Raw genomic sequence first — 454,776 nt, forward strand, 5'->3', positions numbered from 1 at the left:
CCAAGGCCGCCACCCGCTGCGGGGGTGGCGAGGCCTGGAACATCCCCATGGTCATCGGCCCCATCGCCCTGGCGTACAACTTGCCGGGCGTGGACAAGCTGGTCCTGAACGCGGACGTCACGGCCGCCATCTTCAACGGTGGGATCACCACCTGGGACGACGCCAAGATCAAGGCCCTGAACCCGGACGCGAAGCTGCCCAGCACCGCCGTCGCCCCGCAGTACCGCTCGGACTCCTCGGGCACCACCGACAACTTCCAGACCTACCTGGGCACCGCCTCGCCCACCGTGTGGACCCAGGGCGCCGGCTCCGACTTCAAGGGTGGCGCGGGACAGGGCTCCAAGGGCTCCTCGGGCGTCGCGCAGGCCGTCGGCGCCACCGAGGGCTCCATCGCCTACATCGAGGAGTCCTTCGCGACCCAGGGCAAGCTCTCCGTCGCCCGGGTCGACAACGGCAGCGGTCCGGTCGAGCTGACCACCGACAACGTGGCCAAGACCATCAACGCGGCGAAGTTCAAGGACGACACCAACAACCTGGTCATCAACCTCACCTCGGTCTTCGGGTCCAAGGAGGCGGGGTCCTACCCCATCGTGCTGGCGACCTACGAGATCGTCTGCTCCACCGGTTACTCCGCCGACGTCTCCGGCGCGGTCAAGGCGTTCCTCAGCGTCGCGGCGAACCAGGGTCAGGCCGGTCTGGCCGACTCGGGCTACGTGCCGCTGCCGGACGCGTTCAAGGCCCGCGTGACCACGGCGATCGACGCGATCGCCTGAGCGAGCCCCACCGGCTCTGCTCTACCCTCGGCCAGACCCACGACGACCTGATTGCGAGCTCCATGAGCGACGCGACGACCGAGTCGGTCTCCTCCCGCCCCCCGGCAGCGGCCCTGCCGGGGGGCGGGCCCGGGGGGCAGACCCCGATCCCGGAGGCCCCCATCACGACCACGACCCCGGCGAAGCCGGTCGTCCGACCGGGAGACCGGATCTTCTCGGGCCTCGCCACGGGCTCCGGGATCTTCATCATCGTGCTCATCGCCGCGGTGGCGGCGTTCCTGGTGCTGCGAGCGGTGCCCGCCCTGCAGCGCGACCAGGTCAACTTCTTCACCAGCCGCGAGTTCGACACCACCACCGACGTCAACGCGCTGCGCTTCGGCGTCCTCGACCTGTTCGGGGTGACGGTCACGGTGTCCCTGATGGCCCTGGTGCTGGCGACCCCGGTGTCGCTGGGCATCGCGATCTTCCTCTCCCAGTACGCCCCCAGGCGGGTGGCGGGTCCGCTCGCCTACGTCGTCGACCTGCTGGCCGCGGTGCCGTCCATCGTCTACGGGCTGTGGGGCCTGCTCGTGCTCGCGCCGGTGCTGAACCCGGTGGGCACCTGGTTCAACGACGAGCTCGGCTTCCTGTTCCTGTTCTCGAGGGACAGCGGCAGCGGCGTGGGCGGCACGATCTTCCTCGGTGGGGTGGTCCTGGCGGTGATGATCCTGCCGATCATCACCGCGGTGACCCGCGAGGTGTTCGTGCAGACGCCGGTCTCCCAGATCGAGGCCGCGCTCGCCCTCGGCGCGACGCGCTGGGAGGTGGTGCGCACCTGCGTGCTGCCCTTCGGCAAGTCCGGCTTCGTCTCCGGCGCGATGCTGGGCCTGGGCCGGGCGCTGGGCGAGACCATCGCCCTCTACATCATCCTGCGCACGAGCTCGAGCGCGTTCGGCTACAGCCTGTTCGAGGGCGGATCGACCTTCGCGAGCAAGATCGCGCTCGGCGCCGGCGAGTTCAACAACAACATCGTCGCCGGCGCGTACATCGCGGCCGGCCTGGTGCTGTTCGTGCTGACCTTCGTCATCAACTCGCTGGCGCGGGCCGCCGTCGCCGGCAAGAAGGAGCGCTGATGAGCACGACGCTCGATGCCCCCGTCAAGACCGAGACGTTCCAGCCGCTCAGCGGCAGGCGCAGGGCGACCAACGCCGCCGCCACCGTCCTGGTGTCGTTGTCGGTGCTCGTCGCGCTCGTGCCGCTGGTCTGGGTGCTCTACACCGTGGTCAGCCGGGGCCTGCCCGCCATCACCAGCCCCACCTGGTTCACCAACTCGCTCTCCGGCCTGCTGCCCAGCTCGTCGGGCGGCGGTTCCTACCACGCGATCGTCGGCACCCTGCTGCAGGCCGCGGTCACCGCCGTGTTCTCCATCCCGGTGGGGCTGTTCGTGGCCATCTACCTCGTGGAGTACGCGGCGGGCAGCCGGCTCGCCAAGGTCACCACCTTCATGGTGGACATCCTCACCGGCATCCCGTCGATCGTCGCGGCGCTGTTCGTCTACGCCCTGTGGATCACCACCCTGGGCTTCCGGCGCAGTGCGTTCGCGGTGTCGCTGGCGCTGGTGCTGCTCATGGTCCCGGTCATCGTCCGGACCACCGAGGAGATGCTGCGGATCGTCCCGCAGGACCTCCGCGAGGCCGCCTACGCCCTGGGAGTGCCCAAGTGGAAGACGATCACGAAGATCGTCCTGCCGACGGCCCTGTCCGGGATCATCACCGGCATCATGCTGGCGCTGGCCCGCATCATGGGGGAGACGGCCCCGCTGCTGATCCTGGCGCTGTACGCACCGTTCATCAACACCGACATCTTCGCCGGTCCGATGGGCTCGCTGCCCGGGCTGATGGTCGACCAGCTGGGCAACCCCACCGACGCGGGCACCAACCGCATCTGGGGTGCCGCCCTCACCCTCATCCTCATCATCGCGGTGCTCAACGTGCTGGCCAAGATCCTCGGCCGGCTCTCCTCGGTCAAGCGATGACCGTCCGCCCCACCGCGAAGCCCCGAACCGCCCGAGCTGGGAGAGCCTGATGGCCAAGCGCCTCGACCTCAAGGACGTCAACATCTACTACGGCAAGTTCCACGCCGTGGCCGACGTCGTCCTCGCCGTGCCCCCGCGCAGCGTCACGTCCTTCATCGGCCCCTCGGGCTGCGGGAAGTCCACCGTGCTGCGCTCGCTCAACCGCATGCACGAGGTGACCCCCGGGGCCCACCTCGAGGGTTCGGTGCTGCTCGACGGGGAGGACATCTACGCCGGCGGGGTGGACCCGGTGAGCGTGCGCCAGACCATCGGCATGGTGTTCCAGCGCCCCAACCCGTTCCCCACGATGAGCATCCGCAACAACGTGGTGGCCGGGCTGCGGCTGGCCGGTGTCAAGGGCAAGAAGAAGCTCGACGAGACCGCGGAGCGCTCCCTGCGCGGCGCGAACCTCTGGACCGAGGTCAAGGACCGCCTCGACAAGCCCGGTGGCGGGCTCTCCGGCGGACAGCAGCAGAGGCTGTGCATCGCGCGGGCCATCGCCGTGCAGCCGGACGTGCTGCTCATGGACGAGCCCTGCTCGGCGCTGGACCCGATCTCCACGCTGGCGATCGAGGACCTCATCACCGAGCTCAAGAAAGACTTCACCATCGTCATCGTCACCCACAACATGCAGCAGGCGGCGCGGGTGAGCGACCAGACCGCTTTCTTCAACCTGGCCGGGGTCGGACAGCCGGGCCGCCTCGTCGAGGTCGGCGCCACCGAGACCATCTTCTCCAACCCCGTCGAGAAGGCCACCGAGGACTACATCTCGGGCCGCTTCGGCTAGATCGCGCCCCGGCTGGCCGCGCTCGTGCTCGCCGCCTCGGGCGCCGTGGTCCCGCGGCCGCCAGCTGACGCCGCCGGGGGATCCCTCACGGAAGTCTCAGAGCGGTCACACCCTGCGGCTGCGGGGCCTGCCTAGCGTTCGAGGTGTCCCCGACAGCCGAGCACAGGAGCACCCCGTGAACCACCCCCGTACCTGGTCCCCCCGCCGCCGCGCCGGCATCGCGGCGTGCGGACTGGCCGTCGCGGCCGTCGTCGCCGTACCCGCTGCGGCCTGGGCGGAGTCCAGCCCCCCGAGCGCGACCGCGCCGGCCACCAGCACCACCGCGGCGGCCGGCCCCTCCACGTGCACCCCCGCCCAGCGCTGGGACGCCCTGGCCGCAGCAGCGCCGAAGATCGCGACCTACCTCGACGCGCACCCCGATCTCAGCGCCGAGCTGCAGACCCTGAAGGCCCTGCCCAAGGACCAGCGCGCCGCCGCGTCGAAGACCTACTTCACCGCGCACCCGGACGAGCGCACGGCCTTCCGGGACGCCCGCGCCGGGCTGCGCACCTTCCGCGCCACCTGCCACGGGTGACCACGGGGCATCATCAGCACCTGTGAGCACCGTGCTGGTCCCCCGCGTGCTGGTGGTGGACGACGACGCGGACGTCCGCACCTCCCTGGAGCGGGCCCTGCGGCTGTCCGGGTTCGCCGTCACCACCGCCGGCGACGGGGCGCAGGCACTGCGGGCGGTGGCCGCGGACCCGCCGGACTGCCTGGTCCTGGACGTCACGATGCCGCGGATGGACGGTGTGGCCGTGGTGACCGCCCTGCGGGCGCTGGGCCACGACGTGCCCGTCTGCCTGCTCAGCGCCCGGTCCACCGTGGACGACCGCGTGGCGGGTCTCGAGGCGGGGGCGGACGACTACCTGGTGAAGCCGTTCGCCCTCGCCGAGCTGGTGGCGCGGCTGCGGGCCCTGCTGCGCCGCCCGGCCACCCCGCCGCCCGGGGAGCCACCGGTGCTGGTGGTGGGCCCGCTCGCCCTGGACCACGCCCGGCGCAGCGTCCGGCTGCACGGCACCGTCGTGGAGCTCACCAAGCGTGAGCACGAGCTGCTGACGGTGCTCGCCCGGCACGCGACGGTGGTGCTGACCCGGCAGCGGCTGCTCGAGGAGGTGTGGGGCTACGACTTCGCCGTGGACACGAACGTGGTGGACGTGTTCGTCGGGTACCTGCGCCGCAAGCTCGAGGCCGACGGGACCCCGCGCCTGGTGCACACCGTGCGCGGGGTCGGGTTCGTGCTCCGCCCGTGAGCCGCGCACCCTCGTTGCGCACCCGGGTCGCCGTGGCCGCCGCGCTGGGCACCACCGTGGTGGTGCTCCTGGTGGGCGCGCTCGCCTCGGTCCTGCTCAGCCGCGACCAGCACGACCAGCTCGACCGCCGGCTGTCCACCGTCGCGGAGGTGCTCGACCCGGGCAGCAGCGCCCCGCGGGGGTGGGCGGTGACCGTTCGGGGCCCGGACGGCACCGTGACCGGTCTGCGCGGTCCCGAGCTGCCCCCGGCCGCCACGGGGTACGCGACCGTGGACGTGGGCTCGCGGACCTACCGGGTGCTTACCACCGCCTCCGGCTCGGCCGTGCTGTCGGTGGCGGCGCCCACCGCGGCCACCCGGGCGGCGGTCGGGCAGCTGCGCCGGGTGGTGCTGGGGGTCGGTGCTGCCGCCGTCGCGCTGGCGGGGGCGCTGGGGTGGCTGTTCGCCGGCCGTGCGGTGCGACCGCTGCACCGGCTGGCCGCGGCCGCCCGCGCGGTCGGTGACGGCGGGACGGGCGCGCCCGAGCGGCTCGAGGCCGGCGGGGCGCGGGAGACCGAGGCGCTGGCCACCGAGATCAACCACATGCTCGCGCGGCTGCACGAGGCGCAGGAACGCACCCGGGCCGCCCTGGAGACCGCCCGGGAGTTCGCGGCCACCGCCCAGCACGAGCTCCGCACGCCGCTGACCGCGCTGCGCACCGACCTCGAGGTGCTCGGGCTCGAGCCCGACGAGCAGGAGCGCCGGCAGGTCGTGGCCGACCTGCTGCGCAGCCAGGCCCGGGTGCAGGACACGCTCACCGCGCTGGGTCAGCTGGCCTCGGGTGAGCTCGGCGGGGGGAGCGGCCGCACGGACGTCGACGTGACCGAGCTGCTGCACCGGGTGGCGGAGCAGGCGCGTCGGACCGCGCCCGGAGTGGCCGTGGACGTCCTCGACGGTCCGCCGGTGCTCGTGCCGGGGTGGCCGGCCGGTCTGCGGCTGGCGGTGGACAACCTCGTGCTCAACGCCGTGCGGCACGGACCGGCCACCCGGGTGCTGCTCGCGGTCACGCGGGAGGGCAGCCGGGTGTCGGTCACGGTGGACGACGACGGCGCCGGGGTGCCGGTGGGCGAGCGCGAGGCCGTGTTCGCGCGGTTCGCGAGGGCCGAGGGGACCACCGGGCCCGGTTCGGGGCTCGGGCTCGCGCTGGTGGCGCAGCAGGCGGCCCTGCACGGCGGGAGCGCCCGCCTCGAGCAGGGCGTCTGGGGCGGGGTTCGGGCGGTGCTGGAGGTGGCGGGCTGAGCGGCCTGGTTCAGACCCCGGTGGGGGTGACGCCGGTCAGCTCCGGGGTGCCGGGCTCCGGCAGCTTCCCGGTGACGAGGAAGACGACGCGCCGGGCCACCTCGACGGCGTGGTCGGCGTAGCGCTCGTAGAACCGGCCCAGCAGCGTCATGTCGACGGCCGCGGCCACGCCGTGCGGCCAGTCGCTGTCCATCATCACGCTGAACAGGTGCTTGTGCAGGTCGTCCATCGGCTCGTCGCCGGTCTCCAGCGCAGCGGCCTCGTCGAGGTCGCGGCTGAGCAGGACCTCGCGCGTCCTGGCCGCCTGGGTCACGGCGACCTTGCCCATCTCGGCGAAGTAGCCGCGCACGTCCTCCGGCAGCACGTGCGCGGGGTGGCGACGGCGGGCGATCTTCGCGACGTGCAGGGCGAGCTGGCCCATCCGCTCGACGTCGGCGACGATGTGGATCCCGCTGACCACGATGCGGAGGTCGCCGGCCACGGGTGACTGCAGGGCGAGGAGGGCGAAGGCCTTCTCCTCGCACTGGAGGCGCATGTCGTCGATCCGGTCGTTCTCCCCGATGACCTGCTCGGCGAGGGCGAGATCGGCCTGCAGCAGCGCCTGCGTGGCCCGTTGCATGGCCACCTCGGCGAGACCGCACATGGCGGCGAGCTCGCCGGTGAGGTCACTGAGCTGTTCTGTGTAGGCGACGCGCATGGGGTGAGGATACGGCGCCCACGTGGACGGGCACCGGACGAGGCCGTTAACGCACGGTGAACGACGGGGGCCCGTCAGGTGCAGGTGGCGTCGCCGCCGTTGACCACGGCGAGGTTGCCGGGCAGCGGGGCGACGGGGCTGGTCGCGGCGGCGCCCGAGGCGGGCAGCGGGGATCCGGCGGCCGTCGGGGCGGTGGTGGTGCCCCGGACGTCGGAGCCGAGCACGAGCTCGACGCTGGTGCCGAGCCCGGGGGTGGGCTCCAGCGTCGCACCGGGCACGGCCGAGGCGAGCGTGCGGGCTGCGGCCTCGGCCCCCGCGGAGTAGCGGACGGTGGTGGTGGCGGGGGCGGTGGTGGCGGGGATGGCGTCGCCCAGGCTCGAGGCCCGGAGGCCGTACGCGGTGAGCTCGTCGGCCACCGCGGCGGCGAGGCCCTTGGTGGTGGTGGCGTTGCGAACGACGAAGGACACGTCCGCCGGGGCCAGCGCGGCCAGCGACGGTGGCGCCACGGTGGTGGTGGGTGCACCCGTGGTGCTGGGGGCCGCGGCCTCCCCGGGCAGCGGCACACCCTCCCGGATGTCCTGGAACAGGGCCGCGTTGGCGGCGTCGAGCAGCACCTCGTTGCCTGACGAGTTCGCCTCGCCCGTGGTGGGGGCGGTGATGAAGGTGACGCGACCGGGCTCCAGACCCTGCAGGGACTGACCGAGGGTGAGCAGGTCCTGGACGCCGATGCCCTCGCCGAAGGTGCTCGAGGTCACGGCGTCGACCAGGCGCTTCAGCTTGCCCACGTTGAGCAGCGTGTTGGTGCTCAACGAGGCCCGCAGCAGCGACGAGAGGAAGCGCTGCTGGCGCTGGATCCGGCCGTAGTCGCTGGTCGGGTCACCGACGACGTGCCGTGCGCGGACGTAGTTCAGGGCCTGCTGGCCGTCGATTCTCTGGGTGCCGGCCTGGCCCAGCACCGTGCCGAGCAAGGAGTCCTCGAGCGGCTTCTCCGTGCAGACCTGCACCCCCCCGACCGCGTCGACCATGGACTGGAAGCCGGCGAAGTCGACCCCGACGAAGTGGTTGACGTTCAGCCCGGACAGCTGCTGCACCATCTTGGTGATGCACTTCGGCCCGCCCTCGAAGTACGCCTCGTTGAGCTTGACGCCCTGCTGCGGGGGGACGACCTCGGTCGTGTACGTCGCCGTGTCGTTGTCCCAGCGGTTGCACGCGGGGAGGTCCACCTGCAGGTCGCGCGGGAAGGAGACGATCACCACGCGACTGCGGTCGGCCGGGATGTGGGCGAGCATCGTGGTGTCCGAGCGCGCTCCGGCGACCTGGCTCTCGGTGCCGGCGCCGATCTCGCCGCTGGCCCCGGCCCGGCTGTCGGACCCCACGAGCAGGAAGTTCTCGTCCCCGAGCTGCTTCTCCGGCTGCTGGATGGCCGTGGACCCCTGGTCGAGCGACTGCACGGTCTGCACGTTGGCGTCGAAGTAGCGCAGCAGCGACCAGGCGGTGCCGGTGACGCCGAAGACGAGGACGGCGACCAGGGCCACCGCTGCCCGGCCGGCGAGCGCGGTGCGGCGCTGACGGCGGGACTTCTTGGCCTGCAGGCGGGTGGGGACGGCCTCGGCGGCGGGCTCGGGCTCCGACCCGGACAGCGGGACGAAGCGTCCCGCTGCGACCCGGACCGGCGCGGTGCGGGCCGGTGGGGCTGCACGGGGCGGGGTGCGGACGACCGGGGCGGGCGGGGTGCGGACGACCGGGGCGGGCGGGGTGCCACCGAGCGGGGCGTGCTCGTCGACCACCGCGGGCAGGACGGTGGTGTCGTCGTCCGAGCTCGGGCGGGGCGCCGGGGTGCTGGTGCCCGGGTTGGTCGTGCCGGGGGTGGGCTGGTCGCCGGTGCGCCGCCGCCCGCCCGCCCGGTGGCCGATGCGGCGCAGCAGGTCGGCCACGCTCACCTGTTCCCCGTGGTCGGGGTCGCGGCTGCGGCGCGAGGCGTCGTCCTCGGCGCCGGCGGGTGCCCCGGCCGCGGTGGTGTCGTCGGCACGGGGTGGGGCGGGTGGGGTGACGGCCCACGGGCGCTCCCACGGCGCGGACGCGCGGGAGTCGTCGGGGCGGGGCTGGTCGGGGGACCCGGTGGGCTCGTCGTCGCTCACCGAACACCTCCGCCGTCTCGACCGTCGTCGTCGGACGCACGCCAGAGCACGACCTCCGACGATGCTACGGACTTCGGCACTCCTCGGCTGCGGCGTGATCGACGTCGCGCACGACACGGCGGTGGGCGGCGGCCCCGGCGAGCTGCACCGGTGAGTCGGTGGCCACGCTGAACGCCACGGCGTTGCAGCCGCTGCGCGTGGCCGCGTGGAGCCGGCTGCTCACCGTCACCCGGAGACCCGGGGTCAGCCGTGACCAGTCCTCGCCCTCGATCCGGTGGCGGGCCCGCACCCGCAGCGCCACCGCCTGCTCCGGTGCCGCGCCCGGCAGCACCAGGACGAACTCCTCGCCGCCGTACCGGGCGCAGAACGAGCGCGGCGGCAGGTCGGTCTGCAGCAGCTCGACCACCCGCCGCAGCACCTGGTCGCCCATCGCGTGCCCGAAGCGGTCGTTGACCTGCTTGGACAGGTCCAGGTCGACGAGCGCGACGCACGTCTTCGCCGTCGGGCCGTCGGGGTCCTGCTCGTGCTGCTCGGTCAGCGAGCGCAGCGGATGGTCCAGGAATCGCCGGCCCTCCGACGTCCGCGACGATCACCCGTCCGGGCCGGGAGGTCACGCACGGGCGAGCTCGTACCGCCCGGTGTGCACCGACGGGGGTGGCGTCCACCCCGGCGGGTGCGTGTCCTGCTGGGCCCCGCTCGCTGGGCGCGTCCGCCGCCGAGGCTCAGCCGCCCGAGGTGAGCACGTCCGCGCCGTGCGGGACGGTGGCGTCCTGCGGGTCGTCGAGCCAACCCTCCGGCAGCGCGACGGTGCCCGGGGAGCCCTGACGACCTCGGGGTCCCTCGGCGTCGGCCGGGAACGGCACGTCGGCGTCGAGCCGGGCCAGCAGCGCGTCGAGGTCGTCCAGGGTGGACACCAGGGCGAAGCCCTGGCGCAGCTCGGAGCCGATGGGGAAGCCGCGCAGGTACCAGGCCATGTGCTTGCGCAGGTCGCGCAGCCCCTTGTCGGGGCCGTGGTGCGCGGCCAGGAGCTCGGCGTGCCGGCGCAGGACCACGGCCACCTCGCCCAGGGTGGGGGGGACCGGGGCCGGGGTGCCGCCCAGGGCGGCCGCGAGCTCGGCGAACAGCCACGGCCGGCCCAGGCACCCGCGCCCCACGACCACTCCGTCGCACCCGGTCCGAGCCATCATCGCCACGGCGTCGGCGGCGTCGAAGACGTCCCCGTTGCCCAGCACGGGGATGTCGGTGACGTGCTCCTTGAGCCGGGCGATCTGCGACCAGTCCGCGGTGCCGGAGTAGCGCTGGGCGGCCGTGCGGGCGTGCAGCGCCACGGCGGAGACGCCTTCCGCCGCAGCGATCCGGCCGGCATCGAGGAACGTGTGGTGCTCGGCGTCGATGCCCACCCGCATCTTCACCGTGACGGGCAGGGCCCCCGCGTTCTGCACCGCGGCCCGCACGATGCGGGTGAACAGCTCCCGCTTGTACGGCAGCGCCGCGCCACCACCCTTGCGGGTCACCTTGGGCACGGGGCAGCCGAAGTTCATGTCGACGTGGTCGGCGAGGTCCTCCTCGACGATCATGCGCACCGCGCGAGCCGTGGTCTCCGGGTCCACCGTGTACAGCTGCAGCGAGCGGGGCGACTCGTCGGGCGCGAAGGTCGTCATGTGCAGGGTGTCCGGGTGGCGCTCGACCAGGGCGCGGGCGGTGACCATCTCGCAGACGTACAGCCCGGCGGCGTCCTGGCCCGTGCGTGCCGTCTCCTGCTCGCGGCACAGCTGGCGGAACGCGACGTTGGTGATCCCGGCCATCGGGGCGAGCACCACGGGGCTGCGCAGGGTCAGCGGGCCGATGCGCAGCGGGCCCGGACGGGACGGGGCCGAGGGGGACGGGGCCGAGCGCGGCGTCGGCTCGGCGAGGGTGGTGGTCACGGGACCCCATTGTGCCCCGCCGCTCTCCTGCGGGTAGCTGAGAATGCAACGACCATGGCTACGTGCTCTCCGGGGACGGGACCGTGGGGGGCGAGCGCCGCCCGGTGTCCTCGGGACTTCCAGGCGGGCCGCCTCGGTGCGGTGCCGGCCGAGCACCTGGCGCACGCCGGCTCCGGGAACCTCCGTGGGCGCTGAGCTACTCCGCGATCCCCCGACCGAGCAGCAGGACGGTGACGAAGGTCCGGTAGAGCCGCAGGGGGTCGTCGTCGACCAGGGCGGCGCTGCACCCGCCGGTCCGCTCGACCCCGCGCACCCAGGTGGCCATCTCGGCCAGGTCCGCGTTGCGGAAGGTGATGTCCAGGCGGGCGGGCAGGTCGAACGCCGGCGGTCGCGCCTGGGCCAGGCCCCGCAGCGCCGCCTCGGCCTCGGCGGCGATCAGCTCGCAGGCGTCGTGCGGGTGCAGGCTGTCGGCCGCGAACCGGGACACCGCCGTCTTCACCACCGCCGTGCGGATCCCGGGCAGCACCGCCCGGGACTCGGCCGCGGTCACGTCGTCGCCGGTGACCAGCACCACCGGGACCCCGTGGGCCTGGGCGACGAGGGCGTTGATGCCGGCCTCTCCGACCGGCGTCCCGTTGAGCCGCACCTCGGCGATGGCCCGGGGGCTGTAGGTGTGGCTGAGCACCGACGACGGCCCGCCCATCGACCCGTGGTAGCTGACCAGGAGCACGGCGTCGAAGCTCGGGTCGAGCCCCTGCATCATGTAGAGCGGCTTGTGGCGGCCGGAGAGGTACCTAGCCCGTCCGGCGAGCAGCTCGGGACGCAGGTTCTGCATCACCGAGTGCGAGTCGTTGACCAGCACCTCCGTGGCGCCGCCGGTCACGGCGCCGGTGATCGCCGCGTTCACCTCAGCCTGCAGCAGCGCGACGCCGTGCTCGTAGCCGGGGTTGCCGGCCTGGCACTGCGTCCAGTCGACGATGCCGGCGGTGCCCTCCATGTCCGAGGACAGGAACACCTTCACGACGTGACCAACATGTCGTGACCCTCCCACGGGCGAGCCCCGCCGACCGGTCCGGTCGGCGGGGCTCGCCGGGTTAGGGGTGGTTCAGCTGACGAGCGCGGCGTCCAGGGTGATCTTGACGCCGGTGAGCGCCTTGGAGACCGGGCAGGACTCCTTGGCGTTCTGGGCGGCCTTGGCGAAGCCGTCGGCGTCGAGGCCCTCCACCTCGCCGCGAACGGTGATGGTGATGCCGGTGAGCTTGAAGCCGCCGTTGGCCTCGTCGGGTCCGAGGCCGACCTCGGCGGAGACCTCGAGGCTCTGCGGGGTGCCGCCGGCCTCGGCGATCACGGCGGAGAGCTGCATGGCGTAGCAGGCGGAGTGCGCCGCCGCGATGAGCTCCTCGGGGCTGGTGGTGCCCCCGGCCTCGTCAGCGGCGCGCTTGGGGAAGGACACGTCGTAGGTGCCGACCTTGGAGCTGGAGAGCTCGACCTGGCCGGAGCCGTCCTGGAGGCCGCCGTTCCAGGCGGTGCGGGCGGTACGAGTGGGCATGGGGGAGCTCCTCTGCTGGTGGGTCGCGGCGCGGCGACCGGGGATGACGGTGCGAGCGCAGCCGACGGGTGCGTCCCGTCGGCTGCGACTATATCGCGCGCTACCGGTTGCGCGCCAGGGCCCGTCCGTCGATCAGGGCCGCAGCAGCACCTTGACGGCGGTGCGCTCGTCCATGGCGCGGTAGCCCTCGGCGACGTCCTCCAGCGGCATCTGGCGGTCGAAGACCCGGCCGGGGTCGAGCGTCCCGTCGAGCACGTCCACCAGCAGCTCGTCGAGGTAGGCGCGCACCGGGGCGACACCACCGCCCACCGAGACGTTGCTGCTGAACAGCTGCCGGATGGGGAGCTCGGCCCCCCCGAGCGGCACCCCGACGTACCCGACCCGCCCACCGGGCCGCACCGAGGCGAGCGCCTGCTGCATGGACTGCTCCGTGCCGACGCACTCCAGCACGCAGTCGGGGCCGATGCCGCCGAACAGCTCGTGCACGGCGGCGACGCCCTCCTCGCCCCGCTCGGCGACGATCCCGGTGGCGCCGAAGTCGGTGGCGATGGCCTGGCGGGACGCGTGCCGGGACATGATCACGACCTGCTCGGCGCCGAGGCGGCGGGCGGCGAGCACGGCGGAGAGGCCGACGGCGCCGTCGCCCACGACCACGACGGTGCTCCCGGCGCGAACCCCGGCCGAGACGGCGGCGTGGTGCCCGGTGGACATGACGTCCGACAGCGCCAGCAGGCTCGGGACCATCGCGTCGTCAGGCACCTCGGGCGTGGCCACGAGGGTGCCGTCGGCCCACGGGACGCGCACCATCTCGCCCTGCGCACCGTCGACGAGGTTGCCGTCGGGGTCGGTGCCGCCCCAGGCGGAGCCGTGCAGGCACGAGGTGGTGATGCCGTTGCGGCAGTTGGCGCACGTGCCGTCGCTGACGACGAAGGGGGCGATGACGAACTGGCCCGGGCGCAGGGTGCGCACCTCGGGGCCCACCTCGGTGACCAGGCCGACGAGCTCGTGCCCGATGCGCTTGGGCTCGGGGGTCTCGCGGACGCCGCGGTAGGGCCACAGGTCGGAGCCGCACACGCAGGCGGCCACGACCTGCACCAGGGCGTCGGTGGGTCGCAGGATGCTCGGGTCGGGGACGTCCTCGACGCGGATGTCACGGGGGCCGTGGATCAGGGTTGCTCGCATGCCCCCATGGTGGCCCCACCGCCGTGCCGCGGCCGCGCCAGGTTCAGCGGGAGAGCCGCCGGGCGAGCAGCCGCGCCGCCCCGCCGATGGCCCCGGCCAGCACCAGCTGCGCCCCGGGGAACAGCGGGCGGAACTCGATGGTCCAGGTGAGGACGGTGCCCGAGCCGCTGGCGCGCAGCAGGATCTCCCCGGTGTAGTCCCGTGCCGGCACGCCCGAGACGGCGGCGTAGGCCAGTCGCTGCCCGGGCTCGAACGCGGTGACCCGCTCGCGGATGGCGGGACCCACCGCGTGCAGCGCCCGCACCGCCCCGACCCCGTTGCGGTCGGGGGAGCCCGCCGTCTCCAGGACGACCGTGCGCACCGGGGGCAGCCAGGACGCCATGCCCTCGTGGTCGGACACCACCGCCCAGGCCTGCTCGGGCGGGACGGGGACGGAGTGGGTGAAGGAGTACCGGCTCATGGGCTGATGATGCCCGAGCCGCTAGCCCCGAGCCGCTAGCCCCGAGCCGCTGGCCCCGAGCCGCTAGCCCCGGGCGGCAGCGCGGGCCAGCGCGCGGTCGCGGGAGTCCTCGAACCGGCTGGCCGCGGCGTCGAGGGCGGCGAGCACGCCGACGAGCTCCTCGCGGGCGGCCTCACCCTCCGGGCCGAACCCGGTGCGCTCGAACACGTTCCAGTGCCGCAGCACGGGCATGATCACGTCGTCGTGGTGCTGGCGCAGGTCGTAGATGCCGGCCTTGGCCATGAGCACGGAGGCGCGGCGGAAGTTCTTCATGTCCGAGCCGGGCATCTCGAAGTGCTTGACCTCCTGCAGGACCGCCACCATCGTCTCGTCCGGTGCGCGGTCGAACGCAGCGCCGACGAGGTTGCGGTAGAAGATCATGTGCAGGTTCTCGTCCTTGGCGATGCGGGCGAGCATCGCGTCCGCGATCGGGTCCCCGCAGGCCTTGCCGGTGTTGCGGTGGCTCACGCGCGTGGCCAGCTCCTGGAAGCTGACGTAGGCGACGGTCTGCAGCATGGACTTCTCGCCGGCGTCGTAGCCGTTGATCATGTGGGCCATGCGCTGGTTCTCGAGGTCCACCGGGTCCACGCCGCGGGTGACCACGAGGTAGTCGCGCATGACGATGCCGTGCCGGTTCTCCTCGGCCGTCCACTGCCCCACCCACGTGCCCCAGGCGCCGTCGCGGCCGAAGTGCATCGCGATCTCGCGGTGGTAGGACGGCAGATTGTCCTCGGTGAGCAGGTTCAGCACCATCGCGGCCTTCGCCGTCTCCGACAGCGTCGACTGCTCCGGGTCCCAGTCCACCCCGCCCATGGCGGCGAAGTTCTTCCCGTCCGACCACGGCACGTAGTCGTGCGGGTGCCACGGCCTGGCCATCGAGTTGTGCCGGTCGAGGTTCTCGGCCACCACCGGCTCGAGCTCGTGCAGGAGCTGCGTCGTCGTCAGCTTCGTGGCCATGGGTGCCTCCTCGGATCGGTACCTACGCCTTCGTAGGTTACGCGACCGTAGGTTCGGCGGCAGGGCCGTTGGTCGCTCGTCACAGTGTGGCGCCTCACGCGGGAAACGGGGCGTTCAACCGACGCTGAGTGCTCCGACGAAGACCTCGACGTGCTGGGTCTGCTGGGCGAGCAGCGCGGCACCGTCCCCCGCGGCGAGCCCACCGCCGTTGGGCACCACCGTGCCGGTGAAGGTCAGCCGCTGGCCGGTCGAGGGGGTCACGGCGCCGCGGCTGGATCCCACCAGCTGCACGTAGACCCGGTTGTCGGCCGAGGTCCCCACCCAGGCCCCGTCCGCGGACGGGGTGGAGAGCACCTCCACGCCCTGGGCCTGCACCACCTGCCCCGTGCGTCCGGCGAGGCTCCCGCTGGAGTCGGTGGAGGTGCTCAGCGGGAGCAGGAACACCCCGCCGACGGTGATCGTCCCGGCCTGGGCTCCGGCCGCACCGGGCGAAGCCACCGTCGTGGTCACCGCCGACGGCGCCACGGTGGGGGCGGCTGCGCCGTCGTCGGCGGTGACGAGCCGGACCATGACGATGAGCGCGAGGACCGCCAGGACCAGCCCGAGCAGCGGCTTGAGCAGCCAGAACGGGATGCGCGGGCGGGAGCGGGCCGTCCGGGGTGTCGGCGCGGCGTCCGGGACGGCGACGGCGGCAACCGGAGCGACCGCGACGGCAGCGACCGGGGGCGCCACCTCGGCCGGTGGAGCCGGGGCGACGGCGTCCGGGACGGCGGCGGGCTCGACGGCGGGAGCCGGCTCGGCGGCGGCCCCGCCCACCGGGGCGGGTGCCGGGCGGGGTCGGGGTGACGGTCGGACCGCAGGGGCGGGGGCGGGCGCCCCGACCGGCACCGCGGCCGCCTCGGATCCGGGGGACCCGGCCTCCGCGGGCGCCAGCGGCTCCGCGGGCGCTGTCGGCCCGACGGGTGCGGGCCCGTCCACGGGAGGCCGGATCTTCGCCGCGAGCCCCGCCGGTCGACGGGCGAAGGTGCGGGGGTGGGACGGTCCGGTCACGGGCACCTCCGGGTGGTCGACGACGGCGTGGTGGCCGTCACGTTACCCACCGGTAGCCTCGTGGCCGAGTCGATCACGGACGGGTCAGGTCCAGGCGGGGCACGTCGGGCGGGGTGAACCCGAGCACCTGGCCGTAGAAGGAGAGCTCGGACTCCAGCGCGGTCACGACGTTCTCGGCCTTGCGGAACCCGTGCTGCTCGCCCGCGAACAGCAGGTAGGCGTGCGGGATCCCGTTGCGCACCATCGCGTCCCGGAACAGCTCGGACTGCGACGGCGGCACCACCTCGTCCTCGTCGCCCTGCAGCAGCAGCACCGGGCAGCTGAGCTCGTCGACGTGGCTCAGCGGTGCCCGCTCGACGTAGCGGTCGTGGGTCTCCGGCAGCGGGCCGATCAGGCCGTCGAGGTAGCGGGACTCGAAGTCGTGGGTGTCCTGGGCGAAGCGGACGAGCTCGGCCACCCCGTAGTAGGAGGCCCCGGCGGCGAACGCGTCGGTGCGGGTCAGCGCGGAGAGCACCGTCCAGCCCCCGGCGCTGCCCCCGCGGATGACCAGCCGGGACCCGTCGGCCCGACCGTCGGCCGCCAGGGCCTGCGCGGCCGCGACGCAGTCCTGCACGTCCACCACGCCCCACTGCTCGCGCAGCGAGTTCCGGTACGCGCGGCCGTAGCCGCTGGAGCCCCCGTAGTTGACGTCGACCACGCCGATGCCGCGGCTGGTGAAGTACGCCTTCTCCGTGCTGCGGGCGTTCGGGGACTGGCTCGTGGGCCCCCCGTGCACGAACACCACGTACGGCGGGAGCTCGCCCTCGGGCGCGACGGCGGTGGGGTGCGTCGGTGGGTAGACCAGCGCGTGCACGGTGCGCCCGTCCGGGCCGGGCAGCGCCTCGGCGGTCGGCACCGGCAGCCACTCCGCGCCGAGGGACGGCCCGTCGTCGCCGTGGTCGAGCACCTCGACGGTGCCCGTGGCCAGGTCGACGGTGAACAGGCTGGTGGGGGCGGTGGGGGAGATGCCGATCCCCACGAGCGTGCCGTCCGTGACGGAGACCGCGGACACCGAGTCGAAGGGCACGTCGAGGTCGGTGAGCGTGCCCGTCGCCGGGTCGAGGAGCGCCGGGGCGGCGCGACCGACACCGTGGGTGACCGCGAGCCTGCCGTCCTCGAGCACGCCGTAGCTGGTCTGGCCCAGCTGCCACAGCGGGGCGGCGAACTCCTCGGCGGCGGGGTGCAGGGGCTCCGGCACACCTCCGTCGAGGCTGACCCGCACCAGGTTCCACCACCCCGTCGCGTCGGTGACGGCGTGCAGCGTGCGGGCGTCGGCCCACTCCGGCTGCAGGACCGACTCCTCGAGCCCGCCGAGCAGGGTGCGGGGCTCGCCGACCTCGCCGTCGACCACGGACGCGCCCCGGAGCTCCGTGCCGTCCCAGGGCATCTGCGGGTGGTCCCAGGCGATCCAGGCCAGGTGCGCGCCGTCCGGGGCGAGCCGGGGGTGGGCGAGGAAGTCGCTGCCGCCGACGAGCTCGCGCACGGCCAGCGACCCGTCCAGGGGCACGGCCACCAGGTGCCGCCGGACGGCCCCGCCGGCGTGGGCCTCGCGCACGCACCACACCTCGCTGCCCACCACCACCGGGTCGGCGTAGCGCAGGCCGGACGGCTCGTCGGGCACGGGCGTGAGGGCGACGGGCGTCGACGCACCCTCGGCCAGCAGCCACAGCCGCTGGTCGGTGAACTCCGCGAAGACCAGCCCGGCGTCGGTCGCCACCCAGCTGAGCCCGCCGTACTCGTGCACCCGGGTGCGGGCGTTGAACGGGGCGGGCAGCACGTCGTGCGCGGTGCCGTCCTCCGCGCGGCGCACCACCACCTGGCGTCCGGACTCCGCCGGTCGACCCTCCGTCCACCACAGCCGCCCGGCCACGAGGGCGGGGAACGACAGCCGGACGGCGCCGTGGGCGACGTCGGTCGCCGTGACGGGGGAGGGCCAGGCGCCGAAGGGGGTGCTCATGACCCGAGCCTGCCAGGAACCCGGCGCCCGGTGGCGGCGTTGGGGGGGGTATGGACGACCGGACGATCTTGGCGCACATCGACGACCTGGTGGCCGAGGAGCGCGTGCTGCACGAGAAGGGCGGCTCCGTCGACGACGACGACCGCCAGCAGCTGACCGGGCTCACCGAGCAGGTGGACCAGAGCCGGGACCTGCTGCGCCAGCGGCGGACGCGCCGCGAGCAGGGGGAGGACCCCGGGCTGGCCGAGGTGCGCCCCGCCGACGAGGTCGAGCACCACGCGGGCTGAGCGGTCGGCGCCGCCGCGAGCGGGCAGCATGGACGGGTGACCGACGAGCCCACTCCCGTGCCCAGCCCCGACGATCCCGCGCTGGCCGCGACCGACCGGGAGCTGCTGCGCGCCCGCGCCCTGGTGCTGCACGACCTGGCCGCCCGTGGAGCCGACACCGCCGACGTGGTCGACCTGGTGGAGACGGCGCTCGCACAGCGGCGCTGGTGGGTGCAGAGCTGGCCCGACGGGCTCCCGATGGTGGCCGGGCAGCTCGCCCAGGACGTGCAGGACGTGATGATCGACACCGAGGGTCGCTGGCCCGCGTGCCCGGTGCACCGCGACGAGGCGCTGCAGGTGGAGCCCGAGCTCGGTGCGGACCCCGAGTGGGTCTGCGAGCACGGTTGCGGGGCGCTCGCCCCGCTCGGCGCGCTCGGCCCGCTGCCGGACTGACCCCCGCCGGCGCCCCGCCCACCGGCACGCCGCGCCCGGGGCCCGAACCGGTCGGCGCACGTGGTCGGTGGTGGAGGAGGACCTCCGCACGCTCGTGCGACCGGGACACGATCGGGTGACTCGGCGCGCCCGACCGGTCTCCATCTGTTCTGCTTGTGGCTCCCATGCTGCACGAGGAGACGACCGTGACCGGTTCCGCGCCCGCCCGATCCACCACGGCCGTGCTGGCAGCGCTGGCCGCGGGCGCCCTGGCCGCGGCCGGGCTCGGCGGCTCGTTCGCCTGGACGACTCCGCAGGTCGTCGACGCCGCCGCCACCGTCTCGGTGCCCACCGCCACCGCGCCGAGCGCGGTCCCGACGACGGTTCCCGCTGCCGCGCCCGTTCCTGAGTCGGCGCCCGCTGCAGCCGTCGTGCCGGCTGGCGCACCGGTCGCAGCCCCGGCGCCCGCGGCAGCCCCGGCGCCCGCGGCAGCCCCGGCGCCCGCGGCAGCCCCGGTGCCCGTCACCTACGTCGTGCTGCCGGGCGACACCCTCTCGGCCATCGCCGCGTGGTTCGAGGCCCACGGCTACGGGGACCTGTACCGGGCCAACGCGGCCGTCATCGGCGCGAACCCGGACCTCATCCGTCCCGGGCAGGTGCTGGTGGTCTCCTCCGCCGGTGTCACGACCAACGGCTGACCGCGACGCGCTGGCACGCGCCGAGCACACCTCGGCCCTAGCCTGCACCTGGTGAGCACCTCGACCTCCCCCCGCCTGGTCCTCCGGGGCGCCCGCTGGCCCGGGGACGTCGCCGTGCGGGACGGGTGGATCACCGCCGTCGGAGTGGTGCCGGCCGAGCGGGGTGACCGCGTGCTGCGCGTGGACGGGGACGTGCTCACCGCCGGACTGGTCGACACCCACCACCACCTGTCCCAGTGGATGACCCGTGGGCGCGCCGTCGACCCGGACCTGTTCGGCCGGTTGCGGACGCTGTACCCGGTGTGGGGACGCCTGGACGCCGAGGACGTGCACGCGGCCGCCACCGTGGGGCTCGCCGAGCTGGCCCTGACCGGGTGCACCACCGCCGCCGACCACCACTACCTGGTGCCCCGCGGCGACGACTCCGTCTTCGACCGGATCGCGGACGCCGCGCACGCCGTCGGCATCCGGCTGCACCTCTCCCGCGGGTCCATGGACCTCGGGCAGAGCAGGGGCGGGCTGCCGCCGGACTCGGTGGTCGAGGACACCGACACCATCCTGCAGTCCACCGTGGACGTGCACGGCCGGCTGCACGACGGCGTGCGCACCTCCGTGGTGGTCGCACCCTGCTCGCCGTTCAGCGTCACGGGTGAGCTGATGACGGAGTCCGCAGCGCTCGCCCGGCGGCTCGCCCTGCGCCTGCACACCCACCTCGCGCAGACCGTCGAGGAGGAGCGCCACACCCTGGCCCGCCACGGCCGGCGGCCGGTGCAGCTCATGGAGGAGTGGGGGTGGGCGGAGTCGGACGTGTGGGTCGCCCACGGCGTCCACCTCGACGACGCCGAGGTCGCGCTGTTCGGGGAGCGCGGGATCGGGGTGGCGCACTGCCCGTCCAGCGACGCGCGCATGGCCACCGCCACCTGCCGCGTGGTCGACCTCGACGCCGCGGGAGCGCCGGTGGGCCTCGGGGTGGCCAGCCACGAGGCGGGCGGGCTGTTCGGCGAGATGCGCCAGGCGCTGTACGCGGGTCGTTCCCACGCCGGGCGGCCGGCGGCCCTCGGGGTGGACACGGCGCTGCGGCTGGCCACCGAGGGCGGTGCGCGCTGCCTGGGCCGCGAGGACATCGGCCAGCTCCGGCCCGGCTACCGGGCCGACGTGGCGGTGTGGCCGGGTGACGACCTGGCCGACGTGCGCGACGCGGTGGCGGGACTCGTGCTGGGCCCCGACCGCCGGGTGCGCCACCTGCTGGTGGACGGCGAGCTGGTGGTGGCGCACGGCGAGCTGCTCGGGGTCGACCTGCGGGCGGCCCGGGAACGGCTGGCGGGGCGGGCCCGGCGGCTGTGGGACTGAGGGCTGCGCTGCGCGCGCACCGCGCTCGGCGTGCCGGGGCGGCGGAGCGGGACGCGAGGCTGCGCTGGGTCGTGCTGCGCCACGGTGGCACGGTGGTGCTGACGAACCGGGCCGCGAGCGCCGCGGCGGACCTGCGCCTGTCGAGCAGCGCGGACGGTCGGACGGTCGCCGAGGGGGCCCAGGTCCTCCCCGACGTGCTGGCCGTCGTCGGACCCGGGGCCGCCGGGCGGGTGGTGCTCCCGCTGACCACCGAGACGCTGTGGCTCGGGGTGGAGTGGAACGACCCCCGGCACGGGGAGCTGCGGGCGGTGCTGCGCACGGACGTGTTCCCGCGCCAGGAGCGCTGAGGGCGGCCGGCGTGGGTGGGGGGCAGGGGTGTCTCGACGCGAGTGTCCTGGGGGCGTGATGTCGCGGTGACGACCCGGTGCTGCCCCGTCGCGCCAGAGGCTGCTCGAGGCGAGGTCGTCCGAGCCCGTCGGCCCTACGCGTCGTCGCTGGTGCCGTCCGCGGGGTGGGGCTCGGCGAAGCTGACCTCGACGGTCTCGAAACCCTTGTGCTGCTGGGCCTTGGCGTAGTCGGTGTACGCCGCCCGATCTGCTCGGGTGAGGTCCACGTCGTCGGTGAACGGGGTGAGCAGCGCCCGGGGCCACAGCCGGCGCGTGCGCACCACGTCGATCTCCGCGCAGAACACCACCACCGTGGCCTGCAGCGTGATCCAGGTGATGAGGCCGAGGACGACGCCGAACAGCCCGTACAGCGCGCTCGAGCGGTCCAGGCTCGAGCTCAGCAGGTACACCCCGAACAGCTGCAGCAGGTGGACCACCACCCCGGCCAGGACCGCTCCCGGCGCGACGTCGCGCAGCCGGGTGGGGTGGGTCGTGCCGAAGTGGAACAGCACCGCGAACAGGGCGGCGTTGGCGGCCATCGAGACGGGGATGACCAGGGCGGCGTTGAGCAGGTCGGTGTTGCTGAACCCGCCGATGAGGGTGAGCACCGTGGTGGCCAGCACACCCGTGCCGAACACGGCGAGCAGGACGAGGCTGCGCAGCCGGGCGGCCACCGGGTTCGGGCGCTTGTTCCGCGGCACCGACCACATGGTGTTCAACGCGTTCTGCCCGGCCTGCGCCACCCCGAGCCCACCGAACAGGGTGCCCACCACACCGATGACGAGCCCGATCCCGCTGCCGCCGAACGACGTCACCTGGTCACCGAGCTCGGGGCCCAGCAGCGGCACCTGCTTGAGCGCGGCGGCAATGAGCCGCTGCTGCAGCTCCGGGTCGTTCTGCAGCACGAACCCCAGGATCGTCACGGCGATGAGCAGCAGCGGGAACAGCGAGACGAACGCGTAGTGCGCGATCAGCGCGGTCAGGTAGACGCCCTGGTCGTCGACGAACTTGTAGACCACGGCCACCGGGAAACCGATCCAGCGGTGCGTGCGCTGGTAGGCGTCGAACCGGGCGACCGTCCGGCTCAGCACGGGATCCCTGCGGGGCTGGTCGCGGTGGGCTCCACGGCGGGGGTGCGGGAGTGGGCCACGACCGCAGACGCTACTGGCGCAGACCGGCCGCGCTCACCCGAGCGTGCCGCCCGACTCGAGCCCCCGTCGCAGCGCCCCGAGGATCTCGTCGACGTCGTCGTCGGTGCTCACCAGGGGCGGGCACATCGCGAGGGTGCTCGGGCCGACGGGCCGCACGATCACCCCGGCCGCCATCGTCGCGTCGCGCACGGCCACCGCGTCCACCCCGGCCAGAGTCTCCACCGCCCACACCGCCCCCTCGCCGCGCACCCCGGAGACGAGACCGTCCTCGAGGAGCCCGTGCAGGCCGGTCGAGAGCCGGGCGCCGACGGTCTTCGCCCGGTCCAGCAGCCCCTCCCGCTCGGTGATGTCCAGGCACACCATCGCGGCCGCGCAGGCGCTCGCGTGCCCGGAGTACGTGTAGCCGTGCCGCAGCACAGCGGCGGGGTCGGCGGAGAGCTTCTCGTGCACCGACGGCGCCACGAGCACCCCACCGAGCGGGACGTACCCGCTGGTCACGCCCTTGGCGAAGGTGGTCAGGTCGGCGTGGACCCCGTAGTGCTCACCGGCGAACATGCTGCCGAGTCGGCCGAAGGCGCAGATGACCTCGTCGAGCACGAGGAACGCGCCGTGCTCGGTGCACAGCGCCCGCAGGCCCTCGAGGTAGCCGGGCACCGGGGGGTGCACCCCGCCCGCACCGATGACGGGCTCGGCGAACACGGCCGCCACCTTCCCGGGGTGGGCGGCGAACACCGCACCCACGGCGGCCAGGTCGTCCTTGGGGACCTGCACCGCGTCGCCGATGCCGGGGCCGAAGCCGGCGCTGTTGGCCGGCAGCCCGGTGAGGCTCATGCCGCCGTAGGTCACCCCGTGGTAGCTCGGCGCCCGGCTGATAATGATGGTGCGCTCGCCGTCACCGGCCGCGGCGTGCGCGAGGCGGGCGAGCTTGATGGCGGTGTCGACGGCCTCGGAGCCACCGCTGGTGAGGAACACCCGGCTGCCCGGCACCGGCGCCAGTGCGGCCAGCCGCTCCGCCAGGGCGTCCGCGGGGGCGTTGGTGAACTTGTCGAAGCAGTGGAAGGTCTCCAGCCGACCGATCTGCTCGGCGACGGCCTCGGCCACCTCGGTGCGGCCGTGCCCGACGTTGCAGTGCCAGAGGCTGGCCATGGCGTCCACGTACCGGGTGCCCTCGGCGTCCCAGACGATCGCGCCCTCGCCCCGCACGAGCGAGGTGAACGACGACGCCTCGGCGGCCGGGCGGGCGAACGGGTGCAGCAGGGCGGGGGTGCTCATGGTGCCGATGATCCACCCCGCGACCCCCCGGTGACCAGCCGTGCGCGCACCACCAGCCGGGTCACCACGAGCAGGGGCCACACCGCCTGCGCTCCCGCCAGCACCCGCTCGCTCAGCCCGAACCGTGGCCCCCCGAGCTCCACCCCGAACCACAGCAGCAGGCCCACCAGCACGGCCGCCCCGACCCAGCCGGTGCGCCAGCGGGGGAACGCCAGCAGCGACCACGTGCTCAGGGCCACGAACCCGACGGTGGCGGCCACGGTGTGCACGGTGGACGAGCCCCCACCGGCGGGCAGCGGGGCGGCGGAGACGACGAGCGTGGCCACACCGCCGATCGCCAGCAGCACCCGGCCCGACGACGCACCCGCCCGGAGCGCCAGGGCCGTCACGACGTGGGCGAGACCGAGCCCGGCCAGGCCCACCGTCATCACCCACCGGTGCGGGGTGTCCCGGGCGGCGAGGTCCGAGATGGTGCGCACCACCGCGTCGAAGGGCACCGGCTGCACCGCGGCGGCCAGCTCCCACCCGCCGATCATGAACACCGGCGCGAGCACGGCCGACACCACGCCCCACCAGGGGACGCGACCGGGTGCGGCCACCCGCGTGCTCACGTCCTCAGCGCCTTCGCCACGGGGCTCACGTGCTCAGCGCCGGTGGCGACGCAGCGTGGCGTCCGACAGCGACGGCGGCGCGTACCCGGCGTCGGTGGCGTTGACCGTGGTGCCCGGAGCGACGATGTCGTCGATGGCGTCGAGCACCTCCGTGCTGAGCTGGAGGTCCGCGGCGTCGAGCTGGCTGGTCAGCTGCTCCACCGTCCGCGGTCCGATGATCGCGCTGGTGACCCCCGGGTGCTCCAGCACGAACGCGATGGCCATGTGCACCAGCGACATCCCGTGCTCGTCGGCCAGCTTGCCGAGGGCGTCGGCCGCGTCGAGCTTGGCCCGGTTCGCAGGGTCGGCGAGGTCGTATCGGGCCGGCATCCGGGCCGCGCGGCCGCTCGTGGGTGCGTCGGTGCCCTTCCGGTAGCGCCCGCTAAGCCAGCCGCCGGCCAGCGGGCTCCAGGGCAGCACGCCCATGCCGTGCCGCTGGGTCACCGGCAGCACCTCGGTCTCGATCCCACGGGCCAGGATCGAGTACGGCGGCTGCTCGGTGACGAAGCGCTCGCGGCCGCGCTTCTCGGCGACCCACTGCGCCTCGACGATCTCGCCCGCCGGGAAGGTGGAGCTGCCGATGTAGCGGACCTTGCCGGCGCGGACGAGGTCGGTCAGCGCACCCAGGGTCTCGTCGATCGCCGTCGACGGGTCGGGCCGGTGGATCTGGTAGAGGTCGATCCAGTCGGTCTGCAGGCGCCGCAGGCTGCTCTCCACCTCCTGCACGATCCAGCGCCGGGAGTTGCCGCTGCGGTTGGCACCCTCGCCCATCTGCGCGTGCGCCTTGGTGGCCAGCACGACCTCGTCGCGCCGCCCCTGCAGGGCCTTGCCGACGATCACCTCGGACTCGCCCTGGGAGTACACGTCGGCGGTGTCGACGACGTTGATCCCGGCGTCGAGCGCGGCGTGGACGACCGCGATCGAGTCGTCGTGGTCGGGGTTGCCCCAGGCGCCGAACATCATGGCGCCCAGGCAGAGGGGGCTGACCTTGACTCCGGTGGTGCCGAGCGTGCGGTGGTCCACGGTGGCCTCCTCGTCAGGCCGTCCCGCGGTGGACGGCCACCGTCCACCGTCCTCGCGGCGGCGCCGTGACGCCACCGGACCCCCGGGCCGGTGGTCCCCCCGCGCGCGGTCCCCGTCCGGCGGTGCCCTGCACACGCTCCGGGAACCGGGGAGCGCGACGCACGTCAGGCCTGCACGCGACGCCCCGATCCAGGTCTCGGGGATGGGGCCAGAAGCGCACATCGGGGAGCGGCCTGCACGCTGGGCGCTGCGTTCGGCGCCCGGGGTCCGGAGCGCCGTGCGCGAGCACCATGCCCTCGAGGGCCTCGGCGAGCTCCGCCGGTGCTCCGGGGGTGGCTAGGGTCGAGGCGTGAGCGAGGACGGGACGATCCGCGGCGCCGCGCGCAGCGAGCGGCGTCGCGTGCTCTTCGTCGACACCGACGCCGGCGGGCGCATCCACTTCACCGCCGCGCTGCGGTGGGCCGAGGCGGTGGAGCACCGGCTGGTGCGCGAGCTGGACCCGGGCTGCGACATCGGCCGCTGGCCACGTCGGCACGTCGAGGCGACCTACCACCTGCCGCTCGGCTTCGACGACGAGTTCGAGCTGTGGCTGCACGTGGAACGGGTGGGCAGCACGTCGGTGGGCTGGGCGTGGTCGGTGGTGTGCGACGAGGCCACCTGCATCGAGGGCAGGCACACCACGGTGCACGTCGGCGAGGACGGTGCGCCCGAGCCGGTGCGGGCCGAGCTGCGGAACCTGCTGGCGGATCCGAGCAGCTAGCGGCTGACCCGAGCCCTGGACACCTGGGCGCAGGTCTGGAACAACCGGGCCCGCGCCGCCGGGTCGTCGTGCAGCAGCGGCAGGTACTGGGTGGAGCGCGGCCGACGGTCGTGCCAGAACAGCCCGGTGGTGCGCGCGGGCTCGGCGGCAGCCGCGAGCCAGACGATGGTGTCCGCCCCCTGCTCGGCGGTGCGCAGCACGGCGGCCGTGACCGCGGCGAAGCCGGGGATGGACCCGCTGACCCCCGGGGTGTCGGCCCAGCCGGGGTGCATGGCGTGCACCACCGGGTCGCCGGGGCGGGAGAACGTGGCCGCGAGGTGCTCGGACACCGCCACCTGCATGCGCTTGGTGCGCGCGTAGGCGGTCATGCCCTTGTACTCGCCGGTCGTGTACTCGAGGTCGCGGGTGACGGCGGGCACGGGGTACATGCCGCCGGAGGACACCCACACCACCCGGCCGTCGCCGTCCGCGGCCAGCAGGTCGCGCAGCCCGACGGTGAGCGCGTAGGGCCCCAGGACGTGGGTGGCGAAGGCCAGCTCGTGGCCCTGCGCTGAGGTGGTGCGGCGCTGCGGGATGAGGCCGGCGCAGTGCACCAGGGCGTGCAGCGCCACGAGGTCGTCGCTGAGCGCGGTGACGAGGTCGGCCACGGCGTCCAGGTCGCTGACGTCGCAGGGGCGCACCACGAGCGCAGCCCCGGGCACCTCGGCGCGCACCGCGGTGGCCGCCTGCTCCAGGCGCTCGGTGCTGCGACCCACGAGGTGGACCCGCGCCCCGAGGCGGGCGAGCGCCGTGGCGGTCGCCAGGCCCAGGCCGGAACCCGCCCCGGTCACGAGCACCTCGGGCCGGCCGACGAGCTCCGCCGCGTCCGGGGCCCACCAGAGGCGGCGCACCACCGGCCCCAGGGCGGAGTAGCCGGGCACCACGAGCTTGTCCAGGGCGGTGTCGGCGGCAGCGGTCAGCACCGAGCGGAAGGAGGCCACGTCCACGACGGTAGCCCGCCCCGGTCGCTCAGACCCGTCCGGCGAGCGCGTCCTGCTCCTCGAGCGCGGCCGCGGCGTTCCAGTCCCGCTTGACCGCGCGCCACGCCTCGTCGTCGCGGCCGAGGCGCCAGTACCCGGAGGCGGACAGGTGGTCCAGGGGCACGTGCCGCTCGGCGCGCAGCCAGCGCCGCAGGTCGCGGACGTCGCCCGCCTCGCCGTGGACGAAGGCGTGCACCCGCCCCGGGAGCCACTCGAGGCCCTGCACGGCGTCGACGAGCCCGCGCTCCACCCAGGTGACGTCCGCCCCGTCGGGCAACGGGTAGGCGTGCTCGGCGGGACCGTCCACCAGCACCACGACCTTGGCCGGTGCGCTGGTCCCGATCCGCTCCAGGGCGCACGCGATGGCCGGCAGCGCGCTGGCGTCCCCGACGAGCAGGTGCCAGTCGGCGGCGGGGTTGGGCGCGTAGCCCCCGCCGGGCCCGGTCAGCCCGAGCGCGTCGCCCGGCTTCGCGGATGCGGCCCACGGTCCGGCCAGGCCCTGCTCCCCGTGGTGCACGACGTCGATCGTGACCAGCCTCGCGGCCGGGTCCCAGGCGCGCACGGTGTAGGTGCGGGTGGTCGGCCGCGCCCCGCCCTCCTGGTTCGGATCCTGCTGGTTCGGATCCTGTTGGGGGAGCAGCAGCTTGACGTAGTGGTCGGTGAACTCGCCGACGGGGAAGCTCGTCAGCTCGGGGGCGTGCAGCTCCAGCCGCACGACGTGCGGGGTGAGCCAGGTGCTGGTCTGCACCGTCGCCCGGATGACGGGACGAGCCGGTCGGTCGGGGCGTGCGTCCTGGGCCATGGGGCCAGTGTGCCCCGGTCAGACAGTCGACAAGTATTGCTCAGTACGTCAGTCGAGTGTAGAACGTGAGCATGACCACCACCGAGCGCACCGGGTCCGCCCCGAAGCCCACCGGACCGCTGAGCACCATCGACTACAGCGAGCGGATCCCGAACAACGTGAACCTGGCCGGCGACCGCAAGCTCCAGCGGGCGCTGGAGGGGTGGCAGCCGAAGTTCCTGGACTGGTGGAAGGCGCTCGGCCCCGCACTGCCCACCAAGGACGTGTACCTGCGCACGGCGATCGCGGTGGGTCGCGACGGCTGGGCGCACTTCGGCCACGTCCCCATGGAGCAGTACCGCTGGGGCATCTTCCTGGCCGAGCAGGACCCAAACCGGGTCATCCCGTTCGGCAAGCACAAGGGCGAGCCCGCCTGGCAGGAGGTGCCCGGCGAGTACCGGGCCGAGCTCTTGCGCCTGATCACCGTGCAGGGCGACACCGAGCCCGCGTCGGTGGAGCAGCAGCGCGTGCTGGGGGCCACCGCGCCCTCGCTGTACGACATGCGCAACCTGTTCCAGGTCAACGTCGAGGAGGGCCGGCACCTGTGGGCGATGGTCTACCTGCTGCAGGCCTACTTCGGTCGGGAGGGTCGCGAGGAGGCCGAGCAGCTGCTCAAGCGCAACTCCGGCGACCTCGACTCGCCGCGCATCCTCGGGGCGTTCAACGAGGAGACGACCGACTGGCTGCAGTTCTTCATGTTCACCTACTTCACCGACCGCGACGGCAAGTACCAGCTGGGCACGCTGAAGGAGTCGGCGTTCGACCCGCTGGCCCGGACCTGCGAGTTCATGCTCAAGGAGGAGGCCCACCACATGTTCGTGGGCACCACCGGGGTGCAGCGGGTGGTCGAGAAGACCGTCCAGGTGATGGTCGAGCTCGGCACCGACGACCCGGCGGCGCTGCTGGCGGCCGGGGTCATCCCGCTGGAGGTCGTGCAGAAGTACCTGAACTTCCAGTTCTCGGTGTCGATGGACCTGTTCGGCTCCGAGAGGTCCACCAACGTCGCGGCGTACTACACGGCGGGGCTGAAGGGCCGCTGGCAGGAGACCCGGCGCAAGGACGACCACGAGCTGCACGGCGACACCCGGGAGATGACGGTGGTGCGCGACGGGGAGTTCGTCCAGGAGACGGTGCCCATGCTCACGGCGCTGAACCTGGACCTGCGCGACGAGTACGTCGCCGACTGCGAGAACGGCGTGCGCCGCTGGAACCAGGAGATGGAGGACGCCGGGCTGGAGCAGCGGCTGTTCCTGCCGCACGAGGGGTTCAACCGCTTGGTCGGCTCGTACTCCAGCGGCCACGTCTCGCCGGACGGTCGGATCATCGACGCCGCCGAGTGGGAGGCGAGCGTGGACGGGTGGCTGCCCCTGGACGCCGACCGCGCCGCCGTGGCCGCGCTCATGGTCGGGGTCTACGAGCCCGGTGAGTTCGCGGGCTGGATCGCCGCCCCCAAGACGGGCATCAACGACCAGCCCGTGGAGTTCGACTACGTCCACCTCGCCGAGGAGGGCCTCACCGCCTGAGCGGGGTCCACCGAGCGGTGCGACTCGACGCTCGGGACCAGCATCGCCGACGCGACCAGGACCGCTCCCGCGGCCGTCACCCAGGACCGGTCCGGCTGCGGGGACCGGAAGAAGGCCGGCGCGGGGAACGACGTGTGGGTCTCCTCGATGTCGACCAACCAGTCCTCCCCGGCCACCGACCATCTGCTCGGGCACCGTCGTGCCGGTCACCCGCGCCGCGACGCGACGCGACGCGACGACTGAGTGCATTGGCAAGTTACATAAGCTAGTGATAAACATGGTCTCGTGCTCCCCTCCGCCGATCCTGCCGTCGCGCTCACGCGCTACTACTCGTGGTGGCGTCGCTCGGCCCCGTCCTCGAGCCTGTCCTCGACGTCGCTGTCCACCCTGGACGTGCTCGACGTCCTGGGGCCGCAGCGCCTCTCGGACCTGGCGACCCGGGAGCGGATCAGCCAGCCGGGCATGACGGGCCTCGTCACGCGGCTCGCCACGGCCGGCCTGGTGGAGCGGACCTCGGACCCCGACGACGGCCGCGTGGCGCTGGTCCGGGTGACCGACGCCGGACGCCGCGCCCTCACGGAGTTCCGCGACACGCGGTCCGCCGAGCTGCGTCGGCGGCTGGAGCACCTCGACCCCCAGGACCGGCGGGCCCTCGAGCTCGCCGTGCCCGCGCTGGAACGACTGATGTCTGGAGACCCCGCATGACCGCCCCCGCTGCCGCCGGCCACCCCGCCCCCGCGAGCCCGTTCCACCAGCCCCGCGCCGTGTGGGCCGTGGCGTTCGCCTGCGTGATCTCCTTCATGGGCATCGGCCTGGTGGACCCGATCCTGCCGGCGCTGTCCTCGCAGCTGGACGCGACGCCGAGCCAGGTGACCCTGCTGTTCACCAGCTACCTCGTGGTCACCGCCTTCGCCATGCTGATCACGGGCTGGGTCTCCAGCGTCCTGGGCGCCAAGCGCACGCTGGTCGTGGGGCTCGCGATCATCGTGGTGTTCGCCGCGCTGGCCGGGACCTCCAGCAGCATCAACGGCATCGTCGGCTTCCGGGCCGGCTGGGGACTGGGCAACGCCCTGTTCATCGCCACGTCGCTGGCCGTCATCGTCGGCTCCGCGAGCGGTGGGTTCGCCGGGGCGATCATCCTCTACGAGACCGCGCTGGGGGTCGGGATCGCGACCGGCCCGCTGCTGGGCGGCGTGCTCGGCAACATCAGCTTCCACGGCCCGTTCTACGGCGTGGCCGTGCTCATGTTCCTCGCCCTCGTCGCCTCGGCCACCCTGGTGCCGTCCACGCCGAAGCCCGCCCAGCGGTCCTCGGTGCTCGAGCCGCTCAAGGCGCTGCGGCACCGTGCGCTGCGCAACACCAGCATCACCGGGCTGCTCTACAACTGGGGCTTCTTCACCATCCTCGGCTACGCGCCGTTCCTCATGCACCTCGACGCCATCCAGCTCGGGTTCGTGTTCTTCGGCTGGGGCCTGCTCGTCGCCTCGTTCTCGGTGTTCGTCGCCCCGTGGCTGAAGGCCCGCATCGGCACCCCGCGCACCCTGTACGGCAACCTGACCGCGGTGGCCGCCGTGCTGGCCGTGATCGGGATCTGGGCGAACAGCCCGACCGTCGTCATCGTCGCCGTCATCGTCTCCGGTGCGTTCGTCGGCATCAACAACACGCTGGTGACCACGGCCGTCATGTCGATCTCACCGGTACCGCGCCCGGTCGCCTCGGCCACCTACGGCTTCGTCCGGTTCTTCGGCGGCGGGCTCGCACCCTTCGCGGCCGGCCAGCTCGCCGAGCACCTCAACGTGCACGTGCCCTACGTCCTGGCGGCCGTGGTGGTGCTGGCCGGGGCGTTCGTGCTCTCCAGCGTGCACGCCGAGCTCGACGCCGCGGACGAGGAGGAGACCCACACCGTGAGCACCGGGCGGCAGGCCGACGAGCAGGCGGTGCTCGACGTGCCGACCAACGCCGAGGAAGCCGTGATGGCCGAGGCCGCCAAGCGGGTCGACGAGCGGCTGGCCGACCGCGCGGCTCGCTGACCCACCCCTCCCGACGCCTCCCCCTTTCCGCCAAGTGCGGGCTTGTGGTCGTCATACATGGGCGAATAACCGCCACAAGCCCGCACTTGGCGGGGGACGGGGCGGGGGGACGGGCTCAGCCGACGACGAACACCAGGGCGCACACCGCGGCCACCAGCACCCCGGCCACCAGGTCGCGCAGCCCGGGTCGGCCCGCGTCGGCCACCAGCCGGCCGGTGCCACCGCGGGCGGTGATCGCCTCGCCCAGCTCGCCGGCGCGGCGCATGGTCACCGCCATCGCGGACACGGCGAGGTCCACGGCCTCCACGTTCACGTCGGCGAGGCTGCGACGACCCGCGGGACGGCGCAGGCGACGCGCGGCCCCGAGCACGCGCAGGTCCTCGGCGAGCAGCGGGAACGCCCGCACGCACAGCGCGATCGTCACCGCCCACTCGTCGACCGGGGCGCGCACCAGGCGCAGCGGGGCCCCCAGGCGGGCCACGGCCGGGGCCACGTCACCCAGCGCCGTCGTGGCCCCCACCAGCAGCGCGGCCACCAGCAGCACGCCGGCGAGCGCGGTCAGCCGCACGTAGAGCAGCACCGCGCCCAGTCCGACGGTCACCCCGCCGAGCGCCAGCTCCGGCGAGCCCCCGGCGGGGACCGACAGCAGGCCGGCCGCCACGAGCAGCAGCCAGAACCAGGGGCGCAGCCGGGGCAGGGCGCCGAGCGGGATCCGGGCCAGCACCGCGGTGAGCACCACGGCGGCGCCGATGATCCCGATGGCGGCCCAGCTCGTCACCAGGGAGAGGGTCAGCCCGAGCGCGGCGACCCCCGCGAGCTTGGTGCCGGCCCACAGCCGGTGGACGGGGGTGTCGCGGGGGACCTCCCGCAGCACGGTCGTCACCGCGGCACCCCGGTGGGCTCGGCGTGGGTGCGGCCGTGCTCGACGAGCACCGTGCGGTCACAGATCGCAGCGATCTCGGCGACGTCGTGGGAGACGACGACCAGGGTCAGTCCCTGCTCCTCGCGCAGCCGGGCGAGGACGTCCACCAGCCCGGCCCGGCTCGGGGCGTCGAGCCCGGCCAGCGGCTCGTCGAGCACCAGGACCCTGGGGTTCGTCACGAGCAGCCCCGCCAGCGCGGCGCGGCGGAGCTGGCCGCCGCTGAGGGTGTCGGTGCCGCGGGCGGCGACGGCCGGGTCCAGGCCCACGGTGGCCAGGGCTCGGGCGACGGAGGGGTGGGCGGCGCTGCCGTGCCCCGCCGCGGCCGCCACGTCCTCACCGACGGTGGGCCGCTGCACCTGCAGCCGCGCGTGCTGGAACGCCACCGCCACCGAACCGACCTGGCTGGTGATCGACCGGCCGTCCAGGGTCGCGGTGCCCTCGGTCGGCCGCAGCAGCCCGCCCAGCACCCACGCCAGGGTGGACTTGCCGGAGCCGTTGCCGCCGACGAGCACCACCGCCTCCCCACGGGCCACCTCGAGGTCCACCCCGGTCAGCGCACGGTGCGCCCAGGGGGTGCGGGCGTCGTAGACGTGGCCGACCCCGCGCAGCACGAGCAGGGCGGGCCCGGGGTGGCGGCCGGTGCGGCGCGGCGACGGCAGGGCGGGGGCAGCGGGGGCGCCCCCGAGCTCGTGCACCCGCCCGTCGCGGACGGCCACCACGCGGTCGGCGGCGACGGCGTCGGCGGGGCGGTGGCTGACGTGCACCACGGTCGTGCCGGTGCGCCGCGGCAGCGAGGCGAGCAGCGCGACCATCTCCGCACGCCCGGCGGGATCCACCATGGCCGTCGACTCGTCGGAGAGCAGCAGCCGGGGCGAGCGGGCCAGCGCGGCGGCGATCGCCAGGCGCTGCAGCTGGCCGCCGGAGAGGCCGGTGGTGGCCCGGTCACCGGTGCCGGCGAGGCCGACAGTGGCCAGCAGGCCCTCCACGTCCACGGTCGCGCTCGTGGGCAGGCCCCAGACCACGTCGTCGCGCACCCGGGCGCCGAGCACCTGGCTCTCGGGGCGCTGGGCGATCAGGGCGGTGCCGCCGAGCCGGCCCAGCCCGGCCGGACCGCCACGGTGCACGGTCCCCGAGGTGGGGGCGCGACCGGCGAGCAACCGCACCAGGGTCGACTTGCCGGACCCGTTGTCGCCGAGCACGGCCACCATCTGCGGCCGGTCGAGCACCAGGTCCACCCCGGTCAGCGCGTCGCGCCGGGCCCCCGGGTAGCGGAAGCCGGCGTCGACCAGGGCCACCGGCACCGGCGCCGGGGTCCGGTCGTCCCCGTCCGCACCGTCGAGGCGGTCGGTGACGGGCAGCCGGTCCAGGCGCTCGAGCACGGCCCCGAGCGCGCCCCACGCGATGACGCCGGTGAGGACGACGGAGAGCACCACGGCGCCGCCGACCGTCCACCACCAGTTCTCGACCAGCGTGTCGGTGACGGCGTCGACCCGGCTCGTGGCCCCGCTCGTGCCGGGGATGTTCCCGATGATCCCGGTGACGCCCCGGACGGAGTTGCGGATGGTCTGCAGCGTCAGGTCACGCAGCGAGGAGAACACCAGCAGCAGCCCCACCACCAGCAGGGCCACCGCGGGGGCGGCGACGGTGAAGGCCAGGGCAGCCGTGCCCGCGCCCCGGCCGCGGCGCTTGACCTCCCCGACGATGCCCCCGATGAGCGCGGCCAGCCCGATGACGGTCAGGGGTGCGGTGCCGGCCACGAGGAACCCCACGACCCCGGCGGCGACGGTGGCCGCGACGAGTGCGCGGGGCCGGTGCCGCTGCGCGACGACGCCGAGCGGGACGACCGCGAGCACCTGGAGGATCCCGGCCACCGGCACCACCACGCCGAGCACGGCCAGGACCACCGTCACCCCGCCCATCACGGCGGCGGTGGCCAGCTCGACGGGACGCAGCGGGCCGCTGGTGGTGGCGGCGGCACTCATGGCACCAGTGTGCCTGAGTGCCCCGACCGCGCCGGGTGGCCTCAGCCCAGGCCCTGCCAGCAGCGCTGGGCGGGCGCGGACCACTCGGCGTGCAGGCGGTGGAACGCGGCGGCGGCGTCCAGCCCGGGCCAGGTGTGGTCGAGGAGCTCGGCGGGCAGGCCGGGGTCCAGGAACGGGAATCGGCGCCAGGCCTGCACGAGCTGGACCTGGGCGACGAACGCCTCGTCGTCGGTGCCCGCCCGGCGGTCGGTGAACGCGGCCAGGAACGTGGTGTAGCGCGTCTCCACCGCGTCGAGGTCCCAGGCGGCGCGCAGCAGGGCGGCCCGGTCGCCGAGCGCGGGGGCGTCGGTGCCGACCCACGCGAAGGCGCGGTCGCCCAGCCCGGCCTCGGCCACCGCGTCGGCGGCTGCTCCCGCCCGGCCGGCGTCCGGCACCACCCAGAGTCCGGGTGCGGGGGAGCCCATGCCCAGCCAGGTGAGCCGGGTGCGCAGCCGGTGGCGCAGCTGGCGCTGGGACTCGGGGATGGCCACCGACAGCACGAGCCAGCGCCCGTCCCACGGGGCGACCTCGCGCTGGAAGGAGTAGATCCGCTCCGTGCCGTCGGCGAGCAGGGCCGACCCCGGCCCGGTGAGGGCCCAGCGCACCCGCCGACCCACCCGCTCGGAGCGCAGCAGCCCCTCGGCGGCGGCCCGGGCCACCGCCTGCCGTGCGCTCTTCTCCTCCACGCCCAGCCGTCCGAGCGCGTGCAGCAGGGTCGAGGTCCACACCGGCTCGCCGCGGGGGTGGACGAACTCGCCCAGCACCGTCAGCAGCAGCGAGCGGGCGCTGTCGGAGCCGAGCTCGCGGCGGCGCGAGCTCGGCACGGGGGACACGTCGGCCGGCTGGGCCACGGGTGCGCTCCTTGCTGTGCGGGCGACGGCGGTGGGTGGCGATGCGGTGGGGTGCGGTGCGGTGCGGTGCGGTGGGCGGTGCGGGGTCGGCCCAGCATGCCCGGTGGGGTCGTGGGTGCCGGTGGGGCCTCCGTCCCCGACCTCCACGTGCGAGTCTCGTTCTACAGCGGCTTGACGGATGTCCACGTGTTCGTAGACTGTGACCGCGACCACCCCCTGCTCGAGAGGTGCCCCATGACAGCGCTGACCGAGGCCCGCCCAGCCCCGGACGTCCCGGTGGGCGTCACCGTCGACTTCGACACCGACCCCAGCCGCTACCGGCACTGGCGGCTGGCCGTGGACGGTGAGGTGGCCACCGTCTCGCTGGTGGTCGACCCGGACGGGGGCCTGGTCCCGGGCTACCTGCTCAAGTCGAACTCCTACGACCTGGGCGTGGACATCGAGCTGTACGACGTGGTGCAGCGGCTGCGGTTCGAGCACCCTGGGGTCAAGGCGGTCGTGCTGACCAGCGGTGTCGACCGGATGTTCTGCGCGGGCGCGAACATCACCATGCTCGCCGGGTCCAGCCACGCCTGGAAGGTGAACTTCTGCAAGTTCACCAACGAGACCCGCAACGGCATCGAGGACGCCACCGAGCACAGCGGGCAGACCTGGATCGCCGCGCTCAACGGCACCGCGGCCGGCGGTGGCTACGAGATGGCCCTGGCGTGCGAGGAGATCGTGCTCATCGACGACGGCTCCTCCACCGTCTCCCTGCCGGAGGTCCCGCTGCTGGGCGTGCTCCCAGGTACCGGTGGGCTCACCCGCGTGGTGGACAAGCGCTTCGTCCGCAAGGACCGGGCCGACGTGTTCGCCACCAAGAGCGAGGGCATCCGCGGGGCGACGGCCGTGGCCTGGCGCCTGGTCGACGAGAGCGTCCCGCGGGCCCGGTTCGCCGAGACCGTGGCCGCCCGCGCGCACGCCGCGGCCGCCCGGTCGGCGCGCCCGTCCAACGCCACCGGCGTCACCCTCACCCCGCTGGAGCGCACCGAGACCGACACCGCGATCAGCTACCCGCACGTGCGCGCCGAGCTCGACGCCGCCGCCCGGCGGGTGGAGATCACCGTGCACGGTCCGGACGCCGCACCTCCCGCGGACGCCGCCGGGGTGCTGGCCCAGGGGGTGGACTACTGGCCGCTGGCGCTGGCCCGCGAGCTCGACGACCTGGTGCTGCGGCTGCGCACCAACCACCAGGACCTGGGCACCTGGGTGTTCCGGACCCGGGGCGAGGTGGGGCCCGTGCTCGCCCACGACGCGCAGCTGGCCGAGCTGGCGCAGGACTGGTTCGTCAACGAGGTGCGGCAGTACCTCAAGCGCACCCTCAAGCGGCTCGACGTGACCAGCCGCAGCCTGGTGGCGGTGCTCGACCCGGGCAGCTGCTACGCCGGGGTGCTCGCCGAGCTGGCCCTGGCCTGCGACCGGCAGTACGTGCTGGACGGGGTGTTCGAGGACCCGGACGAGCCCGGCTACACCGAGGGGGCCTCGGCCGCCACGGTCGTGCTGACCGCCGGCAACGACGGGGACTACCCGATGGGCAACGGGCTGAGCCGGCTCCGCTCGAGGTTCTGGGGTGTGGACGCCGAGCTCGAGGCCGTGCGGAACCGGTTCGGCGAGCCCCTGGACGCAGCCGCCCTGGACTCCCTGGGCCTGGTCACCCTGGCCCTGGACGACATCGACTTCGCCGACGAGCTGCGCATCGTGCTCGAGGAGCGGGCCTCGCTGAGCCCCGACGCGCTCACCGGCATGGAGGCCAACCACCGCTTCGTCGGTCCGGAGACCGTGGAGACCAAGGTGTTCGGCCGACTGACGGCGTGGCAGAACTGGATCTTCTTGCGGCCCAACGCCTCCGGGGAGGAGGGGGCGCTGCGTCGGTTCGGCACCGGGCAGCGTGCGGACTTCGACGTGAAGCGGGTCTGAGCCGTGGCCCCGGTACCGGCCCCGTTCAACGCCGGGCAGTACCTGCTCGACCGCCGCACCTCCCTCGGCGACGCCGGCCGGGTGGCCCTGCACGGCCCCGCCGGCCCGGTCACCTACGGCGAGCTGCTGAGCCTGGTCGAGCGCACCACCGCGGGGCTGCGCAGCCTCGGCCTGCACACCGACGACCGGGTGGTCCTGGTCATGAGCGACGGCGTGGAGATGGTGGCCGCCGTCCTCGGGGCGTTCCGGGCCGGGCTCGTGGCGGTCCCGGTCTCGACCATGCTCGGGGGCGCGGAGCTGGCGTCGGTCGTCGTGGACTGCGGGGCGAGGGTGGTGGTCGCCACCGAGGAGTTCGTCGGTGCCGTGACCGTGGCGGTCGCGGCGGCCGACGAGCTGGAGCACCTCGTCCTCGTGGGTGGACAGGTGGCGGCCCCCGAGCAGGTGCGTACGTGGAGCTGGTCGGGGCTGCTGGAGAACGGCAGCGGAGCCGACGACACCGTGGCCGCGACCACCGACGACTCCTGGGCGCTGTGGCTCTACACCTCCGGCACCACCGGGACGCCCAAGGGTGCGATGCACCGGCACGCCAACATCCGGCACGTCTGCGAGACCTACGGCGCGCACACCCTGGGCATCACCGCCGACGACGTGTGCTTCTCCGTCGCCAAGCTGTTCTTCGCCTACGGGATCGGCAACACCCTGTTCTTCCCCCTGGCCGTGGGCGCCTCGGCCGTGCTCGAGCCGCGGCGCCCGAGCCCCGCGGTGGTGCTGGAGCGGATGGCCGCCGACCGACCGACGCTGTTCTTCGGACCACCCACGTTCTACGCCGCCCTCGTCGCCGCCGAGCTGCCGTCGGACACCTTCGCCTCCGTCCGGCTCGCCACCAGCGCGGGGGAGTCCCTGCCGGTCGTGCTGCAGCGGCGGGTCACCGACGCCTACGGGTTCCCCGTCCTCGACGGCATCGGGGCCACCGAGGCCCTGCACGTGTTCCTCTCCAACCACCCCGACGACATCCGTCCCGGCACCACCGGCAAGGCCGTGCCCGGCTACGAGGTGGAGCTGCGCGACGGTGACGGCCACCCCGTCCCGCCGGGTGAGCCCGGTGACCTCTACGTCCGCGGGGAGTCCCTCGCGGTGGGCTACTGGCGGCGCACCGAGGCCACCCGCGCGGTGTTCCAGGGTGAGTGGATGCGCACCGGGGACACCTACAGCCAGGACGCCGACGGTTACTACGTCTGCCTGGGCCGCTCCAACGACCTGCTCAAGGCGGGCGGCATCTGGGTCTCCCCGGCCGAGGTGGAGGGCCGCCTGCTCGAGCACGACGGCGTCTCCGAGGCCGCCGTCGTGGGGGTGGCCGACGCGGCCGGGCTGGACAAGCCGGTGGCCTGCGTCGTCCGCTCGGCCGCCGGGGCCACGGTCACCGCGGAGGAGCTGGTGGCCTGGTGCCGCGACGGCCTGGCCTCGTTCAAGCGGCCGCGCGCCGTGGTCTTCGTCGACGAGCTGCCCAAGACGGCCACCGGCAAGGTCCAGCGCTTCAAGGTCCGGGAAGGCTTCGCCGGGGTGCCGCTGGAGCAGGTCTCCGAGCCTGAGGAGCCCTCGGGCGTGCCCGCCTCCGCCCAGCTCAGCAGCTAGTCCGAACCGAGAACTGGAGACCCGAACCGTGCCCTACGTGATCGCCGAGGCCTGCGTCGACGTGATGGACCGCAGCTGCGTGGACGAGTGTCCCGTCGACTGCATCTACGAGGGCGCCACCAAGCTCTACGTGAACCCCCGGGAGTGCATCGACTGCGGGGCGTGCGAACCGGTCTGCCCCGTGGAGGCCATCACCGCCGACCGGCACGTGCCCGACGGGGAGCAGGCCCACATCGCCGACAACACCGCCTTCTTCACCCTTCCCCTGCCCGGCCGCGACGGACCGCTCGGCGCCCCCGGTGGCGCTCGGAAGACCGGGGTGATCGGGGTCGACGGCCCCCTGGTCCGGGAGCGCTCGTGAGCACCCGCCCCGCCCCGCCCACCACCGACCTGACCGACGCCGATCTCGAGGCGCAGGGCGCCCAGGCCCACGCCACCCGGAACTGGGTGTTCCTGCACGGCACGGCGGAGCAGCTGGCCCACCACACCGAGCGGATGCTGGCCCTGGAGCAGGAGTACCTGCGACGGCACCCGCGGCGCACCTGGCAGGGCGTGGAGCAGGGTCCCGGGACCACCCCCGCGGCGGACCCGGTGCGTGCCGTGCTCCAGGCGGTGGCCGCCGCCGGCGGGCGGCTGCACAAGCTCGAGGTGCACCAGGCGGCGCGCGCCGCCGGTCTGCCGCGGGCAGCGCTCGCCGAGCTCTACGGGCAGGGCCTGTTGACCACCGACGGTCCGGACCGGGTGCTCACCGACGCCGGCCGGGCCCGGTGCGACAGCGCACCCACGGCGGCGCCGGAGCCGGGCGAGCTGCGCTGGGTCGCCGAGGCCGACCCCACCTGGGCCGGGGACGTGGTGCGTGTCGTCGGCGGGGCGGCCCCCGGGGTGTTCGACATCCACCACGCGCCGGGCACCGCGCTGCCCGGTGACTGGTGGTCGGCGCAGGACACCGACGGCACCGTGCTCGGGTTCGGCTGGATGGACGTCGGATGGGGCGAGGCGGAGGTGCTGCTGGCCGTCGCACCCGGGTCCCGCTCCGCCGGGGTGGGCACCTTCGTGCTCGCCCGGCTGGAGGTCGAGGCCGCGCGGCGCGGGCTGAACTACGTCTACAACACGGTCCGGCCCACCCACCCCGACCACGACGCGGTGCACGACTGGCTGCTCGCGCGCGGGTACGCCGGCTCGAGCTCGGACGCCGCGCTGCGCAAGCGGGTCGGTGTCGCCCCCGAGCGGCCCACGGCGGCGCCCGGCGCGAGCTCCTCCTCCTCCACCGCCGCCGGGCCGGCTGGGGGCTCCGACCGGGGGCCCGGCCACGAGGACCAGGGCGGCTACGTCGACGTCGAGGACCACGCCTACTGAGCCGGTCGCACCCTCAGCCGACGATCAGCACGTCCAGCCGGCGGGGCCCGTGCACGCCCTCGACGCGCTGCAGCTCGATGTCGCTGGTGGCGCTGGGCCCGCTGATGAACGTCAGCACCCGGGTGGGGTCGAGACGGTGCAGCGCCTGCGGAACGGTCTCCACCACCTGGTCGGCCCGCACCACGCACACGTGGTGGTCCGGGACCAGGGTGAGGGCCCGCCGCCCCTGGTCCGCCGCCCCGTCGAGCACGATGGTGCCGGTGACGGCGATGCCCACCCGGCAGCCGGTGACCACCGCGTCGAACTCGTCGAGCTCGAGCGCGGTGAACCCGGTGTCGACGATCCCGCGCGGCACCCAGGGCGGGGCGAGGCCGGCCGGCACCACGACCCGTCCGTCGCCCACGAGCCCGGCGATCGTGGCCGGGACGTCCCGGGCGGCCACCCGGTGCACCTGGGCCCGGTAGTCGTCGACCCGCTCGGCGAACAGCCCCACCACGTCGGGGTGGGTGCCGGTGGTGGCGTAGTCCCGGGGGACCGGCGGCGGCGGGGTCGACCCGTCGAGGGCGGCCCGCACCCGGGCCAGCACCTCCTCGCGGGCGTTCACCCGCGCTCCCGGGCCCACCACTGGCGGAACGTCTCCGTCGGCGGCGCGGGCAGGTCGCGGGCCCCGGTCCACATCGAGGCGGGCCACGGCAACGAGCTGCCCCGGCCGAGCACGCGGCTGAGACCGGCCGCCCGCTCCGCCAGGGCGAACTTGCCCGGTGAGCCCATCGCCCAGCCCGCGGCCTTCATGGCCAGGTCCTGGCCGCTGGGGATCCCGCCCCGCTCGGCGTCCACTCCCTTGGCCCGCAGGTGCACCAGCAGCTCGGGGATGTTGATCCGCACCGGGCAGGCGTCGAAGCACGCGCCGCACAGGCTCGAGGCGTAGGGCAGGGACGCGTTGGGGTCGTCGTGCCCGGTGGTGCCGGTCATCAACGGGGTGAGCACGGCCCCGATCGGTCCCGGGTAGACCGAGCCGTAGGCGTGCCCGCCCGCCCGCTCGTAGACCGGGCACACGTTGAGGCAGGCCGAGCAGCGGATGCAGTGCAGCGCGGAGCGGCCCACCTCGTCGGCCAGCACGGCGGTGCGCCCGTTGTCGATGAGCACCAGGTGCACGGTCTGCGGCCCGTCGCCGGGGGTCACGCCCGTCCACGTGGACGTGTAGGGGTTCATCCGCTCGCCGGTGGAGGAGCGCGGCAGCAGCTGCAGGAACACCTCGAGGTCCTGCCACGTCGGCACCAGCTTCTCGATGCCCATGACGGTGATCAGGGTCTCGGGCAGCGTCAGGCACATGCGGCCGTTGCCCTCGGACTCGACCACGCTCAGGGTGCCCGTGTCCGCCACCGCGAAGTTGGCGCCGCTGATGCCGACCTTCGCGCGCAGGAACACCCGGCGCAGGTGTGCGCGGGCGGCCATCGCCAGCACCCGGGGCTCGTCGGTCAGGTCCGGGTCCACGTCCGGCATCTCGCGCAGGAAGATCTCCCGGATCTCGGCGCGGTTGCGGTGGATGGCCGGGACGAGGATGTGGCTGGGGGTGTCGTGGCCGAGCTGGACGATGAGCTCGGCCAGGTCGGTCTCCCAGGCGGCGATCCCCGCGGCCTCCAGCGCCTCGTTGAGGCCGATCTCCTGGGTGGCCATCGACTTGACCTTGACCACCTCGTCCACCCCGGTGGCCCGCACCAGGTCGACGACGAGCCGGTTGGCCTCGGCGGCGTCGCGGGCCCAGTGGACCACCCCGCCCCGGGCGGTGACGTTCTCCTCCAGCTGCACCAGCAGCTCGGGCAGCCGGGCCATCACGTCGGCCTTGAGCGCGCTGCCCGCCTCGCGCAGCTGCTCCCAGTCGTCCACCTCGTCGACCACGGCCTGCCGCTTGGCCCGGATGGTGGCGGTGGCCCCGCCGAGGTTGCGGCGCAGCTGGGTGTCGGCCAGCGCCCCGCGGGCGGCGTCGGGGAAGGACTGCGTGCCGCGGAGGTGGCCCACCCCGGCGGGGGCGTGCACGGGCATGCCTAGCGGGACCGGGCTGGACCGACGACCGCTCACGAGCTCACCGCCACGGTGGTCGCGGCGGTGCCCGAGGCGTCGGAGGCCACGGACGCTGTGCCGACCCGCGTGCCGTCGGGCCCGCTCTCCGTCGACGCTGTGCCGACGCGCGTGCCGACCTGGCTCGACTCCGTCGACGCGAGGATCTCCGCGAGGTGCACCGTGCGCACCCCGGTCCGCAGCCGGCTGAGCCCGCCCCCGATGTGCATCAGGCACGAGGAGTCCCCGGCCGTGCACACCTCCGCCTTCGTCGTCAGGATGTTGGCCATCTTGTCGGCGAGCATCGCGGTGGACGTGTCGGCGTTCTTCACCGCGAACGTGCCGCCGAACCCGCAGCACACGTCGGCCTGCGGCAGCTCCACCAGGTCGATCCCGCGCACGGCCCGCAGCAGCTGCAGCGGCTTGTCGCCCACCCGCAGCATCCGCAGGCTGTGGCAGGTGGGGTGGTAGGTGACCCGGTGCGGGTAGTGCGCGCCGACGTCGGTGACCCCGAGGACGTCCACGAGCAGCTCGGAGAGCTCGTAGGTGCGCGACGCCACGGCCTCGGCCCGCTCCGCCAGACGAGCGTCGCCGGCCCGACGCGCGACCATGGCGTGCTGGTGGCGGACGCTGCCCACGCAGGAGCCCGAGGGCGCCACGGCGATCTCGTAGTCCTCGAACACCTCGACGTGCCGGCGGACCAGCGGCAGCGCCTCGTCGAGGTAGCCGGTGTTGACGTGCATCTGCCCGCAACAGGTCTGCCCGGCGGGGAAGACCACCTCGTGACCCAGGCGCTCGAGCACCAGGACGGTGGCCTTGGCGGCCTCGGGGAACATGGCGTCGGCCAGGCAGGTGGCGAACAGGGCGATCCGCACGCGGGCCTCCAGAGGTGTGGCCGTCGCCACTCCGGTCTCACCGTAGCCCCGGGACCGGCCGGTGCCGGTCGGCGCCTCACGCCTTCCGTGCCACCACCGCGAACAGCGGGTCACCCCGACCGGGCGGGGTCCGCAGCGACACCTCGGGCTCGGTGAAGCCGCCGGCCGCGCGCAGGTACGAGGCCACGACGGCGCAGCGCCCGGCGTCGTCGGTGGCCAGCCAGCCGCGCACCGCCTTCGTGGGGAAGCAGCGGTTGCTGAACGTCAGCGCCACCGGTCCACCGGGCACCAGCACCCGCGCGGCCTCGGCGAGCACCTGCACCGGACGCACCAGGTAGTCCACTGACACGGAGCACGTCACGGCGTCGAAGCGGGCGTCGGCGAAGGGCAGGACGGGATCCACGTTGAGGTCGTGCACCACGCGCTCCGTGGCCACCGGGTTGGCGTCGAGCTCGGCCCCGTTCATGCCCAGGGCGACGAGCTCGGCCGGCGCCTGCGGCAGGTGCGAGACCCAGGACGACATCAGGTCGAGCACGCGCGAGCCCGCCCCGATGCCCAGCTCGGCGTAGAGGGCGGTCACGGCGGCGGTGGCGGCGGCGTCGATGTGGGTCACCAGGCGCAGCGGGAGGTAGAACTCGTCGTCCGGAGCGGGGTCGGCGCGGTCGAAGAAGCCGGGCGGGAAGGCGGGGTCCACCGGGTGAGTCTGCGTGCCCTCGCGGGGGGCCGCAGCGAACCCTGTCGCGAGGTGACGTCCCGTCGTGCAAGATGGTTGCCCGAGGACACTGATCGCCCGTGCGGCCGGCGACGTCCCAGGACTGCCAGCAACGTCACAGCGGGAACATCGAACCCCCACGGGTGTTGCACGCGAAGATGGTGCAGATCGCAACCACCGTTCCCCGAACGGCAACCCGACGATGGAGACAGCGTGACCACGCACCCCGCCCCGCTCGACACCACCGCCCTCGTGCGGTCCGGTGCCGAGCTCGCCGAGGGTGCGCACGCCCACTGGTGCCGGGGGCGCGACCTGCTCCTCGGTGACTCCTCCACGAGCCAGTTCATCCGCTACGCCTTCGTCGGGGGCGTCACCTCCGCGCTCTACGCCCTGGTCTTCGTGCTGCTCGACGCCGTGGGGGACGTGGGGGCGAACGCCGCGGGCATGATCCTCAGCACCGTCGTGGCCAACGAGATGCACCGCCGGCTCACCTTCCACGCAGCCGGCCGCAAGGCGTGGCTGCCCGCGCAGACGGAGAGCGGCGGTCTCGCCGCGGTGGCGCTCGTCGCGACCACCCTGGCTCTCGCGGCCGCCAACTCGGTGGTGCCGGGCGCTCCGTGGTCGTTCGAGGTGGGCCTGGTCCTGGTCGTCACCGGGCTCATCGGGATCGTCAAGTTCTTCGCCCTGCGCGGTCTGGTCTTCGGCTCCGCCCGCTGAGTGGACCCGGCAGCGCTCGGCGCCGGAAGGTGCCGCCCGGCTGACGCTGTGGGTCGTCGAGGCCAACGCCGGCGCCCGGGCCTTCTCCGCGCGGGCCGGGTTCGTCGACACCGGGGAGCGGGCGGTCCCGCACCCCGGTGTCGGCGAGCTGCGCCTGGCGCGCCCGCCCTAGCTACTCGGCCAGCTTGGCGATCGACTGCGCCCAGAGGAAGTACTTGTTCGTCCCCAGGTCGCCGATCGTCTTCACGCCCAGCGCGTCGGTCAGCTTGGCGGCCATGGCGTCGCTGACGCCCTGCAGCGCGGCGACCGGGGCCTGGGCGAGCTCCTCCACGGGCTTGCCCTCGTACGCCTTGTCGAGCTTGTTCTCCAGTGCACCCACGGTGGACCTCCGACCTCGGTGGCGGTGCGGAGCCGGTGGGCACCCGCACCTGCGAGCGTGGCGTGGCGGGGCAGCCCTGGCAACCACCCCGTCGGACGGGCACGATCGCACCATGGACGTCACCGAGTTCACCCCCACCCGCGAGCAGTACGCCTGGACGTTCGGCGGAGTGGAGCCCGTGCGCACGGTGCGGCCGGGCAGCGTGCTGCGGCTGTGGAGCGACGACGCCTTCGGCGGGACGCTCAGCTCACCCGACCACGTCTCCTCCGAGCGGGTCGACCTCGCCCACGTGAACCCGCAGACGGGGCCGTTCTTCGTCGAGGGCGCCGAGCCCGGGGACACCCTCGCCCTCCACGTGGTGGACCTGCAGCCGGCCCGGGACTGGGGCGCCTCGGCGGTCATGCCGTTCTTCGGCGGGCTGACCAGCACCGACCGCACCGCGTTCCTGCAGGACCCGCTGGCCGACACCACGTGGATCTACGCCCTGGACCGGGCCGCGCGCACCGTCACCTTCGACGCCCGGTTCAGCGACCTGCAGGTGGCGCTGCCGCTGGAGCCCATGCTGGGCACGGTGGGGGTGGCCCCGCCGTCGGGCGAGGTGCGCACGGCGCTGGTGCCGGACAGCTTCGGCGGCAACATGGACACCCCGGAGATGAAGGCCGGCGCTACGCTCTACCTGCGGGTGAACGTCCCCGGGGCGTTGTTCAGCATCGGCGACGGGCACTACCGGCAGGGTGAGGGCGAGGCCTGCGGGACCGCCGTCGAGGGCGCGATGGACTCGACGCTGATCGTGGACCTGGTCAAGGCCGGCGACGCCCCGGCCCCGGCGTGGCCGCGACTGGAGGACGACGAGCACTGGAGCGTCATCGGCAGCTCGCGCCCGCTCGAGGACGCGTGGCGGATCGCCCAGCGCGAGCTCGTGGTCTGGTTCACCGAGCTGTACGGGCTGCACCGCCTGGACGCCTACCAGCTGCTCAGCCAGATCACCAGGGCGCCGATCGCCAACGTGGTGGACGCCAACTTCTCCGCCGTGGTGCAGGCGCCCAAGGGTCTGCTGCCGGCCGCGCAGGCCTACGGCGGGCTGCACCGCCACCTGCGCTCGCTCGCCGCCACCCTCTAGCTCCCCGCTCCCCGAGAAAGGCACACCTCATGGACCTCGGACTCACCGGACGCCGCGCACTGGTCACCGGCGGCACCAAGGGCATCGGCCGCGCCGTCGTCGAGACGCTCGTGGCGGAGGGCGCCCGGGTGGCCTTCTGCGCCCGCGACGCCGCCGGCGTGGCGGAGGCGGCGCAGGCCACGGGCGCGCACGGCACCGTGCTCGACGTGGCGGACGCCGACGGGCTGGCGGCGTGGGTGGCGGCGGCGGCCGAGGAGCTCGGTGGCCTCGACATCGTCGTCAGCAACGTCAGCGCCCTGGCCATCGGACCGGGGGAGGCCAACTGGCGCAGCAGCTTCGAGGTGGACCTGCTGGGGGCGGTGCGCCTGGTGGAGGCGGCGCGCGAGCACCTGCTGGCCAGCGGGGTCGGCTCGGTGGTCACCGTCTCCAGCGTCTCCGGCCGCGAGATCGACTTCGCCTCCGGCTCCTACGGGGTGATGAAGGCCGCGCTCGTGCACTACACGCAGGGCCTGGCCCTCGAGCTCGCCGGGCAGGGGGTGCGGGCCAACACGGTCTCCCCGGGCAACACGTTCTTCCCCGGTGGGGTCTGGGAGTCCATCCAGCGCGACAACACCGCGCTCTACGACACCGCGCTCGCCCTCAACCCCACCGGACGGATGGCCACGCCGCAGGAGATCGCGGACGCGGTGGTGTTCCTGGCCAGCCCGCGATCGAGCTTCACCACCGGGGCGCACCTCGTCGTCGACGGGGCGCTCACCCGCGGCGTCCAGCTGTGACCGCGGCCCAGGCGCTCTGCACCCGCACGCCGACCACGTGCGAGGCCCGCACCCGGCTCTACCGGGACGGCGAGCTGGTCACCGAGGGCTTCCCGGTGCAGGACATCGCCCGGCACCTCGCCGAGGACGGCACCACGGTCTGGCTGGACCTGCTCGACCCGGGCTCGGACGACCTGGCCGTGCTCTCGGAGGAGTTCGGGCTGCACCCCCTGGCGGTGGAGGACGCGGTCGACGATCGGCAGCGCCCCAAGCTCGACCACTACGACAGCCACCTGTTCCTCAACGCCTACGCCGTGCGGCTGGACACCGGGACCGGTGAGCTGAGCACGAGCGAGGTCGCGGCGTTCGTCACCAAGCGGGCCCTCATCACGGTCCGCAAGGACGACCGGATGCACCTCGACGCCCTCGTCGAGCGCTGGGACCAGACCGCCGACCAGGCGGTGCACGGGGTGTCCTGGCTGCTGCACGGGCTGCTCGACCACGTGGTGGATGGGCACTTCGCGGCGGTGGAGGTGCTCGACGACAGCATCGAGGAGCTGGAGGACGTGCTCTTCGACGACGCGCCGCAGTCCAAGGAGGTCCAGCGCCGCAGCTTCGCGCTGCGCAAGTCCCTGGTGCAGCTGCGCCGGGTGGTGCTGCCCATGCGCGAGGTGCTCAACAGCCTGCTGCGCCGTGACATGCACGTGCTCGACGACGCGATGGTGCCGTACTACCAGGACGTCTACGACCACGTGCTCCGGGTCAGCGAGTGGACGGAGAGCCTCCGCGACCTGGTCTCCACCGTGCTGGAGACGAACCTGACCATGCAGGGCAACCGGCTCAACGAGGTGATGAAGAAGCTCACCAGCTGGGCCGCGATCATCGCGATCCCCACGGCGGTGACGGGCTTCTTCGGGCAGAACGTGCCCTACCCGGGGTTCCAGCAGGAGTCGGGGCTGATCGTCAGCGTCGTGCTCATCGTGGCCATCGCGGGCGGGCTGTACCTGGGGTTCCGGCGGAAGGGGTGGTTGTGAACCGGGTCTGGGTTCGGGCGCTGGCGTTCGACGTGGCGCTGGTGGTGGTGTTCGTGCTCATCGGTCGGCGCAGCCACGAGGAGTCGGGCGCCCTGCTGGGGCTGGCGCGCACGGCGTGGCCGTTCCTGGCCGGGCTCGCGGCGGGGTGGCTGGTGGCGCGGGCCTGGCGGCGGCCCCTGCAGCTGTGGCCCGGGGGGGTCGTGGTGTGGCTGGTGACCGTGGCGCTGGGGATGGTGCTGCGCGTGGTGAGCGGGCAGGGCACGGCGTTCTCGTTCGTCGTCGTCACCCTCGTCGTGCTCGCGGTGTTCCTGCTGGGCTGGCGAGCACTGCTGCGGGTGCTCAGCCGCCGCGCCGCCCGCCGCCCAGCTCGCCGCTGACCCCGCCCCGGTCCGCCTCGCTCACGGGGCCGCACCCGCACCCGCTGCCGGGGCCGTGCCCGCTCACGTGGCACCTCGTGGCCGGGTGGCGGGGCCGTGCCCGCTCACGTGGAACCCCGTGGTCGTGTGCCGGGGCCCGTACCCGCTCACGTGGAACCTCGTGGCCGGGTGGCGGGGCCGTGCCCGCTCACGTGGAACCTCGTGGTCGTGTGCCGGGGCCCGTACCCGCTCACGTGGAACCTCGTGGCCGGGTGGCGGGGCCGTACCCGCTCACGTGGAACCTCGTGGTCGGGTGGCCGGGTGGCCGGGTGGCCGGGTGGCCGGGTGGTCGGGTGGTCGGGTGGTCGGGTGGCTCAGACCGTGCGCCCCCGGCCGGCGCGGTACCAGCGCACCAGGGCGTCGGTCGAGGAGTCGTCCTGCGGGGCTGGCGCCGCCTCGGCGGTGAGCACGGGCGTCAGCGCCTGGGCCTGGGTCTTGCCGAGCTCCACGCCCCACTGGTCGAAGCTGTCGATGCCCCAGATGGTCCCCTGGACGAACACCACGTGCTCGTAGAGCGCCACCAGCTGGCCGACGACCGACGGGGTGAGCCGCGGGGCCAGGATCGAGGTGGTGGGCCGGTTGCCGGGCATCACCTTGTGCGCCACCACGTCCGCCGCCGTGCCCTCGGCTGCGATCTCCTCGGCGGTCTTCCCGAAGGCCAGCACCTTGGTCTGGGCGAAGAAGTTGCTCATCAGCAGGTCGTGCATGCTGCCGGTGCCGTCCATGGTCGCCACGTCCTCCAGCGGCTCCGCGAAGCCCAGGAAGTCCGCCGGCACCAGCCGGGTCCCCTGGTGCAGCAGCTGGTAGAACGCGTGCTGGCCGTTGGTGCCCGGCTCGCCCCAGTAGACCTCTCCGGTCGGTGTGGTCACCGGGGTGCCGTCGGCGCGGACGGACTTGCCGTTGCTCTCCATGGTCAGCTGCTGCAGGTAGGCGGCGAAGCGGCCCAGGTCGTTCGAGTAGGGCAGCACGGCCTTGCTGCCGGCGCCGAAGAAGCTGGAGCTCCACACCCCGAGCAGGCCGAGCAGGACGGGGGCGTTCTCGGCCAGCGGCGCGGTCGCGAAGTGCACGTCCACCTGGTGGAACCCGTCCAGCAGCTCGGCGAAGCGGTCCCTGCCGATCGCAGCCATCACGGACAGCCCGATGGCGGAGTCCACGGAGTAGCGCCCACCCACCCAGTCCCAGAAGCCGAACATGTTGGCGGTGTCGATGCCGAAGGCGGAGACCTTCTCGGCGTTGGTGCTCACGGCGACGAAGTGCTTCGCCACCGCGCTCTCGTCGGCGCTGCTGCCGTCCTCGCCGAGACCCTCGAGCAGCCACCGCTTGGCCGCCGTCGCGTTCGTCAGCGTCTCCAGCGTGCCGAAGGTCTTGGAGGCGACGACGAACAGCGTCCTCGCGGGGTCGAGCCCGGCCGTCGTCGCGACGAGGTCGGCAGGGTCCACGTTGGACACGAACCGGACGTCCGGTCCGTCCGCGTGGTGCCGCAGCGCCTGGTGCACCATCACCGGCCCCAGGTCGGACCCGCCGATGCCGATGTTGACCACCGTCGTGATCCGCTCGCCCGTGGCGCCGGTCCACTCGCCGGAGCGGAGCCGGTCGGTGAACTCGCCCATCCGGTCCAGCACGCCGTGCACGTCGGCGACGACGTCCTGGCCGTCCACCACGAGCTCGGCCTCCCGGGGCAGGCGCAGCGCGGTGTGCAGCACGGCCCGGTCCTCGCTGGTGTTGATGTGCTCGCCGCGCAGCATGGCGTCGCGGTGGGCGGGCACCCCGGCAGCCTCGGCCAGGTCGACGAGCAGGGCGAGGGTCTCCCGGGTGACGCGCTGCTTGGAGTAGTCCAGGTGCAGGTCGGCCACGTCGACGGTCAGCTCGCGCCCGCGCTCGGGATCGTCGGCGAAGATCTGCCGCAGGTGCAGCGCGCCGACGCTCTGGTGGTGGGCGAGCAGGGCCCGCCAGGCCGGGGTCGCGGTGATGTCGCTCGGTGCGGTCGAGGTCATCTGCCCATCGTGGCCCGAACGTCGGCGCGGTGCCACGTCGCACGCTCCTGCGACCGGTGGACGAGGCGCTCCCCGTCCACCGGGGGGTGTGGACGGGGAGCGAGGACGACAGTACCTGTACTTGCGAGTACAGGCACTCGTCCTGAGCCGTTTCTCAGCGAGACGTCGATCGCGTCCGGGCCCCTGCCCTCTCGCGTGAGTTCCGGGGCACCCGCACGCTGCTGCACGAGGCCGAGGAGGTCAGAAGACGCTGATCGCGCGGCCCACCATGCCGACGACGATGAGCAGCAGGAACACCCCGAACACGATGGCGAAGCCGATCAGCCAGGGGCTCTTGCCCACCGGGGGTGGCTCTTGCCTGGTCGCGTACTCCGCGGTGGCGGACGCCTCGGCCGGGGGGGTGTCGCCGGCGGGGACGCCGGTGCCGGCGTCGAGCCCGGTGGTGGTGGACGGGTCGGGGTTGGTGGACGGGTCGGGGTTGGTGCTGGGATCGGGGTTCTCGCTCACCGCTCCACGGTGGACCCTCGCACCCCTGCCCGCCCGACGAGGAGGGTGCGCGATGCCGGTCATCACCGTCACCGGGCGTAGAAAGGCCCGGTGACGACCGAGGCCGCCGAGCTGCCCACGCTGCGCCACGGCCGCCTGGAGGACGTGGCCGCGCTGCTCACCGGGTCCTTCCTTGTGGCCTGGGGCATCGTCCTGCTGCGCTCCGTCGGGGGTCTGTCCGGCGGCGTGGCCGGGGTGGCCTTCCTGCTCGACTACCTGGGTGTGGTGCCGGTCAGCACGGCCTTCTTCGTGCTCAACCTGCCGTTCTACTGGCTCGCGGTGCGCCGGCTCGGCTGGGAGTTCTCGCTCAAGACGTTCGCGGCCGTGGGGCTGACGTCGGCGCTGTCCTCCGCGCTGGCCCACGCGGTCAGCGTCGAGATGCCGCTGCTGCTGGCCACCTCCTTCTCCGGGCTGAGCCTGGGGCTCGGGTTCCTCGTGCTGTTCCGCCACCGCGGCAGCGGGGGAGGGTTCGGGGTGGTGGCGTTCTACCTGCAGGAGCGGTTCGGCTGGCGGGCCGGGCTGGTGCAGCTGGCGTTCGACCTCACCGTGCTGACCGCCTCGCTGGCCGTGGTGGACCTGCGGGTGCTGCTGGCCTCGGCCGTCGGCGTCGCGGTCCTGAACCTGACGATCGCCACGAACCACCGTCCCGGGCGCTACCTCGCGCGGTGAGCGCGCGCCGCGGCAGCGGTCACCGGCCCGGGTTCCACACCCAGCCGGGGAGGCGCTGCAGCGCCCGGTCGCCACCCAGCTCGTCGCGGCGAGCTGGGCGGCACGCTGACGGCTGACCCACGCCCCGAGGTTGACGTCACCGACTACGTGCGCGGCGGGGATGCGGGCGGTGCCGGGCGAGGTCGAACCCGTGCGCCTCGTCACCGGAGGCGGGGGAGCGGGCTACTGCTCGGCGGCGACGACGACGGCGTAGGACCCCACGCCGAGCAGTCGCTGCCCGGAGACCTCGGAGCTCTCGAGGTGCAGGGCCGTGACCCGGCCCGACTCGGCGGCGAACTCGACGTCGGTGACCTTGCCCAGGTCGTCGCCGGCCGACGACAGCACCCGCTTGCCGATCAGGTGGTGGTCCTTGCCAAGCAGGGCGGCGACATCCTCGCCGGCCTCGGTGATGGCGTCTGCGCCGGCGACGGTCACCGCGTCCTCGCCGAACGCGGTGATGTCGGTGTAGCGCAGGGTGTCGCCGGAGGCGGTCTTCTTGAGCTCCAGGGCGAGCACGGAGCGCGTGGCGGGATCGACGACCAGCTCGTGGACCTTGCCCACGGTGTCGGCGGTGGAGGTGCTGACGACCTGGCGGCCCTTGGCCTCGGAGAACAGCGTCACTTCGGTCCCTCCAGCTGGGCGCGGAACGCGGCGACCGAGGCGCCGAAGCCGGCGAGGTCGTGGCTGACGAAGTCCTTGGCGCTGGCCGGGACCATGAGGTGCTGCCCGGAGGCGGCGAGGGTGTCGGGCAGGGGGATGAGGACCTTGGTGCCCTTGGTGCCGAGCGCCTCGGAGGCCTCGATCTCGTAGCCCACCACGTCGCAGGCCCCACCGCGGGTGTCGCCCACCTCGAGGACGACGTCCACCACAGTGCCGAGGTCGGTGCCCGTGTCGGTGAGGACCTGGGAACCGAGGACGTCACCCCCCGAGCCGCCGGACGCGGCCGAGGCGTCGAGCAGGGTCTGGGTGGGCTCGAGGACGCTCTCGTCGGCGATCATGACGGCGTCGGACCCGAGCGCGGTGACCGCGCTCCACGCCAGCGACTGCTTCAGCGGACCCGAGAACAACCCGCGCCCGGCCAGGGTGAACCCGCCGACGGCCCCGCCCCCGGCGGCGTAGACGACGTCCTTGACCTGCGCGACGTCCTCGCCGGCCATGGTGACCACCGGCCGCTTGGTGATCTCGCTGGTGCGCATCAGCCGGCTCACGGGGTGCGCCCCGTCGGGGCCGGGCCGGCGGGGTCGACGATGACGCCGCCCCGGCGCCGGCGCGCCTGCACGGCGGCGACCGCGGCCACACCCAACGCGATCACCACCACCACCAGGATCAGCCATCCCCACCACTGCACGGCACACCTCATTCCCCGTCGCCGTGCGCTGGGTGCGCGGCGGACCCGTTGCGGGCAACGTACTGCTCGCGGGTGCGTTGGGCCACACCAGGAACCGGCCGACGGCGGAGCGGGGGGGGACGGCCACGCTTCCTCGGCGAGTCGGCTGGGCGACGACGCGCACGCGCAACCGTGCCGTGCGACCCGTGGAAGATCACCGGTGGCCCTGCGTCGTCCAGCTCACCCGGGCGGCCATGCCGCACCTGCGGGCGAGCCGCGGACGACTGGTCACCGTGCGCAGCGTCGGCGGCGTGGTCGGGCAGCCGTTCAACGAGGCCTGCTGCGCGGCGAAGCGCGCCGTCGAGGGCTTCGTGGAGGCCCTCGCCCCCGTCGCGGCCAGCACCGGGGTCCGGGTCAGCGTCGTCGAGCCCGGGGTCGTGGCCAGCGAGCTCGTCAGCAGCGCCGGGCTGGACCCGCAGGCCATGCTCGCCGCCGCCGGGCCCTACGCGACCGCGCTGGGTGCCCACCTCACCCGTGTCGCGGCCCAGTTTGCCGACGTCGACGGGTCGGCCGTGCAGTCCCTCACCACCCCCTGGGTCACCGGCTGTCCGCCCGCCCCACCCGACGTCGCCGCGGAGGCGCTCCGCACGGCCGAGCCGGGCTCAGGTCGTGGCGAGCGGCCGGGGGAAGAAGAAGGGGACGCGCTGCTGGTAGTCGGCGTACCCGGGCCGGTCCTGCATGTGCTTCTCGGTGCGCCGGGCCCCGGTGGCGAACATGAGGATGTAGGACATCAGCGCGGGTGCGGGCAGCGCCCACGCCGCCGGTGACGACGCCGCGGCGGCGAGGTAGGCGCCGTCCCACACGATCGAGTCCCCCAGGTAGTTCGGGTGCCGCGAGAGGCCCCAGAGCCCGGTGTCGAGGACGTCGGGCTTCCCGCCGCCCTCGAAGTCGCCGTCCTCGGCGGCCTTGAACTGGTCCTTCTGCCGGTCGGCGAGGGCCTCGACGACGGCACCGCCCACCATGACCGCGATCCCGGCGGGGGCGAGCCAGCGGCGGGAGGAGCGGGGCAGGGTCGAGGCGGCGGCGAGCTGGAGCGGCAGCGACACCACCAGCTGTGACAGGCCCTGCGTCAGGAACACCTTGGCCAGCACCTTCGGGGTGGAGGCGCCGTCGAGGAACTCGACGTAGCGGGGATCGACCTCGTCGGTGCCGGCCATCCGGCCGACCATCTGCTTCTCCAGGCGCACCGCCCAGCCGGTGGTCACCGCGGCCAGGGCCCAGCGACGGCGCGCGTCACCGCGGCCGACGGTCGCCCCGACCAGCGAGATCGCCGCCAGGCCGGGCCCCCACACCGCGTCGGCGTAGTCCGGCCGCCCGCGGCGCAGCGCGACGGTGGCCGTGACGGCCTGGGCGAGGGTCACCACGGCGACGGACGCGCCGGCGACCGTCCGCAGGTTGCCGGTGTCCAGGCCTCGGCGGCGCAGGGCCACGATCAGCCCCCGAGTCCGTCGAGGACACCGGTGAGCTGCTCGACGAGGTCGTTGCCGATCTTCTCGAAGACCACCTTGGCGATGGGCGACGCGAGCTTGGCGGCGCCGTGGAAGTCCAGCTCGTTGGTGTAGACCACGGTCGACCCACTCCCGTTCGGGGTGACCTCGATCGTCTCGGTCGAGGTCGCGGTGTCGTTGCGGCCGACGAGCACGAGGCGGCTGCCGGTGAGCTCCTCCAGCGTGTAGACGAGGTCGGTGCTGACGCCCGCGATCTTCGACGTGTTGTGCCAGGAGGCCCCCACCTCGACCGGCCCGCTGCCCACGCGCACGCAGCTCTCGGTACCGGGGTCCCAGGCCTCGGCGTGGGCGAAGTCGGCCAGGTAGGGCACGACCACCTCCGGCGCGGTGGTGACGTGGAGGGTGCGGGACACGGTGGGCATGCGAGCTCCTGGTGGTCGGTGGCTGCGCCGGGTGGCAGGTCCCCGTCCTACAGGGCAGCGCACCCCGGCGCCCGCGGAAGCCCGTCGGCCGGCGGCCCGGCAGTCGGTGAATTTTAGGGTAGCCTCACCTCTTGCGACGTGGTGTCGCAGCTCCTTCTCTCCCATCGTCGTGAGGAACCTGATGCTCCCGCTGCACCTCCCCGTTCGCCGCCTCCCCGTTCGCCGCCTCCCCGTTCGCCGCCGTGCCGCCGCCGCTGCCCTCACGCTGGCCGCCGCCATGGCCGTCACGGCGTGCTCGGCCCCTGGAGCCTCGAGCGACGCCGGTGCTGGGGGCGACACCACGCTCGTGCTGTACAACGCCCAGCACGAGGACCTCGCTCAGGCAGAGGTCGACGCGTTCACCGCCCAGACGGGGGTGAAGGTCGAGCTCCGCAACGGGGACGACTCCGAGCTGGGCAACCAGATCGTGGCCGAGGGCGATGCCTCCCCGGCCGACGTCTTCGTCACCGAGAACTCCCCGGCGATGACGCTGGTCGCTTCTCGGGGCCTGCTCGCGCCGGTGGAGGCGGCGACCCGCGACCAGGTGCCCGCGCAGTACCAGGCGAACGACGGCAGCTGGGTCGGCTGGGCCGCCCGGGCCACGGTGCTGCCCTACGACACGCGCGTCCTGACCGCAGCGGCGATGCCTGCCTCGATCCTGGACCTGGCGGACCCGGCCTGGGCGGGCAAGGTCGGCATCGCCCCGGGCGGAGCGGACTTCCAAGCCATCGTCAGCGCCGTGCTCTCGCTGCGCGGCGAGCAGGCCACCGCGGACTGGCTGACCGGGCTCAAGAGCAACGCCCGGATCTACCAGAGCAACAGCGCGGTGATGAAGGCCGTCGACGCCGGTGAGGTCGAGACCGGGATCATCTACCACTACTACTGGTTGAAGGACCAGGCCGAGGGGGCCCCGAACAGTGCGAACGTGGCGCTGAAGTACCTCGGCAACCAGGATCCCGGCGCGTTCGTGAGCGTCTCCGGCGCAGGTGTGCTCAAGTCCAGCCGCCACCCGGAGCAGGCCCAGCAGCTCGTCGCGTTCCTGACCAGCCAGCGCGGGCAGGAGGTCTCCGCGCAGAGCACCAACCTCGAGTACACCGTCGCCTCCGGGGTCGCCTCCAACCCGGCGCTGCGCCCGCTCGCCGAGCTGGGGGCTCCGGCGGTCGACCTCACCGCGCTGAACGGACCCCAGGTCGTGACGATGATGCAGAACGCCGGGTTGATCTGAGGTGAGGGGACGGTCTCGCGGTGATCGTCGCGCCTCACCCGCGCTCGTCCTCGGGGGCGTGGGCGTGGCCGTCCTGGCTCTGCTGCCGCTGGGGTACGTGGTCGGCTTCACCGCCACGACCCCGCTGGCCGACCTGCAGCGCCTGCTGCTCCGCGCCCGCACCGCGGAGCTGCTGGTCAACACCACGCAGCTGACCGTCGTGGGGGTGGTCCTCTGCGCGGTGCTCGGAGTGGGTGCGGCGTGGGTGGTCGAGCGGCGCACCGTGGTGGGTCGACGGGTGTGGCACGTGCTGCTCGTCGCACCGCTCGCGGTCCCCGCCTTCGTCTCCAGCTACGCCTGGATCTCGGTCGCGCCGACGCTCAACGGCCTCGACGGGGCACTGCTGGTCGTCGTGTCGTCGTACTTCCCGCTGGTGTACCTGCCCGTGGTGGCCATGATGCGGCGCCTCGACCCCGCCCTGGAGGACACCGCCCGCGCGCTCGGGCTGAGCGAATGGGCGGTGTTCCGCCGCGTCGTCCTGCCGCAGGTGCGCCCGGCGGTGCTCGGCGGCTCGCTGCTCGTCGCGCTGCACATGCTCTCGGAGTTCGGGGCGCTGCAGCTGCTGCAGTTCCCCACCTTCACCACCGCCATCTACGACCAGTACCGCTCCTCCTTCGCCGGGCCCGCCGCCACCGCGCTGGCCTCGGTGCTGGTGCTGGCCTGCCTGCTGCTGCTGGTGGCCGAGCAGGGTGCGCGCGGCTCGGCCCGCTACGCCCGCGTCGGCCAGGGCACCGCACGCGCGGCGACCCCGGTCCGCACCCGCGCCCGCCTTCCGCTGACGGCGGTGCTGGCGGTCGTCGTCGGGATCACGCTCGTGGTCCCGCTGGGCATCCTGGTGCGGTGGCTGGCCCTGGACGCCAGCACCGGGGCCGACCTCGGCCGGCTGGGACCGGCCGTGGTGGCCACGCTCGGACTGGGCCTGGCAGCGGCGGTGCTCACCCTGGTGCTGGCCCTGCCGGTGGGGTGGCTGGCCGTGCGCCACCGCGGCGCGGTCGCCACCGTCGTCGAGCGGTCCACCTGGTTCGCCAGCGCCCTGCCGGGCATCGTCGTCGCGCTCGCCCTGATCACGCTGACCATCCGGCACGCCCGCCCGCTCTACCAGACCGTGTGGATGCTGCTCGCGGCCTACGCCATCCTCTTCCTGCCCCGCGCGGTCACCACCGTGCGAGCCGCGCTCGCCCAGGCCCCCCCGGGGCTCGGCGAGGCGGCCCGCGGGTTGGGAGCGGGCACGGTGGGGACGTTCCTGCGGGTGGAGGTGCCACTCATGGCCCCTGGGCTCGGAGCCGGCGCGGCGCTGGTGTTCATCGCGGCCTCGACGGAGCTGACCTCGACGCTGCTGCTGGCCCCCACGGGAACCCGCACCCTGGCCACCCAGTTCTGGAGCCACTCCACCTCCCTGGAGTACTCCGCGGCCGCGCCCTACGCGGCGCTGCTGGTGGCGGTCTCCGCCCCGGCGACGTGGCTGCTGACCCGGGCCTCGACCCGTCGACCGCGCCGTGGCTCCGGTCTGGCGCCGGCGGTCGTGGACGACGGGGCACCGTCTGCGACGCTGGTGGGATGAGCGAGCTCGTCCTGACCGACGTCGGCAAGGCCTTCGGCGGCCCACCCGTGCTGGACGGGGTGAACCTCACCGTCCCCGCCGGCAGCCTCACCGCCGTGCTCGGGCCGTCGGGGTGCGGCAAGACCACCCTGCTGCGCCTGGTCGCAGGCTTCGACGACCCCGACACGGGGACGATCACCCTGGGCGGGCGCACCGTCGCGGGCCGCGGTCGCCCGGTCCGGCCGCAGCGGCGCCAGGTGGGCTACGTGGCGCAGGAGGGTGCACTGTTCCCGCACCTCGACGTGGCCGCGAACATCACCTTCGGCCTGCCACGGGACCAGCGACGCCAGGGTGCCCGCACCACCGAGCTCATGGCCCTCGTCGGCCTCGAGCCCGAGCTCGCCGGTCGGCTGCCCAGCGAGCTCTCCGGTGGGCAGCAGCAGCGGGTGGCCCTGGCGCGGGCGCTGGGCCCGCGCCCCGAGCTGGTGCTGCTCGACGAGCCGTTCTCCGCGCTCGACGCAGGACTGCGCGGCCAGACCAGGGCTGCCGTCGCCGCGGCACTGCGCGCGGCTGGGGCCACGGCGGTGCTGGTGACCCACGACCAGGACGAGGCGCTGTCGATGGCCGACCAGCTGGCGGTGCTGCGCGACGGCGTCGTCGCCCAGGTCGGAACACCGCAGGCCGTCTACCACTCGCCGGTCGACGCGTTCACGGCCACCTTCGTCGGTGACGCGATGCTGTTGCGCTGCACCGTCACCGGTCGCCGGGCCTCCACCGACGTCCTCGGCGTGCTCGACCTCGACGGCCCCGCCCGCGACGGGGCCGCCCTGGCGGTGGTGCGTCCCGAGCACCTCGAGGTGCTCTCCGCCCAGACCGACCGGGAGCCGGCCGGCTTCGACGCTCAGGTCGGCTGGGTCGACTTCTACGGGCACGACGCCGTGGTCCACCTGGTGCTGGCGGGCACGGACACCTCGCTGCGGGCCCGCGCCCGCTCGACCGAGCTGCCCGCGCCCGGCGATCACGTGCGGGTCCGGGTCGACGCCCCTGTCGCCTGCATCGCGGTGTGAGGGTTCCACCGGGGCGCGCAACGACGGTGCCGCTGAACACCGCGGCCGAGCACCCACCCGCGCTGTCGCGCGTGAGTGACACCCGCGCCGGAGGGGGTGCCCGCCACCCGCGGTGAGCACCCCCTCTCGGTTCTTCGCTCAGAGCTGGGCGAGCAGGCCCTTCATCGTCGCGATCTCCGCGTTCTGGGCGGTGATGATGGCCGTGGCGAGGGTCTTCGCGTCGGTGTTGGACCCGTCGCTGAGCTCGACGTTCGCCATGTCGACGGCGCCGGAGTGGTGCTCGGTCATCATCGTCAACCAGGTCTTGTCGAACGCAGCACCGGACAGGGTGCTTAGCCGGGTCATGTCGTCGGACGACATCATCCCGGACATTCCGGAGGTTCCGGACATGTCCATCCCTCCCATGCTCGAGTCCGTGGACGGGGTGGGCTTGCCGAAGCTGGTGAGCAGCCCGGTCATCGTGTCCATCTCCGGCTGCTGCGCACCCTTGATCTGGGTGGCCAGGTCGATCACGGCCTGGTTGGTGCTGCGTCCGTCGACCATGGTCGCCATCTCCAGGGCCTGCGCGTGGTGCGGGTACATGTCGGTCAGGAAGGTGACGTCGGCGTCGTTGAACACGACGCCGGCCTGGGCCGACGGTGCAGACGACGACGACGACGACGACGCGGCGGAGCTGGTGGGGGTGTCGGAGCTGCAGCCGGCGACGGTGAGGCCGACGGCGAGAGCGACAGCGGGCAGGGCGGTGCGAAGCTTCACGAGAGGTCTCCTCGGTGCGGGGTGGGGTGTGGTCGGCGCGCACGCCATCGCCAGGGCGACCGGACCCGAGGGGTCCGGTCGGCCTGTCACACCCGCAGCAGGGAGAGCTGGTGGAGGGAGGGGACCGTCCAGGGTGGCGGACGACCCAGGCAGGAGAGGGGCCCGACGGACCGCGCGCCGGCTGGCCGATCGACCCGGGCCGGGCGGCGCGCCAGGGCAGAGACGAGCAGGACGGCGGCGGCGAGCGACGAGAGCACGGCCAGGCACGTGGTGAGCATCGAGTGCCCACCCGCCGGCGAGTGCTCGTTCGTCGGGCTCGATCCGTCGCCCCGCAGCGCGGGCCGCCCTGCGTCCGTGGTGCCGCCGGGGACGTCGCGAGCAGTACCCGTGGACGTCGTCATCCCGGCTGACGCCGCGTCACCGGAGGCCGCCAGTGCGGGTGGACCCATGAGGGCGTGCATGCCCAGGACGCCGACGACCAGGACGACCGCCAGTGCCCAGCGCGCAGCAACGCCGCGCACCGACCCGGTCGTGTTCACGTGGACCACGGTATCCCGCCTCCTGCGGATGGCGCAGGCCGCAGAGGCGAACAACACCCTGGGGGCACGGCGGGTACCGGTCGAGGGTGGGAGACGATCGTGGCCGGGTACGGGAGCAGCAGGGACGACCAGCTCGAGCAGCTCCAGGCGTGTCCCCGTGGACGGAGGTCCGGTACCGTGGCCACTTGTGTTTGCAGCGTCGGCGCAGTGCGGAACGGGTTCCACCACCTCCGCCGGCCGAGGTGCGCGGTCCCGTGTCGCTGTCGTCTCCGGTTCAGCGCCGGTGGCTGACGTGCGGTCGTGGCGGGAACCCCGGTGACGTCCTGGCTGGTCAGCTCGGCGGGCGTCCTGCTCGTGCTCGTGGTGCTGCGTGACATCTTCCACACGCTGCTGCACCCCGTGGGGAACGGTCGACTCAGCCAGGTCGTCGTGCGCGCCGTCTGGTTCGTGGCGCGCCGAGGCGGCACGACGGGGATGCGCCTGGCCGGGCCGCTGTCCATGCTTGCCGTCATCTCGACGTGGGGATCGTTGACGATCCTGGGCTGGGCGCTGCTCTACCTGCCGCACCTGCCGGGCTCGTTCTCCTACTCCGCCGGCCTCGACCCAGCCCAGCGCTCGCCGGTCGTCGACGCGCTCTACCTCTCGCTCGTCGCAGGGGCCACCCTGGGTTTCGGCGATCTCGTGCCGGTGGCCGGGTGGCTGCGCCTGGTCGTGCCGCTGGAGGCGCTGGTGGGCTTCACCCTGTTCACCGCCTCGGTCACCTGGATCCTGCAGACCTACCCGGCACTGGCGCAGCGGCGGGCGCTGGCGGTGCGGCTGCGCCTGCTCACCGACCAGGACCCGCACCCAGCAGACCTACCTGCATCGGTCCTGCACGGCCTGGCTGCAGACGTCGCGGCCGTCCGGATCGACCTGCAGCAGTACACGGAGACCTACTACTTCCACGACGCCGAGCAGACCTCGCTGGCTGCGGTGCTGCCGGTGACCCTGGTGCTCGCGGCGGCGGCGGCGGCCGAACCCGACGAGCAGCGGCGGCTGGCGGGGGCAGTGCTCCTGGGCGCCCTCGACGAGCTCACCGGGGTGCTGGACCAGCAGTACCTCAAGACCGGAGGGACACCCCAGGAGATCGCTGCCGCGTACGGACGTGACCACCACCAGGGGTAGTCCAGTGCCCTGCACCGGACCGCGGGACGGCGAGATCACCGCCGACGACTACGGCGCCGCCGGGGCCCGCCTCGATCCGCTGGATGCGGCGATGACGGCGGCGCACCAGTCGCCGTGGGCGATCGGTAGCTGGTGGTCGGCACCGGGGTGCAGCACCCACGCCGTGCTGGGAAGGTCGGTGGCGAGGGTGGCGGCCCGCCCGGGCACCGGAACCGGGTCGCGGCTGCCCTCGACCAGGGTGACCGCCACACCGGCGTCGGTGAGCCTGCGAACCGCGGGCTCCCACTCGGCGCCGCGGACCAGGGAGACCAGGGAACCGTGGTAGCTGTCCCACCTGTGCTGGACCCCCGAACGCGCCAGTGCGAGCGGAAGGCCCGGCCGGATCGCGACCGCCACCCACGACGCTGCGGTGCGGAACCTGCACATCGCTGCGCACGCGGCTCGGGGCAGCGCACCGTCACCGGCGAGGACCGAGTCGACCACGCCCATCCGGCGCACCCCCGCACCGGCCTCGGCCGGCGTCCGGTAGAGCGCCGCGCAGAACGTGATGACGGCCTGCACCTGCGGGGCCCGGGTCGCGGCCCAGCGCAGCGCGAGCGCACCCCCCATCGAGTGCCCGACCACCACGAGCGGCCGGTCCCCCAGCTCGAGGGCGGTGAGCATGTCGTCGAGCGCAGCGCAGTGCGCGGCCGCGGTGAACGGCCCCGGCTGGTGGGCCGACGAGCCGAAGCCGAGCAGGTCGGGCACGACCACGGTTCCACGGGAGCCGAGGCAGTCGAAGGCGGCGCCGAAGCAGCTGCCGGCGGCGAGCATGCCGTGCAGCAGCACCACCACCGGGTCGCCGGAGCCGAACGTCCGGACCTGCAGCCGCCCAGCCGACCGGCTGTGGCCGTGGCCCGGGTGCCACCGGCGCACAGCCGGCGAGGCCACGTGCCGCACCGACCAACCGAGTGCGCAGCACACGACAACCACGCCCGCCGCTCTCCGAACAGGGTTCACCAGGGCGGCGCTGTTCCCGATCACGACGTTGGCCCGCCTCCTCCACACCGGTAGATCCCGACACTCCAGCACGGGAGACCCGCCCCCACCAGGGTCTGGAGCCCGTGCGGGGTGCTGGACCCGTGGCCCCTGCCCGCCACCGACGATGGTCCACCGGAGGCTTCGCCGACACGAGGGACCGGCGACCGTCGTGAGCAGGACGTTGGCCCCTGCCCCAGGCAGCCGCTGCCCGACACCGTGGAGTGAGCGCACAGCACGCGCTCCACAGTCGAGGAGGCCACGATGATGTTCTGGTACAGCAACGACAGCGGGTACGGCAACGGGTGGGGCTACGCAGCCATGGTCGTGGGCATGCTCGTGTTCTGGGCTCTGGTGATCGTCGGCATCTCCCTGCTCCTGCGACGCCCGCACCGGGAAGCGGGCGGCATGGTCCCCGCCCACCGCAGCGCCCAGCAGGTCCTCGCCGAGCGGTTCGCCCGCGGCGAGATCGACGAGAGCGAGTTCACCCAGCGCCTCACCGCCCTGCACGGGCCGAAAAAACTCTGACGGCGGAACACGATGATCAGAGTGGGACACACGGCGTACGCCAACCTGGACAAGCAGGGTTTCGGGGCTCTCGACGCGACGGCCAAGGCGCGGTACGCGGTCCCCCTGCGGTTCACGCCTGCCGTCGGCACGGCCCTGGTCGTGACAGGTCTGGTGCTGCAGTCCCCGCTCTGGCTGGCTGCGGTCGCGGTGATTGCCCTGAGCGGTGTCCTGCTGCCCAGGGCCATGGTCGTCGACCTCGTCTACAACCATGGTGTCCGGCACCTGTTCGGCGCCCCACCACTACCCCCGACACCGCCACCACGACGCTTCTCCTACGCCCTGTCCGCCATCCTGCTGACGGGTTCGGCCCTGGCCTTCGCCCTTGGCCTCCCGGCCTGGGGATACCTCCTCGGGGGTGCCGTCGCCGTCGGCGGCACGATCCTCACCGTCACGCTGTGGTGCCTCGGATCCTGGCTCTACCGGCTGATCCTCGGACGCACACCCACAGGCAGCGGCAGCCCGACCACCCACCGCGCGAACACCTTTCCGTAGGCTGGGTCCGTGCTCAAGCCTGTGGTGCGCCGACGAGTCCCCGTGCTGGCGCGCGCCCTGCTGCTGGTGCTGCTCGTCGTCGGTCTGTCCGGGATGCACTCCCTGGCGGGGGGTGGCACGTCCGGCACGGGGACCATGCCCTTGGCGTCCTCCTCGAGCACGTCCGCCTCGGGTGCCGCCGCAGCTGTCCTCGTCGGCACCAGCCAAGCCCTTCCCGGTTCTGCGGCGACGGAGTCCGCTGCGCACTCGATGGGCCACGACTGCGTGGCCGTCCTGATCGACGCGCCCGGGGTGGCGCTCGGGCCGCTGCTGCCCGTTGCCGCACTGTCCGGGGACGTGGTGGACGGCGCCCCGGCCTCGGCGCTGCTGGCTGGGCGGGCCGCAGCGGACCGCGGCCCGGACCGTCCTGCGCCCTCGCTCGCCGAGCTGTCGATCCTGCGGGTCTGACCGTCGGCTCGGGCGATCGCGTCCCGAGCCCACCGCACCGGCCCATCCCGGGCCGTCCAGCTCGCCCCAAGGCACGCGCGGCGCGGACGTGCCCGCGGGGCACCCACCCTCATCAGGCCCACAGGAGAAACCTCATGTCCGACCAGCCCGTTCAGCCCGCTCCGAAGTCGTCCCGACCGTTCACCCGGCGGCGGGTCCTCACCCTCGGGGCCGCCGGCCTCGCCGTGGCCGGTGCCGGTGCCGCCGGGGTCGAGCTCTTCACCCGCTCGCCGGCCTCGCCGGCCTCGCCGGCCGCGCAGATCGGCCCTCGCTCACCGTTGGTGGCCGCGACCGAGGCGGCCCGGTCGACGACCGGCAGGGTGGTCACCCAGACCCTCACTGCGGCCCCGGCCACCGTCGACCTGGGCGGTCGGGTGGTGAACACCTGGGCCTACAACGGGGGGGTCGGCACCCCGCTGATCAGGGTGACCGCCGGGGACCGCCTCGACGTGCACCTGGTCAACCAGCTCACCGACCCCACGACGGTGCACTGGCACGGGTTGGCGTTGCGCAACGACATGGACGGGGTCCCCGGGGTCACCATGGACCCCGTCGCCCCGGCCGCGGACTTCCGGTACTCGTTCACCGCGCCGCACCCGGGCACCTACTGGTTCCACCCCCACGTCGGGGTCCAGATGGACCGTGGTCTGCAGGGAGCGCTGGTCATCGACGACCCGCAGGAGCCGGGCGGCTACGACCAGGAAGCCGTCCTGATCCTGGACGACTGGACCGATGGCTGGTCCGACACCCCGGACGCGATCCTGGCCCGGCTGGGCCGCGACGGCATGAGCATGGGCGGCAGCAGCGGCACGGGTTCCGGCGGGATGGGGGGCATGGACATGGGGAGCAGCAGCGGCACGGGCTCCGGCGGTATGGGGGGCATGGACATGGGGAGCTCCGTGTCGGCGGCGGACCCGCTGGGGACCGACACCGGTGACGTCGTCTACCCCGCGCACCTGATCAACGGCCGGCTCCCGCAGGACCCGACCCTGGTGTCCGCCTCACCCGGGCAGCGGATCCGGTTCCGGCTGATCAACGCCGGCAGCGACACCGCCTACCGGTTCGCGGTCGGCGGGCACCGCCTCACCGTCACCCACGCCGACGGGTTCCCGGTGCGGCCGGTCGAGGTCGACAGCGTCCTGCTGGGCATGGGCGAGCGCTACGACGTGGTGGTCACGGCCGGCGACGGGGCTTTCCCCATCGTCGCCGCCCCGGAGGGCAAGCCCGACCCTGCCGCACAGGCGCTGCTGCGGACCTCCGGCGGCACCGCACCGGCGGTCGGGGTGCGACCGGTCGAGCTCGGTGGCCGCCTGCTCACCTACGCCGACCTCGTCCCCACCGCCGCAGCGGCACTGGCGGTCCGGCCGCCGGACCGCCAGCTCGACCTCACCCTCGGGATGGTCGACGGCGGACGGCAGTGGGTCCTCAACGGGGTCCCCTACGACCAGCACCAGGCCCTGGACGTCACCTCCGGGCAACGGGTGCGCATCACGATGCGCAACGAGACGTCGATGTTCCACCCCATGCACCTGCACGGGCACACCTTCGCCGTCGTCAACGGCTCCGACACCGCGGCCCCGGGTGTCCGCAAGGACACCGTCAACGTGCTGCCCATGCAGACCCTGGCCATCGACCTCGACACCGACAACCCCGGACAGTGGCTCGCCCACTGCCACAACGCCTACCACGGGGAGCTGGGCATGATGACCGTGATGTCCTACACCGTGTAGCTGGCGGACCGGGTGCCTTCCGCGGCCACCGCACCCCACCGCCCGGTCACGCGCGGTGGGACAAGGCGTGATCCGTTTGTTACCTTGGGGGGGTGACGCCGTTGATGCCCCCGCTCTGGCGGCGTGCAGTCATCGCGGTGCACGTCGTCCTGACGGTGGCCGTCGGGATCGGCTTGGCACACGTGAGCGCAGACGTCGGTCACGCTGTGTCCGTGGCTCGCGGGGTCGACATCGGGGAGCCACCGGGAGCGTCGGGGTCTGCCGACCACCACGACGCCCCACGGGAGTCGTCGTGCGGTGACAGCGATCCTGGTGCGTTCTGCACCGGGCCCACGGCGCTGGCGGCAAACCCTGCTGCGCTGGTCCTCCTGCTCTCCGCGGAGATCGTCGACGGCCGTTCACGGCCGGTCGCGACGGCCGCACCGTGGGGCGACGCTCTCCTGGAGAAGCACGCCCTGACCGTCGTGCTGCGGGTCTGACGGCACCACGCCGTCCCCGTCCCCCAGCCGCGAGCGCAGTGCTCGAGGCATCACGTCAGGAACACCTGTGTCCCTCGCCCCCCGTCACGGTTGGCGGTTCGTCGCTGCTGGCCTGTCCACCGCCCTCGCGCTCACCCTCGCGCCCACGGCCGTCGCCCAGGGCAGGGTGGTGCCGGACACGCCGACCGCGGCCCTGGCCCGGCTGGCCGCCCTGGACACGGCCACCCAGGAGCTCGACGACCAGATCGTCAGCGGGCAGGCCACCTTGGCCCAACGCCGCGACGAGCTGCGTGCCGCCAACACCACAGCGACCGAGGCGGCAGCCCTGGCCGAGCAGCGGGCCGCGGAAGCCGAGGTGCGACGGGGCGAGGTCGACGATCTCGTCCGCGCGGCGTACAGCGGTGCGCGGACGTCCCGGCTGTCCGCGCTGCTGGTCAGCGACAGTCCGCAGGACCTCCTCGACAGGATGAGTGCGCTCGACCTGCTGGGTGCCGACGGTGCCGCTCGCCTCACGAGCGCCACCGGCGCCCGCTCCTCCGCCGACCAGGCGAGCTCGCAGGCGTCGGCGGCGCTGGATTCAGCGGCGACCGCCGAGTCGGACGCGGTGCGGGTGCAGGTGGACGTGGTGTCTCGGCGCGCCGAGCTGGAGCAGCGGTCGAGCGAGGCGCAGCTGCTGCTGGCCCAGCTCCGGACCGACGCTTCCACCCGGTCGGCACCCCAGCTCGCGGTGAGCGAGCAGGCGAGCACCCAGCGTGCTTCTCGTGCCGCCACGCTGCGATCGGGGCTCTTCGCCCAGCCGACCACTGGCCGCATCACCTCCCCGTACGGCCCACGGGGGGGCACCAACCACAACGGTGTGGACATCGCCAACGCCATCGGGACACCCATCTACGCCGTCGCCGATGCGGTGGTGGTCGATGCCGGCCCCGCGTCGGGTTTCGGTCTCTGGGTCAGGCTCCGGCACGGCGACGGGACCATCACCCTCTACGGGCACATCGACAGCTACGCGGTGTCGGTCGGTCAGCGTGTCTCAGCGGGCGAGCAGATCGCCAGAATGGGCAACCGGGGCCAGTCGAGCGGACCGCACCTCCACATCGAGGTTCAGACTCCCGCCGGACGGGTGGATCCCGTTGCGTGGCTCAGCGAGCGGGGGGTGCCGATCTGACCGGTGCCGGTGGATGCACGGATGCGGCTCGCGACCGGCTCCACGGCTCGAGGGTGGAACGCGTCAGAACACGGTGAGAACCACACCGAGGACGAAGACGATGACGGTCAGGACTGCGACCACCGGCCGTCCGAAGCTCGTGCGGCGCTTGATGCTGCGGAGGGGGAACAACAGCTGGCGACCAAAGGTGTAGGCGGCCAGACCTGAGAGGAAGACGCCACCCCGCCCGGGTGTGTCGACAGCGAGCAGGACGCTCAGCGTCGCCACCGCGAGGAGGGCGGCCATCACGGACTCCACCGGCTGCACGGGCAGCCGTCGGGTACCGAGGGTTCGGTCGGTGGCCCAGATGCCCCAGCGCGACGCGGTCGGCCGCCCGGCGCAGCAGCCGCCGAGCAGGCACCCGAGGCGGCCGATGGCCATGCCGGTGAGCAGTCCCGGTACCGAGATGTCGAGCAGCTCGCCCAGCGGGATGCTGGCGGTGCGCGCCCCCAGCACGATGGTGGCGACGGCGGCGAGCACGAAGCCCTGGATGCACATCCCCGCGGTGAGGATGTTGCGGGTGGCGCGAGCCTCGGTGAAGTAGGCGTAGACCTTCGCCCCGACCACACCCAGGATGCAGGCGAGCAGGGAGACCACCAGGACGGCGGTGACGTCGAGCCCGGCACGGCGGGCCAGCGCGAGCTGCAGCGTCACTCCGGCGATGGCACCCAGGGTCACCATCGTGGGCCAGGCCCCGATGCGCACGCCGGGGGCCTTCGACCGCATCGCGGGCTCGAAACCCGTCCGTGCGGTGGCTGACCCCGCGGGCAGGGACCGGACGCGGGGGTCGTTGTCCTGGGCGGGATCCGGTCGTGCCGTGACCTCCCAGGTCCCGGCGGGAATGTTCTTCACCCGCGTCGTCACCGACACGCGGCCACTTGTGGGGTGCACCTCGGCCACCGAGGCGGAGGAGGTGAACCGATCGACCGTGGTCGGTGCCGTCCCCGGATCGGGCACGCGTCGTCCCTCCAGGACGAGGTGAACCGGGTACGGGTCGCCATCCTCGGCCGCGTCGAAGGTGTAGGTGAGCGCGAGCGAGCGGGGCTGGGCGTCGTCCAGGGGTGCGCAGGTGAACTCGACGGCCTGCAGCGGCCCGCCGGCGGCCGCGGTCAGCACCGGCGCTCGTGCCGGTGCCGGGACCGCTCGCGGCGGGCGGGCGGGCCCTGCCGGGCGTGCGGTCACGAGACTGCTCAGGACGGGGCTCGCTGCGGCTCGTGCCCGCGCGGAGCCCGACGAGGTGGGCCGCTGCAGAGCCAGCGGGACCCGTGCGACGGGCGGCTCGGGTGCGGGGAGGGGGGCCACCCCCCAAGGCGGACCCGGGGTGCTGCGCGGTCGAGCGGGGTTCTTGCGGTTCGAGCCCACTGCATCTCCTGTCCCAGAACTCAATTACTACTTTTCATAGTAAATGACAGATCGCTCGGCGTCCGCTGTCGGCGGCGCCCGGCCAGACCCAGGGCCGGCGGGATGAGCAGCACGAGGGCGAGGGCCAGCACCATCGCCAGCTCGGGCAGCCCACCCAGCCGGGTGGCGAGGGTCAGGTCGCTGCGCAGCACGACCCGGTCGCTCAGCGTCGCCGCGGTGAAGAAGCCGGTCTGCTCGATGACACGACCCTGCGGGTCGATGACCGCGCTGACCCCGGAGGTGGCCGCGACCAGGACTGTCCGGCCGTGCTCCACGGCTCGCACCTGGGACATCGCGAGCTGCTGGTAGGTCATGTCCGAGCGGCCGAAGGTGGCGTTGTTGCTGGGCACCGTGATGATCTGCGCCCCGGCGCGGACGGAGTCCCCGACGAGGTCGTCGAAGGCGACCTCGTAGCAGATGGCCACCGCGAGGCGAACACCGTTCATCGTGAGGGTGCCGTCACCCGACCCGGGCACGAAGCTGCCCGCCCGTGCCGCGTAGGGGGACAGCTTCTCGACCAGGGCCCTCGCCGGGAGGTACTCCCCGAACGGCACGAGGACCCGCTTGTCGACCTGGGGGCCAGGCCCGGTCACCGGGTCCCACACCAGCACGGTGTTGCGGGTCGTGCCATCGGGGTTGCCCAGCACGGCACCCACCAGGATCGGGACGCCTATGGCCCGTGCGGCACGGGTGATGGCGGCGGCCGCCGCGGGATCCTGCAGGGGGTCGATGTCACTGGCGTTCTCCGGCCACACCACGATGTTCGGAGCCGGTGCTGTGCCGGCGGCCACCGCGGCGGCGAGCCGTTCGGTCTCCGCGACGTGGTTGTTCAGCACTGCCGCCCGCTGGGCGTTGAAGTCCAGGCCGAGGCGGGGGACGTTGCCCTGGATGACGGCCACCGACGTGGAGGTGGCCGTGGCGGGGTTCGCGGTGCTGGGCAGCAGCGTGAAGGCGGTCAGCACGGGCAGCGCCACCGCGAGGAGCCCGCCCACCGCGGTCACCCCGGGGCGGGGTCCGCGGGTGAGCAGCGAGGCGGCACCGGCGCCCATCAGGGCGACGGCGAAGCTGAGCAGAGGGGCGCCGCCGATGCTGGCCAGGGCCAGCAGCGGGCCCTCGGGCTGGCCGAAGGCGAGGCGGCCCCACGGGAACCCGCCCAGGGGCACCCGGGACCGGAGGGCTTCGGTGGTGACCCACGCGCAGGCGATCCACAGGGGAGCGCCGGGCCGCCGTCCCACCAGGACCACGCCGATCCCGAACAGGCCCACGGCCAGGGCCTCGAACGCGGCGAGCGCGAGCCAGGGCAGCGGGCCCACGTAGATGCCGACCCACGGCAGCAGCGGGACCAGGAAGCCCAGGCCGGCAACGTAGCCGTGGACGAAACCGGCACGCACACCGAGCCCACGCACCACCACCACCAGCAGCGCAACCCCTACCGGGGCCAGGAACCACAGCGATCGCGGGGGGAAGCTCACCCAGAGCAACAGGCCAGCCACGACGGAGGCCACGAGCCGCTGCGCCCCCAGCACCGCCGGGTGCCGGCTCACGTGCGGGACCCCCGGAGCAGCGGGGCGACGGGCAGCGGGGCGACGGGCAGCGGGGCGACGGGCAGCGGGGCGACGGGCAGCGGGGCGACGGTGAGCGGGAACAGCAGGGCCGGTGCCGTGCCCGTCCTGGTCAGGCTGCGGACGGTGCTGCTCGGCGCAGCCAGGAGTGGACGCCACGCCGGGTGGCGGGTGGCGCGCGGTGGTTCTGTGACCGTTGGTGTCATCGTGGCTCAGATCGGGGTGACCACGTTGGCGATGGGCCCTGAACGCATCCAGGACACCATGTTCCCCCAGTAGCCGGTCACCAGTGCGACACCGACCACGACGAGCAGGACCCCGCCGACGAGCTGGATCGTTCGGGTGTTGCGACGCAGCCACTGCACGCTGTGCACCGCCCGGGTGGAGCCGAGGGCGAGCAGGACGAACGGCGCGCCCAGTCCCACGCAGTAGGCCAGGACGAGGGTGACGCCGCGCCAGGCCGTGGCCCCCTCGGTGCCAGCCGCCACGGAGAGCACGCCGGCAAGGGTGGGACCCAGGCACGGTGTCCATCCCAGGCCGAACACCGCACCGAGCACCGGTGCCCCCAGGAGGGAGCTCCGTCGGCGCGGGGCGGGGCGGGTGTCGCGCTGCAGCGCGGGCACCAGGCCGAGGAACGCCAGGCCCATGACGATGGTGACCACCCCGCCGACCCGCTGGAGCACCTCGGTGTTGACCCTCAGCACGGCGATCACGCCGAACAGCGACACCGTCGCGAGGGTGAACACGACCGAGAAGCCGCCCACGAAGAGTCCCGCCGCGCCGGCCACCCGCCAGCTGTCCCGCCGCTGCGACACACTGACCGCCTCTGCGGTTGCCGTGTCCGCTGCAGCCGTGCCGGGGGTGTCCGGGGTCGGCGTCTGCGGGGCGGGCGCGGCACCCGCCGTGGCGAGCCGGGCGGCGGGGACCTCGACCCCGACGAGCCCAGCGAGGTAGGACAGGTACCCCGGTACCAGGGGGATCACGCACGGGGATGCGAAGGACACCGTCCCGGCCAGCACGGAGACCACGATGGCGAGCAGCAGCGGGCCGGTGGCGGCGGTGTCCTGGAAGGTCTGGGCGATTCCCGCCACGCTCACGACGTGGGTCACGACGCCGCCGCCGGGGACTCGGCTGCGATGCGTTCCACGACCGGTTGGAGGTCGGTGTCCTGCAGGGAGCGCAGGAAGACGGCGGCGACCCGGTGCTGTCGGTCGAGGATGATCGTCGAGGGGATGACGCTGGTGGGGTAGCTCGCGCTCAGCGCGGCGAGCGTCCGCATCGGCGGGTCGTAGATCGAGGGGTAGGTGACGCCGCGGTCGCGGACGAAGTCCTGGGCCTTGTCCTGCTGTGGGTCGCGGACGTTGATCCCCAGGAACTGCACCCCCTGTGAGGCGGTGGCGGTGGCCACCCGCTCGAGACTGGCCGCCTCGGCCCGGCACGGCCCGCACCACTGTCCCCACAGGTTGAGGACGACGACCTGGTCGGGGAAGCCTGCAACCGACAGCGGCGAGTTGTCGAGCAGGTCGGGTCCGGCGAGGACACCGATGACCCCGCGCGAGCTCGGGGGGTCGTAGGTGATCTCGGTCTTGCCGCCCGGCGACACGAAGCTGAACGACCCTGCGGACGTACCACCTCCACCCGAGCACCCGGCTGCCGCCACCACGCACGTCAGGACGGCGGCGACGAGTCTCGTCGTCGGCCTGGAGGGACTCCCACGTTGCATACTATGGACGATAGTAGAAAGTGCGTGGGGGGGTCGTGAAGGGCTGCGTGACGGGTGCCGCGCGGTGGGACGAGCACACGTCGTGACGCACCTGGGGTCGTTCCGGGTGTTCACGTCGGCCGCTCTGCAGGAGGTCGTCACGGGGTACCTGACGGCCGGAGCCCCGGTCGTCGTCGGACTCGTGCTGCACGGGGGCCGGTCGGCGGGCCAGGCCTGGTGCAGGGGTTCGGCACTAGGAGAGCCCTGCTGACGCGATGGCCCCCTCGACCTGCGCAACCGTGGTGAAGACGCTGGGGTCTCGCACTCGCTGCACCGTTCCGTCCGAAGCGATGAGGAAGCTCAACGGCAGGACGGGAGGTCCGGCGAGTGCTGCCTCCGCACGCCCGGTGGTGTCGACCACGGAGGGGTAGCGCGCGCCGACGCTGTTCAGCAGCGCGAGCGCGGACGACGGGTCGTCACGGACGTTGAGCCCGACGACCTCGACCGACCCGGGCTGCTGGGCGTAGGCCGCCAGGACGGGGATCTCCGCGCGGCACGGCCCGCACCACGAGGCCCACAGGTTCACCAGGACGGGACGCCCACCCAGGGCCGCGCCGAGGTCGAGGGTCCCCGGCGCGCCGAGACAGGACACCACGACACCCGCGAGCGGGCCCTTCGTGGTGCTGCCTGCGGGTGCTGGCCCAGGACACGGTTGGAGGACCGCGGCCGCCCGTGCGGTGTCCAGCGCACCATCGTCCACGGCACCGGGGGTGACGTGGTTGCCGACCCCGACCTGCGCGACGGACGCTCCGAGCTGGGGGACCGGTGGGGTGCCGCGCGGCCACAGGGCGACGGCGAGCCCTGCGACGACCACGAGGCCGACCACCGTCCAGCGCACCCGGGCGCTCGGACGCCGCACCTGCATCACCAGGCTCAGTTCAGGCCGGCGTAGGAGTGCAGGCCCGAGACCACGATGTTGATGAAGAACAGGTTGAACAGCACGACGCCGGTGCCCACGACGTTGATCCAGGCGGCGCGCGTGTTGCGCCAGCCCGCCGTGGCCCGGGCGTGCAGGTACGCGGCGTAGACGACCCAGGTGATGAAGGCCGTCACCTCCTTGGGGTCCCAGCCCCAGAAGCGGCCCCACGCGGCCTCGGCCCAGATGGCCCCGAGGATGACCCCCACGGTGAACAGGGGGAACGCGAAGATCGCGGTGCGGTAGGCCACCCGGTCGAGGACCTGCGCCCCGGGCAGCCGTGCGAGCCGGCCGACGGTGCTCGAGCCCTCGGCCCCTTCCGCGTGGTGGCGGCGCAGCAGGAACAGCAGGCTCGCGATCCCCGAGAGCAGCAGCACCCCGGACGCCGTGGCGATGACCGAGACGTGGATGACCAGCCAGTAGGACTGCAGGGCCGGAACGACGGGGGCGGAGGTCGCGTACAGGGTGGTGCCGCCGATGAACATCAGCACCACGACCGGCAGCAGGACGAACACCGACAGTGGCCGCACGGTGTGTCGACCTAGCACCACCAGGGTGCCGAGCACCGTCACGGCGGTGGCCAGCGAGGTGAACTCGTACATGTTGCCCCAGGGCGCCCTGCCGGCGGAGATGCCGCGCAGGACGAGCGACCCGACGTGCAGCGCCAGGCCGAGGGCGACCAGTGCCACCCCCATCCGGCCCAGCCTGTCCGCGAGCGACCGGCCGACCGGGACCTCCACCCGACCCGGCAGGGTCGACCGTCGGGGTGGGACGGCAGGAGCGCCCGATCCGACGAGCTGGCGGCGGGCCTCCCGACGCACGACCGTGCTGGTGCGCACGGAGGCCAGCTCGCAGGCGAGCAGGGCCGCGGCGAGGACGTAGACCGCCACCGCCGACCGGTAGCCCAGGTCGCTGAGCTCGGCAAGATCAAGGGTCGACATCCAGGCCACCTCTGCTGTGGGCAATCCACTACTACGATAGATAGTAATCGAGCTCACCGCGATGCCGACACGCGGGCGCCCCAGAGTCCCCACCGCTACAACTATGAGACATAGTGATGCGCGGCGGTGAAGCGTGCACTGCCCGAGGACGGAGGCGACGGTGTGATCCAGGGTCGCCGGTGGGCGCTGCGCACAGCAGGAGTCGGCGTCCTGGCGATCTCGAGCAGCGTCGTTGGTCGAGGCTGGGCGCAGACCCCGCCACTACCACCGCCCCCGCCCAATCCGAGTGACGCGGACCTCGCTGCCGGTCGGGCCGCCCTCGCGACGACCGACGGAGAGCTCGCCGCGCTGGCCGCCGACGTCGACAACGCCAGTGCCGCCGTGACGGCGGCCCAAGCCCAGCTGGGGGCCGCGCTGGACGACGCCGACGCGGCAGCCGCGGCCCGCGTGTCAGCTCGCGCCGAGGCCGACGCGGCGCAGGCTCGAGCCGTCGCCACGCAACAGGGTCAGCGGGTGGCCGCCGGTCTGGTGACCGACGCTCAGCAGCGTCTCGACGACCTGGTCTCCGCCAGCTATCGCCAGGGCAGCGTGCCCGGCTCCCTGGCCGGCTACCTCGGCGCCACGGACGCCCAGAACGTTCTCGACCGGGCTGAGCTCCTCAACGCCGTGGCCGGCAACCAGCAGGAGATCCGGTCGGCACTGGGACGTGCGCTGGTGGCCAAGGCCAACCAGGACTCCGAGGCCCGATCTGCACTGGAGCGCGCCCAGATCCGTCGGTCCGAGGCGGACGCAGCTGACGCCCGAGCACGGTCGGCCTACGACACGGCCGTGCAGGTCACGTCGCAGGCGACGTCCCGCACGGCCGACCTGCTCTCCGCCAGAGCTGCAGCCGAGAGTCGTCTCGCCGTGGCCCAGCAATCCCTGCTCGGGCTCGACGGGCAGCGGCGGACCTACGAGCAGTGGGTGAGCGCCAGGCGTGCTGCAGAGGCGGCCGCCGCGGCGGAGCTGGCCGCGGCTGACCAGGCGCGCCGCCGTGCCCAGGCCGAAGCGGCTGCAGCGGCGGTGGTGCAGAGCAGGCCCGGCGCCCCGGGTGAAGGCGCACCTGCCCAGGTGTCGTCGCCCCCGGCTGTCGTCCGACCGCCCAGCACCAGTGGGACGGTGGCCCCGGCGAACGGCCGCATCACCTCCCGCTTCGGTCCACGGGACGGAACGGTCCACTTCGGGGTCGACATCGCGAACAGCACCGGAACTCCGATCGTGTCCGTGCAGGCGGGCACCGTCATCTCCAGCGGTCCGGCCAGTGGCTTCGGGCTCTGGGTCCGGGTGCGCCACGACGACGGCACCATCTCCGTGTACGGGCACAACGACCGCAACGTGGTCACCGTGGGTCAGCGAGTGGGGGCCGGACAACAGATCGCCACGATCGGCAACCGCGGTGAGTCCTCCGGTTCACACGTGCACGTCGAGATCGCCGTGGGCGGAACGTTGAAGGTCGACCCCCTGAGCTGGCTCCGAGAACGCGGCGTCGACATCTGACCGAACCCGGTCAGCCAGGCCGCGTCGGTCGCCCCCGGGGTGGTGGGTTCCGATCGAGGGTCGACGTCCAGGTCGCCGGCGCTCGTCGGCCGGCGCCACTACCTCGTATAGTAGTTACAGTGGATCGACCAATCCCCCGCAGCGCCATGTCCGTGCCTTGATGTCGCTGACACCACCCGCATCGAGGAGCTCCGCACCGTGTCCCAGTCCGACGAGTTCCCCGGTGGCTTCCCCGCCGAGCCCGAGCCCGCCACGCCGTCCGGCCCGCCCTCGAGGGTGAGGAAGTCCCACGTCGCGATCGTGCTGCTGGTGGTGCTGGCCCTGGGCGGTGGCTACCTCCTAGGCACAGCAGGGGGCCCGGCCCCCGCGCAGGCCGCAGCGGCGCCCGTGGCCACCTCGGCCGCCCCGCTCCCCTCGGCGGCACCGCTCAAGAGCGCTCCGGTGGTGCCCTCGCCCCCGGTCAAGGTCGAGATCCCGGCCATCGGCGTGAGCGGTGGTCTGGTCGACCTGCACCTCAACCCGGACGGGACGCTGGAGGTCCCCAAGGACTACCAGCAGATCGGTTGGTACGCCGACGGTGCGGTACCCGGGGACACGAACTACCCGCCGACGATCATCGCGGGCCACGTCGACTCCTACCAGGGTCCGGCGGTGTTCTACGACCTGCGCAACCTCAAGGCGGGCGACCAGGTGCGGGTGACCCAGGCCGACGGGAACGTCGCGGTGTACACGATCTACGCCACGGCGCAGTACCCCAAGAGCACGTTCCCCGCCGACACGGTGTACGCGAACCGCGCGGAGTCCGAGCTGGTCCTCATCACCTGCACCGGCGCGTTCGACAAGTCCCTGCGCTCCTACGACGACAACCTCGTGGTGTCCGCACGGCTCGACCCGGCCTCCAGCGGCACCCCGGCGAGCTGACCAGCGTGCGCAGACCCGTCGCAGTCTCGGCGGTGGTGGCCGGGGTCGTCCTCGCCGCCGTCACCACCACCACCATCATCACCGGAGCCGACAGCGCTCCCGTGGGCCCGAGGCCAGGTGCCGCCGCCGCCGCGGCCGCGGCCGCCCCGGTGGACCAGCTGACCTCGACCATCACCAAGGCACAGCAGGTGCTGCAGACCAAGCCCGGTGACTGGAAGACCTGGGCAGTGTTGGGGTCGGCTTATGTGCAACAGGCCCGGGCCACCGCCGATCCGTCGTACTACCCGAAGTCCGAGGGTGCGCTGGCGAAGTCCATGGAGCTGCACCCCGTGGGCAACGATGGTGCCCTGACCGGCATGGGTGCCCTGGCCAACGCGCGGCACGAGTTCGGCAAGGCCGCAGACCTGGCCCGGCAGGCCCAGGCGATCAACGGCTACGGCTCCACCTCGTACGGGGTGCTGGCTGACGCCCTCATCCAGCTGGGCGACTACGACGGGGCCACCGCGGCCGCGCAGCGGATGCTCGACCTCAAGCCGGGGGTCTCCTCGTTCACCCGCGCCTCCTACGACCTGGAGCTGCACGGCCGCACCGACGAGGCGCAGACCGTGCTGCTCAAGGCTCTGGCGAGCTCCTCCGACCCTCTCGACGTCGCCTTCTGCTACACCTACCTCGGCCAGCTCGCGTTCACCCTCGGTGATCTCGACGGCGCCGAGAAGCAGTACACCGCGGGCCTGGCCCTGACCCCCGGCGAGCCGAACCTGCTGCTCGGGCAGGCCCGGGTGCAGGTCGCCCGCGGCGAGGTCGACGCCGCCGTCGCGGGCTATCGGCGCGTGGTGGACCTGCGCCCGTTGCCGGAGTACCTCGTGGAGTACGGGCAGCTGTTGGACTCCCTCGGCCGCACGAGCGAGGCGGATGCCCAGTACGCCCTGTACAAGACCTCCCAGCAGCTGTTCGCGAGCAACGGTGTCCGCGACTCGCTCACCGGAGCGCTGCTCGACGCCAACCGTGGTCTGGCCGACTCGGCCGTGGGCCAGGCGGAGACCGAGTGGGCGGCACGGCAGAACATCGACGCGGCCGACGCCCTCGGGTGGGCCCTGCACGCGGCCGGTCGGGACTCCGAGGCGCTGCCCTACGCCCAGCAGGCCACGGCGCTGGGCACCCGCAACGCATCGTTCCTCTACCACCGAGGGATCATCGAGCAGTCCCTCGGCATGACACCGCAGGCGCGGGTCACCCTCACCAGTGCCATGGCCACCAACCAGTACTTCTCACCGCTGTTCGCCCCTCTGGCCGAGCAGGCCCTGGCTGCGCTCGGCGGCCCGGTGTGAGGCTGGCGGCCCGGAGTGCGGCCGTCCTCGTCGTAGCCTTCGGCGCCCTGTTGCTGGCCACCCCCGCCGCCCAGGCCCACCCGCTCGGCAACTTCACCGTCAACCACTACGCCGGGTTGACCCTGCACCCGGACCGGGTCGACGTGCGCTCCGTGGTGGACCGCGCGGAGATCCCCACTGCACAGCTCCAGCCCGAGATCGACACCAACACTGACGGGACGACCTCACCGGACGAGCTCGCCGCGTACGCCACCGGCGAGTGCCCCAAGGTCGCTGCGGCCGTGCAGGCGACGGTGACCCCGGACGGCGGCTCGGCCCAGGCGATGACGTTCTCGGTCACCAGCGCGGCCGCCGAGACCGTCCCAGGAGCAGCCAACCTGCCCACGCTGCGGGTGACGTGTGAGCTGACGGCCCCGGCCGACCTCGCCGCGCCGGGGGTCCTGACCTACGCCAACAGCTTTCAGGCGGACCGGGTGGGGTGGAAGGAGATCGTCGTCGCCGGAGAGGGGGTGCGGACGGTCGACTCCCCGGTGCCCGCGACGACCACCAGCAACGAGCTGCGCGCCTACCCCGGCAACCTGCTGGCCTCCCCCCTCGCGGTCGACTCCATCCAGGTCTCGGTGGCGCCCGGCACCGGCAGCACCTTCGGCACGGCCGCGGCCGTCGGTGGCGGTGGCGATCCGTTCACCAGCACCGTCGCCCGCGCCGATCGCTACCTCCAAGACCTGGTGGGTGGGCAGCTGACCCCCTACGTCGGGGTCTTGGCCGTCGGGCTCTCACTGCTGCTCGGGGCCGGTCACGCCGTGCTGCCCGGACACGGCAAGACCGTGATGGCCGCCTACCTCGCCGGCAAGCGCGGCTCGCGCCGCGACGCACTCACCGTCGGTGCCACCGTCACCCTCACCCACACCCTCGGGGTCATCGTCATCGGCGTCGCGTTCACCGCCGGCGCGGCGTTCGCGGGGGAGCAGGCGCTGCGCTGGCTGGGGATCGTCAGCGGTGTCCTCGTGGCCGTCATCGGGGTGGGCCTGCTGCGGTCGGCGATCGTCAGCCGACGGGAGCGGGCCGAAGCCGTCCTGGACGAGCTCACGCTCGTCGGGGCCGGCCCCCAGCAGACCACCGGCCACGGTCACGGCCATGGGCACGGGCACGGGCACGGCCAGGCAGCGGACGTGGGGTACTCGCGGCGGGGTCTCATCGGCATGGGCGTTGCCGGCGGCCTCGTGCCCAGCCCGTCCGCCACCATCGTCCTGGTGGCCTCGCTCGGACTGGGCCGCACCGTGTTCGGGCTGGTCCTCGTCGTGGCCTACGGGGTGGGCATGGCCGCCACCCTCACCGCGGTGGGCCTGCTGCTCGTGCGCGTGCGGCACCGTCTCGACTCCGCCGCGAGCAGCGAACGGTTGGTCGCCCGTCTAGGGCGGCGGGTGCAGTCCCTCACGGCGGTGCTGCCCATCGGCACGGCGGTGCTCGTCCTGCTCGTCGGAGTCGGCCTCGCCGTCCGCGGCCTGCTCACCCCCTACTGACCGTGGGGTGATCGTGGGCACGTTTCTCGGCTCGTCCGTCATCCGCCGTCCGTCATCCGACGGCGTGGGCCGTGGGGCTGGCCAGGCATCACGCCCGCAGGCTCGTCCCGTGAGGGATCGTCGACCTCCACCACCTGCGACGATGGGATGGTGACCTCGGCCCAGCCCGATCTCCGCGGGCTGCTGCGGCGTCCTGCCTACCGGCGGTTGTGGGTGGCCCGGACGGTGTCGCAGGTCGGTGACGTCGCCCAGTTCACGACGCTGGCGTTGCTGCTGATCTCGGTGACCGGCTCGGGGCTGGGTGTGTCGGGGGCGGTGCTCGCCGAGATCGTCCCGGTGCTGGCGCTGGCACCCCTGGCGGGCAGCCTGGTCGACCGCCTGCCCCGGGTGCAGGTCATGGTCGGTGCTGACCTGGCCCGGGTGCTGCTCGCCGGGGTCCTGGTGGTGTGGCACGACAGCGCCCCGGTCGCCTACGCGGTGGCGTTCGGGCTGTCGTGCGGGCAGGTGTTCTTCTCCCCCGCCGCGCAGTCCCTGCTGCCCTCGGTCGTCGAGGACGGTGAGCTCGTCGTCGCCAACAGCGGCATCTGGACCGCCGCGGTCACCGCCCAGGTCCTCGTCGCCCCCGTCGCGGCCCTGCTCGCCGTCCAGGTCGGGTTCGGGGTTGCCTTCGCCCTCAACGCCGCCAGCTTCGCGGTCTCCGCCCTGGTCCTGCGGGGACTGCACGAACCCGAACGCACCACCCCGGTGCAGGTGGTGAGCCCCTTCGCCCACGCCCGCGAGGGCCTCGCCGCCCTGGCCGCGCTACCGCTGCTGAAGGCACTGGCGGTCGGGCAGCTCCTGGCGGCGCTGTCCGCCGGCGCCACCAGCGCCCTGCTCGTCGTCCTCGCCCAGGACCGCCTCGGCGGTGCCAGCGGCTTCGGGGTGCTCGTCGCCGCGATCGGGGTCGGCGCCGCCATCGGACCCCTGCTGCTGCTGCGGCGCATCACCAACCCCCGCCGACCCCTGTTCGTGTTCGGGCCCTACGCCCTCCGCGGAGCCGTCGACCTGATCCTGGCCGTCGCCACCAACCTCCCCCTGGCCGCCACGGCACTGGTGTTGTACGGGCTGTCCACCTCCACCGGCACCGTCACCTTCGCCAGCCTCATCCAGTCCCGCGTCCCGGAGAACCTCCGCGGCCGGGCCTTCGCCGGGTTCGACATGCTCTGGCAGACCGGCCGCCTGCTCAGCCTCCTCGGCGGCGGACTCCTCGCCGACACCCTCGGCATCCGAGCCGTCTACCTCCTCGGCGGCCTCCTGCTCCTCACCGCAGCCGCCGTCGGCTCACGCGCAGCCCGCGCCACCACCGCACCCACCGAGGTCGAGGGCACGGCTGGCTCGTACGGCCGGGGTGACCGCGCGACGCACCCTTCCCAGGACGACCACCGCCCCGGGGGCCGGGGGAGATCGGCGAGCGGTACGAGTGGTCGTGCACCCGCGTCGCGCAGGTGCCGGTGGGGGCGGAGGACGTGACCGACCGGCAGGAAGACCTCAAACACCCTGTGCCGGATCCGATGTCGTCGGTGGTCGCCTCGTCCTGGTCCCGCGGGGGCGCAGCGCCCGCGATCGCCGCGTGGTGGGCCGGAGGCGGTGGCCGGGAGCTGGCGCGCTACGCAACCGTCGGCGTCGTCTGCACGATCGTCTACTCGGCGCTCTTCGTCGTGCTGCTCGGGTCGGGGCCACTGCTGGCGAACGTGGCTGCCTCCGTCGTCGCCACGGTCCTCGGGACCGAGCTGCACCGCAGGCTGACGTTCCGTACCGGTCCGCGGGTCGGCTGGGCCGCCGCGCAGTGGCAGAGCGCGGGGGTCGCGGCCCTGGGACTGGTCGTCACGACCGCAGTCCTTGCCGCCGTGGAGCTGCTCGTCCCCGGTTCGACCTGGTGGGAGGAGGTGCTCGTGGTCAACGCCACCACCGGGCTCATCGGCGTCGGCCGCTACGTGGTGCTTCGCCGATGGGTGTTCCGCGGCCCAGACCCCGGCGCACGTCAGGGCGGCTGAGGTGATGGGTCGTCAGGGAGTGTCATCGACGGTGCGGAACCAGGCGAGGACGGCGTTCCGGCGTCCGCCGGGTTCCCACGAGGGTGGGCAGGTCGCCGGCCTGCACCACGGGAGGCGGAAGGCCATCACGGTGTCGGGGGCCTCCCCGGTTGCATCCCCCACAGACCTTGCGGGTAGATGTACCCCGCCCCCCAGTACGGGGGGTACCCGTAGTACCCGTAGATGCTGGAGTGGTAGGGCCTGTCGTCGACGAGATCCGGGTCGTAGCCCGGCGCCCCCGCGACCCGGTCTCGCGACTGGTCGACGAAGACGTCGGATGTGGTGATCTTGGTGACGGCGTCGACCGGAATCAGGGTCGTCGTCTCGCCGAAGCCGAGGAACCCTCCGTGCTCGACCTGGAGGAACCGAACCTTCCCCTCCCGGTCGTCCACGAGGAGATCGGCCACCGTGCCGATGCCCTTCCCGTCCTTGTCCTTCACCGTGCGGTCGCGGACATCGTTCTCCGGTACGTCGACCGTCTTCCCGCGGTCGCCCAGGGTGTGAAGAGAGGCGTTGTCGCCGTTGCCTGTCATCGAAGATCCCTCTCTGTCAGCATGGGGTGATGCACCAACCGGTGCGTAATCACTGAACGAGGGTGGGGAGATGAGTCCCCTGCGATGACTGTTCTGACGACGATTGCGCGGTCGGGCACCCATGCTGGTGTCGTGAGCGATGACCACCCCAGCGGTGAGGTGCCGGAGCGGGCCCGGCGCAGGTCCTTCACCGCCGCCTACAAGCTGAGGGTGCTGGCGGAGTACGAGGCGGCCGAGCCCGGCCGCCGGGGTGAGGTGCTGCGCCGGGAGGGCCTGTACTCCTCGCACCTGGTGGAGTGGCGTCGGGCTCGTGATGCCGGTGCGCTGGCCGCTCTGGCGGCGACCCGGGGACGCCCGCCGGCTGATCCGGTCGAGCGGGAGAACACCCGGCTGCGGGAACGCAACGCCGCCCTCGAGGCCGAGCTGGACACCGCCCGGCGGGTGATCGAGGTGCAGGGAAAAGTCTCGGCTCTCTTGGACGATCTGTCCAAGAGAGCGCACGAGGCCTCCGCGGCACCCACGCAGCGAAGCTCCGGGCCGAGCTCACCGCCGCGGTCGAGCAGGTGAGCGACGAGGCGGTCCTCGAGCTGGCACCGGTGGTGGGCACGGTCGCGGCGTGCGCCGCGATCGGGCGGTCCCCGGGCCACGCACTACCGCCGCCACCGCCAGTCCCCGCCACCACCACGCCCGCCCCGGGTCCCACACCGCGACCGGGCGCAGCCGGGGGCGCTGAGCGCCGCCGAACGCGCCCAGGTGCTCGCGGTGCTGCACAGCGACCGGTTCGTCGACGCCGCCCCCGCGCAGGTGTGGGCGACGCTGCTCGACGAGGGCGTCTACCTGGCCAGCGAGTCGACGTTCTACCGGCTGCTGCGCGGGGTGCACGGCGACGTGCGCGAACGACGGTCCCAGGCCACCCACCCGGCCACGGTCAAACCCGAGCTGATCGCGACCAAGCCCAACGAGGTCTGGTCCTGGGACATCACCAAGCTGCACGGCCCCGCGAAGTGGACCTACTTCTACCTCTACGTGATCATCGACATCTACTCCCGCAAGACCGTCGGCTGGATGGTCGCCACCCGAGAGTCCGCGGCCCTGGCCGAGCAGCTACTCGCCACCACGATCGCCGCCGAGCACGTCGCGGCCGGTCAGCTGACGATCCACGCCGACCGCGGCGCCAGCATGGCCTCCAAACCCGTCGCCCTGCTGCTGGCCGACCTCGGGGTGATCAAGAGCCACAGCCGACCCCGGGTCAGCAACGACAATCCCTACAGCGAGTCGCAGTTCAAAACCCTCAAGTACTGCCCCAGCTTCCCCGGCACCTTCGCCACCCTCCAGGACGCCCGAACCTTCTGCGCCGAGTTCTTCCACGCCTACAACCACCACCACCGCCACGCCGGACTCGGCCTGCTCACCCCCGCCGTCGTCCACGACGGCCACGCCGAGACCGTCCGGGCCCAACGCGCCCTCGTCCTGACCGCCGCCCACACCCAACACCCCCACCGCTTCCGCCACCCACCCCAACCACCACGACTACCCGAACCAGCATGGATCAACCCACCCACCGCAACAGAGCCCATCACTCACAAATAGACAAGATCAACTGCCCCAAAGAGGTTGACAGGTTCCGGATCGTCTCCTCGAGCTCGTGAGTGCTGGACTGGACTGGACTGGACAGAGCGTCGTCGTGATTCAGCGGCGGTGTGGCGACTGCCTGCGGCCGCGGTCGACCTGGCCCACCTCGCCCACCCAGACCGGGACGGGTTCACGAGGCACCGTTGCGACCTGCGACACCGACTCGTGTTGGTGTGGTCGTCCGAGGGCGAGCATCACGCGGCAGGTGAGGGTGGCTGCGAGGGCCAGGACGATCCCTGATGCGGCGACGGTCAGTCCGGTCCATGTCCCCGGTGGCCTGGCCAGGGCGCTGGTCAGCGACCCGGTCGCGAGGATGGTGGTGGTGAGCAGGACCCAGAAGGTCCGGCGGGCCCTTGCTCGGGTGTGGTTCATGGTGCTCATCCGCCCATCCCGAGGTGGTCCTTGGTGGCGAGGAACTTCAGCAGGATGGTCAGGGTGATGATCACGACCAGGAACACGGTCAGCAGTGTCATGGCGACCGGGCGCCGCCGCCAGTAGCGCTCGCCGCTGCGGTCGACGAAGGGGATGACGACCAGCAGGCCGAAGAAGATGAGCTCGCCGTAGATGATGGCGGGCAGCCCGAAGAAGTTCTCCAGGCTGTAGAGCCACCAGAAGTTGAGGGGGGGTGTGGTGACCTCGATGCCCTGCACCGGGCGGGCTCCGAGACCGGGTGGGAACACCACGGCCAGGATCCCGATGAGGCCGAACAGGGCCAGGCCGAAGGAGCTGATGCGGCGCAGGTGGTGGGTGAACGGTTCGGTGGGCTCGGCGGCGGGGGCTTGATCCCCGCGGCCCTCGCTGGGCAGGGCCGGGTGCGGGGAGATCTTGTGCTTCTTGACCAGCAACATGTGCAGCGCGACCAGGACGAGGATCAGCCCGGGGATGAACACGACGTGGGCGGCGTAGAGCCGGATCAGGATGGGCACGTTGCCGGCGAAGGTCGGGGAGAACCAGAACCCGACCCCGCCGAGCAGCTTGCCGACCTCCAGGTTGTGCCCGAGCGCCTCGAACGACTCCTGGTCCCACTTGAGCACGGTGCCGGTGAAGATCGCCAGGGTCACCAGCCCGAACATGGCCACACCCACGAGCCAGTTGGCTTCGCGGGGCCGCTTGTAGGACCCGGTGAGGAACACCCGCAGCATGTGCAGCGCCGCGGTCACGTACATGGCCTGCGCAGCCCAGAAGTGGACCCCCCGCACGAAGCGACCACCCCACACCTGCGTCACCAGGTAGCGCACCGACTGGTTCGCGGCCTCGGGGACCGGGTTGTAGAACTGCACCAGGACGATTCCCGTGGCGATCAAGATGACCAGTGCCGCCGCGGTCACCCCACCCAGGCTCCAGGCCAGCTTGTTGGCGTGCTCGGGCACCGGGTACTCCAACGCCCTGATACCGAGGCGCTCATCGACCACGTCGAGGGCACGGCGGGTCCTGCTCACCCGCGGTGAGGCAGGTCGTTCCTCGACACGGGTCACGACCGGGGTCCTTCCGGAGAGGGGGAGGTGCGGGAGGTGCGGGAGGTGGGGGACGGGTCCGTGGCCGGGTCCGACCCGGTGTCCGGGGTACCGGCCAGCCCCCGCCGGAGCTCAGCCAGGTTCTCCGCCGGGCGGAACCACAGCGCGAGACCAACCCCCACCGCGAGCAGCACCAGCGACACCGCACCGAAGGTCCAGTCGGTACCGGTCAACGAACCCCGCCCCGGCAGCGGCTCACCCACCACGGTGGTCCCCGTCTCCTCCCCCGACGCCGGCTCCAGCTGCCCCACCGCCTCGGCGATCGAGAGCTGCAGGGTCTGCTGGGCCACCACGACCTCACCGGCGGTCAGCTCAGCCTGCGCCTGCCCCACCAGGGCAACGTCCACCCCGTCCTGGTCAGGGCCACCGAGGGCCTCCCCGATCTTGGCCTCGGCCGCGGCGACCCCCTTCGGGCCCGGGTCCTGCGCCAGGTGCCCCAACGCCTGCTGCACCAGGACGTACCCCTCCGGGGCACCATCCCCACCCCCGTGCGCCCACGCCGGACCAGTCGACACCACACCGACCAGCAACAGCCCCACCACCACCGTCCCCCACCGGCGCGACACCACCCACCACCCACGACACCGGGACGGGCTGAAGAACACCGGCCACGGGAACACGACCCCGAACCGTGCTGTGGCTGAACGTGCCTGCTGCATGACGACACCCTGTTCTCCACCGCTGCCCCTGATCCAGTGTCAAAGGTCCCCTCCAGGACAGGCCCGTTGGAGCGCGGCCACGAAGTGCCGAGCGCGACGTGCTGCGCCCGGGTCGTCACGGACTGTGGGTGCGGGCCTGCCGCGGAGAACCCGACGGCCCGGTTCCGCGGTCCGCTTCTAAGGTCTTCGGGTCCTGCTGGTGTGACCTTCGACCCTGTGTGGATGCGGCCGTAGCGGGGAGCGTGGGTGCTCTCGGTCGCGAACCCGCACGGTCGGGGTCGGAGGATCGGAGGCAGCATGGTGACCGTCTCGTCGAGCCCCGCGGCAGCGACGGCGCTGGGCGCCGAGGTGCGTGTCCCGGTGTTTCAGGCTTCGGGGGTGACCAAGTCCTACCAGCGCGGCGTCTGGCCGTTCCGGCGCACCCGGGAGGTGCTCGGTGGTGCCGACCTCAGCTTGTACGGCGGGGAGGTGGTGGGGTTGACCGGGGAGAACGGTTCCGGCAAGTCCACCCTGATGAAGATCTTGGTGGGTGCGCTGGGCGCGGACCAGGGCACGGTCACCCACACCGGCCGGCTCGGCTACTGCCCGCAGACCCCGCTCGTGTACGACCGGCTGACGTGCGAGGAGCACTTCGACCTGTTCGGTCATGCCTATGCCATGAGCCGCGACGCCACGGCACGGTCGCGGCGGGCGATCTACGACGAGCTGGGGTTCGCCCGCTACGCCCACGTCCGAGCTGACCAGCTCTCCGGTGGCACCCTGTCGAAGCTGAACCTCGGTCTGGCCCTGCTGGCAGATCCTGACCTCTTGCTGCTCGACGAGCCGTACGCCGGATTCGACTGGGACACCTACCAGAAGTTCTGGGGCCTGGTCGCTCGACGGCGCGAGGCTGGTCGCACCGTGTTGATCATCAGCCACTTCGTCGTCGACGAGGACCGCTTCGACCGGATCGTGGATGTTCGCGACGGGAAGATCGTGACCCGGTGACCACACTGGTGTTCACCCGCCGGTTCCTGGGCGACTACGTCCGCAACCCGGTCAACCTGCTCCTGCTCGTCGTCGTGCCGACCGTGTTCGTCGTCGTGGCCGGCGGCCGCCTCGCCGATTCCGCGAAGCTGCTCGGCGGTACCGGCGGACCTGCCGTGCAGACCGCGACCGCCGGCTGGGCCGCCGCGTTCCTGGCCGGCATCGCCATGTACTTCCAGACCGCCGCCACCCGCGACACCGACCGCAGGGTCGTGATCGCCGGCCTGCCCGCTGCTCGGCTGGTCCTGGCCCGGCTGATCACCGGCGGCTGCCTGGCTCTGCTCGCCGCCGCCACGGCTCTTCTCGCCCTCGCCCTCCGCACCGGCATCGGTGACCCGGTACGGGCGGTCGGGGGCACCGTGATGTTCGCCGTCGTCTACGTCGCGCTCGGCGCCGTGGTCGGATCCGTGGTCCCCAACCCCGTCAACGGCACCGTGGTCGTGCTGTTCGTGTGGATCGCCGACGTGTTCTTCGGCCCAGTGATGAGTGCACCCGATCGGATCGCCACCCGTGGGCTACCCGGGCACTACCTCACCTTGTGGATGGTCGGGGAGCCCTCCGGGCACGGCGGTCCCCTGGGAGACCTCGGCTGGGCGGTGACCGCGACCGTGGTGGCGGTGGGCGCCGCCTGGGCGCTGGCCGCGGCCCGCACCCGCACCGTCCACCGCAGCAGGCGCGCCCGTCCTGGCTCGTTCCTCGACCAGACCGCCGCCGCGACGCGGGCCGCGTGGCGCGACGCCGGCCGCAACCCCGCCCTGGGGGTGCTGCTGGTCGTGGTGCCGGTGGTGTTCATCCTCGCCGCCTACGCCGTCACCCCCGACGTGCCCGTCACGTTCATCCTCGCCGAGCAGGGCCGCAGCACCTTCCACACCTTCGCCATGCCCGAGGTGCACGGCGCCACCATGGCGCCCATCGCGATCGCATCGCTGGCCGCGCTCGTAGGCCTGTTCACCGTGCTCGACAGCCACGACGGTGACCGCCGCGCCGCCCTCGGGGGCCTGCGCCCCACCGCGCTGCTCAGCGCGCGACTGGGTGTTCTGGCCTTCTTCGCCCTCGGCGCCACCGCTGTCTCGCTCGCGGCCACGGCGGTGGTCTTCGACGCCGCCGGTTGGCCGGTCTACGCCGCGGCCAACCTCCTCATCGCCCTCACCTACGGCCTGGTGGGCGCCCTGCTCGCCCCGATCTTCGGGCGGGTCGGTGGGGTGTTCGTCGCCTTCCTGCTGCCCTTCCTGGACATCGGCATCGTGCAGAGCCCGCTGCTCAACCCCGAGCCCACCACCCTGTCGACGTTGCTCCCCGGGTACGGGGGCTTCCGCGTCCTGCTCGCCGGCGCACTGACCCGGGGGTTCGACCAGCCGGTGCCACTGCTGATCGGCCTGGGCTGGCTGACCGCACTCACCCTCGCCGTCACCCTGACCTACCGGCGCGCCACCCGCCCCGCCGGGGTCCCACCGGTCGGCTCCGCCCGCACCCAGGACCGGCCGCGCGAGGCTCCGCAACGGGGATCCGACGTTGGAGCGGCCACGAACGACGTGCGCAGATCCCACGCCGGCACAGTGGGCGCGTCTCGGCGCCCGGCGCCACGCACCCGGCCACGACCGCCGCGCACGTCCCGGTAGAGAGCCCTGCCGGTAGCCAGACCCGTCTGCGACCTCGGTCGCCGTCGCGACCGCCGGCCACCGTGCCAGGGCGATGAGGTCCGGGCGGGCAGGACGTGTCGCGCTGTCCTCTGGTTCTCCCTGCACCTGTGCGCACGAGTGCAACGGCGCGGGGTCAGGGTCGTGGGATGCGTTGCACCCCTTCTCCGGTGGCGGAGGCGACGAGGACCGCGCCGTCCGCGGGGTCGACGGCCACGGACTCGGGCCGGGAGAGGGTGGGGTACCGGTCGAGCTCTACGGGCTCGGGGCCCGCCACGTCGAAGCCGACGACCTCGTTGGTGGCGGTCAGCGTGACCCACGCGATGTCGGTCACCGGGTCCACCGCGACGGCCCAGGGTCCGCCCGGGACGGGGAAGCGCTGCAGGAGCATGAGGGGGCTCGTGCTGAACACCAGCAGCTCCCCGCGCACGGGTTCGGTGACCAGGACGCGACCGAACCGGTCGGTGGTCGCCCGGGCGGCGCCTTCCCCGGCCCGCAGCGCCTCGGCGAGGGCCTCGTCGGCGGTGTTCACCGCCGTCAGCGACGTCTGCCGTCGGTCCAGCGCCACCAGGTCGTCACCGGCGACCCGCACCGCGTCGGCGCTGGCCAGGCCGCCGATCTCGGCCGCGGTGCGTCCATCGGCCGCCACGACCCGGACGACACCGGTGGACAGGCCGACCGCCAGCTCGTCGTCAGGCAGGACCGCGACCGACAGGACGTCGGTGTCCATCGCGAGGAGGCTCGCGACGGCCGTCGTCGGGTCGACCCGCACGACACCGGCGGCGGTGGCCACGAGCAGCTCACCGTCGCCGGCGACCACTTCGTGGCCCCTGGCGGGCAGCGCCACCGACCGCGGGGGCACGGTGAGGTCGGTGGCATCGAGCAGCAGCACCCGGTCCGGCGCCGCCACCAGCAGTGCCAGGGTGCGGGAGCGGGGATCGAGCGCGGTGCTGATCACTGCTGACCCGATGTCGGTGGTGGTGCCGGCCGGTGCGACCGTCAGGGGCGACGACGGCGCTGCGCGTGGCTCGAGGACGTTGGTCGGGGTGCCTGAACCCGCGCAACCTGTGACGGTGACAGCGGTCAGGACGGCCGCGACGAGGGCGCGGTGGCTCCTCACGGGGCGGGAACCAGGTACCCGGGGACCGTGGTGCCGCACCCGTAGACGTTGCCGGCCACCGGTGGCAGGGAGCTGCGCACCAGGACCTCCATCGAGGTGAGGGTCTCGGTCCCCGGCGGTACGTAGACCTGTCGTCGTCCGGTCTCGGAGCCGTCGATCGAGCGGGAGCGGACGATGCAGACCACCGGTATAGAGGGGTCTGAGCGGGTGACGTCGAATCGCAGTGACAGCGTCGAGTCGTCCACCAGGTCGAACCCGGTCTCCTTGCCCGACGCCTTGTCGGTGCCGCCGAACCGGGTGTAGACCAGCAGGGCCAGTCCGGCGGCGACCCCGACGGCCAACACCCGCACGACGAGCTGGTGACCGCTCCGGGGGTGGACCGGATAGCGGGTGCTCGCGCTGGTCGTGCTCACCGCGACGTCGGCTCGGGCCCGTTGACCGCGTCGGGCTCGAGCGCGTTGGTGAGCTTCTCCGACACCGCGCCGGAGTGCTGCGCACTTCCGGTGTGGGCCATCGTCATGCCGGGGGCCCGCAGGCAGACCACCGTGGTGATCATGTTCACCGCACCGAGGATGGTGCCGAGGCCGGCGACGATGAGTCCGGTGATCCACAGGTCCGCACCGGCGCCCGGGGAGTGCACGGCGTCCGAGAGCGGGGTGTAGGCGAACCAGCCGAAGTCCGCTGCGCCACCCGGGGTGATGAACCCGGCGACGACGATGATGCCGCCGAACAGGTACAGCCAGTAGGAGAACGCGTTCAGCCGGGGGAACGCCACGTCCGGCGCCCCGATCTGCAGCGGCAGGATGTAGTTGGCGAAGCCGAAGACGATGGGCGTCGCGTACAGCAGCAGCATGATCGTGCCGTGCATGGTGAACAGCTGGTTGTACTGCTCGTTGGACAGGAACTGCAGACCCGGCACGGCCAGCTCGGCGCGCATGACCAGCGCCAGGAGCCCACCCACGAGGAAGAAGCCGAACGACGTCACCAGGTACATCAGCCCGATGGTCTTCGGATCCGTCGTGTGGACCATCTTCAGGACGAACGAGCCCTTCTTCGCCTCCCTGACCGGGTACGGCCGAGTGGCGACGGGCTGGGGCGCGACGGCCGTCATGGGCGGAGCTCCGATCAGGATGCAGCGGACGAACGGTGCAACCCGACTGTAGCAAGAACTACTACCAACGATAGTTGATGAGGCTCTGCGACGTCTAGATCAGTGCGCAGAAGCCGGACGTCACGAGGAAGACACCCATGCCCGACGCTGCAACCGGCACGAGGAACGTCGACGTCGCAGCGACCGCGCAGCGCAGACGTGACCTGCCCTCGTCGCTGCTGCGAACGCTGTCGAGGTGGACGAGGCGCTCCGCGAGGGCGGTCCCGGCGAGGGCGAGCGAACCCGCGGGGGTGTCGGAGGCGAAGGAGGCCACCCTGACGAGCGCAGATCGGACCGTCGCGGCATCCGTGGCGGTGACGGCGACACGGTCTGCTGCCATCTCGAGCAGCGACGCCACTGCAGCAGGCGCACGAGCGAACAGGGGCACCATCGGTAGTGCCCTCGCCAGTGCCGTCGTCACGATGAGGACGCGGTGGTGCCGGCCGCTGAGATGTGCCCGCTCGTGAGCCATGACGGCGTCGATCTCACGTGCACTGAGGTGCGTCTTCAGACCCTCCGTCGCGACGACGAATCCGGCTCGCCCGCCGATGCTGTAGGCGAGAGGAACGGGGTGCGGGAGCCAGACGGTGTCGACCAGGGCATCTCGCCGGCCCACGATGCGAACAGTGTCCGCGTGCTTCTCGGTGGCCCGCGCACGGCGGGCGACGTGATCGCGCACCGTGCGGGTCGACCGCGCCGAGACGACGACGAGGGCGACCGCACCGGTCATGGTGATGGTGTCATCGATCCACGGCGTGATGGCGTGGGTGAGCCGTGCCAGGCAGCTGAGCACGACCTCGGCGATGCCTTCTGCCGGGGCGTGCCGCGGCCACGCGGCCACGACGACAGCCGAACCGAGCAGGATCGTGAAGCTGGTCATGCTCGCCGCCCAGGTGGCGAGGAGGACCGTCGGTCGGACCGTGGCGACGCGTGGGTCGTGCAGGACGGAGGGCGCCACGACAGCCAGCAGCAGACTGCTCAGGGCCAACGTCACCGCGATCGTCACTGCCCGGAACCCTCGGCGAGCGCCTGCCGCAAGGCGATGGACTCACCCGGTGACACGGTCCGTGCGAAGTGCAGCAGGACCGCCTCGGTGTCACCCGCCCCGTCCAGGATCACCCGCAGGGCCCGCGCTGCGGCTTGGTCCCTCGTCTCGACCGCCCGGTACAGGAACGCGCGGCTGACCTTCTCCCGGGCCACCCATTCCTTGCGGTGCAGGTTGTCCAGCACGGTCAGGACGGTCGTGTAGGCGAGGGATCGCTCCTCGTTCAAGGAGTCCAGGACGTCCCGGACCGAACGAGGCTCCTGCGAGTCCCAGAGAACCTGCATGACCGCTGCTTCGAGCTCACCGAGACCTGTCACCGACTTCTCCGTCCCGTTCGCATCGGCCGGGTGGCCTGGTGCGCCCATCGTGCCTCATGCGACGCGGGACTCCTCGGAAGACGGTTCGTGAATCAGGAGATGGACACCCCGCGGTCGCCGAGCCAGGGCAACGGGTCCAGCGCGGCGCCGGAGGTGGTCTGCACGCCGTAGTGCAGATGGGGCCCGGTCGACACGCCGCGGTTCCCGACGGTCGCGATCTCTTGCCCGGCCGAGACCTCCTGGCCGGCGGCGACGAAGGACTCGTTGATGTGTCCGTAGATCCCGATGGTTCCGTCGTCCTGGCGAACCCGGACCCACAGGCCGAAGCCGCTGGCAGGGCCCGACTGGAGGACCACGCCATCGGTGACGGCGAGCACCGGTGTGCCGATGGAGTTGGCTATGTCGACGCCGTCGTGGTTGGTGCCCCACCGAGCGCCGAACCCTGACGTGATCGTCCCCGTCGTGGGGGAGACCGTCAGCGGTCGGCGCGCCTCGGCCGCTCGGGCCGCACGTTCGGACGCCAACCGCGTCCCCTTGGAGAGCTGGGCGAGGGCTGCGGTACCCACGTCGCGGCTCACGGCGAGGACCGACGGACCCACCTGCGCCGGGCCCTGTCTCGCTGCGCCGTCCACCGTCTGGGCGGACGCCGTGGCGGCGGCCGGCGTCACCGCCGTCCACGAGCCGCCCGCGAGAACAGCGCCCGCAGCCAGGGCCGCCGACACCGTTCTCACCCGGTGCGGCGAGCGCGGGCCCAGCCTGCGGTGTGCGCCGCGGGGGGGTTGACGGGAGTGCGAGGTCGAGGCGAGGACTGCGGCGCGCTCTCGAGCCCGGTGGCGAGCGTCGGGACGCGGAGCATGGTGGGTGGCATCGGCAGGACCCGTGGCCGGCGGCACTACCTGCACGGTGCAGGTCGCGGCAGGGTCGAGAGAGGCGGGGTCTGCCTCCAGGAACCGCCGGGCAGCTGGCGCCTCGTGCCGGTGTCTCGCCATGGAGGAGCGCTCCTGCTGTCTGTCGAGCGCGAAGCGCTGCGCGGGGGAGGTGTGGGTCGGGCGGCTCGAAGGTAACGGTGCGGTCTCGGCTCGTCAACTATCCAACGTAGTTGACAGCCTGGCGCGCGTGTGTGTGGAGGTCGAGCTGGCGCCGTGTCGGGGGCTGGGGTGGTGGCCCGGGCGAACCGGGGGCTGTCGGGGAACGATGGCAGGGGTAGGCGGTGTGCGTCCGCACTCGTTGGTGGTCCAGTGAAGGAGCTCTGCGATGAAGAAGTCCTTGAGGTTGTTGGCGCCGGTGGCGGCTCTCGGTGTGATCGGTCTTCTCCCGGGGGTTGCCATCGCGCAGACGTCGGGGGCCTCCTACCAGGCTCAGCTGGACGCGTTGAACGGGTCCGGGGCCAGTGGCACCGTCACCCTGCAGCTCACCGGTGACCAGGCGACGATCACCGAGAAGGTGTCGGGTCTGGCTGCGTCGTTCATGAACGCCCCGTACCCGCACGTGCAGCACATCCACGGCGGCGGGATGGGCCAGTGCCCGACCGCGGCGGCCGACAAGAATGGTGACGGTGTGGTGAACGTGAAGGAGGGTGCCCCGTCCTACGGGGGCATCCAGACCACGCTGAGCACCTCGGGGGACACGAGCCCGACCGCGGGCACGGAGCTGAAGATCGCCCCCAGTGGCGGCAGCTTCACCTACAACCGCACGATCACCCTCGACGCGGCCACCCTGGCCTCGGTCAAGGGCGGCACGGCGGTCGTGGTCGTGCACGGGTTGGACCCGGCGAGCCTGAGCGCGCAGGCCCAGGGCGAGATGAGCGAGATCGTGCCGTCGCTGCCCCTGGCGGCGACGTCCCCGGCGGTGTGCGGGGTGCTGCAGGCCTCGCAGATGTCGACCATCCCCTCCGGGGCCGCGGACACCGGTAACGGGTCCAGTGGTGGTGCCAGCACCGAGCTGCTCGCCGTGGGTACCGGAGCGCTCGCCGTCGCCGCTGTCGGTGGTGTGGCCGTGGCCCGCCGCCGTCGCACCGAGGGCTGAGAGATTCACCCGGGTGAGCACGACCGTGGCCACCGCCCCAGCATGGTGGTGGTGGCCACGGTCGTGCTCGCCCTGGTCGGGGTGGTCCTGGTGGGGGTGGGCCTGAGCTCACCGTCGGCCCCCGCGGTGCCCCCGGCTGCTGTGCTCGCCCAGGGCCAGGCCGGGCCCACCCCCTCCACCGGTGAACCAGGGACGGTCGCCCCCCCGTCGTCCCCGGTGGCGCCACCCGCTGCGGGCCCCCCCGCGGCACCGCCGACGACGGGTCCGATCCTGGCCGCCTCGACCCCGGTGCGGCTGAGCGTGCCGACCCTCGGGGTGGAGGAGGACCTCCTCGCGCTGGGACTGAACCCCGACGGCACCGTCGCGGTGCCCCCGCTGTCGCAGGTCCGCATCCCCAGCTGGTACGACCAGTCCCCGACCCCGGGCGCCCTGGGTCCGGCAGCGATCTACGGCCACATCGACTCCGCCCAGTACGGGCGCGGGGTGTTCTACGACCTGGGCGCGATGCGCTCCGGGGACCAGATCTCCATCACCCGCGCCGACAAGACGGTGGCCGTGTTCACCGTCACCGCAGTGCGTGAGTACAAGAAGCAAGCCTTCCCCACCCTCGAGGTCTACGGCAACATCGACCACGCCGGGCTCCGGCTGATCACCTGCGGCGGACCCTTCGACGCCACCACCGGCAACTACCTCGACAACATCGTCGTCTACGCCCAGCTCACCAGCTCACACCCAGCCTGAGACAACGATCAGCAGCACGGCCCGTCGTGCGACGGGGCTGTCTCGTTAACGGTGTTTCCGGCGGTTGGTCTCAGTAGGTTTCGGGTGCCGGCCAGCGGTCGGCGAAGGTGATGGCGAACGCGTTGAGCGCTGGCTTCCACCTCATGGTCCATCGTGTCCTGCCTCGCCCGGTCGGGTCCAGCGATCGGGTCACCAGGTAGAGACACTTCAAGGCGGCTTGCTCGCTGGGGAAGTGCCCGCGGGCCTTCACCGCCCGCCGGTAGCGGGCGTTGAGGGACTCGATGGCATTCGTCGAGCAGAGCACGGTGCGGATCTCGACGTCGTAGTCGAGGAAGGGCACGAACTCCTCCCACGCGTTCTCCCAGAGCCGGGTGATCGCCCCGTACTTGCTGCCCCACTTCTCGGTGAGCTCCTCCAACGCCGCCCGCGCGGCAGCCGCGTTGACCGCGGTGTAGATCGGTTTCACGTCGTGCCGGAGTGCGTCCCAGTCCCGTCTGGAGGCCAGCCGGAAGGTGTTGCGGATCAGGTGGATGATGCAGGTCTGGACCGTGGCCAACGGCCAGACGTTGCCGACGACGTCGGGCAGGCCCTTCAGCCCGTCGCAGACGACGAAGAACGTGTCGCTCACGCCGCGGTTCTTGAGGTCGACCAAGACGCTCATCCAGAACTTGGCGCCTTCCCCGCCGGTGCCGGCCCACAGGCCCAGCACGTCCTTCTCCCCGGCCAGGCTGACCCCGATCGCGGCGTAGATGGGCCGGTTGGCGACCTGCCCGTCACGAATCTTGACCACGATGGCGTCGATGAAGATCGCCGCGTAGACCCCGTCCAGCGGTCGGGTGGACCAGGTCTGCATCTCCTCCAGAACCTTGTCGGTGATCCGGCTGACCGTCTCCTTGGACACCGACGCCCCGTAGATCTGGTCGAAGTGGGCGGCGATCTCTCCGGTGGTCAAGCCCCGGGCGTACAGGGACAAGACGACCTCGTCGACCTCACCGAGGCGGCGCTGCCGCTTGCGCACGATGACCGGCTCGAAGGTGCCCTCACGGTCACGGGGGACCTCGAGCTGCACCTGGCCGGTGGCGTGGGTCAGGACCGTCTTCGTCCTCGTGCCGTTGCGGACGTTCCCGGAGTCCCGCTCGCCGGGGCGGAACCTGTCAACCTCTTTGGGGCAGTTGATCTTGTCTATTTGTGAGTGATGGGCTCTGTTGCGGTGGGTGGGTTGATCCATGCTGGTTCGGGTAGTCGTGGTGGTTGGGGTGGGTGGCGGAAGCGGTGGGGGTGTTGGGTGTGGGCGGCGGTCAGGACGAGGGCGCGTTGGGCCCGGACGGTCTCGGCGTGGCCGTCGTGGACGACGGCGGGGGTGAGCAGGCCGAGTCCGGCGTGGCGGTGGTGGTGGTTGTAGGCGTGGAAGAACTCGGCGCAGAAGGTTCGGGCGTCCTGGAGGGTGGCGAAGGTGCCGGGGAAGCTGGGGCAGTACTTGAGGGTTTTGAACTGCGACTCGCTGTAGGGATTGTCGTTGCTGACCCGGGGTCGGCTGTGGCTCTTGATCACCCCGAGGTCGGCCAGCAGCAGGGCGACGGGTTTGGAGGCCATGCTGGCGCCGCGGTCGGCGTGGATCGTCAGCTGACCGGCCGCGACGTGCTCGGCGGCGATCGTGGTGGCGAGTAGCTGCTCGGCCAGGGCCGCGGACTCTCGGGTGGCGACCATCCAGCCGACGGTCTTGCGGGAGTAGATGTCGATGATCACGTAGAGGTAGAAGTAGGTCCACTTCGCGGGGCCGTGCAGCTTGGTGATGTCCCAGGACCAGACCTCGTTGGGCTTGGTCGCGATCAGCTCGGGTTTGACCGTGGCCGGGTGGGTGGCCTGGGACCGTCGTTCGCGCACGTCGCCGTGCACCCCGCGCAGCAGCCGGTAGAACGTCGACTCGCTGGCCACAGGTAGACGCCCTCGTCGAGCAGCGTCGCCCACACCTGCGCGGGGGCGGCGTCGACGAACCGGTCGCTGTGCAGCACCGCGAGCACCTGGGCGCGTTCGGCGGCGCTCAGCGCCCCCGGCTGCGCCCGGTCGCGGTGTGGGACCCGGGGCGGGCGTGGTGGTGGCGGGGACTGGCGGTGGCGGCGGTAGTGCGTGGCCCGGGACCGCCCGATCGCGGCGCACGCCGCGACCGTGCCCACCACCGGTGCCAGCTCGAGGACCGCCTCGTCGCTCACCTGCTCGACCGCGGCGGTGAGCTCGGCCCGGAGCTTCGCTGCGTGGGTGCCGCGGAGGCCTCGTGCGCTCTCTTGGACAGATCGTCCAAGAGAGCCGAGACTTTTCCCTGCACCTCGATCACCCGCCGGGCGGTGTCCAGCTCGGCCTCGAGGGCGGCGTTGCGTTCCCGCAGCCGGGTGTTCTCCCGCTCGACCGGATCAGCCGGCGGGCGTCCCCGGGTCGCCGCCAGAGCGGCCAGCGCACCGGCATCACGAGCCCGACGCCACTCCACCAGGTGCGAGGAGTACAGGCCCTCCCGGCGCAGCACCTCACCCCGGCGGCCGGGCTCGGCCGCCTCGTACTCCGCCAGCACCCTCAGCTTGTAGGCGGCGGTGAAGGACCTGCGCCGGGCCCGCTCCGGCACCTCACCGCTGGGGTGGTCATCGCTCACGACACCAGCATGGGTGCCCGACCGCGCAATCGTCGTCAGAACAGTCATCGCAGGGGACTCATCTCCCCACCCTCGTTCAGTGATTACGCACCGGTTGGTGCATCACCCCATGCTGACAGAGAGGGGGGGCCCGGTTCTTCTCGTGCCCGAGGTGGGCGGTCATCTCCTCGTTCAGGGCCGTCTCCAGGACCGTCTTGGTGAACTGCTTGAGCAGCCCGTCAGGCCCGGTCAGGGACAGGCCCTGCTCCTGGGCCAGCCGGACCAGCTCCCGGGCAGCGACCTCCTCAGCCGTGGGCTCCTGCCTCTTCTTCGCGGTCATGTCACTCAGTGTCGTTGTCATCACGGCACCTTCCCCGCCGACTCCCGTCAGCGTGTTGGGCCGGAAACACCGTTAAATCCACAGTCCCCGTGCGACACCTCGCTGCGCCGTCGACGTCCGGGTCTGCTGCAGGTGTGGCTGACGCTTCGCGGTCCTGCCGGCTGCTGCGGTCGGAGTGGGTGATGATCACTCTGGTGGGCCGGCGGCGGGCAACCGGATCGACCAGGACAGCGGCTCAGGACACGACGAGGGTGCCGTGCATGTTCCCGTGGTAGACGCAGTGGAACTCGTACGTGCCCGGTTGGGTCGGCGCCGTGAACGAGGCGCTGCCACCGGCGTCGATGTTCACGTCGAACAGGCTCCCGCTCGTGTCCGCCGTCACCGTGTGCGCGACCCGGTCCGTGTTCGTGACCATGACCGTCGCCCCCGCCGCCACCGTCGTCGGCACCTGGTAGGCGAAGTCCTTCACCGTGATCACCACCGCTTCGACCGGGGACGAGGTACCCCCGGCCGAGGCGGTGCTGTCCGGACTGCCCGTCGCCACAGATCCCTGCGAGGAAGAACCCGGCGCCGTCGACCCGGTCGACTGCCCACCCGGGCCCGACGAACCACACCCGGCCACCACCACCGCCAGCGCAAGTCCGCCCACCAACACCGAAACCCGTCGTGCTGACTCGACTCTCATACCCCGGCCTTCGCAGCCACACCCACCAACGGTTGGCCCTGTTCGGCACCAGCCGCCGATGGGCACCACGCTGCTCACCAGGCACCCTCGGACCGATGACCGCAGCCGCCGCCGGTGAGGCTGAGACAGCCCGGGGGGCGAGCTCTCCATCGGGGCTGTCGACCAAGCACTCAGGTCGTGGGGCTTGACGTGGGGGTTGTGGAGGGCAGGGTCGCCTGTATGGCGCGGCAGGCGTCGGCACTGCTCGTGACGGCCTTCTGGGCCTCGTCGAGCTGACGCACAGCCGCCGAGAGTGCGGTGGCGTCGAGGTTTCGGGCCGCAGTCACCGCTGTCGCGGCGACGTCCACCAAGGCCTTGGCGTCGTCTGCAACCGACAGGCACGCGGCGGGCACCTCGACGACCGCGACCTGCGAGGACGACGGCCCCGTGGTCGGGGTGGCCGTCGCGGTGCTGGTCGCCCCCGACGAGGCAGTGCTGCTACCGGAGTTCTGGGCTGAGACGACGATACCGGCGAGCGCCAGTCCCAGGAGGAAGGTCACCGTGGGGACGAGCCATCCCCAGCGCCGGGGCTCCCTCGGGGGCGCTGCGGGCGTGTTCGCTCGATTCGTCCGGTCCTCGGGATCCCCCGGGGTGCGCGATCCTGGTGTTGGTGGCTTCTCGTTCACATTGACCTCCCGATATCGGTGGGTAGCTGTCTCACGTCTGTCTGTCTATACCCCAGGATGGGCGCACACCCTGAAATCTGGACCGGCCGACACGAAGGGTCGAACATGGCGGTACGCAGCTGGACGGCAGACATGCGGGCGGCGCGGGCGTGGGACGGGGTGGTGTGCTTCTGGGTCGTCTTCTGGCTGGCCCTGGGAGCCTGGGTCGGATACGAGATGTGGCAGCTGGGCGGTCTCAGCCAGAGCGCGGTCGACTCGGGGCGAGCCCTGGGCACCGCGGGAAGGGCGCTCCAGGACCTGGGGGGGTTGCCCCTCATCGGCTCGCGCACCGGCCAGCTCGGTGACCAGGTGGTCGCCAGCAGCAGCTCCATCATCGACAGCGGAACCCAGGCCGGGGGCAGCATCCGTGCGTTGAGCGTGCTGACCGGGGTGGTCGTCGCGCTCGCCCCCACGGGCCCGGTCCTGCTGCTCTACGTCCCCTCGCGGGCGGGCAGCCGGCGGGAGAACCGTGCCCTGCGGGTGGCGTTGCTCGATCCGCAGCGCACCGAGCAGGCCATCGCCCACCTGGCTCGCCGGGCGGTGGCCAACCTCGGCTTCGCCGAGCTCGTTGCTGTCACCGCGGACCCCGACGCCGATCTCGCGGCGGGCAGGCACGATCACCTGGCCCGCGCGGAGATGCGTCGACTCGGCCTGCCCGAGACGCTGCTGACGAGCCGGGCCTAGGTCGGCCGATGAGCGCGACCAGGGTGAGCAGGCCTGGTGGTCGGCGGGCGCGCACGCCCCTCGCGCGGCGCTACGCCGAGTGGACGACGCGCCACCGGTGGGCGATCGTCGTGGGTTGGGTCGTCGGGCTCGGTGTGCTGCTGGTCGTGCCACCGGTCGGGACGGGCGGGGACCAGCTGGCCAGCATCATCCCGCTGGACAGCCCGGCCGTGGCCTCCGAGCTCCGTGCCGTGACGGAGTTCGGCTTCCCACTGTCCAGCCGCACCGTGGTCGTCCAGCGTGACCCCGGGGGCCTCTCGCCCTACGTGCAGGCGGAGTCGGTCCTCGACGCCGTGGCCCTCGACCAGACCGGGGCGGACTACCCGCTGCTCGGCGCCCTCCCGCTCACCAACACGCTGCGCCTCGGTGGCACGAGCGGTGAGACCAACACCGCCGTGCTCACCTACCTGTTCATGGATCCCACGAGCAGCTTCAGCGGCCAGCAGGAGGCCGCGCGGCGCTACATCAGCGAACACCTCGAGCGCCCGGAGGACCACCTCGTCGGGGTGACCGGCTCCATCCCCGCGCGGGCCGAGCAGGCCTCGATCGTGGACCAGTACCTCCCCCGCCTCGAGCTGTTCACCGTCCTGGCGATCGCACTGCTCGTCGGAGCCACCTTCCGCTCGGTGGTGGCGCCGTTGCTCGCCCTGGTGGCCGCCGGACTGTCCTTCGTCACGACGACCCACCTGACCGACATCGTGGGTGGACTGCTGGGGGTGGGGGCGCCCGCCGAGCTGAAGCCGTTGCTGGTGGCCCTGCTCCTCGGTGTCGTCACCGACTACACGATCTTCTACCTCACCGCCGTGAGGGTGCGTCTGCCCGAGCACGACGACTGGCGCGACGCCGTCACGGCTGCCGTCGCCGCCGACACCCCCATCGTCATGGCGGCCGGTGTCACTGTTGCGGCCGGCACTGCGGCTCTGCTCGCCGCCAGCTCGGCGTTCTTCCGCGGGTTCGGTCCAGCGATGGCGCTGGCGGTCGTCGTCGGTCTCGTCGTCTCGGTGACCCTCATCCCGGCCCTGCTCGCGATCCTCGGGCCCCGCGTGCTGTGGCCAGGACACCGCCGGGTGGGCGCGGCACTCGGCACCGGCACGGCTGGAGCCCTGCAGGGCGGGAAACCCTCACCGCTGGTGCGTGTTCTGCACAGCCGCAAGACGGCGTGGGTGGCCGTGGTCTTCTGCGTCGGCGTCCTCGGTCTCGCCACCCTCCCCATCCAGCGGCTCGACCTGGGGGTGGGTTTCATCAGCTCCCTGCCCGACACCAACCCCGTCAGCCGTGCCTCGGCGGCCGCCGGCACCGCCTTCGCCCCCGGGATCACCTCGCCGACCACGATCCTCATCGAGAAGCCGGGGGTGACGGGGGACATCAGCGCCCTCTCGGGCTTCCAAGACCTCGTCGGGCAGGCCCAGGGAGTGGCCGGCGTCATCGGGCCCGCCCAGAACTTCACCCTCCAGGCCCACAACATCGTCCTCGCGAGCAGCGGCAACGCCGCCCGGATCCTCGTCGTCCTCGACCACGACCCCCTCGACGCCGTGGCCATCCAGGACCTCGCGGCCCTTCGAGCCCAGCTGCCGGAGCTCGCCGCCCGCAGCGGCCTGCGAGATGCCCGGATCAGCGTGGGCGGCGACACCGCCCTCGCCGTGGGCCTGGTCAGCTCGACCAGTGCTGACCTCGGACGGATCGCCGTGGCCGGGATACTCGTCAACCTGCTCCTGCTCGTCGTCTTCCTCCGCGCCCTCATCGCGCCGCTGTTCCTGCTCGCCTCCAGCATCCTGGCCCTCACGGCCTCGCTCGGACTCACGGTGCTCGTCTTCATGGTGCTGGGGCACCAGGAGGGGGTGACCTTCTACGTACCCTTCGCCGCCGCCGTGCTCCTGGTCTCCCTCGGCTCGGACTACAACATCTTCGGGGTCGGTCGGGTGTGGGAGGAGGCCCGCCACCGCCCGCTGCGGGAGGCTGTGCTCAAGGCGGTACCGGAATCCTCGCGGGCCATCACCGCAGCAGGAGTGACGCTGGCCGTGAGCTTCGGGATGCTCGCGATCATCCCCTTGGCACCGTTCCGCGAGCTGGCCTTCGCGATGACGTGCGGCATCTTCATCGACGCCTTCCTCGTGCGTTCGCTGCTCGTGCCCGCCCTGCTCCTGGTCGTCGGCCCGCGCAGCGGGTGGCCCGGCCGCGCCCTCCGACGCCGCGCCGCCCCCGTCGGCGGACCACCGGCTCTGCCCACCCCGGCGGTCGCGCCGACCCCCGTCCCACCCCCGTGGCTCATCCCGCCAGTCACCCCCCCCGGCCGCCACGCAGGAGGAGCCCCCACGGCCGCAGGGCCCACCCCGACAGGTCACCGACCGCCGGCCGCACCCCTGGTGTCCCTCACGGCAGTCGCAGTGCTGGCCGTCGTCGTAGGTGCCGCTGGGGCAGCGCTGGCACACCGGAGGCGACGGTCGCGACGCGAGAAGTACTGACTCCTCGGCCCGCACGGCACCAGCGGCGGCGACCTCGCCGGCGCGGCGGTGTGCACGTCAGGCGCGTGCGCACGTCCGGTCGTGGTGCGCCCGGTTCGCTCACCGGGAGGCGGCTCAGGTGGTGGGCGTGGGCGTGGTGCCGGGGAGGTCTGGGGTGCCGGGGAGGTCTGGGGTGCCGTCGCCGTAGCGGGCGTCGAGCTTGCGGAGCTTCCAGTTGAGGATGGCGCCGATCCAGACGACGAAGAAGATACCGACGATGAAGCGGCCGACGATGTTGATGTCGATGCTGGCCAGGAACGTCCAGGGCTGGCCGTCGAGGCTGAGGCGGTCGGCGACGAGGCCGAGGATCTCGATGGTGCCGATGACGACGGCGACGAAGATGGAGAGCCCGGTGGTCGTGATGTTGTAGTAGATCTTGCGGATGGGGTGGACGAAGGCCCAGCTGTAGGCCTTGGACATGAACACCCCGTCGACGGTGTCCATGAGGGACATGCCGGCGGCGAAGAGGATGGGCAGGGCGATGATCGACAGCGGGGGGAGCCCGCCGGCGACCGCGGTGCTGCCGGCGATGGCGATGAGCCCGACCTGGGTGGCGGTGTCGAAGCCGAGGCCGAACAGCAGTCCGACGGGGTAGAGCTGCCAGGAGTGGTTGACGAGCTTGTTGTAGCGGCCCTTGAAGATGCGGTTCATGAACCCGCGCTGGGCGAGCAGGGCGTCGAGCTCCTCGGGGGAGTACTCGCCACGCTTGGCGCTGCGCCAGGCGTTCATGATGCCGCGGAGCACCGCGAAGTTGAGGGCGGCGATGAGGTAGAGGAACAGGGCGGAGACGAGGGTGCCGATGAGGGCGCCGGGGCCCTGGAAGGCGTCCTGGAACGCGGTGGCCCGCGAGGCGACCAGCGCGAGGGCGGTGACGAAGAGGAAGACCACGGTGGAGTGGCCCAGGGAGAAGAAGAACCCCACCGCCAGGGGCTTCTTGCCCTTCTGCAGCAGGTAGCGGGTGGTGTCGTCGATCGCGGAGATGTGGTCGGCGTCGAAGGCGTGCCGCAACCCGAGCACGTAGGCAAGGGCACCGGCCCCGGCGTAGACGAGCGTGCCGTCGGTGCCGACGGTGTTGTGGATGGTCGGGTCGGAGTTGTAGTGGGTGAACAGGCCCCACCCGAGGACGTGCAGGGCCGCGATGAACCCGAACATCCCCACCAGGCGGGGGATCTCGGCTCGGGTGAACCGGATGCGGCGGTGCGCCTGCTCCAGGTCGCTCGCCGACATTTCCGGATCGACCAGATCTGATCGACGCGATTCCACGCTCACGACACCCTCGCCATCATCTCGTTCCTGCCACAGAAATGCAGCAGCGCCAGGGGTGCAGCGTGGCACACGCCGGGCACTGATCACCAGAGGGTCCGGCAACTCGTCCGGGTTGCCCACACCCCCGGCGGGGGGCGCCGAGGATGAGCGGCGGTCCCAGGTCCACCTCTGGCCGCGGATCCAAGCCAATGCCTCCGGGTCTCCACCACTCGTCGCAGCGCGACCTGGCCTGCGTGTCGGTCCGGCGCTGGATTGTGCGTAGCGTGCTGCGGATGTCTGGTGCGCAGCACGACGGGCGGCACCCCGCTGCGGTGCTCGCCGGTCGGTACGAGCTCGTGGACCTGCTCGGCAGTGGTGGCATGGCCGAGGTCTTCCGGGCCCGCGACCACCTGCTGGCCCGGGACGTGGCCGTGAAGAAGTTCCGGGCGCACACCCTCGACGAGGGGGAGACCCTGGCTCGGGCGCGCGCCGAGACCCGGGTGATGGCCAGGCTGAGCCACCCCAACCTCGTCGCTGTCCACGACGCACACTTCCCGGCCCCGGGCGCCCCGAGCCGACCCGACGAGCCCGCGTTCCTGGTGATGGAGCTCGTGCGCGGGCCCACCCTGGCCGACGCCGTGCGGGACAGCCCGATGAGCCTGGACCAGGTGGCCCGCACGGGTGCTGGTCTCGCCGATGCCCTCGCCCACGTCCATGCCGCCGGGGTCGTGCACCGTGACGTCAAGCCCGCCAACATCCTGTTGACCACCGCGGGCACGGCGAAGCTGGCGGACTTCGGGATCGCCCTGGCCGACGGGGCGCGCCACACCGCCACCGGGGCCCTGGTCGGCACGGCCGGCTTCCTCGCCCCCGAGCAGATCCGGGGCGCGGACGCCACTCCTGCCTCCGACGTCCACGCCCTGGGTCTGGTCCTGCTCGAGTGCATCACCGGTCGGCGGCAGTACGAGGGAACCGGGATCCAGGCCGCCGTTGCCCGCCTGCACCGGCCGCCGGTCATCCCGCGCGAGCTGGTGCCCCGGCCCTGGGCGACGCTGCTGCTGGCCCTCACCGACGACGACCCCGGAAACCGTCCCACCGCCGTGCAGGCCGCGGCTGCGCTGCGCCGTCTCGTTCCCGGTCACGGGACCCACCCCGAGCGACCCGGCGTGCTGGTGGATCGGCCGACGACGGTCCTCCCGCCCGACGACGCAGCGCTGGTCGCGAACGCTCACGTCACCAGGAACCTCGAGACCGGACCGGCGGGACCGGGGAGGGGTCGGCGGAGCTGGGCCGTGCCGGCGGCCGCCGTCCTCGTCCTCGTCGGGGCGGTCAGTGCCGCCTCCCTGGTGCTGGGCGACCCCGCACCCACGACCCCGTCCACACCCCGGGTCGGAGGTGAGGTGAGCACCGGGGTGGTGGTGCCATCCCCGGGTACGGCCACCGGGACGGGCGGTGCCGTCAGCGCCACCACCGGGCCGCCGGTCACGCCGGCGCCGGCGAGCCAGACCGCCGCCGCCCCGGTCACGACCACCGATCCGCCTCCTCCGTCGACGCCGCCCGCACCCAAGAACGGGAAGGGCGACGGCGGCGGGAGCGGGAAGAAGAACGGCGGCTAGCGGCCCGTCGACGTCCTGGCCACGCCACCGTGGGCCGGGGTGGCGTGGACGACGAGCCCAGCCTGTGACCAGGGGTGCCGCGGCAGCCGTAGCTCCACGGCACCCCCGTGCCTCAGCTCACCGTCACCGCCGTGCGCCGCACGGGCTGGTGACGGATGGTCGGGTCAGTACCAGTGGGCGCGCCCACCGACCTTGCGTCCGCCGGCGCCGACCAGTGCCAGGATGGCGCCGACGACGACCAGGATGATGCCGATCGTCCAGAGGATCGGGATCCCGGCGATGAAGCCGATCACGAGCAGGATCGCCCCAAGAATGATCATCATGCCTACTTCCGTTGCCGAATACCGTCACGCGACGGTGCAGGGGGAGTTCTACTCCGGAACGGCTCGTAGGTCGGGACGAAGGACCCACCTCGGACCGCACCACGCGAAACCCGGTGCGATCAGGCCCGACGCCGAGGCGGTGTTCGGAGGTCGTCGTCGGCTAGCCGCCGTGGAGGCCGAGCGGTGCGGTGCGGGCGGCGGTGGCCTGGGCTGCGCTGAGCACTCCGGTGGCGACGAGCCTGTCGAGGACGTGGCCCTGCCGGCTGACCGCGAGGTCGAGGTGCTGCAGGGGGTCGTAGGCGCTGGGGGCCTGGACGAGGCCGGCGAGCAGGCTGGCCTGGGCCCAGCTGAGGTCGGCCGGGGCGAGGCCGAAGTAGCCGCGGGCGGCTGCGGAGAGGCCGTAGAACCCGTGACCGAAGTAGACGGCGGCGAGGTACATCTGCAGCACCTGGTCCTTGGTGTACCCCGCGTCGAGCTTCACCGCGAGGACGGCGTCCTCGGCCTGCGCCGGCAGGGCCTGGCTGCCGTTGCTGTAGAGGACCTTGGCCAGCTGCTGCTCGAGGGTGGCGCTGCCCGCGTCGCCAGTCACCGGTGAGGTGACGTAGCGGTACATCCCCGATGCGGAGAGCCCGGGGTTGCGGGTGAACGTGGCGTCCTCCGTCGCGATGACCGCCTGCCCCACCCGGTCCGGAACGGGGAGAGAACCAGGGTCGTTGGCTCCGAACACGGCCAGTCGCAAGGCGATGCGGGCCTGCGCGTCGGACACCGACGGGGTCAGCTGCCACGCCGCGGTGCCGAGCACTCCGGCCAGCACGAGGGCGGCGACGAACAGTGCTCCGAGCCGGCGCGGCCAGGACCGACGTGCTGCCACGGGTGGCCCCGCCCACGGTCGGCCCCGTGCCTGCGACCTCTGGCTCACGACCATCCCCCCGCCCCTGTGCCGGCTGCCCGGTTGTCCCTCCAGGGTGCCGTCGGCGGCTGAGAGCGCCCTGAGCGCACGGCGCTCGGCGCGGGCACCGGGACCGGCTGACGACAGGTGCGCAGGTTCCCCACAGCCGCGTCCCAGGTTCGGGGGCCAGAACGGAGGGTGCCCACCTGCACAGCCCGGGGTGAGCACGTCGACCCCCTGAGGAGCGCAGATGAGCACCCCGCCGACCGACCCCTACACCCCCTCCGGCGTCGGGCCGGAGCTCGGACCGACGCCGGGGCAGACCCCCTTCCCCCCGCGCTGGGAGCCTGGCGCGGAGGAGCCCGGGGCCACCTCCTACCCGAGCTGGCCGCCCCCCTGGTCCCACGTCCAGCCGGCTGCGCGGCCCGGCCGGTGGGCCCGGCTGGCCACGGCGGTGCGGCGTCCCCGCAACCTGGCTGCCGCGGCGGTCGTCGCTGCCCTGGTGGTGGGTGGGGGCGCGGGTGCGGGGATCACCAGCCTGGTTGCCGGGCACACGGGGAGCGCCGCTCCCGGCGTCGCCCGCTTCAACCAGGACCTGGTCCCCAACGGCAACCCGGTTCCGAACCCGGCCCCGGTTCCCGGGCAGGTGCCCGGAGGTACCACCCACGGCGACCCCTTCCGCGGGACACCGCCCCGGGGCACCTTCCCGGGCCCGGGAACCGATGGCTCGAACGGCAGCGGCACCCCCAGCAGCACCACCCCCTCGGCCACGGCCACCGCCACGGCCCAGCAGTCCACCGGCATCGTCGACATCAACACCGTCGACGGCTACCAGAACGCGCAGGCCGCCGGAACCGGGCTCGTCCTGACCAGCACCGGTCAGATCCTGACCAACAACCACGTGGTCGACGGCGCCACCACGATCACCGTCACCGTCGTCACCACCGGCACCACCTACGACGCCACCGTCGTCGGCACGTCACCGACCCAGGACATCGCGGTCCTCCAGCTCAACGGTGCCTCCGGCCTGGCCACCGCGACCCTGGGCGACAGCAGCAGCGTCAGCGTGGGTGCGGCCGTCACCGGCGTCGGCAACGCCGGCGGGGTGGGCGGCGTCCCGAGTGCCGCACAGGGCAGCGTCACGGCCCTGGACACGACGATCACCGTCTCCGACCAGGGCGGCGCACACTCGGAGACGTTGCACGGGTTGATCGTCACCAGTGCGCCCATCCAGGCCGGTGACAGTGGTGGACCTCTCTACGACGCCACCGGCGCGATCATCGGGATCGACACCGCCGCCGAGACCAGTGCGACCAGCGGCGCCACCTCGGCGGGCTTCGCGATCCCCATCAACGCGGCCCTCACCATCGCCGGGAAGATCGAGGCCGGGCAGGCCAGCACGACGATCCACCTCGGCTACCCGGCGTTCCTCGGGGTCGGGCTCGCGCCCGGCACGACGAGCGCGACCGTCGGCACCGTCTTTCCGGGCAGCCCCGCGGCCCAGGCCGGCCTCGGTGCCGGGGACACCATCACCGCCGTGGACGGCACCCCCGTCGTCGACACCACCACGCTGCACCAGGCGATCAGCACCCACACGCCCGGCGACCGGGTCACCCTGACGTGGACCGACACCGCCGGCACCTCCCACACCGCGCCAGTCGGCCTCGTCGCCGGACCGGCGGACTGACCCCGGACACCCGCGCCCGGACGCGGTGGTGGGCCCGGGTGGTCGGCAAGCAACCGGTGGGACTTCTCGGTCCGCGTCGAGCGGTGGGATCACCGCACGATCAGGGGTCCCACGGCGTCGACCATCTGCTGGGCGAGGTACTGCTCGCCGTCGGTGTTGGGGTGCTCGCCGTCGTCGGCGACGAACTGGCTGGCGGGGCCCTGGAACCATCCCAGGCTGAGGGGGTCGAGGAAGTGCCCACCGACGTGCGCCGTGGCGGTGGCGAGTGCGTCGCGGATACCGGTCAGGTCGACGCCCGGGTCGGCCGGGACCGAAGGGGCCCCTACGACGAGCAGCGTGGCAGCGGGTGCGAGGTCCCGCACCCGTTGCAGGGTCTGGGCCATCGCCGGGGCGACATCGGGCTGGCCGGCGTCGTTGTCGGAGCCGAAGACGACGACGATCTGGGCCTGCGCGACGACAGCCCGGTTGACGAGGTCGAGGAAGACGTTGCCGTTGTCGCCGGGTGCCACGTACCCGGCGCCGTTCTCCGAGGCGTTGGTGATCTGCACGTGCTGGCCGCGTGCGGTGAACAGTGACCGCGCCTGCCGTGTCCAGGGGTCGCCCGGGGTGGCGAACCCGGTGCTCAGCGAGTCACCGATCACGACCAGCCGCGTCGCCGCGGCCGCCGGCGGTGGGCGGGTGGCCGCGGCGCGGCTGGCGCAGCCACCGACGAGCACCACCGCTGCGGCAGCCGCAGCTGCGGCCAGGACCCGGGTCACCGGCTGTCGTCGGGTTGCGAGCACTCCTCACGGTACGTCCGTCCAGGGGCGGGTGCGGACGCCCGCGACGAGCGCTGCGCGGAGGGAATCGTGGTCGGTGGTGAACCGATCCGCGGTGTCGTCCGTGTACAGGTCCATGAACACACGTCGGCTCGTCCGGGTCCGGGTCCTGCCGCTGCTGGTGGTGGGGCTGCTGGGTGCGGCGGGGTGCGGCTCGTCGCCGACCCCGACCCCGCCCGCCACCGGTGGAGCCGGGGCGTCGGCCTCGGCGGGCGGTGAGTTCACCATCAAGGCATACAAGTTCCCGGCGTTCACCGCCTCGCCGGGTCAGGAGCTGACCCTGGTCGACGGGGACAGCGAGCCGCACACCGTGACCGCCGACGACGGCAGCTTCGACTCCGGCAGCTTCGACAACACCGCACCCGGCACCCTCGTCGCGCCGACGAAGCCCGGCACCTATGCGGTGCACTGCACGGTGCACCCCTCGATGCACGGCACCCTCACCGTCGCCTGAGCCCACCCTGTTTTCCGGCTCGCGGCCCAGATGGTGCCGTGGCCAGTCCCACCTACTCGAGGAGAAACCCTGTGAACACCGTCCGGACCGCTGTGACTGCTGTTGCTCTCGCTGCTGGGGTGGTGGGGGTCAGTGCCTGCGGCAGCAGCACCCCCGCGGCCGCCCCCTCCAGCTCCACCGCTGCCGCGTCGACCTCGGCCGCCTCCGGGTACGGGCCGAGCTCGTCGTCGGCGGCGTCGTCCTCGGCTGCGGCACCGGCCGCCGCCACCGGGACGTTGACCGCGGCGGACCAGAGCAGCGACGGGAAGTCGGTGGTCGTGGCCTCGGTGGACCTGCAGGCGGGCACCCAGGGCGGGTGGATCGCCCTGCACATGGACGTCGGTGGCAAGCCCGGCCCGGTCAAGTACGAGGTGGCCATCCCCGCCGGGGCGTCGACGAACGTCACGATCCCCACCCCGGAAGGTATCGCCACCGGCGCGTACTGGCCGATGCTGCACGTCGACGACCACGTCATCGGCACCTACGAGTTCCCGAAGGTGCCGGAGGCTGACCTGCCCGCGATGGCCGGGGGCAAGGTCGTCATGCAGAAGATCACCGTCACCGTCACGTAACGCACCCGCGCCCGCACACCTCCGTACCTCACACCGTCGATACCTCACACCGTCGATACCTCACACCGTCGGACAGGAGCACCATGAGACGACACGTCGGTTCAGGACCCCGCCGGGGTGCACGGGTGGGTGGGCTGGTGCTGCGCCTGGTGGTGGTCGCCGGGCTGGCGGTGGACGTGTTCGTGCACCTGCGCCTGGCTCCGGGCTACGACCTGAACACCGCGGCGGTGAGCGAGGGGGCCCTGTTCCGGGTGGAGGCCGCCCTCGCCGCGGTCGCCGCGGTGCTCGTGCTCGTGACCCGGTGGCGGGTCGGGGTGGTGCTGGCGTTGCTCGTCGCTGCGGGCGGGGTCGCGGCGGTGCTGCTGTACCAGTACGTGGACGTGGGTGCGGTGGGGCCGTTCCCCAACATGTACGAGCCGATCAGCTACCCGGAGAAGACCTACAGCCTCGTCGCCGAGGCGGTTGCAGCCCTGGCGGCGCTCGCCCTGCTCGTGCTCGGCTCCAACTCCCCAGCACGCCGTGGGCGCGAGCGGGGCCGAGGGTGAGATTGGTACCGGGTGGGTCGGCGGGACCGGCCGCCGCGGATGCCACGGTCGGAGCCGAGGCTGATGCGGCCCTGGTGCGGGCGCTGCACGACGAGCACGCCCCGGCGCTGTACTCGTTCTGCCTGGGCTTCACCGGTGACCGGCAGCGCGCCGAGGACGTGGTCCAGGAGGTCCTCGTCCGAGCCTGGCGTCACGCCGCCACCCTGCGGCGCGACGCCAGACCGGTGCGGCCGTGGTTGTTCACCACCGCCCGCAACCTGCTCACCGACGCCCACCGCGCCGAGCTGACCCGGCCCCGGCTGCTGCCCTCCGACGCCGAGGTCGGGGATGTGGCGGCCCGCGACGACATCGGCCGAGCCGTGGAGTCCTGGACGGTGGCCGAAGCGCTGCAGGGGTTGTCCGCCGAGCACCGGGAGGTCCTGGTGCAGGCCCACTGGATGGGTCGTTCGGTCACCGAGATCGCCGAGGTCCTCGGCCTCCCGGCGGGCACGGTCAAGTCCCGCACGTACTACGCGGTGCGCGCCCTGCGCCTCGCCCTGGAAGAGAAGGGACTGGGCTGATGGCCGAGCTGACCCACGCCGAGCTCCGGTCGTCCCTGGGCTCCTACCTGCTGGGATCGTTGGAACCCGCCGAGCGGACCGTGGTGGACACCCACCTGGCCGGGTGCGCCACCTGCCGGGAGGAGCTGTCCTCCTACGCTGCCCTGCCGGCCCTGATGTCCCGGGTGAGCATCGACGCGGTGCGTGGTGCGGAACCGGCGTCGGTGGTGCCTCCGGGTGTGCTGGGTCGGGCGCTGGACGCGGTCGCCGCCGAGCGCACCGCCACCGTCACCCACCTGCACCGCTGGCGCCTGGGTGCCGTCCTGTCCGCGGCGGCAGCGGTGGTGGTGGCGGTGGTCCTGGGCGTCACCACGCTGCAGGCGCAGACCGCGACCACCCCTGGTGGGGTGGCGCTGGTGGCCGCGGCGGGGGTCACCGCGACCGGCACCGCCACCGTGGAGGCCAAGCCGTGGGGCACCGCGGTCACCCTGCAGCTGCAGGGGCTGCCCCAGGGCGGAGCCTTCACCGCGTGGGTCAGTGCCCCCGACGGCACGCGCGCACTGGCCGCCACCTGGTCACCGACCCCCGACGGACACGTCCTGCTCACCGGTGCCGCCAACATCCACGACACCACCCACGCCGCACTGCAGGTCACCCAGGACGGCACCACCCTGCTCACCCTGCCCGCACACACCTGACGGGGTCGGGCGGGCGCAGGGCGAGCGACCCGCCGCGGCAGGTGCAGCGTCGGACCAGCCGCGACGACCGAGCCGACGGTGGCACCGATCAGGACGGTGGCGTGGGCGGGATCGTTCCAGGTCAGAGTGGTGGGCCCCGTCGGGCTCGAACCGACGACCAACGGATTAAAAGTCCGTAGCTCTACCAGCTGAGCTAGAGGCCCTGGGCGCGCGGGAGAGGCGGGAGGACCGCTGGTCGCCGACGCGCGACGGGAACGGTACCGGAGGCCGTCCGGCGTGGTCAGGCGTTGAGCGACTGGGCCAGCAGGTACAGCTCGGCGTAGCCCGTGGGTCGGGTGCCTGCGAGGGTGTCACCCAGCTCGGGGAGGGTCATGGTGCCGCCGAGGCTGAGGTAGCCCAGCCAGAGGGTCCACACCGGGGTTCCGCGGCGGGCGAGCTCCCGACCGAGGGCCACGGCCGAGAGGGCGCGGCCGTCGTGCAGATCACTGTCCGTGGTCATGGTCCCAGGGTCGACGGCTGCGATGGCCACCGTGGTACCGCCGCGTCACGGGTTCGTGCCGCTGACGACCGTGGTCGTCGGCGGGGATCAACCGACGCGGGCCAGGAAGGGCAGCGCTCGGGACGCAGGAGTGGCACTCTGGCGACCGGGCCCGTAGCGGTCCTGAGCAGGAGAGGACGGCGATGGCCGACGGCACCCCGGAACGGGACGCCGAGAGTGCCCGCCGACTCGAGTCCGGTTCGCTACCCGTTGTCGCCGACGACCGGCTCGCCCAGCTCCGCCGTACCGGCGCCTTCACCTCCCAGCTCGCCACCTCGGAGTTCGCCACCCTCCGCGCGGCGGGGTTCGACCCGGTCGGCCAGGTCATGGGGACCAGCGTCTACCGGCTCGGCTACATCCCGTACACCTGCAGCTACGGCTTCGGGCTGGCCTACGGCGCCGGTGGCGGGCGCGGCGGCTACCGGCCGGGCAGCACCACCAGCGTCCACGGCTACGTCCAGGCCCTGCACCGCGCGCGCGAGCTCGCGCTGGGCCGGCTCGTCGACGAGTGCCGCGCCCTGGGCGGTGACGGCGTGGTGGGCGTGACCGCCGTCCGGCTGCCCTTCCCCGGCGTCTCGCGGACCTTCGAGTTCTCCGTGACCGGGACCGCGGTGCGTGCTCGGGGCCAGGTGCGCCCGCGGCACCCGTTCACCTCGGACCTGTCCGGCCAGGACGTCGCGAGCCTGCTGCGCGCCGGCTACGTGCCCACCACGCTGGCCTACGGGATCAGCGTGGGCGTGCGCCACGACGACTGGCGCACCACCCGGATGTCCGGGGCGTGGGCGGGCAACGTGGAGATCCCCGGCTACACCGAGCTCGTCAACGACGTCCGGCACTGGGCGCGACAGGACTTCACCGCTGCCGTGGCCCTCTCCGGCGGGGAGAACGCGGTGCTGCGCGACACCGAGCTGGAGATCTGGGAGCAGGAGCCCAGCGACGGGCACCGCGACCACTTCGCCATCGCGACCCTGGTCGGGACCGGGATCGCCCGGTTCACCGCCCGACCGGTGCCGCCGCCCGCCCCGCTGACCATCCTCCGGCTCGACTCCCGACCCTCCGCAGCCCGGACCGCCACCACGACCAGGGGACACCGATGACCGACCTGCAGGACGCCGCGCTCCCGGAAGCGGCGATGCGACGACTGGCCGAGCTGGGGGACCGCCAGGGCGCGATCTTCACCTCCGACCTCAGCGTCAACGAGTTCCTCCTGGTCAAGGAGGCCGGCTTCCACCCGGTGGGCCTGGTGCTGGGCAGCTCGATCTACCACGTGGGCCTGCAGGTGGGCCGGTGGAGCAAGAACCAGGAGCTCACCACCCTGACCCAGGCGCTCTACCACGCACGCGAGCTCGCCATGAGCCGCATGGTGGCCGAGGCCGCGGCGCTGGGGGCCGACGGCATCGTGGGGGTGCGCCTGACCCTGGAGCAGAAGGAGTTCGGGTCCAACGTCACCGAGTTCATCGCCATCGGCACCGCCGTCAAGGCCGAGGGCGGCCGCACGCAGACGCAGTGGCGCACGCGCACCGGGGCACCGTTCACCTCCGACCTGAACGGCCAGGACTTCTGGACGCTGCTGCAGTCCGGGCACGCCCCGCTGGGCCTCGTGCTGGGCACCTGCGTCTACCACATCGCCCACCGCGGCCTCGGCAACGTGATGGCCACCGCCGGGCAGAACGCCGAGCTGCCGCAGTACACCCAGGCGCTGTACGAGGCGCGCGAGCTGGCCATGGGTCGCATGCAGGCCGAGGCCGAGAAGCTCGGGGCCGAGGGCATCGTCGGCGTGGTCCTGGACTCCCACAACCACACCTGGGGCGGTCACACCACCGAGTTCCTCGCCATCGGCACGGCCGTGCGCCCCTACGCCGTCGACCACGTCATCGCCCCGCCGACCATGGTGATCGGGCTCGACCGGTGAGCGGCGACGTCGAGGTGGCCACCCTCGCCGCCGCGCTCCGGGCCGACGCCGGTGACCTCGCGCTGTACGCCGGGTTCCTGCTCAACTCCCTCGGGGACGCCCTGCCCGCCGAGCTCGTCACCGTCGACCGCACCCGGACCCTGTCCGACCGCGTCCGCGGGGGAGAGGGCACCGTGACCGGGGTGCACGTGCGCCTGGGCGAGGAGCTGTTCAGCCTGCGGCGGGACCGGGTCGGCGCGGCGGGCACCGCCACCGTGAGCCACGAGGTGGGCGGCATCCGGCTCTCCACCGAGACGGTCGGGCTCGACACCTGGTCCACCCGGGTCTCGGCGGCGCTGCTCGTCCGGGCCCGGACGAGCTCCGCGGCGGCGGCCGCGCTCACCGGGATGCTCGCCCCACGACCCCTGGACTGAGCCGCCCGTCACCGCACCGTCACCCCCTGGGACCGACGATCTCGGGCCGCCCCGGGCACAATGAAGGGGTGGTGACCAGGTGAGCACGGACGTCCGCGACCGACCGAGCACGGCCGTGCCCGCACCGCACCCGCTGCCCCGGCGGGTCGGCGCGCTGATCGGCGTCCTCGCCGTGGCGGCGGCCCTGGGTGTCGCGCACCTCGCCGCGGGGCTCGTGCAGCTGCCGTCCTCGCCGTACCTGGCCGTGGGCAACGCCTTCATCGACCTGACCCCGCCGTGGCTCAAGACGTTCGCCGTCGACCAGTTCGGCACCAACGACAAGACCGCGCTGCTCACCGGCATGGCCCTGGTGCTCGTGGCCCTGGGGGCGGGCGTCGGGCTGCTGGCCCGGTGCGACACCCGGCTCGGCGTGGCGGGGGTGGTGGTGCTGGGGCTCGTGGGCCTGGTGGCCGTGCTCACCCGTCCCGACACGACGGCCGTGGGGGTGCTGGCCCCCCTGGTGGCCCTGGTGGCGGGGGTGGGTGCGCTGCTGTGGCTGCTGCACGCGGCCCGGACGAGCTGGCCGGCCGCGGTGGCGCGCACCCCGCGCGGCACCGTGCTCCCGGTCTCGCGCCGCACGTTCCTCGGCACCTCGACCGCCGTCGCCGCCGGGGCAGGGGTGGCCACCGTGCTCGGTCGGGCCGCGGGCAGCTCGGTGGACGTCGCGGCCGCCCAGGCACGGGTGGGCACGCTGACACCGGTGACGACCCTGCCGGCCGTTCCCGCCGGCGCGGACTTCACCGCGGACGGTGGGTTGCCGTTCATCACCCCGAACGCCGACTTCTACCGCATCGACACCGCGCTCTCGGTGCCCCGGCTCAGCGCCGCCGACTGGTCCCTGCGCATCCACGGCATGGTCGACCGCGAGATCACGCTGACCCTCGACGACCTCCTGGCCCGCGAGCTCGTCGAGCAGCGCGTCACCTTCACCTGCGTGTCCTACGACCTCGGCAGCAACCTGGTGGGCACCGCCGACTGGGTGGGCGTCTCGCTGCGCGACGTCCTGCTCGAGGCCGGGGTGCAGGACGGGGCCGACCAGATCTTCTCCACCAGCGTCGACGGCTTCACCGCGAGCACGCCCGTGGACACCGTGATGGAGCCCGACCGCGGCGCGATGCTCGCGGTCAACATGAACGGCGAGCCGCTGCCGGCCGAGCACGGCTTCCCGGTGCGGATGCTGGTGCCCGGGCTGTTCGGCTTCGTCTCGGCCACCAAGTGGATCGTCGACATCGAGCTGACGACGTACGCGGACAAGCAGGCCTACTGGACTCCGCGCGGCTGGTCCGACCACGGGCCGGTCAAGCAGGCGTCCAAGATCGTCTCGGGCTCCTCGGTGGCCAGCGGCAGCGGGTTCACCACCACCCTCACCGGGGCCGCGTGGGACCAGCACACCGGGATCACCGGGGTGGAGGTGCGCCTCGACGACGGGCCGTGGCAGCCCGCCCGGATGGGTGCCGACGGTGGGCGCGACGCGTGGCGGATGTGGCGCGCGGACCTCACGGGCGTCCCCGCCGGTGAGCACACCGCGCAGTGCCGGGCCACCAACGCCGAGGGGACCCAGCAGACCGCAACACCCGCGCCGCCCAACCCCGACGGTGCGACCGGCTGGCACACGGTGCGCGTCAAGGTCGGCTGAACCCGGCCGGGTTCGCTCAGAAGTCGGTGTCCGCCAGCAGGTCGTCGAGCACCGCGCGGTCCCCGAGGACGTCCAGCCCGTCCAGGGTGCGCCGTCGGGTCAGCACCCGCAGCAGGTCGGCCGCGGGGGCCCGCAGCGCGGAGTCGCCCCTCGCGTGGCCCGGCGTCCACCGGAGGCCGTCCGGGGTGCGGGTCAGCATCCACTCGCCGTCGTGGTCGGTGGCGTGCAGGTGCACCGTCTCGCCGGTCCCGCGCAGCGGGTGTGCCCCGTCGTCGGTCAGGGCGAGCACGTCGAGCCAGTGGCCCACGCCGTCGACGGCCAGCGCGGGGTCCACGACGACGGGGAGGCCGGCCGCGAGCTCGGCGTCCACCCGGCGCAGCAGGGTCTCGTGCACCGCCCAGCGCGCCCAGAACCCCGAGCTCGGCTGCTCGGCCCAGCTCCACACCTGCGTGTCCGGGCCGGCGTCGGTGAGTGCGACCACCAACCGCTGCGCGCCGGAGACGAGCCACTGCGCCACCCCGTCGGCGTCGTCGGGCGGGGTCCGGTCGTCCAGGCCGGTGACGGCCACGAACTCGGTTGCCCGCGTGCGGACCACGGCCTCGGCCCAGCGCTGCGCGTCGCCGACGTGGCGGGCCAGGCGGGCGGTGTGCCAGCCCGGGACGGAGGGCACGGGTGCGTCGAGCCCGGCCGCTCCCAGGGCCGCGGAGAGCCGGGCGGTCTCCGCGGTGATCGCCGTGAGCAGGTCGGTGTGGTCGAGGGGAGCAGGCGTCACTACAGGCCGTAGGCCTCGAGCAGCCGCAGCCAGACCTCGCTGATGGTGGGGTAGGCGGGCACCGCGTGCCACAGCCGGTCAACGGGCACGTCGCCGACGATGGCGATGGTCCCGGCGTGGACGAGCTCGGCGACGTCCTGGCCCACGAACGTCACGCCGAGCAGCGTCCGGCTCGCCGTGTCCACGACCATGACCGCCTTGCCGGTGTAGCCGTCGGCGTGCAGCGCGCTGCCGGCCACGGCGATGTCGATCTCCACCACGTCGTGGGCGATCCCCGCGTCGCTCACCTGCCGCACGGTGCGGCCGACGAAGGCGACCTCGGGGTCGGTGAACACCACCTGGGGGACGGCGCCGTGGTCGGCGGTGGCGGAGTGCGCGCCCCACGGTGCGGTCAGCTCCGGCTCGCCCTTCGCCCGGGCTGCGACGGCGTCACCCACCACCCGTGCGGCGTACTTGCCCTGGTGGGTCAGCGGTGCCCGGCCGGTGACGTCGCCGCAGGCGTAGAGCCACCGCCCGGCCACCCCCTGCACCAGCCCGGAGTCGTCCACCTCCAGGGTCGCGCCGGGCTCCAGGCCCACGGTCTGCACCCCCACGTCGGCGGTGGCGGGCCGGCGGCCGGTGGCCACCAGGAGCTCGTCGGCCAGCACGTCCGTGCCGTCCGCGAGGACCACGTGCACCCCGGCGTCGTCACGGTGCACGCGCTCGACGTCGGTGCCCAGGTGCAGGGTGACCCCGTCCTGCGCCAGGCCGGCCTCCACCAGCTCCGAGGCGACCGGCTCGAGGTTGTCGAGCACGGTGGTCCCGCGCGAGACCAGGGTGACCGCCGAGCCGAGGCGCTGGTAGGCCTGGGCGAGCTCGCAGCCGACCACGCCCGAGCCGATCACCGCCAGCCGGGCGGGCACGGCCTGGGCGGACGTGGCCTCGCGGGAGGACCAGTGCGGGGTGTCGGCCAGTCCGGGCGTCGGGGGCTCGCTCGGCACGCTGCCGGTGGCGAGCACCACGGCGTGGCGGGCGGAGAGCTCCAGGGGGCCGTCGGAGGTCTCGACGGTCAGCGCCCGGGGACCGGTCAGCCGGGCGTGGCCGCGCACGACGGTGATGCCCGCACCCTCTGCCCACTCCACCTGGCTGTCGTCCTTCCAGCCGGAGGTGAACGAGTTACGGCGCGCCAGCACGTCCGCGGGGTCGAAGTCGGCGGTCACCCCCGCGATGGCCCGCGCGGCGTGCACGGCCTGGGTGGTGCGGATGAGGGCCTTGGACGGCATGCACGCCCAGTAGGAGCACTCCCCGCCCAGCAGCTCCGCCTCCACCAGCGCGACGGTCATGCCACCCCGCACCGCCCGGGCCGCCGCGTTCTCGCCGACCGCACCACCACCGACCACCACCACGTCGTACGTCTCGCTCATGGGCACACTCGACCGCACCCGGACCGGCGGCACAACCCCTGACGTGCCACGGTCACCCCGTTGTCACGTGTCGGCCTCCGCGAGGTGCTCCGAGGGTGATCATCCCGCTAGGTTGTTCGAGCGGCTCAAGACTTTGGGAACACGCTCATCCGCGACGGCGAGGAGGGCCGGTGGCAGCGCAGCAGCGCGAGCAGGCCCGGCGCACCCGGCAGGCCATCGTGTGGTCGGCCGCGCGCGAGTTCGACCGCAACGGCTACACGGCGACGTCGGTCAGCGCGATCCTCGCGGGGTCCGGTGCCACCAAGGGCGCCTTCTACTTCCACTTCCCGTCCAAGGAGTCCCTGGCGGCGGCCATCGTCGAGGGCATGCACACCCGCTGGGCCCCTGCGGTGCAGCGCTGGGCGGCCAGCGAGCACGATGCGCTCGGGGTGGTGCTCGGGTTGGTCGACGAGGTGGTCGTGCACACCACGGCCGACACCGTGGTGCGGGCGGGGTTGCGCCTGACCACCGAGCACGAGCTGGTCGGCGCCGGGTTCCTCGCGCCGTTCCCCGAGTGGGAGCGCATCTTCGGCCACCTGTTCCACCGGGCGGCCCGCACGGGCCTGCTGCGGCCGGGGGTGCGTCCGGAGACGGCCGCGCACGTCCTGGTCGCCGGGATCGTGGGGGAGCGCTCGTGCGCCCCGGTGGGGGTCGGCACCGACGAGCTGCGCCGCCTCACCGACCAGCTGCTGGCGGTGCTCCTGCCCGCGTTCGCGGAGCCGGGGTGGACGCAGCGGTGGCGGGCCTCCGGCTGGTGGTCGCGCAGCCTGCCCGAGCTGTCGGACGAGCCCGACCCGTAGCGCCGCCCTCAGGGGTGCAGCCCCATGGCCCGCGCCGCGAGCTGGGCCAGGTGCTCGGGGCGGTCGTCGCCGGCCTGGCGGACCTGGGTGCGGCAGCTGTATCCGTCGGCGAGCACGGCGGTGCCCGGCCCCGCGGCGCGCACGGCGGGCAGCAGCACCGCCTCGGCACAGGCCTGGCTCACCGCGTGGTGCCCGACGGTGAAGCCGAAGTTGCCGGCCAGGCCGCAGCACCCGGAGTCGAGCACCTCGGCGCGGATGCTCAGGGCGGACATGACCTCTCGGTCGGCCGTGGTGCCCAGCTCCGCGTGCTGGTGGCAGTGCACCTGGACGATGGCCGCGCGCTCGGTGCCGTCGGCGAAGGACGCGAGGTCCGGGTGCGCGGCGAGGATCTCGGCAAAGGTCTTCACGGCCGACGGGAGCCGGGTCTCGCCGGGCAGCAGCTGGGCGGTGTCGTGCTTGAGCGCGGCGGTGCAGCTGGGTTCCATCCCGACCACGGTGATCCCCTCGTCCAGCCACGGCGCCAGGGTGGACACGCTGCGGGAGAGCACCTTCCGGGCCCGGTCGAGCTGACCGGTGGTGGTCCAGGTCAGCCCGCAGCACACCGGCTCGGCGGGCAGCTCCACCCGGTGGCCGAGGTGCTCCAGCACGGCCACGGTCGCCTTGCCGACGTCGGGGTCGAGGTGGTTGGTGAACGTGTCCGGCCACAGCAGCAGGCGCGGGGCGTCCGCGGGGAGCGTGGGTGCGGGGCGGGCGGCGAACCAGGCCCGGAAGGTCTGCGGCGCGATCTCCGGGATGGTGCGCTCGGGGGCGATGTTCCCGAGCTTCTTGGCCACCGCGGCGAGCGCGGGAACCCGCGCGGCGCGGTTGAGCAGCCGCCGGCCCCGGGCCAGGCGCAGCCAGAGCGGCAGCCAGCCCATGGCGTAGTGGTCGCGCGGGCGCAGCCGGCGGGCGTAGTGCTGGTGCAGGAACTCCGCCTTGTAGGTGGCCATGTCCACGTCCACGGGGCAGTCGCTCTTGCAGCCCTTGCACCCCAGGCACAGGTCCAGCGATTCCCGGACCTCCTCCGACGCCCAGCCGTCGGTGACGACCTCCCCGCGCATCATCTCGTGCAGCAGCCGGGCGCGCCCGCGGGTGGAGTGCTGCTCCTCGCCGGTGGCCCGGTAGCTCGGGCACATGACCCCGCCACTGGGGTTGAGGCAGGCGCCGACGCCCACGCAGCGCCGGGCCGCGGTCTCCAGCGAGCCCCCGTCGTGCGGCAGGGCCATGCCCTGGGTGGTGCGCAGCGGCAGGGTCGGCCCGGCCAGGAACACCCGCAGGTCGGCGTCCAGCGGGGCGGGGTCGACCACCCGCCGCGGGTTCATCATCCCGTCGGGGTCCCACGCCGCCTTGAACGCGCCGAACGCCTCGACCACCGGTGCTGGGTACATCCGGCTGAGCAGCTCCGCCCGGGCCTGCCCGTCGCCGTGCTCGCCGCTCAGCGAGCCACCGAGGCCGCCCACCAGGTCCGCGGCGTCCTCCATGAACGAGCGGTAGCGGGCGATGCCGGGGCGGGTGAGCAGGTCGAAGTCGATGCGGGCGTGCACGCAGCCGTCGCCGAAGTGGCCGTAGTAGGCCGTCTGCAGGTGGTGCGAGGCGAGCAGGGCGTCGAAGCCGCGCAGGTACTCGGCGAGGCGCTGCACGGGGACGGCGGAGTCCTCCCAGCCGGGCCACGCCTCGCTGCCGTCCGGGGCGCGGGTGGCCAGGCCCGCACCCTGCTCGCGGATGCTCCACAGCGCCCGCGCCTGCGCCTTCTCGGTGACGACGACCCCACCCCTGCTCTGCACGCGTGCGTGCACCGCCTGCGCGGCGGCGCGGGCCTCGGCCGCCGTGGTGCCGCCGACCTCGACGAACAGCCACGCGGAGCCCTCGGGCAGCAGCCGCCAGCTCGTCGCGTCCGGGCGGCCGCTGCGCAGGGTGGCGACCAGGGAGGCGTCCACCCCCTCGATGGTCAGCGGGACGATCTCGCCGGCGTTCCTGAGCTCCACCAGGTGCGAGGCCGCCTCGGCCGCGGCGTAGGAGCTCTCGAAGCCCAGCACCACCAGCGCGGTGGCCGCGGGCACCTCGACCAGGCTCACCGTGGCGGCCAGGATCGTCGCGCAGGTGCCCTCGGTGCCCACCAGGGCGCGGGCGAGGTCGGTGCCGTCGCCAGGGCGCAGCTCGTCGAGGTTGTAGCCGGAGACCCGACGGGTGAGCTGGGGGAACCCGGTGGCCACGTCGTCGGCCCAGCGGTCGCGGACGGCCGCCAGCGAGTCCAGCAGGGGGGTCCCGGCCAGCGTCGTGCCGGGCCCGGCCGTGAGGCGCTCACCCCGGTAGGTGATGACGTCGAGGCTGCGCACCGAGTCCACCGTCTTGCCCCAGGCCACCGAGTGCGAGCCGCAGGCGTTGTTGCCGATCATCCCGCCGACGGTGCAGCGGCTGTGGGTGGACGGGTCGGGCCCGACGCGCAGCCCGTGCGGGGCGGCGGCGCGCTGCAGGTCGTCCAGCACCACGCCCGGCTGCACCGTGGCCTCGCGGCGCACCGGGTCGATGCTCAGCACGGACCCGAGGTGGCGCCGGGTGTCCATGACGACCGCGGTGTTCACGGCCTGCCCGGCGATGGAGGTGGCCGCGCCGCGGGGCAGCACCGGCACCCCGCGCTCCCGGCACACGGCCAGCACCGCGGCCACGTCGTCGGCGTCCACCGGGTGCACCACGGCCAGTGGCACGTGCCGGTGGTTGGAGGCGTCGGCCGCGTGGGTGGCCCGCGTCTGGGCGTCGTCGGCGACCCGGCCCCGGACGGTGCGGCGGAGGTCGGCGGCGAGGTCTGTCACCGGCTCAGCATCCCCGCCGGACCCCCGCCGCGCCCACCGCACGACTGTGAACGATTTCTCGTGCCCTGGGTCCAGAAATCACGCACGGGCGAAGCCTCACCAGTTCTCGATGGACTCGCGGAAGATCTGCCCGACGACCTCCTCGGTGACGTCCTTGGGGCAGGTCGAGAGCAGGCGCTGCTGCTTCATGGTGCCGCCGACGAGCTCGTCGATGCTGGACTCGTCGAACCCGCACGCCCCGATGCCGTTGGGCATCCCGATGTCGCGCATGAGGTCGATCATCGCCTGCGGCAGCCGCTCCGAGGCCTCCGCCGTCTCGGTCTGCGGGCTGAGCAGCTCGGCGGCGCGCAGGTGCCGCTCCGGCGCGGCGTCGAAGGTGAACCGGAACGCGGCCGGAGCCGTCAGCGAGACCGCCTGCCCGTGCGGCACCATCGCCTCGTCGGACGGGTAGCCCGCCGGGTGGTAGCCGGACACCTGCCCGGCGATGGGGTAGCCGTTGGCGTGCGGGATGTGCACCCCGGCGTTGCCGAACCCCATGCCCGCGAAGGTCGCCGCCATCATCATGTCCATCCGGGCCGCCACGTCCTCGGTGCCGTGGTGGACCGCGCGGCGGAAGCTGCTGGCCAGCAGCGTCATCGCCTTCTCGCACCACAGGTCGCTGACGGGGTTGGAGCCGCAGTAGGTGACCCGCGCCTCGGGAGCCTTGCGCGCCCCGGAGCGGTAGTCCCGCGCGGTGTAGCTCTCCAGCGCGTGGCAGACGATGTCCATGCCCGAGGCGGCGGTGACCTCCGGGGGAAGGCTCATGGTCAGCAGCGGGTCCACCACGGCCAGGGTGGGCCGCAGCCGCCAGTGGCTGATGCCCGTCTTGACGCGCAGGCTCAGCACGTCCAGCACGCACATGGCGGTGGACTCCGAGCCGGTGCCGGCGGTGGTGGGCACGGCGATGAGCGGCTTCAGCGCCCCCGGCGGCACCTGGGCCCGCCCGACGGGCTTGTTGATGTAGTCCATCAGCTCGCCCGGGTAGGACGTGAGCAGGTTGACGGCCTTGGCGGTGTCGATGGTGGACCCGCCGCCGACGGCCACGAAGCCGTCCCACGGACCCTGCTCGGTGGCGTAGCCGATGGCCTTGGCCATGGAGTCGTCCGTCGGCTCCACGTGCACGCCGTCGAAGATCTCGTAGGTGATCCCGTACTGGGCGAACGAGTCCGCGATGCGGTGCGGCACCCCGCTGGCCAGGACCCCGGGGTCGGTGAGCACCAGCACCCGCTTCACCCCGTGCTGGCTGAGCTCGAAGCCCACCTCGTCCGCGGCCCCGGCGCCGAACTTCAGCGGCGGGGCGCCCCAGGTGAAGACGGTTTCCTCGGTGGGCGTGACGAGCTCGGTCATGGGTCCTCCTGGTGATCACCACGGTGTGACCTCCTCACGCTGGCAGCGGTGCGGGGGTGCGTCAACCTCGGGGTCCGCGGGGTGGACGAGCAGCCGGTTTGGGAACACCTCCGGTGGTGGCTTATGCTTGCCGGGCTCCCCACGGACTCGACGTCGTGGGTGCGCCACAGGTCGGGGTCCTTCGTCCTGACCGGTGCGCCCCCTTCGTTTAGCGGCCTAGGACACCGCCCTTTCAAGGCGGCAGCGCGGGTTCGAATCCCGTAGGGGGTACGGTCGACAAGCTCCACAGCAAGGCCCTGTAGCGCAGTTGGTTAGCGCGCCGCCCTGTCACGGCGGAGGTCGCGGGTTCGAGTCCCGTCAGGGTCGCCACGCCCGGTCGTTCACCGGCCGGGTTCCGGCCAGGTAGCTCAGTTGGTACGAGCGTCCGCCTGAAAAGCGGAAGGTCGACAGTTCGATCCTGTCCCTGGCCACCAGCTCCGCCCCCCGCAGCTCCGCCCCCCCGCAGCTCCGCCCCCCCGCAGGTCAGCTGGGGCCGGCGTCGGCCTGCTGGGCCCCGGTGTGCTGGTCGAGGAAGCCCACCGCCACGTCGTGCAGCCTGACGTTGGTGTTCTGCGACTGCGCGCGGAGCAGGTCGAAGGCGGCGTCGGCGTCGATCTGGTGCAGCGCCATCATGATTCCCTTGGCCTGCTCGATCGGGGCACGGGAGCGCATTGCCTCCCGCAGCTGCTCGGCCAGGTGGTGGCGGGCCCGCAGCCGGGCGTAGTCCGAGATGGAGCGCGAGGCGTGGGCCACCAGCACCTTCAGCACCACGGCGTCCGCGCTCGTGAAGCCGTCCGGCGAGGTGCTGTAGAGGTTCAGGGCACCCAGGTAGCCGTCGTCACCGGCCAGCGGCGCGGCGAGGAACGAGTGGATCCCGCTGGACTCCGCGCCCGGGGCGAAGTCCGGCCAGGTGCTGCGGACGGTGTCCACGTCGACGAGCACCACCTCGCCCGTGCGCATCGCGTGCAGGCAGGGGCCGTCCCCGGCGGCGTACTGGGCGGCGTCCACCTCGAGGGTCCGGTCGTCGGTGCAGACCGCGGTGAACGGCTCGCCGCCCAGCTGCGCCGTCACCCCGGCGCTGCTCGCCCCGCCGATCACCTGCGTGGCCACGCCGACCGTGCGGTGCAGGAACTCCACGAGCTCGTCGGAGCTGGTCACCGACCACGACAGGGACGCGACCACGCTGGCCAGTGCCTCGGGGTGCGTGCGCACCGCGGCGCGCACGAGCTCGAGGTAGGACCCGGACTGGGGATCGGTCAGCTGCACGGTGTCGACGGCCACCGGCGAAGGATAGGGCCGGAGCTCACGCCGTGCGGGGCAGCTCGGGGTGGTCGGCGTCGCGACGGCGTCGCCGCGTGGCCTTGAGCTGGTCCTTGCGGGTCAGCTCGTCCACGCCACCCCAGGTGCCGTAGAACTCCTCGGTCTCCACCGCGTAGTCCCGGCAGCGCTGGCGCACCGGGCACGCGGAGCAGATGGACTGCGCCTGCATCACCCGGCGCGCGCGCGAGGCGCCGCGCTCGAACTCGGGGTGGAAGAAGATGTTGACGTCCTTGCCGGCGCACGCGGCGTCGCGCTGCCAGGTCCAGTTGTCGATGAGCGCACCGGGCTGTCGAGAGCTGTCGGCCATGTCGGGTCCACCTTCGCGAGAGTGACGGAAGGCTGAGACCCGACTGCTGGAGCTTCAGCGTGCGTCAGTCACCATAGCGGCGACGGCCCGAGGTGGCTAGCAGCGCGCGGCTCCGTCGGGCTCGGTCCTGCCGCTAGGCGCCCGGCACCACCGTGACCACCTCGGAGAGCGGGGCGCGGTCGGTGCGGAAGGAGTTGGCGGGGTGCGTCTCGTCGGCGTGGCCGAGGCTCACCGCGCAGACCACGACGCGGTCTTCGGGCAGGGCGAGGTGGGTGCGCACCGCGCCCGAGCACCCCGCGATCGCGGCCTGGGCGATGGCGGCCACCCCCAGGCTCTGCGCCGCCAGCAGCAGCGTGGACACGTAGCCCCCCGCGTCCACGGCCCCGTAGACCCCCAGGTCGCGGTCACAGGTGATGACGGCGACGTGCGGGGCGCCGAAGAAGCTGAAGTTGAGGTTCATCTGTGCCGCGCGGGCCTCGTGGTCGCTGCGCTCGATGCCCACCGCGGAGTACAGCGCGTAGCCGGTGGCGCGTCGGCGCTCGGCGTGCCGGCCGGTGTAGCGCTGCGGCCACGGCAGGTCGGAGCCGCCCTCGCCCCGGGCCAGGCTCGCCGTCAGCGCCTCGCCCAGCGCCGCGGTGGCCGCACCGGAGGTCAGGTGCACCTGCCAGCTCTGGGCGTTGCACCACGAGGCCGTCCGCTGGGCGAGGGTGAACAGCCGGGTGAGGGTGGCCTCGTCCACCGGTTCGGGACGGAACGCGCGGCAGCTGTACCTCTGCTGCAGCAGCTGCTCCAGGACGTCGACGTCGGGCACGGGGCCTCCTCGGTGCTCGTGGCGGGACGGGCGATCGCCCGCGAACCTAGCCCGCGCCGTGCCGGGGTCGACCGGTCCGGAGCGCGAGGTCCACCCGGAGACCGATGTCAGCGGGGTGCTGCACGCCCTGGACCCCGCCACGGGGGCGGACCGCTGGACCGTGGACTCGGGGCACCCCGGCGGCAGCGACCCGTCGCTGGTCGTCCTCGACGACCGCGGGACACCGGTGCGGTCGCGTGGACCCGGGACCCCGGGGACGAGATCACCGAGGTGTCGGCCGGTCGCGCCCCCGACGGGACGGTGCTGCTGGGCACCAACCGCGCGCGGGAGTGGGCCCACCACCCGGACGGCTCCCCGGCCTGGGACTCGGTGCGGACCTCGGTCGTGGTGGACCGCGGCTACCGGGTGTCCGACGCCGGGCCGGCCGGGGCGGACCGCGGCCACGCGGGTGAGGGTCGATAGCCTCGTCGCGTGATCACCGCCAGCCGCCACGGGGCCGTCGCCCTGGTCGAGATCGACCGCCAGGACCGCCGCAACGCCCTGGACACCGAGCACTGCCACGCGCTCACCGCGGCGCTCGACGGCGCGGTGGACGACGGGGCCCGCGCGGTGGTGCTGACCGGGGCGGGCACCGCCTTCTGCGCCGGTGCCGACCTCGACGGCGTCCACAGCCCGGAGTTCCTCACCGCCCTCTACGACACCTTGCGCACGGTGACCGAGCTGGGTGTCCCGGTGCTCGCCGCGGTGAACGGCCCGGCGATCGGGGCGGGCACCCAGCTGGCCCTGGCCGCCGACCTGCGCGTGGTGGGGCCGACGGCGCGCTTCGGGCTGCCCACCGCCCAGCTCGGCCTGGCCGTGGACCCGTGGACCCTGCGCCGGCTCGCCCTGGTCGCCGGCGGTGGTGCGGCGCGACGGGTGGTGCTGGCCTGCGAGCAGGTGACCGCCGAGCAGGTGCCCGCGCTCGCGGACCGGCTCGGCGACCTCGAGGTGGCGATGGCCTGGGCCGCGCAGGTGGCCGTGCTCGCACCGATGACGCTGGCGTACTCCAAGCGCGTGCTCAACCAGGTGCTGGAGCCCGACCTCGCCCTGGGTGCGCACGCCGTCGAGCACGAGGCCGCGTTCCGGGCGTGCTTCGCCAGCGCGGACTTCGCCGAGGGCCGCGCCGCCCGCACGGAGAAGCGCGCCCCGGTGTTCCGCGGTCGCTGAGGAGCTCCGCCCCCGTGCGTGCTGACCCCAGGAGACGAGGTTTCCTCCACGGGTCGCGGTCACGGTCGCGGTCGGTGGGGCTGGCCGGGTGGTGGTGCCCCCGGGGGTGGTGCGGGTGACCGTCGTCGGGGGGCCGGTGCGCCGGGACCCGGGGCTGCGCGTGCCCGCTGCTGCACCTGTCGGGTCGCGGTGGACGGTGGCTTCGTAGGGTTCGCCCCGTGACCGTCCTCGACGCCGTGCTCATCACGCTGACCGGGCTCGCGGCCGGGACGATCAACACCGTCGTCGGCTCCGGGTCGCTCATCACGTTCCCGGCGCTGCTCGCGCTGGGGTACCCGCCGCTGGTGGCGAACGTGAGCAACAACATCGGGCTGGTCCCGGGTGGGGTGAGCGGCGCGTGGGGCTACCGGCGCGAGCTGGCGGGGATGCGGCCGCTGCTGCTGCGCCTGGTGCCGTGGAGCGCCGCCGGGGGGCTGCTCGGGGCCGTGCTGCTGCTCGTGCTGCCGACGAGCGTGTTCGACGCCGTGGTGGTGGTGCTCATCGGGATCGCGCTGGTGCTCGTGCTGGTGCAGCCGCGGTTGTCGGTGCGCCTGCGTGGTCGCGGTCCCCTCGCGGCGCCCAGCCGTGGGCGGGCGGCGGCCCTGAGCCTCGGGCTGTTCGCGGCGAGCGTGTACGGCGGGTACTTCGGCGCCGCGCAGGGCGTGGTCTACGTGGCCCTGCTGAGCCTGCTGCTGATCGACGACCTGCAGGTGGCCAACGGGGTGAAGAACGTGCTGGCCACGGTGGTCAACGGCGTGGCTGCGGTGACGTTCATCCTGTTCGCACACCCGGACTGGGCCGTCGTGGGCTGCATCGCGCTGGGCTCGACCCTGGGCGGGGTGCTCGGGGCGCGGATGGGCCGACGGCTGTCCCCCGCCGTGCTGCGCGGCGTGATCGTGGTGGTCGGGGTGGCCGCCATCGTCAACATCGTGCTGCGCTGAGCCTGCACCCGCCCGCACCCGGGAACGACGGTGTGCGTGCACAACGCACCAAGAACGGATCCGGAACGACGCTGTGCGCGCAGAACGCGGTGGGGACCGGCTGGAGGGGTCAGGGGGCGGTGCCGTCCTCGTCGGTGCGCTCGGCCGGTGTGTTGCCCGCCACGGCCATGCCGCCGAGCAGCCGCAGCCCCGGCGCGTCGTCCTCGCGCTGGGCGAACACCGTGGGGGAGCCGCCGGCCCGCAGCACGCCGTCGAGCCCACCCCAGGCCAGCATCGTGAGGTAGTCCACCAGCGCCTCGGTGCTCATGGTGCGGTGGTCGATCCACCAGTGCGTGGCCAGCTGCACCATCCCGATCACCCCGTAGGCCCACACCTCCGCGCCGCCGGAGTCCATCCGCATGGCCCGCAGCCGGTCACCGATGAGCGAGGCCAGCGCCTCGGCCACGATCCGCTCGGTGGTCGCCACCACCTCGTCGCTGTCGCCGACCTCGTTGTTGTGCGCGAACACGAACGCGTAGAGCGCCGGCTCGCTCGCCACCGACTCGACGTAGGCCCGGATGACCGCTCGCGTCTGGTCCACGTCCTCCCGCTCCACCTGGAGCTCGGTGACGATGGCCGGCAGGAGCACGGTGGCCGCGACCCGGGTGAGGATCGCGCCGATGAGGTCGCTCTTGTCGGTGAAGTGCCGGTAGAGCACCGTCTTGCTCACCTCGAGCTCGGCCGCGATGGCCTCCATGCCGATCGACGGGCCCCCCCGGCGGATCGCGACCAGGGCGGCGTCGACGAACTCCTCGCGACGGGCCCGCTTGTGCTCGTCCCAGCGGCGCTTGCGACCGTCGACCTTGGCCACCCCGGCAGCGGCGATCGCGACCCCCTTCTCCGCGGCGGCCAGCCCCTTCTCCGCCGCCGCGACGCCGCGCTCGGCCGCCGTGAGCGCACCCCGCAGGCGGTTGCTCTTCGCCGGCACGCCGTCGTTCTTCATGTTATCCACGGTATCAGTTACGCCTCATCACATGATCTGCTGGGCACTCTCCGGTCGATGGTCCCAGGGTGTGGCGCGGACCACCAGTGCGTGGTCCGCGCGAGCGTGGAGGGGACCTCGCCCCCGGGGCCGGACATCACGCACGGGTGCGGCGCAGCCGTGCTCCGGCCTCCTGCAGCACGCTGTCGCGCTTGCAGAAGGCGAAGCGGAGCAGGTGCGACCACGGGGCGGGGTCCGCGCAGAACACCCCGACCGGCACCGCCGCCACCCCGACCCGGCCCGGCAGCTCGCGGCACAGGGCCAGGCCGTCGGTGAACCCGAGCGGCCGTGGGTCCGCGCAGACGAAGTAGGTGCCCTCGCTGGGGTGCACCGTCATGCCGACCTCGGCGAGCGTGGCGGACAGCGCGTCCCGCTTGTGCGCCAACCCCTCCCGCAGGTCCGCCACCCACGCCTGCTCGTGGGTGAGGGCGTGGGCGACGGCAGGCTGGAACGGGGCGGCGCCCACGAAGGTGAGGAACTGCTTCGCGGCGCGCACCGCGGCCACCAGCTCGGCCGGCCCGCACACCCAGCCCGTCTTCCACCCCGTCGCGTTGAACGTCTTGGCGGCGCTGGAGACGCTCAGCGTGCGCTGCGCCATCCCCGGCAGCGTGCACAGGGGCAGGTGTCGGCGACCGTCGAAGGTCAGGTGCTCGTACACCTCGTCGGTCACCACGACCAGGTCGCGGTCCACGGCCAGCGCCGCCAGACCGCGCAGCTCGTCGTCGGTGAACACCGTGCCGGTGGGGTTGTGCGGGGAGTTCACCAGCAGCACCCGGGTGCGGGGACCCACGGCGGCGCGCACCGCGTCGAGGTCGACGGCGAAGCGCAGCCCGTCGGCCACCAGCGGCACCCGGACGGCCGTGGCCCCGGCCAGTGCCACCGCCGCGGCGTAGGAGTCGTAGGACGGGTCGAGCACCACCACCTCGTCGCCCGGCTCGACGAGGGCGAGCATCGACGCGGAGACCGCCTCGGTGGCGCCGACGGTCACGAGCACCTCGGTGTCCGGGTCGAGCTGCTGCCCGTACCGGGCGAGCCGGTCGGCGGCGACCGCGGCCCGCAGCACCGGCATCCCCTGACCCGGCGGGTACTGGTTGAGGCCGCCGGCGATCGCCTCCTGCGCAACGGCCAGCATCGAGGCGGGCCCGTCGGTGTCCGGCGCGCCCTGCCCGAGGTTGACCGCGTCGTGCGCCAGCGCCAGCGCCGTCATCTCGGCGAAGATCGTCGACGTGAACGGCCGCAGCCTGGGGACGAGCCGGCCCTCACCCACGATGTCCACCCACGGCGGTCATGATGCCCGCAGGACGCAGCCCGGGCGACTCACCGGGCCCGGGGCCCGGCCGGGCACCAGGCAGGATGACCGGGTGGACCTCACCCTCGACGACGCGACCAAGCGGCACGGCCTGCGCCGGATGAAGACCGTGGCCACGGGGTTCCTCGCCCTGGCCACCGTGGTCTACCTGCTCGCCCGCTGGCAGGAGAGCCGCGGTGCGGGCGACTGGGTCGGCTACGTGCGCGCCGCGTCGGAGGCCGGGATGGTCGGCGCGATCGCGGACTGGTTCGCCGTCACGGCGCTGTTCCGCCACCCGCTGGGGCTGCCGATCCCGCACACCGCGATCATCCCGCGGAAGAAGGACCAGCTCGGCGCCAGCCTGGGCGAGTTCGTGGGGGTGAACTTCCTGGCCCCGGACGTCGTCGTCGGCAAGCTGCGCGCCGCCCGGGTGCCGCAGCGGCTCGGTCGCTGGGTCGCACAGCCGGAGAACGCGGCCCGCATCACCGCCGAGGCCGCCGTGGCGCTCAAGGCCGCGGTGACGGTGCTGCGCGACGAGGACGTCCAGCGCCTGCTCGACGCGACCATCGTCCGGCGGATCACCGACCTGCCCTGGGGGCCGCCCCTGGGCAAGCTCCTCGGCGAGGTGCTCGCGGACGGCAAGCACCGCAAGCTCGTGGACCTGGTGTGCGACCGGGCCTACGACTGGGCGATCGTCAACCACGACACCGTCGTCCGGGTGGTCAGCCAGCAGGCGCCCACCTGGAGCCCGCGGTTCCTCGACGACATGCTGGCCGACCGTCTGCACCGCGAGGTGCTGGACTTCGCCCGGGCGGTCCGCGACGACCAGGCGCACCCGCTGCGCACCGCCATCGACCGCTTCCTGGCGGAGTTCGCCCAGGACCTGCAGCACGACCCCGAGACGATCGCCCGCGCAGAGGCGGTCAAGGCGCAGGTGCTCGAGCACCCCGAGGTCCAGAACCTCGCGGCGAGCGCGTGGAACACGGCCCGGCGGATGGTGCTCGAAGCGGCCGACGACCCCTCCAGCGAGCTGCGCCGGCAGGCACAGGGCCTGATCGCGGGGTGGGGGGAGCGGCTGGCCACCGACGACGTGGTGCGCGGCAAGGTTGACGGCTGGCTCGAGTCGACGCTGCGCTACGTCGTCGCCAACTACGCCGACGAGATCACCAGCGTCATCACCGACACCGTCGCCCGCTGGGACGCGGCGGAGACCAGCCGCAAGATCGAGCTCCAGGTGGGCCGCGACCTGCAGTTCATCCGCATCAACGGCACCGTGGTCGGTGCGCTCGCCGGGCTCGTCATCTACGCCGTCTCCCAGGCCCTGTTCTGAGCGCCCGGCGGTGGGTCCGCACGCGCTGGACCCTGGGGCTGCTGGCCGTGCTGGGGCTGGTCGTCGGGTCCTTCGCCGGGTACGTCGGTGCCGACCGGCGCGCAGATCTCGCAGCGATGGAGCCCTCCTGCTCGGCGAGCACCCCGACCGTCCTGCTGGGCGACCTCGACGCGACCCTGGACCACTCCGGGCTCCGCGCCCCGCTCGCGACGTGGCGCACCTCACTCCACCTGCGGTAGCAGACCGCTTGCAATAGTTAGCACCCCGATCTACCGTGGAGCCAGGTCCACAGGAGGAGGTGCTCGACGTGCAGGGAGATCCGCGGCACGAGGCGGCGCCCGCTCCGGTGGACTCCCCCGTGGAGGGGGTGGCCGCAGCAGGAGTCGCGGTCACGACCGCCGTGCACGACCTCGGTGGCTTCATCCGCACCCAGCGCGAGGCGGCGCAGGTGTCGCTGCGCCAGCTCGCCAAGCGCACGGGGGTGTCCAACCCCTACCTGAGCCAGATCGAGCGCGGGCTGCGCAAGCCGTCCGCCGAGGTGCTGGCCCAGATCGCCAAGGGGCTGCGGGTCTCGGCCGAGGTGCTCTACGTGCAGGCCGGGATCCTCGAGCAGAAGGATTCGAGCCCGGTGCTCGACGCCGTGCTCGCCGACACCGCCATCAGCGAGCGGCACAAGCAGCTGCTGGTGGAGATCTACGAGTCCTTCCGGCGGGAGAACGCCACCGCCACCACCCAGACCGTCCCGACCACCCACGACTGAGGAGAGCCGACATGGCCACCACCAAGCGCAAGACCCGCTCCACCACGAAGAGCAAGCCCACCGCCATCGACCAGGCCAAGACCCCGCTGCTGGCCGCCATCGGCGCCGGCGACTTCGCCCTCAACACCGTCCTCGGTGCCGTCTCCGACGCCCGCACCCGGGCCGAGGAGCGCGCCGAGAACACCCGTGAGCGCTTCAGCTCCATCCCCGAGGAGATCGACGAGCTGCGCGGCAAGCTCGCCCCCGAGGAGCTCCGCAAGCTCGCCGAGGCCTACGTCCAGGCCGCCGCCCAGATCTACGTGAGCCTGGCCGAGCGCGGCGAGGAGGCCCTCGACCGCGTTCGCAAGACCCCCCAGGTCGACGACCTCGTCAGCCGCGCGGAGGACGCCAGGGACGACGCGAAGGACCTGAGCGACGAGGTGCTCGGCACCGTCGCCCGCCAGACCCGCTCCATCGGCGAGCGTGCGGCCCGGGCCACCGAGCGCGTGACCACCCGGGCCACCTCGGTCGCCGGCAAGGCCGGTGCCGCCGCGGCCGAGGTCGGCGACGAGCTCGCCCACGACCTGCGCTCCACCAGCCGCCGGGCGGCCAACACCGCCTCCAAGCAGGGTTCGTCCACCAACGCCCGCACGACGGCCGCCAAGAAGGCCACCGCGGCCAAGAAGACCGCGGCGGCCAAGGCCACCACGGCGCGCAAGACCACCGCCCGCAAGGCGACCGCCGCGAAGACCACGGTCGCGAAGACGGCGGACACGGCCTCGGCCACCGCCACGGACGTCAAGGACACCGCTGTCGCCGCGCAGAACGAGGCCACCGAGAAGACCACGGCCACGAGCTGACACACCACCCGCACGACGGACGACCCCCTCCCGCCCCGGCGGGAGGGGGTCGTCCGTCGTCGTGACCGGTAGGGTGGTGGTGTGTTCGTCCTCGATCTCCGCTACTACGTGCTGCTCGTCATCCAGCTCCTCGTCTTCGCGGTGGGCGTGTGGGCCGTGGTGCACGCGGTGCGCCAGCGCCCGGACGCCTTCACCGCGGTGGACAAGCTGACCAAGGCCAAGTGGCTCGCGATCCTGGCCGTCAGCGCCCTGGTCATCCTCTTCCTGGGCTTCAACGGCTCCGGCTTCCTGCTGAGCCTCATCGCCTCCGTCGCCGTCTTCGTCTACCAGGCCGACGTGCGCCCCAAGATCGACGAGGTGCAGCGCGGCTCACGCTGGTGAGGTGAGCACCCGCTCCCTGGCGCTGGGCTCCGGCGCACCGACCACCCTCGTGGTGCCCGGCCTCGGGGCGACAGCGGCCGAGGCCCGGATCGGCGCCTCCGGGCTGCCCGGCACGCGCGTGGTGCTGAGCCTGCCCGGCCACCACGACGCTCCTGACCCCGTGCCCAGCACCTTCACCTGGCCGCGGCTGGCGGCGGACGTGCTGGCGGCCGCGGACGCCTGCTCCGCCACCGACGCGGTGGGGACATCCCTGGGCGCGGGGTGCCTGCTCGCCGTCATGGCGGCCCACCCGCACCGGCTGCGCGCCGCGGTCCTGCTGCTGCCCGCCGCGCTGGACGCACCCCGTCCGCCGGACGCCCTGGACGCCGCCCTGCGGGCCGGTGACCCCGAGCGGGTGCACGCCCTGGTGGCGGCCGAGGTGCCCGACGGGGTGGAGGTGGGCGCCCACGTGCTGCTGCGCACGCAGGCCCTGCTGCGGCTGCGGCACTCGATCGACGAGCTGGCTGCCGCGGCACCGGTGACCGGGCCCGGCGCGCTCGCCGCCGTCGGCACCCGGGTGCTCGTGATCGCCGCCACCGACGACCCTCGCCACCCGCTGCCGGTGGCCCGGGCGGTGGCCGCCGCGATCCCCGGGGCGCGGCTGGAGGTCCTGGACTCGGCCGCTCCGGTGCTCACCCACCGCAGCCTGGTGCGGCGCCTCACCGTCGAGCACCTCCGTTCGGCGGCGCGCGCACGGCCCGCGTAGACCGGAGTCATGACGACGAAGACGATCGCGTTCCTGGTGGCGTCCGAGGGCATCGAGCAGGTCGAGCTGACCGAGCCGTGGCAGGCCGTGATCGACGCGGGTGGCACGCCGAAGCTGCTGTCCCCCGTTGCGGCGGGCGAGACCGTGCAGGCCTTCCACCACCTGACCGCCGCCGACACGTTCACCGTCGACACCACCGTCGCCGAGGCGAACGTCGCCGACTACGACGGGCTCGTGCTGCCCGGCGGGGTCGCGAACCCGGACGCGCTGCGCCTGGACGGTGCCGCCGTGGAGCTCGTCAAGGAGTTCACCGAGGCGGGCAAGCCGATCGCCGCGGTGTGCCACGCCTCCTGGACGCTCATCGAGGCCGGCGTCGTGCGCGGCAAGACGCTCACGTCCTGGCCGAGCCTGGCCACCGACCTGAAGAACGCCGGTGCGGCCGACTGGGTCGACCAGGAGGTGTTCGTGTGCCCGGCCAACGGCTGGACCCTGGTCAGCAGCCGCAACCCCGGCGACCTCCCCGCGTTCGGTCGCGCCCTGGTCACGGAGTTCGGCTTGGCATGATCGCGGCATGACTCAGCCGAGCTGGTCGGACGTGGCGGGCACCCTGGACGTGGTGCCCGCCGCGTCGCGCCCGGACCTGCTGGCCGGGGCGGTGTGCACCTCGGGGGTGGACCTCTCCTCGTTCGGGGTGGCCGAGATCGACCCGGACCAGGCCGACACGGCTGCGTTCTGCGCGACCTACGGGGTGGACCTCGCCGCGAGCGCGAACTGCGTGGTGGTGGGCGGGAAGCGGGCCGGCGAGCAGCGCGTGGCTGCCTGCGTGGTGCTGGCCACCACCCGGGCCGACGTGAACGGGCTGGTCAAGCGCACCCTCGACGTCCGCTCCGCATCGTTCCTGGCCATGGACGAGGCCGTCGAGCGCACCGGCATGGAGCACGGTGGCATCACGCCGATCGGACTGCCCGCCGGGTGGCGGCTGCTGCTGGACCCCGCCGTGGCCGAGGCGCCGGCCGTGGTGGTCGGCTCGGGGCTGCGGCGCAGCAAGATCCTGGTCGCCGGCGCAGTGCTCGCGGCGCTGCCGGGGGCCGAGGTCGTGCCGGGGCTGGGGCGGTAGCCGGTCCGCCACGGCGAGCCGGTCCTAGCGGCGGGGTCGCGCACCCGTGCGGCTCCACGCCGCCCGCGCCCGGGGCTCGACCGCGATCCGGTGCGGCACCAGCGGCCACAGCCGGCGCACCAGCGCCCCGAACCGCCGCAGCCGCCGCTCGTCGCGGGCGCTCCACTGCAGGCCCAGGGTCTGCCGGGCGCGGGGTGGCAGCAGACCGGTGAGCAGCCACAGGTTGGCGACGAGAACGGGTCGGCGCACCAGGGTCCAGAGGGCGCGCGGCACGTGCGGGGGCGGTGGCATGTCGTCGTGGCTGACGTCGGGCGAGGTCACCCAGCGGGTGGTGTCGTTGGCCTCCAGCACGTCCTCGAGCACGCCGTCCCAGTAGGCCTGGAAGCTGGCAGCGTCGGCGAACCCGGGTCGCTCGGAGAGCCCGTACCGGCGCCACCAGGTGAGGCCCTCGGCCACGAGCTGGTCCTGCTCGGCCGGGGTGAGCGGGGTGCCGAAGTACTCCTGGGTGCAGATCATCGACTCGACGAACGTGACGTGCGTCCACCAGAAGACCTCGGGGTTCAGCGCGTGGTAGCGCTGGCCCTGGGTGTCGAGGCCCTTGATCCGGGCGTGGAAGTCCCGCACCGTGCCGGCGGTGCCGGTGTCCTCGGCGTCGAAGACCACCCCCAGGATCGGGGGGATGGAGCGGAACAGCCGGTCCCAGGGGTCGGCGAAGAAGTCCGAGTGCTGCTGCAGCGCCGCGCCGACGGCCGGGTGCATGTTCTGCAGGGTGCCGGAGCGGCCCAGCAGCAGCAGCTGTCGCCGGTCGCCGAACAGCCGCCACGTCAGCGAGCCCGGGCCCAGCGGGGCACCGGTGAGCTCGGTGCGGGGTTCGGCGGTCACGATCCGAGGCTAGGACGACCGGCCGCCCTGCGCTCCGCCACACCCGCGGGTGATCGCCGTTCGGGCACGCTCACGTGCTCCTGGCCCACGTCACCGTGCCGAAACGGCGATCACCCGCTCAGTCCGTCACCCGCTCAGTCCGTCACCCGGACAGGCCGGCGCTCGGGCACCCGCTCACCCGGTGAGGCGGGCGGCCCCCACCGGTTCCTCGGCCACCTCGAGCAGGTCCAGCAGGGCACGGTCGATGCGGGCCAGCGCGTAGACCGCCGCGCGCAGGGGGCGGACCTCCGGGTCGTGCACCCCGCGGCCGTCCAGCTCGAGCACGGCCACCAGCGCGGGCTCGGCCGGGTGCACCGGCGCCGGGTGGTCGGAGTCCAGGCGCGCGCGCAGGGCCCCCACGTGCTCGTGCACCCGGGTGGCGGCCGCCGCGAGGGCCTCGGCGACCTCGACCGTCGGTGCCGGGACCGCGGCCGCGGCGTGCCCCGCCCGGGCCAGCGAGCGGGCGTACCCGTCGGCCGCGCGGACCACCCGCAGCCACAACCGGGTCGAGGTGCGCACCCGCTGCAGCACCCCGTGGGCCAGCGGCTCGGCGGCGAGGTCGAGAGCGACCAGGGTGTCGTCGAGGTCGCGCGAGGCCGTCACCAGGTCCACCTCACCGCCGCCGGAGCCCACCGCCGCCACGCTGTCGCGCACCAGGTCGTCGAGGGAGTCCAGGCACGCCCGCAGCTTCCCGTCCACGGTGGAGCGGGTGCCGGTGGGCAGCACGAGGAACGCTGCGGCGATGCCGACGGCCGCACCGGCCGCGGTCTCGTAGATGCGCAGCTCGAGCACCTGCACGCTGAACGTGCCCAGCAGCCCGTAGAGCATGGCCAGCAGCACGGTGATGAAGAAGACCATCAGCGCGCTCGAGACCCGCACCAGGTAGAACGCCGCGAACACGCACACCACGATCAGGCCGAGCTGCAGCGGGGCGTTGCGGCCCACCACCGCGGCGAGCAGGACCCCGGCCACGACGCCGCCGAGGGTGCCCAGCACCCGCTGCGAGGCCCGCGAGAGGATCTGTCCGCGGCTGGTGGTGCCGTTGAACACGACGAACGCCGCGAGCACCGCCCAGTACCAGCGGTTGGGGGAGATGAGCTCGCCGAGACCGGTGGCCAGCGCCGTCGCCACGGCCACCTGGACCGCGGCCCGGGTCGCGGGGTGCAGCCCGGGGGGAGCGTCGACGGTGTCGGTGCCCTCGACGGGGGCGGGGTCCTCCCGCTCGGCCGCCGCGACCACCTGCTCGCTGACGCGGTGGATGCTGGCGTGGGCGCGGACGGCCCGGGCGGCGGTGAAGACGGCCCGTCCCGTGGGTGTGGTGACGTCGACGTCGTGGGCGGCCGCGCCCACGGTGACCAGCAGCCCCCGCAGCTGCTCCTCGCCCGGCTCGTCGCGCAGCACGGTGTCCAGGGCGGCCAGCACGGTGTCGAGCTCGGGTGGCCAGGTCGTCCCGGGCGGCAGCGCGGCGAGGGTGGCCACGAGCTGCTCGGTGGCGAGCTGGCCGTCCAGCACCCGGAGCGAGAGCTCGCGACCGTCCACCGAGAGGTGCCGGGCCGCGTCGTGCCGGTCGAGCCAGTCCTCGATCATGAGGGCGGTGTCGCCGAGGCGGGTGAGCTGGCGCCGCAGCGGGGCGTCGTCGAGCACCGTGCCCGCGGCGCTCGCGCTCCGGCTCCCCGCCACGGCCACCCCCACCGCGCTGGCGCACACCGCGCGCAGCGCCCGGGTCAGCCTGCGCAGCTCGGTGCGCGGACGCTCGGGCAGCAGGACCACGCGCACCACCAGGGCCACCGCGACCCCCACGAGCACGCTCGCGGCCAGCGCGGGCAGCTGCGAGGTCGACGCCCGCAGGAACAGGACGAAGAAGTAGGCGGTGAACGCGACCTGGCCCAGCGCGTTGCCCCGCGGGCCGTAGCGCCGCACCCACGTCGCGGTGAACAGCACCGCCACGAACCCGAGGTCGGCCACGACGCCGTAGGGGTGCAGCACGGCGGCGAGCCCGGCCGAGGCGATGGCCGGCAGCGGGGTGAGCGCGGTGCTGACCACGCGGGCGCGGTGCGTGCGGTCCTGCACGGCCACGGCGCTGAACATCGCGACCACCGTGCCGAGCAGGGCGACGGTGATGGGCTGGCCCAGGGTGCGGGTGAGCAGGATCAGCACGGCCAGCGCCAGGACCAGCGTCAGCGTGGTGGTGGCGGCGCTGGTCAGGCGGACCTGGCCGGGGTCCTCCGCGGCGAGCGAGCGCACCGCGCGGCGCAGCAGGCTCGGACGGGTGCGCACCCGACGATCGTGCCCCACGAGGGGCTAGGTGAACACGACCGTCGTGCCGCCGTGCACGAGCACCCGGTCCTCCAGGTGCCAGCGCAGCCCGCGGGAGAGCACGAGCCGCTCGATGTCGCGGCCCTGGCGGACCATGTCGGCGGGGGAGTCGCCGTGGTCCACCCGGATGACGTCCTGCTCCACGATGGGCCCGGCGTCCAGCTCGGCGGTGACGTAGTGGCAGGTGGCGCCGACGAGCTTGACGCCGCGGGCGAAGGCCTGGTGGTACGGCCGGGCGCCGACGAAGCTGGGCAGGAAGCTGTGGTGGATGTTCAGCGCGCGTCCGGCCCAGTGCTCGCACAGCTCGGCCGGCAGCACCTGCATGAAGCGGGCCAGCACCACGGCGTGCGGGTCGTGCGCGTCGACGAGCTCGCGCACCCGCGCGAAGGCCGGGCCGCGCTCGGCCGGGTCCGCCGGGAAGGGCACGTGGTGGAAGGGCACACCGTGGGCGGCGGTCAGCGGCTCCAGGTCCTGGTGGTTGCCCACCACGGCGACCACCTCGGCGGGCAGCTCGCCGTCGGCGGCCCGGCCGAGCAGGTCGCGCAGGCAGTGCGGCTCCCGGCTCACCAGCAGCACCACGCGCTTGCGCTCGTCGGTGTCGTGCAGGGTCCACTCCGTCTCCGGGCCGAGCTCGGCGGCCACGGCGGCGAAGCGGGTGCGCAGCTGCTCGGCGGACGCCGCGACGGAGGCGGCCAGCACCACCTGGCGGGTGAAGAACCAGCCCGAGCTCTCGTCCGCGTGGTAGCTGGCCTCGACGATCGTGGCACCGGCCTCGGCCAGGACGGTGGACAGCCGCGCCACGATCCCGGTCCGGTCCGGGCAGCCGAGGGTGAGCACGTAGCGGCGTTCCACGGCCCCATCATCGCATCGGGCGGGCCTGCGCCCCGCCGCCGTAGTCGTTACGCTTTCAACCATGAGCGATGACGCGACGTTCGTGAAGCCCGGCGAGGACTTCGTCCGGGACTCGAGCTACATCACCGACCGGATCACCGTCGACGGACGGGACGGGTGGCCGGTGGAGGCCGGGCGCTACCGGCTGGTCGTCTCCCGGGCGTGCCCGTGGGCCAACCGGGCCCTGATCACCCGCCGCCTGCTGGGCCTGGAGGACGCGATCTCGATGGGTGTCTGCGGGCCCACCCACGACGCGCGGAGCTGGACCTTCGACCTCGACCCCGACGGCAAGGACCCGGTGCTGGGCTACGAGCGGCTGCAGCAGGCGTTCCTGGCGCGGTTCCCCGACTACCCCAAGGGCATCACGGTCCCCGCGCTCGTCGACGTGCCCAGCGGCCAGGTGGTCACCAACGACTACCCGCAGATGACGATCGACATGAGCCTGGAGTGGACCGCGCACCACCGCGACGGTGCACCCGAGCTGTACCCGCTGGCGCTGCGCGCCGAGATCGACGACGTGGCCGAGAAGGTCTTCCACGACGTCAACAACGGCGTCTACAAGTGTGGCTTCGCCGGCTCCCAGGGCTCCTACGAGGAGGCCTACGACGCGCTGTTCGCCCGGCTGGACTGGCTGGAGCAGCGACTGACCGACCGGCGCTACCTGGTGGGCGACACCCTGACCGAGGCCGACGTGCGGCTGTGGACCACGCTGGTCCGCTTCGACGCCGTCTACCACGGGCACTTCAAGGCCAACCGGAACAAGCTCACCGAGATGCCGGCTCTGTGGGCCTACGCCCGGGACCTGTTCCAGACCCCCGGGTTCGGCGACACCCAGGACTTCGCGCAGATCAAGGAGCACTACTACCTGGTGCACAACGAGATCAACCCCTCCGGCATCGTTCCCAAGGGTCCGGACCTGCGCGGCTGGCTGACCCCGCACGGACGAGAGTCGTTGGGTGGCAAGCCATTCGGTGAGGGAACCCCGCCCGGGCCCGTGTCGGCGGCGGAGACCGTGGACCCCGCGCACACCCCGCTGGGGTAGCAGGGATCAGCGCGGGGCCACCGTCGACCACGGCACGGTGAGGACGTTGTCGCGGACCCGGCGCCGGTGGTCCAGCACGGGCACCCCACCCTCGGCCAGCAGCGCGCGCGCCACCCGCCACCGCACGCGGGGCCCGAACACCGCGTGCGGAGCGGCCACGTCCCACGCCCGGTCGGCAGACGCCAGCAGCGCGTGCACCCTCTCCCCGGGCACGTTGCGGTGGATCAGCGCCTTGGGCAGCCGCTCGGCGACGTCGGAGGGCCGCCCGACCGTGAACGGGTCCCACGCCAGGGTCAGGGTGCGCGGCCCCCCGGCGTCCAGCAGCACCCACGCGCACCGCCGCCCGAGCTCGTCGCACGTGCCCTCCAGGACGAGACCGCCCGGCGCCAGGCCCGCCTGCAGCCGCGCCCAGGCCGGCCCCACCGCGTCCTCCGGGTACTGGCGCAGCACGTTGAACGCCCGCACCAGCGACGGGCGCAGCCCCGCGAGCTCGAACCCGCCCACCCGGAACCGCACCCCGTCCACCGTGGGCACCACCCGCGCCGGGTCGATCTCCAGGCCGACCACGTTCCGGGTGCGCAGCCGGGCCGCGAGCTCGAGGGTGGTCCCGGGGCTCGCGCCGTACCCGAGGTCCACCACGAGGCCGCCGTCGGCCAGCGCTGCCTGCACGTCGGGGTGGTGCAGCAGCCAGCGGTCGCTGCGACGCAACCGGTTGATCCCGGTGGTGCCCCTGGTGATCTCCCCGACGGGGCGCGTCCCCACGGTCCGGGCCGGTGGCGGTCCCGGCGCCCCTACCTCCCGGCCAGCCACTGCTCGGTGAAGCGCGCCTCCGCCACCAGGAGCCGGACCACGTTGTCGGCGACGGCCTGCTCGATCTTGCCGCCGACCAGCGGCACCGGGACCTTGGCCTGGCCGTCGGTGCGCACCGTGGTCGCCGTGTCGTCCCCGGTCAGGGAGGTGGTGCCGGTGACGGTGGCCGGCGTGCCGCTGACCAGTGCGGTCACCTCGGCGGTGGCCGCGTCGGCGGCGAGCGGTCCCCACGTCTCGGTGCGGGTGATGGAGAGGTCGCCGGACTTGATGCGCGAGACGATGCTGGGCAGCTTGTCTGCGGCGATCACCTGGGTCAGCGCGACCTCCGCGCCGCCACCGGCCGCCTCGAACGAGTCCAGGGTGGCGCCCGTGCCGCCCACGGCCTCGAGCCGGGCCTCCCAGTAGGCGCGGTCGGTGAGCGCGGCGTGCAGTGCGGCGGGGGAGCAGGCGTAGGTGGCCGAGTGCTCGATGCGACGGGGCATGCCGGGAACCTACCGGCGAGCCGCCCCCGATAGCGTTCGTCCCCGTGCTGCCCCCCGCCGACCTGGACCGCCTCGCCGGCCTCGGGGTGCAGGTGCGCCACGACCTGGCCCTCGCGACGCTGACCACCCTGCGCCTGGGTGGACCCGCCGCCACCGTGCTCACCTGCCCCGACACCGCCGCAGTGGTCGCCGCGGTCCGGGCCTGCGACGCCGTCGGCGAGCCCGTGCTGCTGCTCGGTGGCGGGTCGAACCTCGTGGTCGGTGACGAGGCCGTCGACCGCACGGTGGTCGTCCTGCGCAACGACGAGGTGGTGCTGGCCACCGACGGAGCGACGGCCGGAGCGGGCACCGACTGGGACACCCTCGTGGCGCGCACGGTGGCCGCGGGGCTGGGCGGGCTGGAGTGCCTCTCGGGCATCCCCGGCTCCACCGGGGCCACGCCGGTGCAGAACGTCGGGGCATACGGGGTCGAGGTGGCCGACGTGCTCGCGCAGGTCCGGCTCCTGGACCGCGCCACGGGCGAGGTGCGCTGGGCGCCGCCGGCGGAGCTGGGGCTGGGCTACCGCAGCAGCGCGCTCAAGCAGGCGGACACCGCCGTGGTCCTGGCGGTGCGGTTCAGCCTGTCCGCGGACGGGCTCAGCCGGCCCGTCACCTACTCCGAGCTGTGCCGCACGCTCGACGTCGAGCCCGGTGCCCGGGTTGCGGTGGCCGCCGTCCGCGAGGCCGTGCTGGCCCTGCGGCGGTGCAAGGGAATGGTCCTCGACGCCGCGGACCACGACTCGTGGAGCGCCGGGTCGTTCTTCACCAACCCCGTCGTCGGGCAGGTTCCCCCGGGGTACGAGGGGCCCTCCTACCCCGGGGCCGGCGGGGTGAAGCTCTCGGCCGGCTGGCTGATCGAGCACGCGGGGTTCCACCGCGGCCACCCCGGGCCGGACGCCACGGCGCGGCTCTCCACCCGGCACACCCTGGCGCTGACCAACCGGGGTGGCGCGAGCACCGCCGCGCTGCTCAGCCTGGCCCGCGAGGTCCGCGACGGGGTGGACGCCGTGTTCGGCGTGCGCCTGGAGCCCGAGCCGGTGCTGGTGGGCTGCGCGCTCTGAGCGCGGCGTTGCCGACCCGTGACGCGCAGGCCCGGTCCGCGCGCAGCACCGCACGCGACGAGCGACCTGACCACCCACTTCACGGTCGGCCGCAGGCAGGTGGTGACCGCCGACGTGCCCAGCCCACCGCACGCAGGTGGCGCTCTCCGCGCTCGGCTGGGCCCGCTCAGACGCGGTGCGCGCGCATCGCGGACGCCTGGGCGCGGGGCTTGAGCACGATGGTGTCCAGGTCCACGTGGGACGGCCGGCTGGCCACGAACCCGACCACCTCGGCCACGTCGTTGGCGGTGAGCGGGGTGATGCCCTCGTAGACCGTGGCGGCCCGCTCGGCGTCCCCGTGGAAGCGCACGAGCGAGAAGTCGGTCTCCACCATCCCGGGCAGGATCTCGGTGATCCGCACGGGCTGGCCGAGGAGCTCGCCGCGCAGCGTGCGGTGCAGGGCGGACTGGGCGTGCTTGGCCGCGGTGTACCCGGACCCGTTGTCGTAGGTCTCGACGGCCGCGATCGACGTGATCGTGACGATGAGCCCGTCGCCGGAGGCCACCAGCCTGGGGATGAGCGCCTTGGTCACCCGCAGCGTGCCGAGAACGTTCGTCTCCCACATCCACCGCCAGTCGTCCAGGTCCGCCTCCGCCACCGTCGCGAGCCCCTTCGCCCCGCCCGCGTTGTTGACGAGCACGGACACGTCCCCGAGCGCGGCGGCGAACGCGGCCACCGAGGCGTCGGAGGTCACGTCGAGCTCGAGCGCGGTGCCGTCGATCTCGGCGGCCAGGGCCTGCAGCCGGTCGAGTCGACGGGCGGCGACCACCACGTGGAACCCACCGGCGGCGAGCACCCTGGCGGTGGCCTCGCCGATGCCGGAGCTGGCTCCGGTGACGACGGCGGTGGGGCGGTGCGCAACAGCAGTCATGTCGACAACCCTAGGGTCGGGGCGTGGACACCGTGAGCCGGGACGGCACCCTGATCTCCTACCTCGAGCGCGGCCGTGCGGGCGCACCCCCGCTCGTGCTGCTGCACGGGTGGGCGCAGAGCGCGGACTGCTGGGGCGAGGAGGTGCTCGACGGGCTCTCGGCCGGCCACCACGTGCTCGCCCCGGACCTGCGGGGACACGGCCGCTCCGGTGCACCCGCGGGTGGCTACGACGACCCGACCGCCTGGGCGGCGGACCTCGACGCCGTGCTCGCGGCCGCTGGCGTGCGGGAGCCCCCCGTGCTGGTCGGCTGGTCCTACGGCGGGCTGGTGGCCTGCGACTGGCTGCGGTCCGGGGGCGGCGGCGCGGGGGGCGTGGCCGCGGGCCTCGTGCTCGTCGGTGCGGTGACCGGCCTCGGCCGGGGCCGGGCCGGCGGACGGGTGGGCGCGGCCATGCGCGCGGCCGTGCCGGACGGGCTCTCCGAGGACCCCGCGCTCGCCGTGCCCGCGCTGGCCGGCTTCGCCGGCGCGCTCACCACGGACGGCCCCCGGGTGCAGGCACTGCTCGGCGCCAGCCTGGCCACCCCGCCGCGGGTGCGTGCGGCCCTGTTCGCCCGCACCTGCGACAGCGACGACGTCCTGGCGGGCTTCGGCGGCCCGTCGGTGGTGCTGCACGGGACCGCGGACGCCGTGGTGGACGTCAGCGCGGGTCGGCACGCGGCGGACCTGCTGCCGGCGGTGCGCACCTCGTGGTGGGAGGGGTCCGGGCACGCCCCGTTCGTCGAGGACCCCCAGCGGTTCGTGGCCGAGGTGCTGGCCGTCCGGGCCTCGTGACGCGGCCGCCGGACCCAGCGGGCAGGATGGTCGGGTGATCCCGACGAGCACCACCCGTGCAGGACGTCCGCGCCGGGTCGCCGTCCTCTCGGTGCACACCTCTCCGCTGGAGCAGCCCGGCACCGGCGACGCGGGTGGCATGAACGTGTACGTGCTGCAGACCGCCCTACGGATCGCCCAGCGTGGCACCGAGGTCGAGATCTTCACCCGGGCCACCTCCTCCGCGGCCCCGCCCGTGGTGCAGGCCGCGCCGGGGGTGCTCGTGCGCAACGTCGTCGCGGGACCGTTCGAGGGGCTCGACAAGAACGAGCTGCCCGCCCAGCTGTGCGCCTTCACCGCGGGCGTGCTCCGCGCCGAGGCGCGCCAGGAGCAGGGCTACTACGACCTCGTGCACTCCCACTACTGGCTCTCCGGCCAGGTCGGCTGGCTCGCGCGCGACCGCTGGAGGGTGCCGCTGGTGCACACCGCGCACACCCTCGCCCGGGTGAAGAACGCGGCGCTGGCCGAGGGCGATCCCCCCGAGCCCAAGGTCCGCGAGATCGGCGAGCAGCAGGTGGTGGACGAGGCCGACCGGCTCGTCGCGAACACCCCGGCCGAGGCCGAGCAGCTCGTCCGGCTGTACGGGGCCGAGGGGTCCCGGGTGGACACCATCGCCCCCGGCGTCGACCTCGACCGCTTCCGCCCCGGCGACCGGGCCGCCTCCCGCGCACGTCTGGGGATCGCCCCCGACGAGACCGTGCTGACCTTCGTCGGCCGCATCCAGCCGCTGAAGGCCCCGGACGTGCTGCTCCGCGCGGCCGCCGAGCTCCGTGCGCGCACCCCCGGCCACCGGCTGCGGGTGCTGGTGGTCGGTGGTCCCTCGGGAAGCGGGCTGGGGCAGCCGGCGGCACTCGTCGGGCTCGCCCAGAGCCTGGGCATCACCGACGTCGTCACGTTCCTGCCGCCCCAGCCGCCGGCCGAGCTGGTGCACGTCTACCGCGCATCCGACGTGGTCGCGGTGCCAAGCCACTCGGAGTCCTTCGGGCTGGTCGCGCTCGAGGCCCAGGCCTGCGGCACGCCCGTGGTCGCCGCCGACGTGGGGGGGCTCGGGGTGGCCGTCGCCGACGGGGTGACCGGCCTGCTCGTGGGCTCCCACCGCACCGCTGACTGGGCCGACGCCCTGGCCCGGCTGACCGACGCCCCGGTGCTGCGCGAGCGCCTCGCGGCGGCCGCGCCCGGCCACGCCGCGGGCTTCTCCTGGGACCGCACCGCCGATGCCCTGCTGGAGACCTACGCCAGGGCCACGATGCCCGTCCGGTCCCCGGCACCGGTCCGCCCGCGCAGCCTGCGCCAGCTCCGCCGCACCCCGGGCGCCCAGCCCGGTGCGCAGCAGCCGGGTGACCGGCCCGCCGGCGCCCCGCAGAGCGCCGCGCACGCATGAGCCGGCCCGGGGTCACCGCGCTGGCCGCGACCATCGAGACCACCCTCACCGTCCGGGAGCTGGAGTTCACCCGTCCGCGGCCCGAGCTGTTCGTGGTGACGCTGCCCGGCGAGGCCAAGCTCACCACCACGTGCATGCTCACCCTCGGTGCGCACGGGTTGCGGGTGGAGGCGTTCGTGTGCCGCCAGCCGGACGAGAACCACGTCGGTCTCTACGCGTTCCTGCTGCGCCGCAACCGCAAGCTGTTCGGGGTGAGCTACACCATCGACCGCTCCGGGGACGTCTACCTCGTCGGCCGCATCGCGCTGGAGAGCGTGACCGAGGCTGAGCTCGACCGCGTCCTCGGGCAGGTGCTGGAGGCCGCGGACGGGGACTTCAACACGATGCTCGAGCTGGGCTTCGCGACGTCGATCCGGCGCGAGTGGGCGTGGCGGAGCAAGCGCGGCGAGTCGCTGCGCAACCTGGCGGCGTTCGCGCACCTGGTCGAGGCCGACCGTGCCGGTGGAGGGCCTACCGATCAGTAGTGTGACAGGTGACACCGCCTGTCCGCCTGAAGGAGTCCGATGAGCTTCGCCAGCCCGTTCCCCGACGTCGAGATCCCCGACACGAGCCTGTTCGACTTCCTGTTCGGGGACGTCGCCACCGACCCGGAGCTGGCCGCCAAGGTCGCCCTGGTGGACGGGCCGTCCGGGGCCGAGACCACCTACGGCCAGCTGGTGGGCCAGATCGAGGCCCTGGCCGGGGCGCTCGCGGCCACCGGGTTCGGCAAGGGCGACGTCGCCGGGCTGCTCTCGCCCAACGTGCCGGCGTTCGCCACCGTCTTCCACGGCATCGTCCGCTCCGGCGGCGCGGCGACGACGATCAACGCGCTGTACACCGCCCGGGAGATCGCCGGCCAGCTCACCGACTCGAAGGCCTCGTGGCTGTTCACCATCTCGCCGTTCCTGCCCCAGGCCGACGAGGCTGCGGCGATGGTCGGCATCCCGCCCGAGCGCGTGGTGACCCTGGACGCAGTGGAGGCCGCACGAGCCTGGCCGAGCTGCTCACGCAGGGCCACCCGGCACCCGAGGTCTCCACGAGCTCCGCCACCGACCTCGCGGTGCTGCCGTACTCCTCGGGGACCACGGGCCGGGCCAAGGGCGTCATGCTCACCCACCGCAACCTCATCGCCAACGTCGCGCAGGGTGCCCCGCTCATCACCCTCACCGGGGCGAGCAAGGTCCTCGCCGTGCTGCCGTTCTTCCACATCTACGGCATGAGCGTGCTCATGAACTCCGGGCTGTGGCGTCGGTCGACCATCGTCACCATGCCGCGCTTCGACCTGGTGGAGTTCCTGTCCATCGTGGCCGCGCAGCAGATCACCCACGTCTACATCGCCCCGCCCATCGCGGTCGCGCTGGCGAAGCACCCGGTGGTCGCCGAGCACGACACCTCGTCGCTGCAGATGGTGTTCTCCGGCGCGGCCCCGCTGGACGCCGAGCTCGGCCGGAAGGTCGCCGAGCGGCTCGGCTGCACCGTGCGGCAGGGCTACGGCATGAGCGAGATGAGCCCGGTCAGCCACGCCATCCCGGCCGACCGCGACGACGTCCCGCTGGGCACCGTGGGCCTCACGCTGCCCAACATGGAGTGCAAGATCGTCGACCCGGCCACCGGCGAGGAGGTGGAGTATCCCAGCGAGGGCACCTCCGCCCCGGGCGAGCTGTGGTGCAAGGGCCCCAACATCATGCTCGGCTACCTCGAGAACCCCGAGGCCACCGCGACCACCCTGGACGACGAGGGCTACCTGCACACCGGCGACGTCGCCACGGTCTCCGCCGAGGGGTACGTCAGCATCGTCGACCGGGTCAAGGAGCTCATCAAGTACAAGGGCTACCAGGTGCCGCCGGCCGAGCTCGAGGCGCTGCTGCTCACGCACGAGAAGATCGCCGACGCCGCCTGCATCGGGGTGAACGACGCCGACGGCGAGGAGGTGCCCAAGGCGTTCGTCGTGCTGCAGCCCGGCACGGAGCTGAGCGAGCAGGAGGTGATCGACTTCGTCGCCGCCAACGTCGCCCCGCACAAGAAGGTCCGCGTGGTGGAGTTCCTGGAGCTCATCCCCAAGAGCGCGGCGGGCAAGATCCTGCGCAAGGACCTCCGGGCGCGGGAGAAGGCCACCGCCTGAGCCCTGTCGCCCCCAGGGGTGGCGGGGGTCGGAGGGCAGCGCCGAGGTGTTGTCCGATTTACCGCCCGAGGGCCAGGATGGTCTCGACGGGAGGTTCGGCGTTGCGCGGACGAGGTGCTCGGCGGGCGTCGGTCGGGCTCGCGCTCGTGCTGGCCGCGGGGTGCGGCGCGCCCGCCGGGCCATCAGTGCCGCCCCCCGTCGCCGGTACCGCGGCGGACGTGCCGTCGCCGAGCCCGGGGTCGTCCACGGCCCCCACCACGACGGTCCTCCGTGCCCCGTCCGCCCCGCGGAGCACCCCGGCGTTCGTGGCCGACACCGCGGAGCAGGTGGGGGAGGCGTCCGGCAGCTCCGCGCTGGTCACCTCCGTCCGGGTGGTGCCCCAGCCCGGCTACGACGAGGTGGTCCTGGAGCTCTCCGGCGACCCGGGCGCCGTCCCCGGCTTCCGGGTGGGCTACGTCGACACCCCGGTCGGAGACCCCAGTGGGCGCCCGGTGGCCGTCGAGGGTTCCGCCTACCTGCAGGTGCTGGTCTCCGGCGTGCTGGGGGTGGACGACGCGAGCGCGGACGTCAGCCCGTCCGGCCCGCTGCCCGTCTCGGGCGAGGTGGTCACCCAGGTGGTGGCGGGAGCGTCGTTCGAAGGGCTGCACCAGTTCTTCGTCGGGCTCGACGCGCAGCGATCCTTCCGGGTGCGCGCCTCGGCCGACCCCGGACGGGTCGTGGTGCAGATCCTCACCCCCTGAGCCCACCTGCCAGGATGTGGACCATGAGCACCGGAACCCTCGTCCTGCTCCGCCACGGCGAGAGCGAGTGGAACGCCCTGAACCTGTTCACCGGCTGGGTGGACGTCGCGCTCACCGAGAAGGGCGTGGGTGAGGCCATCCGGGGTGGGGAGCTGCTCCGCGAGCACGACCTGCTCCCCGACGTGCTGCACACCTCGCTGCTGCGGCGGGCCATCTCCACCGCGCACCTCGCCCTCGACGCCGCCGACCGGCTGTGGATCCCGGTGCGCCGGGACTGGCGGCTCAACGAGCGGCACTACGGAGCGCTGCAGGGCAAGGACAAGAAGCAGACCCTGGCCGAGTTCGGCGAGGAGCAGTTCATGCTCTGGCGCCGCAGCTACGACACCCCGCCCCCGGCCATCGAGCGCGGCAGCGAGTTCAGCCAGGACGCCGACCCCCGCTACGCCCACCTCGAGGACGGCCCGGACGGCGGACCGCTCACCGAGTGCCTCGCCGACGTCGTCGCCCGGCTGCTGCCGTACTGGGAGTCGGCCGTCGTGCCGGACCTGCGGGCGGGTCGGACCGTGCTGGTCACCGCGCACGGCAACTCCCTGCGGGCCCTGGTCAAGCACCTCGACGGCGTCTCCGACGAGGCGATCGCCGGGCTCAACATCCCCACCGGCATCCCGCTGCGGTACGACCTCGACGACGACCTCCGTCCGGTGACCGCGGGGGGCACGTACCTCGACCCGTCCGCGGCTGCCGCCGCCGCGGACGCGGTGGCCCACCAGGGCCGCTGACGGGTGCGCCGGTGGGCTCCGCTGAACGCCGGGTGAACACCCGCGCAACACCACGCGGCGGGTCTGTGACCTGCACCCGCGGGGGTCCACGCTGCTCGGGTGCACCCCCGGCCGGCCGTACGATCCGCTTGTGACCGTCGTGGGTTCGGTGCTGCTCGCGATCGCCGCCACGGCGCTCGGGGTGGTGATCGGTCTGGTCGTCTTACCCTCGCTCCGGGCCCGCCGGGCGGAGGCCGTGCGCGCTCGCACGGGCCTGACGGTGTCCGAGGTGCTGGACCGAGTGGTCGAGTCCTCGGAGAACGGGATCGCCGTGGTCGACCGCTTCGGTGACGTGGTGCTCTGCAACCCGCGTGCCGAGGAGCTCGGGGTGGTCCACGAGCGTCGGATGGACGCACGGGCGTGGACCGCGGTGCAGCGTGTGTTCGCCACCAGGGAACCTGTGGAGGTCGTGCTGGGCGCGGACGCGCGGCCCGGGCGTGCCCCCATGGCGGTGATCGGTCTGGCGCGACCGCTGGGTTCCGACGACGACCGGTTCGTCGTCGTGGAGGCCGCGGACGAGTCCGAGCGGGTGCGCCTCGATGCGACCCGGCGCGACTTCGTGGCCAACGTCAGCCACGAGCTCAAGACCCCGGTCGGCGCCATGGCTCTGCTCGCGGAGGCGCTGCTCGAGTCCCCCGAGGACCCGGAGGTGGTGCGCCACTTCGCCTCCCGCATCCTGCACGAGTCGACCCGGCTGGGCTCCCTGGTGACCGAGCTCATCGCGCTGTCCCGGCTGCAGGGGGCGGAGGCGCTGCCCCAGCTCGACGTGGTGGACGTCGACGACGTGGTCGCGGAGGCCTTGCGCCGATCGGACCTCAGCGCCGAGGCGGCGGGAATCGCCGTCACGGTCGACCGCCCGAGCGGGCTCGAGGTGAAGGGCGACCGGACACTGCTCGTGACCGCCCTGTCCAACCTCGTGGAGAACGCCATCGCCTACTCCCCGGCCGGCTCGCCGGTGTCGGTGAGCCGTGCCCTGCGCACCGACCACGTCGAGGTCAGCGTGACCGACCGCGGCATCGGCATCCCGCTGGAGCACCAGGAGCGCGTGTTCGAGCGGTTCTTCCGGGTGGACCCCGCCCGGTCCCGGGTCACCGGCGGAACCGGCCTCGGGCTGGCCATCGTCAAGCACGTGGCGGCCAACCACGACGGGGGCGTGCGGCTCTGGAGCAGGCCGGGGACGGGTTCCACCTTCACCCTCCGCGTCCCGGTGCACACCGAGGACGTCGACGACGAGGCCCCCCCGCCGCGGCTGGTGTCCACCGACGGCTCGACCAACAGATCCAGGAACGGAGAACCACGGTGACCAGGGTGCTGATCGTCGAGGACGAGGAGTCGCTGGCCGACCCGCTGGCCTTCCTGCTGCGCAAGGAGGGCTTCGAGACCGCTGTCGCCACCGACGGGCCGGCGGCGCTGGCCGAGTACGACCGTGGCGGCGCCGACATCGTCCTGCTGGACCTCATGCTCCCCGGGATGAGCGGCACGGACGTCTGCAAGCAGCTCCGGCTGCGCTCCGGGGTCCCGGTGATCATGGTGACCGCGCGGGACAGCGAGATCGACAAGGTGGTCGGTCTCGAGCTCGGTGCGGACGACTACGTGACCAAGCCCTACTCCAGCCGGGAGCTCATCGCGCGGATCCGCGCGGTGCTGCGGCGCGGGGTGGAGAGCGAGGACGGCCCCGACCTGGACCCGGGCGTCCTCGAGGCCGGACCCGTGCGGATGGACGTGGAGCGCCACGTCGTCGTGGTCAGCGGCCAGACGATCACGTTGCCGCTCAAGGAGTTCGACCTGCTGGAGTACCTGCTCCGGAACTCCGGGAGGGTGCTCACCCGGGGGCAGCTCATCGATCGGGTCTGGGGGGCGGACTACGTGGGCGACACCAAGACCCTCGACGTCCACGTCAAGCGGCTGCGGGCCAAGATCGAGCCCGACCCGTCCACCCCGGTGCACCTCGTCACCGTGCGCGGGCTGGGCTACAAGCTCGAGCCGTAGCGCGGCCTGTCCTGGCGTGATCATGGAGCTACCGGGGTCGTGACGGCTCGCCAACCCCGGTAGCTCCATGATCACCGCGCGCCGGGCGGGGTCGTTGTGGCGCGTGCGAGCAGCCGGTGGACCCGGGAGACGAGCAGGGCGGGTTCTCTCCGGACGTCGGTCGCAGTCACGCGCAGAACAGTCCACCCATGGTCCAGCAACCACGCGGCCCGCGATCGGTCCCTCCTCAGGTCGGCCGGTGAGCTGTGGTGGTCGAACCCGTCGTACTCGACTGCCACCCGCGCGGTGGGCCAGGCCAGGTCGAGCCGGTAGAGCTCGCGGCCCCACTCATCGAGCACGGGGTGCTGCGGCACGGGGGCAGGAAGGTCCCCGTCGTGCAGCACGAGTCTGGTCTCGGACTCCATCGGGGACTCCGACCTGCCGTCGGCCAGGCTGACCAGCTCGCCGAGCACCGCCGTCCCGCGGCGTGCGTGCTGCTGCCCGAGTGCGAGCTCGAGCCCCTCCGGTGTGCACCTCCCAGCGTGGAGCGCCGCGTCAAGGGTGGCCAGCGCCCGGGGTCGTGAGACCGTGCGCGCGACCTCGAGGGCGGTCCACGCCGGCATCGTGAGGCGCTGACCGTCCAGACGGCCGATCGGAGCACCGGTGCGCTGGTGGATCTTCAGTCCGGCCCGAGAGCCGAGGTGGTGGCCGGGGGTGGCGAGCACGTGGACCGCCGGGTCCGTCTGCACCGCGAACCCCAGGAGCTCGGCTGCCGAACCGAGGCAAGCCACCACGGACCCTCCCGAGAGCAGCTCGAGCCCGTCGAGCCGCGTGCGCAGGTCCCCGGCCTGCTCCGGCAGCGCCAGGACACCCCGCCACACCCGACGCAGCTCGCCCCGCTGCACAGCACCCCGGAGCTCGTCCGGGGTGCACCACCGACCCGCGGCCGAGGTGCCGACCACTCGGTGGGCGTGCAGGTGGGAGCGCAGGTCGGGGTGCACCACGTCATCGTCGATCCGTCCCGGGCGCTGGCAGGTCGGATCCCCCACCGCTGTGGACAACCTCGATGCCTGTGGACAGCCCGCCTGCTGGCCGATGGCGGCCCTGCCGGCTGCGCCCGCGACGGTGGTCCCGCGTGCGAGACGCAGCACCTCGCGGCGTGATCATGGAGCTGACGGGCCCTGGTGGTCGGTGCCCCCCCCGCGTGCTCCATGCTCACCGCCGGGGTGAGCAGTGAGGAGCCGTGTTGAGCAGTGAGGAGCCGGGGGACGGGGAAAGTGGGGGGCAGGGCGACGTCGGGGTCAGCGGGCGGACGCGGGGTGCACGGCCACGAGCCCCAGCCCCGCCCGGCGCTTGCACAGGACCGCCAGCTCCGCGTACGCCTCGTCGCCCAGCAGCGCCGCGAGCTCGGGCCCGTAGCTCACCCAGACGGCCTCGGCGCCGACGTGGGCCTCGGGGGAGGACGTGCACCACCAGTGCAGGTCGGCGCCACCCGGACCCCAGCCGCGCCGGTCGTACTCGCCGATGGTCGACACCAGGATCCGCGTCCCGTCCGGGCGGTCCACCCAGTCCTGCGTTCGCCGCACGGGCAGCTGCCAGCACACGTCCGGCTTGACCTCCAGGGGGTGCCGTCCGGTGCGCAGCGCCATTCGGTGCAGCGCGCACCCGGGTCCGCCGGGGAAGTCCGGGCGGTTCAGGAACACGCACGCGCCCTGCACCTTCCGGGTCCGCTCGGTGGGCTCGCCCTCGAGGTCATCGAGCTCGGTGTACCCCTTGCGGCCCAGGCCCTGCTTGCGGAGCTGCCAGTCGTCCGCCGTCAGGTCGGCGACGGAGGCGTCGAGGCGCGCCCGGTCCTCGGCGTCGGAGAAGAACGCGCCGTGGGTGCAGCACCCGTCGTCGGGTCGGTCCGCCACGGTGCCGTGGCAGGCCGGGGTGCCGAACACGCACGTCCAGCTGGACAGGAGCCAGGTGAGGTCGGCGCGCACCAGGTGCTCGGGATCGGCCGGGTCGGTGAGCTCGATCCACTCGCGCGGGAAGTCGGGCCGGACCTCGGGCACGGGAGCGGTCACAGCGGGCGACGGTAGACCGTCTACGGTATCGCCCGTGCGCCTAGGGGTGCTTGACGTCGGGTCCAACACAGTCCACCTCCTGGTGGTGGACGCCCATCGTGGTGCCCGCCCCACGCCGATGAGCTCCACCAAGTCGGTGCTGCGCCTCGCCGAGCAGCTCGACCGCGGTGGTCGCCTGACCCGCGAGGGCGCTGACCGGCTGGTCGACGCCGTCGCCGAGTCCGCCCGGGTCGCGGCGGACGCGCGGTGCGAGGAGGTGATGGCCTTCGCCACGTCGGCCGTCCGCGACGCGACGAACTCGGTGTCGGTGCTGCGGCGGGTCCAGCAGGAGACGGGCGTGGCCCTGCAGGTGCTCGCCGGGGTGGACGAGGCACGGCTGACGTTCCTGGCCGTCCGGCGCTGGTGCGGGTGGAGCGCCGGACGGATCCTGGCCATGGACATCGGGGGTGGGTCGCTGGAGCTGGCCACGGGCCTCGACGAGGATCCCGACACCGCACTCTCGCTGCCGCTGGGGGCCGGTCGTCTCACGCGCGACCGGCTCGCCGAGGACCCGCCGGAGCGCGCACGCCTGGACGAGCTGCGGCAGTGGCTGGACGCCGAGCTCGCCCCGGCCGCCCGGCAGCTGACCGACCGCGGAACGCCCGATCGGGTGGTGGCCACGTCCAAGACGTTCCGCTCGTTGGCCCGGCTGACGGGGGCAGCACCCTCGACGGCGGGGCCGATGCAGCGCCGGGTGTTGACGGCGGCCGGTCTGCGCCAGCTCATCTCGTTCATCTCGCGGATGTCGTCCGCCGATCGGGCGGAGCTGGACGGGGTGAGCGCGGCGCGCTCGCACCAGCTCGTCGCAGGTGCCATGGTGGCGGAGGCGAGCATGCGGGCGCTGGCCGTCACCGAGCTCGAGATCTGCCCGTGGGCCCTGCGGGAGGGCGTGATCCTCCGGAGGCTGGATGCCGCCCCCGGCGACGACCTGCGTGGAGGACTGACATGACGATCGGCGACGACGGCGGGACGCCGTCCCGGCAGGTGCACGTCTCCGAGCTGCTCGCGGCCCACGGCAGGACGGTGTCACCGTCGGGTCGCCGGCGGCGGCGGGTCGAGCCCGACGAGGTGCCGGTGGTCGACGAGGTGCCGGTGGTCGACGAGGCCACCCCGAGCGTCCTGGACCTGCCTGCTGCGGACCCTGCCCCGGTCGACACTGCCCCGGACCCCGCCCCGGTGCCGGTCGATACCGCCCCGGTCGACACTGCCCCGGTCGACACTGCCCCGGACCCTGCCCCGGTCGACACCGCCCCGGACCCCGCGCCGGACCCCGTCCCGGTCGACACCGCCCCGGACCCCGTCCCGGACCCCGCCCCGGTCGACACCGCCCCGGTCGACACCGCCCCGGACCCCGTCCCGGTCGACACCGCCCCGGACCCCGTCCCGGTCGACACTGCCCCGGACCCCGTCGGCAACGACGCGCCTGCGGCCGCGAGCAGCCCCGTCCGCGAGTGGGCGCTGGTCGGCGTGCAGTTGGTCGGCGCCCTCGTCGGGGGGGCCCTGCTGTGGTTCGGCTTCCGGTGGCTGTGGGAGTGGCAGTCGGTCGTCGCGCTCGTGCTCTCCGCGGTCGTCATCGTGGGTCTGGTCGTCGTCGTGCGCGTGCTCCGCCGCGATGAGGACCTGTTCAGCACCGTGCTGGCGGTGCTCGCCGGGCTCATCGTCACCGTCAGCCCGCCCGTGCTCACCCTCACGGGGCGCTGAGCGTGTCGATCCCCGTCGCACTGTCCACGGCGTCGGTCTACCCGGAGTCGGTCGAGGCGGCCTTCACCATCGCGGCCGAGCTGGGCTACGACGGTGTCGAGCTGATGGTGTGGGCCGACAGGGTCAGCCAGGACGTCCGTGCCGTCGAGCGGCTCTCGCGCCGCTACGGGGTGCCGGTGCTCGCGGTGCACGCGCCCTGCCTCATCGTCACCCAGCGCATCTGGGGCCCCGACCCGGTCAAGCGGCTCGATCGCGCCGTCGACGCGGCGGGGGTGCTGGGAGCCCGCACCGTGGTGGTGCACCCGCCGTTCCGCTGGCAGCGCCGCTACGCCGACGGCTTCGCCGACCAGGTCGCCGACCTCGAGCGGCGCAGCGGGCTCGTGGTAGCCGTCGAGAACATGTTCCCGCTGCGCGCGGACCGCTTCGTCCGCGCGGGCCGGGGCGCGGCCGAGCTGAGGGCCGGCCACGGAGGGGGTCCGGGGACGGCGCTGTCCACCTACGCACCGTCCTGGGACCCCACCGACGTCGGTCACGCGCACTACACGCTGGACCTCTCGCACACGGCCACCGCGGGCACCGATGCTCTCGTGATGGCCGCGACGATGGGGACCCGGCTGGCCCACCTGCACCTCACCGACGGCACCGGGGCCGCCACCGACGAGCACCTCGTGCCCGGCCGCGGCACGCAGCCGTGCGCGGAGGTCTGCCAGCGCCTCGCGGCAGAGGGGTTCGACGGTGTGGTGGTGCTGGAGATCGGCACCCGGGCCGCGCGCACCCGAGCCGAGCGGACGGCCATGGTGGCGGAGTCCCTGACCTTCGCCCGGACCCACCTGCGGACCCCTGCCCAGCGGAGCCGCTCGTGAGCGCCCCGTTCAGCGCGGCGCTCGCGCTCGCGCCGGACGGCGACGGGTACGCGGCGGTGCTCGGGCAGGCGTGGACGGTGGGTCCCAAGGCCCACGGGGGCCTGCTGCTCGCGCTGTGTGCCGCAGCCGCCCGCGCCGCGCTGGACGTGCCGGGTGCAGAGCCGCTGGTCGTGAGCGCGAGCTACCTCGCCGCCCCTGACCCCGGCCCGGTGCACCTCGCGGTGGAGGTGCGCAAGCGGGGTCGGTCGGTGTCCCTGGTCGACGTGGAGCTCCGCCAGGGCGAGCGGGTGGCCGTGCGTGCGGCCGTCACCCTGGGCGTGCCCGACTCCGTCGAGCCGCTGCGCGAGGCGGCACCCGACGGCCAGCCGGCCGAGCCCCCCGCCGATGCCATCGAGGTGGCTGCGCACCCCACCGGCGACGTCATGAACCTCGCCGCGGTATGCGACCTGCGCCTGGACCGCGCCACCGCGGCCTTCGCCGAGGGGCGGGTGGACGGCCAGGCCGAGATCCGGCTCTGGGTGCGCCCGCACGGGGAGGACCCGGACGTGCTGTTCGCGCTGCTCGCCGGCGACATCTCCCCCCCGGTGACGCTGAACATCGGCCGGCCCGGGTGGGCCCCCACCGTGCAGCTGACCGCCCTCGTGCGTGCCCACCCCGCCCCTGGCTGGCTGCGGGTGCGGATGAGCAGCCGCTGCGTGGGTGGCACCTGGTTCGACGAGGACGCCATCGTGACGGACTCGGCCGGCACCCTCGTCTGCCAGAGCCGCCAGCTCGCGATGGTGCCCCGCCCCTGACCCGCCCCGCCCCTGACCCGCCCCGCCCCTGACCCGCCGTGGCCGGAGCCGTCGTGGCCGGAGCCGCCCGTGCGCCGACCCCGCCGTGGCAGGCTCACCCCATGACGACGATCGCGGTCCTCGGGGCCGGCAAGATCGGGGAGGCCCTGCTCGCCGGGCTGCTGCGCTCCGGCCGCGCCCCCGCGGACCTGCTGTTCTCCGAGCGGCACCCGGAGCGAAGCGCCGAGCTGACCGCGCGCCACGGGGTCCGTGCCGCGAGCCCCGCCGAGGCCGCCCGCGAGGCGGACGTGCTCGTGGTGGCGGTGAAGCCGCAGGACATCGACACCGTGCTGACCGAGATCGGAGACCTGCGGGTCGGGACGCTCGTGGTGTCCCTGTGCGCTGGTCTGCCCACCTCGCTGTACGAGTCCCGCCTGCCCGCGGGCACACCGGTGGTGCGCGTGATGCCCAACACCCCCATGGTGGTGGGGGAGGCCATGAGCGCGGTCTCGGGCGGCACCCACGCCACCGAGGAGCACCTGGCGCTGGTCACCGAGCTCCTCGGCGCAGTGGGGCGCGTGGTGCGGGTGCCGGAGAACCAGCAGGACGCCGTCACCGCGCTCTCCGGCTCCGGCCCGGCGTACTTCTTCTTCCTCGTCGAGGCGATGATCGACGCCGGCATCCTGCTCGGCCTGCCGCGTGCGGTGGCCTCCGAGCTCATCGTCCAGTCGGCGGTGGGGGCGGCGACCATGCTGCGCGACTCCGGCGAGCACCCGGTGACGCTGCGCGAGGCGGTCACCTCCCCGGCCGGAACCACCATCTCGGCCATCCGCGAGCTGGAGGTGCACGGGGTGCGGGCCGCGCTCATCGCGGCCATCGAGGCCGCCAGGGACCGCTCGGTGGAGCTCGGCCGGGCCACCTGAGCCACCCGCACCTGCTGCGGCCCCGAACCGTCACCCGAACGCAGGTCACACAGGTCCCACGTGTCCCGCTAGTGTCGGAGGGAGCACGTGCGTGTCCGTTCCGTCGGTGGGGAAGACCGGCGGCGCGACACGTGCCGGAGGACCCACACATGCCCAAGCCCGTCGAGGGCCAGCCCGCGCTGGCTGCCACCGATTTCCTGACCGTCGCCGAGGTGGCCGCGCTGATGCGCGTCTCCAAGATGACGGTGTACCGGCTCGTGCACAGCGGGGAGCTGCCGGCCGTCCGCGTCGGGCGCAGCTTCCGCGTGCGCGCCGCCGCCGTGCACACCTACCTCGAGTCCTCCTACTTCGACGCCGGCTGAGCGGGGGTGGCGGCCCAGGCGCTCTCCGTGGTCAGGGTCCGAGCCCCGGAGCAGTAGAGTGCAGCCAAGGACGTGCTGGACCCTGACCGTCGGGTGCCGCACCGAGACGTGACGACCGAGTCGCTGGGCACCACCGACCAGCGCGACCGACCGAGGACTGCGAGGGAAGCCCGCCATGGGTTCAGTGATCAAGAAGCGCCGCAAGCGGATGTCGAAGAAGAAGCACCGCAAGCTGCTGCGCAAGACCCGCGTGCAGCGTCGCAAGCTCGGCAAGTGATCTGACGGCCGCACCCGGCCGACCGCGAGAGCCCGCCTCCCCCTGGGGACGGCGGGCTCTCGGCGTTGGTGGGGCGGCCGGTTCGAGCCCCGAACGCCCCTGCCGCCGTCACCGCCACGCTCGGTAGGCTCCCGGCATGAGCCCGGTATCCGTCGATGCCCCAAGGGTGGTCCTCGTCACCGGGGCGAGCCGCTTCCTCGGGGGGAGCATCGCCGCCCGGCTCGCAGGGCACCCGTCGGTCGAGCGCGTCATCGCCGTCGACACCGAGCCACCACGGACCGGCGTCTTCCGCACGGAGCACGCCGCGGATGCCGCCACCGTCGAGTTCGTCCGAGCCGACATCCGCAACCCCCTCATCGCCAAGGTGATCGCCTCGGCCGGGGTGGACACCGTGGTGCACGCCGCGCTGAGCGCGAGCCCGGGGCGCTCCGGCGGGCGCAGCACCATGAAGGAGATGAACGTCATCGGCTCCATGCAGCTGCTGGCGGCCTGCCAGGGTGCTCCGACGCTGCGGCGGATGGTGGTGAAGTCGACGACGGCCGTGTACGGCTCCCGCTCGCGCGACCCGGCGGTGTTCACCGAGCAGATGGAGCCCAAGGCCACCACCGGCGGCGGGTACGCCAAGGACTCGGCCGAGATCGAGGGCTACGTTCGCGGGTTCGCCCGGCGCCGGCCCGACGTGTCCGTGACGGTGCTGCGCTTCGCCAACGTCGTGGGACCGCGGATGGACACCGCTCTCACCCGGTACTTCTCGCTGCCGCTGGTGCCCACGGTGCTCGGCTTCGACGCCCGGGTGCAGCTGCTGCACGAGGAGGACGCGCTGGCGGTGCTGGAGCTGGCCTGCACGGCCCCTGCGGCCGGCACGTTCAACGTGGCCGCCGACGGGGTGCTGCTGCTCTCCCAGGCCATCCGCAGGGCCGGTCGCATCCCGGTGCCCGTGCCGGCGCAGCTCACCCCGACCCTCGCGCGCTTCGTCCGCGGTGCGCGGCTGGTCGACTTCACCCCGGAGCAGGTGCAGTTCCTCAACTTCGGCCGGGTGGTCGACACCTCCGCGCTCACCCGGGCGCTGGGGTTCCGGCCGCGGTGGACCACCCAGCAGGCGTTCGACGACTTCGTCACCGCCCGCGGGCTGCGACCGGTGCTCGATCCCGCCCGGGTGCGGGCCGTGGAGGAGCGGGCCGTGGCAGTGGCCGGGGTGCTGCCGTGAGCGGCCCCGGGGCCCGGGTGATCCCGCTGCACCCGCAGGGCACGACCGACCTGCCCGCCCCGGAGTCCCTCGACGAGCCGGTGGCGGTCCCGGAGCCCTCGGCGGTGCAGCGCCAGGTGGCCGGGGCGGCAGCGTTCCTGCGGCGACGTCTGACCGGGGACTACACCGTGGACGAGTTCGGCTTCGACCCCGACCTCAACGACCACGTGATGATCCCGGCCCTGCGGCCGCTCTACGACACGTGGTTCCGGGTCGAGGTGTCGGGCCTGCACAACGTGCCGTCGGAGGGGGCGGCGCTGGTGGTGGCCAACCACTCCGGGGTGATCCCGCTGGACGCCCTGATGACCACCGTGGCCCTGCACGACCACCACCCCGCGTCGCGATCGCTGCGGATGCTGGCCGCGGACCTGGCGCTGGCGACTCCCGTGCTGGGCAGCCTCACCCGCAAGGCGGGGCACACCCTGGCCTGCGCTCCCGACGCGGAGCGCCTGCTCAACGCGGGGGAGGTGGTCGGGGTGTGGCCGGAGGGCTTCAAGGGCATCGGAAAACCCTTCGCGGACCGCTACAAGCTCCAGCGGTTCGGGCGGGGCGGCTTCGTCTCCGCTGCGCTGCGCACGGGGGCGCCCATCATCCCGTGCTCCATCGTGGGGGCGGAGGAGACCTACCCGATGATCGGCGACATCCGGTTCCTCGCCCGCCTGCTGGGGTTCCCCTACTTCCCGGTGACCCCGTTGTTCCCGCTGCTGGGTCCGCTGGGTGTCGTCCCGCTGCCGTCGAAGTGGTACATCGAGTTCGGCGAGCCCATCGAGACCACCGAGCTCGGCCCGGCGGCGGCCGAGGACCCGATGCTGGTGTTCAACCTCACCGACCAGGTGCGCGAGACGATCCAGCAGACGCTCTACCGGCTGCTCTCCCAGCGCCGGGGCGTGTTCACCGGCTGACCGGCATCAGGCGTTGCGGCGGTGGCTGATCCCGGCCGCGACCGCACCGGCCACTGCACCCGCGCCGAGGACGGAGGGGACACCGATCCGCGCGGCGCGGCGCCCGGTGCGGAAGTCGCGCACCTGCCAGCCGCGGGCGCGCGCGAGCTCGCGCAGGTCCTGGTCCGGGTTCACCGCGACGGCGGTGCCGACGGCGGAGAGCATCGGCACGTCGTTGTGGCTGTCGGAGTAGGCCGTGCACCGACGCAGGTTGAGTCCCTCCCGCGCCGCCAGCGCCCGCACCGCCTGGGCCTTGGCCGGCCCGTGCAGGATGTCGCCGACGAGCCGGCCGGTGAAGACGCCGTCCGCGCTCTCGGCGACCGTGCCGAGCGCCCCGGTGAGCCCCAGGCGGCGCGCGATGATCTGCGCCAGCTCCACCGGGGTGGCCGTCACCAGCCACACCTGCTGACCCGCGTCGAGGTGCATCTGGGCCAGCGCCCGGGTGCCCGCCCAGATCTTGTCGGCGATGAGCTCGTCGAAGATCTCCTCGCCGAGCCGGGTGATCTCCGCGGTCTCTCGGCCGGCGACGAAGGAGAGGGCCTGCTCGCGGCCGGTGGCGACGCTGGTGGCGCTCTCCCTGCCGCTGACCCGGAACAGGAGCTGCTTCCACGCCATCCCGGCGAGGTCGGACCCGGTGAAGTACTTGCGGGCCGCGAGGCCGCGGGCGAAGTGGAAGATCGACGCGCCCATGATCATGGTGTTGTCGACGTCGAAGAAGGCGGCTGCGGTGAGGTCCCGCGGCACCACCAGGGTGTCGGCCGGGTGGCCGTCCCCGGCGTTGTCCAGGGCGACCTGGGCCATCGCGGCGTCCGCGCTGGCCTCGCCCGCGGCGGTCGCGCGCAGCTGGGCGGGAGTGGGGGTGGAGCGGCGGAACCGGCCGGTCGCGCTGGCCACGGTCACCTCCTCGCCTCGTGCTGCGTGCACCCGTGTCCTACCGGTCCGAGCGTAGCCGCCCGGCGCGACGGGGTTCGGGGCTCAGCCTCCGATGGTGATGGGGGGCAGCCCGGGCAGGATCGGTCCGATGGTCACCGGGGGGATGATCGGCAGCGGGACGGAGACGGTGGACGGCAGCAGCGACGGGACCGGCAGGGGCAGCGGGGGGACGCTGGTGCCTCCCGTGGGCAGCGGCAGCGGCAGCGCGGGCTGGGTGGGTGCGGCTGGCACGGTGCCGGCGACGCCGCCGGGGTCCTGACCGCCGGAGCCCGGAGCCGTGGAGCCCGGACCTGTGGAGCCCGGACCTGTGGAGCCCGGACCTGTGGAGCCTGGGTCGGACCCCCCCGGGCCGGACCCGGTACCGCCGCCCTGCTGTGCGTCCGGCGCGGCCGCACCGGTGGTGGCCGTCGACGGCGGGAGCACCGGGGCTGTCGGGGCGGTGCCCGTGGTGCCGGCGGCGCTGGAGCAGGCCGTGGTCGCCGGCAGCGGCCCGAGGTCGTCGGTCCTGCCGCTGGTGATCGGGCTGCAGGCCAGGCGGGCGCTGAGGGCATCCGCCCGGCCCCGGACCTGCTCGAGCACCCCGACGGAGGAGTCGAGGCGGGGCTGCGCGGCGCTGGGCAGCTGCGCACGCAGCGCGTCCAGGCGGGCGGACTGGCCCTGTGCCCAGGTGGCGAGGGAGCTCAGTGCCGTCGGGTCGCCCGCCACGCCGGTCGTGGTGAGCAGGCCGGAGCCGGCGGTGGACTGGGAGTCGACGTCGTCGAGGAGCGTGCCCACCGTCGCGGGATCGACCTGCTCGACCGCGACGAGGACGACCCCGCCGCTGCCGGTCCCGAGGGCCGAGCTGCTGGCGCGGTCGACCAGGGCGCCGAGCTCGTCCACCCGCCGGGCGGCGTAGTCCAGGTGCCGCAGGCCGCGGTCGACGTCGCCGAAGGTGAGCTCGAGCCGGGTGGTCTCGCCGGCCCGCTTCAGGGAGTAGAGGGCGTCCCCGGGCAGGGCGTCGCGGCTCAGCACCAGGCTGATGCCGCTGAGCGCGACCACCAGGCAGAGGGCGGCCGCCGCGGCGACCAGGAAGCGGCCACGAGCGCCGTGACCGGTGCGTCGACGGGCTGCCAGCTCGACAACCTGGACCTGCTCGACCCGCTCGACCTGCACCTGCTCGACCGACCCGGGCGTGGCCGCCGGACCGGTGGAGGGCGCAGCACCGGGGACGACGGTGGGAGCCCCGTCCGCCAGGCCGGCGAGCACCCGCGTCCGCATGCGGTCACGGGCGTTGGACGACGGGGAGAGCGCGGGCGCCAGGGCAGCGATCGAGGCCACGACCCGCAGCTCGTCGGAGGTGAGGTCCTGCAGGTCGGGTGGGGCACCGTTGGTGCCGGTGGGGAGCAGGTCCGGGGACGGGGCGTCGGAGCGAGGTGCTCCTCGACCCGGGCGTTCAGGCTGCAGTGCGGGCTCCACGCCGGGACCTCCCTCCCTCGTTCCGGACGTCCTCGGGGACGGCCGTCCGCCTGGTGCGAGGAGCCCCGGCCGAGGCCGGTTCTCCTGCTCTGGAGAACGACGGGGGTGGCCTGGGGGTACGGGGTCCGCGCCACTCGTGTCGATCATGGTATCCGTGGGGTTGTGGGTCAGCGGAGGTCAGCCGGGACGAGGCTGGCCAGGCGACGGACGGCGCGGTGCTGCAGCGCCTTGACCGCACCCTCGTTGCGTCCCATCACCACGGCCGTCTCGGCGACGGAGAGACCCTGCAGGAAGCGGAGGGAGATGCACTCGCGCTGGTCCTCCCCGAGCTGGTCCACGCACTCCATCAGCGCGGCGTTCACCGCGCCGGCGACCACCTCCGCCTCGGGGTCGTCGGAGGAGTCGGAGTCGCGGAACTCCGAGGTGGTCACCTCCAGCCGGTAGCGGCTGGACTTCACGTGGTCGAGCACGAGGTTGCGGGCGATGGTGACGAACCACGCGCCGACGTCCTTGCCCTGGTAGCTCACCGAGGTGATCCGGCGCAGCGCTCGCAGGAACGCCTCGCTGGTGAGGTCCTCGGCGAGCAGCCGGTCGCCCACGCGGTAGAGGACGAACCGGAAGACCATGTCGACGTAGCGGTCGTAGAGGGCGCCGAAGGCGGCCGTGTCGCCGGCCTGGGCCGCGTGCACCAGCGCCCACGTCGCCAGCACGTCGCGCTCCTCGGCGTCGGTGCGGCCCAGCGGGTGCGGCTCGGCCACGATCTCCAGCGCAGGTGCTGCCGGGTCGACGGGGTCGGTCCTGGGGGGCTCGACCGGATCGGCGCCGTCGCGGGGGCTGGGGGCGCTGGACAACGGTCGCGCGCTCACGCGCACCTCATCGGCGCGATCGTCGTTGGAGGGGCAGGACAGGGGCGGTCCGGAGCTCGGCAGCCGACATGTTCCACCCCCTCCTCGTCGTGGCGCGGGCGCCGCGGTGCGGACGTCCACGGTGACGTGGGCCAGATCATAGCCGTTGTTACCGCCCGGTAGCGGTCGACGCCGCGGGCCCTGTGCGGCGGGACGGGCGGGCCTCCTCCGGGCCACCCGGAAGAGACCGAGCCTGCTGGCAGACTTCGGGAGTGCCCACCCCTTCTCGCATCACGCTGCTCACCCGCGCGGGGTGCACCGCGTGCGACGCGGCAGCCGACCGGCTCGACGAGATCTGCGGGGAGCTGGGCCTGGTGTGGGCGTCGCTCGACGTGGATGCGGCCGCGGGCAGTGGCGACCGGGAGACCCGCGCGGAGTTCGGCGACCGGCTGCCGGTGGTGCTCCTGGACGGGCGGGAGCACAGCTACGGCGGCGTCGACGAGTCACGGTTGCGACACGATCTCCAGCTCGGTTGATCTTGGCCTCCAGTGGGTGGCCCCCCGAGCCGAGGTAGCTCCTGTCCGCGCCCATCCTTGCCGCGGCAGCGAACCGGAGCACCCCTGCCGTGCGAACCTACCTGCATGAGTGAGCAGCAGAACCCCCGCATCTCGGTACCCGCCTCGATCCTCGTGGGAGTACTGGCAGTTGGTGCGGCACTAGGGATCTCGAACCTGGTCGCCGGTCTCGTCAACCCGCCGTCGACGCCGTTCCTCGCAGTCGGCAACGCGGCGATCGACCGGACGCCCAAGGGGCTCCGTGAGTTCGGCATCAGCACGTTCGGGGCCAACGACAAGCCCGTGCTGCTGCTCGGCGTCGGCATCACCATGGTGATCCTGGGCGTCGTCGCAGGGCTGATCTCCCGGCGCCGGGCGCTGCCGGGGGTGATCCTGGTCGTCGTTCTCGGCGTGGTCGGGCTGGTGGCCGTCAACAGCCGCCCGAACACCACCACCGTCGGCCTCGTCTCTCCCGTGGTCGCCGCGGTGGCCGGAGTGGCGGCCCTGCTGCTGCTGCGGCGGGCCACGCTGGCCCGCTCCGGGCACGTCCTCACGGCCAAGAACGCCACCGCCACCGAGCTCGCCGCAGCCTCGCACCCGGCCGCGGACGGCACCCCGGTCGACGAGCCCGCGGGAAGCTCGCACGGGGTGTCCCGGCGTGGCTTCCTGGGCACCTCGGCCGGGGTCGCGGTGGTGGCCGGTGCGGCCGGCTACGGCGGACAGCTGCTCGGCCGCGTCGACATCGCGAGCTCGCAGGCCGGCGTGGGCACGATCGCCGCGCCCGACCCACTTCCGGCTCTCAAGGCCTCCGCCGACTTCTCCGCCGACAAGGGACTGCCGTTCATCACCTCGAACGCGGACTTCTACCGGGTGGACATCGCCCTCGGTGACGGTCCCGCGCTGACCACGCAGGACTGGTCGCTGCGCATCCACGGCATGGTGGACAAGGAGATCACCCTCAGCTTCGCCGAGCTGATCGCCCGGCCGCTCATCGAGAAGCGCCTCACGTTCACCTGCATCTCCTACGTCATCGGCAGCGAGCTCGTGAGCACCGCCGACTGGGTGGGGGTCTCGCTGACCGACCTGATCAAGGAGGCCGGACCGCAGGGCGGCGCCGACCAGATCTTCTCCACGAGCAGCGACGGGTACACCGCCAGCACGCCGCTGGCCGCGGTGCTGGAGGCCGACCGCGGTGCGATGCTCGCGGTGAACATGAACGGCGAGCCGCTGCCCCAGGTGCACGGGTTCCCGGTCCGGATGATCGTGCCGGGCTTCTACGGCTACTGCTCGGCCACCAAGTGGCTGGTCGACATCGAGGTGACGTCGTTCGCCGACAAGAAGGCCTACTGGACCACGCGCGACTACGCGGCGACCGCACCGGTGAAGACCGGGTCGAAGATCGTCTTCCCGAAGGGGCTCACCGAGCCCGTCCCCACCGGGACGGTGTCCGCCACCGGGGTCGCGTGGTCGCAGCCCAACGGCATCTCCAAGGTCGAGGTCCAGTTCGAGAACGGCAGCTGGATGGAGGCCCGCCTCGCCGACGACGAGGGGCCGAGCACGTGGCGGATGTGGCGGATCGACCTGCCCAACGTCAGCGCCGGCAACCACTTCCTCTCCTGCCGCGCCTACGACGGAAACGGTCAGCTCCAGACCGACGTCATGAGCCCGGTGCTCCCCGACGGACAGTCGGGCCTGCACCGCATCAACTTCTCGGCGCGCTGACGCCGGGAGCACCCCAGGGTCCGCCGTGGTCGATCCACTGTGGACCGTGAGGTGCGCGTGAGGTGAAGGTATCGATCGAGACTCGTTCTGCCCGTGGAGCTCAGCCGGGTCTGCGGTCGATGCTGAACCGTGATCTTCTCGGATCGAACCGGACGCAGGACTTCCTGCGTAGGTACACACGACGGCCCAGACGCACTGGGCCCGCAACTTGGAGGTTCCTCTCGTGAAGAAGACCCAGCGCCTCGCGGCAGTCGGCGCCCTCGCCGCCCTCACCCTCACCATCTCGGCCTGCAGCAGCGGGGAGACGGCGTCCACGACGTCGAGCTCCACCACCGCATCTGCCGCCAAGACCACCACCGCGGCGCCCTCCTCCTCGAAGGCCGCCACCGCCGGCTCGGCCGACGGCGTCACCAAGATCGACCAGATCTTCGGCCCGGCCTGCTCGCAGGTCCCCACCACGGGCCCCGGCTCCGCGGCCGGCATGGTCGACGCGGCCGTCGGCACCGCCGCCAGCAACAACCCGCTGTTCAAGACCCTCACCGCAGCGGTCACCGCGGCCGGCCTGGTCCCGACCCTGAACGACACCAAGGCGGCCTACACGGTCTTCGGCCCGATCGACTCCGCCTTCACGGCGCTGCCGGCCGGCACCCTCGACAAGCTCCTGGCCGACCCGTCGGGCCAGCTCACCACGATCCTGACCTACCACGTCATCCCCAAGCGCTACGACGCCGCCGGCCTGGTCGCCGCCGGTTCCGTCAAGTCCGTGCAGGGTGGCGAGGTCAAGATCACCGGCACCGCCGCCGCTCCCCTCATCAACGGCAACGAGGTCCTCTGCGGCAACATCCCGACCGCGAACGCCACCGTGTTCGCCATCGGCACCGTCCTGACCCCGCCGGCGAAGTAGTCCGAACCAGCTCCCCGAGCTGACGCACCACCGGAGCACCAGCACGACATCTGCACCCAGAGCGCCCCGGCCCACCGGCCGGGGCGCTCTGGTGCGTCCGGACCGTTCCGTCCACGACCCGTCGCCCTGAGCCGATCCCGCGTCGTCCGACGGTGTCCCCCCGCGCGAGGGTGGACATGGCGCACGCCACACCCGGTCACTTTGTGCCTGTCTTCACAAGCGGTTACCGTGGGGTCAACGCTGCAGGTGGGAGCCCCTCTCCGCCGTCCGGGCCACACTCCGGGCGCGCGCCGCCGGGGCATCGTCGAGACGAGCCAGTCCACCGCCGTGCCGAGCCCTCCGGGGTGGGGACCGCCACCGCTGGGAGAGCACACGTGAGCCAGCACCACCAGGCCCGGGGAGCCCTGGCTGGGCCGCGCCCCGTGGTGCCGGTGCCGGTGCCCGGCGTCGATCCCACGGCCACCCGGGCTGTCCCGGAGGCCACCGTGGTCCGGCTCGCCGTCTACCTCCGCGTGCTCTGCGCACTGGCGGAGGCAGGCACTCCGACGGTGTCCAGCGAGGAGCTCGCCACCGCGTCCGGGGTCGGCTCGGCCAAGCTCCGCAAGGACCTCTCGTTCCTGGGCTCCAACGGCACCCGCGGTGTCGGGTACGACGTGCCCCGGCTGGTCGCCCGCCTGGAGGCCACCCTGGGGCTCGACCGCGGCCACCAGGTGGTGCTGGTCGGGGCCGGCAACCTGGGTCACGCCCTGGCGGGCTACGACGGCTTCAGCCGGCGCGGCTTCGCGCTGGCGGCCCTGTTCGACAAGGACCACGCGCTGGTCGGCGAGCAGGTCGGCGGCACCGCGGTGCGCCACCTCGACGAGCTCGACGCCGTGTGCGCCGAGCTGGACATCGCGATCGGTGTGGTCGCCACCCCGGCCGAGGCTGCGCAGGACGTCTGCGACCGCCTCGTCGCCGCGGGGGTGCGCTGCATCCTCAACTTCGCGCCCGTGGTGCTGCAGGTGCCCGACGGCGTGGACGTCCGCAAGGTGGACCTCGCCGTCGAGATGCAGGTCCTCTCCTTCCACATGGCCCGCCGTGCCGCCGAGACCATCGGCGACGGCGCCCACGAGCTCGATCCCGCTGCCGGTCCTGGCGTTCGGGTCCCTGTCACCGAGAACGGGCCGGTGGTCGTGCCGTGAGTGTTCTGCTCGTCGGGATGTCGCACGAGAGCGCGCCGGTTGCTGCGCTCGAGCGCCTGGCCGTCTCCGACACCGACCGGCCCAAGCTGCTCGAGGAGCTGTTGCGCTCTCCGCGCGTGTCCGAGGCCATGCTCGTCTCCACCTGCAACCGCGTCGAGGTGTACGCGGTGGTCGACGCCTTCCACGGGGCGCTGGCCGACGTCGGTCAGGTGCTCGCCGACCACGCCGGGTCGACCGTGGCCGAGCTCACCGACCTGGCCGGGCCGGGTGGGCTCCGCGTCCTCTACGGCGAGAAGGCCGTGGAGCACCTGTTCCGGGTGGCCAGCGGGCTGAACTCGATGGTCAAGGGGGAGCAGCAGATCCTGGGCCAGATCCGGGCCGCCTACGCCGCGGCCGACGCCCAGCAGGCCGCCGGGCGCACCGTGCACGAGCTCGCCCAGCAGGCCCTGCACGTGGGCAAGCGGGTGCACTCCGAGACCAGCATCGACTCCGCCGGGGCGTCCGTGGTCTCCGTGGCGCTGGCCCGCGCGGCGGCGGCCCTGGGGGTGGCCAGCCTGGCCGGACGGCGGGCGGTGGTCCTCGGCGCCGGAGCGATGGGCGGCCTGGCCGTCGCGCACCTGCAGCGGGCCGGCGCAGCGGAGATCCTCGTGGCGAACCGCACGCCCTCGCGCGCCTCGGTGCTGGCCGCCACCGTGCAGGGCGTGAGCGCGCGGGCCATCGCCGTGGACGAGCTCCCCGCAGCCCTGGCGCAGGCCGACGTGCTCGTCACCTGCACGGGCGCGGTGGGCACGGTGGTCACCCTGGCGCAGGCCCACACCGCGCTCGCCCGACGGTCCGCCGACCGTGGGCCGCTCGTGGTGTGCGACCTGGGGCTCCCGCGGGACGTGGACCCCGCCGTGGCGTCGCTGCCCGGAGTGGTCCTGGTGGACCTGGAGACCCTGCAGCGCGACCCCGGGGCCAGTGCAGCAGCCGACGACACCGCGGCCGCCGAGCAGATCGTCGCGGCCGAGCTCGCGGGCTACCTGGCTGCGCAGCGCTCGGCCGAGGTCACCCCCACGGTGACCGCCCTGCGCCGCCGGGCTGCCGAGGTGGTGGAGGCGGAGCTGCTGCGCCTGGACGCACGGCTGCCGGGACTGGGGGGCCAGGACCGCGACGAGGTGGCCCGCACCGTGCGCCGGGTCGTGGACAAGCTGCTGCACGCGCCGACGGTGCGGGTCAAGCAGCTCGCGTCCGCCCCGGGCGGCGACAGCTACGCCGAGGCGCTGCGCGAGCTGTTCGGGCTCGGGCCGGGCACGGTGGACGCCGTGGCGGGCCCGACGGAGCTGCTGAGCGCCGAGGACGGCCCCGGCACCGTCGAGGACCGGCTGCTCGGGGGTGAGGACTCGTGAGCGCGGGGACCGTGGACGCGCACGTCGCCGTGCTGCGGATCGGCACCCGGGGCAGCGTGCTCGCCCTGACCCAGGCCGGCACCGTCCGCGACGCGATCATCGCCGCCGGCACTCCCGCCGAGCTCGTGGTGGTGCACACGGCTGGCGACGGCTCGCACGCCCCCGTCGAGCAGATCGGCGTCGGGGTGTTCACCGCGGCACTGCGAGAGGCGCTGGCCCGCGGTGACGTCGACGTTGCCGTGCACTCCTACAAGGACCTGCCCACCGCGCCCGACGGCCGGATCACCCTGGCGGCGGTGCCGGTGCGCGAGGACACCCGCGACGCGCTCGTGGCCCGCGACGGCATGGTGCTCGGCGAGCTGCCCGCCGGCTCGACCGTGGGGACGTCCGCCCCTCGCCGGGTCGCCCAGATCCTGGCGCTGGGGCTGGGGCTGGTGCTCGTCCCGCTCCGCGGCAACATCGATAGCCGGCTGGCCAGGGTCAGCTCCGGCGAGCTCGACGCCGTGGTCGTGGCCCGCGCCGGACTCTCCCGGGTGGGACGGCTGGCCGAGGTGACCCAGGCCCTGGACCCCATCGACGTGCTGCCGGCCCCGGCCCAGGGAGCGCTCGCGGTGGAGTGCCGGGCCGACGACCTGGCGACGACCGCGGTGCTCGCCACTTTGGACGATCCGCCCAGCCGTGCCACCGTGGACGCCGAGCGCGCCCTGCTCGCCGCCCTCGAGGCGGGGTGCACCGCCCCGGTGGGCGCGGTGGCCGAGATCGTCGAGTCCCTCGACGACGACGGCCGGGTGTTCGAGGAGATGTCCCTGCGCGGCTGCGCGGCGGCGCTGGACGGGTCCGAGGTGCTCCGCGCCTCCGCCGTCGGTCCGGTGTCCGACGCGGTGGCGCTGGGGCGGGCCGTGGCCGCCGAGCTCCTGGAGATGGGCGCGCACGACCTGATGACCGCGGTGGCGACCCCGTGACAGCACGACCGGACGACACGTCCACCCAGGAACCGGGTGGCGACCCAGCACTGGAGAGCGAGCGATGAGCCGAGCGCGCAAGACAACCCCCGGTCGGATCCTGTTCGTCGGAGCCGGACCGGGCGACCCGGCGCTGCTCACGGTCCGTGCGCACGCCGTGCTCGCGACCACCGGCCTGGCCGTCACCGACCCGGACGTCGCGCCCGAGGTGCTGGCCCTGCTGGGGGCGGCCCTGCCCGACACCGGTCAGGGTCCCGCCACCGAGGTCCGGCCCGCCGTCGGAGATCCCGCCGAGGTGGCGAAGGTCCTCGTGGCGGAGGCGAAGGCCGGCCGCGACGTGGTCCGTCTCGTCTCCGGGGATCCGTTGACCAGCGACGCCGTGGTGGCCGAGGCCCTCGCCGTCGCCCGGACGGCCGTGGCGTTCGAGGTGGTGCCAGGCCTGCCCGCCGGTACCGCCGTCCCGACCTACGCCGGGCTCGCCCTCGGCTCCGGGCACACCGAGGTGGACGTGCGCGGTGGGGTCGACTGGGCTGCGGTCGCCGCCGCGCCGGGTCCGCTGGTGCTGCACGCCACGGCCGAGCACCTCGCGGAGGCGGCCAGCGCCCTCGTGGAGCACGGCCTCGCCCCGCAGACCCCGGTCGCCGTGACCAGCGCCGGCACCACCTGCGACCAGCAGACCGTCGACACCACGCTCGCCGCGCTGCACGAGCTCGGCGCGGGGGCCGCGGGACCCCTCGTGCTCACCGTCGGCAAGCTCGTCGGGTCGCGCGGTCGGCTCTCCTGGTGGGAGAACCGGGCGCTGTACGGCTGGAAGGTGCTGGTCCCCCGGACCAAGGACCAGGCCGAGGCGATGAGCGAGCGGCTCGTCGGGCACGGAGCGGTGCCCGTCGAGGTGCCCACCATCGCGGTGGAGCCCCCGCGCAGCCCGGCGCAGATGGAGCGCGCCGTCAAGGGCCTGGTCGACGGCCGCTACCAGTGGGTGGTGTTCACCTCCACCAACGCCGTGCGCGCGGTGTGGGAGAAGTTCGCCGAGTTCGGCCTGGACGCCAGGGCGTTCTCCGGGGTGAAGATCGCCTGCGTGGGCGAGGCGACCGCGAACACGGTGCGCGCCTTCGGGATCAACCCCGAGCTGGTGCCCTCCGGGGAGCAGTCGAGCCTGGGTCTGCTGGCGGACTTCCCGCCCTTCGACGACGTGTTCGACCCCGTGGACCGGGTGCTGCTGCCCCGCGCCGACATCGCGACCGAGACCCTCGCCGAGGGGCTGCGCGAGCGCGGCTGGGAGATCGACGACGTGACCGCCTACCGGACCGTGCGTGCGGCCCCGCCGGAGAGCTCGACCCGCGAGATGATCAAGTCCGGCGGGTTCGACGCCGTGTGCTTCACGTCCTCGTCGACCGTGCGCAACCTGGTCGGCATCGCGGGCAAGCCGCACAGCCGCACGATCGTCGCGTGCATCGGACCCAAGACGGCCGAGACCGCGCTGGAGTTCGGCCTCCGGGTGGACGTGCAGCCGGAGTCGGCCGACGTCGCGTCGCTGGTCGAGGCCCTGGCCGAGCACGCGAGCCGGCTGCGGTCCGAAGGCGCCCTGCCGCCCCCCCGCAAGAAGGTGCGACGGCCCGCCCGTGCGTGAAGGTCGGGGACAGGTGCCCCACCGCCAACCACGACCCCGGGAGGTCTGATGGTCCCGATCAAGCGTCCCCGTCGGCTCCGAGCCACCCCGGCCCTGCGTCGTCTCGTCGCCGAGACGTCCCTGGAGCCCCGGCACCTGGTGCTGCCGATGTTCGTGGCGGAGGGGATCTCCGAGCCGCGACCGATCACGTCCATGCCGGGGGTGGTCCAGCACACGCCGGACTCGCTGCGCGCGGCGGCCGTCGAGGCCGTGGCTGCGGGCGTCGGCGGTCTGATGATCTTCGGGGTCCCCGAGACCAGGGACGCCACCGGCACCGGTGCGACCGACCCGGACGGCATCCTCAACGTGGGCCTGAGGCTGCTGCGCGACGAGCTCGGTGACGACACGGTGCTGATGGCCGACACCTGCCTGGACGAGTTCACCGACCACGGCCACTGCGGTGTCCTGGCGGCCGACGGCTCGGTGGACAACGACGCGACGCTGGAGCGCTACGTCGACATGGCGCTGGTGCAGGCCGGGTGCGGGGCACACCTGCTGGGCCCCAGCGGGATGATGGACGGACAGGTGGCGGCGATCCGCACCGGCCTGGACGCCGCGGGCCTCGAGCGAACCGGGATCCTGGCCTACTCCGCGAAGTACGCCAGCGCGTTCTACGGGCCCTTCCGCGAGGCCGTCGGCTCCACCCTGCGCGGGGACCGCAAGACCTACCAGCAGGATCCGGCCAACCGACGCGAGAGCCTGCACGAGGTGGACCTCGACCTGGCCGAGGGTGCGGACATGGTGATGGTGAAGCCTGCGATGGCCTACCTCGACGTGCTGCGGGAGGTGGCCGACCGCTCGCCGGTCCCGGTGGCCGCGTACCAGGTGAGCGGCGAGTACGCGATGATCACCGCGGCGGCGCAGAACGGCTGGATCGACCGTGACCGCGCGGTGCTGGAGAGCCTGACGGGCATCCGCCGCGCGGGTGCGGACGTGGTGCTGACCTACTGGGCCACCGAGGTCGCGGGCTGGGTCCGCTGAGCGGTCGGTCGTGACGCCGGGGCGCTCCGTCTAGGTTGGTGGCGTGACGACACCACGAGGCTCCGACGACCAGGGCTGGGGCCAGCAGCCCCTCGGTGGTCAGCCGGACCAGGGCTGGGGCCAGCAGCCCCACGGTGGTCAGCCGGACCAGGGCTGGGCCCGGCAGCCCCACGGGTACGGCGGCATGGCCCCGATGCCCGGGGGCACCCCGCCGCCGGTCGTGCGCCCGAGCGAGGTCTCCACGGCGTTCTGGCTGTGGGTGGCCAACATGGTGGTCAGTCTCGCGGGCAGCGTGGTGGCGTTCGCCACGATCGGCGACACGGTGCGGGCCCAGCTGGCCGACCAGGTGCGTGCCGATCCGAGCCTGAACCAGGCCGACGTCGAGACGATCATCCGGGTCGGGGTCGTGGTCGGAGTGGTCTTCGCGCTGCTGTTCGTCGCGCTGCAGCTGTTCTTCGTGTTCAGGATGCGCAGCGGGCGCAGCTGGGCCCGGATCGTGCTGACGGTGCTCGGGGGACTCTCGGTCCTGCTGACCGTCGCGGGCCTGGGCAGCGCCAGCATCGTGGACGCCGGCTTCGGCCTCGTCGGTGCCATCCTCATCGTCGCGGCCATCATCTACATGTTCACCGGCGGTGCGCGGGACTACTTCGCCCCGCGGCCGAAGTACTGAGCCGTGACCGGTGCGGACGGCGGCAACCCACGGCCCCGGCAGGTCAGCGCCGGGTACTGGATGTTCGTGCTCAGCGGGGTCGCGCTCGTCCTGCTCGGCCTCTACGCCCTGCTGCTGCCGCACGACACCGTCCGGCAGGCCCTGCGCGACCGCGGGGTCGCCGAGGACGTCATCAGCTCCGCGCTGCAGCTCCTGGTGGTGCAGGGCGCCACCTCGGTGCTCGGCGGGCTGGTGGTCGGCTTCCTGGCCGCCGGCGTGCGCCGGGGTGACCCGCGCTTCCGGCGCGCAGAGGTCGCGGTGTCCGCGCTGCTCGTGATCCTGCAGCTCGGGTCCTTCGTGCTCGGCCTCGGCGGCACGCCGCTCGTGGCGATCGCCCTGATCGCTGCGTGCGTCCTGGTGTTCCTGCCCTCGACCGCGGCCTGGTTCACCCCGGCGGAGCCCGCCGCGACGTGACCGCGTCCCAGCCGCTGCTCGTCGAGCCGGGCGCGCGGTGGCGCTCGCTGGTGTGGGGTCCCGCGCTCTGCCTGGCCGGAGGGGTGCTCGAGGCGGTGCGCGGGTTGCCGGTGCACGTCCTGGGCTGGGTCGGTGCGGCCGTGCTCCTGACCGCCGTGACCTCGTTGCAGGTGCTGGGCGCGCGGCGGCACAGCACCGTCGAGCTCACCACCAACCACCTGCGCCAGGGGGCAGAGGTCCTCGAGCTGGCGTCCGTCGCCGAGGTGCTGGCCGCCGATCCCGACGGTCGGGCGAGCTGGCAGATGGCCCGCGCGCTGGGGGAGACGCCGACGGTTCCTCGGCGCCGCACCGGGATCGGACTCCGGCTGCGGGACGGGCGGACCGTCCAGGCCTGGGCACGGGACGACGAGGCCCTGCGCGCGGCACTGGTCGCCACCGTGCCCGGCCCTCGCACCTAGCCGGTTCCCGGCCTCCGGCCTGCCTCGACCCGGTGGAAGATCGACCTGCGCAACCCCGCGGGGGTGGCGCACACCCGCCGCGCGGTCGTCACGCGACCGACACGTCGGACCGACGTGGGCAGGGTCTCGCGCCCCCACACCACGAGCACTCGCCGGGGCTGGGACACTGGTCTGCGTGACGACGACAACGGGTAGTACGACGGGTGCGCGCAGCGAGGCCGCCCCGACCTCCGCCGCGCTGTTCGCCCGGGCCAGCGAGGTCACCCCAGGCGGGGTGAACTCGCCCGTCCGGGCCTTCCGCTCGGTCGGGGGCACACCCCGGTTCATGGTGTCGGGCTCCGGCCCGTGGCTCACCGACGCCGACGGCCACCGCTACGTCGACCTCATCTCCTCGTGGGGGCCGATGATCCTGGGTCACGCGCACCCGGCGGTCGTCGAGGCCATCCGCACCGCCGCCGGCAAGGGGCTCAGCTTCGGGACGCCCACCGAGGGCGAGATCGAGCTGGCGGAGGAGATCATCCGTCGCGTCGAGCCCGTCGAGCAGGTGCGCCTGGTGAACTCCGGCACCGAGGCCTGCATGAGCGCGGTGCGCCTGGCGCGCGGGTTCACCGGCCGCACCGTGGTCGTCAAGTTCGCCGGGTGCTACCACGGTCACGTGGACGCGCTGCTGGTCGAGGCCGGTTCCGGGGTCGCCACCCTGGGTCTGCCCTCGACCCCCGGGGTCACCGGTGCGCAGGCCGCCAACACGGTGGTGCTGCCCTACAACGACCTCGACGCCGTGGCCGCCCTGTTCGCCGAGCGGGGCCACGAGATCGCCTGCGTCATCACCGAGGCCGCCGCCGGGAACATGGGTGCGGTGCCGCCCGCTCCGGGCTTCAACGCCGGGCTCGCGCGGCTGTGCACCGAGAACGGCGCGCTGCTCATCATGGACGAGGTGATGACGGGCTTCCGCGTCTCCGCGGCCGGCTGGTACGGCCTGGACGGGGTGGCGGGCGACCTCTACACCTTCGGCAAGGTGATGTCGGGCGGGCTGCCCGCCGCGGCGTTCGGCGGGCGGGCCGACGTCATGGCGCACCTCGCTCCGAACGGGCCCGTGTACCAGGCGGGCACGCTGAGCGGGAACCCCGTCGCCGTGGCCGCGGGGCTCACCACGCTGCGGCACGCCGACGCCGCCGTGTACGCGGCGCTGGACGCCAACGCCGACCGGCTCGCGGGGCTCATCGGTGACGCACTGGCCGCCGAGGGCGTGGTGCACCACGTGCAGCGCGCCGGCAGCATGCTCAACCCGGTGTTCGCCGCCGGGGCCGTCACCGACTACGAGGGGGCGAAGGCGGCGCAGACCTGGCGCTTCCCGGCCTTCTTCCACGCCCTGCTCGACCACGGGGTGTACGCGCCGCCGAGCGCGTTCGAGGCGTGGTTCATCTCCGCCGCGCTCGACGACGAGGCCTTCGACGTCGTCGCGGCTGCCCTGCCGCACGCGGCCCGCGCGGCGGCGCAGGCGCAGGAGACGCGGTCGTGAGCGGGCCCGCCACCGTCGTGCACATGCTGCGCCACGGCGAGGTGCACAACCCGGACGGGATCCTCTACGGACGGTTGCCCGGGTTCCGGCTCTCCGACGTCGGCGTGGCCCAGGCGCGGGCCGTCGGCACCGCCCTGTCCGACCACGACATCACCCACGTGGTGGCCTCGCCGCTGCAGCGCGCGCAGGAGACCGCGGATCCGATCGCGGCCCCGCACGGGCTCACCCTCGCCACCGACGACGACCTCATCGAGGCGGGCAACCAGTTCGAGGGCCTGCGGGTGGCCGTGGGCGACGGCGCGCTGACCCGGCCGCGCCACTGGGCCAAGCTCCGCGACCCGTTCACCCCCTCCTGGGGCGAGCCCTACCTGCAGATCGCGCACCGGATGATGGCCGCCGCGCAGCGCGCCCGCGAGGCCGCCGAGGGCCACGAGGCCGTGTGCGTCAGCCACCAGCTCCCGGTCTGGACGCTGCGGCGGTTCCTGCAGGGCCAGCGGCTGTGGCACGACCCGCGTCGTCGCCAGTGCGGCCTCGCGTCGCTGACCAGCCTGGTGTTCTCCGGCACCGAGCTCGTGGACGTCGTGTACTCGGAGCCGGCGGGGGCGTCCGACCCGCGGATCACGGGCGCATGAGGGCCCGCCTGGCCGTCGGGGTCCTCGCGGCCGCGCTGGTCCTCTCCGGCTGCAGCTCGGGCTCCGACGCCGTGGTCCAGGGCGGGAGCTTCCAGTTCGTCTCGCCCGGTGGGAAGACCGAGATCAGCTACGACCCGCCGAGCAGCCGCGGCACCATCGGGACACTGTCCGGTCCCGACCTGCTCGACCCCACCCGGTCCGTCTCCGTGGACGACTTCGCGGGCCAGGTGGTGGTGCTCAACATCTGGGGCCAGTGGTGCGCACCGTGCCGGGTCGAGACCCCGGAGCTGGAGGACGTCTACACCGCGACCCAGGCGTCCGGCGTCGCGTTCCTCGGCCTCAACGTCAAGGACCCCAACATCTCCGCCCCGCAGGACTACGTCCGCGACACCGGCATCACCTACCCGTCGATCTGGGACCCGTCGTACCGGACCCTGGTCGCGCTGGGCGGCGACTTCCCCACGAGCACGACGCCGTCGACGGTGGTGCTCGACCGGGAGCACCGGGTGGCGCAGATCTTCATCGGGAGGGTCACGGCGGCCCAGCTCCGGCCCGTCGTGGAGAGGCTGGCAGCGGAGTCCCCCGCACCGAGCCAGAGCCCGCCGACGACCGGCGCGAGCAGCACCACCGTCCCGGTGCCCACCTCGTGAGTGCCGCGCAGGGCGTCCTCGCACAGGGGGTGGGGGAGGCGTTCCAGACCACGGCCATCTCCGGCCCGCTGCTGCTGGCGCTCGGTGCGAGCGTGCTGGCCGGGGCCGTCTCCTTCGCCTCCCCGTGCGTGGTGCCACTGGTGCCCGGCTACCTCTCCTACCTGGCCGGGGTGGTCGGGGCCGACGCCCCCGCCGTCACCGCCGCCGAGGCGGGCACCCGGCGCTCCGGGCGCTGGCGGGTCGCCGGGGCCGCAGGGCTGTTCGTGGCCGGGTTCACCGTGGTGTTCAGCCTGGCCACCGTCTCCGTGCTCGGCGTCATCTCCACCCTGCGGCTGAACTCTGAGGTGCTGCAGCGGGTGGGCGGCGTGGTCACCATCGTCATGGGCCTGGTGTTCGTGGGCCTGCTGCCCGCCCTGCAGCGCGACACGCGCCCCGAGCCGCGGCGCATCCCCACCCTGATCGGTGCCCCGCTGCTGGGCGCGGTGTTCGGCCTCGGGTGGGCACCGTGCCTGGGGCCCACCCTCACCGGCGTCATCTCCCTGGCCGCGGGCACCGAGGGCACCACCGCCCTGCGCGGACTGGTGCTCGTGGTCGCCTACTGCCTGGGCCTGGGCCTGCCGTTCGTGCTGCTCGCCCTGGGCGGGACCGCCGCGCTGCGCAGCGTCGGGTGGCTGCGCCGGCACACCCGCACCATCCAGGTCACCGGGGGCGTGCTGCTCGTCGGGGTGGGGGTCGCCCTCGTCACCGGCGCGTGGGCCGAGCTCGTCGCTGCCCTGCAGACCGGCCCGATCGCGAGCACGGTGCTACCGATATGACGGAGGACGCGTGACCACGACCGACAACCGGCCGACCCCGGCACCGAAGGCTCCCGAGCCGCCCCGCCGGCCGCTCGCCGCCGTGCGCAACGCCTGGCGCGGGCTGGTCAGCATGCGCACCGCCCTGGTGCTGCTGTTCCTGCTGGCGCTGGCCTCGGTGCCGGGCGCGCTGCTGCCGCAGCGCAGCCTGAACGTGCAGAAGGTCGACGCCTACATCGTGGCGCACCCCACCTTCGGTCCGCTGATGAACCGGGTGGGGCTGTTCGAGGTGTTCGCGAGCCCCTGGTTCGCCGCGGTGTACGTGCTGCTGTTCGTCTCGCTCATCGGCTGCCTGCTGCCGCGCAGCTGGGACCACGCGAAGAACCTGCGGGCCAGGCCCGTGCCGGCCCCCCGAAACCTCGCCCGGCTGCCCCACCACCACGAGTCCACCATCGACCTGGACGTGGACGCCGCGGCCGAGCAGGTGCAGGCCTCGCTGAGGCGCTGGCGCACCGCGCGGCACGAGGGCACCGGCGACCGGGCCGGGGAGGTCGTCATCTCCGCCGAGCGCGGCCACCTGCGGGAGTGGGGCAACCTGGTCTTCCACTTCTCCCTCGTCGGCCTGCTCATCGGCATCGGCGTCGGCAAGCTGTTCGGCTACGAGGGCCAGGTCATCGCGCTGGCCGACGGTGGACCGGCCTCGGAGTTCTGCAACACCTCCACCGCGGCCTACGACTCCTTCCGCGCCGGGCTCAACGAGGACGGCACCGGCCTCGTCCCGTTCTGCGTCAAGGTCGACACCTTCACCGCCACGTACCTGCCGAGCGGGCAGGCGAGCAGCTTCAACGCGAACGTGGAGTACCAGAGCGGGGACGACCTCACCACGGGCACCTGGCGGCCCTACGACCTCCGGGTCAACAGCCCCCTGCGCCTGGACGGGGACCGCGTCTACCTGCTGGGCCACGGCTTCGCGCCCACGTTCACCGTCACCTACCCCGACGGCGAGACCCGCACCCAGACCCTGCAGTTCCGTCCCGAGGACGCCACGACGTTCCTCAGCTCGGGCACCCTGCGCTTCGACCCGCCGGCCGGGCTCTACCCCGACGCCGACGACCGCCGGCGGAACCAGATCGCCGTCACCGGGCTGTTCGCCCCGACGGCGAACCTCGACGGCACCATCCTCAGCTCCTCGAACCCCCAGCTGAACGACCCGCAGGTGGCCGTGGACGTGCTGCGCGGCGACGCCGGGCTCGACAGCGGCGCCCCCCAGTCGATCTTCACCCTGGACCCGAAGCTGGAGGCCAGCGGCCGGCTGGTGCGCGAAGCACGGGTCAACCTCAAGCAGGGCGAGTCCACGACGCTGTCGGACGGCACGACGGTGCAGTTCGCCTCCGTCACCCAGTGGGTCTCGCTGCAGACCTCGCACGACCCCGGCCAGGTGTACGTGCTGATCTTCGCCGTCACCATGACCGCAGGCCTGATGGCCTCGCTGGTGGTCAAGCGGAGGCGGGTGTGGGTACGGCTCGTGCCGGGCCCGACCGGGCCGGACGGGTCCCGCAGCCGTACCGTGGTGGAGGTGGGTGGCCTTGCGCGCACCGACCAGGCCGGCTGGGGCGAGGAGTTCGACCGGCTCACCACCACGATCGCCCCGACCACCTCCACGACCCCGAGCCCCACCCTCACCACCCCGGGAGACACGCCGCGATGACCACCGCCGACCTCGCCGAGTACAGCGACCTGGCCTTCCGCTCCGCCACGGCCGTCTACGTCCTCGCCGCCGCCCTTCTCGTGTGCGAGCTGGCCAGCACCAGCACCCGGGCCGTCGTCCGCCGGGACACCGCCCGCGAGCTCGTCGGGGCCGGGTCGGTGCCGCTGGCCGAGCCCGCAGGGCCCGGTCGTGTGGAGACCCCCGCGGGACGGCCGCTGAGCGACCGGCTCGGCCGGATGGGTATCTCGCTGGTCGGTCTGGGCCTCGTGCTCCAGGTGACCTCCCTCGTCTTCCGCGGCATCTCCGCCGGCAGGGCGCCCTGGGGCAACATGTACGAGTTCACCTCGCTGGCCACCGCCGTGGCCGTGCTGGGGACGCTCGTCATGCTGCGCAAGCACACGGTGCGGCCGCTGTCGGTGTTCGTGCTGCTGCCGGTCGTGGTGCTGATGTTCATCGCCGGCACCGTGCTCTACGCCCGCTCGGCCCCCGTCGTTCCGGCCCTGCAGTCCTACTGGCTGGTCATCCACGTCTCGGTCATCGCCACGGCGTCCGGGGTGCTGCTGCTCTCGGGGATCGCGAGCCTGCTGTTCCTGCTGCGCCGCCACCACGCGGAAGGGGCCGAGGGCTCGAGCACCGTCGGCCGGCTCGCCGCACGGCTGCCCGGGGCGCAGGCGCTCGACCGGGTGGCCTACCGCACCGCGATCTTCGCGTTCCCCCTGTTCACCGTGGGGGTCATCCTCGGGGCCATCTGGGCCGAGGCCGCGTGGGGCCGCTTCTGGGGCTGGGACCCCAAGGAGGTGACGGCCTTCATCACCTGGGTCGTCTACGCCGCGTACCTGCACGCCCGGGCCACGGCGGGCTGGCGCAACACGCGCGCCGCCTGGATCAACGTCGTGGGCACCGGCGTCGTGCTGTTCAACCTGTTCTTCATCAACATCGTGGTCTCGGGCCTGCACTCCTACGCCGGCCTGAACTGAGCCTGGTGGCCGGGGCCGCACCGGCTGTCCCGGCGGTCGGCGTCGGCTAGCGTCTTCGCCGAGCGCGGGCCACGAGGGGAGCAGCACGGGTGTCTGAGCAGAACACGGACGGGGTGACCGCGCAGGGCTGGCAGCCGCCGCCGTCCGACGAGGGCAGCGGGGCGCACGCCGCGCCCGTCCCACCGACGGGCGCGTCCGGCCCGCACCCGGCCCCGGGGGCCCAGGCCGGTCCGCACGCGCCGCCTGCCCCCGCGGGAAGCGGGCGCTACCCCCTGCCGCCCGCCGGCCAGGGTCCGCGCCCGGCCGGATCCGCACCGCAGGGCTACCACGCCTCGCCGTACGCACCTGACAACGGCTACGCGGGCCCGCCGTCCTCCGCCCCGCAGCCCGAGCAGCAGGGGTCCTCGGTGGAGGACCTCAGCTCCGCCCGGCTGCTCCGCCAGACCAGGCGCACCCCCGGCAGCGGGTGGCGCAGGGCGCTCTACGTCGCCTCCGGACGCACGGTGAACCTCGGCGAGAGCGCCGAGGACGTGCACCGTCGCGAGCTCATCGCGCGGATCAACCAGCCGCTGCAGGGGTGCTACAAGATCGCCATGCTGAGCCTCAAGGGCGGGGTGGGCAAGACCACCACCACCGTCACCCTGGGCTCCACCTACGCCTCCCTGCGCGGCGACCGGGTGGTGGCGGTGGACGCGAACCCCGACCGCGGAACCCTGAGCCAGAAGATCCCTCTGGAGACCACGGCCACGGTGCGGCACCTGTTGCGCGACGCGCACCGCATCACCCGATACTCCGACGTGCGTGCCTACACCTCGCAGGGCCCCAGCCGCCTGGAGGTGCTGGCGAGCGAGAGCGACCCGGCCGTCTCGGAGGCGTTCAGCGAGGACGACTACCGCCGCACCCTGGACCTGCTCGAGCACTTCTACAACGTGGTGCTCACCGACTGCGGCACCGGGCTGATGCACTCGGCCATGAAGGGTGTGCTCGACCAGGCCGACTGCCTGGTCCTGGTCAGCTCGGGCTCCATCGACGGTGCGCGCAGCGCGTCGGCCACGCTGGACTGGCTCGACGTGCACGGCTACGCCGACCTGGTCCGGCGCTCCGTGGCCGTCATCAACTCGGTGCGCCCGGGCTCGGGCAAGGTGGACCTGGCCAAGGTGGCCGAGCACTTCGCGGCCCGCTGCCGAGCGGTCAAGGTCATCCCGTTCGACCCGCACCTCGAGGAGGGCGCGGAGGTGGAGCTGGAGAGCCTGAGCCCCGCCACGAGGGCCGCGCTGCTCGAGCTCGCTGCCACCGTGGCCGACGACTTCCCCTACGCGATGGCCCGGCAGACCGGCGCCTGAGCGAGGACGACAGCGGCTCCGCAGCGCGCACGCGCTGCGGAGCCGTCGTCGTGCTGCGTCAGAGCTTCGAGGGGCCGGTGTCGTCGCTGTCGCCGGACTGGCCCTTGGCCGCGCCGGGGTCGATGCGCCGCAGGAAGTCCGGGTCGTCGTCGGGCCCGATGGTGCGATGGGCGGGCTGGCTGGTGACGTCCGGGCCGAAAACGCGCCAGAACAGGACACCGAGGGTCACCAGGCCGATCAGGGCGAGCAGGTAGATCACGTCACGCACCTCCTTGACCGAGGGTAACCCTGGTTCTGACGGGGCGCGGCGGCAGCGCCGACGAGCAGGCCCTCAGGGCCTGACGACGGGGTGCGTGGCCTCGGTGGTGAGGGTGGCGAGGAGCCCGCGGACCTCGGACTCGCGGAAGCGGCGGTGGCCACCCGGGGTGCGGATGGAACCCAGGCGCCCGGCCGAGGCCCAGCGGGTGACGGTCTTGGGGTCGACACGGAACAGGCCGGCGACCTCACCCGGGGTCAGCAGGCGCTCGGTGCGCGCACCCTGCTCGGTGGTGATCGGGGAGTGAGCGGTGGTGGTCATGAGTGCCTCCAGCATCCAGACGATCCGGTCGGGCGGGACCGGTGCCCCAATGGTGACACCGCACCCCCCGGGTACTCGACCGCTTGTCTGTTGGTAAAGCGCAGGTAAGGGTCGTTTCGGGCCAATCGGGCGGGTACCGGGGGAGCTCTGCGGGTCTGCACGAGCACCACCACCCGGGCTGCGGCGGGACCGCCACCCCCGACTGTGCCTGCGTCCGCCGGGGGCCGCCACCGAGGCCCGTCGCGCCCGAGCGGGCGCACCACCGCCCGGGTGCGGCAGGGTGGGACCCGTCGACACCCGAGCCCGAGGAGCAGCCCCCGTTGGACACCACCGACCGCCTGATCCTCGACGAGCTCCGCGCGAACGGGCGTGCCACGTTCGCGGACCTCGGCCGCACGGTGGGCCTGTCGGCCTCCGCGGTCCACGAGCGGGTGTCCAAGCTCGAGACCGCTCGGGTCATCACCGGCTACCACGCCGTCGTCGACCAGGCGGCCGTCGGGCTCGGGGTGACCGCGCTCGTGGGGATCGAGCCGTCCGACACCGGGGACGACGAGGCCATCGCCGCGTCCCTCGCCGCCGTCGAGGAGGTGGAGAGCTGCTACGCCGTCGCCGGCGACCAGGCGTTCATCGTCAAGGTCCGGGTACCGACGGTGGACGCCCTGGAGCGGGTGCTGGTCCTGTTGCGCAAGGTCGACGGCGTCGCGCGCACCCGCACCACCGTGGTGCTGTCGACCCGCTTCGAGGGCCGGCCCAACACCGGGGTGCCGCAGGGCGGGCCCGACCAGGGCTGAGCGGGACGGGCGGCGGTACCGTGGGCTCCGTGACCACCCCCGCGGACGCCGTCGAGCCCACCCCGGCCGAGCTGTCGGCGGCCAAGAAGCGACTGGCCAGGGACGTCGCGATGTTCAGCGGGGCCCGGTTGCTGCTGGTGGTCGTGATCGCCGGGGTGGTGCTGGGTGTCAGCTCCCTGCTGGGCGCCCCGGTGCCCCTCATCGTCGCGCTGCTGGTGGCGCTGGTGGCGCAGCTGCCGCTGTCGCTGGTGCTGTTCAACGGCCTGCGCAAGCGGGTCAACGCGGGCATCGTGGTGGTCGACGCGCGGCGCCGGGCCGAGAAGGACCGCCTGCACGCGAGGTTGTCGGGCGAGCCGGACACCGACCAGCCCCGGTGAGCGCCGCGGGGGAGGTCCTGGACCGGTCCCGCTCGCGGGTGTGGGTGGACGAGGCGGTGCGCCTGATCGAGGCGGACGCCCAGCGCAGCGCGGACACCCACCTGCTGAGCTACCCCCTGCCCGCACGCTGGGGCGTGGACCTCTACCTCAAGGACGAGTCCACCCACCCGACCGGCAGCCTCAAGCACCGCCTGGCCCGCTCGCTGTTCCTGTACGCGATCTGCAACGGCTGGGTCCAGGAGGGCAGCACCGTCGTCGAGGCGTCCTCGGGGTCCACCGCGATCAGCGAGGCGTACTTCGCCCAGCTGCTGGGCCTGGACTTCGTCGCCGTCATGCCCGCCACGGTCAGCCCGTCGAAGATCGCCCTCATCGAGGCCCGGGGCGGTCGGTGCCACCTGGTGGCCGACCCGGGGACCATCTACGCCGAGTCGCACCGGCTGGCCCAGGAGTGCTCGGGCCCCGGGGGCGGGCACTTCATGGACCAGTTCACCCACGCCGAGCGGGCCACCGACTGGCGGGGCAACAACAACATCGCCGAGTCGATCTTCACGCAGATGCAGCTCGAGCGGCACCCCGTGCCGGACTGGGTGGTGGTGGGGGCGGGCACCGGGGGCACCAGCGCCACCATCGGTCGCTACGTGCGCTACCAGCGCCTGTCCACCCGGCTCTGCGTCGTCGACCCGCAGCACTCGGTCTTCTTCGACGCGTGGCGGGACAGCGATCCCGGCGTGGTCGGGGTCCGGGGCTCGAGGATCGAGGGCATCGGCCGCCCGCGGGTGGAACCGTCGTTCGTGGGCCAGGTGATCGACCGGATGGTGGCGGTGCCCGACGCCGCGTCCATCGTCGCCGCACGGCACGCGAGCACGGCGCTCGGGCGCCGGGTGGGCGGCTCCACCGGGACCAACCTGTGGGGCGCGTTCGGGCTGGTGGCGCAGATGGTGGAGCAGGGTCGGCGCGGCAGCGTGGTGACCCTGCTGTGCGACGGCGGCGAGCGGTACGGCCACACCTACTACGACGACGCGTGGGTGGCCTCCCAGGGGCTCGACCTCGCCCCGGCGACGGCCGTGCTGGAGCGCTTCGCGACGACGGGCGAGTGGGACTGACCCGGCGAGCTCCCGGCACGGGCGCGGCCGTCGGGCTGAGCGCCGGCTGAGCACCGTGGGCGGGCGCGGGCTTGCTGTGGTGGGTTGGTGTCCATGTCCACCCTGAACGGCCTGCCCGCCCACATCCTCCTGGTGCACGCGATCGTGGTGCTCGTGCCGCTCGCGGCGCTGCTGCTCGTGCTCAGCATCGCCCGACCGTCGCTGCGCGAGCGCCTGGCCGGTCCGAACGCCGTGCTCTCCCTCGTGGTGCTGGCCCTGGTGCCGGTGACCACCAGTGCGGGGGAGTGGCTGCAGAGCCGGGTCGGATCCACCGAGACGGTGCGCAAGCACGCCGAGCAGGGCGACACGGCCCTCTACGTCGTGATCCCGCTCGCCGCCATGGCGCTGGTGGTGTGGTGGCGCGGTCGCGAGGCCGATGCGCTCATCGAGCGGCCGGGCGGCGGCGGCGGTGGCGTCGCCACCCTGACGCGGACCTACCTCGCGCCGACCACCAGGGTCGTCACCACGGTCGTCGCCGTGCTCGCGGTGCTCGCCGCCGTGGCCGCGGTCTACGACGTCTACCTCATCGGCGACTCGGGGGCTGCGGCCACCTGGCAGGACTCGTTCAGCTCCACCCCGCTGCCCGACGCCCCCCAGGGCGGCTGACCGTCGGGCGGGTCAGCCCACCGCGAGCGCGAGGCCGGTGAGCGCGGCCCAGGCGAGCATGGCCAGGCCGGTGTCGCGCAGCGCCGGGATGAGCGCCATCCCCAGGGCGCCGGAGCGCACCGGGGCGTTCGCCCGCACGGCCAGCGGGGCGGCGAGCAGCCCGAGCAGCGACCACGGGGTGGTGAGCACCAGCAGCAGGCTCACCACCAGGGGCACTCCGAGCAGCACCCGGTGCAGGGTGCGGGTGCGGGCGTCGCCGAGGCGGACCGCCACGGTGCGCTTGCCGGTCGCGGTGTCGGAGCCGATGTCGCGCAGGTTGTTCGCCACCAGCACGGCGCTGGAGAACGCACCCACGGCCACCGCGCAGCCCAGGCCCGACCAGCTGACCCGCTCGGCCTGGACGAACTCGGTGCCCAGGACGGCGACCAGGCCGAAGTAGACGAACACCGAGACCTCACCGAACCCGCTGTAGCCGTAGGGGTTCCGCCCGCCCGTGTAGTACCAGGCGCCCGCCACGCAGGCGGCCCCGACGAGCAGCAGCCACCACGCGGTGGTGAGCGAGAGCACGAGCCCGGCCACCCCGGCGACGGCGAAGCAGGCCAGCGCCGCGATCTTCACCTGCTGCGGCGCGGCGACCCTCGAGCCGACCAGGCGCAGCGGACCGACGCGCTCGTCGTCGGTGCCGCGGATGCCGTCGGAGTAGTCGTTGGCGTAGTTGACGCCGACGATGAGGGCGAGGGCGACGACGAGCGCGAGCAGCGCCTTGCCGGGGGCGAACCCGTCGAGCCCGGCGGCCGCCCCGGTGCCGACGAGGACAGGGGCGATCGCGTTGGGCAGGGTGCGGGGGCGCGCGCCCTCCACCCACTGTGCGGCTGTGGCCATGGGTTGATCCTCGCCGAGAGGCTGCTCAGCCGCGCGGTCGGGTCAGCTCGGCCAGCAGCGCGCGGCGGTCGACCTTGCCCGGTCCCCGCAGGGGGAGCCCGGTGCGCAGGTGCAGCTCGCGGGGCGCGGCGGAGCGGTCCAGGGTCCGTGCGACGTGGTCGCGGAGCTCGGCGAGGGAGGGCGGTTGCGAGGTGGGCACGACCACGGCCACCACCCGCTGCCCCCAGTGCTCGTCGGGCACGCCCAGCACCACGCACTCGCGCACCCCGGGGTGGGTGCCCAGCGCGGCCTCGACGAGCTGGGGCACCACGGTGAGCCCGCCGGTGGAGATGGCGTCGTCGAGGCGGCCGAGCACCGTCAGGACGCCATCGGTGAGCACCCCTGCGTCGTCGGTCCGGAACCACCCGGGCTCCGCCCACGCGGGGTGCTCGGGGTGGCCGCGGTACCCGGCGGCGAGGGTGGGTCCGCCGAGCAGCACCCGGCCGCCGGAGATGCGCACGGCCACCCCGTCCAGCGGGACGCCGTCGTAGACGCAGCCGCCACAGGTCTCGCTCATCCCGTAGGTGCGCACCACCGTGATCCCGGCCGCGACCGCCCGGGTGAGCAGGGCGGGCGGGGTGGCGGCACCGCCGAGGAGCAGGGCGTCCAGCGACGCCAGGGCGGTGGTCGCCCCGGGGTGGTCCAGGGCGGTCACGAGCTGGGTGGGCACGAGGGATCCGTACCGCCGCCCGGCGGGCATCCGGGCCAGGGCCACCTCGAGCTCGGCCGGGGCCGCTCCGGGGGAGACCACCACGGGCTCGGTGCCGGCCAGCACGCTTCGGACCAGCACCTGCATGCCCGCCACGTGGTGCGCGGGCAGGGCCAGCAGCCAGGAGCCGGGCCCACCGAGGTGGCGGTAGGCACCCGCGCCGCTGGCGCGCAGGGCGGCCGCGGAGAGCAGCGCGCCCTTGGGGGTGCCCGTGGAGCCGGAGGTCGCCACCACCAGGGCCGTTGCGTCGTCCACCGGACCGCCCGCGTCGAGCGCCGAGGTCAGCCGGGCGGTCTCGCGCTCGTCGCCGGCCGGGACGGGCAGCCACGCGGGACCACGACCGTCGAGGGCGTCGGCCAGCGCGGGCAGCAGCGCGAGCACGGCCGGACCGGTCGGCACGGCCAGCGGCTCCAGGGTGCGGGTCACGCTGGCGATGGTCCCACCGGCTCGGCCGACAGGGTCAGCGGGAGTGTCACGGGCGAGCTCGCGGGCACGGTCGAGCGCGTCCGCGGCGCCTCCTGGTCAGTCGGGGGACAAGTACCCCGTCGGGTGATCGAGCAGATCACCTACCTTCTGGTCCTGCGGCGCCTGGACGGCCTGCAGACCCTCGCCGAGGTCAAGGGGCGCGCCATCGGCGGCCCGGTGACCAACCCGCCGTTCCTGCCTGGCCACGAGCACCTGCGGTGGAGCGAGCTCACAAACACTGACGCCGACGTCATGTACCGGATGGTCGGCCGCGAGGCGGCTGCCGACGCTGCGCACCGAGGCGCAGAGCACGTCGGCGCTGGAAGGCACGTGCGCGCCGCTGGACGCTGTCCTGGTGGCGGACGAGGACGACCCGGGCTCGGCTGACCTGCGCGAGATCCTCAGCTACGAGCGAATGGCGAACCACGGACTCGCCTGGGTAGGGGAGCGCCGTCCCATCTCTACTGCGTTCCTGTGCGAGCTGAACGCGCTGCTCATGCTCGGGATGCCGCTGGCTGAGACGTTCGGCGACCTGCGCGAGGCGCAGGTGGTGATCGGTCGACGCGCGGATGCTGACGCGTCTCGGTTCCCGATTCATGGAGCGCGTCTCGTGCCGGCGCCACCGGGGCCGCCACTGGAGATGGGAGTGCAAGACCTCGTCGGCTGGCTGCGCGCCGACCACGCCGGCCGGATCGACCCGGTGGTGGCGACCGCGATGGCCCACTACCAGTTCGAGACGCTGCACCCGTTCCGTGACGGCAACGGCCGGCTCGGGCGGCTGCTCGTCGTCCTGCACCTGCAGCGCACGGGGGTGCTCCAGGAGCCGACCCTGACCGTGTCACCTTGGTTCGACCGACGGGGACGAGCCGCGCAGGCTTGGGTGATCGAGCGCGCGGGTGAGCTGGGTCCCTTCGTCCGTTCACTCGTCGGCCTCGACCGCTCCGTGGTCGCGGAGCGCTTCGCCGCCTACCTCGACGACACCCGCTCCCCCCTGGCCCAGGTCCGGTACGTCGGCGCGATCGTCGACGAGCTCACCGCCAACGGCGTGATGGAGCCGGGGCGCTTGTTCGAATCCCCGTACACCGACCACGGTCAGGTCGACGTCGTGTTCCCGAACGACGTCACCGTCATCATGGACCTGCTGCGCGACGTGAACCGGACCGCGATCGCGAGCGCCGTGGCCTGACGCGACGTCTCAGCGGGGATCACGGCGCAAGGGGTGCTCGACCGGGACCTCGACGACGACGATGCGCACACCGTCCGGGTCGTGGAGCCACAGCTCGAGCAGGCCCCACGGCTCCCGACGCGGCTCCCGGTCGAGCACCACCCCGGCCGCCCTCAGCTCCGCGGCGGTGGCGGTGAGGTCGCGCACCTGCAGCCACAGCGTGGCCGTCGACGGGCCGCCCCCCCTGCCGGATACCTCGAGCTGCCCCTGGCCGAGGAAGAACACGGTGCCGCCGGGGAACTCCCGCGCCACGGCCAGGCCGAGGGTGTCGCGGTAGAACGCCGTCGTCATCTCCCGGTCGGCCGGTCGCAGCAGCACGCGGCCCGCGAGCACCTCCACGTCGCACCCCTCTCCGAGATCTTCGCCCTCTTCGCTGCTCTTGGAGTCCCCGGCCGGCCGCGCAGCCCGAGCGGCAGGCGGCCCGGCGCGTCAGAAGTAGCGCGGGTACGGGCTCCAGTCGGGCGCACGCTTCTCCAGGAACGCGTCCCGGCCCTCCACGGCCTCGTCGGTCATGTACGCCATCCGGGTGGCCTCGCCCGCGAACAGCTGCTGACCGACGAGCCCGTCGTCGGCGAGGTTGAACGCGTACTTCAGCATCCGCTGCGCCTGCGGTGACTTCCCGTTGATCTCCGATCCCCACTGGATCGCCGTCGCCTCGAGCTCGGCGTGGTCGACCACCTCGTTCACCGCGCCCATGCGGTGCATCTGCTCGGCGGAGTACGTGCGGCCCAGGTGGAAGATCTCCCGGGCGAACTTCTGGCCCACGAGCTTGGCCAGGTAGGCGCTGCCGTAGCCGCCGTCGAAGCTGCCCACGTCGGCATCGGTCTGCTTGAACCGGGCGTGCTCCCGGCTGGCCAGGGTGAGGTCGCACACCACGTGCAGGCTGTGACCGCCCCCGGCCGCCCAGCCGTTCACCACCGCGATGACGACCTTGGGCATGAAGCGGATGAGGCGCTGCACCTCCAGGATGTGCAGCCGTCCGGCCCGCGCGGGGTCCACGGTCTCGGCGGTGTCCCCGTCCGCGTACTGGTAGCCGCTGCGGCCGCGGATGCGCTGGTCGCCGCCGGAGCAGAAGCTCCAGACCCCGTCCTTGGGGGCAGGCCCGTTGCCGGTGAGCAGCACGGTGCCCACGTCGGAGGTCATCCGCGCGTGGTCCAGGGCGCGGTACAGCTCGTCGACGGTGCCGGGGCGGAAGGCGTTGCGCACCTCGGGCCGGTCGAAGGCCACCCGCACGGTGCCGTCGGTGACGTGCCGGTGGTAGGTGATGTCCACCAGGTCGTCGAAGCCGGGGACGGCCTGCCACACGGTCGGGTCGAAGGGCGAGGGTTCGGGGGTCACGGCAGGATCGTAGGTGTGGACCTGCCCGAGCTGCCCGACCTCGCCTCGGTGCTCGCCGACCTGCACGTGGTGGCACTGCCGCTGCGCACGCGGTTCCGGGGCATCGACGTGCGCGAGGTGGCGCTCGTGCGGGGGCCGGCCGGCTGGGGCGAGTTCGCGCCGTTCACCGAGTACGACGACGCCGAGTCGGCCCCGTGGCTCGCGGCGGGGCTGGAGGCTGCGTGGTGGGGCTTCCCGGCCGCGCTGCGCGACCACGTCGCCGTGAACGCCACCGTTCCCGCCGTGCGGCCCGAGCAGGTGGCGGCGGTGCTGGACCAGTTCCCCGGGTGCACGGTCGCCAAGGTCAAGGTGGCCGACGGCCCGCTGGCCGACGACCTCGCGCGGGTGGCGGCGGTGCGGGCGGCGGGGCTCGGGGTGCGGGTGGACGCCAACGGGCTGTGGAGCGTGGACGAGGCGACGGCTGCTCTGCGTGCACTCGCGGAGCAGGGACCGCTGGAGTACGCGGAGCAGCCCTGCGCGTCGGTCGAGGAGCTCGCCGCCGTCCGGGCCGCCGGCACCGGCGTGCGGATCGCGGCGGACGAGAGCATCCGCAAGGCGTCGGACCCGCTGCGCGTGGTGCGGGCCGGGGCGGCCGACGTGGCCGTGCTCAAGGTGCCGCCGCTGGGAGGGGTGCGCCGGGTGCTCTCCCTGGCCGCGGAGCTGGACACCCTCGGGGTGCCGGTGGTGATCTCCAGCGGGCTGGACTCCGCCGTCGGCATGGCCGCCGGGCTCGCGGCGGCTGCGGCGGTGCCCGGGGAGGCGCTCGCGTGCGGGTTGGCCACCGGCGGGTTGCTGGCCGCGGACGTCACCGCGGACGTGCGGCCGGTCGGCGGGGTGCTGGCCGTCGGCGCGGTGGTGCCGGAGCAGGAGCGGCTGACGGCGCTGGCGGCCCCGGCGGACCGGCGGGCGTGGTGGGAGCAGCGGCTGCGCCGGGCGCACGCGCTGCTCGCCGCGGGGCACCCGTCCTGGCCGCCGCCGGGGGGCTGAGTGCGCGCGACGCCGCGCGACGCCGCGCGACGCCGCGCGACCCGACGGCGTTGTCGGGTTTGCGGGGGCGGCCCCGGTGGTGCCGCGCGACCAGGACGTCACCCCGACAGCTGACCCCGCGCACGTCGAGCAGTGGTTCCCCTGACCACTGCTGCCTGCGGGGCCGTCACGGGCGGGGCGGCAGCACCCCGGGGGCGGTGGAGGCGTGGTCGTCGGTCGTCGGCGCCACGGCGGCGGGGCTGCGCTCCAGCTCGGCCAGCACCAGCTCGAGGGCCGTGTCCAGCTGCGGGTCGAGCCCCGCGGCCCACGCCTGCGGCGGCACCGGCACCTCCACGTCGGGGTCCACGCCGTGGTTCTCCACCGACCACCCGCGGTTGACGATCCACGTGGCGTAGCGCGGCTGCGTCACCGCGGTGCCGTCGACCAGCCGGAACTTCCCGTCGATGCCGACCACCCCGCCCCAGCTGCGCATCCCCACGACGGGTCCCAGGCCGCGCTCCTGGATCATCGCGGTGACGATGTCGCCGTCGGAGCCCGCGTTCTCGTCGGTGATGGTGACCATGGGACCGCGGCGGACGTCGTCGGGGTAGGTGCCGGCCCGCTTGCCCCGCGGCACGCTCCACCCGGTGAGCCGGCGGGCGAGCTTCTCCACCACCAGCTGCGAGGTGTGCCCGCCGCCGTTGCTGCGCACGTCCAGCAGCACCGCGTCGGCGGAGATCTGGGTGTGCAGGTCGCGGTGCAGCTGGGCCCAGCCGCCGCCCATCATGTCCGGCACGTGCAGGTAGCCCACCCGGCCGCCGGTGGCGGCGTGCACCACGGCGCGGCGCTCGGCCACCCAGTCGAAGTAGCGCAGCGGCGCCTCCTCACCCACGGGCACCACCACCACGGTGCGCTCGGCGCCGTCCGCGGCGCGCAGCCGCAGCTCGACGGGCGTGCCGGCGGTGCCGACGAGCAGCGGGCCGGGACCCTGGACGGCGTCGACGCCACGTCCGTCCACGGCGACGACGGCGCAGCCCTGCACCGCTCCGACCCCGGGGGCGCGCAGCGGCGAGCGCCCGGTGGCCGCGGACGGCTCGCCGGGCAGCACCCTGGCGATGCGCCAGAGACCGTCCGCGCCGAGATCGAGGTCCACCCCGAGGTGCCCGAGCCGGTGGGCGGCCGTGGCGGGGCGCTCCGGCGGGGTCTCGTACGCGTGCGAGGTGCCCAGCTCGCCCTGGACCTCCCAGATCAGGTCGGAGAGGTCGTCCCGGGTGGCCAGGCGCTCCACCAGGGGGCGGTAGCGGTCCAGCACGTCGGGCCAGTCGTTGCCCGCCATGTCGGCCACCCAGAAGTGGTCGCGCATCAGCCGCCAGGCCTCGTCGAGCATCTGGTGCCACTCGTCGGTCGGTCGGACCAGCACGCGCAGCCGGCCCAGGTCGACGTCCACGGCGGCGGCCGGGTCGCCCTTCTCGGCGTCGGCGGAAGCCTTGCGACCGGCTGGCACCGAGCGCAGCGACTCGCCGTCGCGCACCACGAGCCGGGTGCCGTCGCCGCTCGCCCGGACGTCGTCCACGCCCTCGGCCAGCACTGTGGTGACGCCGGTGGCGAGGGTCAGCCGCTCCAGCGTCGGACGGGGCGCCTCGGCCGACGGGGTGGCGCGGGCGTCGCCGAGGACGCCGTGCACCCCCTCGCGCAGCCACACCAGCCCGCCCTCGACGGCGCGCAGCCCGGAGTACCGGCCGGCGGGGACGGGGACGGCCACGGCGCGGTCGGTGAGCCCCTCGACGTCCACGACCACGGCGGGGGGCCCGTCGTCGGGACCCGTCTGCGGTGCCGGCCCACGACCGGCGGCGGAGGGCGCGAACGGCGACGGGGTGGCCGCGGCGAGCGCCAGCAGCTGGGGCCGGGTGCCGGCGGGGAACCCCAGGTCGAAGACGTGCTCGTCGTAGACGGGGTCGAAGGTCCGGGTGGAGAGGAACGCCAGGTGCTTGCCGTCCAGGGTGAACACGGGCTCGGTGTCGGCGAAGCGCAGCGGCGAGGCGTCGTGCACCACGCCGTCGGCCGGCCGCGCGAGCCTGATCTGGCTCAGGTCGTGCCGGTCGGGGTGCGACCACGCCAGCCACGCCGAGTCCGGGGAGAACACCAGGTCCTCGACGGTCCCGTCCCGGGTGGACGCCAGCTCCCGGACCGCACCGTCGGCGGGGGCCACGAGCAGCAGGCGCCCGTCGTGGGTGCCCACCGCGAGGCTCGAGCCGTCCGGGGCGGCGGCGAGCCCCACCACCCGGCCGAGCTCGCCGGCGGCCAGGGTGCGCCGGGTGGTGCCGTCGGCGTCGCTGACCACGAGACCGTCCTCGCCGGTGGCGTCGTCCACCCACACCACCTCCGGGCCCAGCAGGCGGGGCAGCCGGGCCCGCACGCCGGAGCCGGCGGCCAGGGTGCGCACCGGGCCGTCCGCGTGGGTCACCCACTGGATGCTGCCGCGCACCTCCACCGCGCTCGCCCGGCCATCGGCGGCCACGGCGACCTCACCGAGGTGCTTGCCCGCGGCCACCGGCGCGGCGGTGCGGGCCGAGCGCGGGCCGCCGGTGCGGAGGTCCAGGCGGTGCGGCTGCGAGTCGGCGTCGAGACCGTCGAGCACCCACAGCTCCCCGGCCACGGCGTAGACCACCCGGGCGCCGTCGGTGCTGGCGTGCCGGGCGTAGAAGTCCGCGTGGTCGGTGTGCCGGCGCAGGTCGGCGCCGTCGGGGGTCACCGAGTAGACGTTGCCCACGCCCTCGTGGTCGGAGAGGAACGCGACCCGTCCGGCCACCCACATGGGCGCGGTGAGCTGGGCGGTGAGCTCGGGCAGCAGGCGGGTGAACTCCCCACCTCCGGTGGCGTCCACCCAGAGCCGTCCGGCCGTGCCGCCGCGGTAGCGCTTCCACATGCCCGGGTCGCGCCGTCGCCCGCCGAAACCGGTGCCGAGCACGGTCGCCCCGTCGGCAGCCACGTCCAGCGCGGTGACCGGCCCGTGCGGCAGGCGCACCGACGCACCGCCGTCCAGGGGGACCGAGCGCGCCCACGTCTTGTTGCGGAAGGGCTCCCGCCAGGCGGTGGCCACGTGCACGTGCGTGGCGTCGGCCCAGCCGAGCACCCGTGCGCCCGCGTCGCCCCACCACGTGGTGCGCACGCTCTCGCCGCCCCCCGCCGGGACGACGTGCAGCTCCGGAGCCCCGTCGCGCTGGCTCAGGTGCGCCAGGTGCGTGCCGTCCGGGGAGAAGCGCAGGTCCTTGGTGGGCGCGGCGTCGGCGGTGACCTGCCACGCGCGACCCCCGGCCACAGGTGCGAGCCAGACGTCGTCGTGGGCGAGGAACCCGACGAGGTCGCCGTGCAGCGTGGGGTGGTGCAGGTAGGAGTCGTTCGCAGGGCTCAGCACATTGGTCACCCTAGACACGACCGGGTGGTCCGGGCGGCGGTGGCCGATCGGGACGCAGGGGTCAACCCTGCTGGTAGTGCCCCGGCCACTCGGACGCACGGATGCGGGTGATCTCCCGGGTGGGCGGGGTGGTGCCCCACTCGTCGCGGCCCAGCCGGCTCAGGGGGAGGAGCCTGCCGATGTCGGCGAGCCCGTCCTCGCCCAGCACCGCCGTGTCCACGGCGGCGTGCACGACGTCCCCGAGCACGACGAAGCTGTTGCCGATCTCGATCACCTGGCGCAACCGGCACTCCAGCGCCACGGGCGAGGCGGCCACCCGGGGAGGGGCCACCCGCAGGCTCGGCTCGCGCTCCAGGCCCACGGCGTCGAACTCGCTCGTCCCGGGGTCGAAGTCGGTGCCCGTGGCGTTGACCTGCTCGAACAACGACTCGGTGGTGAGGCAGACGACGAACTCGCCGGTGGCCTCGACGTTGTTCAGGCTGTCCTTGCGACCCACGGAGGTGAACTGCACGACGGGCGGGCTCACGGCCGCGACGGTGAAGAAGCTGTGCGGTGCGAGGTTGTCCACCCCCGCCGCGGAGCGCGAGGACACCCAGGCGATGGGCCGCGGCACGATCACCGACGTCATGAGCCGGTAGAAGCGGCCGTGACCGAGGTCGTCGGGGTCGAAGTCGGTCCGAGCGGTGAGGGTCACGAGCGCCGAGACTGCCACCCGCTGCGGGCCCTGGCACGCTGGGCGGGTGAGCGAGACACCGGTGAACCGCTCGACCGCGCTGGCCCGCGTCCTGGTCGACGAGCTGGTCCGCGGCGGGGTGCGCGAGGCCGTGCTCTGCCCCGGCAGCCGCAACGCCCCCCTGTCCTACGCCCTGCACGCGGCGGACGCCGCCGGGGCGCTGCGGCTGCACGTGCGGGTGGACGAGCGCTCCGCCGGCTTCCTGGCCCTCGGGCTGGCCCTGGCCAGCGGTGCTCCCGTGCCCGTGGTGACCACCTCCGGCACCGCCGTGGCGAACCTGCACCCGGCCGTCCTGGAGGCCTCCCACGCAGGGGTGCCGCTGCTCGTGCTGTCGGCCGACCGGCCCGGCGAGCTGCTGGGGTCCGGGGCGAACCAGACGGTGGACCAGCGCGGCCTGTTCGGGGGTGCGGTGCGCGAGGCCGTGGTGCTCGGCGGGGACGTCCCGGCCCGGTGGCGGGCTGCGGTGGGCCGGGTGCTCGCCGCGGCCACCGGAGCACGGACGGGTCACCCCGGTCCCGTCCAGCTGGACGTGCCCCTCGCGGAGCCGCTGGTGCCCGACGGTGAGGGGTTCCCGGCCGGGCGGTCCGACGGGGGACCGTGGACCCGGGTGCTGCCGTGCACGGTCGACGCGCCGGTCGAGCTGGACGTCACGCTGCCGACCCTGGTGGTCGCAGGGGCAGCAGCCCCCGCCGGGCCCTGCCTCCCGACCGTCGCCGAGCCCGGGGCGTCCGCGCCGATGCTGCCCGTCCACCCCCTGGCGCTGGGTGCGCTGGAGCCGGAGCAGGTGGTCGTGCTCGGCCGGCCCACCCTGCACCGCGAGGTGGCCCGGCTGCTCGGCTCGGGCGTTCCCGTGCACGTGGTGGGCTCCGGCGCCGGGTGGACGGACGTCGCGGCCACGGCCACCTCCGTGGGCACCCGCCTGGTCACGGTCGGCGCGTCCCCGCGGGGCTGGGTCGACGTCTGCGCGGCGGCGTCGGCGCGGGCGGTCGCGGCGGTGGACCGGGTGCTCGACGCGGCCGGCGACACCACCGGCCTGCACGTCGCCAGGGCGGTGTGCCGGTCGCTGGCCGGGGGCGACCTGCTCGTGCTGGGCTCGTCCAACCCCGTGCGCGACGCCGCGCTGACCGGGCTGCCCGCGCCGGGGGTGCGGGTGCTGTCCAACCGCGGGGTGGCCGGCATCGACGGCACGGTGTCCACCGCGATCGGGGCGGCGCTGGCCCACCCCGCCGGCGCTGCGCCGGGCCGCGCGCTGGCCCTGCTGGGCGACCTCACGTTCCTGCACGACTCCGGTGGGCTGCTGCTCGGCCCGCACGAGCCGCGACCGGACCTCACGCTCGTGGTCGCCAACGATGACGGTGGCGGCATCTTCGCCACCCTCGAGCAGGGCGCGCCCGAGCGGGCCGCGGCCTTCGAGCGGGTCTTCGGCACCCCGCACGGCACCGACCTCGCCGCGCTGTGCACGGCGCACGGGGTGCCGCACGCGCGGGTCACCGTCGACGAGCTGTCCGCCGCCCTGTCCGCGCAGCAGGGTGGACTCCGCGTGCTCGAGGTGCGGACCGAGCGCTCCGGGCTGCGCGAGCTGCACGCGCGGTTGCGCGCCGCCACCACCTGAGCTCGCCCACCCCACCCGCCACCGGCGGCACCACCCCCGGAGCAGCCGGGCTCAGGCCTCCACGCCCTCCAGCGCGTCCCGCACGGGCACGAGCTTGGCGTCGGTCTCGGCGAGCTCGTGGTCGGGGTCGGAGTCGGCCACGATGCCGCCCCCGGCGAACAGCCGCGCCGTCGCGCCGGCCAGCTCCGCGCTGCGCAGCGCCAGGCCGAGCTCCCCGTCGCCGTGGGCGTCCACCCAGCCCACCGGTCCGGCGTAGCGCCCACGGTCCATGCCCTCGAGCTCGGCGATCACCCGCACGGCCACCTCGGTCGGGGTACCGCCCACCGCGGCCGTGGGGTGCAGCGCGGCGGCGACGGTCAGCACCCCCGTGGTCGCGTCGGCCAGGTCGCCGGTCACGGTGGTGGCCAGGTGGGCGACGTTGCGCAGCTGCAGCACCTCGGTCTCCTGCACCTCGACGCGGGCGCACACCCGCTCCAGCGCGGCGACCAGCGAGGTCAGCGCGTACCGGTGCTCGCCCTGGTCCTTGGTCGAGGCCCGCAGCTCGGCGGCGAGCTCGGCCTCGGTGACCCCGTCGTGCGGCCACGTGGTGCCGGCGAGGACCCGGGAGGACACCTGCGGGCCGCTGCGGCGCACGAGCAGCTCGGGGGTCGCGCCCACCATCCCGTCCACCGCGAACGTCCAGCACGAGGGGTAGCGCGCGGCCAGGTGGCTCAGCACGAAGCGTGGGTCGATGGCGTCGTCGGCCTCAACGACCAGGTCGCGGGCCAGCACCACCTTGTCCAGCTCGCCGGCGCGGATGCGGGTGACGGCCGCCCCCACCGCCGCCCGCCAGCGCACGGGATCGGCCGAGTACCGCAGCCCCCGGGGTGCACCCACCGGCTCGACGGCGTCGGTCCGCGTCGGTCCGATCTCGGTGACCCACGTGACGCCGTCGCGGCGGCCGGCCACCACCCGGGGCACCACGAGGACCGACGTGCCCGGTTCGTCGGCGAAGGCGATGGACGTGAAGGCCACGGGACCGGACCCCGGCAGCCGGACCTCGTCCTCGACGTCCAGCCCTGCGCACAGCCGGTCCCACCAGGCCTGCGCGTCCTCGGCGCGACGCGGACCGGCGGTGACGACGCGCGCGACCTCGCCCCAGCCGACCAGCCCCTCGCCCTCCCGCACCCAGGAGCACACGTGGTCGGCGGAGGGCAGCAGGTCCAGCAGGTCCCCGTCGTGCTCCACGCGGCGGCTCCGCGCGAGCAGCTGCTCGACGGGCGCGCGGGTGGCGGTGCTCATCCGTCCAGAGTAGGAGCCGATGTCGGTGCCCGCTGACGTGCGGGCCCGCCCACTACCCTTCGTGGACGTGACGTCCCGCACCCGGTCCCGCCTGCACCGCGCGGTGCTCGTGGTGGCAGCGGGCCTCACGGTGCTGGCGGTGCTGCTGGTCGTCGCCGCGTTCAGCGACGACCGCGCGATCACCGGGCACCGGGGCACGGCCGTCGCGGACGTGCTCAGCGTCTCCCCGCGCAGCGCTGCCATCAGCTTCACCACCCCGGACGGCGTCACCCACGCCCCACAGCTTGGCGTTCTCTACCCCACCGGGCTGACGGCCGGCCAGCGCATCGACGTCGAGTACTCGACGGTGAACCCCAACCTCGTGCGGGTGGCCGGGCGCGGCTGGACGCTCGCGCTGCTTCCGGCCGGCTCCGTGGTGGTCGTGACCTGGCTCGTGGCGGCCGGCGCGCTGGCGCTGCTGCACCGTCGGGTGCGCCCCGTGCCCGCCGAGCTCAGCTGAGGGTCCCCGGCGGCTGCAGCACCACGAACGCGCTGGTCACCAGGTCGAGGAGCTCCTCGCGGTCGAGATCCTCCCCGGAGAGCCAGCTCACCACCGTCTCCTCGGTGAACGCGATCCAGCCGCGCACCGCGAGGCGCTCCCGCGCTCCGGTGGTCACGCCGAAGCCGGACACGGCGCGCAAGGTGCGCTCGGCCATGGCCGAGCGGGTGGCGTCGAAGACCTCCCGCATCGCCGGGTCGCTGCTGGCCGGACCGCGGAGCAGGGCCAGGTACGCGTCCCGGTTCTCGCCCACGAAGTCCACGAAGCTCGACACCGAGTCGCGCACGGCCTCCAGCGCGGGCAGCGCCGGGTCCGGCTCGGTCGCCTCCAGCATGGCCCGGCTGATCTCCCGGACCACGGCCAGGTGGAAGTCCTGCTTGGAGCTGAAGTAGTGGAACAGCAGCCCCCGGGACACCCCCGCCTGCTCGGCGATCTCCTCGACGGACAGCTGGTCCAGGGTGCGGGTGGCCAGCATCTCGACCCCGAGCGCCAGCAGCTGCGCGCGCCTGGCCTCGGGGGTGAGTCGCTTGCGGTCGGTGCTCACGCGGATCACCCTACGCACCTGTTGAACGGGGATCAGCAACTGTTGACTGACGTTCAACAACGACCTACGGTGATCGGCGTGACCACAGCCACCCAGCCCGCCGGAACGCCGACGAGCCCGACCGACCGGCCCACCGACGTCGGCGTCCTGGTCATCGGGAGCGGGTTCTCGGGCCTGGCCGCGGCGATCAAGATGGCCGAGCAGGGCCGGACCGACTTCGTCGTCATCGAGCGCGGTGCGGACGTCGGCGGAACGTGGCGGGACAACACCTACCCGGGGGCGGCGTGCGACGTGCCCTCGCACCTGTACTCGTACTCCTTCGAGCTGAACCCGGGCTGGACGCGATCGTTCTCCCAGCAGGGCGAGATCCAGACCTACCTGCAGGGCGTGGCCCACAAGCACGGCGTGCTGGACCGACACCGCTTCAGCACCGAGGTCACCTCCGCCCGCTGGGACGAGGCCACCGGCACCTGGGACGTGCAGACCACCGGCGGGGCCTACCGCGCCCGGGTCGTCATCTCCGCCGTCGGAGCCCTGTGCGAGCCGCGCCTGCCCGACATCCCTGGCATCGAGAGCTTCGGCGGCACCGTCTTCCACTCGGCCCGCTGGGACCACGAGGCCGAGCTCGCCGGCGCCCGGGTCGCCGTCATCGGCACGGGCGCCTCGGCCATCCAGATCGTGCCCGCCATCGCCGAGCAGGTGGAGCGCCTCGACGTCTACCAGCGCACCGCGCCCTGGCTGCTGCCGCGCAACGACCGGGCGTACACCGCGCTCGAGCGGACGGCCTTCCGCCGGGTGCCCGGTTTCCAGCGGCTCTCGCGTGCGCTGATCTACGGCGCCCGCGAGCTCCAGGTGCTGGCCCTGGCCAAGCACCCCGAGCTCACCAGGCTGCTGCAGCTCGTGGCGGCCAAGAAGATCCGCGACGAGGTGGCTGATCCCGCGCTGCGGGCGAAGGTCACCCCGAGCTGGCGCATCGGCTGCAAGCGGATGCTCATCTCCAACGCCTGGTACCCCGCGCTGCAACGACCGAACGTGGAGCTGGTCACCGATCCCATCGCCGAGATCCGCCCGAACGCGGTGGTCACCGCCGACGGCACCGTGCGCGAGGTTGACGCCCTCGTCGTCGCCACCGGCTTCCAGGTCACCGACTCCCCGGCCTACGAGGTCATCACCGGGGCCGACGGCCGCACGCTGGCGCAGACCTGGCGCGAGTCCGGCATGCAGGCCTACAAGGGTGCCTCGGTGGCGGGCTTCCCCAACATGTTCTTCCTCGTCGGGCCCAACACGGGCCTCGGCCACAGCTCGATGGTCTACATGATCGAGTCGCAGGTCGGCTACGTCCTCGACGCGCTGAAGACCCTCGACGAGCGCCGGCTCGCCACCGTCGAGGTGCGCCGGGAGGCGATGGACACCTACAACGCCGAGCTGCAGCGCAAGCTGGCCCGGACCGTCTGGACGACCGGCGGCTGCGGCAGCTGGTACCTCGACGCGCACGGCAACAACACCACGCTCTGGCCGGACTTCACCTTCGCCTTCCGGCGGGCGACCCGGCACTTCGACATCGACGCCTACCGCACCAGCCCCCGCGTCGCCCCGCGCACCACCCGAGAAGGAGCCTCCGCATGAGCGCCACCAGCACCCACTTCCGCGGGAAGGTCGCCGTGGTCACCGGCGCCGGATCGGGCATCGGCCGCGCCCTCGCGGTGGACCTCGCGGGCCGCGGTGCCCGGCTCGCCCTGTCCGACGTGGACCCGACCGGTCTGGCCGAGACGGTGCGCCAGGCCGAGGCGCTCGGTGCCGAGGTGCGCACCGACCACCTCGACGTGGGCGAGCGTGAGGCGGTGTTCGCCTACGCCGAGGCCGTGCAGGAGCAGTTCGCCGCGGTCAACATCGTGTTCAACAACGCCGGGATCTCGTTCTCCGGCGAGGTCGAGGTCAGCGAGTTCAAGGACATGGAACGCATCATGGACGTCGACTACTGGGGGGTGGTGAACGGGACCAAGGCGTTCCTGCCGCACCTCATCGCCTCCGGGGACGGGCACGTGGTGAACACCTCGAGCCTGTTCGGGCTGCTGGCGATGCCCAGCCAGAGCGCCTACAACGCCGCCAAGTTCGCAGTGCGCGGCTTCACCGAGTCGTTGCGCCAGGAGATGCTGATCGACGGGCGGCCGGTCAAGGTCAGCTGCGTCCACCCCGGCGGGATCAAGACCAACATCGTCCGCAACGGCACCGCCGCCGCCGGCACCGACAACGCGGCCGTCGCGGCCCTGTTCGACGCGAAGCTGGCCAGGACCACGGCCACCGAGGCCGCGCGGGTCATCCTGCGGGGGGTGGAGAAGGGCCACGCCCGGATCCTCGTCGGCGCCGACGCCAAGGTGCTCGACGTCCTCGTCCGCATCACCGGCTCCGGCTACCAGCGGGTCATCACCGCCGTCGCGCCCCGCATCATGCCGAGGCGCACCTCCGGGCTCTGACGCCCACGGCCCGTGCGGCGCCGGCTCCCGGCGGGCACCGCACGGGCCGGCGCACCTAGTCGAGCAGGTCGGGCTGCTCGGCGACGATGCGGTCGTAGATCGGCTGGAAGCTGAGCCAGCCCAGGAACTCGCTGCCGATCACGCCGTAGGTCTGCTTCGCGTCCGCCTCGGCGATGGGGACCACGGTGCCCGCCGCCTTGGCGGTCAGCTGCACCTGCGCGCTGCGCTCGGCGGTGAGGAACCACCACGCCGCGCTGTCCACCGAGCTGCCCACGGTGAGCAGCCCGTGGTTGCGCAGCACCACGAGCTTGTTGTCGTCGAGGGCGTGCGCGATGCGCTTGCCCTCCTCGGTGTCCAGCACCACGCCGGTGAAGTCGTCGAACAGCGACTGGTCCTCGTAGAAGGCGCAGGCGTCCTGCGTGATCGGCTCGAGGCTCTGGCCCAGCGAGGCGAGCGCGCGACCGTAGGTCGAGTGGGTGTGCGCGGCGGCCACCGCGTCCGGCCGAGCCGCGTGCACCTGGCTGTGGATCGCGAAGGCGGCGGGGTTCACCGGCCAGGTGCCCTCCACGACGGTGCCGGCGTGGTCGACCCGGATGAGGTCGCTGACCTTGATGAGGCTGAAGTGCATGGCGAACGGGTTCACCCAGAACGTGTCCGGGAACTCCGGGTCGCGGGCGGTGATGTGCCCCGCGACGCCCTCGTCGAAGCCGGCCTTGCTGAACAGCCGGAACGCCGCGGCCAGGCGCTGCTTGCGGTGCAGGCGCTCGTCGGCGACGGAGTCGAACGTCGGGGGCATCCGGTACTGCAGACCACCGGCGGGCTGCGGGATGTTCCCGGGCAGCACGGACTCGGTGGCGGGATCGACGGTCTGGGTCATGGGGCTCCTCCCGGGGGCCGACCTCGGTGACGGCCTGGCGGTGGTGACGCTACGCCCGACGACGTCCGGGGGACGTCCGCACGCCCGTCGCGCCGCGGGCCTCGGGGCGGACCGCTCACCCGCGCAGGCTCGTCGGCGTCCGCGCAGCCGTCGTCGCCGAGTCGTTCCTGCCCAGTGTTGACGGCGTCTCCGGATCGGTCGTGCGGGTGCTCCGGGTCCCCGCCGACGGCGTCCCCCGGGTCAGCTCGCTGCCCGTCGGCATCCCCTCGCCCGGGATGACCGCGGCGATCGCGCACGTCGCACCGGACGTCGTGCACCTGGCCCAGGTCGACCTCCGCCACGGCGTCGGGACGCCCGCCCGCCGCTCGGTGCGGCAGCGGATCTGGCCGGTGGTCTGCGACGAGCTGCTCGGGCACCACCGGGCGGTGCTCGGCGAGGGCGTGCGCCGCCGCGCCCCGTGAGGGCAGCGACACCCCGCGGCGGCGCTGCTGAGCTGGTGGCGCCCCGGTAGCGTCGTCGGACGTGGCCCGTGCAGGTTTGGACAAGGATCCCCGTGACGTCGCGTCGATGTTCGACGGGGTGGCGAAGCGCTACGACCTGACGAACTCGGTGCTCTCCTTCGCCCAGGACCGCCGCTGGCGCCGGGCCACCCGCGCGGCGCTCGACCTGCACCCGGGTGACCGCGTGCTCGACCTCGCCGCCGGCACCGGGGTCTCCACCGAGGAGCTGGCCCGCTCCGGCGCCTGGGCGGTGGCGACGGACTTCTCGCTCGGCATGCTGCGGGCCGGGGAGGGGCGCTCGGTGCCCTTCGTGGCCGGGGACGCGCTGCACCTGCCCTTTGCCGACGGGGCCTTCGACGCGGTGACCATGAGCTTCGGGCTGCGCAACGTGGTCCAGCACGAGCAGGGGCTCGTCGAGCTGGCCCGGGTGACCCGGCCGGGCGGACGGCTGGTGGTGTGCGAGTTCTCCACCCCGACGTTCTCGCCGTTCCGCGCGGTCTACATGAACTACCTCATGCGGGCGCTGCCGGCCGTGGCGCGGGCGGTGAGCAGCAACCCCGAGGCCTACGTCTACCTGGCGGAGTCGATCCGGGCGTGGCCCGACCAGGCCGCCCTGGCCACCCGCATCCAGGACGCGGGCTGGACGGGCGTGGGCTGGCGCAACCTCACCGGCGGCATCGTCGCCCTGCACCGGGCGGTCAAGCCCGCGGCGTAGCCGTTACCGCACGGCCCGCGCGTGCCGCACGGCCTGCCTGGCCAGAAGGTTCCACCTGGCCGCGCTGCGCACGGCCTGTGCGTCCAGAAGGTTCCACGTGGCCGCGGCACGTGGCCGCGGCCGCGGCGCGTGGGGGCTGGGGCCGGGTCAGCGACGCAGGTCCGCGGCCGGGAACGGCGGACGGGTGTCCAGGCGCACCGAGAGCGAGCCCGCCGCACGCCACGCCCGCGCCACCACGTCGGTGTCCTCCGGGGTCACGAGGTTGCCCATGACCCGCAGCGCGACCGTCATCAGCGCGGTGGACCGCATCCCGATGGGCCCGGCCGCCGGGAGCAGCCGCGGCAGGGTGAGCAGGCCGGCCAGGCGCCGGGCGATGGAGAACGCCTGCCCGTAGTGGCGGCGCAGCACCGCCGGCCACGCCAGCTCCAGGTCCTCGCCGGACGCGAGGAGGCCGGAGATCAGCCGTCCCGTCTCCAGCCCGTAGTCGATGCCCTCGCCGTTGAGCGGGTTCACGCACCCCGCTGCGTCGCCGACCAGCGCCCAGTTCGGCCCGGCCACACCGGACACCGCCCCGCCCATGGGCAGCAGCGCGGACTGCACCGTCCGCACGTCACCGGTGAGCTCCCACTCCGCTCGCCGGGAGTCGGTGTAGTGCTCGATCAGCCCGCGCAGCCGTACCCCGGCGGGACGCTTGTCGGTGGCCAGGGTGCCCACCCCGATGTTGACCGAGCCATCCGACAGCGGGAACACCCAGCCGTAGCCGGACAGGATCTCCCCGGACTCCCCCCGCAGCTCGAGGTGCGAGGAGATCCACTCGTCGTCGCTGCGGCCGGAGTCGACGTAGCCGCGGGCCGCGACGCCGAAGGCGGTGTCCTTGTGCCACTCCCGGCCGAGCAGCCGGCCGAGGGTGGAGCGCGCCCCGTCGGCCACGACCAGCCGGCGGCAGTGCACGGTGCGCGGGCCGTCCGCGGTGTCGAAGACCACCCCGGTCACCCGGGCCCCGTCGCGGATGACCTCGACAGCGCGCGCACCCTCCAGCGGAAGCGCCCCGGCCTGCAGCGCCACGTCCCGGATCTTCGCGTCGAGCTCCAGGCGGGGCACCGCTCCGCCCTCGGCGGGCAGGGCGCCCCCCGGCCACGGCAGCTCGAGCTCCTGGCCGAACCCGGCCGCGCGCAGCCCGCGGTTGGTGCCCTTGCCCCGCACCCAGCTGCCCAGGCCCAGGCGCTGCAGCTCGGCGATGGCCCGGGGGGTCAGCCCGTCCCCGCACGGCTTGTCCCGGGGGAAGACGGCGGCGTCGGCGAGCACCACGTCGAGGCCGGCCCAGCAGCTCCACGCCGCGGTGGCCGAGCCGGCGGGCCCGGCGCCCACCACGAGCACGTCGGTGGAGGTCGGCGGGGCAGCAGCGGAGTCGGGCACGGTTCCAGTCTCCCAGGCCGCGGGCGGGCCCGCCGAGCGCCGCGGGCGGGCCCGCCGAGCGCTGGGGTGCGGGCCCGTCGAGCGCTGGGGTGCGGGCCCGTCGAGCGCTGGGGTGCGGGCCCGCCGAGCGCCGGCGGCCGGGGCGGCCGGGGTGCGCCGCGCCGGGTCCCCGCACCAGGGTGCGGCGGCAGTCACCCCTGTGGTCCGGACCGTCGGACCGTCTGCGTAGTGTGACCCCGGTCATCTGATCGACTTCGGGGAGGAGCGGGAGCGGGTGCTGGATCCCTACATCCCCATCGTGGTGATGATCGTCCTCGCGGGGGGCTTCGCGGTCTTCTCGGTCACGGCCGCACCGTTCATCGGCCCCCGCCGCTACAACCGGGCCAAGCTCGACTCCTACGAGTGCGGCATCGAGCCTTCGCCGCAGCCCGTGGCCGGGGGAGGCCGGATGCCGGTGGCCTACTACCTCACGGCGATGCTGTTCATCCTGTTCGACATCGAGATGGTCTTCCTCTACCCCTTCGCCGTCAGCGCGGACGCCCTGGGCCTGTTCGGCCTCGTGGAGGTCGCACTGTTCATCGCCACCGTCGGGTTCGCGTACGCCTACGTCTGGCGCCGCGGCGGGCTCGACTGGAACTGAGAGGCACGCACCATGGGACTCGAGGACAAGCTCCCCAACGGCGTCCTGCTCGCCAGCGTGGAGAAGCTGGTGAACTGGTCGCGCAAGAGCTCGGTGTGGCCGGCCACCTTCGGCCTGGCCTGCTGCGCCATCGAGATGATGACCGTCGGCGGCTCGCGGTACGACCTGGCCCGCTTCGGCATGGAGCGCTTCTCCGCGACGCCGCGGCAGGCCGACCTCATGATCGTCGCCGGCCGCGTGACCAACAAGATGGCCCCGGTGCTGCGCCAGATCTACGACCAGATGCCCGAGCCCCGCTGGGTCATCGCGATGGGGGTCTGTGCGTCCACCGGCGGGATGTTCAACAACTACGCGGTGGTGCAGGGTGTGGACCACGTGGTGCCGGTGGACATCTACCTGCCCGGCTGCCCGCCCCGCCCGGAGATGCTCATCGACGCCATCCTGAAGCTGCACGCCACGATCATGGACGAGCCGCTCGGGGCCACCCGCACCGCGAACCGCCTGGCCAGCGGGGCCACCACCGAGATGGTGCCGTCCTCCATCGCGTACGCGAAGGGCTGAGCGGTGGCCCCCCAGGACCCCCCCGTGGACGCCGACGACCGGTCCACGACCGACCTGTCCACCGCCGGGCTCTCCACGACCGAGCTCGACGGGGCCGACCGCTCGGTGGCCCAGGAGCAGGACTTCCAGGCTCGGGGCGGCGTGGCGGCCGGGAGTGCGCGGCAGGGCATGTTCGGCGTCACCGGTACCGGTGACACCAGCGGCTTCGGCGGGCTGCGGCTGCCCGCGTACGCCCCCGCGGCGGCGCAGCGCCCCTTCGGCGGCTGGTTCGACGAGCTCACCGACGACCTGCTGGCCGCGCTGGACGCCCGGGGCACCGCCCGCACCGCGCTGCAGCAGGTGGTGGTCGACCGCGGCGAGATCACCTACTACCTGCAGCCGGAGACGGTGCTCGACGTCTGCCGCGCCCTGCGCGACGACGAGGCGCTGCGCTTCGAGCTCTGCAGCTCGGTCTCGGCCGTCGACCACGGGCCCGACGTCCCGCAGCGGCTGCACGTCGTCTACCACCTGACGTCGATGACCTACCGCCGCCGCGTCCGCCTCGAGGTGGCCTTGGACGTGCCGGGCGACGGCGGCATGGACCAGACGCCGCACGTGCCCAGCGTGGTCGCGGTGTACCCCACCGCGGACTGGCAGGAGCGCGAGACCTGGGACATGTTCGGGATCGTCTTCGACGGACACCCGGCGCTGACCCGGATCCTCATGCCCGACGACTGGGCCGGGCACCCGCAGCGCAAGGACTACCCGCTCGGCGGCATCCCCGTGGAGTACAAGGGCGGTGCGGAGATCCCGCCGCCGGACCAGCGGAGGGCGTACTCGTGAGCACCACCGACCACGCTGGCGGCGCGGACCACGCCGGCACCACCGACGCTCGGCTGGCCAGCGACGGCACCACCGCGGACCCCTCCGAGCAGACCCACCCCGGTGCCGCGCGGTCCGCCGCCACGCCGCCGCGCGCAGCGACCCCGCCACGGCCGGCCACCGAGCGCGCCACCACCGAGGGGCGGGTCTTCACCGTCACCGGCGGCGACTGGGACTCCCTGTCCGAGGCCATCGGTGACCCGGCCGACGACGAGCGCATCGTCATCAACATGGGACCGCAGCACCCCTCCACCCACGGCGTCCTGCGCCTGGTGCTGGAGCTGCAGGGCGAGACGGTGACCCAGGCGCGCTCGGTCATCGGCTACCTGCACACCGGCATCGAGAAGAACATGGAGTACCGCACCTGGACCCAGGGCGTGACCTTCGTGACCCGGATGGACTACCTCGGCCCGCTGTTCAACGAGACGGCCTACTGCCTCGCGGTGGAGAAGCTGCTCGGCGTCACCGCACCACCCCGGGCGCAGCTGGTCCGGGTGCTGCTCATGGAGCTCAACCGCATCTCCTCGCACCTGGTCTACATGGCCACGGGCGGCATGGAGCTGGGCAGCTCGACGGCCATGACCTACGGCTTCCGCGAGCGGGAGACCGTGCTGCACCTGCTGGAACAGCTGACCGGCCTGCGGATGAACCACGCGTTCATCCGGCCGGGCGGGGTGGCGCAGGACCTGCCGGCCAACACCGAGGCGCTGCTGGTCGCGTTCATCGCGGAGATGAAGGCGAAGCTGCCCGAGTACGACACCCTGCTCACCGGTCAGCCGATCTGGCGCAACCGGCTGGAGGGCGTGGGCTACCTGCCGCTGGACGGCTGCCTGGCCCTCGGCGTCACCGGCCCGGTGCTGCGCTCGGCCGGGCTGGCCTGGGACCTGCGCAAGGTGGAGCCGTACTGCGGCTACGAGGACTTCGAGTTCGACGTCCCCACCGCCACCGAGGCCGACTGCCTGGCCCGCTACCTGCTGAGGGTGCAGGAGATGCACGAGAGCCTCGGCATCGTCGAGCAGTGCATCGACAAGCTGCGGGCCACGGCGGGGGAGCCGGTGATGGTGGCGGACAAGAGCATCGCCTGGCCCGCCCAGCTCAGCGTGGGCAGCGACGGCCTGGGCAACTCCCTGGAGCACGTGAAGAAGATCATGGGTCAGTCCATGGAGTCGCTCATCCACCACTTCAAGCTCGTCACGGAAGGTTTCCGTGTGCCCCCCGGTCAGGTGTACAGCTCCATCGAGTCCCCGCGTGGGGAGCTCGGTGTGCACCTGGTCTCCGACGGGGGCACCCGTCCGCTGCGCGCGCACGTCCGCGAGCCAAGCTTCGTCAACCTGCAGGCCATGCCGGCGATGAGCGAGGGCGGCCTGGTGGCCGACGTCATCGCCTCCATCGCCTCCATCGACCCCGTGATGGGAGGCGTCGACCGATGACCGACACCAGCACACCGACAAGCCCGGCCCTCGATCCCACTGCCTCCGCTCCGCTGTTCGACGCGACCACGGTGGCCGATGCCGCCGCGATCGTCGCCCGCTACCCGGTGGCGCGATCAGCGCTGCTGCCCATGCTGCACCTGGTGCAGTCGGTGCAGGGTTGCGTCAGCCTGGCCGGCATCGCCTTCTGCGCGGACCAGCTCGACCTCACGACGGCAGAGGTCAGCGCGGTGGCGACGTTCTACACGATGTACAAGCGCACCCCGTGCGGGGAGCACCTCGTCAGCGTGTGCACCAACACCCTCTGCGCGGTGCTCGGTGGGGACGCGATCTACGCAGCGGTGCGGGCCGAGCTCGGCGAGCAGGACGCGCCCCTGGGCCACGAGCAGACGGCGGGGGAGCCAGGGACCCCAGGCTCCCTCACCCTGGAGCACGCCGAGTGCCTGGCCGCGTGCGACCTGGCCCCGGTGCTCCAGGTCAACTACGAGTTCTACGACAACCAGACCCCCGAGGGTGCCGTGGCGCTCGTCCGGGCGCTGCGGGCCGGGGACCGCCCCGCCCCCACCCGGGGCGCGCCGCTGACCGACTTCCGCGACGCCTCCCGACAGCTGGCCGGCTTCTTCGACCGGCCCGGCGACGTCGCAGGCCCCTCGGCCAGCCCGGAGACCCTGCGCGGCAACACGATCGCCGCCGAGCACGGCTGGAGCGCCCCGTCGATGCCCCCCGAGCACGTCATCCCGCCCGTCCCGGAGAAGAAGCCATGACCGACCCGATCACCCCCGTGCTCACCAAGCGCTGGCCGTCCCCGACGTCGTGGACGCTGGAGACCTACGAGGCGCTGGAGGGCTACTCCGCGCTGCGCACCGCGCTGACCGTGGAACCGGCCGCGCTCGTCGAGCTCGTCAAGGCATCCGGGCTTCGCGGCCGCGGCGGTGCGGGCTTCCCGACCGGGCTCAAGTGGAGCTTCATCCCGCAGGCGAAGCCCGGGGACACCTCCGGCCCGGGCCTCAAGCCGAAGTACCTGGTGGTCAACGCCGACGAGGGCGAGCCGGGGACCTGCAAGGACACCCCGCTCATGATGGCCGACCCGCACTCGCTGATCGAGGGCTGCATCATCACCGCGTACGCCATCCGGGCGAGCTTCTGCGCGATCTACGTGCGCGGGGAGATCCTGCACTGCATCCGCCGGCTGAACCAGGCGGTCGCGGAGGCGAGGGCCGCCGGCTACCTCGGCACGAACATCCTCGGCTCGGGCTTCGACCTCGAGATCGTCGTGCACGCCGGGGCCGGGGCCTACATCTGCGGCGAGGAGACCGCGCTGCTGGACTCGCTGGAGGGACGCCGCGGCCAGCCCCGCCTGAAGCCCCCGTTCCCCGCGGTGAGCGGGCTCTACGCCAGCCCCACGGTGGTGAACAACGTCGAGACCATCGCGAGCATCCCCTTCATCGTGAACGGGGGCAGCGACTGGTTCCGCACGATGGGCCGGGAGAAGTCCCCGGGCCCCAAGATCTTCAGCCTCTCCGGCCACGTGAAGCGACCCGGGCAGTACGAGGTGCCGATGGGGACCACCCTGCGCCAGCTCCTGGAGCTCGCCGGCGGCATGAAGGACGGTGTGCCGCTGAAGTTCTGGACGCCGGGCGGCAGCTCGACCCCGATGTTCACCACGGCGCACCTCGACGTGCCGCTGGACTTCGAGGGGGCCGTCGAGGCGGGTTCCATCCTCGGCACCACGGCCGTGCAGGTGTTCAACGAGACCGTGAGCGTGCCCTGGGCCGTGATGAAGTGGAGCGAGTTCTACAAGCACGAGAGCTGCGGCAAGTGCACCCCGTGCCGGGAGGGCACCTACTGGCTGACCCAGCTCCTGCAGCGCCTGGTCGGTGGGAACGGGCGTCCGGAGGACATCGAGACCATGCTCGACGTGTGCGACAACGTCTTCGGTCGCAGCTTCTGCGCCCTGGCCGACGGCGCCGTGAGCCCCATCGTCAGCGGCATCCAGTACTTCCGCCAGGAGTTCCTGGACCTGTGCGCCGCACCGGCTGAGCTCGCACCGGCCGAGCCCGCACTGGCCGGGGCAGCGCCCGCCACCTCCGCACTGGCCGGAGCAGCACGGTGACGGCCGTCGCGGAGACCCCGGCGGACAGCACCCCGGTGCCCGAGGGGCACGTGCGCCTCGTCATCGACGGCACCACGGTGGACGCCCCGAAGGGCGAGCTGATCATCCGCACCTGCGAGCGGATCGGCATCATCATCCCGCGCTTCTGCGACCACCCTCTGCTCGACCCGGCCGGTGCCTGCCGCCAGTGCCTGGTGGAGGTGGAGATGGGCGGTCGGCCGATGCCCAAGCCGCAGGCCAGCTGCACCATCACCGTCGCCGACGGCATGGTCGTCAAGACCCAGCACTCCTCGCCGGTGGCCGCCAAGGCGCAGGCGGGGATGATGGAGCTGCTGCTCATCAACCACCCGCTGGACTGCCCGGTCTGCGACAAGGGCGGCGAGTGCCCGCTGCAGAACCAGTCGATGACCTCGGGCCGTGCGGACAGCCGCTTCACCGAGGCCAAGCGGGCCTTCCCCAAGCCGCTGCCCATCTCCACCCAGGTGCTGCTGGACCGCGAGCGCTGCGTGCTGTGCCAGCGCTGCACCCGCTTCTCCTCCCAGATCGCCGGTGACGAGTTCATCGAGCTGCTGGAGCGGGGCTCGAACCAGCAGGTGGGGGTGGCCGCCGACCAGCCCTTCCAGAGCTACTTCTCCGGCAACACCATCCAGATCTGTCCGGTGGGGGCGCTGACCAGCGCCGCGTACCGATTCCGGTCGCGACCCTTCGACCTCATGTCCACCCCCGGGGTGTGCGAGCACTGCGCCTCCGGCTGTGCCCAGCGCACGGACTGGCGCCGCGGCACGGTGCAGCGCCGCCTCGCCGCGCCCGACCCCGAGGTGAACGAGGAGTGGAGCTGCGACAAGGGCCGCTTCGCCTTCGGCTACCTCACCGACGACGCCCGCATCACCCGTCCGCAGGTGCGCGGGGCCGACGGGGCGCTGCACGAGGCCAGCTGGACCGACGCCCTCCGGGCCGCGGCCGACGGGCTGCTCGCCGCGCGGGGGGCCGGGGTCGGTGTGCTGCCGGGAGGCCGGCTCACCCTCGAGGACGCCTACGCGTGGTCCGCCTTCGCCCGGGTCGCGCTGCACACCAACGACATCGACGCCCGGGCGCGGGTGCACTCGGCCGAGGAGCTCGAGTTCCTCGCCGCCCACGTCGTCGGCACGTCCCCGGAGACCGGCGGCGTCACGTACGCCGAGCTGGAGACCGCGCCCACGGTGGTCTGCGTCGGGTTCGAGCCGGAGGAGGAGTCGCCGATCGTCTTCCTGCGGCTGCGCAAGGCCGCGCGCGCCGGCACCAGGGTGCTCCACGTCGCCGCCTGGGCCAGCCCTGCGGTGGTGAAGACCGGTGGACACCTGGTTCCCGCCGTCCCCGGGGCCGAGGTCGCCGCGCTGTCGGTGCTCGACCTGCCCGCGGGCACCGTCGTCCTCGTGGGGGAGCGCGCTGCCGCGGTGCCCGGACTGCTCTCGGCGGTGTCCGCGCTGGGGGCTCGGGTCGCGTGGATCCCGCGGCGGGCGGGTGAGCGCGGGGCCGTCGAGGCCGGCGCCCTGCCGACCCTGCTGCCCGGGGGCCGCGCCGTCGCCGACGCCGGGGCGCGCACCGCGCTCGAGGCCGCCTGGCGGCTGGAGCCCGGCACGCTGCCCGGCACCCCCGGTCGCAGCACCGACGAGATCCTCGCCGCAGCGCTCTCGGGCGAGCTCGGCGGGCTCGTGGTGGGCGGGGTGGAGCTGGACGACCTGCCGGACCCCGGCCTCGCCCGGCGGGCGGTGGCTGCGGCTGGGTTCGTGGTCAGCCTGGAGCTGCGGCGCTCGGAGGTCACCGCGCTGGCCGACGTCGTGCTCCCCGTCGCGCCGGACGCCAACCGCGACGGCAGCTACCTCGACTGGGAGGGCCGACCGCGGCCTTTCCGCACCACCCTCGACGGGTCCGGGGCGCTGCCCGACTGCCGGGTCCTGGACACCCTGGCCGTGGAGATGGACACGGACCTGTTCACCCAGACCCCCGCCGCAGCCGGTGGCGAGCTGCGTCGGCTCGGGGTGGCGGTCACCGCCACGGCCGCACCGACCACCACCGCCGCGACGGTGCGCACGCCCGGCTCCGGGCAGGCCGTCCTGGCCACCTGGCGGCTGTTGCTCGACGACGGTGCCCTGCAGTCCGGCGAGCCCGCGCTGGCGGGCACCCGCCGGGCCGCAGTGGCGCGCACCTCCGCGAGGACCGCGGCCCGGCTCGGGCTCGTCGACGGCGAGCTGCTGGCGGTGGCCAGCGAGCACGGCGGCACCACGCTGCCGCTGGAGGTCGCCGACGTGGTCGACGACGTCGTCTGGGTGCCCACCGGGTCCGCCACCACCGGGGTCCTGGGCGTGGGGCACGGCAGCCTCGTCACCGTGACCGGTGGGCGCAGGTCCAGCACCGTCACGGGAGGCTCTCGATGACCACCACCGGCACCACCTCGGTCCTCGCCCAGCGCACCGGCGACGGCACCGGGCCGGGCGCGGCCCTGCTCGCGGACGACCCCCTGTGGCTGATCCTGCTCAAGGTCGTCGGCATCTTCGTGTTCCTGCTCGTCATGACGCTGCTGCTGATCTGGTGGGAGCGCCGCCTCATCGGTCGCATGCAGAACCGCTACGGCCCCAACCGCACCGGGAAGTTCGGCCTGCTGCAGTCGCTGGCCGACGGCCTGAAGCTCGCGTTCAAGGAGGACATCCGGCCCGTCCTCGCGGACAAGTGGGTCTACTTCCTGGCACCGGTCATCGCGACGATCCCGGCGTTCGTCGCGTTCTCGGTCATCCCGCTCGGCGGGCAGGTCTCGATCTTCGGCGAGCAGACGCTGCTGCAGGTCACCGACCTGCCGGTGGGGGTGCTCGTGGTGCTCGCCGCCTCCTCGATCGGGGTCTACGGCATCGTCCTGGCCGGCTGGTCCTCCGGCTCGCCGTACCCGTTGCTCGGGGCGCTGCGCTCGGCCGCCCAGGTCATCTCCTACGAGATCGCCATGGGACTGTCCATCGTCGCGGTGGTGCTCTACACCGGCTCGTTGTCCACCACGGCCATCGTCGACGCGCAGTCCGGGCGGTGGTTCGTCGTCATCCTGCTCGGCAGCTTCGTGGTCTACGTCGTGGCCATGGTGGGGGAGACCAACCGTGCGCCCTTCGACCTCGCGGAGGCCGAGAGCGAGCTCGTGGGTGGCTTCCACACGGAGTACTCCTCGCTCAAGTTCGCGCTGTTCTTCCTCTCCGAGTACATCAACATGGTCACCGTCTCCGGACTGGCCACGACGATGTTCCTCGGCGGCTGGCGCGCGCCGTTCCCCATCAGCGCGATCGGCGGCGGGTACTTCAACACCGGCTGGTGGCCGCTGCTGTGGTTCGTCGTGAAGACGCTGGGCTTCCTGTTCTTTTTCATCTGGCTGCGCGGTGCCCTGCCCCGCTTCCGCTACGACCAGTTCATGAAGCTGGGCTGGAAGGTGCTCGTGCCCTTCAGCCTGGTGTGGATCCTGGCCGTGTCCGCGGTGCGAGCCCTGCAGCGCAGCAACGGCGTCTCCGCGCAGGACGTCCTGATCATCGGGGGCGTGGTGCTCGTGATCCTGCTGGCCGTGGCGTTCCTGGTGCCGGACCGCTCGGTGGCCGAGGACACCGACGAGGTGCAGCTCGCGGGGAGCTTCCCGGTCCCGCCGCTCGACCTCGTGGTGCCGCCCCGCCCTGCGCGTGCCACCACCCCACCCCCCGCGGTCGAGGGCCGCGGTGGGCGCCCGAAGGAAGTGCGCGCCGGCGCCACCACCCTGACCAGGAAGGACCGTCATGGGTCTGCTTGACCCGGTGAAGGGCTTCGGCCTCACCTTCGCGACCATGTTCACCAAGGCCGCCACCGAGCAGTACCCCGAGGAGGTGAAGGTGGCGGCCCCCCGCTTCCACGGACGCCACCAGCTCAACCGGCACCCGGACGGCCTGGAGAAGTGCGTGGGCTGCGAGCTGTGCGCCTGGGCGTGCCCGGCGGACGCGATCTTCGTCGAGGGCGGGGACAACACGGAGGAGGCCCGGTACTCCCCGGGCGAGCGGTACGGCAAGGACTACCAGATCAACTACCTGCGCTGCATCGGCTGCGGGCTCTGCGTGGAGGCCTGCCCGACGCGCTCGCTCACCATGACCGGTGTGTACGAGGTGGCCGACAACAACCGGCAGTCGCTGATCTACACCAAGGAGGACCTGCTCGCCCCGCTGCTGGCGGGCATGGAGCAGCCGCCGCACCCGCTGCGCCTGGGCGACAGCTCGGACGACTACTACGTGCGCGGTCCCGAGCTGGCCCGGGAGCCCGCCGAGGGTGAGCCCACGGTGCGCGGACCCGGGACGGGTGTCGCGTGAGCACCGCCCTGGTGCTCGCGCAGTCGGTCTCCGCGAGCCTGGCCCGGGCGGGCACCGACAGCGGTCCCGTCAGCACCGGCGAGGAGGTCACCTTCTGGATCCTCGGGCCGGTCGCGCTGGCCGGGGCCCTGGCCCTGGTGCTCGCGCGCAACGCGGTGCACTCGGCGCTGTTCCTCGTGGTGACCATGCTCAGCCTCGGCGTGCTCTACATGGTCCAGCAGGCCCCGTTCCTCGGGTTCGTGCAGATCATCGTCTACACCGGCGCGATCATGATGCTGTTCCTGTTCGTGCTGATGCTGGTGGGCCGGGACTCCTCGGACTCCGTGGTGGAGGTGCTGCGCGGGCAGCGACTGGCCGGCACGGTGCTGGGCCTGGGCTTCGCGGGGCTCGTGGTGGGCGCGCTCGCCCGTGCGCTCACCGACGTGCCGCCGGCCGGGCTCGCCCCGGTCAACGACACCGGCGGCGGCAACGTCGCCCAGATCGGTGCGCTGCTGTTCACCCAGTACCTGTTCTCGTTCGAGCTGACCTCGGCCCTGCTCATCGTGGCCGCGCTCGGCGCGATGGTGCTGGCGTTCACCGGCTCCGACGGCGCGGGCAAGGCCACCCAGCGCGAGCGGGTCGTCGCCCGCCTGCAGGGCGAGCGCATCTCGCCGCTGCCCGGCCCGGGCGTGTTCGCCACGGCCAGCTCGGTGGCCACCCCCGCCCTGCTGCCCGACGGGTCCGTGGCCCCGGACTCGCTGTCGGTGCTGCTGGACTCCGTCACCGCCGACCGGCTCTCCGGCGACCTCGCCCCCGTCCGCGGCGGTGAGGACCGGTCGAGCGCCCGCTCCCTGGCCCCGGCCGAGTCGATCGCGGCCCCCGGGGAGGACGGCGCGTGACCCCCACCTACTACCTGCTGCTGTCGGCGCTGCTGTTCTCGATCGGGGCCGTGGGGGTCCTGGTGCGGCGCAACGCCGTCGTCGTGTTCATGTGCGTCGAGCTCATGCTCAACGCCGTCAACCTGACGCTCGTCACCTTCGCGCGGATCAACGGTGACCTGCAGGGCCAGCTCATGGCCTTCTTCGTCATGGTCGTGGCGGCGGCCGAGGTGGTCGTCGGCCTGGCCATCATCATGGCGATCTTCCGCACCCGCCGGTCGGCCTCGGTCGACGACGCAAACCTGCTGAAGTACTGAGGACAAGGGGATGGACGTGCTTGCGCTGGCCGGGGGACCGACGATGGCGGTGACCGCGAGCGGCGGGCTGGTGGGATCGGCGTGGCTGCTGGTCGCGCTGCCCGCCCTCGGCACCGCCGTGCTCCTGCTGGGGGGCCGGCGCACCGACCGCTGGGGCCACTGGCTGGGCACCGCGACGGTGGCGGCTGCCTTCGTCTACGGGCTGCTGCTGTTCTCCGACGTCCGCTCCCTGGCGCCGGAGGAACGGGTCCGCGACGTCCGGATGTTCTCGTGGATGGACGTCGCCAGCTTCCGCCTCGACCTCGGCATGCGGATCGACCCGCTGTCGCTGACCTTCGTCCTGCTGATCACCGGGGTCGGCCTGCTCATCCACGTGTACTCGGTGGGCTACATGAGCCACGACGGCGCACGCCGGAAGTTCTTCGCCTACCTCAACCTCTTCGTCGCGGCCATGCTCGTGCTCGTCCTGGGCGACGGCTTCGCGAGCCTCTACCTGGGCTGGGAGGGCGTGGGGCTGGCCTCGTACCTGCTCATCGGGTTCTGGCAGGACAGGCCGGCGGCGGCCACCGCGGCCAAGAAGGCCTTCCTGATGAACCGGGTGGGTGACGTCGGGCTGCTGCTGGCGACCTTCCTGCTGTGGACCAAGCTCGGCACCATCAGCTACGCCGGGGTGTTCGCCGGAATCGGGGACCTCGCGGCCACCGAGCCAGGCACGGTCACCGCCATCACCCTGCTGCTCCTTCTCGGCGCGGCCGGGAAGTCCGGCCAGTTCCCGCTGCAGGCCTGGCTGCCGGACGCGATGGAGGGCCCCACCCCGGTCTCGGCGCTGATCCACGCCGCCACCATGGTCACCGCCGGGGTGTACCTCATCGCCCGCAGCAACCCCATCTACGAGCTCAGCCCCGACGGACGGCTCGTCGTGGTCGTCATCGGGTCGATCACCCTGCTCCTGGGCAGCGTGATCGGCTGCGCCTACGACGACATCAAGAAGGTGCTGGCCTACTCCACGGTGAGCCAGATCGGCTACATGGTGCTCGCCGCCGGGCTCGGACCCGCGGGCTACGCCCTGGCCATCGCGCACCTGCTGGCGCACGGGTTCTTCAAGGCCGGGCTGTTCCTCGGGGCCGGGTCGGTGATGCACGGCATGGCCGACGAGACCGACATGCGGCGCTTCGGGGGGCTGTGGCGGCTCATGCCCGTCACGTTCGCGACCTTCGGGCTCGGCTACCTGGCCATCATCGGGTTCCCGTTCCTGTCCGGCTACTTCACCAAGGACGCCATCATCGAGGCCGCCTTCTCCCAGGACGGCTGGCGCGGCTGGGTCTTCGGCGGCGCAGCGCTGCTCGCGGCCGGGCTCACCGCCTTCTACATGACCCGGCTGATGGCCATGACCTTCTTCGGTCCGCGCCGCTGGGAGGACCTGCGCACCGCCGACGGGCAGGCCTACCACCCGCACGAGAGCCCCGTGAGCATGACCGCACCCATGGTCGTGCTGGCCGTGGGCTCGGTGGCGGCAGGCTTCCTGCTGACCCACGGCGAGCGCCTCGCCGGGTGGCTGAGCCCCTCGCTGGGGGAGCTGGTGGAGACCCACGCGCTCTCCCCGGTGCCGATCGGCGTGGTGGCGGCCGCGACCCTGGTGGTCTCGGCGCTCGGAGTGGTCGCGGCCTGGCTGCTGGTGGGTCGTCGAGAGGTCCCGGTCGAGCGCCCGCAGCGGGTCTCGGTCCTGGTGGGAGCCGCGCGGGCCGACCTCTACGCGAACGCCGTGAACGAGACGCTCATCGCCCGGCCCGGCACCTGGCTGGCGCGGGCGCTGGTGTTCGTGGACAACCGCGGGGTGGACGGTCTCGTGACCGGCTCCGCCGCCGCGCTGGGAGGCAGCTCGTCGAGGCTGCGCCGGCTGCAGACGGGCTTCGTCCGCAGCTACGCCCTGGGGATGCTGGGAGGGACCGTCGTCGTGGTGGCCGCACTGCTGCTGGTGGGTACCGCGTGAGCGCGCTGCTGCTCGTCCTGCTCCTCCTCCCGCTGGCCGGGGCCCTGGTGGCCGCCGGGGTGGGCCGGGGAGCGGGGGAGACCGCGGCCAAGGGGGTCGCGGTCGGGATCTCGATCCTCGAGCTCGTGGGCGTGGCCGTGCTCTGGGCGCAGTACTCCACGGCCGACGCGGTCAACGGCGTGCGGCTGCAGGGCACCCTCTCGGTGGACTGGATCCCGACCTTCGGGGCGCACTTCGCCCTCGGCGTGGACGGCATCGCACTGGTCATGGTCGCGCTCGTGGGGCTGCTCGTACCCATCGTGCTCGGCTACAGCTGGGCTCCTGGGACCACCGAGGGCGAGCTCCCGGCCGGCCGCAGCAGCGCGGGGTTCTTCGCGCTGGTGCTCGTGCTCGAGTCGGCGATGGTCGGGGTGTTCCTGGCCACCGACGTGTTCCTGTTCTACGTCTTCTTCGAGGTCATGCTCGTCCCGATGTACTTCCTCATCGGACGCTTCGGCGGTCCGCGCCGCCAGTACGCGGCCATCAAGTTCTTCCTCTACTCGCTGCTCGGCGGGCTGGTGATGCTCGCCGCCGTCATCGGGCTCTACGTGTCCGGGTCGAAGGCCCGCGGCGCGCTGGGCGGCACCTTCGACTGGCGCGAGCTGGTGGCCGTCGCGCCGCAGATCCCGCACAGCACGCAGGTCTGGCTGTTCCTCGGGTTCTTCCTGGCCTTCGCGATCAAGGCCCCCCTGGTCCCGCTGCACACGTGGCTGCCCGACTCCGGGGCCGAGGCGCCGATCGGGGCCGGTGTGCTGCTCGTGGGCGTGCTGGACAAGGTGGGCACCTATGGGTTCCTGCGCTACTGCCTGCCGCTGTTCCCCGACGCGAGCCGGACCCTTGCCCCGCTGGTGCTCGTCATGGCCGTCGTGGGCGTGCTGTACGGCGCACTGCTCGCCGTGGGCCAGACGGACATGAAGCGCTTCGTGGCGTACACGTCCATCGCGCACTTCGGCTTCATCGCGCTGGGGGTGTTCGCCTTCACCACCCAGTCCGGCACCGGGGCGGTGCTCTACATGGTCAACCACGGCATCGCCACGGCCCTGCTGCTCCTCGTGGTGGGCATGATCATCAAGCGCGGCGGCTCGCGGCGCTTCCGCGACTACCGGGGCATGGCGCGCTCCACACCGGTGCTGGCCGGGCTGTTCCTGCTGGCCGGGCTCAGCGCCCTCGCCCTGCCCGGGACCAACTCCTTCGTCTCGGAGTTCCTGGTCCTGCTGGGCAGCTACCCGACCCAGCCGGTGTACGCGATCCTCGCCACCAGCGGGATCGTGCTGGCCGCGCTGTACGTGCTCTGGATGTACCAGCGGGTCATGCAGGGTCCGGAGGGTGGGGATGCCGTCGTCGCCGCGAAGGCGCAGGGGCGCCTGGTCGACGTGACCCGCCTCGAGGTGGCGGTGCTCGCCCCGCTGGTCGCGCTCACCCTGCTGCTCGGCTTCTACCCGAAGCCCGTGCTGGACGTCATCACGCCCTCGGTGACCGCCACGCTCACCGAGCTCGGGGCACCGGCCAGCGACCCCGTCCCCGCCACCGCCGAGGAAGGCACCCGATGAACGTCCTCGCCCAGGGCTCGGTCCTCGCCCAGGACACCCTGCCGGCCCCCGCCGTGGCCTACGGGGCGCTGAGCCCGCTGCTCGTGCTGCTCGGCGCCGCCTGCGTGGGTGTCCTGGTGGAGGCGTTCGTGCCCCGCGCGTCGCGGTGGGCCACCCAGGTCGCCGTGACGCTGGGCGCGCTGCTCGTGGCCGGCGCCGCGCTCGGGCTGTACGCGACGTCCGCATCCAGGGTGGACCTGTCCACCCTGTCCGGGGCCGTCGCGGTGGACCAGCCCACGCTGTTCCTGTGGGGCACCCTGCTGCTGCTGGGGGCCGGTTCGGTGCTGATGGTCGCGGACCGCTCCGTCGAGCCGGGCGGCGCCTTCGTGGCCGACGTCCAGGCGCCGCCGGTGGGCACCGTGCTCACCCGTGAGCAGGCCAGCGCGACCTCGACCCACACCGAGGTCTTCCCGCTGGTGCTGTTCTCCCTGGCCGGGATGATGGCCTTCGTCGCAGCCGGTGACCTGCTCACCATGTTCGTGGCCCTCGAGGTGCTCTCCCTGCCGCTGTACCTGCTGTGCGGCCTCGCCCGGCGCCGGCGCCTGCTCTCGCAGGAGTCGGCGGTCAAGTACTTCCTGCTCGGGGCCTTCGCATCGGCCTTCTTCCTCTACGGACTGGCCCTGCTGTACGGCTACGCCGGCACGGTCTCGCTCGCCGGCATCGCCACCGCCACCGGCGGCTCGGACCGCTCGGACACGCTGCTGTTCGCCGGGCTGGCGCTGCTGCTGGTCGGGCTGCTGTTCAAGGCCTCCGTCGGCCCGTTCCACACGTGGACCCCGGACGTCTACCAGGGCGCCCCCACGCCCATCACCGCCTTCATGGCCACCTGCACCAAGGTCGCCGCGTTCGGCGCGATCCTGCGGGTGCTCACGGTCGCCTTCGACGGGGTGCGCTGGGACTGGCGGCCCGTGCTCATCACCGTGGCCATCCTGAGCATGGTCATCGGGACCGTGCTCGGGCTGACCCAGACGGACATGAAGCGGATGATCGCCTACTCGTCGGTGGCCCACGCCGGCTTCATCCTCGTCGGCACCATCGCGCTGACCCCGGCGGGGCTGAGCGGCACGCTGTTCTACCTGCTGGCCTACGGGTTCACCACGCTCGCCGCCCTCGGGGTGATCAGCCTGGTCCGGGACGGCACCGGCGAGGCGGGCCACCTCTCCCAGTGGGCCGGGCTCGGTCGCCGCTCACCGGTCGTGGCCGGGGTGTTCACGCTGTGCATGCTGTCGCTGGCCGGCATCCCGCTCACCAGCGGGTTCATCAGCAAGTTCGCGGTGTTCTCCGCCGCGTACGCCGACGGGATGGTCCCGCTGGTCGTGGTGGCGGTGGTGTTCAGCGCCGTGGCGGCCTTCTTCTACCTGCGGGTGGTGGTGGTGATGTTCTTCAACGAGCCCCACCCGGACGGGCCGACGGTGACGGTCCCGGGGGTGTTCACTACCGTGGCCATCAGCATCGGTACCCTCTCGACCGTCCTGCTGGGCGTCGTGCCGGGTCCGGTGCTCGACTTCGCCACCGTCAGCACCTTCTCGTCCTGAGCAGGTGCTCGTCCGCCAGAGGGGCCTGATCGACGTGAGCAGCACCGGAACGGTCCCCGAGCTCGGCGGACCCGCCCCCGAGAACCCCGCGCCCGGCACCACCGTGGCCGGGGTGGACATGGGGGACACGGCTCTGGCCACCGCCGTGCAGCAGGGCCTGGACCGGGTCGAGGCCCTGCTGCAGGCCGAGCTCGGCTCCGGGGAGCCGTTCGTGTCCGAGATCGCCCTGCACCTGGTCAACGCCGGCGGGAAGCGCTACCGCCCGCTGGTGACCCTGCTCTGTGCGCAGCTGGGTCCGGACCCGAGCTCGGCGGACGCCGTCAAGGCCGCCGCGGTCACCGAGCTCATCCACCTGGCCACGCTTTACCACGACGACGTGATGGACGAGGCGACCATGCGCCGGGGTGCGGTGAGCGCCAACGCCCGCTGGGACAACAGCGCGGCGATCCTCACCGGGGACTTCCTGTTCGCGCACGCCTCGCGACTGGTCTCCGAGCTCGGTCCGGAGGCGGTGCGGATCATCGCCGAGACCTTCGCCGAGCTGGTGACCGGTCAGATGCGCGAGACGGTCGGGGCCGGTGAGGGCGTGGACCCGGTGCAGCACTACCTCACGGTGGTGGCGGAGAAGACCGGTTCGCTCATCGCCACGGCCGGCCGGTACGGCGGCATGTTCTCCGGTGCTGACGACGCCCAGGTGCAGAGCCTGCGCCGCCTCGGGGACGCGGTGGGCACCGCCTTCCAGATCGCCGACGACATCATCGACATCTCCTCGGCCTCCGACGAGTCCGGCAAGACCCCTGGCACCGACCTGCGCGAGGGGGTGCACACCTTGCCCGTGCTGTTCGCCCTGGCCGAGCCCGGACCCGACGCCGACCGGCTCCGGGTGCTGCTCGCCGGCCCGGTGACCGACGAGGACGAGCTGGCCGAGGCACTGACGCTGCTGCGCCGCTCCCCGGGCATGGAGCGCGCACAGGAGACCCTGGACCGCTACACCGCTGCGGCGCACGCCGAGCTCGCCACCCTCCCGGACCTGCCGGCCCGGGCCGCGCTGCAGCGCCTGGTGGACTACACGGTGGCGCGCACGGCCTGAGCGGTCCGCCGTCCGGCCCGGGCCCCGCGCACCGCGTCGGTGGTCAGCACCACCAGGGCCAGCCACACCAGGGCGAAGCCGAACCACCGGGGGGCGGGGACCTCCTCGTGCACCACGGCCACGCCCCACAGGAGCTGCAGGATCGGGGTCAGGTACTGCAGCAGGCCCAGGGTGGCCAGCGGCACCCTCTTGGCGGACCCGCCGAACAGCAGCAGGGGCACGGCCGTGATGGGCCCCGTGGCGAGCAGGAGCAGCAGGTGCCCGGTACCCCCGCTGGTGGCCGTGGCGGTGCCGGCCAGCTGCAGCCACACCAACCAGCCGAGTGCGAGCGGGACGATGACGAGGCCCTCGGCGGTCAGGCTCGCGCGCGGGTCCAGGGGGATGGTCTTCTTGATCAACCCGTAGAGCCCGAAGCTCGCGGCCAGCACCAGCGAGAGCCACGGCGGGCGTCCGTAGTCGATCGTGAGGACCAGCACGGCCACGGCGGCCACGCCGAGGGCCACCACCTGCGCCCGGCGCAGCTTCTCGTGCAGCACGACCACCGCCAGCAGCACGCTCACCAGCGGGTTGATGAAGTAGCCGAGCGCGGCCTCCACGACGTGCCCGGAGTTGACCGCGTAGATGTACACGCCCCAGTTGACGGCGATGAGTCCGGACGCGGCGGTGACCATGAGCCAGGTGCGCCGGGGCAGCCCGCGCAGCGTGCGCAGCCGACCGCTGACCATCAGCACGCCCAGCATGAGCACCAGGGTCCACACGATGCGGTGGGCCAGGATCTCGGTGGCGCCGGCCGGGGCGAGCAGGGGGAAGAACGCCGGGAACAGCCCCCACACCCCGTACGCACCGAGCCCCATCAGCAGCCCCGTGGTGGCGGTCGAACGGGCATCGGGGCGTGGCGTGCTCACGGTGGGCGAGAGTAGTCCCGGACCCCGCAGCACCCCACCGGAGGAGGATCCGCGGTGCACACCAACGGCGCCCGCGGACCCATCTCCTCGCGTCCTGCTGCTGGTGGTGGGCCAGCTCGGCTCAACCGACGTTGACCCGGTCGTCAAACCGGATGAGGATCGACGACAGCTTGGGGACGGTGGTCAGCACGTCCGCGACGAGCAGGATGGAGCCCGAGCATGAACGGAAGCAGTGACGCTCCCGCAGCTCAGCGCGGATCAGGTCGAGCACGGCAGCGCCACCCTCTTCATGTCCGAGGCAGGGAATCGCTCGACCTCGCGAAAGATCGATCGATGAGGTCGACAAGATCCCGTAGCCCTGCGGCGCACCGGCGAACGGATGCCAGTGGGAAGGAGCTTGGACGCGACGTGCGCAACTCGAGGCGCCAGCTCGGGCTCGGGCACGACGTCCAGGACAACGTCGGGACCACCGCAGGACCCGCTCGCGAGGCCTCCTCCACGGGGGCCGGGCCGGGGGTGTTCCCCGTGGCCGCCACGTGCTGCGCCGTGCCGGCTGCCGTGGAGCGGCAGGCGGTGGCGGAACCACTCGGCGTGGTCGAGGCGCATCCTGGGATCCGCGAGACGTGCCTCGCGCCGGAGGTGGACGGGTGATGGTCGACGCACTGAGGCCCGACCTGCTGCTCACCGACGCCGCCTTCCTCACCGTGGACCCGCGGCGGCCGCGGGCCGACTGGATCGCGGTGCACCAGGGGAAGATCGTGGCGCTCGGCGACGGTGATGACCGGCCGCCGGCCCGCCGCACGGTGCGCCTCGGGGGTGCCACGGTCGTGCCGGGGTTTCACGACGCCCACAACCACACGGTGATGTACGGCAAGTCGCTGACGGGCATCGAGCTGCGCTACCCGGAGGTGCGCACCCTCGACGACCTGTACGACGCCGTCGGGGCGGCCGCCCGGCAGACGCCCGAGGGATCGTGGATCTTCGGCGACAACTACGACCAGAACAAGCTCGGTGGCCACCCCAGCCTCGAGGCGCTGGACCGGGTCGCCCCGGACCACCTCGTGCGCCTGGGCCACAACTCCCGGCACATGTGTTTCGTCAACTCACGCGTGATCGACGAGCTCCGGCTGCACGACGTGCCGGACCCCACCGGCGGGCGGGTCGACCGGCTGCCGAGCGGTCGCCCGTCCGGCCTGCTCCAGGAGTCGGCGATGGAGCTCCTGCGGCCCCTCACCTGGCCGACACCGGTCGACACGATGGTCGACTACATCGCCGCGGCTCACGAGCAGTACGTCCGTGAGGGGTTGACCGCCGTGCAGGAGGCGGGGATCGGCGGCGGTCTGGCCGGTGCCTCGCCGATCGAGGCAGTTGCCTACCAGGAGGCTCGCCGCCGCGGCCTGCTACGGGTGCGCACGACGCTCATGCCCGCCTATGCCGGTGCGCAGTCCCTGCCCGGCGCGACGGGCGACGACGCCTACGGCTTCGGTCTCGGACTTCTCACCGGGTTCGGTGACGCGTGGCTTCGGCTCGGGCCGCTCAAGGTCTTCAGCGATGGCTCGCTCATCGGCCGCTCCGCGGCCATGAACGACGGTTTCGCCGACGACCCCTGCAACCACGGGCTGCTCGCGCTCGCCGAGGGGGAGCTGGATCGGATCATCATGGACGCCCACCGCGGCGGGTGGCAGATCGCCACGCACGCCATCGGCGACCGAGCCGTCGACCAGGTGGTGCAGGCGTATGCAGCGGCGCTGGCGGCGGTGCCACGCGCCGACCACCGACACCGCATCGAGCACGCCGGCATCGCCAGCGACGCGGCGGTGGCCCGGATGGCCATCCTGGGCCTCATCCCCAACCCGCAAGGCCGGTTCATCGGCGAGCTGGGCGATGGCATGATCACCGCGCTCGGGCCGGGGCGGGTGCCGCAGTGCTACCGAGGCCGCTCGCTGCTCGACGCCGGCATCGAGCTGCCGGGCAGCAGCGACCGTCCGGTCGTCGATGGTGCCCCGCTGTACGGCATCCACGACATGGTCAACCGTCGCACCGACAGTGGACAGGAGTTCGCCCCGCACGAGGCGCTCACCCCTGAGCAGGCGCTTCGGGCCTACACCTACGGTTCCGCGCACGCGGCCTTCCTCGAGGGGCAGCTGGGCAGCCTGGAGCCGGGGAAGCTCGCCGACCTCACCGTCCTCTCCGACGACCTCACCACCGTGGCACCGGAGCGGATCCGCGACATCGAGGTGCTCGCCACGGTCATCGAGGGCCACGCGGCGTTCGACGCCACCGGCCGCTGGGACGTGGACCCCGCCGACGCCGCGGGGCGAGAGGCTTGACGTGCCCCTGACACCTCAGGAGCGAGACCGCCTGCTCGTCGCTCAGGCCCCGGGTCCCACCCGCCATGGTCGGCACTGCGCGGTCAGGGTCTAGGAGCGCGACGTCGTCGGCCGCCGGCCGGCGCGGCGCCGCACGTCAGGTGGTACTTCCGCGTGCGAGTCGCCGGCCGTGACGGGACTTCCGATGGTTCGGGTCAGCGGCAGGAGCCCGGCCCACGTGCCCGCGGCCACGTCGTCGTCGTCGTCGTGGGGGTCACCGGTGCGCTGCTTCAGGCTGGCTTCCAGCAGGGGAACCGCCAGCAGGGCGGTGGCCGCGAGCTCGCGGCGAGTGTGCGGGCGCAACGTGGCCGCGCGGCCGGGCACGAGGTGGTCCACCACGAGGTCGAGCACGCGGGTGACCTCCACCGGGTCGCTCACCCGCCTGGCTGTGCCGATGACCACCGCGGACCGGTAGTTCATCGAGTGGTGGAACCCCGAGCGCGCGAGCACCAGGGCGTCGACCTCGGTCACGGTCACGCAGACGGCCGCGCCGGCCGCCCGCTGCAACCACCCGGCGGCAACCGAGCCGTGCACGTAGAGGCTCCCCGCCGAGTCGGGTCCGTCGGGGTCGACCGCCAGTGCCACCGGTAGCACGACCGGGTGGTCGTCGACGATCACCCCGAGGTGGGCGACGACGGCGCCGGCGAGCAGGGCGTGCAGCTCGGTCCGGTCCTCCCGGGCCCGTTCGCGGCTTCGGCCGATGGTGGTCCGTGCGGTCGGTGACAAGGGTGGGCGAGCGGTGGTCATGCAGCTAGCCTGACGGCACCACCGGTCTGTCGACCAGGCCAGTTCGGGGCACGTCGAGCAGACCACTGTGAAGGGCTTCCCCATGACGACGGTGGTGCTGCCGGTCGTGCTGGACCGGGCTGATCCCGCTCCGCTTCCCCACCAGCTGGCTCGGTGCATCCGGGACCTCGTCGCCCACGGCACGCTGCGTCGTGGCGAGCGGTTGCCCAGCAGCAGGACGCTCGCGACGGACCTGGGGGTGTCCCGGGTGGTCACCACGCAGGCGTACGAGCAGCTGGTCGCCGAGGGCTGGCTGGCCGCACGACCGGGGTCGGGGACCTACGTCGCCTCGGACGGGACGAACCTCCTGGACCCACCCGTCCGGCCCGCCACGGCACGCACCGGCAGCTCGCTGACCCGTCTCGACACGGGCACGCCGTGGATCGACCCCCGGTGGTCCGCGGGGTGGCGACGGGCGTGGCGCGAGGTTGCCGCCGCTCGACCACCTCGCGGGTACGACGACCCGCGGGGACTGCCCGAGCTGCGTGAAGCGCTGGCCGAGCACCTGGCCCGCAGCCGCGGGCTGGTCGTGCACCCCGACGAGGTGCTGACCACGGCCGGCGCGACCGACGGGTGGCGTCAGCTGCTGGGTGTGCTCGACCCCGGGCCGGTGGCGATCGAGGACCCCGGCTACCGTGCCGCCGTCGTCACGGCCGTCGCTGTGGGCCGATCGGTGGTGGACCTGCCGGCGGGCACGACGCCACCACGGCTCGACGGCATCATCGCCACCTACGTCACCCCCGCGCACCAGCACCCGACCGGGGTGACGATGGGGGCACCTGAACGCGTCGCGCTGCTGGCGGCAGCCCGAGGCGCACGCTGCCTCGTCGTCGAGGACGACTACGACTCCGAGCTCCGCTACGACGTCGCACCGATCCCGGCCCTGGCCGCGCTGGACCACAACCAGGTGGCCTACCTCGGAACCGCGTCCAAGGCGGTGTCCCCGAGCCTACGGCTGGGGTGGGTCGTGGCGCCGGCCCCCCTGACCGAGCGCCTCGTGGCGCAGCGCGCCGTCACCCATGACACCCCGGCGTGGGCCGTGCAGCGCGCGTTCGTCTCGCTGCTGCGCGACGGGTACCTCGACCGCGTGATCCGCAGCGCCCGCACGGTCTACGCCGAACGCCTCGCCCGTGTCGACGCGGCACTGTCGCCCTTCGCGGTGCGCGCCGGACCGCTCGCGGGCATGTACTCGACGTGGCTGGTGCCCGCCGCCGCCGCAACCCGCGCCCGCGACGACGCACGGAGAGCAGGGTTCGACGTTGCCCTGCTCTCGGACTACTGCCGGTCAGCAGCCCGGTCCGGGCTCGTCGTCGGCGTCGGTGGCTGTTCCGACGCCCAGCTGGACACCGCACTCCAGGCCATGGTCAACGGGTTGGGTGAGGACAACCCCGGCGGGCACCGGGCACCGAGCTGGAGGTGACGACGGTGGTGCACCGAGGGCACGCCCCTGCAGGGCGACGGCGATAGGTGACATCGGAGCTGTCGCGCCCGCGCGACAGCGGACTCTCGCACCCGCTACCTGAGCCGGGGAGCTCGGGGGTGCCGGCGAGCTCTGCGCGTGCGGTGACGCAACAACGCGACTGCGATGACGCTCAACCCGAGGAGGACGACGACGCCCGTGACGGCGATGGTCGTGGTGGATGATGCCGCGCCCGTGTCGGGGGCTGCCGCTGCAGTGGACGGTGAGGAGGGCACCGCAGGTGCCGAGGGGGTGGGTGCAGCAGTCGGCGCAAGGGGCGGCAGGACATGCGTCGAGGTGCACGCGTTGTCCTCGTAGGGCGACGTTGAGTTCCGTGGGTCGAACTCGTACCGGACCCCGACCTCGTACGTCCGGTCGACCGAGGTCGCCGTGTCCCCGCCGGAAGGGTCCGGCACTGCGGGTGTGCCTATCACCGTGACGTGGCGACCGTCGTCGGTGCGCACCTCGGCGACGCGGCCGGCGCGGCTGGTCGCTACTACCGTCCCAGCGAAGGCGTTCGGCGACGTGAGAGCTCCGGGGCCGGCACACGAAGCCCACGCGGGTGCGCTACCCAGGGTCCACGCGGTGGCAAGAAGAACAGGAAGCAGCACGGCCCAGGTCAGGATGCAGAGAACCCGGTTGCACCGCCTGCCGCGCCCAGAGGTTTTCACTGCACTCACCCCTTTGTCGCCTTGGTCGGTCCACCAACACCGGCACCACTGACCGATCGGCATGCGCGGTCAGGGGCGAGCGGGAGCAATGGGCTTGCTTCCCGTCCAGCTCCGCGTGCGGTACCAAGCCGCATCGGTGAGGGACTCGTTGGGGTGGACCTTGTCCACCCTCATGGTGCCCGCCAGAGAGCCGTCTGCGAAGAAGCAGACGCTCGGCGATGGAGAGGGCAGGGCCGTGCACCACGGCACCGGGTGGTGGTGGGGTGAGGACCGGGGCCTTGTCGGGGTTGATGTTCATCGGCCGCATCCCCACCACCGGCGGCGGGTGGCGAGTGCACGGGCGGGCCGTCGCCGAGACGGTCAAGTGCAGACAACCGGTGGGCTACGACGACGTCCGCTCCCTCGTCGACGACCCCCGCCTCGCCTGCTCCGAGGTCCTCGGCGAGGAGAAGGGCACCACCTGCGCCGGGTTCGTCATCCGGGCCGCGGCCTCCGTCGCCGCCCACGTCTTGACTCCGCCACCGCGCACTCGGCGGCAAGCCCCCGACCAGCCGACCGGCACCAAGCTGATGGCCGGGTACGCCTAGCTGCCGACGGTCCAGGTGTCCTTGCCGCGCAGCAGGTCCTGCAGGGCGTCCTGGTCCCCGGGGCGGGACTGCTTGGCCCGGGCCACCTGGTCGCGGGCCAGGTCGTCGTAGGTGGGCTTGGCGACGGAGCGGAACACCCCGGTGACGGTGTGGGTGAGCTCCTGGTCCGAGAGCCGGCTCAGCGCGTAGGCGTACTCGGGGTTGTCGGTGTGCGCGTCGTGCACCACCACGTCGGTGGCCTCGACGTCGGCGGTGGCGGCGACCTTCAGGCCGAACCCGTCCCGGACGACGCAGTGCTCGCCGGAGGGCCCGAACACGATGGGCTCGCCGTGGGTGAGCGGGATGAGGCGGTGCTCCGCCTCGTCGCCCTTGCGGAGCACGTCGAACGAGCCGTCGTTGAAGATGGGGCAGTCCTGGAAGATCTCCACGAAGGCGGTCCCGCGGTGGGCGGCGGCCGCGCGGAGAACCTCGGCGAGGCCCTTGCGGTCGGAGTCCATGGCACGGGCGACGAACGTGGCCTCCGCCCCGAGGGCGAGGCTGAGGGGGTTGAACGGGGTGTCCAGCGAGCCCATCGGGGTGGACTTGGTGACCTTCCCGACCTCGGAGGTGGGCGAGTACTGGCCCTTGGTGAGGCCGTAGATCCGGTTGTTGAACAGCAGGATCTTGAGGTTCACGTTCCGGCGCAGGCTGTGGATCAGGTGGTTGCCGCCGATGCTCAGCGCGTCGCCGTCCCCGGTGACCACCCAGACGGACAGGTCCGGGCGGGAGACGCTCAGGCCGGTGGCGATGGCCGGGGCGCGCCCGTGGATGGAGTGCATGCCGTAGGTCTCGAGGTAGTAGGGGAAGCGGCTGGAGCAGCCGATCCCGGAGACGAAGACGATGTTCTCCCGCTGCAGGCCCAGCTCGGGCAGGAAGCCGCGGATGGTCGCGAGGATGGCGTAGTCACCGCACCCGGGGCACCAGCGCACCTCGGAGCCGGAGGTGAAGTCCTTGGCCTTCTGGGGGGTGTCGGTGGTGGGGACGCCGGCCAGGGCGGTCAGGCCGATGTCCCGGTGAGCGCTGTCGGTACCGATGGTGGCGGTCATGCGGAGACCTCCGTGCTGGTCGGGATGGCGTGGCTGGGGATGACGGCGTTCCGGGCGTTCGTGGTCTTGGCGGCCTCGGAGGCGGCGAGGGTGCCGGCGGCGGCCTCCAGGAGGACCTCCTGCAGCTCCTCGGCGAGGAAGGCGAGGCCCGCGACCTTGGTCACCGGCTGGATGTCGACGAGGAACTCCGCACGCAGCAGCATCGAGAGCTGGCCGAGGTTCATCTCCGGCACCACCACGCGGTCGTAGGCGCGCAGCACCTGTCCGAGGTTGGCCGGGAACGGGTTGAGGTGGCGCAGGTGGGCCTGGGCCACGTTCGTGCCCAGCGCGCGGACCCGACGGCACGCGGCCCCGATCGGCCCGTAGCTCGATCCCCAGCCCAGCACCAGGATCCGTGCGGTGCCCGACGGGTCGTCGACCGTCACGTCCGGCACCGTGATGCCGTCGATCTTGGCCTGGCGCAGCCGCACCATGAGCTCGTGGTTCGCAGGCTCGTAGGAGATCCCGCCGCCGCCGTTGGCCTTCTCCAGGCCGCCGATGCGGTGCTCGAGGCCGGCGGTGCCCGGGATTGCCCACGGCCGGGCCAGGGTCGCCGGGTCCCGGGTGTAGGGGGAGAACTCGGCCTTGCCGGCCGCGGAGCGCCCCGCCCCGGCCGCGTCGGGCGCGGGGGCATCGGCCCCGGCGAGGTCACCGGTGGAGGGGGCGCGGGCGAAGCCGGGGTCGATCAGCGGGAGGTCGTCCACGTCGGGCACCGACCACGGCTCGGAGCCGTTCGCGATGGCCCCGTCGCTCAGCAGCAGCACCGGGGTCCGGTAGGTGATGGCGATGCGGGCGGCCTCGAGCGCGGCGGCGAAGCAGTCCGACGGCGACTGCGGCGCTATGACGGGGACGGGGGACTCGCCGTTGCGCCCGTAGAGGGCCTGCAGCAGGTCGGCCTGCTCGGTCTTGGTCGGCAGCCCGGTGGAGGGCCCGCCGCGCTGGACGTCGATGACGAGCAGCGGCAGCTCGGTCATCACGGCCAGCCCGATGGTCTCCGACTTCAGGGCCAGTCCCGGTCCGGAGGTGGTGGTCACCCCGAGTGCCCCGCCGAACGCGGCCCCCAGCGCGGAACCGACCCCGGCGATCTCGTCCTCGGCCTGGAACGTGGTCACGTCGAAGCTCTTGTGCTTGCTCAGCTCGTGCAGGATGTCGCTGGCCGGGGTGATCGGGTAGCTCCCCAGGAACACCGGCAGCCCGGAGCGCTTGCCCGCGGCGACGAGGCCGTAGGCCAGGGCGGTGTTGCCGGTGACCTGGCGGTAGGTGCCCTCGGGCAGGCGCGCGGCCGCCACGGTGTAGGTGGTGGCGAAGGCCTCCGTCGTCTCGCCGTAGTTCCAGCCCGCCTTGTACGCGAGCACGTTGGCCTCGGCCACGGCGGTGTTCTTGGCGAACTTCGTGCGCAGGAACTCCGCGGTGGCCTCGGTGTCGCGGTGGTACATCCAGGAGAGCAGGCCCAGGGCGAACATGTTCTTCGCGCGCTCGGCGTCCTTCTTGCTCAACCCGGTGGACTCCACCGCGCCGCGGGTCAGGGTGGCCATCGCCACCTTGTGGACGACGAAGTCGGCCAGCTCGTCGGGCTCGCCCTCGACGGGGCTCAGCGGGTCGCTGGCGTAGCCGACGGTCGCCAGGTTGCGCTTGCTGAACTCGTCGGTGTTCACGATCAGCGTCCCGCCGCGCGGCAGGTCCGCCAGGTTCGCCTTGAGCGCCGCGGGGTTCATCGCCACCAGCACGTCGGGCCGGTCGCCGGCGGTGAGGATGTCGTAGTCCGCGAAGTGGATCTGGAAGCTGGAGACACCGGCCAGCGTGCCGCGGGGAGCGCGGATCTCGGCCGGGAAGTTCGGCTGCGTCGCCAGGTCGTTGCCGAACGCCGCCGCCTCCGAGGTGAAGCGGTCGCCCGCGAGCTGCATGCCGTCACCGGAGTCACCCGCGAAGCGGATCACCACCCGGTTGATCTCGACGTTCTCGCGCGGGCCGCGCTCGCCGGGCAGGCCGGTGCCGGACCCAGGGTGGTCGTGCGGGCTGGTGTCGGTGCTCATCGGGTTCGAGACCCCTTCTCCGGGCGTGGCACGACCGGGAGGAACCGGTCGGTGAGTCCACTGACCGACTTTACGGCCCGGGGGCGAGCGGTGCGCCCGCGCCGGAGGGGACGTACCTCACGCGGGACGCCCTCAGCGCCGGGTGATCTGCTGCTGCAGGGCGGCGACCTTGGCCGCGAACTCCGGCGTCGTCGCGGAGTGGGCCTGCGGACCGAGCTCGGTGGCCAGCGCCGCGGCGTGGGTGTCGGTGTCCACCAATCCCGGCTGCGCGGTGGCCCGCATGCTCGCCTTGGTGGCCAGCACGAGCTCGCGGGGGGCCGCGGCGGGCACGGCGGCCAGCTCGACGGCCGCGGCCACCACGTCCTCGTGCCGGCTCAGCGCCAGGCCCTGGGCCACCGCGGCGTCCGCGTCGAGGATGGTGCCGAGCAGGACCATGGCCCGGGCCACCTGCGGGCCCACGGCACGCTGCAGCATCCACGTCATGCCACCGCCGGGGTGCAGGCCCAGCTGCAGGAACCGGGCGTCGAAGCGGGCGCGCGGACCGACGAGGCGGACGTCCGCGGCCAGCGACAGGTTGAGCCCTGCTCCCACGGCCGCTCCGTTCACCGCCGCGATGGTCGGCAGGGTGCACCGGGCGACGGCGACGAAGCCGGCGTAGATGCGCTCGAGGCCGGCGGCGTCGGCCCGGGCCAGCTCGCCGAGGTCGCCCCCGGCGCAGAACGCGGAGCCCGCCCCGGTCAGCACCACGGCGTGCACGTCCGTGTCCGCCTCCGCCGAGGCGACGGCGTCGGCCAGCGCGGCGGAGAGCTCCAGGGTGAGCGCGTTGCGCCGGTCGGGGTCGGAGACGGTGAGCACCGCCACGTGGTCGGTCACGACGGTGTGCACGGCAGCGGGAGAGGTCATGGCCCTGATCGTGCCAGCCTCAGGCGTCCGGCTGGGCCGCGGGCGGTCGGTCGATGAGGGTCGAGAGCACCACGGTGGAGGTCGTGCTCTCCACCACGTCCATCGCGCGCAGGGCCTCCAACCCGGTCTCGAGGTGCCCGATGCTCGCCGCGCGCAGGTGCACGATCGCGTCCGCCGCGCCGGAGACGGTGTACGCCGCCACCACCTGGGGCAGCCGCTGCAGCTCGGTGCGGATCCGTGCAGGGGTGACGTTGCCGCGGCAGTGCACCTCGACGAAGGCCTCCGTGCCCCAGCCCAGGGCGGCCGGATCCACCACCGCGGTGAAGCCCCGGACGATCCCCGCGGCCACCAGCTTGTCCACCCGGCGCTTCACCGCCGGGGCCGAGAGCCGCACCACCGACCCGATCTGGGCGTAGCTGGAGCGGGCGTCGGCGACGAGGCACGACACGATCTGCTGGTCCAGGGCGTCCACACGCAACATCATGGGCCTGCGAAGGTCGCTCAGCGGCATCGACCGGCGGTCACCGGTCCGAATACCCTGCATCCATGACGGTCCTGCCCCTGCCCGCCGCTGCGCTCGCCTCCCGGGTCGCCACCGCCCGGCACTTCCTGATGACCACGCCCACCCACTTCGACGTCACCTACGTCATCAACCCGTGGATGGACCCGGGCCAGCCGGTCGACGCGGTCCTGGCCGGGGCCCAGTGGTCGACCATCCGGGAGCTCTACCTCTCCCTCGGCCACCGGGTCGAGGTCGTCGACGGGGAGCCGGGCCTGCCGGACATGGTGTTCGCCGCCAACGCCGCCACGGTCGTGGAGGGCACCGCGTACGGCGCCCGCTTCCGCACCCCGCAGCGCGCCCCGGAGGCTGCCCACGTGGCGGGGTGGTTCGCCGAGCGGGGTGTCCGGGTGGTCGCCCCGACGGCCGTGAACGAGGCGGAGGGCGACTTCGCGTGGACCGGCGAGGTGCTGCTGGCCGGCACCGGGTTCCGCACCGACCCGGGTGCGCACGCCGAGGCGCAGGAGGTGCTCGGGGTACCGGTGGTCTCGCTGCACCTGGTGGACCCGCGCTACTACCACCTGGACACCTGCCTGGTGGTGCTCGACGACGCGGCGGACCGGGCGGCCACCGTGGCCTACTACCCGGCGGCGTTCTCCCCGGGGAGCCAGAAGGTGCTCGCGCGGCTGTTCCCGGACGCCGTGCTCGCCGATGCCGCGGACGCCGCGTGCCTCGGTCTCAACGCCGTCAGCGACGGCCGCAACGTGGTGCTCGCGCAGGAGGCCACCCGGCTCGCCGACCTGGTGGCCGAGCGTGGTTTCGTCCCGCACCTGGTGGACGTCAGCGAGCTGCGCAAGGCCGGTGGCGGACCCAAGTGCGTGACCATGGAGCTGCGGGGCCTCCAGCTGGACGACCGCAGCTAGCCTGACCCGGTGCTGACGACCGTCGTGGTGGGGGAGCAGGTGCTCGCCGTCCACGTGCTGGACCTCGGGCTCGCGTGCTGCGGGGTCGAGGTGATGGCCGCCCTGCACGACGGCTCGCGCACGGGGGTCGACGCCGGTCCGGTCGACGTGGCGCCCACCGCCCACGTGCTGCTCGTCTCCGGGACGGTCACCGACGTGCTCGCGGGCGCCGTCGCCCGGGCCCACGCCGCGCTGCCGGAGCCGCGCTACGTGGTCTCCATCGGGGCCTGCTGCGCCACCGGCGGGCCGTACTGGGACTCCTACTCGGTGACCAAGGGCGTCGACCAGCTGGTGCCCGTGCACGTCAGCGTGCCCGGCTGCCCGCCGCGGCCCGAGGCGGTGCTCGGCGGGCTCCGCGCCCTGGGCGAGATGCTCGCGGGGTCGCCCGCGTGAGCGTCGGCCAGGCGGACCTCGCGGCGGCGCTGGTGACCGCGCTGGGCGGCGGGGTGGTGCACGAGTCCTACGGCCAGCACTGCGTGCTGGTCGGGCCCGAGGACTGGGTCCGGGCCGCCACCACGGCCCGCGACGAGCTGGGCTGTGCGCTGTTCGACCACCTGCTGGTCGGGGACGCCGGCGGGCCGACGGCCAGCGGGGAGAGCTGGGACGTCGTGCTCCACGTGGTGCGGCTGCCCGCGGCCGGCCTGCTCCTGCGGACCCGGCTGCCCGTCGGGATCGCGCTGCCCAGCCTCACGGGGGTGTGGGCGGGCGCGGCGTGGCCCGAGCGCGAGGCGGCCGAGATGGCGGGTCTCGAGGTCACCGGGCACCCGGACCTGCGCCCCCTGCTGCTGGCCACCGGAGCCGGCCTGCACCCGCTCCGCAAGGACACCCTGCTCGTCTCCCGGGCCGTGCGACCGTGGCCGGGTCGCCTGGAGCCGGGTGAGGCCGCGGACGGCACGGAGGCCACCGGAGCGGGACGACGCCGCGCCACCGCTCCCGGGCTCCCGCCGGCGGGGTGGGGCACACCGTGAGCACGGGGCCTCTCGACCCCGACCGGGCGCGGGGCACGGGGAGCGTCCCCGACCGGGCGCGGGGCACGGGGCCTCTCGACCCCGACCGGGCGCGGGGCACGGGGCCTCTCGACCCCGACCGGGCGCGGGGCACGGGGAGCGTCCCCGACCGGGCCAGGGGCACGATCGCGCTGCTGGAGGCGAGCTGCACGTCGTGCATGATCTGCGCCCGCGAGTGCCCGGACTGGTGCATCCACGTCGAGTCGACCACCGAGCAGCCCGAGCGCGACGACGCCGGCCGCTCGCGCACCCGGGCCCGCCCCGTGCTGCAGCGCTTCGCCATCGACTTCGGCGCGTGCCTGTTCTGCGGCATCTGCATCGAGGTCTGCCCGTTCGACGCGCTGCACTGGTCCCCGGAGCACGACTTCCCCGGGGTGGACGCCGCCGGTGAGCGGGCCGTGGCCGAGCTGGTGGCCGAGCGGGACGTGCTCGGCGAGCTCGTGGCCCGGGTCCCGCCCCCGCTGGACTGAGCGCACGGGAACGACGCGCGCGTGCGGCTCGTTCACGGTCTCGGAACCGACCGCCGACCCTGGAGGACCACGCCGCCGTGCACCGCCACGCGAACGGGCTCAAGACCGCGCTGCTGCTCGGCGGGACGTCGGCGGTCATCGTGCTGGTCGGGGGCCTGTTCGGCCGCACCACGCTGCTCCTGGCGGTGGTGCTGGCGCTCGCGGTCAACGCCTGGTCCTACTTCCGCAGCGACCGGATCGCGCTGAAGGCCATGCACGCGGTACCGGTGACCGAGGCGCAGCAGCCCGCGATGTACCGGATCGTGCGCGAGCTCGCCACGGTCGCCCGCCAGCCCATGCCCCAGCTCTACGTCAGCCCCACCCAGGCCCCCAACGCGTTCGCGACCGGCCGCAACCCGCGCCACGCCGCGGTGTGCTGCACCACGGGGATCCTCGACCTGCTGGACGAGCGGGAGCTGCGCGCCGTGCTGGCCCACGAGCTCAGCCACGTCTACAACCGGGACATCCTCATCGCCTCGGTCGCCGGGGCGCTGGCCGCCATCGTGGGTTACCTGAGCACCCTCGCCTACTTCGGGGGGGCCTTCGGCGGCGGGCAGAACCGGCCGAACCCGCTGGCCCTGCTGCTGGTGGCGCTGCTCGGGCCGGTCGCGGCGGGCGTCGTGCAGATGGCGGTGTCCCGCTCGCGGGAGTTCCAGGCCGACGCCTCCGGGGCCGAGCTCAGCGGTGACCCGCTGGCGCTCGCCTCGGCCCTGCGGCGGCTGGAGCAGGGCACCGCCGCCGCCCCCCTGCCGCCGGAGCCCGCGCTCACCGCGCAGTCGCACATGATGATCGCCAACCCGTTCCGGCCCGGGGAGCGGGCGGCGCGGCTGTTCTCCACCCACCCCCCGATGGCGGAGCGGATCGCGCGCCTGGAGGGGATGGCCGGTCGCCGCCTGCCGTGAGGGGCTACCGGTAGTTCACGAACTGCAGGGCGATCCCGAAGTCCTCGCCGCGCAGCAGCGCGATGACGGCCTGCAGGTCGTCGCGCTTCTTGCCCTTGACGCGGAGCTCGTCGCCCTGGATCTGGGCCTGCACGCCCTTGGGCCCGCCGTCGCGGATGGTCTTGGCGATCTTCTTCGCGTTCTCGCTGGTGATGCCCTGCACCAGCGTGCCGGTCACCTTGTAGACCTTGCCCGAGGGTGCGGGATCACCCACCTCGAAGGCCTTCATGGAGATGTCCCTGCGCACGAGCTTCTCCTGGAACACCTCGACGGCGGCCTTGCAGCGCTCCTCGGTGGAGGAGGTGATCGTGACCGCCTCCTCGCCGGCCCACTCGATGCCGGTCTCGGTGCCGCGGAAGTCGAAGCGCGTGGAGAGCTCCTTTCCCGCCTGGTTGAGGGCGTTGTCCACCTCCTGGCGGTCGACCTTGCTCACGACGTCGAACGACGCGTCTGCCACGGCTGCTCCTCCTGCTGCTGGTCGACCCGGGGCCCTCGAGCGGCCCCGGGCCGTGCGCGCGGCCCCGGTTCGGGACTTCGCCTAATGATCTGTAGTCTGCCTCCTGCACCGAGATCGACCTCGCGGTGCCACGGCAGGTTGCCCGAGTGGCCAAAGGGAGCGGACTGTAAATCCGCCGGCATCGCCTACGTTGGTTCGAACCCAACACCTGCCACCACGCCCCACCCCCGCAGCACCGATCAGGAGTCACTGAGCGTGAGGACGTGCGGTGAGAAGCCCCCGACAGGGTGCAGGACCAGCGCCCCGTCGGGGGACGTGACGCCACCCTGCTGGCGATCCTGGTCCCCGTGCGTCACGCTCCTCCGAGGTGGGCGGGCGTCCGCAGGGGGAGGTGGCGGGTGACCCAGCTCGCTGCTCCTGGCGCGAACCCCGGCGAAGGTCGCGCGCACCGCTCGAGCACCCCGTCGGCCGTGCACTCACCCCCGGTGCGTCGGTACGTGCTGGCGGGTGTCGTCATCGCCGTCGTCCTGGTCGCCCTCGGTCTGGTCCATTCCGAAGGTGGCTCACTCCCGCAGTGGTGGGCCGGCCTGCCCGCGCTGGTGGCCGCGTTCGGGCTCGCCGAGGTCGCCGCCCTGCAGGTCGAGGTGCGTCGGGGCACCGTGTCGATACCGCTCAACGAGCTACCGCTGGGCGCCGCCCTGCTCCTGCTCCCGCTGCCCGTCGCCCTCAGCGCGTCGCTGCTGGTGCTGGTGGGCCGGGCGCTCTGGAGGCGTCAGCACCCCGTCATCGCGGCCTTCAACCTCGCGGCGACGTCGATCGAGATCGCGACGGCCTACCTCGTGGTCGACCTGCTGGTCGGCCGCGCGGTGCCCGAGCTGCTCGCCGTGCTCTGCGCTCTGGTCCTCTCCAACGTCACGGCGAGCATCAACGGGCTCGGCCTCTCGCTGGCGATGGGCAGCGACCGCCGCGCCGGGCTGCGGAGCACGTTGTCGGGCACGTTGACGACGATGACCATCGTCATGCCCCTGCTCGTGGTCCTGGGTGCCCAGCTGGTCCGCAGCGGGCCCTACGGCTGGCTGCTCGTCGCCGGGGTGCTGCTCGCGTTCGCGGTTCTCTACCGCGCCTACTCGGTGTTGCTGCGCGAGCGGCGGGACGTCGGGATCGTGCAGGACATCAGCCAGGTCGTCGGCCAGTCCGACGACGTCTGGCCCCGGGTGGCCGAGCTGTTCCGCCAGCAGTTCAACGCCCGCCGAGCGATCGTGCGAGCACCCGACGGGGGGCCCGCGGCGGTGGCAGGGGACCCGTGCAGCAGCGACGCGGACCTGGGACGTGACGTGCTGGCGGCCTCGACGTCCACCCGGCTGGTCACCCTGTCCGGCGCCGCCTCGCCGGTCGCCGCCGCGCTCGCCGCGCGCGGGGTGGCCGAGGTCCTCGTCGCGCCACTGGGGGTCGGCCGCGGCGCCGGGTCGATCGAGCTGCACGACCGGCAGAACCAGCTTCGGGGCTTCGGGGCGGGCGACGTGCGGCTGCTGGACACCCTCGCCCGGCACGTGTCCACGGCCGTGGACAACCACCGCCTGCTCGCCGAGCTCCGTGGGGCGGCCTACCACGACCGGCTGACGGGCCTGAGCAACCGGCTGGGCTTCGTCGAACTTGCCGCCTCTGCCGTGGCGAGCAGCGCAGACCTGCGCACCGCATCCCGGACGTGCGGCGTGGTGCTGCTCGACCTCGGTGCGCTCGGCCCCGTCAACGACGCGCTGGGGCACCTCTGGGGGGACCGCTTCGTGGTGCAGGCGGCGGAACGGGTGCAGGCCGCCGTCGAGGAGGCCGTCGGTCCCGGCCCGGTCCTCGGACGGGTCGAGGGGGACGTGTTCGCCGTCCTGCTGCTGGACCACCCCGCCGAGGAGTGCGTCCGGCTCGCCGAGGTGCTGGCCGCACGGCTCGCCCCGCCGTTCCCGCTCGACGAGCTGACCGTCGAGGCCTCCCCGGCGGTCGGGGTGTCGGTGGTGGTGCACTCCGCGGGTCAGCCGGGCCCGGACGTGGAGGCGATGCTGCAGCACGCGGACGTGGCCGTCCAGGAGGCGAGGGTGGCCGGGCAGCCGGTGCGGACCTACCACGAGGGCATGGGGCTGCGGTTCCTGCGACGGTTCCAGCTGGTGACCCAGTTCCGGGCCGCGCTCGCCGCGGGGCAGGTGACGGTGCACTACCAGCCGAAGGTGGCCCTGCCCGGGCGGGAGGTGGTCGGCTCTGAGGCGCTCATGCGCTGGACCCACCCCGAGTTCGGGCCGGTGGACCCCGAGGAGCTCGTCCGCGTGCTCGAGGCCACCGGGCTGATGGACGACCTCACGCACTTCGTGCTCCACGACGCACTGCGCCGGTGCCGAACCATGCTCGACCGCGGCCTGCGCATCGCGCCCGCGGTGAACGTCTCGGTCCGCAACCTGCTCTCGCCCGGCTTCCCCGGCATGATCTCCGCCGCGCTCGCCGAGCACGACGTGCCGGCGGAGATGCTGACGCTGGAGATCACCGAGACGTCGGTGATGGGCGACGCGGAGCGGACGCTGCCCGCCCTGCGCGTGCTGCACGAGATGGGCGTCGCGCTGTCGGTCGACGACTTCGGCACGGGCTACTCCTCGCTGTCCTACCTGCGTCGGCTGCCGGTGGACGAGGTGAAGATCGACAAGAGCTTCGTGGCGAGGATCGAGACCGACCTCGGCGACCTGGCTGTCGTGCGCGCCATCATCGACCTCGGACGCTCGCTCGGGCTGCGGGTGGTGGCCGAGGGCGTCGAGACCGACGTGGTGCGCGACCTGCTGGCCGAGATGGGGTGCGACGTGGTGCAGGGCTACCTCATCTCGCGTCCTCTCGATCCCGAGCGCTTCGATGCGTGGCTGCACACCCGGACCGTCCTGGCGCCGGGCGGTGTCGGCCGGGCGCCGGTGTCCCCCCGGCTCTCCCGCTGAGGCGTCGAGAAGCCGGTTTCACATCCTGGGCCCGGCGTGTGTAACCTCTGCAAGGCTTCACGCGCAGGCTTCCTGCGTGCTGCCGCGCCCCTTTAGCTCAGTCGGCAGAGCGTCTCCATGGTAAGGAGAAGGTCTACGGTTCGATTCCGTAAAGGGGCTCGTTCGACAGGTTCGTCCCGTGCCCGGCGGCTCCACCCGCCGGACGCACAGCGGTGTAGCTCAGTCGGTAGAGCAAGCGGCTCATAATCGCTGTGTCGCCGGTTCAAGTCCGGCCACCGCTACCCCCGGCGCGCTCCCGGTACCCTGGCGAGTGCCCCACCCCGTTCCACCCCGATCACGATCGACGAAGCTCTCGATTCAGCAGAAAGAGGCATCCCCGTGGCCGCCACCGACGTCCGTCCCAAGATCACGCTGGCGTGCGAGGAGTGCAAGCACCGCAACTACATCACGCGGAAGAACCGGCGCAACGACCCGGACCGCATGCAGATGAAGAAGTTCTGCTCGAACTGCGGCACGCACCGCGTGCACCGCGAGACCCGCTGAGCGGCGCACCACCCCGAGCCCCCGACGACGGCGGCTGTCCTGCTCGCGCAGGACGGCCGCCGTCGTCGTGGTGCGTCCGGCTGGTCGTGCACGGTTGTAGCGTCACCGCCGTGCCCGTCAACCGCTCGTTCCTCGAGAGCCCGCACCCTCCCGTCGGCCCCTGGCAGGTCGGGCGGGAGAAGGTCCGCGAGTTCGCCACCGCTGTCGGCGCCCTCGACCCGGCCCACCACGACCTGACCGCGGCGGCCGCGCTGGGCCACGCCGACCTGGTCGCGCCACCCACCTTCGCGGTGGTGCTCACGCTGGGCGCCGAGCAGGCCGTGGTGACGCACCCGCAGGCCGGGGTGGACTGGAGCAGGGTGGTGCACCGCGAGCAGCGCTTCACCCACCACCGCCCGGTGCTCGCCGGTGACGTGCTCACCGCCGAGGTGTTCCTGGCCGACGTCCGGGAGGTGGCGGGCAACGACCTCGTGTCCTGCCGCACCGAGGTCACCGACGCCGCGGGCCTGCCGGTCCTGACGGCGCGCTCGACCCTCGTCGCCCGGGGGACCGCGGCGGTGGTGTCGTGAGCGTGCGGGCCCTCGACGACGTGCGGGTGGGAGACGTCCTCGAGCAGCTGGAGGTCCGGCTGACCCGCGCCGACCTCGTCCGCTACGCCGGGGCGTCGTTGGACATGAACCCCATCCACTGGAGCGACCGGGCGGCTCGGAGCGCCGGCCTCGACGGCGTGATCGCACACGGGATGCTGACCATGGCGCTGGGGGCCCGGCTCGTCAGTGACTGGTGCGGGGACCCGGGAGCCGTCCTGGAGTACGGCGTGGTGTTCACCCGGCCGGTCCCGGTGCCGGACGACGACGAGGGTGTGCTGGTGGTGCTCGGCGGCCGGGTCAGCGCGCTCGACCCCGCGGCGTCGACCGCGATGCTCGCCCTGACGGCGACCACCGGTGGCGTGAAGGTCCTGGGCAAGTCGACCGCTCTCGTCCGGCTCTCGTGAGCAGCGGGCTCCCGGTGAGGGCGCTGGACCCCTGGGGACTCGTGCAGGTCGGCCGGACCGCTGCGCTCGCGTCCCTGGGGGCGGCCCTGACGACGGCGACGGTGGCCACCCGCGCCGGTGGGGTGCTGCTGGAGGCTGCCGCCGTGCTGCCGCGCGCGGTGCTGGCCCTGGAGCGGCTGGCCGCCTCGGCCGACTCGATCGATGCCCTGGGGCGACTCGAACCCCTGCTGGTGCGGCTGGCGGAGGCCGAGGGGTCGGCACTGGTCGAGCCCGCGCTGTCCGCGCTGCCGGACCTGCCGGCCGCGGTGGTCGTGCTCCAGGACGTGGTGGTCCAGATGCAGGCGAGCCTGGGTGGCGTGGCGCCGGACCTGCAGGCCGTCGCAGAGGTGATCGACAGGCTCGACGTCTCCGTGGCCGTGCTCGCCGGGGCGGTGGCGCCGCTGCAGGGCACCAGCGAGCGCCTGGGGCGGCTGGTCGACCGGCTGCCCGAGCGGCTGCGGCGCCCGGCCGACGCTGCTGCGCTCCCGCACGGCCGCGGTTGAGCGGTCCTGCGTGGTGGAGGGGTGCGCCGGCCGTGTCGTACACTCGGTTTCCTGGGGCGTCCCTGTGCTGCCCGCTGTCCCCGTGCTGTCGCTCCGGCGTCGGTCACCGGACCGGTGGGTGCGCAGCACGGCAACCTGGTTCGGCCGTCGCCCGTCGTCGGCCGGAGGGGCGTAGCTCAACTGGCAGAGCAGCGGTCTCCAAAACCGCAGGTTGCAGGTTCAAGTCCTGTCGCCCCTGCGCACGGCAACACCGACTGGAGGAGTGAGGGTGAGCGACGAGCGGGACGGCGTCACGCCAGGGTCGGACGACCCCGGTGCCCCTGACGCCACCACGCCCACCGACGCCGAGGACATCGGTCCGGTGGAGGGTGTCGACGCCCCCGGCGGTGAGCTGCCGGCCGGCGCGGACGCCCACGCCGCCGAGCAGGACGACGCCGCCGAGCAGGACTCCGCGCCGGAGGTCGCCGCCCGTCCCACCGGCAAGCGTCGCACCGCCGGAGCGGGTTCGCGCCCGGCCCGGCCGGTGGCCGAGGGATCCAAGCGGGCCTCTGGTCGATCCACGGCGCGGCGCAGCGTGGCGGAGGCCCCGTCCCGGCGCAGCCCGGTGTCGCGGGTCGCCCGCTTTCTCAGGGAGGTGGTGTCGGAGCTCCGCAAGGTCATCTGGCCCACCCGCAAGGAGCTCGTCACCTACACGTCGGTCGTCCTGGTCTTCGTGACCTTCATGGTGGCGCTGGTGTCCGGGCTGGACATCCTGTTCGCGAAGGGTGTGCTGGCCCTGTTCGGCTGATCCACCCTCCCAACGGCCGACCGGCCGAGGAGCGTGGCGGGCGGCGGCGCACGGACCAGGTCCGTGGCGCCCACCCACCGCGAGAAGACGAGAGGAAGCGAGTCGCAGACGTGAGCACCCCCGAGGTCGGCCGTGAGGACGCGGAGCTGGTCCAGCTCTCCGATGCCGAGGTCTACGAGGCCGGGCAGGACGAGACCGGCGAGGACGCGACCACCGCCGGAGCGGTCTCCGAGGAGGTGGAGGCTGCCGACGCCGCCGTGGTGGCCGCGACCACTCAGCCAGAGGCCGACGACGACACGTCGGTGCAGGAGGCGGACCTCGAGCCCGTCGCCGCCCCGGTCGTCGAGGCGACGACCGAGGACGTGGCCACGGCCGGTGCCGACGTCGAGGAGGACGCGGACCCGGTCGAGGAGATGAAGGCAGCGCTGCGGCGCGCCCCCGGGGACTGGTACGTCGTGCACTCCTACGCCGGCTACGAGAACAAGGTCAAGACCAACCTCGAGACCCGGGTGCAGACCCTCGACGTGGAGGAGTTCATCTTCCAGGTCGAGGTGCCCGTGGAGGAGGTCACCGAGATCAAGAACGGCCAGCGCAAGCAGGTCAACCGGAAGGTCCTGCCCGGTTACATCCTCGTGCGGATGGAGCTCAACGACGCCTCCTGGGGCGCGGTGCGCAACACCCCCGGGGTCACCGGCTTCGTCGGGGCCACCTCGCGCCCGTCCCCGCTGACCCTCGACGAGGTCCTCAAGTTCCTGCTGCCCGCCGTGGAGCAGAAGAAGGCGGCGGGTGCGGGCGCGAGCTCGGCGGGCGACGGCGGTGCCGTGTCCACCATCGTGGTCGACTTCGAGATCGGCGAGTCGGTCACCGTGATGGACGGCCCGTTCGCGACGCTGCCGGCCACCATCAGCGAGGTCAACGCCGAGCAGCAGAAGCTCAAGGTCCTGGTGTCGATCTTCGGCCGGGAGACCCCGGTCGAGCTGTCGTTCACGCAGGTCTCCAAGATCTGATCCCGGCTCCGCCGGGTGACGGGTGCGGGAACACCCCGCACCGCACCGCAGCTCCACGCAGCGGGTTCCACGACCGTGCTGCACCACCGCACGGTTCCACGACCACTGGGCGACCGGCTCCGGCCAGGCACCCTGACACGCAGGAAGTACGAGATGCCCCCCAAGAAGAAGAAGCTCGCCGGGATCATCAAGCTCCAGATCTCGGCCGGCGCCGCCACCCCGGCCCCGCCCGTCGGCCCTGCCCTGGGTCAGCACGGCGTCAACATCATGGAGTTCTGCAAGGCCTACAACGCGGCCACCGAGTCCCAGCGCGGCAACATCGTGCCGGTCGAGATCTCGGTGTACGAGGACAGGTCCTTCGACTTCAAGCTGAAGACCCCGCCCGCGGCCCGTCTGCTCCTGAAGGCCGCCGGTGTCGCCAAGGGTTCGGGCACGCCGCACACCACGAAGGTCGCCAAGGTCTCCATGGCCCAGGTCCGCGAGATCGCGCAGACCAAGATGGAGGACCTCAACGCCAACGACCTCGACCAGGCCGCGAAGATCATCGCCGGCACCGCCCGTTCCATGGGCATCACGGTCGAGGGCTGAGAGCCCGGCTCCACCTGTTCCACCGCACGCGAGCAAGCGTGGGAGAGCCAGCTTCGGCTCGACGACCACCCCTGACCGAACAGAAGGACAGCAGCATGAAGCGCAGCAAGGCCTACCTCCAGGCCGCGGAGAAGATCGACTACGACGAGCTCTACAGCCCCCTCAGCGCCGCCACCATGGCGAAGGAGACGGCGAGCACCAAGATGGACGCGACCGTGGAGGTCGCCATCCGCCTCGGTGTCGACCCCCGCAAGGCCGACCAGATGGTGCGCGGCACGGTCAACCTCCCGCACGGAACCGGCAAGACCGCGCGCGTCATCGTCTTCGCCGAGGGTGAGAAGGCCGCGGAGGCCGAGGCGGCCGGAGCCGACGTCGTCGGGGCCGCCGATCTGATCGAGCGCATCCAGGGCGGCTGGCTCGACTTCGACGCCGCGATCGCGACCCCCGACCAGATGGCCAAGGTCGGTCGCATCGCCCGTGTCCTCGGTCCCCGTGGTCTCATGCCCAACCCGAAGACGGGCACGGTCACCACCGACGTCGCGAAGGCCGTCGAGGACATCAAGGGCGGCAAGATCAACTTCCGGGTGGACAAGCAGGCCAACCTGCACCTGGTCATCGGCAAGGCGTCCTTCGCCACCGAGAAGCTGGTGGAGAACTACGCAGCCGCCCTGGACGAGGTGCTGCGGATGAAGCCGGCCGCCGCCAAGGGGCGCTACCTCAAGAAGGTCACCTTGAGCACGACCACGGGCCCCGGCATCCCCGTGGACCCGACCCGCACCCGCAACCTGCTGGCGGACGCGACCACCACGGACTGACACCGGCACCCCGATCGAGCGCACTCCACGGAGGGGGTGCGGCAACCACGGACGTGGTTGCCGCGCCCCTCCGTGGCCGTGCACTGCTCCGAACGCGTCAGGTTCGATCTTGTTCCGACTACCCAGTATCACGCTGACAGCCGATTGTCCGCGACCGGATCGCTCCATAGCCTTCTTCCCAACGCCCAAACGGGTGATGAAGCGAGCCTGGAGGTCGACATGAACGTTTCCACCACCCGCGACGGGGTCCGCTGGGGCGTCGTGAGCACGTCGGCCACCCGCGACGGTGTCCGCTGGGGCGTCGCCGGTTCCTCCGCCCGCGAGGGCGTCCGCTGGGGCCTCGACGGGGTTCGCTGGGGCTGATCTCCACCTGCTCGACCGGACCCCGGGGCCACGTGCCCCGGGGTCCGTCGCGTTCCTGGACGGCCCCCGACCTCCCGGGGTCCCGGTCCGCCGTGGTCGTGAGGCTGTTCCGCATCCGGTACTGTCGGGTCCGTTCCACCACAGACCGCAGGTCACCGCGCCCCGTGAGGGGCGTGGCCGAAGGTCCCGGAGAGCCCGGGCGGCCCGCGCAGGAGAACGTGGTCAGCGTCCGACCGGATCATCCGGTCGTCCCCCGCCCCGTGCGCCCTGCGCCGGGGCGTTCGTCCTCTCCGGACCCAGATCCGTAGAGAGGAGGCGAGTGTGGCAAAGCCTGAGAAGGTCGCAGCGGTAGCGGCGATCTCCGAGCAGTTCAAGGGCAGCTCGGCGGCGGTCATCACCGAGTACCGAGGTCTCTCGGTCGCCAAGATGACGCAGCTGCGTTCCGCGCTGGGCGCGGGATCCACCTACGCCGTCGCCAAGAACACCCTGGTCAAGCGCGCCGCGGCGGACGCCGGAGTGGAGGGTCTCGACGAGCTGTTCGTCGGCCCCACCGCGATCGCGTTCATCACCGGCGAGCCGGTCGAGGCCGCCAAGGCCCTGAAGACGTTCGCCAAGGACAACAAGGCGCTGGTCATCAAGGGCGGCTACATGGACGGTCGCACGCTGACCGTCGACGAGATCGAGCGCATCGCCGACCTCGAGTCCCGTGAGGTGCTGCTGGCGAAGCTGGCCGGCGCCATGAAGGGCAACCTCAGCAAGGCGGCCGGGCTGTTCAACGCCCCGGTCTCCCAGGCCGCGCGGCTGCTGCTCGCGCTGCAGGAGAAGAAGGCGTCCGAGCCGGGCGCCGTCGCCGTCGAGGCTGCTCCTCCCGAGGCCACCACCGAGGAGGCAGCGGCTCCGGCCGAGGCCGCCGAGGCACCGGCCGAGAGCTGATCCCCGCGGGCCCGACGGGTCCGCGACCACGCACCACCCCCGCACGCACGACCCCAGCACCACTGACGAGGAAGGACCGCCACCATGGCGAAGCTCAGCAACGACGAGCTGCTCGACGCGTTCAAGGAGATGACCCTCCTGGAGCTCTCCGACTTCGTGAAGAAGTTCGAGACCACCTTCGAGGTCACCGCGGCCGCCCCCGTGGCCGTGGCCGCCGCCGGTGGTGGCGCTGCCGCCCCCGAGGCCGCCGAGGAGCAGGACGAGTTCGACGTCGTCCTCGAGGCCGCCGGTGACAAGAAGATCCAGGTGATCAAGGTCGTCCGCGAGGTCGTCTCCGGCCTGGGTCTGAAGGAGGCCAAGGACCTCGTCGAGAGCGCCCCGAAGGCCATCCTCGAGAAGATCGACAAGGCTGCCGCCGAGGCCGCCAAGGAGAAGCTCGAGGGCGCCGGAGCCACCGTCACCGTCAAGTGACGCAGCTCCCCCCGCACCACCGCTGAGGCGCGAGTCCCAGCACCCCGCGCGTCCCCGGACGCCGCGGAGCACCAGCACGAGGGCGGTTCCCCACTCCGGGGAGCCGCCCTCGTGGCGTCGGTGCACGTGTGCTCACCCCGGACGCAACCCGTCAGTAACCCCCGTGCCCCCCTGTCGTTGGGCACTGTGACGGCCGATACAGTGCCGACGGTCCAGCGCCCCCCGGGGCCGAGCGCAGGAGGTGTGATGGGCGTCGAGGTGTCCGTGAACGGGCTCACCAAGTCCTTCGGCAGCCAGCGCATCTGGCAGGACGTGACGCTCACCCTCCCGTCCGGTGAGGTGAGCGTCCTGCTCGGTCCGTCCGGCACGGGCAAGTCGGTGTTCCTCAAGTCCCTCATCGGGCTGCTGCGGCCCGAGCAGGGCGAGATCATCATCGACGGCACCGACATCCTGACCTGCTCCGAGAAGGAGCTCTACGAGATCCGCAAGCTGTTCGGGGTGCTGTTCCAGGACGGCGCGCTGTTCGGCTCGATGAACCTCTACGACAACGTTGCGTTCGTGCTGCGGGAGCACACCCGCAAGAGCGAGTCGGACATCCGCAAGACGGTCATGGAGAAGATGGAGCTCGTCGGTCTGCTGGGCGCGGAGATGAAGCTGCCCGGGGAGATCTCCGGCGGGATGCGCAAGCGCGCCGGCCTCGCCCGGGCCCTGGTGCTCGATCCCGAGATTGTTCTCTGCGACGAGCCCGACTCCGGCCTCGACCCCGTCCGCACGGCCTACCTCAGCCAGCTGCTCATCGACATCAACGCCCAGATCGACGCAACCGTCCTCATCGTCACCCACAACATCACCGTCGCCCGCACCGTCCCGGACAACCTGGGCATGCTCTTCCGCCGCCGCCTGGTCATGTTCGGCCCCCGCGAGGTGCTGCTCACCAGCGACGAGCCCGTCGTCGAGCAGTTCCTCAACGGCCGCCGGGTCGGCCCCATCGGCATGAGCGAGGAGAAGGACGAGGCCCAGATGGCCGAGGAGCTCGCCATGCGGGCCGCCGGTCACAGCGACGGCTCGGGGGACGAGGACGTGCGGGGGATCGTGCCGCAGATCGAGCCCACTCCCGGGTCTCCCGTGCGAGGTGCGGTCCGGCGCCGCCAGGACAGGGTGATGGCGATCCTGCACACGCTCCCGGTCAACGCGCAGGAGGGCATCATCGAGAGCCTGGACGCGGAGACCCTGGCTCGCTACGGCATCGCCCCCGGCACCCGGTCGGTGGGGGCAGGGGAGCGCCAGCCGGCGATGGCCGGTGCCCCCGCAGCGCCGTCGGCCGGTGCGGCCGCCGCCGCACCCGCCCCCCGCCCGCAGCCCGGTTCCCACGCCCAGCCCGGCTCCCACGCCCAGCCCAGCCCCGTCCCGCGGCCGGCCCCGCCGGTGGCCGAGGTCCCGGCCTCGCCGTGGGACGCCCCCGCGGCCACCACCGACGCCGCCCCGGTGGACGGGGCCCCAGGCGGTTCGCAGGACGGTCCCGCGACCGCCACCGCTCAGCGGCGATGGTTCCGGCGGGGTGGCGCGTGAGCGGTCGCTCAGGGCTCGACGCACTCCCCGGCAGCGGTGCCCTCCGGGAGTCCGGCAAGCTCTTCCAGCTCACCATCGACATCGTCAAGGCGCTGTTCCAGCGGCCGTTCCAGCTGCGAGAGTTCATCCAGCAGGCGTGGTTCGTCGCCAGTGTCACCATCCTGCCGACGGCGCTGGTGGCGATCCCGTTCGGCGCGGTGATCGCCCTGCAGCTCGGCTCGCTCACCCGTCAGCTCGGTGCGCAGTCCTTCACCGGCGCAGCGAGCGTTCTCGCGGTCATCCAGCAGGCGAGCCCGATCGTGACCGCACTGCTCATCGCCGGGGCGGGCGGGTCAGCCGTGTGCGCCGACCTGGGTTCGCGGGTGATCCGCGAGGAGATCGACGCGATGCAGGTGCTGGGGGTCAACCCGCTGCACCGGCTCGTCGTCCCCCGCGTGCTGGCCCTGATGCTCGTCGCCGTGCTGCTCAACGGCATGGTGAGCGTGGTCGGGGTGGTCGGCGGGTACTTCTTCAACGTGGTGCTCCAGGGGGGCACCCCGGGGGCCTACCTGTCGTCCTTCTCCGCGCTCGCCCAGCTGCCCGACCTCTACGTCAGCACGCTCAAGGCGCTGATCTTCGGGTTCCTCGCCGCGATCGTCGCTGCGTACAAGGGGCTCAACCCCAAGGGAGGGCCCAAGGGTGTCGGTGACGCGGTGAACCAGGCGGTGGTCATCACGTTCCTGCTGCTGTTCTTCTTCAACTTCATCATCACGACGATCTACCTCCAGGTCGTCCCCTCGAAGGGCGGCTGACCCGTGGTCCTCACCAGCACCCGGGCCAACCTGGTCGTGCGCCGCGTCCGCAGCGCGGCCAACCGGCCCCTGGAGTTCCTCGACGACCTCGGCGACCAGCTCTCCTTCTACCTCCGTGCCCTGGCGTGGACGCCCCGGGCGCTGCGGCGGTACTCGAAGGAGATCGTGCGGCTGCTCGCCGAGGTGAGCTTCGGCAGCGGTGCGCTGGCGGTCATCGGCGGAACGGTGGGCGTCATCGCGGCGCTGTCGCTGTTCACGGGCACCGTCGTGGGCCTGCAGGGCTTCGCGGCGCTCGACCAGATCGGCAGCTCCGCGCTCACCGGGTTCATCTCGGCGTACTTCAACACCCGGGAGATCGCCCCGCTCGTCGCCGGGCTCGCGCTGTCGGCCACCGTCGGCTGCGGGTTCACCGCCCAGCTCGGTGCCATGCGCATCTCGGAGGAGATCGACGCCCTGGAGACCATGGCGGTGCCGAGCCTTCCCTACCTGGTGACCACCCGCATCATCGCGGGCTTCGTCGCCGTGGTGCCCCTCTACGTCGTCGGGCTGCTCGCCTCCTACCTCGCCTCGCGGACCATCACGACGTTGTTCTACGGCCAGTCGACCGGCACCTACGACCACTACTTCAACCTGTTCCTGCCACCGGTGGACGTGCTGTGGTCCTTCGCCAAGGTGCTGCTGTTCTCCATCGTCATCATCCTCACGCACTGCTTCTATGGTTACCGCGCCAGTGGTGGACCGGCAGGGGTGGGGGTGGCCGTGGGGCGGGCCGTGCGAACGGCCATCGTGACGATCAGCCTGATGGACTTCTTCCTCAGCCTCGCCATCTGGGGCACGACCACGACGGTGAGGATCGCGGGATGAAGCGAGGTGCGCGCCTGCGCCAGCGGCTGCTGGGGGTCGGCTTCATCGTGGTGATCGTGGGCAGCATCGGGCTGACCATCGCCATCTTCGACAAGCAGTTCACCAGCGTGGTCATGGTGAGCCTGAAGACCGACCGCATCGGGAACCAGCTGCTGCCCAACTCCGACGTGAAGGTTCGCGGGCTGGTGGTCGGGGAGGTGCGCGACATCTCCAGCGACGGGAGCGGGGCCACCCTCGCGCTGGCCATCAACCCGGACATGGTCGACCTGGTGCCGAGCAACGTCTCCGCGCGGCTGCTGCCCAAGACGCTGTTCGGCGAGAAGTACGTCTCGCTCGTCCTGCCGACCGATGACGCCGCGCGGCCGCTGCGGGCGGGCGACACCATCACCCAGGACCGGAGCGCGGCCGGCATCGAGGTCGGCAAGGTGCTCGACGACCTGCTGCCGCTGCTGCAGGCCGTGAAGCCCCAGCACCTGTCGGCGACCCTCGGCGCCCTGTCGCAGGCCCTCGACGGTCGCGGAGCCCAGCTCGGCACCAACCTCGTCCGGCTGAACGACTACGTCGGCCAGCTGAACACGGAGCTGCCGAACCTCAAGGCGGACATCTCCGGGCTGGCGGACTTCGGCAACACCTACACGGTGGCCGCGCCGGACCTCATCCAGGCCCTCGACGACCTCACCACCACCAGCCGCACCGTCGTGGAGCAGCGGACCAACATCGACTCGCTCTACTCCAGCCTGATCGGCGCCTCGGGTGACCTGACGGGCTTCCTGCAGGCCAACGCGAGCAACCTCATCCGGCTCTCCGCCGACTCCACGCAGACCCTGCAGCTGCTGGCGCAGTACTCCCCGGAGTACGGGTGCCTGCTCAACGGACTGACGAACACCATCCCGAGGGTGAACACGGCCCTCGGCGTGGGCACGTCGACCCCCGGCCTCCGCATCAGCCTCGAGGTGGTCAACGGTCGCGGCAAGTACCTCCCCAACCGCGACGAGCCGAACTTCACCGACACCCGGGGTCCGGTCTGCTACCCGATCGTGCCGCCGGACCAGGGCAACTTCCAGCTGCCCCCCACACCGTTCAAGGACGGATCGGTCGCACCCGAGCAGCGCGCACCCGGGCAGGCATCGGTCCTGCCGGGCTCCGGTGACGCGCTCGGCATCACGGGCTCGCCCGCGGAGGCCGGTGCACTGGCGACGATCTTCTCCCAGACCACGGGTACCGCGGTCCAGGACGTCCCCGGCTGGAGCGCCCTCGTGGCCGCACCGGCCCTGCGCGGCAACGAGGTGACGGTCAAGTGAGAGGTCTCCTCGCCCCGATCCTCAAGCTCGTCGCCTTCGCCACGGTGACGCTGCTGGCCACCGGTCTGCTGGCGGCCACCATCGCGAACCTCGGCGGTTCGGGAGGCACCGAGTACAAGGCCAGGTTCACCGACGTCACCGGGTTGAACGTCGGGGACGACGTCCGGGTCGCCGGTGTCAAGGTCGGCCAGGTCGCCTCCATCGACGTGGTCGACCGCCGGCTCGCCGAGGTCAGCATGAAGGTGACCACCCCGCAGCCGCTGCCCGAGTCGAGCACCGCCGTGGTCCGCTACCGCAACATCGTCGGTCAGCGCTACGTCGCGCTGGACCGCGGAGCGGGCTCGCCGACGGCGACCATGAAGCCGGGGGAGACCATCCCCCTCGAGCGCACCAAGCCCGCGCTGGACCTCACGGTGCTGTTCAACGGCTTCAAGCCGCTGTTCCAGGCGCTGAGCCCGGACGACGTCAACCAGCTGTCCTTCGAGATCATCCAGGTCTTCCAGGGTGAGAGCGGCACCATCGAGTCGCTGCTCAGCCGCACGGCCAGCCTCACCAGCTCCATCGCCGACAAGGACGCCGTCATCGGCCAGCTCGTCGACAACCTCAACAGCGTGCTCGACACCGTGAACTCCCGCGACGACCAGCTCAGCAGCCTCATCGTGTCGCTCCAGCAGCTGGTGAGCGGCCTGTCCAACGACCGCGTGGCCATCGGCTCGTCGATCCAGTCGATCGCTGACCTCGCCACCTCCACGGCCGGTCTGCTCGGACCCGTCCGCGGGCCCCTGCAGGCCGACATCGCGGGGGTCAACCAGCTGGCCAGCAACCTCAACTCCAGCAGCGACGCCCTGAACAGCGTCCTGGCGAACCTGCCGTCGAAGCTGGACACGATCACCCGCACCGCCAGCTACGGCTCGTGGTTCCAGTTCTACCTCTGCGGGCTCGACGCCACGGTCGGCCTCGGGGGAAGCGCCAACCTGCTCGGCCTTCCCACGGGGCTGACCGGTCCGCTGTCCCTGCCGCTCTACACGAACAACCCGGCCCGGTGCAGCCCCAGGCCGACGGGAGGACAGGGATGAGCGCCCCACGTCGACGGAACCCGGTGGTGACGGGGGCCGTCGGGATCCTCGTGATCGCCCTGGCCACGGCCGCCGCGTTCTTCTCGGAGGACCTGCCCATCGTCGGTGGCGGCACCACCTACACCGCCGAGTTCAGCGAGGCGGCAGGGCTCACGACCGGCGACGAGGTGCGGGTCGCCGGGGTCCGGGCCGGCAAGGTCACCTCGGTCAGCCTGGACGGGAACAAGGTGGCCGTCGCCTTCCGGGTCAACGGGACCTGGGTCGGCGACCAGAGCACCGCCGCGATCCGGATCAAGACGCTGCTGGGCTCCAAGTACGTCTCGCTCGACCCGCAGGGTGTGCAGGCGGCGGACCCGGGAACCCCCATCCCGCTGGACCGGACCGTGGCCCCGTACGACGTGATCGAGGCGTTCTCCGGCCTCGCGACCACCGTCGGCAGCATCGACACCGGTCAGCTGGCCAGCAGCCTGACGACGCTCAGCGACGCGTTCTCCGCCACGCCGGCGGACGTGCGGACCTCGCTGGACGGGCTCACACGGCTCTCCCAGACGATCTCCAGCCGGGACCAGCAGCTCACCACACTGCTCTCGAACACCGACCAGGTGACGCAGGTGCTGGCCGATCGCAACACGGAGTTCGAGCGGTTGCTGCAGGACGGCAACCTGCTGCTCGGCGAGCTCAACACCCGGCGACAAGCCATCTCCCAGCTGCTCACCAACACCCAGGCGCTGTCCACCCAGCTCTCCGGCCTGGTCGCCGACAACCAGGCTCAGCTCGGCCCGACACTGGCCCAGCTGCAGGGGGTGGTCGACATCCTCAAGACCAACCAGAGCCAGCTCGACTCCGGGCTGGCGCTGCTCGCGCCGTTCTACCGGTTGTTCGCCAACACCCTCGGCAACGGGCGCTGGTTCGACACGACGGTCACCAACCTCCTCCCGCCGGGGCTGCCCAACGTCCTCAGCGGCCGCGCCCCGATCCTGAACGGCGGATGACCCATGGGCTCCCGAGACCTGCTCCGCACCGTGGCGACCGGCACGATCCTCGTGCTGGTCGCGGCCACGGTGGTCTGGTACGTGTTCCTGCGCGACAACACCACGCGCATCACCAGCTACTTCGACTCCGCGGTCGGTGTCTACGCCGGCTCGGACGTGCGCGTGCTCGGCGTGAAGGTCGGCACCGTCGACTCGGTGGAGGCGCAGGGCGACGTGGTCAAGGTCGTCCTCATCGTCGACAACAGCGTCCCGGTGCCCGCCGACGCCCAGGCCGCCGAGGTGTCGCCCTCGGTGGTGGCCGACCGCTACGTGCAGCTGCTGCCCGCGTACAGCGGCGGCGACCGGATGGCCAGCGGGGGGGAGATCCCGCGCGAGCGCACCGCCACCCCCGTGGAGCTCGACCAGCTCTACTCGAGCCTGAACGACATCTCGAAGGCGCTCGGTCCCGACGGTGCCAACGCCAACGGCGCGCTCTCCCAGCTGCTGGACACCACCGCGGCCAACCTCGACGGCAACGGCGCGGCCCTGGGCGGCACCCTCACCGAGCTGTCCAAGGCCGTCGACACCCTGGCGAGCTCGCGCGGCGACCTGTTCGGCACGGTCACCAACCTGCAGAAGTTCGTGTCGGTGCTGGCCGCCAACGACACCCAGGTCCGCCAGCTCAACACCCAGCTGCAGACCTTCAGCGGGTACCTCGCCGGTGAGCGCAGCAACCTCGGGCAGGCCCTGCAGCAGCTCTCGGTGGCCCTCGGCGACGTCGCCGGGTTCGTGCAGGCCAACCGCGAGTCGCTCTCGAGCAACGTCGCGGGCCTCTCGTCCATCACGGGCACCCTCGTCAACCAGCGCGCGGCCCTCGCGGAGACCCTGGACGACGCGCCCCTGGCGGCCGGCAACCTGCTGAACTCCTACAACTCGACCTCGGGCACCCTGGACACCCGGGTCAACGTGACGCAGCTGTCCGACCCCGGCCAGCTGGTCTGCAGCCTCGTCAACCCGAAGAACCTGGCTCCCAGCGACCCGGCGCTGGCGGCGCTGGGGGCTGCGGCCCAGCCGCTGCTGAACGCGTGCAAGGGGCTGCTGAGCCAGCCTGGCGGGGTGCTGGACATCCTGCCGCTGCAGCAGATCATCCAGGGCATCGGCGCCGGCGTGGTCCCGACCCTGCCCATCGGCAGCCTGACGGGTGCGGCCAAGTGAGGCCCCTGCCCAAGCTCGTGGGAGCACTGGCCGCGGTCACCGTGCTGGTCAGCGGCTGCGGCGTGAACCTCTACGACGTGCCACTGCCCGGCGGGGCGGACACCGGGTCCTCCCCGTACCGGGTGAAGGTGCAGTTCGCCGACGTCCTCGACCTGGTTCCCCAGTCCGCCGTCAAGGTCGACGACGTGCCGGTCGGGCGGGTGGAGTCGGTGAACCTCGCGGCCGACGGCTGGACCGCCGAGGTGACCGTGGTGGTCAACAGCGACGTCAAGCTGCCGGAGAACGCCGCAGCAGCCCTGAAGCAGAGCAGCCTGCTGGGGGAGAAGTTCATCGATCTCTCGCCCCCGACGAACGAGGCACCCACCGGGTCGCTGCACGACGGCGACGTCATCACGGTGGACCGCACCCAGCGCAGCGTCGAGCTCGAGGAGGCGTTCGGCGCCCTGTCCCTGCTGCTCAACGGGGGGGGCGTGGCGCAGCTGCAGTCCATCGTCAAGGAGCTCAACAAGGCCCTCGCCGGGAACGAGCCGCAGGTCCGCAGCCTGCTCGACCAGCTGAACACCCTGGTGAGCGGCCTCGACGACCAGAAGTCGGAGATCTCCCGTGCGCTGGACAGCCTGAACACCCTGACGGCCACCGTCAACGCGCAGCGCGGCCAGATCGCCAACGCCCTGGACCAGCTCCCGCAGGGCCTCCAGGTGCTCAGCGAGCAGGAGCCGGAGCTCACCCAGCTGCTCACCTCGCTGCAGAGCCTCGGTGCGGTGGCCACCGACGTCATCACCAAGAGCAAGGACAGCACCGTGGCGGACCTGCAGGCCCTCACGCCCACGCTGCAGGCTCTCGCGGCCGCGGGCAGCGACCTGCCGAACGCTCTGCAGATCCTGGGCACCTACCCCTTCACCGACCAGTCGGTGCAGGCCATCCAGGGGTCGCAGACCAACCTCTACATCAACGCCGACCTCCAGCTCGGGGACCTGCTCAGCAACCTGACCGCACCCAAGCCGTCGACGGCGACCACGCCGCCGCGGACCGGAACCCCCGGCACGACCACCGGCCCGTCCACCTCGCCCGCCCTGCCGAACCTCCCGGCGCTGCCGACCCTGCCGACCCTGCCCACGCTGCCCGGCCTCCCGGGTCTGCTCGGCGGCACCAGTGGGGGGACGGGCTCCGGCAGCTCCCCCGCCGGCTCCGGCGGGCTGGGTGGTCTGCTCGGCGGACTCATGGGGGGCGGATCATGATCACCACCTTCGTCCGACGGCAGATCGTCGTCTTCGTGGCGGTGGCCCTGCTGGGCATGGCCTACGTCGGCGTGAAGTACGTGGGTCTCGACCGCTACTTCGGTGGTGGCGGGTACCGCGTCTCGATGCAGCTGGCCAGCTCCGGAGGGATCTTCTCCAACGCGGAGGTCACCTACCGCGGGGTCCCGGTGGGCCGGGTCGGTGATCTCACCCTCACCCCGGACGGCGTGGCCGTCGAGCTCGTCATCAACAAGGACGCGAACACCATCCCGACCTCCCTCACCGCCGTGGTGGCCAACCGCTCGGCCGTCGGCGAGCAGTACGTGGACCTCCGCCCGGACACCGACCAGGGGCCCTTCCTGGAGCAGGGCTCGGTCATCCCCGCCGACCGCACGCAGGTGCCGGTGACCACCGAGAACCTGCTGACCAACGTCGACGGCCTCGTCCGGTCGGTGCCGCTGGGCTCCCTGCAGACGGTGGTCTCCGAGCTCGGCCAGGCCTTCGCGGGCAAGGGCGGTGACCTGCAGACCCTGCTCGACCAGGGCGACCTGCTCACCGGTGCCGCCACCCAGGCGCTCCCGCAGACCCTCGCGCTCATCCGGGACGGTCGCACCGTCCTCGACACCCAGAACGCGCAGGGCTCGTCCATCCAGGACTACAGCGCGAACCTGCAGCTCATCGCGGCCCAGCTCAAGGCCAGCGACCCCGACCTGCGCCGGTTGATCACCACCGGCCAGGCCACCGGGGCGCAGCTGTCGGCCTTCCTCGGCGCCAGCGCCCAGGACCTCTCCCAGCTGGTGGCGAACCTGCTCACCGTCACCGACGTCGTCGCGCCCCGGCAGACCCAGGTCCGCACCATCTTCCAGGTGCTGCCCGGGATCGTCGCCGGTGGGTTCACCGCCCTGCCCGGCGACGGCACCGCCCACTTCGGGGCCGTGCTCATGCTCAACGACCCGCCGGTCTGCACCGCGGGCTACGAGGGGACCGCCCAGGAGCTGGCCGCCCTGCAGGCCCGGGACCCGGTCTACGACGACTCGGTGTCCAAGATCCCGCTGAACACCCAGGCCTACTGCGCCGAGCCCCGGGGAAGTCCCATCTCGGTGCGCGGGGCGCAGAACGCCCAGCGGCCGGGGGGCACCTCCAACACGGCCGTCGCGGCGCCCGGTGGCGGCACCGCCCAGCCGGGACAGGGCCTCGGCGGGTCCTCGGCACTCGGGGGCACGGCGAACTCCCTGCTGCAGCTGCTGGGCCAGCTCCTGCCGCTCTAGCGGCGGCCGGCCACCTCACCCGCCGGGCCGCCCCTCGTCCCGGCCTAGCATGGAGCGCGATGACCGAGACGACGACGACCCCGCCCGACGCGGATGCCCCCGCCCCCGTGACGGAGGCCGCCCGTCCCCGGCGGCGCCCGGCCACGATCACCCTGGTGGCGGCCGTGCTGCTCGTCGTGGCCCTCGTCTGCGCCGTCTTCTTCGGGGTTCGCTGGGCCCGGGCCGGGGGAGGGCAGGGTTCGGTCGCCCAGGCCCGGGACACCGCCCTGGACGATGCGCGCCAGGCCGCCGTCAACCTCACGACGGTGGACTCCAGCGACGTCGCCGGGACCCTGTCCAACTGGGACTCCGTGGTCACCGGGGATCTCGCCACCCAGTTCACCTCCTCGCGCTCTCAGCTCGAGCAGCAGATCACCGCCAACCCCGGCAGCACCTCCGCCACCATCGTCGACGCAGCGCTGACCACGCTGGACGCCAGCGCGGGGACCGCGACCGCCGTGATCTTCGCCGACGTCACCACCACGGCCAAGGGCGCGAAGCCGGTGCCCCAGCGGTTCGCGCTGAGCATGTCGGTGCAGCGGACCGACACCGGGTGGAAGGCATCCGCGCTGCAGAGCCTCGCCCAGGGCGGTACGGGCAAGTGACCGCCACCCCGAACAGGAGAGTGCACTAGTGCCCCCCGTGCGTCGTTCCGGTCCCGCCGGCCCGCGTCCACCCCGTCGTCCACGGGTGGCCGGCACGCGGATCGTGGGACCGGCCGGCCCGGCCGGGCCGGCCGGCGACGACGAGGACGTGGTGGACGCCCCGGCGCAGCCGCTGGTCGAGTCGACGCGCCCGCCGGCGCCGACTGCGGCTCCGGTGGACACCCCCGCCGTCCCCGAGCCCCAGCCGGAACCGGAACCGGTCGAGCCCCACCCCGAGTCCCACCCCGAGCCGGAGCCGGTGGCGCCCGAGCTCGAGCCGGAACCGGTCGAGCCCCACCCCGCGCCCGAGCCGGCCATCTCGGCCGTCCCCACCCCGCCGGTCGTGATCCGGAAGGTGCCGCGGGCAACCCCGGTCGTGCCGGGCGAGAGCGCGCTCGGCGAGCCTGCTCCCGAGGGCACCGCCGCACCCGCCACCGACCCCGGCGCAACCCCGCCCGCCCGGCGTCGGGGCCTGCGCACGGCCGCGGTGATGGCCGTGCTCGCGGTGCTGCTGGGCGCCTTCGCCGTCGTCGCCGCCCTCGAACCCGGCGTGAGGACCGCAGCCGGCAGCGGCAACACCGCTCTCGTGGACACCGCGGCCACCGACGAGGTGGCCGCCGCCGCGGTCGACGTCCTGCAGAAGACGTACAGCTACTCCTTCAGCACCATCGACGCCGACCTGACCGCCGCCACCGACCTCATGACGCCCGAGATGGCCAGCAAGATCGAGGCCACGAGGGCCACCACCGTGTCCGCGGTGACCCAGGCGAAGACCACGAGCAAGGCGCAGGTCACCGCAGACGGGGTCAAGCTCCTGCAGGGCGACCGTGCCGAGGTCGTGGCCTTCGTGGTGGTCACGAGCGACAACGCGGGCACCGCCCTCGCGCCGGTGCCCCTGCGGTTCACCGCGCAGCTCCAGAGGGTGGACGGGACCTGGAAGCTCGCGGACCTGACTCCTCTCTAGCCGGTTCGGGCGCGTGGCCTTGACGAGCGGTCACCGGGGAGAGAGGCTGTCCCCCGATCGCGCGAGCCACTGCTCCCGCGCCTGCGGTGCTGCCCGGCTCGACAACGAGCCTGCGAGCGGCTAGCCTTCGACGTTGCGCTGGTCTCCGCCCGACTCAGCCCCTTGACGGGGCTCCTTCGGGCTGCCCGCAACTTCAGTCCGGTCGCCGGGATCAACCCGGCGCTCCGGTTGTCGACACAGCAGTGGCCGTCCGCTCCGTGACGGCCCGCATGAGGTGCTGGAAGGACGCATCTTGGCAGTCTCTCGCCAGACCAAGACCACTCCTGCGAAGGCCGGTTCCACCACGGTCGTCCCCCTGGTTGGCATTCCCGGTGCCCCCAGGAGGGTCTCGTTCGCAAAGATCAACGAGCCGCTGGAGGTGCCTGACCTCCTCGATCTGCAGACCGACTCCTTCGAGTGGTTGATCGGCGCGCCCGCGTGGCGCGAGCGTGCCGCCTCGCGGGGTGACAACGCGACGTCGGGCGGCCTCGAGGACATCCTCACCGAGCTGTCCCCGATCGAGGACTTCTCCGGCTCCATGTCGCTGTCCTTCTCCGACCCGCGCTTCGACGAGGTCAAGGCCTCCGTCGAGGAGTGCAAGGACAAGGACATGACCTTCGCGGCGCCGCTGTTCGTGACCGCCGAGTTCATCAACAACAACACCGGCGAGATCAAGAGCCAGACGGTCTTCATGGGTGACTTCCCGATGATGACCGACAAGGGCACCTTCGTCATCAACGGCACCGAGCGCGTCGTCGTGAGCCAGCTGGTGCGCTCCCCGGGCGTCTACTTCGACCACGCGGTCGACAAGACCTCCGACAAGGACGTGCACAGCGTCAAGGTGATCCCCGGCCGTGGTGCGTGGCTCGAGTTCGACGTCGACAAGCGCGACACGGTCGGCGTCCGCATCGACCGCAAGCGCCGTCAGCCCGTCACCGTCCTGCTCAAGGCACTCGGCTGGACCAACGAGCAGATCACCGAGCGCTTCGGCTTCTCGGAGATCCTCATGGCCACGCTGGAGAAGGACAACACCGCGGGCACCGACGAGGCGCTGCTGGACATCTACCGCAAGCTGCGCCCGGGCGAGCCCCCCACGCGGGAGAGTGCGCAGACGCTGCTGGAGAACCTGTTCTTCAAGGACAAGCGCTACGACCTGGCCAAGGTCGGCCGCTACAAGATCAACAAGAAGCTCGGCCTCAACCACGGCCAGCCGGTCACGTCCTCGACGCTGACCGAGGAGGACGTGGTCGCGACCATCGAGTACCTGGTGCGCCTGCACGCGGGTGAGACCACGATGACGGCGCCCGACGGCGTCGAGGTCCCCGTCGAGGTCGATGACATCGACCACTTCGGCAACCGTCGCCTGCGCACGGTCGGCGAGCTCATCCAGAACCAGATCCGGGTGGGTCTGTCCAGGATGGAGCGTGTCGTCCGCGAGCGGATGACCACGCAGGACGTGGAGGCGATCACGCCGCAGACCCTGATCAACATCCGGCCCGTCGTGGCCGCGATCAAGGAGTTCTTCGGGACGTCCCAGCTGAGCCAGTTCATGGACCAGACCAACCCGCTCTCGGGCCTGACCCACAAGCGCCGCCTGTCGGCTCTGGGCCCCGGTGGTCTCTCCCGCGAGCGCGCCGGCTTCGAGGTTCGGGACGTGCACGCCAGCCACTACGGCCGGATGTGCCCGATCGAGACCCCGGAGGGTCCGAACATCGGCCTGATCGGGTCGCTGTCGTCCTTCGCCCGCGTCAACCCGTTCGGCTTCATCGAGACGCCGTACCGCCGGGTCGTCGACGGCAAGGTCACCGACCAGCTCGACTACCTCACCGCCGACGAGGAGGACCGCTACGTCGTGGCGCAGGCCAACTCGACGCTCGACGCCGAGGACAACCTCGCCGACGAGCGCGTGCTGGTGCGTCGCAAGGGCGGCGAGGTCGACTACATCGACCCGCACGGGGTCGACTACATCGACGTCTCCCCGCGGCAGATGGTGTCCGTGGCCACGGCCATGATCCCGTTCCTCGAGCACGACGACGCCAACCGCGCGCTGATGGGCGCCAACATGCAGCGCCAGGCGGTTCCGCTGGTGCGGAGCCAGGCGCCGCTGGTGGGCACGGGCATGGAGCTCCGGGCCGCGGTCGACGCGGGCGACGTCATCGTCACCGACGTCTCCGGGGTCATCGAGGAGGTCTCGGCCGACTACGTGACGGTGATGGCCGACGACGGCAAGCGCACCACGCACCGGATGCGCAAGTTCGCCCGCTCGAACCAGGGCACCTGCACCAACCAGCGTCCGATCGTGGACGAGGGCCAGCGGGTGGAGGCCGGCCAGGTGCTGGCCGACGGTCCCTGCACCGAGAACGGCGAGATGGCGCTGGGCAAGAACCTGCTCGTGGCGATCATGCCGTGGGAGGGCCACAACTACGAGGACGCGATCATCCTGTCGCAGCGCCTCGTGGAGGAGGACGTCCTCACCTCGATCCACATCGAGGAGCACGAGATCGACGCCCGCGACACCAAGCTCGGTGCCGAGGAGATCACCCGGGACATCCCGAACGTCTCCGAGGAGGTCCTCGCGGACCTGGACGAGCGCGGGATCATCCGCATCGGTGCCGAGGTCCGCGACGGCGACGTGCTGGTCGGCAAGGTGACGCCCAAGGGTGAGACCGAGCTGACCCCGGAGGAGCGCCTGCTCCGGGCGATCTTCGGCGAGAAGGCCCGCGAGGTGCGGGACACGTCGCTGAAGGTGCCGCACGGCGAGACCGGCAAGGTCATCGGCATCCGGGTGTTCTCCCGCGAGGACGACGACGACCTGCCCCCCGGCGTGAACGAGCTGGTCCGGGTCTACGTCGCCCAGAAGCGCAAGATCCAGGACGGCGACAAGCTCGCCGGCCGGCACGGCAACAAGGGCGTCATCGGCAAGATCCTCCCGCAGGAGGACATGCCGTTCCTGCCCGACGGCACGCCGATCGACATCATCCTGAACACGCACGGTGTGCCGCGACGGATGAACCTCGGCCAGATCCTGGAGATCCACCTCGGGTGGATCGCCAAGACCGGCTGGTCGATCAACGGGGACCCGGACTGGGCGAGCAAGCTGCCCGAGGAGCTGTACTCGGCCGCGCCGGGCACCAACACCGCCACCCCGGTGTTCGACGGTGCGCGCGAGGACGAGATCACGGGTCTGCTCGGGTCCACCCTGCCCAACCGCGACGGCCAGATGATGGTCGGCGGGGACGGCAAGGCGCAGCTGTACGACGGCCGCTCCGGCGAGCCGTACCCGTACCCGGTCTCGGTCGGCTACATGTACATCATCAAGCTGCACCACCTGGTGGACGACAAGATCCACGCCCGCTCCACGGGTCCGTACTCCATGATCACCCAGCAGCCGCTGGGTGGTAAGGCCCAGTTCGGCGGCCAGCGCTTCGGCGAGATGGAGTGCTGGGCGATGCAGGCCTACGGCGCGGCGTACACGCTGCAGGAGCTGCTGACGATCAAGTCCGACGACGTGCTCGGCCGCGTGAAGGTCTACGAGGCCATCGTCAAGGGCGAGAACATCCCGGAGCCGGGCATCCCGGAGTCGTTCAAGGTGCTCCTCAAGGAGCTCCAGTCGCTGTGCCTGAACGTCGAGGTGCTCTCCAGCGACGGCGCGGCGATCGAGATGCGCGACAGCGACGACGAGGACCTGGAGCGGGCTGCGGCCAACCTGGGTATCAACCTCTCGCGCAACGAGTCGGCCACGGTCGACGACATCGTGAACTGACGCGCCCACCCGGGGCAGCCGCACACGGCTGCCCCGGGTCAGCGCCGGCCCCACCCCTCCGGCTGCCCGCACCGCACACGTAGACGTGCGGGCGCCACAACCCCCACGGGGGAAAGGAAGCGACGTGCTCGACGTCAACTTCTTCGATGAGCTCCGCATCGGTCTTGCCACGGCGGAGCACATCCGCCAGTGGTCCTACGGCGAGGTCAAGAAGCCTGAGACCATCAACTACCGCACGCTCAAGCCCGAGAAGGACGGCTTGTTCTGCGAGAAGATCTTCGGTCCCACCCGGGACTGGGAGTGCTACTGCGGCAAGTACAAGCGCGTGCGCTTCAAGGGCATCATCTGCGAGCGCTGCGGCGTCGAGGTGACCCGGGCCAAGGTCCGCCGTGAGCGGATGGGCCACATCGAGCTCGCCGCCCCGGTGACCCACATCTGGTACTTCAAGGGCGTCCCGTCGCGGCTGGGCTACCTCCTGGACCTGGCGCCCAAGGACCTCGAGAAGATCATCTACTTCGCGGCCTACGTCATCGTCGGTGTCGACACCGAGCTGCGCCACAACGAGCTCTCGACGCTCGAGGCCGAGATGACGGTGGAGCGCAAGCGCGTGGCCGACCAGCGCGACGCCGACCTGGAGGCCCGGGCCCAGAAGCTCGAGGCCGACGTCGCCGAGCTCGAGGCCGAGGGTGCCAAGAGCGACGTCCGCCGCAAGGTCAAGGACGGTGGCGAGCGCGAGATGCGTCAGCTCCGCGACCGCGCGGGCCGCGAGCTCGAGCGACTGGACGAGATCTGGTCCACCTTCACCAAGCTCGCCCCCAAGCAGCTCGTCGTCGACGAGCTGCTGCACCGCGAGCTCGTGGACCGCTACGGCGAGTACTTCGAGTCCGCGATGGGTGCGGAGTCGATCCAGAAGCTGATGGCGAGCTTCGACATCGACGCCGAGGCCGAGCTGCTCCGCGAGACCATCCGCAGCGGCAAGGGGCAGAAGAAGCTCCGTGCGCTCAAGCGGCTCAAGGTCGTCGCAGCGTTCCAGGCCACCCGCAACAACCCGCAGGGCATGGTGCTGGACTGCGTCCCGGTCATCCCGCCGGACCTGCGTCCGATGGTGCAGCTGGACGGTGGCCGCTTCGCGACCTCCGACCTGAACGACCTGTACCGCCGGGTCATCAACCGCAACAACCGCCTCAAGCGACTGATCGACCTCGGCGCGCCCGAGATCATCGTCAACAACGAGAAGCGGATGCTGCAGGAGTCCGTGGACGCCCTGTTCGACAACGGCCGTCGTGGCCGCCCCGTCACGGGTCCGGGCAACCGGCCCCTGAAGTCCCTGAGCGACCTGCTCAAGGGCAAGCAGGGACGGTTCCGCCAGAACCTGCTGGGCAAGCGCGTCGACTACTCCGGCCGCTCGGTCATCGTCGTCGGCCCCCAGCTGAAGCTGCACCAGTGCGGGCTGCCCAAGCTCATGGCGCTCGAGCTGTTCAAGCCCTTCGTGATGAAGCGGCTGGTGGACCTCAACCACGCGCAGAACATCAAGAGCGCCAAGCGCATGGTCGAGCGCCAGCGTGCACAGGTGTGGGACGTGCTCGAGGAGGTCATCTCCGAGCACCCGGTGCTGCTCAACCGTGCGCCGACCCTGCACCGCCTGGGCATCCAGGCCTTCGAGCCCCAGCTGGTCGAGGGCAAGGCCATCCAGCTGCACCCGCTGGTGTGCGAGGCCTTCAACGCCGACTTCGACGGCGACCAGATGGCGGTCCACCTGCCGCTGAGCGCCGAGGCGCAGGCCGAGGCCCGCATCCTCATGCTGTCCTCGAACAACATCCTGAGCCCGGCCTCGGGCCGTCCGCTGGCCATGCCGAGGCTGGACATGGTGACCGGGCTGTTCCACCTCACCCGTGAGGTGGAGGGCGCCAAGGGCGAGGGTGGCGCGTACTCCACGCCGTCCGAGGCGATCATGGCGATGGACCTCGGTGTGCTCTCGGTCCAGGCCAAGGTCAAGATCAGGGTCTCCGACCTGCGCCCCGCGCGCGGGCAGGAGACAGAGCTGATCGAGGCCGGCTGGACCCCGGGCACCCCGTGGCTCGCGGAGACGTCCCTGGGTCGGGTGATGTTCAACCAGCTCCTGCCCCTGGACTACCCCTTCGTGAACGAGGAGATGCCCAAGAAGCGCCAGGCCGCGATCGTCAACGACCTGGCCGAGCGGTACCCGATGGTCGTCGTCGCCCAGACGCTCGACAAGCTCAAGGACGCCGGCTTCTACTGGGCCACCCGCTCGGGCGTCACCATCGCCATCTCCGACGTCATCGTGCCGCCGAACAAGCAGCAGATCCTCGACGGCTACGAGGCCCAGGCCGACGCGATCGAGAAGAAGTTCCAGCGGGGGGCCATCGCCTCCGCCGAGCGGCAGAGCGACCTCGAGAAGATCTGGACCGCCGCCAAGGAGGAGGTCGCCGCCGCCATGGAGGCGAACTTCCCGCCGGACAACCCCATCCCGATGATCGTGAAGTCGGGTGCGGCCGGGAACATGCAGCAGGTCGTCCAGCTGGCCGGCATGCGCGGGATGGTGGCCAACACCAAGGGCGAGAACATCGTCCGGCCCATCAAGGCGAACTTCCGCGAGGGCCTGTCCGTGCTGGAGTACTTCATCTCCACGCACGGTGCCCGCAAGGGTCTCGCCGACACCGCGCTGCGGACCGCCGACTCGGGGTACCTCACCCGGCGTCTGGTGGACGTGTCCCAGGACGTCATCGTCCGCGAGACCGACTGCGGCACCGAGCGCGGCATCGTGATGACCATCGCGGAGAAGCTGGCCGACGGGACGCTCGTCCGCGACGCCCACGTCGAGACCAGCACGTACGCCCGCACGCTGGCCTCCGACGCGGTGGCCCAGGACGGTCACGTCGTGGTCCCGCGTGGTGCCGACCTGGGCGACCCCGCCCTGGAGGCGCTGCTCGCCGGGGGCGTCACCGAGGCCCGGGTCCGCTCGGTCCTCACCTGCGAGTCGGCCACCGGCATCTGCGCGACCTGCTACGGCCGCTCGATGGCCACCGGCAAGCTCGTGGACGTGGGCGAGGCGGTGGGCATCGTCGCGGCGCAGTCCATCGGCGAGCCCGGCACGCAGCTGACCATGCGCACCTTCCACACGGGTGGCATCGGTGGTGGCGACATCACCGGCGGCCTGCCCCGCGTGCAGGAGCTGTTCGAGGCCCGGGTCCCCAAGGGCAAGACGCCGATCGCCGACGTCTCCGGCCGGATCCGGCTCGAGGACACCGACCGCTTCTACAAGATCACCATCACCCCGGACGACGGGGGCGAGGAGGTCGTGTACGAGAAGCTGTCCAAGCGCTCGCGCCTGAAGACCATCGCGGTCGACGGCACGGAGCGCGTGCTGGCCGACGGTGACCACGTGCAGGTGGGCGACCAGCTGCTCGAGGGGGCCTCCGACCCGCACGAGGTGCTGCGCGTGATGGGTCCGCGCGAGGTGCAGATGCACCTCGTCGACGAGGTCCAGAAGGTGTACCGGAGCCAGGGCGTGTCGATCCACGACAAGCACATCGAGGTCATCGTGCGGCAGATGCTGCGTCGCGTGACGATCATCGACTCCGGGGCGACCGAGTTCCTGCCGGGCTCGCTCACCGAGCGCAGCGAGTTCGAGGCGGCCAACCGGCGAGTGGTGGCGGAGGGCAACGAGCCCGCCGCCGGCCGTCCGGTGCTGATGGGCATCACCAAGGCCTCCCTGGCCACCGAGTCGTGGCTGTCGGCCGCGTCCTTCCAGGAGACCACCCGGGTGCTCACCGACGCCGCGATCAACGGCAAGAGCGACAAGCTGGTGGGTCTCAAGGAGAACGTCATCATCGGCAAGCTCATCCCGGCCGGCACCGGCATCAACCGGTACCGGAACATCCAGGTGCAGCCGACCGAGGAGGCCCGGGCCGCGGCCTACGCCGTGCCGGCCTACGACGACGGGTTCTACTCGCCCGACGTCTTCGGTGCGGCCAGCGGTGCGGCCGTGCCCCTGGACGACTACGGCTTCGGCGGCGACTACCGCTGATCGTCGTGCACGGTGGGTCCCCGTCCCCGGACGGGGACCCACCGTGCGTGCCGTTCCACCGCGCTCGCGCGACCACGGGGTGCCTGCTTTGACCAGCAGGCGCGCCGGCAGGTATCGTCGTCGATCGTGCCCGACCTGGTCGGGACGATCCGCGTGCCTGCAGCACGGCAGCAGGGCCCAACGGGCCGGTTGCGTCGCAGGGCCCCCGACACGCCCGACCGCGGGTAGGGGCGCGCAGGTGCTCGGAAAGTTTTGATCAGAGCTCGGTCCGTCAAGCGTGATCACCCAGATTTGAGGAAAGCCGGTCTATGCCCACCATCCAGCAGCTGGTCCGCAAGGGTCGCCAGGACAAGGTCGCCAAGCTCAAGACGGCGGCCCTGAAGGGGAGTCCCCAGCGGCGTGGCGTGTGCACCCGCGTGTACACCACGACCCCCAAGAAGCCGAACTCGGCGCTGCGCAAGGTCGCCCGCGTGCGGTTGACCAGCCAGATCGAGGTCACGGCGTACATCCCTGGTGAGGGTCACAACCTCCAGGAGCACTCCATGGTCCTGGTTCGGGGTGGTCGCGTGAAGGACCTGCCCGGTGTCCGTTACAAGATCATCCGCGGTTCCCTCGACACGCAGGGCGTGAAGGGCCGCAAGCAGGCTCGCAGCAAGTACGGCGCGAAGAAGGAGAAGAGCTGATGCCGCGCAAGGGCCCAGCACCCAAGCGCCCGCTGGTCAACGACCCGGTCTACGGATCGCCGCTCGTTACCCAGCTGGTCAACAAGATCCTGCTCGACGGCAAGAAGTCGATCGCGGAGTCGATCGTCTACGGCGCCCTCGAGGGTTGCCGCGAGAAGACGGGTACCGACCCGGTCGTGACCCTCAAGCGGGCGCTCGACAACGTCAAGCCCGCCCTCGAGGTCCGCAGCCGTCGCGTCGGTGGTGCGACCTACCAGGTCCCCATCGAGGTCCGCCCGGGCCGCTCCACCACCCTCGCGCTGCGCTGGCTGGTGTCGTTCTCCCGCGGTCGCCGCGAGAAGACGATGGTCGACCGCCTCGCGAACGAGCTGCTCGACGCGAGCAACGGACTCGGTGCGAGCGTCAAGCGCCGCGAGGACACGCACAAGATGGCCGAGTCGAACAAGGCCTTCGCGCACTACCGCTGGTGACCCGGCGCTGCCGGGCGAGAGCCCGGCAGCGTGGCGGCGCACCAGCACCGCAGCCCTTCCCAGGACCACCTGCCCCCGTCGAACACCGGGGGTGCGCCGCAAGGCGGGTCCACCTCCGAGACACCCGATCGGGAGCGAACACTCGTGGCACAGGACGTGCTGACCGACCTCAACAAGGTCCGCAACATCGGCATCATGGCGCACATCGACGCCGGCAAGACCACCACCACCGAGCGGATCCTCTTCTACACCGGGATCAGCTACAAGATCGGTGAGGTGCACGACGGCGCCGCGACCATGGACTGGATGGAGCAGGAGCAGGAGCGGGGCATCACCATCACCTCCGCCGCCACCACCTGCTTCTGGGACGGCAACCAGATCAACATCATCGACACCCCCGGCCACGTGGACTTCACCGTCGAGGTCGAGCGCTCCCTGCGCGTCCTCGACGGCGCCGTCGCGGTCTTCGACGGCAAGGAGGGCGTCGAGCCCCAGTCGGAGCAGGTCTGGCGTCAGGCGGACAAGTACGACGTCCCGCGCATCTGCTTCGTCAACAAGATGGACAAGCTCGGTGCGGACTTCTACTACACGGTGCGCACCATCATCGAGCGGCTCGGCGCGAAGCCCTTGGTCATCCAGCTCCCCATCGGGGCCGAGGACGGCTTCGAGGGCCTGATCGACCTGGTCGAGAACCGCGCGCTGGTGTGGAGCGGCGAGACCAAGCTCGGCGAGAAGTACGACATCCAGGAGATCCCGGCCGACATGGTCGAGCTCGCGGCCGAGTGGCGCGAGAAGATGCTCGAGACGGTGGCGGAGTCCGACGAGACCCTGCTGGAGAAGCACTTCGGCGGCGAGGGACTGACCGTCGAGGAGGTCAAGAAGGCCATCCGGGCGATGACCGTGGCGAGCGAGATCTACCCGGTGCTCTGCGGCTCCGCGTTCAAGAACAAGGGCGTGCAGCCCATGCTCGACGCGGTCGTGGACTACCTGCCCTCCCCGCTGGACGTCGAGGCCACCACCGGCCACGTCGTCGGCAACGAGGAGGAGCTCATCACCCGCAAGCCGAGCACGACGGAGCCCTTCGCGGCGCTGGCGTTCAAGGTCGCGACGCACCCGTTCTTCGGCAAGCTGACCTACGTCCGCGTCTACTCGGGCAAGCTCGACTCCGGCTCCCAGGTGATCAACTCCACCAAGGGCAAGAAGGAGCGCATCGGCAAGCTGTTCCAGATGCACTCCAACAAGGAGAACCCGGTGGACACGGCCTCGGCCGGTCACATCTACGCGGTCATCGGGCTGAAGGACACCACCACCGGTGACACCCTGTGCGACCCGCAGCACCAGATCGTGCTCGAGTCGATGACGTTCCCGGAGCCGGTCATCTCGGTGGCGATCGAGCCGAAGACCAAGAGCGACCAGGAGAAGCTGGGCACGGCCATCCAGAAGCTGGCCGAGGAGGACCCGACGTTCCGGGTGAACCTCGACGAGGAGACGGGTCAGACGGTCATCGCCGGGATGGGCGAGCTCCACCTCGACATCCTCGTCGACCGCATGCGCCGTGAGTTCAAGGTCGAGGCCAACGTGGGCAAGCCCCAGGTCGCGTACCGCGAGACCATCCGCAAGACGGTCGACAAGTACTCGTACACCCACAAGAAGCAGACCGGCGGCTCCGGGCAGTTCGCGAAGGTCCTCATCAAGCTGGAGCCGTGGCACGGCGAGGACGGCGCGATGTACGAGTTCGTCAACGCCGTGACCGGTGGCCGCGTGCCGCGGGAGTACATCCCCTCCGTCGACGCCGGTGCCCAGGACGCGATGCAGTACGGCGTGCTGGCCGGCTACCCGCTGGTCAACCTCCGACTGACCCTGCTCGACGGCGGCTACCACGAGGTCGACTCCTCCGAGATGGCCTTCAAGGTCGCCGGCTCCATGGCGATGAAGGAGGCGGCCCGCATGGCGTCGCCCGTCATCCTCGAGCCGATGATGTCCGTCGAGGTCATCACCCCCGAGGACTACATGGGGGACGTGATCGGGGACCTCAACTCCCGCCGCGGCCAGATCCAGGCCATGGAGGAGCGCAGCGGTGCCCGCGTCGTCAAGGCGCTCGTGCCGCTGTCGGAGATGTTCGGCTACGTGGGCGACCTTCGGTCGCGCACCCAGGGCCGGGCCAACTACTCCATGGTGTTCGACTCCTACGCGGAGGTCCCGCAGAACGTCGCCAAGGAGATCATCGCGAAGGCGACGGGCGAGTGACCCGGTAGCCTGGCCCACCGGGTCCAGGCCACGCAGCGCTCCGGCGAGCCCGGGCAGCGCGCACGACCAGCGGGCGACGAGCACCTGCTCCGACACCCACGACAAGACCTGACAACCAGAACTGCTGCGCGGAACGTGCAGCGCAACCAGTCCAGGAGGACATCTAGTGGCGAAGGCGAAGTTCCAGAGGACGAAGCCGCACGTCAACATCGGCACCATCGGTCACATCGACCACGGTAAGACGACGCTGACCGCTGCCATCACCAAGGTGCTGCACGACAAGTACCCCGACCTCAACGAGGCCTCGGCCTTCGACCAGATCGACAAGGCTCCCGAGGAGCGCCAGCGCGGCATCACCATCTCCATCGCGCACGTCGAGTACCAGACGGAGAAGCGCCACTACGCGCACGTCGACTGCCCCGGGCACGCCGACTACATCAAGAACATGATCACGGGTGCGGCGCAGATGGACGGCGCGATCCTTGTGGTGGCAGCCACCGACGGCCCCATGCCGCAGACCAAGGAGCACGTGCTCCTGGCCCGCCAGGTGGGCGTCCCCTACATCGTCGTGGCGCTGAACAAGGCCGACATGGTCGACGACGAGGAGATCCTGGAGCTCGTCGAGCTCGAGGTGCGCGAGCTCCTGTCGGACTACGAGTTCCCCGGCGACGACCTCCCGATCGTCCGCGTCTCCGCCCTCAAGGCGCTCGAGGGCGACCCCGAGTGGGCCGAGAAGGTCATGGAGCTCATGGCGGCGGTGGACGAGTCCATCCCCGAGCCCGTCCGCGAGACGGAGAAGCCCTTCCTCATGCCCGTCGAGGACGTCTTCACCATCACCGGCCGCGGCACCGTGGTCACCGGTCGCGTCGAGCGTGGCGTGGTCAACGTGAACGAGGACGTCGAGCTCGTCGGCATCCGCGAGAAGTCGCAGAAGACGACCGTCACCGGCGTCGAGATGTTCCGCAAGCTCCTCGACCAGGGTCGCGCGGGTGACAACGTGGGCCTGCTGGTCCGCGGCATCAAGCGCGAGGACGTCGAGCGCGGCATGGTCGTGGTCAAGCCCGGCACGACCACGCCGCACACGGACTTCGAGGGCAACGTCTACATCCTGTCGAAGGAGGAGGGTGGTCGTCACACCCCCTTCTTCAACAACTACCGCCCCCAGTTCTACTTCCGCACCACGGACGTCACCGGCGTCGTCACGCTGCCCGAGGGCACCGAGATGGTCATGCCCGGCGACAACACCGAGATGACGGTCGCGCTGATCCAGCCGATCGCCATGGACGAGGGTCTGCGCTTCGCCATTCGCGAGGGTGGACGCACCGTCGGTGCCGGACGGGTCACCAAGATCAACAAGTAGCACCGTGATTTGGTCTGGCCCGAGCCCTGTGCCAGACTGATCAGGTTGCCCATCGGGGCGGTCGGTCGCGCACGAACACGGCGAGCGACCGCCCCGCTGAGCGGGCCCCCTCGGCCGGCCGTCCACCTCGGTGGACGGAGCCGGAGTGGGTCAGCGGGGCGGGATCACCGGCCGAGAGGTCGTGGACACCAGCCCACCTGCCCGATCGGCACCGCGGGAGCGGTGCGAGCGCGAAGGCGACACGCCCGACCGCGTGGACCGGGGCAGGGCCCACCAGCGAGACCACAGACGATCACCGCAGCTTCTGCGAGACAGGAACGGCAAGCCACCATGGCGGGACAAAAGATCCGCATTCGGCTCAAGGCCTACGACCACGAGGCGATCGACGCGTCCGCGCGCAAGATCGTGGAGACCGTGACCCGCACAGGGGCGCGCGTGGTCGGGCCGGTGCCGTTGCCCACCGAGAAGAACGTGTACTGCGTCATCCGTTCGCCGCACAAGTACAAGGACTCGCGCGAGCACTTCGAGATGCGCACCCACAAGCGGCTGATCGACATCCTCGACCCGACGCCGAAGACGGTCGACGCGCTCATGCGCATCGACCTCCCGGCGAGCGTCGACGTCAACATCCAGTGAGTGTGGCGGAGACAGGAACGATGGCTGACAACAAGATGACCGGGATCCTGGGCAGCAAGCTCGGGATGACCCAGGTGTTCGACGAGAACAACCGGATCGTGCCCGTGACCGTGGTCCAGGCCGGACCCTGCGTCGTGACGCAGATCCGGACCGTGGAGAAGGACGGCTACACCGCGGTGCAGCTGGCCTACGGCGCGGTGGACCCGCGTCGGGTGACCAAGCCGGTCACCGGCCAGTTCGCCGCCTCGGGCTCCACGCCGCGGCGGCACGTGGTCGAGATCCGCATGGCGGACGTCTCGGGGTACGAGGTCGGCCAGGAGCTGACGGCGGACGTGTTCGCCGACGGTGCGCTGGTGGACGTCGTGGGCACGAGCAAGGGCAAGGGCACCGCCGGCGTCATGAAGCGCCACGGCTTCCACGGCCTCGGCGCCGGGCACGGCGTGAAGCGCAAGCACCGCTCGCCCGGCTCCATCGGTGGCGCGTCCACCCCCGGCCGTGTGTTCAAGGGCGTCCGGATGGCCGGCCGCATGGGCAACGAGCGCGTGACCACGCAGAACCTCACCGTGCACCGGGTCGACGCCGAGGCGGGCCTGCTGCTCATCAAGGGCGCGGTCCCCGGCAACAAGTACGGGCTGGTGCTCGTCAAGACGGCCACGAAGGGTGGTGCTCTCTGATGGCAGTTGACACGGAGAAGGCGGCCGACACGGCCACCTCGCTCACGCTGGACGTCCGCAGGGCCGACGGGACCACCGCCGGCACGGTGGACCTTCCCGCCGAGCTGTTCGACGTCCAGGCCAACGTGCCGCTGATGCACCAGGTGGTCGTCGCCCAGATGGCCGCAGCGCGCCAGGGCACCCACAAGACCAAGACACGTGCGGAGGTGTCCGGCGGTGGGCGCAAGCCCTACCGCCAGAAGGGCACCGGTCGCGCCCGCCAGGGTTCGACCCGGTCCCCGCAGTTCGCCGGTGGTGGTGTCTCGCACGGTCCCGTGCCACGCAGCTACGCGCAGCGCACGCCCAAGAAGATGATCGTCGCCGCCTTGCGTGGTGCGTTGTCCGACCGGGCGCGCTCGGCGCGGATCCACGTCGTCGACGCTCTGGTGGCCGACGGTGCACCGTCCACCCGGTCGGCCCGCACCTTCCTGGGTCTGCTGTCGGACCGCCGCCGCTTCCTGGTGGTCCTGGACCGCGATGACGTCGCGGGCTGGAAGAGCCTGAACAACCTGCCGGGTGTGCACCCCATCGCCCCGGACCAGCTGAACACCTACGACGTGCTCGCCAGCGACGACGTGGTCTTCACCAGCGGTTCGCTGGCGACCTACGTCGCAGGCCCGCAGCGCGGTCGCAGCGTCACGGCGTCGGCCCGCTCCAGCGAGCTGGTCGAGGAGGAGAGCAAGTGATCGACGACCCGCGCGACGTGCTACTGGCACCCGTGATCTCCGAGAAGTCCTACGGGCTGCTCGACTCGAACACGTACACGTTCATCGTGCTGCCCACGGCCAACAAGACCCAGATCAAGATCGCGGTCGAGAAGGTCTTCGGCGTCACGGTGACCAACGTGAACACCATGAACCGACAGGGCAAGCGCAAGCGGACGAAGTTCGGCTACGGCAAGCGCAAGGACACGAAGCGGGCTCTCGTGACGCTGTCCGCCGACAGCAAGCCCATCGAGATCTTCGGAGGCCCGGCCGCCTGAGGCGCCGGGACGACGAGGATCCAGGGCAGAGAAGCTGAGGACTGAGTAGACATGGCAATCCGCAAGTACAAGCCGACCACTCCCGGTCGTCGTGGCGCCAGCGTGGCCGACTTCGCCGAGATCACGCGCTCCACGCCGGAGAAGTCGCTGGTCCGTCCGTTGCACGGCCGCGGTGGCCGCAACGCCCACGGCCGCATCACCACCCGGCACAAGGGTGGCGGTCACAAGCGCGCGTACCGCATCATCGACTTCCGTCGGGCGGACAAGGACGGCGTGCCGGCCAAGGTCGCGCACATCGAGTACGACCCCAACCGCACCTCGCGCATCGCGCTGCTGCACTACGCCGACGGCGAGAAGCGGTACATCATCGCGCCGGCGAAGCTGAAGCAGGGCGACGCAATCGAGGCCGGTCCCCGGGCGGACATCAAGCCCGGCAACAACCTGCCGCTGCGCAACATCCCCACCGGCACCGTGATCCACGCCATCGAGCTCCGCCCCGGCGGTGGAGCGAAGATCGCGCGGTCCGCGGGGACCTCGGTCCAGCTGGTCGCGAAGGACGGGCCGTACGCGCAGCTGCGCATGCCCTCCGGCGAGATCCGCAACGTCGACGTCCGCTGCCGCGCCTCGATCGGTGAGGTCGGCAACGCCGAGCAGTCGAACATCAACTGGGGCAAGGCCGGCCGGATGCGGTGGAAGGGCAGGCGCCCGACCGTCCGTGGAGTCGTGATGAACCCGGTCGACCACCCGCACGGTGGTGGAGAGGGCAAGACCTCCGGTGGTCGCCACCCGGTCAGCCCGTGGGGCCAGCCCGAGGGCCGCACCCGCAAGTCCAAGCCGAGCGACAAGCTCATCGTCCGGCGCCGCCGCACCGGCAAGAACAAGCGCTGACCAAGGAGGGAGTGAAGGATGCCACGCAGCCTTAAGAAGGGCCCGTTCGTCGATGACCACCTCCTTGCGAAGGTGGACGTCCAGAACGAGAAGGGGACCAAGCAGGTCATCAAGACCTGGTCCCGCCGCTCGACGATCATCCCGGACTTCATCGGCCACACGTTCGCGGTGCACGACGGCCGCAAGCACGTGCCGGTGTTCGTGTCCGACTCGATGGTCGGCCACAAGCTGGGGGAGTTCGCCCCCACGCGGACCTTCCGCGGCCACATCAAGGACGACCGCAAGGCGCGTCGCCGCTAGGCAGCACGACGGTGCGGTCCGCGAGGACTGCGCGCAGTGCGCCGAACGGCGCGCATCGAAGCAGGACACGAGCACGAGCACGACCCGGGTCCAGCCCGGGACCGTGCACCAGACCAGACGAAGCAAGGGGTAGCAGCACATGGACGCCCAAGACGTCGCAAGCGGTACCGCGGAGCTCCCGCATGCCGTGGCGCGGGCTCGCTATGTCAGCGTCACGCCGATGAAGGCGCGCCGCGTGGTGGAGCTGATCAAGGGTCGGACCGCCACCGAGGCGCTGGCCATCCTGAAGTTCGCGCCGCAGGCCGCGAGCGAGCCCGTTGCCAAGGTGCTCGCCAGCGCCGTGGCCAACGCCGAGAACAACCTCGGTCTGGACCCCAGCACGCTGGTGGTCTCGACCGCGTTCGTGGACGAGGGACCGACTCTGAAGCGGTTCCAGCCGCGGGCCCAGGGTCGCGCGTTCCGCATCCGCAAGCGCACGAGCCACATCACGATCGAGGTGGAGTCGCGGCCGCAGGTCGGCACGGCCTCCGCCCGCAACCGCAGGAGCTCGGCCTCCAGGGCCGGCGCGAAGGGAAGTGCTTCCTAGTGGGCCAGAAGATCAACCCCCACGGCTTCCGGCTGGGCATCACCACCGACTGGAAGTCCCGCTGGTACGCCGACAAGCAGTACGCGGAGTACGTGAAGGAGGACGTCGCCATCCGGCGTCTCCTCGCCACGGGCATGGAGCGCGCCGGCATCGCCAAGGTCGAGATCGAGCGCACCCGGGACCGCGTCCGGGTCGACATCCACACCGCGCGTCCGGGCATCGTGATCGGTCGCCGTGGCGCCGAGGCGGACCGCATCCGCACCGAGCTCGAGAAGCTCACCGGCAAGCAGGTGCAGCTGAACATCCTCGAGGTGAAGAACGCCGAGTCCGAGGCGCAGCTGGTCGCCCAGGGTGTGGCCGAGCAGCTGTCCAACCGGGTGGCGTTCCGTCGCGCGATGCGCAAGGCCATCCAGTCGGCCATGCGGCAGCCACAGGTCAAGGGGATCCGCGTGCAGTGCTCCGGTCGTCTCGGTGGCGCCGAGATGTCGCGCTCGGAGTTCTACCGCGAGGGTCGTGTGCCTCTGCACACGCTGCGGGCGGACATCGACTACGGGCTGTACGAGGCCAAGACCACCTTCGGTCGGATCGGCGTGAAGGTCTGGATCTACAAGGGTGACATCGTCGGCGGCCGGCACGAGGCCGTCGAGGCGGACCCCCGCGGCGCCCGTCGCGAGCGTCCGACCGGTGCGACGCGTCCCCGACGCTCGGGCTCCTCGGGCACCACCGCCACGAGCACGGACGCCGGGCGCGCTGCGGCGGAGTCGGCGACGGCCCCCGCCGTCGAGGCCGCCCCGGCCGAGGCCGCTGCTCCCGCCCAGAACACGGAGGCGTGAGGACATGTTGATCCCCCGCAGGGTGAAGCACCGCAAGCAGCACCACCCCGGTCGCTCGGGTGCCTCCAAGGGTGGCAACCAGGTGACCTTCGGCGAGTTCGGCATCCAGGCCCTGGAGCCGGCGTACGTGAGCAACCGGCAGATCGAGTCGGCACGTATCGCAATCAACCGTCACATCAAGCGCGGCGGCAAGGTCTGGATCACCATCTTCCCGGACCGCCCGCTGACCAAGAAGCCCGCCGAGACCCGCATGGGTTCCGGCAAGGGTTCGGTCGAGTACTGGGTCGCGAACGTCAAGCCCGGTCGCGTGATGTTCGAGATGAGCTACCCCGACGAGGAGACCGCTCGCGAGGCCCTGCGCCGCGCGATGCACAAGCTCCCCATGAAGTGCCGGATCGTGACCAGGGAGGTGCAGTTCTGATGGCAGGCGCGACGCAGGCCGCGGAGCTCCGCGAGCTGACGGGCGACGAGCTCGTCACCAAGCTCCGCGAGGCCAAGGAGGAGCTGTTCAACCTCCGCTTCCAGATGGCCACCGGGCAGCTCGACAACAACCGTCGGCTGCGGACCATCAAGCACGAGATCGCCCGCATCTACACCGTCATGCGCGAGCGCGAGCTCGGCCTGGCCGTGGCCCCCGAGACGGACGAGGGTGCGGCGTGAGCGAGGAGAAGGCAGTGAGCACGAGCAGCACGGAGAACCCGGCGAAGACCCCGGCCACCGAGACCGAGCGGAACAACCGCAAGGTTCGCGTCGGCTACGTGGTGTCGGACAAGATGCAGAAGACGATCGTGGTCGAGCTCGAGGACCGCGTGAAGCACCCGATGTACAGCAAGATCATTCGTCGCACCTCCAAGGTGAAGGCGCACGACGAGCTGAGCGAGGCCGGGGTGGGCGACCGCGTGCGCCTGATGGAGACTCGGCCCCTGTCCGCGACGAAGCGCTGGCGCCTCGTCGCGGTGCTCGAGAAGGCCAAGTGACCACTCCCGGCGGAGGAGCGTCCGCTCCGTCGGGCAGCTAGACGAGACAGCACTGTCAGACCGCGTGTCGGGTCGGAAATCCGCCACGCACCAAGCAGGTCAGGAGTTGACGTGATCCAGCAGGAGTCGCGACTGCGAGTCGCCGACAACACGGGTGCCAAGGAGATCTTGTGCATCCGCGTCCTCGGTGGCTCGTCCCGGCGCTACGCCGGGATCGGCGACATCATCGTGGCGACCGTGAAGGACGCCATCCCCGGAGCGGGGGTGAAGCGGGGTGACGTGGTCAAGGCCGTCATCGTGCGCACCTCCAAGGAGCGGCGCCGTCCCGACGGCTCCTACATCCGCTTCGACGAGAACGCCGCCGTCCTCATCAAGCCCGACAACGAGCCCCGCGGGACCCGCATCTTCGGCCCGGTGGGTCGCGAGCTGCGGGACAAGCGGTTCATGAAGATCATCTCGCTGGCTCCGGAGGTGCTGTGATGAAGATCCACAAGGGCGACACCGTCATCGTCGTGTCCGGCAAGGACAAGGGCGCCAAGGGCAAGGTGATCCAGGCCTACCCCGAGACCGAGCGCGTGCTCGTCGAGGGCGTGAACCGGATCAAGAAGCACACCCCGATCTCGAGCACCCAGCGTGGCGCGTCGACCGGTGGCATCGTCACCCAGGAGGCCTCGGTCCACGTGTCGAACGTGATGGTCGTGGACTCCGACGGCAAGGCGACCCGCGTCGGGTACCGCACCGAGGAGGCCGACGAGGCCGGCAAGGTGCGCCGCGTGCGCGTCTCGAAGAAGAACGGGAAGGACATCTGATGACCAGCACGGACACCACGGTCACGAGCCTTCCCCGGCTCAAGGTCCGCTACCGCGAGGAGATCCGCGCCGGGCTCCAGGAGCAGTTCACCTACGACAACGTCATGCAGGTCCCCGGGGTCGTCAAGGTCGTCGTCAACATGGGTGTCGGTGACGCCGCCCGCGACGCCAAGCTCATCGACGGGGCCGTCCGCGACCTCGCCCTCATCACCGGCCAGAAGCCGGAGATCCGCAAGGCCCGCAAGTCCATCGCCCAGTTCAAGCTCCGCGAGGGCATGCCGATCGGTGCCCGCGTGACGCTGCGCGGCGACCGCATGTGGGAGTTCCTCGACCGCCTGGTGAGCATCGCGCTCCCGCGCATCAGGGACTTCCGCGGCCTGTCGGGCACGCAGTTCGACGGCAACGGCAACTACACGTTCGGCCTGAACGAGCAGTCGATGTTCCACGAGATCGACGTGGACTCCATCGACCGGCCTCGGGGCATGGACATCACCGTGGTGACCACCGCGACGAACAACGAGGAGGGTCGGGCGCTGCTGAAGCACCTGGGCTTCCCCTTCAAGGAGGCGTGACCCATGGCCAAGAAGGCCCTCGTCAACAAGGCCAACGCAAAGCCGAAGTTCGCGGTGCGCGCGTACACACGCTGCCAGCGCTGCGGTCGTCCCCACGCGGTGTTCCGCAAGTTCGGCCTGTGCCGGATCTGCCTCCGGGAGATGGCCCACGCCGGCGAGCTGCCCGGCGTGCGCAAGTCGTCCTGGTGAGCGCACCACAGACCTGAGGGATCAATCCCTCTGCTCCACCCGTCGGGCCACCCGGTCCGCTCGAGCTCTGCTTCGCCACAGGCCTGCCCACCCACGCGGTGGGGCCAGGAACCAGGGCGGGAAAGTGAACAGGTCACCTGCATGACCATGACCGACCCGATCGCAGACATGCTGACCCGTCTGCGCAACGCCAACTCGGCGTACCACGACGTCGTCGTGATGCCGCACTCCAAGCTCAAGGCGAACATCGCGGAGATCCTCCAGCGCGAGGGCTACATCGCCGGGCACCGCACGGAGGAGGCGACCGTGGGCCAGTCCCTCGTCGTCGACCTGAAGTACGGCCCGAACCGGGAGCGCAGCATCGCCGGCGTTCGTCGGGTGTCCAAGCCCGGGCTCCGCGTCTACGCGAAGTCCACCAACCTGCCCAAGGTCCTGGGCGGCCTCGGCGTGGCGATCATCTCCACGTCGACCGGTCTGCTCACCGATCGCCAGGCGGCCAAGCAGGGAGTGGGCGGGGAAGTCCTCGCCTACGTCTGGTGAGGGAGCACTGACATGTCGCGCATCGGAAAGCTCCCCGTGCCCGTCCCCTCCGGGGTCGACGTGAGCATCGAGGGACAGACAGTCACGGTCAAGGGGCCTAAGGGCACCCTGGCCACCACGATCTCTGAGCCCATCGCCGTCGAGAAGTCGGAGGACGGCACGCTCGCCGTCAGCCGGCCCGACGACGAGCGCCGCAGCCGGTCGCTGCACGGCCTGTCCCGCACCCTGGTGCAGAACATGGTCGTCGGTGTCACGGACGGCTACACCCGCAAGATGGAGATCCACGGCGTCGGTTACCGCGTGGTGCTGAAGGGTTCGGACCTCGAGTTCGCGCTCGGGTACAGCCACCCGGTGCCGATCGCGGCGCCGACCGGCATCACGTTCGCCGTCGAGACGCCGACCCGGTTCTCCATCACCGGGATCGACAAGCAGCAGGTCGGTCAGATCGCCGCGAACATCCGCCGCCTGCGCCGCCCCGACCCGTACAAGGGCAAGGGTGTCCGCTACGCCGGCGAGGTCATCCGCCGCAAGGTCGGAAAGACGGGTAAGTGACATGAGCACAGCAGCTACCACCACCAAGCGCACCCCGGTGGGCAAGGACGTCTCCACCCGTCGCCGGTTGTCCAAGGCGCGTCGCCACTTCCGGCTGCGCAAGAAGGTCAACGGCTCGGCGGCACGTCCGCGCCTCGTGGTGAACCGGTCCTCCCGGCACATCCACGCGCAGCTCATCGACGACCTCGCCGGCCACACGCTGGCGGCGGCCTCCACCATCGAGGCCGACGTCCGTGCCGTGAGTGGCGACAAGTCGGCCAAGGCCGCCAAGGTCGGCGAGCTCCTCGCGGCCAGGGCCAAGGCCGCCGGTGTCGAGAAGGTCGTCTTCGATCGCGGTGGTCACGACTACCACGGCCGGATCGCGGCCCTCGCCGACGCCGCCCGCGAGGGAGGCCTGGAGTTCTGATGAGCCAGACGCACCTCGCACACGAGAACGAGACGAACGGAAGGACAGCCTGATGCCGGGACGTGCACGGCGCGATGGCGCAACCGGAGCAGCCGGGGGTCCGCCCTCGGGCGGCCAGGGTGGGGGCGGTCGCGACCGCCGCGACGGTGGCCGCGGTGCGGCGCCCGAGAAGCCCAGCCACCTCGAGCGCGTGGTGGCCATCAACCGCGTCTCCAAGGTCGTGAAGGGTGGTCGTCGCTTCAGCTTCACCGCCCTCGTGATCGTGGGTGACGGCAACGGGATGGTGGGCGTCGGCTACGGCAAGGCCAAGGAGGTGCCCGCCGCGATCCAGAAGGGCGTGGACGAGGCCCGCAAGGCCTTCTTCCGCGTCCCGATGATCGGCGGCACGATCACCCACCCGATCCAGGGTGAGGCTGCGGCCGGAGTCGTCATGCTCCGTCCGGCCAGCCCCGGTACCGGCGTCATTGCCGGTGGTCCGGTCCGCGCCGTCCTGGAGTGCGCCGGCATCCACGACATCCTGTCCAAGTCCCTTGGCAGCGACAACGCGATCAACGTCGTCCACGCCACGGTGGCTGCGCTCAAGGGCCTGCAGCGTCCCGAGGAGGTGGCCGCACGTCGCGGTCTGCCGATCGAGGACGTGGCGCCGGCCGGAATGCTGCGCGCCCGCGCGGGACAGGGGGCCTGACGTGTCCGACCTCAAGGTCACCCAGACCCGCAGCACCATCGGGTGCAAGCAGAACCAGCGCGAGACCCTGCGCACGCTCGGCCTGCACAAGATCCGGCAGAGCGTGGTCCGTGCGGACAGCCCGCAGGTCCGCGGAATGATCAAGACTGTTCGCCACCTGGTGACGGTGGAGGAGGTGTCATCGTGACGATCAAGCTGCACCACCTGCGTCCCGCCCCGGGCGCGAAGAAGGACAAGATCCGTGTCGGTCGTGGTGAGGGCGGCAAGCGGGGCAAGACCGCAGGCCGCGGAACCAAGGGCACCAAGGCGCGCAAGAACGTTCCCGCGTCGTTCGAGGGTGGCCAGATGCCGCTGCACATGCGGCTGCCGAAGCTCAAGGGCTTCACCAACCCGTTCCGCACGGAGTACCAGGTGGTGAACGTGGGCGACCTCGCCCGCCTCTTCCCGCAGGGTGGCACCGTCGGCCCGGAGGAGCTGGTGGCCGCGGGAGCGGTCCGCAAGAACGAGCTCGTCAAGGTCCTCGGAGACGGGGACCTGGGGTCGGTCACGCTCCAGATCAGCGCGAACAAGTTCTCCGGCGCCGCCAAGGAGAAGATCAGCGCCGCTGGTGGGAGCACCACCGAGGTCTGATCGCGACCCGCAGCGCTCGACGACGGCCGTGGAACCCGCTCCTGGGATCCACGGCCGTTCTCGTTCCCGTCCCACCGCGCGAGACGACGTCCGGCGATGTACCGGCTGTTACAGTCGGCAGTCGGCGTCGTGAGTCGCGCCACCCGCCACCCGCCACCCGTCCACCGACCCGCGAGCCCGCAGGGCTGGAGAAGACCCGCCCGCAGCTGCCAGGAGGATCCGTGCTCTCCGCCTTCGTCTCCGCCTTCAAGACGCCGGACCTGAGGCGGAAGATCCTCTTCACCCTCGGTGTCCTCGCGCTCTACCGAGTGGGGACGACACTCCCGTCACCGGGGGTGTCGTACTCCAACATCCAGCAGTGCCTGCGGACGGTGGAGGGGGGCGACAGCCAGAGCATCTACGCGCTGATCAACCTCTTCAGCGGCGGCGCACTGCTGCAGCTCTCGGTCTTCGCCCTCGGGATCATGCCGTACATCACGGCGAGCATCATCGTGCAGCTGCTGACGGTGGTCATCCCGCGCTTCGAGGAGCTCCGCAAGGAGGGTCAGTCCGGCCAGGCGAAGATGACGCAGTACACCCGGTACCTCACGATCGCACTGGCGATCCTGCAGTCCACCGGGATCGTGGCTCTCGCGGTGCGGGGGAACCTGTTCGCGGGCTGCGACAACAACCTGTACCCCGCGATCCCCGGCAGCTCCATCTTCTCGATGGTCGTGGTGGTCATCTCGATGACCGCGGGCACTGCCGTCATCATGTGGCTCGGCGAGCTGATCACCGACCGTGGCATCGGCAACGGGATGTCCCTGCTCATCTTTACCTCGATCGCCGCCCGCATCCCGGCCGAGGGCAAGGCCGTGCTGGACAGCCGGGGCGGGCTCGTCTTCGTCCTCGTCCTCGTGGCCGCGCTGGTCATCATCGCGAGCGTCATCTTCGTGGAGCAGGGCCAGCGCCGGATCCCCGTCCAGTACGCGAAGCGCATGGTCGGCCGCCGCATGTACGGCGGCACCTCGACCTACCTGCCGCTCAAGGTCAACCAGGCCGGCGTGATCCCCGTGATCTTCGCGTCCTCGCTGCTCTACCTGCCCAACCTGCTCTCGCAGCTCACGAGGTCCAGCACGGCGGCACCGAACGTGTGGCAGCGGTTCATCAACACCTACCTGGTCAGCCCGTCGAGCTGGAGCTACATCGCGCTGTACTTCGCGCTCATCGTGTTCTTCACCTACTTCTACGTCGCGATCACCTTCAACCCGGAGGAGCGCGCGGACGAGATGAAGAAGTTCGGGGGCTTCATCCCCGGCATCCGGCCGGGACGCCCGACCGCTGAGTACCTGAGCTTCGTGCTCGGTCGCATCACCCTCCCGGGCTCGCTGTACCTCGGCACCGTGGCCGTGCTCCCCAACGTGTTCCTGGATCTCGGCAGCAGCTCGCCGAGCCAGAACTTCCCGTTCGGAGGCACGGCGGTGCTGATCATGGTCGGTGTCGGGCTGGACACGGTGAAGCAGATCGAGAGCCAGCTCATGCAGCGCAACTACGAAGGGTTCCTGCGGTAGTGAGACTCCTCATCCTCGGTCCCCAGGGGGCCGGCAAGGGCACCCAGGCGCAGCTGCTCTCGGCCGAGCTCGGCATACCGCACATCTCCACCGGCGACCTGTTCCGCGCGCACCTGGGCGAGGAGACGGAGCTGGGCAAGCAGGTCCGGGTCTACCTCGACGCAGGGTCGCTCGTGCCGGACGAGATCACCAACGAGATGGTGCGCGAGCGCCTCCAGGAGCCGGACACGGCCGCAGGCTTCCTGCTGGACGGGTTCCCCCGGACCAACGGCCAGGCCGACGTGCTGGACGGGATCCTCCGGGTCCTGGGCGTGGCCCTGGACGCCGTCGTGGAGCTCGCCGTCGGCCGTGAGGTCGTGGTCGGGCGGATGCTGGCCCGGGGCCGTTCGGACGACACCGAGGAAGCGATCCGCAACCGGCTGGAGCTCTACACCGCCGAGACCGCCCCGCTGCTCGACCGCTACCGGTCGATCGTGCGCACCGTGGACGGGGTCGGCGAGGTGGACGAGGTGGGAGCCCGGGTCCTCGCCGCCCTGCCCCCCGCGCAGCGCTGATGATCCTCGGTCGCAACCGGGGCACCGTGCCGGCACGCACGGCCGGGGAGCTCGAGGCGATGGCCGCGGCCGGTGCCGTGGTCGGGGCTGCCCTCACTGCCTGCGTCGGTGCGGTCCGCTCCGGCGCGAGCACCGCGGACCTCGACGCCGTGGCGGAGCAGGTCATCCGCGACGCCGGGGCAGTGCCCTCGTTCCTGGGCTACCACGGGTTCCCGGCCAGCATCTGCGCGTCGGTGAACGACCGCGTGGTGCACGGCATCCCCTCGGCCACCGAGGTGCTCGCCGCGGGGGACCTGATCTCCATCGACTGCGGCGCGATCCTGGACGGCTGGCACGGCGACTCGGCCCTGACCGTGGGGGTGGGTGCGCTCACCCCGGAGGAGGAGCAGCTCTCCGCCGCCTGCCGCAGCTCGATGGAGGCAGGGATCGCGGCCATGGTGGCGGGCAACCGGCTCACGGACGTCTCGCACGCGATCGAGACCGAGACGCGTGCCGCGGGGGACAGGGACGGGCGCGTGTACGGGATCGTCGACGGCTACGGCGGCCACGGGATCGGTCGCGTGATGCACGCGGAGCCGTTCCTCGCCAACGAGGGCGCCCCCGGGCGTGGCCCCCGTCTGGTCGAGGGCTCGGTGCTCGCCATCGAGCCGATGCTGACCCTCGGCACTACCGAGACCAGGACGCTGTCCGACGACTGGACCGTGGTCACCATCGACGGGAGCCGGGCCGCCCACTGGGAGCACACGGTGGCCGTGACGGCCGCCGGTCCTCGCATCCTGACCACCCGCGCCTGAGCGGGTGCCCGGGCCATTTGGCCTGCCCGTGGTGGACGCGTAGGATCCAACGTCGGCGCGCAGTGCGCGTCGGTGTCGTGCGTGCTCGCTGTGGTTTACCAGGTCGAACTGGTTCGTCGGCTCACGTCCCTGCCGACGTTCGTGCGCTCCGTCCGGTCCTCTCCGATCCAGGTTCGTCCTGGTCAGGAGGGTGTGCCGGTCACCGAGCAGCCAACCACGGATCGCGGAGGACATGGCAAAGAAGGACGGGGCCATCGAGGTCGAGGGCCGAGTTGTCGAGCCGCTGCCGAATGCGATGTTCCGGGTGGAGCTCGAGAACGGCCACCGGGTGCTCGCGCACATCAGCGGCAAGATGCGGCAGCACTACATCCGCATCCTGCCCGAGGACAAGGTCGTCGTGGAGCTCTCGCCCTACGACCTGTCCCGTGGCCGGATCGTCTACCGCTACAAGTAAGGCAGCTGGCCCCCCGCACGACGGGGAGAGCTGCTCCACCGAACACCCGGAGCCCGCCGTCCGCGGCGGTTGCCGGAACGACCAGGAGAGCTGACTGACGTGAAGGTCAACCCCAGCGTCAAGAAGATCTGTGAGAAGTGCAAGGTGATCCGCCGAAACGGGCGGGTCATGGTGATCTGCTCGAACCTGCGCCACAAGCAGCGCCAGGGCTGAGCGAGCACCACGCACGACCCGCAGTCCTCTGACTGCCCAGCACCACCAGCACACAGCACCACCAGCACACAGCACCACCAGGACCAAGACGACCTCCCCGCACCACCTCCGAGCCCGGCCTTGATCGAGGGCAGCGCGGAGAACACCCCCGGCACGGAGGCCGGGGCCCGACCACCGTGCTCACACCCAGGCGGAACGGCGGGACGGACGGGGAGCAGACCTCCGCACCGAGAGGAACGCACCACATGGCACGGCTCGCTGGAGTCGACCTCCCCCGCGACAAGCGGATGGAGATCGCGCTCACCTACATCTACGGCATCGGCCGCACGCGCTCGCAGGAGATCCTGAACGCCACGGGGATCAGCTACGACCTCCGGACCAAGGACCTGTCCGACACCGACCTGCGCACCCTGGGCGACTACATCACCGAGTCGCTCAAGGTCGAGGGTGACCTGCGTCGCGAGGTGCAGGCCGACATCCGTCGCAAGATCGAGATCGGTTGCTACCAGGGCGTCCGGCACCGCCGTGGCCTGCCGGTGCACGGTCAGCGCACCAAGACCAACGCGCGCACCCGCAAGGGACCCAAGCGCACCATCGCCGGCAAGAAGAAGGCCAGGTAAACGATGCCCCCCAAGGCTCGGTCCGCCTCCGGACCCAAGAAGACGCAGAAGACCCGTCGCCGGGAGAAGAAGAACGTCACCCACGGCGCCGCGCACATCAAGAGCACGTTCAACAACACGATCGTGTCCATCACGGACCCGGCCGGCAACGTGATCTCGTGGGCGTCCTCGGGCCACGTCGGCTTCAAGGGCTCCCGCAAGTCCACCCCCTTCGCCGCGCAGATGGCGGCCGAGAGCGCTGCCCGCAAGGCGCAGGAGCACGGCATGAAGAAGGTCGACGTGTTCGTCAAGGGTCCCGGCTCCGGCCGCGAGACCGCGATCCGCTCGCTCCAGGCCGCCGGCCTGGAGGTCGGCACCATCTCCGACGTCACCCCCCAGCCGCACAACGGCTGCCGGCCGCCCAAGCGGCGCCGGGTCTAGCGGGAAGGGAAGGAACCAGCTCATGGCCCGTTACACCGGACCGATCACCCGCAAGTCCCGTCGCCTGCGCGTCGACCTCGTCGGAGGCGACCAGGCGTTCGAGCGTCGTCCCTACCCGCCCGGCCAGCACGGCCGCGCGCGGATCAAGGAGAGCGAGTACCTGCTCCAGCTGCAGGAGAAGCAGAAGGCGCGCTTCACCTACGGCGTCATGGAGAAGCAGTTCCGCCGCTACTACGCTGAGGCCGTCCGCAAGCCCGGCAAGACCGGCGAGAACCTGCTCCAGATCCTGGAGTCCCGCCTGGACAACGTCGTCTACCGCGCCGGGCTCGCCCGCACGCGGCGGATGTCTCGCCAGCTGGTCAGCCACGGCCACCTGACGGTCAACGGCCACAAGGTGGACATCCCGAGCTACCGGGTGTCGCAGTACGACATCATCGACATCAAGACGAAGTCCTTGGCGACGCTGCCGTTCCAGGTGGCCAAGGAGACCGTCGGTGACCGGCCCGTCCCGGGCTGGCTGCAGGTCGTCGGTCAGCAGATGCGCATCCTCGTGCACCAGCTGCCCGAGCGCGCCCAGATCGACGTGCCGCTCAACGAGCAGCTGATCGTCGAGCTCTACTCCAAGTGAGCCCCGCCCCCGGCCGGACCGTGCTGCGCTGAGCAGCCGCTCCGGCCGGGGGTGCGCTCGCCGGGCACCGCCACCAGGGGGTTCCCACGCACCACCCGGCCCGTGCGACCCGCACGGACCTCGCCACACCCTTTCGGCGTCATATGGCGGACGTCGGTGGAGGAGAACACCACAACATGCTCATCTCCCAGCGCCCCTCGCTCACCGAGGAGCCCATCGAGGACACCCGTTCGCGGTTCGTCATCGAGCCGCTCGAGCCCGGCTTCGGCTACACGCTCGGCAACTCGCTGCGCCGCACGCTGCTCAGCTCGATCCCGGGTGCGGCCGTGACCAGCATCCGCATCGACGGTGTGCTGCACGAGTTCACCACCGTCCCGGGGGTGAAGGAGGACGTCACCGACATCATCCTGAACCTCAAGGGCCTGGTCGTGAGCTCCGAGGAGGACGAGCCGGTCACCATGTACCTGCGCAAGCAGGGCCCCGGGGCCGTCACCGCCGGTGACATCGTGCCGCCCTCGGGCGTCACGGTGCACAACCCGGAGCTGCACATCGCAACCCTGAACGACAAGGGCAAGCTCGAGGTGGAGCTCGTCGTCGAGCGCGGTCGCGGCTACGTGCCGGCCGTGCAGAACAAGGCCTCCGGCGCCGAGATCGGTCGCATCCCGGTCGACTCCATCTACTCGCCCGTGCTCAAGGTGACCTACAAGGTCGAGGCCACCCGCGTCGAGCAGCGGACCGACTTCGACCGGCTGGTGCTGGACGTGGAGACCAAGCCCTCCATCACCCCGCGCGACGCCGTCGCCTCCTCGGGCAAGACCCTCACCGAGCTCTTCGGGCTGGCCCGCGAGCTCAACGTGGAGGCCGAGGGCATCGAGATCGGTCCCTCGCTGGCCGAGGCCGACCACATCGCGGCGTTCACAATGCCGATCGAGGACCTCGACCTCACGGTGCGCTCGTACAACTGCCTCAAGCGTGAGGGCGTGCACACCGTCGGCGAGCTCGTCGGCCGCAGCGAGGCGGACCTGCTCGACATCCGCAACTTCGGGGCCAAGTCCATCGACGAGGTCAAGGTCAAGCTCATCGGGCTCGGCCTCACCCTCAAGGACTCCCCCCCGGGGTTCGACCCGTCCACGGTCGCCGGCTACGACGCCGCCACCGGAACGTGGAGCGACACCACGGACGCCGCCACCACCGACGACACCGACTACGCCGAGACCGAACAGCTGTAAGCCGCTCAACTCGACCCGGTGCAGGCGACTGACCTGCACCGGGGCGGGCGAGACCAGAGGAGCTCTCCACCATGCCCAAGCCCACCAAGGGTGCCCGTCTCGGCGGGTCTCCGGCCCACCAGCGGCTGATGCTGGCCAACCTGGCCACGTCGCTGTTCACCCACGGCCGCATCACCACGACCGAGGCGAAGGCCAAGCGCCTGCGCCCGTTCGCGGAGAAGCTGGTCACCCACGCCAAGCACGGCGACCTGCACCACCGTCGCGAGGTCATGAAGATCATCCGCGACAAGGATGTGGTGCACACGCTCTTCGCGGACATCGGCCCGTTCTTCGCGGAGCGCGACGGCGGCTACACCCGCATCATCAAGACCATCCCGCGCAAGGGCGACAACGCGCCGATGGCGATCATCGAGCTGCTGCAGGACAAGACCGTGACCGACGAGGCTGACCGCGCCCGCCGTGTCACCGCCTCGCAGACGGCTCCGGCCGCGGCGGCCGCGACCACCGCGGACGACGACACTGCGGACGACGACACCGCAGCCGAGGAGGCCGTGCTCGAGGAGGAGGTCTCCGAGGAGACCGCTCCCCAGGAGACGGCGCCCGAGGAGACGGCCGTCGCGGACGTCCCCACCGACGGGGCGGACGCCGAGCTCGACGAGGTGGCCCCGGTCGCTCTCGAGGACGACTCGACCAAGAGCGGGTCCTGAGCTGAGCGCTCCGGAACCGCACGGCGAGCCCGTCACCCCGCACCTCGGGGGTGGCGGGCTCGTCCGCGTCCGCCTGGACATCGCCTACGACGGCACCGACTTCTCCGGGTGGGCCCGCCAGCCGGGTCTGCGCACGGTGCGTGGGGTGGTCGAGGACGGGCTGTCGACCGTGCTGCGGACCCCGGTCGAGCTCACGGTGGCCGGACGCACGGACGCGGGGGTCCACGCAGCCGGGCAGGTGGCCCACCTCGACCTCCCCACCGCGGTGCTGCCGGACGACCCGGACCGGCTCGTCCGGCGGCTGGCGCGGTTCCTGCCCGACGACGTCCGGGTGACCGGTGTGCGGGTGGTGCCCGACGCCTTCGACGCCCGGTTCGGGGCGCTGCGCCGGCACTACGCCTACCGGCTCGGAACCGCCCCGCACGGCAGCGACCCGGTGCGGAGCCGGGACACGGTCTCGTGGCCCCGGCCCCTGGACGTGGACGCGGTGCGCGAGGCCTCGGCGGGGCTGCTCGGGGAGCACGACTTCGCGGCGTTCTGCAAGCGACGGGAGGGGGCGAGCACCGTTCGCGAGCTGCAGCGGCTGGACTGGTCGGCCGACGAGCCCGGGATCCTGGTGGCCAGGGTGAGCGCGGACGCGTTCTGCCACTCCATGGTCCGCAGCCTGGTCGGCGCCCTGCTCGCGGTGGGGGAGGGCCGGCGCACCCCGGCGTGGGCGGTGTCGCTGCTGGAGCTGCCCGCACGCTCGAGCTCGGTGGCGGTGGCCCCCGCCCACGGCCTCTCCCTCGTGGGCGTGGACTACCCCGCCGACGACGAGCTCGCGGCCCGGGTGCTGCGCACGCGCGCCGTGCGGGGTCCGGTGGCGCAGCCGCGGACGCGCCGGGGCTGACCGGGGGGATCAGTCGCCCCGGCGCACCGGTCCGAGCAGGGCGGACTCCAGCGGGGTGGTGACCAGCCGCAGGGGCAGCCAGAGGTCCGTGCCGATCGCGGCCAGCCCGTCGTCGGTGAGCGTGGCGAGGCTCTGCACCGCCGAGGGGCGCAGCCGCCACATTCGACCGGCGAGCTGGGCCTGGCCGACCGGCAGGCGCTGGACGAGCGCGAGGTCTGCGCCGGAGGCCGTGGTGCCCACCTGTGGGTGCAGGTAGGGGAGCACGTACGCGGTGGTCTGCCACCCGCTGCGCGGGGGGTACAGCTCCTGGGGCACGGCGCTGCCGTCGTGCACCACCAGCAGCGGGTGGTCCTCGCTCGGGCGCGGCAGCGTGTCGGGCTGCAGCCCCCGCAGCTGCACCGGACCGGTGGGGTCGGTGTCGCGGCCGCCCGGCGAGCTGCCCGTCGCCCGCAGGACGGGTGCCCACGCGGCCGGACGTCCCGTGGCGATGACGACGGCAGCTCCCGTGGCGGCAGCGCGGAGCACCACCTGGCGGGCCAGGTAGAGCCCACCGAGCAGGACCACCCGGGTCGGGGTGGAGCGCAGCAGGTTGAGCTGGACCGCTCCGCCGTTCTGGTCGGAGCCGAGCACGACGCCGCCACGGTCGCCGGTGAGGCTGAGCCGGTCGAGCGCGGCCGGTGGCACGAGGAAGTCCGGGCCCAGTCCGCGCAAGCCACCGATCCGTTCCTGCGAGCGGCTGCTGGCGCGCACCGGCCGGGTCACGCGGTACCCCCCACCGGCAGGGTCGCGGTCACGGCCGCGGCCTGCTGCCCGTTGAGCGGCGTGAGGGTGACGCCGGAGCCCGCGGCGCGCTCACGGAGCACGACCTCCGCCGAGCTGAGCTCGCCCGGGGTCCTGGCCGAGAGGCGGACCAGGCCTCGCAGCCCGACGCTGCCGTCGTCCGTGCCGGGGCTGAGCGCGAGGGCGACCGTGGTGGACAGCGCGCGCACGCTGGTGAGGGCGTCGAGGCCGCCGGGAGATCCGTGCCACCCGCTGATCGCGTAGCTCGAGTGGCCGATCCCGCCGCTCGTCACCCCGTTCCAGCGCTCGCGCAGCCCGACCTGCTGGCCGCGGCCGGCGGCGCCGGTGAGCTCGGCGCACGACAGCGCGGCACGCAGCAGCTCGTCGGTGTCGAGCACCCGGCTGTTGAGCCCCGCCGCGTCCAGGGCCCCGCGGACCCGAGACACAGCGCCGAGCAGGGCCCGGTGGGCGCCGGGGACGCCCCCGCCCCGCTCGCGGACGGCCCCGGGACAGCGCCGGGGGTCGAGACGGACCGCGACCCAGGTGCTGCGGCGGGCGACGGCCGGAAGCGGCCCCAGCACCTGGTGGTAGGCGGCGAGGGCAGGCGAGTCGGGGGGCAGTGTCGAGCTGCCGGGGTAGCAGTGCCAGACGACCTGGATGCCGTCGAGCACCACGCCCCGGTCCTGCAGGCACCCGGCCAGCGACGACAGCGGGACGTCGGTGTGTGCACCCACCGGGGAGATCATGGCGGGCAGCGGGTCGACGAGCACGGCGGCCGTCCACGTCCCCTGGTGCCAGGCGAGCCCGATCGGCTTCTTCTCGTGGTCGGTGGTGCTGGCCACGACGAGGTCGGTGACGAGCAGGCGAAGCAGCGCCACCCGGGCGTCCTCCGGGCCGATCAGCACGGTCGTCCCCGAGCGTGCGAGGTCCACGCTGTCGTCCTGCGGCACCGTGGGGTCGACCCGCCGCTGGTGCGGCCGCACCAGGTAGCGGGCCACGATCGACGTCCACTGGGTGATCCACCGGCCGTGCCAGCGCGACCCTGCCCCGACCAGGGCCAGCAGTCCCACCACGACCGCGGCGGGCCAGAGCGCACGGTCGACGGCGAGCAGCACGACGGCGACGGCCGCCCCGACCTCGACCAGCACGACGTTCGTGAGGGGGAGCTGCCCGAAGCTCGCCCCGATGGTCCGACGGCGGACCCCGTCGGCGTCGCCCCGCGGGCCGCTGCGCCGACCGGCCGGCACCGGCGGTGCCGGTCGGGTGCGGACGGCGGTGCTGCCCGGGCCGCGCCCCTGCTGCGGGGCGGCACCCGGTCCGGGGACGGCACGGGGATCGGCGCGTCCCGGGGGCGGGGCAGGGGGGCCGGGACGGTGGGCGCCGGGCGGTGGAGCCTGGCCGGGCCGGGCGTGACCGGGCTGGGGCGGCCCGGCGGCGCGACGACCGGGCGGGCCCATCGGCGGACGGGGCGGCTGGCTCGGGGGCGGACCCTGCGGACCCGGCGGCCGGGGAGGCTGGGCACCCGGCTGGGCGGCGGACGGTGGGGGGCTTCCGTGCCGCCCCGGGGGACCTGCTCCGGGTGCGGTCATGTCGTGCGGCGCTCCCCGACGTCCCGCGTCGACCGGTGCCGACGGCTGCCCCACCGGGAGCGCGGCGGGCCCGGGTCCCGGCCAGCCGGAAACCCGGACCGGCACCGCCCCCCGGTCTAGTGTCTGGCACCGTACAGCGCGCAGCACACGGGGAGGGTGGATGGCGGCAACGCCGACGACGAAGTCTCAGGTCCAGGCGTACCGCTTCGTGCTCCGCCGCATGGAGCACGCCCTGGTCCGCAAGGACGCCGTCATGCTCCACGACCCGATGCGCACGCAGGTGCGCGCGACGGCCGTGGGGATCATCCTCGGCATCCTGGGCCTCGCGGGCTTTGCGCTGTTCTCCGTCTTCCGCCCCGCCGAGACCATCGACCAGGCCACGATCCTGGTCAGCAAGACCTCCACCCAGACCTTCGTCGTGGTGCCCGACGAGAACGGCACGCGGGTCCTGCACCCCGTCTACAACCTGGCCTCGGCGCGCCTCATCGCCGGGCAGCCGGCCCCCTTCACCCTGGTGGACGACGCGGCGCTCGACACCCTGCCGCGAGGTGCCGAGCTCGGCATCGTCGGCGGACCGGACGTGCTGCCGGCGGCAGGTGACCGTCCGTCAGCGGTGTGGACGGTGTGCGACGACGTGCTCGGCGACACGAGCGCCCCGAGCGCAGCCCTCACGCTGTCGACGACGGTGCTCTCCGGTGGCCTGGGCGGCGGTGCCGACCCGCTCACCGACGGCGGCTCGCTGCTCGTCTCGGCCCCCGGTGGTGCCACCCAGCTGCTGTTCACCTCCGGCGCCGGCGTGGTGCGCGCAGGTGTCGACCTCCGCGACACGGCGACCGCACGTGCCCTGAACCTGACCGGGACGGTGCCGCGGCCGGTCAGCGAGGGGCTGCTCAACACCGTTCCCGAGGTCGCGCCCCTCGTCGTGCCGGACGTCCCCGGCAAGGGCAGCACCCCGGCCTACACGCGTGCCCTCGGACCGGGTCTCGCCGTCGGCAAGGTCATCAGCGTCCAGGACTCCGGCGGCTCCACCCCCTACGTGCTCCTGCTGGACGGGGTCCAGAAGGTGAGCCCGGTCGTGGCCGCGCTGCTGCAGTTCGTCTCCGGCGACGTGACACCGGTGCAGGCGGACGTCTTCGTCGCCGCTCCCGACGTCGCCGAGCCGGGTCGGCTCGACCTCACCCGCTACCCGCTGGAGGTGCCCCGGACGATGGACGCGGGCGACGCCCGCGTCAGCTGCCTGTCCTGGGACGGCACGAGCGCCGCGACGGCCGCGGACGCCAGCTCTTTCGACCCGGTGCTCACCCTGCGCGCCGGCAACCGGCTCCCCCTGCCGGCGGGCGCCCGCGCCGTGCCGCTGGCCGGCGCCGACGACAGGCCGGGCGGCGCGAGCCCGGCGGGTGGGTTCCACCTCGACTCGTTCTACGTGCAGCCGGGTCGCGCCTCGGTGGTCCAGACGATCGCGGGCGGTCAGCCGCTCGGAGTGGGCACCCGCTACCTGGTGGCGGACACCGGCACCCGGTTCGGGATCCCGGACAAGGAGACGGCCGGTGTTCTCGGCCTGGGCACGGTGACCAGCCCGGCGCCCGAGTCGGTGGTGGCCCTGCTGCCCCAGGGGATCGAGCTCAGCGCCGCCAACGCCCGGCAGTCGCACAACGGCGTGGCCCCGGATCCGGCGGCCGAGCCGTTCGCGGCTCCGGCGGGCAGCTAGCCGCCCGGGCGGAACCACGCCGGGCGGTCGACCGTCGCAGAAGGAGCGGCACCGGCCGCCACACGAGGGGAGGCGCCGTGAGGGTGGACACCGCCGGGCACGACAGCGAGGCCGTGGGCAGGCGCACAGCGCAGCTCGACGCCATGGCCGACGACGCGCGCACCGTCCTCGGGAAGGTCCGTTCCGCAGCGTCGGACGCAGCTCGGTGGGCGGTCCCCGGCGACGTTCGGGCAGCCGGCCTCCCGCCCGCCGCGGTCGCGCTGCTGGACGCCGTCGCCGCGACCACGGAGGCCGCGACCACCGCTCTCGCCGCCCGGACGCAGGAGCTGCGCGACCAGGCCTTGCGGGCCCGGGAGATCGACCAGCACACGGCCGACCGCATCCGGGCCCTGCCGGCCGACCTGCACCCGGCGCCCCCCGCCCACCCCTGGGGTGGGGGCACGCACGGTGGCCGCCACCCGTCCGGCGGCAACCCCGGGGGAGGCGGTCGGCGTGCGTGATCCGGTCGAGCACCTGCGCCCGGAGCTGGACTACCTCGGGACGGTGTGTGCGGGGCTGTCGCTGCCGGACCCGGTGGCCGCGCACCTCGAGCCGCTGGTCGGGGGCTGGTCGGAGATGACGGCGGCCGCCGCTGACTGGACCCGGGTGGCCGGCGGGCTCGACGCCCTGGCCGAGGACGCCCAGCGCGTGCAGGACGAACCGGTGACCGCCCTGGTGGCACGGGGGCACCGCGGCACCGCCGACGCCCTGCGGACCGCGGCCGAGGCGCTCGAGCAGACCTCCGCCGATGCGGAGCGCCTCGTGGTCGACGCGGCCGAGCTGCTCGCCGACGTCGGCCGGACGGCATCGCTGGTCCTCTCCCTTCCCGTGCTCGGCGTGGACGAAGCCCGCCGCATCGTGCTGGAGGCCGACGAGCGGGTCCGGGTCTGTGCCGGGTCGGTCGACGATCTCGTGGACGCGCTCGCCCAGCGCTGGGCCCAGCTGAGCGCCGGGCTGCGGGACGAGCCGCTGCTGGCCGTGACCTCGACGTCGCCCCCGGCCTCGGCCGCCCTGATGGGGCAGCACGAGGTGCTCAGCGCCGGCGGCGTGCAGGTGGCGGTGACGACCACCGGGGGTGCGCACGTGGAGCTCGCCCAGCTGCCCGCCGCTCCCGTACCCGTCGCGGCCGCCGCCGTCGGTCCCGAGCCGGCGACGGCCGGTGGGGGCGGAGCCGGTTCGGTGTCCCCCGGACCAGGGGCAGCTGGCGACAGCGGGGCCGGCGGTCTCGGCGGGAGGGCCTCGACGCCCACCGCCGCACCCGCGCCAGCGCCCGCGCCGCTCACCGGTGGCGCCCGGGTCGCGGCAGCCGAGGAAGTCTCCCCGGCCCGTCCCGCCGCCCCGGGAGCACCGGCCGCGGCGGCCGCGGACGCCGGCAGCCCGGGGCGCAGCGGATCCAAGGGTGGCGGGATGATGGGCATGGGCATGGGCATGGGCATGGGCATGGGCGGTGCCGGGGGAGCGGGCGGCAAGGACACCAGGCGCACGCGGTCGACCCCGTACGTCGCGGACACCGAGGAGGTCTTCGGCACCCCGCAGAGGACGGCACCCCCGGTCATCGGCGAGCGCAGCCCCTGAGCTCAGCTGCTGCACCGCCGGGACCGCTGGACGGCGTTCAGCACGGCGAAGGTGACCAGCACGGTGCCCAGCGCTGCGGCCGAGCCGATGAAGGCGACCGCGCGCGGCCTCGAGCTGGGCGTGGGGGGCGCCGGCGGGACGACGAACGCCGCGCTCGTCTGGTCCATGCCCTGGGGAGCGATCGCCGCGGGGAGCACGGTGACGGCGGCCGCGGGGTCCACCACGCCGTGGCCGACGAGCTCGTCGAACCCTCCGGCCGGGGCCTGGGCGGTGGCCTCGATGCGCGCCATCACCTGGCGCGGGGTCAGCTCGGGGAAGCGGGCGCGCACCAGGGCCACCGTGCCGGCGACGTAGGGGGTGGCGAAGCTCGTGCCCTGGATCGGTCCGGGTGCGCCGTTGCCGGCCGGGGCGAGCTGGTTGACGAGCGCGGGCCCGCCCACGGGGTTGAGCGAGACGGTGCCCTCCCCGGGGGCGGCCACGTCCACCCACGGGCCGGCCAGGGTGAACGGCGAGGGCCGGCCGTCCTCGCCGACCGAGCCCACCGCGAGCACGTAGTCGTCCCACCACGCCGGGCTCACGGCGGTGACGGGCGGGGTCACGCCGTCGGAGGGGTTGGCCCTGCAGTCCCCGCTCGGCTCGGCGTTGCCCGCCGCGGCCACGACGACGACCTTCTTGACGTCCACGGCGTACTGCAGGGCCGCGCCCACCTGGTCGTCGCTGCCCAGGGCCGCGCCGGCCACGCCACAGGCCGCCTCGGAGATGTTGATGACCGTGGCTCCCTGGTCGGCCGCCCACACGATCGACCTGGCCAGGGTGCTGAGGTCGCCCGGCTGGCCCTTCCTGCCGGGCGGCTGGCTCGTGGTCGTCTCGTACAGCGCGCTGTACTGGCGCACGCTGAGGATGGTGGCGTCCGGGGCCACCCCGGCGTAGCCCGACGGGTCGGTCGGGTCGCCCGGTGCCGCCGGCTTGGCGCCGATCTGGCTCGCGACGATGGTGCCGTGGCCGTCGCAGTCGGTGCGCCCGTCGGTACCGGCGACGTAGTCGCCGCCCGGGGCGACGGTGAGCCGGGGGAGCGGGTTCACGCCGGTGTCGATCACGGCGACCACCTGCCCTGCGCCGCGACCGAACTTCCACGCCGCCTCGTAGCCCAGCTGCCGCTGGGCCCAGGGCTTGGTGACGATGGACGGCGTCGTGCTCGCGGTGCCAGCCAGGCAGGCCGTGGTCTGCGCCGCCGCCGGGTCGGGTGTGGGGGGTGTCGATGCGGGCAGCACCCCGAGCGGACCGGGCCCCACCGGGGCGGTCGGCTGGGCGCTCGCGGTACCGGCGCCCAGAGCGGCGGGGGACACCGCGAGCACGGCCACGACGACCAGGGCGGCAGCGCGCCGAGCAGCCGCCCTGCGTCCCCCGGGCCGCACGTCAGAGCCCGCGCATCGTCGCGTAGAGGTCCATCACGCCCAGGGCCAGCGGCAGCACGGCCGCGATGAGCAGCGCCTCGAGCACCTCGACGGCGCGGCGCATCGGCGGGGAGAAGCGCTGGCGGGGGAACACCACACCGAGGACGAGCGCGACCACGCCGAGCGCCACCGTCGCGCCGAAGACCAGGACGAGGCGGGTCGAGTCGTCCGCACCGACCATCCAGCCGATGACGAGACCGCCGGCGGTGAGCAGCCCGGCCGAGAGCAGGGCCACCGCCTGCACCCCGTTCGCGTAGGTGCGGGCACGCAGCATGAGCACGGCGGCCACGGTGGCGGCCAGCACCACCCCGACCGTGCCGTGCGGGCCGGCCAGCAGCCCGCCGACGGCAGCGGCCGAGCCGAACCCCACCACGAGACCCGTCAGGTACTGGTGGCCGAGGGCCGCCTGTCGCTCGATCGTGATGAAGTCCGGGAAGTCCGCCGTGTCGTCCTCGTTGAGCTCCCGCGCGGTGGTGGGGACGGCCGGGAGCGGCAGCCGCGCGAGCTGGATGGTCAGCCGCGGCGCGAAGGACAGCCCCACCAGGGCCACCGCCGCCGTCCCCGCCGCGATGCCCGCCACGGGGTGGGCCACCAGCACGGCCACCAGGCTCGCCCCGGCCCCGAGCAGCGAGGCGGTGGCCGCAGCGGTGAAGACGGTGACCCCTGCGCGCAGGAGACCGGTGGCCGCGGCGGCGAACACCACCACCGCCACGAACGCGAGCAGCAGGTTCGGACGGCCGGGGCCGTCCGGCACGCCGTAGAGCCCGGCCACGAAGGCCAGCGGGAGCGCGGTCGCGGCGAGGACCGTGCCGGCGCTCGGGTCGCGGTAGACCCGGCTGAGGACGGCGCCCACGGCGACCAGCAGCACGCCGACCACCCCGGCGGTGACCGCCTCGGCCAGGCCGGGGCCGGCCAGGTACAGGGCGACGGCCGCGGCGAGCAGCGCGGCGACGGCGGCGCCCGCCCCGAGGGCCCGCGCGGTCGCCTCGGTCCAGGGGCGGTAGCTGCCCGGCGTGCTCAGGGCGACGGCATCGATCACGTCGTCGAACAGCGGCGGGGGCGGGGACTCGGCGCGCTTGCACAGCTGCAGCAGCTCCCCGTCCAGGACGCCCGACCCGGTCAGCGTGCGGGAGCTCTCCAACGGCGCCTGCCCCAGGCGGGCCAGGGCCCACCCGCCGTGCCGCGCCCCGCCGTCCGGGGTGGACTCGCGCGCCATCTCCAGCAGCATGGGAAGCAGGTCGGCCACCGCGACGTCCGAGGGCAGGGCGACGTCGATGCGGGTGCGGGGTGCCACCACGGTGACCCGACTGAACACGGCGGCACCGCCACCCGTGGCTGCACGCCCGGCGGGGGCCGGCGGGGTGGAGGCCGCTGCGCTGGAGCCCGCTGCGCCGGAGCCCGTCGTGGCTGCCGTCATCGTCACTGCCGCTCCGCCCCCGCCGGGCGTGGGTACCCGGCTGTCATCGTCGTGTCCCGCCCGTCCCGGCCCCGGCGGCGCTGCACGCAGGTGTGCGCGGAAGCGGACTGTGGGGGCGGGCTCGGCCCTAGTATGACCGGGCTCGGCCGCCGTGGACGCGGTTCGGCGGAGCCCGGATCCGATCAGGTGACCCGGGTGGGGCCCGGGCCGGGGGAGCACCTGGTCGGTCGACGCAGGTGACGGGGGAGTCGCAGCGATGAGCACGGTCCAGTACAAGCGCACCGCTCGCCTGCCCGCACCCCGCACGCCCGGCGGTGAGGTCCACCTGGAGGCGCCGCCGGAGGTGCCGCGGGTCGTCCCGGCCGGCATCGTCATGAAGATCATGCCGGTCGTGATGGTCGTCGCCATGCTCGGGATGATGGGGCTGGTCTTCTCCGGGAGCGGTGTCACGCGGAACCCGACGGTCCTGTTGTTCCCCATGATGATGGTGATGTCGATGGTGGGCATGGTCGCCGGCGGCGGGGGCAAGGGCGGTGGCCAGCGCAAGTCGGAGATGAACGAGGACCGCAAGGACTACCTGCGCTACCTCGGCCAGATGCGGGAGCGGGCCCGCGAGGCGGGCGACGAGCAGCGCGCCGGCCTCGAGTGGACCCACCCGGACCCCGAGGCGCTGTGGTCGATGGCCCGCACGCGCCGGATGTGGGAGCGCCGACCCGGCGACCCGGACTTCTGCCACGTGCGGGTCGGACGGGGGAACCAGCGCCTCGCGACGCGGCTGGTGCCGCCGCAGACCGGTCCCGTCGACGAGCTCGAGCCCATCTCCACGGTCGCGCTGCGTCGCTTCGTGCGGGCGCACTCGGTGGTGAGCGCGCTGCCCATCGCCATCTCGCTGCGCGGCTTCGCCGCCGTGGGCATCACCGGTGAGGAGGAGACGGCCCGGGGTCTGCTGCGGGCCGTGGTGGCCCAGCTCGCGACCTTCCACGCCCCGGACGACCTCCTCGTGGCCGCGGTGGTGGGTGGTCCGGCGCGCCAGCAGTGGGAGTGGCTGAAGTGGCTGCCGCACGCCCAGCACCCGGGGCGCACCGACGCGGTGGGCTCGGAGCGGCTGCTGTTCTCCTCGCTCGCCGCGCTCGAGGAGAGCCTGGCGGAGCAGCTCGGCGACCGGACCCGCTTCAGCCGCAGCGCGCCGCCCCTGCCCGAGCAGCCGCACCTGGTGGTCGTGATCGACGGCGGCGAGGTCAGCGGCGAGGAGCGGATCCTGCTCGAGGAGGGCCTGGCCGGGGTCACCCTGCTGGACATCTCCGACTGCCTCGGCACGCTCCCCGCCCGACGCGGCCTCCGCCTGGTCGCCACGCCGGCCGGCGTCGGGGCGCGCAGCGCCTCCGGGGTGGAGAAGTTCGCCGATCCGGACACGATGACGCCCGAGCAGTGCGAGGCGCTGGCCCGGACGCTCTCGCCCTACCGCGTCGGTGCCGGGGGTTCCTCCGAGCCCGGTGACGAGCCGCTGCTCAGCAACGTCGGCTTCATGGACATGCTCGGCCTCGCCGACGCGATGACCTTCGACGTGGCCCAGGCCTGGCGCCCGCGGCCCCTGCGCGACCGGCTGCGGGTACCGGTGGGCATCGGTGAGCAGGGCCAGCTCGTCGACCTCGACATCAAGGAGTCCGCCCAGGAGGGCATGGGGCCGCACGGGTTGTGCATCGGGGCGACCGGATCGGGGAAGTCGGAGTTCCTGCGCACCCTGGTGCTGGGGCTCATCGCGACCCACTCGTCCTCGGCGCTGAACCTCATCCTCGTCGACTTCAAGGGAGGGGCCACCTTCCTCGGCCTCGACAGGGCCCCGCACGTCGCCGCGACCATCACGAACCTGCAGGACGACCTGACCATGGTCGACCGGATGAAGGACGCGCTGGCCGGGGAGATGAACCGGCGCCAGGAGCTGCTGCGCTCGGCGGGCAGCTTCGCCAACGTCAAGGAGTACGAGCGGGCGCGGGAGAACGGCGCGAACCTCGACCCGCTGCCCGCCCTGTTCATCGTGGTCGACGAGTTCTCCGAGCTGCTGAGCCAGAAGCCCGACCTCGCCGACCTGTTCGTCCAGATCGGCCGCCTCGGCCGGTCCCTGCAGATGCACCTCCTGCTGGCCAGCCAGCGCCTGGAGGAGGGCAAGCTCCGCGGGCTCGACAGCCACCTCTCCTACCGGGTGGGGCTCAAGACGTTCTCCGCGTCGGAGTCGCGCGCCGTGCTCGGCGTGCCGGACGCCTACGAGCTGCCCAGCATCCCCGGCTCGGGCTACCTCAAGTTCGACACGTCCGCGATGGTGCGGTTCAAGGCCGCCTACGTCTCGGGTCCCTACCGTCCGACCGCGGTCGGCTCGGTCTCCAGCACGGCTCCGGTGACCGGTGACCGGCGCCCGCGGCTGTTCGTGCCCGAGCACGTGGAGCCCGACCAGGTGGACGTGTCCATCCCCGAGGACACGGCCCCGGACCCGCTCCCGGGGGCCATGCCGTCCTCGGGGGTGGAGGAGACGCTGCTCGACGTGATCGTCAAGCGCGTGCAGGGGCACGGCCCGCCCGCCCACGAGGTGTGGCTGCCCCCGCTGGACGTGCCGCCCACCCTGGACGAGCTGCTGCCGCCGCTGGTCCTGACCCCCGACCGCGGGCTCACCGCTGTCGGGCACCCCGCGAACGGCAGCCTGTCGGTGCCGCTGGGGGTGGTGGACAAGCCCTTCGAGCAGCGCCGGGACAACCTCTGGGTCGACCTCTCCGGCGGGCAGGGCCACGCCGTCGTGGTGGGCGGCCCGCAGTCGGGCAAGTCGACGGTGCTGCGCACGCTCATCACCTCGATGTCCCTGACGCACACCCCGGCCGAGGTGCAGTTCTACTGCCTCGACTTCGGCGGGGGCACGCTGGCGGCGATGGCCCAGCTGCCGCACGTGGGCTCGGTGGCCGGCCGCCTCGACGCGGACCTCGTCCGCCGCACCGTCGCCGAGCTGGCCGGCCTGGTCCGGGCCCGCGAGCTCCGCTTCCGCGACACGGGCGTCGACTCCATGGCCGACTTCCGGGCCCGCAAGCGCCGCGGCGAGGTTCCCGACGGCCCGGACGGCGACCCCTACGGCGACGTGTTCCTCGTCATCGACGGCTGGCTGTCGTTCAAGACCGAGTTCGAGGCGCTCGAGGCGCAGGTGACCAGCCTCGCGGGCCAGGGCCTGGCGTACGGGGTGCACGTGGTGCTCGCCACCGCGCGGTGGGCCGAGATCCGGCCGGCGCTCAAGGACCTGCTCGGCACGCGCATCGAGCTCCGGCTGGGTGACACCTCGGAGTCCGACGTGGACCGCAAGCTCGCGGTCAACGTGCCCCAGGGGCGGCCCGGGCGCGGCCTCTCCCGGGACAAGCTGCAGATGCTGGTGGCCCTGCCGCGGATCGACGCCGACGCCAACCCGGCCGACGTCGCCCGCGGCATCGCCGACGTGGGGGCCCAGCTGACGTCGGCCTGGCGCGGCCGGCCGGCCCCGCGCATCCGGATGCTGCCCGAGCGGTTCCCCTACGACGACCTCGTGGCCGCGACCGCCAACGACGGCAGGGTCCGGCTGCAGGTGCCCGTGGGCATCGACGAGGACGAGCTCGCCCCGGCCTACCTCGACTTCGACGCCGAGCCCCACCTGCTGGTCTTCGCCGACGGCGAGTCGGGCAAGACGACCCTGCTTCGCACGATCTGCACGGAGATCCTGGCCCGCAACACCCCCGCCCAGGCCAAGCTCATCATCGGCGACTACCGGCGCACGATGCTGGGGGTGGTGGAGTCCGACCACCTGGCCGGCTACGCGGCCTCGGCGCAGGTGCTCACCACGATGATCGCGGAGGTGGCCGGCTACCTGGCCAAGCGGATGCCGGGTCCGGACGTGACGCAGGAGCAGCTGCGCAGCCGGTCGTGGTGGAGCGGGCCCGAGATCTTCGTCGTGATCGACGACTACGACCTGGTGGCGACGGCCAGCGGCAACCCGGTGCTGCCGCTGCTCGACCTGCTGGCCCAGGCCAAGGACGTGGGGCTCCACCTCGTCATCGCCCGACGCAGCGGCGGTGCGGCGAGGGCGCTGTACGAGCCGGTCATCGCCCGCCTGCGCGACCTGGCCGCGACGGGGATCGTGATGAGCGGCAGCCGGGACGAGGGTGCGCTGATCAGCACCGTCAAGCCCTCGACGATGCCCCCGGGGCGCGGCACGCTGGTCAGCCGCAGGGGTGGGACCCGCCTCGTCCAGCTCGCCTGGCAGCCGCTCCAGTGACCGCCGCGACGCCCACCCCGCGGCCGTGACGGTCCGGGTCGCGGTCGATCTCGGGACCTCCTCCACCTGCGTGGCGATCGCCGTGGACGGCGCCGAGCCCCGTGTGGTCGTGGTGGACGGCAGCCCGCTCATGTCGAGCGCGGTGTGGGCAGACGGGCGCGGCGTGTTCGTGGGGGCGGAGGCCGAGCGGCAGGCCTCGATCGACCCGGCGCGGTTCGAGCCGCACCCGAAGCGGCGGGTGGACGAGGGCTCCCTGCTGCTGGGGGACACGGTCCTGGGCGTGCAGCAGGCCCTGGCCGCGGTGCTGCGCCGCGCGGTGGCCGAGGCGCGCGCGGTGCTCGGCGGGGCGGCGGTGGACGAGCTCGTGCTCACCCACCCGGCCGACTGGGGGGGCGTCCGCACCGGGGTCCTGGTGGCCGCGGCCGGTGGGCTCGCCGCCCGGACCCTGCTGGTGCCCGAGCCGGTGGCCGCGGCCGTGCAGCACGCCGCCGGGGTGGCTCCGGGGACCCTGCTGGCGGTGCTCGACGTGGGCGGCGGCACCACCGACGTCACCGTGCTCCGGCGCACGGCCACCGGGTTCACCGTCCTGGCCACCCGTGGGGACCCCGGGTTCGGCGGGGTGGACGTGGACCAGGCGCTGCTCGAGCACCTCGGGTCGGGGCTGGTGGGGGAGCAGCGCAGCGAGTGGGACGCCGTCGTGCTGGGTCGTGGCCTCGAGCAGCGTCGTCGGCGACGGATCCTCACCGCCGATCTCCGTGGGGCGAAGGAGACGCTGTCCCGGCACGCCTACGCCGACGTCGCGCTGCCCGGGGCGCTTCCGGACGCCCACGTCACCCGGGACGACCTGGAGCGGCTGGTGGGCCCGCGGGTGGCAGCGGTGGTCGACCTGCTCGGCGCCGCGCTGGCCGACGTGCGGGCCCTGGACGCCCAGGGGCGCAGCACCGCTGCGGTGCACCTCGTCGGTGGGTCCAGCCGCATCCCGCTGGTCTCCCGGCTGGTGCACGCGCGGCTCGGGGTGCTCGCCGTGTCGACCGACCAGCCCGAGACCGTGGTGGCCCGAGGTGCGCTGCTCGCGGTGCGGCCCCCACCGCCGCACCCGGGCCCGACCGCGGCCCCCGCGGTCACGCAGCCGGACCCGACCGCGCCCGTCCCGACCGGTCGCCGCCGAGGCCGCCTCCTCCGGCTCGGCGGCCCGCTGCTGCTGGTGGCGGTGGCCGTCGTCGTCGCGGTGGTGCTGCTCACCCGGGACCCGCAGACGCGGACGGTCCAGGCCCAGCACGCCACCGTGGTGGTGCCCGACACGTGGCGGGAGGCTGCGCGCAGCGAGGACGGCGCCACCGCGCGCCTCGTCCTGAGCGCGACGGGGTCGTCCGCGGACCCCCGGCGCCTGCTGCTGGTGCAGACCAGGTTGAGCGGGGGGGCCGGCGCGGCGGAGGTTGCGTCGGCCCTGCGGGAGCAGGTGGCCGGGGCTGCAGCGCCGGGGGCCGGCACGGGGTCGGCGTACGACTCCTTCGACGACGGGGCGGAGTACGCCGGACGGGCGGTCATCCGCTACCGGGAGGTTCCGGACCCCGGGAGCGCGGTGGACTGGTTCGTCGTCGTCGAGGGCGGCTACCAGCTGAGCGTGGGCTGCCAGCACCCCGCCGCCGACGCGGGTCCCGACGGTGGTGCCGGGACGTGCGAGCGGGCCGTCGGCAGCGTGCAGGTCAGTGGTGGATGAGCAGCAGCCGGGCGCGGACGCCCGGAGCCGGGCCGAGCAGTCGGTGCTGCGCGCGGAACGGGCCCTGCGTGACGGGCGCGCGGAGCTGGCGGAGAGCCGGGAGCGCGCGGAGAGGTTGCGCCACGACCCGCAGCAGCGCGCGGCACCCGACGCCGGGACGGCGACCCCGGCCGAGCTGCGGGCCGACGCGGTCGCCTTCCGGGAGCGGCTCGGGCTCGCCCCGGCGGTGCCCGCCCCGCGGCCCGCGGACCCGGCCGCCCCGCGGCCCGCGGACCCGGACGCCCCGCCGGCGGAGGACGAGCCCTTCGAGGACACCGCAATCCTGTACCGACCGTGACCCACGGCGACGTCCTGACGTGCAGCGTTCGCTTTGGCAACCGACTTCGACGAACTGCGACCGCTGCGGAACGATCCTGCGAGAGTGCTCGTCGTAGGGGTTGTCAGCACACCGGCGGGGTCCACCACCCGGACGTCGCAGTGCAGGTCAGCACGAAACTTCCAGGAGGGAATCCCATGTCCGGAACTACCCAGGTCACCCCCGCCGAGCTGGCGACCATGTCGCAGCAGGCCGCGGACGCGAACAGCAGCGTGCAGGGCCAGCTCAGCCAGGTGCGCGGCGTGATCGACGGCGTGCGCAGCGGCTGGGAGGGTCAGGCCCAGGCTGCCTTCTCCGGCCTCATGAACCAGTGGGACACCGACGTCAAGAAGCTCAACGATGCACTCATGGGCATCAGCGACACGCTGAAGGCGTCCGGCACGTCCTTCGACCAGGCGCAGCAGGACCACGTCGCGACCATCAACCAGGTCGCCAGCAGCTCCCTGAACCTCTGACCACCCCCACCCCACAGCACTGAAGGAGGAGACACCCTCATGAGCGACATGATGAAGTACAACCACGCAGCCATCGGCGAGGCCAGCGCGTCCCTGGCGGGCAACAGCCAGCAGATCAACAGCATCCTCGAGGACCTCAAGGGCCAGCTGAAGAAGCTGGACGCGGGCTGGGAGGGCGAGGGCTCCGACGCCTACCGCGTCCTCAAGGTCCAGTGGGACCAGGCCGCGGAGAGCCTGAACAACACCCTCCGCAAGGTCAGCGACGTCGTCAGCCAGGGCAACGACGCCATGAAGGCCAGTGACAAGTCCGCTGCCGGCGCCTTCGGCGGCTGACCAGCCCGTCGCGCCGCGTGCGCGCACCGGTGCCCCGAGACCTCCACGGTCCCGGGGCACCTGCGTGCCGGGACCACCTCCGCCGGCCGCTCCGCCCGCCGCCGGCGGCGCCGGGACCAGCGTGGACGGGGCGCTTTGACCCGTGACGCGGCAGGGCGGTATCGTTCCGGGTCGGCGTGCGGAACGCCGTGGTCGTGGCCTATCGCCCTCGCGGACGAGCCCCTCGGCCACGTGCCGGTCGTGAGCCTCCCGGTGTCCGACCGCGAGGCTCCACCGCACTCGCACCGTCAGACCTGCTCAACCCGAGAAGACGAGGAAGTCCTGTGCCTACGTACAGCCCCAAGGCCGGTGACGTGACCCGCACCTGGCACGTCATCGACGCCACCGACGTGGTGCTCGGCCGCCTCGCCGTGCAGGCAGCGACGCTGCTGCGCGGCAAGCACAAGCCGATCTACGCGCCGCACGTCGACACCGGCGACTTCGTCGTCATCATCAACGCCGAGAAGATCGCGGTCAGCGGCAACAAGCGCGAGGACAAGTTCCTCTACCGCCACTCGAACTACCCCGGTGGCCTGCGCAAGCGCTCCGTCGGCCAGATGATCGACACCATGCCCGAGCGGCTCGTGGAGAAGGCCGTCACCGGCATGATCCCGAAGAACAAGCTGGGCAACGCCATCGCCGGCAAGCTCAAGGTGTACGCCGGGCCGAACCACCCGCACGGCGCGCAGAAGCCCGTTCCGTTCGAGATCATCCAGGTCGCCCAGTGACCACCGCAGAGAGCGCCTCGTCCGAGGGCGCGGAGGAGCCGCAGATGACCACCGCCGAGACCCCGGACGCCCCCGAGGCGGTCGACACCGCCGAGACGGTCGAGACCGACGTCTCCGTCGAGGAGGTCGCCTCCGAGGTGGAGCCGGAGACCGTCGCCGAGGCGCTCCGGGTGCCCGTCGTCATGGAGCGGCCGATCCTCACCGTCGGTCGTCGCAAGGAGGCCGTGGTGCGCATCCGGCTCGTCCCCGGCACCGGCAAGTACACGCTGAACGGCAAGCAGCTGGCCGAGTACTTCCCGAACAAGGTCCACCAGCAGCTCATCAACGACCCGTTCGTCCTCACCGAGCGCACCGAGACCTTCGACGTGCTGGCCCGCCTGCACGGCGGCGGGACCTCGGGCCAGGCCGGCGCCCTGCGCCTGGCCATCGCCCGGGCGCTCATCGAGGTGCAGCCGGACGACCGCCCCGTCCTCAAGCGGGCCGGCTTCCTGACGCGTGACCCGCGTGCCACCGAGCGCAAGAAGTACGGCCTGAAGAAGGCCCGCAAGGCGCCCCAGTACTCCAAGCGCTGAGCCGGGTCGGTCCGCCGACCCACCCAGCCCGCACGGCCCGCACACGAGAGCAGGCGTCCATCTCCACCCGGGCGCCTGCTCTCGTGCACCCGGAGGAGCTCCGACCCATGGCAGCCCAGGACCCCACCCGCCCCCGTGCACCGGAGCCCGTCCCGGCCCGCAGGCTCTTCGGCACCGACGGGGTGCGTGGCCTCGCCAACGCCGAGCTCACCGTGGAGCTCGCCCTCGCCCTCGCCTCGGCGGCCGCGGAGGTGCTCGTGCCCGCCGGCGGCGCTGGTCGCGGGGTGGCCGTGCTCGGACGTGACCCCCGGGCCAGCGGGGAAATGCTGGCCGCCGCCGTCACGGCCGGGCTGACCGCAGCGGGTGTGGACGTCCTGGATGCAGGGGTGCTGCCGACCCCGGCGGTCGCGCACCTGGTCGGTGCGGTCGGTGCCGACCTGGGGGTGATGATCTCCGCGTCCCACAACGCCATGCCCGACAACGGGATCAAGCTGTTCGCCGCGGGCGGCCACAAGCTCGACGACGCGGCCGAGGACCAGGTCGAGGCGTGCCTCGGGTCCGGGTCGCGGCGCCCGACCGGAGCCGGGGTGGGGCGGGTGCGCACGCTCGACGGTGCGGCCGGGACGTATCTCGCGCACCTCGCCGTCGCCAGCCCGGAAAGACTGGACGGGCTGCGGGTGGTGGTCGACTGTGCGCACGGGGCGGCCTCGTCGGTGGCCCCCGCGGCCTACCGGGCGGCCGGGGCGGAGGTCGTCGAGCTGCACGCTGATCCGGACGGGCTGAACATCAACGACGGGTGCGGCTCGACCCACCCCGAGGACCTCCAGGCCGCGGTGCTGGCGCACGGGGCCGACCTGGGCATCGCGCACGACGGGGACGCCGACCGCTGCCTGGCTGTGGATGCAGCCGGGACGCTGGTGGACGGTGACGGCATCATGGCGGTGCTGGCGCTGGCCATGCACGAGGCCGGCGAGCTCGCGGGGGACACCCTCGTCACCACCGTGATGAGCAACCTGGGCCTGCACCTGGCCATGCGGCAGGCCGGCATCGAGGTGCGGACCACGGGCGTCGGTGACCGGTACCTGCTCGAGGAGCTGCGTGCGGGCGGCTACAGCCTGGGCGGCGAGCAGTCCGGCCACGTCGTGCTGCCGCGGCACGCCACCACCGGGGACGGCGTGCTCACCGCCCTGCGGCTGATGACCCGCGTCGCCACCACCGGAACGGCCCTGCACGAGCTGGTGTCGGTCGTGCGCACGCTGCCTCAGGTGCTCATCAACGTCCGGGTGACCGACAAGGCCGCCGTCGCCGTGGACCCGTCGGTGCTCGGCGGGGTGGCGCAGGCCGAGGCGGAGCTCGGCGGCGCCGGGCGGGTCCTGCTGCGTCCCTCGGGCACCGAGCAGCTCGTGCGCGTGATGGTCGAGGCACCCACCGCGGAGTCCGCCCAGCACCTCGCGCAGCGGCTGGCCGGTCTGGTCGGGTCGGTCTAGGGCGAAACCGGACGGGCCGGTTCAGGGACTCCCTACGCTCCGGGGGAACCGGAGTCCCGCGCGGCGCGTCGGACCTCGGAAGATCCCGACGAGGAGAGGTCCGCCATGAGCGACCACGTGGACGTCCTGCGGGACGAGGTCTCCGCATCCGCCAACCGCTTCCGTGCGGTGGGGGACACCGTGCAGGACGCGGTCGGCAAGGCCGGCGCCTGCTCGTTCGGCTCGGGCACGGCGGGCAGGGAGTACAGCGCCCAGGGCAGCGCGGTCCAGGCGGCCACCTCCACGGTGGTGCAGGTCGTGATGGCCTGGCAGAGCACCACCGGCGACGTGGCCGACTCGGTGATCGGTGCGGTCGACGCGTACACCGCCCAGGAGGCCAGCACCACGTCCGCCGTCACCGCGATCGTGGCCTGATGGGGTTCTTCGGTCCCCTCGGTGACGCTCTCGACGACGGGATCAGCGCTGTCTCGGGTGCGGTCTCCGACACGGTCGAGGCCGGGGTCGGGGTCGTCAGCGACACGGTGCACGCGGGCGTCGACCTCGCGTCCGACGTGGTCACGTACGAGGTCGACGCCGCGGCAACGTCCTCGACGCGGCCGGTCACGTCATCAAGGCCGAGATCAACGCGGCCGGCCAGGTCGTCGACGCAGCCGGCACCGTGATCGGCGCCGCCGAGGACTTCGCGACCAGCCCCTACGGGATCCTCGGCCCGATCGGGCTGCCGTTGTGGGGCCTGTCGACGCTGTTCGGTCACGACGACCCGTCGAAGGCCGAGCAGGTCGCGGCTCTGGGTGGGGGACAACCCAACGCCGACGTCATCCTCGACCTCGCCTCGGACTGCGTGCGGCTGTTCGAGGTGTGGCGACCGCGGATGGTGGCGGCCGGCCAGAACCCTGGCACGACGTGGGACCAGGCCGCGGCCATGTTCGACCGTGAGCGGGGCATGAGCTTCGCGACGCTGCGCGCCGATGCCCAGCACCTCTCCGACACCGTGACCCAGCTCGCCGACGCCTCGTCGGCCCAGCGGGCGGAGGCCCAGTCGCTGGCGTCGACCTGGCAGGGCGACGGCGGCACCGCGGCGCAGACGTACCTCACCAGTTTCCAGTCCACCTGCGGATCGGTGATCGCCGATCTCGTCAAGGGCGGGGCGGCACTGAACGCGTGCGCCGACCAGGTGGAGAAGGCGGTCAAGGACAAGGCCCAGGCCGTGCTCCCGTCGTACCAGGAGACGATCGGGGGCATGTCACCCGCTGACGTCGACGACGTGATCGCGGCCTCGAAGCTCGACGGGGACTCGTGGATCGACAAGGTCGCAGGCCTGCTGGGCTTCACCTTCCTCGGCCCGCTGTCGCTGCTCACCGACAGCCTGTTCGACGAGCTCAAGCACGAGATCGCGGAGTCCGCGCGCGGCTGGCTGCAGGACGTCTTCGCGCCCAGCTACACCCAGGCGGCGGACTCCTTCGTCAGGATCTGCGACGCCACCTCGGACTCCGTGCGGGAGATCTACGGCGTCGCCGCCCAAGCGTTCGACGGCTTGGACCCCGCTGGGTTCACCCCCCTGGGCACCGGCATCCCCGGTCCGGTACCGGTCGCCAAGCCGGGGCCGGTGGCGCAGGAGCCCACCCCCGACAAGCCGGACGCCACGGACCAGGGCTCGGGGGGCCAAGGCTCTGGCGGTGGGGGAGGTGTGCCGGGCGGTGGCGGTGTGCCCGGCGGTGGCGGTGGCGGGATGCCCGGCGGCGCGCCCGGTGCGTCGCCCTCACCTGTCGCGTCCCAGGGCCTTCGGCCTGTGCCGGGCGGCGACCAGGTGACCGGACCGGTGCCGGCCACGACTCCGCCGGTGGCGCCCACGACTGTGCCGGTGGCGCCCGCGACCGTGCCGGTGGGCCTGCCGCAGGGCGCCGGGTGGGTCAGTGATCCCGCCACCCTCCCGCAGGGCTGGACCATCGACCCGGGTACCGGCCAGCTCCTGCCGCCCGGGGCTCCAGGTTCAGCAGGGGACCCCGAGGTCCACTCGTCGGCGGCAGACGCGCTGCTGGACGGCGACGGCAACGGTGATCTCGGTTCGAGCGCCGCCAGGACGCACGGCCCCGGATCGACAGACCCCGGCGGCGCCGCCCTTCCGGGCGCAGGGACCGTGGTGGGGGGACCAGCGTCGACCGGCCCGCTGGGCGGAGCACCCGGTGCGGCGTCGAACGGGGTGACCGGATCGGTCATCACGGTCGCCGACGACGGGGTGTCCATGCAGATCTCGGCCTCCGACGCGGGGGGCCCGGGCGCGCACGTCCAGGTCACCGACGCGGCAGGCGAGGTGTCCGGCTACCGCGTGGAGATCGGTCCGGACGGGGCACCACAGCTCGTGCCGGACCCGGCGGCCACAGCACCGGTCGCCGCACCGTCCACAGCACCTGTCGCAGCGACGGCACCGGCCCGGACGCCTGACGCGCCGGCGTCCGGTGGCGGCGCTCCCTCCGGGCAGACAGCAGGCGGGAGCCCGGTGGGTCAGGCGTCCGCGTTCGACGCGCGCTCGGACAGCGCTCCGGCCGCGGGGGTCACCTCCGGTGGTGGGGGTGCGCCGTCCTTCGGCGCGCAGGACGCCGCCGGCTCCTCGTCGGACCCCGGGACCGCGGCGGCTGTCGCGCCCGGCCCGGAGGGCCCGGTGGCCGCCCAGGTCCGCTCGGCCGCAGTCGGCAGCCCGTGGTCCGATCCCCAGGAGGGCGCCCAGCACGACGGCTCGGGGGCCTCGCTCGCCTCGACTCAGGCCACCACCGGCACCCACGCGGCGAGCGGTGCAGTCCTGGCCGGTACCGAGGACGGGGCGTCGTCGGGGTCCTCGGCCGGGGGTCCGAGCGGGATGGCGGGCACGGGCGGAGCCGCCGGTGGTGGTGGTGGGAGCGAGCCGCAGGAGCACCGCGTCTCGCAGCAGTGGCGGGTGCTGGACGACACGTTCACCCTCGAGGCCAGGACGTGGTCCTCGTTCAGCGACGTGCTGGGCGAGGGTGGCACGAGCGACGAGGAGCAGGTGGAGCGGTGACCGAGCTCGACGTGGCGACCCAGGAGCGGCTGGCAGCGGTGACCGAGCGGCGGCAGCGGGTCCTCGCGGGGGCGCTCGATGCCCTCGCGCTGGCCCGCACCAACGCGGCGCGCTCGGCGCACGGTCTGGAGATCGCGGCGGCCGGCACCTCGGCCGAGGTGTCCGCCGCCGCGGTCGAGGCGGAGAAGGGCGGGTGGGGCCACCGGCCGGACACCACCGAGATCGTGGTCGGGGACCCGGACGCCGCCGAGGACCCGTCCGCGGCACCGGTGCCGCGCACGAGTCGGTCCGGGACCGGCGGGGGTGCCGCCGACGACGAGGTGGAGGGTCGGGACTGGCTCCGCTGAGGGCGCCTAGGCCGCTGAGAGGTCGACCACGGTGGTGCGCTTGATCTCCGCGGTGGCCGAGGCGAGCTCGGCGAAGCGCTCGTCATCGGCGAGCTGACCCAGCAGGAAGCCGGTGACGAGCGCCCGCACCACCCGCTGCGTCTTCTTCTCGGAGCCGCCGTCGAGGAACAGGTCCCCGAGGTGGCGCCCCTCCAGCAGCCCGATGTCGGACGCGCCCGTGACCGTGCGCACGGAGACGGGTCCCTTCCACGCCGCGGCGATCTTCTCCGCGTTCGAGGCGGCCGGGGTGACGCTGTCGTCCTCCGCGTCGAGGAAGAGCCCGGGAACCGTGACCCGCGCGGCGGCGTGCACCGCCGACGGGCTGGTCTCGGCCGTCGCGAACCCGGCGAAGGCCTTCACCCGCGGGTCCTGCGCAGCCAGGAGCACCGCGGCCCCGGCGCCCATCGAGTGGCCGGCGACGCCCAGCCGGTCGGGGTCCACGCTGATCTCCCCGGGGCCCAGGCGCACCTTGGAGCACACGTCGAGCGCCGTGGCGAGATCGGCGGCCAGCCCGGCGTGCGAGGGCAGCGGACCGCGCTCGGTGGCGGGTGCGGCCACGACGATCCCCCACGACGCCAGGTGGGCCAGGGTTCCCAGGTAGCGGTGCACCGGCTGCAGCCAGGCGTGACCGAACGCGACGGCCGGCAGGCCGAGGCCGCGCTCGGGGGTCATCAGGACCCCGGGCAGTCCCGCCAGGGCGAGGTCCCCGCGCAGCACCCGGTGCGGTCCGCGCCGCGAGAGCTCGGCGACCACGGACTTCAGGTTCCCGGACTTCCCACGTCTGCTCGCCACGCGGCGACGCTAGCCGATCACCGGGTGCTCGACCGCTCCGTCGGACGTGCGGTGTCTGCCCCCGACGCCAGTAGGGTCGAGATCATGTGCGGAATCGTGGGTTACGTCGGACACCGCCAGGCCCTCGGCGTGGTGGTCGAGGGGCTGCGGCGCATGGAGTACCGCGGTTACGACTCGTCCGGGGTCGCCGTGCTCGACGGTCACGGACACACCGCGGTGGACCGCAAGGCGGGCCGGCTGGCGAACCTGGAGGCCGAGCTCGCGGGCGCCCCCGCGGAGAGCTTCGTCGGCACCACCGGCATGGGCCACACCCGCTGGGCCACGCACGGCAAGCCCACCGATCGCAACGCGCACCCCCACCAGGACTCGACGGGGACGGTCAGCGTCGTCCACAACGGCATCATCGAGAACTTCGCCGCCCTCCGCACCGAGCTCGAGGCCGCCGGGGTGGAGCTGACCAGCGACACCGACTCCGAGTCGGCGGCGCACCTCGTCGCCCGGGAGTACCGGCAGGGCCCCTCCGCCGGCGACTTCCCCGGCGCGGTCCGGGCCGTGTGCCGCCGCCTCGAGGGTGCGTACACCCTGGTGTTCACCCACTCCGACCACGCCGGCACCATCGTCGCGGCGCGGCGATCGACCCCGCTCGTGGTGGGAGTGGGGGACGGGGAGACGTTCGTGGCCTCCGACGTGTCCGCGTTCATCGAGCACACCCGGGAGGCCGTCGAGCTCGGCCAGGACCAGGTCGTCGTCATCACCGCCGACGGGTACGAGGTCACCGACTTCGAGGGGGTGCCCGCGACCACCCGCCCCTTCCACGTGGACTGGGACCTCGCCGCTGCCGAGAAGGGGGGATACGACTACTTCATGCTCAAGGAGATCCAGGAGCAGCCCGCCGCGGTGGCCGACACGCTGCGGGGCCACCTGGTCGACGGGCGGATCGTCCTCGACGAGCAGCGCCTGACCGACCAGGACCTGCGTGACGTCGACAAGGTGTTCGTGGTGGCCTGCGGCTCGGCGTACCACTCGGGCCTGCTGGCCAAGTACGCCATCGAGCACTGGACCCGGCTGCCCGTCGAGGTGGAGCTGGCCAGCGAGTTCCGCTACCGGGACCCGGTGCTCGGCCGCTCCACGCTCGTCGTGGCCATCTCCCAGTCGGGCGAGACGGCCGACACGCTCGAGGCCGTGCGGCACGCCAAGGAGCAGAAGGCCAAGGTGCTCGCCATCTGCAACACCAACGGGTCGCAGATCCCGCGCGAGGCCGACGCGGTGCTCTACACGCGGGCCGGCCCGGAGATCGGCGTCGCCTCCACGAAGGCCTTCCTCGCCCAGCTCACCGCCAACTACCTGCTGGGACTCGCCCTCGCCCAGGCCCGGGGCACCAAGTACACCGACGAGGTGGTCCGCGAGTTCGCCGAGCTCGAGGCCATGCCGGACGCCGTGGCCCGGGTCCTGGAGACGGTGGAGCCGGTGCGGGCGCTCGCGCGCGAGCTGAAGGACTCGAGGGCGGTGCTGTTCCTGGGTCGGCACGTCGGCTACCCGGTGGCGCTCGAGGGTGCCCTCAAGCTCAAGGAGCTCGCCTACATGCACGCCGAGGGTTTCGCGGCGGGAGAGCTCAAGCACGGACCCATCGCCCTGATCGAGGAGGGCCTGCCGGTCATCGTGGTGATGCCCTCGCCGAAGGGGCGCGCGCTGCTGCACTCGAAGATGGTGAGCAACATCCGCGAGATCCAGGCTCGGGGTGCGCGCACGGTGGTCATCGCCGAGGAGGGCGACGAGACGGTGCGTCCGTTCGCCGACCACCTGATCGAGATCCCGGCCGTGTCGACCCTGCTGCAGCCGCTGGTCTCCACCGTGCCGCTGCAGGTGTTCGCCGCCGAGCTGGCCCAGGCCCGGGGCTACGACGTGGACAAGCCCCGCAACCTCGCGAAGTCGGTGACGGTGGAGTGATCGTCGGCGTCGGCACGGATCTCGTCGGGGTGCCGCGGTTCGAGGCGTCCCTGGTCCGCACCCCGGGCCTGCTGCCCCGCTGCTGGACCGACGCGGAGCGCGTGACGGGTCGGGGCGCTGTCCGCCGCCCGCGCTCGCTGGCCGCCCGCTTCGCCGCGAAGGAGGCGGCGGCCAAGGCCGTGGGCGCCCCCCGGGGCTGGAGCTGGCACGACGTGGAGGTGGTGGTGGGCCCGGGCGGGCGTCCGCTGCTCCGGGTCAGCGGTCTGCTGGGTCGGATCGCCGCGGACGCCGGTGTGACCCACTGGCACTGCAGCCTGACCCACGACGCGGACCTGGCGCAGGCCGTGGTGATCGCCGAGCGGCTGTGACGGGGACGACGCCGTGATCCCCGCGCACGAGACCGCTGTCGTGCGGTCGGCGGAGGCGGCGGCCAACGGGACCCACGGTGACGCCGCGATGATGAGGCGGGCCTCGTTCGGCCTGGCCACCGTGCTCGCCGCGGAGCTGCACGCCCGGACGGGTGGGGTCGCCGGGCGGGCAGTGGTGCTGCTCGTGGGGTCCGGCGGCAACGGCGGTGACGCCCTGTGGGCCGGCGCGTTCCTGGCCCGCCGCGGGGTGGCCGTGACGGCCGTGCTGCTGGTGCCCGACCGCGCGCACCCGGCCGGGCTCGCGGCGCTGCTGCGCTCCGGGGGTCGGGTGGGGACCGAGGTCCTGGGTGCCGACCTGGTGGTCGACGGGATCGTCGGGCTCTCCGCGCGGGGGCCGCTGCGCCCGGCGGCCGCCGCGCTCGTGGACCAGGTGCGGTCCCCGGTGGTGGCCGTGGACTCCCCGAGCGGCGTCGACCCGGACACCGGGGTGTCCGACGGGCCCGCCGTGTCGGCCGCGGTGACCGTGACCTTCGGCGGGCTCAAGCCGGTGCACCTGCTGAACGCCGGGGCCTGTGGGCGGACCGTGGTGGTGGACATGCCGTTCGCGCTGCCCCCGGCCCGGCTGGGTGCGCTGTCGCGGACCGACGTCGGGGCGCTGTGGCCGGTGCCCGGGGCGGCCGACGACAAGTACACCCAGGGCGTGGTGGGTGTGGTGGCGGGCTCGGCCACCTACCCCGGCGCCGCGGTGCTGTGCACGGGGGCGGCGGTGACGGCGACCTCCGGGATGGTGCGCTACGCGGGCTCCGGGCGCGAGGCCGTGCTGGCGCGGTTCCCCGAGGTGGTGGCCGTCGACGAGGTGGCTGACGCCGGACGGGTGCAGGCCTGGGTGGCCGGGCCGGGCCTCGGCACCGGGGCGCACGCGCTCGGGGTGCTGCGTCACGTGCTCGACAGCGACGTCCCGGTGCTGCTCGACGCGGACGCGATCACCGTGGTCGGTGAGCACCCGGAGCTGCTGGAGCGCCCCGCGCCGACCCTGCTCACGCCGCACGCCGGGGAGTTCGCCCGGCTGACGGGCAGCGCACCGACGGCGGACCGGGTGGCCTCCGTGCGGGCGGCGTCGGCCGAGCTCGGCGTGACGCTGCTGCTCAAGGGGGCCACGACCATCGTCGCCGATCGCGACGGTCGGGTGCTGGTGAACCCGGCGACTACGTCCTGGGTGTCCACCGCGGGGGCGGGCGACCTCCTCTCGGGCCTCGTCGGGGCCCTGCTCGCCGCCGGGCTGGACCCGCTGCACGCGGCGGCGGCCGGGGCGCACGTGCACGTGCTGGCCGCCGAGCTGGCTGCGGTGTCCGCGGGCACGGGCGCACCGGTGTCGGCCTCGCCCGTGCTGGAGCACCTGCGGGCGGCGGTGCGGACCGTCCGCGGGGACGTCTGGGAGGATCAGCGACGATGAGCCCCCGCGCCGAAGCCGTCGTCGACCTCGACGCGATCGCCCACAACGTCCGGACGCTGGACGCTGCAGCCGGCTCGGCCGGGGTGATGGCCGTGGTCAAGGCCGACGGCTACGGCCACGGCGCCGTGGCCACCGCGCGTACCGCGCTGGCCGCCGGAGCCGTCGAGCTCGGGGTCGCGACGGTGGACGAGGCCCTCCAGCTGCGCACCGCCGGGATCACCGCGCCGGTGCTGAGCTGGCTGCACGCCGTCGACGACGACTTCGGCGCGGCCCTCGCGGCGGACGTCCAGGTATCCGTGAGCTCGCCGCGGCACCTGTCGGCCGTCCTCGCCGCCGCCCGGGCCACCGGCCGCACCGCCGTCGTGAGCCTGAAGGTGGACACCGGGCTGAACCGCAACGGGGTGTCGGCCACCGAGCTCGACGGCACGCTGGTGGCGCTGGCGGGGGCGCAGGCCGAGGGGGCGGTCCGCCTGCGCGGGGTGTTCTCCCACCTCGCGCGCGCCGATGAGCCCACCCATCCCGTGGTCGACGCCCAGGCCGCGCGGCTGCGCGAGGTCCTGGCCACCGCGGCCCGCCACGGTCTGGTCCCCGAGGTGGTGCACCTGGCCAACTCCGCGGCCACCCTCACCCGTCCCGACCTGTCCTTCGACCTGGTGCGCCCCGGGATCGCGGTCTACGGGCTGAGCCCGGTGCCCGCGCTGGGCGACCTGGGCCTGCGCCCGGCGATGACCCTGCGTGCGCGGGTCGCACTGGTGAAGCGGGTGGCGGCGGGGCAGGGCGTCTCCTACGGCCACGTGTGGACCGCGCCGGCCGACACCACGGTGGCGCTGCTGCCGGTGGGCTACGCCGACGGGGTGCCCCGCGGGTTGAGCACCCGCTTCGACGTGCTGCTCGGGGGGGTGCGGCGGCCGGTGGTCGGGCGGGTGTGCATGGACCAGCTGCTCGTCGACTGCGGCCCGGACGGCGGCGGGGTGGCCGAGGGGGACACCGCGGTGCTCTTCGGCCCCGGCGGTGACGGTGAGCCCCGGGCGCAGGACTGGGCCGACACGCTGGGGACCATCCACTACGAGGTGGTCACCGGGGTGCGGGGGCGCGTGCGCCGCACGCACGTCGGGGCCGGGGCGTGAGCAGCCGGAGCCGGGCGGGGCTCGTCGGGGGGGCGGCGGTCGGTCTCGCCGCCGCCGGGGGGGCCGCCGCCGCTGCGGTGAGCACGCGCTCCCGGCACCGTCGCAGCCTCGCCGACCCGGTGGCCCCGGAGCTGCCCGCCACCCGGGTCTCCACCGTGGCCGCCGACGACGGTGTCCCGCTGGTGGTCGAGGAGGTCGGGCAGAGCGAGGCCCCGCTCACCGTCGTGCTGGTCCACGGGTTCTGCCTGGCGATGGAGTCGTGGCACTTCCAGCGCGCCCTGCTCGCCGAGCGGCCGGGCACCCGGGTGGTGCTCTACGACCAGCGCGGGCACGGGCGCTCCGGCACCCCGCGGCAGGCCTCGTGCACCATCGAGCAGCTCGGCCGCGACCTGCAGGAGGTCCTCGGGGCCGTGGTGCCCCGCGGGCCCGTCGTGCTGGTGGGGCACTCCATGGGCGGCATGACGGTGATGGCACTGGCCCGGCAGCGCCCGGACCTGTTCACCTCCCGGGTGGTGGGGGTGGCCCTGTTCTCCACCGCGGCCGACGGGCTCGCGCTGGGCCGCCTCGGCCTCACCGCCCGAAACCCGGTGGTGGCCGGGCTGCGCCGACTCTCGCGGTTGCGTCCGTCCCTGCTCAGGCTGGGTCGCACCCCGGTGGACGCGCTGATCTCGCCCCTGGTGCGGGCGATGTCCTACGGCGACCGCCACCTCAGCCCCGCGGTCGCCGAGCTCTCCGAGACGATGATCGCCGACACGGCGGTGCGCACCATCGCTGACTTCCTGCCCGCCCTGAGCGGCCACGACGAGCACGCGGCGCTGCCCGTGCTGGCCGGGCGCCCGGTCCTGGTGCTCTGCGGCGACGGCGACCGGCTGACCCCGCTGCGGCAGACCAGGGTGATCGCCGACGAGATCGGGGAGGCCGATCTCGTGGTGGCTCCCGGGGCCGGGCACCTGGTGCAGCTGGAGCAGCCCGTGCTGGTCAACCACGCCCTCGAGCGCCTGCTCGAGCGCTCCGTCGCAGCGAGCACCGCCGCCCGTGCGTGAGGAGCTGGTCACCCCGGCGGACACCGAGGCTCTCGGCCAGCGGCTGGCCGCCTCGCTCGGCGCCGGGGACCTCGTCGTGCTGGACGGCCCGCTGGGAGCCGGCAAGACCGTGCTGGTGCGGGGCCTCGCGCGGGGCCTCGGCGTGCACGGGCCGGTGACCTCCCCGACGTTCGTCATCGCCCGCACGCACCGCCCGGGCCCGCGCGGGATCGGCCTGGTGCACGTGGACGCCTACCGCCTCGGTGGGGCCGGCGACCTGGCTGGTGAGCTCGACGCCCTCGACCTCGACACCGACCTCGAGTCGGCCGTGGTGGTGGTGGAGTGGGGTGAGGGCGTGGTGGAGTCCCTGACCGACCGCCACCTGCTGGTGCGGCTGGGTCGCGCGCCGGACACCGAGACCCGCACGGCCACCTGGGAGTGGCGCACGCGCGGGTAGCCTGGCCCACCGTGCTCGTCCTCGTGCTCGACACCGCCACGCCCGCCGTCACGGCCGCCGTGGTGCGGGTGGACGGTGCGGGAGGCCGGCTGCTGGCCGCACGCGTCACCGTCGACGCCCGCGCGCACGCCGAGGTGCTCACGCCGAACCTGCTCGCCTGCCTGGTCGAGGCGGGGGTGCAGGTGCAGGAGGTGGACGCCGTGGTCTGCGGCACCGGCCCCGGTCCCTACACCGGGCTCCGGGTGGGGATGGCCACCGCGGCCGCGCTGGGCGACGCGCTGGGGGTGGCCGTCCACGGGGTCTGCAGCCTGGACGGCATCGGCGGTGCGACCGCGAGCACGGGCGAGCTGCTGGTGGTCACCGATGCCCGTCGCCGGGAGGTCTACGCCGCCCGCTACACCGACGGGCGGCGCACGCGGGGACCCTGGGTGCAGCGCCCCGCCGAGCTGGACCTCACGGGGGTCACCACGGTGGCCGGGGCCCTCGCCCTGGCCACCCCGCTGGGGCTGCCGGTGCTCGGCCCCGAGCACCCCGACCCGCTGGCGCTGGTGGCCGCGGCCGACCTCGGCTCCGCGCCACCGCCGTTCACCCCGCTCTACCTGCGTCGGCCGGACGCGGTGGAGCCCGCCCGGGTGCAGGTGCCCGGGTGAGGACCGTACCCGTCCGGATCACCGCGATGACCGACGCCGACGTGCCGCGCTGCGCCGAGCTGGAGCAGCTGCTGTTCCCCGGGGACGACCCGTGGAGCGCCGAGATGTTCCGGGCCGAGCTCGCGGCCGGCCACAACCACTACGTCACCGCGCGCGACGACGACGACCAGCTGCTGGGCTACGCGGGGCTGGCCCGCCTCGGGCGGCGCAGCGACCCCGAGAACGAGGTGCACACCATCGCCGTCGACCCCGCCCGGCAGCGGGCCGGCACCGGCCGTGTGCTGCTGCAGGACCTGCTGGCCACCGCCGACGCCCACGGCGGGCCGGTGTTCCTCGAGGTGCGCACCGACAACGTCGCCGCCCAGGCCCTCTACGTGGCGCACGGGTTCACCGTGGTGGGCACCCGGCGCGGGTACTACTCGCCCAGCGGGGCCGACGCGTTCACCATGGCACGACCGGCCCCGGGGGGGACGACGTGATCGTCCTGGGCATCGAGACCTCCTGCGACGAGACCGGTGTCGGCGTCGTCCGGCTGCACTACGACGGCGCGGTGCAGCTGCTGGCCGACGAGGTCGCCTCCAGCGTCCAGGAGCACGCCCGGTTCGGCGGCGTGGTCCCCGAGATCGCCTCCCGGGCCCACCTGGAGGCGATGGCCCCCACGGTGCGGCGTGCGCTGGCCACGGCCGGGGTGACCCGTCCCGACGCCGTCGCCGTCACCGCGGGGCCGGGCCTGGCCGGTGCGCTGCTGGTGGGGCTGGCCGCGGCCAAGGCCTACGCCGCGGCGTGGGACGTGCCCCTGCACGGGGTGAACCACCTGGGTGCGCACGTGGCCGTGGACACCCTGGAGCACGGACCGCTGCCACCCTGCCTGGCCCTGCTCGTCTCCGGCGGGCACTCGAGCCTGCTGCGGGTCGCGGACCTCGCGGAGCCCGTGGTCCCGCTGGGGGCCACCGTGGACGACGCGGCGGGGGAGGCCTTCGACAAGGTGGCGCGGCTGCTCGGGCTGGGGTTTCCCGGGGGTCCGGTGCTGGACCGCCTCGCCCGGGAGGGTGACCCCACGGCCGTCCGCTTCCCCCGGGGCATGACGGGCCCGCGGGACTCGCGGCACGACTTCTCGTTCTCGGGGCTGAAGACGGCCGTGGCGCGGCACGTCGAGGGCCTCCAGCGCGCCGGGCACGACGTCCCGGTGGCCGACGTGGCCGCGAGCTTCCAGGAGGCCGTCGCCGACGTGCTCACCATGAAGGCCGTGCGCGCCGCCCGGGACACCGGCATCGACACGCTGGTGCTGGGCGGCGGGGTGGCCGCGAACTCCCGGCTGCGGGCCCTGGCGGAGCAGCGCTGCGGCGCGGCCGGGCTGACCCTGCGCGTGCCGAGGCCCGGGCTGTGCACGGACAACGGGGCGATGGTGGCCGCGCTCGGTGCGCACCTGGTGGCGGCCGGGGCGGCGCCGTCCGCGCTGGAGATCGGCGCGGATCCGGGTCTGCCCGTGACCACCACCCACCTCTGACGACGGGACGGGTGGTGGACCGCTGGCACTCGCGGGGTTAGAGTGCCAGAGACACCCCAGCCCGCCCCGGCTCCCGCGACGACGGGGCAGGTGCAGGAGTCACCCCACTCGTGATCCCCAGTGCCGGGGAACCCCCCGGCACGCTACGACCCAGGAAAGCTGAGGTCTCATCGTGGCGAGCGTCAAGATCAAGCCGCTCGAGGACAAGATCCTCGTCCAGGCCAACGAGGCGGAGACGACGACCGCCTCCGGTCTCGTCATCCCCGACACGGCCAAGGAGAAGCCCCAGGAGGGCACCGTGGTGGCTGTCGGACCCGGCCGCTTCAACGAGAAGGGCGACCGCGTCCCCCTCGACGTCTCCGAGGGCGACACCGTCATCTACAGCAAGTACGGCGGCACCGAGATCAAGTACGCCGGCGAGGAGTACCTGATCCTCTCCGCGCGCGACGTGCTCGCCGTCGTCTCCAAGTAGCACCTCCGGGGCCCTGCTGGGCCCCAACCGCACCCGCCCCGGCGGTCCGTCGACCGGACCCCGGGGCGGCGTGCGTCACGCACCTCCAGCGGGCCACGGCGCCCGCTCCTCCACCACCCAGGAGAGCCACCAGACATGTCCAAGCAGATCGAGTTCAACGAGAGCGCCCGCCGCGCGATGGAGCGCGGGGTCGACAAGCTCGCCGACACGGTGAAGGTCACCCTCGGACCGCGTGGGCGCCACGTCGTGCTCGCCAAGAGCTTCGGCGGCCCCGTCGTGACCAACGACGGCGTCACCATCGCCCGGGAGATCGAGCTCGACGACCCGTTCGAGAACCTCGGCGCCCAGCTCGCCAAGAGCGTCGCCACCAAGACCAACGACGTGGCCGGCGACGGCACCACCACCGCCACCGTCCTGGCCCAGGCCATGGTCCGCGCCGGGCTGCGCAACGTGGCCGCCGGGGCGAACCCGATGGCCATGGGCACCGGCATCGCGGCGGCTGCGGACGCGGTGTGCGAGGCCCTCGCGGCCGCCGCCACCCCGGTCAGCGGCAAGGACGCCATCGCCCAGGTCGCCACCGTCTCCTCGCGCGACGAGGTCATCGGCGCGATGGTCGGTGAGGCCATGACCGCGGTCGGCGTGGACGGCGTCGTCACCGTCGAGGAGTCCTCCACGCTGAGCACCGAGCTCGAGGTCACCGAGGGCGTGCAGTTCGACAAGGGCTACATCTCGCCGTACTTCGTCACCGACACCGAGTCCATGCAGGCCGTGCTGGAGGACACCTACGTCCTGCTGCACCGCGACAAGATCAGCGCGCTGGCCGACCTGCTCCCGCTGCTGGAGAAGATCGCCGAGTCCGGCAAGTCCGTGCTCATCATCGCCGAGGACGTCGAGGGCGAGGCGCTGTCCACCCTCGTGGTCAACGCGATCCGCAAGACGGTCAAGGCCACCGCGGTCAAGGCGCCCTTCTTCGGCGACCGCCGCAAGGCGTTCCTGGACGACCTCGCCGTCGTCACCGGCGCCACGGTCATCTCGGCCGAGGTCGGTCTCTCGCTGAAGGAGGCCGGGCTCGACCTGCTGGGCTCCGCGCGCCGCGTCGTCGTCACCAAGGACGACACGACGATCGTCGACGGCGCGGGCACCAGCGAGGACATCGCGGGCCGGGTGGCGCAGCTGCGCCGCGAGGTCGAGGCGACCGACTCCGACTGGGACCGCGAGAAGCTCGAGGAGCGCCTCGCGAAGCTCGCCGGCGGCGTGGCCGTCATCAAGGTGGGTGCCGCCACCGAGACCGCGCTCAAGGAGCGCAAGCACCGCGTGGAGGACGCCGTCGCGGCGGCCAAGGCCGCGGTCGAGGAGGGCATCGTCGCCGGAGGTGGCTCGGCGCTGGTCCAGGCCGCGCTGGTGCTCGACGGCGGACTGGGACGCACCGGGGACGAGGCCACCGGTGTGGCGGTCGTCCGCACGGCCCTGTCGGCCCCGCTGTACTGGATCGCGACGAACGCCGGCGAGGAGGGCTCCGTCGTCGTGAACAACGTCGCGGAGATGGCGGCCGGTGGCGGTTTCAACGCCGCCACGCTGACCTACGGCAACCTGCTCGACGACGGGGTCGTCGACCCGGTCAAGGTCACCCGGGCAGCGGTGACCAACGCGGCCTCGATCGCGCGGATGATCCTCACGACGGAGAGCGCCATCGTCGAGAAGAAGGAGTTCGTCGCGGACGAGACCCCCGCGGGCGGTCACGGCCACGGGCACGGCGGGCACTGATCTCGCTGGTCCCCGGGATCGTTGATCCCGGGGACCACGGACGCACGAGAGGGCGGCACCCGGTGGGTGCCGCCCTCTCGTGCCTGGCCGTGCTCAGATCGCGAGCTCGCGGCCGGCGGTGCGGACGGCGCTCTCGCGCTCGGACTCCGACATGCCGCCCCAGATGCCGTAGGGCTCGTGCACGGCCAGCGCGTGGGTACGGCACTGCGCCAGGACCGGACAGCGCGCGCACATCGCCTTGGCGCGGGCCTCGCGCTGGGCGCGGGCCGGTCCGCGCTCGCCGTCGGGGTGGAAGAAGAAGGACGAGTCGACCCCGCGGCAGAGGCCCTCCATCTGCCAGTCCCAGATGTCGGCGTTCGGTCCGGGCAGTCGTCGTACGTCGGCCATGTCATCTCCTGCGGTGCGGCGGGGTCTGGGGCGTCTGGTAGGTCGCTGGCATTGACGGTATGCCTGCCGATGAAACGAACCAACCATTGTTCACATCTGACTTTTCCGGAGCAGTCCGGGCCGACGACACGGCCCTCGGGCGCCCCGTTGCCCTCCCCGAACCCCGTCACGAAGGCTGCCCGCTGCAGTTCAGTGCCGGTTTCACGGGTGGTGCGCCCGCACCTGCGGGGTCAACCGTAAAGCTGTTCGCGAGCGGGCCACGAGTTGTGCAGGGGTGCTGCAGGGGAGACACTGCTCACGCGATTGCCGAACCGTCGACCGCGCGCTGATCTAGGAGGTGGGTGTCCGGTGAGTGCCGTGCCCCCCGCGGTGGACGACGATGGTGCGGTGCTGCCCCCGGGGGAGCCGACCGGACTGCGGCTGACGGTCTCGGCGGTGGCCCGGCGCATGGGGGTCGCCCCCGCAACCCTGCGCACCTGGGACCGCCGCTACGGACTGGGACCGGGCGAGCACTCCTCGGGCACCCACCGGCGCTACGCCCCCGAGGACGTCGCGCGGCTCGAGGTCATGCAGCGGGCTCTCGTGGAGGGCGCGACGCCCGCCGAGGCCGCTCGGCTGGCCGTGTCCGGTCCGCGCCCCGCGGCAGCTCCGACCCGCGGCCCGGCCACACAGCTCGCGTCCGTCCGGAGGCCGACGGCGCCCTCGGTCGAGCACGAGGACACCGCGCCCGGTGTCGGAGCCGGTGCGGCGCTGCGGATGCCGGGCGCCGGACGACAGGCGCGCGGGCTCGGGCGCGCGGCGCTCGCCCTGGACGGGGACGTGACGGTGCGGCTCCTGCAGACCTCCGTCCACGACATCGGCGTCATCCGCACCTGGGACGAGGTGGCCCGGCCGGTGCTGCGGGCGGTGGCCGACCGGTGGTCCCGCACGGGGCTCGGCATCGAGGTGGAGCACATGCTGTCCGAGGCGGTCACCTCGGTGATGGCTCGGGTGGCCTTTCAGAACCACGCCCCGGCGTCCGTCCGTCCGGTGCTGCTGGGATCGATGCCCGGCGAGCACCACTCCCTGCCGCTCCGGGTGCTCGCCGCCACGCTCGCCGAACGGGGTGTGGGAGCCAGCCTGCTGGGGGCGGACCTGCCCGGCACGGCGCTGGCCGCGGCGATCACCCGCACCGCACCGTCTGCGGTGTTCCTCTGGTCGCAGGCGCCGGAGAGCGCCGATGCCGCCCTGGTGGGCGGTCTCCCGCGGACGCGACCGCGCACGCGCTGCTACGTCGGTGGACCCGGCTGGGACACGTCAGTGCTGCCGAGGGCGGTGGTGCCGCTGGGGTCGCTCGGCGAGGCCGGCAACGTGCTCACGGCGGCCGCCGGTCTGTGACGACGCCCGCCCGCGACCGCGAGGTCCTGCGTGCCGCGGCCCTGGGCGGGGAGCCCGGGTGGCACCCGCTGCCGCCGGCGCACGACGACGAGGGCCGGTGGTGGCGGGCCGTGGCCCTGGGCGGTCAGGGGCGCTACGCGGCGGCGGCGGCGGAGCTCGAGCGGCTGGGTGCACCGACCACCGCCGTGGGGCTCCGGTCGCTGGCCCTGAGCACCCGCGGGTCGCACCTGCGCCAGCTCGGCGGGCACCTCCTCGCGCGTCGGTTCGACGGACGTGCGCTGGCCCTGGCCGGCGGGGTGCCTGGGCGGGCGGGGGCCACGGCACGGTCGGACGCCCTGGTGGGGCTGGCGGCCGACGCGCTGGGGCCGGGTCGGGTGACCCTGGCCCGTCGGCTGCTGGCGCAGGCGGCCCAGGGCCTGGCCGGCGCCGACGAGCGCTGCGCCGTCAGGTGGCACTGGGTGGCGGCGGAGACGGCGCTGTGCGGCGACGAGCGGGACGAGGCGGCAGCGCACGCGGGCACCGCGCTCCGGCTCGCCGCGTCGACGGGGTCCGTGCGGCACGAGCTGAAGTCCGCCCTCGTGGTCGCCGCCGCCACCGGGTCGGGCGAGGCGGCGCACCGGGTGCGGACCGCCGCCGCCCAGCACGACCTGCTGCCGCTGCGCTGGGCCGCGACGATGCTGCTGCTCGCGCTCGACGGCCCCCGGTCCGGGTCCCCGGCCGAGGGAGGGTTGCGCCACGAGAACACGGTGAGTCATGCCATCCTCACCCTGCGGGGTGGAGGGCTCCCGGGCGCTCCCACACCCCGGGACCTGGTCCGTTCCTGGTCCACGACCGCTCCGACCGGTCGCGTGCCCCCGGCACGGGTCCGCGCCGGCTCACCCGACCGGGGTCAAGGTGGGGTGGAGGTCGTCCGATAGGGCGAGGGAGCGGGAGCCGTCGGCGGCGCCGCACGAGGTGGAGGAACGACCGTGACCACTGTCATCATCTGCGACGATCGCAGGAATGTCCGCGAGAGCCTGACCAGGGTGATGACAGCCGTGCCCGGCGTGACCCGGATCGACACCGTGAGCAGCGGCGACGAGCTGCTGGCCCGCTACGGCCGGTCGCCGGCCGAGGTCGTCCTGATCGGGACGCAGCGCGCCGTGGCCGCCGGGGTCGAGGCCACCCGTCGCCTCGTCGGCGCGCACCCGCAGGCCAACGTCATCGTCTTCGGCGCGCCGGACGACGCCGGGAGCATCTCCGCGGCCATCGCCGGCGGGGCCCGGGGCTACCTCCGCTGGGACGCCACGCGCACCGAGCTGGTCGCGGCCCTGGCCCACACCTTGTCGAGCTCGTCGGTCCCCGCGCCCCGTCCGTCCTCCGACACGGGTGTACGCCTGACCGAGCGCGAGATGCAGGTGCTGCGGGGCATGAGCCAGGGCAAGAGCAACGGGCAGATCGGCCGCGAGCTGTACCTGTCGGAGGACACGGTCAAGACCCACGCCCGACGGTTGTTCCGCAAGCTCGGCGTGCGCGACCGGGCCCAGGCGGTGGCGCACGGCTTCCGGCGCGGCCTCGTCTCCTGAGCGCTGCGCCGGCGGCGTCCGGCCCTGCGTCCCGGCCGCAGCGGCCGCCGGAATGGGGTACCGAGCAGCGGATACGGTGGACTTCGGCCCACCATCCGGTGGGAGCACCGCCTCGCACCGCACGGAGCGTGCCCGTGCCGTAACGCTGGGACCCGTCCCGTCGATGGAACAGCAGGGGGATCCGCTCGACGAGTCGGTCGCTGCCGCCGTGCAGGGTGACCGTTCGGCGCTCTCCCGTGTCCTCGAGACGATCAGGCCCGTGGTCGTGCGGTACTGCCGCGCGCGGGTCGGGCCCGGGGACAGGGTGTCCGTGTCCGCCGACGACGTCGCGCAGGAGGTGTGTCTCGCCGTGATCACCGCACTCCCGCGGTACCGCGACCAGGGGCGGCCCTTCATGGCGTTCGTCTACGGCATCGCTGCCCACAAGGTTGCCGATGCCCACCGCGGTGCGGCGCGCAGCCGGAGCGAACCGGTGGCCGAGGTGCCGGACGCCCCCACGGTGGAGGACGGTCCGGAGCAGCGGGCGGTGGACACCGACGCGGCGCGCCGCATGTCCGAGCTGCTGGACACGCTGCCCGAGCGCCAGCGCGAGATCCTCGTGCTCCGACTGGTGGTGGGGCTCTCGGCGGAGGAGACCGCGCAGGCGGTGGGGGGCACCGCGGGATCGGTCCGCGTCGCCCAGCACCGGGCGCTGGGCAAGCTGAGGACCGCGGTGGCCGGGTCCGGCGCTGCGGTGGGACCAGGGAACGAGGGCAGCACGGGTGGGTGAGCGCGCACCGCAGGCGTCGGACGAGGACGACCGCGAGCCGTCGCTCGCCGCCGTCCTCGCCGCGGACCGCGTCGTGGAGGCGGTGGGTTCCGGAGAGCTGACCGCGGTCGACGCCTCCGACGAGGTCGTCGCCCTGCTGGTCGCGTGGCGCGACCGGGTCGACGCCGGAGCCCTCCCGCTGCACCCGGACCTCGACGAGGCCGAGGTAGCCCTCCGTGCGGCCACCCGGCGCGGCCGGTTGCGGGTGCCGCTGCGCGCCCTCTCGCCGGTGGCCGCCGCGGCCGCGGCCGTGGGCATCGCGCTCACCGGCGTCGGCTGGGCCGCGCACCAGTCGACCCCCGGCGACCCGCTGTGGGGCGTCTCCCAGGCGTTGTTCGTCGACCACTCCCGGTCGGTGCAGGCGGCGGCCAGCGTGACGGCCGAGCTCGCGGAGGCCGAGACCGCGTTCGCGTCGGGCACACCGGAGAGGGCGCGCACGGCCCTCCAGCGCGCTGCGGCGGACCTCCCCTCGGTGGGGACCGACGAGGGCCGGAAGGACCTGCAGCGACGACACTCTGAGCTCGAGGCCCGCCTGGTGCCCTCCGCCCTCCCGGCGCCCGCACCCACCAGCCTCCTGGCCACCACCACGACCACCACCACCACCACCACCACGACGACGACCACGCCGCCCCCCGAGCCGAGCGTCCCGACAGCGCCGCCGGTGACGACGACCGCAGCTCCGCGGCCGACGACGGATCCGGCCGCCCCCACCCCGCTCAGCACCACGCCGACCACCACCGGCGCTGCGCCGACCACGGATCCGGTGCCGACCACGGACCCCGCGTCCAGCACCACGCCGACGACCACGGCTCCCGCCACTCCGAGCCGGAGCGCGAGCGGGGCGACGCCCGGCGACCAGGGGCTCCCGACGGGCGGGTAGCTCAGCGGCCGGCGTCGTGCCCGGTCACGGCGTCGGCGTAGCCGCGGCAGTAGTCCCAGGTGACGTAGGCGTCCGAGCTCGGGTCGAACGCGGGCTCGTGCGGGCGGACGGTGCCGTCCACGAGCAGCTGCAGCAGGTTCGCCCGGAGCATGTCCCAGTCGTGGTAGTGCTCGGACTGGCAGTCCTCGCAGGTCACGACGAGACCCCGCAGGCCGCGCTGGGCCAGCAGCGACTCGTAGACGGCGAGGTCCTCGAGGTCCTCCTCGACCGCGCGCTGCTCCTCGGCGTCCAGCGGCTCGCCGGGCTCGAGCGCGTCGAGGGCGGCGCAGGGATCGGCGGGGTCCCCCGCGAAGGGGTCCGGCGGGAGACCGGGCGGCAGGTGGTCGCGCACGGGACCACGGTACGCAGGGGGAGTGCACGACGGCCAGCGCGGACGCGGGGAGCCCGCCGCCGACGACCGATACGATGGGGCCCTCCCCGCGGAGACCAGCCAGGTCCTCGGCGCGGGAGCGCCCACACCCTGGAGGGTCCGTACACATGAGCAGCGCGGCAGGACCGGTCGCCACCGGCGGCGACGACCACGGCAAGGTGGCCATGCTCGGTCTCACCTTCGACGACGTGCTGCTCCTGCCGGCCGCCTCGGACGTGGTCCCCAGCGGCGTGGACACCTCCACCCAGCTCACCCGCGGGATCCGGCTCCGCGCGCCGCTGGTCAGCGCGGCCATGGACACCGTCACCGAGTCGCGGATGGCCATCGCCATGGCTCGCGCGGGCGGGATGGGCGTCCTGCACCGCAACCTGTCGCTGACCGACCAGGCCCGGCAGGTCGAGACCGTGAAGCGCTCCGAGGCGGGCATGGTCACCGACCCGGTCACCTGCTCGCCCACCGACACCCTGGCCGAGGTCGACGCCATGTGCGCCCGCTTCCGCATCTCGGGGCTGCCGGTGACCGACGCGGCCGGCGAGCTCGTCGGCATCATCACCAACCGCGACATGCGCTTCGAGCTGGACCAGCAGCGCCCCGTGGCCGAGGTGATGACCCGGGCGCCGCTGATCACCGCGGAGGTCGGCGTGACGGCCGAGGCGGCGCTGGGCCTGCTCCGTCGGCACAAGCTGGAGAAGCTGCCGATCGTCGACGGTCACGGCGCCCTGCGGGGGCTCATCACCGTCAAGGACTTCGTCAAGACCGAGCAGCACCCGGACGCCACCAAGGACGCCGACGGTCGCCTGCTCGTGGGCGCGGCCGTGGGTGTGGGCGAGGACGCCTGGGCGCGGGCGATGGCGCTCGTGGACGCCGGCGTGGACGTGCTCATGGTCGACACCGCGCACGGTCACAACAGCCAGGTCCTGCAGATGGTCTCCAAGCTGCGCGCCGAGGTCGGCGACCGCGTCCAGGTGGTCGGCGGCAACGTCGCGACGCGGGAGGGGGCCGCGGCGCTGGTCGAGGCGGGGGCCGACGCGGTCAAGGTGGGCGTGGGCCCGGGCAGCATCTGCACCACCCGGGTCGTGGCCGGGGTCGGGGCGCCGCAGATCACGGCGATCCTCGAGGCCGTGGCGGCCTGCGCGGCCGCGGGCGTGCCCGTGATCGCCGACGGCGGCATCCAGTACTCCGGGGACATCGCGAAGGCGCTCGCGGCCGGGGCCGGGACGGTGATGCTCGGCTCGCTGCTCGGCGGTACCGCCGAGGCCCCCGGCGAGCTCATCCTCGTCAACGGCAAGCAGTACAAGACCTACCGCGGGATGGGCTCGCTCGGGGCGATGCAGAGCCGCGGTGACGCCCGCTCGTTCAGCAAGGACCGCTACTTCCAGGACGACGTGCTCAGCGAGGACAAGCTGGTCCCCGAGGGCATCGAGGGCCGGGTGCCCTTCCGGGGGCCGCTGAGCACGGTCACCCACCAGCTGCTCGGCGGGCTCCGCTCGGCCATGGGCTACACCGGTTCCTCGACCATCGAGGAGCTGCAGCGGGCGCGGTTCGTGCAGATCACCGCGGCCGGGCTCAAGGAGAGCCACCCGCACGACATCACCATGACGGCCGAGGCGCCGAACTACACCGTTCGCTGACCACTCGGACGACCACCACCCGAACAACCACCACCCGAACAACCAACGTGAGGAGGGGCCCGCGCGTGCGCGACCTCGTCGAGATCGGGATGGGCCGCACCGCCCGTCGCACCTACGAGCTGGACGACGTGGACATCGTCCCGTCCCGGCGGACCCGATCGTCCCAGGACGTGTCCACGGCCTGGCAGCTCGACGCGTACCGGTTCGACCTGCCGGTGCTGGTGCACCCCACCGACGCCCTGGTCTCCCCGGCCAGCGCCATCGAGCTCGGACGCCTCGGTGCGCTCGGCGTGCTCAACGCCGAGGGACTGTGGGGCCGGCACGCCGACGTGGCGGCAGTGGTGGAGCGCATCGTGGAGCTGGCCTCGCTCGCCGAGGACCCCGCAGAGGTGGTGCGCCTGCTGCAAGAGCTGCACGCCGCCCCGCTGCAGACGGACCTGCTGGCCGCGGCCATCGCGGAGGTGCACGACGCCGGCGTGGTGACGGCGGTGCGGGTGAGCCCACAGAACGCCCGGTCGCTGACGCCGATGCTGCTCAAGGCGGGCATCGACCTGCTGGTCATCCAGGGCACCATCATCTCCGCCGAGCACGTGGGCGGTGGCGGCGAGCCGCTGAACCTGAAGACCTTCATCGCCGAGCTCGACGTTCCCGTGGTCGCGGGCGGGGTCAGCGACCACCGGACGGCGCTGCACCTCATGCGGACCGGTGCGGCGGGGGTCATCGTCGGCTACGGCTCCACCGAGGGCGCCACCACCACCGGCGAGGTCCTCGGCATGGGGGTGCCGATGGCCACCGCCATCGCGGACGCCGCGGCCGCACGCCGGGACTACCTGGACGAGACCGGCGGGCGCTACGTGCACGTCATCGCCGACGGGGACATCCACGGCTCCGGCGAGCTGGCCAAGGCCATCGCCTGCGGCGCGGACGCCGTGGTGCTCGGCGCGCCGCTGGCCGTGGCGGCCGAGGCCCCCGGGCGGGGCTGGTACTGGCCGTCCGCGGCGGCCCACCCGTCCATGCCGCGCGGGGCCGTGCTGGGCGTCGCCCCGCTCGAGAGCGCGCAGGAGCGCCCGAGCCTGGAGCGCGTGCTGCGCGGGCCCTCGGACGACCCCTTCGGCTCGCTCAACCTCATCGGGGGGCTGCGGCGGTCGATGGCCAAGGCCGGCTACTCCGACCTCAAGGACTTCCAGCGGGTGGGGCTGACCGTCCGCGCCCGCTGACCGTCGCGCAGGGCGCAGCTGTGGGTTACCGTCGACAACGGTTACCCACCAGTAGGGTCCGACGACGATCAGGAAGGCCCGCGACCATGCGTGCACGCACTCCCTCCACGGCCGTCCCGGCCCCGGACACCCAGGTCCTGGTCATCGGCTCCGGCTTCGGCGGCAGCGTCGCGGCCCTGCGCCTGCGGGAGAAGGGCTACTCCGTCACCGTGCTCGAGGCGGGCCGCCGCTTCGCCGACGAGGACATGGCGACGACCAGCTGGGACCTCCGCCGCTTCCTGTGGGCGCCCCGGCTGGGGATGTTCGGGGTGCAGCGCATCCACCTGCTCCGCGACGTGCTCATCCTGGCCGGCGCCGGGGTGGGTGGCGGCTCCCTGAACTACGCCAACACCCTCTACCAGCCCACCGAGCCGTTCTTCCGGGACCGGCAGTGGGCCCACATCACCGACTGGCGCGAGGAGCTCACCCCGCACTACGAGCAGGCCCAGCGCATGCTCGGAGTGGTCACCAACCCCACCCACACCCCGGCCGACGTGGTCATGAAGGCCGTCGCCGAGGAGATGGGCGTGGGCCACACCTTCCACCCGACCCCGGTCGGGGTGTACTTCGGCGAGGCGGGCAAGACCGTGGCCGACCCGTACTTCGGCGGGGTGGGTCCGGAGCGCACGGGGTGCACCGAGTGCGGCTCCTGCATGACCGGCTGCCGGGTGGGGGCCAAGAACACGCTGCTGAAGAACTACCTGGGTCTCGCCGAGCGGGCCGGCGCACACGTGGTGCCCATGACCACCGTCACGAGCCTGACCCAGCGCCCCGACGGCACGTGGCAGGTGTCCACCGAGCGGACCGGGTCCTGGTTGCGCAAGGGCCGCCGCACGGTCAGCGCCGGGCAGGTGGTGGTCGCCGCGGGGTCCTGGGGCACCCAGAACCTGCTGCACGCCATGAAGGACAGCGGCCGGCTGCCGGACCTCTCGCCCACGCTCGGCCGGCTCACCCGCACCAACTCGGAGTCCATCGTCGGCGCGGGTGCCTACCGGGTGGACCCGGACCGGGACTTCACCCAGGGGGTGGCCATCACGAGCTCGTTCCACCCGGACGAGACCACGCACATCGAGCCCTGCCGGTACGGCAAGGGGTCCAACGCCATGGGCCTGCTGCAGACGCTGATGACCGACGGTGGTGGACCGGTCCCGCGGTGGGTGAAGTTCCTCGGCGTGGCCGCGCGCCATCCCCGCCAGCTCGTCCGGATGATGTCGACGAAGGACTGGAGCGAGCGCACGGTGATCGCGCTGGTGATGCAGAACCTCGACAACTCCATCACGACGTTCACGAAGAAGGGTCTGCTCGGGCGCCGGCTCAGCAGCGAGCAGGGCCACGGCGAGCCCAACCCGACGTGGATCCCGGCGGGCAACGACGCCACCCGGCGGATGGCCCGGCACATCGGCGGGGTGGCCGGCGGCACCTGGGGCGAGATCTTCGACGTCCCGCTGACGGCCCACTTCATCGGGGGCTGCGCCATCGGTGCCGACGCCGACCACGGCGTGATCGATCCCTACCACCGGGTGCACGGCTACCCGACGCTGTCGGTGGTGGACGGCTCCGCCATCTCGGCGAACCTCGGGGTCAACCCGTCGTTGACCATCACCGCGCAGGCCGAGCGTGCGTTCTCCCTGTGGCCGAACGCGGGGGAGGTCGACGCGCGCCCCGAGCAGGGGGCGGCCTACCGGCGGGTGGAGGCCGTGGCGCCGCGCAGCCCGTTCGTGCCCGAGCACGCCCCTGCTGCGCTGCGGCTGCCGCTGGTGGCCGTGCGCCAGGGTGCGGCGGCCACGGTGGCGGCGCCGGTCGCCGGGTCGTGAGCTCCGCCCCGCGGCCGCAGGTGGGGGCGCGCTCGGGGGTGGTCGGCCCGCTGCCCCCGCGGTGGACGTGCCCCTCGCCGCCGCCATCTAGGCTCGGAGCGTGCCTGCCCCCACCCCCGACACGCCGCCCACCGACGCCCGGCCCGTCCTCGTCGTCGACTTCGGGGCGCAGTACGCCCAGCTGATCGCGCGCCGCGTGCGCGAGGCCAACGTGTACTCGGAGGTGGTGCCGCACACCACGTCCGTCGCGGAGATGATGGCGCGCAACCCCGCGGCCGTGGTCCTCTCGGGCGGCCCGTCCAGCGTGTACGCGGACGGGGCGCCCCGGCTCGACCCGGCCCTGTTCGACGCCGGCGTTCCCGTGCTCGGCATCTGCTACGGCTTCCAGGCGATGGCCGGGGCCCTGGGCGGCACCGTGGCGCACACCGGGACGCGGGAGTTCGGCCGGACCGAGCTGACCACCGAGGGCGGGGTCCTGCACCAGGACCTGCCCACCCGCCAGCGGGTGTGGATGAGCCACGGGGACGCGGTCACGCAGGCCCCGGCCGGGTTCACCGTCACCGCCAGCTCCCCGGGCGCCCCGGTTGCCGCCTTCGAGGACCTGGACCGCCGGCTCGCCGGAGTGCAGTACCACCCGGAGGTCCTGCACACCGCGCACGGCCAGCAGGTGCTCAGCCGGTTCCTGCACGAGATTGCCGGCATCGGGTCCACCTGGACGGCCGCGAACATCGCCGAGGCACTCGTCGAGGGCGTCCGCGCGCAGGTGGGCGACAGGCGCGCCATCTGCGGCCTGTCGGGCGGGGTCGACTCCGCGGTGGCCGCCGCCATCGTGCAGCGCGCCATCGGTGACCAGCTGACCTGCGTCTTCGTCGACCACGGGCTGCTGCGCGCCGGCGAGCGCGAGCAGGTGGAGCAGGACTTCGTCGCGGCCACCGGGGCTCGCCTGGTCACCGTGGACGCGGTGGACACGTTCATGGCCGCCCTCGCCGGCACGTCGGACCCGGAGACCAAGCGCAAGGCCATCGGCCGCGAGTTCATCCGCAGCTTCGAGGGTGCCACCGCGCAGGTCCTCGGCGACGCGGCGGCCGACGGGGCGACCGTGGACTTCCTCGTCCAGGGCACCCTGTACCCGGACGTGGTGGAGTCCGGCGGTGGCGCCGGCACCGCGACCATCAAGAGCCACCACAACGTGGGTGGGCTGCCCGACGACCTCGAGTTCGCGCTGGTGGAGCCGCTGCGGCTGCTGTTCAAGGACGAGGTGCGGGCCGTCGGGCGAGAGCTGGGCCTGCCGGAGGCGATCGTGGGCCGCCAGCCGTTCCCCGGGCCGGGACTCGCCATCCGCATCGTCGGCGAGGTGACCCAGGAGCGGCTGGAGATCCTGCGCGCCGCCGACCTCATCGCCCGCACCGAGCTCACCGCCGCCGGCCTGGACGGCGAGATCTGGCAGTGCCCGGTGGTGCTGCTGGCTGACGTGCGCAGCGTCGGGGTGCAGGGCGACGGCCGCACCTACGGCCACCCGATCGTGCTGCGGCCGGTGAGCAGCGAGGACGCCATGACGGCGGACTGGACGCGGTTGCCCTACGAGGTGCTCGAGCGCATCTCCACGCGCATCACCAACGAGGTGGCCGAGGTCAACCGCGTGGTGCTGGACGTGACGAGCAAGCCGCCGGGCACCATCGAGTGGGAGTGAGCCACCAGCTCTGAGCCCGCCGTCACGACGCGCTCGTGGCGACCCCGGCCGTGGTGGTGGGTGCGGTCGACGACGTCGGGGCCGGTGGACCGGCGGTGGTGGGGGTGGTGGGGGCCACTGTGGTGGTCGGCCCGGTGGTCGGCCCGGTGGTCGCCGGTGCCGGTGCCGGGGCGGTGGACCGGACGGGCGGTGCGACGGGGGCCACCGGGGCGACGGTGGTGGTGGTGGCCCGGGCGCGGGTGGTCGGGGCGTTGGTGACCCGCGTGGTGGTGGGCGTCGCGGGGTTCGTCGGCGGCGGGCCCGCCGAGACCAGAGCCGCGAGCGGCACGGAGTCGACCACGAGGGCGGAGGCAGCTGCGGGGGTGGTGGAGACCGGGCGGGTGACGGTGAAGGTGACCTGCTCGGTGCGTGTCGTGCCGTCGGACAGGGTCAGCACGAGCCCGGCCGAGACGGTTCCACCGTCCTGCGCGACCACCTTCTGCAGCGCCACGGCGGTGACCCCGGCGAGGTAGTCGCGCAGCGCCGCCACCCCCACCGCCCGCAGCACGGGGCCGGCCGAGGCGAGGGCACCGGCCGGATCGGCGGGCAGCCGGGACACCAGCGTGCGCACCGCCTGCTCGGACTCGGCGGCGGTCAACGGGGCCACCGCCGACGTCGCGGGGGCAGTGGTGGCAGTGCTGGTCGAAGCGCCTGCGGCCGGGGCGGGCGAGGACGCCCTCGCGACCAGGTAGGCGGCCGCGGCGGCCACCGTCACCGCGGCGACGGCGGCGGCGACGGCCGCGGGCCGGCGCAGCACCGTTCGACGGCGTCCGTGGGCGGCGACGGCGGCGGGGGCAGCGACGAGCTCGGTCGTGTCGGGGCCGGCCGCGACGAGCTCGGTCGTGTCGGCGGACGCGTCTGCTGCGGCGGCAGCGGTCGGGTCGGCCGTCCGCCCGCCGTCAGCGGCAGCAGCAGCACGGACACCGGCCGCGATGCCGACCACGGCGAACGAGATCGGCGTGAGGTGCGTGCGGGCGGTGAGCACGTCGGCGGGCTGGCGTCGACGCCCCGCGGCGATCGAGGCGAGCTCGTCGCGGACCGCGGCCATGGTCGGGCGTCTCGCGGGATCGGCGTCGAGCATCCCGAGCAGGACCGGCTCCAGGACGACGGCACGGGTCGGCGTGCGGTGCCGACCGGTGGCGACGCGGTGCCGCAGCACCTCCGCGTCGTCGTCGAGGCCGTAGGGCGGGGTGCCCTCCAGGCAGGCGAACAGGGTGGCGCCGAGGGCGTGGACGTCGCTGGCCGGAGTCGGCTCCTGTCCGCGGGCCACCTCCGGGGCGAGGTAGGCGGGGGTGCCGCGGAGCAGTCCCGGATCCGTGACCGCGAGCTCGTCGCGCTCGCGGTCGAGGCCGAGGTCGGTGATCCGGACCATCCCGTCGGTGTCACCCCCCTGCCCGACGAGGACGGTGGCGGGGGTGATCCCGCGGTGCAGAATGCCGGCGGCGTGCGCGGACACCATCGCGTCGGCGACCTGGGCTCCGATCTGCGCGACCTGGGCCACCGGCAGCACGTGGCTGGACGCGACGACGTCGGCGAGGTCGCGGCCGGGCAGGTGCTCGGTGACCAGCCACGGGTCGCCGTCGTCCACCGCCACGTCCAGCACCGCGACGGCGTGGTCGTCGCGCAGCTGCGCAGCGGTGCGGCCGTGCAGCACCGAGCGCCCCCGCTGCTGCTCGGCGACCCCGGGCGCGAGCCCGGCGGTCGAGCGGAGCCGCTGGACCGTCACGTCCCGGTCGCGGTCCTCGTCGGTGGCGAGCCAGGCCGCCCCCGCCGCCCCGTGGCCCACCGGTGAGCGGAGGCGGTACCGCTGGGCGACGAGGCGCCCGGGGGCCACGTCGTCGAGCAGTGCGTCAGCGTCCACGGCAACGACGCTAGAGGACCGCGGGACCCGCGGCGACCAGCAGGTAGACCGCCACGGCCACCAGCACGGCCAGCACGGTGACGGCGGTGCGCCGGGAGATCCTGCGGACACCCGCGCCCCGTCCGACGGGCCGCACCGGGGTGCGTGCCGCCAGCACGGAGGTCACAGCGCCCCGTCGTCCCGCGGCCACGGCCACGGCCGCGAGGTGGTCGCGCGCCTGCTCCATGGTCGGGCGACGCGCCGGGTCCGGCTCCAGCATGCGCAGCAGCGGGTCGGCGAGCGCGCCCGCGCGCTGAGGCAGCACGACCTCACCGCGGGCCACCCGGTGCACCAGGACCGTGGCACTCTCGTCGAGGCCGAAGGGGGGCACACCCTCCAGCGCGGTGTAGAGCGTGGCGCCGAGGCTGAAGACGTCGCTGGCGCCGGTGGAGTCGTGCCCACGGGCGACCTCGGGGGCGAAGTAGGCCGGTGTGCCGGTGATGGGCCCGGTCCGGCTGGGGACGAGGTCGCCCTGCGCGCGGGAGATGCCGAAGTCGGTGATCTTCACGACGCCGTCGTCGCGGGCTCCGCGACCGATCAGCACGTTGCCGGGCTTCACGTCGCGGTGGAGCACCCCCGCAGCGTGGGCCGCCGCCAGCGCGTCCGCGAGCTGCGCGCCGATCTGGGCCACCCGGGCCACGTCGAGGACCCCGCTCGAGGCCAGCACGCCGGCCAGGCTGTCCGAGGGCAGGTGCTCCATGACCAGCCACGGCTCGCCGTCGTCGAGGGCCACGTCGTACATGGTGATCGCGTGGGGGTGGGACAGCCGTGCGGCGATCCGTCCCTCCCGAAGGGCCCGGGCGCGCTGCTCGGCGGCCTCGCCCGCCTCCATCCCGGCCGTGGAGAGCACCTGCTTGACGGCGACCTCCCGTCCGAGCAGCTGGTCCCGGGCCAGCCACACCGCCCCCATCGCGCCGCTGCCGATGCGCGAGAGCAGCCGGTAGCGGCCGGCGACGAGGTGGCCCGGTCGGACGATCCACGCTGTCCTGCCGTCCTCAGCCACGAGTGGTGACGCTAGCGGACCGGTGGTGGTTCAGCGGGTGGTGGGGAATCGTCCGCGGGTCGACTGCAGGGTCCGCGCCGCCACCGCGGCGGACCCCACCGCGACGAGCACGGCCAGGACGTCCACCACCGCACCCCCGCCGGACATCAGGAGGGCCACGAGTGCCCCGAGGGTCGCGCCCGCGGTGGGGGCGACCTTCCCCCGGACCCAGGTGCTCACCTCGCCGCCACCGGCCCGGCCGCGGGCGGCGGACCCGAGAGCGGCGTGGTAGCCGACGTTGGCCAGCGAGGCGAGCAGGGCGATCACGGCGATGAGCGTGGCGAGGGCGTCCATGACCCCAGTGTGCCCGTGACCCGGGTCCACCCCGGCGCGCCCGTCCGGGCTCAGTGGCCGAGGCGGCCGCGACCCAGGCTCAGCAGCAGCATCGCGAGCTGGCGGCCCTCGGGACCGAGCACGCCGAAGCGCTCGAGCACGGCCATCTCGCGCACGTGCACGACCTTCACGCCACCCGAGGCCCGGCGGGCGGCCCCGATGGTGCGGGAGACCTCGCTGCGACGCTGCACGGCGGCCAGGATCTCCCGGTCGAGCCGGTCTATCTCCAGGCGCAGGGCGTCGATGTCCTGTGGGAGCGGGGCGCCGGTGCCCTCGGGCGCGTCCGCGGCGGTCGGGCCGGTCGAGGCGGTGGGGCCGGGGGTGGTCATCTGTGTCTCCTCGTGGGGGCGGGTTCCCGGGGTCGTCCGGCGTCCGGAGCCGCTCACGACGAGAGCCCCGGGTCCGGTGCGGACCTCAGGGCTCGTGGTGGGGTGGTGCTCAGGCCACGGGCACCGGAGTCCGGCACCCGCGGTGAAACCGCTGACCGCTGAGCACGTCGTCAGTGTGCCACGTGGGCAGGGGCGACGGAAGCGGTCGGTGGGCACTCGTCGGTGCGGCCCTGTCGGTGCGGATGGGTAGCGTCGGCGCACGATGGACACCCCGCTCGCCGCCCCCGCCCCCGCCTCCCGCTCGGAGGAGGTGCTGCTCGACGGGCTGAACGGCCCCCAGCGCGAGGCGGTGCTGCACTCGGGCAGCCCGCTGCTCATCGTGGCCGGAGCCGGTTCGGGCAAGACCGCGGTGCTCACCCGGCGGATCGCCCACCTGCTCGGCCACCGCGGAGTGGCCCCGGGCGGGGTCCTGGCCATCACCTTCACCAACAAGGCGGCCGCGGAGATGCGCGAGCGGGTCGCCGCCCTGGTGGGACCCAGGGCCAAGATCATGTGGGTCTCGACCTTCCACTCGACGTGCGTGCGGATCCTGCGGCGGGAGGCGGCCAACCTGCCCGGGCTGACGTCCTCGTTCTCCATCTACGACTCCGACGACACCCGTCGCCTGATCACGCTGGTCTCGCGCGACCTGGACCTGGACGCCAAGCGCTACCCGCCGCGCACCCTGGCCACCCACATCTCCAACCTCAAGAACGAGCTGGTGGGCCCGGAGGAGGCCGCGGCCGACGCCACGGAGGACCTGCAGCGACGGGTGGCCGAGGTCTACGCGGAGTACCAGCGCCGGCTGCGTGCGGCCAACGCGCTGGACTTCGACGACCTCATCGGTGAGACCGTGGGCCTGCTGCAGGCCTTCCCCGACGTGGCCGAGCACTACCACCGGCGCTTCCGGCACGTGCTGGTCGACGAGTACCAGGACACCAACCACGCCCAGTACGTGCTGGTCCGCGAGCTGGCGGGCGGCAGCGCCCTGGTGCCCATGGCCGAGCTCTGCGTGGTGGGCGACGCCGACCAGTCGATCTACGCCTTCCGCGGCGCCACCATCCGCAACATCACCGAGTTCGAGCGTGACTACCCCGAGGCGCGCACCATCCTGCTGGAGCAGAACTACCGCTCCACCCAGACCATCCTCACCGCCGCCAACGCCGTCATCGCGCGCAACCCGGAGCGTCGGGAGAAGCGCCTGTGGACCGACTCCGGTGATGGTGCGCAGATCGTCGGCTACGTCGCGGACAACGAGCACGACGAGGCCGCCTTCGTGGCCGGGGAGATCGACCGGCTGGTGGACGCGGGCGACGCGGTGTTCGGCGACGTGGCCGTGTTCTACCGGACCAACAACTCCTCGCGGTCGCTGGAGGAGGTGTTCATCCGCCTGGGCCTGCCCTACAAGGTGGTCGGCGGAGTGCGGTTCTACGAGCGCAAGGAGGTGCGCGACGCCGTGGCCTACCTGCGGGTGCTCGCCAACCCCGACGACGAGGCGAGCCTTCGCCGCATCCTCAACACCCCCCGCCGGGGGATCGGCGACCGCGCGGAGGCCTGCGTGGCCACCCACGCCGAGCGCCACCGGGTGTCCTTCCACGCCGCCCTGCTCGCCGGGGCCGCCGGGGAGATCGGCCTGCTGGGCTCGCGCGGGCAGAAGTCCGTGGCCGGGTTCACCGAGCTCCTCGACGGGCTGCGCGAGCTGTTGGACTCCGGCGCCGACATCGCCGAGGTGACCGAAGCCGTCCTGGAGCGCACCGGGTACCGCGCCGAGCTGGAGGCCAGCGACGATCCGCAGGACGGCACCCGGCTGGAGAACCTCACCGAGCTCGTCAGCGTGGCGCGCGAGTTCGCGAGCGTCGAGAACACCACCCCGCTGCTCGACGGCGACGGGCTGGTCGTCGACGCCGACGGCGTGGTCACCGAGTCGGCCGACACCGATGGCCTCGCCGAGCCCGGCTCGCTCGCCGCGTTCCTCGAGCGCGTGTCGCTGGTGGCCGACGCCGACCAGCTGCCCGACTCGGTCGACGGTGTCGTCACCCTGATGACCCTGCACACCGCCAAGGGTCTGGAGTTCCCCGTCGTGTTCGTCACCGGCTGGGAGGACGGGCAGTTCCCGCACTCGCGCGCCCTGGGCGACCCCGACGAGCTGGCCGAGGAGCGTCGGCTGGCCTACGTCGGGATCACCCGGGCGCGGCACCGGCTCTACGTGTCCCGGGCGCTGGTGCGGTCGGCGTGGGGCCAGCCGATGGCCAACCCGGAGTCCCGCTTCCTGGCCGAGATCCCCCCGCACCTGCTGGACTGGCGCCGGGTGGAGCCGCTGCGGACCGCCAGCTCGTCCGGTGGCTGGTCGTCCGGCCGCAGCACCGGGGGTGACTCGGCGCAGGCCGGGATCGCGGCCCGGGGCATGCGCTCGACCGGCTTCCGCGGCTGGCAGGGCGGGACGTCCACCCCCGGCCTGGTGCTGGTGGTGGGGGACCGGGTGAGCCACGACAAGTACGGCCTCGGCTCCGTGGTCGCCGCGGACGGTGCGGGAGCCCGGGCCACGGCCACCATCGACTTCGGCACCGCCGGGAAGGTGCGGCTGATGCTCATCGGCAGCGTGCCGATGGTCAAGCTCTGACGGGTCGGCCCAGCCGACGGTGCTGTCGGGTCGGCTCAGCCGACGAAGATGCCGTGCTCGGCGAGCCAGGGCTGCGGGTCCACCTTGTCGGTGCCGTGCAGCCACACCTCGAAGTGCAGGTGTGGGCCGGTGGACTGCCCGCGGTTGCCGATGGTCGCGATCTCCTGGCCCGCCAGCACCCGGTCGCCCGCGTGCGCGACGAGCTGGTCGACGTGGCCGTAGACGGTGATGGTGCCGTCGTCGTGCTGCACGCGGACCCACTGGCCGAAACCGCTGGCCGGGCCGGACTCGATGACCTTGCCGTCGGCGACGGAGACGATCGGGGTGCCGATGCTGTTGGCGATGTCGATGCCCAGGTGCTGCGTGCCCCACCGGGCGCCGAATCCGGAGGTGAACGTGCCGACGGCGGGCACGACGTAGAGCGGTCGGCGGGCCTGCGCCTCGCGGGCGGCGCGCTCGGCACCGAGGCGCTGGCCCTTGGCGAGCTGCTCGGTGGCGACGGGATCGGCGGCCTTGGCCACGGTGAGCACCTGCGGGACGGCCAGCGCGGCGCCGCCGGTGCCCAGCGGGGCTGACCCCGCCGCGAGCGCGACGTCGGCGGAGGTGGTGGTGCCCGAGGTGTCCGAGGGGCCCAGCGCCTGGCCGGCCGCGACGAACGCACCCGCAGCCACGGCGGCCGCCACGACGCGCCCGCGCAGCGCCGCGGGCGGGGCGGGCACGCGGTGCACTCCCCGCAGGGTCACGACGGCGGGAGCGACCGGGGTGGTGGCAGGCCGGGCGGTGGCGGGGGTCTCGACCCGGGCGGCGACGACCTCCTCGGGGACGGCGGTGCGCGGCGCGGCCGTGCGCAGGGCGAGCTCGACGATGGCGGAAGGTCCCGTGCTGCTCGAGGTGCGGTGACGCGCCAAGGCGTGGCCTTCCGTGTTCCGGTACGTGTCCGGGGCACGAGGCAGCCCGACGGGCTCGTCGGGTGCTGCGGACGCTCAGGCAGGGGCCTGCGGGCGCGGTCCGGGGGAACTGCGCCTCGTCCAGCTCGTGACCTGGCTGTGATGTCGAGGTCGGTGGACGGTAACGAAACGGTCGCGGACCGCGCAACCCGCGGTGTTCCCGGCGATGTTCAACTGTGTCAGGCATCACATGTCCGACCGGTGGCGGCTCGGGCCCGCCACGCGGCGGGGCGTGCCCGTGCCGGCTGGTCGAGCCGATACCGTCGGAGCCGTGGTGGCGGCGGTGCAGGACGGGACAGGGACCGAGGGTGGCCGGGTGGACCTGGCGGCGGCCGTGCGCGGCACGGCGCTCGCGGTCGGGGTCGCGGCGCTCGGTGCGGTCCTCGCTGCCCTCGCCCCGCTGCTCGACGTGGCCACCGCGGCCGATGGCTCCCAGCGCGGCGGTCAGCCCGTGGCCGCCACGGTGGCCGCCCTCGCGCTGGTCGCCGTCCCGCTGCTGGCCCTGTGGCTGTCGAGAGCCGGTCGGCTGGCCGGGGCCGTGGGGGTGCTCTCCGGGGCGGGGGCCGTCGCGGTCGGGCTCGCGCTGCTGGACGTGCAGCTGTTCGTCCGGGCCCTGGACGCGAACCGGCTGGAGCTCGTCCGCCCGGTGACCGCCGCCGAGCTGGGCGCGGGTCCGGGGGCGGTGGCCGTGCTCGCCGGGCACGTGCTGCTGGTCGTGGCGGCCCTGGTCGGGGTGGTCGCCCTGCGTCGTTCCGGCGCCCTCGACGATCCCGACGTCCTCGGTGACGCGGCGGGGGAAGGCCCGGTCGTGCGCCGCAGCGCCCCGCTCGCGTGCACCCTCGCGGTGCTGGCGGGTGTGCTCCTGGCGGTGGGGCTCGCCCTCTCCCCGCTGCGCAGCAGCGACCCGGTGGTGCTCGTGCCCGCCGTCGTGCAGTCGCCGGCGGCCGTGCTGGCCGGGACCGCCGTCGTGGCGGTGGTGGTGCTGGTGTCCCTCGCCCTGGCGCTGGTGTCCACGTCCGTCGCCACCGCCTCCGGGGTGCTCGCAGGGGTCGCGCTGGCCACGTCGGCCCTGGCGGCGCCCCGACTGCTGGTCGGAGCGCTGGACGACCGCTTCCAGGTGGGGGTGGGGGCGCTGCTGGCGACGGTGGGGTCGGTGGCCCTCGCAGCCGCGGCGTCCGGGCTCGTGGTGACGGCGCGGCGCCGTGCCGAGCGCGCGCCGACCGGGGCGCCGCCCGCCGGACCGGGACTGCCCGGCGCCCCGGTGCTGCACCGGGTGGTCGCGCTGTCCGGCCTGCTCGCCGGTGCGGTGGCCGTGCTGGCCGCGCTGGCGCCCCTGCTCTCCACCTCGGGCGGGCTCGTGGCCCCGGAGGTGGACTCGGTGCGCGTGCTGCTGGTGGCCGGTGTGGTGCTGGCCGCCGTGGCGGTGGGGATGCTGGCGGGGTTCGGTCCCGTGCTGCGACCGGTGGCCGGGGTGGCGTGGGTGGGCGTGGTCGTGGCCGGTGGTGCTGTCCTGCAGGCCGTGCTCGTGGCCACCGACGTCGCCGGAGCGGGTCCGGTCACCGGGGCCGCCACCGCCTCCCGCGGGGTGGACCTGCCCGGGGTGGGGTGGGGCGCAGGGGCGGTGGCCACCGTGGTCGCGCTGGGGCTGGCGGTGGTCGGCGCCGCCGCGGCCGGGCTGGCCGGGGCCGCCGAGCGCGACGAGGTCGACACCTCCGAGGACGTGGACCCGCCGCGGCCGGTGGTGGTGGCCGCGGGGACCGCGGCGCTGTTCGGGGTGCTGGGCCTGGTGCTGCCGCTGTTCACCGCGGCCGGGTTCACCGCCCCCGGGATCACGGCGGGAGATCCCCTTGCCGGCGGCTGGGGCTGGGACACCTGGTCGCTGCTGGTCGCGGCCGGGGTGCTGGTCGGGGCGCTGGCGGTGGCCGTCCGGGCCCGGCGCGAGCGCGGTCTGGCCGTCCTGGGCGGCGCGGGGCTGGTGCTGCTGGTGCACCTGTCGAGCTGGCCGCTCACCTCGGGCCGGGTGCCCGGGGCATCGGCCGGGCCCGGGGTGCTCCTCTCGCTGGTCGGGGTGCTCGCGCTCGGGGTGACCGCGGTCCTGCTGGTGCGGAGCGTGCCGCCGACGCCTGCCGCCCCCGCCGAGTCCCGGTCGACCCGCGGCTCCGGATCGGGTCGCGGGCCACGCCGACGCTAGGACGTCCTGGCGATACGCTCACGGGAGTCCAGCGTGCTCGTCGAGGAGCCGCTCGTGGTCCCTGGAGGTCGTCGTGTCTGCTCCGATCCGTGTGGTGGTGGCCAAGCCCGGCCTGGACGGTCACGACCGGGGGGCCAAGGTCGTCGCCCGTGCGCTGCGCGACGCCGGCATGGAGGTCGTCTACACGGGTCTGCACCAGACGCCCGAGCAGATCGTCGAGACCGCCCTGCAGGAGGACGCCGACGTCATCGGTCTCTCCGTGCTCTCCGGTGCGCACATGACCCTGTTCGCCAAGGTGTGCGAGCTGCTGGCCGCACAGGACGCCACCGATGTCGTGGTCTTCGGCGGCGGGATCATCCCCGAGGAGGACGTCCCGCGGCTCAAGGAGCTCGGTGTCTCCGAGGTCTTCACCCCCGGCGCCACCACGGCGTCCATCGTGGACTGGGTGCGCGCGAACGTGACCCCGGCCTGATTCTGCGGGCTCCTGCGCCCGGTGAGATGGCCCACTCGGGGCGACCGGCGTCGCGGCGCCGGTGAGCAGCCTCGATAGGGTGCGATCCCGGACCCGATCCCGTTCCAGGCTCGGGCGTCAACGCAGACGAGACGGTGGGCTGATGGACCTCTTCGAATACCAGGCGAAGGACCTCTTCGCCAAGCACGGAGTACCGACGACCCCGGGCCGCGTGGCCGAGACGCCCGCGCAGGCGCAGGCGATCGCGACCGAGATCGGCAAGCCGGTCATGGTCAAGGCGCAGGTCAAGGTCGGTGGCCGCGGCAAGGCCGGTGGCGTGAAGTTCGCCGCCACCCCGGCCGACGCCCTCGAGCACGCCACGAACATCATCGGCATGGACATCAAGGGCCACGTGGTCCCCAACGTCCTCGTCGCCGAGGCCAGCGACATCGCAGCCGAGTACTACATCTCCTTCCTGCTCGACCGCACCAACCGCACCTACCTGGCCATGTGCTCGGTCGAGGGTGGCGTCGAGATCGAGGTGACGGCGGTGGAGAACCCTGACGCCCTCGCCCGCGTGCCGGTCGACGCCGTGAAGGGCGTGGACCTCGCCCTCGCCCGCAGCATCGCCGAGCAGGGCGGTCTGCCCGCCGAGGTGCTCGACGCCGCGGCCGAGACCATCCAGAAGCTGTGGGTCGTCTTCACCTCCGAGGACGCGACGCTGGTCGAGGTGAACCCGCTGGTGCGCACCCCGGACGGCCGGATCCTGGCCCTCGACGGCAAGGTGACCCTCGACGAGAACGCCGCCTTCCGCCACCCGGACCACGAGGCGCTGCAGGACGCGGCGTCAGCCGACCCGCTCGAGGCCAAGGCCAAGGAGAACGACCTCAACTACGTCAAGCTCGACGGTGAGGTCGGCATCATCGGAAACGGTGCCGGGCTGGTCATGTCGACCCTCGACGTCGTCGCCTACGCCGGGGAGAAGCACGGTGGCGTCAAGCCCGCCAACTTCCTCGACATCGGCGGTGGCGCGTCCGCCGCCGTCATGGCCGCCGGGCTCGACGTGATCCTGGGCGACTCCCAGGTCAAGAGCGTGTTCGTCAACGTCTTCGGCGGGATCACCGCCTGCGACGCCGTCGCCAACGGCATCGTCGGTGCCCTGAAGACCCTGGGCGACGCGGCGAGCAAGCCGCTCGTCGTCCGTCTCGACGGCAACAACGTCGAGGAGGGTCGCGCCATCCTGGCGGCCGCCGCCCACCCCCTCGTCACCGTGGTCGCCACCATGGACGAGGCCGCCGACAAGGCCGCCGAGCTCGCCGCAGCGGCGAAGTAAGAGGAGCAGAGAACGATGTCGATCTTCCTGACCAAGGACTCCAAGGTCATCGTCCAGGGCATCACCGGCGGCGAGGGCACCAAGCACACCGCGCTCATGCTGAAGGCGGGGACGCAGGTCGTCGGAGGGGTCAACGCCCGCAAGGCCGGCACCACCGTCACCCACACCGCCGCGGACGGCTCCAGCGTCGAGCTGCCCGTCTTCGGCACCGTGGCCGAGGCCATGTCCACCACGGGTGCGGACGTCTCGATCGCCTTCGTGCCGCCGGCCTTCGCCAAGGACGCCGTGATCGAGGCCATCGACGCCGAGATCCCGCTGCTCGTCATCATCACCGAGGGCATCCCGGTGCAGGACTCCGCGGAGTTCTGGGCCTACGCCCAGAGCAAGGGCGGCACGACCCGGATCATCGGGCCCAACTGCCCCGGCATCATCACCCCCGGCGAGTCGCTGGTCGGCATCACGCCGAACAACATCACGCACGCCGGTCCCATCGGCCTGGTCTCCAAGTCCGGGACGCTGACCTACCAGATGATGTTCGAGCTGCGGGACCTCGGGTTCTCCACCGCCATCGGCATCGGCGGGGACCCGGTCATCGGCACCACCCACATCGACGCCCTCGAGGCTTTCGAGGCGGACCCCGATACCAAGGTCATCGTCATGATCGGTGAGATCGGGGGCGACGCCGAGGAGCGCGCCGCGGACTTCATCAAGGCGAACGTGACCAAGCCCGTCGTCGGCTACGTCGCCGGCTTCACCGCACCGGAGGGCAAGACCATGGGCCACGCGGGCGCCATCGTCTCCGGCTCCTCCGGCACGGCCCAGGCCAAGCAGGACGCCCTCGAGGCGGCCGGGGTGAAGGTCGGCAAGACGCCGTCCGCCACGGCCGCGCTGGCCCGGGAGATCCTCGCCGGTCTGTAGACGTCGACGCACCACCCAGGGGTCGGGCCGCGGTGGCTCGGCCCCTGCGTGCTGTCCGCGGTCACCGCCCCGGGTGTCGGCGGCGATCCGATAGCGTGGTCGGGGAACCACCCGAACGCGACGAGGAGACGGCCATGACGGCGATGAACCCGGGTCCAGGCCCGGCCGACCAGACCCGATCTGCCCGCGGGCCGGGTCCTGCGGCCGCTGCTGGTGGTCTGGGCTCGATCCTCGGCCTCGTGGTGCTCGCCACCGGATTGCTGATCGCCCTCGTGGGCTTCGCCGACTTCTTCGACACCAACGGCCTCAGCGGGTACAGCACCTACGGCGTGGTCCTGTCGCTGTTCGCCGGCCTGCTGGCCGGCACGGCGCTGCTGCCGAAGCAGACCGTTCAGGCGGGCACCGTGGCCGCGGCCTCGGTCGCGGGATTCGTCCTCGTCCTGTTCGTCGTGCTCGGCAGCCCGGCCGTCTTCTCGCTCGCCTTCGGTGGGTACGCCACCATCCTGCTCACGCTCGTCCAGGCTGCGGCGGCGGTGTTCGCGCTGCTGCTCTCCACCGGGATCGTGTCCGCTCCGGCGCCGAAGCCGGCCCCGTCGAGCTGGCAGACCGGCCCGTACGGAGCCCCCGCTCAGCCCGCTCAGTACGGGCCTCCTGGTCAGCAGGGGCAGTACGGCGGCCCGCCGTCGTTCGGGGGTCCGCAGGGTGGGCCGTCCGGTCCGCCGCCCTTCGGTCGCCCGCAGGGTGGTCCTCCGCCGCACGGCCAGCCGGGGCAGTACGGCCAGCCCGGCCCGCAGGGACCGCCTGCCCCCGGCTACGGCGGTCCGCAGGGTGGTCCGCCTCCGCAGGGCGACTCGTCACCGTGGACCAAGGTTATGCAGGGCCGTCCGGACCAGGGCCGTCCGGACCAGGGCCGTCCGGACCAGGGCCGTCCGGACCAGGGACAGGGCGAGCAGCCCAGCCCGCAGCAGGCTCCTGGCGCATCGTCCTCCGGTCCGCCCACCCAGGCGTTCGGTGCGCCCGGGCGGGACACCGACGACCAGCCCGATCCCCCGTCCGGCGCTCCGCGCACCTGAGTGCACGTCGATCCACCGCAGGGCCCGACCACTCGGTCGGGCCCTGCGGTGCGTCCGACCCTGTTCCACCTGGTGGGACAGAGGTCTCACGATGTTGACGGAGCACGGGGGGTGGGGGAAGCCTGGTGCCATGACCGCCGGGTGGGAGCTGACGTCGCGTCGGCACATCGACCTGATGCGAGTCGGCAGCACCTGCTGTCCGCGCTGACCGCACGCGCCCGTACCGCGCTCCACCCCCTCGTGCCCGGTCCTGTCGGGCTCACCCCTGCCACCACCCTGGAGATCTGTGCCCGCCACCTCGAACGACGTCCAGCCCGACCCCGTGAAGTTCGCCTACTGGGTGCCCAACGTCTCCGGTGGCCTCGTCACCAGCGACATCGAGCAGCGCACCGACTGGGGCTACGCGTACAACACGAAGCTCGCGCAGACCGCGGAGAACAGCGGCTTCGAGTACGCGCTGAGCCAGGTCCGCTACATGGCCAGCTACGGCGCCGAGTTCCAGCACGAGTCCACCAGCTTCTCGCTGGGCCTGCTCCTGGCCACCGAGCGGCTCAAGGTCATCGCCGCCGTGCACCCCGGCCTCTGGCACCCCGGCGTGCTGGCCAAGCTCGGTGCCACCGCCGACCACATGTCTGGTGGTCGCTTCGCCGTCAACGTGGTCTCGGGCTGGTTCAAGGGCGAGTTCACCGCGCTGGGTGAGCACTGGCTCGACCACGACGAGCGCTACCGCCGCAGCGAGGAGTTCATCCGGGCGCTGCGCGGCATCTGGACCGAGGACGACTTCACCCTGGCCGGGGACTTCTACCGGATCCGCGACTTCACCCTCAAGCCCAAGCCGGTGGACGTGCCGGGCCGGGCGCACCCGGAGATCTTCCAGGGGGGCAACTCGACCGCGGCGCGCGCGATGGCCGGCCGGGTCTCGGACTGGTACTTCAGCAACGGCAAGGACTACGACGGGCTCGCCGAGCAGGTGCACGACGTCCGTCGCTCCGCCGCCGAGCACGGTGGTCGCGACGTCCGTTTCGGGCTCAACGGCTTCATGATCGTGCGGGACACCGAGAAGGAGGCGCGGGAGACACTGCGCGAGGTGGTCGCCAAGTCGAACAAGCCGGCCGTCGAGGGCTTCCGCGAGGCCGTGAAGTCGGCCGGTCAGTCCACGGCGGACAAGAAGGGCATGTGGGCGGACAGCTCCTACGAGGACCTGGTCCAGTACAACGACGGCTTCAAGACCGGGCTCATCGGCACGGCCGAGCAGGTCGCCGAGCGGATCGTGGAGTACAAGAAGCGCGGTGCCGACCTGATGCTTCTGGGCTACCTGCACTTCCAGGAGGAGGTGGAGCAGTTCGGCACCACAGTGCTGCCGCTGGTCCGCGAGATCGAGGCCGAGGCCATCCGCACCGGGGAGCTGACCCCCGCCGGCGCGTGACCCTGCGCGGGATGACCTCGTGCCGCCACGGCGCGCCTGAGCCCCCGCGCGCCGTGGCGGTGCCAGCCTCACACGGGTGACCGCACTCCTGGACCGCCCGCGCCCGCGCCCGGTCGACCGCGTCGCAACGCTGCGCTCCCTGGTCGGCGTCGCTCTCGGTCCGGCGCTCACCACCGTGGCCGTGCTCACCGCCGGGGTGCTGGTGGTCCTGGTCGCCGGGGGGATCGACCTGGGTGGGACTGCGTCGGTGGTGGCTGCCGTCTGGCTCGCTGCCCACCAGGTCCCGATCACCATCACCGGTTCCACGCTCGGTGTGCTCCCGCTGCTCCCGACGGTGGTGCTGGTGTGGGTCACCGAGCGCAGCGTGGCCGCCAGCGGGGCCCGGGGCCGGCGGTGCACCTGGACGGCCGGGGCCGCGGTGCTGGGTCCGGTCCTGGTGGCCGCGGCCGCGGTGGGGGTGCTGACCGTGGCCCCCGGCGGGCTCCCGGTGGGGGCACCGCAAGGTGCCGGTGCGCTGGTCCGGGTGGCGGTCGTCCACGCCCTCGGCGTCGCCCTGGGCCTCGCGCGGCCCTCCGGACAGCTCGCCCGGTTGCGGCGTGCGGTGCCGGGCTGGGCGTGGGCCGGGGTGGTCCGGGTGCCCGAGCTGGTCGCCGTGCTGCTGGCGGCGGGGGCCGTGCTGACCACCCTCGCCCTCGTGCGGGACATCTCCACCGCCGCGGAGATCGTGGGCACCGGTGGTGGTGCGGGCGGCGCCCTGGGGCTCGTGCTGCTGTCCACGGCGTACCTGCCGAACGTGGCCGTCGGGGCGCTCTCGGTGGCGGTCGGTCCCGGTGCCGTGCTGGGTACCGTGACGGTGACGGCCTTCGGTGCGGTGCCCGGCCCGGTCCCCGCGCTGCCGGTGCTGGCCGTGCTCCCGGCCGGGAGCGGTGCGTGGTGGTGGCCGGTGGTGCTCGTGGTGCCCGCCGCCGTCGGCGGACTGCTCGGCCTGCGGGTGCTGCGGGCGGGGGCCGGGCGGGGTGACGCGCTGCGCTCGGTGGGTCTCGCCGCGGTGCTGACCGGGATCCTCGTCGGAGTGCTCGGGGAGGTGGCCGGGGGTGGGCTGGGGACCCTCGGCCCCGTCGGGGTGCCCGCACTCGCGCTCGCCGCCGCCACGGCAGCGTGGCTGGGGATCGTGGGATGCGCGACGGTCCTGGTCCTGGAGCACGGCAACGGCGCGGCCGAGGACCCGACGGACGAGGGAGTGGGTGAGACCGGCACCGAGGGCGCGGCCCACGACGGGACCGCCGAGGAGGTGGTCGAGCCCGAGCCCGCCGCCGATGTCGAGCCGGAGCGGGACGCTGTGATCGAACCGGACGCTGTGATCGAACCCGACGCTGTGATCGAACCCGACGCTGAGGCTGAGCTGGACGCCGACACCGAGCTCGGCTCTGAGGCTGGACCGGACGCTGTGATCGAACCCGACGCTGAGGCTGAGCTGGACGCCCAGGCCGAACCGGGCGCGGCGACCGGGGCCGAGGGCACCCGCGACGGCGGGGCCGGACCCCGCGACTAGTCTCGTCCTGCCCGGGATCCGGTCGGCGGAGCCGCCGTGGTCAGGTCGACGACGCGTGAGGAGCTCCTGCCCTGGACGCCGTGCACGTCCCCGTCCGGCTGGCCCCGCAGGTGCCCGCCCGGGTCGTGGTCCTCGCCTCCGGCGCCGGGTCGCTGTTCGCGTCGCTGGTCCGGGCGACGGTGGACCCCGCGCACCCGGTGGACGTCGTGGCGCTGGGCACCGACCGGGCCTGCGCCGCGGTGGACGTCGCCGCCGAGCTGGGCGTGGTCTGCTTCACCGTGCGCGTCGGTGCGCACCCGGACCGGACGGCCTGGGACCGGGCGCTGACCGAGGCCGTCGCCGTGCACGAGCCGCACCTCGTGGTCTGCGCAGGCTTCATGAAGGTGCTGGGACCGGAGTTCCTGGCCCGCTTCGGCGGTCGCACGATCAACACCCACCCGTCGCTGCTGCCCTCGTTCCCTGGTGCCCGGGCGGTCGCCGACGCTCTGTCCCACGGGGTCACGCTGACCGGATCCACGGTGCACCTCGTGGACGCCGGGCTCGACACCGGCCCGATCCTCGCCCAGCAGGCCGTCCCGGTGCTGCGCGACGACGACGAGACCTCCCTGCACGAGCGCATCAAGGTCGCGGAGCGCGTGCTCCTGGTGGACGTGCTGTCCGCCGTGGCGACCTCGGGCGTGACCACCGACGGACGGAAGGCCCAGATCCCATGAGCAACACCAAGAACGTGCGCCGCGCGCTCGTCAGCGTCTACGACAAGACCGGGCTGGTGGAGCTGGCTGCAGGCCTGCACGCCGCGGGGGTCGAGCTGGTCTCCACCGGCTCCACCGCGGCCCGCATCGCCGACGCCGGCATCCCTGTCACCCCCGTGGAGGAGCTCACCGGCTTCCCCGAGTGCCTCGACGGCCGGGTCAAGACGCTGCACCCCCGGGTGCACGCCGGGCTGCTGGCCGACACGCGCCGCCCCGAGCACCTGGCCCAGCTCGTCGAGCTGGACGTCGCCCCGTTCGAGCTCGCCGTGGTCAACCTGTACCCGTTCACCGAGACGGTGGCCTCCGGTGCCAGCCCGGACGAGTGCGTGGAGCAGATCGACATCGGCGGGCCGTCCATGGTCCGTGCCGCGGCGAAGAACCACCCGTCGGTGGCCGTCGTGGTGGACCCGGCCCGCTACGACGACGTGCTCGCCGCGGTGGCCGCGGGCGGCTTCACCCTCGCCCAGCGCACGGCCCTGGCCGCGGAGGCGTTCCGGCACACCGCGTCCTACGACGTGGCGGTGGCGTCGTGGATGACCGCGACCCTGGCCCCGGAGCCCGACGCAGCCCTGCCCAGCTGGGTGGGGGCGACGTGGCAGCGCACCGCGGTGCTGCGCTACGGGGAGAACCCGCACCAGGCCGCCGCGCTCTACGTCGACGCAGCGGGTGCTCCCGGCCTCGCGCAGGCGCAGCAGCTGCACGGCAAGGAGATGAGCTACAACAACTACACCGACGCGGACGCGGCGTGGCGCGCGGCGCACGACCACGACGCCCCGTGCGTGGCGGTCATCAAGCACGCCAACCCCTGCGGGATCGCGGTGTCCACCCTGGACGGTGTCGGGGCCATCGCCGACGCGCACCGCAAGGCGCACGCCTGCGACCCGCTCAGCGCCTTCGGCGGGGTGATCGCCGCCAACCGCGAGGTGACCGTGGAGATGGCCGAGCAGGTGGCCGAGATCTTCACCGAGGTGGTGCTCGCGCCGTCCTACGCCGACGGCGCGCTGGAGGTGCTGGCCCGCAAGAAGAACGTGCGCGTGCTGGTGGCCGTACCGCCGACCCGTGCGGGCGTCGAGCTGCGTCCTGTCTCGGGGGGGCTGCTGGTGCAGGAGCGCGACGTCCTGCAGGCCGACGGCGACTCCGCCCAGGGGTGGACCCTGGCGGCCGGCGAGCCCGCGGACGCCGCGACCCTGGCCGACCTGGAGTTCGCCTGGCGCACCTGCCGGGCCGTGAAGTCGAACGCGATCCTGCTCGCCCACGACGGTGCCAGCGTGGGGGTGGGCATGGGCCAGGTGAACCGGGTCGACGCCGCCCACCTGGCCGTCCAGCGGGCCGGCGACCGCGCGGCCGGCTCGGTGGCCGCCTCCGACGCGTTCTTCCCCTTCCCGGACGGGCTGCAGGTGCTGCTGACCGCGGGGGTGCGGGCCGTGGTGCAGCCCGGCGGCTCGGTGCGCGACGCCGAGGTGGTCGAGGCCGCCCGCGAGGCCGGAGCGACCCTCTACCTCACGGGCTCCCGCCACTTCGCCCACTAGGCGCTGCGCCTGGGCGTGAACGTCGGGGACAGGTGCCCCAGGACCGCGCACGACCCCGTCGGGGGACTTGACGCAGCGGGGGGAGGGGAGCTGTACTGGGCATCGTTCGAACATGTGTTCGAACGATGAGTCCGTTGGTTCTCGACGCCGCGCCTTCCCCGCGGTGCCTGGCCACTGGCCTGGCGTGGGTGAGGTGGTGTGACGGTGACGGTTGTCCTGGAGCAGGTCGACGAGCGGGCGGACGAGCCTGCGACGAGGGACGAGCGGATCGCGGCACTGCGGCGACGGCTGGCGGTGGTGCCGGCCCGAGGTGGGGGGGTGCGGGAGGCCGCGTTCGGTGCGGACGGCCTGGACGCACGGCCTCGTGAGGGACGCACCGGCTGTGTGGTGCCCGTGCTCCCCGTGCCACCCGCGCTCGCCGAGGCGCTGCCCAGGGGTGGCCTGGTCCGCGGCACCGTGGTGTCCGTGGCCGGGGCGAGCTCGCTGCTGCTGGGCCTGCTCGCGTCGGTGACGGCCGAGGGGGGCTGGGCCGGGGTGGTCGGGCGCCCGGGGCTCGGGCTGCTGGCAGCGGTGGAGATGGGCGCCGACCTCGGACGCCTGGCGCTGGTGCCGTACCCGGGGCCGGACGCGGTGGACGCCGCGGCCGTGCTCCTGGACGGGCTGGACCTCGTGGTGCTCGACCTCGCGGGAGCGGCCGTCAGCCCGAGCCGGGCGCGGGGGTTGGTGGCCCGGGCCCGGCACCGGGGTGGAGTGCTCGTGGTGACGGGCGGGTCGTGGCCCGGCGCGGAGCTGGTGCTGCGGGCCGAGGTGGGCCCCAGCGCAGGGCTGGGACCAGGTCACGGTCGGCTGCGCTCGCGCGAGCTCCTCGTGGCCGTGCACGGCCGGGGCGAAGCCGTCCGGGGGCGGCACCGACGGGTGCTGCTCCGCTGCGCGGGCCCGGACTCCGGCGGGGCTGCCGTGGGCTGGGAGCCGGCGCGCTCGGACGTGTCGGGTGCGGGGTTGCCGGGTGCGGTGGCCGAGCGTGGGTCGGTGGCGCTGTGAGCCGGGGCGGGGCGGGGGTCCCGGAGGCGGGCGGGGGGACCCGGACCCTGGCGGTGTGGTGCCCCGACTGGCCGGCGGTCACCGCCGCGGTGCTCGCCGGGCTGCCCGCGGACCGTCCGGTGGCCGTGGTGTCCGCCAACCGCGTGGTCGCCTGCACGGCCGGGGCCAGGGCGGACGGTGTGCGCCGGGGGCTGCGCCGGCGCGAGGCCCAGGCCCGTTGCCCGGAGCTGTACGTCGCCCAGGCCGACGTCGACCGCGACGCACGGCTGTTCGAGCCCGTGGTGGCCGCCGTCGACTCCCTGGCTCCGGGGGTGGAGGTGCTGCGCCCCGGGCTCCTGGTGCTCGCCGCCCGGGGCCCCTCGGGGTACTTCGGCTCCGAGCAGGCTGCGGCCGAGCGTCTGGTGGACGAGGTGGCCGCGGCCGGGGTCGAGTGCCAGGTGGGGGTGGCCGACACGCTCTCCGCCGCGGTGGTGGCCGCCCGTCGGGGCCTGTTGGTGCAGCCCGGGGCCAGCGCGGCCTTCCTCGCCCCGCTGGCCGTGGCCGAGCTCGCCCAGGAGCCGGGCACCTCCGCGCCGGAGCGCGCCGAGCTGGTCGACCTCCTGCGTCGTCTGGGCCTGCGCACCATCGGCGACTTCGCGGCGCTGAGCCCCACCGACGTGGGCTCCCGGTTCGGGGCCGACGCCGTGCTCGCCCACCGCAGCGCCCGGGGACTGCCCGAGCGCCCCCCGTCCGCGCGCCGGGCCCCGCCCGAGCTGGTCGTGGAGCTGCGCTGCGACCCGCCCGTGGAGCGGGTGGACGCCGCCGCCTTCGCCGCCCGCTCGCTCGCCCTCGACCTGCACGCCCGGCTCGCGGCGGCCGGGGTGGCGTGCACCCGGCTCGCGGTGCACGCCCGCACCGGCAACGGCGAGGAGCACGCCCGCACCTGGCGCTGCGCGGAGCCGCTGACCCCCGAGGGGACGGCGGACCGGGTGCGCTGGCAGCTCGACGGCTGGCTCACCGGACGCAGCGGGTCCCGGCCCACCGCGGGTGTGGTGGTGCTGCGGCTGGAGCCGGTGGAGGTGGTGTCCGCCGGTGCGCTGCAGCTGGGCCTCTGGGGTGGCGTCGGCGAGGGCGACGACCGCGCTCGGCGTGCCCTCGTGCGGGTGCAGGGCCTGCTCGGTGGCGACGCCGTGCAGGTGGGGGTGCGCAGCGGGGGGCGAGGTCCGGCCGAGCAGGTGACGCTGCTGCCCTGGGGTGACGAGCGGGTCCCGGTGCTCGACCCCGCAGCACCCTGGCCCGGCCGCGTGCCCGCGCCGGCCCCGGCCACCGTCCCCGTGGAGCCGGTGGAGGTGCAGCTGTTGGATGCGGCGGGGGTGGCGGTGGCGGTGAGCGACCGGGGCGAGGTCAGCGCCCCCCCGGCCACCGTGGTCCGGGCGGGCCGGGGGAGCCCGGTGCTCGCCTGGGCCGGGCCGTGGCCGGTGGACGAGCGCTGGTGGGACCCGGCGGTGGCGCAGCAGGGCTTCCGCGCCCAGGTGGTGGTGGGCGCGCGTGCGCCGGACGCCGGGCGCGGGTCGGACGTGGGCCGGGAGCACGAGCAGGGCCTGCTGCTGAGGGGCGGTGCCGGGTGCTGGCACGTGGAGGGGGTGTACGACTGAGCGCGTGGGGCAGGAGCGCAGGGCGGGCGACGGGTTCTACCGGGTGGTGGTGCGGGCCTTCACCTGCTTGTTCGCGCTGCTCGGGCTCCGCCTGGACGTGCGCGGGCTCGAGCACGTCCCGCGCACCGGAGCGGCCGTGCTGGCCATCAACCACACGAGCTACCTGGACTTCGCCGTCGTGGGCTACGCCGCCTCCCGCCGGCGCCGGCTGGTGCGGTTCCTGGCCAAGGCCGCCACCTTCGACAGCCCTGTCTCCGGACCGTTCATGCGGGCGATGGGCCACGTCCCCGTCGATCGGGCCCGGGGCGCCGCGGCCTACCGTCGGGCGGCGCGCGAGCTGGACCGCGGCGAGCTGGTGGGGATCTTCCCGGAGGCGACCATCAGCCGCTCGTGGACCCTCAAGCCGTTCAAGCTCGGAGCGGCCACCCTCACCCTCGACCGCGGGGTGCCGCTGCTGCCGGTCGTGGTGTGGGGCGCACACCGGGTGCTCACCGTGGACCGGCGGGGCAGCCCCCGGCGCGGGCGGCCCGTCACCGTCCACGTGGGCGCTCCGGTGCAGCTGCGCCCGGGTGCCGGTGCCACGGAGCTGGACGCCGAGCTGCGCCGTCGGCTCGACGAGCTCCTGGGCCAGGTGCAGCGCGCCTACCCGGACGCCCCCCGTGACGCCGCCGACCGCTGGTGGCTGCCCGCGCACCTCGGCGGTACCGCGCCGCTGCCCGCGGTCGCTGCCGTGCTGGACCGGGAGAGCGTGGCGCGGGCCGACGACGCCTCGGCCGCCCGGGCGGTGCGTGCCCGGGAGCGCAGCACCCGTCGCCACGAGCTCGTCCACCGACGGGTCCGTGCCCGCCGGTGGACCCCGTGACGACGCCGCGCCCGTGCGGTACGTTCGAACACACGTTCGAGCGAGGAGGTCCAGGATGGGGTTCGGCAACCCGCCCGTTCCGTGGTCGCAGGTGGAGCGGGTGCTCTCCGGACGGGCGCCCTCGGCCGACCGCACCCCGCACGACCGCACCCCGCACCCCGTGCGACCGGACGACGAGCAGCTCCCCGGTGACGGGGGGGACAGCCCGGCCTGGTCGCGCAAGCGTCCTGAGTACCGGGCCCCGCCCCGCCCGGAGCGCACGGCCACCACCGTCCCGTTCGCCGAGCTGCACGCCCACTCCAGCTTCAGCTTCCTCGACGGGGCGAGCCAGCCCGAGGAGCTCGTCGAGGAGGCGGCCCGACTGGGCCTGGAGGCCCTGGCCCTCACCGACCACGACGGGTTCTACGGGGTCGTCCGCTTCGCCGAGGCCGCCCGCGAGCTCGACGTGCGTACCGTGTTCGGCTCCGAGCTGAGCCTCGGGCTGGGGGGTCCGCAGAACGGTGCGGCGGACCCGGAGGGCACCCACCTGCTGGTTCTGGCCCGGGGCCAGGAGGGCTACCGGCGGCTGTCGCGGTCCATCGCGACCGCGCAGCTGGAGGGTGGGCAGAAGGGACGCCCCGTCTACGACCTCGACGGGCTCACCGCCGCGGCGGGCGGGTACTGGCAGGTGCTCACCGGCTGCCGCAAGGGGGCGGTGCGGCGGGCGCTGGACACCGGGGGCCCCACCGCGGCCTCCGCAGCGCTGGGCGAGCTGGTGGACCGGTTCGGCGCCGAGCGGGTCACCGTGGAGCTCACCCACCACGGCCACCCCACCGACGACGAGCGCAACGACGTCCTGGCCGAGCTCGCCGCAGCTCACCACCTCGAGGTCGTTGCCTCCACCGCCGCGCACTACGCCGAGCCGTCCCGGCACCGCCTCGCCGCGGCCGTGGCGGCGGTGCGGGCGCGGCGCAGCCTCGACGACGCCGCGGGGTGGCTGCCCCCGGCGGGCGGGGCGTACCTGCGCTCGGGCGCGGAGCTCGCCGCCCGCTTCGCCCGCCACCCCTCGGCGGTGCCCACCGCGGCGACCCTCGGCCGCGAGCTGTCCTTCGACCTCCGGCTCGTGGCACCGAACCTGCCACCGTTCGACGTCGGTCCCGGGCACACCGAGGCCAGCTGGCTGCGCCACCTGACGATGGCGGGCGCGCTGCGGCGCTACGGCACCCGGGACGAGCACCCGGCGGCGTACGCGCAGATCGAGAAGGAGCTCGCCGTCATCGAGCACCTGGAGTTCCCGGGCTACTTCCTCGTGGTGCACGACATCGTGCAGTTCTGCCACGAGGCGGACATCCTCTGCCAGGGCCGCGGCTCGGCGGCCAACTCCGCGGTGTGCTTCGCCCTGGGCATCACCCCGGTGGACGCGGTGGCCAACGGGCTGCTGTTCGAGCGGTTCCTCTCCGCCGAGCGCGACGGGCCGCCGGACATCGACGTCGACATCGAGTCCGACCGGCGCGAGGAGGCCATCCAGCACGTGTACCGCAAGCACGGCCGGGAGCACGCCGCGCAGGTGGCCAACGTCATCACCTACCGCGGTCGCTCCGCGGTGCGTGACATGGCCAAGGCGCTCGGCTTCTCCGCCGGGCAGCAGGACGCTTGGAGCAAGCAGATCGACCGCTGGGGACCGTTGCGCACCGCCGCCCAGCACGAGCTCGAGGCTGCCGACCACGACATCCCGCCGGCCGTGCTCGAGCTCGCCGCCCAACTGGAGGACTTCCCCCGCCACCTCGGCATCCACTCGGGGGGCATGGTGATCTGCGACCGCCCGGTGGCCGACGTGGTACCCGTGGAGTGGGGGCGGATGGAGAACCGCACCGTGCTGCAGTGGGACAAGGACGACTGCGCCGCCGTGGGCCTGGTGAAGTTCGACCTGCTGGGGCTCGGCATGCTCTCCGCGCTGCACCACGCCATCGACCTGGTGCGGGACGCCGAGGGTGCCACCGTCGACCTCGCCCGCATCGACCTCACCGAGAAGGCCGTCTACGACATGCTCCAGCGGGCGGACTCGGTGGGCGTGTTCCAGGTGGAGTCGCGGGCGCAGATGGCCACGCTGCCCCGCCTCAAGCCCCGGGTGTTCTACGACCTGGTGGTGGAGGTGGCGCTCATCCGCCCCGGCCCCATCCAGGGTGGCTCCGTGCACCCGTTCATCCGTCGCCGCAACGGCCTCGAGCCGGTCACCTACGAGCACCCGTCGATGGAGCGTGCGCTGTCGAAGACCCTGGGCGTTCCCCTGTTCCAGGAGCAGCTCATGCAGATCGCGGTGGACGTCGCGGGGTTCAGCGGGTCGGAGGCCGACGAGCTGCGCCGGGCCATGGGCTCCAAGCGCTCCCCGGAGAAGATGGAGGGGCTGCGGGCCCGCTTCTACGCCGGGATGGCGCGCGAGCACGGGATCACCGGTGACGTGGCCGACCGCATCTTCGAGAAGCTGTTCGCCTTCGCCAACTTCGGGTTCCCGGAGAGCCACTCGTTGAGCTTCGCCTCGCTGGTGTTCTACTCGGCGTGGTTCAAGCTGCACCACCCGGCGGCGTTCTGCGCGGCACTGCTGCGGGCCCAGCCCATGGGCTTCTACTCCCCGCAGTCGCTGGTGGCCGACGCCCGCAGGCACGGGGTGGTGGTGCACGGCCCGGACGTGGTGCGCAGCGGGGTGCTGGCCACCCTGGAGGACGCCCCACCCGGGACGCCGGTCGCCGACGGCGCCGTGGCCGGTGTGCGTCCCGTGCAGGCCGTGCGGCTCGGCCTGGGTGCGGTGCGCACGGTCGGCGCGGACGTGGCCGCCCGCATCGTGACCGCGCGGCAGGAGCGGCCGTTCACCGACCTGCTCGACCTCACCCGCCGGGTGGGTCTGTCGGTGGCGCAGACCGAGGCGCTGGCCACGGCGGGGGCCCTGGGCTGCTTCGACCTCGACCGGCGCGAGGCCCTGTGGGCGGCGGGAGCGGCCGCCGGCGAGCGCAGCGACGCCCTGCCCGGCACCGGGGTCGGGACCACCGCCCCGGCCCTGCCCGGGATGAGCGACGTCGAGCTGGCCGTGGCCGACGTGTGGGCCACGGGGGTGAGCCCGGACAGCTACCCCACCCAGTTCCTCCGGCCCCAGCTCGCAGCGCTCGGGGTCACCCCGGCCTCCGGCCTGCTGGCGGTGCGCGACGGCTCCCGGGTGCTGGTGGGGGGAGCGGTGACCTACCGGCAGCGACCGGCCACCGCGGGCGGGGTGACGTTCCTGAACCTCGAGGACGAGACGGGGATGGTCAACGTGGTGTGCTCGCAAGGGCTGTGGGCGCGCTACCGGCGCCTGGCGCGCTCGGCCCCGGCGCTGCTGGTGCGCGGGCGGGTGCAGAACGCGGAGGGTGCGGTGACCGTGGTGGCCGACCACGTGCAGCGGATGGACCTGCGGGTGGCCTCGACCTCGCGGGACTTCCGGTGAGCGGGACTTCCGGTGAGCGGGGCTCGCGGTGAGCGGCCGATCGGTGACCGGGACCAGCCGGTCAGACCAGCCGCCGCAGTGCCCCGTCCGCGACCAGGGCGTCCACCGAGCGGGGCAGCACGAACGCGGTGCCGCCTCCCGGCTGGCCGAACCACGCACCTGCCTCGCCCGCCAGAGCCTCCACCGGACGCACCAGGGCGAAGGCGGCGTAGGGGCGCTCGGCGTGGTCCGGCGGCAGCGAGCGCAGCGGCCACGGGGTGCGGGCGACCCACACCACGTTGCCCTCGCCCGTCCCCAGCCGGTCGACCTCCGTGCCGACGGGCAGCGTGACCAGCTGTGCCGAGCGGAGCAGGGACAGCGGGGGCTCACCGGGCAGCGGCTCCACCCGCCCGCCCGCCCGCACCACCGGGCCCGCGGGGGGCGTGGACCCCGCACCCGCCAGCAGCGCCGCTGCGAGCGCGGTGTCCACCCAGGCGGGTCGCTGCTCGGCCGTCCGCACCGCGGTGTCCGAGGCGAGCTCCCGCCAGTCCACCGGACTGCCCGTCATGGCTGGTCGGCCGGCGTCGGTGTCGAGGGAGAACCGGTCCGGGGGTGCCACCCGCACGCGCGCGGTGAACCACAGCGGCCCCTCGGCGCGCAGGCGGGCGAGGAGGTCGTCCAGCTCGGGCGGCTCCGGCACCGGTCGCGGGCCGTCGTCTGTGAGCACGGTGAGCTCGCGCTCCACCCTCGAGCCCACCTGCCGCTGCACCACCTGTGCACCACGCCAACCCTGGGGACACGCCGTCACCAGGGCCTGCGCCACCAGCGCCACCAGCACCTCCTGCGCCACGTGCACCTCCCGTCCGTCCAGCCCTGCCCATGGATCCCGTTGCGACCCCGCGATCCTGGCGCACGTCGACCGCCCGGGAACAGGATTCGGTCGATCGGCCCGCTCCGGCCCGCGCGCCGAGCATCTCTGGCACGCTCGGATCGTGCGGCGGTGCAGCGGCGAGACGGAGACGGCCCGCTCGACGGGTCGTGCTCCCTCCGGGGCAACCCCGGGGTGTGCTCGTCAACCTCGCACGCGCGTCCGGAGCTCCGCCGCCGGCTCCGCCGCCGGCTCCGCCGGCCGGAGAACGCCACCGACGTCAGGACCAGGTCGCCCTGCACCGCCGCGCACCGGCACACCACCCACGACGGTGCCCACGGGTTCGTCCCGGGGCGCAGCGCGCTCACCGCGGCCACCGTCCACGCCGGGCACCCCGTGCTCGTCCGCGCCGACCTCCGCCACTGCTTCGCCTCCGTGACCGCACCCCTTGTGCGGGCGGTCTTCCTGTCCCTGGGCTACCCGCCCGACGTCGCCCTGGCCCTGACCGGGCTGTGCACCACCCGGACCCGCGCGGACGTGCTGCGGACGGTGCCACCCGCAGCCCGCGAGCGGCTGCGTCGCGACCCGCTACGCGGACGACCTCGCGTTCTCCGGCCCGGCCGAGCTCGACGCGGGTGCGCTGCTGTTCTCGCTGGGCCGCCTGGTCTCCGACGAGGGCTTCGCCCTGCACCCGGACAAGACGACGGTGGCGCCCGCGCACACCCAGCAGCGGCTGCTCGGTCTCGTGGTCAACGAGACCGCAGGGGTGGCCCGCCGCGAGCGCGACGTCCTGCGCGCCCTGCTGCACAACTGCACCGTCACCGGCCCGGCGGCGCAGAACCGGGATGACCACCCCGACTTCCGGGCGCACCTGCAGGGCAGGATCTCCTGGGTGGCGGCCGGCCACCCCGGCCGGCTCGCCCGGCTGACGACGATGCTGGAGGCAATCACCTGGTGAGCCCCGACCACACCGAGCGCGTCCACACCGAGCGCGTCCAGCACACCGACATCGACCTCGACGACACCGTGCACGCGGGTCAGGCGTGGTCCCTGGTCGACTACACCGGCTGCTCGTTCGTCGACGCCGACCTCTCGGGCCTGCGCACCGAGGGGGTGGTGTTCACCGCGTGCGACTTCACCGGCGCCGACCTGCGCCGCTCCGTGCACCGGGCGAGCGCGTTCCGATCCTGCACGTTCACCCGGACCAGCCTGTGGGACAGCGAGTTCCACGGCTGCTCCCTGCTCGGGTCGGTGGTCCAGAACAGCCGGCTCAAGCCCCTGGTGCTCGACGAGTGCGACCTCACCCTGGTCTCGCTCGGCGGCGCCGACCTGCGGGAGGTGGACCTGACGGGCTGCCGGCTCCGCGAGGCCAACCTGGTGGGAACCGACCTGCGGGGGGCCGTGCTGGCCGGGGCCGACCTGAGCGGTGCGCGCACCGGTGGTCTGCGGCTGGACGGAGCCGACCTGCGGGGGGCCGTGGTGGACAGCGGGCTGTGGACCTCGGCGTCGCTCGCGGGTGCCCAGGTGCTGGGCGTGCAGGCCCTGGGTTTCGCGGCGGCCCACGGGCTGGTCGTGGAGTGACCGCACGCCGGTCCACCTCTGGGAGACTGGACGGGTGACCGCGACCCGCCTGGACGGCAAGACCACCCGCGACGAGATCTTCGACGACCTGCGCACCCGCGTGGCGGCACTCGCCGCCGCCGGCCGCACCCCGGGCCTGGGCACCGTGCTCGTCGGCGAGGACCCGGGGTCGCAGGCCTACGTGCGGGGCAAGCACAACGACTGCGCCAAGGTCGGCATCGCCTCGCTGCGCCGCGACCTGCCCGCCGACGTGACCGCAGCCCAGCTGGGCGAGACCCTCGACGAGCTCAACGCGGACCCGGCGTGCACCGGCTACATCGTCCAGCTCCCGCTGCCCCGCCACCTCGACGAGGTGGCGGCCCTGGAACGGATCGACCCGGCCAAGGACGCCGACGGCCTGCACCCGGTGAACCTCGGTCGCCTCGTGCTCGGCGAGCCCGCCCCGCTGCCGTGCACCCCGCGCGGCATCGTCGCGCTCCTGCGCCGGTACGACGTCTCGCTGGACGGCGCCCGCGTGGCGGTGGTCGGCCGCGGCACCACGGTCGGCCGCCCGCTGGGCCTGCTGCTCACCCGGCGCAGCGAGAACGCCACCGTGGTCCTCTGCCACACCGGCACCCGGGACCTGGCCGCCGAGCTCCGGCGGGCCGACGTCATCGTTGCCGGCGCAGGGGTGCCGCACCTGGTCACCGCCGACATGGTCGCCCCGGGTGCGGCCGTGCTCGACGTCGGGGTCAGCCGCACCGACGACGGACTGGTGGGCGACGTGCACCCGGACGTGGCGCAGGTCGCGGGGTTCCTCTCCCCGAACCCGGGCGGGGTCGGTCTGATGACCCGGGCGATGCTGCTGGCCAACGTCGTGGGGCTGGCTGAGGGCGTGTTCGGCCGTCCCGGCCCGCAGTGATGGCCCGGCCGTCGCTGGCGTACCGCATCCGCACCGTGCACCTGCCGTTCCTGGTGGTGCTCGTGATCGTGGTCGCGGCCGTGGTGCTGGTGCTGGCCGACCGCTGGCGCCGCGGGGCCGTGCTCCTGGGGCTGGCGCTGCTGGTCGGGGCCGTGCTGCGGGCGGCGCTGCCGGAGGAGCGGGCGGGGCTGCTGGCCGTGCGCAACCGGCCGTCGGACGTGCTGACCTTCGGCTCGTTGGGCCTGGCGATCATCGTGCTCGCGAGCTCGATCGACTCGCTCGGCAGCTGAGGCTCAGCTCCGGGCGAGCGCGAGGGTGGCGGTGAGCAGCTCGCCGACGGCCGAGGCCTCGGTGAGGAAGCCGTCGTGGCCGTGCCGTGAGCGGATGACGCGCAGCCCCGAGCAGCCCGGCATGGCCTCGGCGATCTCGGCCTGCAGCCGCAGGGGGTAGAGCCGGTCGCTGTCGATCCCGCCGACCACCACCGGAACGGGGCAGGAGCTCAGCGCGGCCCTGACCCCGCCGCGCCCGGCGCCCACGTCGTGGTGGTTCATCGCCTCGGTCAGCGCGACGTAGCTGGCGGCGTCGAAGCGGGCCACGAGCTTCTCGGCCTGGTGGTCGAGGTAGCTCTGCACGGCGAACCGACCGGCGGGGTCGTCGGGCTGGTCGTGGTTGGCGTAGCGCTCGTCGAGCTCGACCTCGGCGCGGTAGGTGAGGTGCGCGAGCAGCCGAGCCAGGCCGAGCCCGGTGCGGGGGCTGCGGCCGGTGCCGTGGTAGCTGCCGCCCTGCCAGTCGGGGTCCGCCGTGATGGCGCGCACCTGGGCCGACTGGGTACCGATCTGGTCGGCCGTGGCCCGGGCGCCGGCGGCCAGCACCAGGGCGGAGCGGACGCGGCCGGGGTGGCCCACGGCCCACTCCAGCGCGCGCATGCCGCCCATGGAGCCGCCGACCACCGAGGCCCAGGCGTCGATCCCGAGGGCGTCGGCGAGGGCGAGCTCGGTGCGCACCTGGTCGCGGATGGTCACGGCGGGGAACCGGGCACCCCACGGACGCCCGTCGCGGTGGGACGAGGACGGCCCCGTGGTGCCGCGGCAGCCGCCGAGCACGTTGGGGGCGATGACGCACCAGCGGTCGGTGTCCAGCGCAGCACCCGGTCCGACCATGCCCTCCCACCAGCCGGGGGAGGGGTGCTCGGGCCCCGCGGGGCCCACCACGTGGGAGTCCCCCGTGAGCGCGTGCAGCACGAGCACGGCGTTGTCCCGTGCGGAGCTCAGCCGGCCCCAGCTCTGGACGGCCACCGTCACGTCGTCCAGCACGGCACCCCCGTCGAGCTGCTGCCTTCCCAGCGTGACGTGCTGCAGCACCCCGTCCGAGCGCAGGCTCGGACGGGGTGCTGGCCGGGTGGTGGGGGTCATGCTGTCCGAGGTGCCCGTGCAGACCCCGGTCACGCCCCGGCCGCGGCGGCGAACCCGACCTGCAGGTCGGCGAGGATGTCCTCGAGGCCCTCGATGCCCACGGCCAGGCGGACCAGACCGGGCGTGACGCCGGTGCTGGCCTGCTCCTGCGGGGTGAGCTGGGAGTGCGTGGTGGACGCCGGGTGGATGACCAGCGAGCGCACGTCGCCGATGTTCGCGACATGGCTGTGCAGCACCAGGGCGTCGACGAAGCGCTTGCCGGCCTCGAGCCCGCCGACGATCTCGAACGCGAGCACCGCGCCGGGTCCCTTGGGTGCCAGCTCCTTGGCGCGGGCGTGCCACGGTGAGGAGCTGAGCCCGGCGTAGGTGACCGACTCGACGTCCTCGCGCGCGTCGAGGAACTCCGCGACGGCCTGGGTGTTGGCGACGTGCCGGTCCAGGCGCAGGCTCAGGGTCTCGATGCCCTGGCTGATCAGCCAGGCGTTGAACGGGGACACCGCCGCACCGAGGTCGCGCAGCCCCTGCACGCGGGCCTTGAGCACGAACGCCGGAGCGCCGAGGTCGGCGAACACCGCGCCGTGGTAGCTCGGGTCCGGGGTGGTGAAGCCCGGGAAGCGGCCCGAGCGCCAGTCGAACGTGCCACCGTCGACGATGACCCCGGCGACCGAGGTGCCGTGACCGCCGAGGTACTTGGTGGCCGAGTGCACGACGATGTCCGCGCCGTGGGCCAGCGGCTGGATGAGGTACGGCGTGGCGATGGTGTTGTCCACGACCAGCGGCACACCCACCGAGTGCGCGACCCCGGAGACGCCGACGAGGTCGAGCACGTCCCCGCGCGGGTTGCCGATGGTCTCGCCGTAGAACAGCTTCGTGTTGGGCTGCACCGCCGCCCGCCACTGCTCGAGGTCGTCCGGGTCGTCGACGAACGTCACGGAGATGCCGAGCTTGGGCAGGGTGTGGTGGAACAGGTTGTACGTGCCGCCGTACAGGCTGGGGCTGGAGACGAGGTGGTCTCCGGCCTCGGCGATCGTCAGGATGGCCAGGCTCTCCGCGGCCTGTCCGGAGGCGGTCAGCAGGGCGGCGACCCCGCCCTCCAGCGACGCGATCCGCTGCTCCACCACGTCCTGGGTGGGGTTCATGATGCGGGTGTAGATGTTGCCGGGCTCGGCCAGGCCGAACAGCGCGGCGGCGTGGTCGGTGTTGTCGAAGACGTAGCTCGTGGTCTGGTAGATCGGCAGCGCGCGGGCGTTCGTCGACGGGTCGGCCGTCTGGCCCGCGTGGACCTGCTTCGTCTCGAAGCTCCAGCCGGCGGACGGGTCGGTCGGGACGGTGGTCGGGTCGGTCTCGGTCATCGGTGGTCTCCGTGGGGTGCGGGCACACGTGTGCCCTCTGCTGGGTGGGCTGGGCCGGTCAGCAGTGTCGACATCGCATGGTGGGGGCTCCTCGACGAGGGGCCCGCACTCGCACGGGCCCGCGCTTGCCGTCCGGAACCTCTCCGGACGGCCTGGTCAATCACCCGGGGCACCCCACCGCGGAACGAGGGTTGCCGGCCAGCGAGCCGGGGCTTGACGCTGGCACTCATGACCTGGGCGCGATGGTAGCGCGCGCCCCACGCGGTGTGCACCCGAGGTGTCCGACCCGTGGACACCCGCCTCGACCTCAGCCCAGCAGGCCCAGCCCGGCCACGGCGTCGCGCTCCTCGACCAGCTCGGCCACCGACGCGTCGATCCTCGCCCGGGAGAACTCGTCGAGCTCCAGTCCTCCGACGATCGAGTAGGAGCCGTCGGCGCAGGTGACGGGGAACGAGCTGATCAGCCCCTCGGGCACGCCGTAGGAGCCGTCGGAGGGCACGGCCATGGACACCCAGTCCCCGTCAGGGGTGCCGTGCACCCAGTCGTGCACGTGGTCGATGGCCGCCGAGGCCGCCGAGGCCGCCGACGACGACCCGCGGGCCTCGATGATGGCCGCCCCGCGCTTCTGCACGGTGGGGATGAACTCGCCCTCCAGCCACGCCTGGTCGTCGACCAGCTCGGTCGCCACCGTCCCGCCGACCTCGGCGCGGAACAGGTCGGGGTACTGGGTCGCGGAGTGGTTACCCCAGATGGTCATGTGCCGGATGTCGGTCACCGGGCGCTGCGTGCGCGACGCGAGCTGGGCCAGGGCCCGGTTGTGGTCCAGGCGGGTCATCGCCGTGAACCGCTCGCGGGGGACGCCGGCGGCGTTGCTCATCGCGATGAGTGCGTTGGTGTTGGCCGGGTTGCCCACCACGAGCACCTTGAGGTCGTCGGCGGCGGACTCGGCCAGCGCCCGGCCCTGGGTGGTGAAGATGGCCCCGTTCGCGGCCAGGAGGTCGCCGCGCTCCATGCCCTTGGTGCGGGGGCGGGACCCGACGAGCAGGGCGACGCTCGCACCGGCGAAGGCCGTGGTCGCGTCGTCGCTGATGGAGATGCTGTGCAGCAGCGGGAACGCGCAGTCGTCGAGCTCCATCGCCACGCCCTCGGCGGCCCCCAGCGCGGGGGTGATCTCCAGCAGGCTCAGCGCCACCGGGGTGTCGGGACCGAGCATGGCGCCGCTGGCGATGCGGAACAGCAGGCTGTACCCGATCTGCCCGGCGGCTCCGGTGACGGCGACGGTGACGGGTGACGGGCTCATCGCGGGGACTCCTCGGGGTTCGGCGGACCGGACCTCACCGACGCTACCGCTGTGCGGGATCTCACAGGGGACGACGGGCGCGACGCGACCCCCGACCGGTGCGGTCGGGGGTCGCGGGGCGGGTGGCTCAGAAGGCGTCGATGAGCCCGTTGAGCGTCGCGCTGGGCCGCATGACGGCGTCCGTCCTCGTCCTGTCCACGTGGTAGTAGCCACCGAGGTCCACGGGGTTGCCCTGCACCGCGGCCAGCTCGCCGACGATCGTCTCCTCCGCGGCGGCGAGGTCGCCCGCGAGCCCCGCGAACAGCGCTGCGAGCTCGGGGTCGGTGGTCTGGGCGGCCAGGGCCTGGGCCCAGTAGAGAGCCAGGTAGTAGTGGCTGCCCCGGTTGTCGATCTCGCCGACGCGGCGTGCCGGGGAGCGCCCCTCCTCGAGCAGGCGGCCGGTGGCCTCGTCGAGCGCAGCCCCGAGCAGCCCGGCGCGCGGGTTGTCCGTCTTCTCGGCCAGGAACTCCAGCGAGACGGCCAGGGCCAGGAACTCGCCCAGGGAGTCCCAGCGCAGGTGGTCCTCCTTGACGAGCTGCTGGACGTGCTTGGGCGCGGAGCCGCCGGCGCCGGTCTCGAACAGCCCGCCGCCGTTCATCAGCGGGACGATGGAGAGCATCTTCGCGCTGGTGCCCAGCTCCATGATCGGGAACAGGTCGGTGAGGTAGTCGCGCAGGACGTTGCCGGTGACGGAGATGGTGTCCTCGCCGCGACGGGCTCGGTCCAGGGTGTACCGGGTGGCGTCGGCGACGTCCATGACCTCGATCGTCAGGCCGTCGGTGTCGAGCTCGGCCAGGTGCGCCCGCACCTTGACCAGCACCTGCGCGTCGTGGGCGCGGGTCTCGTCGAGCCAGAACACGGCCGGCGAACCGGTGGCGCGGGCGCGGTCCACGGCCAGCTCCACCCAGTTGCGGACGGGGGCGTCCTTGGTCTGGCAGGCGCGCCAGACGTCGCCGGCTGCCACGTCGTGGCTCAGCAGTACCGTCCCGGCCGCGTCGACGACGCGGACGGTGCCGGCCGCACCGATCTCGAAGGTCTTGTCGTGGCTGCCGTACTCCTCGGCCTTCTGCGCCATCAGGCCGACGTTGGGGGTGGTGCCCATCGTCGTGGGATCGAAGGCGCCGTGCTCGCGGCAGAAGTCCACCGTCTCGGCGTAGAGCGGGGCGTAGGACGAGTCGGGGATGACGTACTTGGTGTCCTGCAGCTCGCCGGCGGTGTTCCACATCTGTCCCGAGCTGCGGATCGCGGCCGGCATGGAGGCGTCGATGATGACGTCGCTGGGCACGTGCAGGTTGGTGATGCCCTTGTCCGAGTCGACCATCGCGAGCGACGGACCGCTCTCGTAGCCGGCGGCGATGGCGGCCTCGACGGCCTCCCGCTCGGCGCTCGGGAGTCTGCCCAGGGCTGCGAGCACGCTCGCGAGGCCGTCGTCGGGGTCTGCTCCCACCGAGGTCAGCGCGGCGCCGTGCTCGGCGAAGACGGCGGGGAAGAACGCCTCGACGACCCGGCCGAAGATGATCGGGTCGGACACCTTCATCATCGTGGCCTTGAGGTGCACGGAGAACAGCACCCCCTCGGCCTTCGCGTCGGCGATCTGCTGGGCCAGGAAGGCGTCCAGGGCGGCGCGGCGCATGACGGAGGCGTCGACGATCTCGCCGGCCAGCACGGGCAGCGACTCCTTGAGCACGGTCACGGTGCCGTCGGCAGAGACGTGCTCGATGCGCAGGGTGTCCGCGGCGGCCAGCGTCACCGAGACCTCCGAGTGCCGGAAGTCCCCGTCCAGCATCGTCGTGACGTGGGACTTGGACTCCGGCGACCACGCGCCCATGGAGTGCGGGTGCTTGCGGGCGAAGCCCTTGACCGAGGCGGGTGCGCGTCGGTCGGAGTTGCCCTCGCGCAGCACCGGGTTGACGGCGCTGCCCTTGACGGAGTCGTAGGCCGCGCGGGCCGAGATCTCGGCCTCGGTCCGCGGGTCCTCCGGGTAGTCCGGGACGGCGTACCCGGCGGCCTGCAGCTCGGTGACCGCGGCCTTGAGCTGCGGCAGCGAGGCGCTCACGTTCGGCAGCTTGATGATGTTGGCCTCGGGCGTCGTGGCGAGCGCGCCGAGCTCGGCGAGGGCGTCCGGCACCCGCTGGGTGTCGGTGAGCAGGTCCGGGAACTTGGCCAGGATGCGGGCGGCCAGCGAGATGTCACGCGTCTCGACGTCCACCCCGGCCTTGCCGGCGAACGCCTCGATCACCGGCAGCAGCGAGTGCGTCGCGAGCGCGGGTGCCTCGTCGGTGTACGTGTAGATGACCTTCATCGCTGCCTGCGCCTGCCTCTGCCTCGGGGTCCGTGGTGCTCGGCGACCACGCTAGCCCGTGCCCGCGCTGCGGCGCCCCGGGGTCGTCGAGCCCTCACTGTCGCGCGCCCGTCTTGATCGATCCATGACACGATCTGCGCCGTCATGACCCAGCTCCACGCCGCCCCGGCCGCCGCCACCGTTGCCCGCACCCTGCGTGACGCGCGGCGGCCGATCCTGGCCCTGGCGCTGGGTGGGTTCGGGATCGGCACCGCCGAGTTCATGGCCATGGGCCTGCTGCCGCAGATCGCCGGTGGCCTGGGGGTGTCCGAGCCGCGCGCCGGCAACGTCATCTCCGCCTACGCGCTCGGGGTCGTCGTGGGCGCCCCGCTCATCGCGGCCCTGTCGGTGCGGGTCCCGCGCAAGCGGTTGCTCGTCGCCCTGATGGTCCTGTTCACCGTGGGCAACGTCGCGGTCGTCCTCGCCCCCGGGTATGGCTCGGTCGTCGCGGCCCGGTTCCTGACGGGGCTGCCGCACGGGGCGTTCTTCGGGGTGGCCGCGCTGGTGGCCGCCTCGCTGGTGGAGCGGAGCAGCCGCGCGAGGGCGGTGGCCGCGGTGATGATGGGGCTCAGCGTCGCCAACGTCGTCGGGGTGCCGCTGGCCACCTGGGCCGGCCAGTCGCTGGGCTGGCGCAGCACGTTCGGGGTGGTCGCCGGGATCGGTCTCGCCACCGTGGCCGCGCTGCTGGTGTGGCTGCCGGACGTGCACCTGCCGGTGAGCAGCCCCCGGGCCGAGCTCGGTGCCCTGGCCCGCCCCCAGGTGTGGCTGACCCTCGGGGTCGGGGTGGTCGGCTTCGGCGGCATGTTCGCGGTGTACAGCTACATCACGCCGACCCTCACCGAGGTCACCGGGCTGCGCGAGGGCCTTGTGCCGCTCGTCCTCGCCGTCTACGGGGCGGGCATGGTGACGGGCAACGTGCTCGGCGGCTGGCTCGCCGACCGTGCGCTGGTGCCCGGCCTGTTCGTGCTCCTGGTGGCGATGGGCGGGGTGCTGGCCCTGTTCACGGTCACCGCGTCCAGCGTCGTCGGCGCGGTGCTGACCGTGTTCGCCATCGGCACCGCGGGCAGCGCGATGGTGCCGGGCCTGCAGACCCGGCTGATGGACGTCGCCGCCGACGCGCAGACCCTGGCGGCCTCCCTCAACCACTCCGCGCTGAACCTCGCGAACGCGGCCGGGGCCTGGCTCGGTGGCCTGGTGGTCTCCGCCGGCCTCGGGTACACCGCGCCCGCGTGGGTCGGAGCGGTGCTGGCCGCCGCCGGGCTCGTGGTGCTGAGCGCCTCGGCCCTGCTGCAGCGGACCCGGCCGGAGACGGTGCGCGGGGCGGCCCACCCGGTGGCGCTGGTCGACCAGCCGGCGTGACGGCGACACCGGTTCCGTCGGACCCGGTGGCTAGCCTCCCTGCCGTGCCGACCACCCCCACCCCGTCCCTGACCGTCTCCACGGTCAACGTCAACGGCGTGCGCGCCGCCGCGGGCAAGGGCCTGCTGCCCTGGCTGGAGCAGACCGCGGCCGACGTGGTGTGCCTGCAGGAGACCCGCGCCGACGACGGGCAGCTGCGGGTCGCGCTCGCCCCGGCCCTCGCCACGGGCTGGTGCCTGAGCTCCGCGGAGCCGGCCGTGCGGGGTCGCAACGGGGTGGCCGTGCTGAGCCGGGTGGAGCCGGTGGCGGTGCGGGTGGGCTTCGGGCACCCGGAGTTCGACGACTCCGGCCGGTACCTCGAGGTCGACGTCGCCGGGGTGACCGTGGCGAGCCTCTACCTGCCCTCGGGCGAGGCGGGCACGCCCCGCCAGCTGGAGAAGGAGCGCTTCATGGCCGCCTTCGCCGAGCACCTGGCCGGGCTCGTGGACCGTCCCGCGGTGGTGTGCGGGGACTGGAACATCGCCCACACCGAGGACGACCTCAAGACGTGGAAGGCGAACCGGTCGTCCTCCGGCTTCCTGCCGGGCGAGCGGGAGTGGCTGGGGACGGTGCTCTCCTCCGGCTGGGTCGACGTCCAGCGGCGGCTGCAGCCGGAGGGCCCAGGGCCGTACACTTGGTGGTCCTACCGGGGCCGGGCCTTCGACAACGACTCCGGGTGGCGCATCGACCTGCAGGTCGCGACCACGGCCCTCGCCGAACGGGTCACCAGCGCCACGGTCGAGCGCGCGACCGAACACGCTCTGCGCTGGTCGGACCACGCACCGGTCACTGCCACGTACTCCGGTTGAGTAACGCCGCTGCACCGACGGTTGCCGGGGACGCAGCCTCGACCTCGCAAGCGGGTCGCTCGACGACCTCCTCCTCCAGCCGCGTCCGTCGTGTCCTGGTGGTGGTCGCGCTCGCCACCGGCCCGCTGGTGGGGCCGGCCGCCACGTGCTCGGTCAGCGGCATCCCTCGACGGTCTGGCCTGCAGCAGCGACGACGTGCATTTCGCGCTCCCGGCCCGCGCCGGGCCCGGGTCACCGCCTGCCGGGGTCCCGCCCCCGCACGGGCGGGCCGTCCCCCCGGGGGTCGTGGAAGGATCGCCCACCATGGCCTCCAGCACGACCGACGTGACCGAGCGGAGCGCGCCCCGGGTGCTCTCCGGCATCCAGCCGACAGCGGACTCCTTCCACCTGGGCAACTACCTGGGGGCCCTGCGGCAGTGGGTGGCGCTGCAGGAGACCAGCGACGCGTTCTACTGCGTGGTGGACCTGCACGCGATCACCGTGGCGCAGGACCCGGCCGTGCTGCGCCACCGCACGCGGGTCTCGGCCGCCCAGCTCCTCGCCCTGGGCATCGACACCGACCGCGCGACCCTGTTCGTGCAGAGCCAGGTGCCCGAGCACGCGCAGCTGGCCTGGGTGCTCAACTGCATCACCGGTTTCGGCGAGGCCGGCCGGATGACGCAGTTCAAGGACAAGGCGAGCAGGCAGGGCAGCGACCGCGCGTCCGTGGGGCTGTTCACCTACCCCGTGCTGCAGGCGGCGGACATCCTGCTGTACCAGGCGGACCAGGTGCCGGTGGGGGAGGACCAGCGCCAGCACCTGGAGCTCACCCGCGACCTGGCCGGCCGCTTCAACACCACCTACGGGCCCACGTTCACCGTGCCCAGCCCGCACATCGTCTCCGGCGCGAAGATCCTCGACCTGCAGGACCCCACGTCGAAGATGAGCAAGTCCGCCTCGAGCCCGGCCGGCATCGTCGACCTGCTCGACGAGCCCGCCGTGTCCGCGAAGAAGATCCGCTCGGCCGTCACCGACACCGGCCGTGAGGTCCGGTTCGACCCGCAGGAGAAGGCGGGGGTGTCGAACCTGCTCACCATCCACTCCGCACTGTCCGGCCGGCCGGTGGCCGAGCTCGAGCTCGAGTACGCCGGACGCGGCTACGGCGACCTGAAGAAGGACGTGGCGGCGGTCCTCACCGACTTCACCACCCCGCTGCGCGCCGCCGTGGACGGCTACCTGGCCGACCCGGCCCAGCTCGACGCGATCCTCGCCGAGGGCGCGGAGCGGGCTCGCACGGTGGCCTCGGCGACGCTGGCGGCCACCTTCGACCGCGTCGGGTTCCTGCCCCGGGTGGCGCCGTGACGGCGCGGACCCGTCGACCGGACGCGGTGCAGGAGCGCACCGGGACCACCACCGACACGGCCTCCGAGCGCGCGGCGCTGGCGCCCGACGACGGCCCGGGCCTCCTGGACCGGCTCAAGGCCCGGGTGCCCTACCTCGAGCGGGTCCTGCGGGCGGCGACGCGCTACAGCGAGCAGCGTGGCGGCTACTTCGCAGCCGGCATCACCTACTACACCGTGCTCGCCCTGGTACCGATCGTCATGGTCGCCTTCGCCGCGCTGGGCTTCGTGCTCGCCGGGCAGCCCGGACTCGTCCAGCAGGTCCGCGACGGGGTCACCACGGCGGTGCCCGGTGACCTGCAGACGACCGTGAACAAGCTGGTCGACACCGCGATCACGCAGCGGAGCAAGGTGGGCATCGTCGGACTGGTGGCTGCGGTCTACTCCGGGCTGGGGTGGATGTCCAACATCCGGGAGGGTCTCACGGCGGTCTGGCGCCAGCACCCGCCCGACAAGATCTTCCTGCTGAAGAAGCTCGGCGACCTCGGCGCCTTCCTCGGCCTCGGCCTCGCCCTGGTCGTCTCGGTGCTGATCTCCGTGGTCGGCGGGGCCAGCACCAGCTTCGTCATCGGTCTCGTGGGTCTCGACGGGGTGCCGGGGGCGTTCATCCTCACCCGGATCGTGGCCATCGTGCTGTCGATCCTGGTCAGCTGGATGCTGTTCTCCTGGGTCATCGCCAAGCTGCCCAGGGTGGCGGTGGGGCTGCGCAGCGCGCTGACCGGCGCCCTGCTGGCCGCGGTGGTCTTCGAGGGGTTCAAGCAGGCCGCGAGCTACATCCTCAAGGGGACCCTCAGCTCGCCCGGGTTCGAGCTCTTCGGGCCGGTGATCGCCATCCTGGTGTTCGTGTTCTACACCGGGCAGGTGGTGCTGTTCAGCACTGCGTTCGCGGCGACCACCGAGCAGAGCCTGCGGGGGCAGACGGTTCCCGTCCCCGGTCCGGCGGTCGTCACCACCCGCCTGGAGATCTCGCCCGCGCCCAACGTGGGCGGCGTCCTCACGGGTGTGGGGGTGGGAGTGCTCGCCCTGCTCGGCCTGGGGTGGCGCCACCGGCGGTGAGACCCGCCGCCCCGCACCCGCGCCGTCTCGGCAGCGCGCCGCATCAGCTCCTGCGCCGCCGCCACACCGCGTCGAGGCCCACCAGCAGGACCACCACCAGCAGTGCGGCGCCGAGGGCCACGACGGCCAGGCCGAGCAGACCGGTGGCAGAGCGGGCCGCCGGTGCCGCTGCACCCGCCACACCGACCTGGGCCGGCCCGGGGGCGGGCACGCCGGACATTGCGGCCGGGGCGGGCAGGGCGGTGCCGGAGGCCCCGGTGAGGAGCCGGCCGACCCCGCCGGCGGCCACGGGCAGGGCGAATCCGTAGTCGAGCAGGGCGGCGGCCTGCTGCCAGGGCACCCGCGGGGTGCGCTCGCCGTCCAGCAGCGAGACCACCAGGCGGCGCCCGCCCCGCTCGGCCGCCCCGACGAAGGTCTGCCGCGCATCGTCGGTGAAGCCGGGTTTGCCGCCCAGGGCTCCGGGGTAGCCGTAGAGCAGCTTGTCGTCGTTGTCGATCTCGAAGGCCGGCCTGCCCCCGTAACCCGGGAACTGGGCCCTGCGGGTGGCGGTGAGCTCGGCGAAGGTCGGCTCCGCCATGGCCAGGCGGAACAGCAGCGCCAGGTCGTAGGCCGAGGTGCTCATCCCGGGGCCGTCGAGCCCGGACGGAGTGGCCGCCCGGGTGTCCAGCGCCCCCACCGACGCCGCCAGGGTGTTCATGGCGCCGACCGTCGCGTCCGCGCCGCCCATCGCCACGGCCAGCGCGTGCGCGGCGTCGTTCCCGGACTTCAGCAGCAGCCCGGTGAGCAGGGTGCGGACGGTGTACTGACCGCCGGGCCCCACCCCCACCCCGCTGCCCTCCACGTCGGCGTCGGCCTGGGTGCCGGTGACGACCTGGTCGAGCGGCAGGGTCCGCAGCACCAGGAGCGTGGTGAGCACCTTGAGGGTGCTGGCCGGACGGTGCAGCCCGTGCGGGTCCTTGGCGGCCAGCACCTCCCCGGTGTCGAGGTCGGCGACCACCCACGCCGCGGCCGAGATCCCGTCGGGCACCGTCGGGCCACCGCCCGGGGTGACCACGCCGCAGCCCCCGAGGGCACTCCCGCCGACGGGCTCCGCCGGGCGTGCCAGCGGTGCGGGTGCGGTCGTGCCGGGGGCGGGCACCTCGGAGGCGTCCACCGCGGGCGGCGGGGTGGTCGCGTACGGGCACGCGTCGGTGTTGGGCGTGGTGAACGGGGTGCTCGGTGGTGCTGGGACCTGCCCGGGCCGCGCGGCGTCGGACACGGTGCCGGGGGCGACGGCGCCGGTGGTGAGGGCCGCGCCGAGCAGGACCGCGAGCGCCACGAGCAGGGCGAGCGGGCGGCGGTGCACCCCACGGACGCTAGCCGCAGCCCCGGACGGGCCACCGTCGCCACGCCGGGCGCCACCGGTCCCCACGCACGCCGCTGCCCCCGCCACCAGGGTGGGTGCGGGGGCAGCGGGGCCGGTGTGGTGGTCAGCGGGCGAAGAGCAGCGCGCGCTTGACCTCCTGGATCGCCTTGGTCACCTGGATGCCGCGCGGGCAGGCGTCGGTGCAGTTGAACGTGGTGCGGCAGCGCCAGACGCCGTCGACGTCGTTCAGGATGTCCAGCCGCTCGGAGGCGCCCTCGTCGCGGCTGTCGAAGATGAACCGGTGGGCGTTGACGATGGCGGCAGGGCCGAAGTAGCTGCCGTCGCTCCAGTACACCGGGCACGAGGTGGTGCAGCAGGCGCACAGGATGCACTTGGTGGTGTCGTCGTAGCGCGCCCGGTCGGCGGCGGACTGGTAGCGCTCGCGGGTGGGCTCGTTGCCGGAGGTCATCAGGAACGGCTTCACGGCACGGAACGCGTCGAAGAACGGCTCCATGTCCACGACGAGGTCCTTCTCCACCGGCAGCCCGCGGATGGGCTCGACGGAGATGGTGGTCTCCTTGCCCTCACCCTTGAGCAGGTCGCGCAGCAGCACCTTGCACGCCAGGCGGTTGACCCCGTTGATGCGCACCGCGTCGGAGCCGCACACCCCGTGGGCGCACGAGCGCCGGAAGGTGAGGGTGCCGTCGAGGTACCACTTGACGTAGTGCAGCAGGTTCAGGACCCGGTCGGTGCGCAGGGCGGGAACCTGGAAGGTGTCCCAGCGGGCGTCGTCGGGGTTGTCGGCGTCGAAGCGCCGGACCCGCAGCGTCACCATGATCGACCCCTCGGGAACGGGGGGGGCCGCGGGCCCGGCGCTGGCGGGGCGCTCGTCGAGAGCAGTCATCAGTACTTTCGCTCCATCGGCTCGTAGCGGGTCTGCACGACGGGCTTGTAGTCGAGGCGGATGTCGGCGAGCAGTCCGTCCCCGACCTTGTAGGCCATCGTGTGCCGCATGAAGTTGACGTCGTCCCGGGTGGTGTAGTCCTCCCGGGAGTGCCCGCCACGCGACTCCTTGCGCGCGATGGCCCCGACGATGGTGGTCTCCGCCAGCTCCAGCAGGAAGCCCAGCTCGAGCGCCTCGAGCATGTCGGTGTTGTAGCGGGTGCCCTTGTCCTGCACCTGGATCCGGCTGTAGCGCTCCTTGAACGACTGCACGTCGGTGAGCGCCTGCTTCAGCGTCTCCTCGGTGCGGAAGACCGAGGCGTTGTTGTCCATGGTGACCTGGAGCTCGGTGCGGATGTCGGCCACCCGCTCGTTGCCGTGCTCGCTGAGGACCAGCTCGAGCCACCCCTCGACCATGGAGGTGGGGGCCTCCGGGAGCTCGGTGTGACCCACGGTGTTGGCGTACTCCGAGGCCGCGATGCCCGCGCGGCGGCCGAACACGTTGATGTCCAGCAGCGAGTTGGTGCCGAGCCGGTTGGAGCCGTGCACGGAGACGCAGGCGCACTCGCCCGCGGCGTAGAGACCCTTGACGACGGTCTCGTTGTCGCTGAGCACCTCGCCGTGGATCGTCGTGGGGATGCCGCCCATCAGGTAGTGGCAGGTCGGGAACACCGGGACGAGCTCGGTGACCGGGTCCACCCCGAGGTAGGTGCGGGAGAACTCGGTGATGTCGGGGAGCTTGGCCTCGAGGACCTCGGCGCCCAGGTGGGTCACGTCGATGTAGACGTAGTCCTTGTTGGGGCCGGCGCCACGGCCCTCGCGGACCTCCTGGACCATCGACCGGGCCACGATGTCCCGGGGGGCGAGGTCCTTGATGGTGGGTGCGTAGCGCTCCATGAAGCGCTCGCCGTCGGCGTTGCGGAGGATGCCGCCCTCCCCGCGCACGGCCTCGGAGATGAGGATGCCGAGGCCGGCCAGCCCGGTGGGGTGGAACTGGAAGAACTCCATGTCCTCCAGCGGGAGACCCTTGCGGAAGATGATGCCCAGGCCGTCGCCGGTGAGGGTGTGCGCGTTGGACGTCGTCTTGAACATCTTGCCGGCACCGCCGGTGGCGAAGATGACGGACTTGGCGTTGAAGACGTGCAGCTCGCCGGTGGCCAGCTCGTAGGCGACGACGCCGGTGCAGACCCTGCCCTCGTCGGTGTCGGTCAGGCACAGGTCGAGGACGTAGAACTCGTTGTAGAACTCGATGCCCTGCTTGACGCAGTTCTGGTACAGCGTCTGCAGGATCATGTGGCCGGTGCGGTCGGCGGCGTAGCAGGCCCGGCGGACGGCGGCCTCGCCGTGGTTGCGGGTGTGCCCGCCGAAGCGGCGCTGGTCGATCTTGCCCTCGGGCGTGCGGTTGAACGGCAGGCCCATCTTCTCCAGGTCGAGCACCGCGTCGATGGCCTCCTTGGCCATGATCTCGGCGGCGTCCTGGTCGACCAGGTAGTCACCACCCTTGACGGTGTCGAAGGTGTGCCACTCCCAGTTGTCCTCCTCGACGTTGGCCAGCGCGGCGCACATGCCGCCCTGGGCCGCGCCGGTGTGCGACCGGGTGGGGTAGAGCTTGGTCAGCACGGCCGTGCGGGCGCGCTGGCCCGACTCGATGGCCGCACGCATGCCGGCACCGCCCGCGCCGACGATGACGACGTCGTACTTGTGCTCCTGCATGCTGCGTCAGCTCCCGATGTTGGGGTCGAAGGTGAAGATCACGTACGTCCCGAGGCCGATGATGAGCACCATCGACACGTAGAGCAGCGTGGTCAGCCAGAAACGGGTGGAGTCCTTGCGCGAGTAGTCGTTGATGACCGTGCGGAGGCCGTTGCCGCCGTGCAGCTGGGCGAGCCAGAGCATGGAGAGGTCCCACAGCTGCCAGAACGGGCTGGCCCACCGGCCGGCCACGAAGCCGAAGTTGATGCGGTGCACCCCGCCGTCGAGGATGTTCATGATGAACAGGTGGCCGAGCACCAGGACCACGAGCGCGAGTCCGGAGAAGCGCATGAACAGCCACGCGTAGAGCTCGAAGTTGTTGCGGCCCCCGGTCTTGCGACCGCCGACCCGGGAGGGCGTGCGGGGCGCGGCGAGGTGGTTCGGGCGGTCGATCGTGGCCATGTCAGCTCCCGCCGAAGAGGTTGGACACGGTGCGCTGCATGATGAAGTACGTGCCGGGGACCATCACGGCGGCCCACACCGCGAGGCTCACCCAGAGCATGGTCCGCTGGTAGCGCGGGCCCTTGATCCAGAAGTCGACCGCCATGATCCGGATGCCGTTGAGCGCGTGGTAGAGAACCGCGCCGACGAGCCCGAGCTCGAGGAGGTTGACCACCGGGTTCTTGTAGGTCTCGATCACCGCGTCGTACGCCTGCGGCGACACCCGCACCAGGGCGGTGTCCAGGACGTGGACGAACAGGAAGAAGAAGGTGGCGACGCCCGTGATCCGGTGGGCGACCCACGACCACATGCCCGGGTCGCCCCGGTAGACCGACCTCGTGGAACCCGCGCGGGGCGGGGCTGCTGTCGTGCTGGCCATTGCGTGCAACGCCTCCAACATCACTGGTGGGCGGCCGGTGCGCTCGCCCGGGTCCGCGGTCGGCCCGGGGCGGGGACACCCGTGGGCGACGTGTGCTGGTCGTCGTGCGGGAACCTCGGAGCGGGACAGGTTCATGGATCGTAAACCGGGCACGGTCACGGGGCACCTCAGCACCCCCGGGAGTGAGCCAGCAGACACGTGCGACCGGCCCCGCCCGAGGCGGTGCAGGCCACGATCGGGTCACGGAGCACGCTTCGCCCTTGCCGGGCCCCACTGGTGCCCCAGTAGCGTCCTCCCCACTCGGTGCCCGTCCCCTCGCGATGCCTGTCCCAGGGCGCGCACGGGCGCCGCATCGCACACCGCGTGGACCGTGCCCGGGTCCGGTAGCACCGCTGGACAGCACCGTCCGCGGACCGGCTGGCCCAGCACGTGGTGACCGAGAGGAGCATCTGGATGAAGCGCGTGCGTGCAACTGCCCTCGTCGCCGGCCTGGCCGCCGCGGCGATGGTGCTGACGGCCTGCGGCGGCGGCAGCTCGACGGCCGGCGGGAGCAACACCTCCGGCAGCAGCACGGCCGGGGCGAGCGGCGGCATCGCCGTCGGCCTCGCCTACGACATCGGCGGTCGTGGGGACAAGTCGTTCAACGACTCGGCGGCCAAGGGCCTGGACAAGGCGAAGAGCGAGCTGGGCGTCACCGTCCAGGAGTCCGAGGCCCAGCCGAACGAGACCGACGCCGACAAGGAGGAGCGCCTGCGCACGCTCGCGGACGGCGGGGCCAAGGCCGTCGTCGCCGTGGGCTTCGCCTACTCCGGTCCGCTGGCCAAGGTGGCCAAGGACTACCCAGACGTCAAGTTCGCGATCGTGGACGACGCGGCGGCGACCGGCGACAACATCACCAACATCGTCTTCGCCGAGAACGAGAGCTCGTTCCTCGTGGGTGCGGCCGCCGCGCTGAAGACGAAGTCCGGCACCGTCGGCTTCATCGGCGGCGTCCAGACGCCGCTGATCGAGAAGTTCCAGGCCGGCTACGCCGCCGGCGCGCAGGCCGCGAAACCCGGCACCAAGGTGCTCGTGCAGTACCTGACCCAGGCCCCCGACTTCACCGGGTTCAACGACCCGGCCAAGGGCGAGACCGCGGCGGGCGGGCTGCTCGACCAGGGCGCGGACGTCGTCTACCAGGCCGCCGGCGGTTCGGGCTCGGGGGTCTTCAAGGCCGTCGCCGCCAAGCCGGGCTCGCTGGCCATCGGCGTGGACTCCGACCAGTACGTGTCGGCCGACCCGTCGGTGCAGGGCATCATCCTCACCTCGGCGCTGAAGAACGTCGACGTGGGCGTCTTCGACTTCATCAAGGCCGTCGGTGACGGGTCGGTCAAGCCCGGCTCCACGTTGTACGACCTGAAGAACGACGGCGTCGGCTACGCCACCTCGGGCAGCCTGATCGGCGACATCTCCCCCCAGCTGGACGGCTACAAGGCGAAGATCGTCGACGGCTCGATCAAGGTGCCCACCGCTCCCTGATCGTCTGCTCCGCCCCTCGCGCAGCACCACCACGAGGCAGACCGCGGGCTGCTCGTCGTCCTGGGACCAACCTGGCGGCGGGCAGCCCGTTCTGTGCGTCCGGGCCGCTAGCGTGACCCGCGCCCCGCCGCGCCGCCGCCTCCCCCGACCCCGAGGAGCCCGCCATCACCGCCACCCCCGCCGTGGACACCCCACCGGTCATCGAGCTGCGCGGCATCACCAAGCGCTTCCCGGGTGTCGTGGCCAACCGCGACGTCACCCTGGCCGTCGCCCCCCGCACCGTGCACGCGCTGGTCGGGGAGAACGGGGCGGGCAAGTCGACGCTGATGAAGATCCTCTACGGCATGCAGCGCCCCGACGAGGGCGTCATCCTCCTCGGCGGCGCCGAGACCGTGCTGGCCTCGCCCGCCGAGGCGATCGCCGCGGGCATCGGCATGGTCCACCAGCACTTCATGCTCGCCGACAACCTCACCGTCCTGGAGAACGTCGTCATCGGCGCTGAGAAGGTGGCGGGTATCGGCGAGAGGGCCCGTGCTCGCATCCGTGAGCTGGGCAGCCGGTACGGCATGCGCCTGGAGCCGGACGCGCTGGTGGAGACCCTGGGGGTGGGCGACCGGCAGAGGGTGGAGATCCTCAAGGTCCTCTACCGCGGCGCGACCACGATCATCCTCGACGAGCCCACCGCGGTGCTGGTGCCGCAGGAGGTCGACGAGCTCTTCGACAACCTGCGCGAGCTCACCCGCGAGGGCCTCACCGTCGTGTTCATCAGCCACAAGCTCGACGAGGTGCGGGCGGTGGCCGACACCATCACCGTCATGCGCCGCGGCACCACCGTCTCGACTGTCCGCGCGGCCGACGTGACCAGCCGCCAGCTCGCCGAGCTGATGGTCGGCAGCGAGCTCCCCACTGCCGGCGAACGTCCGAGCACCGTCACCGAGCGGGTGGCGCTGCAGCTGGACGGGGTGACCGTGCTGGCCGGGGGTGCGGGCTCCCGGGCGATCGTCGACGGCGTCAGCCTCACCGTGCACGCGGGGGAGGTGCTCGGCATCGCGGGCGTGGAGGGCAACGGCCAGGCCGAGCTCGTCGACGCCGTCCTCGGCCTGCGCGACAGCGCCGGCACCGTGCGGATGGTCGACGCCGGGGGAACCCTGCACGACGTCAGCGCCTGGTCCACGCGTCGGCGCCGCGAGGCCGGTCTCGGGTTCATCCCCGAGGACCGCCACCGCCAGGCCCTGCTGCTGGAGGCGCCGCTGTGGGAGAACCGCATGCTCGGCCACCAGACCCAGGCGCCGAACAGCCGGGGCGTGCTGCTGGACACCCGGAACGCCAAGGAGGACACCCGGCGCATCGTGGCCGAGTACGACGTCCGCACCCCGGGCATCGACGTCACCGCGTCGGCGCTCTCCGGCGGCAACCAGCAGAAGCTCATCGTCGGTCGGGAGATGAGCCACCACCCGGTGGTCCTCGTGGCCGCCCACCCGACCCGGGGCGTGGACGTCGGTGCGCAGGCCGCCATCTGGGGCCACGTCCGCCGTGCCCAGGAGGCCGGCCTCGCGGTGCTGCTCATCTCCGCCGACCTCGACGAGCTCATCGGCATGTCCGACCGCATCCAGGTGGTGCTGCGCGGGCGCCTCGTCGCGGAGGTCGACCCGCGCACCGTCACCCCCGAGCAGCTCGGCGCCGCGATGACGGGAGCGGACGGACCCAGCGCCGCCACGACGGGAGCACAGCCATGAGGAAGCTCGACCTGCGATCGGTCGCCCTGGGCGTCGCCGCGCCCGCGCTGGCCCTGCTGCTGGCGCTGGTGGTGGGTGCCGTCGTCATCGTCGTCTCGGGAGCCTCCCCCCTGACGGCGGTCGAGGCCATCAGCAAGAGCGCGAACCTGGCGAGGATCCAGACCGCCACGGTCAACACGGCGATCACCTACTACCTGGCCGCCGTGGCCGTGGCGGTCGGCTTCCGGATGAACCTGTTCAACATCGGGGTGGACGGTCAGTACCGGGTCGCCGCGATGCTCGCCGCGGCCGCCGGGGCGGCGTGGAGCCTGCCGCCGGTGCTGCACCAGCTGGTCATCATCCTGGTGGCCGTCGCGGCGGGTGCCGCGTGGTCGGGCATCGCCGCGATCCTCAAGGTCACCCGCGGCGTCAGCGAGGTGATCTCGACGATCATGCTCAACGCCATCGCGACGGGGCTGGTCGCCTGGCTCATCCTGCCCGCGCAGTTCGGCACCGTGGTGCCCGGCAGCAACGACCTCAAGACCGCGACGATCGCCGAGTCCGGCCGTGTCCCGTCGCTGCCGGCCATCCCCGGGCCGGGCAGCACCCAAGGCATCTACGGACTCGTCGTCCTGGCGCTGCTGGTCGGGTTCGGCTACTGGTTCCTGATGGGCTTCACCCGCTTCGGCTTCGACCTGCGCGCGACGGGTCGCTCGGCCACGGCCGCGGTGGCTTCCGGGGTGAGCGTGAGGCGCATGGTGCTGGTGTCCATGCTCATCTCCGGCGGGGTCGCCGGGCTGGTGGGGCTGCCCGTGCTGCTCGGTTCCTCCTACAGCTACGGCCTGGACTTCCCCACGGGCATCGGGTTCACCGGGATCGCGGTGGCCCTGCTCGGTCGCAACCACCCCCTGGGGATGGTTTTCGGCGCCCTGCTGTGGAGCTTCCTCGAGCGCACCTCCAACGGCCTGCAGGCGGTCAAGATCTCCTCGGAGATCGTCACCATCGTCCAGGGCGTCATCGTCATCAGCGTGGTGGTGGCCTACGAGCTCGTCCGCCGCTACAAGCTGGTGCTGCAGCAGCGGGAGGTCGGCCGCACCGCGGCCCCCGTGGGCCCGACGCCGACCACGGAGGTGGTGGCGTGAGCAGCCCGCTGGCCCCCACGGGCGCCGAGACGGTGTCCTCCTCCCTCGCGCCGGAAGCGGTGGCCCCGCGCCGCTCGGGGGCACGCCGCTACCGCGTGTACCTGTTCGTCGCCGCCGGTCTCGTCCTGATCTCCGCCGTCCGGGCCCTCACCGGGGTCGACGGGCTGACCTCCGACGGCGTCGTCAACGCCGCCGTCGGCCTCGCGGTGCCCATCGGCATGGCCGGTCTCGGCGGGTTGTGGGCCGAGCGGGCCGGCGTGGTGAACATCGGGCTCGAGGGGATGATGATCCTCGGCACCTGGGGCGCGGGCTGGGCCGGCTACCAGCACGGACCCTGGGTGGGGGTGCTGGCCGCGGTGGCCTTCGGCGCCGTCGGCGGTCTCGTGCACGCCGTCGCCACCGTCACCTTCCGGGTCGACCACATCGTCTCCGGCGTCGCGATCAACATCCTCGGGCTCGGAGCGACGCAGTTCCTCTCCAACGTGGCGTTCGTGGGCACCGAGGGCGGCGGTGGCACCCAGTCCCCGCAGATTCCGGCCCTGCCCCGGCTCAGCGTGCCCGGCATCGACGGCCCGCTGTCCCGGCTCGAGGACACCCACTGGTTCCTGATCTCCGACGCCGCCGGGATCCTGCGGGGCACGCTCGTGGACGTCTCGGCGCTCACCCTCGTCGCGATCGCGCTGCTCGCCGGCTCGTTCTACGTGCTCTGGCGCACCCCGTTCGGCCTGCGGCTGCGGATGTGCGGGGAGAACCCGACCGCGGCCGAGACCCTCGGCGTGCCCGTGTACCGGATGAAGTACCTCGCCGTCATCGCCTCGGGAGGGTTCGCCGGGCTCGGCGGGGCCTACCTCGCGATCGTGGCCGCCGGCATCTACCGCGAGGGCCAGACCGGTGGACGCGGGTACATCGGCCTCGCCGCGATGATCTTCGGCAACTGGCGGCCGGGTGGTCTCGCGGGTGGCGCCCTGCTGTTCGGGTACACCGACGCCGTCCAGCTCCGCAACACCGAGGTGCGTCCGCTGCTGCTGGTGCTCGGCGTGCTCCTGCTGCTGCTCGCCGTGCAGGCGCTGCGCCAGGCCGCACGGACCCGTGCGATCGTGATGGCCGTGGTGGCCGTGGTGGTCGGCGGCAGCTACTTCCTCATCAGCTCGATCCCGCCGCAGTTCACCAGCGCCACCCCGTACGTCGCGACGCTGCTGGTGCTCGCCCTGGCCTCGCAGCGGCTGCGGCCACCGGCTGCGGCCGGGCTGCGCTACGCGAAGGGAGAAGGACGGTGAGCACCGAGGTCGACTGGGAGGCCCTGCGCGCTGCCGCGCGGGAGGCGATGGGCCGCGCCTACGCCCCGTACTCCCGCTACCCCGTCGGAGCGGCCGCGCTGGTCGACGACGGGCGCGTGGTCAGCGGCTGCAACGTCGAGAACGCCTCCTACGGCGTGGGGCTGTGCGCGGAGTGCGGGCTGGTCTCGGCCCTGCAGCTCAGCGGTGGGGGACGCCTCGTGGCGTTCAGCTGCACCGACGGCCGCGGCGAGCGGCTGATGCCGTGCGGGCGCTGCCGCCAGCTGCTGTTCGAGCACGGCGGCGCCGCGCTGCTCATCGACACCCCGCGCGGGGTGCTGACCATGGACGACGTGCTGCCGCAGGCGTTCGGACCCGAGAACCTGGAGCAGGTGTGAGCTCGTTCAGTGCCGTCGACGTCATCGCGACCAAGCGCGACGGGGGTGAGCTCTCCGACGCTGCGATCGACTGGGTGGTGGACGCCTACACCCGGGGCGCGGTGGCCGAGGAGCAGATGTCGGCCCTGGCCATGGCGATCCTGCTGAACGGCATGGGGGCGCGGGAGACCGCCCGCTGGACCCGCGCGATGATCAGCTCCGGGGACCGGCTCGACCTCGCCGCCGTCGGGAAGCCGCTGGCCGACAAGCACTCCACCGGCGGCGTGGGCGACAAGATCACCCTGCCTCTCGCGCCGCTGGTCGCGGCCTGCGGGGCCGCGGTGCCCCAGCTCTCCGGCCGCGGCCTCGGCCACACCGGGGGCACCCTGGACAAGCTCGAGTCGATCCCCGGCTGGCGCGCGGGGCTGGACACCGACGAGATCGTGGCCCAGCTGCGCGAGGTGGGGGCCGTCATCTGCGCGACCACCCCGACCCTGGCGCCGGCCGACCGCAAGCTCTACGCGCTGCGCGACGTCACCGGCACGGTGGAGGCCGTCCCGCTGATCGCCAGCTCGATCATGAGCAAGAAGATCGCCGAGGGGACCGACGGGCTCGTCCTCGACGTCAAGGTCGGCTCCGGGGCGTTCATGAAGACCGAGGCACGGGCGCGCGAGCTCGCCGAGGCCCTCGTCAGCATCGGCACCGAGCACGGGCTGCGGACCGTCGCCCTGCTGACCGCCATGGACACCCCGCTGGGCAACACCGCGGGCAACGCCCTGGAGGTGGCCGAGTCGGTCGAGGTGCTGGCCGGGGAGGGTCCCGCCGACGTGGTGGAGCTGACCCTGCTGCTGGCCCGGGAGATGCTGGCCGCGGTCGGCATCGACCCCACCGGAGCGGCCGACCCCGAGCGCGCGCTGGCCGACGGCCGGGCCATGGACGTGTGGCGGGCGATGATCTCCGCCCAGGGTGGGGACCCCGACGCTGCGCTGCCGGCGGCCCGCGAGGTGCACACCGTGGTCGCCCCCACCACGGGGGTGCTCAGCCGGCTGGACGCCTACGCCGTGGGGGTGGCCGCCTGGCGCCTGGGCGCCGGCCGCGCGCGCAAGGAGGACCCGGTGCAGGCCGCTGCGGGGGTCGTCTGGCACGCCCGACCGGGCGAGATGGTGCTGCGCGGGCAGCCGCTGCTGGACCTGCACACCGACACCCCGGAGAGGATCCCGGCGGCCCTGGAGGCGCTGGAGGGCGGCTGGGAGATCGGCGGGGAGCTGGCCGTGCTGCCGCTGGTGATCGACCGCATCTCCGGCTGAGCGCGGTACGCGACCGGCGGTGGTGGGCTCGCGATAACGTCTGGGGATGACCTCCACCGCCCCGCTGGACCCGACCTCCATCCGCCGGGCGCCCAAGGTGCTGCTGCACGACCACCTCGACGGTGGGCTGCGGCCGGCGACCGTGCTCGCCCTGGCCCGGGAGACCGGGTACGCCGAGCTGCCGGCCGACACCGAGCAGGGCCTGGCCCGCTGGTTCCGGGAGTCGGCCGACTCGGGCTCGCTCGTCCGCTACCTGGAGACCTTCGCGCACACCGTCGGTGTCATGCAGACCCGCGAGGCCCTGGTCCGCGTGGCGAGCGAGTGCGCCCAGGACCTCGCCGCCGACGGTGTGGTCTACGCGGAGTCCCGGTTCGCCCCCGAGCAGCACACCGACGGCGGGCTGACCCTGGAGGAGGTCGTGGAGGCGGTGCTCGAGGGCTTCGCCGAGGGGTGCGCCGCGGCCGCGTCGGCCGGGCACCCGATCCGGGTGGGCGTGCTCGTCACCGCCATGCGGCACGCCGCCCGCTCCCGGGAGATCGCCGAGCTGGCCGTCACCTACCGCGACGCCGGCGTGGTCGGCTTCGACATCGCCGGAGCCGAGGCCGGTTACCCCCCCACCCGCCACCTCGATGCCTTCGAGTACCTGCGCCAGGCCAACGCGCACTTCACCATCCACGCGGGTGAGGCGTTCGGGCTGCCGTCCATCCACGAGGCGCTGCAGTGGTGCGGCGCCGAGCGCCTCGGCCACGGGGTGCGGATCGTGGACGACATCGCCGTCGCCGCCGACGGCACCGCGACCCTGGGCCGTCTCGCCGCCTACGTTCGCGACCAGCGCATCCCGCTGGAGCTGTGCCCGTCCTCCAACGTGCAGACGGGCGCGGCAGCCTCGGTGGCGGAGCACCCGTTCGGGCTGCTCGCCGCGCTGCGCTTCCGGGTCACGGTCAACACCGACAACCGGCTGATGAGCGACTGCACCATGACCAGCGAGATGTCCGCCCTGGTGGAGGCGTTCGGCTACGGCTGGTCGGACCTGCAGCGCTTCACCATCAACGCGATGAAGAGCTCGTTCCTGCACTTCGACGAGCGGCTCGCGATCATCGACGACGTGATCAAGCCCGGCTACGCGGTGCTCATCGGCTGACGCCCTAGGCTCGGCGCCGTGATCACCGTCGACGAGACCGTCAAGACCACCCTGCCGCCCACCGAGGCCTTCGAGTACCTGAAGAACTTCGAGCACACCAGCGAGTGGGACCCGGGCACCCCGGTGGTGGAGAAGACCAGCACCGGGCCCGTCGCCGTGGGGTCGACCTTCCACGCGGAGGCCGAGTTCAAGGGCAAGCGCCAGCCGCTGGAGTACGTGGTGACGGCGCTGAACGAGAACAGCATCACCCTGCGCGGGGAGAACGGGACGGTCGTCTCCGTCGACACCATCAGCGTCACCCCCTCAGGCCCGGGCAGCGCGGTGCGCTACGAGGCGGAGTTCACCATCAAGGGTTGGAAGCGGATCGCCGAGCCGTTCGTCAAGGGCACCTTCCAGGGCCTCGCCGAGCCGGCGGTCGACGGGATGAAGCGCAAGCTCGACTCCCTCGCGCGCTGAAACCGCCCGGTCAGGGGCGCCGGAAGCGGGCCTCGAGCTCCTGCTCCAGACGGCGCCAGGTCTCCGACTCGCCCTCGAACGGGGGGCTCGGGGAGAGCCGGTTCGGGTCCGGCTCGAGCACGAACGAGGTGTACCAGCCCAGGGGCGAGGAACCGGCCAGCTCGGCGGCCACGGCGTCGTCGTCCGCGGCGTCGGCTGCGTCGGTGAGGAGCTCGACGGCCAGCTCGAGCTGGGTGGCGTCGACCGCGGACGGGCCCTGGAGGATGTCGTCGGCCAGCCCCGGAAGCACGTAGGTGTTGTCCTCGGTGGCCACCACCTCGAGCTCGCCGGCGGTGGCCGCGTCCTGGACGTCCGGCCACGTGGCCAGGGCGGCCAGGTCGTGGCCCTCCGCATCGACGAGGTACCGCGCCAGCGCCTTGCCGGAGGTGAACACGTCGATCTTCCCGCCCGAGCCGAGGAAGACGGCGGAGTCGTCGAGGTAGCAGCGCAGCGTCCACAGCTCCTCGCCCGAGGTGATGATCTTGATCGGGTCGATGCCCACCTCGCCCCAGAACCCCAGGTCCTCCTCCTCGACCTCGTCCGCGGCCACCTCGTCGGCGTCGTCGAGGTCGTCCTGCTCCGGGTCCTCGTCCGCGGCGTCCGCGGCGTCCAGCTCGGCGTGGGCCACGACGAGGGCCTCGGCGTCGACCTCCGGGACGAAGACCACCTCGTCGAGCGCGTCGAGCACCTCGTCCCACCGCTGCGCGAGCACGGACCCCACCTCGGTCCACCGCTTGGCGCCGTCCTTGCCCAGGAAGCTCGTCGGGCCGCTCGAGAGCAGCGCGAAGCCCGGAGCCGAGTCGAGGACCTCGGTGATGACGTCGAGCTCGCACACGTCGGCCAGGGTGCGCACCATCTCGAGGGTCTCGTGCAGCTCGCTCAGCGTCCACGCCTCGGGGTCGCCCGCCGCCAGCTCGGGCACGCCGACGATGTCGTAGCAGTGGCTATCGTCCGGCTCGAGCTCGGGTGCGGCCAGCCCGGTGACCGTGGACCAGGCGGGGTGCTCGGTCAGGTCGTGCTCGGTGACGGTGCGGATGAAGGCGGCGAGCTCGGCGGCGTCGTCGAAGCAGTAGACGTGCTCACCGTGGCCGAGGAAGGCCTCCCACTCCTCGCCGTCCTCGCGCCAGCGGGGCGCCCACAACGTGATCAGGTCGCCCTCGGTGAGGCCGAGCTCGATGGGGACGATGTCCTGTGCCATGGGCCCGAGCGTAGTGGTCCGGAGGGGTCCCGATCAGCCCCGTCGCAGCGCCGGGTCAGCCCCGGTCGCTGCACAGGGAGGAGACTTCGAGGGCGAGCACGTCGTCCTCGGGGTCCTCGGGGTCCTCGGGGTCGTCGTGCCGCGGGGGAGCGGGCGCGGGCGGGCGAGGAACCGCACGGCTGCTCCCACCGGACGGCCTCCGTGGTGGCGGACAGGCGCCCGGGCCCAGCCGGCCGAGCACCGCCTCCGACGTCGCACCCTGCCAGGCGGCGGTGATGCTCACGGGGCCACCGCGGCCCGAGTGGGGTTCCCCTGGCGGCGGTCCGGCCGGACCGCCGGGTGCCCCGAACCCGCACCACCGGGGCTCAGCCGAGCGGGCGCCACACCGTGCGGGGCTCGAGCAGCCGCCGCAGCGCGCCCACCTCGGGCGGCCGGCTCCAGTCCGGCTCGGACGACGGCGCCGCCAGCACGCGCTTCACCGAACCCGCGGCCACCTGCTCGAGGTCCACCCGCTGGGCGGCCGGCGCCCCGCACAGGTCCACGGCCTGCACGTCGCGGTGTCCGGCGAGCCAGGGCGCCAGCTCCGCCGTGCGTCCGGTGAGGACGTTGACCACCCCGTCCGGCAGTCCTGCGGCCACCACCGCGCCGGCCAGCACCAGGGCGGGCAGCGGCCGGTCCTGGCTGGCCACCAGGACGCAGGTGCAGCCGGTGGCCAGCACCGGGGCGAGCACGGAGACCAGGCCCAGCAGGCTCGAGGACTGCGGGGCGAGCACCGCCGCCACCCCCACCGGCTCCGGCGTGGTGTCGCCGCGGAGCCGGCCCCACTCGGCGGTGCCCGTGCCGAGCACCGCGCCGAGCTTGTCGGCCCACCCGGCGTGGTGCTCCCAGCGCTCCAGCGCCGCCGCCACCAGCGCGGTCGCGCGCCTGCCGGGCACCCCCTCGGCTGCCGCGACGGCGTCGACGAGCTCGGTCCGGCGTTCGTGCAGGGTCTCGACCACCCGGTGCAGCGCGTAGCCGCGGCGGTGCGCCGGGGTCGCGGACCACGACTGGGCACCGGCACTGGCGGCCACCACCGCGTCCCGGACGTCCTTGCGCGAGGCCAGCGCGACGTGTGCGAGCAGAACGTGCCGGGTGTCGGCGACGGGGTAGGTGCGCCCGGTCTCCGAGGCCACGCTCCGGCCGCCGACGAGCAGGCCGAGGGTGCGCACGGGGGTGGCGTCACCGCTGGACATCGAGGTACCCCCCCAGCGGGACGGGGCCGCCGCCGTGACCCAGGGCGGGCACCGGGCAGCCGTCCTGGACCACGTCGCGGCGCAGCCGGCGGGCGAGCGCCGCCGGTCGGACGGCGTCCGCGGTCCACACCCCGAGGGTGCCCGGCTGCAGCTGGGCCAGGGCCACGGCTCCGTCCTCGCCGTCGACGACGTGCACGCTGAGCACCGGGCCACCCGGATCGACCGAACCACGCAGCGGTGCGGGTGGATCGGTGTGCAGGGCCGGGGCGAGGAAGAACCCCTGCTCCGGGACCGGGTGCGGTCCGGTCCACACCTCGCCCTGCGCACCCTCGAGCGCGCGCAGGGCGTCGTCCCGCTGATCGGCGGTGGCCAGGGGACCCACGTCGGTGCCCGGGGCCAGGGCGTCGCCCACCCGGAGCCCGGCGACCTGCTCCCGCAGCGCCTCGGTGAGCGCCTGCGCCACGGCCCGGTCCACGAGCACCCGGGAGCCCGCCCCGGCGAGCTGGTGGTGGGCGGTGAGGGAGTGCGCGAGCCCCGCGGCGGCGCGGTTTGGGTCGCCGTCGGCCAGCACGACGGTGGTGGCGGGGCCACGCAGCTCGAGGACGAGCCGCGTCGCGCGACCGGCCAGCTGGCGCTGCACCGCCGCCGCCGCAGCCCGGTCGCCCGTGACCGTGACCGAGGAGGTGCCGGGGTGGTCCACGAGGGCGGTCCGCACGTCCGGCCCGCCCGGCAGCACGGTGAGCAGACCCGGCGGCAGCTCCGCGACCCGGGCGAGCTCGGCGAGCGCCAGGGCGGCCAACGGGCTGGCGGAGGCGGGCACGAGCACCGCGGCGTTCCCCGCGGCGAGCGCGGCGGCCACGATGCGCACGGCCAGCACCAGCGAGGACGATGGGGGCACGAGCACGGCCACCACGCCGAGGGGGCGGGGTCCGTTCCCGTCCGGGCCCGGTCCGTAGCCGGCGTGGGCGAGCTTGTCGGCCCACCCGGCGTGGTGCACCAGGTGCGCGAGGATCTCCGGCAGGTCGCGCTCGCGGGTCTGCCGCAGCGGGATGCCGGTGCCGAGGCTCTCCAGCACGGCCAGGGCGTCGGCGTGGTCGCGCACCTCGCGGGCGAGGCGCAGCAGGGCCTGGCCGCGCTGCACCCCGGGGATGCGGCCCCAGGCGCGGTCGTGGGTGCGGCGGGCCGCCCGGACGGCGGAGTCCACGTCGCGCCCGTCGGCGGTGGCCACCTCGGTCAGCGCCAGCCCGGTCGACGGGTCCACGATCGTCAGGACGGCCCCCCCGCCCGCCGTCGGGACGCCGTCCGCGAGCAGGGGGTGGTGCGCGACCAGCCCGGCGAGGGCGCTCGCACGCGCTGCTCCGGCGAGGTCGGTGTGCACCCGGTGATGGTGCCCCACGCCCGGGTCCGCGCGCCCCGGTCGCCCCTAGGGTGTGCGGAATGGACGTGCACCTCGTCGACCACCCGCTGGCCGCCTCGCGCCTGACCACGATGCGGGACGCTCGCACGGGCAACGCCGCCTTCCGCGCCGCCCTGCGCGAGCTGACCCTCATGCTCATCTACGAGGCGACCCGGGACGCCCCGGTGGTGCAGGAGAAGATCCAGACCCCGGTGGCGACGACCGTGGGCGTGCGGCTGGCCAACCCGCCCCTGCTGGTGCCGGTGCTGCGGGCCGGGCTGGGCATGGCCGACCAGGCGCACACCTTCATCCCCGAGGCGCAGATGGGGTTCGTCGGCATGGCCCGCGACGAGCACACCCACGAGCCGGTGCCGTACATGGAGAGCCTGCCCGAGGACCTGACGGGCCGGCCGGTGTTCGTCCTGGACCCGATGCTGGCCACGGGCGGGTCGATGGTGAACACGGTGGAGCTGCTCACCCAGCGCGGCGCCACCGACGTCACCTGCATCTGCGTGCTGGCCGCCCCGGAGGGCATCGCGGCGCTGGAGGCCTCCGGTCTGCCGGTCCGGCTGGTCCTGGCCAGCATCGACGAGCGGCTCAACGACTCGGCCTTCATCGTGCCGGGCCTGGGTGACGCCGGGGACCGGCAGTTCGGGCCTCGCTGACGCTCGGCCCGTGCGTGATTTCTGCACCCAGGACACGAGTTTTCCTTCACACCCGCTCGACTTGACCTGGAGCGCGCTCCAGGTTCTACCGTCCTCACCGTGACCCAGTCGATCGGTGAGGTGGCCGAGGCGCTCGACGTCTCGGTCGACACGGTGCGCTACTACGAGAAGGTCGGCCTCGCCGACGGGCCGCTGCGCGACAGCGGCGGCCGGCGTCGGTACTCCACCGAGGAGGTCGACTGGCTGCAGTTCCTGGTGCGCATGCGCTCCACCGGCATGCCCATCCGGCTGCTGCATACCTACGCCGCGGCCCGCCGCCTCGGCCCGTCCAGCGCGGGCCAGCGCCGGCAGATCCTCGAGCAGCACCGGGCCGAGGTGGCTGCCCGTATCGCCGAGCTCACCACGAGCCTCGCCCACATCGACTACAAGATCGACAACTACGCGCGCCTCGAGGCCGACCTGGCCGGGGCGCACCACCAGGAAGAGGTCCCCGCATGAGCACCGCCCTCCCCACCCGTCTGCTCGGCAACCTCGAGGTCAGCGCCGAGGGCCTCGGCTGCATGGGCATGAGCGCGTTCTACGGCGCCTTCGACGACACCGAGTCCACCGCGACCCTGCACCGCGCCCTCGACCTCGGCGTCACGTTCCTGGACACCGCCGACATGTACGGCCCGCACACCAACGAGCGCCTGCTGGCCGGCGTGCTGGCCACCCGTCGCGACGAGGTGGTCATCGCGACCAAGTTCGGCAACGTGGTCGGCCCCGACGGGTCGCGCTCGGTCAACGGCACCCCGGAGTACGTCCGCACTGCGTGCGACGCCTCGCTGGCGCGGCTCGGTGTCGACCACATCGACCTCTACTACCAGCACCGGGTGGACCCGGCCACGCCCATCGAGGAGACCGTCGGGGCCATGGCCGAGCTCGTCGCTGCCGGCAAGGTGCGCCACCTCGGGATGAGCGAGGCCGGGGCCGACACCCTCCGCCGGGCCGCTGCCGTGCACACCATCGCGGCGCTGCAGAGCGAGTGGTCGTTGTGGAGCCGCGACATCGAGGCCGAGATCGTCCCGACCGCTCGCGAGCTGGGCATCGGCATCGTCCCCTACTCGCCGTTGGGCCGGGGCTTCCTCACCGGCTCGATCTCCAAGCCCGAGGACCTCGAGGACGGGGACTTCCGCAAGGTCAACCCGCGCTTCGCCGCCGAGGCCTTCGAGTCGAACATGGCCGTCGTCCGCGAGGTCCAGGCGCTGGCGCGCGACAAGGGCGTCACCGCTGCGCAGCTCGCCCTGGCCTGGGTGCTGGCCCGGGGCGCGGACGTCGTGCCCATCCCCGGCACCCGAAACGCCGGCCGGTTGGAGGAGAACGTCGGCGCCGTGGCCGTCGAGCTGACCGAGGACGACCTGGCCCGGATCGAGGCCATCGCCGCGGCCGACGCCTTCACCGGCACGCGGTACCCGGCGGCAGGCATGAAGGGCATCGGCATCTGAGGACGCACCGTCCGGACCCTCATCGGTAGGGGGCGGCGCTCACGAGGGTGACCGACATCGTCCCACCGCTGGGCACCGTGTACTCCCGGCGCTCGCCGGGCACCGCGCCGAGCAGGGCAGCGCCCAGGGGGGAGCGCACCGAGTAGACGTCCAGCTCGCCACGGGCTCGTTCCTCGCGGTCGGCCATCAGGAAGGTCTCGGCGCCCGAGTCGTCGCCGAAGCGCACGGTCAGCACCATGCCCGGCTCGGCGACGCCGTCGTCGGGTGGCTCGACGATCGAGGCGGTGGCCAGGATGTCGCGCAGCTGGCGGATGCGTGCGGACCGCCGTTCCCGCTCGGCCGCTGACTCGGCCGCGTCGCGGTCGGCCTCGGACCACTCCTGCTGGTCCGAGCCCGCCGAACCGGGGCGGACCAGCCCCGCGAGCTCGACCGTGAGGCGGTCGTAGGCGTCCTGGGTCAGCCACGTGCCCGTGGTGGTAGCGCCCTGTGTCATCACTGTGGTCCTCTCCGTCGCACCGGCCCAGCGCCGGAACATCCCAGTGTGTCCGATTACGTCGCGTTTGCCCACCGTGACGGAGCCGCCGCTCACCAGGGTGCGGCGGGGCCGCCAGTGCCAGGCTGGGGGAGTGGACGACGAGACCCGCGCACGCCGCGACCGCTGCACCCGCTTCCTCGCCGGCGACGGGGTCGTGAGCCCGGCCGAGCACCTGGCGGCGATCGGTCCGGCCACGGTGCCCGACGTGTACGGCGACGGAGGTGTGGTCGCGGAGCTGGAGGCGCACGTGGCGCAGCTGCTCGGCACCGAGGCGGCGGTGTTCCTGCCCAGCGGGACCATGGCGCAGGGGGCGACGCTGCGGGTGCACGCCGACACCCGCAGCTCGCGGACCGTGCTGTGGCACCCCACCAGCCACCTCGAGCTGCACGAGGCCCAGGCGCACGCCCGGCTGCACGGGCTGCTCGGGCGACCGGTCGGCGAGGCGGACCGGGTCATCACCCTGGCCGACCTGCACTCGGTGGCGGAGTCGGTGGCCGCGCTCCTGCTCGAGCTGCCGCAGCGCGAGATCGGCGGGCAGCTGCCGGAGTGGGACGAGCTGGTGGCCCAGGTGGCGTGGGCCCGTGGGGTGGGCGCGGCGGTGCACCTGGACGGGGCGCGGCTGTGGGAGGCCAGCGCCGGCTACGGACGCAGCCCCGCGCAGATCGCGGGCCTGTTCGACACCGTCTACGTCTCGTTCTACAAGGGCATCGGGGCGCTGTCCGGCTGCTGCGTCGCGGGGTCGGCGGTGCACGTCGACCAGGTCCGGGAGTGGCGACGTCGGCTCGGCGGGACCCTGCACGGGCTGTGGCCGCTCGCGGCCTCGGCGCTGGCCCGCCTCGACGAGCGCCTGGCGGAGATGCCCGCACGCCACGAGCACGCCGTGGCGATCGGGGCGGCGCTGGGGGCCGTGGACGGGGTGACGGTCGTGCCGGAGGTGCCGCAGGTGCCGATGGCGCACCTGCTGCTGCGCACCACGGTCGAGCGGTTCGCGGCTGCCGCGCGGAGGATGGCCGAGGACGAGCTGACCTGGGTGTGGCCGCAGGCCCGCGCCACGGCCGACCCCGCGGTGGTGCGGGTGGAGCTCTCGGTGGGGCGAGCCACGTGCACGTGGACGCCGGCCGAGGTGGCCCGGGTGGTCGGTGAGCTGCTGCGCTGACCCCGGGTGCTCAGCCGCGCGTCGAGGGCCACGAGCGCCGTGACGGTGGACCTCCAGCGACACCGGGTGGCCGTAGGCGTGGTCCAGCTGGACGAACCCGCTTCCGGCCTCGAACGCCAGGACCAGCTGGCCGTCCGGCCGCAGGATCCGACGCACCTCGGCGAACAGCTCCGCCAGGTCCTCGGTCGGGGTGTGGACGATCGAGTACCAGGCGGCCACCGCGTCGCAGGACTCACGTGTCCGGTCGAGCTGGAGCTGGCGCGTCAGCGGATCGACGGTATCCGTCGTTGCCGACACCCGGACACGACCCGAGCAGCAGGTCGGCCGACCTGGTCTCGCGGGCCAGGGTCGGGTCGAGCCCGGCACCGGCCTGCAGGCACACTCGCACGGTCGCCGAACCCGAAGGAGCTCGCATGTCGGACATCCACGCGCTGATCGGGGGGATGTACGACGACGTCGTGCGCCGCAACCCCGGTGAGACGGAGTTCCACCAGGCGGTCCGCGAGGTGGTGGAGTCCCTCGTCCCCGTGCTGGAGCGGCACCCGGAGCACCTCGACCCGAACGCGTTCGAACGTATCTGCGAGCCGGAGCGCCAGATCATCTTCCGCGTTCCCTGGCAGGACGACGAGGGGCGCTGGCGCCTCAACCGGGGGTTCCGGGTCGAGTTCAACTCGGCCCTCGGCCCCTTCAAGGGCGGGCTCCGGTTCCACCCCTCGGTCTACCTCGGGATCGTCAAGTTCCTGGGCTTCGAGCAGGTGTTCAAGAACGCGCTCACCGGGATGCCCCTCGGCGGCGGGAAGGGCGGCTCCGACTTCGACCCCAAGGGCCGCAGCCCCGACGAGGTCATGCGGTTCTGCCAGTCGTTCATGACCGAGCTGTACCGGCACATCGGGGAGTACACGGACGTCCCGGCGGGTGACATCGGTGTGGGCGGGCGCGAGATCGGCTACCTGTTCGGCCAGTACAAGCGCATCACCAACCGGCACGAGTCGGGCGTGCTCACCGGCAAGGGCCTGGGCTGGGGCGGGGCCGTGGTGCGGACCGAGGCCACCGGCTACGGCGCCGCCTACTTCACGGAGGAGATGCTCCTCTCTCGGGGCCGGTCCATGGGCGGCCAGACGGCGGTGGTCTCGGGTTCGGGCAACGTCGCCATCTACGCCATCCAGAAGCTCACGCAGATGGGGGCCACCGTCGTGGCCTGCTCCGACTCCGACGGCTACGTCGTCGACGAGCGGGGCATCGACCTCGAGCTGGTGCGCGAGATCAAGGAGAGTGGCCGGGGCCGCATCAGCGAGTACGCCGACCGCGTGTCGCACGCCCACCACGTCTCCGGCGGTTCCGTCTGGGACGTCGCGTGCACGGTGGCGATCCCCTCGGCGACGGAGAACGAGCTCGACGGACGGGCGGCGACCACCCTGGTCCGCAACGGCTGCATCGCGGTGGCCGAGGGGGCCAACATGCCCAGCACCCGCGACGCGGTGAAGGTGTTCACCGAGGCTGGCACCGCCTTCGGTCCCGGCAAGGCCGCCAACGCGGGCGGGGTCGCCACGTCAGCGCTGGAGATGCAGCAGAACGCCGCCCGGGACAGCTGGACCTTCGACCGCACCGAGCGGCGCCTGCACGAGATCATGCGCGACATCCACGCCAGCTGTTTCGAGGCGGCCCAGGAGTACGGCGAGCCGGGCAACCTCGTGCTCGGCGCCAACGCCGTGGGGTTCCTGAGGGTTGCCGACGCGATGAACGCCCAGGGCCTGGTGTAGCCGGGACGGCTCGTTGTTGCCGAACGGGAAGCTGGGTGCCGCGATTCTCCCGGCTCGCGCACGCGTCGAGCCGGCCGCTGGTACGCGCGCCACGTGGAGGTCTTCGGCGGGGGCGTCGGCGTCATGACGTTGCTGCTGGGGCCCGGACGCGGCGGCCGGCGTCCGTTGGACCCGTGGGCCCCACGGCGGTGTGGACGGTCGTCGTCACGGTCGTCCGGGAAGCTCGCCGACCGGAGCACGGTGCCCTGTCCGGCCGTACCCACGTCCCCGGGCTGGGTGGGCACGGGTGGCCTCGCCGGTCGGGAGCCTCGGGGCACGACCTCAGTGCGTGGGCGTGGGCTGGCGGCCCTCGTGGTGCCGCCACCCCCGGTGGTCGCCGCGGTCCGGGTCCGCCGGTCGCTGCCGTGAGCCCCGCTGGCCGGCTGAGCTGCACCTCCTGGGGTCAGCGCCGGCGACGCCGCACCCCCGTCACGACCTGGACCCGCTGCTGCTGCACGGCGTGCGGGTCTCGGTGCCCGTGGTCTCGGTGCTCACGGTCTCGGTGCCCGCGGGGAAGGTGGCCTTCGCCTTCGTGCGGCGGGTGAGCGACTCGGACCTGAGCAAGCAGCCGAGCGCGGCGTCGGCCGCACCTGGTGCACCTGCCCTCGCGAACGCCGTCCGCCTCGGCCTGGCCCCGTGCCCGGGTCGCGTTCAGGGTGTGGCCCGGGCCCGGGCCTTGATCTGTGTGATGACCGCCGTCTTCGCGTCCGCGTAGGCGTTCATGTCCACCCAGTCCGAGCGGACGAGGTCCCGCTTGGTGCGCTCGTAGAGCCCGCGGTCGCCGCCGTGGCGGCGGAGCCGGTCCCGGAACAGCAGGTGGTCGGCCCCGGCCGGGTCGCCTTCTTCGAGGACGTGGACCTGGACGTCCAGCGCAGGTGTCCGAACCAGCCGGTGCCCGGGCTCGCGCACCCGGAGCTGGTAGCCCGCCCTCAGGAGAGGATCGAGGTGGACCTCCTCCGCGGTGATGTCGTCCACGGTCACGAGGATGTCAATGATCGGCTTGGCGGCCAGACCCGGCACGGACGTCGACCCGATGTGCTCGACCGTCCGCGCCGTGGCGCCGAGAGCGATGCGGACCCGGTTCTCGTGGTCGGCGAAGATCCCGGGCCACGAAGGGTCGGCGTCCACGATGACCAGCGCCCTCTTCTCGACGCCGCCGACGAGCTCGACACCGACCACGTCGGGGCGGCGGCGTCCGGACGGTCCTGGCGGTTCCACCGACCGAACCTATCTCTGCCGGCCCCGGCGCGACGGCGTCGTGGGCCGGTGGTCAGCCCGCGACCGTCCGACCGGTCGTCGCGCGGCAGCAGCGGGAGTGCGAGCAGCACCGCGGCCCAGATGCCGAGCTGGACGTGGGCCAGCAGCGACCGAGGTCGCCGTCTCCCAGTCCCCGGAACCCCCACACCGCTGTGAGCGTCACGACTCCGGCCAGCGACCACTGCCACTTCCCCCGAGTGCTCGCGCCTCTCGGCCGCGTCGCGGGCGGTGCTGTCGACCGGCAGGTCGGCGACCGCGTCCGACAGCTCGGTGCTCGTCGTCGCCCCCACCTCCTCGGACTGCCGCTCGAGGTCGACAGGGTCACCCGACCACGGCTCACGACGTCACGGAGCCGGTCCATCGCCACGTCCCTGTCCTGCTCGATCACAGGCCCTCCTCGTGTGCGACGAAGCCGTGTCGTAGCGGAAGGCGGTGGACGTGGGAAGTCGTCTCCACGCCGGGACACGGCGGAGGCGCTCGGTGGGCTCGCGGACCTGCTGGGCCAGGCCGGGATACCCGACGCCCGGCGGTCCTGGTGCCGCGGACCGTCCCGGACGGGCGGACTCGGGTCGCTCAGGCCCCGAGCACCGTCCGCAGCTGGTCGCGGACCCGGCCCAGCCGTCCCGCGGCCTGGGTGCGGGCGGCGGCCAGGTCCGAGCGCGAGCCGACCGGGACCACCACCTCCAGGTAGCACTTCAGCTTCGGCTCCGTCCCCGAGGGCCGCACCACCACCCGGATCCCACCACCACGCAGGGTCACCCCGTCCGTCCGGGGGAGCAGCTCCTCGGCCGCCACCGGAACGCCGTCCAGCTCGGCGGGCAGGGCCGCCCGCAGCCGCGCCATCATCGCGCCGATCTCGGCCACGTCGTCGACCCGCACCGAGAGCTGGTCCCCGGCGTGCAGCCCGTGGGCCAGCGCCAGGTCGTCCAGCACGTCGAGCAGCGTGCGACCGTCGGCCTTCAGCGTCGCGGCGAGGTCGGCGGCCGTCACCGCGGCGGAGATGCCGTCCTTGTCCCGCACCACGTCCGGGTCCACGCAGTGCCCGATGGCTTCCTCGTAGGCGTAGACCAGGCCCTCCCCGGCGCGCACGAGCCACTTGAACCCGGTGAGGGTCTCGGCGTGGCGCACCCCGCGGGCCGCAGCCACCGCCCCGAGCAGCTGCGAGCTGACGATCGTGGTGGCCACCAAGGGGTCCACGACCTCGGTGTGGTCGAGCACGTGCGCCCCGAGCAGGACCCCGGTCTCGTCACCGCGCAGCATCCGCCACCCGTCCGGGCCGAGCACGCCCAGCGCGCACCGGTCGGCGTCCGGGTCGAGGGCGACGGCCAGGTCGGCACCGACCTCGGCGGCCAGGGCCAGCAGCGCGTCGGCCGCACCCGGCTCCTCCGGGTTGGGGAAGGCCACGGTGGGGAACTTGGGGTCGGGCTCGGCCTGGCTGGCTACCACGTGCACGTCGTCGAACCCGGCCCGCCGCAACGCTTCCACGCACGTGTCGCGGCCCACGCCGTGCAGGGGGGTCAGGGCGATGCGCAGGTTCCTGGCGTGGCCCCGCGGCAGGCTGGCCACTCGATCCAGGTAGGCCTCGACCACGGCGTCGTCCAGCACCCGGAAGCCGTTGTCGCGGGGGACGTCCACCGCCGGGCCGACGGCGGCGATCGCGGCCTCGATGGCACGGTCCTCGGGCGGCACGATCTGCGCCCCGCCGGCCAGGTAGAGCTTGTAGCCGTTGTCCGCAGGGGGGTTGTGCGAGGCCGTGACCTGGACCCCCGCCACCGCACCCAGCGCGCGGACGGCGTGCGCCACCAGCGGGGTGGGCAGCGGGCGCGGCAGCACCCGCACGTCGAACCCGGCGGCCAGCAGCACCTGGGCGGCGGCGTCGCAGAAGTCCTCGGAGCCGAACCGGGCGTCCCGTCCGACGACGACCACGCCGCCATCGGAACCGTTGTCCCGCAACCAGCTCGCCAGGCCGGCGGTCGTCCGCACCACCACGGCGACGTTCATCCCGTTCGGACCCGCGCGCACCGGCCCGCGCAGCCCGGCGGTGCCGAAGACGAGGGGACCGGACAAGCGGTCGGCGAGCTCGGCGCTCTCGTCGGAGTCGAGCAGGGCCTGCAGCTCGGCGCGGGTGGCCGGGTCGGGATCGGCGTCGATCCAGGCGGCGGCGTCCCCCGCGAGGCTCACAGCCCGGCCAGCAGCCCGTGCAGCAGGGTTCCCATCCGCTGCGCCGCGGCCTGCCCGGCGGCCAGCACCTCGGCGTGGTCCAGCGGCTGACCGCTCATCCCGGCGGCCAGGTTGGTCACCAGCGACAGCCCCAGCACGGCCATCCCGGCCTCCCGGGCCGCGATCGTCTCGTGCACGGTCGACATGCCCACGAGGTCCGCACCCAGGGTGCGCAGCATGCGGATCTCGGCCGGCGTCTCGTAGTGCGGGCCGGGCAGCCCGGCGTAGACGCCCTCCTCCAGGGACGGGTCCAGCGCCCGGGCCGCCGCGCGGAGGCCGGGGGAGTAGGCATCGGTGAGGTCGACGAAGCGCGCCCCGACCAGCGGCGAGCGGGCGGTCAGGTTGAGGTGGTCGCTGAGCAGCACGGGCTGGCCCACGCCCATGCCCTCCCGCAGCCCGCCGGCGGCGTTGGTCAGCACGACGGTGCGGGCGCCCGCCGCGGCCGCGGTGCGCACCGGGTGCACCACGTGCGCCAGGTCGCCGCCCTCGTAGGCGTGGGTGCGTCCCAGCAGCACCAGCACCCGCGTGCCGCCGATCCGCAGCGAGCGGACGGTGCCGCCGTGGCCCTGCGCGCTGGGGGCGGTGAACCCGGGCAGCTCGGCCATGGGGATCTCCGCCTCGGCCGCGCCGAGCAGGTCGGCCGCCGGGCGCCACCCCGAGCCGAGGACCACGGCGGCGTCGTGCCGGGGCACCCCGGTGCGCTCGGCGATCGCGTCCGCGGCGGCCCGGGCGGCCGCAGAGGGGTCGGCGGCAGGGTCCACGAGAGGGTCGGTGCTCACCCCGCGACCCTAGCGGCGGTGCACCTCACACCAGGACTTCCGGCGCCAGCCCCTAGCATCGCGCCCATGACGACGGAGTCAGTGAGCGCGACCCCCGGACGCCGGCGCCGGGCTGCAGGCCTGGCGGCGCGCGGTGGCCGGGGTGCTGGCCAAGGCCCGCAGGGTCGACCCCGCCGATCTCGGGGAGACCCCGGAGCGGCTGCTGGACACCACCACCTACGACGGGGTGACCCTGGCGGCGCTCTACACCCCGGCCGACCAGCTGCCCGAGCCCCCGCTGCCCGGCGTGCACCCGTTCACCCGTGGCCGCACCGCTCTCCGTGACACGACCGTGGGCTGGGGCGTGCGCACCCGGCACGGGCAGGGCCTGGGGCCCGGGGCCGACGCGGGGGCCGTGAACACCGCCGTCCTGCACGACCTGGAGAACGGGTCGACCTCCCTGTGGTTCACCCTGGGCGGGGAGGACCTGCCGCACGCCGCCCTGGAGCGTGCCCTGGACGGGGTGTTCCTGGACCTCGCGCCCGTGGTGCTGGACGCCGGGGCGGAGCTGGTGGCGGCCGCCGAGGCGTTCCTGGCGGTCCTCGAGCACACCGACGCCGACCTCACCGAGGTGCACGCCCACCTGGGGGCGGATCCGTTGACGGTCCTGGTGCGCGGGGGCCCCGACCTGCTCGACGAGGCCGTGTCGCTGGCGGTCCGGGCGCACGAGCACACCGCTGCGCTGACCTCGATCACGGTGGACGGCACCGTGTTCCACGACGCCGGGGCGGGGGACGCCCAGGAGCTCGGGGCTGCGCTGGCCGCCGGGGTCGAGTACCTCCGTGCGCTCACCGCCGGCGGGCTCGACGTGGACGCCGCGCTCGGCCAGCTCGAGTTCCGCGTGGCCGCGACCGACGAGCAGTTCGCCACCACCGCCAAGCTCCGTGCCGGGCGCACCCTGTGGGCCCGTGTCGCGGAGGTGGTGGGGGGTGCACCGGCGTCCGGTGCGGCGCCCCAGCACGCCGTGACCTCGGCCGCGATGATGAGCCAGCGCGACCCCTGGGTGAACATGCTGCGCACCACGGTTGCCGCGTTCGCCGCGGGCGTGGGCGGGGCCGATGCGGTGACCGTGCTGCCCTTCGACTCCGCGCTGCCGGACGGCGTGCCTGGGGTCTCGGACTCCTTCGCCGCCCGGATGGCCCGCAACACCCAGCTGTTGCTGCTCGAGGAGAGCCACCTCGGGCGCGTCCTCGACCCGGCCGGCGGCTCCTACTACGTGGAGCAGCTCACCGCCGCCCTCAGCGAGGCGGCGTGGGCGTTCTTCACCGAGCTCGAGGCGGCCGGCGGCTTCCGCGCCGCGCTCGCCTCGGGACTGCTCGCGGAGCGGATCGAGGCGACCGCGCGGGCCCGCGCCTCCGACGTCGCCCGGCGCAGGGCTCCGCTGACCGGTGTGAGCGAGTTCCCCGACCTGGCGGAGGCTCCGCCGACCTCCACCACGGAGCCCGCTGCCCCGGGAGCGCTGCCCGTCACCCGCCGGGCCCAGCCGTTCGAGGCCCTGCGGAACCGCTCCGACGCCCACCTCGAGACCACCGGTGCCCGTCCGCAGGTCCGCCTCGTCGCCCTGGGTCCGCTCGCCGAGCACACCCTGCGGCTGGGGTGGACCACGAACCTGCTGGCCGCCGGGGGCATCGAGGCCGGTCCGGGAGCCGGTCCGGTGGCCGTGCTCGTGGGCACCGACGCCCGGTACCGCTCCGACGGGCCCGACGCCCTGGCCGCGGCCAGGGCGGCCGGTGCGACCACCGTGCTGCTGGCCGGTCCGCCTAAGGCCTGGCCCCCGGACGCACCGGACCAGCCGGACGGGAACCTGGCTGCCGGAGCCGACGCCGTCGCGGCCCTGGCCCGGCTGCTCGACACCCTGACCGCCGACACGAGCGAGGTCCCGTCGTGAGCACTCCCGGTTCCGGCAGCATCGCCAGCTTCGCGGACGTCCCGCTGCGGGCTCCGGACGCCGAGCCGGTGCGACCACCCACCACCGCCGACGCGGCCGCCTTCACCGATGCCCTCGCCGCGGAGACCGGCCACGACCGCAGCGACCTCGTCTGGTCCACGCCCGAGGGCATCGACGTGGCCCCCGTTCAGGTCCGGGCCGAGCTCGAGGCGCTGGCCACCGGCGAGCACCCGTACCCGCTGGACAGCTTCCCGGGGGCGGCCCCCTTCCTGCGCGGGCCCTACCCGGCGATGTACGTGACCCAGCCGTGGACCATCCGGCAGTACGCCGGGTTCTCCACCGCTGCGGAGTCCAACGCCTTCTACCGGCGCAACCTGGCCGCGGGCCAGAAGGGGCTGTCGGTCGCCTTCGACCTGGCGACCCACCGCGGCTACGACTCCGACCACCCGCGGGTGGCCGGTGACGTCGGCATGGCCGGGGTGGCCATCGACTCCATCTACGACATGCGCGAGCTCTTCGACGGCATCCCGCTGGACGAGATCAGCGTGAGCATGACCATGAACGGCGCGGTGCTGCCCGTGCTGGCGCTCTACGTCGCCGCCGCGCAGGAGCAGGGGGTGGATCCGGTGCGGCTCGCGGGCACCATCCAGAACGACATCCTCAAGGAGTTCATGGTCCGCAACACCTACATCTACCCGCCGCAGCCGAGCATGCGGATCATCTCCGACATCTTCGCGTACACCGCGCAGGAGATGCCTCGCTACAACTCCATCTCCATCTCCGGCTACCACATCCAGGAGGCCGGGGCCACGGCCGACCTGGAGCTCGCGTACACCCTGGCCGACGGGGTGGAGTACCTGCGCGCGGGGCTCGCGGCGGGCATGGACGTCGACGCGTTCGCCCCCCGGCTGAGCTTCTTCTGGGGCATCGGGATGAACTTCTTCATGGAGGTGGCCAAGCTCCGCGCGGGGCGGCTGCTGTGGGCCGAGCTCGTCGCCCAGTTCGAGCCGAAGAACCCCAAGTCGCTGAGCCTGCGCACGCACAGCCAGACCTCGGGCTGGTCGCTGACCGCGCAGGACGTCTACAACAACGTGGTCCGCACCTGCGTCGAGGCGATGGCCGCCACCCAGGGCCACACCCAGAGCCTGCACACCAACGCCCTGGACGAGGCGCTCGCCCTGCCCACCGACTTCTCCGCCCGCATCGCGCGCAACACCCAGCTGCTGCTGCAGCAGGAGTCCGGCACCACCCGGCCCATCGACCCCTGGGGCGGCTCGCACCACGTGGAGAAGCTCACCCACGACCTGGTGGAGCGGGCCCGCGCCCACATCCGCGAGGTCGAGGAGGCCGGCGGCATGGCCAAGGCGATCAACGAGGGCATCCCCAAGCTGCGGATCGAGGAGGCCGCCGCCCGCACGCAGGCCCGCATCGACTCGGGCCGCCAGCCGGTGATCGGGGTCAACAAGTACCGGGTGGACACCGAGGAGGTGGTCGAGGTCCGCAAGGTCTCCAACGCCACCGTGCGCACCGAGCAGCTGGCGAAGCTCGACCGGCTGCGCGCCGAGCGGGACGACGACGCCGTGTCCGGTGCCCTGGCCGAGCTCACCCGGGCCGCGCGCAGCGACGCGGGCGGGATGGAGAACAACCTGCTCGCCCTGGCCATCTCCGCGGCGCGGGCCAAGGCCACCGTCGGGGAGATCTCCGACGCGCTCGAGGCCGCCTACGGCCGGCACCAGGCGGAGATCCGGACGATCAGCGGGGTGTACCGGGACGAGGCAGGGTCGGCCGGCAACATGACGCACGCCACCGAGCTCGTGGAGCAGTTCGCCCAGGCCGAGGGACGCCGTCCCCGCATCCTCGTGGCCAAGATGGGCCAGGACGGGCACGACCGCGGCCAGAAGGTGATCGCCACGGCGTTCGCGGACCTCGGTTTCGACGTGGACGTGGGCCCGCTGTTCCAGACGCCGGAGGAGGTCGCCAACCAGGCGGTCGACGCCGACGTGCACGTGGTGGGCGTGTCGTCCCTGGCCGCCGGGCACCTGACGCTGGTGCCTGCCCTGCGCGACGCCCTCGCCGAGGTCGGGCGCCCGGACATCATGATCGTGGTCGGTGGGGTCATCCCGCCGGGTGACTTCGACGAGCTGCGCGCCGCCGGGGCCGCCGCGATCTTCCCGCCCGGGACCGTGATCGCCGACGCCGCGGTCGGCCTGGTGCAGCAGCTGGCCCAGGCGGCGGGCATCGAGCTGGCCGGCTGAGCGTGCCCGCCTCGCCCCGCCCGCCCGTCGACGTCGACGCCCTCGCCGACGGGGTGCTCGCGGGAGCCCGTGCCCAGCTGGCCCGGGCCATCACCCTGGTGGAGAGCCGCCGACCCGACCACCGCGAGCAGGCCCAGGAGCTGCTGCTGCGGCTGCTGCCGTCGGCCGGCGGGGCGCACCGCGTCGGGATCACCGGGGTGCCCGGGGTCGGCAAGTCCACGTTCATCGACGCCCTCGGCACGGGCCTCACCTCCGGGGAGCTGACCGGCACCCAGCACCGGGTGGCCGTGCTCGCCGTGGACCCCTCGTCCACCCGCTCGGGTGGCTCCATCCTCGGTGACAAGACCCGGATGACGCGGCTGGCGAACGACCCGCGCGCCTTCGTGCGGCCCTCGCCCACGGCGGGCACGCTGGGCGGCGTCGCGGCCGCCACCCGCGAGACGATGGTGCTGGTGGAGGCCGCGGGCTTCGACGTGGTGCTGGTGGAGACCGTCGGCGTGGGGCAGTCCGAGGTCACGGTGGCCGGGATGGTGGACTGCTTCTGCTTCCTCACCCTGGCCCGGACCGGTGACCAGCTGCAGGGGATCAAGAAGGGCGTGCTCGAGCTCGCGGACCTGGTGGCGGTGAACAAGGCCGACGGGGACCACGTGCGCGACGCCCGGCGTGCGGCCCGCGAGCTGGCCGGCGCGCTGCGACTGGTGCGCCCGGCCGACGCGCTGTGGACCCCGCCGTCGATGATCACCAGCGCCCTGACCGGCGACGGGCTCGCCGAGTTCTGGGCCACGGTGCTGCGCCACCAGGAGGTGCTCGGTGCGGCCGGGGTGCTGGAGTCCACCCGCGCCCAGCAGCAGGTGGACTGGACCTGGGCGATGGTCCGCGAGCAGCTGCTCGGCCGGCTCGCCGTGCACCCCCAGGTCGCGGCGCTGCGGGTCGGCACCGAGCAGGAGGTCCGCGGAGGGCGGCTCACCGCGGCGCTCGCCGCCCGGCGCATCCTCGACGCCTTCGACGGGGTCTGACCGCAGGCTCGCTCGGCCTGCCCGGCACCCACCCAGCGGCCGATCGGACCCCGGCCCCGATGCACCGCGGATCCGCGTCGTCCACTTCGCTCAGACCCGGCCACTGTGCGGCACCGAACAGTCACGATGGGTGACAACTGACGGATGGTCGTGATGACACCGTGACCTTATCCCGCGTCTGTATCGATCAAGTTCGCTAGTTCTGGAGTGTGACGTGGAATACGTTGTGGCTCACAACATTCACCAGCGCCGGTGGGGGCCGTCGCTGCAGCCGTGCCGGAGCACCCGCTCCGCGCGGTCCCTCCACGGAAGGTCATGCAGATGCGCAGCAAGTCCCTGGCGATCGTCGCCGCCGGCGCCGGCCTCACGCTCGTGCTCACGGCGTGCGGTGGCAACAGCACGAGCTCGGGCTCCAGCTCCGGCGGCTCGGGCTCCTCCTCCGCCGCCGCCGGTGCCTCGTCCGGGGCCACCGTCGGGGTGATCCTCCCGGACACCAAGTCCTCCGCCCGCTGGGAGTCCCAGGACCGCCCGCTGCTCGAGAAGGCGCTCACCGCCGCCGGTCTCAAGCCGCTGATCCAGAACGCCGAGGGCGACACCACCAAGTTCTCCTCGATCGCCGACCAGATGATCACGCAGGGTGCGAAGGTCATCCTGATGGCCAACCTCTCCTCGGAGAGCGGTGCTGCCGTGCAGAAGAAGGCGGCCGAGGCCGGCGTCGTCACCATCGACTACGACCGCCTCACCCTCGGCGGGTCCGCCGGCTACTACGTCTCCTTCGACAACACGAAGGTCGGCGAGCTGCAGGGCCAGGGCCTCGTGGACTGCCTCGGCTCCAAGAGCCCGGCGGCGATCATCCAGATCGACGGGTCCCCGACGGACAACAACGCCACGCTGTTCAAGAACGGCGCGCTGAAGGTCCTGCAGCCGAAGTACGACTCCAAGGCGTACACCCTCGTCGGTGACCAGGCGATCCAGGACTGGGACAACCAGCTGGGCGGCAAGACCTTCGAGCAGCTGCTCACCGCCAACGGCGGCAAGGTCGACGGCGTGCTCGCGGCCAACGACGGCCTGGCCGGTGCCATCATCACGGTGCTGCAGAAGAACGGCCTCAACGGCACCGTCCCGGTCACCGGCCAGGACGCCACCCCGGCCGGCCTGCAGGCGATCCTGCGGGGCGACCAGTGCATGACCGTCTACAAGGACGTGCAGAAGGAGGCCGCCGCGGCCGCCGACCTGGCCATCGCCCTGGCCAACGGTGACACCGCCAAGGCCGACGCCAAGGCGACCGGCTCCACCGACGACAAGACGGGCAACCGCACCGTGAAGTCCGTCCTGCTCGACCCGCAGTCGATCACGAAGGCCAACGTCAAGGACGTCATCGCCGGTGGTTCGGTCACCAAGGCCGACATCTGCACCGGTGACGTCGCGGCGCTCTGCACCGCGGCCGGCATCTCCTGATCCCACGGGTGGGGGCCCGGCGTGCGTCGCCGGGCCCCCACCCGTGTCTCCACCGGTGCGCGACCCGCGCCGACCGACACCCCTGACCCCCGCCCAGGAGGCCCCCGTGACCCAGCCGATCCTCGAGCTGCGCGGCATCAACAAGAGCTTCGGCCCGGTGCACGTGCTGCACGACGTGGACCTCGTGGTCCGCCCCGGCGAGGTCACCGCGCTCGTCGGCGACAACGGCGCCGGCAAGTCCACCCTCGTCAAGTGCATCGCCGGCATCCACGGCACCGACTCCGGCGAGGTGCTGTTCAACGGTGAGCCCGTCACCGTCACCAGCCCGAGAGACGCTGCGGCCCTGGGCATCGAGGTCGTGTACCAGGACCTCGCGCTGTGCGACAACCTCGACATCGTCCAGAACATGTTCCTCGGCCGGGAGCGCACGGCGGGGGGTCTGCTCGACGAGGGCGCCATGGAGGAGGCCGCGCGCGACACCCTCGCGTCGCTGTCGGTCCGCACCGTGAAGTCCGTGCGCACCTCCGTCGCCTCGCTCTCCGGCGGTCAGCGCCAGACGGTGGCCATCGCGAAATCGGTGCTGTGGAACAGCAAGGTGGTCCTGCTCGACGAGCCGACGGCCGCGCTCGGCGTGGCCCAGACCCGGCAGGTGCTCGACCTGGTGCGCCGGCTGGCCGACAAGGGTCTCGGCGTGCTGCTGATCTCCCACAACATGAACGACGTGATCGAGGTCAGCGACTCCGTCGCCGCTCTCTACCTGGGCCGGATGGCCGCCCAGGTGGCCGCCAAGGACACCAGCGTCGGCCAGATCGTCGAGCTCATCACCTCCGGCAGCTCGGGCGACCTCGGCATCTCCCGCTCCGAAGCGGCGGCGATGTGAGCCCCGCGGCCACGCCCCCCTCCCCGACCACCACCACGCGAGGACCGCGCGCATGAGCGACAACGACAAGGTCAGCACCGTGCAGGACGGCCCCGCCGTGACGGGCGCCTCGACCACGGCCGGCTCCGACTTCTCCCGCGACAGCACGCAGCGCTCGTTCTCCGGCGCGGGAGCCGACTACGTCGCCCGCCTGCGGGGCGGCGAGCTCGGCGCGCTGCCCGCCCTGGCCGGTCTCGTCTTCCTGCTGGTGGTCTTCAGCCTGCTCTCGGAGTCCTTCCTGACCCTGAACAACGTGGCCAACCTGCTGAGCCAGGGGGCGGGCACGGCGCTCATCGCGATGGGTCTGGTGTTCGTCCTGCTGCTGGGCGAGATCGACCTGGCCGCCGGTACCGGGTCGGGCGTGTGTGCCGCGGTGCTCGCGCTGCACTACACGCAGGGTGGGAACCTGCTGGGCGCCATGGGGATCAAGGTCTTCGTCATCTTCTGCCTGCTGCTCCTGGTCGCGGCGGTGCTCGCCGCGGTCACCCGGCTCTGGGCGGGCGCCGCCGTCTCGCTGCTCGGCCTGCTCATCGCCGTCATCGGTGTGCCGGCCAACGCCTACCTCGAGATCCTGCTGGCGGTCTGCGTCGGTACCGCCATCGGCTGCATCACCGGCTTCCTCGTCTCCCGCGTCGGCATCCCGTCCTTCGTCGTGACCCTCGCGCTGTTCCTGGCCTGGGGCGGCGTGGTCCTGCAGCTGGTCGGGGTCGGCGGCACCCTCGGCCTGTCCGACAGCCCGGTGCTGTTCGCCGTGGCCAACCGCAACCTGCCCGTGTGGGCCAGCTGGCTGCTCTTCGCGATCGTGGCGGGCGGGTTCGCCGTGCTGTCGCTGGAGCGCCAGCGCAGCCGGGTCCGCAAGGGTCTGGTCGCCTCGCCCACCGGTCTCGTCGTCCTGAAGATCGTCGCCCTCACCGTCGTCACGGCCCTGGCCACCTACGCCATGACCGTCAACCGCAGCCCGAACCCGCGGCTGCTGACCGTCACCGGTGTTCCCTGGGTCGTCCCGATCGTCATCGCGGTCCTGGTCATCGGCACCTTCGTGCTCGACCGCACCACCTACGGCCGGCACGTCTACGCCGTGGGTGGCAACGCCGAGGCCGCCCGCCGGGCCGGCATCGACGTGCGCAAGATCCGGATGAGCGTGTTCGTCGTGTCCTCGTCCATCGCCGCCCTCGGCGCGGTCGTGTACTCCTCCAAGGTCGGCTCGGTGGACCCCCAGGCCGGGGGCGGCAACACGCTGCTGTTCGCGGTGGGTGCGGCGGTCATCGGCGGCACCTCGCTGTTCGGTGGCCGTGGCCGCGTCCGGGACGCCGTCATCGGTGCGGCGGTCATCGCGATCATCGAGAACGGTCTCGGTCTGCTGAACCAGGGTGCTGCCATCGTGTCGATCGTGACCGGCCTGGTGCTCCTGCTCGCGGCGAGCGTCGACGCCATCTCGCGGCGCCGGGCCCCCGCAGGCCGGTGACGTCGGCCTGGCCGCGCCCGGCTGCCCACGCGGGCACCGGGTCGCGGCCCGACGACATGCGCCGCGCGAACCGGGCGGCGGTGGTGCGCACCGTGCACCTTCGTGGGGCCACCAGCCGGGCCGCCCTCGCGGCCGGGCTGGAGCTCAACCGCAGCACGATCAAGTCGGTGGTCGACGCCCTGGCCGCCGACGGCGTGGTGGTGGAGTCGCTTCCCGTCGGCCGCCAGGGTGCGGGGCGCCCCTCGATGGTGGTCACGCCCTGCCCGCGAGCGGCCTGGGTGGTCGCGGTGGAGATCGCGGTCGGGTGGCTGACGGTGGCTGCCGTCGGGCTCGGTGGCGGTGTGCTCGGCCAGCGTGGAGCCGGACCGGTCCGCCGGGAGGTCGACCCGTCGGAGCTGGTCGGTCGGGTCGCCGACGCGGTGTCGGCGCTGTCGGCTGAGCTGGGCAGCCGCCCGTCGGCGATGGGCGTGGCCGTGCCGGGGCTCGTGCGCGCCAGCGACGGCCTCATCCGCCGCGCCCCCAACCTCGGGTGGTCCGACGTCCCGCTGGGCGAGCTGCTGGCCGCCGCCACGGGGTTGGGGGTGCTCGTGCGCAACGAGTCCGATCTGGGTGCTCTCGCCGAGCACGTCCGCGGGTGTGCGCGCGACGTCGACGACCTGGTCTTCCTGGTGGTCGACGTCGGCGTCGGTGGGGGGGTCATCTCCGGCGGGGTGAGCATCGACGGTGCGGGTGGCTACGCCGGCGAGGTGGGACACATGGCCGTCCGGCGCGACGGTCGGGCGTGCCGCTGCGGGTCGCACGGGTGCTGGGAGACCGAGGTGGGTGAGGGCGCGCTGCGTCGTGCGGTGGGGCTCCCGTCCGAGGGCCCGCGCTCGCACCTGCGGCGTGAGCTCGTCCGGCTGCGGAACGAGGGTGCGCCCCCTCCCGACGAGCTGGTCGAGTACGGCCGGTGGCTCGCGATGGGGGTCGGCAACCTGGTGAACCTGCTCGACCCCGAGGTGGTCGTGTTCGGTGGCTTGCTCGCCGATGCGCTGCCCCTGGTGGTCGACACCCTCACCGAGCACGTCGCCGCAGCCTGCCTGCTGGCCCGGCCCACCGCGCTGGTGGCCCTCGTGCCGTCGGCGCTCGGCGCGTCGGGTCCGCTGCTCGGGGCGGCGGAGGTGGCCTTCGCCGGGATCCTCGACGGGATCTGAGACACCGCTGGCGCAGAGCCGCGGAGTTTCGTACAGTCATCGAACTAACTAGTTGGACCCGAACCCAGGAGACACCGTGGCAACGCAGCCCACCCGCGAGGACAAGTTCAGCTTCGGCCTGTGGACGGTGGGCTGGCAGGCCCGTGACCCGTTCGGCGACGCGACCCGCCCCGAGCTCGACCCGGTGGAGTCGGTGCACCGCCTCGCCGAGCTCGGCGCCTACGGCGTGACGTTCCACGACGACGACCTCATCCCCTTCGGCACGGCCTCGGGGGAGCGGGACAGGCTGGTCGCCCGCTTCACGGACGCGCTGTCCGAGACCGGGCTGGTCGTGCCGATGATGACGACCAACCTGTTCACCCACCCGGTGTTCAAGGACGGCGGGTTCACCAGCAACGACCGGTCGGTGCGCCGCTTCGCCCTGCGCAAGGTGCTGCGCAACCTCGACCTGGCCGCCGAGCTCGGCGCCGAGACCTACGTCTTCTGGGGCGGGCGCGAGGGCAGCGAGACCGACTCCGGCAAGGACGTGCAGGCCGCCCTGGACCGCTACCGCGAGGGCATCGACATGCTCGCGGGCTACGTCAAGGACAAGGGTTACGGCATCCGCTTCGCCATCGAGCCCAAGCCGAACGAGCCGCGCGGGGACATCCTGCTGCCCACCCTGGGGCACGCCCTGGCCTTCATCAACGAGCTGGAGCACGGCGACATCGTCGGCGTGAACCCCGAGGTCGGTCACGAGCAGATGGCCGGGCTCAACTACTCCGCGGGCATCGCGCAGGCGCTGTGGGCCGGGAAGCTGTTCCACCTGGACCTCAACGGCCAGCGCGGCATCAAGTTCGACCAGGACCTCGTCTTCGGCCACGGCGACCTCATCAACGCCTTCTCCACCGTCGACCTCATCGAGAACGGTGCTCCTGGCGGTGGTCCCGGCTACGACGGGCCGCGGCACTTCGACTACAAGCCCCTGCGCACCGAGGACATCGGCGGTGTGTGGGACTCCGCGGCGGCCAACATGCGGACGTACCTGCTGCTCAAGGAGCGTGCGCAGGCGTTCCGGGCCGACCCGGAGGTGCAGGAGGCCCTGGCGACCTCCCGCGTGGCCGAGCTGTCCCAGCCCACCCTGGCCGTGGGGGAGACCTACGCCGAGCTGGTCGCCGACACCAGCGCGTTCGAGGACTTCGACGCCGACGCCGCCGGTGCGCAGGGCTACGGCTTCGTCCGGCTGACCCAGCTTGCGCTCGAGCACCTGCTCGGGGCGCGCTGAGCATGACCCTGGGCGGCGGGGTCCTGGTGGCGGGTGTCGACTCGTCCACCCAGAGCACCAAGGTCGTGGTGCGCGACGCCGACACCGGCGCGGAGCGTCGCTCGGGCTCGGCCCCGCACCCCGTCGGGACCGAGGTCGACCCGGCGGCGTGGTGGGCTGCGCTCGAGCAGGCCGTGGCGGCGGCGGGCGGGCTGGACGACGTGTCCGCGATCGCCGTGTCCGGCCAGCAGCACGGGATGGTGTGCCTGGACGAGTCCGGTGACGTGGTGCGTCCGGCGCTGCTGTGGAACGACACCCGCTCCGCGGCGGCGGCGGCCGAGCTCGTCGCCGAGCTGGGGTCCCAGGGCTGGGCGGAGGGGGTGGGCACGGTGCCCGTCGCGTCCATCACGGTCAGCAAGCTGCGCTGGCTCGCGGAGCACGAGCCGGAGAACGCCCGTCGCACGGTCGCGGTGTGCCTGCCGCACGACTGGTTGACCTGGAGGCTGCTGGGCACCGGCGACCTGGCCGACCTCGTCACCGACCGCAGCGACGCCAGCGGCACCGGCTACTGGTCCCCGGTCACCGGCGAGTACCGCCTCGACCTGCTGCGTCTGGCGCTGGGCCGGGACGACGTGCTGCTGCCCCGGGTGCTCGGCCCGCACGAGGCGGCGGGGCGGACCCCGGGCGGCGTGCTCGTGGGGCCCGGGACCGGTGACAACGCCGGGGCTGCACTGGGTCTCGGGGCCACCCGCGGCGACGTGGTGATCTCCATCGGCACCTCCGGGGTGGTGTGCGCGGTGAGCGCGACCTCCACCGCCGACCCCACGGGCACGGTGGCCGGGTTCGCCTCCGCCACCGGCGAGCACCTGCCGCTCGTGTGCACGCTGAACGCCGCTCGGGTGCTCGACGCCACCGCGACCCTGCTCGGGGTGGACCACGCGGAGCTCTCGCGGCTCGCGCTGTCCGCTCCGTCCGGGGCCGACGGGCTCGTCGTGGTGCCCTACCTGGAGGGGGAGCGCACCCCCAACGAGCCGGACGCCACGGGTGCGGTGCACGGCTGGACGCTGGCGAGCTCCACCCCGGCGCACCTCGCGCGGGCCGCGGTCGAGGGCCTGCTGTGCGGGCTCGCCGACGGGGTCGATGCCCTGGTCGACCTCGACGTGCCCGTGGAGCGGGTGGTGCTCGTCGGAGGAGGCGCGCGGTCGGCGGCCGTCGCGGAGATCGCCCCCGCGGTGCTCGGCCGGACGGTGCTGGTGCCCCCGGAGGGCGAGCACGTCGCGGCCGGTGCCGCCCGGCAGGCCGCGTGGGTCCTGGCCGGCACCGACGCGCCGCCGAGCTGGGACGCCTCCGCGACGGTGGTGCACGACGCGCGCGCGGACCCCGCCGTCCGCACGCGCTACGCCGAGGTCCGCGGGCTCACCGCGCACCGTCGCCCTGCCACCGGGTGAGTGCTCCGGCGGGGGCGCGGACCGTCCGCCGGCACAACCTGGGCCTGGTGCTGCGGCGGGTCGCGGCGGCCGAGCCCGTGGCCCGCGCACGTGTGGCCGAGCTGAGCGGCCTCACCCGCGGCACGGTGTCCTCCCTGGTCGACGAGCTGCTCGCCGGGCACCTGCTCGAGGAGCTCGAGGCCGATCGTGGCGTGCCCGGCCGGCCCGCGAACCCGTTGCGGCTGAGCCGGTCCGGACCTGCTGCGCTGGGCGTCGAGCTGAACGTCGACCGCGCCCGCGCCTGCGTGCTGGACCTCTCCGGCGCGGTGCGGGCACTGCGGACGGCGCCCTCGGACGGGTCTGCGTGGTCGAGCCCGGCTGCGGGTCTCGACGCGGTCGCCGAGCTGGCGCGGCAGGTGCTCGCCGAGACGGGCGGGCTGCGGGCCGTGGGCGCGGTGGCTGCGGTGGCCGGGGTGGTGGACCGGTCGGGGGTGCTGCAGCAGGCGCCCAACCTGCCGGGCTGGGCCGGGCTCGACGTGGGTGCCGAGCTGACCGCGCGGCTGGGTCTGGACGTGCGCGCGGGCAACGAGGCGGACCTCGGTGCGCTGGGCGAGCTGTGGTTCGGCGGCCTCGACGGCGTGCAGGACTTCCTGCACGTGTCGGGCGAGATCGGGGTGGGCGCGGGGATCGTGCTGGGCGGGACCTTGTTCGGGGGAGGAGGTGGTCGGGCCGGCGAGCTCGGGCACGTGGTGGTCGACCCGGGCGGTGCGCTGTGCCGCTGCGGGGGGCGGGGGTGCCTGGAACAGGTGGCCGGCCAGCGCGCGCTGCTCGGCGCGGCCGGGGTGCGCACGGTCGACGCGCTCGAGGCGGCCGCCGACCGTGGTGAGCCCCGGGCGCTCGAGGCCCTCGCGGTGGCGGGTCGGGCCCTGGGGATCGCCGTCGTCGGGGCCGTGAACCTGCTCGACGTGCCCGCGGTGGTCCTGGGTGGGCTGCACGCCCGGTTGGGACGGTGGCTGGTGCCGCCGATCGTCGCGCAGCTCGCGGCCCGGTCCCGGGGTGGTGCGTGCCCGGCCGTGATCGTGTCGACCCTCGGGTCCGGGGCGGCCGTGCGCGGGGCGGCCGGATCGGTGGTGCGGGCCGTGCTCGACGACCCGGGTGCCCACCTCGCCGGGCGTGCGGGTGCAGTCTGAGCCGGTGAGCTCCAGCACCCTCGTCGCCGTCGGTCCGGGTCTGGCGGTGGCCGTGGTCGTGCTGGCGCTGCTCGCGGCGGCGGTGTCCCGGCTGGGTGGGCTGGGGCACGAGCGGCAGGTGCTCGTGGCCGCGCTGCGAGCGGTGGTCCAGCTCACCGCGGTCGCGCTCGTGATCGGTGTGCTGCTGCGGTCGTTCTGGTTGTCGCTGATCTTCGTGGCCCTGATGGCGGCGGCGGCCACCTGGACGGCGGGGCGACGGCTGACCCGTGGCCCCGGGTGGTGGTGGGCGGCGGTGCCGCTGCTGGCGGGAGCGGCACCGGTCGTCCTGGCGCTGCTGCTGAGCGGGCTCCTGCCCCGGACGGGACTGGCGGTGATCCCGGTGAGCGGGATCCTGCTGGGCGGGGCGATGACCGCCACGTCGCTGGCCGGGCGGACGGCGCTCGACGAGCTCCGCTCGCGCCGAGGTGAGCTGGAGGCCGGGCTGGCGCTGGGTCTGCTCGATCGCGACGCGGCGCTCCTGGTGTGCCGGGATGCTGCCTCGAGGGCGCTGGTGCCTGCGCTGGACCAGACGCGGACCGTGGGCCTGGTGACGTTGCCCGGGGCGTTCGTGGGTCTGCTCCTGGCCGGGGCGAGCCCGGTGTCGGCCGGGGCGGTGCAGGTGTTCGTACTGGTGGCCCTGCTGGCGGTCGAGGCGGTGGCGGTGGTCGTGGTCACCGAGCTGGTGGCGCGGGGGCACTGGCGCTGATCTCGTCCCGGTCGCTCGGTCGCTCGGTCGCTCGGTCGCTCGGTCGCCGTGGGGGTCGCGGACGGCGGGGACCTTGCGGACTACTTCGATGGGTGTCAACATTGACACATGTCGAACCAAGGCTCGCCCGCGGGAACGGTCCCGTGCTGTGCCCCGTTGGCGCACGAGCCGCTGACGCAGGACTGGGCGGGAGAGCTGGCCCGGATGTTCAAGGCGCTGGGGGACCCGGTGCGGCTGCGGCTGCTGAGCATGGTCGCCTCCCACGAGGGTGGGGAGGCCTGCGTGTGCGACCTGACGCCTGCCTTCGACCTGTCCCAGCCGACGATCTCCCACCACCTGAGGGTGCTGCGGGAGGCGGGGTTGCTGGAGTGCGAGCGTCGCGGGACGTGGGTCTTCTACTGGGTGGTGCCCGCGGCGCTGGCCCAGCTGGCCGCGGTCCTCGGGCCCGCCGAGCTGACCGTCGCCGACGTTCCCGCTGCTGAGCTGGAGGTCCTGTCATGACGGTCCCGGCGATGGTCGACCGCGGTGAGAACGTCGTGGTCGGCAAGCTCTCCACGCTGGACCGGTTCCTGCCCGTGTGGATCGGGGTGGCCATGGTGGCCGGGCTGCTGCTGGGCCGCGGCGTGCCGGGACTCGGCGCCGTGCTGCAGGCGGTGCAGGTCGACGGGATCAGCCTGCCCATCGCGATCGGCCTGCTGGTCATGATGTACCCGGTGCTGGCGAAGGTCCGCTACGACCGGATGGGCTCGGTCACCGGCGACAGGCGGCTGCTCGCGTCGTCGCTGCTGCTGAACTGGGTGCTGGGACCGCTGCTCATGTTCACCCTGGCCTGGGTGTTCCTGCCGGACCTGCCCGAGTACCGCACCGGGTTGATCATCGTGGGCCTCGCCCGCTGCATCGCCATGGTCATCATCTGGAACGACCTGGCCTGCGGGGACCGGGAGGCCGCCGCGGTGCTGGTCGCGATCAACTCGGTGTTCCAGGTGGTCGCCTTCGCCGTCCTGGGCTGGTTCTACCTCAACGTGCTGCCCGGTTGGCTCGGCCTGGACCAGACCCGGATCGACGCCTCCACCTGGGACATCGCCCGCAGCGTCCTGATCTTCCTGGGCATCCCGCTGCTCGCTGGGTTCCTGTCCCGGCGGATCGGGGAGAAGGCCAAGGGCCGCACCTGGTACGAGGAGGCGTTCATCCCCCGCGTCGGGCCGTTCGCCCTGTACGGGCTGCTGTTCACCATCGTCGTGCTGTTCGCCCTGCAGGGCGACGCGATCACCTCGAACCCGCTCGACGTCGTCCGGATTGCGCTGCCGCTACTCGTGTACTTCGCGGCGATGTGGGGCGGTGGGTACGCCCTCGGGGCCGGCCTGGGTTTGGGCTACGAGCGGACCACGACGCTGGCGTTCACCGCCGCCGGCAACAACTTCGAGCTCGCCATCGCCGTGGCCATCGCCACCTTCGGGGTCACCTCCGGCCAGGCCCTGGCCGGGGTCGTCGGACCGCTCATCGAGGTCCCCGTCCTGGTGGGCCTGGTGTACGTGAGCCTCGCGCTGCGCCGGCGCTTCCGCGACCGCACCACCACACCGATTGCTGTCACCGCCGAGACGTAGGAGGCCGCCCTGTCCAACCCAGCCTGACCGAGCGCTCACACCACCCGAGAGTTCAGGGAGACAACCCCCGTGACCACCCCCGATCGCCCTGCCCCGCCCCGTCCGGTGACGCCGTCGGTGCTGCTCGTGTGCGTGCACAACGCGGGCCGCTCCCAGATGGCCGCCGGGTTTCTCACCGCCCTGTCCAAGGGGGCGGTGGAGGTGCGCTCCGCCGGGAGCCTGCCCGGCGACCAGGTGAACCCCGCGGCGGTGGCGGCGATGGCCGAGGTGGGCATCGACATCTCCCACGCCACCCCGAAGGTCCTCACCACCGACGCGGTCGAGGCCTCCGACGTGGTCATCACCATGGGCTGCGGCGACGCCTGCCCGATCTTCCCCGGAAGGCGCTACCTCGACTGGTCCCTCGACGACCCTGCCGGGCAGGGGGTGGAGGCGGTGCGCCCCATCCGGGACGACTTCCGCACCCGCATCGAGGCACTGATGGACGAGCTTCTCGGGACTGGTGGTCCCGAGCAGGTGGCCTCGCCCGGGCCGCACCCCGGTCACCCGACGCTGCACGCCGACCACAGCACCCGCTCGGAAGGGACAACACCATGACCAGTGCACCCGAGGACATCCGCGAGACCGTCCGCGCCCGCTACGCCGCCGCCGCCGGGTCCACCAGCTGCTGCGGTGGCGCCCCGGTAGACCTGGCGAACGACGCCGACGGCACCGCCGTGTTCGGGTCGTTCCTCTACGACGTGGCCGAGGTCGGGCAGGACGCGGCCGCGCTGGCCGGTTCGCTCGGCTGCGGGGTCCCCACCGCGGTCGCCGACCTGCACGCCGGGGAGACCGTGCTCGACCTCGGCTCCGGATCCGGGGGTGACGTGCTGATCTCCGCGCGCCGGGTTGGGCCGACCGGGCGGGTGATCGGGCTGGACATGACCACCGAGATGCTCGCCCTCGCCCGGGCCAACGCCACCACCGCCGGGGTCAGCAACGTCGAGTTCGTCCAGGGCTACCTGGAGGACATCCCGCTACCCACCGACAGCGTGGACGTCGTCATCTCCAACTGCGTGCTCAACCTGGCCGCGGACAAGACCATCGTCCTGGCCGAGGTCGCCCGGGTGCTGCGACCCGGGGGGCGGCTCGCGTTCTCCGACGTCATCGCCGACGGCGACATGGACGCCACCACCAAGGCCGACATGGCCGCCTGGACCGGGTGCATCGCCGGGGCCCTGACGCTGGCCGAGATGACCGCCGGCCTTGCCGGCACCGGGTTCACCGACGTCGAGATCCGCCCCACCCACCGCGTCCACACCCACGCCCGGGCCGCGATCATCCGCGCCACCCTGCCCAGCACCACCGAGGAAACCCCTGTGGCCACGACCGAGAACACCACCCCGGAGACCACCACCAGCGTCGCGGTGGACGTCTACGACCCGGCGATGTGCTGCTCCACCGGGGTGTGCGGGCCGTCGGTGGATCCGGCACTGGCCCGGTTCGAGTCCGACCTGCGCTGGCTCGGCGAGCAGGGCGCGACCGTGACCCGGCGCAACCTCGCCCAGGAACCTGGCGCGTTCGTCGCGAACCCGCTGGTCGCGGCGATGCTGGCCTCGGGGGGCGAGGAAGCACTGCCGATCGTGCTGGTCGACGGCAAGCTCCGCTCCTCGGGAACCTGGCTCTCCCGCACCGAGCTCGCCACCGCGGCTGGGCTCTCCGCCCCGGTGGCCGGGGTGGAGCTGCTGGCCCCGCAGGCCGAGGGCTGCTGCGCCCCCACCGGGTCTGCGACCACGGACGGTTGCTGCTGATGACCGCGCCCGGGATCGCCGGCCTGGTCGTCTCCACCACGACGCGGCACCTGTTCCTCACCGGCAAGGGTGGGGTGGGCAAGACCTCCACCGCCTGCGCGACCGCGATCGGGTTGGCCGGGCTCGGGCGACGGGTGCTGCTGGTGAGCACCGACCCGGCCTCCAACCTGGATGAGGTCCTCGGTCAGCCCGTGGGCACCACCCCGACCCCGATCGCCGGGGTCCCGGGGTTGTCGGCGCTGAACGTGGACCCCGAGGCCGCCGCGGCGGCGTACCGGGAGCGGGTCATCGGCCCCTACCGGGGGGTGCTGCCCGACAGTGCGGTGGCCCGGGTCGAGGAGCAGCTCTCGGGGGCCTGCACGGTGGAGATCGCTGCGTTCGACGAGTTCACCGCCCTGCTCACCGACACCACGGTCACCGCGGGCTTCGACCACGTCGTGTTCGACACCGCCCCCACCGGGCACACCCTGCGCCTGCTGGCCCTGCCCGCGGCGTGGTCGACGTTCATCGGTGACGGCACCGGTACCTCCTGCCTGGGTCCCCTGTCGGGGATGGCCACCCAGCAGGAGCGGTACACCCGGGCTGTGGCTGCCCTGTCCGACCCGGCGTCCACCACCCTGGTCCTCGTCGCACGCCCGGACACCGCGTCGCTGGCCGAGGCCGCCCGCGCCGCCACCGAGCTCCGCACGCTGGGCATCACCCACCAGCGACTGGTCGTCAACGGGCTGTTCACCGCCACCCCCGGCACGAGTGACCCCCTCGCCGCCGCCCTTCACACCCAGGCCCGTACCGCCCTGGACGCCGTGCCGGCGGCGCTGGCCGACCTCGACCGCACCACCGTCGCCCTGCGCACCGTCAGCCCCGTCGGGCTGGCCGCGCTGCGCGACCTCGCCACCGGCGCCGACGCTGCCTTCGGGCACGTTGAGACCCCGGGCGACGACGTGGACACGACGAGCTTCGACGACCTCGTGGACAGCCTGGCCGCCCCGGGGGCCGGACTGGTGATGACGATGGGCAAGGGCGGGGTCGGCAAGACCACCGTCGCCGCCGCCGTCGCGGTCGCCCTGGCCGCCCGCGGGCACCAGGTGCACCTGACCACCACCGACCCCGCCGCCCACCTCAGCGCCGCCCTCGGTGACGGTGTCGACGAGACCCGTGTCGGCGGGGCTGGTGTCGACGGGCTCGTGGTCTCCCGCATCGACCCGGTGGCCGAGACCGCCACCTACACCGCCGAGGTCATGGCCACTGCCGGGGCCGAGCTGGACGATGGGGCCCGCGCCGTGCTCGCCGAGGACCTCGCCTCCCCCTGCACCGAGGAGATCGCCGTCTTCCACGCCTTCGCCCGCACCGTCGCCCAGGCCCAGGACACCTTCGTCGTGGTGGACACCGCGCCCACCGGGCACACCCTGCTGCTGCTGGACGCCGCCCGCACCTACCACCGCGAGCTGACCCGGCAGACCGGGCAGATGCCCACCCCCGTGCTGCACCTGCTCGACCGGCTCCGCGACCCCGACCGCACCCACGTCCTGCTGGTCGCCCTGCCCGAGGCGACCCCCGTGCACGAAGCCGCGCACCTGCAGGCCGACCTCGCCCGCACCGGCATCACCCCCACCGCCTGGGTGCTGAACCAGAGCCTGGCCGCCGCGCACCCCACCGACCCGGTGCTCTCCGCCCGGGCCGCCGGCGAGCACCGCTACCTCGCCGAGGCCGCCGCCCTCGCCCAGCAGCTCGTAGTACTTCCGCGGGTCGCGGAGTCCCCCGTCGGCCGGCAGCGGCTGCGCACCCTTACCGCCACCGGGGTCCACACATGAGCACCCCCGAGGCTCCGTCGGTGCTGCTCGTCTGCGTGAAGAACGGCGGCAAGTCCCAGGTGGCCGCCCGCTGCTGCGCGCGGCCGCTGGAGACAGCGTCACGGGTTGGGCCTCCGCCTCGCGAGCTCGTCGTGGCGGGTTCTTCCATCGGGACACCGCGGGCCATCGACCCCTGGCCCGGTGCCCGACGCTTGTAGCGGTGGCCCTCCTTCGACGGGCTGACATGGATGACGCGGAGGCAGCCGCTTTTGGGCGACTTCTGCGCCGCCTCGACACGGTCATGCGGGCCAGCACCGATGCTGAGCGCGTGCATCTGGTCTCGACCCGCGACCGCGTCCAGCACTTCCACGCCTGGCTCTACCCACGCCCCGTCGACCACGCGCTGCGCGGGACGGACTTCCTCGCCGCACCCCAGCGCAGCGACCAGGCACAGGCACAAGACGCGGCACGAGCGATCGCCCAACAGCTCGGCCCGGCCTGACCGCGCAGGTCGCCGCGACAGGGTGTGGGGGCGGGCGCCGTTCAGGCGAAGCGGATGACTGACGCGATCCCGGCTATGAGGCAGTAGATCGCGAATGGGAGGAGGGTGCGGGTGGTGAAGTAGCGGGTCAGGAACCGCACCGAGGCGTAGGCGGCGAGCCCGGCGACGACAGCACCGAGCAGGATCTGGCCGAGGATGCCGTCTCCGCCGGGGCCGGCGAGGGTCGGGAGCTTCAGCACGCCCGCGGCCAGGATGACGGGGGTGGCGAGCAGGAAGCTGAACTTGGCTGCGTCCTCGTGGTCGAGCCCGCGCAGCAGGCCACCGACCATGGTGATCCCGGAGCGGCTGATCCCGGCCAGCAGCGCCAGGGTCTGGAACAACCCGATCACCCCGGCTTCCTTGTACTCGAGGTTGTCCAGGGTGCGGCGGGTCCCGATCGCCACGCCACCGCTGGTGTGCCCCTGCTTGGTGGCGGCCACCGCGCGGCGGCGCAGCACCTCTCCGCCGGCGAGGATGAGCCCGTTCACGGTGAGGAAGATGGCCGCGGCCAACGGCTTCGCGAACAGGGTGCGCAGTGGGTGCTCGAGTGCGAGGCCGGTGATGCCGACCGGCACGGTGGCAGCGACGATCAGCCACGCGAGGCGCTGGGAGGATGTCTCGATGCGGCGGGCGCGCACGCTGGTGAGGAAGGCGCCGATGATGCGCACCCAGTCCTTGGCGTAGAACACGAGCAGCGCGATCGCCGTGGCGACGTGCAGCGCGACGATGAACGTCAGGTAGTGCGACCCCTCGCTGTTGCCGGCGTCGCCCTGGGTGACCAGGTCAGCCCACGACCCGCCGAGCCAGGCAGGCACGAGGACGGAGTGGCCGAGGCTGGAGACGGGGAACAGCTCGGTGACGCCCTGCAGGAGGCCGATGACGACGGCCTGGAGGTAGGTGAGCACGATGGTTCCTTGCTAGGGGGGCGGGAAGCGCAGTCGTTGGACGCCGTTCGGCCCGCCGTGACGATGGCAGTTGCTGCGGGTTCATGTCGCGCCGTTCAGGGTTAAGAGCCCTGTGGTGGACGCCCGCCCCCGTCCTCGACCGTGTCCGCGGTGCGCCGGCCCGGCACCTCGACCCGGGGTCATCGGGTCGCGACGTGGCGCACCCCCCACAGCAGGGCCCCGACGGCGAGCACGAGCGTGCCGGTGAGGACGGAGGCCAGGGGCAGGCTCAGGGCGAGGACGGTGCAGCCGGTCAGGCCCAGGGCCGGGACCCACCGGGGTGGTCGCCGCTCGGCGGTGGTGAGGGTCAGGGCCGCGGCGTTGGCGATGGCGTAGTAGACGAGCACCCCGTACGAGGAGAACCCGATGGCCCCGCGCAGGTCCAGGGTGGCCACGAGCACGATGACGACGACGGCGACGGCGAGCTCGGCCCGGTGTGGGACCTGGTGGCGGGGGTGCACCGCGGCCAGGGCGGTGGGCAGGTGGTGGTCGCGGGCCATCGCCAGCGTGGTGCGGGAGACGCCGAGGATCAGCGCGAGCAGCGACCCCAGGGCGGCCACCGCGGCGCCGACCTGGACCACCGGGGACAGGCCCGAGAAGGATCCGGCCGCCACCGCCGCCCGCAGGGGTGCGGCGGTCTCCGAGAGCCCACCCGGACCGGCGGCGAGCAGCGCGGAGACCGCAACGAGCACGTAGACGACGAGCACGATGCCCAGCGCCAGGGGGATGGCGCGGGGGATGGTGCGGGTCGGGTCGCGGACCTCCTCGCCGAGGGTGGCGATGCGGGCGTAGCCGGCGAAGGCGAAGAACAGCAACCCCGCCGCCTGCAGCACACCGCCCACGCTCGTCCCGGGGAACGGGGACAGGTTCGCCGTGGACGCCGTGCCCCCGGCCAGCGAGGCGACGACCACCAGGGCCAGGACCGCGAGGGTGAGCACCACGATGATCCGGGTCAGCCACGCCGACTTCTGCACGCCGCGGTAGCTGACGGCGGTGAGCACGACCACGGCGGCGACCGCGACGGGCCGTTCGTGACCGGGTGCGGCGTAGGCGGCGAAGGTCAGGGCCATCGCCGCGCAGCTCGCGGTCTTGCCCACGATGAACGACCACCCGGCCTGGTAGCCCCAGAAGTCACCGAGGCGCCGTCGCCCGTAGACGTAGGTGCCTCCGGACTCCGGGTAGAGGGCAGCCAGCCGGGCCGAGGACGTCGCGTTGCAGTACGCCACCACCGCCGCGACCGCGAGCCCGATCAGCAGACCCGATCCGGCGGCCCGTGCAGCCGGGGCGAACGCGGCGAACACCCCGGCACCGAGCATCGCCCCCAGCCCGACCACGACGGCGTCTCCCACGCCCAGCCGACGCGCCAACCCCCCCGCCCCGGCTGGGGGCCCCGTGCCTGGGTCGTCCGCTGTCTCCGCCACCGTCGAGACCTCCGTTACACACATCGATATCGGTCAGCGATACGGTACAGGGCCGGGCGAGGCGGGCACCTGCTTGCGGCAGCGATATCGGTCTACGATGCCGGGATGAGGTCGTTGCTGGCGGGGGCCATCCAGATGCACGTGCTGCACCACGCGGCCGCGCACGAGGTGCACGGGGCCTGGATGACCGCCGAGCTGGCGCGGCACGGTCACACCGTCAGCCCCGGCACCCTGTACCCGGCGCTGCACCGCATGGAGGCCGCGGGGCTCCTCGTGGGCCGTGACGACACCCGCAACAGCCGCAGGGTCCGCTTCTACGCCATCACCGACGCCGGCCGGGCGGAGCTGGCCGTCGGCCGTGCGACCCTCCGCCAGCTCGCCTCCGAGCTCCTCGGACCCTGACACCTGCTCGTCACGGCGTGGCCTTGATCGCCCGGTGGGTCGGGGCCAGGCTGCCGGCGGTCCGGGTGACCCCGCCGGCGGTCCCGGCCATCCGCACGACCACCCACGCCCCGTCGACCGATCGCCGTGGCTGACGCGCTCGGCTCGGTCGCCCGCCACGTGCCCCGCACCGGCCCGGTCTCACGTGTGGGGTGTCGAGCCAGGAGGTCCCCAGGTCAGACGCGACTGGCGGCCTGGCCAGGCAGCCGCCTCAGGTGGGCCGAACGCACGACGTCGATCGTGGGTTTCGCCGCGAACAGGATCGACCCGACGAGGAACAGCCAGTCCGCGGCCACCGTGGTCGCGGTGAAGAAGAAGAACGCGCTGCCGATGACGAAGCACGCGGCCGCCCCGAAGTCGACGAGGGTGCGCACCACCTGGTACCGCCAGAACAGGGCCACGTGGTGTGGGGTCAGGTCGTGCAGGACCGGGTCGAGCAGCTTCACGTGACTGTTCTGCCTTCATCTCGGTGAACGGTGCCGTCGGTGACGACCCGGTCGTGCGCCCACTCCCGCCGAGGCGGAACACCTCGACGTCGGCGGGGCCTGCGCCCGTGGGTTCAGCTGGTGCGGAGCTGCGCGTGCAGGGTGGGGGACCCGACCTTGCGGGGGTCGGTGCTGGTGTCGATGCGGGTCTCGACGCCTGCCTGGAAGAGCATGATGATGTCGGATCCGCCGAACTGGAAGTAGCCGAACTCGTCGCCCTTGTCCAGTTGGGTTCCGGTCCCGGCGGTGAGGACGACCGAGCCGACGTGGGACATGCCGACGGGGACGACGGCGACGATCCCGAGGTCGCCCGCCGGTGACCCGGTGGTGTCGACGGTGAGGACGCCGCGGGTCTGGGAGAACTCGAAGCCGGTGGTGGTGGCGTCGCTGGAGACGAGCTCGCCGTCGACGAGGTCGACCTCCATGACCACGGTGCCGTGGATGACGAAGGACTCCTGGACCTGCCCGGCAACGGGCAGGTGGAACCGGTGGTAGGCCCAGGGGGGCAGCATGTAGTGGACGAAGGTGCCCCCGGCAAAGGTGTCGGCGTAGCGGCTCCCCTCCAGCAGCTGGTCGATGCTGCCGTAGGTGTGGGTGCCCTTGAGGGTGGTGGGCGGGATCTGCGAGTCCTCGCCGATGGCGTAGCTGTGCTGGTAGGTGCAGTCGGCAGGGGAGACGACGGTCTGGTTGTTGCCGGGGTCAGCGATGGGGCGCTGACCTGGGTTGAGCTCGCGGGCGAAGAACTGGTTGAAGGTGAGCCATCCGCTGGGGGCGTTGGGTCGCCCACCGACCATCGACTCCTCCACCGTGTACTCCGGGGCGTGGGTCGTGAAGGAGTCGAGGATCTCGGGGCTGAAGGAGTCGGGGGTGTCGAGGAAGGCCCCCCACTCCCGTGCGAAGTGGGTGCACCACTGCCGGAACGCCGGGTAGTCCTCGCCGATCGCTCGCCCGTCGGGGCCGTCCTTCTGGTCGATGAGCCAGAAGAAGTGGGCCAGCCGGTCGCTGACCTCCCGGGAGGAGGTGGTGCCACCGGACTGCTTCTTCCACGCCTTCGCCCCGGTCTCCTGGGGGATCCAGCTCAGGAACCGGCGCAGGTAGTCGGTGTACTCCTCGAGGGTGGTGGGCCAGTCGAGGGCGTCGCGGAGGTCGGGGTCGAGGTCGGCCCCGGCGCGCTCGTGGGCCGTCACGATCGACCGCTCGAGGAGCTGGCGCAGGCCGTCGTTCTCGGCGAGGGCGCGGTGCAGCTCGTCGATGATGGTGGTGTCGCTGATCGTGGTCGTCATGGGTGGTGCTCCTCCTGGGTTTGCTGGGTTCGCCGGGTGGGGGGAGTGGCGAGGGCGGTCGCGACGTCACGGGGGTAGGTGCGGCGCGCGGTCCTCAGCAGCAGGGCGGCCGCGACGGGCAGGGTGATGGCGAGGACGAGGAACGTGTGGCCCAGGGCGGTGTCGCTCCCACCGCTGCCGGTCGTTCCGCCCACGCCACTCACTGCGCTGCTGGTGCTGGTGCGGGCGCCGAGGTGGACGGACAGGTAGCCCACGAGCAGGGGTGCCCCGGCCTCGAGGCTCTGCCGCAGCACGGTGCGCACCGCCTCGGCGCGGCCCCAGAGCCGGGGGTGGACCAGGTCGAGACGGGCTGCGTCCAGCGGGGGGTTGGCCCCACCCAGTGCGGCCGCGGTGAGGGCCAGCAGCCCCAGGCAGAGCACGGCCGAGGGCGTCAGCAGGGCGGGGACGACCGCCACGGCGGCGACCCCGAACGCCGCGGCGGCGAGCAGGGGCCGGGCCGCGACGTTGCCGGCCCTGCTCATCTGGTCGGCCAGGCGACCGGTCAGCTGCACCCCGAGCAGCGCGCCGAGGCCGATGACGGCGACCAGCAGTGTCGCCGAGGCCTGCCCGAGCCCGAACCGGTCCTGCACGTAGAGGACCCCGAAGGTCCTGAACCCGGCCAGGAAGGCGTACCCGAGGCCGGAGGCCACGACGAGGGCGAGCACCGACCGGCTGGTCACGAGGTAGCCCGCCGCCCGCCAGAGCGACCACTGCGCAGGGTCGTCGGTGATCACCCGGCCGGGGTGGGGGCGCACGTGGTGCGCCGCGAGCGAGGCCGTCATCGGCTCCGGTGTGCCCGCCGCCGGCGCGTCGTCATCCTCGGGCAGGTCGCGGTCGCGGTCGCGGTCACGGTGGCGGTCCCGGTCCCGGTCTCGGGCCTGGCGTCGGGGTTCGGCGAGCCCGGTGCGCACGGCGGCAGCGACGAGCAGTCCGGGGGCGGCGAGCACCCAGAACGCCCACCGCCACGAGAAGGCGGCTGCGATCTCCCCGCCGACGACGAATCCCAGGCCGAGACCGAGGAGCTCCCCGGTGAGGATGAGCCCGTAGATCCGTCCTCGTTGCGCCGCCGGGAACAGGTCCCCGCTCAGGGAGGCGACCACCGGACCCGCGGTGGCCACGAGCACCCCGAGGACCAGCCGGGCTCCCAGGAGCACGGGGTAGCTGGTTGCCGCGCCGCACACCAGCAGGACCGCCGACCAGGTGAGGATCGCGGCGGTGAGCAGCCGGACCCGGTCGACGCGGTCGGCGAGGGCACCCAGCGGGAGGGTGGCGACTGCGGCGACCACGGTGGACGCCGTCACGAGGAGACCGATCTGGGTGTTGCCGATGCTCAGCGCCCGCTCGAGGGGGCCGGCGATCGCCCCGACGGTGGCGGTGTCGGCGACGCTCAGGCCGAGGACAGCGGCGAGCAGCGCGACGTGGCGGGCCTGCACCGCGCCGCCGGCCGCACCCTCGAGCCCGGTCCGGATCCTCACCTCGACGCGCCCCGGCCTCCACCCCGGAGCGCCCGGGGCGTCGTCGACCGTCCGCGAACGGCGAGGCGGTGGACCGAGGTGGTCATGGACGGACCTCCGTGCTGGGGGATCCCCCTGGGGGCGGGGGCCTGCTGGGTGGTGGTCGACGGCGCTGGTGCTACCGGGCACCCGTCCCGGGGGTCCCGGTCCTGGCGGCGACTCCGCCCAGCTCGGGGGTGGGGTGTCCGGGCAGGCTGACGAGCTCCCCGGAGATCCACACCTCGGCCGGGTACTCCTCGGAGACCAGGGCCGCGTCGCTGGCCGCGTCCTCGGCGGTGCGGAGCTTCGCGACCTTGTGGATGATCACTCCGAACCCGACCTTGGCGGCGATGTCGGCGGCGGTGAACGCGAGCTGGACGGTGGTGGCCCAGCCCGGCGAGCTGTCCCCGGCCCACAGCGGGACGAGGAAGACCAGCGGGTAGACCCCGAACACCGACAGCAGCAGGATCGTGGCGTTGCGCAGGCTGGTGCCCGCCTCTGCCCCGATCACCGCGCGGGTCGCCGCGACCGGGCGCAGCAGCAGGGGGTACAGGGCGACGAAGAACACCGAGGACACCGTGCCCCAGATGAGCAGCTCGGCGGTGGAGGCGGAGGACTGGCCGACGGCGAGGACCCCGAACAGGCCCGTGACGATCATGAGGAACCCGGCGGCCATCGTGGTGAACCGCAGGGTGCGCACCTTCTCCCGGGCCACCACGCACACCGCGAGCAGCTCCACGGTGAGCAGCGGCACCGTCACCGTCCAGTCCGCGTACCGGAGCCCGGTGACGATCGTGCCCGGGGCCGGGGCGTACCGGGTGCCGTCGCCGTTCGAGGAGAACTTCGTCAGCCACGTCACCACCAGCGCCAGGTAGGCCAGCGACGCGATCCAGCAGATGAGGGTGCTGGCCATCGCGGCCGGCCGGTACTTCTTCGACACCTCCTGGCGGGTTGCGATCCCGTACACCCCGGCGGCGAACAAGGCGAAGAACGCCACCACGAACCCGTACAAGATCAGCTCGTACTGCCAGCGGGAGAAGTCCGAGGTCCCCGTCAGCTCCGTCGTGGGCCCCTGCGGCCCCGCAGCGAGCACCTGCGTCACGCTCGTCATGTTCTCTCCTGAGGTCGTTGCCGATGGCACGGCGCGGTGGGTGCGCCCGTGACAGGTGTGGTGCAGCATGTAGATGCGTGACGACAACTACTACTCTTCGTGGATGTCCGCCGCCGAACGAAGCAGCACCACCACCGAGGCGGGAGCCCGCGACACCGACGTCGGTGACATCGAGGGGGCTGACGAGGCCATGCTGGCGCTCATCACGGTCTGCCTGAGCACGACCATCCGGGCGGGGGCGGCGGCGCGGCCATCGCTGAGCCCCACCCAGGTGCGCACCCTCACCGTGATCGCCGGCGTGCCAGGGGGTTTGAGCATCAACGCCGTGGCCGAGGCGATCAGTGCCAGCAACCCCTCGGCGAGCAGGTTGTGCCAGCGCCTGGTCCGCGACGGCCTGCTCGACCGGGCTGCCGGCCCCGGCAACGAGCTGCGGATGAGCCTGTCCCGCCACGGCCACCGCACCCTCGACGCCGTCAACGCCGACCGCATCGCCGAGCTCCGCGCCCTGCTCGACGCCCTGCCCCCCACCAGGCGCCGCCGCGCCGTCGCCGCCCTCCGAGATCTCGCCGACCAGTCCTGAGTGCGCCGGCGGGGTCGTGCCGAGCCGTTGCCATCCGCTCTCGACGACTCTAGAATTGTCAGACGACAACTATGCACCGTCCGGCACGTCGTGCGGTCCTCGGCCACCCGGCTGCAGCGGAGGTTCCGGACGCAGCCGTCTGCGGCAGGTTCGACCCGGCGGACGGGACCTACGAGTGGGGAGACCCCGTGGACATCACCGAGCTCATCCTGAGCGACCACCACGAGCAGCGGCGGATGTTCGCCCAGCTCGACGACCTCGACCGGGGCGACACCGCGGCGGTGTCAGCGATCTGGGCCCGCCTCCGCGTCCTGCTCGAGGTGCACGCCGCCGCCGAGGAGCGGGTGTTCTACCCCGAGCTGCTGAGGCTCGGCACGGGAGCGGGCAGCAAGGACAGCGGGGCGGCGGAAACCCGCGACGCGGTGCACGACCACAACGACATCCGGGATGCCATCGCCCGCACGGCGGACCACGACGAGGGAAGCGCGTCCTGGTGGGAGGCGGTGGCGGAGGTTCGCGAGGCCAACAGTGACCACATGGGAGAAGAGGAACGGGAAGCGTTGGCCGACTTCCGGCGGCACGCCAGCCTCCAGCTCCGTCACGATCTGGCGGTCCGGTTTGCCACCTTCGAGTCCGAGCACGCGCAGGGCATCAATGCCCACGACACCGATCCCGACGACTACGTCGAGCAGCAGACCCCGACGCAGCAGGGGTGACGGCAGCGGCTCCTGCTGACGACGGATGCTCGGGCCCGTCGCGCCCCAGCTGGGGGATGCGACCGGTCGGGGTGACAGGATGGTGGTGTGGCGCGCATCAATGACGTCGGTGGGGTTGAGGGCTTCGAGCTGCCGCAGCCCGAGCTCGACGAGCCCGCGTTCCACGCCGACTGGGAGGCGCACGTCTTCGCGATGAACCGGGCGCTCCTGGGCGCCGGGGTCTACAACCTCGACGAGTTCCGCGACGCGATCGAGCGGATGCCACCGGCGGAGTACCTCGCGTCGAGCTACTACGAGAAGTGGTTCCACGCCGTCACGACGCTGTGCGTCCAGAAGGGCGTGCTGTCGCACGACGAGGTGCACGGTGGCTGACCGCTTTCCCCCGGGCACCCGCGTCCGGACCCGGCGCACCGACCCGCCGCACCACACCCGGCTGCCGCGCTACGCCCGAGGCGCGGTCGGGACCGTGCTCGAACCCGAGGGGTCCAGCCCGCTCGCCGACGACCGCGCTCGCGGCCTGCCGGCGCACACGCAGACCGTGTACACCGTCCGCTTCGACGCACGTGAGCTGTTCGGCGAGGGCGAGCACAGCGTGATGTTGGCGCTGTTCGAGAGCTACCTGCAGGAGGAGCTGTGAGCGGTGACCACGGCGGGGCGACCACTGCGCTGTCGGCGAGGGTGCGGCACGTCGAGGCACTGCTGGAGCAACGAGGTCTGGTCGACCCGGTCGAGCTGGACCGGGCGCTGACGGCCTACCTCGCCAAGGCATCACCGGCCAGCGGCGCCCGCGTCGTGGCCCGGTCGTGGGTCGACGAGGACTTCCGGCAGCGGCTGCTGGACAACGCCAACCTCGCCCTGCCCGAGGTCGGCCTGTCGATGGGTGGGGGTCTGCAGGAACAGCGCTTGAAGGTGGTCGCGAACACCGCGGCTGCGCACAACGTCATCGTGTGCACGCTCTGCTCGTGCTACCCGATCGCCCTGCTCGGCCCGTCGCCCAGCTGGTACAAGAGCGAGGGCTACCGGTCCCGGGTGGTGCGCGACCCACGGGGCGTCCTGCACGAGTTCGGCTACGACGTACCGGCTGACGTCGAGATCACGGTGTGGGATGCGAGCGCGGAGTCGCGGCACATGGTGCTGCCGCGGCGGCCGGTGGGCACCGACGGCCTCTCCGAGCAGGAGCTCGCGGGCCTGGTGACGCGCAACGGCCTCATCGGCGTGGCGGCCGTCTGATTCGGCCAGCTCTACCTCGCGGCTCGAGCCGCACGACGTTTGCTCTGACGGAGGAGGTGGACGTGCTGCGACCTCGCAGGGTCGCAGGATCTCCCACCACGTCGCGGCCGTTCACCGGCTCCGTGCCTCGCGGGGCACCCGCCGTGGGAACGAGAGGGGCAGGTTCTAGTGGACGTCGTCGACGATCTCGCCGACTGGATCCGCACGGTGGTGCCGGCCCCCGGGTCACACCGGGCCTGGTCCCGGTCTCGGCGGACGACTCAGGAGCTACTGACCGCCGCCAACGCGTGACCTGTCCGCCGTGGTGGGGCCAGGCCGCGTTCCCGAAGACATGGAGCGATCATGGATGTGGGCACGATTCTGGGGCTCGGGTTCCGCTGCTGCGGCGCGGGCGGTCAGGGGACGCCGGGGTGCGCACACGGGTTCTGCTGGTCGCCGCGGGTGTGGAGTTGACCCTGGGTGCTGGGGGCGCCGACGCGCTGCCAGCGAACCACGGTGCTCACCCCCGCGTGGTGGCCGACAACGACCGCGGGATGTGGGTGTGGGACGAGGCGGACCCGGTCGAGGTGGTCGCCTTCGCGCTGAGCCACCGGGTGGGCCGGTTGTTCCTGGCCATCCCTGGTGAGGTCACCAGCTCACCGTCGGTGCTGGCGCGGGCGCAGAAGACCATCGTCGCCGCGCACGCCGTCGGCATCGAGGTCGACGCCTTGGGAGGTGACCCCGGCTGGGTCGACAACGAGGGCTGGGTGCTCGAGAACTGGCTGACCCCGGCGCTCTCAGTGGGCTTCGACGGGATCCACGTCGACATCGAGCCCTACGCAAACCCGTCACGGGTGACCGACCGAGCGGGGACCACCACCCGCTACCTGCACCTGTTGGCGGCCCTGGCCGCAATGAGCGCCGAGGGCGGTCGTCGCCCTGTCGAGGCGGACGTTCCCTTCTGGTTCAACACCATCGTGGACGGTGCGGGGGGCCAGCTCGACACCGCGGTCCTGGCCAGGGTCAGCAGTGTCGCCATCATGGCGTACCGCAACACCGCCACCGGCCCGGACGGCACCCTGGTGCTGGCGGGCCCCACGTTGAACGCAGCCCGTTCCGTCGGCAAGAAGGCCCGCATCGGGCAGGAGACCCGGTACCTCGGTCCAAGCCCCGGCGAGGTGAGGCAGACGTTCTTCGGGCAGACCAACACCCAGCTCGAGACCCAGCTCGGCGTCATCGACTCCGTCGAGCGCACCAACCCTGCCTACCTCGGTATCGCCGTCCACGACCACACCGGATGGGCTGCCATCTCACCGGGACCCACCTGACGTTCCACGGGGCCCGGACCAACCTCCAGGCGGTGGCCCTGAACGTCGGGCGCCAGCAGGACACGTGCACCGTCTTGCCGATCAGCCCAACTTCCCGGGAGGTGCGCTTCGACCACCCAGCCACCCATTCCGGTTCTTCCTGCGCTGAGCTGTCCTCCGAGCGTCTGGATGCGCTCGCGGAGGCCGACCAGGCCGCGACCGGTGCCGGCGAGGGGCGCGTGGATCTGGGTGCCGCGGTCGTTCTCGACCCGCACGTCGAGACCACGCTCGGCCTCATCGACCCTGATCACGATGCGAACACCCGCACCTGGGGCGTACCTGAGCGCGTTGGTGAGGCTCTCCTGCACCACCCGGAAGGCGAGGTGTCCGACTGGCTGCGGAATGCGCTCGCGGTCTCCCTCGAAGCGGCAGGTGACCTCCAGCCCGCTGCGACCGGCGCGGGCGACCACCTCGTCGACGAGCGAGAGGTCCGGCCCCCCGACGTGGTCGTCCTCGCTGCCACCGAGGAGCTCGATCAGCCGCTCGAGGTCCTTCGTGCCCTGCCGGGCAGACTCCGAGATGGCCGCGAACGCCTGCCTGGCCCGCTCGGGATCGGCGTCGACCAGCCGCTGTCCTGCGGCTGCCTGGATCACCATCACGCTGATCACGTGGCCGACGATGTCGTGCAGCTCGCTGGCGATGCGCGCCCGCTCGTGCCGCAGGGCGATCTCGGCGAAGATCTTCCGCTCGTCCTCGAGCTCCTGGGCGCGCAGAGCGAGCTCGTCTGCCGTCTCCTGGCGGAGCCGCAGCACCGTCCCGGCGGCGTACGGCGGCACCGTGAACATGAGGGCAGCGACCCAGCTGTTCATCTCCGCCAGGTGGTGGAACGGCACGAGGTAGGCGAGACCGCACAGGGCCACCAGCCACGCTGCGCGACCCGACCAGCCGAGCGCGAGCACCGCGAAGCTGACCGAGTAGAGCGCGACACCCGTGTCGGGGAACCAGCCGCCGCCGAGGGCGAGGGCCGTCAGGAACAGACCGAGCGCCGCCACCGAGGAGACGCGGGGGTGTCGCCACCACGTCAGCGCAAGTCCGCCGCTCAGGATCAGGGCCGTGAACAGGTTGCCGCCGAGCGTCGTGGGCCAGCCGTGCAGCGCCGTCGGCAGCGCCACCAGGGCAAGGACCGCCAGGGTGATGCCACCCCGCTCGAGTCGACGCATCCCAGTCGCTGCTATCCCGGCACGGGGAGCTGAGCCACGGCGTTGGCCCGTCCCCGGCTCACCTTGACGTCCAGCGTGCCGCCGAGGAACTTGGCGCGCTCCCTCGCCCGTGCCACGGCGGCCTTCACGTCGGCAGTCCGATCGACCGGACCGTTGACGCGCAGCTCCAGGACGTCGTCCTCGAAGCGCACGCCGACCTCGATGCGCGAGCTGGGCTGGTCCGCCAGGACGTTCACCAGGTGCTCGACGATGCGGTACGCCGAGAGCTCGACCGTCGCCGGCAGCGAGCGCGGGTCGCCGGTCACGGTCAACCGTGAGTCCGCCCTCGTGTGCCGGGCCAGCAACGCGTCGAGGTGCGTGACGCTGGGCGCCGGAGCCAGGGCCACGTCGCCACCCCGCAGGAGCCCCACGATCTCGCGCATCCCGTCGAGCGTCGCGCGGCTGTCGATCTCGATGGACTCGAAGAGTGCCCTGGCGGCCGCCGCGTCGAGGCCCTGCCCCGAGTCCGCCGCGGTCGTGAGCTGGCCGAGCCGCACCTGCAGGAGACCGTCGAGCTCATGGGAGAGCCGGACGCGGTCGCCTGCGACTTCCAGCGCGACCCGCTCGTCGCGCAGCTGCCGGAGCTCGACGGTGTGAGCCGTGAGCTCCGCGCTCATGGCGGTGCGGTGACGGACCGCGCGACCGACCCCGAAGACGATCAGCACGATGGGTAGGGCCAGCACGAACGGTTCGAAGCCGGTGGTCGCGTCCACGACGACAACCGCTGCCGTGAGCACCGTGGTGAGGCCCAGCACGATCCACGCCTGCTTGCGCTCCAGGGCGACGGCGCCGAGATAGGCCAGGACGAAGGCGAGCGGCAGTCCGACGCCACACCTGGTCACCCAGCCGAAGAGCAGGTCGTGGAGCGCCATCACGGCCACTGCGATCCCGGTGACGGCGATGACGCTGCGCCGCCACCACAGCACGGGGACCGTGGCGAGCGCGAAGACCGGGACCATGGCCCACGAGTGGGAGGACAGCTGGTGGACCATGGTCCCGGCGGTGATGTCGGCCGAGGTGTCGGCGTCCTGGAACTGGACGTTCGCGACCATCAGGTAGACGCCGAACCCGGTGAGGGCCCCAGCGAGAACCCAGTCGACGGGACGTACCCCTCGGAAGACCCCGCTGGTGCCCTCACTCATCGCTCGACCCCTCAGGCGTGAACGTGCTCGGCGCTCAGCGTAGGCTTCGGGACGCCCTGGGCACGAGACTCCACGAGGAACCCGATTCCGTAGAACACTGCGGCGATCGGCACCGACAGCGCCAGGGCTCCCAGCCCACCGGTCGAGGCGTCCTCGACCAGGGTGACGACCTGGAGGGCGAGGATCCCGACGAGTCCGATCAGCTGGTCGTGCCTGCTGCCGGCGAAACGGGCCACGGCGTACGCCATGGCGATCGACAGCGGCAGCGCGAACCCGCAGCGCGTGACCCATCCGAACATCGGGAGGCTGGCGGCGACGACCACGAACGAGACGCCGATCGCCACCAGGATGTTGCGCCGACGCCACAGGATCGGCAGTGCCGCGAGCACGAATACCGGGATCATCAGCGCTGACTGCGAGTCGAGTCTGTGGGCCAGGCCGGCGTCGGCTCCCGCGTTCACTTCTGCGAAGCCGAGCAGGGCGGCCAGGGCGACCATGACGACCGCCAGCACGTAGTCGAGAGGTCGGATGCCCTTGAGGATGTCCATCTGCTTTCCTTCCGATCCGGCGTCTGGCTGACCCCGCTGGCACCACGCTCCCAAGCCGGGTCCGTGGTCCGCGTCCGCAACACGGCCGATCCTCACGGCGCGCCTCATCCTCAAGGAGGACTCGCTCAGGACGTGGGGTCGTCACAATCAGTTCGTGATCAGGGTCCTCATCGCCGACGACCAAGAGCTCGTGCGCACCGGCTTCCGGGTGATCCTGGAGGCCGAGGGTGACATCGAGGTCGTCGCCGAGGCCGTGAACGGCCACGAGGCGGTTCGTCAGGCAGCACTGGTCAAGCCCGAGGTCGTGCTGATGGACATCCGTATGCCGGAGCTCGACGGACTGGCCGCCACCGAGGAGATCCTTCGGCAGCAGGACCCGCCGACCATCGTCGTGCTGACGACCTTCGACCAGAACGAGTACATCTACCGCGCCCTTCGTGCCGGAGCAGCGGGTTTCCTGCTCAAGGACGCACCCTCGTCCCGCCTCATCGCCGCCGTGCGCGCCGCGGCCACCGGCGACTCGCTCATCGAGCCGTCCATCACCCAGCGACTGGTGGAGCGGTTCGCCGAGTCGGCAGTCACCGCCGGGATCCCGCAGCGGCTCGCGCAGCTCACGGGACGCGAGCTCGACGTGCTCCGCCTGATCACCCGCGGCCTCTCCAATGCCGAGATCGCCACGGAGATGGTGGTCGCCGAGTCCACCGTGAAGACCCACGTGGCGCGGATCCTCACCAAGCTGGGTGTGCGCGACCGCGTCCAAGCGGTCGTGGTCGCCTACGAAACCGGATTCGCCCGTCGAAGCGGCGCTTGAGCGGGGCTGATCGCGCGCGCACCGGCTGGTCAAGCACAATGTGCGGACCACGAGATGAGCGTGCAGAGCACAGCCGGTGCCGGGGACCGCCAGTGTCACCAGCGCGGTCACCAACCGCTCAGCAGGCTCCACCGTCGCAGTGTCCTCCGCGTGCGACCCACCAACGGGGCGAACGCGGGCGGAGCTGCCGGCTGGTCGTCGGTCGTCAGCTGTCGGTTGTCCACCCCCGTTCCCGACGCACCTGGCCTACTTCTCGGGTGGGGTCGAGGGCAACTCGACCCGGTGTTCAGTCGCTGGTCGAGGGCGTTCCCCGTTGACGTTCGGCGAGCTCAGGCGGGCCAGCGCCAGCAGGGCCAGAGCCGCAGGCAGCAGCGGCAGCGCGGCGACGGAGATGAGCGCCCTCGCCTGCCCACCGGCCCCCAGCAGCGCGTCCCCGGCCACCGGTGCGACCAGCCCGGCGCACCCCCACGCGGTGAACACCCAGCCGTAGGCCCGCGGGAACGCCCGCACCCCCACCCGGTCGGTGGTGACGGCGACGATGAGCACCGACACCGTTCCGTAGGACACGCCTACCGTGGTGAAGGCGGTGAGCACGACACCCGGTGGTACGTCCGTGGCCAGCACGCCCACGGAGATCCCGGTCGCAGCCAGCGCCAGTGCCAGACCCGGGACCCGGCCCACGCTGTCCGACAGCCAGCCCCCTCCCACCCGTCCGAGCAGGTTGCCCGCCGCCAGCACGGAGACCGCGATGCCGCTGGCGCCCGGGCCGAGACCGCGGGCCGCGGCCAGCTGGAGCGCATGGGCGAAGACCAGCAGTGCCGGTGCGACTCCACCGGCGAACACCAGCCACAGCAGCAGCACCGTCCCCCGCCCGACCGGCTCGGCGGCCGCGCCGTCCTTCTCGTCCCACTGGTGCCGATCCTGGTCACCGGGTGCCAGACCCGCAGCGACGAGCAGCAGCACGGTCACCAGCACGGCCAGACCCCCGAGACACGCACGCCACCCCTCCACCGCCACCAACCGCGGTCCGGCGGCCCCCAGCAGGATCGGTCCGGCCGCGTAGGCGGCCACCACCACCCCGGTCACCGCCCCCCGCCTCGCAGCCGGGGCGCGCGCGGCCATCCCGGCGGCCACCCCGTAGGCCAGCCCGTTGGCCGCGCCGAACAGCAGACCCACCCCGAACCACAGCGTCACGGGATCCTGCGAGACGGCGGCCAGGCCCAACCCGGCCCCGGCGACCACCGCCGCCGCGACCAACAAGAACCGGGAGGGCGGCTGCGGGTCGAGCCGCCCGACGGCGAGCAGCGTCACCGCAAAGGTGGCGATCGCGGTGGCGAATACAGCGGAGGTGACGGCACCGGTTGCGCCCACATCAGCCGCCGCCTGCTCGGCCACCAGGCTCCACGCGAACAAGGTGCCCACGGCCAGGTTGGCAGTGGCCCCGGCGGCCACCGTCCTGCCGGTAGCAGTCACAGCTGGTCCAAGACCTCGAGCTCCAGCCCGTCGGCCCGTGCGAGCGCCCCGAGCAGGACGCGGGGTGCTCGGGCGAGGGCGACCTCGGTGAGCCGGCGGAGGGCGGAGAGCTGGACCAGCAGGGCATCGAGCTGCTCGTGGAAGGTGGTCCGCACACCGATGACGCTAACCCCGGGACGCCAGGCGGGGCGGAGTCCAGGGTCGTCGTGTCCGGCTCAAGCCCATCAGAACCGGGGGAGTGCTCGCAGGATGTAGCGCCCAGCACGCAGCGGCGTAGTCGCTCGGTTGTGGAACACCGCGGAGAGTGCCAGCACCGTCAGGCGGCGGCGCCGGTCACGTGCGGTCGATGGGCGGTCATCCAGGTAGGTCTGTGTCGTCGGCTTCTGTGTGGTGGGGGTAGGCGTCGTCGTCGACATCGACGGGGGTGGCTTGCTCGAGGAGGTCGGTGGCGTCGGCGTCCCACCGGTCGGTGAGCGTTTTCACTGACTCCCCGGTGGTGGCGTCATCCGGGTCGGGGGCGGTGGGGGTGAGCTGGTCGAGGTGGTCGGCCTCGGGGACGTCGTCGGCGTGGGTGGTCATGGCGTGCTCCCGTTCGGCTCGCAGGCGGGTGTTCTCGACCGTCAGATCCTTGTTCGTGCTGGCCAGGGTGGTGTTGGTGGTCTGCAGGGTGAGGATCTGGGCGATGCCGGTGAGGTTGACCCCGTCGGCCACCAGGGTCCCGATTCGCCCGAGGCGGGTGAGGTCGTCCTGGCTGTAGCGCCGGGTTCCCCCGTTTGTTCGAGACGGTGTGAGCAGGCCTCGGCGTTCGTAGAGCCGCAGGGTGGGAACCGCCACGCCAGCGAGCTCGGCGGCGGTGGTGATGCCGTAGACGCCCCGGTCGGTGCGCTCCCGCAGGGCCATCACGACCTCCTCCGAAAAATCTTGTGCCGCGTCTTGCCTGACGGTAGCAGCGGTGGTACAAAATCTGCATCCGGCGAAGCAGATCGTCGGGGTTCCCACTGTCGGAGCGCGACGGGTGTCGCGCGGAGAGCTCTGTGGAGGTGGTTGGAGATGTTGGTGCGCACCGATCCGTTCCGGGAGCTGGACCGGCTGACCCAGCAGGTGCTGGGCACGGTGGCACGCCCGGCCGGGATGCCGATGGACGCGTGGCGGGAGAACGACACGTTCGTCATCGAGCTCGACCTGCCCGGGGTCGATCCCGGCTCGGTGGACCCCTCTCTGTCAGCATGGGGTGATGCACCAACCGGTGCGTAATCACTGAACGAGGGTGGGGAGATGAGTCCCCTGCGATGACTGTTCTGACGACGATTGCGCGGTCGGGCACCCATGCTGGTGTCGTGAGCGATGACCACCCCAGCGGTGAGGTGCCGGAGCGGGCCCGGCGCAGGTCCTTCACCGCCGCCTACAAGCTGAGGGTGCTGGCGGAGTACGAGGCGGCCGAGCCCGGCCGCCGGGGTGAGGTGCTGCGCCGGGAGGGCCTGTACTCCTCGCACCTGGTGGAGTGGCGTCGGGCTCGTGATGCCGGTGCGCTGGCCGCTCTGGCGGCGACCCGGGGACGCCCGCCGGCTGATCCGGTCGAGCGGGAGAACACCCGGCTGCGGGAACGCAACGCCGCCCTCGAGGCCGAGCTGGACACCGCCCGGCGGGTGATCGAGGTGCAGGGAAAAGTCTCGGCTCTCTTGGACGATCTGTCCAAGAGAGCGCACGAGGCCTCCGCGGCACCCACGCAGCGAAGCTCCGGGCCGAGCTCACCGCCGCGGTCGAGCAGGTGAGCGACGAGGCGGTCCTCGAGCTGGCACCGGTGGTGGGCACGGTCGCGGCGTGCGCCGCGATCGGGCGGTCCCGGGCCACGCACTACCGCCGCCACCGCCAGTCCCCGCCACCACCACGCCCGCCCCGGGTCCCACACCGCGACCGGGCGCAGCCGGGGGCGCTGAGCGCCGCCGAACGCGCCCAGGTGCTCGCGGTGCTGCACAGCGACCGGTTCGTCGACGCCGCCCCCGCGCAGGTGTGGGCGACGCTGCTCGACGAGGGCGTCTACCTGGCCAGCGAGTCGACGTTCTACCGGCTGCTGCGCGGGGTGCACGGCGACGTGCGCGAACGACGGTCCCAGGCCACCCACCCGGCCACGGTCAAACCCGAGCTGATCGCGACCAAGCCCAACGAGGTCTGGTCCTGGGACATCACCAAGCTGCACGGCCCCGCGAAGTGGACCTACTTCTACCTCTACGTGATCATCGACATCTACTCCCGCAAGACCGTCGGCTGGATGGTCGCCACCCGAGAGTCCGCGGCCCTGGCCGAGCAGCTACTCGCCACCACGATCGCCGCCGAGCACGTCGCGGCCGGTCAGCTGACGATCCACGCCGACCGCGGCGCCAGCATGGCCTCCAAACCCGTCGCCCTGCTGCTGGCCGACCTCGGGGTGATCAAGAGCCACAGCCGACCCCGGGTCAGCAACGACAATCCCTACAGCGAGTCGCAGTTCAAAACCCTCAAGTACTGCCCCAGCTTCCCCGGCACCTTCGCCACCCTCCAGGACGCCCGAACCTTCTGCGCCGAGTTCTTCCACGCCTACAACCACCACCACCGCCACGCCGGACTCGGCCTGCTCACCCCCGCCGTCGTCCACGACGGCCACGCCGAGACCGTCCGGGCCCAACGCGCCCTCGTCCTGACCGCCGCCCACACCCAACACCCCCACCGCTTCCGCCACCCACCCCAACCACCACGACTACCCGAACCAGCATGGATCAACCCACCCACCGCAACAGAGCCCATCACTCACAAATAGACAAGATCAACTGCCCCAAAGAGGTTGACAGGTTCCGGACCTGGACGTGGAGCGCAACGTGCTCACGATCCGCGCCGAGCGCGGCCCGCGGGCCAGCGACGCCCACGAGCGGGTGGTCTCGGAGCGCCCCCGGGGGGTGTTCAGCCGTCAGGTGATCCTTGGTGACACCTTGGACACCGAGCACGTCACCGCTGAGTATCGGGCGGGGGTGCTGCGGCTGACGATCCCGGTGGCCGAGCGGGCCAGGCCCCGCAAGATCGCCGTCAGCAGCGACACCCACGACCAGCACGCCATCAACGCCTGAACCGGGGGGTGGTGGCGATGAGCTCCACACCAACCCCGTCCGCCCCGGTGCTGGAGGCGGCCGAGGAGATCGTCGAGGACTGGGTGTCGGCCGAGTTCGACCGGATCGTGGCCCTCGAGTGGCCCGGCCGGCGGAGGGTGCCGACCAGGGTCGGGCTGCGTACGCCCACACCCGCCGAGGACCACCGGTGGAGGTGTCCGCCGGGCCAATGTCCAGTGCAGCGACCCGGCGGTCGGGGCCCGGCTCAGCAGGCCCCCCGCAGGCAGCGTTCACCCCCGGTAGCTGCCTGAGCCCTGTCTGACCTGATGCGAGGAGGTGGTGCCCGGTTCCTGAGCAGACAAGACCGTCCGCGACGTGCCCCGCCCCACGGCGGGGCACGTCGCCACACCCGCGACCCGACAGGATCAGCCTTCCCCACAGGCCCTGTCTCGCACAGACCATCGGCTGCGGCTTCGCCACCCCGGCAGATCACCGCGCCAACACCCGCCGCCTCTCCATTCGGAGGGGCTGTCTCGTTAACGGTGTTTCCGGCGGTTGGTCTCAGTAGGTTTCGGGTGCCGGCCAGCGGTCGGCGAAGGTGATGGCGAACGCGTTGAGCGCTGGCTTCCACCTCATGGTCCATCGTGTCCTGCCTCGCCCGGTCGGGTCCAGCGATCGGGTCACCAGGTAGAGACACTTCAAGGCGGCTTGGTCGCTGGGGAAGTGCCCGCGGGCCTTCACCGCCCGCCGGTAGCGGGCGTTGAGGGACTCGATGGCATTCGTCGAGCAGAGCACGGTGCGGATCTCGACGTCGTAGTCGAGGAAGGGCACGAACTCCTCCCACGCGTTCTCCCAGAGCCGGGTGATCGCCCCGTACTTGCTGCCCCACTTCTCGGTGAGCTCCTCCAACGCCGCCCGCGCGGCAGCCGCGTTGACCGCGGTGTAGATCGGTTTCACGTCGTGCCGGAGTGCGTCCCAGTCCCGTCTGGAGGCCAGCCGGAAGGTGTTGCGGATCAGGTGGATGATGCAGGTCTGGACCGTGGCCAACGGCCAGACGTTGCCGACGACGTCGGGCAGACCCTTCAGCCCGTCGCAGACGACGAAGAACGTGTCGCTCACGCCGCGGTTCTTGAGGTCGACCAAGACGCTCATCCAGAACTTGGCGCCTTCCCCGCCGGTGCCGGCCCACAGGCCCAGCACGTCCTTCTCCCCGGCCAGGCTGACCCCGATCGCGGCGTAGATGGGCCGGTTGGCGACCTGCCCGTCACGAATCTTGACCACGATGGCGTCGATGAAGATCGCCGCGTAGACCCCGTCCAGCGGTCGGGTGGACCAGGTCTGCATCTCCTCCAGAACCTTGTCGGTGATCCGGCTGACCGTCTCCTTGGACACCGACGCCCCGTAGATCTGGTCGAAGTGGGCGGCGATCTCTCCGGTGGTCAAGCCCCGGGCGTACAGGGACAAGACGACCTCGTCGACCTCACCGAGGCGGCGCTGCCGCTTGCGCACGATGACCGGCTCGAAGGTGCCCTCACGGTCACGGGGGACCTCGAGCTGCACCTGGCCGGTGGCGTGGGTCAGGACCGTCTTCGTCCTCGTGCCGTTGCGGACGTTCCCGGAGTCCCGCTCGCCGGGGGCCCGGTTCTTCTCGTGCCCGAGGTGGGCGGTCATCTCCTCGTTCAGGGCCGTCTCCAGGACCGTCTTGGTGAACTGCTTGAGCAGCCCGTCAGGCCCGGTCAGGGACAGGCCCTGCTCCTGGGCCAGCCGGACCAGCTCCCGGGCAGCGACCTCCTCAGCCGTGGGCTCCTGCCTCTTCTTCGCGGTCATGTCACTCAGTGTCGTTGTCATCACGGCACCTTCCCCGCCGACTCCCGTCAGCGTGTTGGGCCGGAAACACCGTTAAATCCACAGTCCCCATTCGGACACCCTGCAGCGCTAGTTGACGCGGTCGAACTGGTCGACGTCGAGGTGGAGCTGTCCGTCGTTGCCGGGCACGAGGGTCATCTGGTGGGTTTCTGACTGTGGTGCGCCGCCGGGCCGGGTGAAGGTGACGTTGGCTGTGGCGGTGAGCGATCCGTCCTGTGCGGTGATGGTGCCCAGCGTGACGCTGGTGAACTGGGCGAAGAAGTCGCGGTAGGAGGGGTAGCCCTGCGCTTGCAGGGTGGGGCCGGCCAGGGCGTAGGCCTGCGCGATGTTCCCGGGCAGCAGTGCGTAGTAGCTGGTCAGGGCCTGCCGGACGTCGGCAGCGAGGACGGGGGAGCTCGCCCCCCGGCTCTGTGGGGTGGCGGCCGGTGGCGGTGTGCTCGGCGCTGCCGTGGTGGTCGACGGTGCGGTGGTGGTGGGTGGCGGGGGTGTCTCGCTGGGGGTCGGTGCAGGTGCTCCCGTGGCGGTGGCAGGGGCGGACATCGTCTGCGGGGTGGGGTCGGAGCTTGTCAGCAGGTAGGTGGCGCCGCCGAGGACCCCGAGGACCAGCAGGGCGACGGCGGCAGCGACCACTCGACGCGGGGCAGCACGCGGTGGTGTCCCGGGCGGGGGACCGAACGGTGGCTTCCCCGGACCCGGTTCCCACGGCGCGGGTTCCGCGGTGCCTGCGTACCTCGGTGTGCCCGGAGCGTCGCCGCCTGCTGGCCTCGGGAGGAGGTCCCGGGGCGAGGCGGGTAGCTGGAGGGGGAGGGTGAGGACGACGGTGGGGTCCCCGTCGCGTCCGGCAGCAAGGGCGCTGAGTGCGTCGCGCACCTGAGCGGTGGTGGGGCGGTGGGCCGGGTCGACGTCGAGCATCCGCAGCAGCAGGGGTGTCATCGCTGCCGCCTGGCGTGGGGGGTCGAACTCCCCGCGGGCAACACGGTGCAGCAGCAGGAGCGAGTTGTCGCCGGCCCCGAACGGTGGGCGTCCCTCGAGGGAGGTGTACAGCGTCGCACCGAGGGAGAAGACGTCGCTGCGGTGACCGGGTTCTCCTCCTCGGGCGATCTCGGGGGCGAGGAAGGCGGGGGTGCCGGTGAGCATCCCGGTCTGGGTGAGCGCGACGTCCCCGGCGGCGCGGGCGATCCCGAAGTCGGTGAGCTTGACGATGCCCTGGGCCTGCCCGCCCCACCCGATGAGGATGTTGGCGGGCTTGACGTCGCGGTGGACGATTCCCGCGGCGTGCACGGCGGTGAGTGCGTCGGCGACCTGGGCCCCGATCTGGGCGACCTGCGGCACAGGGAGGACACCGTCGGTGGTGAGGACCTCGGCGAGGTTGCGGGAGGGCAGGTACTCCATCACCAACCACGGTTGTCCTGCGTCGACGATCACGTCGAGGACCGCGACCGCGTGTGGGTGGTTCAGCCGGGCTGCGATGCGCCCCTCCCGCAGCACTCGTTGCCGCTGTTCGGCCATCGCTGCCCCGGTCATGCCCACCGGGGTGATCACCTGCTTCACGGCGACCTGTCGTCCGAGGAGCTCGTCGTGGGCCAGCCACACGGCCCCCATCCCACCGCCACCGAGCTCGCTGAGCAGGTGGTAGCGCCCCGCTACGACGATCTCCGGGACCGTCATGAGTGCGCGGGAGACGCCCAGGTGGTCACCGGCCGGACGGTACCGCTGCAGGACCGTCGCCCCTGAACGACGGTGGTGCGGGTGCGCCCACGTCCGGTCGCACCCAGCTGCGACCAGCTGCTCGTCGTCGGCAAGGCCGGCGTCCGCCAGCGGCCGATCGGAGCAGGTGATTCCCCGACGGTCCATCTCGTCGTGCGGGCCTTCCCGCTGTGCGTGCGCACCACGCGGGTCACGTGGTTCGGTCACCAGTGCAGACGGGACGAGGATCGGGTTCCTCACGTGCCGGGAGGGTCCCGCCCTGCTGATGATCCACAGGGGCATGCGCAGCTCCACGCGCTGGGCTCCGGTGTGGCCTCGGCTGGCCGGACGGTTCCAGGTGACGGCGATGGATCGTCGTGGGAGGGCCTCGAGCGCGGATGCCGAGCGCTACTCCCTCGAGGTGGAGTACGAGGACGTCATCGCTGTCGCCGAGCACCTCTCAGCGCGTCAGGGAACCCCGATCACCGTGTTCGGGCACAGCTACGGCGCGGTGTGCGCGCTCGTCGATCTGGGTTCCGAGTGTCTTCTCGAGAACCGGTCTGATCTTGGCCCGGGATCGCGGATGGGCCTCGGCGTAGCGTCCGAGCGAGGCGGTGGTGGCGTCGGGGTCGAGTCGTCGCGCAACCGCTGCGACAGGTGCGTGGCTGCCGAGGTGGACCCTCACGTGCGGGCTGGCTTCCACGTTGCGGAGCCACTGTGCCCGGCGACCAAATCCTGCGACTACGACGCAGCAGTCCGGGCTGGGACGGTCGACGACCTCCAGCACGACGTAGCGAGGCAGCCCCGAGCCCCTCCCGAACACCGCGCCGAGCCTGGCCCGGTACATCCATGCAGCACGGTGGCACCCGCCCGGGCGACCGAGCTCCGAGCCTCCACGACCTCAACCAACGCCGTTGTGGCGCGAGGCGCACCTGCCGTTGGTCCCGAGCTCCGTCGTCCCGCGGCTCGTACACGCCCGCCGGACCATCTCACGACGACCAGACCGGTCACTGATCGTCCACCGGTGTCCCACCGGCACCACCCAGCGGAACGTGCTGGAGAAGCCGTCCTCGGCACCAGCGCGACCTCGAACACTCGCACCGACTCATGCCGGCCGTTCCGGTCGCGCGGGTGACCAGGACCGCGAACGCGGAGAGGCCGCCCACCGCGGTGGCGACGCGTCTCGCGCCAGCACCGTGCTGCGATCGGTGAGCGGTGATCGCCGTCCGCTGCCTGTCGGTGGGTGTGGATAGGTTCGGCCGGTGATGGACGTGATGGCCGGCCCGCTGCGGCGGTACCTGCAGCAGGGAAGGGACGCGATGGTGCGCGCGCTGGAGGGGCTGGACGAGTTCGACGCGCGGCGCCCGCTGACCCCGAGCGGCACGAACATCCTGGGGTTGGTCAAGCATCTCGTCGGAGTCGAGCGTTCGTACCTCGGTGCGTGCGTCGGTCGGCCGCCGGAGTTCACCCTGCCGTGGGAGGAGGACGGCTCGGTGTGGGACGGCGCCGACATGTGGGTGCGCGCCGAGGAGTCCCGCAGCTACATCGTGGACCTCTACCACCAGAGCTGGCGGAGCTCTGACGCGTCGATCGATGCGTTGCCGTTGGACGCTGAGGCCTACGTCCACTGGTGGAAGGAGGGCACCCGCCGTCCCTCCTTCGGCAGCCTTCTCGTCCGGGTCGTGGCCGAGACCGCGCAGCACGCGGGTCACGCAGAGATCCTGCGCGAGGGTCTCGACGGCCAGGGCGGTCGAGACTCCGGCTCGTTCGGCGACGACGTCACCTGGACGTCGTACCTCGCCCGCATCCACGCCGCCGCCGACCCGTTCCGGAACCCTGCCTGACCACCGTCGCGACCTCCGCACCAGGACCCCGCCGACGAACGCCCAACGGCTCGATCAGGGTGACGCCGGCCGGACCGCGCCGATCCCGCTCCGGCCACCGGTCGTCCACCGGTCGCACCGCCGACTGAACCGACCCGCAGCGCACCGGTGCCCGGTCGGCGATCGGCGTGCGGTCTGCTGGCACCGACGGGGTGGAGCCTGACCGCGTGGAGCCTGACCGTGTGGTGCTCGTGCGTCCAGGTGGAGACGAGCCAGCCAGGGGCCAGGTCGGGTTGCCACACTCAAGCGTCACGTGCCGGGGTGAACCGGCCGCCGACGGCGACCATGACGGCAGCCAGGGCGGCGGCGGCGGTGCCGGAGATGAGCAGGGGCACGGTGCCGGTGGCGTTCCAGGCGAGCCCGGCCCAGGTGCCGGCGACGAGGACGGCGCCACCGGTGACGGCCTGGTAAAGGCCCTGGGCGCCGGAGGTGCGGTCGGCGGGGGCGAGGTCGGCGATCCACGCCTTGCCGACCCCGTCGGTGGCGGCGGCGAAGAACCCGTACAGAGGCAGCAGCAGGAACACCCACCCCGGGGAGTGCACGAGGCCCAGGCCGAGGTAGCCCACGGCGAAGAAGCCGAGGCCGGTGGCGAAGACCAGGTGCCGCGGTACGCGGTCGGAGATCGCCCCCAGCGGGTAGGCGGCGAGGGCGTAGACGGTGTTGTAGAGGATGTAGGCGCTGATCACCCCACCGAGGGAGAGCCCGAGCTGGCTGGCCCGCAGCAGCAGCAGGGCGTCGGGGAAGTTGACCAGCCCGAACACCCCGAGGGTGATGATGAGCGAGCGCAGCCGCGGCGGCAGGGCCGTCGGCCTCGCGATCGGGGCCCGGGCGGGGCGGGTGCGTCGGCGCACAGCGGCCCGGCCCGGGGCGGGTCCGGTGTCCTCGTGGACGGCGCGGATCAGCAGCACCGACAGGACCGCGGGGATGACGGCGATGACCAGCAGCGGTCGGACCTGGTGGCCGAGCAGCTCGTAGAGGCCCAGGCCCACGGCGGGTCCGACGACGGCCCCGGCGGTGTCGGCGGCCCGGTGGAACCCGAAGATCCGCCCCCGGGCAGAAGGGTCGGCACCCACCATGAGCAGGGCGTCGCGGGGGGCGCCGCGGATGCCCTTGCCGACCCGGTCCACCGCCCGCCCGGCCAGGACGACCGGCCACACCACGGCGAGGGCGATGAGGACCTTGCCGACCGCGGCGAGGCCGTAGCCGACGGCGATCAACGGGCGCCGGGCCCGGGTGTCCCCCAGCCGCCCGGCCACCAGCTTCGTGACCGCGGCCACGCCCTCGGCGATGCCCTCGACGATGCCGACGACGGCGACCGGCGCCCCGAGGGTGGTGGTGAGGAAGATCGGCAGGATCGGGTAGAGCAGCTCGCTCGCCGCGTCCTGCAGGAAGCTGACCCCGGAGAGCGTCTTGACGTTCGGCGTCAGCCACCCCCGGTCCACGGTGTCACCGGGGTCCCCACCCGGGGCAGCGTCGGTGGGACGGGGTTCGTGGCTCACCGGACCATCGTGGCCGGGGACGCACGCTCGCGGTCAGCCGGGTCGGGAACCGGTGATGATCCGATGAGCTTCGTGCGCGGAGACGGTGCACTGGGCGGGTGATCACGACGGGAACCAGGGCCGGGGCGGGCACGCCCGCGGTATGGGGCTTCCTGCCGGGCCAGGTCCGTCCCCGTCCGTGTTCCAGCTTGGGTGTTCGCAACGCACCACTGGTCCGCCCCGGCGTGGCGGGGTGGACCAGTGGTGGGTTGGGTCAGGGGTGTGGCGGTGAGCTCGGTCAGCGGCCGATGGCTGCCAAGGTCTCGCTGGCCAGGGCGGCTTCGCCGATGGCGTTGGGGTGCACCGGGAGGGCGTTCACGGGAGCGACCAGGGGCTCCATCCACCGGTTGGTGGGTCCTGAGCAGGCGTCGTGACCGGTCGAGGGGGTGGCGGTGTCGACGTAGCGGGCACCGGTCGCGGCGGCGGCCCGGCGCACCACGTCGTTGGCGACCTTCCCCTGGTTGAGTAGCCACGGGACGTCACCTTCGGAGATGCCGGTGATGGCGAAGCAGGCCGGCGAGAAGGCGGGGGGCAGGATCTGCGGGTATCCGAGGATGACGATGCTCGCGCGCGGGGCCTTGGCGCGCACCGCGGACAGCGCCTTGACCAGCGCCGGGTAGGTCTTTTCCTCGATGATCTTGGTGTACTTGTCGCCGTTCGCATCCTTGCACGGGCTGCCGGTGGGGTCTGGCCTCCCAGTTTCAGGCGAACGGACGAGGAAGGCACAGCCGAAGAACGTGTCGAAGAAGACGCCCCCGTCGTTGCCGCTGATGGTCATGGTCACCAGCCGGGTGTCCTTGCTGACCGCGTCCAGCTGAGGAGGCGCCACCACCACCCCTTTATCTGTCTTCTGCGGGGTGAAGAAGTCGGTGGTCCTGGCGCCGCTGCACGTCACGTCCGTGTACGCGGCGGGGTGCGTGGTCTTCGCGATGACCTCGGAGTAGTTCACCGTGGAGCGGAGGCACCCGCCAGGGGAACCGGCGACCTGCGGAAGGATCCCGGCGCCGGAGGAGTAGCTGTCGCCCAGGGCGACGTAGGGGGAGGTCTTGATCGAGGCGGCCGCCGCGTTGGGCGGGGTCGTCTTCGCGTCGGCGGTGGTCGTGATGCCGACCAGGCCGACACCGACGAGGGCGGCGCAGGTCACGAGCGAAGCGATTCGGCGCAAGGGGGGGCTCCAACGGTGAGGGGCTGGGCAGCTGCGTCCAGCCCGGGATGGTGTGACGGACGTTACACACGCTAAGGATCCGTGTCACGTGGTCGGTGGGCTGGTTGCGGGGAGCCGCCTGACGTCGGCGGAAACGGCGCAGACCGCCAAGGCCGGCCGGTCGCGCCCTCCGGGGCGCTCCGGCAGCCAGCCGAGACGCAACCCGGGACTGCCCGGCCGCACTCCTGACCGCGCCCCGGAGATCCAGTGCTCAAACCCCGCGCACCCCGGTGCCCGCTGCGGCGATACCTCTCAGGGGCCGCACACCCCACCCGGCGTGTCCGACGCCCCACCCAGGGTGCTGCGCCTGGCCCGTTCGGGCCAGGCCCTGGTCAGGCAGCGGGTGGCCGGTCCTGCCGACGCGGCGGGGTGCCCGCGGAGCCGAGGATCGACCTCGACGCCCCGCGACCGGCGGAGCGCGGGCCCGAAGGAGATCATCATGCCGTTCATCCAGGTCAAGGTCATCGAGAACGTCTTCACCGACGACCAGAAGCAGGAGATCGTCCGCCGCCTCACCGATGCCCTGGTGGCCATCGAGGGCGAGAACATGCGTCCCGTCACGTGGTGCGTGGTCGAGGAGGTCCGCAGCGGCAGCTGGGGGATCGCTGGGAACCCGCTCACCACCGCTGACGTCAAGGCGCTGGCGGCCGGAGTGGGCGTCTGAGCGCGCGACCATCGTCGGGTCGGCTCGGGTGGGTGCCGCCGGCGCCCACCGAGGGGTGCCGGGGGGCGATACTGACGGGGTGGCATCCCTGGTGTCCGCCCGGTCGGCCCTCGACGCGGGTTCCTGGCTGCTCGCCATAGCCGAGTACCGGGCTGTCGCCGAGGAGACCGGGGACCCGTTGGCCCACGAGGGACTGGCCCAGGCCGCCTGGTGGCTCGACGACGCTGTCACCTGCGTCGGCGCTCGGGAGCAGGCCTACCGGCGCCACCGGGCGCTCGGGGACCCGCTCGGTGCTGCGCGAGCCGCCACCGCCCTCGCCTGGGACTGCCTGTTGTTCGGTCATGGCGAGGCGGTGGCGCTGGGCTGGTGGGGGCGGGCCGGATCACTGCTCGAGGAGCTGGGCGAGTCCGCCGAGCACGGCTGGCACGCCATGCGGGAGGCGGAGCTCGCCCTCGAGGTCGGGCACGACCCGGACCGGGCGCTCGGGGCTGCCCGCCGTGCGGCGGCCGTCGGGAAACGGCTCGGCCTGGGCGACCTCGAGGTCGTCGGCGTTGCCCTGCAGGGTCTCGCCATGACGAGCGCGGGGGACGTGGAGGAGGGCATGGTGCGGCTGGACGCCTCCGTGGCCGCCGCCATCTCGGGCGACGTGCCGGACCCGATGTGGATGGGGAAGGTCTGCTGCTGGGTCATCGCGGCCTGCAACCACAGCAAGGACGTGACGCGGGCGGCGGACTGGTGCCGACGGGTGGAGGCCCTCTGCACCGAGCGCGACCTCGCACCCCTGTTCACCGTGTGCCGCATCCAGCACGCGACGGTGCAGGTGGCGCGGGGGTCGTGGCGCGAGGCCGAGCAGGAGCTGGTCGGGGTCCTCGACCAGCTCTCGGCGTCGCGCCGCGCCTCCCGGTTCGACGCCGTCGTGCAACTCGGTGAGCTCCGGCGCCGACAGGGCCGCGTCGACGAGGCGGAGGCGCTGTTCGCGCAGGCCGAGTTCCACCCGTCCGCGATCGTGGGACGCGCCCGGATGCTGGTGTCCGCCGGCGATCCGGCGAACGCCTGGGCGTCGATCGCGGGTCTGCTGGCGCGGATGCCGCCGGACGGTCGACTGGCCCGTACCGACGTGCTGCTGCCCGCCGTGCTCGTCGCGCTGGCCGCCGGGTGCGAGGGTGCCGCCCGGGTCCTGGCGGCGGAGCTGCGAGCGACCGCGGAGCTGACCGGCACGCACTGGCTCATGGCCACGGCCTCGGTCGCAGAGGCCTCCCTGCAGCCGCCGTCGGCCGCGGTGCCCCTGCTGACCGAGGCGGTGCGCAGGTTCAACGCCGCCGACCTGCGCTTCGACGAGGCCCACACCCGCCTCAGCCTCGCCGAGGCGCTGCTGGCCACGGGCGAGGTGACCGTGGCCCGCCGCCACCTCGCGCTCGCGACGGAGGTGTTGACCGAGCTGTGCGCCGGGGAGGACCTGGCGCGGGCCCGACGGCTCGCCCCCGCCGCCGGCGTGCCGTCGGGTGGCCCGCTCTCGGCGCGGGAGCGGCAGGTGCTGCGGTTGGTGTCGCAGGGGATGAGCAACCA

450 protein-coding genes, 8 tRNA genes, 11 pseudogenes and 1 riboswitch (2 of these 470 cut by a window edge) are annotated in these 454,776 nt (G+C 73.1%); of the genes and pseudogenes, 317 read left to right on the forward strand and 152 right to left on the reverse strand.

All coding sequences use genetic code 11. The features are described 5' to 3' along the window. From pstS to RHODO2019_RS00835, 7 genes are all read left to right on the forward strand, one after another. Window positions 1-773, forward strand: the 3' portion of a protein-coding gene (gene pstS / locus RHODO2019_RS00805; protein WP_265383192.1) for a phosphate ABC transporter substrate-binding protein PstS. It extends 346 nt beyond the left edge of the window; 773 of the gene's 1,119 nt are visible here — the last part of the coding sequence; its start codon lies beyond the left edge, outside the window; its stop codon occupies window positions 771-773. 62 nt (window positions 774-835) lie between these two features. After that, window positions 836-1,885, forward strand: coding sequence for a phosphate ABC transporter permease subunit PstC (gene pstC / locus RHODO2019_RS00810; RefSeq protein WP_265383193.1), 1,050 nt, complete (start codon window positions 836-838; stop codon window positions 1,883-1,885). After that, entirely contained in the window at window positions 1,885-2,787 is a 903-nt protein-coding gene (gene pstA, locus RHODO2019_RS00815; protein WP_265383194.1) for a phosphate ABC transporter permease PstA, read from the forward strand. The genes pstC and pstA overlap by 1 nt, the downstream gene beginning before the upstream one ends. 49 nt (window positions 2,788-2,836) lie before the next feature. Further along, window positions 2,837-3,613 (forward strand): phosphate ABC transporter ATP-binding protein PstB, encoded by a 777-nt coding sequence (gene pstB, locus RHODO2019_RS00820; protein ID WP_265383195.1) that lies wholly within the window; start codon window positions 2,837-2,839, stop codon window positions 3,611-3,613. A 175-nt stretch (window positions 3,614-3,788) separates the two neighbouring features. Next, window positions 3,789-4,187, forward strand: coding sequence for a hemophore-related protein (locus RHODO2019_RS00825; protein ID WP_265383196.1), 399 nt, complete (start codon window positions 3,789-3,791; stop codon window positions 4,185-4,187). Between the two features lie 22 nt (window positions 4,188-4,209). Continuing rightward, the gene (locus RHODO2019_RS00830) at window positions 4,210-4,905 is read left to right on the forward strand and encodes a response regulator transcription factor (protein ID WP_290428888.1); all 696 of its coding nucleotides are present in this window, start codon (window positions 4,210-4,212) and stop codon (window positions 4,903-4,905) included. Then, window positions 4,902-6,182: a HAMP domain-containing sensor histidine kinase gene (locus tag RHODO2019_RS00835; protein WP_265383197.1), complete on the forward strand. Its 1,281-nt coding sequence runs from the start codon at window positions 4,902-4,904 to the stop codon at window positions 6,180-6,182. The genes RHODO2019_RS00830 and RHODO2019_RS00835 overlap by 4 nt, the downstream gene beginning before the upstream one ends. Before the next feature lie 10 nt (window positions 6,183-6,192). Here the strand turns inward: RHODO2019_RS00835 and phoU are convergent, their stop codons facing one another. From phoU to RHODO2019_RS00890, 11 genes are all read right to left on the reverse strand, one after another. After that, entirely contained in the window at window positions 6,193-6,879 is a 687-nt protein-coding gene (gene phoU / locus RHODO2019_RS00840; protein ID WP_265383198.1) for a phosphate signaling complex protein PhoU, read from the reverse strand. A 74-nt stretch (window positions 6,880-6,953) separates the two neighbouring features. Beyond that, window positions 6,954-9,017, reverse strand: coding sequence for an LCP family protein (locus RHODO2019_RS00845; protein WP_265383199.1), 2,064 nt, complete (start codon window positions 9,015-9,017; stop codon window positions 6,954-6,956). 64 nt (window positions 9,018-9,081) lie between these two features. Further along, window positions 9,082-9,576 carry a GGDEF domain-containing protein gene (locus RHODO2019_RS00850; RefSeq protein ID WP_354005610.1) on the reverse strand — a complete coding sequence of 165 codons (495 nt, stop codon included), beginning with the start codon at window positions 9,574-9,576 and terminating at the stop codon, window positions 9,082-9,084. Window positions 9,577-9,739: 163 nt separating this feature from the next. Then, complete coding sequence (gene dusB / locus RHODO2019_RS00855) at window positions 9,740-10,822, reverse strand: tRNA dihydrouridine synthase DusB (protein WP_265384873.1); 1,083 nt, start codon at window positions 10,820-10,822, stop codon at window positions 9,740-9,742. 316 nt (window positions 10,823-11,138) lie between these two features. Next, window positions 11,139-11,963 carry a M55 family metallopeptidase gene (locus tag RHODO2019_RS00860; protein WP_265383200.1) on the reverse strand — a complete coding sequence of 275 codons (825 nt, stop codon included), beginning with the start codon at window positions 11,961-11,963 and terminating at the stop codon, window positions 11,139-11,141. Window positions 11,964-12,047: 84 nt separating this feature from the next. After that, window positions 12,048-12,491, reverse strand: coding sequence for an OsmC family protein (locus RHODO2019_RS00865; RefSeq protein ID WP_265383201.1), 444 nt, complete (start codon window positions 12,489-12,491; stop codon window positions 12,048-12,050). A 132-nt stretch (window positions 12,492-12,623) separates the two neighbouring features. After that, window positions 12,624-13,673, reverse strand: coding sequence for a zinc-dependent alcohol dehydrogenase family protein (locus tag RHODO2019_RS00870; protein WP_265383202.1), 1,050 nt, complete (start codon window positions 13,671-13,673; stop codon window positions 12,624-12,626). 43 nt (window positions 13,674-13,716) lie between these two features. Beyond that, window positions 13,717-14,133 carry an SRPBCC family protein gene (locus tag RHODO2019_RS00875; protein ID WP_265383203.1) on the reverse strand — a complete coding sequence of 139 codons (417 nt, stop codon included), beginning with the start codon at window positions 14,131-14,133 and terminating at the stop codon, window positions 13,717-13,719. 63 nt (window positions 14,134-14,196) lie between these two features. After that, entirely contained in the window at window positions 14,197-15,129 is a 933-nt protein-coding gene (locus RHODO2019_RS00880; protein ID WP_265383204.1) for an acyl-ACP desaturase, read from the reverse strand. Window positions 15,130-15,243: 114 nt separating this feature from the next. Next, window positions 15,244-16,179 (reverse strand): hypothetical protein, encoded by a 936-nt coding sequence (locus tag RHODO2019_RS00885; protein ID WP_265383205.1) that lies wholly within the window; start codon window positions 16,177-16,179, stop codon window positions 15,244-15,246. 73 nt (window positions 16,180-16,252) lie between these two features. Beyond that, window positions 16,253-18,175 (reverse strand): S9 family peptidase, encoded by a 1,923-nt coding sequence (locus RHODO2019_RS00890; RefSeq protein WP_265383206.1) that lies wholly within the window; start codon window positions 18,173-18,175, stop codon window positions 16,253-16,255. 50 nt (window positions 18,176-18,225) lie between these two features. On the opposite strand from RHODO2019_RS00890, the gene RHODO2019_RS00895 reads away from it, so the two are divergent. The 5 genes from RHODO2019_RS00895 to RHODO2019_RS00915 all read left to right on the forward strand — a co-directional run bounded on the left by RHODO2019_RS00895 (window position 18,226) and on the right by RHODO2019_RS00915 (window position 21,268). Further along, complete coding sequence (locus tag RHODO2019_RS00895; protein WP_265383207.1) at window positions 18,226-18,462, forward strand: DUF2630 family protein; 237 nt, start codon at window positions 18,226-18,228, stop codon at window positions 18,460-18,462. A 36-nt stretch (window positions 18,463-18,498) separates the two neighbouring features. Beyond that, complete coding sequence (locus tag RHODO2019_RS00900) at window positions 18,499-18,894, forward strand: DUF8819 family protein (protein WP_265383208.1); 396 nt, start codon at window positions 18,499-18,501, stop codon at window positions 18,892-18,894. Between the two features lie 185 nt (window positions 18,895-19,079). After that, window positions 19,080-19,571, forward strand: coding sequence for a LysM peptidoglycan-binding domain-containing protein (locus RHODO2019_RS00905; protein ID WP_265383209.1), 492 nt, complete (start codon window positions 19,080-19,082; stop codon window positions 19,569-19,571). A gap of 51 nt (window positions 19,572-19,622) precedes the next feature. After that, window positions 19,623-20,921, forward strand: a complete 1,299-nt coding sequence (locus RHODO2019_RS00910; protein WP_265383210.1) for an amidohydrolase family protein — start codon at window positions 19,623-19,625, stop codon at window positions 20,919-20,921. 92 nt (window positions 20,922-21,013) lie between these two features. Further along, window positions 21,014-21,268, forward strand: coding sequence for a hypothetical protein (locus RHODO2019_RS00915; RefSeq protein WP_265383211.1), 255 nt, complete (start codon window positions 21,014-21,016; stop codon window positions 21,266-21,268). 134 nt (window positions 21,269-21,402) lie between these two features. Here the strand turns inward: RHODO2019_RS00915 and RHODO2019_RS00920 are convergent, their stop codons facing one another. The 4 genes from RHODO2019_RS00920 to RHODO2019_RS00935 form a co-directional block, all read right to left on the reverse strand. Further along, window positions 21,403-22,398, reverse strand: coding sequence for a YihY/virulence factor BrkB family protein (locus tag RHODO2019_RS00920; RefSeq protein ID WP_265383212.1), 996 nt, complete (start codon window positions 22,396-22,398; stop codon window positions 21,403-21,405). Between the two features lie 93 nt (window positions 22,399-22,491). Then, window positions 22,492-23,730 (reverse strand): aminotransferase family protein, encoded by a 1,239-nt coding sequence (locus RHODO2019_RS00925; protein WP_265383213.1) that lies wholly within the window; start codon window positions 23,728-23,730, stop codon window positions 22,492-22,494. Next, window positions 23,727-24,341 carry a DUF998 domain-containing protein gene (locus tag RHODO2019_RS00930; protein ID WP_265383214.1) on the reverse strand — a complete coding sequence of 205 codons (615 nt, stop codon included), beginning with the start codon at window positions 24,339-24,341 and terminating at the stop codon, window positions 23,727-23,729. The genes RHODO2019_RS00925 and RHODO2019_RS00930 overlap by 4 nt, the downstream gene beginning before the upstream one ends. A gap of 33 nt (window positions 24,342-24,374) precedes the next feature. Continuing rightward, on the reverse strand, window positions 24,375-25,403 hold the full coding sequence (locus RHODO2019_RS00935) for an aldo/keto reductase (protein ID WP_265383215.1): 1,029 nt from the start codon (window positions 25,401-25,403) through the stop codon (window positions 24,375-24,377). Between the two features lie 349 nt (window positions 25,404-25,752). Between RHODO2019_RS00935 and RHODO2019_RS00940 the strand changes: the two genes are divergently transcribed. Beyond that, on the forward strand, window positions 25,753-26,163 hold the full coding sequence (locus RHODO2019_RS00940) for an acyl-CoA thioesterase (protein ID WP_265383216.1): 411 nt from the start codon (window positions 25,753-25,755) through the stop codon (window positions 26,161-26,163). On the opposite strand, the gene RHODO2019_RS00945 is transcribed toward RHODO2019_RS00940, so the two are convergent. Next, on the reverse strand, window positions 26,160-27,143 hold the full coding sequence (locus tag RHODO2019_RS00945) for an SDR family NAD(P)-dependent oxidoreductase (protein ID WP_265383217.1): 984 nt from the start codon (window positions 27,141-27,143) through the stop codon (window positions 26,160-26,162). The two genes, RHODO2019_RS00940 and RHODO2019_RS00945, sit on opposite strands and share 4 nt — an antisense overlap. A 28-nt stretch (window positions 27,144-27,171) precedes the next feature. Beyond that, entirely contained in the window at window positions 27,172-27,984 is an 813-nt protein-coding gene (locus RHODO2019_RS00950) for a siderophore-interacting protein (protein ID WP_265383218.1), read from the reverse strand. 71 nt (window positions 27,985-28,055) lie between these two features. Between RHODO2019_RS00950 and boxB the strand changes: the two genes are divergently transcribed. The 3 genes from boxB (at window position 28,056) to RHODO2019_RS00965 (ending at window position 31,576) form a co-directional block, all read left to right on the forward strand. Continuing rightward, a complete protein-coding gene (gene boxB, locus RHODO2019_RS00955; RefSeq protein WP_265383219.1) occupies window positions 28,056-29,546 on the forward strand; it encodes a benzoyl-CoA 2,3-epoxidase subunit BoxB in 1,491 nt (496 codons plus the stop codon). A 285-nt stretch (window positions 29,547-29,831) separates the two neighbouring features. Further along, window positions 29,832-30,251 (forward strand): MarR family winged helix-turn-helix transcriptional regulator, encoded by a 420-nt coding sequence (locus tag RHODO2019_RS00960; protein WP_290428889.1) that lies wholly within the window; start codon window positions 29,832-29,834, stop codon window positions 30,249-30,251. Beyond that, a complete protein-coding gene (locus RHODO2019_RS00965; protein WP_265383220.1) occupies window positions 30,248-31,576 on the forward strand; it encodes an MFS transporter in 1,329 nt (442 codons plus the stop codon). The genes RHODO2019_RS00960 and RHODO2019_RS00965 overlap by 4 nt, the downstream gene beginning before the upstream one ends. A 115-nt stretch (window positions 31,577-31,691) precedes the next feature. Here the strand turns inward: RHODO2019_RS00965 and RHODO2019_RS00970 are convergent, their stop codons facing one another. The 3 genes from RHODO2019_RS00970 to RHODO2019_RS00980 are packed head-to-tail and all read right to left on the reverse strand — an operon-like array spanning window position 31,692 to window position 35,370. Further along, window positions 31,692-32,459: an energy-coupling factor transporter transmembrane component T family protein gene (locus RHODO2019_RS00970; RefSeq protein ID WP_265383221.1), complete on the reverse strand. Its 768-nt coding sequence runs from the start codon at window positions 32,457-32,459 to the stop codon at window positions 31,692-31,694. Next, on the reverse strand, window positions 32,456-34,480 hold the full coding sequence (locus RHODO2019_RS00975; protein WP_265383222.1) for an ABC transporter ATP-binding protein: 2,025 nt from the start codon (window positions 34,478-34,480) through the stop codon (window positions 32,456-32,458). Before RHODO2019_RS00975 ends, RHODO2019_RS00970 begins: the two co-directional genes overlap by 4 nt. A gap of 41 nt (window positions 34,481-34,521) precedes the next feature. Then, window positions 34,522-35,370: a PaaX family transcriptional regulator gene (locus tag RHODO2019_RS00980; RefSeq protein WP_265383223.1), complete on the reverse strand. Its 849-nt coding sequence runs from the start codon at window positions 35,368-35,370 to the stop codon at window positions 34,522-34,524. 234 nt (window positions 35,371-35,604) lie between these two features. Here RHODO2019_RS00980 and boxC point away from each other — a divergent pair, with 234 nt between their 5' ends. The 4 genes from boxC to RHODO2019_RS01000 are packed head-to-tail and all read left to right on the forward strand — an operon-like array spanning window position 35,605 to window position 40,314. Further along, window positions 35,605-37,326 (forward strand): 2,3-epoxybenzoyl-CoA dihydrolase, encoded by a 1,722-nt coding sequence (boxC, locus tag RHODO2019_RS00985; RefSeq protein ID WP_265383224.1) that lies wholly within the window; start codon window positions 35,605-35,607, stop codon window positions 37,324-37,326. 3 nt (window positions 37,327-37,329) lie between these two features. After that, window positions 37,330-38,958 carry a benzoate-CoA ligase family protein gene (locus RHODO2019_RS00990; protein WP_265383225.1) on the forward strand — a complete coding sequence of 543 codons (1,629 nt, stop codon included), beginning with the start codon at window positions 37,330-37,332 and terminating at the stop codon, window positions 38,956-38,958. A gap of 28 nt (window positions 38,959-38,986) precedes the next feature. Then, complete coding sequence (fdxA, locus tag RHODO2019_RS00995; RefSeq protein ID WP_265383226.1) at window positions 38,987-39,319, forward strand: ferredoxin; 333 nt, start codon at window positions 38,987-38,989, stop codon at window positions 39,317-39,319. Beyond that, window positions 39,316-40,314 (forward strand): DUF6158 family protein, encoded by a 999-nt coding sequence (locus tag RHODO2019_RS01000; protein ID WP_265383227.1) that lies wholly within the window; start codon window positions 39,316-39,318, stop codon window positions 40,312-40,314. Before fdxA ends, RHODO2019_RS01000 begins: the two co-directional genes overlap by 4 nt. A gap of 13 nt (window positions 40,315-40,327) precedes the next feature. Here the strand turns inward: RHODO2019_RS01000 and RHODO2019_RS01005 are convergent, their stop codons facing one another. From RHODO2019_RS01005 to RHODO2019_RS01020, 4 genes are all read right to left on the reverse strand, one after another. Beyond that, window positions 40,328-40,918: a LutC/YkgG family protein gene (locus RHODO2019_RS01005; protein ID WP_265383228.1), complete on the reverse strand. Its 591-nt coding sequence runs from the start codon at window positions 40,916-40,918 to the stop codon at window positions 40,328-40,330. Then, window positions 40,915-42,357, reverse strand: coding sequence for a LutB/LldF family L-lactate oxidation iron-sulfur protein (locus RHODO2019_RS01010; protein ID WP_265384875.1), 1,443 nt, complete (start codon window positions 42,355-42,357; stop codon window positions 40,915-40,917). The genes RHODO2019_RS01005 and RHODO2019_RS01010 overlap by 4 nt, the downstream gene beginning before the upstream one ends. Before the next feature lie 32 nt (window positions 42,358-42,389). Continuing rightward, a complete protein-coding gene (locus RHODO2019_RS01015; RefSeq protein WP_265383229.1) occupies window positions 42,390-43,247 on the reverse strand; it encodes a (Fe-S)-binding protein in 858 nt (285 codons plus the stop codon). Between the two features lie 76 nt (window positions 43,248-43,323). Continuing rightward, window positions 43,324-43,941, reverse strand: a complete 618-nt coding sequence (locus RHODO2019_RS01020; protein WP_265383230.1) for a class I SAM-dependent methyltransferase — start codon at window positions 43,939-43,941, stop codon at window positions 43,324-43,326. Between the two features lie 231 nt (window positions 43,942-44,172). Between RHODO2019_RS01020 and RHODO2019_RS01025 the strand changes: the two genes are divergently transcribed. After that, window positions 44,173-44,676 (forward strand): GtrA family protein, encoded by a 504-nt coding sequence (locus RHODO2019_RS01025; protein ID WP_265383231.1) that lies wholly within the window; start codon window positions 44,173-44,175, stop codon window positions 44,674-44,676. A gap of 172 nt (window positions 44,677-44,848) precedes the next feature. Here the strand turns inward: RHODO2019_RS01025 and RHODO2019_RS01030 are convergent, their stop codons facing one another. After that, window positions 44,849-45,055, reverse strand: coding sequence for a hypothetical protein (locus tag RHODO2019_RS01030; protein WP_265383232.1), 207 nt, complete (start codon window positions 45,053-45,055; stop codon window positions 44,849-44,851). Window positions 45,056-45,167: 112 nt separating this feature from the next. Here RHODO2019_RS01030 and RHODO2019_RS01035 point away from each other — a divergent pair, with 112 nt between their 5' ends. From RHODO2019_RS01035 to RHODO2019_RS01050, 4 genes are read left to right on the forward strand one after another with little or no spacing between them, the layout of a single operon-like run. After that, window positions 45,168-46,175, forward strand: coding sequence for an acetamidase/formamidase family protein (locus tag RHODO2019_RS01035; protein WP_265383233.1), 1,008 nt, complete (start codon window positions 45,168-45,170; stop codon window positions 46,173-46,175). Between the two features lie 29 nt (window positions 46,176-46,204). Next, the gene (locus RHODO2019_RS01040; protein WP_265383234.1) at window positions 46,205-46,951 is read left to right on the forward strand and encodes an SDR family NAD(P)-dependent oxidoreductase; all 747 of its coding nucleotides are present in this window, start codon (window positions 46,205-46,207) and stop codon (window positions 46,949-46,951) included. Then, the gene (locus tag RHODO2019_RS01045) at window positions 46,948-47,964 is read left to right on the forward strand and encodes a magnesium transporter CorA family protein (protein ID WP_265383235.1); all 1,017 of its coding nucleotides are present in this window, start codon (window positions 46,948-46,950) and stop codon (window positions 47,962-47,964) included. Before RHODO2019_RS01040 ends, RHODO2019_RS01045 begins: the two co-directional genes overlap by 4 nt. Beyond that, window positions 47,961-48,341 (forward strand): DUF3054 domain-containing protein, encoded by a 381-nt coding sequence (locus tag RHODO2019_RS01050; protein ID WP_265383236.1) that lies wholly within the window; start codon window positions 47,961-47,963, stop codon window positions 48,339-48,341. Before RHODO2019_RS01045 ends, RHODO2019_RS01050 begins: the two co-directional genes overlap by 4 nt. Window positions 48,342-48,694: 353 nt before the next feature. Here RHODO2019_RS01050 and pgi read toward each other — a convergent pair whose 3' ends face one another. Together pgi and RHODO2019_RS01060 are read right to left on the reverse strand one after the other, a co-directional pair. After that, window positions 48,695-50,374: a glucose-6-phosphate isomerase gene (gene pgi / locus RHODO2019_RS01055; RefSeq protein ID WP_265383237.1), complete on the reverse strand. Its 1,680-nt coding sequence runs from the start codon at window positions 50,372-50,374 to the stop codon at window positions 48,695-48,697. Window positions 50,375-50,614: 240 nt separating this feature from the next. Further along, complete coding sequence (locus RHODO2019_RS01060) at window positions 50,615-50,881, reverse strand: DUF6480 family protein (protein WP_265383238.1); 267 nt, start codon at window positions 50,879-50,881, stop codon at window positions 50,615-50,617. 90 nt (window positions 50,882-50,971) lie between these two features. On the opposite strand from RHODO2019_RS01060, the gene RHODO2019_RS01065 reads away from it, so the two are divergent. Continuing rightward, a complete protein-coding gene (locus tag RHODO2019_RS01065; protein WP_265383239.1) occupies window positions 50,972-51,589 on the forward strand; it encodes a YitT family protein in 618 nt (205 codons plus the stop codon). Window positions 51,590-51,811: 222 nt separating this feature from the next. Here the strand turns inward: RHODO2019_RS01065 and RHODO2019_RS01070 are convergent, their stop codons facing one another. From RHODO2019_RS01070 to RHODO2019_RS01080, 3 genes are read right to left on the reverse strand one after another with little or no spacing between them, the layout of a single operon-like run. Beyond that, entirely contained in the window at window positions 51,812-52,249 is a 438-nt protein-coding gene (locus RHODO2019_RS01070; RefSeq protein ID WP_265383240.1) for a PRC-barrel domain-containing protein, read from the reverse strand. Beyond that, window positions 52,246-52,836: a PRC-barrel domain-containing protein gene (locus RHODO2019_RS01075; protein ID WP_265383241.1), complete on the reverse strand. Its 591-nt coding sequence runs from the start codon at window positions 52,834-52,836 to the stop codon at window positions 52,246-52,248. The genes RHODO2019_RS01070 and RHODO2019_RS01075 overlap by 4 nt, the downstream gene beginning before the upstream one ends. Further along, window positions 52,833-52,976 carry a hypothetical protein gene (locus tag RHODO2019_RS01080; protein ID WP_265383242.1) on the reverse strand — a complete coding sequence of 48 codons (144 nt, stop codon included), beginning with the start codon at window positions 52,974-52,976 and terminating at the stop codon, window positions 52,833-52,835. The genes RHODO2019_RS01075 and RHODO2019_RS01080 overlap by 4 nt, the downstream gene beginning before the upstream one ends. A gap of 233 nt (window positions 52,977-53,209) precedes the next feature. On the opposite strand from RHODO2019_RS01080, the pseudogene RHODO2019_RS19260 reads away from it, so the two are divergent. Continuing rightward, a pseudogene (locus tag RHODO2019_RS19260) lies at window positions 53,210-53,374 on the forward strand (SDR family NAD(P)-dependent oxidoreductase); the annotation flags it as partial. 243 nt (window positions 53,375-53,617) lie between these two features. Here the strand turns inward: RHODO2019_RS19260 and RHODO2019_RS01090 are convergent. Together RHODO2019_RS01090 and RHODO2019_RS01095 are read right to left on the reverse strand one after the other, a co-directional pair. Continuing rightward, window positions 53,618-54,445: a DUF1295 domain-containing protein gene (locus RHODO2019_RS01090; protein ID WP_265383244.1), complete on the reverse strand. Its 828-nt coding sequence runs from the start codon at window positions 54,443-54,445 to the stop codon at window positions 53,618-53,620. A 2-nt stretch (window positions 54,446-54,447) separates the two neighbouring features. After that, window positions 54,448-54,885, reverse strand: coding sequence for an SRPBCC family protein (locus RHODO2019_RS01095; protein WP_265383245.1), 438 nt, complete (start codon window positions 54,883-54,885; stop codon window positions 54,448-54,450). 277 nt (window positions 54,886-55,162) lie between these two features. On the opposite strand from RHODO2019_RS01095, the gene RHODO2019_RS01100 reads away from it, so the two are divergent. The 3 genes from RHODO2019_RS01100 (at window position 55,163) to RHODO2019_RS01110 (ending at window position 58,795) form a co-directional block, all read left to right on the forward strand. Beyond that, complete coding sequence (locus RHODO2019_RS01100; protein ID WP_265384876.1) at window positions 55,163-56,149, forward strand: iron ABC transporter substrate-binding protein; 987 nt, start codon at window positions 55,163-55,165, stop codon at window positions 56,147-56,149. A 64-nt stretch (window positions 56,150-56,213) separates the two neighbouring features. Beyond that, complete coding sequence (locus tag RHODO2019_RS01105; protein WP_265383246.1) at window positions 56,214-57,749, forward strand: ABC transporter permease; 1,536 nt, start codon at window positions 56,214-56,216, stop codon at window positions 57,747-57,749. Next, window positions 57,746-58,795 carry an ABC transporter ATP-binding protein gene (locus tag RHODO2019_RS01110; RefSeq protein ID WP_265383247.1) on the forward strand — a complete coding sequence of 350 codons (1,050 nt, stop codon included), beginning with the start codon at window positions 57,746-57,748 and terminating at the stop codon, window positions 58,793-58,795. Before RHODO2019_RS01105 ends, RHODO2019_RS01110 begins: the two co-directional genes overlap by 4 nt. Window positions 58,796-58,933: 138 nt before the next feature. Here RHODO2019_RS01110 and RHODO2019_RS01115 read toward each other — a convergent pair whose 3' ends face one another. After that, window positions 58,934-59,551, reverse strand: coding sequence for a DUF305 domain-containing protein (locus tag RHODO2019_RS01115; protein WP_265383248.1), 618 nt, complete (start codon window positions 59,549-59,551; stop codon window positions 58,934-58,936). An 86-nt stretch (window positions 59,552-59,637) separates the two neighbouring features. Then, window positions 59,638-60,090 carry a DUF6153 family protein gene (locus tag RHODO2019_RS01120; protein ID WP_265383249.1) on the reverse strand — a complete coding sequence of 151 codons (453 nt, stop codon included), beginning with the start codon at window positions 60,088-60,090 and terminating at the stop codon, window positions 59,638-59,640. A gap of 300 nt (window positions 60,091-60,390) precedes the next feature. Between RHODO2019_RS01120 and RHODO2019_RS01125 the strand changes: the two genes are divergently transcribed. Next, complete coding sequence (locus tag RHODO2019_RS01125) at window positions 60,391-61,254, forward strand: potassium channel family protein (RefSeq protein WP_265383250.1); 864 nt, start codon at window positions 60,391-60,393, stop codon at window positions 61,252-61,254. A 48-nt stretch (window positions 61,255-61,302) separates the two neighbouring features. Here the strand turns inward: RHODO2019_RS01125 and RHODO2019_RS01130 are convergent, their stop codons facing one another. Beyond that, window positions 61,303-62,184: an alpha/beta fold hydrolase gene (locus RHODO2019_RS01130; protein ID WP_265383251.1), complete on the reverse strand. Its 882-nt coding sequence runs from the start codon at window positions 62,182-62,184 to the stop codon at window positions 61,303-61,305. Window positions 62,185-62,535: 351 nt separating this feature from the next. Here RHODO2019_RS01130 and RHODO2019_RS01135 point away from each other — a divergent pair, with 351 nt between their 5' ends. The 6 genes from RHODO2019_RS01135 (at window position 62,536) to RHODO2019_RS01160 (ending at window position 67,193) form a co-directional block, all read left to right on the forward strand. Then, window positions 62,536-62,799 (forward strand): SHOCT domain-containing protein, encoded by a 264-nt coding sequence (locus RHODO2019_RS01135; RefSeq protein WP_265383252.1) that lies wholly within the window; start codon window positions 62,536-62,538, stop codon window positions 62,797-62,799. 21 nt (window positions 62,800-62,820) lie between these two features. Continuing rightward, window positions 62,821-63,333, forward strand: a complete 513-nt coding sequence (locus RHODO2019_RS01140) for a DUF4395 family protein (protein WP_265383253.1) — start codon at window positions 62,821-62,823, stop codon at window positions 63,331-63,333. Window positions 63,334-63,342: 9 nt separating this feature from the next. After that, complete coding sequence (locus tag RHODO2019_RS01145; RefSeq protein WP_265383254.1) at window positions 63,343-63,780, forward strand: DUF6153 family protein; 438 nt, start codon at window positions 63,343-63,345, stop codon at window positions 63,778-63,780. A gap of 134 nt (window positions 63,781-63,914) precedes the next feature. After that, window positions 63,915-65,549, forward strand: a complete 1,635-nt coding sequence (locus RHODO2019_RS01150; protein ID WP_265383255.1) for a multicopper oxidase family protein — start codon at window positions 63,915-63,917, stop codon at window positions 65,547-65,549. Between the two features lie 212 nt (window positions 65,550-65,761). Beyond that, window positions 65,762-66,028 (forward strand): hypothetical protein, encoded by a 267-nt coding sequence (locus RHODO2019_RS01155; RefSeq protein ID WP_265383256.1) that lies wholly within the window; start codon window positions 65,762-65,764, stop codon window positions 66,026-66,028. A gap of 67 nt (window positions 66,029-66,095) precedes the next feature. Next, window positions 66,096-67,193: a M23 family metallopeptidase gene (locus RHODO2019_RS01160; RefSeq protein WP_265383257.1), complete on the forward strand. Its 1,098-nt coding sequence runs from the start codon at window positions 66,096-66,098 to the stop codon at window positions 67,191-67,193. A gap of 63 nt (window positions 67,194-67,256) precedes the next feature. Here the strand turns inward: RHODO2019_RS01160 and RHODO2019_RS01165 are convergent, their stop codons facing one another. The 7 genes from RHODO2019_RS01165 to ccsB (RHODO2019_RS01195) all read right to left on the reverse strand — a co-directional run bounded on the left by RHODO2019_RS01165 (window position 67,257) and on the right by ccsB (RHODO2019_RS01195) (window position 73,814). Next, window positions 67,257-68,348, reverse strand: coding sequence for a prolipoprotein diacylglyceryl transferase (locus RHODO2019_RS01165; protein WP_265383258.1), 1,092 nt, complete (start codon window positions 68,346-68,348; stop codon window positions 67,257-67,259). Window positions 68,349-68,614: 266 nt separating this feature from the next. After that, on the reverse strand, window positions 68,615-70,177 hold the full coding sequence (gene lnt, locus RHODO2019_RS01170) for an apolipoprotein N-acyltransferase (protein WP_265383259.1): 1,563 nt from the start codon (window positions 70,175-70,177) through the stop codon (window positions 68,615-68,617). After that, the gene (locus tag RHODO2019_RS01175) at window positions 70,174-70,401 is read right to left on the reverse strand and encodes a hypothetical protein (RefSeq protein ID WP_265383260.1); all 228 of its coding nucleotides are present in this window, start codon (window positions 70,399-70,401) and stop codon (window positions 70,174-70,176) included. The genes lnt and RHODO2019_RS01175 overlap by 4 nt, the downstream gene beginning before the upstream one ends. A gap of 6 nt (window positions 70,402-70,407) precedes the next feature. Further along, window positions 70,408-71,292 carry a cytochrome c biogenesis CcdA family protein gene (locus RHODO2019_RS01180; RefSeq protein ID WP_265383261.1) on the reverse strand — a complete coding sequence of 295 codons (885 nt, stop codon included), beginning with the start codon at window positions 71,290-71,292 and terminating at the stop codon, window positions 70,408-70,410. A gap of 8 nt (window positions 71,293-71,300) precedes the next feature. Next, window positions 71,301-71,918, reverse strand: coding sequence for a TlpA disulfide reductase family protein (locus RHODO2019_RS01185; RefSeq protein WP_265383262.1), 618 nt, complete (start codon window positions 71,916-71,918; stop codon window positions 71,301-71,303). A gap of 232 nt (window positions 71,919-72,150) precedes the next feature. Further along, the gene (locus RHODO2019_RS01190) at window positions 72,151-72,816 is read right to left on the reverse strand and encodes a TlpA family protein disulfide reductase (RefSeq protein ID WP_435532153.1); all 666 of its coding nucleotides are present in this window, start codon (window positions 72,814-72,816) and stop codon (window positions 72,151-72,153) included. Window positions 72,817-72,830: 14 nt separating this feature from the next. Next, a complete protein-coding gene (gene ccsB, locus RHODO2019_RS01195; RefSeq protein ID WP_265383263.1) occupies window positions 72,831-73,814 on the reverse strand; it encodes a c-type cytochrome biogenesis protein CcsB in 984 nt (327 codons plus the stop codon). A 162-nt stretch (window positions 73,815-73,976) separates the two neighbouring features. Here ccsB (RHODO2019_RS01195) and RHODO2019_RS01200 point away from each other — a divergent pair, with 162 nt between their 5' ends. The 6 genes from RHODO2019_RS01200 (at window position 73,977) to RHODO2019_RS01225 (ending at window position 81,155) form a co-directional block, all read left to right on the forward strand. Then, window positions 73,977-75,350 carry a M23 family metallopeptidase gene (locus RHODO2019_RS01200; protein WP_265383264.1) on the forward strand — a complete coding sequence of 458 codons (1,374 nt, stop codon included), beginning with the start codon at window positions 73,977-73,979 and terminating at the stop codon, window positions 75,348-75,350. A gap of 198 nt (window positions 75,351-75,548) precedes the next feature. Continuing rightward, complete coding sequence (locus tag RHODO2019_RS01205; RefSeq protein ID WP_265383265.1) at window positions 75,549-76,271, forward strand: class F sortase; 723 nt, start codon at window positions 75,549-75,551, stop codon at window positions 76,269-76,271. Between the two features lie 5 nt (window positions 76,272-76,276). Next, window positions 76,277-77,599, forward strand: coding sequence for a tetratricopeptide repeat protein (locus tag RHODO2019_RS01210; protein ID WP_265383266.1), 1,323 nt, complete (start codon window positions 76,277-76,279; stop codon window positions 77,597-77,599). Further along, entirely contained in the window at window positions 77,596-79,122 is a 1,527-nt protein-coding gene (locus tag RHODO2019_RS01215) for a nickel/cobalt transporter (RefSeq protein ID WP_265383267.1), read from the forward strand. Before RHODO2019_RS01210 ends, RHODO2019_RS01215 begins: the two co-directional genes overlap by 4 nt. Window positions 79,123-79,272: 150 nt before the next feature. Then, the gene (locus RHODO2019_RS01220) at window positions 79,273-80,631 is read left to right on the forward strand and encodes an MFS transporter (RefSeq protein ID WP_265383268.1); all 1,359 of its coding nucleotides are present in this window, start codon (window positions 79,273-79,275) and stop codon (window positions 80,629-80,631) included. Window positions 80,632-80,681: 50 nt separating this feature from the next. Then, a complete protein-coding gene (locus RHODO2019_RS01225; RefSeq protein WP_265383269.1) occupies window positions 80,682-81,155 on the forward strand; it encodes a GtrA family protein in 474 nt (157 codons plus the stop codon). Window positions 81,156-81,280: 125 nt separating this feature from the next. On the opposite strand, the gene RHODO2019_RS01230 is transcribed toward RHODO2019_RS01225, so the two are convergent. Next, window positions 81,281-81,727: a PRC-barrel domain-containing protein gene (locus RHODO2019_RS01230; RefSeq protein WP_265383270.1), complete on the reverse strand. Its 447-nt coding sequence runs from the start codon at window positions 81,725-81,727 to the stop codon at window positions 81,281-81,283. A 102-nt stretch (window positions 81,728-81,829) separates the two neighbouring features. Here RHODO2019_RS01230 and RHODO2019_RS01235 point away from each other — a divergent pair. After that, a pseudogene (locus tag RHODO2019_RS01235) lies at window positions 81,830-83,317 on the forward strand (IS3 family transposase). A 99-nt stretch (window positions 83,318-83,416) separates the two neighbouring features. Here the strand turns inward: RHODO2019_RS01235 and RHODO2019_RS01240 are convergent. From RHODO2019_RS01240 to RHODO2019_RS01250, 3 genes are read right to left on the reverse strand one after another with little or no spacing between them, the layout of a single operon-like run. Further along, the gene (locus tag RHODO2019_RS01240) at window positions 83,417-83,740 is read right to left on the reverse strand and encodes a hypothetical protein (RefSeq protein ID WP_265383271.1); all 324 of its coding nucleotides are present in this window, start codon (window positions 83,738-83,740) and stop codon (window positions 83,417-83,419) included. Then, the gene (locus RHODO2019_RS01245) at window positions 83,737-84,798 is read right to left on the reverse strand and encodes a cytochrome b (RefSeq protein WP_265383272.1); all 1,062 of its coding nucleotides are present in this window, start codon (window positions 84,796-84,798) and stop codon (window positions 83,737-83,739) included. Before RHODO2019_RS01245 ends, RHODO2019_RS01240 begins: the two co-directional genes overlap by 4 nt. A gap of 32 nt (window positions 84,799-84,830) precedes the next feature. Further along, window positions 84,831-85,388, reverse strand: a complete 558-nt coding sequence (locus RHODO2019_RS01250) for a hypothetical protein (RefSeq protein ID WP_265383273.1) — start codon at window positions 85,386-85,388, stop codon at window positions 84,831-84,833. Between the two features lie 573 nt (window positions 85,389-85,961). Between RHODO2019_RS01250 and RHODO2019_RS01255 the strand changes: the two genes are divergently transcribed. After that, window positions 85,962-86,519, forward strand: coding sequence for an ATP-binding cassette domain-containing protein (locus RHODO2019_RS01255; RefSeq protein ID WP_435532245.1), 558 nt, complete (start codon window positions 85,962-85,964; stop codon window positions 86,517-86,519). Continuing rightward, on the forward strand, window positions 86,516-88,177 hold the full coding sequence (locus RHODO2019_RS01260) for an ABC transporter permease (RefSeq protein WP_265383275.1): 1,662 nt from the start codon (window positions 86,516-86,518) through the stop codon (window positions 88,175-88,177). Before RHODO2019_RS01255 ends, RHODO2019_RS01260 begins: the two co-directional genes overlap by 4 nt. Before the next feature lie 154 nt (window positions 88,178-88,331). Here RHODO2019_RS01260 and RHODO2019_RS01265 read toward each other — a convergent pair whose 3' ends face one another. The 6 genes and pseudogenes from RHODO2019_RS01265 to RHODO2019_RS01290 form a co-directional block, all read right to left on the reverse strand. Then, on the reverse strand, window positions 88,332-89,315 hold the full coding sequence (locus RHODO2019_RS01265; protein WP_265383276.1) for a YncE family protein: 984 nt from the start codon (window positions 89,313-89,315) through the stop codon (window positions 88,332-88,334). Beyond that, window positions 89,312-89,728: a DUF4307 domain-containing protein gene (locus RHODO2019_RS01270; protein WP_265383277.1), complete on the reverse strand. Its 417-nt coding sequence runs from the start codon at window positions 89,726-89,728 to the stop codon at window positions 89,312-89,314. The genes RHODO2019_RS01265 and RHODO2019_RS01270 overlap by 4 nt, the downstream gene beginning before the upstream one ends. 98 nt (window positions 89,729-89,826) lie before the next feature. After that, window positions 89,827-90,426: pseudogene (locus RHODO2019_RS01275) on the reverse strand (cbb3-type cytochrome c oxidase subunit I); the annotation flags it as partial. Window positions 90,427-90,520: 94 nt separating this feature from the next. Further along, entirely contained in the window at window positions 90,521-91,471 is a 951-nt protein-coding gene (locus tag RHODO2019_RS01280) for a M56 family metallopeptidase (RefSeq protein ID WP_265383278.1), read from the reverse strand. Continuing rightward, a complete protein-coding gene (locus RHODO2019_RS01285; protein ID WP_265383279.1) occupies window positions 91,468-91,875 on the reverse strand; it encodes a BlaI/MecI/CopY family transcriptional regulator in 408 nt (135 codons plus the stop codon). Before RHODO2019_RS01285 ends, RHODO2019_RS01280 begins: the two co-directional genes overlap by 4 nt. A 44-nt stretch (window positions 91,876-91,919) precedes the next feature. After that, window positions 91,920-92,354: pseudogene (locus RHODO2019_RS01290) on the reverse strand (M23 family metallopeptidase); the annotation flags it as partial. Between the two features lie 727 nt (window positions 92,355-93,081). Between RHODO2019_RS01290 and RHODO2019_RS01295 the strand changes: the two are divergent. After that, on the forward strand, window positions 93,082-93,852 hold the full coding sequence (locus tag RHODO2019_RS01295) for a hypothetical protein (protein WP_265383281.1): 771 nt from the start codon (window positions 93,082-93,084) through the stop codon (window positions 93,850-93,852). A gap of 51 nt (window positions 93,853-93,903) precedes the next feature. Beyond that, window positions 93,904-94,593 (forward strand): class F sortase, encoded by a 690-nt coding sequence (locus RHODO2019_RS01300; RefSeq protein WP_265383282.1) that lies wholly within the window; start codon window positions 93,904-93,906, stop codon window positions 94,591-94,593. A gap of 70 nt (window positions 94,594-94,663) precedes the next feature. Here the strand turns inward: RHODO2019_RS01300 and RHODO2019_RS01305 are convergent. From RHODO2019_RS01305 to RHODO2019_RS01330, 5 genes and pseudogenes are all read right to left on the reverse strand, one after another. Beyond that, window positions 94,664-95,716, reverse strand: a pseudogene (locus RHODO2019_RS01305) (IS256 family transposase); the annotation flags it as partial. Between the two features lie 59 nt (window positions 95,717-95,775). Then, a pseudogene (locus tag RHODO2019_RS01310) lies at window positions 95,776-97,264 on the reverse strand (IS3 family transposase). A gap of 103 nt (window positions 97,265-97,367) precedes the next feature. Continuing rightward, window positions 97,368-97,553: pseudogene (locus tag RHODO2019_RS01320) on the reverse strand (transposase); the annotation flags it as partial. Between the two features lie 235 nt (window positions 97,554-97,788). Continuing rightward, a complete protein-coding gene (locus RHODO2019_RS01325; RefSeq protein ID WP_265383284.1) occupies window positions 97,789-98,034 on the reverse strand; it encodes a cupredoxin domain-containing protein in 246 nt (81 codons plus the stop codon). 374 nt (window positions 98,035-98,408) lie between these two features. Further along, window positions 98,409-98,777: a hypothetical protein gene (locus tag RHODO2019_RS01330; RefSeq protein ID WP_265383285.1), complete on the reverse strand. Its 369-nt coding sequence runs from the start codon at window positions 98,775-98,777 to the stop codon at window positions 98,409-98,411. A 231-nt stretch (window positions 98,778-99,008) separates the two neighbouring features. Here RHODO2019_RS01330 and RHODO2019_RS01335 point away from each other — a divergent pair, with 231 nt between their 5' ends. Together RHODO2019_RS01335 and RHODO2019_RS01340 are read left to right on the forward strand one after the other, a co-directional pair. Beyond that, entirely contained in the window at window positions 99,009-99,626 is a 618-nt protein-coding gene (locus RHODO2019_RS01335) for a hypothetical protein (protein ID WP_265383286.1), read from the forward strand. A gap of 8 nt (window positions 99,627-99,634) precedes the next feature. Beyond that, complete coding sequence (locus tag RHODO2019_RS01340) at window positions 99,635-102,127, forward strand: MMPL family transporter (RefSeq protein ID WP_265383287.1); 2,493 nt, start codon at window positions 99,635-99,637, stop codon at window positions 102,125-102,127. A gap of 114 nt (window positions 102,128-102,241) precedes the next feature. On the opposite strand, the gene nicT is transcribed toward RHODO2019_RS01340, so the two are convergent. Further along, the gene (gene nicT / locus RHODO2019_RS01345; protein ID WP_265383288.1) at window positions 102,242-103,393 is read right to left on the reverse strand and encodes a Nickel transporter NicT; all 1,152 of its coding nucleotides are present in this window, start codon (window positions 103,391-103,393) and stop codon (window positions 102,242-102,244) included. Window positions 103,394-103,704: 311 nt separating this feature from the next. Here nicT and RHODO2019_RS01350 point away from each other — a divergent pair, with 311 nt between their 5' ends. Further along, complete coding sequence (locus RHODO2019_RS01350; protein ID WP_265383289.1) at window positions 103,705-105,027, forward strand: serine/threonine-protein kinase; 1,323 nt, start codon at window positions 103,705-103,707, stop codon at window positions 105,025-105,027. Window positions 105,028-105,191: 164 nt separating this feature from the next. On the opposite strand, the gene RHODO2019_RS01355 is transcribed toward RHODO2019_RS01350, so the two are convergent. Together RHODO2019_RS01355 and RHODO2019_RS01360 are read right to left on the reverse strand one after the other, a co-directional pair. Continuing rightward, window positions 105,192-105,350, reverse strand: a complete 159-nt coding sequence (locus tag RHODO2019_RS01355; protein ID WP_265384916.1) for a hypothetical protein — start codon at window positions 105,348-105,350, stop codon at window positions 105,192-105,194. Between the two features lie 160 nt (window positions 105,351-105,510). Continuing rightward, window positions 105,511-106,221 carry a biosynthetic peptidoglycan transglycosylase gene (locus tag RHODO2019_RS01360; RefSeq protein WP_265383290.1) on the reverse strand — a complete coding sequence of 237 codons (711 nt, stop codon included), beginning with the start codon at window positions 106,219-106,221 and terminating at the stop codon, window positions 105,511-105,513. Window positions 106,222-106,489: 268 nt separating this feature from the next. Between RHODO2019_RS01360 and RHODO2019_RS01365 the strand changes: the two genes are divergently transcribed. Continuing rightward, on the forward strand, window positions 106,490-107,926 hold the full coding sequence (locus RHODO2019_RS01365) for a S1C family serine protease (protein ID WP_265383291.1): 1,437 nt from the start codon (window positions 106,490-106,492) through the stop codon (window positions 107,924-107,926). Window positions 107,927-108,015: 89 nt separating this feature from the next. On the opposite strand, the gene RHODO2019_RS01370 is transcribed toward RHODO2019_RS01365, so the two are convergent. Next, window positions 108,016-108,684 carry an SGNH/GDSL hydrolase family protein gene (locus tag RHODO2019_RS01370; RefSeq protein ID WP_265383292.1) on the reverse strand — a complete coding sequence of 223 codons (669 nt, stop codon included), beginning with the start codon at window positions 108,682-108,684 and terminating at the stop codon, window positions 108,016-108,018. Window positions 108,685-108,820: 136 nt separating this feature from the next. Here RHODO2019_RS01370 and RHODO2019_RS01375 point away from each other — a divergent pair, with 136 nt between their 5' ends. Continuing rightward, window positions 108,821-109,198, forward strand: a complete 378-nt coding sequence (locus tag RHODO2019_RS01375) for a cupredoxin domain-containing protein (RefSeq protein WP_265383293.1) — start codon at window positions 108,821-108,823, stop codon at window positions 109,196-109,198. A 52-nt stretch (window positions 109,199-109,250) separates the two neighbouring features. On the opposite strand, the gene RHODO2019_RS01380 is transcribed toward RHODO2019_RS01375, so the two are convergent. Beyond that, window positions 109,251-109,544: a hypothetical protein gene (locus tag RHODO2019_RS01380; protein WP_265383294.1), complete on the reverse strand. Its 294-nt coding sequence runs from the start codon at window positions 109,542-109,544 to the stop codon at window positions 109,251-109,253. Here RHODO2019_RS01380 and RHODO2019_RS01385 point away from each other — a divergent pair. From RHODO2019_RS01385 to RHODO2019_RS01400, 4 genes are all read left to right on the forward strand, one after another. Continuing rightward, window positions 109,525-109,809 (forward strand): DUF7282 domain-containing protein, encoded by a 285-nt coding sequence (locus RHODO2019_RS01385; RefSeq protein WP_265383295.1) that lies wholly within the window; start codon window positions 109,525-109,527, stop codon window positions 109,807-109,809. The genes RHODO2019_RS01380 and RHODO2019_RS01385 overlap by 20 nt on opposite strands. 125 nt (window positions 109,810-109,934) lie before the next feature. After that, complete coding sequence (locus RHODO2019_RS01390) at window positions 109,935-110,354, forward strand: hypothetical protein (RefSeq protein WP_265383296.1); 420 nt, start codon at window positions 109,935-109,937, stop codon at window positions 110,352-110,354. Then, complete coding sequence (locus RHODO2019_RS01395) at window positions 110,351-110,914, forward strand: sigma-70 family RNA polymerase sigma factor (RefSeq protein ID WP_265383297.1); 564 nt, start codon at window positions 110,351-110,353, stop codon at window positions 110,912-110,914. Before RHODO2019_RS01390 ends, RHODO2019_RS01395 begins: the two co-directional genes overlap by 4 nt. Next, window positions 110,914-111,591: an anti-sigma factor gene (locus RHODO2019_RS01400; RefSeq protein ID WP_265383298.1), complete on the forward strand. Its 678-nt coding sequence runs from the start codon at window positions 110,914-110,916 to the stop codon at window positions 111,589-111,591. Before RHODO2019_RS01395 ends, RHODO2019_RS01400 begins: the two co-directional genes overlap by 1 nt. Before the next feature lie 127 nt (window positions 111,592-111,718). Here RHODO2019_RS01400 and RHODO2019_RS01405 read toward each other — a convergent pair. Further along, window positions 111,719-111,794 (reverse strand) — tRNA-Lys (locus RHODO2019_RS01405). A 77-nt stretch (window positions 111,795-111,871) separates the two neighbouring features. Beyond that, window positions 111,872-112,090, reverse strand: coding sequence for a hypothetical protein (locus RHODO2019_RS01410; protein WP_265383299.1), 219 nt, complete (start codon window positions 112,088-112,090; stop codon window positions 111,872-111,874). 182 nt (window positions 112,091-112,272) lie between these two features. Between RHODO2019_RS01410 and RHODO2019_RS01415 the strand changes: the two genes are divergently transcribed. The 4 genes from RHODO2019_RS01415 (at window position 112,273) to RHODO2019_RS01430 (ending at window position 116,129) form a co-directional block, all read left to right on the forward strand. Beyond that, window positions 112,273-113,226, forward strand: coding sequence for a heavy metal-binding domain-containing protein (locus RHODO2019_RS01415; protein WP_265383300.1), 954 nt, complete (start codon window positions 112,273-112,275; stop codon window positions 113,224-113,226). A gap of 5 nt (window positions 113,227-113,231) precedes the next feature. After that, window positions 113,232-114,041 (forward strand): heavy metal-binding domain-containing protein, encoded by an 810-nt coding sequence (locus RHODO2019_RS01420; RefSeq protein WP_435532246.1) that lies wholly within the window; start codon window positions 113,232-113,234, stop codon window positions 114,039-114,041. After that, on the forward strand, window positions 114,038-114,454 hold the full coding sequence (locus tag RHODO2019_RS01425; RefSeq protein ID WP_265383301.1) for a hypothetical protein: 417 nt from the start codon (window positions 114,038-114,040) through the stop codon (window positions 114,452-114,454). Before RHODO2019_RS01420 ends, RHODO2019_RS01425 begins: the two co-directional genes overlap by 4 nt. 79 nt (window positions 114,455-114,533) lie before the next feature. Beyond that, window positions 114,534-116,129, forward strand: coding sequence for a molybdopterin-dependent oxidoreductase (locus tag RHODO2019_RS01430; RefSeq protein WP_265383302.1), 1,596 nt, complete (start codon window positions 114,534-114,536; stop codon window positions 116,127-116,129). A gap of 16 nt (window positions 116,130-116,145) precedes the next feature. Here the strand turns inward: RHODO2019_RS01430 and RHODO2019_RS01435 are convergent, their stop codons facing one another. Together RHODO2019_RS01435 and RHODO2019_RS01440 are read right to left on the reverse strand one after the other, a co-directional pair. Further along, a complete protein-coding gene (locus RHODO2019_RS01435) occupies window positions 116,146-116,901 on the reverse strand; it encodes a maleylpyruvate isomerase N-terminal domain-containing protein (RefSeq protein ID WP_265383303.1) in 756 nt (251 codons plus the stop codon). Continuing rightward, window positions 116,901-118,304, reverse strand: a complete 1,404-nt coding sequence (locus RHODO2019_RS01440; RefSeq protein ID WP_265383304.1) for a dihydrolipoyl dehydrogenase family protein — start codon at window positions 118,302-118,304, stop codon at window positions 116,901-116,903. The genes RHODO2019_RS01435 and RHODO2019_RS01440 overlap by 1 nt, the downstream gene beginning before the upstream one ends. 170 nt (window positions 118,305-118,474) lie before the next feature. On the opposite strand from RHODO2019_RS01440, the gene RHODO2019_RS01445 reads away from it, so the two are divergent. Beyond that, on the forward strand, window positions 118,475-119,143 hold the full coding sequence (locus tag RHODO2019_RS01445) for a ScbR family autoregulator-binding transcription factor (RefSeq protein ID WP_265383305.1): 669 nt from the start codon (window positions 118,475-118,477) through the stop codon (window positions 119,141-119,143). An 8-nt stretch (window positions 119,144-119,151) separates the two neighbouring features. Here the strand turns inward: RHODO2019_RS01445 and RHODO2019_RS01450 are convergent, their stop codons facing one another. Further along, on the reverse strand, window positions 119,152-121,992 hold the full coding sequence (locus tag RHODO2019_RS01450) for an FAD-binding and (Fe-S)-binding domain-containing protein (protein ID WP_265383306.1): 2,841 nt from the start codon (window positions 121,990-121,992) through the stop codon (window positions 119,152-119,154). 96 nt (window positions 121,993-122,088) lie between these two features. Beyond that, window positions 122,089-123,378, reverse strand: a complete 1,290-nt coding sequence (locus tag RHODO2019_RS01455; RefSeq protein WP_265383307.1) for a hydroxyacid-oxoacid transhydrogenase — start codon at window positions 123,376-123,378, stop codon at window positions 122,089-122,091. Between the two features lie 197 nt (window positions 123,379-123,575). Here RHODO2019_RS01455 and RHODO2019_RS01460 point away from each other — a divergent pair. The 3 genes from RHODO2019_RS01460 (at window position 123,576) to RHODO2019_RS01470 (ending at window position 123,851) form a co-directional block, all read left to right on the forward strand. After that, window positions 123,576-123,648 (forward strand) — tRNA-Glu (locus RHODO2019_RS01460). Between the two features lie 22 nt (window positions 123,649-123,670). Further along, window positions 123,671-123,747: transfer RNA gene (locus RHODO2019_RS01465), tRNA-Asp, on the forward strand. 27 nt (window positions 123,748-123,774) lie between these two features. After that, window positions 123,775-123,851, forward strand: a tRNA-Phe gene (locus tag RHODO2019_RS01470). Window positions 123,852-123,900: 49 nt separating this feature from the next. Here the strand turns inward: RHODO2019_RS01470 and RHODO2019_RS01475 are convergent. The 3 genes from RHODO2019_RS01475 to RHODO2019_RS01485 all read right to left on the reverse strand — a co-directional run bounded on the left by RHODO2019_RS01475 (window position 123,901) and on the right by RHODO2019_RS01485 (window position 125,855). Further along, window positions 123,901-124,698 (reverse strand): GAF and ANTAR domain-containing protein, encoded by a 798-nt coding sequence (locus RHODO2019_RS01475; protein ID WP_265383308.1) that lies wholly within the window; start codon window positions 124,696-124,698, stop codon window positions 123,901-123,903. A 22-nt stretch (window positions 124,699-124,720) separates the two neighbouring features. Further along, entirely contained in the window at window positions 124,721-125,044 is a 324-nt protein-coding gene (locus RHODO2019_RS01480; protein ID WP_265383309.1) for a WhiB family transcriptional regulator, read from the reverse strand. Window positions 125,045-125,177: 133 nt separating this feature from the next. Continuing rightward, on the reverse strand, window positions 125,178-125,855 hold the full coding sequence (locus tag RHODO2019_RS01485; protein WP_265383310.1) for a nitroreductase: 678 nt from the start codon (window positions 125,853-125,855) through the stop codon (window positions 125,178-125,180). 270 nt (window positions 125,856-126,125) lie between these two features. On the opposite strand from RHODO2019_RS01485, the gene RHODO2019_RS01490 reads away from it, so the two are divergent. From RHODO2019_RS01490 to RHODO2019_RS01500, 3 genes are all read left to right on the forward strand, one after another. After that, complete coding sequence (locus RHODO2019_RS01490; RefSeq protein ID WP_265383311.1) at window positions 126,126-126,317, forward strand: hypothetical protein; 192 nt, start codon at window positions 126,126-126,128, stop codon at window positions 126,315-126,317. 9 nt (window positions 126,318-126,326) lie between these two features. Then, window positions 126,327-127,061: an enoyl-CoA hydratase gene (locus RHODO2019_RS01495; RefSeq protein WP_265383312.1), complete on the forward strand. Its 735-nt coding sequence runs from the start codon at window positions 126,327-126,329 to the stop codon at window positions 127,059-127,061. Window positions 127,062-127,279: 218 nt separating this feature from the next. Next, window positions 127,280-128,041 carry a sulfite exporter TauE/SafE family protein gene (locus tag RHODO2019_RS01500; RefSeq protein ID WP_265383313.1) on the forward strand — a complete coding sequence of 254 codons (762 nt, stop codon included), beginning with the start codon at window positions 127,280-127,282 and terminating at the stop codon, window positions 128,039-128,041. 109 nt (window positions 128,042-128,150) lie between these two features. Here the strand turns inward: RHODO2019_RS01500 and RHODO2019_RS01505 are convergent, their stop codons facing one another. Further along, a complete protein-coding gene (locus RHODO2019_RS01505; protein ID WP_265383314.1) occupies window positions 128,151-129,023 on the reverse strand; it encodes a TetR/AcrR family transcriptional regulator in 873 nt (290 codons plus the stop codon). Between the two features lie 136 nt (window positions 129,024-129,159). Beyond that, window positions 129,160-130,269, reverse strand: coding sequence for a pyridoxal phosphate-dependent aminotransferase (locus tag RHODO2019_RS01510; RefSeq protein WP_265384879.1), 1,110 nt, complete (start codon window positions 130,267-130,269; stop codon window positions 129,160-129,162). A 202-nt stretch (window positions 130,270-130,471) separates the two neighbouring features. Here RHODO2019_RS01510 and RHODO2019_RS01515 point away from each other — a divergent pair, with 202 nt between their 5' ends. From RHODO2019_RS01515 to RHODO2019_RS01550, 8 genes are all read left to right on the forward strand, one after another. Continuing rightward, complete coding sequence (locus RHODO2019_RS01515; protein ID WP_265384880.1) at window positions 130,472-131,680, forward strand: DUF445 domain-containing protein; 1,209 nt, start codon at window positions 130,472-130,474, stop codon at window positions 131,678-131,680. 47 nt (window positions 131,681-131,727) lie between these two features. Further along, the gene (locus RHODO2019_RS01520) at window positions 131,728-131,919 is read left to right on the forward strand and encodes a hypothetical protein (protein ID WP_265383315.1); all 192 of its coding nucleotides are present in this window, start codon (window positions 131,728-131,730) and stop codon (window positions 131,917-131,919) included. A gap of 107 nt (window positions 131,920-132,026) precedes the next feature. Continuing rightward, window positions 132,027-132,440, forward strand: coding sequence for a helix-turn-helix domain-containing protein (locus tag RHODO2019_RS01525; RefSeq protein WP_290428906.1), 414 nt, complete (start codon window positions 132,027-132,029; stop codon window positions 132,438-132,440). 11 nt (window positions 132,441-132,451) lie between these two features. Then, window positions 132,452-133,279, forward strand: a complete 828-nt coding sequence (locus tag RHODO2019_RS01530) for a heparin-binding hemagglutinin (RefSeq protein ID WP_265383316.1) — start codon at window positions 132,452-132,454, stop codon at window positions 133,277-133,279. Between the two features lie 81 nt (window positions 133,280-133,360). Continuing rightward, on the forward strand, window positions 133,361-133,660 hold the full coding sequence (locus RHODO2019_RS01535) for a DUF2516 family protein (RefSeq protein ID WP_435532154.1): 300 nt from the start codon (window positions 133,361-133,363) through the stop codon (window positions 133,658-133,660). 1 nt (window position 133,661) lies between these two features. After that, complete coding sequence (locus RHODO2019_RS01540; RefSeq protein ID WP_265383317.1) at window positions 133,662-134,405, forward strand: alpha/beta fold hydrolase; 744 nt, start codon at window positions 133,662-133,664, stop codon at window positions 134,403-134,405. Window positions 134,406-134,414: 9 nt separating this feature from the next. Continuing rightward, on the forward strand, window positions 134,415-134,969 hold the full coding sequence (locus tag RHODO2019_RS01545) for a type 1 glutamine amidotransferase domain-containing protein (RefSeq protein WP_265383318.1): 555 nt from the start codon (window positions 134,415-134,417) through the stop codon (window positions 134,967-134,969). Between the two features lie 7 nt (window positions 134,970-134,976). Continuing rightward, a complete protein-coding gene (locus tag RHODO2019_RS01550; protein WP_265383319.1) occupies window positions 134,977-135,522 on the forward strand; it encodes a YbaK/EbsC family protein in 546 nt (181 codons plus the stop codon). Between the two features lie 24 nt (window positions 135,523-135,546). Here RHODO2019_RS01550 and RHODO2019_RS01555 read toward each other — a convergent pair whose 3' ends face one another. The 3 genes from RHODO2019_RS01555 to purU form a co-directional block, all read right to left on the reverse strand. Beyond that, entirely contained in the window at window positions 135,547-136,404 is an 858-nt protein-coding gene (locus tag RHODO2019_RS01555; protein WP_265383320.1) for an oxygenase MpaB family protein, read from the reverse strand. A 174-nt stretch (window positions 136,405-136,578) separates the two neighbouring features. Next, the gene (locus tag RHODO2019_RS01560) at window positions 136,579-138,720 is read right to left on the reverse strand and encodes an FUSC family protein (protein ID WP_265383321.1); all 2,142 of its coding nucleotides are present in this window, start codon (window positions 138,718-138,720) and stop codon (window positions 136,579-136,581) included. A 24-nt stretch (window positions 138,721-138,744) separates the two neighbouring features. After that, a complete protein-coding gene (gene purU, locus RHODO2019_RS01565) occupies window positions 138,745-139,674 on the reverse strand; it encodes a formyltetrahydrofolate deformylase (RefSeq protein ID WP_265383322.1) in 930 nt (309 codons plus the stop codon). Between purU and RHODO2019_RS01570 the strand changes: the two genes are divergently transcribed. After that, window positions 139,673-140,692: a glutathione S-transferase family protein gene (locus RHODO2019_RS01570; RefSeq protein WP_265383323.1), complete on the forward strand. Its 1,020-nt coding sequence runs from the start codon at window positions 139,673-139,675 to the stop codon at window positions 140,690-140,692. The genes purU and RHODO2019_RS01570 overlap by 2 nt on opposite strands. Window positions 140,693-140,698: 6 nt before the next feature. Here the strand turns inward: RHODO2019_RS01570 and RHODO2019_RS01575 are convergent, their stop codons facing one another. Continuing rightward, window positions 140,699-141,454: a class I SAM-dependent methyltransferase gene (locus RHODO2019_RS01575; protein ID WP_265383324.1), complete on the reverse strand. Its 756-nt coding sequence runs from the start codon at window positions 141,452-141,454 to the stop codon at window positions 140,699-140,701. A 29-nt stretch (window positions 141,455-141,483) separates the two neighbouring features. Then, window positions 141,484-141,984: a DUF2505 domain-containing protein gene (locus RHODO2019_RS01580; RefSeq protein ID WP_265383325.1), complete on the reverse strand. Its 501-nt coding sequence runs from the start codon at window positions 141,982-141,984 to the stop codon at window positions 141,484-141,486. Between the two features lie 44 nt (window positions 141,985-142,028). Between RHODO2019_RS01580 and RHODO2019_RS01585 the strand changes: the two genes are divergently transcribed. Beyond that, the gene (locus RHODO2019_RS01585) at window positions 142,029-143,084 is read left to right on the forward strand and encodes a UDP-N-acetylmuramate dehydrogenase (RefSeq protein WP_435532155.1); all 1,056 of its coding nucleotides are present in this window, start codon (window positions 142,029-142,031) and stop codon (window positions 143,082-143,084) included. A gap of 166 nt (window positions 143,085-143,250) precedes the next feature. Here the strand turns inward: RHODO2019_RS01585 and RHODO2019_RS01590 are convergent, their stop codons facing one another. After that, entirely contained in the window at window positions 143,251-143,994 is a 744-nt protein-coding gene (locus RHODO2019_RS01590; RefSeq protein ID WP_265383326.1) for an SDR family NAD(P)-dependent oxidoreductase, read from the reverse strand. 23 nt (window positions 143,995-144,017) lie between these two features. On the opposite strand from RHODO2019_RS01590, the gene RHODO2019_RS01595 reads away from it, so the two are divergent. The 4 genes and pseudogenes from RHODO2019_RS01595 to RHODO2019_RS01610 all read left to right on the forward strand — a co-directional run bounded on the left by RHODO2019_RS01595 (window position 144,018) and on the right by RHODO2019_RS01610 (window position 148,408). Continuing rightward, entirely contained in the window at window positions 144,018-144,827 is an 810-nt protein-coding gene (locus tag RHODO2019_RS01595) for an alpha/beta fold hydrolase (RefSeq protein ID WP_435532156.1), read from the forward strand. Between the two features lie 34 nt (window positions 144,828-144,861). Next, window positions 144,862-146,247 (forward strand): D-inositol-3-phosphate glycosyltransferase, encoded by a 1,386-nt coding sequence (mshA, locus tag RHODO2019_RS01600; protein ID WP_265383327.1) that lies wholly within the window; start codon window positions 144,862-144,864, stop codon window positions 146,245-146,247. Further along, window positions 146,244-146,771 carry a type III secretion system chaperone family protein gene (locus tag RHODO2019_RS01605; protein ID WP_265383328.1) on the forward strand — a complete coding sequence of 176 codons (528 nt, stop codon included), beginning with the start codon at window positions 146,244-146,246 and terminating at the stop codon, window positions 146,769-146,771. Before mshA ends, RHODO2019_RS01605 begins: the two co-directional genes overlap by 4 nt. A gap of 39 nt (window positions 146,772-146,810) precedes the next feature. Then, window positions 146,811-148,408, forward strand: a pseudogene (locus RHODO2019_RS01610) (AMP-binding protein). Window positions 148,409-148,466: 58 nt separating this feature from the next. On the opposite strand, the gene RHODO2019_RS01615 reads toward RHODO2019_RS01610, so the two are convergent. After that, a complete protein-coding gene (locus RHODO2019_RS01615; RefSeq protein WP_265383329.1) occupies window positions 148,467-148,724 on the reverse strand; it encodes a hypothetical protein in 258 nt (85 codons plus the stop codon). Between RHODO2019_RS01615 and RHODO2019_RS01620 the strand changes: the two genes are divergently transcribed. The 4 genes from RHODO2019_RS01620 (at window position 148,714) to RHODO2019_RS01635 (ending at window position 151,955) form a co-directional block, all read left to right on the forward strand. After that, window positions 148,714-149,148: an AMIN-like domain-containing (lipo)protein gene (locus RHODO2019_RS01620; protein WP_265383330.1), complete on the forward strand. Its 435-nt coding sequence runs from the start codon at window positions 148,714-148,716 to the stop codon at window positions 149,146-149,148. The genes RHODO2019_RS01615 and RHODO2019_RS01620 overlap by 11 nt on opposite strands. A 23-nt stretch (window positions 149,149-149,171) precedes the next feature. Next, complete coding sequence (locus tag RHODO2019_RS01625) at window positions 149,172-149,927, forward strand: phosphoglyceromutase (protein WP_354005560.1); 756 nt, start codon at window positions 149,172-149,174, stop codon at window positions 149,925-149,927. A 130-nt stretch (window positions 149,928-150,057) separates the two neighbouring features. Further along, window positions 150,058-151,269 (forward strand): sensor histidine kinase, encoded by a 1,212-nt coding sequence (locus tag RHODO2019_RS01630; protein ID WP_265383332.1) that lies wholly within the window; start codon window positions 150,058-150,060, stop codon window positions 151,267-151,269. Then, the gene (locus tag RHODO2019_RS01635) at window positions 151,266-151,955 is read left to right on the forward strand and encodes a response regulator (protein ID WP_265383333.1); all 690 of its coding nucleotides are present in this window, start codon (window positions 151,266-151,268) and stop codon (window positions 151,953-151,955) included. The genes RHODO2019_RS01630 and RHODO2019_RS01635 overlap by 4 nt, the downstream gene beginning before the upstream one ends. A gap of 71 nt (window positions 151,956-152,026) precedes the next feature. On the opposite strand, the gene RHODO2019_RS01640 is transcribed toward RHODO2019_RS01635, so the two are convergent. Both RHODO2019_RS01640 and RHODO2019_RS01645 read right to left on the reverse strand, forming a co-directional pair. Continuing rightward, a complete protein-coding gene (locus RHODO2019_RS01640) occupies window positions 152,027-152,935 on the reverse strand; it encodes a type IV toxin-antitoxin system AbiEi family antitoxin (protein ID WP_265383334.1) in 909 nt (302 codons plus the stop codon). A gap of 300 nt (window positions 152,936-153,235) precedes the next feature. Further along, window positions 153,236-154,003 (reverse strand): DUF3109 family protein, encoded by a 768-nt coding sequence (locus RHODO2019_RS01645; protein WP_265383335.1) that lies wholly within the window; start codon window positions 154,001-154,003, stop codon window positions 153,236-153,238. 34 nt (window positions 154,004-154,037) lie between these two features. Here RHODO2019_RS01645 and RHODO2019_RS01650 point away from each other — a divergent pair, with 34 nt between their 5' ends. The 9 genes from RHODO2019_RS01650 to RHODO2019_RS01690 all read left to right on the forward strand — a co-directional run bounded on the left by RHODO2019_RS01650 (window position 154,038) and on the right by RHODO2019_RS01690 (window position 161,089). Then, a complete protein-coding gene (locus RHODO2019_RS01650; RefSeq protein WP_265383336.1) occupies window positions 154,038-154,991 on the forward strand; it encodes a Ppx/GppA phosphatase family protein in 954 nt (317 codons plus the stop codon). Further along, complete coding sequence (locus RHODO2019_RS01655; RefSeq protein ID WP_265383337.1) at window positions 154,988-155,743, forward strand: Rv0497 family membrane protein; 756 nt, start codon at window positions 154,988-154,990, stop codon at window positions 155,741-155,743. The genes RHODO2019_RS01650 and RHODO2019_RS01655 overlap by 4 nt, the downstream gene beginning before the upstream one ends. Continuing rightward, the gene (locus tag RHODO2019_RS01660) at window positions 155,740-156,606 is read left to right on the forward strand and encodes a sugar phosphate isomerase/epimerase family protein (RefSeq protein ID WP_265384885.1); all 867 of its coding nucleotides are present in this window, start codon (window positions 155,740-155,742) and stop codon (window positions 156,604-156,606) included. Before RHODO2019_RS01655 ends, RHODO2019_RS01660 begins: the two co-directional genes overlap by 4 nt. Further along, window positions 156,603-157,400, forward strand: coding sequence for a thioesterase family protein (locus RHODO2019_RS01665; protein WP_265383338.1), 798 nt, complete (start codon window positions 156,603-156,605; stop codon window positions 157,398-157,400). Before RHODO2019_RS01660 ends, RHODO2019_RS01665 begins: the two co-directional genes overlap by 4 nt. A gap of 101 nt (window positions 157,401-157,501) precedes the next feature. Next, window positions 157,502-158,302, forward strand: coding sequence for a pyrroline-5-carboxylate reductase (proC, locus tag RHODO2019_RS01670; protein ID WP_265383339.1), 801 nt, complete (start codon window positions 157,502-157,504; stop codon window positions 158,300-158,302). Between the two features lie 149 nt (window positions 158,303-158,451). Further along, window positions 158,452-158,664, forward strand: a complete 213-nt coding sequence (locus RHODO2019_RS01675; protein WP_265383340.1) for a helix-turn-helix domain-containing protein — start codon at window positions 158,452-158,454, stop codon at window positions 158,662-158,664. A gap of 175 nt (window positions 158,665-158,839) precedes the next feature. Next, a complete protein-coding gene (locus RHODO2019_RS01680) occupies window positions 158,840-158,941 on the forward strand; it encodes a 30S ribosomal protein bS22 (RefSeq protein ID WP_010241351.1) in 102 nt (33 codons plus the stop codon). A 136-nt stretch (window positions 158,942-159,077) separates the two neighbouring features. Further along, a complete protein-coding gene (locus RHODO2019_RS01685; protein ID WP_265383342.1) occupies window positions 159,078-160,148 on the forward strand; it encodes an NAD-dependent epimerase/dehydratase family protein in 1,071 nt (356 codons plus the stop codon). Next, complete coding sequence (locus RHODO2019_RS01690) at window positions 160,145-161,089, forward strand: lysophospholipid acyltransferase family protein (RefSeq protein WP_265383343.1); 945 nt, start codon at window positions 160,145-160,147, stop codon at window positions 161,087-161,089. The genes RHODO2019_RS01685 and RHODO2019_RS01690 overlap by 4 nt, the downstream gene beginning before the upstream one ends. 6 nt (window positions 161,090-161,095) lie before the next feature. On the opposite strand, the gene RHODO2019_RS01695 is transcribed toward RHODO2019_RS01690, so the two are convergent. From RHODO2019_RS01695 to RHODO2019_RS01705, 3 genes are all read right to left on the reverse strand, one after another. Further along, window positions 161,096-162,028 (reverse strand): HAD family hydrolase, encoded by a 933-nt coding sequence (locus RHODO2019_RS01695; RefSeq protein ID WP_435532247.1) that lies wholly within the window; start codon window positions 162,026-162,028, stop codon window positions 161,096-161,098. Window positions 162,029-162,103: 75 nt separating this feature from the next. Continuing rightward, complete coding sequence (locus RHODO2019_RS01700) at window positions 162,104-163,516, reverse strand: DUF5667 domain-containing protein (RefSeq protein WP_265383345.1); 1,413 nt, start codon at window positions 163,514-163,516, stop codon at window positions 162,104-162,106. Between the two features lie 167 nt (window positions 163,517-163,683). Continuing rightward, window positions 163,684-164,382, reverse strand: a complete 699-nt coding sequence (locus RHODO2019_RS01705; protein ID WP_265383346.1) for a sigma-70 family RNA polymerase sigma factor — start codon at window positions 164,380-164,382, stop codon at window positions 163,684-163,686. A 251-nt stretch (window positions 164,383-164,633) separates the two neighbouring features. Between RHODO2019_RS01705 and RHODO2019_RS01710 the strand changes: the two genes are divergently transcribed. From RHODO2019_RS01710 to RHODO2019_RS01795, 18 genes are all read left to right on the forward strand, one after another. After that, a complete protein-coding gene (locus RHODO2019_RS01710; RefSeq protein WP_265383347.1) occupies window positions 164,634-164,897 on the forward strand; it encodes a glutaredoxin family protein in 264 nt (87 codons plus the stop codon). 105 nt (window positions 164,898-165,002) lie between these two features. Continuing rightward, the gene (locus tag RHODO2019_RS01715) at window positions 165,003-166,637 is read left to right on the forward strand and encodes a molybdopterin-dependent oxidoreductase (protein WP_265383348.1); all 1,635 of its coding nucleotides are present in this window, start codon (window positions 165,003-165,005) and stop codon (window positions 166,635-166,637) included. 223 nt (window positions 166,638-166,860) lie between these two features. Then, entirely contained in the window at window positions 166,861-167,541 is a 681-nt protein-coding gene (locus tag RHODO2019_RS01720; RefSeq protein WP_265383349.1) for a fasciclin domain-containing protein, read from the forward strand. A 374-nt stretch (window positions 167,542-167,915) separates the two neighbouring features. Further along, entirely contained in the window at window positions 167,916-168,722 is an 807-nt protein-coding gene (locus tag RHODO2019_RS01725; RefSeq protein ID WP_435532157.1) for a redox-sensing transcriptional repressor Rex, read from the forward strand. After that, on the forward strand, window positions 168,719-170,110 hold the full coding sequence (locus RHODO2019_RS01730; protein WP_265383350.1) for a glutamyl-tRNA reductase: 1,392 nt from the start codon (window positions 168,719-168,721) through the stop codon (window positions 170,108-170,110). The genes RHODO2019_RS01725 and RHODO2019_RS01730 overlap by 4 nt, the downstream gene beginning before the upstream one ends. Next, window positions 170,107-171,072 carry a hydroxymethylbilane synthase gene (gene hemC / locus RHODO2019_RS01735; RefSeq protein WP_265383351.1) on the forward strand — a complete coding sequence of 322 codons (966 nt, stop codon included), beginning with the start codon at window positions 170,107-170,109 and terminating at the stop codon, window positions 171,070-171,072. Before RHODO2019_RS01730 ends, hemC begins: the two co-directional genes overlap by 4 nt. 64 nt (window positions 171,073-171,136) lie before the next feature. Next, entirely contained in the window at window positions 171,137-172,702 is a 1,566-nt protein-coding gene (locus RHODO2019_RS01740; RefSeq protein ID WP_265383352.1) for a bifunctional uroporphyrinogen-III C-methyltransferase/uroporphyrinogen-III synthase, read from the forward strand. Between the two features lie 48 nt (window positions 172,703-172,750). Further along, window positions 172,751-173,722 carry a porphobilinogen synthase gene (gene hemB, locus RHODO2019_RS01745; RefSeq protein ID WP_265383353.1) on the forward strand — a complete coding sequence of 324 codons (972 nt, stop codon included), beginning with the start codon at window positions 172,751-172,753 and terminating at the stop codon, window positions 173,720-173,722. Window positions 173,723-173,765: 43 nt separating this feature from the next. After that, window positions 173,766-174,392, forward strand: coding sequence for a hypothetical protein (locus RHODO2019_RS01750; protein ID WP_265383354.1), 627 nt, complete (start codon window positions 173,766-173,768; stop codon window positions 174,390-174,392). Window positions 174,393-174,395: 3 nt separating this feature from the next. Continuing rightward, entirely contained in the window at window positions 174,396-174,845 is a 450-nt protein-coding gene (locus RHODO2019_RS01755) for a hypothetical protein (RefSeq protein ID WP_265383355.1), read from the forward strand. Next, on the forward strand, window positions 174,842-175,303 hold the full coding sequence (gene mce1N, locus RHODO2019_RS01760) for a transport-regulating membrane protein Mce1N (RefSeq protein WP_265383356.1): 462 nt from the start codon (window positions 174,842-174,844) through the stop codon (window positions 175,301-175,303). The genes RHODO2019_RS01755 and mce1N overlap by 4 nt, the downstream gene beginning before the upstream one ends. Window positions 175,304-175,478: 175 nt before the next feature. Then, entirely contained in the window at window positions 175,479-176,822 is a 1,344-nt protein-coding gene (gene hemL / locus RHODO2019_RS01765; RefSeq protein WP_265383357.1) for a glutamate-1-semialdehyde 2,1-aminomutase, read from the forward strand. A gap of 23 nt (window positions 176,823-176,845) precedes the next feature. Then, window positions 176,846-177,454: a histidine phosphatase family protein gene (locus tag RHODO2019_RS01770; RefSeq protein WP_265384887.1), complete on the forward strand. Its 609-nt coding sequence runs from the start codon at window positions 176,846-176,848 to the stop codon at window positions 177,452-177,454. After that, entirely contained in the window at window positions 177,451-178,104 is a 654-nt protein-coding gene (locus RHODO2019_RS01775; protein WP_265383358.1) for a TlpA disulfide reductase family protein, read from the forward strand. Before RHODO2019_RS01770 ends, RHODO2019_RS01775 begins: the two co-directional genes overlap by 4 nt. After that, window positions 178,101-178,919, forward strand: coding sequence for a cytochrome c biogenesis CcdA family protein (locus tag RHODO2019_RS01780; protein ID WP_265383359.1), 819 nt, complete (start codon window positions 178,101-178,103; stop codon window positions 178,917-178,919). The genes RHODO2019_RS01775 and RHODO2019_RS01780 overlap by 4 nt, the downstream gene beginning before the upstream one ends. A gap of 10 nt (window positions 178,920-178,929) precedes the next feature. Further along, window positions 178,930-180,606 carry a cytochrome c biogenesis protein ResB gene (gene resB / locus RHODO2019_RS01785; RefSeq protein ID WP_435532158.1) on the forward strand — a complete coding sequence of 559 codons (1,677 nt, stop codon included), beginning with the start codon at window positions 178,930-178,932 and terminating at the stop codon, window positions 180,604-180,606. Further along, on the forward strand, window positions 180,603-181,583 hold the full coding sequence (ccsB, locus tag RHODO2019_RS01790; protein ID WP_265383360.1) for a c-type cytochrome biogenesis protein CcsB: 981 nt from the start codon (window positions 180,603-180,605) through the stop codon (window positions 181,581-181,583). Before resB ends, ccsB (RHODO2019_RS01790) begins: the two co-directional genes overlap by 4 nt. An 89-nt stretch (window positions 181,584-181,672) precedes the next feature. Further along, window positions 181,673-182,926, forward strand: coding sequence for a MinD/ParA family ATP-binding protein (locus RHODO2019_RS01795; protein ID WP_265383361.1), 1,254 nt, complete (start codon window positions 181,673-181,675; stop codon window positions 182,924-182,926). Between the two features lie 58 nt (window positions 182,927-182,984). Here RHODO2019_RS01795 and RHODO2019_RS01800 read toward each other — a convergent pair whose 3' ends face one another. Continuing rightward, a complete protein-coding gene (locus tag RHODO2019_RS01800; protein ID WP_265383362.1) occupies window positions 182,985-183,185 on the reverse strand; it encodes a hypothetical protein in 201 nt (66 codons plus the stop codon). 72 nt (window positions 183,186-183,257) lie between these two features. After that, on the reverse strand, window positions 183,258-183,503 hold the full coding sequence (locus tag RHODO2019_RS01805; protein WP_265383363.1) for a BldC family transcriptional regulator: 246 nt from the start codon (window positions 183,501-183,503) through the stop codon (window positions 183,258-183,260). A gap of 320 nt (window positions 183,504-183,823) precedes the next feature. Between RHODO2019_RS01805 and RHODO2019_RS01810 the strand changes: the two genes are divergently transcribed. From RHODO2019_RS01810 to RHODO2019_RS01825, 4 genes are all read left to right on the forward strand, one after another. Further along, entirely contained in the window at window positions 183,824-184,294 is a 471-nt protein-coding gene (locus tag RHODO2019_RS01810) for an Lrp/AsnC family transcriptional regulator (protein WP_265383364.1), read from the forward strand. Window positions 184,295-184,323: 29 nt separating this feature from the next. Then, window positions 184,324-184,671 (forward strand): DUF4229 domain-containing protein, encoded by a 348-nt coding sequence (locus tag RHODO2019_RS01815; protein ID WP_265383365.1) that lies wholly within the window; start codon window positions 184,324-184,326, stop codon window positions 184,669-184,671. Beyond that, window positions 184,668-185,774 (forward strand): L-cysteine desulfhydrase Cds1, encoded by a 1,107-nt coding sequence (gene cds1 / locus RHODO2019_RS01820; RefSeq protein WP_265383366.1) that lies wholly within the window; start codon window positions 184,668-184,670, stop codon window positions 185,772-185,774. Before RHODO2019_RS01815 ends, cds1 begins: the two co-directional genes overlap by 4 nt. Before the next feature lie 93 nt (window positions 185,775-185,867). Further along, complete coding sequence (locus RHODO2019_RS01825; protein WP_265383367.1) at window positions 185,868-186,419, forward strand: DUF2231 domain-containing protein; 552 nt, start codon at window positions 185,868-185,870, stop codon at window positions 186,417-186,419. 12 nt (window positions 186,420-186,431) lie between these two features. Here RHODO2019_RS01825 and RHODO2019_RS01830 read toward each other — a convergent pair whose 3' ends face one another. Both RHODO2019_RS01830 and menE read right to left on the reverse strand, forming a co-directional pair. Then, window positions 186,432-187,301 carry a 1,4-dihydroxy-2-naphthoate polyprenyltransferase gene (locus RHODO2019_RS01830; RefSeq protein WP_265383368.1) on the reverse strand — a complete coding sequence of 290 codons (870 nt, stop codon included), beginning with the start codon at window positions 187,299-187,301 and terminating at the stop codon, window positions 186,432-186,434. A 25-nt stretch (window positions 187,302-187,326) separates the two neighbouring features. Next, complete coding sequence (gene menE / locus RHODO2019_RS01835) at window positions 187,327-188,475, reverse strand: o-succinylbenzoate--CoA ligase (protein ID WP_265383369.1); 1,149 nt, start codon at window positions 188,473-188,475, stop codon at window positions 187,327-187,329. 123 nt (window positions 188,476-188,598) lie between these two features. Between menE and RHODO2019_RS01840 the strand changes: the two genes are divergently transcribed. Together RHODO2019_RS01840 and RHODO2019_RS01845 are read left to right on the forward strand one after the other, a co-directional pair. Beyond that, entirely contained in the window at window positions 188,599-188,901 is a 303-nt protein-coding gene (locus RHODO2019_RS01840) for a hypothetical protein (RefSeq protein WP_265383370.1), read from the forward strand. Continuing rightward, window positions 188,855-189,700: a Fic family protein gene (locus RHODO2019_RS01845; RefSeq protein ID WP_265384889.1), complete on the forward strand. Its 846-nt coding sequence runs from the start codon at window positions 188,855-188,857 to the stop codon at window positions 189,698-189,700. The genes RHODO2019_RS01840 and RHODO2019_RS01845 overlap by 47 nt, the downstream gene beginning before the upstream one ends. A gap of 9 nt (window positions 189,701-189,709) precedes the next feature. Here the strand turns inward: RHODO2019_RS01845 and RHODO2019_RS01850 are convergent, their stop codons facing one another. Together RHODO2019_RS01850 and RHODO2019_RS01855 are read right to left on the reverse strand one after the other, a co-directional pair. Next, window positions 189,710-190,078 carry a VOC family protein gene (locus tag RHODO2019_RS01850; RefSeq protein ID WP_265383371.1) on the reverse strand — a complete coding sequence of 123 codons (369 nt, stop codon included), beginning with the start codon at window positions 190,076-190,078 and terminating at the stop codon, window positions 189,710-189,712. Between the two features lie 90 nt (window positions 190,079-190,168). Then, complete coding sequence (locus RHODO2019_RS01855) at window positions 190,169-191,077, reverse strand: 1,4-dihydroxy-2-naphthoyl-CoA synthase (RefSeq protein ID WP_265383372.1); 909 nt, start codon at window positions 191,075-191,077, stop codon at window positions 190,169-190,171. 21 nt (window positions 191,078-191,098) lie between these two features. Between RHODO2019_RS01855 and RHODO2019_RS01860 the strand changes: the two genes are divergently transcribed. Next, entirely contained in the window at window positions 191,099-192,103 is a 1,005-nt protein-coding gene (locus RHODO2019_RS01860; protein WP_265384890.1) for an o-succinylbenzoate synthase, read from the forward strand. A gap of 166 nt (window positions 192,104-192,269) precedes the next feature. On the opposite strand, the gene RHODO2019_RS01865 is transcribed toward RHODO2019_RS01860, so the two are convergent. Beyond that, window positions 192,270-195,497 carry a S41 family peptidase gene (locus tag RHODO2019_RS01865; RefSeq protein WP_265383373.1) on the reverse strand — a complete coding sequence of 1,076 codons (3,228 nt, stop codon included), beginning with the start codon at window positions 195,495-195,497 and terminating at the stop codon, window positions 192,270-192,272. A gap of 61 nt (window positions 195,498-195,558) precedes the next feature. Further along, complete coding sequence (locus tag RHODO2019_RS01870) at window positions 195,559-196,125, reverse strand: flavin reductase family protein (protein ID WP_265384891.1); 567 nt, start codon at window positions 196,123-196,125, stop codon at window positions 195,559-195,561. Window positions 196,126-196,252: 127 nt separating this feature from the next. On the opposite strand from RHODO2019_RS01870, the gene menD reads away from it, so the two are divergent. Beyond that, window positions 196,253-197,842 carry a 2-succinyl-5-enolpyruvyl-6-hydroxy-3-cyclohexene-1-carboxylate synthase gene (gene menD / locus RHODO2019_RS01875; RefSeq protein WP_265384892.1) on the forward strand — a complete coding sequence of 530 codons (1,590 nt, stop codon included), beginning with the start codon at window positions 196,253-196,255 and terminating at the stop codon, window positions 197,840-197,842. A 51-nt stretch (window positions 197,843-197,893) separates the two neighbouring features. Here menD and RHODO2019_RS01880 read toward each other — a convergent pair whose 3' ends face one another. Then, a complete protein-coding gene (locus RHODO2019_RS01880) occupies window positions 197,894-199,123 on the reverse strand; it encodes an isochorismate synthase (protein WP_265383374.1) in 1,230 nt (409 codons plus the stop codon). 67 nt (window positions 199,124-199,190) lie between these two features. Between RHODO2019_RS01880 and RHODO2019_RS01885 the strand changes: the two genes are divergently transcribed. Further along, the gene (locus RHODO2019_RS01885; protein WP_265383375.1) at window positions 199,191-199,622 is read left to right on the forward strand and encodes a DUF3592 domain-containing protein; all 432 of its coding nucleotides are present in this window, start codon (window positions 199,191-199,193) and stop codon (window positions 199,620-199,622) included. Here the strand turns inward: RHODO2019_RS01885 and RHODO2019_RS01890 are convergent. Beyond that, entirely contained in the window at window positions 199,615-200,205 is a 591-nt protein-coding gene (locus tag RHODO2019_RS01890) for a TetR/AcrR family transcriptional regulator (RefSeq protein WP_265383376.1), read from the reverse strand. The two genes, RHODO2019_RS01885 and RHODO2019_RS01890, sit on opposite strands and share 8 nt — an antisense overlap. Before the next feature lie 78 nt (window positions 200,206-200,283). On the opposite strand from RHODO2019_RS01890, the gene RHODO2019_RS01895 reads away from it, so the two are divergent. Both RHODO2019_RS01895 and RHODO2019_RS01900 read left to right on the forward strand, forming a co-directional pair. Beyond that, window positions 200,284-201,831, forward strand: coding sequence for a flavin-containing monooxygenase (locus RHODO2019_RS01895; protein ID WP_435532159.1), 1,548 nt, complete (start codon window positions 200,284-200,286; stop codon window positions 201,829-201,831). After that, complete coding sequence (locus tag RHODO2019_RS01900; RefSeq protein WP_265383377.1) at window positions 201,828-202,679, forward strand: SDR family NAD(P)-dependent oxidoreductase; 852 nt, start codon at window positions 201,828-201,830, stop codon at window positions 202,677-202,679. The genes RHODO2019_RS01895 and RHODO2019_RS01900 overlap by 4 nt, the downstream gene beginning before the upstream one ends. A gap of 55 nt (window positions 202,680-202,734) precedes the next feature. Here the strand turns inward: RHODO2019_RS01900 and RHODO2019_RS01905 are convergent, their stop codons facing one another. Then, a complete protein-coding gene (locus RHODO2019_RS01905) occupies window positions 202,735-203,475 on the reverse strand; it encodes a class II aldolase/adducin family protein (protein WP_265384894.1) in 741 nt (246 codons plus the stop codon). A 281-nt stretch (window positions 203,476-203,756) separates the two neighbouring features. Between RHODO2019_RS01905 and RHODO2019_RS19415 the strand changes: the two genes are divergently transcribed. Continuing rightward, window positions 203,757-204,017: a hypothetical protein gene (locus tag RHODO2019_RS19415; RefSeq protein ID WP_435532160.1), complete on the forward strand. Its 261-nt coding sequence runs from the start codon at window positions 203,757-203,759 to the stop codon at window positions 204,015-204,017. A 106-nt stretch (window positions 204,018-204,123) separates the two neighbouring features. Further along, window positions 204,124-204,771, forward strand: coding sequence for a demethylmenaquinone methyltransferase (locus RHODO2019_RS01915; protein WP_265384895.1), 648 nt, complete (start codon window positions 204,124-204,126; stop codon window positions 204,769-204,771). A 147-nt stretch (window positions 204,772-204,918) separates the two neighbouring features. Here RHODO2019_RS01915 and RHODO2019_RS01920 read toward each other — a convergent pair whose 3' ends face one another. Then, on the reverse strand, window positions 204,919-206,187 hold the full coding sequence (locus RHODO2019_RS01920) for a geranylgeranyl reductase family protein (RefSeq protein ID WP_265383378.1): 1,269 nt from the start codon (window positions 206,185-206,187) through the stop codon (window positions 204,919-204,921). A gap of 277 nt (window positions 206,188-206,464) precedes the next feature. Between RHODO2019_RS01920 and RHODO2019_RS01925 the strand changes: the two genes are divergently transcribed. The 15 genes from RHODO2019_RS01925 (at window position 206,465) to RHODO2019_RS01995 (ending at window position 223,546) form a co-directional block, all read left to right on the forward strand. Next, complete coding sequence (locus tag RHODO2019_RS01925) at window positions 206,465-206,827, forward strand: NADH-quinone oxidoreductase subunit A (RefSeq protein ID WP_265384896.1); 363 nt, start codon at window positions 206,465-206,467, stop codon at window positions 206,825-206,827. A 12-nt stretch (window positions 206,828-206,839) separates the two neighbouring features. Then, on the forward strand, window positions 206,840-207,388 hold the full coding sequence (locus RHODO2019_RS01930; RefSeq protein WP_265383379.1) for a NuoB/complex I 20 kDa subunit family protein: 549 nt from the start codon (window positions 206,840-206,842) through the stop codon (window positions 207,386-207,388). A 105-nt stretch (window positions 207,389-207,493) separates the two neighbouring features. Beyond that, window positions 207,494-208,210: an NADH-quinone oxidoreductase subunit C gene (locus RHODO2019_RS01935; protein WP_265384897.1), complete on the forward strand. Its 717-nt coding sequence runs from the start codon at window positions 207,494-207,496 to the stop codon at window positions 208,208-208,210. A 218-nt stretch (window positions 208,211-208,428) separates the two neighbouring features. Then, on the forward strand, window positions 208,429-209,679 hold the full coding sequence (locus tag RHODO2019_RS01940; RefSeq protein ID WP_265384898.1) for an NADH-quinone oxidoreductase subunit D: 1,251 nt from the start codon (window positions 208,429-208,431) through the stop codon (window positions 209,677-209,679). Continuing rightward, a complete protein-coding gene (nuoE, locus tag RHODO2019_RS01945) occupies window positions 209,676-210,443 on the forward strand; it encodes an NADH-quinone oxidoreductase subunit NuoE (RefSeq protein ID WP_265383380.1) in 768 nt (255 codons plus the stop codon). The genes RHODO2019_RS01940 and nuoE overlap by 4 nt, the downstream gene beginning before the upstream one ends. Then, on the forward strand, window positions 210,440-211,792 hold the full coding sequence (gene nuoF / locus RHODO2019_RS01950; RefSeq protein WP_354005561.1) for an NADH-quinone oxidoreductase subunit NuoF: 1,353 nt from the start codon (window positions 210,440-210,442) through the stop codon (window positions 211,790-211,792). The genes nuoE and nuoF overlap by 4 nt, the downstream gene beginning before the upstream one ends. Then, window positions 211,789-214,206 (forward strand): NADH-quinone oxidoreductase subunit G, encoded by a 2,418-nt coding sequence (locus tag RHODO2019_RS01955; protein ID WP_265383381.1) that lies wholly within the window; start codon window positions 211,789-211,791, stop codon window positions 214,204-214,206. The genes nuoF and RHODO2019_RS01955 overlap by 4 nt, the downstream gene beginning before the upstream one ends. After that, the gene (gene nuoH, locus RHODO2019_RS01960) at window positions 214,203-215,582 is read left to right on the forward strand and encodes an NADH-quinone oxidoreductase subunit NuoH (RefSeq protein ID WP_265383382.1); all 1,380 of its coding nucleotides are present in this window, start codon (window positions 214,203-214,205) and stop codon (window positions 215,580-215,582) included. Before RHODO2019_RS01955 ends, nuoH begins: the two co-directional genes overlap by 4 nt. Next, the gene (nuoI, locus tag RHODO2019_RS01965) at window positions 215,569-216,129 is read left to right on the forward strand and encodes an NADH-quinone oxidoreductase subunit NuoI (RefSeq protein WP_265383383.1); all 561 of its coding nucleotides are present in this window, start codon (window positions 215,569-215,571) and stop codon (window positions 216,127-216,129) included. The genes nuoH and nuoI overlap by 14 nt, the downstream gene beginning before the upstream one ends. Further along, complete coding sequence (locus RHODO2019_RS01970) at window positions 216,126-217,007, forward strand: NADH-quinone oxidoreductase subunit J (protein WP_354005562.1); 882 nt, start codon at window positions 216,126-216,128, stop codon at window positions 217,005-217,007. The genes nuoI and RHODO2019_RS01970 overlap by 4 nt, the downstream gene beginning before the upstream one ends. Beyond that, window positions 217,004-217,303: an NADH-quinone oxidoreductase subunit NuoK gene (gene nuoK / locus RHODO2019_RS01975; RefSeq protein WP_265383384.1), complete on the forward strand. Its 300-nt coding sequence runs from the start codon at window positions 217,004-217,006 to the stop codon at window positions 217,301-217,303. The genes RHODO2019_RS01970 and nuoK overlap by 4 nt, the downstream gene beginning before the upstream one ends. A 43-nt stretch (window positions 217,304-217,346) precedes the next feature. Continuing rightward, window positions 217,347-219,293 carry an NADH-quinone oxidoreductase subunit L gene (gene nuoL, locus RHODO2019_RS01980; protein WP_265384900.1) on the forward strand — a complete coding sequence of 649 codons (1,947 nt, stop codon included), beginning with the start codon at window positions 217,347-217,349 and terminating at the stop codon, window positions 219,291-219,293. Then, window positions 219,290-220,882 (forward strand): NADH-quinone oxidoreductase subunit M, encoded by a 1,593-nt coding sequence (locus tag RHODO2019_RS01985; protein WP_265383385.1) that lies wholly within the window; start codon window positions 219,290-219,292, stop codon window positions 220,880-220,882. Before nuoL ends, RHODO2019_RS01985 begins: the two co-directional genes overlap by 4 nt. Beyond that, window positions 220,879-222,456 carry an NADH-quinone oxidoreductase subunit NuoN gene (gene nuoN, locus RHODO2019_RS01990; protein WP_265383386.1) on the forward strand — a complete coding sequence of 526 codons (1,578 nt, stop codon included), beginning with the start codon at window positions 220,879-220,881 and terminating at the stop codon, window positions 222,454-222,456. Before RHODO2019_RS01985 ends, nuoN begins: the two co-directional genes overlap by 4 nt. Window positions 222,457-222,574: 118 nt before the next feature. Further along, window positions 222,575-223,546, forward strand: a complete 972-nt coding sequence (locus RHODO2019_RS01995) for a polyprenyl synthetase family protein (protein WP_265384901.1) — start codon at window positions 222,575-222,577, stop codon at window positions 223,544-223,546. Here the strand turns inward: RHODO2019_RS01995 and rarD are convergent. Both rarD and RHODO2019_RS02005 read right to left on the reverse strand, forming a co-directional pair. Continuing rightward, entirely contained in the window at window positions 223,522-224,400 is an 879-nt protein-coding gene (gene rarD, locus RHODO2019_RS02000) for an EamA family transporter RarD (protein WP_265384902.1), read from the reverse strand. The genes RHODO2019_RS01995 and rarD overlap by 25 nt on opposite strands. A gap of 172 nt (window positions 224,401-224,572) precedes the next feature. Continuing rightward, window positions 224,573-224,722 (reverse strand): hypothetical protein, encoded by a 150-nt coding sequence (locus RHODO2019_RS02005; RefSeq protein WP_265383387.1) that lies wholly within the window; start codon window positions 224,720-224,722, stop codon window positions 224,573-224,575. Between the two features lie 137 nt (window positions 224,723-224,859). Between RHODO2019_RS02005 and RHODO2019_RS02010 the strand changes: the two genes are divergently transcribed. Both RHODO2019_RS02010 and RHODO2019_RS02015 read left to right on the forward strand, forming a co-directional pair. Then, window positions 224,860-225,102 carry a hypothetical protein gene (locus RHODO2019_RS02010; RefSeq protein WP_265383388.1) on the forward strand — a complete coding sequence of 81 codons (243 nt, stop codon included), beginning with the start codon at window positions 224,860-224,862 and terminating at the stop codon, window positions 225,100-225,102. Then, complete coding sequence (locus RHODO2019_RS02015; protein WP_265384903.1) at window positions 225,102-226,781, forward strand: amidohydrolase; 1,680 nt, start codon at window positions 225,102-225,104, stop codon at window positions 226,779-226,781. The genes RHODO2019_RS02010 and RHODO2019_RS02015 overlap by 1 nt, the downstream gene beginning before the upstream one ends. Before the next feature lie 90 nt (window positions 226,782-226,871). Here the strand turns inward: RHODO2019_RS02015 and RHODO2019_RS02020 are convergent, their stop codons facing one another. Further along, window positions 226,872-227,567, reverse strand: a complete 696-nt coding sequence (locus RHODO2019_RS02020) for a pyridoxamine 5'-phosphate oxidase family protein (protein ID WP_265383389.1) — start codon at window positions 227,565-227,567, stop codon at window positions 226,872-226,874. A gap of 67 nt (window positions 227,568-227,634) precedes the next feature. Between RHODO2019_RS02020 and pdxR the strand changes: the two genes are divergently transcribed. Beyond that, window positions 227,635-229,026, forward strand: a complete 1,392-nt coding sequence (gene pdxR / locus RHODO2019_RS02025) for a MocR-like pyridoxine biosynthesis transcription factor PdxR (protein WP_265383390.1) — start codon at window positions 227,635-227,637, stop codon at window positions 229,024-229,026. 1,087 nt (window positions 229,027-230,113) lie between these two features. After that, entirely contained in the window at window positions 230,114-230,323 is a 210-nt protein-coding gene (locus RHODO2019_RS02030) for a hypothetical protein (RefSeq protein ID WP_265383391.1), read from the forward strand. On the opposite strand, the gene RHODO2019_RS02035 is transcribed toward RHODO2019_RS02030, so the two are convergent. The 4 genes from RHODO2019_RS02035 to RHODO2019_RS02050 form a co-directional block, all read right to left on the reverse strand. Further along, entirely contained in the window at window positions 230,320-231,408 is a 1,089-nt protein-coding gene (locus RHODO2019_RS02035) for a 2-oxoacid:ferredoxin oxidoreductase subunit beta (RefSeq protein ID WP_265383392.1), read from the reverse strand. The two genes, RHODO2019_RS02030 and RHODO2019_RS02035, sit on opposite strands and share 4 nt — an antisense overlap. Then, window positions 231,405-233,351 (reverse strand): 2-oxoacid:acceptor oxidoreductase subunit alpha, encoded by a 1,947-nt coding sequence (locus tag RHODO2019_RS02040; RefSeq protein WP_435532248.1) that lies wholly within the window; start codon window positions 233,349-233,351, stop codon window positions 231,405-231,407. Before RHODO2019_RS02040 ends, RHODO2019_RS02035 begins: the two co-directional genes overlap by 4 nt. Before the next feature lie 261 nt (window positions 233,352-233,612). After that, a complete protein-coding gene (locus RHODO2019_RS02045; protein WP_265383394.1) occupies window positions 233,613-234,383 on the reverse strand; it encodes an enoyl-CoA hydratase in 771 nt (256 codons plus the stop codon). 19 nt (window positions 234,384-234,402) lie between these two features. After that, a complete protein-coding gene (locus tag RHODO2019_RS02050) occupies window positions 234,403-234,864 on the reverse strand; it encodes an Lrp/AsnC family transcriptional regulator (protein WP_265384904.1) in 462 nt (153 codons plus the stop codon). Between the two features lie 65 nt (window positions 234,865-234,929). Here RHODO2019_RS02050 and ddaH point away from each other — a divergent pair, with 65 nt between their 5' ends. The 5 genes from ddaH to htpX all read left to right on the forward strand — a co-directional run bounded on the left by ddaH (window position 234,930) and on the right by htpX (window position 238,262). Next, window positions 234,930-235,805, forward strand: a complete 876-nt coding sequence (ddaH, locus tag RHODO2019_RS02055; RefSeq protein ID WP_265383395.1) for a dimethylargininase — start codon at window positions 234,930-234,932, stop codon at window positions 235,803-235,805. A gap of 9 nt (window positions 235,806-235,814) precedes the next feature. Next, window positions 235,815-236,237 carry an NADH-quinone oxidoreductase subunit B gene (locus RHODO2019_RS02060; RefSeq protein ID WP_265383396.1) on the forward strand — a complete coding sequence of 141 codons (423 nt, stop codon included), beginning with the start codon at window positions 235,815-235,817 and terminating at the stop codon, window positions 236,235-236,237. Next, on the forward strand, window positions 236,234-236,812 hold the full coding sequence (locus RHODO2019_RS02065; RefSeq protein ID WP_265383397.1) for an NADH-quinone oxidoreductase subunit C: 579 nt from the start codon (window positions 236,234-236,236) through the stop codon (window positions 236,810-236,812). Before RHODO2019_RS02060 ends, RHODO2019_RS02065 begins: the two co-directional genes overlap by 4 nt. Beyond that, window positions 236,809-237,321: a 4Fe-4S binding protein gene (locus RHODO2019_RS02070; protein WP_265383398.1), complete on the forward strand. Its 513-nt coding sequence runs from the start codon at window positions 236,809-236,811 to the stop codon at window positions 237,319-237,321. The genes RHODO2019_RS02065 and RHODO2019_RS02070 overlap by 4 nt, the downstream gene beginning before the upstream one ends. A 77-nt stretch (window positions 237,322-237,398) precedes the next feature. Continuing rightward, on the forward strand, window positions 237,399-238,262 hold the full coding sequence (gene htpX, locus RHODO2019_RS02075; RefSeq protein WP_265383399.1) for a zinc metalloprotease HtpX: 864 nt from the start codon (window positions 237,399-237,401) through the stop codon (window positions 238,260-238,262). A 4-nt stretch (window positions 238,263-238,266) separates the two neighbouring features. Here htpX and RHODO2019_RS02080 read toward each other — a convergent pair whose 3' ends face one another. After that, a complete protein-coding gene (locus RHODO2019_RS02080; RefSeq protein ID WP_265383400.1) occupies window positions 238,267-238,758 on the reverse strand; it encodes a YajQ family cyclic di-GMP-binding protein in 492 nt (163 codons plus the stop codon). A 132-nt stretch (window positions 238,759-238,890) separates the two neighbouring features. On the opposite strand from RHODO2019_RS02080, the gene RHODO2019_RS02085 reads away from it, so the two are divergent. The 65 genes from RHODO2019_RS02085 to truA all read left to right on the forward strand — a co-directional run bounded on the left by RHODO2019_RS02085 (window position 238,891) and on the right by truA (window position 291,670). Further along, a tRNA-Tyr gene (locus RHODO2019_RS02085) sits at window positions 238,891-238,975 on the forward strand. Between the two features lie 181 nt (window positions 238,976-239,156). Next, on the forward strand, window positions 239,157-241,721 hold the full coding sequence (locus RHODO2019_RS02090; RefSeq protein ID WP_265383401.1) for a putative bifunctional diguanylate cyclase/phosphodiesterase: 2,565 nt from the start codon (window positions 239,157-239,159) through the stop codon (window positions 241,719-241,721). Window positions 241,722-241,807: 86 nt separating this feature from the next. Then, window positions 241,808-241,880 (forward strand) — tRNA-Thr (locus tag RHODO2019_RS02095). Between the two features lie 49 nt (window positions 241,881-241,929). Beyond that, a tRNA-Met gene (locus tag RHODO2019_RS02100) sits at window positions 241,930-242,002 on the forward strand. 97 nt (window positions 242,003-242,099) lie between these two features. After that, on the forward strand, window positions 242,100-242,264 hold the full coding sequence (gene rpmG / locus RHODO2019_RS02105; RefSeq protein ID WP_265383402.1) for a 50S ribosomal protein L33: 165 nt from the start codon (window positions 242,100-242,102) through the stop codon (window positions 242,262-242,264). Between the two features lie 110 nt (window positions 242,265-242,374). After that, window positions 242,375-242,833 carry an FAS1-like dehydratase domain-containing protein gene (locus RHODO2019_RS02110; RefSeq protein ID WP_265383403.1) on the forward strand — a complete coding sequence of 153 codons (459 nt, stop codon included), beginning with the start codon at window positions 242,375-242,377 and terminating at the stop codon, window positions 242,831-242,833. Beyond that, window positions 242,830-243,258, forward strand: a complete 429-nt coding sequence (locus RHODO2019_RS02115) for a MaoC/PaaZ C-terminal domain-containing protein (RefSeq protein WP_265383404.1) — start codon at window positions 242,830-242,832, stop codon at window positions 243,256-243,258. The genes RHODO2019_RS02110 and RHODO2019_RS02115 overlap by 4 nt, the downstream gene beginning before the upstream one ends. A 14-nt stretch (window positions 243,259-243,272) precedes the next feature. Then, window positions 243,273-243,800 (forward strand): hypothetical protein, encoded by a 528-nt coding sequence (locus RHODO2019_RS02120; RefSeq protein ID WP_265383405.1) that lies wholly within the window; start codon window positions 243,273-243,275, stop codon window positions 243,798-243,800. Between the two features lie 165 nt (window positions 243,801-243,965). Further along, a tRNA-Trp gene (locus RHODO2019_RS02125) sits at window positions 243,966-244,038 on the forward strand. Window positions 244,039-244,068: 30 nt separating this feature from the next. Further along, complete coding sequence (secE, locus tag RHODO2019_RS02130) at window positions 244,069-244,587, forward strand: preprotein translocase subunit SecE (protein WP_265383406.1); 519 nt, start codon at window positions 244,069-244,071, stop codon at window positions 244,585-244,587. A gap of 110 nt (window positions 244,588-244,697) precedes the next feature. Beyond that, entirely contained in the window at window positions 244,698-245,594 is an 897-nt protein-coding gene (nusG, locus tag RHODO2019_RS02135) for a transcription termination/antitermination protein NusG (RefSeq protein WP_435532161.1), read from the forward strand. A 153-nt stretch (window positions 245,595-245,747) separates the two neighbouring features. Further along, window positions 245,748-246,182, forward strand: coding sequence for a 50S ribosomal protein L11 (gene rplK / locus RHODO2019_RS02140; RefSeq protein WP_265383407.1), 435 nt, complete (start codon window positions 245,748-245,750; stop codon window positions 246,180-246,182). A gap of 95 nt (window positions 246,183-246,277) precedes the next feature. Next, a complete protein-coding gene (rplA, locus tag RHODO2019_RS02145; protein WP_265383408.1) occupies window positions 246,278-246,997 on the forward strand; it encodes a 50S ribosomal protein L1 in 720 nt (239 codons plus the stop codon). A 219-nt stretch (window positions 246,998-247,216) separates the two neighbouring features. Beyond that, entirely contained in the window at window positions 247,217-247,360 is a 144-nt protein-coding gene (locus RHODO2019_RS02150; RefSeq protein ID WP_265383409.1) for a hypothetical protein, read from the forward strand. 321 nt (window positions 247,361-247,681) lie between these two features. Beyond that, on the forward strand, window positions 247,682-248,293 hold the full coding sequence (rplJ, locus tag RHODO2019_RS02155; protein WP_265383410.1) for a 50S ribosomal protein L10: 612 nt from the start codon (window positions 247,682-247,684) through the stop codon (window positions 248,291-248,293). 84 nt (window positions 248,294-248,377) lie between these two features. After that, window positions 248,378-248,764, forward strand: coding sequence for a 50S ribosomal protein L7/L12 (gene rplL / locus RHODO2019_RS02160; RefSeq protein WP_265383411.1), 387 nt, complete (start codon window positions 248,378-248,380; stop codon window positions 248,762-248,764). Window positions 248,765-249,010: 246 nt separating this feature from the next. After that, window positions 249,011-250,333, forward strand: coding sequence for an ABC transporter ATP-binding protein (locus tag RHODO2019_RS02165; RefSeq protein ID WP_265383412.1), 1,323 nt, complete (start codon window positions 249,011-249,013; stop codon window positions 250,331-250,333). Continuing rightward, window positions 250,330-251,124: an MlaE family ABC transporter permease gene (locus RHODO2019_RS02170; protein WP_265383413.1), complete on the forward strand. Its 795-nt coding sequence runs from the start codon at window positions 250,330-250,332 to the stop codon at window positions 251,122-251,124. The genes RHODO2019_RS02165 and RHODO2019_RS02170 overlap by 4 nt, the downstream gene beginning before the upstream one ends. A 30-nt stretch (window positions 251,125-251,154) precedes the next feature. Beyond that, entirely contained in the window at window positions 251,155-251,988 is an 834-nt protein-coding gene (locus RHODO2019_RS02175) for an MlaE family ABC transporter permease (RefSeq protein WP_265384906.1), read from the forward strand. Next, window positions 251,985-253,289, forward strand: a complete 1,305-nt coding sequence (locus tag RHODO2019_RS02180) for an MCE family protein (RefSeq protein ID WP_265383414.1) — start codon at window positions 251,985-251,987, stop codon at window positions 253,287-253,289. Before RHODO2019_RS02175 ends, RHODO2019_RS02180 begins: the two co-directional genes overlap by 4 nt. Next, the gene (locus tag RHODO2019_RS02185; RefSeq protein WP_265383415.1) at window positions 253,286-254,365 is read left to right on the forward strand and encodes an MCE family protein; all 1,080 of its coding nucleotides are present in this window, start codon (window positions 253,286-253,288) and stop codon (window positions 254,363-254,365) included. The genes RHODO2019_RS02180 and RHODO2019_RS02185 overlap by 4 nt, the downstream gene beginning before the upstream one ends. Then, the gene (locus RHODO2019_RS02190) at window positions 254,362-255,357 is read left to right on the forward strand and encodes an MCE family protein (protein WP_265383416.1); all 996 of its coding nucleotides are present in this window, start codon (window positions 254,362-254,364) and stop codon (window positions 255,355-255,357) included. Before RHODO2019_RS02185 ends, RHODO2019_RS02190 begins: the two co-directional genes overlap by 4 nt. A gap of 3 nt (window positions 255,358-255,360) precedes the next feature. Further along, window positions 255,361-256,551: an MCE family protein gene (locus RHODO2019_RS02195; protein WP_265383417.1), complete on the forward strand. Its 1,191-nt coding sequence runs from the start codon at window positions 255,361-255,363 to the stop codon at window positions 256,549-256,551. After that, a complete protein-coding gene (locus RHODO2019_RS02200) occupies window positions 256,548-257,789 on the forward strand; it encodes an MCE family protein (protein WP_265383418.1) in 1,242 nt (413 codons plus the stop codon). The genes RHODO2019_RS02195 and RHODO2019_RS02200 overlap by 4 nt, the downstream gene beginning before the upstream one ends. Next, the gene (locus tag RHODO2019_RS02205) at window positions 257,786-259,057 is read left to right on the forward strand and encodes an MCE family protein (protein WP_265383419.1); all 1,272 of its coding nucleotides are present in this window, start codon (window positions 257,786-257,788) and stop codon (window positions 259,055-259,057) included. The genes RHODO2019_RS02200 and RHODO2019_RS02205 overlap by 4 nt, the downstream gene beginning before the upstream one ends. A gap of 59 nt (window positions 259,058-259,116) precedes the next feature. Then, window positions 259,117-259,701 carry a hypothetical protein gene (locus RHODO2019_RS02210; protein ID WP_265383420.1) on the forward strand — a complete coding sequence of 195 codons (585 nt, stop codon included), beginning with the start codon at window positions 259,117-259,119 and terminating at the stop codon, window positions 259,699-259,701. Between the two features lie 85 nt (window positions 259,702-259,786). Further along, entirely contained in the window at window positions 259,787-260,704 is a 918-nt protein-coding gene (locus tag RHODO2019_RS02215; RefSeq protein WP_265383421.1) for a hypothetical protein, read from the forward strand. 274 nt (window positions 260,705-260,978) lie between these two features. Beyond that, window positions 260,979-264,506 (forward strand): DNA-directed RNA polymerase subunit beta, encoded by a 3,528-nt coding sequence (rpoB, locus tag RHODO2019_RS02220; protein ID WP_265383422.1) that lies wholly within the window; start codon window positions 260,979-260,981, stop codon window positions 264,504-264,506. Window positions 264,507-264,630: 124 nt separating this feature from the next. Then, on the forward strand, window positions 264,631-268,554 hold the full coding sequence (locus RHODO2019_RS02225; RefSeq protein WP_265383423.1) for a DNA-directed RNA polymerase subunit beta': 3,924 nt from the start codon (window positions 264,631-264,633) through the stop codon (window positions 268,552-268,554). Between the two features lie 308 nt (window positions 268,555-268,862). Next, a complete protein-coding gene (rpsL, locus tag RHODO2019_RS02230; RefSeq protein ID WP_265383424.1) occupies window positions 268,863-269,237 on the forward strand; it encodes a 30S ribosomal protein S12 in 375 nt (124 codons plus the stop codon). Next, entirely contained in the window at window positions 269,237-269,707 is a 471-nt protein-coding gene (gene rpsG, locus RHODO2019_RS02235; protein WP_265383425.1) for a 30S ribosomal protein S7, read from the forward strand. Before rpsL ends, rpsG begins: the two co-directional genes overlap by 1 nt. A 144-nt stretch (window positions 269,708-269,851) precedes the next feature. After that, window positions 269,852-271,954 carry an elongation factor G gene (gene fusA / locus RHODO2019_RS02240; RefSeq protein WP_265383426.1) on the forward strand — a complete coding sequence of 701 codons (2,103 nt, stop codon included), beginning with the start codon at window positions 269,852-269,854 and terminating at the stop codon, window positions 271,952-271,954. A gap of 166 nt (window positions 271,955-272,120) precedes the next feature. After that, window positions 272,121-273,314, forward strand: a complete 1,194-nt coding sequence (gene tuf / locus RHODO2019_RS02245) for an elongation factor Tu (RefSeq protein ID WP_265383427.1) — start codon at window positions 272,121-272,123, stop codon at window positions 273,312-273,314. A 330-nt stretch (window positions 273,315-273,644) separates the two neighbouring features. Continuing rightward, window positions 273,645-273,950 carry a 30S ribosomal protein S10 gene (gene rpsJ / locus RHODO2019_RS02250; RefSeq protein ID WP_003938093.1) on the forward strand — a complete coding sequence of 102 codons (306 nt, stop codon included), beginning with the start codon at window positions 273,645-273,647 and terminating at the stop codon, window positions 273,948-273,950. 20 nt (window positions 273,951-273,970) lie between these two features. Then, a complete protein-coding gene (rplC, locus tag RHODO2019_RS02255; protein ID WP_265383428.1) occupies window positions 273,971-274,624 on the forward strand; it encodes a 50S ribosomal protein L3 in 654 nt (217 codons plus the stop codon). Continuing rightward, window positions 274,624-275,349, forward strand: coding sequence for a 50S ribosomal protein L4 (gene rplD / locus RHODO2019_RS02260; RefSeq protein WP_265383429.1), 726 nt, complete (start codon window positions 274,624-274,626; stop codon window positions 275,347-275,349). Before rplC ends, rplD begins: the two co-directional genes overlap by 1 nt. Further along, window positions 275,346-275,645, forward strand: coding sequence for a 50S ribosomal protein L23 (rplW, locus tag RHODO2019_RS02265; protein WP_265383430.1), 300 nt, complete (start codon window positions 275,346-275,348; stop codon window positions 275,643-275,645). Before rplD ends, rplW begins: the two co-directional genes overlap by 4 nt. Before the next feature lie 51 nt (window positions 275,646-275,696). Beyond that, entirely contained in the window at window positions 275,697-276,533 is an 837-nt protein-coding gene (gene rplB, locus RHODO2019_RS02270; protein WP_265383431.1) for a 50S ribosomal protein L2, read from the forward strand. Window positions 276,534-276,551: 18 nt separating this feature from the next. Next, on the forward strand, window positions 276,552-276,833 hold the full coding sequence (gene rpsS / locus RHODO2019_RS02275) for a 30S ribosomal protein S19 (protein ID WP_265383432.1): 282 nt from the start codon (window positions 276,552-276,554) through the stop codon (window positions 276,831-276,833). Between the two features lie 139 nt (window positions 276,834-276,972). Continuing rightward, window positions 276,973-277,419 (forward strand): 50S ribosomal protein L22, encoded by a 447-nt coding sequence (rplV, locus tag RHODO2019_RS02280; RefSeq protein ID WP_265383433.1) that lies wholly within the window; start codon window positions 276,973-276,975, stop codon window positions 277,417-277,419. Continuing rightward, entirely contained in the window at window positions 277,419-278,252 is an 834-nt protein-coding gene (gene rpsC, locus RHODO2019_RS02285) for a 30S ribosomal protein S3 (RefSeq protein ID WP_265383434.1), read from the forward strand. The genes rplV and rpsC overlap by 1 nt, the downstream gene beginning before the upstream one ends. Window positions 278,253-278,256: 4 nt before the next feature. Next, window positions 278,257-278,673, forward strand: a complete 417-nt coding sequence (rplP, locus tag RHODO2019_RS02290) for a 50S ribosomal protein L16 (RefSeq protein ID WP_265383435.1) — start codon at window positions 278,257-278,259, stop codon at window positions 278,671-278,673. Further along, entirely contained in the window at window positions 278,673-278,912 is a 240-nt protein-coding gene (gene rpmC, locus RHODO2019_RS02295) for a 50S ribosomal protein L29 (protein ID WP_265383436.1), read from the forward strand. Before rplP ends, rpmC begins: the two co-directional genes overlap by 1 nt. Continuing rightward, a complete protein-coding gene (gene rpsQ / locus RHODO2019_RS02300) occupies window positions 278,909-279,229 on the forward strand; it encodes a 30S ribosomal protein S17 (RefSeq protein WP_265383437.1) in 321 nt (106 codons plus the stop codon). The genes rpmC and rpsQ overlap by 4 nt, the downstream gene beginning before the upstream one ends. A 111-nt stretch (window positions 279,230-279,340) precedes the next feature. Then, window positions 279,341-279,709 (forward strand): 50S ribosomal protein L14, encoded by a 369-nt coding sequence (rplN, locus tag RHODO2019_RS02305; RefSeq protein ID WP_265383438.1) that lies wholly within the window; start codon window positions 279,341-279,343, stop codon window positions 279,707-279,709. Further along, window positions 279,709-280,038, forward strand: coding sequence for a 50S ribosomal protein L24 (rplX, locus tag RHODO2019_RS02310; protein WP_265383439.1), 330 nt, complete (start codon window positions 279,709-279,711; stop codon window positions 280,036-280,038). The genes rplN and rplX overlap by 1 nt, the downstream gene beginning before the upstream one ends. Continuing rightward, complete coding sequence (gene rplE / locus RHODO2019_RS02315) at window positions 280,038-280,610, forward strand: 50S ribosomal protein L5 (RefSeq protein ID WP_265383440.1); 573 nt, start codon at window positions 280,038-280,040, stop codon at window positions 280,608-280,610. Before rplX ends, rplE begins: the two co-directional genes overlap by 1 nt. A 3-nt stretch (window positions 280,611-280,613) precedes the next feature. Then, window positions 280,614-280,799, forward strand: coding sequence for a type Z 30S ribosomal protein S14 (locus tag RHODO2019_RS02320; RefSeq protein WP_265383441.1), 186 nt, complete (start codon window positions 280,614-280,616; stop codon window positions 280,797-280,799). A gap of 141 nt (window positions 280,800-280,940) precedes the next feature. Further along, a complete protein-coding gene (gene rpsH / locus RHODO2019_RS02325; protein ID WP_265383442.1) occupies window positions 280,941-281,339 on the forward strand; it encodes a 30S ribosomal protein S8 in 399 nt (132 codons plus the stop codon). Between the two features lie 12 nt (window positions 281,340-281,351). Next, window positions 281,352-281,891 (forward strand): 50S ribosomal protein L6, encoded by a 540-nt coding sequence (gene rplF / locus RHODO2019_RS02330; RefSeq protein ID WP_265383443.1) that lies wholly within the window; start codon window positions 281,352-281,354, stop codon window positions 281,889-281,891. Between the two features lies 1 nt (window position 281,892). Beyond that, window positions 281,893-282,297, forward strand: a complete 405-nt coding sequence (gene rplR, locus RHODO2019_RS02335) for a 50S ribosomal protein L18 (RefSeq protein ID WP_265383444.1) — start codon at window positions 281,893-281,895, stop codon at window positions 282,295-282,297. A 52-nt stretch (window positions 282,298-282,349) separates the two neighbouring features. Then, window positions 282,350-282,982: a 30S ribosomal protein S5 gene (gene rpsE / locus RHODO2019_RS02340; protein WP_265383445.1), complete on the forward strand. Its 633-nt coding sequence runs from the start codon at window positions 282,350-282,352 to the stop codon at window positions 282,980-282,982. A 1-nt stretch (window position 282,983) separates the two neighbouring features. Then, entirely contained in the window at window positions 282,984-283,169 is a 186-nt protein-coding gene (rpmD, locus tag RHODO2019_RS02345; RefSeq protein ID WP_265383446.1) for a 50S ribosomal protein L30, read from the forward strand. Next, window positions 283,166-283,612, forward strand: coding sequence for a 50S ribosomal protein L15 (rplO, locus tag RHODO2019_RS02350; RefSeq protein WP_265383447.1), 447 nt, complete (start codon window positions 283,166-283,168; stop codon window positions 283,610-283,612). Before rpmD ends, rplO begins: the two co-directional genes overlap by 4 nt. A gap of 221 nt (window positions 283,613-283,833) precedes the next feature. Continuing rightward, on the forward strand, window positions 283,834-285,162 hold the full coding sequence (gene secY, locus RHODO2019_RS02355; protein WP_265383448.1) for a preprotein translocase subunit SecY: 1,329 nt from the start codon (window positions 283,834-283,836) through the stop codon (window positions 285,160-285,162). Beyond that, complete coding sequence (locus RHODO2019_RS02360; protein ID WP_265383449.1) at window positions 285,162-285,716, forward strand: adenylate kinase; 555 nt, start codon at window positions 285,162-285,164, stop codon at window positions 285,714-285,716. The genes secY and RHODO2019_RS02360 overlap by 1 nt, the downstream gene beginning before the upstream one ends. Next, complete coding sequence (map, locus tag RHODO2019_RS02365; protein WP_265383450.1) at window positions 285,716-286,510, forward strand: type I methionyl aminopeptidase; 795 nt, start codon at window positions 285,716-285,718, stop codon at window positions 286,508-286,510. The genes RHODO2019_RS02360 and map overlap by 1 nt, the downstream gene beginning before the upstream one ends. 232 nt (window positions 286,511-286,742) lie before the next feature. Continuing rightward, on the forward strand, window positions 286,743-286,964 hold the full coding sequence (infA, locus tag RHODO2019_RS02370; RefSeq protein WP_265383451.1) for a translation initiation factor IF-1: 222 nt from the start codon (window positions 286,743-286,745) through the stop codon (window positions 286,962-286,964). A gap of 99 nt (window positions 286,965-287,063) precedes the next feature. Then, window positions 287,064-287,177, forward strand: a complete 114-nt coding sequence (rpmJ, locus tag RHODO2019_RS02375; protein WP_265383452.1) for a 50S ribosomal protein L36 — start codon at window positions 287,064-287,066, stop codon at window positions 287,175-287,177. Window positions 287,178-287,422: 245 nt separating this feature from the next. After that, window positions 287,423-287,797 (forward strand): 30S ribosomal protein S13, encoded by a 375-nt coding sequence (gene rpsM, locus RHODO2019_RS02380; RefSeq protein WP_265383453.1) that lies wholly within the window; start codon window positions 287,423-287,425, stop codon window positions 287,795-287,797. A 3-nt stretch (window positions 287,798-287,800) separates the two neighbouring features. Further along, complete coding sequence (gene rpsK, locus RHODO2019_RS02385) at window positions 287,801-288,217, forward strand: 30S ribosomal protein S11 (protein ID WP_265383454.1); 417 nt, start codon at window positions 287,801-287,803, stop codon at window positions 288,215-288,217. Window positions 288,218-288,239: 22 nt separating this feature from the next. Beyond that, a complete protein-coding gene (gene rpsD / locus RHODO2019_RS02390; RefSeq protein ID WP_265383455.1) occupies window positions 288,240-288,845 on the forward strand; it encodes a 30S ribosomal protein S4 in 606 nt (201 codons plus the stop codon). Window positions 288,846-289,021: 176 nt separating this feature from the next. Further along, the gene (locus RHODO2019_RS02395) at window positions 289,022-290,074 is read left to right on the forward strand and encodes a DNA-directed RNA polymerase subunit alpha (protein WP_265383456.1); all 1,053 of its coding nucleotides are present in this window, start codon (window positions 289,022-289,024) and stop codon (window positions 290,072-290,074) included. Window positions 290,075-290,145: 71 nt separating this feature from the next. After that, window positions 290,146-290,781 (forward strand): 50S ribosomal protein L17, encoded by a 636-nt coding sequence (rplQ, locus tag RHODO2019_RS02400; protein ID WP_265383457.1) that lies wholly within the window; start codon window positions 290,146-290,148, stop codon window positions 290,779-290,781. Between the two features lies 1 nt (window position 290,782). Next, complete coding sequence (truA, locus tag RHODO2019_RS02405; RefSeq protein ID WP_435532249.1) at window positions 290,783-291,670, forward strand: tRNA pseudouridine(38-40) synthase TruA; 888 nt, start codon at window positions 290,783-290,785, stop codon at window positions 291,668-291,670. A 9-nt stretch (window positions 291,671-291,679) separates the two neighbouring features. Here the strand turns inward: truA and RHODO2019_RS02410 are convergent, their stop codons facing one another. Beyond that, entirely contained in the window at window positions 291,680-292,432 is a 753-nt protein-coding gene (locus RHODO2019_RS02410; protein WP_265383458.1) for a hypothetical protein, read from the reverse strand. Further along, window positions 292,429-293,697: a type VII secretion protein EccE gene (gene eccE / locus RHODO2019_RS02415; protein WP_265383459.1), complete on the reverse strand. Its 1,269-nt coding sequence runs from the start codon at window positions 293,695-293,697 to the stop codon at window positions 292,429-292,431. Before eccE ends, RHODO2019_RS02410 begins: the two co-directional genes overlap by 4 nt. A 502-nt stretch (window positions 293,698-294,199) precedes the next feature. On the opposite strand from eccE, the gene eccB reads away from it, so the two are divergent. The 3 genes from eccB to RHODO2019_RS02430 all read left to right on the forward strand — a co-directional run bounded on the left by eccB (window position 294,200) and on the right by RHODO2019_RS02430 (window position 297,361). After that, on the forward strand, window positions 294,200-295,747 hold the full coding sequence (gene eccB / locus RHODO2019_RS02420; protein ID WP_265383460.1) for a type VII secretion protein EccB: 1,548 nt from the start codon (window positions 294,200-294,202) through the stop codon (window positions 295,745-295,747). A 77-nt stretch (window positions 295,748-295,824) separates the two neighbouring features. Next, on the forward strand, window positions 295,825-296,247 hold the full coding sequence (locus tag RHODO2019_RS02425) for a hypothetical protein (RefSeq protein ID WP_265383461.1): 423 nt from the start codon (window positions 295,825-295,827) through the stop codon (window positions 296,245-296,247). After that, entirely contained in the window at window positions 296,240-297,361 is a 1,122-nt protein-coding gene (locus RHODO2019_RS02430; protein WP_265383462.1) for a hypothetical protein, read from the forward strand. Before RHODO2019_RS02425 ends, RHODO2019_RS02430 begins: the two co-directional genes overlap by 8 nt. A gap of 2 nt (window positions 297,362-297,363) precedes the next feature. Here the strand turns inward: RHODO2019_RS02430 and mycP are convergent, their stop codons facing one another. After that, window positions 297,364-298,722 (reverse strand): type VII secretion-associated serine protease mycosin, encoded by a 1,359-nt coding sequence (gene mycP, locus RHODO2019_RS02435; protein WP_265383463.1) that lies wholly within the window; start codon window positions 298,720-298,722, stop codon window positions 297,364-297,366. 55 nt (window positions 298,723-298,777) lie between these two features. Further along, window positions 298,778-300,232 carry a type VII secretion integral membrane protein EccD gene (eccD, locus tag RHODO2019_RS02440; RefSeq protein WP_265384908.1) on the reverse strand — a complete coding sequence of 485 codons (1,455 nt, stop codon included), beginning with the start codon at window positions 300,230-300,232 and terminating at the stop codon, window positions 298,778-298,780. A 256-nt stretch (window positions 300,233-300,488) separates the two neighbouring features. Between eccD and eccCa the strand changes: the two genes are divergently transcribed. The 11 genes from eccCa to RHODO2019_RS02495 all read left to right on the forward strand — a co-directional run bounded on the left by eccCa (window position 300,489) and on the right by RHODO2019_RS02495 (window position 313,602). Next, window positions 300,489-304,511 carry a type VII secretion protein EccCa gene (gene eccCa, locus RHODO2019_RS02445; protein WP_265383464.1) on the forward strand — a complete coding sequence of 1,341 codons (4,023 nt, stop codon included), beginning with the start codon at window positions 300,489-300,491 and terminating at the stop codon, window positions 304,509-304,511. A gap of 25 nt (window positions 304,512-304,536) precedes the next feature. Continuing rightward, the gene (locus RHODO2019_RS02450) at window positions 304,537-306,231 is read left to right on the forward strand and encodes a type VII secretion-associated protein (RefSeq protein WP_265383465.1); all 1,695 of its coding nucleotides are present in this window, start codon (window positions 304,537-304,539) and stop codon (window positions 306,229-306,231) included. Then, the gene (locus RHODO2019_RS02455; protein ID WP_265383466.1) at window positions 306,224-306,568 is read left to right on the forward strand and encodes a hypothetical protein; all 345 of its coding nucleotides are present in this window, start codon (window positions 306,224-306,226) and stop codon (window positions 306,566-306,568) included. Before RHODO2019_RS02450 ends, RHODO2019_RS02455 begins: the two co-directional genes overlap by 8 nt. A gap of 176 nt (window positions 306,569-306,744) precedes the next feature. Further along, window positions 306,745-307,062: a WXG100 family type VII secretion target gene (locus RHODO2019_RS02460; protein ID WP_265383467.1), complete on the forward strand. Its 318-nt coding sequence runs from the start codon at window positions 306,745-306,747 to the stop codon at window positions 307,060-307,062. 39 nt (window positions 307,063-307,101) lie between these two features. After that, window positions 307,102-307,395, forward strand: a complete 294-nt coding sequence (locus tag RHODO2019_RS02465) for a WXG100 family type VII secretion target (RefSeq protein WP_265383468.1) — start codon at window positions 307,102-307,104, stop codon at window positions 307,393-307,395. A gap of 323 nt (window positions 307,396-307,718) precedes the next feature. Continuing rightward, on the forward strand, window positions 307,719-308,162 hold the full coding sequence (gene rplM, locus RHODO2019_RS02470) for a 50S ribosomal protein L13 (protein WP_265383469.1): 444 nt from the start codon (window positions 307,719-307,721) through the stop codon (window positions 308,160-308,162). A 44-nt stretch (window positions 308,163-308,206) separates the two neighbouring features. Continuing rightward, window positions 308,207-308,734, forward strand: coding sequence for a 30S ribosomal protein S9 (rpsI, locus tag RHODO2019_RS02475; RefSeq protein WP_265384909.1), 528 nt, complete (start codon window positions 308,207-308,209; stop codon window positions 308,732-308,734). A 107-nt stretch (window positions 308,735-308,841) separates the two neighbouring features. Beyond that, window positions 308,842-310,221 carry a phosphoglucosamine mutase gene (glmM, locus tag RHODO2019_RS02480; RefSeq protein ID WP_265383470.1) on the forward strand — a complete coding sequence of 460 codons (1,380 nt, stop codon included), beginning with the start codon at window positions 308,842-308,844 and terminating at the stop codon, window positions 310,219-310,221. A 105-nt stretch (window positions 310,222-310,326) separates the two neighbouring features. Next, a complete protein-coding gene (locus RHODO2019_RS02485) occupies window positions 310,327-310,635 on the forward strand; it encodes a hypothetical protein (protein ID WP_265383471.1) in 309 nt (102 codons plus the stop codon). 244 nt (window positions 310,636-310,879) lie between these two features. Beyond that, entirely contained in the window at window positions 310,880-313,255 is a 2,376-nt protein-coding gene (locus tag RHODO2019_RS02490; protein ID WP_265383472.1) for a WXG100 family type VII secretion target, read from the forward strand. Next, window positions 313,252-313,602, forward strand: coding sequence for a hypothetical protein (locus tag RHODO2019_RS02495; protein ID WP_265383473.1), 351 nt, complete (start codon window positions 313,252-313,254; stop codon window positions 313,600-313,602). Before RHODO2019_RS02490 ends, RHODO2019_RS02495 begins: the two co-directional genes overlap by 4 nt. A 6-nt stretch (window positions 313,603-313,608) precedes the next feature. On the opposite strand, the gene RHODO2019_RS02500 is transcribed toward RHODO2019_RS02495, so the two are convergent. Beyond that, complete coding sequence (locus RHODO2019_RS02500; protein WP_265383474.1) at window positions 313,609-314,433, reverse strand: dienelactone hydrolase family protein; 825 nt, start codon at window positions 314,431-314,433, stop codon at window positions 313,609-313,611. Window positions 314,434-314,517: 84 nt separating this feature from the next. Between RHODO2019_RS02500 and glmS the strand changes: the two genes are divergently transcribed. From glmS to groL, 11 genes are all read left to right on the forward strand, one after another. After that, complete coding sequence (gene glmS, locus RHODO2019_RS02505) at window positions 314,518-316,380, forward strand: glutamine--fructose-6-phosphate transaminase (isomerizing) (protein WP_265383475.1); 1,863 nt, start codon at window positions 314,518-314,520, stop codon at window positions 316,378-316,380. Continuing rightward, entirely contained in the window at window positions 316,377-316,748 is a 372-nt protein-coding gene (locus tag RHODO2019_RS02510) for a holo-ACP synthase (protein WP_265383476.1), read from the forward strand. The genes glmS and RHODO2019_RS02510 overlap by 4 nt, the downstream gene beginning before the upstream one ends. A 13-nt stretch (window positions 316,749-316,761) precedes the next feature. Beyond that, the gene (locus tag RHODO2019_RS02515) at window positions 316,762-318,201 is read left to right on the forward strand and encodes an NAD(P)H-hydrate dehydratase (RefSeq protein ID WP_435532162.1); all 1,440 of its coding nucleotides are present in this window, start codon (window positions 316,762-316,764) and stop codon (window positions 318,199-318,201) included. After that, entirely contained in the window at window positions 318,198-319,328 is a 1,131-nt protein-coding gene (alr, locus tag RHODO2019_RS02520) for an alanine racemase (protein WP_265383477.1), read from the forward strand. Before RHODO2019_RS02515 ends, alr begins: the two co-directional genes overlap by 4 nt. Beyond that, on the forward strand, window positions 319,325-320,371 hold the full coding sequence (locus RHODO2019_RS02525; RefSeq protein ID WP_265383478.1) for an alpha/beta fold hydrolase: 1,047 nt from the start codon (window positions 319,325-319,327) through the stop codon (window positions 320,369-320,371). Before alr ends, RHODO2019_RS02525 begins: the two co-directional genes overlap by 4 nt. After that, complete coding sequence (gene tsaE / locus RHODO2019_RS02530) at window positions 320,364-320,807, forward strand: tRNA (adenosine(37)-N6)-threonylcarbamoyltransferase complex ATPase subunit type 1 TsaE (RefSeq protein ID WP_265383479.1); 444 nt, start codon at window positions 320,364-320,366, stop codon at window positions 320,805-320,807. Before RHODO2019_RS02525 ends, tsaE begins: the two co-directional genes overlap by 8 nt. Before the next feature lie 11 nt (window positions 320,808-320,818). Continuing rightward, complete coding sequence (tsaB, locus tag RHODO2019_RS02535) at window positions 320,819-321,457, forward strand: tRNA (adenosine(37)-N6)-threonylcarbamoyltransferase complex dimerization subunit type 1 TsaB (RefSeq protein WP_265383480.1); 639 nt, start codon at window positions 320,819-320,821, stop codon at window positions 321,455-321,457. A 26-nt stretch (window positions 321,458-321,483) separates the two neighbouring features. Further along, window positions 321,484-321,936: a ribosomal protein S18-alanine N-acetyltransferase gene (gene rimI / locus RHODO2019_RS02540; RefSeq protein ID WP_265384911.1), complete on the forward strand. Its 453-nt coding sequence runs from the start codon at window positions 321,484-321,486 to the stop codon at window positions 321,934-321,936. Next, window positions 321,933-322,964: a tRNA (adenosine(37)-N6)-threonylcarbamoyltransferase complex transferase subunit TsaD gene (tsaD, locus tag RHODO2019_RS02545; protein ID WP_265383481.1), complete on the forward strand. Its 1,032-nt coding sequence runs from the start codon at window positions 321,933-321,935 to the stop codon at window positions 322,962-322,964. The genes rimI and tsaD overlap by 4 nt, the downstream gene beginning before the upstream one ends. A 172-nt stretch (window positions 322,965-323,136) precedes the next feature. After that, window positions 323,137-323,436 carry a co-chaperone GroES gene (gene groES, locus RHODO2019_RS02550; protein WP_265383482.1) on the forward strand — a complete coding sequence of 100 codons (300 nt, stop codon included), beginning with the start codon at window positions 323,137-323,139 and terminating at the stop codon, window positions 323,434-323,436. Between the two features lie 135 nt (window positions 323,437-323,571). Beyond that, on the forward strand, window positions 323,572-325,200 hold the full coding sequence (groL, locus tag RHODO2019_RS02555; RefSeq protein WP_265383483.1) for a chaperonin GroEL: 1,629 nt from the start codon (window positions 323,572-323,574) through the stop codon (window positions 325,198-325,200). Between the two features lie 93 nt (window positions 325,201-325,293). Here groL and RHODO2019_RS02560 read toward each other — a convergent pair whose 3' ends face one another. Next, window positions 325,294-325,587, reverse strand: a complete 294-nt coding sequence (locus tag RHODO2019_RS02560) for a WhiB family transcriptional regulator (protein ID WP_265383484.1) — start codon at window positions 325,585-325,587, stop codon at window positions 325,294-325,296. Between the two features lie 348 nt (window positions 325,588-325,935). Here RHODO2019_RS02560 and RHODO2019_RS02565 point away from each other — a divergent pair, with 348 nt between their 5' ends. The 5 genes from RHODO2019_RS02565 to RHODO2019_RS02585 all read left to right on the forward strand — a co-directional run bounded on the left by RHODO2019_RS02565 (window position 325,936) and on the right by RHODO2019_RS02585 (window position 330,217). Then, the gene (locus tag RHODO2019_RS02565) at window positions 325,936-326,964 is read left to right on the forward strand and encodes a MerR family transcriptional regulator (protein WP_265383485.1); all 1,029 of its coding nucleotides are present in this window, start codon (window positions 325,936-325,938) and stop codon (window positions 326,962-326,964) included. Continuing rightward, complete coding sequence (locus tag RHODO2019_RS02570) at window positions 326,961-327,881, forward strand: hypothetical protein (protein WP_265383486.1); 921 nt, start codon at window positions 326,961-326,963, stop codon at window positions 327,879-327,881. The genes RHODO2019_RS02565 and RHODO2019_RS02570 overlap by 4 nt, the downstream gene beginning before the upstream one ends. Before the next feature lie 51 nt (window positions 327,882-327,932). Then, complete coding sequence (locus RHODO2019_RS02575; protein WP_265383487.1) at window positions 327,933-328,529, forward strand: response regulator transcription factor; 597 nt, start codon at window positions 327,933-327,935, stop codon at window positions 328,527-328,529. 163 nt (window positions 328,530-328,692) lie between these two features. Further along, window positions 328,693-329,298, forward strand: coding sequence for a sigma-70 family RNA polymerase sigma factor (locus RHODO2019_RS02580; protein ID WP_265383488.1), 606 nt, complete (start codon window positions 328,693-328,695; stop codon window positions 329,296-329,298). Then, complete coding sequence (locus RHODO2019_RS02585; protein WP_265383489.1) at window positions 329,291-330,217, forward strand: hypothetical protein; 927 nt, start codon at window positions 329,291-329,293, stop codon at window positions 330,215-330,217. The genes RHODO2019_RS02580 and RHODO2019_RS02585 overlap by 8 nt, the downstream gene beginning before the upstream one ends. A 1-nt stretch (window position 330,218) precedes the next feature. Here the strand turns inward: RHODO2019_RS02585 and RHODO2019_RS02590 are convergent, their stop codons facing one another. Then, window positions 330,219-330,608 carry a DUF5319 domain-containing protein gene (locus RHODO2019_RS02590; RefSeq protein ID WP_265383490.1) on the reverse strand — a complete coding sequence of 130 codons (390 nt, stop codon included), beginning with the start codon at window positions 330,606-330,608 and terminating at the stop codon, window positions 330,219-330,221. Window positions 330,609-330,754: 146 nt separating this feature from the next. On the opposite strand from RHODO2019_RS02590, the gene guaB reads away from it, so the two are divergent. The 4 genes from guaB (at window position 330,755) to guaA (ending at window position 337,038) form a co-directional block, all read left to right on the forward strand. Next, complete coding sequence (gene guaB / locus RHODO2019_RS02595; protein WP_265383491.1) at window positions 330,755-332,278, forward strand: IMP dehydrogenase; 1,524 nt, start codon at window positions 330,755-330,757, stop codon at window positions 332,276-332,278. Between the two features lie 65 nt (window positions 332,279-332,343). After that, window positions 332,344-333,495: a GuaB3 family IMP dehydrogenase-related protein gene (locus RHODO2019_RS02600; protein ID WP_265383492.1), complete on the forward strand. Its 1,152-nt coding sequence runs from the start codon at window positions 332,344-332,346 to the stop codon at window positions 333,493-333,495. Window positions 333,496-333,581: 86 nt separating this feature from the next. After that, window positions 333,582-335,348: an FAD-dependent oxidoreductase gene (locus RHODO2019_RS02605; protein WP_265383493.1), complete on the forward strand. Its 1,767-nt coding sequence runs from the start codon at window positions 333,582-333,584 to the stop codon at window positions 335,346-335,348. 100 nt (window positions 335,349-335,448) lie between these two features. Then, entirely contained in the window at window positions 335,449-337,038 is a 1,590-nt protein-coding gene (gene guaA / locus RHODO2019_RS02610) for a glutamine-hydrolyzing GMP synthase (RefSeq protein ID WP_265383494.1), read from the forward strand. 22 nt (window positions 337,039-337,060) lie between these two features. Here guaA and RHODO2019_RS02615 read toward each other — a convergent pair whose 3' ends face one another. The 4 genes from RHODO2019_RS02615 to RHODO2019_RS02630 are packed head-to-tail and all read right to left on the reverse strand — an operon-like array spanning window position 337,061 to window position 340,681. After that, window positions 337,061-338,938, reverse strand: a complete 1,878-nt coding sequence (locus RHODO2019_RS02615) for a serine/threonine-protein kinase (RefSeq protein ID WP_265383495.1) — start codon at window positions 338,936-338,938, stop codon at window positions 337,061-337,063. 10 nt (window positions 338,939-338,948) lie between these two features. After that, window positions 338,949-339,980, reverse strand: coding sequence for a serine/threonine-protein kinase (locus tag RHODO2019_RS02620; protein WP_265383496.1), 1,032 nt, complete (start codon window positions 339,978-339,980; stop codon window positions 338,949-338,951). A gap of 30 nt (window positions 339,981-340,010) precedes the next feature. Beyond that, window positions 340,011-340,313 (reverse strand): hypothetical protein, encoded by a 303-nt coding sequence (locus RHODO2019_RS02625; protein ID WP_265383497.1) that lies wholly within the window; start codon window positions 340,311-340,313, stop codon window positions 340,011-340,013. A gap of 50 nt (window positions 340,314-340,363) precedes the next feature. Then, a complete protein-coding gene (locus tag RHODO2019_RS02630; RefSeq protein WP_265383498.1) occupies window positions 340,364-340,681 on the reverse strand; it encodes a chorismate mutase in 318 nt (105 codons plus the stop codon). A gap of 262 nt (window positions 340,682-340,943) precedes the next feature. On the opposite strand from RHODO2019_RS02630, the gene RHODO2019_RS02635 reads away from it, so the two are divergent. Continuing rightward, entirely contained in the window at window positions 340,944-343,340 is a 2,397-nt protein-coding gene (locus RHODO2019_RS02635; protein WP_265383499.1) for a UvrD-helicase domain-containing protein, read from the forward strand. A gap of 35 nt (window positions 343,341-343,375) precedes the next feature. On the opposite strand, the gene RHODO2019_RS02640 is transcribed toward RHODO2019_RS02635, so the two are convergent. Next, a complete protein-coding gene (locus RHODO2019_RS02640; RefSeq protein ID WP_265383500.1) occupies window positions 343,376-344,248 on the reverse strand; it encodes a M23 family metallopeptidase in 873 nt (290 codons plus the stop codon). A 310-nt stretch (window positions 344,249-344,558) separates the two neighbouring features. On the opposite strand from RHODO2019_RS02640, the gene RHODO2019_RS02645 reads away from it, so the two are divergent. The 13 genes from RHODO2019_RS02645 (at window position 344,559) to RHODO2019_RS02705 (ending at window position 362,503) form a co-directional block, all read left to right on the forward strand. Beyond that, entirely contained in the window at window positions 344,559-346,478 is a 1,920-nt protein-coding gene (locus RHODO2019_RS02645; RefSeq protein WP_265383501.1) for a hypothetical protein, read from the forward strand. Between the two features lie 73 nt (window positions 346,479-346,551). After that, on the forward strand, window positions 346,552-346,950 hold the full coding sequence (icmB, locus tag RHODO2019_RS02650) for a coenzyme B12-dependent isobutyryl CoA mutase small subunit (protein WP_265383502.1): 399 nt from the start codon (window positions 346,552-346,554) through the stop codon (window positions 346,948-346,950). 142 nt (window positions 346,951-347,092) lie between these two features. Continuing rightward, window positions 347,093-348,262 carry an ADP-forming succinate--CoA ligase subunit beta gene (sucC, locus tag RHODO2019_RS02655; RefSeq protein ID WP_265383503.1) on the forward strand — a complete coding sequence of 390 codons (1,170 nt, stop codon included), beginning with the start codon at window positions 347,093-347,095 and terminating at the stop codon, window positions 348,260-348,262. A 15-nt stretch (window positions 348,263-348,277) separates the two neighbouring features. Continuing rightward, window positions 348,278-349,180 carry a succinate--CoA ligase subunit alpha gene (gene sucD / locus RHODO2019_RS02660; protein WP_265383504.1) on the forward strand — a complete coding sequence of 301 codons (903 nt, stop codon included), beginning with the start codon at window positions 348,278-348,280 and terminating at the stop codon, window positions 349,178-349,180. Window positions 349,181-349,314: 134 nt separating this feature from the next. Then, window positions 349,315-350,253 (forward strand): DUF5336 domain-containing protein, encoded by a 939-nt coding sequence (locus tag RHODO2019_RS02665; RefSeq protein WP_265383505.1) that lies wholly within the window; start codon window positions 349,315-349,317, stop codon window positions 350,251-350,253. A 286-nt stretch (window positions 350,254-350,539) separates the two neighbouring features. Continuing rightward, complete coding sequence (gene sfnG / locus RHODO2019_RS02670) at window positions 350,540-351,679, forward strand: dimethylsulfone monooxygenase SfnG (RefSeq protein WP_265383506.1); 1,140 nt, start codon at window positions 350,540-350,542, stop codon at window positions 351,677-351,679. Between the two features lie 76 nt (window positions 351,680-351,755). After that, entirely contained in the window at window positions 351,756-353,231 is a 1,476-nt protein-coding gene (locus RHODO2019_RS02675; protein WP_265383507.1) for a cell division protein PerM, read from the forward strand. A gap of 80 nt (window positions 353,232-353,311) precedes the next feature. Next, complete coding sequence (gene purN / locus RHODO2019_RS02680) at window positions 353,312-353,944, forward strand: phosphoribosylglycinamide formyltransferase (protein ID WP_265383508.1); 633 nt, start codon at window positions 353,312-353,314, stop codon at window positions 353,942-353,944. After that, complete coding sequence (gene purH, locus RHODO2019_RS02685; RefSeq protein ID WP_265383509.1) at window positions 353,941-355,512, forward strand: bifunctional phosphoribosylaminoimidazolecarboxamide formyltransferase/IMP cyclohydrolase; 1,572 nt, start codon at window positions 353,941-353,943, stop codon at window positions 355,510-355,512. The genes purN and purH overlap by 4 nt, the downstream gene beginning before the upstream one ends. A gap of 204 nt (window positions 355,513-355,716) precedes the next feature. Continuing rightward, a complete protein-coding gene (imuA', locus tag RHODO2019_RS02690; protein ID WP_265383510.1) occupies window positions 355,717-356,553 on the forward strand; it encodes a DnaE2-dependent mutagenesis accessory factor ImuA' in 837 nt (278 codons plus the stop codon). Further along, the gene (locus RHODO2019_RS02695; protein ID WP_265383511.1) at window positions 356,550-358,187 is read left to right on the forward strand and encodes a DNA polymerase Y family protein; all 1,638 of its coding nucleotides are present in this window, start codon (window positions 356,550-356,552) and stop codon (window positions 358,185-358,187) included. Before imuA' ends, RHODO2019_RS02695 begins: the two co-directional genes overlap by 4 nt. Before the next feature lie 4 nt (window positions 358,188-358,191). Continuing rightward, a complete protein-coding gene (locus RHODO2019_RS02700) occupies window positions 358,192-359,049 on the forward strand; it encodes a lysophospholipid acyltransferase family protein (protein ID WP_265383512.1) in 858 nt (285 codons plus the stop codon). A gap of 55 nt (window positions 359,050-359,104) precedes the next feature. Beyond that, complete coding sequence (locus RHODO2019_RS02705) at window positions 359,105-362,503, forward strand: error-prone DNA polymerase (protein WP_265383513.1); 3,399 nt, start codon at window positions 359,105-359,107, stop codon at window positions 362,501-362,503. Between the two features lie 61 nt (window positions 362,504-362,564). Here RHODO2019_RS02705 and RHODO2019_RS02710 read toward each other — a convergent pair whose 3' ends face one another. Further along, a complete protein-coding gene (locus tag RHODO2019_RS02710) occupies window positions 362,565-363,332 on the reverse strand; it encodes a TNT domain-containing protein (RefSeq protein WP_265383514.1) in 768 nt (255 codons plus the stop codon). A gap of 724 nt (window positions 363,333-364,056) precedes the next feature. Between RHODO2019_RS02710 and RHODO2019_RS02715 the strand changes: the two genes are divergently transcribed. From RHODO2019_RS02715 to RHODO2019_RS02730, 4 genes are read left to right on the forward strand one after another with little or no spacing between them, the layout of a single operon-like run. Then, entirely contained in the window at window positions 364,057-364,308 is a 252-nt protein-coding gene (locus RHODO2019_RS02715; RefSeq protein WP_265383515.1) for a hypothetical protein, read from the forward strand. Window positions 364,309-364,358: 50 nt separating this feature from the next. After that, a complete protein-coding gene (locus RHODO2019_RS02720; RefSeq protein ID WP_265384912.1) occupies window positions 364,359-364,931 on the forward strand; it encodes a pentapeptide repeat-containing protein in 573 nt (190 codons plus the stop codon). Between the two features lie 34 nt (window positions 364,932-364,965). Then, complete coding sequence (locus RHODO2019_RS02725) at window positions 364,966-365,832, forward strand: bifunctional methylenetetrahydrofolate dehydrogenase/methenyltetrahydrofolate cyclohydrolase (RefSeq protein ID WP_265383516.1); 867 nt, start codon at window positions 364,966-364,968, stop codon at window positions 365,830-365,832. Beyond that, complete coding sequence (locus RHODO2019_RS02730; RefSeq protein WP_265383517.1) at window positions 365,832-366,122, forward strand: DUF3017 domain-containing protein; 291 nt, start codon at window positions 365,832-365,834, stop codon at window positions 366,120-366,122. Before RHODO2019_RS02725 ends, RHODO2019_RS02730 begins: the two co-directional genes overlap by 1 nt. Before the next feature lie 3 nt (window positions 366,123-366,125). Here RHODO2019_RS02730 and metX read toward each other — a convergent pair whose 3' ends face one another. The 4 genes from metX to RHODO2019_RS02750 all read right to left on the reverse strand — a co-directional run bounded on the left by metX (window position 366,126) and on the right by RHODO2019_RS02750 (window position 372,237). Beyond that, a complete protein-coding gene (gene metX, locus RHODO2019_RS02735; protein ID WP_265383518.1) occupies window positions 366,126-367,244 on the reverse strand; it encodes a homoserine O-acetyltransferase MetX in 1,119 nt (372 codons plus the stop codon). Window positions 367,245-367,273: 29 nt separating this feature from the next. Then, window positions 367,274-368,596 (reverse strand): bifunctional o-acetylhomoserine/o-acetylserine sulfhydrylase, encoded by a 1,323-nt coding sequence (locus tag RHODO2019_RS02740; protein WP_265383519.1) that lies wholly within the window; start codon window positions 368,594-368,596, stop codon window positions 367,274-367,276. 116 nt (window positions 368,597-368,712) lie between these two features. Then, a riboswitch (SAM riboswitch) is annotated at window positions 368,713-368,830 on the reverse strand. A gap of 73 nt (window positions 368,831-368,903) precedes the next feature. Next, entirely contained in the window at window positions 368,904-369,896 is a 993-nt protein-coding gene (locus RHODO2019_RS02745) for a malate dehydrogenase (protein ID WP_265383520.1), read from the reverse strand. Window positions 369,897-370,023: 127 nt separating this feature from the next. Beyond that, window positions 370,024-372,237 carry an NADP-dependent isocitrate dehydrogenase gene (locus tag RHODO2019_RS02750; RefSeq protein ID WP_265383521.1) on the reverse strand — a complete coding sequence of 738 codons (2,214 nt, stop codon included), beginning with the start codon at window positions 372,235-372,237 and terminating at the stop codon, window positions 370,024-370,026. 144 nt (window positions 372,238-372,381) lie between these two features. Here RHODO2019_RS02750 and RHODO2019_RS02755 point away from each other — a divergent pair, with 144 nt between their 5' ends. From RHODO2019_RS02755 to RHODO2019_RS02770, 4 genes are all read left to right on the forward strand, one after another. Next, window positions 372,382-373,635 (forward strand): MFS transporter, encoded by a 1,254-nt coding sequence (locus RHODO2019_RS02755; RefSeq protein WP_435532163.1) that lies wholly within the window; start codon window positions 372,382-372,384, stop codon window positions 373,633-373,635. 44 nt (window positions 373,636-373,679) lie between these two features. Then, complete coding sequence (locus RHODO2019_RS02760; protein ID WP_265383522.1) at window positions 373,680-374,483, forward strand: exodeoxyribonuclease III; 804 nt, start codon at window positions 373,680-373,682, stop codon at window positions 374,481-374,483. Between the two features lie 303 nt (window positions 374,484-374,786). Next, entirely contained in the window at window positions 374,787-375,824 is a 1,038-nt protein-coding gene (gene trpS / locus RHODO2019_RS02765; protein WP_265383523.1) for a tryptophan--tRNA ligase, read from the forward strand. Then, complete coding sequence (locus RHODO2019_RS02770; protein ID WP_265383524.1) at window positions 375,821-376,918, forward strand: YihY/virulence factor BrkB family protein; 1,098 nt, start codon at window positions 375,821-375,823, stop codon at window positions 376,916-376,918. Before trpS ends, RHODO2019_RS02770 begins: the two co-directional genes overlap by 4 nt. Before the next feature lie 43 nt (window positions 376,919-376,961). On the opposite strand, the gene RHODO2019_RS02775 is transcribed toward RHODO2019_RS02770, so the two are convergent. From RHODO2019_RS02775 to sdhC, 5 genes are all read right to left on the reverse strand, one after another. Then, entirely contained in the window at window positions 376,962-378,263 is a 1,302-nt protein-coding gene (locus RHODO2019_RS02775) for a D-alanyl-D-alanine carboxypeptidase family protein (RefSeq protein WP_435532164.1), read from the reverse strand. Window positions 378,264-378,387: 124 nt separating this feature from the next. After that, entirely contained in the window at window positions 378,388-379,167 is a 780-nt protein-coding gene (locus RHODO2019_RS02780) for a succinate dehydrogenase iron-sulfur subunit (protein WP_265383525.1), read from the reverse strand. Then, complete coding sequence (gene sdhA / locus RHODO2019_RS02785; protein WP_265383526.1) at window positions 379,167-380,918, reverse strand: succinate dehydrogenase flavoprotein subunit; 1,752 nt, start codon at window positions 380,916-380,918, stop codon at window positions 379,167-379,169. Before sdhA ends, RHODO2019_RS02780 begins: the two co-directional genes overlap by 1 nt. A 6-nt stretch (window positions 380,919-380,924) precedes the next feature. Continuing rightward, window positions 380,925-381,359: a succinate dehydrogenase hydrophobic membrane anchor subunit gene (locus RHODO2019_RS02790; protein WP_265383527.1), complete on the reverse strand. Its 435-nt coding sequence runs from the start codon at window positions 381,357-381,359 to the stop codon at window positions 380,925-380,927. A 1-nt stretch (window position 381,360) separates the two neighbouring features. Beyond that, entirely contained in the window at window positions 381,361-381,777 is a 417-nt protein-coding gene (gene sdhC, locus RHODO2019_RS02795) for a succinate dehydrogenase, cytochrome b556 subunit (protein ID WP_265383528.1), read from the reverse strand. Window positions 381,778-382,230: 453 nt separating this feature from the next. On the opposite strand from sdhC, the gene RHODO2019_RS02800 reads away from it, so the two are divergent. The 8 genes from RHODO2019_RS02800 to RHODO2019_RS02835 all read left to right on the forward strand — a co-directional run bounded on the left by RHODO2019_RS02800 (window position 382,231) and on the right by RHODO2019_RS02835 (window position 390,707). Beyond that, window positions 382,231-383,295, forward strand: a complete 1,065-nt coding sequence (locus RHODO2019_RS02800; RefSeq protein ID WP_265383529.1) for a BMP family lipoprotein — start codon at window positions 382,231-382,233, stop codon at window positions 383,293-383,295. 182 nt (window positions 383,296-383,477) lie between these two features. After that, entirely contained in the window at window positions 383,478-385,031 is a 1,554-nt protein-coding gene (locus tag RHODO2019_RS02805) for an ABC transporter ATP-binding protein (RefSeq protein WP_265383530.1), read from the forward strand. After that, a complete protein-coding gene (locus RHODO2019_RS02810) occupies window positions 385,028-386,152 on the forward strand; it encodes an ABC transporter permease (protein WP_265383531.1) in 1,125 nt (374 codons plus the stop codon). Before RHODO2019_RS02805 ends, RHODO2019_RS02810 begins: the two co-directional genes overlap by 4 nt. Beyond that, the gene (locus RHODO2019_RS19265) at window positions 386,149-387,429 is read left to right on the forward strand and encodes an ABC transporter permease (protein ID WP_354005563.1); all 1,281 of its coding nucleotides are present in this window, start codon (window positions 386,149-386,151) and stop codon (window positions 387,427-387,429) included. The genes RHODO2019_RS02810 and RHODO2019_RS19265 overlap by 4 nt, the downstream gene beginning before the upstream one ends. A gap of 47 nt (window positions 387,430-387,476) precedes the next feature. Continuing rightward, entirely contained in the window at window positions 387,477-387,824 is a 348-nt protein-coding gene (locus RHODO2019_RS19270) for a cytidine deaminase (RefSeq protein WP_354005591.1), read from the forward strand. Then, entirely contained in the window at window positions 387,821-389,110 is a 1,290-nt protein-coding gene (locus tag RHODO2019_RS02825; RefSeq protein ID WP_265383532.1) for a thymidine phosphorylase, read from the forward strand. Before RHODO2019_RS19270 ends, RHODO2019_RS02825 begins: the two co-directional genes overlap by 4 nt. 46 nt (window positions 389,111-389,156) lie before the next feature. Further along, on the forward strand, window positions 389,157-390,251 hold the full coding sequence (locus RHODO2019_RS02830) for an adenosine deaminase (RefSeq protein WP_265383533.1): 1,095 nt from the start codon (window positions 389,157-389,159) through the stop codon (window positions 390,249-390,251). An 18-nt stretch (window positions 390,252-390,269) separates the two neighbouring features. Continuing rightward, entirely contained in the window at window positions 390,270-390,707 is a 438-nt protein-coding gene (locus RHODO2019_RS02835; RefSeq protein WP_265383534.1) for an SRPBCC family protein, read from the forward strand. A gap of 10 nt (window positions 390,708-390,717) precedes the next feature. Here the strand turns inward: RHODO2019_RS02835 and RHODO2019_RS02840 are convergent, their stop codons facing one another. The 4 genes from RHODO2019_RS02840 to RHODO2019_RS02855 all read right to left on the reverse strand — a co-directional run bounded on the left by RHODO2019_RS02840 (window position 390,718) and on the right by RHODO2019_RS02855 (window position 394,554). After that, a complete protein-coding gene (locus tag RHODO2019_RS02840) occupies window positions 390,718-391,944 on the reverse strand; it encodes a SatS C-terminal domain-containing protein (protein ID WP_265383535.1) in 1,227 nt (408 codons plus the stop codon). A 55-nt stretch (window positions 391,945-391,999) separates the two neighbouring features. Next, the gene (locus tag RHODO2019_RS02845) at window positions 392,000-392,227 is read right to left on the reverse strand and encodes a hypothetical protein (protein ID WP_265383536.1); all 228 of its coding nucleotides are present in this window, start codon (window positions 392,225-392,227) and stop codon (window positions 392,000-392,002) included. Between the two features lie 82 nt (window positions 392,228-392,309). Continuing rightward, the gene (locus tag RHODO2019_RS02850) at window positions 392,310-393,176 is read right to left on the reverse strand and encodes an aldehyde dehydrogenase family protein (RefSeq protein WP_265383537.1); all 867 of its coding nucleotides are present in this window, start codon (window positions 393,174-393,176) and stop codon (window positions 392,310-392,312) included. Then, window positions 393,163-394,554, reverse strand: coding sequence for an aldehyde dehydrogenase family protein (locus tag RHODO2019_RS02855; protein WP_265383538.1), 1,392 nt, complete (start codon window positions 394,552-394,554; stop codon window positions 393,163-393,165). Before RHODO2019_RS02855 ends, RHODO2019_RS02850 begins: the two co-directional genes overlap by 14 nt. Window positions 394,555-394,613: 59 nt before the next feature. Here RHODO2019_RS02855 and upp point away from each other — a divergent pair, with 59 nt between their 5' ends. From upp to RHODO2019_RS02870, 3 genes are all read left to right on the forward strand, one after another. Then, a complete protein-coding gene (gene upp, locus RHODO2019_RS02860) occupies window positions 394,614-395,237 on the forward strand; it encodes a uracil phosphoribosyltransferase (protein WP_265383539.1) in 624 nt (207 codons plus the stop codon). A gap of 99 nt (window positions 395,238-395,336) precedes the next feature. Next, window positions 395,337-395,735 (forward strand): MerR family transcriptional regulator, encoded by a 399-nt coding sequence (locus tag RHODO2019_RS02865; protein ID WP_265383540.1) that lies wholly within the window; start codon window positions 395,337-395,339, stop codon window positions 395,733-395,735. Then, entirely contained in the window at window positions 395,732-396,721 is a 990-nt protein-coding gene (locus RHODO2019_RS02870; protein ID WP_265383541.1) for an aldo/keto reductase, read from the forward strand. Before RHODO2019_RS02865 ends, RHODO2019_RS02870 begins: the two co-directional genes overlap by 4 nt. Window positions 396,722-396,740: 19 nt before the next feature. On the opposite strand, the gene RHODO2019_RS02875 is transcribed toward RHODO2019_RS02870, so the two are convergent. After that, complete coding sequence (locus RHODO2019_RS02875; protein WP_265383542.1) at window positions 396,741-397,214, reverse strand: GreA/GreB family elongation factor; 474 nt, start codon at window positions 397,212-397,214, stop codon at window positions 396,741-396,743. A 133-nt stretch (window positions 397,215-397,347) separates the two neighbouring features. Here RHODO2019_RS02875 and RHODO2019_RS02880 point away from each other — a divergent pair, with 133 nt between their 5' ends. Then, complete coding sequence (locus RHODO2019_RS02880) at window positions 397,348-398,412, forward strand: threonine aldolase family protein (protein ID WP_265383543.1); 1,065 nt, start codon at window positions 397,348-397,350, stop codon at window positions 398,410-398,412. Window positions 398,413-398,825: 413 nt separating this feature from the next. After that, complete coding sequence (gene gdhA, locus RHODO2019_RS02885; protein ID WP_265383544.1) at window positions 398,826-400,172, forward strand: NADP-specific glutamate dehydrogenase; 1,347 nt, start codon at window positions 398,826-398,828, stop codon at window positions 400,170-400,172. A 690-nt stretch (window positions 400,173-400,862) separates the two neighbouring features. On the opposite strand, the gene RHODO2019_RS02890 is transcribed toward gdhA, so the two are convergent. From RHODO2019_RS02890 to RHODO2019_RS02900, 3 genes are all read right to left on the reverse strand, one after another. After that, window positions 400,863-401,429 carry a GrpB family protein gene (locus RHODO2019_RS02890; protein ID WP_265383545.1) on the reverse strand — a complete coding sequence of 189 codons (567 nt, stop codon included), beginning with the start codon at window positions 401,427-401,429 and terminating at the stop codon, window positions 400,863-400,865. Window positions 401,430-402,041: 612 nt separating this feature from the next. Then, entirely contained in the window at window positions 402,042-403,469 is a 1,428-nt protein-coding gene (locus RHODO2019_RS02895) for a phospho-sugar mutase (protein WP_265384590.1), read from the reverse strand. 176 nt (window positions 403,470-403,645) lie between these two features. Then, complete coding sequence (locus RHODO2019_RS02900) at window positions 403,646-404,449, reverse strand: purine-nucleoside phosphorylase (protein WP_265384591.1); 804 nt, start codon at window positions 404,447-404,449, stop codon at window positions 403,646-403,648. A 160-nt stretch (window positions 404,450-404,609) separates the two neighbouring features. Between RHODO2019_RS02900 and RHODO2019_RS02905 the strand changes: the two genes are divergently transcribed. The 18 genes and pseudogenes from RHODO2019_RS02905 (at window position 404,610) to RHODO2019_RS02990 (ending at window position 424,991) form a co-directional block, all read left to right on the forward strand. Then, window positions 404,610-406,394, forward strand: a complete 1,785-nt coding sequence (locus RHODO2019_RS02905) for a methylmalonyl-CoA mutase subunit beta (RefSeq protein ID WP_265383546.1) — start codon at window positions 404,610-404,612, stop codon at window positions 406,392-406,394. Next, entirely contained in the window at window positions 406,391-408,649 is a 2,259-nt protein-coding gene (scpA, locus tag RHODO2019_RS02910) for a methylmalonyl-CoA mutase (protein ID WP_265383547.1), read from the forward strand. Before RHODO2019_RS02905 ends, scpA begins: the two co-directional genes overlap by 4 nt. After that, a complete protein-coding gene (gene meaB, locus RHODO2019_RS02915; protein ID WP_265384592.1) occupies window positions 408,646-409,665 on the forward strand; it encodes a methylmalonyl Co-A mutase-associated GTPase MeaB in 1,020 nt (339 codons plus the stop codon). Before scpA ends, meaB begins: the two co-directional genes overlap by 4 nt. A 321-nt stretch (window positions 409,666-409,986) precedes the next feature. After that, on the forward strand, window positions 409,987-411,123 hold the full coding sequence (locus tag RHODO2019_RS02920) for a sugar ABC transporter substrate-binding protein (RefSeq protein WP_265383548.1): 1,137 nt from the start codon (window positions 409,987-409,989) through the stop codon (window positions 411,121-411,123). Between the two features lie 106 nt (window positions 411,124-411,229). Beyond that, on the forward strand, window positions 411,230-412,003 hold the full coding sequence (locus RHODO2019_RS02925; protein ID WP_265383549.1) for an ATP-binding cassette domain-containing protein: 774 nt from the start codon (window positions 411,230-411,232) through the stop codon (window positions 412,001-412,003). A gap of 52 nt (window positions 412,004-412,055) precedes the next feature. After that, the gene (locus tag RHODO2019_RS02930) at window positions 412,056-413,507 is read left to right on the forward strand and encodes a sugar ABC transporter permease (protein WP_265383550.1); all 1,452 of its coding nucleotides are present in this window, start codon (window positions 412,056-412,058) and stop codon (window positions 413,505-413,507) included. A gap of 56 nt (window positions 413,508-413,563) precedes the next feature. Further along, entirely contained in the window at window positions 413,564-414,700 is a 1,137-nt protein-coding gene (locus RHODO2019_RS02935; protein ID WP_265383551.1) for an ROK family protein, read from the forward strand. A 76-nt stretch (window positions 414,701-414,776) separates the two neighbouring features. Then, window positions 414,777-415,964 carry a xylose isomerase gene (gene xylA, locus RHODO2019_RS02940; RefSeq protein WP_265383552.1) on the forward strand — a complete coding sequence of 396 codons (1,188 nt, stop codon included), beginning with the start codon at window positions 414,777-414,779 and terminating at the stop codon, window positions 415,962-415,964. A gap of 2 nt (window positions 415,965-415,966) precedes the next feature. Continuing rightward, window positions 415,967-417,391, forward strand: coding sequence for a xylulokinase (gene xylB / locus RHODO2019_RS02945; protein ID WP_265383553.1), 1,425 nt, complete (start codon window positions 415,967-415,969; stop codon window positions 417,389-417,391). After that, entirely contained in the window at window positions 417,388-418,560 is a 1,173-nt protein-coding gene (locus RHODO2019_RS02950; protein WP_265383554.1) for an ROK family protein, read from the forward strand. Before xylB ends, RHODO2019_RS02950 begins: the two co-directional genes overlap by 4 nt. Before the next feature lie 4 nt (window positions 418,561-418,564). After that, complete coding sequence (locus RHODO2019_RS02955; RefSeq protein WP_265383555.1) at window positions 418,565-419,305, forward strand: ABC transporter permease; 741 nt, start codon at window positions 418,565-418,567, stop codon at window positions 419,303-419,305. 108 nt (window positions 419,306-419,413) lie between these two features. Further along, window positions 419,414-419,806 carry an ArsR/SmtB family transcription factor gene (locus tag RHODO2019_RS02960; protein ID WP_265383556.1) on the forward strand — a complete coding sequence of 131 codons (393 nt, stop codon included), beginning with the start codon at window positions 419,414-419,416 and terminating at the stop codon, window positions 419,804-419,806. Beyond that, window positions 419,803-420,909 (forward strand): ACR3 family arsenite efflux transporter, encoded by a 1,107-nt coding sequence (gene arsB / locus RHODO2019_RS02965; RefSeq protein ID WP_265383557.1) that lies wholly within the window; start codon window positions 419,803-419,805, stop codon window positions 420,907-420,909. Before RHODO2019_RS02960 ends, arsB begins: the two co-directional genes overlap by 4 nt. A gap of 156 nt (window positions 420,910-421,065) precedes the next feature. Then, a pseudogene (locus RHODO2019_RS02970) lies at window positions 421,066-421,404 on the forward strand (arsenate reductase ArsC); the annotation flags it as partial. A 98-nt stretch (window positions 421,405-421,502) separates the two neighbouring features. Then, window positions 421,503-422,699 carry an arsenite efflux transporter metallochaperone ArsD gene (arsD, locus tag RHODO2019_RS02975; RefSeq protein ID WP_265383558.1) on the forward strand — a complete coding sequence of 399 codons (1,197 nt, stop codon included), beginning with the start codon at window positions 421,503-421,505 and terminating at the stop codon, window positions 422,697-422,699. Next, window positions 422,699-424,510 (forward strand): arsenical pump-driving ATPase, encoded by a 1,812-nt coding sequence (gene arsA, locus RHODO2019_RS02980; protein WP_265383559.1) that lies wholly within the window; start codon window positions 422,699-422,701, stop codon window positions 424,508-424,510. Before arsD ends, arsA begins: the two co-directional genes overlap by 1 nt. Next, window positions 424,507-424,707, forward strand: coding sequence for a hypothetical protein (locus RHODO2019_RS02985; RefSeq protein WP_265383560.1), 201 nt, complete (start codon window positions 424,507-424,509; stop codon window positions 424,705-424,707). Before arsA ends, RHODO2019_RS02985 begins: the two co-directional genes overlap by 4 nt. A 26-nt stretch (window positions 424,708-424,733) precedes the next feature. After that, a complete protein-coding gene (locus RHODO2019_RS02990; protein WP_265383561.1) occupies window positions 424,734-424,991 on the forward strand; it encodes a hypothetical protein in 258 nt (85 codons plus the stop codon). A gap of 41 nt (window positions 424,992-425,032) precedes the next feature. On the opposite strand, the gene RHODO2019_RS02995 is transcribed toward RHODO2019_RS02990, so the two are convergent. Continuing rightward, window positions 425,033-425,935 (reverse strand): undecaprenyl-diphosphate phosphatase, encoded by a 903-nt coding sequence (locus tag RHODO2019_RS02995; protein WP_265383562.1) that lies wholly within the window; start codon window positions 425,933-425,935, stop codon window positions 425,033-425,035. A gap of 179 nt (window positions 425,936-426,114) precedes the next feature. Then, on the reverse strand, window positions 426,115-427,419 hold the full coding sequence (locus RHODO2019_RS03000; protein WP_265383563.1) for an APC family permease: 1,305 nt from the start codon (window positions 427,417-427,419) through the stop codon (window positions 426,115-426,117). 81 nt (window positions 427,420-427,500) lie between these two features. Between RHODO2019_RS03000 and RHODO2019_RS03005 the strand changes: the two genes are divergently transcribed. Further along, the gene (locus RHODO2019_RS03005) at window positions 427,501-427,797 is read left to right on the forward strand and encodes an Rv3488 family transcriptional regulator (protein WP_265383564.1); all 297 of its coding nucleotides are present in this window, start codon (window positions 427,501-427,503) and stop codon (window positions 427,795-427,797) included. Window positions 427,798-428,012: 215 nt separating this feature from the next. Here the strand turns inward: RHODO2019_RS03005 and RHODO2019_RS03010 are convergent, their stop codons facing one another. From RHODO2019_RS03010 to RHODO2019_RS03025, 4 genes are all read right to left on the reverse strand, one after another. Beyond that, window positions 428,013-428,282: a YrhK family protein gene (locus RHODO2019_RS03010; RefSeq protein ID WP_265383565.1), complete on the reverse strand. Its 270-nt coding sequence runs from the start codon at window positions 428,280-428,282 to the stop codon at window positions 428,013-428,015. A 113-nt stretch (window positions 428,283-428,395) separates the two neighbouring features. Next, window positions 428,396-429,604 (reverse strand): phosphatidylserine decarboxylase, encoded by a 1,209-nt coding sequence (locus RHODO2019_RS03015; protein ID WP_265383566.1) that lies wholly within the window; start codon window positions 429,602-429,604, stop codon window positions 428,396-428,398. Then, window positions 429,601-431,118 (reverse strand): MFS transporter, encoded by a 1,518-nt coding sequence (locus tag RHODO2019_RS03020; RefSeq protein WP_265383567.1) that lies wholly within the window; start codon window positions 431,116-431,118, stop codon window positions 429,601-429,603. The genes RHODO2019_RS03015 and RHODO2019_RS03020 overlap by 4 nt, the downstream gene beginning before the upstream one ends. A 157-nt stretch (window positions 431,119-431,275) precedes the next feature. Beyond that, window positions 431,276-432,247 (reverse strand): bacteriorhodopsin, encoded by a 972-nt coding sequence (locus tag RHODO2019_RS03025; protein WP_265383568.1) that lies wholly within the window; start codon window positions 432,245-432,247, stop codon window positions 431,276-431,278. A 103-nt stretch (window positions 432,248-432,350) separates the two neighbouring features. On the opposite strand from RHODO2019_RS03025, the gene RHODO2019_RS03030 reads away from it, so the two are divergent. The 6 genes from RHODO2019_RS03030 (at window position 432,351) to RHODO2019_RS03050 (ending at window position 436,080) form a co-directional block, all read left to right on the forward strand. Continuing rightward, complete coding sequence (locus RHODO2019_RS03030) at window positions 432,351-432,827, forward strand: MarR family winged helix-turn-helix transcriptional regulator (protein ID WP_265383569.1); 477 nt, start codon at window positions 432,351-432,353, stop codon at window positions 432,825-432,827. A gap of 188 nt (window positions 432,828-433,015) precedes the next feature. Further along, window positions 433,016-433,543: a hemerythrin domain-containing protein gene (locus RHODO2019_RS03035; RefSeq protein WP_265383570.1), complete on the forward strand. Its 528-nt coding sequence runs from the start codon at window positions 433,016-433,018 to the stop codon at window positions 433,541-433,543. Between the two features lie 87 nt (window positions 433,544-433,630). Continuing rightward, entirely contained in the window at window positions 433,631-433,915 is a 285-nt protein-coding gene (locus RHODO2019_RS19275) for a hypothetical protein (RefSeq protein ID WP_354005566.1), read from the forward strand. Then, the gene (locus RHODO2019_RS19280; protein ID WP_354005568.1) at window positions 433,908-434,180 is read left to right on the forward strand and encodes an SH3-like domain-containing protein; all 273 of its coding nucleotides are present in this window, start codon (window positions 433,908-433,910) and stop codon (window positions 434,178-434,180) included. The genes RHODO2019_RS19275 and RHODO2019_RS19280 overlap by 8 nt, the downstream gene beginning before the upstream one ends. Further along, window positions 434,177-434,773, forward strand: coding sequence for a nitrile hydratase subunit alpha (locus RHODO2019_RS03045; RefSeq protein WP_265383571.1), 597 nt, complete (start codon window positions 434,177-434,179; stop codon window positions 434,771-434,773). Before RHODO2019_RS19280 ends, RHODO2019_RS03045 begins: the two co-directional genes overlap by 4 nt. Before the next feature lie 410 nt (window positions 434,774-435,183). Continuing rightward, a complete protein-coding gene (locus RHODO2019_RS03050; RefSeq protein WP_265383572.1) occupies window positions 435,184-436,080 on the forward strand; it encodes a hypothetical protein in 897 nt (298 codons plus the stop codon). Here the strand turns inward: RHODO2019_RS03050 and RHODO2019_RS03055 are convergent. Genes RHODO2019_RS03055 through RHODO2019_RS03065 form a run of 3 tightly spaced genes read right to left on the reverse strand, consistent with a single transcriptional unit; the run spans window position 436,017 to window position 439,008 of the window. Continuing rightward, the gene (locus RHODO2019_RS03055) at window positions 436,017-437,279 is read right to left on the reverse strand and encodes a sensor histidine kinase (RefSeq protein ID WP_265383573.1); all 1,263 of its coding nucleotides are present in this window, start codon (window positions 437,277-437,279) and stop codon (window positions 436,017-436,019) included. The genes RHODO2019_RS03050 and RHODO2019_RS03055 overlap by 64 nt on opposite strands. Window positions 437,280-437,290: 11 nt before the next feature. Then, window positions 437,291-438,460 carry a sensor histidine kinase gene (locus RHODO2019_RS03060; protein ID WP_265383574.1) on the reverse strand — a complete coding sequence of 390 codons (1,170 nt, stop codon included), beginning with the start codon at window positions 438,458-438,460 and terminating at the stop codon, window positions 437,291-437,293. A gap of 11 nt (window positions 438,461-438,471) precedes the next feature. Further along, the gene (locus RHODO2019_RS03065; RefSeq protein ID WP_265383575.1) at window positions 438,472-439,008 is read right to left on the reverse strand and encodes a hypothetical protein; all 537 of its coding nucleotides are present in this window, start codon (window positions 439,006-439,008) and stop codon (window positions 438,472-438,474) included. Between the two features lie 154 nt (window positions 439,009-439,162). Here RHODO2019_RS03065 and RHODO2019_RS03070 point away from each other — a divergent pair, with 154 nt between their 5' ends. Then, window positions 439,163-439,819 carry a response regulator gene (locus RHODO2019_RS03070; protein ID WP_265383576.1) on the forward strand — a complete coding sequence of 219 codons (657 nt, stop codon included), beginning with the start codon at window positions 439,163-439,165 and terminating at the stop codon, window positions 439,817-439,819. Between the two features lie 246 nt (window positions 439,820-440,065). Here RHODO2019_RS03070 and RHODO2019_RS03075 read toward each other — a convergent pair whose 3' ends face one another. The 4 genes and pseudogenes from RHODO2019_RS03075 to RHODO2019_RS03085 all read right to left on the reverse strand — a co-directional run. Then, entirely contained in the window at window positions 440,066-441,292 is a 1,227-nt protein-coding gene (locus tag RHODO2019_RS03075) for an MFS transporter (protein ID WP_265383577.1), read from the reverse strand. After that, window positions 441,289-441,447: a hypothetical protein gene (locus RHODO2019_RS03080; RefSeq protein WP_265383578.1), complete on the reverse strand. Its 159-nt coding sequence runs from the start codon at window positions 441,445-441,447 to the stop codon at window positions 441,289-441,291. Before RHODO2019_RS03080 ends, RHODO2019_RS03075 begins: the two co-directional genes overlap by 4 nt. Window positions 441,448-441,646: 199 nt before the next feature. Next, the gene (locus RHODO2019_RS19455) at window positions 441,647-441,871 is read right to left on the reverse strand and encodes an Rv3202a family protein (protein ID WP_494338167.1); all 225 of its coding nucleotides are present in this window, start codon (window positions 441,869-441,871) and stop codon (window positions 441,647-441,649) included. Next, window positions 441,854-442,192: pseudogene (locus tag RHODO2019_RS03085) on the reverse strand (MerR family transcriptional regulator); the annotation flags it as partial. The pseudogene RHODO2019_RS03085 and the gene RHODO2019_RS19455, both read right to left, overlap by 18 nt. Window positions 442,193-442,342: 150 nt before the next feature. On the opposite strand from RHODO2019_RS03085, the gene RHODO2019_RS03090 reads away from it, so the two are divergent. From RHODO2019_RS03090 to RHODO2019_RS03105, 3 genes and pseudogenes are all read left to right on the forward strand, one after another. Further along, entirely contained in the window at window positions 442,343-442,546 is a 204-nt protein-coding gene (locus RHODO2019_RS03090; RefSeq protein WP_265384917.1) for an Hsp20/alpha crystallin family protein, read from the forward strand. A gap of 53 nt (window positions 442,547-442,599) precedes the next feature. After that, window positions 442,600-444,086 (forward strand): IS3 family transposase gene (locus RHODO2019_RS03100; RefSeq protein WP_435532194.1). Its coding sequence is split into 2 segments (ribosomal slippage): window positions 442,600-442,954 and window positions 442,954-444,086, totalling 1,488 coding nucleotides; the frame shifts between segments, so codons are not numbered across the junction. 37 nt (window positions 444,087-444,123) lie between these two features. Next, window positions 444,124-444,390: pseudogene (locus tag RHODO2019_RS03105) on the forward strand (Hsp20/alpha crystallin family protein); the annotation flags it as partial. A gap of 540 nt (window positions 444,391-444,930) precedes the next feature. Here the strand turns inward: RHODO2019_RS03105 and RHODO2019_RS03110 are convergent. Then, the gene (locus RHODO2019_RS03110) at window positions 444,931-446,196 is read right to left on the reverse strand and encodes an IS256 family transposase (protein ID WP_265383580.1); all 1,266 of its coding nucleotides are present in this window, start codon (window positions 446,194-446,196) and stop codon (window positions 444,931-444,933) included. Between the two features lie 108 nt (window positions 446,197-446,304). Continuing rightward, window positions 446,305-447,903, reverse strand: coding sequence for a serine/threonine-protein kinase (locus RHODO2019_RS03115; RefSeq protein WP_265383581.1), 1,599 nt, complete (start codon window positions 447,901-447,903; stop codon window positions 446,305-446,307). Between the two features lie 319 nt (window positions 447,904-448,222). On the opposite strand from RHODO2019_RS03115, the gene RHODO2019_RS19285 reads away from it, so the two are divergent. Both RHODO2019_RS19285 and RHODO2019_RS03125 read left to right on the forward strand, forming a co-directional pair. Then, a complete protein-coding gene (locus tag RHODO2019_RS19285; protein ID WP_354005570.1) occupies window positions 448,223-449,056 on the forward strand; it encodes an alpha/beta fold hydrolase in 834 nt (277 codons plus the stop codon). A 130-nt stretch (window positions 449,057-449,186) separates the two neighbouring features. Beyond that, the gene (locus RHODO2019_RS03125) at window positions 449,187-449,765 is read left to right on the forward strand and encodes a DinB family protein (RefSeq protein ID WP_265384593.1); all 579 of its coding nucleotides are present in this window, start codon (window positions 449,187-449,189) and stop codon (window positions 449,763-449,765) included. 281 nt (window positions 449,766-450,046) lie between these two features. On the opposite strand, the gene RHODO2019_RS03130 is transcribed toward RHODO2019_RS03125, so the two are convergent. Then, window positions 450,047-451,246 carry an MFS transporter gene (locus RHODO2019_RS03130; RefSeq protein ID WP_265384594.1) on the reverse strand — a complete coding sequence of 400 codons (1,200 nt, stop codon included), beginning with the start codon at window positions 451,244-451,246 and terminating at the stop codon, window positions 450,047-450,049. A gap of 334 nt (window positions 451,247-451,580) precedes the next feature. Then, window positions 451,581-452,507 (reverse strand): SGNH/GDSL hydrolase family protein, encoded by a 927-nt coding sequence (locus tag RHODO2019_RS03135; protein ID WP_265383583.1) that lies wholly within the window; start codon window positions 452,505-452,507, stop codon window positions 451,581-451,583. 478 nt (window positions 452,508-452,985) lie between these two features. Here RHODO2019_RS03135 and RHODO2019_RS03140 point away from each other — a divergent pair, with 478 nt between their 5' ends. Together RHODO2019_RS03140 and RHODO2019_RS03145 are read left to right on the forward strand one after the other, a co-directional pair. Then, entirely contained in the window at window positions 452,986-453,210 is a 225-nt protein-coding gene (locus RHODO2019_RS03140; RefSeq protein WP_265383584.1) for a tautomerase family protein, read from the forward strand. A 79-nt stretch (window positions 453,211-453,289) separates the two neighbouring features. Then, window positions 453,290-454,776, forward strand: the 5' portion of a protein-coding gene (locus RHODO2019_RS03145; protein WP_265383585.1) for a LuxR family transcriptional regulator. 130 nt of this gene lie beyond the right edge of the window; the window shows 1,487 of its 1,617 coding nt (coding positions 1-1,487); it begins with the start codon at window positions 453,290-453,292; its stop codon lies off the right edge, out of view.

The organism is Rhodococcus antarcticus (assembly GCF_026153295.1).
GTDB classification, from domain to species: Bacteria; Actinomycetota; Actinomycetes; order Mycobacteriales; family Mycobacteriaceae; genus Rhodococcus_D; species Rhodococcus_D antarcticus.

Excerpts from the sequence above, each read along its gene's own strand:
- RHODO2019_RS02580 (WP_265383488.1), top strand. The coding sequence starts at position 328,693 with ATGGAACAGCAGGGGGATCCGCTCGACGAGTCGGTCGCTGCCGCCGTG.
- RHODO2019_RS01995 (WP_265384901.1), top strand. The coding sequence starts at position 222,575 with ATGGGGGACACGGCTCTGGCCACCGCCGTGCAGCAGGGCCTGGACCGG.
- rplA (WP_265383408.1), top strand. The coding sequence starts at position 246,278 with ATGAAGCGCAGCAAGGCCTACCTCCAGGCCGCGGAGAAGATCGACTAC.
- rarD (WP_265384902.1), bottom strand. The coding sequence starts at position 224,400 with ATGGGGCTCGGTGCGTACGGGGTGTGGGGGCTGTTCCCGGCGTTCTTC.
- ddaH (WP_265383395.1), top strand. The coding sequence starts at position 234,930 with ATGACGGTCCTGCCCCTGCCCGCCGCTGCGCTCGCCTCCCGGGTCGCC.
- RHODO2019_RS02870 (WP_265383541.1), top strand. The coding sequence starts at position 395,732 with ATGAGCACCGCCCTCCCCACCCGTCTGCTCGGCAACCTCGAGGTCAGC.
- nuoI (WP_265383383.1), top strand. The coding sequence starts at position 215,569 with ATGGGTCTGCTTGACCCGGTGAAGGGCTTCGGCCTCACCTTCGCGACC.
- RHODO2019_RS19270 (WP_354005591.1), top strand. The coding sequence starts at position 387,477 with ATGGGCCGCGCCTACGCCCCGTACTCCCGCTACCCCGTCGGAGCGGCC.
- RHODO2019_RS02020 (WP_265383389.1), bottom strand. The coding sequence starts at position 227,567 with ATGACCACCGCTCGCCCACCCTTGTCACCGACCGCACGGACCACCATC.
- rplP (WP_265383435.1), top strand. The coding sequence starts at position 278,257 with ATGTTGATCCCCCGCAGGGTGAAGCACCGCAAGCAGCACCACCCCGGT.
- sucC (WP_265383503.1), top strand. The coding sequence starts at position 347,093 with ATGGACCTCTTCGAATACCAGGCGAAGGACCTCTTCGCCAAGCACGGA.
- RHODO2019_RS01365 (WP_265383291.1), top strand. The coding sequence starts at position 106,490 with ATGAGCACCCCGCCGACCGACCCCTACACCCCCTCCGGCGTCGGGCCG.
- RHODO2019_RS01870 (WP_265384891.1), bottom strand. The coding sequence starts at position 196,125 with ATGACGTCGGTGATCGTGCCGCGGCCCATCGCCTGGGTGTCCTCGCGC.
- RHODO2019_RS03025 (WP_265383568.1), bottom strand. The coding sequence starts at position 432,247 with ATGACGAGCGTGACGCAGGTGCTCGCTGCGGGGCCGCAGGGGCCCACG.
- RHODO2019_RS02015 (WP_265384903.1), top strand. The coding sequence starts at position 225,102 with ATGGTCGACGCACTGAGGCCCGACCTGCTGCTCACCGACGCCGCCTTC.
- infA (WP_265383451.1), top strand. The coding sequence starts at position 286,743 with ATGGCAAAGAAGGACGGGGCCATCGAGGTCGAGGGCCGAGTTGTCGAG.
- RHODO2019_RS02730 (WP_265383517.1), top strand. The coding sequence starts at position 365,832 with ATGGCCCGGCCGTCGCTGGCGTACCGCATCCGCACCGTGCACCTGCCG.
- RHODO2019_RS02840 (WP_265383535.1), bottom strand. The coding sequence starts at position 391,944 with ATGGCACAGGACATCGTCCCCATCGAGCTCGGCCTCACCGAGGGCGAC.
- RHODO2019_RS01375 (WP_265383293.1), top strand. The coding sequence starts at position 108,821 with ATGAACACACGTCGGCTCGTCCGGGTCCGGGTCCTGCCGCTGCTGGTG.
- RHODO2019_RS01545 (WP_265383318.1), top strand. The coding sequence starts at position 134,415 with ATGACGACGAAGACGATCGCGTTCCTGGTGGCGTCCGAGGGCATCGAG.
- RHODO2019_RS02830 (WP_265383533.1), top strand. The coding sequence starts at position 389,157 with ATGACCTCCACCGCCCCGCTGGACCCGACCTCCATCCGCCGGGCGCCC.
- RHODO2019_RS01550 (WP_265383319.1), top strand. The coding sequence starts at position 134,977 with ATGACTCAGCCGAGCTGGTCGGACGTGGCGGGCACCCTGGACGTGGTG.
- RHODO2019_RS02665 (WP_265383505.1), top strand. The coding sequence starts at position 349,315 with ATGACGGCGATGAACCCGGGTCCAGGCCCGGCCGACCAGACCCGATCT.
- nuoN (WP_265383386.1), top strand. The coding sequence starts at position 220,879 with ATGAACGTCCTCGCCCAGGGCTCGGTCCTCGCCCAGGACACCCTGCCG.
- RHODO2019_RS01825 (WP_265383367.1), top strand. The coding sequence starts at position 185,868 with ATGTCCACCCTGAACGGCCTGCCCGCCCACATCCTCCTGGTGCACGCG.
- sdhC (WP_265383528.1), bottom strand. The coding sequence starts at position 381,777 with ATGGCCAGCACGACAGCAGCCCCGCCCCGCGCGGGTTCCACGAGGTCG.
- RHODO2019_RS01175 (WP_265383260.1), bottom strand. The coding sequence starts at position 70,401 with ATGACACCAACGGTCACAGAACCACCGCGCGCCACCCGCCACCCGGCG.
- RHODO2019_RS02635 (WP_265383499.1), top strand. The coding sequence starts at position 340,944 with ATGGACACCCCGCTCGCCGCCCCCGCCCCCGCCTCCCGCTCGGAGGAG.
- RHODO2019_RS00880 (WP_265383204.1), bottom strand. The coding sequence starts at position 15,129 with ATGGCCACGAAGCTGACGACGACGCAGCTCCTGCACGAGCTCGAGCCG.
- RHODO2019_RS02780 (WP_265383525.1), bottom strand. The coding sequence starts at position 379,167 with ATGACTGCTCTCGACGAGCGCCCCGCCAGCGCCGGGCCCGCGGCCCCC.
- RHODO2019_RS00870 (WP_265383202.1), bottom strand. The coding sequence starts at position 13,673 with ATGCGAGCAACCCTGATCCACGGCCCCCGTGACATCCGCGTCGAGGAC.
- rpsG (WP_265383425.1), top strand. The coding sequence starts at position 269,237 with ATGCCGCGCAAGGGCCCAGCACCCAAGCGCCCGCTGGTCAACGACCCG.
- rpmC (WP_265383436.1), top strand. The coding sequence starts at position 278,673 with ATGGCAGGCGCGACGCAGGCCGCGGAGCTCCGCGAGCTGACGGGCGAC.
- purU (WP_265383322.1), bottom strand. The coding sequence starts at position 139,674 with ATGGTTGAAAGCGTAACGACTACGGCGGCGGGGCGCAGGCCCGCCCGA.
- RHODO2019_RS00875 (WP_265383203.1), bottom strand. The coding sequence starts at position 14,133 with ATGAGCCGGTACTCCTTCACCCACTCCGTCCCCGTCCCGCCCGAGCAG.
- RHODO2019_RS01110 (WP_265383247.1), top strand. The coding sequence starts at position 57,746 with ATGAGCGAGCTCGTCCTGACCGACGTCGGCAAGGCCTTCGGCGGCCCA.
- RHODO2019_RS01685 (WP_265383342.1), top strand. The coding sequence starts at position 159,078 with ATGAGCCCGGTATCCGTCGATGCCCCAAGGGTGGTCCTCGTCACCGGG.
- rplR (WP_265383444.1), top strand. The coding sequence starts at position 281,893 with ATGAGCACAGCAGCTACCACCACCAAGCGCACCCCGGTGGGCAAGGAC.
- RHODO2019_RS01455 (WP_265383307.1), bottom strand. The coding sequence starts at position 123,378 with ATGACCGAGCTCGTCACGCCCACCGAGGAAACCGTCTTCACCTGGGGC.
- RHODO2019_RS02755 (WP_435532163.1), top strand. The coding sequence starts at position 372,382 with ATGACCCAGCTCCACGCCGCCCCGGCCGCCGCCACCGTTGCCCGCACC.
- RHODO2019_RS03060 (WP_265383574.1), bottom strand. The coding sequence starts at position 438,460 with ATGAGTGAGGGCACCAGCGGGGTCTTCCGAGGGGTACGTCCCGTCGAC.
- rimI (WP_265384911.1), top strand. The coding sequence starts at position 321,484 with ATGACCGACGCCGACGTGCCGCGCTGCGCCGAGCTGGAGCAGCTGCTG.
- RHODO2019_RS02810 (WP_265383531.1), top strand. The coding sequence starts at position 385,028 with ATGAGGAAGCTCGACCTGCGATCGGTCGCCCTGGGCGTCGCCGCGCCC.
- RHODO2019_RS01930 (WP_265383379.1), top strand. The coding sequence starts at position 206,840 with ATGGGACTCGAGGACAAGCTCCCCAACGGCGTCCTGCTCGCCAGCGTG.
- RHODO2019_RS00965 (WP_265383220.1), top strand. The coding sequence starts at position 30,248 with ATGACCGCCCCCGCTGCCGCCGGCCACCCCGCCCCCGCGAGCCCGTTC.
- rplL (WP_265383411.1), top strand. The coding sequence starts at position 248,378 with ATGGCGAAGCTCAGCAACGACGAGCTGCTCGACGCGTTCAAGGAGATG.
- RHODO2019_RS01515 (WP_265384880.1), top strand. The coding sequence starts at position 130,472 with ATGAAGACCGTGGCCACGGGGTTCCTCGCCCTGGCCACCGTGGTCTAC.
- RHODO2019_RS02875 (WP_265383542.1), bottom strand. The coding sequence starts at position 397,214 with ATGACACAGGGCGCTACCACCACGGGCACGTGGCTGACCCAGGACGCC.
- RHODO2019_RS02485 (WP_265383471.1), top strand. The coding sequence starts at position 310,327 with ATGAGCGACCACGTGGACGTCCTGCGGGACGAGGTCTCCGCATCCGCC.
- ccsB (WP_265383360.1), top strand. The coding sequence starts at position 180,603 with ATGACCACCGCCGACCTCGCCGAGTACAGCGACCTGGCCTTCCGCTCC.
- nuoE (WP_265383380.1), top strand. The coding sequence starts at position 209,676 with ATGACCGACACCAGCACACCGACAAGCCCGGCCCTCGATCCCACTGCC.
- rpsH (WP_265383442.1), top strand. The coding sequence starts at position 280,941 with ATGACCATGACCGACCCGATCGCAGACATGCTGACCCGTCTGCGCAAC.
- RHODO2019_RS01830 (WP_265383368.1), bottom strand. The coding sequence starts at position 187,301 with ATGGCCACAGCCGCACAGTGGGTGGAGGGCGCGCGCCCCCGCACCCTG.
- RHODO2019_RS01400 (WP_265383298.1), top strand. The coding sequence starts at position 110,914 with ATGGCCGAGCTGACCCACGCCGAGCTCCGGTCGTCCCTGGGCTCCTAC.
- rpsS (WP_265383432.1), top strand. The coding sequence starts at position 276,552 with ATGCCACGCAGCCTTAAGAAGGGCCCGTTCGTCGATGACCACCTCCTT.
- dusB (WP_265384873.1), bottom strand. The coding sequence starts at position 10,822 with ATGGCCGGGATCACCAACGTCGCGTTCCGCCAGCTGTGCCGCGAGCAG.
- hemB (WP_265383353.1), top strand. The coding sequence starts at position 172,751 with ATGGTCCCGATCAAGCGTCCCCGTCGGCTCCGAGCCACCCCGGCCCTG.
- RHODO2019_RS02605 (WP_265383493.1), top strand. The coding sequence starts at position 333,582 with ATGCGTGCACGCACTCCCTCCACGGCCGTCCCGGCCCCGGACACCCAG.
- RHODO2019_RS03055 (WP_265383573.1), bottom strand. The coding sequence starts at position 437,279 with ATGCGTCGACTCGAGCGGGGTGGCATCACCCTGGCGGTCCTTGCCCTG.
- RHODO2019_RS02705 (WP_265383513.1), top strand. The coding sequence starts at position 359,105 with ATGGGGTTCGGCAACCCGCCCGTTCCGTGGTCGCAGGTGGAGCGGGTG.
- RHODO2019_RS00890 (WP_265383206.1), bottom strand. The coding sequence starts at position 18,175 with ATGAGCACCCCCTTCGGCGCCTGGCCCTCCCCCGTCACGGCGACCGAC.
- RHODO2019_RS01355 (WP_265384916.1), bottom strand. The coding sequence starts at position 105,350 with ATGATGATCATTCTTGGGGCGATCCTGCTCGTGATCGGCTTCATCGCC.
- RHODO2019_RS02195 (WP_265383417.1), top strand. The coding sequence starts at position 255,361 with ATGGGCTCCCGAGACCTGCTCCGCACCGTGGCGACCGGCACGATCCTC.
- RHODO2019_RS01335 (WP_265383286.1), top strand. The coding sequence starts at position 99,009 with ATGGCGGTACGCAGCTGGACGGCAGACATGCGGGCGGCGCGGGCGTGG.
- eccCa (WP_265383464.1), top strand. The coding sequence starts at position 300,489 with ATGAGCACGGTCCAGTACAAGCGCACCGCTCGCCTGCCCGCACCCCGC.
- gdhA (WP_265383544.1), top strand. The coding sequence starts at position 398,826 with ATGTCGGACATCCACGCGCTGATCGGGGGGATGTACGACGACGTCGTG.
- RHODO2019_RS02960 (WP_265383556.1), top strand. The coding sequence starts at position 419,414 with ATGTCGAACCAAGGCTCGCCCGCGGGAACGGTCCCGTGCTGTGCCCCG.
- RHODO2019_RS01410 (WP_265383299.1), bottom strand. The coding sequence starts at position 112,090 with ATGACCACGGACAGTGATCTGCACGACGGCCGCGCCCTCTCGGCCGTG.
- RHODO2019_RS00975 (WP_265383222.1), bottom strand. The coding sequence starts at position 34,480 with ATGAGTGCCGCCGCCACCACCAGCGGCCCGCTGCGTCCCGTCGAGCTG.
- trpS (WP_265383523.1), top strand. The coding sequence starts at position 374,787 with ATGGCCTCCAGCACGACCGACGTGACCGAGCGGAGCGCGCCCCGGGTG.
- xylB (WP_265383553.1), top strand. The coding sequence starts at position 415,967 with ATGACCCTGGGCGGCGGGGTCCTGGTGGCGGGTGTCGACTCGTCCACC.
- phoU (WP_265383198.1), bottom strand. The coding sequence starts at position 6,879 with ATGCGCGTCGCCTACACAGAACAGCTCAGTGACCTCACCGGCGAGCTC.
- RHODO2019_RS03110 (WP_265383580.1), bottom strand. The coding sequence starts at position 446,196 with ATGACCGCGAAGAAGAGGCAGGAGCCCACGGCTGAGGAGGTCGCTGCC.
- rplB (WP_265383431.1), top strand. The coding sequence starts at position 275,697 with ATGGCAATCCGCAAGTACAAGCCGACCACTCCCGGTCGTCGTGGCGCC.
- arsD (WP_265383558.1), top strand. The coding sequence starts at position 421,503 with ATGACCAGTGCACCCGAGGACATCCGCGAGACCGTCCGCGCCCGCTAC.
- rpsL (WP_265383424.1), top strand. The coding sequence starts at position 268,863 with ATGCCCACCATCCAGCAGCTGGTCCGCAAGGGTCGCCAGGACAAGGTC.
- RHODO2019_RS02920 (WP_265383548.1), top strand. The coding sequence starts at position 409,987 with ATGCGCAGCAAGTCCCTGGCGATCGTCGCCGCCGGCGCCGGCCTCACG.
- sdhA (WP_265383526.1), bottom strand. The coding sequence starts at position 380,918 with ATGCAGGAGCACAAGTACGACGTCGTCATCGTCGGCGCGGGCGGTGCC.
- RHODO2019_RS01675 (WP_265383340.1), top strand. The coding sequence starts at position 158,452 with ATGCCCAAGCCCGTCGAGGGCCAGCCCGCGCTGGCTGCCACCGATTTC.
- rpsI (WP_265384909.1), top strand. The coding sequence starts at position 308,207 with ATGACCACCGCCGAGACCCCGGACGCCCCCGAGGCGGTCGACACCGCC.
- nuoH (WP_265383382.1), top strand. The coding sequence starts at position 214,203 with ATGACCACCACCGGCACCACCTCGGTCCTCGCCCAGCGCACCGGCGAC.
- RHODO2019_RS01240 (WP_265383271.1), bottom strand. The coding sequence starts at position 83,740 with ATGAGCACCATGAACCACACCCGAGCAAGGGCCCGCCGGACCTTCTGG.
- RHODO2019_RS03125 (WP_265384593.1), top strand. The coding sequence starts at position 449,187 with ATGGACGTGATGGCCGGCCCGCTGCGGCGGTACCTGCAGCAGGGAAGG.
- RHODO2019_RS02165 (WP_265383412.1), top strand. The coding sequence starts at position 249,011 with ATGGGCGTCGAGGTGTCCGTGAACGGGCTCACCAAGTCCTTCGGCAGC.
- RHODO2019_RS03000 (WP_265383563.1), bottom strand. The coding sequence starts at position 427,419 with ATGTGTGTAACGGAGGTCTCGACGGTGGCGGAGACAGCGGACGACCCA.
- RHODO2019_RS01770 (WP_265384887.1), top strand. The coding sequence starts at position 176,846 with ATGCTGCGCCACGGCGAGGTGCACAACCCGGACGGGATCCTCTACGGA.
- upp (WP_265383539.1), top strand. The coding sequence starts at position 394,614 with ATGGACGTGCACCTCGTCGACCACCCGCTGGCCGCCTCGCGCCTGACC.
- RHODO2019_RS02045 (WP_265383394.1), bottom strand. The coding sequence starts at position 234,383 with ATGACCTCTCCCGCTGCCGTGCACACCGTCGTGACCGACCACGTGGCG.
- rpsD (WP_265383455.1), top strand. The coding sequence starts at position 288,240 with ATGGCCCGTTACACCGGACCGATCACCCGCAAGTCCCGTCGCCTGCGC.
- rpsE (WP_265383445.1), top strand. The coding sequence starts at position 282,350 with ATGCCGGGACGTGCACGGCGCGATGGCGCAACCGGAGCAGCCGGGGGT.
- rplC (WP_265383428.1), top strand. The coding sequence starts at position 273,971 with ATGGCTGACAACAAGATGACCGGGATCCTGGGCAGCAAGCTCGGGATG.
- RHODO2019_RS02625 (WP_265383497.1), bottom strand. The coding sequence starts at position 340,313 with ATGGACGCCCTCGCCACGCTCATCGCCGTGATCGCCCTGCTCGCCTCG.
- ccsB (WP_265383263.1), bottom strand. The coding sequence starts at position 73,814 with ATGTCGACCCTTGATCTTGCCGAGCTCAGCGACCTGGGCTACCGGTCG.
- rplD (WP_265383429.1), top strand. The coding sequence starts at position 274,624 with ATGGCAGTTGACACGGAGAAGGCGGCCGACACGGCCACCTCGCTCACG.
- RHODO2019_RS02560 (WP_265383484.1), bottom strand. The coding sequence starts at position 325,587 with ATGGCCGACGTACGACGACTGCCCGGACCGAACGCCGACATCTGGGAC.
- RHODO2019_RS01680 (WP_010241351.1), top strand. The coding sequence starts at position 158,840 with ATGGGTTCAGTGATCAAGAAGCGCCGCAAGCGGATGTCGAAGAAGAAG.
- RHODO2019_RS01150 (WP_265383255.1), top strand. The coding sequence starts at position 63,915 with ATGTCCGACCAGCCCGTTCAGCCCGCTCCGAAGTCGTCCCGACCGTTC.
- rpsK (WP_265383454.1), top strand. The coding sequence starts at position 287,801 with ATGCCCCCCAAGGCTCGGTCCGCCTCCGGACCCAAGAAGACGCAGAAG.
- rplE (WP_265383440.1), top strand. The coding sequence starts at position 280,038 with ATGACCAGCACGGACACCACGGTCACGAGCCTTCCCCGGCTCAAGGTC.
- RHODO2019_RS01010 (WP_265384875.1), bottom strand. The coding sequence starts at position 42,357 with ATGCCCGTGCACGCCCCCGCCGGGGTGGGCCACCTCCGCGGCACGCAG.
- RHODO2019_RS02180 (WP_265383414.1), top strand. The coding sequence starts at position 251,985 with ATGAAGCGAGGTGCGCGCCTGCGCCAGCGGCTGCTGGGGGTCGGCTTC.
- rplV (WP_265383433.1), top strand. The coding sequence starts at position 276,973 with ATGGACGCCCAAGACGTCGCAAGCGGTACCGCGGAGCTCCCGCATGCC.
- RHODO2019_RS02035 (WP_265383392.1), bottom strand. The coding sequence starts at position 231,408 with ATGACCGCCACCATCGGTACCGACAGCGCTCACCGGGACATCGGCCTG.
- boxC (WP_265383224.1), top strand. The coding sequence starts at position 35,605 with ATGACAGCGCTGACCGAGGCCCGCCCAGCCCCGGACGTCCCGGTGGGC.
- RHODO2019_RS01295 (WP_265383281.1), top strand. The coding sequence starts at position 93,082 with ATGAAGAAGTCCTTGAGGTTGTTGGCGCCGGTGGCGGCTCTCGGTGTG.
- RHODO2019_RS01100 (WP_265384876.1), top strand. The coding sequence starts at position 55,163 with ATGGCCGTCACGGCGTGCTCGGCCCCTGGAGCCTCGAGCGACGCCGGT.
- boxB (WP_265383219.1), top strand. The coding sequence starts at position 28,056 with ATGACCACCACCGAGCGCACCGGGTCCGCCCCGAAGCCCACCGGACCG.
- RHODO2019_RS02320 (WP_265383441.1), top strand. The coding sequence starts at position 280,614 with ATGGCCAAGAAGGCCCTCGTCAACAAGGCCAACGCAAAGCCGAAGTTC.
- RHODO2019_RS03005 (WP_265383564.1), top strand. The coding sequence starts at position 427,501 with ATGAGGTCGTTGCTGGCGGGGGCCATCCAGATGCACGTGCTGCACCAC.
- RHODO2019_RS02190 (WP_265383416.1), top strand. The coding sequence starts at position 254,362 with ATGAGCGCCCCACGTCGACGGAACCCGGTGGTGACGGGGGCCGTCGGG.
- nuoF (WP_354005561.1), top strand. The coding sequence starts at position 210,440 with ATGACCGACCCGATCACCCCCGTGCTCACCAAGCGCTGGCCGTCCCCG.
- RHODO2019_RS02895 (WP_265384590.1), bottom strand. The coding sequence starts at position 403,469 with ATGAACGTCGCCGTGGTGGTGCGGACGACCGCCGGCCTGGCGAGCTGG.
- RHODO2019_RS00895 (WP_265383207.1), top strand. The coding sequence starts at position 18,226 with ATGGACGACCGGACGATCTTGGCGCACATCGACGACCTGGTGGCCGAG.
- RHODO2019_RS01040 (WP_265383234.1), top strand. The coding sequence starts at position 46,205 with ATGGACCTCGGACTCACCGGACGCCGCGCACTGGTCACCGGCGGCACC.
- eccD (WP_265384908.1), bottom strand. The coding sequence starts at position 300,232 with ATGACGGCAGCCACGACGGGCTCCGGCGCAGCGGGCTCCAGCGCAGCG.
- RHODO2019_RS01350 (WP_265383289.1), top strand. The coding sequence starts at position 103,705 with ATGTCTGGTGCGCAGCACGACGGGCGGCACCCCGCTGCGGTGCTCGCC.
- sucD (WP_265383504.1), top strand. The coding sequence starts at position 348,278 with ATGTCGATCTTCCTGACCAAGGACTCCAAGGTCATCGTCCAGGGCATC.
- RHODO2019_RS01095 (WP_265383245.1), bottom strand. The coding sequence starts at position 54,885 with ATGCCCACCGTGTCCCGCACCCTCCACGTCACCACCGCGCCGGAGGTG.
- RHODO2019_RS01505 (WP_265383314.1), bottom strand. The coding sequence starts at position 129,023 with ATGAAGAACGACGGCGTGCCGGCGAAGAGCAACCGCCTGCGGGGTGCG.
- rpsJ (WP_003938093.1), top strand. The coding sequence starts at position 273,645 with ATGGCGGGACAAAAGATCCGCATTCGGCTCAAGGCCTACGACCACGAG.
- guaB (WP_265383491.1), top strand. The coding sequence starts at position 330,755 with ATGAGCAGCGCGGCAGGACCGGTCGCCACCGGCGGCGACGACCACGGC.
- arsB (WP_265383557.1), top strand. The coding sequence starts at position 419,803 with ATGACGGTCCCGGCGATGGTCGACCGCGGTGAGAACGTCGTGGTCGGC.
- RHODO2019_RS19455 (WP_494338167.1), bottom strand. The coding sequence starts at position 441,871 with ATGACCACCCACGCCGACGACGTCCCCGAGGCCGACCACCTCGACCAG.
- map (WP_265383450.1), top strand. The coding sequence starts at position 285,716 with ATGATCCTCGGTCGCAACCGGGGCACCGTGCCGGCACGCACGGCCGGG.
- RHODO2019_RS02850 (WP_265383537.1), bottom strand. The coding sequence starts at position 393,176 with ATGTCCAGCGGTGACGCCACCCCCGTGCGCACCCTCGGCCTGCTCGTC.
- RHODO2019_RS02745 (WP_265383520.1), bottom strand. The coding sequence starts at position 369,896 with ATGAGCCCGTCACCCGTCACCGTCGCCGTCACCGGAGCCGCCGGGCAG.
- RHODO2019_RS03090 (WP_265384917.1), top strand. The coding sequence starts at position 442,343 with ATGTTGGTGCGCACCGATCCGTTCCGGGAGCTGGACCGGCTGACCCAG.
- RHODO2019_RS02750 (WP_265383521.1), bottom strand. The coding sequence starts at position 372,237 with ATGAAGGTCATCTACACGTACACCGACGAGGCACCCGCGCTCGCGACG.
- rplK (WP_265383407.1), top strand. The coding sequence starts at position 245,748 with ATGCCCCCCAAGAAGAAGAAGCTCGCCGGGATCATCAAGCTCCAGATC.
- nicT (WP_265383288.1), bottom strand. The coding sequence starts at position 103,393 with ATGTCGGCGAGCGACCTGGAGCAGGCGCACCGCCGCATCCGGTTCACC.
- RHODO2019_RS02630 (WP_265383498.1), bottom strand. The coding sequence starts at position 340,681 with ATGACCACCCCCGGCCCCACCGCCTCGACCGGCCCGACCGCCGCGGAC.
- RHODO2019_RS19285 (WP_354005570.1), top strand. The coding sequence starts at position 448,223 with ATGCGCAGCTCCACGCGCTGGGCTCCGGTGTGGCCTCGGCTGGCCGGA.
- RHODO2019_RS01905 (WP_265384894.1), bottom strand. The coding sequence starts at position 203,475 with ATGCCCCCGACGTTCGACTCCGTCGCCGACGAGCGCCTGCACCGCAAG.
- RHODO2019_RS02985 (WP_265383560.1), top strand. The coding sequence starts at position 424,507 with ATGAGCACCCCCGAGGCTCCGTCGGTGCTGCTCGTCTGCGTGAAGAAC.
- RHODO2019_RS01135 (WP_265383252.1), top strand. The coding sequence starts at position 62,536 with ATGATGTTCTGGTACAGCAACGACAGCGGGTACGGCAACGGGTGGGGC.
- eccB (WP_265383460.1), top strand. The coding sequence starts at position 294,200 with ATGGCGGCAACGCCGACGACGAAGTCTCAGGTCCAGGCGTACCGCTTC.
- RHODO2019_RS03140 (WP_265383584.1), top strand. The coding sequence starts at position 452,986 with ATGCCGTTCATCCAGGTCAAGGTCATCGAGAACGTCTTCACCGACGAC.
- glmM (WP_265383470.1), top strand. The coding sequence starts at position 308,842 with ATGGCAGCCCAGGACCCCACCCGCCCCCGTGCACCGGAGCCCGTCCCG.
- RHODO2019_RS01655 (WP_265383337.1), top strand. The coding sequence starts at position 154,988 with ATGACGATCGGCGACGACGGCGGGACGCCGTCCCGGCAGGTGCACGTC.
- RHODO2019_RS03065 (WP_265383575.1), bottom strand. The coding sequence starts at position 439,008 with ATGGACATCCTCAAGGGCATCCGACCTCTCGACTACGTGCTGGCGGTC.
- RHODO2019_RS01035 (WP_265383233.1), top strand. The coding sequence starts at position 45,168 with ATGGACGTCACCGAGTTCACCCCCACCCGCGAGCAGTACGCCTGGACG.
- RHODO2019_RS01900 (WP_265383377.1), top strand. The coding sequence starts at position 201,828 with ATGAGCGCCACCAGCACCCACTTCCGCGGGAAGGTCGCCGTGGTCACC.
- rplF (WP_265383443.1), top strand. The coding sequence starts at position 281,352 with ATGTCGCGCATCGGAAAGCTCCCCGTGCCCGTCCCCTCCGGGGTCGAC.
- RHODO2019_RS02790 (WP_265383527.1), bottom strand. The coding sequence starts at position 381,359 with ATGGCCACGATCGACCGCCCGAACCACCTCGCCGCGCCCCGCACGCCC.
- RHODO2019_RS02800 (WP_265383529.1), top strand. The coding sequence starts at position 382,231 with ATGAAGCGCGTGCGTGCAACTGCCCTCGTCGCCGGCCTGGCCGCCGCG.
- RHODO2019_RS02740 (WP_265383519.1), bottom strand. The coding sequence starts at position 368,596 with ATGACCGAGACCGACCCGACCACCGTCCCGACCGACCCGTCCGCCGGC.
- RHODO2019_RS01230 (WP_265383270.1), bottom strand. The coding sequence starts at position 81,727 with ATGACAGGCAACGGCGACAACGCCTCTCTTCACACCCTGGGCGACCGC.
- RHODO2019_RS01625 (WP_354005560.1), top strand. The coding sequence starts at position 149,172 with ATGAGCACCGGAACCCTCGTCCTGCTCCGCCACGGCGAGAGCGAGTGG.
- pstC (WP_265383193.1), top strand. The coding sequence starts at position 836 with ATGAGCGACGCGACGACCGAGTCGGTCTCCTCCCGCCCCCCGGCAGCG.
- RHODO2019_RS02990 (WP_265383561.1), top strand. The coding sequence starts at position 424,734 with ATGGATGACGCGGAGGCAGCCGCTTTTGGGCGACTTCTGCGCCGCCTC.
- RHODO2019_RS03115 (WP_265383581.1), bottom strand. The coding sequence starts at position 447,903 with ATGACGGTCCCGGAGATCGTCGTAGCGGGGCGCTACCACCTGCTCAGC.
- arsA (WP_265383559.1), top strand. The coding sequence starts at position 422,699 with ATGACCGCGCCCGGGATCGCCGGCCTGGTCGTCTCCACCACGACGCGG.
- RHODO2019_RS02395 (WP_265383456.1), top strand. The coding sequence starts at position 289,022 with ATGCTCATCTCCCAGCGCCCCTCGCTCACCGAGGAGCCCATCGAGGAC.
- RHODO2019_RS01340 (WP_265383287.1), top strand. The coding sequence starts at position 99,635 with ATGAGCGCGACCAGGGTGAGCAGGCCTGGTGGTCGGCGGGCGCGCACG.
- RHODO2019_RS01440 (WP_265383304.1), bottom strand. The coding sequence starts at position 118,304 with ATGAGCGAGACGTACGACGTGGTGGTGGTCGGTGGTGGTGCGGTCGGC.
- RHODO2019_RS01480 (WP_265383309.1), bottom strand. The coding sequence starts at position 125,044 with ATGGCCGACAGCTCTCGACAGCCCGGTGCGCTCATCGACAACTGGACC.
- rpsM (WP_265383453.1), top strand. The coding sequence starts at position 287,423 with ATGGCACGGCTCGCTGGAGTCGACCTCCCCCGCGACAAGCGGATGGAG.
- metX (WP_265383518.1), bottom strand. The coding sequence starts at position 367,244 with ATGACCCCCACCACCCGGCCAGCACCCCGTCCGAGCCTGCGCTCGGAC.
- RHODO2019_RS01715 (WP_265383348.1), top strand. The coding sequence starts at position 165,003 with ATGAGTGAGCAGCAGAACCCCCGCATCTCGGTACCCGCCTCGATCCTC.
- rplQ (WP_265383457.1), top strand. The coding sequence starts at position 290,146 with ATGCCCAAGCCCACCAAGGGTGCCCGTCTCGGCGGGTCTCCGGCCCAC.
- purH (WP_265383509.1), top strand. The coding sequence starts at position 353,941 with ATGAGCAACACCAAGAACGTGCGCCGCGCGCTCGTCAGCGTCTACGAC.
- pgi (WP_265383237.1), bottom strand. The coding sequence starts at position 50,374 with ATGACCTCGACCGCACCGAGCGACATCACCGCGACCCCGGCCTGGCGG.
- RHODO2019_RS02460 (WP_265383467.1), top strand. The coding sequence starts at position 306,745 with ATGTCCGGAACTACCCAGGTCACCCCCGCCGAGCTGGCGACCATGTCG.
- rplX (WP_265383439.1), top strand. The coding sequence starts at position 279,709 with ATGAAGATCCACAAGGGCGACACCGTCATCGTCGTGTCCGGCAAGGAC.
- RHODO2019_RS01510 (WP_265384879.1), bottom strand. The coding sequence starts at position 130,269 with ATGACGGCGCTGGCGCTGGCGCACGACGCGGTCAACCTCGGGCAGGGC.
- RHODO2019_RS03030 (WP_265383569.1), top strand. The coding sequence starts at position 432,351 with ATGTCCGCCGCCGAACGAAGCAGCACCACCACCGAGGCGGGAGCCCGC.
- proC (WP_265383339.1), top strand. The coding sequence starts at position 157,502 with ATGACGACGATCGCGGTCCTCGGGGCCGGCAAGATCGGGGAGGCCCTG.
- RHODO2019_RS00865 (WP_265383201.1), bottom strand. The coding sequence starts at position 12,491 with ATGCCCACTCGTACCGCCCGCACCGCCTGGAACGGCGGCCTCCAGGAC.
- RHODO2019_RS00950 (WP_265383218.1), bottom strand. The coding sequence starts at position 27,984 with ATGGCCCAGGACGCACGCCCCGACCGACCGGCTCGTCCCGTCATCCGG.
- RHODO2019_RS01605 (WP_265383328.1), top strand. The coding sequence starts at position 146,244 with ATGAGCCGGCCCGGGGTCACCGCGCTGGCCGCGACCATCGAGACCACC.
- RHODO2019_RS01880 (WP_265383374.1), bottom strand. The coding sequence starts at position 199,123 with ATGAGCACCGCCACCCGCGCGCCCGTCGAGCAGCTGCTCGCGCGGAGC.
- RHODO2019_RS02150 (WP_265383409.1), top strand. The coding sequence starts at position 247,217 with ATGAACGTTTCCACCACCCGCGACGGGGTCCGCTGGGGCGTCGTGAGC.
- pstA (WP_265383194.1), top strand. The coding sequence starts at position 1,885 with ATGAGCACGACGCTCGATGCCCCCGTCAAGACCGAGACGTTCCAGCCG.
- RHODO2019_RS01570 (WP_265383323.1), top strand. The coding sequence starts at position 139,673 with ATGAGCGATGACGCGACGTTCGTGAAGCCCGGCGAGGACTTCGTCCGG.
- RHODO2019_RS02930 (WP_265383550.1), top strand. The coding sequence starts at position 412,056 with ATGAGCGACAACGACAAGGTCAGCACCGTGCAGGACGGCCCCGCCGTG.
- RHODO2019_RS01530 (WP_265383316.1), top strand. The coding sequence starts at position 132,452 with ATGGCCACCACCAAGCGCAAGACCCGCTCCACCACGAAGAGCAAGCCC.
- RHODO2019_RS01580 (WP_265383325.1), bottom strand. The coding sequence starts at position 141,984 with ATGCCCCGTCGCATCGAGCACTCGGCCACCTACGCCTGCTCCCCCGCC.
- RHODO2019_RS01415 (WP_265383300.1), top strand. The coding sequence starts at position 112,273 with ATGGCCGACGGCACCCCGGAACGGGACGCCGAGAGTGCCCGCCGACTC.
- groL (WP_265383483.1), top strand. The coding sequence starts at position 323,572 with ATGTCCAAGCAGATCGAGTTCAACGAGAGCGCCCGCCGCGCGATGGAG.
- pstB (WP_265383195.1), top strand. The coding sequence starts at position 2,837 with ATGGCCAAGCGCCTCGACCTCAAGGACGTCAACATCTACTACGGCAAG.
- RHODO2019_RS01590 (WP_265383326.1), bottom strand. The coding sequence starts at position 143,994 with ATGACTGCTGTTGCGCACCGCCCCACCGCCGTCGTCACCGGAGCCAGC.
- RHODO2019_RS02210 (WP_265383420.1), top strand. The coding sequence starts at position 259,117 with ATGACCGAGACGACGACGACCCCGCCCGACGCGGATGCCCCCGCCCCC.
- RHODO2019_RS02040 (WP_435532248.1), bottom strand. The coding sequence starts at position 233,351 with ATGCAGCTCGCGGGCGACCGCTTCACCTCGGAGGCGGCGGCGTTCGGC.
- RHODO2019_RS01185 (WP_265383262.1), bottom strand. The coding sequence starts at position 71,918 with ATGCAACGTGGGAGTCCCTCCAGGCCGACGACGAGACTCGTCGCCGCC.
- RHODO2019_RS01805 (WP_265383363.1), bottom strand. The coding sequence starts at position 183,503 with ATGACCACCACCGCTCACTCCCCGATCACCACCGAGCAGGGTGCGCGC.
- RHODO2019_RS03015 (WP_265383566.1), bottom strand. The coding sequence starts at position 429,604 with ATGACGACCACGATCAGCGACACCACCATCATCGACGAGCTGCACCGC.
- RHODO2019_RS01915 (WP_265384895.1), top strand. The coding sequence starts at position 204,124 with ATGTTCGACGGGGTGGCGAAGCGCTACGACCTGACGAACTCGGTGCTC.
- RHODO2019_RS01775 (WP_265383358.1), top strand. The coding sequence starts at position 177,451 with ATGAGGGCCCGCCTGGCCGTCGGGGTCCTCGCGGCCGCGCTGGTCCTC.
- RHODO2019_RS01285 (WP_265383279.1), bottom strand. The coding sequence starts at position 91,875 with ATGGGCGCACCAGGCCACCCGGCCGATGCGAACGGGACGGAGAAGTCG.
- RHODO2019_RS02205 (WP_265383419.1), top strand. The coding sequence starts at position 257,786 with ATGATCACCACCTTCGTCCGACGGCAGATCGTCGTCTTCGTGGCGGTG.
- RHODO2019_RS00925 (WP_265383213.1), bottom strand. The coding sequence starts at position 23,730 with ATGAGCACCCCCGCCCTGCTGCACCCGTTCGCCCGCCCGGCCGCCGAG.
- RHODO2019_RS02465 (WP_265383468.1), top strand. The coding sequence starts at position 307,102 with ATGAGCGACATGATGAAGTACAACCACGCAGCCATCGGCGAGGCCAGC.
- nuoL (WP_265384900.1), top strand. The coding sequence starts at position 217,347 with ATGGCGGTGACCGCGAGCGGCGGGCTGGTGGGATCGGCGTGGCTGCTG.
- alr (WP_265383477.1), top strand. The coding sequence starts at position 318,198 with ATGAGCCCCCGCGCCGAAGCCGTCGTCGACCTCGACGCGATCGCCCAC.
- RHODO2019_RS02935 (WP_265383551.1), top strand. The coding sequence starts at position 413,564 with ATGCGCCGCGCGAACCGGGCGGCGGTGGTGCGCACCGTGCACCTTCGT.
- RHODO2019_RS01740 (WP_265383352.1), top strand. The coding sequence starts at position 171,137 with ATGAGCCGAGCGCGCAAGACAACCCCCGGTCGGATCCTGTTCGTCGGA.
- glmS (WP_265383475.1), top strand. The coding sequence starts at position 314,518 with ATGTGCGGAATCGTGGGTTACGTCGGACACCGCCAGGCCCTCGGCGTG.
- RHODO2019_RS02050 (WP_265384904.1), bottom strand. The coding sequence starts at position 234,864 with ATGTTGCGTGTGGACGCCCTGGACCAGCAGATCGTGTCGTGCCTCGTC.